This is a genomic window from Natribaculum luteum, from assembly GCF_023008545.1.
GTDB classification, from domain to species: Archaea; Halobacteriota; Halobacteria; order Halobacteriales; family Natrialbaceae; genus Natribaculum; species Natribaculum luteum.
This window is the reverse complement of the sequence record NZ_CP095397.1, coordinates 1,905,942-2,353,739: the sequence shown is the minus strand read 5'-3', so window position 1 is coordinate 2,353,739 and position 447,798 is coordinate 1,905,942. Positions and strand designations below refer to the sequence as shown.

At 65.5% G+C, this 447,798-nt stretch carries 450 protein-coding genes, 4 tRNA genes and 4 pseudogenes (2 of these 458 running past the window's edge); 213 read left to right on the top strand and 245 right to left on the bottom strand.

Annotated features, from left to right (window positions below; all coding sequences use genetic code 11):
• The 3 genes from MU558_RS12085 to aspS form a co-directional block, all read right to left on the bottom strand.
• Positions 1 to 990, bottom strand: the beginning of a protein-coding gene (locus MU558_RS12085) for a DUF1508 domain-containing protein (protein WP_246966525.1). 1,803 nt of this gene lie to the left of the window's left edge; only the first 990 of its 2,793 coding nucleotides appear in the window; it begins with the start codon at positions 988 to 990; its stop codon lies off the left edge, out of view.
• A 250-nt stretch (positions 991 to 1,240) separates the two neighbouring features.
• The gene (locus MU558_RS12080; RefSeq protein WP_246966524.1) at positions 1,241 to 2,068 is read right to left on the bottom strand and encodes a pantoate kinase; all 828 of its coding nucleotides are present in this window, start codon (positions 2,066 to 2,068) and stop codon (positions 1,241 to 1,243) included.
• 222 nt (positions 2,069 to 2,290) lie between these two features.
• On the bottom strand, positions 2,291 to 3,595 hold the full coding sequence (gene aspS / locus MU558_RS12075; protein ID WP_246966523.1) for an aspartate--tRNA(Asn) ligase: 1,305 nt from the start codon (positions 3,593 to 3,595) through the stop codon (positions 2,291 to 2,293).
• Between the two features lie 126 nt (positions 3,596 to 3,721).
• On the opposite strand from aspS, the gene MU558_RS12070 reads away from it, so the two are divergent.
• Positions 3,722 to 4,519, top strand: a complete 798-nt coding sequence (locus tag MU558_RS12070; RefSeq protein WP_246966522.1) for an SIR2 family NAD-dependent protein deacylase — start codon at positions 3,722 to 3,724, stop codon at positions 4,517 to 4,519.
• Positions 4,520 to 4,607: 88 nt separating this feature from the next.
• Here the strand turns inward: MU558_RS12070 and MU558_RS12065 are convergent, their stop codons facing one another.
• From MU558_RS12065 to MU558_RS12055, 3 genes are all read right to left on the bottom strand, one after another.
• Positions 4,608 to 5,330 carry a hypothetical protein gene (locus tag MU558_RS12065; protein ID WP_246966521.1) on the bottom strand — a complete coding sequence of 241 codons (723 nt, stop codon included), beginning with the start codon at positions 5,328 to 5,330 and terminating at the stop codon, positions 4,608 to 4,610.
• Between the two features lie 318 nt (positions 5,331 to 5,648).
• Positions 5,649 to 6,350, bottom strand: a complete 702-nt coding sequence (locus tag MU558_RS12060; protein WP_246966520.1) for a phosphoglycerol geranylgeranyltransferase — start codon at positions 6,348 to 6,350, stop codon at positions 5,649 to 5,651.
• Between the two features lie 150 nt (positions 6,351 to 6,500).
• On the bottom strand, positions 6,501 to 7,694 hold the full coding sequence (locus tag MU558_RS12055) for a threonine synthase (protein WP_246966519.1): 1,194 nt from the start codon (positions 7,692 to 7,694) through the stop codon (positions 6,501 to 6,503).
• Positions 7,695 to 7,825: 131 nt separating this feature from the next.
• On the opposite strand from MU558_RS12055, the gene MU558_RS12050 reads away from it, so the two are divergent.
• Positions 7,826 to 9,106, top strand: coding sequence for an NAD(P)/FAD-dependent oxidoreductase (locus MU558_RS12050; RefSeq protein WP_246966518.1), 1,281 nt, complete (start codon positions 7,826 to 7,828; stop codon positions 9,104 to 9,106).
• 76 nt (positions 9,107 to 9,182) lie between these two features.
• Positions 9,183 to 10,025 carry an alpha/beta fold hydrolase gene (locus MU558_RS12045; protein WP_246966517.1) on the top strand — a complete coding sequence of 281 codons (843 nt, stop codon included), beginning with the start codon at positions 9,183 to 9,185 and terminating at the stop codon, positions 10,023 to 10,025.
• Between the two features lie 25 nt (positions 10,026 to 10,050).
• Here MU558_RS12045 and MU558_RS12040 read toward each other — a convergent pair whose 3' ends face one another.
• Both MU558_RS12040 and artA read right to left on the bottom strand, forming a co-directional pair.
• Positions 10,051 to 10,764: a metallophosphoesterase gene (locus tag MU558_RS12040; protein WP_246966516.1), complete on the bottom strand. Its 714-nt coding sequence runs from the start codon at positions 10,762 to 10,764 to the stop codon at positions 10,051 to 10,053.
• Complete coding sequence (gene artA / locus MU558_RS12035) at positions 10,761 to 11,696, bottom strand: archaeosortase A (protein WP_246966515.1); 936 nt, start codon at positions 11,694 to 11,696, stop codon at positions 10,761 to 10,763. The genes MU558_RS12040 and artA overlap by 4 nt, the downstream gene beginning before the upstream one ends.
• A gap of 238 nt (positions 11,697 to 11,934) precedes the next feature.
• Between artA and MU558_RS12030 the strand changes: the two genes are divergently transcribed.
• Positions 11,935 to 12,714 (top strand): DUF7839 domain-containing protein, encoded by a 780-nt coding sequence (locus tag MU558_RS12030; protein ID WP_246966514.1) that lies wholly within the window; start codon positions 11,935 to 11,937, stop codon positions 12,712 to 12,714.
• An 87-nt stretch (positions 12,715 to 12,801) separates the two neighbouring features.
• On the opposite strand, the gene MU558_RS12025 is transcribed toward MU558_RS12030, so the two are convergent.
• The 6 genes from MU558_RS12025 to MU558_RS12000 form a co-directional block, all read right to left on the bottom strand.
• The gene (locus MU558_RS12025) at positions 12,802 to 13,401 is read right to left on the bottom strand and encodes a J domain-containing protein (RefSeq protein WP_246966513.1); all 600 of its coding nucleotides are present in this window, start codon (positions 13,399 to 13,401) and stop codon (positions 12,802 to 12,804) included.
• A gap of 74 nt (positions 13,402 to 13,475) precedes the next feature.
• Positions 13,476 to 14,243 carry a proteasome assembly chaperone family protein gene (locus tag MU558_RS12020; protein ID WP_246966512.1) on the bottom strand — a complete coding sequence of 256 codons (768 nt, stop codon included), beginning with the start codon at positions 14,241 to 14,243 and terminating at the stop codon, positions 13,476 to 13,478.
• A 3-nt stretch (positions 14,244 to 14,246) separates the two neighbouring features.
• Positions 14,247 to 14,429 (bottom strand): RNA-protein complex protein Nop10, encoded by a 183-nt coding sequence (locus tag MU558_RS12015; protein WP_246966511.1) that lies wholly within the window; start codon positions 14,427 to 14,429, stop codon positions 14,247 to 14,249.
• A gap of 28 nt (positions 14,430 to 14,457) precedes the next feature.
• Positions 14,458 to 15,258, bottom strand: coding sequence for a translation initiation factor IF-2 subunit alpha (locus tag MU558_RS12010; RefSeq protein WP_246966510.1), 801 nt, complete (start codon positions 15,256 to 15,258; stop codon positions 14,458 to 14,460).
• Positions 15,255 to 15,428 carry a 30S ribosomal protein S27e gene (locus tag MU558_RS12005; protein ID WP_246966509.1) on the bottom strand — a complete coding sequence of 58 codons (174 nt, stop codon included), beginning with the start codon at positions 15,426 to 15,428 and terminating at the stop codon, positions 15,255 to 15,257. Before MU558_RS12005 ends, MU558_RS12010 begins: the two co-directional genes overlap by 4 nt.
• 5 nt (positions 15,429 to 15,433) lie before the next feature.
• Positions 15,434 to 15,715, bottom strand: coding sequence for a 50S ribosomal protein L44e (locus tag MU558_RS12000; protein ID WP_246966508.1), 282 nt, complete (start codon positions 15,713 to 15,715; stop codon positions 15,434 to 15,436).
• 231 nt (positions 15,716 to 15,946) lie between these two features.
• Between MU558_RS12000 and MU558_RS11995 the strand changes: the two genes are divergently transcribed.
• From MU558_RS11995 to MU558_RS11960, 8 genes are all read left to right on the top strand, one after another.
• Positions 15,947 to 16,213 (top strand): HAH_0734 family protein, encoded by a 267-nt coding sequence (locus MU558_RS11995; RefSeq protein ID WP_246966507.1) that lies wholly within the window; start codon positions 15,947 to 15,949, stop codon positions 16,211 to 16,213.
• 451 nt (positions 16,214 to 16,664) lie between these two features.
• Positions 16,665 to 17,117: a GtrA family protein gene (locus MU558_RS11990; protein ID WP_246974975.1), complete on the top strand. Its 453-nt coding sequence runs from the start codon at positions 16,665 to 16,667 to the stop codon at positions 17,115 to 17,117.
• Between the two features lie 60 nt (positions 17,118 to 17,177).
• Positions 17,178 to 17,252, top strand: a tRNA-Met gene (locus MU558_RS11985).
• A gap of 483 nt (positions 17,253 to 17,735) precedes the next feature.
• Positions 17,736 to 19,637, top strand: a complete 1,902-nt coding sequence (locus MU558_RS11980; protein WP_246966506.1) for an ABC transporter substrate-binding protein — start codon at positions 17,736 to 17,738, stop codon at positions 19,635 to 19,637.
• A 47-nt stretch (positions 19,638 to 19,684) separates the two neighbouring features.
• Positions 19,685 to 20,749, top strand: coding sequence for an ABC transporter permease (locus MU558_RS11975; RefSeq protein WP_246966505.1), 1,065 nt, complete (start codon positions 19,685 to 19,687; stop codon positions 20,747 to 20,749).
• Positions 20,749 to 21,984, top strand: a complete 1,236-nt coding sequence (locus tag MU558_RS11970) for an ABC transporter permease (RefSeq protein ID WP_246966504.1) — start codon at positions 20,749 to 20,751, stop codon at positions 21,982 to 21,984. The genes MU558_RS11975 and MU558_RS11970 overlap by 1 nt, the downstream gene beginning before the upstream one ends.
• Positions 21,981 to 23,093: an ABC transporter ATP-binding protein gene (locus MU558_RS11965; RefSeq protein WP_246966503.1), complete on the top strand. Its 1,113-nt coding sequence runs from the start codon at positions 21,981 to 21,983 to the stop codon at positions 23,091 to 23,093. The genes MU558_RS11970 and MU558_RS11965 overlap by 4 nt, the downstream gene beginning before the upstream one ends.
• Positions 23,090 to 24,427 (top strand): ABC transporter ATP-binding protein, encoded by a 1,338-nt coding sequence (locus MU558_RS11960; RefSeq protein ID WP_246966502.1) that lies wholly within the window; start codon positions 23,090 to 23,092, stop codon positions 24,425 to 24,427. Before MU558_RS11965 ends, MU558_RS11960 begins: the two co-directional genes overlap by 4 nt.
• Positions 24,428 to 24,630: 203 nt before the next feature.
• On the opposite strand, the gene MU558_RS11955 is transcribed toward MU558_RS11960, so the two are convergent.
• The 10 genes and pseudogenes from MU558_RS11955 to MU558_RS11910 all read right to left on the bottom strand — a co-directional run bounded on the left by MU558_RS11955 (position 24,631) and on the right by MU558_RS11910 (position 34,647).
• On the bottom strand, positions 24,631 to 25,155 hold the full coding sequence (locus MU558_RS11955) for a DUF7974 family protein (RefSeq protein ID WP_246966501.1): 525 nt from the start codon (positions 25,153 to 25,155) through the stop codon (positions 24,631 to 24,633).
• A 104-nt stretch (positions 25,156 to 25,259) separates the two neighbouring features.
• Positions 25,260 to 26,231, bottom strand: a pseudogene (locus MU558_RS11950) (ABC transporter ATP-binding protein); the annotation flags it as partial.
• The gene (locus MU558_RS11945) at positions 26,224 to 27,273 is read right to left on the bottom strand and encodes an ABC transporter ATP-binding protein (RefSeq protein WP_246966500.1); all 1,050 of its coding nucleotides are present in this window, start codon (positions 27,271 to 27,273) and stop codon (positions 26,224 to 26,226) included. The pseudogene MU558_RS11950 and the gene MU558_RS11945, both read right to left, overlap by 8 nt.
• A complete protein-coding gene (locus MU558_RS11940; protein ID WP_246966499.1) occupies positions 27,274 to 28,311 on the bottom strand; it encodes an ABC transporter permease in 1,038 nt (345 codons plus the stop codon).
• 2 nt (positions 28,312 to 28,313) lie between these two features.
• Positions 28,314 to 29,261 carry an ABC transporter permease gene (locus tag MU558_RS11935; RefSeq protein WP_246966498.1) on the bottom strand — a complete coding sequence of 316 codons (948 nt, stop codon included), beginning with the start codon at positions 29,259 to 29,261 and terminating at the stop codon, positions 28,314 to 28,316.
• 40 nt (positions 29,262 to 29,301) lie between these two features.
• The gene (locus tag MU558_RS11930) at positions 29,302 to 30,984 is read right to left on the bottom strand and encodes an ABC transporter substrate-binding protein (RefSeq protein WP_246966497.1); all 1,683 of its coding nucleotides are present in this window, start codon (positions 30,982 to 30,984) and stop codon (positions 29,302 to 29,304) included.
• Between the two features lie 292 nt (positions 30,985 to 31,276).
• Positions 31,277 to 31,843 (bottom strand): hypoxanthine/guanine phosphoribosyltransferase, encoded by a 567-nt coding sequence (gene hpt, locus MU558_RS11925; protein WP_246966496.1) that lies wholly within the window; start codon positions 31,841 to 31,843, stop codon positions 31,277 to 31,279.
• A gap of 86 nt (positions 31,844 to 31,929) precedes the next feature.
• Positions 31,930 to 32,502, bottom strand: coding sequence for a DUF7344 domain-containing protein (locus tag MU558_RS11920; RefSeq protein ID WP_246966495.1), 573 nt, complete (start codon positions 32,500 to 32,502; stop codon positions 31,930 to 31,932).
• Positions 32,503 to 32,622: 120 nt separating this feature from the next.
• Positions 32,623 to 33,822: a bifunctional phosphopantothenoylcysteine decarboxylase/phosphopantothenate--cysteine ligase CoaBC gene (gene coaBC, locus MU558_RS11915; RefSeq protein WP_246966494.1), complete on the bottom strand. Its 1,200-nt coding sequence runs from the start codon at positions 33,820 to 33,822 to the stop codon at positions 32,623 to 32,625.
• A gap of 60 nt (positions 33,823 to 33,882) precedes the next feature.
• On the bottom strand, positions 33,883 to 34,647 hold the full coding sequence (locus MU558_RS11910) for an NAD(P)/FAD-dependent oxidoreductase (RefSeq protein ID WP_246966493.1): 765 nt from the start codon (positions 34,645 to 34,647) through the stop codon (positions 33,883 to 33,885).
• Between the two features lie 119 nt (positions 34,648 to 34,766).
• Between MU558_RS11910 and MU558_RS11905 the strand changes: the two genes are divergently transcribed.
• On the top strand, positions 34,767 to 35,285 hold the full coding sequence (locus tag MU558_RS11905; RefSeq protein WP_246966492.1) for an SRPBCC family protein: 519 nt from the start codon (positions 34,767 to 34,769) through the stop codon (positions 35,283 to 35,285).
• 105 nt (positions 35,286 to 35,390) lie between these two features.
• Positions 35,391 to 36,728, top strand: a complete 1,338-nt coding sequence (trkA, locus tag MU558_RS11900) for a Trk system potassium transporter TrkA (RefSeq protein WP_246966491.1) — start codon at positions 35,391 to 35,393, stop codon at positions 36,726 to 36,728.
• Between the two features lie 59 nt (positions 36,729 to 36,787).
• Here trkA and MU558_RS11895 read toward each other — a convergent pair whose 3' ends face one another.
• Together MU558_RS11895 and MU558_RS11890 are read right to left on the bottom strand one after the other, a co-directional pair.
• On the bottom strand, positions 36,788 to 37,435 hold the full coding sequence (locus MU558_RS11895) for a plastocyanin/azurin family copper-binding protein (protein ID WP_246966490.1): 648 nt from the start codon (positions 37,433 to 37,435) through the stop codon (positions 36,788 to 36,790).
• 115 nt (positions 37,436 to 37,550) lie between these two features.
• Positions 37,551 to 38,636 carry a M42 family metallopeptidase gene (locus tag MU558_RS11890; protein ID WP_246966489.1) on the bottom strand — a complete coding sequence of 362 codons (1,086 nt, stop codon included), beginning with the start codon at positions 38,634 to 38,636 and terminating at the stop codon, positions 37,551 to 37,553.
• Between the two features lie 133 nt (positions 38,637 to 38,769).
• Here MU558_RS11890 and MU558_RS11885 point away from each other — a divergent pair, with 133 nt between their 5' ends.
• The 3 genes from MU558_RS11885 to MU558_RS11875 all read left to right on the top strand — a co-directional run bounded on the left by MU558_RS11885 (position 38,770) and on the right by MU558_RS11875 (position 41,996).
• Positions 38,770 to 39,936: a thiolase domain-containing protein gene (locus MU558_RS11885; protein ID WP_246966488.1), complete on the top strand. Its 1,167-nt coding sequence runs from the start codon at positions 38,770 to 38,772 to the stop codon at positions 39,934 to 39,936.
• A 55-nt stretch (positions 39,937 to 39,991) separates the two neighbouring features.
• On the top strand, positions 39,992 to 40,375 hold the full coding sequence (locus MU558_RS11880) for a Zn-ribbon domain-containing OB-fold protein (protein WP_246966487.1): 384 nt from the start codon (positions 39,992 to 39,994) through the stop codon (positions 40,373 to 40,375).
• A gap of 508 nt (positions 40,376 to 40,883) precedes the next feature.
• Positions 40,884 to 41,996: a glutamate-cysteine ligase family protein gene (locus tag MU558_RS11875; RefSeq protein WP_246966486.1), complete on the top strand. Its 1,113-nt coding sequence runs from the start codon at positions 40,884 to 40,886 to the stop codon at positions 41,994 to 41,996.
• 744 nt (positions 41,997 to 42,740) lie between these two features.
• Here the strand turns inward: MU558_RS11875 and MU558_RS11870 are convergent.
• The 4 genes from MU558_RS11870 to MU558_RS11855 all read right to left on the bottom strand — a co-directional run bounded on the left by MU558_RS11870 (position 42,741) and on the right by MU558_RS11855 (position 45,707).
• Positions 42,741 to 43,082 carry a hypothetical protein gene (locus MU558_RS11870; protein WP_246966485.1) on the bottom strand — a complete coding sequence of 114 codons (342 nt, stop codon included), beginning with the start codon at positions 43,080 to 43,082 and terminating at the stop codon, positions 42,741 to 42,743.
• A 96-nt stretch (positions 43,083 to 43,178) separates the two neighbouring features.
• Complete coding sequence (locus MU558_RS11865; protein ID WP_246966484.1) at positions 43,179 to 44,111, bottom strand: alpha/beta fold hydrolase; 933 nt, start codon at positions 44,109 to 44,111, stop codon at positions 43,179 to 43,181.
• Between the two features lie 103 nt (positions 44,112 to 44,214).
• Positions 44,215 to 45,294 (bottom strand): methylmalonyl Co-A mutase-associated GTPase MeaB, encoded by a 1,080-nt coding sequence (meaB, locus tag MU558_RS11860; RefSeq protein ID WP_246966483.1) that lies wholly within the window; start codon positions 45,292 to 45,294, stop codon positions 44,215 to 44,217.
• Positions 45,291 to 45,707, bottom strand: coding sequence for a cobalamin B12-binding domain-containing protein (locus tag MU558_RS11855; protein WP_246966482.1), 417 nt, complete (start codon positions 45,705 to 45,707; stop codon positions 45,291 to 45,293). Before MU558_RS11855 ends, meaB begins: the two co-directional genes overlap by 4 nt.
• A 308-nt stretch (positions 45,708 to 46,015) precedes the next feature.
• Between MU558_RS11855 and MU558_RS11850 the strand changes: the two genes are divergently transcribed.
• Positions 46,016 to 46,690: an HD domain-containing protein gene (locus MU558_RS11850; protein WP_246966481.1), complete on the top strand. Its 675-nt coding sequence runs from the start codon at positions 46,016 to 46,018 to the stop codon at positions 46,688 to 46,690.
• A gap of 214 nt (positions 46,691 to 46,904) precedes the next feature.
• Here MU558_RS11850 and MU558_RS11845 read toward each other — a convergent pair whose 3' ends face one another.
• From MU558_RS11845 to MU558_RS11825, 5 genes are all read right to left on the bottom strand, one after another.
• Entirely contained in the window at positions 46,905 to 47,588 is a 684-nt protein-coding gene (locus MU558_RS11845; protein WP_265781280.1) for a LysE family translocator, read from the bottom strand.
• Between the two features lie 87 nt (positions 47,589 to 47,675).
• Positions 47,676 to 48,281: a class I SAM-dependent methyltransferase gene (locus tag MU558_RS11840; RefSeq protein WP_246966480.1), complete on the bottom strand. Its 606-nt coding sequence runs from the start codon at positions 48,279 to 48,281 to the stop codon at positions 47,676 to 47,678.
• Positions 48,282 to 48,361: 80 nt separating this feature from the next.
• The gene (locus tag MU558_RS11835; RefSeq protein WP_246966479.1) at positions 48,362 to 49,006 is read right to left on the bottom strand and encodes an HTH domain-containing protein; all 645 of its coding nucleotides are present in this window, start codon (positions 49,004 to 49,006) and stop codon (positions 48,362 to 48,364) included.
• Between the two features lie 158 nt (positions 49,007 to 49,164).
• Entirely contained in the window at positions 49,165 to 49,932 is a 768-nt protein-coding gene (locus MU558_RS11830; protein WP_246966478.1) for an enoyl-CoA hydratase/isomerase family protein, read from the bottom strand.
• A 102-nt stretch (positions 49,933 to 50,034) separates the two neighbouring features.
• Positions 50,035 to 52,521 (bottom strand): DNA topoisomerase I, encoded by a 2,487-nt coding sequence (locus MU558_RS11825; protein WP_246966477.1) that lies wholly within the window; start codon positions 52,519 to 52,521, stop codon positions 50,035 to 50,037.
• A 241-nt stretch (positions 52,522 to 52,762) separates the two neighbouring features.
• Here MU558_RS11825 and MU558_RS11820 point away from each other — a divergent pair, with 241 nt between their 5' ends.
• Positions 52,763 to 54,214, top strand: coding sequence for an MATE family efflux transporter (locus MU558_RS11820; RefSeq protein WP_246974969.1), 1,452 nt, complete (start codon positions 52,763 to 52,765; stop codon positions 54,212 to 54,214).
• Between the two features lie 40 nt (positions 54,215 to 54,254).
• Here the strand turns inward: MU558_RS11820 and MU558_RS11815 are convergent, their stop codons facing one another.
• The 3 genes from MU558_RS11815 to MU558_RS11805 all read right to left on the bottom strand — a co-directional run bounded on the left by MU558_RS11815 (position 54,255) and on the right by MU558_RS11805 (position 58,649).
• Positions 54,255 to 55,796 (bottom strand): uracil-xanthine permease family protein, encoded by a 1,542-nt coding sequence (locus MU558_RS11815; protein WP_246966476.1) that lies wholly within the window; start codon positions 55,794 to 55,796, stop codon positions 54,255 to 54,257.
• Between the two features lie 175 nt (positions 55,797 to 55,971).
• A complete protein-coding gene (gatB, locus tag MU558_RS11810; protein ID WP_246966475.1) occupies positions 55,972 to 57,456 on the bottom strand; it encodes an Asp-tRNA(Asn)/Glu-tRNA(Gln) amidotransferase subunit GatB in 1,485 nt (494 codons plus the stop codon).
• Positions 57,457 to 57,512: 56 nt separating this feature from the next.
• A complete protein-coding gene (locus tag MU558_RS11805) occupies positions 57,513 to 58,649 on the bottom strand; it encodes a helix-turn-helix transcriptional regulator (RefSeq protein ID WP_246966474.1) in 1,137 nt (378 codons plus the stop codon).
• 172 nt (positions 58,650 to 58,821) lie between these two features.
• Here MU558_RS11805 and MU558_RS11800 point away from each other — a divergent pair, with 172 nt between their 5' ends.
• Together MU558_RS11800 and MU558_RS11795 are read left to right on the top strand one after the other, a co-directional pair.
• Positions 58,822 to 60,543 (top strand): PepSY domain-containing protein, encoded by a 1,722-nt coding sequence (locus MU558_RS11800; protein ID WP_246966473.1) that lies wholly within the window; start codon positions 58,822 to 58,824, stop codon positions 60,541 to 60,543.
• A gap of 52 nt (positions 60,544 to 60,595) precedes the next feature.
• Positions 60,596 to 61,285 (top strand): DUF7345 domain-containing protein, encoded by a 690-nt coding sequence (locus MU558_RS11795; protein WP_246966472.1) that lies wholly within the window; start codon positions 60,596 to 60,598, stop codon positions 61,283 to 61,285.
• Positions 61,286 to 61,350: 65 nt separating this feature from the next.
• Here the strand turns inward: MU558_RS11795 and MU558_RS11790 are convergent, their stop codons facing one another.
• The gene (locus MU558_RS11790) at positions 61,351 to 62,214 is read right to left on the bottom strand and encodes an SDR family NAD(P)-dependent oxidoreductase (RefSeq protein WP_246966471.1); all 864 of its coding nucleotides are present in this window, start codon (positions 62,212 to 62,214) and stop codon (positions 61,351 to 61,353) included.
• Between the two features lie 203 nt (positions 62,215 to 62,417).
• Between MU558_RS11790 and MU558_RS11785 the strand changes: the two genes are divergently transcribed.
• The gene (locus tag MU558_RS11785; RefSeq protein ID WP_246966470.1) at positions 62,418 to 63,143 is read left to right on the top strand and encodes a helix-turn-helix domain-containing protein; all 726 of its coding nucleotides are present in this window, start codon (positions 62,418 to 62,420) and stop codon (positions 63,141 to 63,143) included.
• Between the two features lie 84 nt (positions 63,144 to 63,227).
• On the opposite strand, the gene MU558_RS11780 is transcribed toward MU558_RS11785, so the two are convergent.
• The 6 genes from MU558_RS11780 to MU558_RS11755 form a co-directional block, all read right to left on the bottom strand.
• The gene (locus tag MU558_RS11780; protein ID WP_246966469.1) at positions 63,228 to 63,959 is read right to left on the bottom strand and encodes an ABC transporter ATP-binding protein; all 732 of its coding nucleotides are present in this window, start codon (positions 63,957 to 63,959) and stop codon (positions 63,228 to 63,230) included.
• Positions 63,956 to 64,732, bottom strand: a complete 777-nt coding sequence (locus tag MU558_RS11775; RefSeq protein WP_246966468.1) for an ABC transporter ATP-binding protein — start codon at positions 64,730 to 64,732, stop codon at positions 63,956 to 63,958. Before MU558_RS11775 ends, MU558_RS11780 begins: the two co-directional genes overlap by 4 nt.
• A gap of 1 nt (position 64,733) precedes the next feature.
• Complete coding sequence (locus MU558_RS11770) at positions 64,734 to 65,870, bottom strand: branched-chain amino acid ABC transporter permease (protein ID WP_246966467.1); 1,137 nt, start codon at positions 65,868 to 65,870, stop codon at positions 64,734 to 64,736.
• Positions 65,867 to 66,799, bottom strand: coding sequence for a branched-chain amino acid ABC transporter permease (locus tag MU558_RS11765; protein ID WP_246966466.1), 933 nt, complete (start codon positions 66,797 to 66,799; stop codon positions 65,867 to 65,869). The genes MU558_RS11770 and MU558_RS11765 overlap by 4 nt, the downstream gene beginning before the upstream one ends.
• Before the next feature lie 82 nt (positions 66,800 to 66,881).
• Positions 66,882 to 68,216 (bottom strand): ABC transporter substrate-binding protein, encoded by a 1,335-nt coding sequence (locus MU558_RS11760; RefSeq protein WP_246966465.1) that lies wholly within the window; start codon positions 68,214 to 68,216, stop codon positions 66,882 to 66,884.
• Positions 68,217 to 68,390: 174 nt separating this feature from the next.
• The gene (locus tag MU558_RS11755; RefSeq protein ID WP_246966464.1) at positions 68,391 to 68,867 is read right to left on the bottom strand and encodes a cupin domain-containing protein; all 477 of its coding nucleotides are present in this window, start codon (positions 68,865 to 68,867) and stop codon (positions 68,391 to 68,393) included.
• Positions 68,868 to 69,102: 235 nt separating this feature from the next.
• On the opposite strand from MU558_RS11755, the gene MU558_RS11750 reads away from it, so the two are divergent.
• From MU558_RS11750 to MU558_RS11740, 3 genes are read left to right on the top strand one after another with little or no spacing between them, the layout of a single operon-like run.
• Positions 69,103 to 69,390: a DUF7518 family protein gene (locus tag MU558_RS11750; RefSeq protein ID WP_246966463.1), complete on the top strand. Its 288-nt coding sequence runs from the start codon at positions 69,103 to 69,105 to the stop codon at positions 69,388 to 69,390.
• A 51-nt stretch (positions 69,391 to 69,441) separates the two neighbouring features.
• On the top strand, positions 69,442 to 73,014 hold the full coding sequence (gene smc / locus MU558_RS11745; protein ID WP_246966462.1) for a chromosome segregation protein SMC: 3,573 nt from the start codon (positions 69,442 to 69,444) through the stop codon (positions 73,012 to 73,014).
• Entirely contained in the window at positions 73,007 to 73,936 is a 930-nt protein-coding gene (locus MU558_RS11740) for a segregation and condensation protein A (RefSeq protein WP_246966461.1), read from the top strand. Before smc ends, MU558_RS11740 begins: the two co-directional genes overlap by 8 nt.
• Before the next feature lie 47 nt (positions 73,937 to 73,983).
• On the opposite strand, the gene MU558_RS11735 is transcribed toward MU558_RS11740, so the two are convergent.
• On the bottom strand, positions 73,984 to 74,391 hold the full coding sequence (locus MU558_RS11735; protein WP_246966460.1) for a DUF7344 domain-containing protein: 408 nt from the start codon (positions 74,389 to 74,391) through the stop codon (positions 73,984 to 73,986).
• 298 nt (positions 74,392 to 74,689) lie between these two features.
• Here MU558_RS11735 and MU558_RS11730 point away from each other — a divergent pair, with 298 nt between their 5' ends.
• On the top strand, positions 74,690 to 76,129 hold the full coding sequence (locus tag MU558_RS11730) for an MATE family efflux transporter (protein ID WP_246966459.1): 1,440 nt from the start codon (positions 74,690 to 74,692) through the stop codon (positions 76,127 to 76,129).
• 6 nt (positions 76,130 to 76,135) lie between these two features.
• On the opposite strand, the gene MU558_RS11725 is transcribed toward MU558_RS11730, so the two are convergent.
• The 3 genes from MU558_RS11725 to MU558_RS11715 all read right to left on the bottom strand — a co-directional run bounded on the left by MU558_RS11725 (position 76,136) and on the right by MU558_RS11715 (position 77,852).
• The gene (locus MU558_RS11725) at positions 76,136 to 76,744 is read right to left on the bottom strand and encodes an HD domain-containing protein (RefSeq protein WP_246966458.1); all 609 of its coding nucleotides are present in this window, start codon (positions 76,742 to 76,744) and stop codon (positions 76,136 to 76,138) included.
• 7 nt (positions 76,745 to 76,751) lie between these two features.
• Positions 76,752 to 77,447 (bottom strand): phosphoribosyltransferase, encoded by a 696-nt coding sequence (locus MU558_RS11720; RefSeq protein ID WP_246966457.1) that lies wholly within the window; start codon positions 77,445 to 77,447, stop codon positions 76,752 to 76,754.
• A 174-nt stretch (positions 77,448 to 77,621) separates the two neighbouring features.
• The gene (locus MU558_RS11715; protein WP_246966456.1) at positions 77,622 to 77,852 is read right to left on the bottom strand and encodes a hypothetical protein; all 231 of its coding nucleotides are present in this window, start codon (positions 77,850 to 77,852) and stop codon (positions 77,622 to 77,624) included.
• 99 nt (positions 77,853 to 77,951) lie between these two features.
• On the opposite strand from MU558_RS11715, the gene thiC reads away from it, so the two are divergent.
• Both thiC and MU558_RS11705 read left to right on the top strand, forming a co-directional pair.
• Positions 77,952 to 79,379, top strand: coding sequence for a phosphomethylpyrimidine synthase ThiC (gene thiC / locus MU558_RS11710; RefSeq protein ID WP_246966455.1), 1,428 nt, complete (start codon positions 77,952 to 77,954; stop codon positions 79,377 to 79,379).
• A gap of 66 nt (positions 79,380 to 79,445) precedes the next feature.
• Positions 79,446 to 80,402, top strand: a complete 957-nt coding sequence (locus MU558_RS11705; RefSeq protein WP_246966454.1) for a PhzF family phenazine biosynthesis protein — start codon at positions 79,446 to 79,448, stop codon at positions 80,400 to 80,402.
• Between the two features lie 89 nt (positions 80,403 to 80,491).
• On the opposite strand, the gene MU558_RS11700 is transcribed toward MU558_RS11705, so the two are convergent.
• Positions 80,492 to 81,031, bottom strand: a complete 540-nt coding sequence (locus tag MU558_RS11700; RefSeq protein ID WP_246966453.1) for a hypothetical protein — start codon at positions 81,029 to 81,031, stop codon at positions 80,492 to 80,494.
• A gap of 115 nt (positions 81,032 to 81,146) precedes the next feature.
• A complete protein-coding gene (locus tag MU558_RS11695; protein ID WP_246966452.1) occupies positions 81,147 to 82,847 on the bottom strand; it encodes a multicopper oxidase family protein in 1,701 nt (566 codons plus the stop codon).
• A gap of 570 nt (positions 82,848 to 83,417) precedes the next feature.
• Here MU558_RS11695 and purL point away from each other — a divergent pair.
• The gene (purL, locus tag MU558_RS11690; protein ID WP_246966451.1) at positions 83,418 to 85,619 is read left to right on the top strand and encodes a phosphoribosylformylglycinamidine synthase subunit PurL; all 2,202 of its coding nucleotides are present in this window, start codon (positions 83,418 to 83,420) and stop codon (positions 85,617 to 85,619) included.
• A gap of 23 nt (positions 85,620 to 85,642) precedes the next feature.
• On the opposite strand, the gene MU558_RS11685 is transcribed toward purL, so the two are convergent.
• Complete coding sequence (locus MU558_RS11685) at positions 85,643 to 87,505, bottom strand: sensor histidine kinase (protein ID WP_246966450.1); 1,863 nt, start codon at positions 87,503 to 87,505, stop codon at positions 85,643 to 85,645.
• Positions 87,506 to 87,778: 273 nt separating this feature from the next.
• Here MU558_RS11685 and MU558_RS11680 point away from each other — a divergent pair, with 273 nt between their 5' ends.
• Together MU558_RS11680 and MU558_RS11675 are read left to right on the top strand one after the other, a co-directional pair.
• The gene (locus tag MU558_RS11680; protein WP_246966449.1) at positions 87,779 to 88,876 is read left to right on the top strand and encodes an NAD(P)/FAD-dependent oxidoreductase; all 1,098 of its coding nucleotides are present in this window, start codon (positions 87,779 to 87,781) and stop codon (positions 88,874 to 88,876) included.
• Between the two features lie 82 nt (positions 88,877 to 88,958).
• Positions 88,959 to 90,107, top strand: a complete 1,149-nt coding sequence (locus MU558_RS11675; protein ID WP_246966448.1) for an NAD(P)/FAD-dependent oxidoreductase — start codon at positions 88,959 to 88,961, stop codon at positions 90,105 to 90,107.
• A gap of 87 nt (positions 90,108 to 90,194) precedes the next feature.
• Here the strand turns inward: MU558_RS11675 and MU558_RS11670 are convergent, their stop codons facing one another.
• The 3 genes from MU558_RS11670 to MU558_RS11660 form a co-directional block, all read right to left on the bottom strand.
• Positions 90,195 to 91,352 carry a pyridoxal phosphate-dependent aminotransferase gene (locus MU558_RS11670; protein ID WP_246966447.1) on the bottom strand — a complete coding sequence of 386 codons (1,158 nt, stop codon included), beginning with the start codon at positions 91,350 to 91,352 and terminating at the stop codon, positions 90,195 to 90,197.
• The gene (locus MU558_RS11665) at positions 91,349 to 91,834 is read right to left on the bottom strand and encodes an Lrp/AsnC family transcriptional regulator (protein ID WP_246966446.1); all 486 of its coding nucleotides are present in this window, start codon (positions 91,832 to 91,834) and stop codon (positions 91,349 to 91,351) included. The genes MU558_RS11670 and MU558_RS11665 overlap by 4 nt, the downstream gene beginning before the upstream one ends.
• Positions 91,835 to 91,903: 69 nt before the next feature.
• A complete protein-coding gene (locus MU558_RS11660; protein ID WP_246966445.1) occupies positions 91,904 to 92,437 on the bottom strand; it encodes a hypothetical protein in 534 nt (177 codons plus the stop codon).
• Positions 92,438 to 92,555: 118 nt separating this feature from the next.
• On the opposite strand from MU558_RS11660, the gene MU558_RS11655 reads away from it, so the two are divergent.
• Both MU558_RS11655 and MU558_RS11650 read left to right on the top strand, forming a co-directional pair.
• A complete protein-coding gene (locus tag MU558_RS11655) occupies positions 92,556 to 93,137 on the top strand; it encodes a thioredoxin family protein (protein WP_246966444.1) in 582 nt (193 codons plus the stop codon).
• Between the two features lie 246 nt (positions 93,138 to 93,383).
• A complete protein-coding gene (locus MU558_RS11650) occupies positions 93,384 to 93,845 on the top strand; it encodes a pyridoxamine 5'-phosphate oxidase family protein (RefSeq protein WP_246966443.1) in 462 nt (153 codons plus the stop codon).
• A gap of 122 nt (positions 93,846 to 93,967) precedes the next feature.
• Here the strand turns inward: MU558_RS11650 and MU558_RS11645 are convergent, their stop codons facing one another.
• Positions 93,968 to 95,050, bottom strand: coding sequence for an NADH:flavin oxidoreductase/NADH oxidase (locus tag MU558_RS11645; protein ID WP_246966442.1), 1,083 nt, complete (start codon positions 95,048 to 95,050; stop codon positions 93,968 to 93,970).
• Between the two features lie 118 nt (positions 95,051 to 95,168).
• On the opposite strand from MU558_RS11645, the gene MU558_RS11640 reads away from it, so the two are divergent.
• The gene (locus MU558_RS11640) at positions 95,169 to 95,984 is read left to right on the top strand and encodes a BtpA/SgcQ family protein (RefSeq protein WP_246966441.1); all 816 of its coding nucleotides are present in this window, start codon (positions 95,169 to 95,171) and stop codon (positions 95,982 to 95,984) included.
• A gap of 104 nt (positions 95,985 to 96,088) precedes the next feature.
• On the opposite strand, the gene MU558_RS11635 is transcribed toward MU558_RS11640, so the two are convergent.
• Both MU558_RS11635 and MU558_RS11630 read right to left on the bottom strand, forming a co-directional pair.
• Complete coding sequence (locus MU558_RS11635; RefSeq protein ID WP_246966440.1) at positions 96,089 to 97,492, bottom strand: APC family permease; 1,404 nt, start codon at positions 97,490 to 97,492, stop codon at positions 96,089 to 96,091.
• Positions 97,493 to 97,670: 178 nt separating this feature from the next.
• Entirely contained in the window at positions 97,671 to 98,897 is a 1,227-nt protein-coding gene (locus tag MU558_RS11630) for a CaiB/BaiF CoA transferase family protein (RefSeq protein WP_246966439.1), read from the bottom strand.
• A gap of 401 nt (positions 98,898 to 99,298) precedes the next feature.
• Between MU558_RS11630 and MU558_RS11625 the strand changes: the two are divergent.
• The 4 genes and pseudogenes from MU558_RS11625 (at position 99,299) to MU558_RS11610 (ending at position 103,314) form a co-directional block, all read left to right on the top strand.
• Positions 99,299 to 100,186 (top strand): annotated as a pseudogene (locus MU558_RS11625) (IS1595-like element ISNpe28 family transposase).
• A gap of 84 nt (positions 100,187 to 100,270) precedes the next feature.
• Entirely contained in the window at positions 100,271 to 101,635 is a 1,365-nt protein-coding gene (locus MU558_RS11620; RefSeq protein WP_246966438.1) for an aspartate aminotransferase family protein, read from the top strand.
• A gap of 288 nt (positions 101,636 to 101,923) precedes the next feature.
• The gene (locus tag MU558_RS11615) at positions 101,924 to 102,412 is read left to right on the top strand and encodes an Lrp/AsnC family transcriptional regulator (protein ID WP_246966437.1); all 489 of its coding nucleotides are present in this window, start codon (positions 101,924 to 101,926) and stop codon (positions 102,410 to 102,412) included.
• 170 nt (positions 102,413 to 102,582) lie between these two features.
• On the top strand, positions 102,583 to 103,314 hold the full coding sequence (locus tag MU558_RS11610) for a ZIP family metal transporter (RefSeq protein ID WP_246966436.1): 732 nt from the start codon (positions 102,583 to 102,585) through the stop codon (positions 103,312 to 103,314).
• Between the two features lie 55 nt (positions 103,315 to 103,369).
• Here MU558_RS11610 and MU558_RS11605 read toward each other — a convergent pair whose 3' ends face one another.
• Positions 103,370 to 104,440: a PGF-CTERM sorting domain-containing protein gene (locus tag MU558_RS11605; protein ID WP_246966435.1), complete on the bottom strand. Its 1,071-nt coding sequence runs from the start codon at positions 104,438 to 104,440 to the stop codon at positions 103,370 to 103,372.
• 295 nt (positions 104,441 to 104,735) lie between these two features.
• Positions 104,736 to 106,286, bottom strand: a complete 1,551-nt coding sequence (locus tag MU558_RS11600; RefSeq protein WP_246966434.1) for a glutamate-cysteine ligase family protein — start codon at positions 106,284 to 106,286, stop codon at positions 104,736 to 104,738.
• Between the two features lie 131 nt (positions 106,287 to 106,417).
• Between MU558_RS11600 and MU558_RS11595 the strand changes: the two genes are divergently transcribed.
• The 4 genes from MU558_RS11595 to MU558_RS11580 all read left to right on the top strand — a co-directional run bounded on the left by MU558_RS11595 (position 106,418) and on the right by MU558_RS11580 (position 112,371).
• A complete protein-coding gene (locus MU558_RS11595; RefSeq protein WP_246966433.1) occupies positions 106,418 to 107,176 on the top strand; it encodes an ABC transporter ATP-binding protein in 759 nt (252 codons plus the stop codon).
• Positions 107,173 to 108,618: a hypothetical protein gene (locus tag MU558_RS11590; RefSeq protein WP_246966432.1), complete on the top strand. Its 1,446-nt coding sequence runs from the start codon at positions 107,173 to 107,175 to the stop codon at positions 108,616 to 108,618. Before MU558_RS11595 ends, MU558_RS11590 begins: the two co-directional genes overlap by 4 nt.
• Before the next feature lie 216 nt (positions 108,619 to 108,834).
• A complete protein-coding gene (locus MU558_RS11585) occupies positions 108,835 to 110,775 on the top strand; it encodes a serine hydrolase (protein ID WP_246966431.1) in 1,941 nt (646 codons plus the stop codon).
• Positions 110,776 to 110,844: 69 nt separating this feature from the next.
• A complete protein-coding gene (locus MU558_RS11580) occupies positions 110,845 to 112,371 on the top strand; it encodes a cobyric acid synthase (RefSeq protein ID WP_246966430.1) in 1,527 nt (508 codons plus the stop codon).
• A 7-nt stretch (positions 112,372 to 112,378) separates the two neighbouring features.
• On the opposite strand, the gene MU558_RS11575 is transcribed toward MU558_RS11580, so the two are convergent.
• Entirely contained in the window at positions 112,379 to 112,780 is a 402-nt protein-coding gene (locus tag MU558_RS11575; RefSeq protein ID WP_246966429.1) for a ribbon-helix-helix domain-containing protein, read from the bottom strand.
• Positions 112,781 to 112,913: 133 nt separating this feature from the next.
• Here MU558_RS11575 and MU558_RS11570 point away from each other — a divergent pair, with 133 nt between their 5' ends.
• Positions 112,914 to 113,165 carry an MTH865 family protein gene (locus MU558_RS11570; protein ID WP_246966428.1) on the top strand — a complete coding sequence of 84 codons (252 nt, stop codon included), beginning with the start codon at positions 112,914 to 112,916 and terminating at the stop codon, positions 113,163 to 113,165.
• 94 nt (positions 113,166 to 113,259) lie between these two features.
• Here the strand turns inward: MU558_RS11570 and MU558_RS11565 are convergent, their stop codons facing one another.
• On the bottom strand, positions 113,260 to 113,409 hold the full coding sequence (locus MU558_RS11565) for a hypothetical protein (RefSeq protein WP_246966427.1): 150 nt from the start codon (positions 113,407 to 113,409) through the stop codon (positions 113,260 to 113,262).
• 169 nt (positions 113,410 to 113,578) lie between these two features.
• On the opposite strand from MU558_RS11565, the gene ppsA reads away from it, so the two are divergent.
• The 4 genes from ppsA (at position 113,579) to MU558_RS11545 (ending at position 117,776) form a co-directional block, all read left to right on the top strand.
• Positions 113,579 to 115,897 carry a phosphoenolpyruvate synthase gene (gene ppsA / locus MU558_RS11560; RefSeq protein ID WP_246966426.1) on the top strand — a complete coding sequence of 773 codons (2,319 nt, stop codon included), beginning with the start codon at positions 113,579 to 113,581 and terminating at the stop codon, positions 115,895 to 115,897.
• Positions 115,898 to 115,999: 102 nt separating this feature from the next.
• Positions 116,000 to 117,085: a tyrosine decarboxylase MfnA gene (gene mfnA / locus MU558_RS11555; RefSeq protein ID WP_246966425.1), complete on the top strand. Its 1,086-nt coding sequence runs from the start codon at positions 116,000 to 116,002 to the stop codon at positions 117,083 to 117,085.
• A 60-nt stretch (positions 117,086 to 117,145) separates the two neighbouring features.
• Positions 117,146 to 117,364 (top strand): YgaP family membrane protein, encoded by a 219-nt coding sequence (locus MU558_RS11550; RefSeq protein WP_246966424.1) that lies wholly within the window; start codon positions 117,146 to 117,148, stop codon positions 117,362 to 117,364.
• A 79-nt stretch (positions 117,365 to 117,443) separates the two neighbouring features.
• Entirely contained in the window at positions 117,444 to 117,776 is a 333-nt protein-coding gene (locus MU558_RS11545) for a hypothetical protein (RefSeq protein WP_246966423.1), read from the top strand.
• Positions 117,777 to 117,804: 28 nt separating this feature from the next.
• Here MU558_RS11545 and MU558_RS11540 read toward each other — a convergent pair whose 3' ends face one another.
• A complete protein-coding gene (locus MU558_RS11540) occupies positions 117,805 to 119,172 on the bottom strand; it encodes a sodium-dependent transporter (RefSeq protein ID WP_246966422.1) in 1,368 nt (455 codons plus the stop codon).
• 446 nt (positions 119,173 to 119,618) lie between these two features.
• Here MU558_RS11540 and metG point away from each other — a divergent pair, with 446 nt between their 5' ends.
• On the top strand, positions 119,619 to 121,709 hold the full coding sequence (metG, locus tag MU558_RS11535; RefSeq protein ID WP_246966421.1) for a methionine--tRNA ligase: 2,091 nt from the start codon (positions 119,619 to 119,621) through the stop codon (positions 121,707 to 121,709).
• Positions 121,710 to 121,786: 77 nt separating this feature from the next.
• Here the strand turns inward: metG and MU558_RS11530 are convergent, their stop codons facing one another.
• Both MU558_RS11530 and MU558_RS11525 read right to left on the bottom strand, forming a co-directional pair.
• Positions 121,787 to 123,472, bottom strand: a complete 1,686-nt coding sequence (locus MU558_RS11530) for a hypothetical protein (protein WP_246966420.1) — start codon at positions 123,470 to 123,472, stop codon at positions 121,787 to 121,789.
• Positions 123,465 to 124,256 (bottom strand): ABC transporter ATP-binding protein, encoded by a 792-nt coding sequence (locus tag MU558_RS11525; RefSeq protein WP_246966419.1) that lies wholly within the window; start codon positions 124,254 to 124,256, stop codon positions 123,465 to 123,467. The genes MU558_RS11530 and MU558_RS11525 overlap by 8 nt, the downstream gene beginning before the upstream one ends.
• A gap of 200 nt (positions 124,257 to 124,456) precedes the next feature.
• Here MU558_RS11525 and MU558_RS11520 point away from each other — a divergent pair, with 200 nt between their 5' ends.
• Complete coding sequence (locus MU558_RS11520; protein WP_246966418.1) at positions 124,457 to 125,338, top strand: winged helix-turn-helix domain-containing protein; 882 nt, start codon at positions 124,457 to 124,459, stop codon at positions 125,336 to 125,338.
• Between the two features lie 91 nt (positions 125,339 to 125,429).
• Here the strand turns inward: MU558_RS11520 and MU558_RS11515 are convergent, their stop codons facing one another.
• Both MU558_RS11515 and MU558_RS11510 read right to left on the bottom strand, forming a co-directional pair.
• Positions 125,430 to 125,717, bottom strand: coding sequence for a GYD domain-containing protein (locus MU558_RS11515; protein ID WP_246966417.1), 288 nt, complete (start codon positions 125,715 to 125,717; stop codon positions 125,430 to 125,432).
• A gap of 110 nt (positions 125,718 to 125,827) precedes the next feature.
• Positions 125,828 to 127,213 carry a cytochrome P450 gene (locus MU558_RS11510; RefSeq protein ID WP_246966416.1) on the bottom strand — a complete coding sequence of 462 codons (1,386 nt, stop codon included), beginning with the start codon at positions 127,211 to 127,213 and terminating at the stop codon, positions 125,828 to 125,830.
• Positions 127,214 to 127,303: 90 nt separating this feature from the next.
• On the opposite strand from MU558_RS11510, the gene MU558_RS11505 reads away from it, so the two are divergent.
• The 6 genes from MU558_RS11505 to MU558_RS11480 all read left to right on the top strand — a co-directional run bounded on the left by MU558_RS11505 (position 127,304) and on the right by MU558_RS11480 (position 132,955).
• Positions 127,304 to 127,981, top strand: a complete 678-nt coding sequence (locus MU558_RS11505) for a helix-turn-helix domain-containing protein (protein ID WP_246966415.1) — start codon at positions 127,304 to 127,306, stop codon at positions 127,979 to 127,981.
• Positions 127,982 to 128,172: 191 nt separating this feature from the next.
• Positions 128,173 to 129,930: a pyruvate kinase gene (gene pyk, locus MU558_RS11500; RefSeq protein ID WP_246966414.1), complete on the top strand. Its 1,758-nt coding sequence runs from the start codon at positions 128,173 to 128,175 to the stop codon at positions 129,928 to 129,930.
• A 44-nt stretch (positions 129,931 to 129,974) separates the two neighbouring features.
• The gene (locus tag MU558_RS11495) at positions 129,975 to 130,247 is read left to right on the top strand and encodes a DUF7312 domain-containing protein (RefSeq protein WP_246966413.1); all 273 of its coding nucleotides are present in this window, start codon (positions 129,975 to 129,977) and stop codon (positions 130,245 to 130,247) included.
• A 63-nt stretch (positions 130,248 to 130,310) separates the two neighbouring features.
• On the top strand, positions 130,311 to 130,925 hold the full coding sequence (locus MU558_RS11490) for an NfeD family protein (RefSeq protein ID WP_246966412.1): 615 nt from the start codon (positions 130,311 to 130,313) through the stop codon (positions 130,923 to 130,925).
• Positions 130,926 to 131,009: 84 nt separating this feature from the next.
• On the top strand, positions 131,010 to 132,146 hold the full coding sequence (locus tag MU558_RS11485) for an SPFH domain-containing protein (protein WP_246966411.1): 1,137 nt from the start codon (positions 131,010 to 131,012) through the stop codon (positions 132,144 to 132,146).
• 191 nt (positions 132,147 to 132,337) lie between these two features.
• Positions 132,338 to 132,955, top strand: coding sequence for a winged helix-turn-helix transcriptional regulator (locus MU558_RS11480; RefSeq protein ID WP_246966410.1), 618 nt, complete (start codon positions 132,338 to 132,340; stop codon positions 132,953 to 132,955).
• A gap of 207 nt (positions 132,956 to 133,162) precedes the next feature.
• Here the strand turns inward: MU558_RS11480 and MU558_RS11475 are convergent, their stop codons facing one another.
• Both MU558_RS11475 and MU558_RS11470 read right to left on the bottom strand, forming a co-directional pair.
• Positions 133,163 to 133,399: a DUF7123 family protein gene (locus MU558_RS11475; RefSeq protein ID WP_246966409.1), complete on the bottom strand. Its 237-nt coding sequence runs from the start codon at positions 133,397 to 133,399 to the stop codon at positions 133,163 to 133,165.
• 266 nt (positions 133,400 to 133,665) lie between these two features.
• Positions 133,666 to 134,205, bottom strand: a complete 540-nt coding sequence (locus MU558_RS11470) for a DUF84 family protein (RefSeq protein WP_246966408.1) — start codon at positions 134,203 to 134,205, stop codon at positions 133,666 to 133,668.
• Positions 134,206 to 134,428: 223 nt separating this feature from the next.
• Here MU558_RS11470 and MU558_RS11465 point away from each other — a divergent pair, with 223 nt between their 5' ends.
• The 5 genes from MU558_RS11465 (at position 134,429) to MU558_RS11445 (ending at position 137,394) form a co-directional block, all read left to right on the top strand.
• A complete protein-coding gene (locus MU558_RS11465) occupies positions 134,429 to 135,409 on the top strand; it encodes a transcription initiation factor IIB (RefSeq protein ID WP_246966407.1) in 981 nt (326 codons plus the stop codon).
• A 194-nt stretch (positions 135,410 to 135,603) separates the two neighbouring features.
• Entirely contained in the window at positions 135,604 to 135,840 is a 237-nt protein-coding gene (locus tag MU558_RS11460; protein ID WP_246966406.1) for a UPF0058 family protein, read from the top strand.
• Between the two features lie 84 nt (positions 135,841 to 135,924).
• Positions 135,925 to 136,593: a type I 3-dehydroquinate dehydratase gene (locus MU558_RS11455; RefSeq protein WP_246966405.1), complete on the top strand. Its 669-nt coding sequence runs from the start codon at positions 135,925 to 135,927 to the stop codon at positions 136,591 to 136,593.
• 92 nt (positions 136,594 to 136,685) lie between these two features.
• Positions 136,686 to 137,096, top strand: a complete 411-nt coding sequence (locus tag MU558_RS11450; protein ID WP_246966404.1) for a zinc ribbon domain-containing protein — start codon at positions 136,686 to 136,688, stop codon at positions 137,094 to 137,096.
• Positions 137,097 to 137,232: 136 nt separating this feature from the next.
• Positions 137,233 to 137,394: a DUF7331 family protein gene (locus MU558_RS11445; RefSeq protein ID WP_246966403.1), complete on the top strand. Its 162-nt coding sequence runs from the start codon at positions 137,233 to 137,235 to the stop codon at positions 137,392 to 137,394.
• A 60-nt stretch (positions 137,395 to 137,454) separates the two neighbouring features.
• Here MU558_RS11445 and MU558_RS11440 read toward each other — a convergent pair whose 3' ends face one another.
• A complete protein-coding gene (locus MU558_RS11440) occupies positions 137,455 to 138,687 on the bottom strand; it encodes an NADH dehydrogenase subunit (protein ID WP_246966402.1) in 1,233 nt (410 codons plus the stop codon).
• A gap of 256 nt (positions 138,688 to 138,943) precedes the next feature.
• A complete protein-coding gene (locus MU558_RS11435) occupies positions 138,944 to 140,122 on the bottom strand; it encodes a 3-dehydroquinate synthase II (protein WP_246966401.1) in 1,179 nt (392 codons plus the stop codon).
• A gap of 220 nt (positions 140,123 to 140,342) precedes the next feature.
• Here MU558_RS11435 and MU558_RS11430 point away from each other — a divergent pair, with 220 nt between their 5' ends.
• Positions 140,343 to 140,927 (top strand): hypothetical protein, encoded by a 585-nt coding sequence (locus MU558_RS11430; RefSeq protein ID WP_246966400.1) that lies wholly within the window; start codon positions 140,343 to 140,345, stop codon positions 140,925 to 140,927.
• 9 nt (positions 140,928 to 140,936) lie between these two features.
• Here the strand turns inward: MU558_RS11430 and MU558_RS11425 are convergent, their stop codons facing one another.
• Complete coding sequence (locus tag MU558_RS11425) at positions 140,937 to 141,806, bottom strand: HFX_2341 family transcriptional regulator domain-containing protein (RefSeq protein ID WP_246966399.1); 870 nt, start codon at positions 141,804 to 141,806, stop codon at positions 140,937 to 140,939.
• Positions 141,807 to 141,932: 126 nt separating this feature from the next.
• Between MU558_RS11425 and MU558_RS11420 the strand changes: the two genes are divergently transcribed.
• Complete coding sequence (locus tag MU558_RS11420; RefSeq protein WP_246966398.1) at positions 141,933 to 142,604, top strand: HAD family hydrolase; 672 nt, start codon at positions 141,933 to 141,935, stop codon at positions 142,602 to 142,604.
• 5 nt (positions 142,605 to 142,609) lie between these two features.
• Here the strand turns inward: MU558_RS11420 and MU558_RS11415 are convergent, their stop codons facing one another.
• Positions 142,610 to 143,152, bottom strand: coding sequence for a SprT-like domain-containing protein (locus MU558_RS11415; RefSeq protein WP_322987017.1), 543 nt, complete (start codon positions 143,150 to 143,152; stop codon positions 142,610 to 142,612).
• A gap of 94 nt (positions 143,153 to 143,246) precedes the next feature.
• On the opposite strand from MU558_RS11415, the gene MU558_RS11410 reads away from it, so the two are divergent.
• Positions 143,247 to 144,182 carry a purine nucleoside permease gene (locus MU558_RS11410; RefSeq protein WP_246966397.1) on the top strand — a complete coding sequence of 312 codons (936 nt, stop codon included), beginning with the start codon at positions 143,247 to 143,249 and terminating at the stop codon, positions 144,180 to 144,182.
• 173 nt (positions 144,183 to 144,355) lie between these two features.
• On the top strand, positions 144,356 to 145,312 hold the full coding sequence (locus MU558_RS11405; RefSeq protein ID WP_246966396.1) for a cation diffusion facilitator family transporter: 957 nt from the start codon (positions 144,356 to 144,358) through the stop codon (positions 145,310 to 145,312).
• Between the two features lie 59 nt (positions 145,313 to 145,371).
• On the opposite strand, the gene MU558_RS11400 is transcribed toward MU558_RS11405, so the two are convergent.
• The 4 genes from MU558_RS11400 to trpC are packed head-to-tail and all read right to left on the bottom strand — an operon-like array spanning position 145,372 to position 149,111.
• On the bottom strand, positions 145,372 to 146,166 hold the full coding sequence (locus MU558_RS11400; RefSeq protein WP_246966395.1) for a 2-amino-3,7-dideoxy-D-threo-hept-6-ulosonate synthase: 795 nt from the start codon (positions 146,164 to 146,166) through the stop codon (positions 145,372 to 145,374).
• Between the two features lie 25 nt (positions 146,167 to 146,191).
• Positions 146,192 to 147,061 carry a tryptophan synthase subunit alpha gene (trpA, locus tag MU558_RS11395; RefSeq protein ID WP_246966394.1) on the bottom strand — a complete coding sequence of 290 codons (870 nt, stop codon included), beginning with the start codon at positions 147,059 to 147,061 and terminating at the stop codon, positions 146,192 to 146,194.
• Entirely contained in the window at positions 147,058 to 148,338 is a 1,281-nt protein-coding gene (gene trpB / locus MU558_RS11390; RefSeq protein ID WP_246966393.1) for a tryptophan synthase subunit beta, read from the bottom strand. Before trpB ends, trpA begins: the two co-directional genes overlap by 4 nt.
• Positions 148,335 to 149,111 (bottom strand): indole-3-glycerol phosphate synthase, encoded by a 777-nt coding sequence (gene trpC / locus MU558_RS11385; protein WP_246966392.1) that lies wholly within the window; start codon positions 149,109 to 149,111, stop codon positions 148,335 to 148,337. Before trpC ends, trpB begins: the two co-directional genes overlap by 4 nt.
• Before the next feature lie 94 nt (positions 149,112 to 149,205).
• Here trpC and MU558_RS11380 point away from each other — a divergent pair, with 94 nt between their 5' ends.
• Positions 149,206 to 149,676: an MGMT family protein gene (locus MU558_RS11380; RefSeq protein WP_246966391.1), complete on the top strand. Its 471-nt coding sequence runs from the start codon at positions 149,206 to 149,208 to the stop codon at positions 149,674 to 149,676.
• On the opposite strand, the gene MU558_RS11375 is transcribed toward MU558_RS11380, so the two are convergent.
• From MU558_RS11375 to lonB, 3 genes are all read right to left on the bottom strand, one after another.
• Positions 149,673 to 150,020 carry a hypothetical protein gene (locus tag MU558_RS11375; protein WP_246966390.1) on the bottom strand — a complete coding sequence of 116 codons (348 nt, stop codon included), beginning with the start codon at positions 150,018 to 150,020 and terminating at the stop codon, positions 149,673 to 149,675. The genes MU558_RS11380 and MU558_RS11375 overlap by 4 nt on opposite strands.
• A gap of 148 nt (positions 150,021 to 150,168) precedes the next feature.
• Entirely contained in the window at positions 150,169 to 151,086 is a 918-nt protein-coding gene (locus MU558_RS11370; RefSeq protein WP_246966389.1) for a CPBP family intramembrane glutamic endopeptidase, read from the bottom strand.
• The gene (gene lonB, locus MU558_RS11365; RefSeq protein ID WP_246966388.1) at positions 151,087 to 153,237 is read right to left on the bottom strand and encodes an ATP-dependent protease LonB; all 2,151 of its coding nucleotides are present in this window, start codon (positions 153,235 to 153,237) and stop codon (positions 151,087 to 151,089) included.
• Between the two features lie 165 nt (positions 153,238 to 153,402).
• Between lonB and MU558_RS11360 the strand changes: the two genes are divergently transcribed.
• The 3 genes from MU558_RS11360 (at position 153,403) to MU558_RS11350 (ending at position 155,390) form a co-directional block, all read left to right on the top strand.
• Positions 153,403 to 153,921 (top strand): nicotinamide-nucleotide adenylyltransferase, encoded by a 519-nt coding sequence (locus MU558_RS11360; protein ID WP_246966387.1) that lies wholly within the window; start codon positions 153,403 to 153,405, stop codon positions 153,919 to 153,921.
• 2 nt (positions 153,922 to 153,923) lie between these two features.
• Positions 153,924 to 154,721, top strand: coding sequence for an SAM hydrolase/SAM-dependent halogenase family protein (locus MU558_RS11355; RefSeq protein ID WP_246966386.1), 798 nt, complete (start codon positions 153,924 to 153,926; stop codon positions 154,719 to 154,721).
• Positions 154,722 to 154,880: 159 nt separating this feature from the next.
• On the top strand, positions 154,881 to 155,390 hold the full coding sequence (locus MU558_RS11350; RefSeq protein ID WP_246966385.1) for a hypothetical protein: 510 nt from the start codon (positions 154,881 to 154,883) through the stop codon (positions 155,388 to 155,390).
• 232 nt (positions 155,391 to 155,622) lie between these two features.
• On the opposite strand, the gene thsA is transcribed toward MU558_RS11350, so the two are convergent.
• Positions 155,623 to 157,167, bottom strand: coding sequence for a thermosome subunit alpha (gene thsA, locus MU558_RS11345; protein ID WP_246974963.1), 1,545 nt, complete (start codon positions 157,165 to 157,167; stop codon positions 155,623 to 155,625).
• 188 nt (positions 157,168 to 157,355) lie between these two features.
• Here thsA and MU558_RS11340 point away from each other — a divergent pair, with 188 nt between their 5' ends.
• Both MU558_RS11340 and MU558_RS11335 read left to right on the top strand, forming a co-directional pair.
• Positions 157,356 to 158,177 carry an amidohydrolase family protein gene (locus tag MU558_RS11340; protein WP_246966384.1) on the top strand — a complete coding sequence of 274 codons (822 nt, stop codon included), beginning with the start codon at positions 157,356 to 157,358 and terminating at the stop codon, positions 158,175 to 158,177.
• A gap of 256 nt (positions 158,178 to 158,433) precedes the next feature.
• Positions 158,434 to 159,669: a hypothetical protein gene (locus MU558_RS11335; RefSeq protein ID WP_246966383.1), complete on the top strand. Its 1,236-nt coding sequence runs from the start codon at positions 158,434 to 158,436 to the stop codon at positions 159,667 to 159,669.
• Between the two features lie 143 nt (positions 159,670 to 159,812).
• Here MU558_RS11335 and MU558_RS11330 read toward each other — a convergent pair whose 3' ends face one another.
• Together MU558_RS11330 and MU558_RS11325 are read right to left on the bottom strand one after the other, a co-directional pair.
• Positions 159,813 to 160,715 carry a glycosyltransferase family 2 protein gene (locus MU558_RS11330; RefSeq protein WP_246966382.1) on the bottom strand — a complete coding sequence of 301 codons (903 nt, stop codon included), beginning with the start codon at positions 160,713 to 160,715 and terminating at the stop codon, positions 159,813 to 159,815.
• A gap of 69 nt (positions 160,716 to 160,784) precedes the next feature.
• Positions 160,785 to 161,492, bottom strand: coding sequence for a class I SAM-dependent methyltransferase (locus tag MU558_RS11325; RefSeq protein WP_246966381.1), 708 nt, complete (start codon positions 161,490 to 161,492; stop codon positions 160,785 to 160,787).
• A gap of 91 nt (positions 161,493 to 161,583) precedes the next feature.
• On the opposite strand from MU558_RS11325, the gene MU558_RS11320 reads away from it, so the two are divergent.
• Positions 161,584 to 161,730: a hypothetical protein gene (locus tag MU558_RS11320; RefSeq protein ID WP_246966380.1), complete on the top strand. Its 147-nt coding sequence runs from the start codon at positions 161,584 to 161,586 to the stop codon at positions 161,728 to 161,730.
• Between the two features lie 12 nt (positions 161,731 to 161,742).
• Here MU558_RS11320 and MU558_RS11315 read toward each other — a convergent pair whose 3' ends face one another.
• On the bottom strand, positions 161,743 to 162,147 hold the full coding sequence (locus MU558_RS11315; protein WP_246966379.1) for a PPOX class F420-dependent oxidoreductase: 405 nt from the start codon (positions 162,145 to 162,147) through the stop codon (positions 161,743 to 161,745).
• 136 nt (positions 162,148 to 162,283) lie between these two features.
• On the opposite strand from MU558_RS11315, the gene MU558_RS11310 reads away from it, so the two are divergent.
• The 4 genes from MU558_RS11310 (at position 162,284) to MU558_RS11295 (ending at position 164,990) form a co-directional block, all read left to right on the top strand.
• Positions 162,284 to 162,565, top strand: coding sequence for a MarR family transcriptional regulator (locus MU558_RS11310; protein ID WP_246966378.1), 282 nt, complete (start codon positions 162,284 to 162,286; stop codon positions 162,563 to 162,565).
• 68 nt (positions 162,566 to 162,633) lie between these two features.
• Positions 162,634 to 163,416: an MBL fold metallo-hydrolase gene (locus tag MU558_RS11305; protein ID WP_246966377.1), complete on the top strand. Its 783-nt coding sequence runs from the start codon at positions 162,634 to 162,636 to the stop codon at positions 163,414 to 163,416.
• A 36-nt stretch (positions 163,417 to 163,452) separates the two neighbouring features.
• On the top strand, positions 163,453 to 164,118 hold the full coding sequence (locus MU558_RS11300) for a YkgJ family cysteine cluster protein (protein ID WP_246966376.1): 666 nt from the start codon (positions 163,453 to 163,455) through the stop codon (positions 164,116 to 164,118).
• A gap of 110 nt (positions 164,119 to 164,228) precedes the next feature.
• The gene (locus MU558_RS11295; protein WP_246974960.1) at positions 164,229 to 164,990 is read left to right on the top strand and encodes a geranylgeranylglyceryl/heptaprenylglyceryl phosphate synthase; all 762 of its coding nucleotides are present in this window, start codon (positions 164,229 to 164,231) and stop codon (positions 164,988 to 164,990) included.
• An 89-nt stretch (positions 164,991 to 165,079) separates the two neighbouring features.
• Here the strand turns inward: MU558_RS11295 and MU558_RS11290 are convergent, their stop codons facing one another.
• From MU558_RS11290 to MU558_RS11280, 3 genes are all read right to left on the bottom strand, one after another.
• Positions 165,080 to 165,490: a TRAM domain-containing protein gene (locus MU558_RS11290; RefSeq protein WP_246966375.1), complete on the bottom strand. Its 411-nt coding sequence runs from the start codon at positions 165,488 to 165,490 to the stop codon at positions 165,080 to 165,082.
• 203 nt (positions 165,491 to 165,693) lie between these two features.
• On the bottom strand, positions 165,694 to 166,185 hold the full coding sequence (locus tag MU558_RS11285; RefSeq protein WP_246966374.1) for a hypothetical protein: 492 nt from the start codon (positions 166,183 to 166,185) through the stop codon (positions 165,694 to 165,696).
• Between the two features lie 108 nt (positions 166,186 to 166,293).
• Entirely contained in the window at positions 166,294 to 166,575 is a 282-nt protein-coding gene (locus MU558_RS11280; RefSeq protein WP_246966373.1) for an ArsR/SmtB family transcription factor, read from the bottom strand.
• Positions 166,576 to 166,660: 85 nt separating this feature from the next.
• On the opposite strand from MU558_RS11280, the gene MU558_RS11275 reads away from it, so the two are divergent.
• Positions 166,661 to 166,963 (top strand): amphi-Trp domain-containing protein, encoded by a 303-nt coding sequence (locus tag MU558_RS11275; RefSeq protein ID WP_246966372.1) that lies wholly within the window; start codon positions 166,661 to 166,663, stop codon positions 166,961 to 166,963.
• 162 nt (positions 166,964 to 167,125) lie between these two features.
• Here MU558_RS11275 and MU558_RS11270 read toward each other — a convergent pair whose 3' ends face one another.
• On the bottom strand, positions 167,126 to 168,844 hold the full coding sequence (locus tag MU558_RS11270) for a pyrroloquinoline quinone-dependent dehydrogenase (protein WP_246966371.1): 1,719 nt from the start codon (positions 168,842 to 168,844) through the stop codon (positions 167,126 to 167,128).
• Positions 168,845 to 168,850: 6 nt separating this feature from the next.
• Positions 168,851 to 169,759, bottom strand: a complete 909-nt coding sequence (locus MU558_RS11265) for a hypothetical protein (RefSeq protein WP_246966370.1) — start codon at positions 169,757 to 169,759, stop codon at positions 168,851 to 168,853.
• 235 nt (positions 169,760 to 169,994) lie between these two features.
• On the opposite strand from MU558_RS11265, the gene MU558_RS11260 reads away from it, so the two are divergent.
• Entirely contained in the window at positions 169,995 to 172,142 is a 2,148-nt protein-coding gene (locus tag MU558_RS11260) for a CDC48 family AAA ATPase (protein ID WP_246974957.1), read from the top strand.
• A gap of 80 nt (positions 172,143 to 172,222) precedes the next feature.
• On the opposite strand, the gene MU558_RS11255 is transcribed toward MU558_RS11260, so the two are convergent.
• Entirely contained in the window at positions 172,223 to 172,564 is a 342-nt protein-coding gene (locus tag MU558_RS11255; RefSeq protein ID WP_246966369.1) for a cupin domain-containing protein, read from the bottom strand.
• A gap of 93 nt (positions 172,565 to 172,657) precedes the next feature.
• On the opposite strand from MU558_RS11255, the gene MU558_RS11250 reads away from it, so the two are divergent.
• The 6 genes from MU558_RS11250 (at position 172,658) to MU558_RS11225 (ending at position 178,058) form a co-directional block, all read left to right on the top strand.
• Positions 172,658 to 173,554: an ABC transporter substrate-binding protein gene (locus MU558_RS11250; protein WP_246966368.1), complete on the top strand. Its 897-nt coding sequence runs from the start codon at positions 172,658 to 172,660 to the stop codon at positions 173,552 to 173,554.
• Between the two features lie 5 nt (positions 173,555 to 173,559).
• Entirely contained in the window at positions 173,560 to 174,552 is a 993-nt protein-coding gene (locus MU558_RS11245; protein WP_246966367.1) for an ABC transporter substrate-binding protein, read from the top strand.
• 5 nt (positions 174,553 to 174,557) lie between these two features.
• Positions 174,558 to 175,529 (top strand): ABC transporter substrate-binding protein, encoded by a 972-nt coding sequence (locus MU558_RS11240; RefSeq protein ID WP_246966366.1) that lies wholly within the window; start codon positions 174,558 to 174,560, stop codon positions 175,527 to 175,529.
• Positions 175,526 to 175,957 (top strand): VOC family protein, encoded by a 432-nt coding sequence (locus tag MU558_RS11235; protein WP_246966365.1) that lies wholly within the window; start codon positions 175,526 to 175,528, stop codon positions 175,955 to 175,957. The genes MU558_RS11240 and MU558_RS11235 overlap by 4 nt, the downstream gene beginning before the upstream one ends.
• Positions 175,958 to 176,047: 90 nt before the next feature.
• Complete coding sequence (locus MU558_RS11230) at positions 176,048 to 177,175, top strand: ABC transporter substrate-binding protein (protein ID WP_246966364.1); 1,128 nt, start codon at positions 176,048 to 176,050, stop codon at positions 177,173 to 177,175.
• Between the two features lie 49 nt (positions 177,176 to 177,224).
• Complete coding sequence (locus MU558_RS11225) at positions 177,225 to 178,058, top strand: ABC transporter permease (RefSeq protein WP_246966363.1); 834 nt, start codon at positions 177,225 to 177,227, stop codon at positions 178,056 to 178,058.
• Between the two features lie 4 nt (positions 178,059 to 178,062).
• Here the strand turns inward: MU558_RS11225 and MU558_RS11220 are convergent, their stop codons facing one another.
• From MU558_RS11220 to MU558_RS11210, 3 genes are read right to left on the bottom strand one after another with little or no spacing between them, the layout of a single operon-like run.
• On the bottom strand, positions 178,063 to 178,842 hold the full coding sequence (locus MU558_RS11220; RefSeq protein WP_246966362.1) for an ABC transporter permease: 780 nt from the start codon (positions 178,840 to 178,842) through the stop codon (positions 178,063 to 178,065).
• Positions 178,829 to 179,578 carry an ABC transporter ATP-binding protein gene (locus tag MU558_RS11215; RefSeq protein ID WP_246966361.1) on the bottom strand — a complete coding sequence of 250 codons (750 nt, stop codon included), beginning with the start codon at positions 179,576 to 179,578 and terminating at the stop codon, positions 178,829 to 178,831. Before MU558_RS11215 ends, MU558_RS11220 begins: the two co-directional genes overlap by 14 nt.
• Complete coding sequence (locus tag MU558_RS11210) at positions 179,575 to 180,825, bottom strand: ABC transporter substrate-binding protein (protein WP_246966360.1); 1,251 nt, start codon at positions 180,823 to 180,825, stop codon at positions 179,575 to 179,577. Before MU558_RS11210 ends, MU558_RS11215 begins: the two co-directional genes overlap by 4 nt.
• A gap of 115 nt (positions 180,826 to 180,940) precedes the next feature.
• Here MU558_RS11210 and MU558_RS11205 point away from each other — a divergent pair, with 115 nt between their 5' ends.
• From MU558_RS11205 to fer, 3 genes are all read left to right on the top strand, one after another.
• Positions 180,941 to 181,240 carry a DUF4242 domain-containing protein gene (locus MU558_RS11205; protein ID WP_246966359.1) on the top strand — a complete coding sequence of 100 codons (300 nt, stop codon included), beginning with the start codon at positions 180,941 to 180,943 and terminating at the stop codon, positions 181,238 to 181,240.
• Positions 181,241 to 181,275: 35 nt separating this feature from the next.
• Positions 181,276 to 182,175, top strand: coding sequence for a DUF8054 domain-containing protein (locus MU558_RS11200; protein WP_246966358.1), 900 nt, complete (start codon positions 181,276 to 181,278; stop codon positions 182,173 to 182,175).
• A gap of 107 nt (positions 182,176 to 182,282) precedes the next feature.
• Positions 182,283 to 182,747 carry a ferredoxin Fer gene (fer, locus tag MU558_RS11195; protein ID WP_246966357.1) on the top strand — a complete coding sequence of 155 codons (465 nt, stop codon included), beginning with the start codon at positions 182,283 to 182,285 and terminating at the stop codon, positions 182,745 to 182,747.
• Between the two features lie 110 nt (positions 182,748 to 182,857).
• Here the strand turns inward: fer and MU558_RS11190 are convergent, their stop codons facing one another.
• Positions 182,858 to 184,627, bottom strand: a complete 1,770-nt coding sequence (locus MU558_RS11190; RefSeq protein WP_246966356.1) for a radical SAM protein — start codon at positions 184,625 to 184,627, stop codon at positions 182,858 to 182,860.
• Positions 184,628 to 184,732: 105 nt separating this feature from the next.
• Here MU558_RS11190 and MU558_RS11185 point away from each other — a divergent pair, with 105 nt between their 5' ends.
• Together MU558_RS11185 and MU558_RS11180 are read left to right on the top strand one after the other, a co-directional pair.
• Positions 184,733 to 184,891 carry a DUF7559 family protein gene (locus MU558_RS11185; protein ID WP_246966355.1) on the top strand — a complete coding sequence of 53 codons (159 nt, stop codon included), beginning with the start codon at positions 184,733 to 184,735 and terminating at the stop codon, positions 184,889 to 184,891.
• 161 nt (positions 184,892 to 185,052) lie between these two features.
• A complete protein-coding gene (locus MU558_RS11180; RefSeq protein ID WP_246966354.1) occupies positions 185,053 to 185,478 on the top strand; it encodes an Hsp20/alpha crystallin family protein in 426 nt (141 codons plus the stop codon).
• A gap of 3 nt (positions 185,479 to 185,481) precedes the next feature.
• On the opposite strand, the gene MU558_RS11175 is transcribed toward MU558_RS11180, so the two are convergent.
• The 6 genes from MU558_RS11175 to MU558_RS11150 all read right to left on the bottom strand — a co-directional run bounded on the left by MU558_RS11175 (position 185,482) and on the right by MU558_RS11150 (position 191,742).
• Positions 185,482 to 186,678 carry an NAD(P)/FAD-dependent oxidoreductase gene (locus MU558_RS11175; protein ID WP_246966353.1) on the bottom strand — a complete coding sequence of 399 codons (1,197 nt, stop codon included), beginning with the start codon at positions 186,676 to 186,678 and terminating at the stop codon, positions 185,482 to 185,484.
• Positions 186,679 to 186,827: 149 nt separating this feature from the next.
• Positions 186,828 to 187,610 (bottom strand): DUF7388 family protein, encoded by a 783-nt coding sequence (locus MU558_RS11170; protein WP_246966352.1) that lies wholly within the window; start codon positions 187,608 to 187,610, stop codon positions 186,828 to 186,830.
• A 564-nt stretch (positions 187,611 to 188,174) separates the two neighbouring features.
• Entirely contained in the window at positions 188,175 to 188,762 is a 588-nt protein-coding gene (locus MU558_RS11165) for an NUDIX hydrolase (protein ID WP_246974954.1), read from the bottom strand.
• Positions 188,763 to 188,766: 4 nt separating this feature from the next.
• The gene (locus MU558_RS11160; RefSeq protein WP_246966351.1) at positions 188,767 to 189,270 is read right to left on the bottom strand and encodes a DUF7109 family protein; all 504 of its coding nucleotides are present in this window, start codon (positions 189,268 to 189,270) and stop codon (positions 188,767 to 188,769) included.
• Positions 189,271 to 189,369: 99 nt separating this feature from the next.
• Complete coding sequence (locus MU558_RS11155; RefSeq protein ID WP_246966350.1) at positions 189,370 to 190,470, bottom strand: glycosyltransferase family protein; 1,101 nt, start codon at positions 190,468 to 190,470, stop codon at positions 189,370 to 189,372.
• Positions 190,471 to 190,527: 57 nt separating this feature from the next.
• Positions 190,528 to 191,742 carry an MFS transporter gene (locus MU558_RS11150; RefSeq protein ID WP_246966349.1) on the bottom strand — a complete coding sequence of 405 codons (1,215 nt, stop codon included), beginning with the start codon at positions 191,740 to 191,742 and terminating at the stop codon, positions 190,528 to 190,530.
• A 117-nt stretch (positions 191,743 to 191,859) separates the two neighbouring features.
• On the opposite strand from MU558_RS11150, the gene MU558_RS11145 reads away from it, so the two are divergent.
• Positions 191,860 to 192,030 (top strand): HVO_0758 family zinc finger protein, encoded by a 171-nt coding sequence (locus MU558_RS11145; RefSeq protein ID WP_246966348.1) that lies wholly within the window; start codon positions 191,860 to 191,862, stop codon positions 192,028 to 192,030.
• 85 nt (positions 192,031 to 192,115) lie between these two features.
• Here MU558_RS11145 and MU558_RS11140 read toward each other — a convergent pair whose 3' ends face one another.
• The 4 genes from MU558_RS11140 to MU558_RS11125 all read right to left on the bottom strand — a co-directional run bounded on the left by MU558_RS11140 (position 192,116) and on the right by MU558_RS11125 (position 195,937).
• On the bottom strand, positions 192,116 to 193,210 hold the full coding sequence (locus tag MU558_RS11140; RefSeq protein WP_246966347.1) for an aldo/keto reductase: 1,095 nt from the start codon (positions 193,208 to 193,210) through the stop codon (positions 192,116 to 192,118).
• Positions 193,211 to 193,286: 76 nt separating this feature from the next.
• The gene (locus MU558_RS11135) at positions 193,287 to 194,486 is read right to left on the bottom strand and encodes a DHH family phosphoesterase (RefSeq protein WP_246966346.1); all 1,200 of its coding nucleotides are present in this window, start codon (positions 194,484 to 194,486) and stop codon (positions 193,287 to 193,289) included.
• 59 nt (positions 194,487 to 194,545) lie between these two features.
• The gene (locus MU558_RS11130; RefSeq protein ID WP_246966345.1) at positions 194,546 to 195,442 is read right to left on the bottom strand and encodes an SDR family oxidoreductase; all 897 of its coding nucleotides are present in this window, start codon (positions 195,440 to 195,442) and stop codon (positions 194,546 to 194,548) included.
• A 69-nt stretch (positions 195,443 to 195,511) separates the two neighbouring features.
• Positions 195,512 to 195,937: a DUF5791 family protein gene (locus MU558_RS11125; protein WP_246966344.1), complete on the bottom strand. Its 426-nt coding sequence runs from the start codon at positions 195,935 to 195,937 to the stop codon at positions 195,512 to 195,514.
• Positions 195,938 to 196,090: 153 nt separating this feature from the next.
• Here MU558_RS11125 and MU558_RS11120 point away from each other — a divergent pair, with 153 nt between their 5' ends.
• Positions 196,091 to 197,293, top strand: coding sequence for an outer membrane protein assembly factor BamB family protein (locus tag MU558_RS11120; protein WP_246966343.1), 1,203 nt, complete (start codon positions 196,091 to 196,093; stop codon positions 197,291 to 197,293).
• Positions 197,294 to 197,341: 48 nt separating this feature from the next.
• Here the strand turns inward: MU558_RS11120 and MU558_RS11115 are convergent, their stop codons facing one another.
• The 8 genes from MU558_RS11115 to MU558_RS11080 are packed head-to-tail and all read right to left on the bottom strand — an operon-like array spanning position 197,342 to position 207,326.
• The gene (locus tag MU558_RS11115) at positions 197,342 to 200,701 is read right to left on the bottom strand and encodes a DUF7286 family protein (RefSeq protein WP_246966342.1); all 3,360 of its coding nucleotides are present in this window, start codon (positions 200,699 to 200,701) and stop codon (positions 197,342 to 197,344) included.
• The gene (locus tag MU558_RS11110; RefSeq protein WP_246966341.1) at positions 200,698 to 201,684 is read right to left on the bottom strand and encodes a DUF7284 family protein; all 987 of its coding nucleotides are present in this window, start codon (positions 201,682 to 201,684) and stop codon (positions 200,698 to 200,700) included. Before MU558_RS11110 ends, MU558_RS11115 begins: the two co-directional genes overlap by 4 nt.
• On the bottom strand, positions 201,681 to 202,139 hold the full coding sequence (locus MU558_RS11105; protein WP_246966340.1) for a DUF7285 family protein: 459 nt from the start codon (positions 202,137 to 202,139) through the stop codon (positions 201,681 to 201,683). Before MU558_RS11105 ends, MU558_RS11110 begins: the two co-directional genes overlap by 4 nt.
• Complete coding sequence (locus MU558_RS11100; protein ID WP_246966339.1) at positions 202,117 to 202,713, bottom strand: DUF7283 family protein; 597 nt, start codon at positions 202,711 to 202,713, stop codon at positions 202,117 to 202,119. The genes MU558_RS11105 and MU558_RS11100 overlap by 23 nt, the downstream gene beginning before the upstream one ends.
• Before the next feature lie 33 nt (positions 202,714 to 202,746).
• Complete coding sequence (locus tag MU558_RS11095) at positions 202,747 to 204,441, bottom strand: secretion system protein (protein ID WP_246966338.1); 1,695 nt, start codon at positions 204,439 to 204,441, stop codon at positions 202,747 to 202,749.
• Complete coding sequence (locus MU558_RS11090; protein WP_246966337.1) at positions 204,438 to 206,318, bottom strand: type II/IV secretion system ATPase subunit; 1,881 nt, start codon at positions 206,316 to 206,318, stop codon at positions 204,438 to 204,440. Before MU558_RS11090 ends, MU558_RS11095 begins: the two co-directional genes overlap by 4 nt.
• A 31-nt stretch (positions 206,319 to 206,349) precedes the next feature.
• Positions 206,350 to 206,814 (bottom strand): DUF7311 family protein, encoded by a 465-nt coding sequence (locus MU558_RS11085; RefSeq protein WP_246966336.1) that lies wholly within the window; start codon positions 206,812 to 206,814, stop codon positions 206,350 to 206,352.
• Positions 206,811 to 207,326: a DUF7310 family coiled-coil domain-containing protein gene (locus MU558_RS11080; RefSeq protein WP_246966335.1), complete on the bottom strand. Its 516-nt coding sequence runs from the start codon at positions 207,324 to 207,326 to the stop codon at positions 206,811 to 206,813. Before MU558_RS11080 ends, MU558_RS11085 begins: the two co-directional genes overlap by 4 nt.
• 76 nt (positions 207,327 to 207,402) lie before the next feature.
• On the opposite strand from MU558_RS11080, the gene MU558_RS11075 reads away from it, so the two are divergent.
• On the top strand, positions 207,403 to 208,491 hold the full coding sequence (locus MU558_RS11075; RefSeq protein WP_246966334.1) for a tubulin/FtsZ family protein: 1,089 nt from the start codon (positions 207,403 to 207,405) through the stop codon (positions 208,489 to 208,491).
• 332 nt (positions 208,492 to 208,823) lie between these two features.
• On the opposite strand, the gene MU558_RS11070 is transcribed toward MU558_RS11075, so the two are convergent.
• Genes MU558_RS11070 through MU558_RS11060 form a run of 3 tightly spaced genes read right to left on the bottom strand, consistent with a single transcriptional unit; the run spans position 208,824 to position 211,666 of the window.
• A complete protein-coding gene (locus MU558_RS11070) occupies positions 208,824 to 209,837 on the bottom strand; it encodes a metal ABC transporter permease (protein WP_246966333.1) in 1,014 nt (337 codons plus the stop codon).
• Positions 209,834 to 210,604, bottom strand: coding sequence for a metal ABC transporter ATP-binding protein (locus MU558_RS11065; protein WP_246966332.1), 771 nt, complete (start codon positions 210,602 to 210,604; stop codon positions 209,834 to 209,836). The genes MU558_RS11070 and MU558_RS11065 overlap by 4 nt, the downstream gene beginning before the upstream one ends.
• 6 nt (positions 210,605 to 210,610) lie before the next feature.
• A complete protein-coding gene (locus tag MU558_RS11060; RefSeq protein ID WP_246966331.1) occupies positions 210,611 to 211,666 on the bottom strand; it encodes a metal ABC transporter substrate-binding protein in 1,056 nt (351 codons plus the stop codon).
• Between the two features lie 263 nt (positions 211,667 to 211,929).
• Here MU558_RS11060 and MU558_RS11055 point away from each other — a divergent pair, with 263 nt between their 5' ends.
• From MU558_RS11055 to MU558_RS11030, 6 genes and pseudogenes are all read left to right on the top strand, one after another.
• Entirely contained in the window at positions 211,930 to 213,789 is a 1,860-nt protein-coding gene (locus MU558_RS11055; protein ID WP_246966330.1) for a glycoside hydrolase family 2 protein, read from the top strand.
• Positions 213,790 to 214,033: 244 nt separating this feature from the next.
• Complete coding sequence (locus MU558_RS11050) at positions 214,034 to 214,915, top strand: coiled-coil protein (protein WP_246966329.1); 882 nt, start codon at positions 214,034 to 214,036, stop codon at positions 214,913 to 214,915.
• Between the two features lie 121 nt (positions 214,916 to 215,036).
• Positions 215,037 to 216,032, top strand: a complete 996-nt coding sequence (gene sppA / locus MU558_RS11045; protein WP_246966328.1) for a signal peptide peptidase SppA — start codon at positions 215,037 to 215,039, stop codon at positions 216,030 to 216,032.
• Between the two features lie 154 nt (positions 216,033 to 216,186).
• A complete protein-coding gene (locus tag MU558_RS11040) occupies positions 216,187 to 217,413 on the top strand; it encodes a DUF373 family protein (protein ID WP_246966327.1) in 1,227 nt (408 codons plus the stop codon).
• Positions 217,414 to 217,477: 64 nt separating this feature from the next.
• A complete protein-coding gene (locus MU558_RS11035; RefSeq protein ID WP_246966326.1) occupies positions 217,478 to 218,203 on the top strand; it encodes a diphthine--ammonia ligase in 726 nt (241 codons plus the stop codon).
• 106 nt (positions 218,204 to 218,309) lie between these two features.
• Positions 218,310 to 218,423: pseudogene (locus tag MU558_RS11030) on the top strand (diphthine--ammonia ligase); the annotation flags it as partial.
• A gap of 10 nt (positions 218,424 to 218,433) precedes the next feature.
• Here MU558_RS11030 and MU558_RS11025 read toward each other — a convergent pair.
• On the bottom strand, positions 218,434 to 219,138 hold the full coding sequence (locus tag MU558_RS11025; RefSeq protein WP_246966325.1) for a hypothetical protein: 705 nt from the start codon (positions 219,136 to 219,138) through the stop codon (positions 218,434 to 218,436).
• A gap of 149 nt (positions 219,139 to 219,287) precedes the next feature.
• On the bottom strand, positions 219,288 to 220,259 hold the full coding sequence (locus tag MU558_RS11020) for a nucleotidyltransferase family protein (protein ID WP_246966324.1): 972 nt from the start codon (positions 220,257 to 220,259) through the stop codon (positions 219,288 to 219,290).
• A 203-nt stretch (positions 220,260 to 220,462) separates the two neighbouring features.
• Between MU558_RS11020 and MU558_RS11015 the strand changes: the two genes are divergently transcribed.
• Complete coding sequence (locus MU558_RS11015) at positions 220,463 to 220,753, top strand: transcriptional regulator (protein ID WP_246966323.1); 291 nt, start codon at positions 220,463 to 220,465, stop codon at positions 220,751 to 220,753.
• A gap of 222 nt (positions 220,754 to 220,975) precedes the next feature.
• Entirely contained in the window at positions 220,976 to 221,332 is a 357-nt protein-coding gene (locus MU558_RS11010) for a DUF7344 domain-containing protein (protein WP_246966322.1), read from the top strand.
• On the opposite strand, the gene MU558_RS11005 is transcribed toward MU558_RS11010, so the two are convergent.
• Entirely contained in the window at positions 221,329 to 221,745 is a 417-nt protein-coding gene (locus MU558_RS11005; protein WP_246966321.1) for a Rieske (2Fe-2S) protein, read from the bottom strand. The genes MU558_RS11010 and MU558_RS11005 overlap by 4 nt on opposite strands.
• Before the next feature lie 96 nt (positions 221,746 to 221,841).
• On the opposite strand from MU558_RS11005, the gene MU558_RS11000 reads away from it, so the two are divergent.
• Positions 221,842 to 222,900, top strand: a complete 1,059-nt coding sequence (locus MU558_RS11000) for a saccharopine dehydrogenase family protein (RefSeq protein WP_246966320.1) — start codon at positions 221,842 to 221,844, stop codon at positions 222,898 to 222,900.
• Here MU558_RS11000 and MU558_RS10995 read toward each other — a convergent pair.
• The 5 genes from MU558_RS10995 to MU558_RS10975 form a co-directional block, all read right to left on the bottom strand.
• Positions 222,897 to 223,763, bottom strand: coding sequence for an aminotransferase class IV (locus tag MU558_RS10995; protein WP_246966319.1), 867 nt, complete (start codon positions 223,761 to 223,763; stop codon positions 222,897 to 222,899). The two genes, MU558_RS11000 and MU558_RS10995, sit on opposite strands and share 4 nt — an antisense overlap.
• A complete protein-coding gene (locus MU558_RS10990) occupies positions 223,760 to 224,464 on the bottom strand; it encodes an anthranilate synthase component II (protein WP_246966318.1) in 705 nt (234 codons plus the stop codon). The genes MU558_RS10995 and MU558_RS10990 overlap by 4 nt, the downstream gene beginning before the upstream one ends.
• The gene (locus MU558_RS10985; RefSeq protein ID WP_246966317.1) at positions 224,457 to 226,130 is read right to left on the bottom strand and encodes an anthranilate synthase component I family protein; all 1,674 of its coding nucleotides are present in this window, start codon (positions 226,128 to 226,130) and stop codon (positions 224,457 to 224,459) included. The genes MU558_RS10990 and MU558_RS10985 overlap by 8 nt, the downstream gene beginning before the upstream one ends.
• Positions 226,131 to 226,226: 96 nt before the next feature.
• Positions 226,227 to 226,943, bottom strand: coding sequence for a helix-hairpin-helix domain-containing protein (locus MU558_RS10980; RefSeq protein WP_246966316.1), 717 nt, complete (start codon positions 226,941 to 226,943; stop codon positions 226,227 to 226,229).
• 75 nt (positions 226,944 to 227,018) lie between these two features.
• Positions 227,019 to 227,822 carry a shikimate dehydrogenase gene (locus MU558_RS10975; protein WP_246966315.1) on the bottom strand — a complete coding sequence of 268 codons (804 nt, stop codon included), beginning with the start codon at positions 227,820 to 227,822 and terminating at the stop codon, positions 227,019 to 227,021.
• Positions 227,823 to 227,938: 116 nt separating this feature from the next.
• Between MU558_RS10975 and MU558_RS10970 the strand changes: the two genes are divergently transcribed.
• Positions 227,939 to 228,886, top strand: a complete 948-nt coding sequence (locus MU558_RS10970) for a calcium/sodium antiporter (RefSeq protein WP_246966314.1) — start codon at positions 227,939 to 227,941, stop codon at positions 228,884 to 228,886.
• A gap of 64 nt (positions 228,887 to 228,950) precedes the next feature.
• On the opposite strand, the gene MU558_RS10965 is transcribed toward MU558_RS10970, so the two are convergent.
• Together MU558_RS10965 and MU558_RS10960 are read right to left on the bottom strand one after the other, a co-directional pair.
• The gene (locus MU558_RS10965) at positions 228,951 to 229,484 is read right to left on the bottom strand and encodes an HTH domain-containing protein (protein WP_246966313.1); all 534 of its coding nucleotides are present in this window, start codon (positions 229,482 to 229,484) and stop codon (positions 228,951 to 228,953) included.
• Between the two features lie 6 nt (positions 229,485 to 229,490).
• Positions 229,491 to 229,709, bottom strand: a complete 219-nt coding sequence (locus MU558_RS10960; RefSeq protein ID WP_246966312.1) for a MarR family transcriptional regulator — start codon at positions 229,707 to 229,709, stop codon at positions 229,491 to 229,493.
• 297 nt (positions 229,710 to 230,006) lie between these two features.
• On the opposite strand from MU558_RS10960, the gene MU558_RS10955 reads away from it, so the two are divergent.
• Complete coding sequence (locus MU558_RS10955; protein WP_246966311.1) at positions 230,007 to 231,326, top strand: D-aminoacyl-tRNA deacylase; 1,320 nt, start codon at positions 230,007 to 230,009, stop codon at positions 231,324 to 231,326.
• 157 nt (positions 231,327 to 231,483) lie between these two features.
• A complete protein-coding gene (gene ftsZ / locus MU558_RS10950) occupies positions 231,484 to 232,614 on the top strand; it encodes a cell division protein FtsZ (protein WP_246966310.1) in 1,131 nt (376 codons plus the stop codon).
• 283 nt (positions 232,615 to 232,897) lie between these two features.
• Here the strand turns inward: ftsZ and MU558_RS10945 are convergent, their stop codons facing one another.
• On the bottom strand, positions 232,898 to 233,233 hold the full coding sequence (locus MU558_RS10945; protein ID WP_246966309.1) for a 2Fe-2S iron-sulfur cluster-binding protein: 336 nt from the start codon (positions 233,231 to 233,233) through the stop codon (positions 232,898 to 232,900).
• Positions 233,234 to 233,343: 110 nt separating this feature from the next.
• Between MU558_RS10945 and MU558_RS10940 the strand changes: the two genes are divergently transcribed.
• Positions 233,344 to 234,747: a geranylgeranyl reductase family protein gene (locus MU558_RS10940; protein WP_246966308.1), complete on the top strand. Its 1,404-nt coding sequence runs from the start codon at positions 233,344 to 233,346 to the stop codon at positions 234,745 to 234,747.
• Between the two features lie 305 nt (positions 234,748 to 235,052).
• Here MU558_RS10940 and MU558_RS10935 read toward each other — a convergent pair whose 3' ends face one another.
• Positions 235,053 to 236,792, bottom strand: coding sequence for a M48 family metallopeptidase (locus MU558_RS10935; RefSeq protein ID WP_246966307.1), 1,740 nt, complete (start codon positions 236,790 to 236,792; stop codon positions 235,053 to 235,055).
• A 214-nt stretch (positions 236,793 to 237,006) separates the two neighbouring features.
• Complete coding sequence (locus MU558_RS10930; protein WP_246966306.1) at positions 237,007 to 238,296, bottom strand: amidohydrolase; 1,290 nt, start codon at positions 238,294 to 238,296, stop codon at positions 237,007 to 237,009.
• A 123-nt stretch (positions 238,297 to 238,419) separates the two neighbouring features.
• On the opposite strand from MU558_RS10930, the gene MU558_RS10925 reads away from it, so the two are divergent.
• Positions 238,420 to 239,982 carry a Na+/H+ antiporter NhaC family protein gene (locus MU558_RS10925; RefSeq protein WP_246966305.1) on the top strand — a complete coding sequence of 521 codons (1,563 nt, stop codon included), beginning with the start codon at positions 238,420 to 238,422 and terminating at the stop codon, positions 239,980 to 239,982.
• Positions 239,979 to 240,254 carry a DUF7513 family protein gene (locus MU558_RS10920; RefSeq protein ID WP_246966304.1) on the top strand — a complete coding sequence of 92 codons (276 nt, stop codon included), beginning with the start codon at positions 239,979 to 239,981 and terminating at the stop codon, positions 240,252 to 240,254. The genes MU558_RS10925 and MU558_RS10920 overlap by 4 nt, the downstream gene beginning before the upstream one ends.
• Positions 240,255 to 240,340: 86 nt before the next feature.
• Here the strand turns inward: MU558_RS10920 and MU558_RS10915 are convergent, their stop codons facing one another.
• Positions 240,341 to 240,676: an uS10/mL48 family ribosomal protein gene (locus MU558_RS10915; RefSeq protein WP_246966303.1), complete on the bottom strand. Its 336-nt coding sequence runs from the start codon at positions 240,674 to 240,676 to the stop codon at positions 240,341 to 240,343.
• Between the two features lie 110 nt (positions 240,677 to 240,786).
• Between MU558_RS10915 and MU558_RS10910 the strand changes: the two genes are divergently transcribed.
• The 3 genes from MU558_RS10910 (at position 240,787) to MU558_RS10900 (ending at position 243,185) form a co-directional block, all read left to right on the top strand.
• Positions 240,787 to 241,224: a bis(5'-nucleosyl)-tetraphosphatase gene (locus tag MU558_RS10910; RefSeq protein ID WP_246966302.1), complete on the top strand. Its 438-nt coding sequence runs from the start codon at positions 240,787 to 240,789 to the stop codon at positions 241,222 to 241,224.
• 110 nt (positions 241,225 to 241,334) lie between these two features.
• On the top strand, positions 241,335 to 242,024 hold the full coding sequence (locus tag MU558_RS10905; RefSeq protein WP_246966301.1) for a DUF4013 domain-containing protein: 690 nt from the start codon (positions 241,335 to 241,337) through the stop codon (positions 242,022 to 242,024).
• A 126-nt stretch (positions 242,025 to 242,150) separates the two neighbouring features.
• A complete protein-coding gene (locus MU558_RS10900) occupies positions 242,151 to 243,185 on the top strand; it encodes a DUF5787 family protein (RefSeq protein WP_246966300.1) in 1,035 nt (344 codons plus the stop codon).
• A 14-nt stretch (positions 243,186 to 243,199) separates the two neighbouring features.
• Here MU558_RS10900 and MU558_RS10895 read toward each other — a convergent pair whose 3' ends face one another.
• Positions 243,200 to 243,700: a DUF5797 family protein gene (locus tag MU558_RS10895; protein WP_246966299.1), complete on the bottom strand. Its 501-nt coding sequence runs from the start codon at positions 243,698 to 243,700 to the stop codon at positions 243,200 to 243,202.
• 148 nt (positions 243,701 to 243,848) lie between these two features.
• Positions 243,849 to 245,150, bottom strand: a complete 1,302-nt coding sequence (locus MU558_RS10890) for an MFS transporter (protein ID WP_246974951.1) — start codon at positions 245,148 to 245,150, stop codon at positions 243,849 to 243,851.
• Between the two features lie 112 nt (positions 245,151 to 245,262).
• On the opposite strand from MU558_RS10890, the gene MU558_RS10885 reads away from it, so the two are divergent.
• Positions 245,263 to 245,520 (top strand): DUF5789 family protein, encoded by a 258-nt coding sequence (locus MU558_RS10885; RefSeq protein WP_246966298.1) that lies wholly within the window; start codon positions 245,263 to 245,265, stop codon positions 245,518 to 245,520.
• 64 nt (positions 245,521 to 245,584) lie between these two features.
• The gene (locus MU558_RS10880; protein WP_246966297.1) at positions 245,585 to 245,893 is read left to right on the top strand and encodes a transcription factor S; all 309 of its coding nucleotides are present in this window, start codon (positions 245,585 to 245,587) and stop codon (positions 245,891 to 245,893) included.
• 446 nt (positions 245,894 to 246,339) lie between these two features.
• Here the strand turns inward: MU558_RS10880 and MU558_RS10875 are convergent, their stop codons facing one another.
• From MU558_RS10875 to MU558_RS10865, 3 genes are all read right to left on the bottom strand, one after another.
• On the bottom strand, positions 246,340 to 247,074 hold the full coding sequence (locus MU558_RS10875; RefSeq protein WP_246966296.1) for a methyltransferase domain-containing protein: 735 nt from the start codon (positions 247,072 to 247,074) through the stop codon (positions 246,340 to 246,342).
• On the bottom strand, positions 247,071 to 247,457 hold the full coding sequence (locus tag MU558_RS10870; protein WP_246966295.1) for a nascent polypeptide-associated complex protein: 387 nt from the start codon (positions 247,455 to 247,457) through the stop codon (positions 247,071 to 247,073). Before MU558_RS10870 ends, MU558_RS10875 begins: the two co-directional genes overlap by 4 nt.
• 91 nt (positions 247,458 to 247,548) lie before the next feature.
• The gene (locus MU558_RS10865) at positions 247,549 to 248,037 is read right to left on the bottom strand and encodes a PUA domain-containing protein (RefSeq protein WP_246966294.1); all 489 of its coding nucleotides are present in this window, start codon (positions 248,035 to 248,037) and stop codon (positions 247,549 to 247,551) included.
• A 182-nt stretch (positions 248,038 to 248,219) separates the two neighbouring features.
• Between MU558_RS10865 and MU558_RS10860 the strand changes: the two genes are divergently transcribed.
• On the top strand, positions 248,220 to 248,396 hold the full coding sequence (locus MU558_RS10860) for a hypothetical protein (RefSeq protein WP_246966293.1): 177 nt from the start codon (positions 248,220 to 248,222) through the stop codon (positions 248,394 to 248,396).
• Here MU558_RS10860 and MU558_RS10855 read toward each other — a convergent pair.
• Together MU558_RS10855 and MU558_RS10850 are read right to left on the bottom strand one after the other, a co-directional pair.
• Entirely contained in the window at positions 248,393 to 248,890 is a 498-nt protein-coding gene (locus tag MU558_RS10855; protein WP_246966292.1) for a LabA-like NYN domain-containing protein, read from the bottom strand. The genes MU558_RS10860 and MU558_RS10855 overlap by 4 nt on opposite strands.
• Before the next feature lie 64 nt (positions 248,891 to 248,954).
• A complete protein-coding gene (locus MU558_RS10850; RefSeq protein ID WP_246966291.1) occupies positions 248,955 to 249,779 on the bottom strand; it encodes a M48 family metallopeptidase in 825 nt (274 codons plus the stop codon).
• Positions 249,780 to 250,141: 362 nt separating this feature from the next.
• On the opposite strand from MU558_RS10850, the gene dapA reads away from it, so the two are divergent.
• Genes dapA through MU558_RS10820 form a run of 6 tightly spaced genes read left to right on the top strand, consistent with a single transcriptional unit; the run spans position 250,142 to position 255,979 of the window.
• Positions 250,142 to 251,065: a 4-hydroxy-tetrahydrodipicolinate synthase gene (dapA, locus tag MU558_RS10845; protein WP_246966290.1), complete on the top strand. Its 924-nt coding sequence runs from the start codon at positions 250,142 to 250,144 to the stop codon at positions 251,063 to 251,065.
• Complete coding sequence (gene dapB / locus MU558_RS10840; RefSeq protein ID WP_246966289.1) at positions 251,062 to 251,829, top strand: 4-hydroxy-tetrahydrodipicolinate reductase; 768 nt, start codon at positions 251,062 to 251,064, stop codon at positions 251,827 to 251,829. Before dapA ends, dapB begins: the two co-directional genes overlap by 4 nt.
• A complete protein-coding gene (locus tag MU558_RS10835) occupies positions 251,826 to 252,659 on the top strand; it encodes a 2,3,4,5-tetrahydropyridine-2,6-dicarboxylate N-succinyltransferase (protein WP_246966288.1) in 834 nt (277 codons plus the stop codon). The genes dapB and MU558_RS10835 overlap by 4 nt, the downstream gene beginning before the upstream one ends.
• Positions 252,656 to 253,987 carry a diaminopimelate decarboxylase gene (gene lysA / locus MU558_RS10830; protein WP_246966287.1) on the top strand — a complete coding sequence of 444 codons (1,332 nt, stop codon included), beginning with the start codon at positions 252,656 to 252,658 and terminating at the stop codon, positions 253,985 to 253,987. The genes MU558_RS10835 and lysA overlap by 4 nt, the downstream gene beginning before the upstream one ends.
• A gap of 28 nt (positions 253,988 to 254,015) precedes the next feature.
• Positions 254,016 to 254,846, top strand: coding sequence for a diaminopimelate epimerase (gene dapF, locus MU558_RS10825; protein ID WP_246966286.1), 831 nt, complete (start codon positions 254,016 to 254,018; stop codon positions 254,844 to 254,846).
• Positions 254,843 to 255,979 carry a M20 family metallopeptidase gene (locus MU558_RS10820; protein ID WP_246966285.1) on the top strand — a complete coding sequence of 379 codons (1,137 nt, stop codon included), beginning with the start codon at positions 254,843 to 254,845 and terminating at the stop codon, positions 255,977 to 255,979. The genes dapF and MU558_RS10820 overlap by 4 nt, the downstream gene beginning before the upstream one ends.
• Before the next feature lie 39 nt (positions 255,980 to 256,018).
• On the opposite strand, the gene purB is transcribed toward MU558_RS10820, so the two are convergent.
• The gene (purB, locus tag MU558_RS10815) at positions 256,019 to 257,410 is read right to left on the bottom strand and encodes an adenylosuccinate lyase (RefSeq protein ID WP_246966284.1); all 1,392 of its coding nucleotides are present in this window, start codon (positions 257,408 to 257,410) and stop codon (positions 256,019 to 256,021) included.
• Between the two features lie 168 nt (positions 257,411 to 257,578).
• Between purB and purH the strand changes: the two genes are divergently transcribed.
• The 4 genes from purH to MU558_RS10795 all read left to right on the top strand — a co-directional run bounded on the left by purH (position 257,579) and on the right by MU558_RS10795 (position 261,529).
• Complete coding sequence (gene purH, locus MU558_RS10810) at positions 257,579 to 259,201, top strand: bifunctional phosphoribosylaminoimidazolecarboxamide formyltransferase/IMP cyclohydrolase (RefSeq protein ID WP_246966283.1); 1,623 nt, start codon at positions 257,579 to 257,581, stop codon at positions 259,199 to 259,201.
• A 214-nt stretch (positions 259,202 to 259,415) separates the two neighbouring features.
• A complete protein-coding gene (locus tag MU558_RS10805; protein ID WP_246966282.1) occupies positions 259,416 to 259,571 on the top strand; it encodes a hypothetical protein in 156 nt (51 codons plus the stop codon).
• A gap of 2 nt (positions 259,572 to 259,573) precedes the next feature.
• The gene (locus MU558_RS10800; RefSeq protein ID WP_246966281.1) at positions 259,574 to 260,602 is read left to right on the top strand and encodes a sulfite exporter TauE/SafE family protein; all 1,029 of its coding nucleotides are present in this window, start codon (positions 259,574 to 259,576) and stop codon (positions 260,600 to 260,602) included.
• Between the two features lie 153 nt (positions 260,603 to 260,755).
• The gene (locus MU558_RS10795) at positions 260,756 to 261,529 is read left to right on the top strand and encodes an SIMPL domain-containing protein (RefSeq protein WP_246966280.1); all 774 of its coding nucleotides are present in this window, start codon (positions 260,756 to 260,758) and stop codon (positions 261,527 to 261,529) included.
• Between the two features lie 100 nt (positions 261,530 to 261,629).
• On the opposite strand, the gene carA is transcribed toward MU558_RS10795, so the two are convergent.
• Positions 261,630 to 262,706, bottom strand: a complete 1,077-nt coding sequence (carA, locus tag MU558_RS10790; RefSeq protein ID WP_246966279.1) for a glutamine-hydrolyzing carbamoyl-phosphate synthase small subunit — start codon at positions 262,704 to 262,706, stop codon at positions 261,630 to 261,632.
• Between the two features lie 102 nt (positions 262,707 to 262,808).
• Between carA and MU558_RS10785 the strand changes: the two genes are divergently transcribed.
• A complete protein-coding gene (locus MU558_RS10785; protein ID WP_246966278.1) occupies positions 262,809 to 263,222 on the top strand; it encodes an Lrp/AsnC family transcriptional regulator in 414 nt (137 codons plus the stop codon).
• A gap of 5 nt (positions 263,223 to 263,227) precedes the next feature.
• On the opposite strand, the gene MU558_RS10780 is transcribed toward MU558_RS10785, so the two are convergent.
• Together MU558_RS10780 and MU558_RS10775 are read right to left on the bottom strand one after the other, a co-directional pair.
• On the bottom strand, positions 263,228 to 263,941 hold the full coding sequence (locus tag MU558_RS10780) for a PHP-associated domain-containing protein (protein WP_246966277.1): 714 nt from the start codon (positions 263,939 to 263,941) through the stop codon (positions 263,228 to 263,230).
• Positions 263,928 to 264,811 (bottom strand): IS1595-like element ISNpe28 family transposase gene (locus tag MU558_RS10775; protein WP_015310310.1). Its coding sequence is split into 2 segments (ribosomal slippage): positions 263,928 to 264,349 and positions 264,349 to 264,811, totalling 885 coding nucleotides; the frame shifts between segments, so codons are not numbered across the junction. Before MU558_RS10775 ends, MU558_RS10780 begins: the two co-directional genes overlap by 14 nt.
• A gap of 149 nt (positions 264,812 to 264,960) precedes the next feature.
• On the opposite strand from MU558_RS10775, the gene MU558_RS10770 reads away from it, so the two are divergent.
• From MU558_RS10770 to MU558_RS10760, 3 genes are all read left to right on the top strand, one after another.
• On the top strand, positions 264,961 to 265,896 hold the full coding sequence (locus tag MU558_RS10770; protein WP_246966276.1) for a diacylglycerol/lipid kinase family protein: 936 nt from the start codon (positions 264,961 to 264,963) through the stop codon (positions 265,894 to 265,896).
• 139 nt (positions 265,897 to 266,035) lie between these two features.
• Positions 266,036 to 266,593, top strand: a complete 558-nt coding sequence (locus MU558_RS10765; RefSeq protein ID WP_246966275.1) for an NUDIX hydrolase — start codon at positions 266,036 to 266,038, stop codon at positions 266,591 to 266,593.
• 127 nt (positions 266,594 to 266,720) lie between these two features.
• The gene (locus MU558_RS10760; protein ID WP_246966274.1) at positions 266,721 to 267,023 is read left to right on the top strand and encodes a DUF7853 family protein; all 303 of its coding nucleotides are present in this window, start codon (positions 266,721 to 266,723) and stop codon (positions 267,021 to 267,023) included.
• 35 nt (positions 267,024 to 267,058) lie between these two features.
• Here MU558_RS10760 and MU558_RS10755 read toward each other — a convergent pair whose 3' ends face one another.
• Together MU558_RS10755 and MU558_RS10750 are read right to left on the bottom strand one after the other, a co-directional pair.
• Positions 267,059 to 267,400, bottom strand: coding sequence for a DUF7977 family protein (locus MU558_RS10755; RefSeq protein WP_246966273.1), 342 nt, complete (start codon positions 267,398 to 267,400; stop codon positions 267,059 to 267,061).
• 95 nt (positions 267,401 to 267,495) lie between these two features.
• On the bottom strand, positions 267,496 to 268,524 hold the full coding sequence (locus tag MU558_RS10750) for a zinc-binding dehydrogenase (RefSeq protein ID WP_246966272.1): 1,029 nt from the start codon (positions 268,522 to 268,524) through the stop codon (positions 267,496 to 267,498).
• Between the two features lie 173 nt (positions 268,525 to 268,697).
• On the opposite strand from MU558_RS10750, the gene MU558_RS10745 reads away from it, so the two are divergent.
• Both MU558_RS10745 and MU558_RS10740 read left to right on the top strand, forming a co-directional pair.
• A complete protein-coding gene (locus tag MU558_RS10745; protein WP_246966271.1) occupies positions 268,698 to 269,225 on the top strand; it encodes a MogA/MoaB family molybdenum cofactor biosynthesis protein in 528 nt (175 codons plus the stop codon).
• Positions 269,226 to 269,308: 83 nt separating this feature from the next.
• Complete coding sequence (locus MU558_RS10740; protein WP_246966270.1) at positions 269,309 to 270,007, top strand: 5-formyltetrahydrofolate cyclo-ligase; 699 nt, start codon at positions 269,309 to 269,311, stop codon at positions 270,005 to 270,007.
• A gap of 590 nt (positions 270,008 to 270,597) precedes the next feature.
• On the opposite strand, the gene MU558_RS10735 is transcribed toward MU558_RS10740, so the two are convergent.
• The 3 genes from MU558_RS10735 to pyrG are packed head-to-tail and all read right to left on the bottom strand — an operon-like array spanning position 270,598 to position 273,496.
• The gene (locus MU558_RS10735) at positions 270,598 to 270,924 is read right to left on the bottom strand and encodes a DUF7126 family protein (protein ID WP_246966269.1); all 327 of its coding nucleotides are present in this window, start codon (positions 270,922 to 270,924) and stop codon (positions 270,598 to 270,600) included.
• Entirely contained in the window at positions 270,921 to 271,838 is a 918-nt protein-coding gene (guaA, locus tag MU558_RS10730) for a glutamine-hydrolyzing GMP synthase (protein ID WP_246966268.1), read from the bottom strand. The genes MU558_RS10735 and guaA overlap by 4 nt, the downstream gene beginning before the upstream one ends.
• Positions 271,838 to 273,496 (bottom strand): glutamine hydrolyzing CTP synthase, encoded by a 1,659-nt coding sequence (gene pyrG, locus MU558_RS10725; protein ID WP_246966267.1) that lies wholly within the window; start codon positions 273,494 to 273,496, stop codon positions 271,838 to 271,840. Before pyrG ends, guaA begins: the two co-directional genes overlap by 1 nt.
• Positions 273,497 to 273,704: 208 nt before the next feature.
• Between pyrG and MU558_RS10720 the strand changes: the two genes are divergently transcribed.
• Entirely contained in the window at positions 273,705 to 274,130 is a 426-nt protein-coding gene (locus tag MU558_RS10720) for a hypothetical protein (protein ID WP_246974948.1), read from the top strand.
• A gap of 200 nt (positions 274,131 to 274,330) precedes the next feature.
• Here MU558_RS10720 and MU558_RS10715 read toward each other — a convergent pair whose 3' ends face one another.
• A complete protein-coding gene (locus MU558_RS10715; RefSeq protein ID WP_246966266.1) occupies positions 274,331 to 274,930 on the bottom strand; it encodes an alpha/beta hydrolase in 600 nt (199 codons plus the stop codon).
• Positions 274,931 to 275,122: 192 nt separating this feature from the next.
• On the opposite strand from MU558_RS10715, the gene MU558_RS10710 reads away from it, so the two are divergent.
• From MU558_RS10710 to MU558_RS10690, 5 genes are all read left to right on the top strand, one after another.
• Positions 275,123 to 275,926, top strand: coding sequence for a PspA/IM30 family protein (locus MU558_RS10710; RefSeq protein WP_246966265.1), 804 nt, complete (start codon positions 275,123 to 275,125; stop codon positions 275,924 to 275,926).
• A gap of 160 nt (positions 275,927 to 276,086) precedes the next feature.
• The gene (locus tag MU558_RS10705; protein WP_246966264.1) at positions 276,087 to 276,452 is read left to right on the top strand and encodes a hypothetical protein; all 366 of its coding nucleotides are present in this window, start codon (positions 276,087 to 276,089) and stop codon (positions 276,450 to 276,452) included.
• A 65-nt stretch (positions 276,453 to 276,517) separates the two neighbouring features.
• A complete protein-coding gene (locus tag MU558_RS10700) occupies positions 276,518 to 277,549 on the top strand; it encodes a DUF7972 family membrane protein (protein ID WP_246966263.1) in 1,032 nt (343 codons plus the stop codon).
• Positions 277,550 to 277,635: 86 nt separating this feature from the next.
• Complete coding sequence (locus tag MU558_RS10695; RefSeq protein WP_246966262.1) at positions 277,636 to 278,124, top strand: DUF8162 family protein; 489 nt, start codon at positions 277,636 to 277,638, stop codon at positions 278,122 to 278,124.
• 51 nt (positions 278,125 to 278,175) lie between these two features.
• Positions 278,176 to 278,625, top strand: coding sequence for an AAA family ATPase (locus tag MU558_RS10690; protein WP_246966261.1), 450 nt, complete (start codon positions 278,176 to 278,178; stop codon positions 278,623 to 278,625).
• A 98-nt stretch (positions 278,626 to 278,723) separates the two neighbouring features.
• Here MU558_RS10690 and MU558_RS10685 read toward each other — a convergent pair whose 3' ends face one another.
• The 4 genes from MU558_RS10685 to MU558_RS10670 form a co-directional block, all read right to left on the bottom strand.
• Complete coding sequence (locus MU558_RS10685; protein WP_246966260.1) at positions 278,724 to 279,764, bottom strand: dipeptide epimerase; 1,041 nt, start codon at positions 279,762 to 279,764, stop codon at positions 278,724 to 278,726.
• The gene (locus MU558_RS10680) at positions 279,761 to 280,774 is read right to left on the bottom strand and encodes an N-acetyltransferase DgcN family protein (protein WP_246966259.1); all 1,014 of its coding nucleotides are present in this window, start codon (positions 280,772 to 280,774) and stop codon (positions 279,761 to 279,763) included. The genes MU558_RS10685 and MU558_RS10680 overlap by 4 nt, the downstream gene beginning before the upstream one ends.
• A 149-nt stretch (positions 280,775 to 280,923) precedes the next feature.
• Positions 280,924 to 281,817 carry a Vms1/Ankzf1 family peptidyl-tRNA hydrolase gene (locus tag MU558_RS10675; protein WP_246966258.1) on the bottom strand — a complete coding sequence of 298 codons (894 nt, stop codon included), beginning with the start codon at positions 281,815 to 281,817 and terminating at the stop codon, positions 280,924 to 280,926.
• 28 nt (positions 281,818 to 281,845) lie between these two features.
• A complete protein-coding gene (locus MU558_RS10670) occupies positions 281,846 to 282,214 on the bottom strand; it encodes a DUF5802 family protein (RefSeq protein WP_246966257.1) in 369 nt (122 codons plus the stop codon).
• Between the two features lie 437 nt (positions 282,215 to 282,651).
• On the opposite strand from MU558_RS10670, the gene MU558_RS10665 reads away from it, so the two are divergent.
• A complete protein-coding gene (locus tag MU558_RS10665; protein WP_246966256.1) occupies positions 282,652 to 283,419 on the top strand; it encodes a proline-rich domain-containing protein in 768 nt (255 codons plus the stop codon).
• A 97-nt stretch (positions 283,420 to 283,516) separates the two neighbouring features.
• On the top strand, positions 283,517 to 284,176 hold the full coding sequence (locus MU558_RS10660; protein ID WP_246966255.1) for an ArsR/SmtB family transcription factor: 660 nt from the start codon (positions 283,517 to 283,519) through the stop codon (positions 284,174 to 284,176).
• A 20-nt stretch (positions 284,177 to 284,196) separates the two neighbouring features.
• On the opposite strand, the gene MU558_RS10655 is transcribed toward MU558_RS10660, so the two are convergent.
• On the bottom strand, positions 284,197 to 284,793 hold the full coding sequence (locus tag MU558_RS10655) for a DUF456 domain-containing protein (RefSeq protein ID WP_246966254.1): 597 nt from the start codon (positions 284,791 to 284,793) through the stop codon (positions 284,197 to 284,199).
• Between the two features lie 114 nt (positions 284,794 to 284,907).
• Between MU558_RS10655 and MU558_RS10650 the strand changes: the two genes are divergently transcribed.
• The 3 genes from MU558_RS10650 to MU558_RS10640 all read left to right on the top strand — a co-directional run bounded on the left by MU558_RS10650 (position 284,908) and on the right by MU558_RS10640 (position 287,460).
• A complete protein-coding gene (locus tag MU558_RS10650) occupies positions 284,908 to 285,108 on the top strand; it encodes a hypothetical protein (RefSeq protein ID WP_246966253.1) in 201 nt (66 codons plus the stop codon).
• Positions 285,109 to 285,159: 51 nt separating this feature from the next.
• On the top strand, positions 285,160 to 286,449 hold the full coding sequence (gatD, locus tag MU558_RS10645; protein WP_246966252.1) for a Glu-tRNA(Gln) amidotransferase subunit GatD: 1,290 nt from the start codon (positions 285,160 to 285,162) through the stop codon (positions 286,447 to 286,449).
• Between the two features lie 96 nt (positions 286,450 to 286,545).
• Positions 286,546 to 287,460 (top strand): GNAT family N-acetyltransferase, encoded by a 915-nt coding sequence (locus tag MU558_RS10640; protein ID WP_246966251.1) that lies wholly within the window; start codon positions 286,546 to 286,548, stop codon positions 287,458 to 287,460.
• A 26-nt stretch (positions 287,461 to 287,486) separates the two neighbouring features.
• Here MU558_RS10640 and MU558_RS10635 read toward each other — a convergent pair whose 3' ends face one another.
• The 3 genes from MU558_RS10635 to MU558_RS10625 are packed head-to-tail and all read right to left on the bottom strand — an operon-like array spanning position 287,487 to position 290,159.
• The gene (locus MU558_RS10635) at positions 287,487 to 287,762 is read right to left on the bottom strand and encodes a ubiquitin-like small modifier protein 1 (protein WP_246966250.1); all 276 of its coding nucleotides are present in this window, start codon (positions 287,760 to 287,762) and stop codon (positions 287,487 to 287,489) included.
• A 31-nt stretch (positions 287,763 to 287,793) separates the two neighbouring features.
• The gene (locus tag MU558_RS10630; RefSeq protein ID WP_246966249.1) at positions 287,794 to 288,927 is read right to left on the bottom strand and encodes a DUF8167 domain-containing protein; all 1,134 of its coding nucleotides are present in this window, start codon (positions 288,925 to 288,927) and stop codon (positions 287,794 to 287,796) included.
• Positions 288,924 to 290,159: a DUF8167 domain-containing protein gene (locus MU558_RS10625; protein WP_246966248.1), complete on the bottom strand. Its 1,236-nt coding sequence runs from the start codon at positions 290,157 to 290,159 to the stop codon at positions 288,924 to 288,926. The genes MU558_RS10630 and MU558_RS10625 overlap by 4 nt, the downstream gene beginning before the upstream one ends.
• Before the next feature lie 136 nt (positions 290,160 to 290,295).
• On the opposite strand from MU558_RS10625, the gene MU558_RS10620 reads away from it, so the two are divergent.
• Positions 290,296 to 291,477, top strand: a complete 1,182-nt coding sequence (locus tag MU558_RS10620) for an NAD-binding protein (protein WP_246966247.1) — start codon at positions 290,296 to 290,298, stop codon at positions 291,475 to 291,477.
• 15 nt (positions 291,478 to 291,492) lie between these two features.
• Here MU558_RS10620 and MU558_RS10615 read toward each other — a convergent pair whose 3' ends face one another.
• Both MU558_RS10615 and deoC read right to left on the bottom strand, forming a co-directional pair.
• Positions 291,493 to 292,992 (bottom strand): HPP family protein, encoded by a 1,500-nt coding sequence (locus MU558_RS10615; RefSeq protein ID WP_246966246.1) that lies wholly within the window; start codon positions 292,990 to 292,992, stop codon positions 291,493 to 291,495.
• A gap of 63 nt (positions 292,993 to 293,055) precedes the next feature.
• Positions 293,056 to 293,694 carry a deoxyribose-phosphate aldolase gene (gene deoC / locus MU558_RS10610; RefSeq protein WP_246966245.1) on the bottom strand — a complete coding sequence of 213 codons (639 nt, stop codon included), beginning with the start codon at positions 293,692 to 293,694 and terminating at the stop codon, positions 293,056 to 293,058.
• Positions 293,695 to 293,797: 103 nt separating this feature from the next.
• Here deoC and MU558_RS10605 point away from each other — a divergent pair, with 103 nt between their 5' ends.
• From MU558_RS10605 to MU558_RS10585, 5 genes are all read left to right on the top strand, one after another.
• Positions 293,798 to 294,775 (top strand): ribose 1,5-bisphosphate isomerase, encoded by a 978-nt coding sequence (locus MU558_RS10605; protein ID WP_246966244.1) that lies wholly within the window; start codon positions 293,798 to 293,800, stop codon positions 294,773 to 294,775.
• A 75-nt stretch (positions 294,776 to 294,850) separates the two neighbouring features.
• Entirely contained in the window at positions 294,851 to 295,672 is an 822-nt protein-coding gene (locus MU558_RS10600; RefSeq protein ID WP_246966243.1) for a DUF63 family protein, read from the top strand.
• Between the two features lie 47 nt (positions 295,673 to 295,719).
• Positions 295,720 to 296,601, top strand: a complete 882-nt coding sequence (locus MU558_RS10595; protein WP_246966242.1) for an ATP-dependent ribose-1-phosphate kinase — start codon at positions 295,720 to 295,722, stop codon at positions 296,599 to 296,601.
• 132 nt (positions 296,602 to 296,733) lie between these two features.
• Positions 296,734 to 297,042: a HalOD1 output domain-containing protein gene (locus MU558_RS10590; protein ID WP_246966241.1), complete on the top strand. Its 309-nt coding sequence runs from the start codon at positions 296,734 to 296,736 to the stop codon at positions 297,040 to 297,042.
• Between the two features lie 82 nt (positions 297,043 to 297,124).
• Positions 297,125 to 297,853 carry a guanosine phosphorylase gene (locus MU558_RS10585; protein WP_246966240.1) on the top strand — a complete coding sequence of 243 codons (729 nt, stop codon included), beginning with the start codon at positions 297,125 to 297,127 and terminating at the stop codon, positions 297,851 to 297,853.
• Here the strand turns inward: MU558_RS10585 and MU558_RS10580 are convergent.
• Entirely contained in the window at positions 297,850 to 298,632 is a 783-nt protein-coding gene (locus MU558_RS10580; protein WP_246966239.1) for an HNH endonuclease, read from the bottom strand. The two genes, MU558_RS10585 and MU558_RS10580, sit on opposite strands and share 4 nt — an antisense overlap.
• Before the next feature lie 119 nt (positions 298,633 to 298,751).
• Here MU558_RS10580 and MU558_RS10575 point away from each other — a divergent pair, with 119 nt between their 5' ends.
• Positions 298,752 to 298,919 carry a hypothetical protein gene (locus tag MU558_RS10575; RefSeq protein ID WP_246966238.1) on the top strand — a complete coding sequence of 56 codons (168 nt, stop codon included), beginning with the start codon at positions 298,752 to 298,754 and terminating at the stop codon, positions 298,917 to 298,919.
• A gap of 147 nt (positions 298,920 to 299,066) precedes the next feature.
• Here MU558_RS10575 and MU558_RS10570 read toward each other — a convergent pair whose 3' ends face one another.
• On the bottom strand, positions 299,067 to 299,741 hold the full coding sequence (locus MU558_RS10570; RefSeq protein WP_246966237.1) for a DUF547 domain-containing protein: 675 nt from the start codon (positions 299,739 to 299,741) through the stop codon (positions 299,067 to 299,069).
• A gap of 150 nt (positions 299,742 to 299,891) precedes the next feature.
• On the opposite strand from MU558_RS10570, the gene MU558_RS10565 reads away from it, so the two are divergent.
• Positions 299,892 to 300,911: an AI-2E family transporter gene (locus MU558_RS10565; protein WP_246966236.1), complete on the top strand. Its 1,020-nt coding sequence runs from the start codon at positions 299,892 to 299,894 to the stop codon at positions 300,909 to 300,911.
• A gap of 42 nt (positions 300,912 to 300,953) precedes the next feature.
• Here the strand turns inward: MU558_RS10565 and MU558_RS10560 are convergent, their stop codons facing one another.
• Positions 300,954 to 302,918 (bottom strand): hypothetical protein, encoded by a 1,965-nt coding sequence (locus MU558_RS10560; RefSeq protein WP_246966235.1) that lies wholly within the window; start codon positions 302,916 to 302,918, stop codon positions 300,954 to 300,956.
• Between the two features lie 168 nt (positions 302,919 to 303,086).
• On the opposite strand from MU558_RS10560, the gene MU558_RS10555 reads away from it, so the two are divergent.
• Positions 303,087 to 304,340 carry a tRNA (N(6)-L-threonylcarbamoyladenosine(37)-C(2))-methylthiotransferase gene (locus MU558_RS10555; protein ID WP_246966234.1) on the top strand — a complete coding sequence of 418 codons (1,254 nt, stop codon included), beginning with the start codon at positions 303,087 to 303,089 and terminating at the stop codon, positions 304,338 to 304,340.
• Here MU558_RS10555 and MU558_RS10550 read toward each other — a convergent pair.
• Together MU558_RS10550 and MU558_RS10545 are read right to left on the bottom strand one after the other, a co-directional pair.
• Positions 304,337 to 305,275, bottom strand: coding sequence for a cation diffusion facilitator family transporter (locus MU558_RS10550; protein WP_246966233.1), 939 nt, complete (start codon positions 305,273 to 305,275; stop codon positions 304,337 to 304,339). The two genes, MU558_RS10555 and MU558_RS10550, sit on opposite strands and share 4 nt — an antisense overlap.
• 119 nt (positions 305,276 to 305,394) lie before the next feature.
• A complete protein-coding gene (locus MU558_RS10545; protein WP_246966232.1) occupies positions 305,395 to 305,934 on the bottom strand; it encodes an HIT family protein in 540 nt (179 codons plus the stop codon).
• A gap of 276 nt (positions 305,935 to 306,210) precedes the next feature.
• On the opposite strand from MU558_RS10545, the gene MU558_RS10540 reads away from it, so the two are divergent.
• On the top strand, positions 306,211 to 306,411 hold the full coding sequence (locus tag MU558_RS10540) for a DUF7835 family putative zinc beta-ribbon protein (protein ID WP_246966231.1): 201 nt from the start codon (positions 306,211 to 306,213) through the stop codon (positions 306,409 to 306,411).
• Between the two features lie 38 nt (positions 306,412 to 306,449).
• Here the strand turns inward: MU558_RS10540 and map are convergent, their stop codons facing one another.
• Positions 306,450 to 307,346: a type II methionyl aminopeptidase gene (gene map / locus MU558_RS10535; protein ID WP_246966230.1), complete on the bottom strand. Its 897-nt coding sequence runs from the start codon at positions 307,344 to 307,346 to the stop codon at positions 306,450 to 306,452.
• A gap of 193 nt (positions 307,347 to 307,539) precedes the next feature.
• On the opposite strand from map, the gene MU558_RS10530 reads away from it, so the two are divergent.
• Together MU558_RS10530 and ppk1 are read left to right on the top strand one after the other, a co-directional pair.
• On the top strand, positions 307,540 to 308,232 hold the full coding sequence (locus tag MU558_RS10530; protein WP_246966229.1) for a metallophosphoesterase family protein: 693 nt from the start codon (positions 307,540 to 307,542) through the stop codon (positions 308,230 to 308,232).
• A 10-nt stretch (positions 308,233 to 308,242) separates the two neighbouring features.
• The gene (gene ppk1 / locus MU558_RS10525; RefSeq protein ID WP_246966228.1) at positions 308,243 to 310,507 is read left to right on the top strand and encodes a polyphosphate kinase 1; all 2,265 of its coding nucleotides are present in this window, start codon (positions 308,243 to 308,245) and stop codon (positions 310,505 to 310,507) included.
• A 239-nt stretch (positions 310,508 to 310,746) separates the two neighbouring features.
• Here the strand turns inward: ppk1 and MU558_RS10520 are convergent, their stop codons facing one another.
• Positions 310,747 to 311,670: an isoaspartyl peptidase/L-asparaginase gene (locus MU558_RS10520; RefSeq protein WP_246966227.1), complete on the bottom strand. Its 924-nt coding sequence runs from the start codon at positions 311,668 to 311,670 to the stop codon at positions 310,747 to 310,749.
• 280 nt (positions 311,671 to 311,950) lie between these two features.
• Here MU558_RS10520 and icd point away from each other — a divergent pair, with 280 nt between their 5' ends.
• The gene (gene icd, locus MU558_RS10515) at positions 311,951 to 313,213 is read left to right on the top strand and encodes an isocitrate dehydrogenase (NADP(+)) (RefSeq protein ID WP_246966226.1); all 1,263 of its coding nucleotides are present in this window, start codon (positions 311,951 to 311,953) and stop codon (positions 313,211 to 313,213) included.
• 236 nt (positions 313,214 to 313,449) lie between these two features.
• Here the strand turns inward: icd and MU558_RS10510 are convergent, their stop codons facing one another.
• Together MU558_RS10510 and pdhA are read right to left on the bottom strand one after the other, a co-directional pair.
• Complete coding sequence (locus MU558_RS10510) at positions 313,450 to 314,325, bottom strand: hypothetical protein (RefSeq protein WP_246966225.1); 876 nt, start codon at positions 314,323 to 314,325, stop codon at positions 313,450 to 313,452.
• A gap of 346 nt (positions 314,326 to 314,671) precedes the next feature.
• Positions 314,672 to 315,817 (bottom strand): pyruvate dehydrogenase (acetyl-transferring) E1 component subunit alpha, encoded by a 1,146-nt coding sequence (gene pdhA / locus MU558_RS10505; protein ID WP_246966224.1) that lies wholly within the window; start codon positions 315,815 to 315,817, stop codon positions 314,672 to 314,674.
• Positions 315,818 to 315,941: 124 nt separating this feature from the next.
• On the opposite strand from pdhA, the gene MU558_RS10500 reads away from it, so the two are divergent.
• Together MU558_RS10500 and MU558_RS10495 are read left to right on the top strand one after the other, a co-directional pair.
• Entirely contained in the window at positions 315,942 to 316,844 is a 903-nt protein-coding gene (locus tag MU558_RS10500) for a M48 family metallopeptidase (RefSeq protein ID WP_246966223.1), read from the top strand.
• Positions 316,845 to 316,892: 48 nt separating this feature from the next.
• The gene (locus MU558_RS10495; RefSeq protein WP_246966222.1) at positions 316,893 to 318,953 is read left to right on the top strand and encodes a HEAT repeat domain-containing protein; all 2,061 of its coding nucleotides are present in this window, start codon (positions 316,893 to 316,895) and stop codon (positions 318,951 to 318,953) included.
• A 37-nt stretch (positions 318,954 to 318,990) separates the two neighbouring features.
• Here the strand turns inward: MU558_RS10495 and MU558_RS10490 are convergent, their stop codons facing one another.
• From MU558_RS10490 to MU558_RS10475, 4 genes are all read right to left on the bottom strand, one after another.
• Positions 318,991 to 319,242, bottom strand: coding sequence for a lipoyl domain-containing protein (locus MU558_RS10490; RefSeq protein ID WP_246966221.1), 252 nt, complete (start codon positions 319,240 to 319,242; stop codon positions 318,991 to 318,993).
• Positions 319,239 to 320,273, bottom strand: a complete 1,035-nt coding sequence (locus MU558_RS10485) for an alpha-ketoacid dehydrogenase subunit beta (RefSeq protein ID WP_246966220.1) — start codon at positions 320,271 to 320,273, stop codon at positions 319,239 to 319,241. Before MU558_RS10485 ends, MU558_RS10490 begins: the two co-directional genes overlap by 4 nt.
• Entirely contained in the window at positions 320,273 to 321,319 is a 1,047-nt protein-coding gene (locus MU558_RS10480; RefSeq protein ID WP_377071371.1) for a thiamine pyrophosphate-dependent dehydrogenase E1 component subunit alpha, read from the bottom strand. The genes MU558_RS10485 and MU558_RS10480 overlap by 1 nt, the downstream gene beginning before the upstream one ends.
• A gap of 96 nt (positions 321,320 to 321,415) precedes the next feature.
• Positions 321,416 to 322,054 (bottom strand): DUF7509 family protein, encoded by a 639-nt coding sequence (locus MU558_RS10475; protein ID WP_246966219.1) that lies wholly within the window; start codon positions 322,052 to 322,054, stop codon positions 321,416 to 321,418.
• A 96-nt stretch (positions 322,055 to 322,150) separates the two neighbouring features.
• On the opposite strand from MU558_RS10475, the gene MU558_RS10470 reads away from it, so the two are divergent.
• Positions 322,151 to 322,534: an ArsR/SmtB family transcription factor gene (locus MU558_RS10470; RefSeq protein WP_246966218.1), complete on the top strand. Its 384-nt coding sequence runs from the start codon at positions 322,151 to 322,153 to the stop codon at positions 322,532 to 322,534.
• Here the strand turns inward: MU558_RS10470 and MU558_RS10465 are convergent.
• The 3 genes from MU558_RS10465 to MU558_RS10455 form a co-directional block, all read right to left on the bottom strand.
• A complete protein-coding gene (locus MU558_RS10465) occupies positions 322,531 to 322,869 on the bottom strand; it encodes a cupin domain-containing protein (protein ID WP_246966217.1) in 339 nt (112 codons plus the stop codon). The two genes, MU558_RS10470 and MU558_RS10465, sit on opposite strands and share 4 nt — an antisense overlap.
• A gap of 111 nt (positions 322,870 to 322,980) precedes the next feature.
• Complete coding sequence (locus MU558_RS10460) at positions 322,981 to 323,997, bottom strand: alpha/beta fold hydrolase (RefSeq protein ID WP_246966216.1); 1,017 nt, start codon at positions 323,995 to 323,997, stop codon at positions 322,981 to 322,983.
• A 142-nt stretch (positions 323,998 to 324,139) separates the two neighbouring features.
• Entirely contained in the window at positions 324,140 to 326,053 is a 1,914-nt protein-coding gene (locus MU558_RS10455; RefSeq protein WP_246966215.1) for a S9 family peptidase, read from the bottom strand.
• A 143-nt stretch (positions 326,054 to 326,196) separates the two neighbouring features.
• Here MU558_RS10455 and MU558_RS10450 point away from each other — a divergent pair, with 143 nt between their 5' ends.
• On the top strand, positions 326,197 to 326,721 hold the full coding sequence (locus MU558_RS10450) for a DUF5817 domain-containing protein (protein ID WP_246966214.1): 525 nt from the start codon (positions 326,197 to 326,199) through the stop codon (positions 326,719 to 326,721).
• A gap of 3 nt (positions 326,722 to 326,724) precedes the next feature.
• Here MU558_RS10450 and MU558_RS23185 read toward each other — a convergent pair whose 3' ends face one another.
• A complete protein-coding gene (locus MU558_RS23185) occupies positions 326,725 to 326,856 on the bottom strand; it encodes a hypothetical protein (RefSeq protein WP_265781241.1) in 132 nt (43 codons plus the stop codon).
• A 118-nt stretch (positions 326,857 to 326,974) separates the two neighbouring features.
• On the bottom strand, positions 326,975 to 328,228 hold the full coding sequence (gene hmgA, locus MU558_RS10445) for a hydroxymethylglutaryl-CoA reductase (NADPH) (protein WP_246966213.1): 1,254 nt from the start codon (positions 328,226 to 328,228) through the stop codon (positions 326,975 to 326,977).
• 200 nt (positions 328,229 to 328,428) lie between these two features.
• Here hmgA and MU558_RS10440 point away from each other — a divergent pair, with 200 nt between their 5' ends.
• Positions 328,429 to 328,587, top strand: a complete 159-nt coding sequence (locus MU558_RS10440) for a hypothetical protein (protein WP_246966212.1) — start codon at positions 328,429 to 328,431, stop codon at positions 328,585 to 328,587.
• Between the two features lie 167 nt (positions 328,588 to 328,754).
• Positions 328,755 to 330,299: an amidohydrolase gene (locus tag MU558_RS10435; RefSeq protein WP_246966211.1), complete on the top strand. Its 1,545-nt coding sequence runs from the start codon at positions 328,755 to 328,757 to the stop codon at positions 330,297 to 330,299.
• Between the two features lie 34 nt (positions 330,300 to 330,333).
• Here MU558_RS10435 and MU558_RS10430 read toward each other — a convergent pair whose 3' ends face one another.
• Both MU558_RS10430 and gfo6 read right to left on the bottom strand, forming a co-directional pair.
• On the bottom strand, positions 330,334 to 330,702 hold the full coding sequence (locus tag MU558_RS10430; protein ID WP_246966210.1) for a rhodanese-like domain-containing protein: 369 nt from the start codon (positions 330,700 to 330,702) through the stop codon (positions 330,334 to 330,336).
• A 49-nt stretch (positions 330,703 to 330,751) separates the two neighbouring features.
• Complete coding sequence (gene gfo6 / locus MU558_RS10425; RefSeq protein WP_246966209.1) at positions 330,752 to 331,822, bottom strand: D-xylose 1-dehydrogenase Gfo6; 1,071 nt, start codon at positions 331,820 to 331,822, stop codon at positions 330,752 to 330,754.
• Between the two features lie 216 nt (positions 331,823 to 332,038).
• On the opposite strand from gfo6, the gene nadA reads away from it, so the two are divergent.
• The 3 genes from nadA to nadC are packed head-to-tail and all read left to right on the top strand — an operon-like array spanning position 332,039 to position 335,561.
• Positions 332,039 to 333,172 carry a quinolinate synthase NadA gene (gene nadA, locus MU558_RS10420; protein ID WP_246966208.1) on the top strand — a complete coding sequence of 378 codons (1,134 nt, stop codon included), beginning with the start codon at positions 332,039 to 332,041 and terminating at the stop codon, positions 333,170 to 333,172.
• Positions 333,173 to 333,174: 2 nt separating this feature from the next.
• Positions 333,175 to 334,695, top strand: a complete 1,521-nt coding sequence (locus MU558_RS10415) for an L-aspartate oxidase (RefSeq protein WP_246966206.1) — start codon at positions 333,175 to 333,177, stop codon at positions 334,693 to 334,695.
• On the top strand, positions 334,695 to 335,561 hold the full coding sequence (gene nadC / locus MU558_RS10410) for a carboxylating nicotinate-nucleotide diphosphorylase (RefSeq protein ID WP_246966204.1): 867 nt from the start codon (positions 334,695 to 334,697) through the stop codon (positions 335,559 to 335,561). Before MU558_RS10415 ends, nadC begins: the two co-directional genes overlap by 1 nt.
• Positions 335,562 to 335,691: 130 nt before the next feature.
• Here nadC and MU558_RS10405 read toward each other — a convergent pair whose 3' ends face one another.
• The 6 genes from MU558_RS10405 to MU558_RS10380 all read right to left on the bottom strand — a co-directional run bounded on the left by MU558_RS10405 (position 335,692) and on the right by MU558_RS10380 (position 341,965).
• Positions 335,692 to 335,886 carry a cold-shock protein gene (locus tag MU558_RS10405; protein WP_007141848.1) on the bottom strand — a complete coding sequence of 65 codons (195 nt, stop codon included), beginning with the start codon at positions 335,884 to 335,886 and terminating at the stop codon, positions 335,692 to 335,694.
• Between the two features lie 47 nt (positions 335,887 to 335,933).
• A complete protein-coding gene (gene tnpC, locus MU558_RS10400) occupies positions 335,934 to 337,391 on the bottom strand; it encodes an IS66 family transposase (RefSeq protein ID WP_246966203.1) in 1,458 nt (485 codons plus the stop codon).
• A 192-nt stretch (positions 337,392 to 337,583) separates the two neighbouring features.
• Positions 337,584 to 338,870 carry an O-acetylhomoserine aminocarboxypropyltransferase/cysteine synthase family protein gene (locus tag MU558_RS10395; RefSeq protein ID WP_246966201.1) on the bottom strand — a complete coding sequence of 429 codons (1,287 nt, stop codon included), beginning with the start codon at positions 338,868 to 338,870 and terminating at the stop codon, positions 337,584 to 337,586.
• 80 nt (positions 338,871 to 338,950) lie between these two features.
• Positions 338,951 to 339,937: a hypothetical protein gene (locus MU558_RS10390; protein WP_246966199.1), complete on the bottom strand. Its 987-nt coding sequence runs from the start codon at positions 339,935 to 339,937 to the stop codon at positions 338,951 to 338,953.
• Between the two features lie 150 nt (positions 339,938 to 340,087).
• Positions 340,088 to 341,602 carry a 2,3-bisphosphoglycerate-independent phosphoglycerate mutase gene (gene gpmI, locus MU558_RS10385; protein WP_246966197.1) on the bottom strand — a complete coding sequence of 505 codons (1,515 nt, stop codon included), beginning with the start codon at positions 341,600 to 341,602 and terminating at the stop codon, positions 340,088 to 340,090.
• 99 nt (positions 341,603 to 341,701) lie between these two features.
• A complete protein-coding gene (locus tag MU558_RS10380) occupies positions 341,702 to 341,965 on the bottom strand; it encodes a hypothetical protein (protein WP_246966196.1) in 264 nt (87 codons plus the stop codon).
• 114 nt (positions 341,966 to 342,079) lie between these two features.
• On the opposite strand from MU558_RS10380, the gene MU558_RS10375 reads away from it, so the two are divergent.
• From MU558_RS10375 to MU558_RS10350, 6 genes are all read left to right on the top strand, one after another.
• Positions 342,080 to 343,351 carry a DNA double-strand break repair nuclease NurA gene (locus tag MU558_RS10375; RefSeq protein WP_246966195.1) on the top strand — a complete coding sequence of 424 codons (1,272 nt, stop codon included), beginning with the start codon at positions 342,080 to 342,082 and terminating at the stop codon, positions 343,349 to 343,351.
• Between the two features lie 103 nt (positions 343,352 to 343,454).
• Positions 343,455 to 343,793: a DUF7113 family protein gene (locus MU558_RS10370; protein ID WP_246966193.1), complete on the top strand. Its 339-nt coding sequence runs from the start codon at positions 343,455 to 343,457 to the stop codon at positions 343,791 to 343,793.
• 110 nt (positions 343,794 to 343,903) lie between these two features.
• A complete protein-coding gene (locus MU558_RS10365) occupies positions 343,904 to 344,566 on the top strand; it encodes a DUF7344 domain-containing protein (protein ID WP_246966192.1) in 663 nt (220 codons plus the stop codon).
• Between the two features lie 112 nt (positions 344,567 to 344,678).
• Positions 344,679 to 345,797: an iron transporter gene (locus tag MU558_RS10360; RefSeq protein ID WP_246966190.1), complete on the top strand. Its 1,119-nt coding sequence runs from the start codon at positions 344,679 to 344,681 to the stop codon at positions 345,795 to 345,797.
• Entirely contained in the window at positions 345,794 to 346,570 is a 777-nt protein-coding gene (locus MU558_RS10355; RefSeq protein ID WP_246966188.1) for a cohesin domain-containing protein, read from the top strand. The genes MU558_RS10360 and MU558_RS10355 overlap by 4 nt, the downstream gene beginning before the upstream one ends.
• Before the next feature lie 67 nt (positions 346,571 to 346,637).
• A complete protein-coding gene (locus tag MU558_RS10350; protein ID WP_246966186.1) occupies positions 346,638 to 348,473 on the top strand; it encodes an ATP-binding protein in 1,836 nt (611 codons plus the stop codon).
• Between the two features lie 77 nt (positions 348,474 to 348,550).
• Here MU558_RS10350 and MU558_RS10345 read toward each other — a convergent pair whose 3' ends face one another.
• The 3 genes from MU558_RS10345 to MU558_RS10335 form a co-directional block, all read right to left on the bottom strand.
• Positions 348,551 to 348,979, bottom strand: a complete 429-nt coding sequence (locus tag MU558_RS10345) for a universal stress protein (RefSeq protein WP_246966184.1) — start codon at positions 348,977 to 348,979, stop codon at positions 348,551 to 348,553.
• Positions 348,980 to 349,058: 79 nt separating this feature from the next.
• Positions 349,059 to 349,439, bottom strand: a complete 381-nt coding sequence (locus tag MU558_RS10340) for a hypothetical protein (RefSeq protein ID WP_246966182.1) — start codon at positions 349,437 to 349,439, stop codon at positions 349,059 to 349,061.
• Positions 349,439 to 349,678 (bottom strand): amphi-Trp domain-containing protein, encoded by a 240-nt coding sequence (locus MU558_RS10335; RefSeq protein WP_246966180.1) that lies wholly within the window; start codon positions 349,676 to 349,678, stop codon positions 349,439 to 349,441. The genes MU558_RS10340 and MU558_RS10335 overlap by 1 nt, the downstream gene beginning before the upstream one ends.
• A 182-nt stretch (positions 349,679 to 349,860) precedes the next feature.
• Between MU558_RS10335 and MU558_RS10330 the strand changes: the two genes are divergently transcribed.
• The 3 genes from MU558_RS10330 (at position 349,861) to MU558_RS10320 (ending at position 351,801) form a co-directional block, all read left to right on the top strand.
• Positions 349,861 to 350,691, top strand: coding sequence for an NAD(+)/NADH kinase (locus MU558_RS10330; RefSeq protein ID WP_246966178.1), 831 nt, complete (start codon positions 349,861 to 349,863; stop codon positions 350,689 to 350,691).
• Between the two features lie 487 nt (positions 350,692 to 351,178).
• Entirely contained in the window at positions 351,179 to 351,433 is a 255-nt protein-coding gene (locus MU558_RS10325; RefSeq protein WP_246966176.1) for a MoaD-like domain-containing protein, read from the top strand.
• On the top strand, positions 351,433 to 351,801 hold the full coding sequence (locus MU558_RS10320; RefSeq protein ID WP_246966174.1) for a DUF8048 family protein: 369 nt from the start codon (positions 351,433 to 351,435) through the stop codon (positions 351,799 to 351,801). Before MU558_RS10325 ends, MU558_RS10320 begins: the two co-directional genes overlap by 1 nt.
• A 75-nt stretch (positions 351,802 to 351,876) precedes the next feature.
• Here MU558_RS10320 and MU558_RS10315 read toward each other — a convergent pair whose 3' ends face one another.
• The 6 genes from MU558_RS10315 to MU558_RS10290 form a co-directional block, all read right to left on the bottom strand.
• Positions 351,877 to 352,848, bottom strand: a complete 972-nt coding sequence (locus MU558_RS10315) for a CAP domain-containing protein (protein ID WP_246966172.1) — start codon at positions 352,846 to 352,848, stop codon at positions 351,877 to 351,879.
• Positions 352,849 to 352,959: 111 nt separating this feature from the next.
• The gene (locus MU558_RS10310; RefSeq protein ID WP_246966170.1) at positions 352,960 to 353,928 is read right to left on the bottom strand and encodes an alpha/beta fold hydrolase; all 969 of its coding nucleotides are present in this window, start codon (positions 353,926 to 353,928) and stop codon (positions 352,960 to 352,962) included.
• Positions 353,929 to 353,994: 66 nt separating this feature from the next.
• A complete protein-coding gene (locus MU558_RS10305) occupies positions 353,995 to 354,912 on the bottom strand; it encodes a M48 family metalloprotease (RefSeq protein ID WP_246974942.1) in 918 nt (305 codons plus the stop codon).
• A 413-nt stretch (positions 354,913 to 355,325) separates the two neighbouring features.
• Positions 355,326 to 357,251, bottom strand: a complete 1,926-nt coding sequence (locus MU558_RS10300) for an aldehyde ferredoxin oxidoreductase family protein (protein ID WP_246966168.1) — start codon at positions 357,249 to 357,251, stop codon at positions 355,326 to 355,328.
• Between the two features lie 205 nt (positions 357,252 to 357,456).
• Positions 357,457 to 357,645, bottom strand: a complete 189-nt coding sequence (locus MU558_RS10295) for a DUF1328 domain-containing protein (RefSeq protein WP_246974940.1) — start codon at positions 357,643 to 357,645, stop codon at positions 357,457 to 357,459.
• A gap of 300 nt (positions 357,646 to 357,945) precedes the next feature.
• Complete coding sequence (locus tag MU558_RS10290) at positions 357,946 to 359,826, bottom strand: bacterio-opsin activator domain-containing protein (RefSeq protein WP_246966166.1); 1,881 nt, start codon at positions 359,824 to 359,826, stop codon at positions 357,946 to 357,948.
• A gap of 134 nt (positions 359,827 to 359,960) precedes the next feature.
• Here MU558_RS10290 and MU558_RS10285 point away from each other — a divergent pair, with 134 nt between their 5' ends.
• On the top strand, positions 359,961 to 360,158 hold the full coding sequence (locus tag MU558_RS10285) for an HVO_0649 family zinc finger protein (protein ID WP_377071270.1): 198 nt from the start codon (positions 359,961 to 359,963) through the stop codon (positions 360,156 to 360,158).
• Positions 360,159 to 360,228: 70 nt separating this feature from the next.
• Positions 360,229 to 361,305, top strand: coding sequence for an archaeosine biosynthesis radical SAM protein RaSEA (locus tag MU558_RS10280; RefSeq protein WP_246966164.1), 1,077 nt, complete (start codon positions 360,229 to 360,231; stop codon positions 361,303 to 361,305).
• A 51-nt stretch (positions 361,306 to 361,356) separates the two neighbouring features.
• Here the strand turns inward: MU558_RS10280 and MU558_RS10275 are convergent, their stop codons facing one another.
• The 4 genes from MU558_RS10275 to MU558_RS10260 all read right to left on the bottom strand — a co-directional run bounded on the left by MU558_RS10275 (position 361,357) and on the right by MU558_RS10260 (position 365,177).
• The gene (locus MU558_RS10275) at positions 361,357 to 362,856 is read right to left on the bottom strand and encodes an ATP-binding protein (RefSeq protein ID WP_246966163.1); all 1,500 of its coding nucleotides are present in this window, start codon (positions 362,854 to 362,856) and stop codon (positions 361,357 to 361,359) included.
• A gap of 111 nt (positions 362,857 to 362,967) precedes the next feature.
• Entirely contained in the window at positions 362,968 to 363,654 is a 687-nt protein-coding gene (gene purQ / locus MU558_RS10270) for a phosphoribosylformylglycinamidine synthase I (RefSeq protein WP_246966161.1), read from the bottom strand.
• A gap of 1 nt (position 363,655) precedes the next feature.
• A complete protein-coding gene (purS, locus tag MU558_RS10265) occupies positions 363,656 to 363,907 on the bottom strand; it encodes a phosphoribosylformylglycinamidine synthase subunit PurS (RefSeq protein WP_246966160.1) in 252 nt (83 codons plus the stop codon).
• Between the two features lie 49 nt (positions 363,908 to 363,956).
• On the bottom strand, positions 363,957 to 365,177 hold the full coding sequence (locus tag MU558_RS10260) for an FAD/NAD(P)-binding protein (RefSeq protein WP_246966158.1): 1,221 nt from the start codon (positions 365,175 to 365,177) through the stop codon (positions 363,957 to 363,959).
• A gap of 115 nt (positions 365,178 to 365,292) precedes the next feature.
• Between MU558_RS10260 and MU558_RS10255 the strand changes: the two genes are divergently transcribed.
• The 6 genes from MU558_RS10255 to MU558_RS10230 all read left to right on the top strand — a co-directional run bounded on the left by MU558_RS10255 (position 365,293) and on the right by MU558_RS10230 (position 370,015).
• Positions 365,293 to 366,555: a GTP-binding protein gene (locus tag MU558_RS10255; RefSeq protein ID WP_246966157.1), complete on the top strand. Its 1,263-nt coding sequence runs from the start codon at positions 365,293 to 365,295 to the stop codon at positions 366,553 to 366,555.
• Positions 366,556 to 366,557: 2 nt separating this feature from the next.
• Positions 366,558 to 366,752 (top strand): DUF7511 domain-containing protein, encoded by a 195-nt coding sequence (locus MU558_RS10250; RefSeq protein WP_246966155.1) that lies wholly within the window; start codon positions 366,558 to 366,560, stop codon positions 366,750 to 366,752.
• 35 nt (positions 366,753 to 366,787) lie between these two features.
• Positions 366,788 to 367,045 carry a hypothetical protein gene (locus tag MU558_RS10245; protein ID WP_246974935.1) on the top strand — a complete coding sequence of 86 codons (258 nt, stop codon included), beginning with the start codon at positions 366,788 to 366,790 and terminating at the stop codon, positions 367,043 to 367,045.
• Positions 367,046 to 367,089: 44 nt separating this feature from the next.
• Entirely contained in the window at positions 367,090 to 367,374 is a 285-nt protein-coding gene (locus MU558_RS10240; RefSeq protein ID WP_246966153.1) for a hypothetical protein, read from the top strand.
• Positions 367,375 to 367,510: 136 nt separating this feature from the next.
• Positions 367,511 to 368,461, top strand: coding sequence for a formyltetrahydrofolate deformylase (locus MU558_RS10235; RefSeq protein WP_246966152.1), 951 nt, complete (start codon positions 367,511 to 367,513; stop codon positions 368,459 to 368,461).
• A gap of 246 nt (positions 368,462 to 368,707) precedes the next feature.
• Positions 368,708 to 370,015: an acetamidase/formamidase family protein gene (locus MU558_RS10230; protein WP_246966150.1), complete on the top strand. Its 1,308-nt coding sequence runs from the start codon at positions 368,708 to 368,710 to the stop codon at positions 370,013 to 370,015.
• An 18-nt stretch (positions 370,016 to 370,033) separates the two neighbouring features.
• Here the strand turns inward: MU558_RS10230 and MU558_RS10225 are convergent, their stop codons facing one another.
• The gene (locus tag MU558_RS10225) at positions 370,034 to 370,291 is read right to left on the bottom strand and encodes a ubiquitin-like small modifier protein 1 (RefSeq protein ID WP_246966149.1); all 258 of its coding nucleotides are present in this window, start codon (positions 370,289 to 370,291) and stop codon (positions 370,034 to 370,036) included.
• A gap of 129 nt (positions 370,292 to 370,420) precedes the next feature.
• On the opposite strand from MU558_RS10225, the gene MU558_RS10220 reads away from it, so the two are divergent.
• A complete protein-coding gene (locus tag MU558_RS10220) occupies positions 370,421 to 370,615 on the top strand; it encodes a hypothetical protein (RefSeq protein WP_246966147.1) in 195 nt (64 codons plus the stop codon).
• Positions 370,616 to 370,687: 72 nt separating this feature from the next.
• Here MU558_RS10220 and MU558_RS10215 read toward each other — a convergent pair whose 3' ends face one another.
• Positions 370,688 to 371,749 carry a phosphoribosylaminoimidazolesuccinocarboxamide synthase gene (locus tag MU558_RS10215; protein ID WP_246966145.1) on the bottom strand — a complete coding sequence of 354 codons (1,062 nt, stop codon included), beginning with the start codon at positions 371,747 to 371,749 and terminating at the stop codon, positions 370,688 to 370,690.
• A gap of 252 nt (positions 371,750 to 372,001) precedes the next feature.
• Between MU558_RS10215 and cofH the strand changes: the two genes are divergently transcribed.
• The 4 genes from cofH to MU558_RS10195 all read left to right on the top strand — a co-directional run bounded on the left by cofH (position 372,002) and on the right by MU558_RS10195 (position 375,822).
• On the top strand, positions 372,002 to 373,375 hold the full coding sequence (gene cofH, locus MU558_RS10210) for a 7,8-didemethyl-8-hydroxy-5-deazariboflavin synthase subunit CofH (RefSeq protein ID WP_246966144.1): 1,374 nt from the start codon (positions 372,002 to 372,004) through the stop codon (positions 373,373 to 373,375).
• Between the two features lie 36 nt (positions 373,376 to 373,411).
• Positions 373,412 to 373,684: a hypothetical protein gene (locus MU558_RS10205; RefSeq protein WP_246966143.1), complete on the top strand. Its 273-nt coding sequence runs from the start codon at positions 373,412 to 373,414 to the stop codon at positions 373,682 to 373,684.
• Between the two features lie 177 nt (positions 373,685 to 373,861).
• Entirely contained in the window at positions 373,862 to 374,827 is a 966-nt protein-coding gene (locus MU558_RS10200; RefSeq protein WP_246966141.1) for a S49 family peptidase, read from the top strand.
• On the top strand, positions 374,824 to 375,822 hold the full coding sequence (locus MU558_RS10195) for a GldG family protein (protein ID WP_246966139.1): 999 nt from the start codon (positions 374,824 to 374,826) through the stop codon (positions 375,820 to 375,822). The genes MU558_RS10200 and MU558_RS10195 overlap by 4 nt, the downstream gene beginning before the upstream one ends.
• A 215-nt stretch (positions 375,823 to 376,037) precedes the next feature.
• On the opposite strand, the gene cofG is transcribed toward MU558_RS10195, so the two are convergent.
• From cofG to MU558_RS10160, 7 genes are all read right to left on the bottom strand, one after another.
• Positions 376,038 to 377,180, bottom strand: coding sequence for a 7,8-didemethyl-8-hydroxy-5-deazariboflavin synthase subunit CofG (gene cofG / locus MU558_RS10190; RefSeq protein ID WP_246966138.1), 1,143 nt, complete (start codon positions 377,178 to 377,180; stop codon positions 376,038 to 376,040).
• Between the two features lie 619 nt (positions 377,181 to 377,799).
• Positions 377,800 to 379,050, bottom strand: coding sequence for an RNA-guided endonuclease InsQ/TnpB family protein (locus MU558_RS10185; RefSeq protein ID WP_246966137.1), 1,251 nt, complete (start codon positions 379,048 to 379,050; stop codon positions 377,800 to 377,802).
• Between the two features lie 97 nt (positions 379,051 to 379,147).
• A complete protein-coding gene (locus MU558_RS10180) occupies positions 379,148 to 379,570 on the bottom strand; it encodes a hypothetical protein (protein ID WP_246966135.1) in 423 nt (140 codons plus the stop codon).
• 70 nt (positions 379,571 to 379,640) lie between these two features.
• Positions 379,641 to 380,264, bottom strand: a complete 624-nt coding sequence (gene cofC, locus MU558_RS10175) for a 2-phospho-L-lactate guanylyltransferase (protein ID WP_246966133.1) — start codon at positions 380,262 to 380,264, stop codon at positions 379,641 to 379,643.
• Positions 380,265 to 380,361: 97 nt separating this feature from the next.
• The gene (locus MU558_RS10170) at positions 380,362 to 381,543 is read right to left on the bottom strand and encodes a tubulin/FtsZ family protein (protein WP_246966132.1); all 1,182 of its coding nucleotides are present in this window, start codon (positions 381,541 to 381,543) and stop codon (positions 380,362 to 380,364) included.
• Positions 381,544 to 381,863: 320 nt separating this feature from the next.
• A complete protein-coding gene (locus MU558_RS10165) occupies positions 381,864 to 382,784 on the bottom strand; it encodes a complex I NDUFA9 subunit family protein (RefSeq protein ID WP_246966130.1) in 921 nt (306 codons plus the stop codon).
• Positions 382,785 to 382,815: 31 nt separating this feature from the next.
• The gene (locus MU558_RS10160) at positions 382,816 to 383,055 is read right to left on the bottom strand and encodes a hypothetical protein (RefSeq protein ID WP_246966128.1); all 240 of its coding nucleotides are present in this window, start codon (positions 383,053 to 383,055) and stop codon (positions 382,816 to 382,818) included.
• Positions 383,056 to 383,216: 161 nt separating this feature from the next.
• Between MU558_RS10160 and tmk the strand changes: the two genes are divergently transcribed.
• On the top strand, positions 383,217 to 383,801 hold the full coding sequence (gene tmk / locus MU558_RS10155) for a dTMP kinase (protein ID WP_246966126.1): 585 nt from the start codon (positions 383,217 to 383,219) through the stop codon (positions 383,799 to 383,801).
• Positions 383,802 to 383,886: 85 nt separating this feature from the next.
• On the opposite strand, the gene MU558_RS10150 is transcribed toward tmk, so the two are convergent.
• Positions 383,887 to 384,210, bottom strand: coding sequence for a DUF7991 family protein (locus MU558_RS10150; RefSeq protein WP_246966120.1), 324 nt, complete (start codon positions 384,208 to 384,210; stop codon positions 383,887 to 383,889).
• Positions 384,211 to 384,280: 70 nt separating this feature from the next.
• Between MU558_RS10150 and MU558_RS10145 the strand changes: the two genes are divergently transcribed.
• Positions 384,281 to 385,327, top strand: coding sequence for a thiamine pyrophosphate-dependent enzyme (locus MU558_RS10145; RefSeq protein WP_246966118.1), 1,047 nt, complete (start codon positions 384,281 to 384,283; stop codon positions 385,325 to 385,327).
• A gap of 126 nt (positions 385,328 to 385,453) precedes the next feature.
• On the opposite strand, the gene MU558_RS10140 is transcribed toward MU558_RS10145, so the two are convergent.
• Positions 385,454 to 385,684, bottom strand: a complete 231-nt coding sequence (locus MU558_RS10140; RefSeq protein WP_246966116.1) for an Lrp/AsnC family transcriptional regulator — start codon at positions 385,682 to 385,684, stop codon at positions 385,454 to 385,456.
• A gap of 91 nt (positions 385,685 to 385,775) precedes the next feature.
• On the opposite strand from MU558_RS10140, the gene MU558_RS10135 reads away from it, so the two are divergent.
• Both MU558_RS10135 and MU558_RS10130 read left to right on the top strand, forming a co-directional pair.
• A complete protein-coding gene (locus tag MU558_RS10135; RefSeq protein ID WP_246966114.1) occupies positions 385,776 to 386,477 on the top strand; it encodes a potassium channel family protein in 702 nt (233 codons plus the stop codon).
• The gene (locus tag MU558_RS10130; RefSeq protein ID WP_246966112.1) at positions 386,477 to 386,707 is read left to right on the top strand and encodes an Lrp/AsnC family transcriptional regulator; all 231 of its coding nucleotides are present in this window, start codon (positions 386,477 to 386,479) and stop codon (positions 386,705 to 386,707) included. Before MU558_RS10135 ends, MU558_RS10130 begins: the two co-directional genes overlap by 1 nt.
• Positions 386,708 to 386,803: 96 nt before the next feature.
• On the opposite strand, the gene MU558_RS10125 is transcribed toward MU558_RS10130, so the two are convergent.
• Complete coding sequence (locus MU558_RS10125) at positions 386,804 to 387,331, bottom strand: DUF5813 family protein (protein ID WP_246966110.1); 528 nt, start codon at positions 387,329 to 387,331, stop codon at positions 386,804 to 386,806.
• 168 nt (positions 387,332 to 387,499) lie between these two features.
• Here MU558_RS10125 and MU558_RS10120 point away from each other — a divergent pair, with 168 nt between their 5' ends.
• Positions 387,500 to 387,640, top strand: a complete 141-nt coding sequence (locus MU558_RS10120; protein WP_246966108.1) for a hypothetical protein — start codon at positions 387,500 to 387,502, stop codon at positions 387,638 to 387,640.
• Between the two features lie 21 nt (positions 387,641 to 387,661).
• Here MU558_RS10120 and MU558_RS10115 read toward each other — a convergent pair whose 3' ends face one another.
• The 3 genes from MU558_RS10115 to MU558_RS10105 form a co-directional block, all read right to left on the bottom strand.
• Positions 387,662 to 388,051, bottom strand: a complete 390-nt coding sequence (locus MU558_RS10115; protein ID WP_246966106.1) for a DUF7522 family protein — start codon at positions 388,049 to 388,051, stop codon at positions 387,662 to 387,664.
• A gap of 254 nt (positions 388,052 to 388,305) precedes the next feature.
• Positions 388,306 to 388,389 (bottom strand) — tRNA-Leu (locus MU558_RS10110).
• A 160-nt stretch (positions 388,390 to 388,549) separates the two neighbouring features.
• The gene (locus MU558_RS10105) at positions 388,550 to 389,068 is read right to left on the bottom strand and encodes a peptidylprolyl isomerase (RefSeq protein WP_246966104.1); all 519 of its coding nucleotides are present in this window, start codon (positions 389,066 to 389,068) and stop codon (positions 388,550 to 388,552) included.
• A 97-nt stretch (positions 389,069 to 389,165) separates the two neighbouring features.
• Between MU558_RS10105 and MU558_RS10100 the strand changes: the two genes are divergently transcribed.
• Positions 389,166 to 390,137 carry a succinylglutamate desuccinylase/aspartoacylase family protein gene (locus tag MU558_RS10100; protein ID WP_246966102.1) on the top strand — a complete coding sequence of 324 codons (972 nt, stop codon included), beginning with the start codon at positions 389,166 to 389,168 and terminating at the stop codon, positions 390,135 to 390,137.
• A 58-nt stretch (positions 390,138 to 390,195) separates the two neighbouring features.
• On the opposite strand, the gene MU558_RS10095 is transcribed toward MU558_RS10100, so the two are convergent.
• The 3 genes from MU558_RS10095 to MU558_RS10085 form a co-directional block, all read right to left on the bottom strand.
• Complete coding sequence (locus tag MU558_RS10095; protein WP_246966100.1) at positions 390,196 to 390,456, bottom strand: DUF8006 family protein; 261 nt, start codon at positions 390,454 to 390,456, stop codon at positions 390,196 to 390,198.
• A 51-nt stretch (positions 390,457 to 390,507) separates the two neighbouring features.
• A complete protein-coding gene (locus tag MU558_RS10090; protein WP_246966099.1) occupies positions 390,508 to 393,627 on the bottom strand; it encodes an FAD-binding and (Fe-S)-binding domain-containing protein in 3,120 nt (1,039 codons plus the stop codon).
• A 63-nt stretch (positions 393,628 to 393,690) separates the two neighbouring features.
• A complete protein-coding gene (locus tag MU558_RS10085; RefSeq protein ID WP_246966098.1) occupies positions 393,691 to 395,445 on the bottom strand; it encodes an L-lactate permease in 1,755 nt (584 codons plus the stop codon).
• 309 nt (positions 395,446 to 395,754) lie between these two features.
• On the opposite strand from MU558_RS10085, the gene MU558_RS10080 reads away from it, so the two are divergent.
• Both MU558_RS10080 and MU558_RS10075 read left to right on the top strand, forming a co-directional pair.
• Positions 395,755 to 396,285, top strand: coding sequence for an LUD domain-containing protein (locus tag MU558_RS10080; protein WP_246966097.1), 531 nt, complete (start codon positions 395,755 to 395,757; stop codon positions 396,283 to 396,285).
• On the top strand, positions 396,278 to 398,521 hold the full coding sequence (locus MU558_RS10075) for an LUD domain-containing protein (protein ID WP_246966096.1): 2,244 nt from the start codon (positions 396,278 to 396,280) through the stop codon (positions 398,519 to 398,521). Before MU558_RS10080 ends, MU558_RS10075 begins: the two co-directional genes overlap by 8 nt.
• Here the strand turns inward: MU558_RS10075 and MU558_RS10070 are convergent.
• Together MU558_RS10070 and MU558_RS10065 are read right to left on the bottom strand one after the other, a co-directional pair.
• Positions 398,515 to 399,312 carry an aldo/keto reductase gene (locus tag MU558_RS10070; RefSeq protein ID WP_246966095.1) on the bottom strand — a complete coding sequence of 266 codons (798 nt, stop codon included), beginning with the start codon at positions 399,310 to 399,312 and terminating at the stop codon, positions 398,515 to 398,517. The two genes, MU558_RS10075 and MU558_RS10070, sit on opposite strands and share 7 nt — an antisense overlap.
• A gap of 110 nt (positions 399,313 to 399,422) precedes the next feature.
• Positions 399,423 to 401,108 carry an NADH-quinone oxidoreductase subunit D gene (locus tag MU558_RS10065; RefSeq protein ID WP_246966094.1) on the bottom strand — a complete coding sequence of 562 codons (1,686 nt, stop codon included), beginning with the start codon at positions 401,106 to 401,108 and terminating at the stop codon, positions 399,423 to 399,425.
• A 192-nt stretch (positions 401,109 to 401,300) separates the two neighbouring features.
• Between MU558_RS10065 and MU558_RS10060 the strand changes: the two genes are divergently transcribed.
• Positions 401,301 to 401,822 carry a hypothetical protein gene (locus tag MU558_RS10060; RefSeq protein WP_246966093.1) on the top strand — a complete coding sequence of 174 codons (522 nt, stop codon included), beginning with the start codon at positions 401,301 to 401,303 and terminating at the stop codon, positions 401,820 to 401,822.
• A gap of 58 nt (positions 401,823 to 401,880) precedes the next feature.
• Here MU558_RS10060 and MU558_RS10055 read toward each other — a convergent pair whose 3' ends face one another.
• Both MU558_RS10055 and MU558_RS10050 read right to left on the bottom strand, forming a co-directional pair.
• Positions 401,881 to 402,537: a nucleotidyltransferase family protein gene (locus MU558_RS10055; protein WP_246966091.1), complete on the bottom strand. Its 657-nt coding sequence runs from the start codon at positions 402,535 to 402,537 to the stop codon at positions 401,881 to 401,883.
• Positions 402,534 to 403,727 (bottom strand): molybdopterin molybdotransferase MoeA, encoded by a 1,194-nt coding sequence (locus MU558_RS10050; protein ID WP_246966089.1) that lies wholly within the window; start codon positions 403,725 to 403,727, stop codon positions 402,534 to 402,536. The genes MU558_RS10055 and MU558_RS10050 overlap by 4 nt, the downstream gene beginning before the upstream one ends.
• A 182-nt stretch (positions 403,728 to 403,909) precedes the next feature.
• On the opposite strand from MU558_RS10050, the gene MU558_RS10045 reads away from it, so the two are divergent.
• Genes MU558_RS10045 through MU558_RS10015 form a run of 7 tightly spaced genes read left to right on the top strand, consistent with a single transcriptional unit; the run spans position 403,910 to position 411,837 of the window.
• Positions 403,910 to 404,563, top strand: coding sequence for an SRPBCC family protein (locus MU558_RS10045; protein WP_246966087.1), 654 nt, complete (start codon positions 403,910 to 403,912; stop codon positions 404,561 to 404,563).
• Positions 404,564 to 404,567: 4 nt separating this feature from the next.
• Positions 404,568 to 405,146 carry a (2Fe-2S)-binding protein gene (locus MU558_RS10040; protein WP_246966085.1) on the top strand — a complete coding sequence of 193 codons (579 nt, stop codon included), beginning with the start codon at positions 404,568 to 404,570 and terminating at the stop codon, positions 405,144 to 405,146.
• Positions 405,143 to 407,587 (top strand): xanthine dehydrogenase family protein molybdopterin-binding subunit, encoded by a 2,445-nt coding sequence (locus MU558_RS10035; RefSeq protein WP_246966083.1) that lies wholly within the window; start codon positions 405,143 to 405,145, stop codon positions 407,585 to 407,587. Before MU558_RS10040 ends, MU558_RS10035 begins: the two co-directional genes overlap by 4 nt.
• A complete protein-coding gene (locus MU558_RS10030; protein ID WP_246966082.1) occupies positions 407,587 to 408,477 on the top strand; it encodes an FAD binding domain-containing protein in 891 nt (296 codons plus the stop codon). The genes MU558_RS10035 and MU558_RS10030 overlap by 1 nt, the downstream gene beginning before the upstream one ends.
• An 11-nt stretch (positions 408,478 to 408,488) precedes the next feature.
• Complete coding sequence (locus tag MU558_RS10025) at positions 408,489 to 409,403, top strand: AAA family ATPase (RefSeq protein ID WP_246966080.1); 915 nt, start codon at positions 408,489 to 408,491, stop codon at positions 409,401 to 409,403.
• Positions 409,400 to 410,707, top strand: a complete 1,308-nt coding sequence (locus MU558_RS10020; RefSeq protein ID WP_246966077.1) for a VWA domain-containing protein — start codon at positions 409,400 to 409,402, stop codon at positions 410,705 to 410,707. Before MU558_RS10025 ends, MU558_RS10020 begins: the two co-directional genes overlap by 4 nt.
• Positions 410,704 to 411,837, top strand: a complete 1,134-nt coding sequence (locus MU558_RS10015) for an XdhC family protein (protein WP_246966075.1) — start codon at positions 410,704 to 410,706, stop codon at positions 411,835 to 411,837. The genes MU558_RS10020 and MU558_RS10015 overlap by 4 nt, the downstream gene beginning before the upstream one ends.
• A gap of 623 nt (positions 411,838 to 412,460) precedes the next feature.
• Here the strand turns inward: MU558_RS10015 and MU558_RS10010 are convergent.
• Both MU558_RS10010 and MU558_RS10005 read right to left on the bottom strand, forming a co-directional pair.
• Positions 412,461 to 412,534 (bottom strand) — tRNA-Ile (locus MU558_RS10010).
• A gap of 67 nt (positions 412,535 to 412,601) precedes the next feature.
• The gene (locus tag MU558_RS10005; protein ID WP_246966073.1) at positions 412,602 to 413,216 is read right to left on the bottom strand and encodes an FxsA family protein; all 615 of its coding nucleotides are present in this window, start codon (positions 413,214 to 413,216) and stop codon (positions 412,602 to 412,604) included.
• Positions 413,217 to 413,331: 115 nt separating this feature from the next.
• Between MU558_RS10005 and MU558_RS10000 the strand changes: the two are divergent.
• The 3 genes and pseudogenes from MU558_RS10000 to MU558_RS09990 all read left to right on the top strand — a co-directional run.
• Positions 413,332 to 414,987 (top strand): annotated as a pseudogene (locus MU558_RS10000) (DUF255 domain-containing protein); the annotation flags it as partial.
• A 71-nt stretch (positions 414,988 to 415,058) separates the two neighbouring features.
• Positions 415,059 to 415,862: a TrmB family transcriptional regulator gene (locus MU558_RS09995; protein WP_246966070.1), complete on the top strand. Its 804-nt coding sequence runs from the start codon at positions 415,059 to 415,061 to the stop codon at positions 415,860 to 415,862.
• A gap of 176 nt (positions 415,863 to 416,038) precedes the next feature.
• Positions 416,039 to 416,473, top strand: a complete 435-nt coding sequence (locus MU558_RS09990; protein ID WP_246966068.1) for a DUF7548 family protein — start codon at positions 416,039 to 416,041, stop codon at positions 416,471 to 416,473.
• Here the strand turns inward: MU558_RS09990 and mptA are convergent.
• A complete protein-coding gene (gene mptA, locus MU558_RS09985; protein ID WP_246966066.1) occupies positions 416,451 to 417,389 on the bottom strand; it encodes a GTP cyclohydrolase MptA in 939 nt (312 codons plus the stop codon). The two genes, MU558_RS09990 and mptA, sit on opposite strands and share 23 nt — an antisense overlap.
• 400 nt (positions 417,390 to 417,789) lie before the next feature.
• Entirely contained in the window at positions 417,790 to 418,614 is an 825-nt protein-coding gene (locus MU558_RS09980; protein WP_246966065.1) for a hypothetical protein, read from the bottom strand.
• A 664-nt stretch (positions 418,615 to 419,278) separates the two neighbouring features.
• On the opposite strand from MU558_RS09980, the gene MU558_RS09975 reads away from it, so the two are divergent.
• The gene (locus MU558_RS09975; RefSeq protein WP_246966063.1) at positions 419,279 to 420,013 is read left to right on the top strand and encodes a DNA-directed RNA polymerase subunit epsilon; all 735 of its coding nucleotides are present in this window, start codon (positions 419,279 to 419,281) and stop codon (positions 420,011 to 420,013) included.
• 130 nt (positions 420,014 to 420,143) lie between these two features.
• Positions 420,144 to 420,542 (top strand): zinc ribbon domain-containing protein, encoded by a 399-nt coding sequence (locus MU558_RS23250; protein ID WP_322987050.1) that lies wholly within the window; start codon positions 420,144 to 420,146, stop codon positions 420,540 to 420,542.
• A gap of 60 nt (positions 420,543 to 420,602) precedes the next feature.
• Here MU558_RS23250 and MU558_RS09965 read toward each other — a convergent pair whose 3' ends face one another.
• The 11 genes from MU558_RS09965 to tgtA all read right to left on the bottom strand — a co-directional run bounded on the left by MU558_RS09965 (position 420,603) and on the right by tgtA (position 431,398).
• Entirely contained in the window at positions 420,603 to 421,229 is a 627-nt protein-coding gene (locus MU558_RS09965) for an MBL fold metallo-hydrolase (RefSeq protein ID WP_246966060.1), read from the bottom strand.
• Between the two features lie 89 nt (positions 421,230 to 421,318).
• Positions 421,319 to 421,600: a ubiquitin-like small modifier protein 1 gene (locus tag MU558_RS09960; RefSeq protein WP_246966058.1), complete on the bottom strand. Its 282-nt coding sequence runs from the start codon at positions 421,598 to 421,600 to the stop codon at positions 421,319 to 421,321.
• A gap of 54 nt (positions 421,601 to 421,654) precedes the next feature.
• Positions 421,655 to 422,005: a hypothetical protein gene (locus tag MU558_RS09955; RefSeq protein WP_246966057.1), complete on the bottom strand. Its 351-nt coding sequence runs from the start codon at positions 422,003 to 422,005 to the stop codon at positions 421,655 to 421,657.
• 212 nt (positions 422,006 to 422,217) lie between these two features.
• Positions 422,218 to 423,345, bottom strand: a complete 1,128-nt coding sequence (locus tag MU558_RS09950) for a glycosyltransferase (protein ID WP_246966055.1) — start codon at positions 423,343 to 423,345, stop codon at positions 422,218 to 422,220.
• Between the two features lie 69 nt (positions 423,346 to 423,414).
• Complete coding sequence (locus MU558_RS09945; protein ID WP_246974932.1) at positions 423,415 to 423,846, bottom strand: hypothetical protein; 432 nt, start codon at positions 423,844 to 423,846, stop codon at positions 423,415 to 423,417.
• Between the two features lie 122 nt (positions 423,847 to 423,968).
• A complete protein-coding gene (locus MU558_RS09940) occupies positions 423,969 to 424,355 on the bottom strand; it encodes a DUF7971 family protein (RefSeq protein ID WP_246966054.1) in 387 nt (128 codons plus the stop codon).
• Positions 424,356 to 424,474: 119 nt separating this feature from the next.
• Positions 424,475 to 425,308 (bottom strand): GNAT family N-acetyltransferase, encoded by an 834-nt coding sequence (locus tag MU558_RS09935; RefSeq protein WP_246966053.1) that lies wholly within the window; start codon positions 425,306 to 425,308, stop codon positions 424,475 to 424,477.
• A gap of 1,453 nt (positions 425,309 to 426,761) precedes the next feature.
• Positions 426,762 to 427,361, bottom strand: coding sequence for an HdeD family acid-resistance protein (locus tag MU558_RS09930; RefSeq protein ID WP_246974929.1), 600 nt, complete (start codon positions 427,359 to 427,361; stop codon positions 426,762 to 426,764).
• A gap of 283 nt (positions 427,362 to 427,644) precedes the next feature.
• A complete protein-coding gene (gene arcS, locus MU558_RS09925; protein WP_246966052.1) occupies positions 427,645 to 429,396 on the bottom strand; it encodes an archaeosine synthase subunit alpha in 1,752 nt (583 codons plus the stop codon).
• A gap of 164 nt (positions 429,397 to 429,560) precedes the next feature.
• Positions 429,561 to 429,923: an RNA-binding protein gene (locus MU558_RS09920; protein ID WP_246966051.1), complete on the bottom strand. Its 363-nt coding sequence runs from the start codon at positions 429,921 to 429,923 to the stop codon at positions 429,561 to 429,563.
• Entirely contained in the window at positions 429,920 to 431,398 is a 1,479-nt protein-coding gene (tgtA, locus tag MU558_RS09915; RefSeq protein WP_246966049.1) for a tRNA guanosine(15) transglycosylase TgtA, read from the bottom strand. The genes MU558_RS09920 and tgtA overlap by 4 nt, the downstream gene beginning before the upstream one ends.
• Positions 431,399 to 431,652: 254 nt before the next feature.
• Between tgtA and MU558_RS09910 the strand changes: the two genes are divergently transcribed.
• Positions 431,653 to 433,290, top strand: a complete 1,638-nt coding sequence (locus MU558_RS09910; RefSeq protein ID WP_246966047.1) for a midas domain-containing protein — start codon at positions 431,653 to 431,655, stop codon at positions 433,288 to 433,290.
• 33 nt (positions 433,291 to 433,323) lie between these two features.
• Here the strand turns inward: MU558_RS09910 and MU558_RS09905 are convergent, their stop codons facing one another.
• Positions 433,324 to 433,884: an NUDIX hydrolase gene (locus MU558_RS09905; protein WP_246966045.1), complete on the bottom strand. Its 561-nt coding sequence runs from the start codon at positions 433,882 to 433,884 to the stop codon at positions 433,324 to 433,326.
• 181 nt (positions 433,885 to 434,065) lie between these two features.
• Between MU558_RS09905 and MU558_RS09900 the strand changes: the two genes are divergently transcribed.
• Complete coding sequence (locus tag MU558_RS09900) at positions 434,066 to 434,359, top strand: PadR family transcriptional regulator (protein WP_246966044.1); 294 nt, start codon at positions 434,066 to 434,068, stop codon at positions 434,357 to 434,359.
• A 94-nt stretch (positions 434,360 to 434,453) separates the two neighbouring features.
• Here the strand turns inward: MU558_RS09900 and MU558_RS09895 are convergent, their stop codons facing one another.
• The 4 genes from MU558_RS09895 to MU558_RS09880 all read right to left on the bottom strand — a co-directional run bounded on the left by MU558_RS09895 (position 434,454) and on the right by MU558_RS09880 (position 437,601).
• Positions 434,454 to 434,678: a DUF7511 domain-containing protein gene (locus MU558_RS09895; RefSeq protein ID WP_246966043.1), complete on the bottom strand. Its 225-nt coding sequence runs from the start codon at positions 434,676 to 434,678 to the stop codon at positions 434,454 to 434,456.
• A gap of 182 nt (positions 434,679 to 434,860) precedes the next feature.
• Positions 434,861 to 435,841 carry a metallophosphoesterase family protein gene (locus MU558_RS09890; protein WP_246966041.1) on the bottom strand — a complete coding sequence of 327 codons (981 nt, stop codon included), beginning with the start codon at positions 435,839 to 435,841 and terminating at the stop codon, positions 434,861 to 434,863.
• Between the two features lie 119 nt (positions 435,842 to 435,960).
• On the bottom strand, positions 435,961 to 436,740 hold the full coding sequence (locus MU558_RS09885) for a DUF4397 domain-containing protein (RefSeq protein ID WP_246966040.1): 780 nt from the start codon (positions 436,738 to 436,740) through the stop codon (positions 435,961 to 435,963).
• Positions 436,741 to 436,872: 132 nt separating this feature from the next.
• The gene (locus MU558_RS09880; protein ID WP_246966039.1) at positions 436,873 to 437,601 is read right to left on the bottom strand and encodes a profilin-fold protein; all 729 of its coding nucleotides are present in this window, start codon (positions 437,599 to 437,601) and stop codon (positions 436,873 to 436,875) included.
• A gap of 180 nt (positions 437,602 to 437,781) precedes the next feature.
• On the opposite strand from MU558_RS09880, the gene MU558_RS09875 reads away from it, so the two are divergent.
• Complete coding sequence (locus MU558_RS09875; RefSeq protein WP_246966037.1) at positions 437,782 to 438,444, top strand: helix-turn-helix domain-containing protein; 663 nt, start codon at positions 437,782 to 437,784, stop codon at positions 438,442 to 438,444.
• A gap of 77 nt (positions 438,445 to 438,521) precedes the next feature.
• On the opposite strand, the gene MU558_RS09870 is transcribed toward MU558_RS09875, so the two are convergent.
• On the bottom strand, positions 438,522 to 438,809 hold the full coding sequence (locus MU558_RS09870) for a DUF8106 domain-containing protein (protein WP_246966035.1): 288 nt from the start codon (positions 438,807 to 438,809) through the stop codon (positions 438,522 to 438,524).
• Between the two features lie 287 nt (positions 438,810 to 439,096).
• On the opposite strand from MU558_RS09870, the gene MU558_RS23180 reads away from it, so the two are divergent.
• Both MU558_RS23180 and MU558_RS09865 read left to right on the top strand, forming a co-directional pair.
• On the top strand, positions 439,097 to 439,225 hold the full coding sequence (locus MU558_RS23180) for a hypothetical protein (RefSeq protein WP_265781225.1): 129 nt from the start codon (positions 439,097 to 439,099) through the stop codon (positions 439,223 to 439,225).
• A gap of 155 nt (positions 439,226 to 439,380) precedes the next feature.
• Positions 439,381 to 440,097, top strand: a complete 717-nt coding sequence (locus MU558_RS09865) for a TSUP family transporter (RefSeq protein ID WP_246966033.1) — start codon at positions 439,381 to 439,383, stop codon at positions 440,095 to 440,097.
• A 418-nt stretch (positions 440,098 to 440,515) separates the two neighbouring features.
• Here the strand turns inward: MU558_RS09865 and MU558_RS09860 are convergent, their stop codons facing one another.
• The gene (locus MU558_RS09860) at positions 440,516 to 441,763 is read right to left on the bottom strand and encodes a carboxylate--amine ligase (protein WP_246966031.1); all 1,248 of its coding nucleotides are present in this window, start codon (positions 441,761 to 441,763) and stop codon (positions 440,516 to 440,518) included.
• A 252-nt stretch (positions 441,764 to 442,015) separates the two neighbouring features.
• Here MU558_RS09860 and MU558_RS09855 point away from each other — a divergent pair, with 252 nt between their 5' ends.
• The gene (locus tag MU558_RS09855; protein ID WP_246966029.1) at positions 442,016 to 442,192 is read left to right on the top strand and encodes a hypothetical protein; all 177 of its coding nucleotides are present in this window, start codon (positions 442,016 to 442,018) and stop codon (positions 442,190 to 442,192) included.
• A 161-nt stretch (positions 442,193 to 442,353) separates the two neighbouring features.
• Here the strand turns inward: MU558_RS09855 and MU558_RS09850 are convergent.
• The 3 genes from MU558_RS09850 to MU558_RS09840 form a co-directional block, all read right to left on the bottom strand.
• Positions 442,354 to 442,426, bottom strand: a tRNA-Pro gene (locus MU558_RS09850).
• Between the two features lie 246 nt (positions 442,427 to 442,672).
• The gene (gene trmY, locus MU558_RS09845; RefSeq protein ID WP_246966027.1) at positions 442,673 to 443,275 is read right to left on the bottom strand and encodes a tRNA (pseudouridine(54)-N(1))-methyltransferase TrmY; all 603 of its coding nucleotides are present in this window, start codon (positions 443,273 to 443,275) and stop codon (positions 442,673 to 442,675) included.
• Positions 443,276 to 443,347: 72 nt separating this feature from the next.
• Positions 443,348 to 443,899, bottom strand: coding sequence for a metal-dependent hydrolase (locus MU558_RS09840; RefSeq protein WP_246966025.1), 552 nt, complete (start codon positions 443,897 to 443,899; stop codon positions 443,348 to 443,350).
• Positions 443,900 to 444,017: 118 nt separating this feature from the next.
• On the opposite strand from MU558_RS09840, the gene MU558_RS09835 reads away from it, so the two are divergent.
• Positions 444,018 to 444,176 (top strand): HVO_A0556 family zinc finger protein, encoded by a 159-nt coding sequence (locus MU558_RS09835; protein ID WP_246966023.1) that lies wholly within the window; start codon positions 444,018 to 444,020, stop codon positions 444,174 to 444,176.
• A gap of 76 nt (positions 444,177 to 444,252) precedes the next feature.
• Here MU558_RS09835 and MU558_RS09830 read toward each other — a convergent pair whose 3' ends face one another.
• From MU558_RS09830 to MU558_RS09820, 3 genes are all read right to left on the bottom strand, one after another.
• Entirely contained in the window at positions 444,253 to 444,441 is a 189-nt protein-coding gene (locus tag MU558_RS09830) for a DUF8028 family protein (protein ID WP_246966021.1), read from the bottom strand.
• 6 nt (positions 444,442 to 444,447) lie between these two features.
• A complete protein-coding gene (locus tag MU558_RS09825; protein ID WP_246966019.1) occupies positions 444,448 to 444,648 on the bottom strand; it encodes a DUF7511 domain-containing protein in 201 nt (66 codons plus the stop codon).
• Between the two features lie 336 nt (positions 444,649 to 444,984).
• Complete coding sequence (locus tag MU558_RS09820; protein WP_246966017.1) at positions 444,985 to 446,091, bottom strand: S1C family serine protease; 1,107 nt, start codon at positions 446,089 to 446,091, stop codon at positions 444,985 to 444,987.
• A 105-nt stretch (positions 446,092 to 446,196) separates the two neighbouring features.
• Between MU558_RS09820 and MU558_RS09815 the strand changes: the two genes are divergently transcribed.
• Both MU558_RS09815 and rnhB read left to right on the top strand, forming a co-directional pair.
• A complete protein-coding gene (locus MU558_RS09815; RefSeq protein ID WP_246966015.1) occupies positions 446,197 to 447,534 on the top strand; it encodes a tRNA pseudouridine(54/55) synthase Pus10 in 1,338 nt (445 codons plus the stop codon).
• A 130-nt stretch (positions 447,535 to 447,664) separates the two neighbouring features.
• Positions 447,665 to 447,798, top strand: partial view of a ribonuclease HII gene (rnhB, locus tag MU558_RS09810; protein ID WP_246966013.1) — the 5' portion only. The gene runs 520 nt beyond the window's last position; only the first 134 of its 654 coding nucleotides appear in the window; it begins with the start codon at positions 447,665 to 447,667; its stop codon lies beyond the right edge, outside the window.

The window sequence follows — 447,798 nt, the reverse complement described above, 5'->3', positions numbered from 1 at the left end:
CTCCTCGGCCGCCGACTGCGTCCCGTATCCCGCGTCGGACGACGCCAGCAGCGCTCGATCGTCGTCGAGCAGTTGCCAGTGCCACTCGTCTCTGTCCTGGTGGTAGTTGAACGCGGCACCATCGATGTCGATGACGTCGGCATCCGGACCGCGGTCTTTGAGGAAACTCACCGACTCCTCTGCACCGTCGCGGTCGGCGAACTCGCCCGCGGAGTCAGCGATGACGCTCCCGTCTTCGCGCATGAGTAGCCACTGCCAGTGGCCGTGCTCGTCTTCGTACAGTCGGAACGCCGAGGTCGTGATCTCCATCAACCCGGCGTTGCCGATCTTCGATCGGACGCTGTCGATGTTCGACTCGGCCGCCGGGCGATTCAACGAACTCTCCTCGCTCTGGGCCAGCGCCTCGAGGTGCAAGACGTTCCAGACCCAGTCGCCGTTCTCGTCACGGAAGACGGCAAACTGGGCGGCCTCGAGTTCGTCGCCTGTGAGAATCGGTGGATCTTCCGTCGCACCTTCCTCTTCGACGAACATCCCCTTTCGACCGGTGACGACCGGAACGAGCGCGGTAACGCCCGCGATGATCGCGAGACCGACCGAGTAGATCGTGATCACTTCGACGCTGTAGTCAGCACCGAACCCCCGCCAGTCGCTCGGGTAGACGACGCCGAAGGAGGCGACGCCGACGAGTGCGACCACGAGACCGACGCCACCCGCCTGTATCCCGCGTCGACGAACGGGAAGCATGAGAACGATCCCGAACAGACAAAGCGACAGTCCAGCCGCGGCAGTGACACCGGAGACCCTGATGTGAAAGTACGAATCGGTCGCGCCCGCGTAGCCGACGACGAACGTGAACACCCCGGCCGCCCCGATGAGGTAGCCAGCGATGAAAATCCAGTAGCCGTAGACGTCTTTCGGGGAGTCTGGCTCTCCCACGTAGTGTTCGTACAGCCGAAACAGTTTGTCCCGTGTGTCCTGTATTCTAGACATTCGCTAATTCAAACCGATAACTGAATCGGAGTGTAATAAATTTCCGGCCAAGTATAAATTATCTATTGTGTTGTGATAGACACAAGATACTCCGTGCGTCTCTCACCCTGCCACAGGTGACGCTGCGTCGGACCGATCGCTTCAACCGGGTCCAGAACGACCTATTCGGATCGATAGAAGTCACTCCACCAGCAGGACAGAAGCGGCTCTGTCAGAAGGTTCGTCTCGAGTGACAGACCGGCGACAGCCGTCACTTCAACATCGCACCCGCCGGATGAGTCGCACACACCGACGGTTCGTAACCTGCGTCCGAGAGGCCAGTCCCGAGGGCAAAGACCGTGTCACCGAGCATCGCCATCGACGCCTGCCCCTCGACCTCGGCGACCGACTCGAGCGCGTCGCGAACGTTCGGCGTCAACAGCCCGGCTTCGCGGGCAAACGCTCTCGAGGCGCAGATGAACGACGTGAGCGTCGGCTCCTCGACGACGCGCGACAGTGCCTGCTTGCCGGCCGCCGTGAGTCGCTCGGTGTCGCCCGAGAGGACGTCCGCCGTCGAGAGTTCGCCGAACGAAACGTATTCTACGCGCGCACGCGCAGGAATCGCGTCCAGTTTATTGAACTGCGGTGCGCCTGGCTCGAGCCGAATCGGGACGCCGCCGCGAGCCTGCGCGACGACGTCGCCCAGCCCCGTCCCCGCCTGGACCTCCGCACCGTGGGCGATCGTTACCAGTTCGTTCGCCGAGAGCTTCCGGTCGAAGACGCGGTTCGCCGCGAGCGCCGTCCCGAGCGTCATCGCACCGGAGACGCCGAATCCGGCACCGAGCGGCAGGTCGGAGTCGACGTCGACGCGAGCCGAGACCTCGAGCGTCTCGAGGACCGTCCACACTGGCTCGACGTCGATCGGTTCGCCTTCGAACAGCACTGTCCGGTCGTTCGCCGGTCGGACCGTCACCGTGACCCCGTCGGTGAGCGTGAGCCCAGCCCCCCGGGAACCGGCTTTCGTCGGGTCGTCGTCGTGGTGGGCGCTGAAGAACCCCGTCACGTGTCCGGGGACGAACGCCGTCACCTCGTCGCTCATTACCACGCCGTTTCGTCTCGCGCGATATAACCTTGAAGATTCGCCCGTCTCGAGCGTCGACGCCGTACGGCGACAGCTGCTTCTGGTCCCGCGAGACTTCGCTTCGCTCGTCTCGCTGGCTCCCAGGTTTGCCGCCTACGGCGACAAACGCTGGCGATCTCTCGGGAACACGGTCGGAGCAAAGCTCCTCCCTGCTCCCACTCGCCGGCCAGCGGCGAGCCCTTACGGGCTCAGCCGCTGACGGTCTCGCGGGAACAGAACAGCCTCGCGGATGTTCTCGAGGCCGAGGATCGTCATGACCAGCCGTTCGCCTCCGAGACCGAAGCCGGCGTGGGGCGGCATGCCGTACTTGAACATCTTCGTGTAGTACTCGAACTGGTCGGGGTCGAGTCCCTGCTGCTCGAAGCCCTCGATGAGGAGGTCGTAGCGGTGTTCGCGCTGGCCGCCAGAGACCAGTTCCATCCGCGGGTGCATCAGGTCGAAGCCGGTCGAGAGCTGCTCGTCGTCCTCGTCGTCTTTGATGTAGAAGGGCTTGATCTCGCTTGGCCACTCCGTGATGAAGTAGTGGCCGCCGACGTCGTCGCCCAGTGCCTTCTCCGCCTCGGTCGGCAGGTCGTCACCCCAGACGAGCTGCTCGTCGAGTTCGCCCGTCGCGTTGATGCGCTCGATCGCTTCCTCGTAACTGATCCGCGGGAACGACTCGGTGGGCGCTTCGAACTCGTCGCGGATGCCGAGCGCCTCGAGTTGCTCGGCGCAGTTCTCCTCGACGGCCTCGTAGGCAGCCCGGACGACGCCCTCGGCGACGTCCATCGCGTCGCCGGCGTCACAGAACGCGCCCTCGAAGTCGATCGAGGTCGCCTCGTTCAGGTGTCGGGGCGTGTTGTGTTCTTCGGCGCGGAAGATCGGACCGATCTCGAAGACCCGCTCCAAGTTCGAGCCGGCCATCAGCTGCTTGAACAGCTGTGGCGACTGGTTCATAAAGGCCTCGCGACCGAAGTAGGTGATCGGGAACAGCTCGGTACCTCCCTCGGTGCCGGTGGCGACGATCTTCGGCGTGTTGATCTCCGTACAGTCGAACTCGCGGAACCGCTCGCGGGCGGCCCGCAGGATCTCGGCGCGGATCTCGAAGATCGCCTGGATCTCCTCCTTGCGCAGATCGAGCGTCCGGTTGTCGAGTCGCGTCGAAAGGTCGGCGTCGACCTTCCCGGAGGGGTCGAGGGGAAGTTCGGGATCGGCGGGAGCGACGATCTCGACCGACTCGGGGACGACCTCGACATCCGTCGGCGCGCGCGGTTCCTCTTCGACCGCGCCAGTGACGCTGACGACGCTCTCGCGGGCCGCCTCGAGGCCCGTCTCGACGAGGTCGTCGTCCATCTCGTCTTTCTCGAACTTGACCTGGATCTTGCCGCTCGTGTCCCGGAGGATCAGGAAGGCGATGCCACCGAGGTCGCGCACCTCGTGGACCCAGCCGGCGACGGTTACGTCCTCGCCCGGCTCGGCGTCGGCAGTGTAGGTTCGGTCCTGCATACCCTTCGATTGTCGGAGCCGCGACTTAAGCGCAATCGTTCGGAGCGGTACGGTCGGAACCGGGCCCGCCCTCGAGAGCGACCGCAGTTCTTCGCGCTTTTACCGATCGCGGTCGATCGGTTCGACATGGACGACCTCGAGCGACTCGCAGACGAAATCGCCGACGCCGACACGGTCGTCGCGCTGACCGGCGCGGGAATCTCCGCGCCCTCGGGCGTGCCGACCTTCCGCGGCGACGACGGCGTCTGGGCACGGTTCGACGAGGGTCAGTTCACCTACGGCCGCTTCCAGCGCGACCCGGCCGGGTTCTGGCGCGACCGACTCGAGCTCTACGAGACGATGTTCGGCGACGGCTTCGAACCCAACCCCGCCCACGAGGCGCTCGCGGCACTCGCCCGCGACGGCCACCTCGAGGCGATCCTCACGCAGAACACCGACGGTCTCCACGCGAGGGCGGCGGAGACCGTCGCCGACGGCGACGAAAACGCGAGCAACCAGTCGGGTGCCGAACTACTCGAGCTCCACGGCAACGCCCACCGGGTCCGCTGCGTGCAGTGTGGCCGCCGGAAACCGAACGAGCCGATCCTCGAGCGGGTACGAGACGGCGACGTACCGCCGCGCTGTGAGTGCGGCGGCGTGTTCAAACCGGACGTCGTCCTCTTCGGCGAGCAACTGTCGCCCGCGACGCTCCCGCGCTCGCGGTCGCTCGCCCGCGAGAGCGGCGTCTTCCTCGCGATCGGCTCCTCGCTGTTCGTCGAACCGGCCGCCTCGCTCCCCCGACAGGCGGCCCAGACCGGTGGCACCGTCGGAATCGTCAATCTCGAGGAGACCGAACGAGACCGGGACGCGTCCGTCGTGGTCCGGGGCGACGTCGTCGACCTGCTGCCGCGGCTCCAGGGGCTGGTCGTCGACGACGAGCACTGATCTCGAGGCCGCGTCGGTCGCTACCGAGCGATACGGTCGGCCGCCCTGTCGAAATTCTTCGACTCTGCTCGAGTCACGGGACCCACACCTACGTGTCGTTCCCACCAACGTACCTGATTTCGACACGGCGGGAGAGGCGATAGCCGATGTAAAGACCGGCAATCGGCCCGACAATCGAGAGGCCGAGACCGAACAGCGAACCGATCGAGTTCGGGTCGTTTTGGCTGGTGAGGAGCACACGGTAATACGTATCTTCCCCGACGCGCAGTGGCGTCTGTGGAATCTCGACCGCTCGGTCTGCAGTCGCTGTCCCCTGTCTAGCGGCTTCGACGACTACTGGCGGCACTTCCTCGCTCTCTGTCGAGACGTTTATCGAGACGTGGCGAAGCGCATCTGTGGCTTCGGTCGGTTCGAGTGCGAGATCGATTCGATAGAGGCCGTCGTCCCGTTGTACAGACCGATTCCCGACGTAGGATACATCGTACACGGATCCGTCGAGCTCTACGTACTGGTACCGGTTGATGCCGATGTCGAACGGGGCGGCTGGATTATTCGTGTACACCTCGGTTGGAATTGTGGCGTTCGAGAGAAGGTGTCGCTCGAACGCGCACGTTCGAGTGTCCTGCGGGACTGAGCAGCCGATCTCCTCGCTGATGTGTGCGTCGTCCGACGGTGGGTCGGTGGCATACGTTATTCCGTTCTCTTCATCGACGACGACTTCCGTCCGGTCGTACGTGTACGTCGTCCCCGAGATGTTCGAGACGGAGACCAACGCGGGAGAGACGAGAAGCAGGAACGCAACCACCGCCAATACGAGATCTCGTCGAAACGGGGAGAGGGTCGGGCTGGAGGGCACGAAATCACGTCAAGTACCCAATCAAATAAAAATAACTGACCGGTGAGAGAGACAGCTACAGCGACTGCCTCTACGTAGCAATATCTGCGAATTTCGACGAAACTGGTCGGACAACAGATCCACACCCGTTCGAGGATCATCGAGCGGTCACCGGCTGTCGACCGGTCGTAGAGAACGACGCAGCGGCGACTCATACGGTCCGCTGTCCGTCCGTCCCGCAGTGACCGCCCGACTGGACGCGGTCGCTGCGGCAAAGAGGGACAGCAGACCGTATCAGGCGTCGTTCGCCGCCTCGACCGTCTCCCTGACCGCCTCGACGCCCTCGTCGTAGGCGACGTTACCGACGACGATCACGTCGGCGACCGAGGACATCGCGTACGCGGAGTCGTAGTCGTGGATACCGCCGCCGTAGAACAGCGTCGACTCCTCGAGTGCGTCCCGGCCGGCCGCGACGATCGACTCCTCGCCGAGCGTGCCGGAGTACTCGAGGTAGACGATCTCCTGGCCGAACATCCGTTCGGCGATCTTCGCGTAGGAGGCGACGTCGTCCGGTGAGAGGTCACAGTCCGCCTCGGTGTACGTCGCGACGTCGGCCTCGGGATTCATTACGATGTAGGCCTCGGTCGTCGTCCGCTCCCAGTCTAGGTCGCCGTCGATGCGGACCCACTCCTTGTGCGCGCCGGTGATCCAGAACGGCGACCCCGCGTTGAACACCGTCGGAATGAGATACCCCTCGAGCGCGTCGTCTTCGACGACGACGTCGGGACTCGAGGGTTCCTGGTAGAGCGGGACGTCGTGTTCGGCACAGGCCGCGATCACCGCGGACATGTTCTCCTCGGTCATACCGGTCGTCCCGCCGATCTCGATGGCGTCCGTCCCGGTGGCACAGAGGTCGCCGTAGGTGACGCCGTCGGGAAGTTCCTTGTCGGGATCGAGTTTGAGAATGTGGTTCCAGTCGTCCCAGGGCGCAGTCATACCGCTCCGTTTCCCGGTAGACGCAAAAAACCCTGCGAAACGGTCGGAGAGGGCAGTGTTGGACGAACTCATACTGTCTGCTGTCACTGGTGCCGGCGCACCCGCCGAACGGGTCGTGGGTGTGCCGGCACTGACTGACAGCAGGCGGTATCAGATCCCTTTGCCCATCAGGTGACTCCGCAACACGTCTGCCTGTTTGTTCCCCGTCCCGGTGTTGAGGATGACCACCGTCTCGTCGCCGTCGAACTCGCCGCGCTCGGCGAGTTCCCACGCGCCGCTGGCCGCCGCCGCCGCGGACGGTGCCATCTCGAGGCCCTCGCCTTTCGCGACGGCGATCGCCGCCTCCAGGACGTCGTCGTCGTCGGTCGCGACCGCGCCGCCGTCGCTCTCGCGAAGCGCCTCGAGGACCTGCGGACTCGCACCCGGGTCGGGGATCTCGAGGCCGCCACAGATCGTGTCGGGGTACTCGACGGGTTCGTGGACGTCACGACCCGCCTCGAACGCCTCGACGATCGGGGCACAGCCGGACGCCTGCGCGGCGTACATCGCGGGCAACTCGTCGATCAGTCCCAACTCGCGCCACTCCGTGGCGCCCTTGTGCATGCCGACGAGGCCGACGCCACCGCCCGTCGGGTAGACGACCGCGTCGGGCGTCTCCCACTCGAGTTGCTCGATCAACTCGTACAGCATCGTCTTCTTGCCCTCGTGGCGGTAGGGCGTGACGAACGTCTGGAGAGGGTACCAGTCGTCGTGTTCGGCGAGGGCGTCCTCGTAGGCCTCGACGGCCTCGCCGATCCGCCCGCCGACGACGGTCATGTCGCCGCCGTGGACGTTCACCATCGCCTTGGTGGTGTGACTCGAGCGGGCGGGGAGGAAGACGTGCGACTCGAGGTCGGCCCGGCCCGCGTAGGCCGCCGCGGCCTGTCCGGCGTTGCCCGCCGAGGCGAGGGCGACGTCGGTCGCGTCGTGCTGGCTGGCCGCGGTCACGGCGACCGACTGCCCGCGGTCTTTGAACGTGCCGGTCGGATTTCGCCCTTCGTCTTTGATCACGACGCGTTCGACGCCAAGTTCGTCGGCGAGGGCGGGACACTCGACCAGCGGCGTCGCGCCCTCGTCCATCGTCACGGCCGACTCCCGGCGAAACGGCAGCAGTTCCTCGTAGCGCCACATCGAGTCGAACGGTCGCGACGAAAGCGTCTCCCTGTCGAGCGAGATGACGTCGTAGTCGTACGTCGGGTCGAGGATGCCCCCACACTCGGGGCACCGATGAGTCGCCTCGTCGGCGTCGAACGTCCCACCGCAGTCGGTACACTCGAGTCCGGCGAACGCGTCCGTCGTTTCCATGCGAGGAGGTATCGGCCCCGCCACCAAATCCCTGTCCATCGGAGCGGGGACGCGCAGACGGGCGAAGGAAAACGGCGACGAGCGACGACGTTGGCTCCACGTCTTTATACTTCGCCGCCGAATCGTCGGCCATGACGTCGGAACCGCGAGTGATCGTCGCCGGCGGGGGCCTCGCCGGTCTCGTCGCCGCTCGTCACCTCGCAGCCGGTGGCGTCGCTGTCACGCTGTTCGAACGTCGCGAGGACGTCGGCGGCCGCGTCCGGACCGTCGAACGCGACGGCTACCGGTTCGACAGGGGGTTTCAGGTACTCTTCACCGCCTATCCTGCCGTCCAGCGCGAACTCGACCTCGAGACACTCGACCTCCGACGGTTCGCCCCCGGTGCCTGTATCGCGCGGCCGGGCCACCGGTCGACGCTGTCGGACCCGCTTCGAGATCCGCGCACGCTCCCGACGACGCTGTTCAATCCGGACCTCACCGTCGGCGACAAACTGCGCCTGCTCCGACTTCGCAGACGACTCGAGCGGACCGATCCGGCGGTCGTCTTCGCCGGCGATGACGGCTCGATCGACGAGTACCTCCACGAACGGGAGTTCACCGACCGGTTCGTCGAGAACTTCGCCGCGCCGTTCTACGGCGGCATCACGCTCGATCGCTCGCTGTCGACTTCCCGCCGCGTCTTCGAGTACACGTTCAAGGCGCTCTCGGAGGGCGACATCGCCGTTCCCGCCGCGGGGATGGGGGCGATCCCGCGACAGCTCACAGCGCGCGCCCGCGAGGCTGGGGCGACCGTCGAGACGGGAACGACGGTCGAATCCGTCTCGCAGGACGGCGACGGCGTGGTGGTGTCTGCCGACGGCGAGACCCTCGAGGCGGACGCCGTGGTCGTCGCGACCGACCCGCCGACTGCGCGCGACCTCACCGGCGTCGCGAGCGTGCCGACGACGGCGCGGGCCTGCGTGACCCAGTACTACACGCTCCGAGGAGGAACCGACCTCGAGACGGGAAAGCGGTTGCTGTTGAACGCGAGCGAAGAGGGGCCGAACCACGTCGTCCCTCACAGCGACGTCGCGCCCGAGTACGCGCCCGACGACGCGACGCTCGTGAGCGCGACCTACCTCGGCGAGCGCGAGGAAGGTGACGACGAACTCGCCGCGATCAGCCGGCAGACGCTCGAGTCGTGGTATCCCGAGCGACGGTTCGACCGGTTCGAGGCCGTTCACACGGAGCGCGTGGCGTTCGCCCAGTTCGCCCAGCCACCCGGCATCCACGACCGACTCCCCGACGTCCGCGATCCCGAGGGTGCCGTCTACCTCGCCGGCGACTACACGCAGTGGTCGTCGATTCAGGGAGCGATGGAGAGCGGTCGGATGGCGGCGAAGGCCGTCGTCGAGGACCTCTCGTCTGCGTGATCGTCGTCGCTGCACCCACCGCCAACGCACGAGTGCAACCACACCGTTGACGTACGTTCGCCCCGTCGAGTAGACGATGGCAACGCTCGAGGTTTCCGACGGGACGCTCTGGTACGACGAGGTCGGTGACGGGCCGCCGCTCGTGTTCGTCCACGGCGGCTGGATGAACGGCGACGCCTGGCGACCGCAGGTCGACCGGTTCGCCGACGAGTATCGGACGATCACGCTCGACGTCCGCGGTCACGGCCGGACAGGGGCGACCGATCGGGAACGGTACTCCGTTTCGCTTTTCGTCGACGACCTCGAGTCGCTGCTCGCGTCGCTCGAGGTCGAGCAGCCGATCCTCTGTGGGCTCTCGCTCGGGTCGATGATCGTCCAGGAGTACCTCGACCGCCACCCCGACCGGGCGGCGGGAGCGATCCTCGCGGGCCCGGTCCGGTCGATGCCGCCGGTCGACGTCCCGACCGGCGTGAAGCCGTTTCTCTCGCCGTTGCCGGCGCTCACGGCCACGCTCTCCGTCGCCGGGCCGCGGACCACGTTCCGCTCGCTGCTCGGATCGATCCGCACGGTGACAAACGGGCCGTGGTTGTCGACCGACTCGTCGATCCGATCGCAGGCGATAGAGGCGGTCGGGGACGTCTCACGCGCGGAGTTCCGGAAGATATTCGACGCGCTTTACGCGTTCGACCCGCCCGAGTTGTCCCACGTCACGACGCCGACGCTCGTCGTCTACGGCGAAGCCGAGGCGTCACCGGTCAGACGACAGGGAAGACGGATCGCGGCAACCGTCGACGACGGCAGATGGGCGGCGGTTCCCGATTCGGGCCACCTCGTCAACCAGGACAATCCGCAGGCGTTCAACGACGTCTGCGCCGCGTTTCTCGCGGAACTCGACGCGACGGCGTCGCGACCGCTCTGAACGCGCGACGCGCTAGATCGACCGCTCACAGGAGCTGCCGACACTCGCCCAGCGGGGGAAACCAGAGCGTCTCGTCGCCTGTGACGTCCCTGACTGCCGGGTAGAACGCGTCGGCGTCGGTCACGAGCGGCGTCTGGAAGTCACCGCTACGCATTCCGTTGACCGTCGACCCGGGCGCGAGGCGGGTAAACGCCGGGAGGACCACCACGTCGGCCCCGTCGTACGTCCCGGGACCGTACAGCAGACACGGCAGTTTCCGGCCGTCGACCGACAGCGACGGGTGATCGTGACCGACGACGTACCGATCCGCAGCCACCGTCGGCGCTTCGTGTCCGTGCAACACGACGGTCTCGCCGTCCTCGAGTCGGTACTCGGCCGCCGTCTCGCCGTCGTAGACGCCCTCGAGCATCGCGTCGTGGTTGCCTGGCGTGACGACGAGCGCCGCACCCGCGGCGTCGGTGGCCGCCACGAGGTCGGCGACCGTCTCCTCGACGCCGCGTGGAACCCGCGAGAACGAGTGCAACAGGTCGCCCGCGATCGCGACCGTCCCGGGCGAGAATCGCTCGAGCAGCCCCTCGAGTCGGGAGACGGCGTCTGACCCGTCCTCGATCGGCGCGTCGACCGAGGACGTCGCGGCCCGTCCCAGGTGGACGTCGGCGACGACGAGCGTCTCGGCCGACGGGAGGTAGACGGCACGGTCCGCGACGGTGAAAGGAACGTCGACCGCAGCAGCGGTCATCGCTTCGGTTCGCCACCGTCGGCTCGCACCGACGGGCCGAGGGCGTCCTCGAGGTCGTACTCGGTGCCGGTGAGCACGAACAGGACGTCCTCGAGGACGACGAGAACCTCGGGAACGATCCGGACGACGAGGTACGTGATCCCGACGAGTGCGACGACCGACAGCGTCTGGCCGATGTAGTTGTGGGCGACGAGAAACGAGGTGCGACTCGCCGGTTCCCCCAGGTACGTGGTCACGACGTAGACCAGCGGTTCCTGCTGGAACCAGCCCCACGGCGAGGCCAGCCCGATGAAGACGTTTCGCACGAGGTTGAGAAACCAGATGATGCCGACCGCGAAGGCAAAGCCCGCTGCCTTGCGTCGCAGCGGCGCTTTGACGGCGGCGATCAACCCACCGAAGATCGCCATGCTCCCGATTCCCGTACAGGCCATGACGATGTACGTGGTTCGACCGGTCACCGTCTCGTCGGGGTCGAAGTCAAAGCGGCTCTGGTAGCCGTTTGCCCCCTCGACGAGGCCGGGGCTGTAGCCGAACTGCTCCATCCCCCAGTGGGCCTGGCTGGCGGTCGTCTCGATCAGCCACGTGCGAACGAACGGAATCGTCTCCGCGGGCAGGTAGATCAGCCCCATGAACGCGACCGCCTTCGAGAGCACGAGCAGCGAGTCCCGCCCCCGGAACAGGAGGACGGCCGTGTACAGCGACAGCGGGAGGGCGGCGAGACTCAGGATCGTCTCGATCGGGCTCTGAACGTGATAGTAGTAGTGGGGCACGAGCGCCAGCCAGAAGACGCCGAAGATCACCCACGCGGCCGACGCGACGTACCGCGGCGCGTCCGCAACGTCGAGCCACTCCAGGAGGACCGACAGGACGAACGCACCGATCACGACCCACGCCAGGACGTCGGTGAACGAACTCGGGACCGAGAACGCCATCGTCGGTTCCACGACGCGCGCGAGTGACGCAACCGGAGGTTCGACACCGACAGTCGATGATAGCGGGGCCACCGCTGACGCTGACGACATTGTTCGTCTCGACACCACGGCCCCATCCGCAATCAACCTGACGCCTTCGGTGAGTGTCCTCGAGTCGACCGGGTCCGCGTCTACGGCGGGGACGACCCGTCTCGAGTGGACCGCGTACTTTTTGCCAACGTCGAAAGAACTGAGAGACATGGTCGACGTCCTCGACAACAAACGAGCGGCGACGCGGTTTCGCATCTTGGTCGAGATCGCAGAGCGCCAGCCGGCGGTCAGTCAGGGAGAGATCGCCGACGAAGTAGACGTGACGAGTCAGGCAGTAAGCGAGTACATCCGTGCGCTCGTCGACGACGGACTCGTCGAGAAAGAGGGCCGCTCGCGGTATCGCGTCACCAAAGAGGGCGTCGACTGGCTCTTCCAGGCTGCCGGTGACGTTCGCCGGTTCGCCGACCACGTCACCGAAGACGTCCTCGGCGCGATGGGCGAAGACGCTGCCATCGCAACCGACGACCTGTCGGAAGGCGATACCGTCTCGCTATCCATCAGAGACGGCCTCCTCCACGCCAGCCCGGGAACCGAGGGGCCGGCGACCGGCGTCGCGACGACAGACGCCGCCGCCGGCACCGACGTCGGCGTCACGAGTTTCGAGGGTGTCATCGACCTCGAGCCGGGCTCGGTGACGGTGTGGCAGGTACCGGCGGTCCGCGCGGGCGGCAGCCGCGTTGTCGACGTCGACCAGATCGCCGACGGCTGTGCGGACACCGACCTCGTCGCCGCCGCCGGCGTCGAAGCCGTCGTCTCGCTGCGCGAGGCCGGCGTCGATCCCGACGTGACCTTTGCCGTCGGCGAGGTCGCAGCCGACGCCGCAGAACGCGGCCTCGAGGTGGCCGTCGTCGCCACGATCGATGCCGTCGGACGCGTCACCGACACGCTCAGAGACGGCGACGTGACCTACGAAGTGCTCGAGGCCTAGGGTCTCATAACGATGGCTGCGAGTCTGTACCGCCGCAACCGCGAACCATCGTGCGGTTGCGTCGGCAACCAGTCACAGCCATCATTATCAGTCGGCGTGCTCTTTCGCCGTCACGTACGCTTCCTGGACGCGACGGAACGACTCCTCGTCGCCGCCGTGGTCGGGGTGGACCTCCTTGACTCGCTCCCGGTAGGCGGACTTGATCTCGTCTCGATCTGCAGTCGTCGGCAGTCCGAGTGCCTCGAAGGCGAGGCGCGTTCGCTCCTGGAAGTCCATCGGATCGGGACCCACCTCGGGGACCTCGAACGGGAGTCGCCGCCCGAGGTGGCTGCCGGGCATCTCGTGCTCGACGAGGATCGGGTACGTGTCGGTCGCGTTCTGAATTCGGAAGAACGCGTGCGCGTCGAACGTCACCGCGACGTCACGCTCGGGCAGGTAGAATTCGACCGACTCCCCGGCGATCGGGTGATCCTCCGCGAAGCGCTCGCCGATCCGCTGGAGGTACTCGCGGATCTCGACGCGCCGGCGGTCTTCGCTCGAGTACGTCCGCTCACTGCCTGGCGATCGGTTCGGGAACAGCCGTTCGCCGACGAAAAACAGCCCCGCGGCAAACACCGTAAATATGGCCCCGAGTGCAAGCCCGGTGAGGACGACCGGCGGAATCGCGTCGACGACGTCGGTTGGCACGCTCGGCTATAGGATGTGGTTCCTAAAGAATTTCTCGTCACGCGTCGCACAGTTCGACCGCCGCCAGCCGACGGTCAGCCGATGTATCGCAGGTCGTCGTCACTCGGAACGTCCATCGACTGCTGATTTTCCATCTCCTGGATCTTCCCGATGACCTCTTCCATCTCGTCGGCGCGTTCGTCAAGCGACTCGTAGTCGAGTTCGAACTCGAGGCGGGTCTCGAGCACCTCGAGGACCGCGCGGGCGCTTTTCGGATCGACGAGGTAGCCGCTGGTCTCGCCCATCAGACACGCCGCCTCGAAGCCACGCCGCCCGCCGAGTCCGAGCAGCAGGCCGCTGACACCGACGATGCCGCCGGCCGGTTCGTCCTCGCGGAACTCGACGCCCGCCTCCTCGAGTGGCTCGAGTAGCGACTCGTGGCTGACGGCTCCGAGGACGGCGTACTCGTCGATGAGTTCGCCGGTCGGAACGCCGCCGAGTGCGTACAGTTCCGTGACGCCGAACTCCTCGGCGACGTCGAGAAACGCGTCTGTAAGGAGGTAGTGTCCGTCGTTCGACTGGGCCTGGTGGTCGCCAGTCAGGACGAGCACGTCCCGTCCCTCGGGCACCTCGACAGCGTAGAGTTCCGCACACGTCAGGTCGGCGACGCCACCGTCGATCGAGACCTGTGGCGGGAACTCCCGCGAGTAGATCCGTCGAACGAGCGTGCTCTCGTCTTCGAGTTCCTCCAGTACGTGCTCTGCGGCGAGTTTTCCGACGTGTCCGACGCCCGGCAGCCCCTCGACGAGTACGGGGTCGTCGAGGTCGACCTCCGCGACCGCGTCGATGTCGAGTTCGTCCATACCTTACCCGCGATTGCGACACTTAAGAGCGCGTCGGTACTCGCCGTACGGATCGGTCGGGTCGAACGGCGCAGGGGCGCTGTTTACCGCGTCGGCACCACACTCCGGACAGGTCGACGAAAGGGTATAGACCGGGCGGTCGTGGGCCTCGCGCCACGCCGAACACACCCTGATGTCCGATTTCATCGATTCTATCCTCGAGTCGTCGGCGTCGTCACTCGTCGTCGGTTCGCTGTTCGCGGTGGTACTCGCCCTCGCCGCCGCGGTCTTCGATCGCGGCGACCGCACGTCGGGCGCTCGCCTCGAGTTGACTCTCGGCGGTCTTGTAGTTCGGCGCCTGCACTTTGATGCGGTACTCGGGTGCACCGACGTACGTCACCTCGAGGTCGACTTCCTCGGGGACGTCGCCGTTACCCTCGGCCGCTTTGAGCGCCTTGCGAACGCCATCGACGCCGCTCTCGGAGGGGTTCTCGAGGTCGACGTAGCCGGTGACGTTGACGTACGGCACCGAGACGTTCTCGCGGGCGGTCTCGACGATCGCGTCGACCTCCTCGTCGGCGAGGTCGGTGTTCTCGAGGGCCTCCTGGCCGTGGATGGCGGCCTGTTTGAAGCCGTCGTAGAGGCCTCCGTGTGCGGCGAGCAGTTCGTTCGCGATCGAGGTGTACTGTTCGTCCTCGATCTCCTCGCCGAAGGCCAGTTCCATCCAGTTGTCGGCCTTCTGTTCGTTTTTCCACTCCTGGATCTTGTCGGAGCGCTGGTGATCGTTGACGTCTTTCAGCGAGAGGTCGATCTGCTGGGAGGACTCGTCGACGTCGAGTACCTTGCAGACGACGATCTGGCCCTCGCGGACGTGGTCGCGGACGTTCTTGATCCACCCGCTTGCGACCTCGGAGATGTGGATGAGGCCACGTTTGTCCTCGTACTCCTCGAGATCGACGAAGACGCCGAAGTCCTCGATCTCGTCGATCTTGCCGACGACGAGTTCGCCGGGGTCGGGCCAGCCGCTGTACTTCATCGTGCTTCGACGGTCTCGACGATCTCGTGGTCGATCTCGGCTTTGCCACCGGTCGGGCGAGCCAGCGTCGTCCCGCAGACGGCACAGGCGACCTCGGTGGAGGCTTTGCCGAAGACGATCTGTTCGTTCTCGCAGTCACTACAGCGGACGGTGTAGAAGTTTCCTGCCATCGTGATCACTCCTGGAACTCGAGTCGACCGGCGCGCCACCCTTCGCGGAGGTGGGCCTTGCCGCATTCGCCACAGCGGTACTTGAGGTCCGTCTTCTTCGTGGGCTTGTCGCCACCGGGCACCTTCGAGAAGCGACCGGCGTTCCCGATGACCGCCTTGTTGCGGCGGGTTCGGCGAGCGTCCCACTTCATGCCGCTCGAGCGGCCCGTACGGACCTTCTCGACTTCGTGTTCCTGATGTTCGTTGCAGTGCGGGCAGTACGTGTTGAACCGGCGTGGCATCTGCATAGTTATCTCACTTGCCGAGAGTTATGGCACGCCCGTTTAAAACGCGTTTGGTTCGCCGTCGGTCTGACCGTGGGAATTGCCCGCAGGGGCGACGACGCCGGCCGCGAGCGAAACGACGACGTGGACGCGGGGCGGCACGTGCACGTGGAGCGGCAAATTCGGCGACCGCAACCAGCAGCGAGCGAACGAGCCTTCGAAGCGCTTAATTTCCCATCGCACGAACCGCCGGTCATGAAGCGGCTCATCATCCACGGGGACCCGGGCATTCGGAAAGGCGCCGTCATCGAGTACGACGGTAGAGAGGTGACCTGTTTCGGGATCAACCGCAACGGGGAGTGGCACGGTCCCGATCGCGTCCAGCTCTGGTGTACCGTCGGCGACGAGAGCGAGATCGAAGACTACGAGAGGCGCAACTACACGCCACATTTCCTCGAGGTCGACCACGTCACTGCCGAGGAAGTGACCGTCGTCGAGCCACGAGGCGACATCGCCGTCTGATCGGTTCCCTTCTTCGCGAGGTCTCCCGGGAGTGGTGATCTCGCCCGCGCTGTCACGTCGACTGCCGTTCGAGCGGCGGTCGCACGTCGCGCCGTCGTCGTGTCCTGATCCCCGCGGCAGCGTCACTCACGCGAGCGATCGCACCAGATTCGGTCCAAAAATATCCGACACGCTTTCGAATGCTTTTACTCGACGTGAACGCCGAATCCAAATGGATGATTCGGACCGTCGACGTCGTGATCGGAGCGTCCCGACCCGTCGCCCGTCGTCACCCGCGCTGTCGTTGCCATCACGGGTCGCGTCGCTTTCTGACGGCAGAGTCGAGTCGACGACCCCGAGGAGTGCTCGATTGCGACGCCGACCGACGCTCGAGCGGTCGGCGCTCGCTTCCGACGCGATCGAACCGCCGACCGAAACCGGCCACCCGGCCACGGAACGCTCGAGGACGACGATGAGCGACTCGTTTGCCGACGTGATTCGGAGCCGTCTGACGGTCCTGTTCTCGAAGTCGCGGTTCGGTCAGTTCGCGTCTGTCGGCGCTGTCGGCGCGATCGTCGACAATCTCGTCCTCGTCGCGCTGGTCGAGTTCACGGCGCTCGGGCCGGTGGTCGCGAAAGCGATCTCGTGGGAACTCGGGATCGCGGTCATCTTCACGATCAACGAACGGTGGACGTTCGCGACGTTCGGCGAGTCGGGAACTCGAGCGCTGGCCCGCCGGTTTCTGCGATCGAACGTTGTTCGCTTCGGCGGGTTCCTGGTCACGCTGGCGGTACTGGCGGCGCTCGTCTACGGATTCGCCGTCTGGTACGTCACGGCGAACGTGATCGGAATCGGAGTCGGGTTCTTCGTGAACTACGTTTGTGAGAGCCTCTACACGTGGCAGGTCCACCGAGGCGGGCGGTAGAAACCCGCACACGGCGTCCGAATCACAACCCTTAACTACGACACCGGGTTACGAAGAAGTAGCGGGATGGGATAGCCAGGAGATTCCGGCGGGCTCATAACCCGCAGATCGGTAGTTCAAATCTACCTCCCGCTATGTTTTGGCGCGAACAAACTCGTGAGCGCCAACCATAGCACGGAGTAGATTTGAATCAGGGAGCAGCTTCGCTGCGACCGTGGTTCAAATCTACCTCCCACAATACTTTTGGCGCGAACAAACTCGTGAGCGTCGAAAATACGACGAGCAGATTTTAACCAGACGAGACGCGCGCAACGAAGTGAGCACGTCTCGGCGTGGTTAAAATCTACCTCCCACGATACTTTTGGCGCGAACAAATTTGCGAGCACTGGCTCCGGATGATTGCAGTTCGTCGGAGACTGGGGGTTCGCTGCGGGTCGACGTCCGGGCGAGGCTCGAGTAACGGAGGTCACCGACCAGGAACGCTCGACGATTGTCCAGTGACACGGCAGAGACGGGTCATCTTATCGAATTCCCAGTCCATAGTATTGCTGATAATATTTAGGTTCTATGGATAGTCTACCGGTAAATATATGTGTATATGATAAAAGAATGTATTTCATGTCAAACCGTTTCACGGGAGACAAACGTGCGAACCTGAAAGCGACGAGTTCCCGCCGACGAGTCCTCCAGACGGTCGGTATCGGTGCCGCCGCCGGTCTCGCCGGCTGTTTCGGATCCGAGCCGGACGACGACAACGATCCGTCAGCGGACCTTCCGGAAGTCGAACTGTACGGGCCGGACGGTGATCGGATCGCACCGACGATTTTCTTCGATCAAGGTGACGACACCCACCAGGACATCGCGTCCCAGATACAGAGCGACCTCGAGAAGATCGGCGTCGACCTGCAACTCGAGGGCAAGACGCAACTCATCGGCGACCACTTCGGTTCGGAACCGCTGCCGGGTGAGGATCCAGAGGACTTCGAGTACAATCCGGGCCTGTTCAACGCTGGTCCGCCGGACCGAACCCGGACCGTCTCCGACTGGGACATGCTCTATGGCATCGCCGCAAACTCGTACCCGCGGACCCCGGGGAACACCGACACGTTCTGGCTGAAAGACTCGGGGACGAACGCCTACGGCTACGTTCCCGAAGTCGACATGAAGGGTCTGTACGAGGAGTTCCGGAACGCCGAAACGGAAGCGGAACAGCAGGAGTACCTCAACGAGATCATGGGTGCGCTCACCGACGAACTCCCGGCGAACTTCATGTCGGAGTCGCTGCGATTCTGGGGGTTCGAGGAGCGCATCAACACGTCAGACGAGTTCAACCTCTACGGCTACTCGCCCGACTGGATCAACCGATATCGCGACGACCAGACTGTCGGCGGCGACTACGTCTGGCTGACAGGCAATCAGTTCAACGAGGCGTACCTGCCCGAACAGGAGGACGTCAACTCGAGTTACAGGACGGGCCTCATCTCCGACACCTCCTACGCGGTCGACACGAACGACGAGGTCTTTCCGCTGTTCATGGACGTCGAGGATAGCGGCGACGGGGAGGTGTGGATCTGCACCCTCCGGGACAACCTCGAGTTTGGGACCGACGCGGACGGCAACCCGTACGGCCAGATGACCGCAGAAGACTGGGTCTTCCAGATCGAGAACGTCCACGGCGTGGCCGACGACGCGGCCGACATGTGGAACGAGGATCTGCCGCCGGGCCAGCCTGAAGAGTGGGTGGACGTCGAGAACGTCGAACAGACCGGAGAACTCGAGTTCCAGATCGAACTCGTCGAACCGGACCCGCTGTTCCCACTCCGGCCGATCCTGTGGAGCGAGTACTGTTACCCGCGAGCGCTCTACGAGCAGTACGCGCCCGACGCGGAGGCGCTTCGCCAGTCCGACGAGGTACAGGAGTTCACCTGGACCGGCAACCTCGGCGCGTACACGTTCGAAGATCGAACGCCCGGACAGACGGGATCGTTCACAGCCGTCCGCAACGACGACTACTACATGCGCGAGCACACGGACGACAGCAACGTCCAGGTCATGGACGACGCGTGGGCGGACGCGCCCTACTTCGATCAGTTCCAGTTCGACGTCGAGGCCGAGCAGTCGACCCGCGTCGAGCGGTTCCGCAACACGGAGGCCGACCGGATGGAACTCCCGAGCGAGAACGTCCAGGAATTCCAGGAAGCCGTCGACGAGATCCGCGTCGAAGACCAGCAGGACCCGTTTATCAGCTTCCTCTTTTTCAACCAGCGATCGAACGGGAGCATCCTGACTCGGGAGCGGGACGGCCGGGAAGCCATCGCGCGCGTGGTCGACAAGGAGACGATCACCCAGGACATCCGGCGCGGGCAGGCTGACCCCGCGGTCACCTTCCAGCCGACGTGGTCCGACTGGTACGACGAGTCTGCGGTCGACGTCTACGGCATCGACATCACCGAAGACGACATCGTCGCGGCGCGTGACCTCCTGCGCGACAACGACAACTTCACGCTCGAAGAGGTCTGAGCCGCGCGGACTACGAATACAGTACGGAGTTTTCCAATACACGCTCTATGAAATGGTATGTCATTCGCCGGGTGCTCTGGGCCGCATTCGCGTCGTTTCTCATCCTCACGATCACGTTCGTGCTGATGGACCAGGTTCCGAACCAGCAGCTCATGCAGGCGGAGTTCCAGGCGGCAATAAACGACGTGGACGTCGAAACGGCCGTCCAGGCAGAGAGGGAACGGCTCGGCCTGGATCGACCGTTCCACGAACGATACGTCGACTTCATGACGAACGTCTTCCAGGGTGACTGGGGCTGGTCCTACGAGTACGACCAGCCGGTCGTCGACGTCGTCCGTGAAACCGTCCCGTACTCGCTGCTGTACGGGGTTCCCGCGATCGTCCTGTCGACGATCATCGGGACTGCGATCGGGCTCTACTCGGCGGTCAACCAGTACACGAAGAAAGACTACGCGGCGACGTTCGCGGCCTTCTTCGGGATCAGCATTCCGAACTTCTGGTTCGGGATCGTGTTGCTCGTCGTCTTCGGATCGTGGCTCGGCTGGGTCGACATCGGCTGGAACGCTGCACTCCCGAAGGCGGCGGACGGAAGCTGGACCCTACTCGAGACCGCTGGCTCCGACCATCCGGCGTTCTTCCGCCAGGATTTCGAGGGCGAGCGCTACGTCGGCATCCTCAGTCCGGCGAACCTCAAACAGCTCATCCTGCCGACGTTCGTGCTGATGACGGGCGCGATCGCCTCGGTCATGCGCTACGCGCGCGCGGAAGCACTCGAGTACGTCGACGCCGACTTCGTCAAGACCGCGAAGTCGAAAGGCGTCAGCAGCCGGGCGATCGTCGCCAAGCACATCTTCCGGCCAGCGTCGATTCCGTTGATGACGATCCTCGTCGGGCGGATCCTCGGACTGGTCCTGTTCGGCTCGTACCTGATCGAGGTGGTGTTCGGGATACCCGGCATCGGGCTGGCGTCGTTCCAGGCAATCATCAGGCAGGACACTGACCTGGTCGCGATAACGATCCTCCTGCCGACGTTCGTCGCGATCGTCGGCAACCTGATCGAGGACATCATGTACGCGGTACTCGACCCGCGGATCGACTACGGTGATCGCTAATGGACGAGGATACGGATACGCGGACGAAGACGGACGGCGGTACCGCACCTGGGGACGTGACCTTCGAGCAGGTCGACTGGGACGAGATCGACGCCGACGGCGTGGCGCGATCGAGAAAGCGGGTCGCCTGGCTCGCCGTCGTGAGCCTGTGGTCGATCGGGGTGGCGTACGATCTGTACTCTCGATTCGTCGCCGAAACCGGGCAGGCGGCGTTTCCGGTGCTGGGACCGGTCTCGCCGGTCGACTGGCTGTGGTCGTTTACGCTGCTCGTCCTCCTGTATTACGGCGTCGTCCCGCTGTACGAGAATCCGCGGATGACCCGCTACTACTGGAAGGAGTTCAAGAAAAACAAAGCGGCAGTCGTCAGCGCGCTGTACCTGATCGTCGTCTTCGCGGTCGGTGTGATCGGTCCTCGTGTGCTTCCGGAACCCGGACCGACGCCGGGGCTGGAGAATCAGCCGCCGGTCTGGGGATCGATCGAAGCGTACAACGCCGGGACCAACTGTGCCGGCGGGATGACGACGGTAGACGGCGTGACGATGTGTCAGGGAAGCTGGCAACATCCACTCGGGACGACCTCCTCGGGCGAGGACATCCTGCTGTCGAGCATCTACGGGATGGAGGTGAGCATGCAGGTCGGCCTGATCGCGACGCTGATGAGCATCGCCGTCGCTGCGGCGGTCGGCCTGACGGCCGCCTACTACGGCGGCCTCGTCGACGAGGTGCTGATGCGCTACGTCGATATCCAGATGACGTTCCCAACGTTCTTCCTGTTCCTGTTGCTCGCGTACACGATCGGCGGCAGCCTGTTCGTGCTCATCCTCATCTTCGGCCTGTTCGGGTGGGGGTCGTCCGCCCGAATCATGCGCTCGGAAGCGCTCCAGCGCCGCGAGGAGCCGTACATGCAGGCCGCGAAGAACGCTGGTGCATCGAGTCTCTGGACGATTCGCCGGCACCTCCTGCCGAACATCTCGAACAGCCTCATCACCGCCGCAACGCTGACGATTCCGTCGATCATCCTGGCTGAGGCCGCGATCGCGTTCCTCGGACTCGGGGATCCCACGGTTCCGTCGTGGGGGCGGCTGATCGCGGACGGTCGCGATCAACTCCGCACCGCGTGGTGGATCTCGACGATCCCGGGCGGATTCCTGTTTTTCACCATCCTCGCGTTCAACTTCCTCGGCGACGCGCTCCGGGACGCGCTCGACCCGAGACACGGAGGGAGTGGAGAATGAGTACACGAGACGACGACACGACCGACGCTCGACACGTATCGACCAAACGGGACGATAAGCCTCTCCTGAAGATCTCGAACCTCCATACGTACTTCAGGACGGACAGCGAGGACGTGCGGGCAGTCGACGGGATCTCGCTGACCGTCGAACCCGGCGAAACTGTCGCGATCGTCGGCGAAAGCGGATCGGGAAAGACCGTCACCAGCGAAGCGATCACGCGGCTGTTCAAGTCCCCGCCCGGCTACATTCCCGAGGGCTCGATCGAGATCAACGGGCGGGAGATCTCCGATCTGTCGGACGAAGAACTACGTCACGTCCGGGGTGGCGAGGTGAGCCACATCTTCCAGAACCCACAGGGTGCGCTGAACCCGGTGTACACGATCGGCTGGCAGATCCGCGAAGCGCTTCAACTCCATGCCGACGTGTCCAAATCCGAGGCCCGCGAGCGCGCCGTCGAGTTACTCACGCAGGTCGGGATTCCCGAGGCGAGTTCCCGACTCGACGATTACCCACACGAGTTCTCCGGCGGGATGCAACAGCGGGTGCTTATCGCGATCGCGCTGGCCTGCGAACCGGACCTGTTGATCGCCGACGAGCCGACGACGGCGCTGGACGTCACGATCCAGGCTCAGATTCTGAAGCTACTCGCAGAGCTCCAGGAGCAACGGGACATGGGGATGTTATTCATCACGCACGATCTCGGCGTCGTCGCCGAAATCGCCGATCGCGTGGCCGTGATGTACGCCGGAAAGATCATGGAGAAGGGGTCGGTCGTGGACGTCTTCGAAACGCCGGCCCACCCTTACACCCGGGCGCTCCTCGACTGTCTCCCAGGGCGAGGCGGGATCGGTGGCATCCCCGGCGAACTCCCGGATCCCCGGTCGCCGCCGCCCGGCTGCCGGTTCGCGGATCGCTGTCCGCACGCGATCGACGCCTGTCGAACCGGCGACCAGCCGGAGATGCACCGGGTCGGGGACGCGTCGGATCACACGACCTCCTGCGTTCACTTCGAACCGGGACGAGAGTCGAGTACCGTCCTGAACACCGACGCCGAACCCGCTGGATCGCCGTCTCCGACCGACGACCTCGAGCGAGGTGATCGGCGATGAGTCGATCCGGCGATCCGCTGCTCCGCGTCGGCGGGCTGAAAAAACACTATCCGATCACCGAGGGGATACTGAACACGGAAGTCGGCCGGGCCCGTGCAGTCGACGGAATCAGTCTCGAACTCGAGCGCGGCGAGACGTTCGGCATCGTCGGCGAATCCGGCTGTGGCAAGTCAACCGCGGCGGCGTCGATGGTTCGCCTCGAGGAGCCGACGGACGGCGAAATCCGTTTCGAGGGCGAAAACGTCCTCGAGTACGACGCGGCGGAGCTCCGCCGGTTTCGCCGAGAGGTCCAGTTGATCTTCCAGGACCCGGACTCGAGTTTCGACCCCCGGATGAACGTCGGCGACGCCGTCGCGGAACCGCTCGTCGTCCAGGGGATGGCCGATCGCGAGCGACGCCGGGAGATCGTCGCCGACCTCCTGGAGCGCGTCGGCCTCTCGGCCGCGGACATGAAGCGGTATCCACACGAGTTCTCCGGGGGCCAAAAACAGCGGATCGGGCTGGCCCGAGCGCTCACGGTGAACCCGAAACTCCTCGTCGCCGACGAACCCGTGTCGGCGCTCGACGTCTCTGTCCAGGCGGAAATCCTCCGGCTCATCGACAAGTTCCAGCGAGAACTGGGGCTGACGGTGCTCATCATCAGTCACGATCTGGGCGTCGTCCGTCAGGTGTGTGACCGCGTCGCGGTGATGTACCTAGGCGAGTTCGTGGAAGTCGGGCCGACCGAGGAACTGTTCTCGAATCCACAGCATCCCTACACGCGGGCGCTGCTGTCCGCCATCCCGACGCCCGATCCGACGGACCGGGGCCTCGGCGTCGAACTCAAAGGCGACGTCCCGGATCCGTCGGATCCGCCGAGTGGCTGTAAGTTCCACACGCGCTGTCCGGAGGTGATCCCGCCGTCGGGGATCGATCTGCCACAGGAGACCTGGCGATCCGTCCTCACCTTTCGCAAACAGGTCGAGCGCGAGTCGATCGACGTAGAGAGCATCGCCGAGGTTGGTGTCCTGGAATCGGACGGCAAATACGGGGACCTCGAGGACCCGTCGCCGGAAAGGGTCGACGACGCGGATCTCAAACGGTGGATTCGGTCCGAGTACGACGTCCCCGTTCGGCTGGACGATCCGCGTGCCGAAGCGACGCTCGACGACGCACTCGATGCGCTCGTCGACGGCGACCACGAACGCGCGAACGCACACCTCGTGGAGGAATTCACGACCGTCTGTGAACGCGAGAAACCGGAACTCGAGGGCTGTGGCACCGAACAGGAGGCTGCTTGTCATCTGCTCGACGACGCCCACGTGGAACCCGACGAACTCCGATTGACGGAGTAACTCCCCGGCGTCCCGCCGTTCGAATTTCCACTGCGAATTTTGTCACTCAATTAAAATGATGCCGGCGAGCGTGACCGTGCAAAACGGGTAGCCGTGTTCGAACGGGACAACTGATACCGATGGCTGCGAGTCAGTTCCGGGGCAACCGTGAATCGTCTTGCGGTTGCCCCGATACGCAGTCGCAGCCATCATTATGAAACGCGTCAGGACGTGATCGTAAAACTCGTCTCGCTGACGAGATCGCGCTCGTCGGGTCGATCGACGTTGAGGGCGACCGAGAGAGTATGCTCGCCTGACTCGAGTGGTTCCCACTCACGTTCCGTGACCTGAATCTGTGGCTTCCAGCGGCGTTCGACGACCTTTCGTTCGCCACGGGAGAAGTTGATGACGCTCTTTCGGTCCGGAATCCGTGCCGGAACTTCGCTCGCGCGGTCGACGCCGTCGACCGACCAGCGCCAGAGTTCCGGCGTCTCGGTGACGATGCGGACGGGAAACGGGAGGCGGTTTCGAAACGTCGCCCGCCAGCGGACCGGTTCGCCGGGTTCGTATTCGTCTTTGTTCGTCTCGAGGTCGACGCTCACCGCGCGGTCGCGAAGCCAGACAGGGAGGAAGGCGTGACTGGCCGCCTCCCAGTCGATCATCTTCCGGGATCGCTCGTCGGATTCGCTCGGAGAGAACGGATCCTCGTCGTCCCGCGAGAGCGCGTCGGACTCGTAGATACGACGCATCGACCGCTCGTAGGCAGCAATCGCCTAAGAAACGTTCGTTTCGATACTCGACGCGACGCGACAGCCGCCGATCAGACCTCGGTGTCGATCATCTCGTGGTACGGGCACGCGATCTTGTGGGAGCCGCCGACGGACTCGAGGTCCGGGTGGTCCTCCCACTCGCCGCAGTCGTCCTGGGCGATAGGACAGCGGGTATGGAACTTACAGCCGCTGGGCGGATCGAGTGGCGACGGCACCGATCCCTCGAGGATGACGCGGTCGCCTTTCCAGAGCGGGTCGGGTTCCGGGATCGCAGACAGCAGCGCGTGCGTGTACGGGTGGTACGGCGGGCTGAAGATCTCTTCTGCCGTCCCGACCTCGACGATCTCGCCGAGGTACATGACAGCGATGCGGTCGGCGATGTGCTCGACGACCGAGAGGTCGTGAGCGATGAACAGATACGAGAGGCCGAGGTCGCTCTGTAGATCCTCGAGCAGGTTGAGGATCTGTGCCTGCACCGAGACGTCGAGCGCGGAGACCGGCTCGTCACAGACGACGAAGTCGGGGTCGACCGCGAGCGCGCGGGCGATGCCGATCCGCTGGCGCTGGCCGCCGGAGAACTCGTGTGGGTAACGGTTGGCGTGGCTCGACTTCAGGCCGACCGTGTCGAGGATCTCCGCGATTCGGGCGTCCCGTTCTTCGCCGTCGGCGATGCCGTGAACGTCGAGCGCTTCGCCGACGATGTCGTTGATCGTCAGTCGGGGGTTCAGACTGGCGAAGGGGTTCTGGAAGATATACTGCATCTCCCGGCGCTTCTTCCGGAGCGCCGATCCCGACAGGTCCGTGATGTCTTCGCCTTTGAAGTAGACGTGTCCGTCCGTGGGCTCTTCGAGCTGGAGGAGCGTGCGACCGAGCGTACTCTTCCCGCAGCCGGATTCGCCGACCAGACCGAGTGTCTCGCCCTCGCGGACCTCGAGGTCGACGCCGTCGACGGCGCGAACCTGCGACTGATTGCCGAGCATCCGGTCGAGGAAACCGTCGGCGTTGCTGTAGTACTTCGTCAGTTCGTCTGCCTGAACGAGCGGTTGGCTACTCATAGGTCTCCTCCGTCAGTACTTCGACCTGGTAGGACAGTTCGTCCTCGAGGTCGCCCGTATAGGCCAGACACGCGGCGGCGTGTTCGCCGTCGTCGTTCGGGTTCGACGGCTCCCCGGTCTCGACGTCGACGAGTTGCGGCTCTTTCCGACTGCAGGCCTCCTCGGCGTACGGACACCGCGGGTGGAAACTACAGCCTGGCGGCACTTCGACGAGGTCGGGCATCGTCCCCGGAATCGTCTCGAGGCGGTCGCGCCTGTCGCCGATGCGCGGGATCGACCCCATCAGGCCGACCGAGTAGGGGTGTTTGGGCTGGTAGTAGAGGTCCTCGACGGGCGCTTTCTCGACGGCCTTGCCGGCGTACATCACCATCACGCGGTTGCAGATCTCGGCGACGACGCCGAGGTCGTGCGTGATGAGCTGGATCGCCGTATCGAAGTCCGACGCCAGTTCGTCGAGCAACTCGAGGATCTGCGCCTCGATCGTGACGTCGAGTGCCGTCGTGGGCTCGTCACAGATGAGCAGGTCGGGATCACAGGAGAGTGCGATCGCGATGACCGCACGCTGTTGCATCCCACCGGAGAACTGGTGGGGGTAATCGCTGTAGCGCTCTGCCGGGTCGGGGATGCCGACCTTCGCGAGCATCTCGATCGCCTGCTCTTTGGCCTCCTCGTCCGAGACGTCCTTGTGCGTGCGGATCCCCTCGGCGATCTGCTCGCCGACCGTGTAGACGGGGTTGAGAGCCGTCTCGGCGTCCTGGAACACCATGGCGATCTCGTTGCCGCGGATGCGGCGCATCTCTTCGGGACTCTTCTCGAGGAGGTTCTCCCCTTTGAAGAGGATCTCCCCGCCGACGATCTCACCGGGGCTCTCGATGAGGCCCATGACCGACAGGCTCGTCACGCTCTTGCCGGCACCGCTCTCGCCGACGACGCCGAACTTTTCACCGCGGTCGATCTGATAGCTCACGCCGTCGACCGCGCGAACGGTTCCGTCCTCAGTGTAGAACTGCGTAACTAGATCGTTGACTTCGAGTAGTGCCATCTATTGCATCCTCTGTTTCGTTGCGGTGTCTCCCTGTGGGTCGAGTGCGTCGTTGATCCCGTCACCCATCAGGTTGATAGCGAGCACGAACACGACGATGGCCAGGCCGGGGAAGACAGACACCCACCAGTAGCCCTGAGCGATGGTGTCGCGAGTGCTCGAGAGCATCGTCCCCCACTCGGGGGTGCCCGGCGTGAGACCGAGTCCGAGGAAGCCAAGCGCGGCCGCAGAGAGGACGACGGTACCGATCGACAGCGTCGCCTGGACGATGACCGGGGCCATCGCGTTCGGGACGACGTGACGGAAGATGATCGAGCGATCGGTCGCGCCGAGCGCTTTCGCCGCGAGTACGTACTCGTTTTCTTTCACGCTCAGTACCTCACCGCGGATGAGACGGGCGTAGCTGATCCACCCGGTGATCGTCAGCGCCAGGATCAGGTTCCAGAACCCCTGGCCGAGCACCGCGATGATCGCGATGGCGAGGACGAGAAACGGGAACGCGTAGAGAACGTCGACGAGACGCATGATCGCCTCGTCGATCCAGCCGCCAAAGTAGCCGGCGATCGAGCCGAGTGGAATCCCGACGAACAGGGCAAGTACGGTCGCGATCAGCCCGATCGAGAGGCTGTACCGGGTCCCGACGAGCACGCGCGAGAACAGGTCCCGTCCCGACCAGTCGGTCCCCATCAGGTGTTCGGCGCTCGGGGCTGCGTGTGGCGATCCGACGAACATCTCGCCGGGCCCGTACGGCGTGAGTGCGAACGGCTGTACCGTAAGCGACATGCCGGCGACGTCGACGGAGATCGGCCGTGCGAGGACGGCGACGATGGCCATGAGTGCCATGACGCCGACGCTGAGCATCGCGAGGCGATTGCTCTTGAATCGTCGCCAGGCGTACTCCATCCGACTGGTGCCGCCGTCGGATTCGGTCTCGGTCCAGCCCGAGATCGGTTCCCGGTTGCGCACTCGTTCGGCGTCGAATCCAGTAATTCGGATTCGACCACGCTGCGTCGTCGTGTCTCGTTGTTTCTGCTTCATTCTTAGTAGCGGATCCGTGGATCGAGCCACGAGTAGACGATGTCGGCTAACAGGTTCGCGATCACGATCGCGACGCCGGTCATCAACACGCCTGCCTGAATGATCGGGAAGTCGCGCTGACTGATAGACCTGACGAGAAGCCGTCCGAGGCCAGGCCACGAGAAGACCTGCTCGATGACGACCGACCCGTTGATGATGAACGCGATCTGGATCGCCGCGACGGTGACGACAGCGATCATCGAGTTACGAAGGACGTGCTTGAAGATGACCGTTCGTTCGCTCAGCCCCTTCGCGCGTGCCATCCGAACGTACTCCTTGTTGAGTTCCTGGAGCATCGACGACCGGACGAGACGCATGATGAGCGACGCGGATGCGGTCCCGATGGTCACGGAGGGCAAGATGAGGAACTTCAGTTTCTCTGCGCTCCACAGCGGGGCGTCCGGCGGAATTGCCCGGAAGAGCCCGAGATTGACACTGAGAACGAGGATCAACATCAGGCCGAGCCAGAAGTTCGGCGTCGCGATTCCCAGCAGGGCGGCGATACGACTGACCTCGTCGGTGATGGTTCCGCGCTTGACTGCGGCGATGATGCCGGTCGGAATGCCGACACCCAGACCGATCAGCCACGAGAAGAGACCGAGCGCGATCGTGTGATCGAGTCGCGTGCTGATCTCGTAGGCGACGTCACGGCCCGAGATGATAGACTCGCCGAAGTCCAGGACCAGTACGTCCTGAAGCCACAGTAGATACTGTTTCCAGATGGGCTCGTTGAGGTTGTACTTGGCGTACAGTCGTTGTTCGGCCTCGGGTGAGACGTTCGTAAACTGGAGTATGAACTCGATCGGATCACCCGGGATCAGCTGTACCAGCCCGAACGAAACCATCGTTACCCCGATCAAGACGGGGATAGAGACGAGGATACGTTTGACAATGTACCGTGAAAGGCTCATGTTTCGATAGACAAGGGGGAGGGGCGGTTAGAGTCTAACGCTATCCTTCGAGGACGTCGATGAGTTCCTCGTTGTCGAGCGCGAATCGCTTGGCGACGGGCGAGATCGGCCCGTACGCCGGGACACCGATACCGTTGTAGACGGTGTCGATGATCTGCTGGCGCGGGATCAGGAGGGCGAGTGCACGGCGCACCTTCGCGTTAGTGAACGGCTCGTGCTGGACCGGGGGAATGAGCATGTCGAAGCCGCCACTCGTCGTACTCTTTGCTACGATCTCGTCGCTGTCGTCCAGGTCCTGGAACGACGCCGGGGGCGGACTCACGACGTGAATGTCGCCCGCCTCGAGGGCGCTCTGTCGGACGGAGGACTCGACGATGACGCGGAACTGGATCGTATCCGGTTCCGGCGCGCTGTCCATGAGCTCCTGACCCCAGTAGTCGTCGTTGCGCGAGACCCGGTAGAGTTCGTCGGGCTGGTACTCCTCGTGCATGTACGGGCCAGTGCCGATCGGCTCCTCCTGCAGGTCGACGGCACCCTCGCCGCCGTACTCCTCCTCGATGCCGGCCATCGGGACGATGAGCGCGTTGCCGACGTTGAGCAGGAACGGCGCGTAGGGTTCGGAGAGTTCGATCTCGAGTTCGTAGTCGTCGACGACTCTGATCTCGCCGTCCTCGCCGAGCCAGTCGTAGACGTCGGCCTCGCGCGGCGTCCCCTTGTATCGCTCCATCGAGGCTTTGACGTGGTCGGCCGTCAGCTCCTCGCCGTTGTGGAACTGGACGCCCTCTCTGAGGTAGAAGGTGTACGTGGTGTCGTCCTGTTGCTCCCAGTCTTCTGCGAGCCACGGCTGAGGTTCGCCGCTGTAGTCCGAGCCGACCAGCCCCTCGTAGATGAGGGGGACGGTCGCCTGGGTGGACGTCGTGTCGTTCTGCTGGGTGGGGTCGAAGTTCGCGATGTTGGCACCGACGGAAGCCTTGAGTTCACCGTCCCCATCGGGGTCGGCAAACGAGATGCTCGTGCCAGCGTAGACGTTGTAAATCGTCGAGAAGCGCGTGCTGTCGAAGGGGGAGACCGTCCAGTTGTCGAGGGCCTCTTCGCGGTAGGCGATGAGTTCCTCGCCGAACCGGACGAAAGTGAGCGGCGACTCCTGGGCGACGAGGTTCTGGAGTTCCTCGTAGATCGCGACTCGCTCCTCGGGGTCGGTCTCCGTCTTCCCCTCGTCGATGAGAGAGTCGAGTTCCTCGTTGGCGTAGTGGTTCGTGTTACAGCACGACGGCGTATGGAAGTCAGAGTGTAGCAGGAAGTTCACGTAGGCGTCGGGGTCGAAGCCGGCGCTCCACCCGAGTGCCGCGAGGTGGTTCTCTTCGGCGGACTCCTCGGAGAGAACGATCTCCTGGTAGGTCGTCCACTCGTACTGCTGCAGTTCGAGGTCGAAGTACCCCGTGTTCTCGAGGACCTGCTGGACGATTTGCGACCACTGGACGCGCTCGGGGTTCTCGTTCGTGACGAGGTCGGCCTCGTACGGCGGTTCGAAGCCTTCCTCCTCGAACCCTTCCTCGAGCAGCTGCATCGCGCGTTCCTGATCGCCGTTGTCGTTGCCGTCGCCGTTGTCGTCGCCGTCTCCGCTGAGACAGCCGGCGACCGCCATCGCACCGGCGGCACCAATTCCCTGAAGGATGCGTCGTCGGTCGAGACCGGACTCGACCTGTTTGTTGTCTCGTACCATGCGTTGCAACTGAGAATTCTATCTCTATATATGTGTTGGTTTTAGACCAAGATTTGGTCGGATCGGCTCATACAACAGTCGCGAACGTTGGCAAACGCACAGCTAGTTTATAGTGAGTGTGAGAAGACACACCATCGTCCCGTGCCGGCAAGCAGCCGGTGGCTCGCGCTCGTCGGAGGATCGACCGCGAACGCTCCCCCGTGGCGCTTTCATAACGTCTGCTGTACGTCGTTCCCGGAGCAAACGCCGGACAGTTCGCGGTTGCTCCCGAAAACAGGTACAGCAGGCATTATCAGTCGCCTTCCTCGTCGACGATGACGACCTCACCGTCGACGACGTCGACGTTGATGAGCGTCTTGACGTCGTAGCCGGCGTCGTCGACCTTGTTCTCTCCGCCGACTTTCTTGATGACGGCGACGGTGTCGATGACCTCCGCGCCGATCTCGTCGAGTGCTGTGAGGACCGCGGCGAGCGTCCCGCCCGTCGAGAGGACGTCGTCGAGCACGAGCACTCGCTCGCCCTCGCGAACGTCGTTGATGTACATCTCGTTCTCGGAGTAGCCCGTCTGCTGGGAAATTTCGACTTCGCCCTCGAGTCCGTACTCGCGTTTTCGGATGACCGTCAGTGGAATGTCGGTCATCAGCGAGACGGCCGTCGAGATGTGAATGCCCATCGCGGCGGGCGTGACGATCCGATCGACGTCCTCGAGCTGGGCCTTGCGGATGATCCGGATGACGATCTCGCGCAGCAGACCAGGATCGAGTTTCGGAACGCCGTCGCTTATCGGGTGGACGAAGTAATGGTACCCCTCTTTCTCGATGATAGGTGCCTCGAGCAACGACCGCTTCAACTGGTCCATGTCGTGGGTGAGGTGGTGATCGAGTAAAAGCTGACGATACCCCTCGACAGTGCTATAACGGCCCAAATTCCGCCGCCTGACGACGATCAGTCGTCGGCTCCGTAGCTGAGTTCCGGGGGCTGTTCGCCGTGGCCCAGCCGCATGTTTCGCTCGTAGTAGATGTGTGCCGCCGCCGTCAGGGTGAACGTGGTAGCGATGAGCGCCGTCCAGGCGAGCGCTGGAACCGTCGTCAGCGGGTAGACGCCCACCCACAGCGCCGCGACGAGCGCACAGCTGATCGCACCGAGCGAGAGGTACAGTTCGCGCCAGGCGAACTCGTACCCGGGGACGATCTCGAGGTAGATGCTGATATCGCGCGTCCGGTCGGTCGACTGGATGAGTCCCTGATCGGAGTCGAACGTCAGGATGCCCGCCTGATCCATCTTGGGGAGGTGTGTCTGCTGTAACGTGGTGTAGACGCGTTTGCGCTGTTCGGGTGTGACGCCCTCGAGTGTCGTCTCGTACTCCCAGGCGGCGACCTGCTGGGCGAGGTCGCCGAGTTCGACTGGTCGCTCGTCCTGTTTCAGGTACTGGACGACGTATCGTCGTCGTTGATTTCGAAGCAGGTCGAAAATCTCACCTTTCGAGAGAGGTTTCGATTCCGTGTGCCCATTCGTCACTTCATGTCACCTCACCGAACAGACGCGCATTCCAGCCACCAGCCATTAATTCGGAGCATGAACGCCACCTATATAAGAGTCGTGACTGGCGGTAATTGACACTAAAGAATTTTTGTCACTTCAACCGACGACGACGGCGAGGGAGGCTGCGACCTCGCCCGCGAGACCGGCTTTGGAACCTTCGAACTGAGCGACGTCGCTCGCGTGGACCAGGAGTGCACGCGTATGATCCGATCCCATCACGCTCGCGTCGTTGGCGACGACGAACGCGAGATCGGCCCGTTCTAACGTCTCCCGTGCGGCGTCGATCATCGCACCGTCGTCGCCGGAGGTCTCGGTTTTGAAGCCGACGATCGGCAACTTCGGACGATGGTCGCGAACGCGATCGATGAGTTTCGGCGTCGACTCGAGGTCGAGCGAGAGGTCCTGCCCGGAGCGGATCTTCTCGGGTCGCCGTTCGACCGTGTAGTCGCTGATGGCGGCGACACAGAGCAGGGCGTCTGCATCCTCGCAGGCCTCGAGCGTCGCCTCGAGCATCTCGGCGGCGCTCTCGACCTCGTGGACGTCGGCGTAGGGTACCGACGCCCCGTCGGGCGGCGACGATCCCTGCGAGAGCGGGTGTGGACCGACGTCGCCGTGGACCAGCGTCACGTCGGCACCGCGGACGTAACACGATTTCGCGACGGCCCGTCCCATCTTCCCCGACGATCGGTTGGTCAGCACCCGGACGGGATCGATCGCCTCGCTGGTCGCGCCGCTGGTGACGACGACGCGTTTGCCCTCGAGCGACCGATCGCCGACGGCGCGAGCGACCTCGAGGACGATCGCCTCCTCGCTCGCGATCTTGGCTTTCCCCTCCTCGAGTCGAGGGTCGACGAAGTCGACGCCCCAGGACTCGACGCGCTCGATCGCCTCGAGGACGCCCGGGTGGTCGTACATCGGCTCGTGCATCGCGGGCGCGGCGACGACCGGCGTTCCCGACCCGAGTGCGGTCGTCGCGCAGGTCGTGACGGGCGTGTCGTCGACCGCGCTGGCGATCTTGCCGACCGTGTTCGCCGTCGCTGGCGCGATCAGAAAGACGTCGGCCCACCCCTCGTAGCCACAGAGGTCGACGTGTTCGACCGCACCCGTGATCTCGGTGACGACGTCGCGTTCGGTCGCGAACTCGAGCGCCCAGGGGTGGATGATCCCCTGTGCACTCCCCGTCATCACCCCTCGAACGTTGGCCCCGTGTCGCTGGAGTTCGTGAGTGAGTTCGACTGTCTTCACGGCCGCGATCGATCCCGTCACTCCGAGCGCGACGTTGACTCCCTCGAGCATTCGATCGCCTATTCAGTCCCGAGGGGTTAATCGTTGACGTTGCGCGGCGACTGCGCTCGTTCAGGTATCGTCGTCGACGCTCGGGTGCATCGTCGGTGTCGCGTCGAGTGGCTCGGCGAGTCGCTCGAGCATCGTTTCGCGCGCTCGCTCGTCGCGTGCGCGGCGTTCGTCGTCGTCGATCTCCGCACAGCCAGGCGGCACCTCGCGATCGCGGCCGGTGAAGTAGCCCTCGGGTGCGATCCAGTCGTGGTAGAACGGGACGTCGGCGTCGTGGACGACTGCGAGGGCGACTTTCGAGCCGTGGCCGGCCGCGACGATCGCCTGGTGGGGTTCGCCCGCGATCCGACCCGCGGCGTAGACGCCGTCGACTGCCGTCCGACCCGCCGCGTCGACGTCGACGACGTGCTTGCTCCCGCGCTGTTCTCGCTCGACCTCGAGCGATTCCAGGTACGAACTGTCCGGCCACGAGGCAGCGACTACGCGCCGCGTCTCGAGCGACTCGCCAGCGTCCGTCGAGACGACGAAACCGTCCCCGGACGGGTCGACCGACGTAACGCGGCCGGGTTCGAACGACGCGCCGGCGTCCGTCGCCTGCTCGCGGGTCAGCTGCAGGTAGCGGCGAGCGTCGAATCCGGCGGGGAGGCCAGGATAGTTCTCGAGACTGGCGTTTCGCGCGAGGATGGATTCGCCGTCACTCGGTCGGTCTTCTGTCGAGGCGTTCGGCCGCCGCCCGTCGACGACGAGCGTCTCGAGTCCCGTGCGGGCAGTGAAGATCGAGGCGGCGAGTCCGGCGACGCCGCCGCCGACGATCAGTACGTCGTACATGGCGGATCGTCGTGAGCCGCAGCTATACAAGTGTAGCGAGTCGTGGCCCGCGAGGTGAGCGAACGGCGGACCGAAACGGCGACAGCAACGCTTACGTTCGGCTCGGTGATAGCTCGTCTGTGGACAGGATTCTCGTCAGCACCGTCGTCTATCGCGCTCCCGAGGAGATCTTCCCGTATCTCGAGTCGTTTACCGACTATCCGCGCTACGCCGACCACCTCGAGTCGGTCACGAGACGCGACGGGAGCGACGGCGTCCGGTACGACCTCCGGTTGACCTGGTGGAAGCTCAGCTACACCGCCCGATCGGAAGTGACCGACGTGACTCCGCCGACGTCGCTCGAGTGGCGACTGGTCAAAGACATCGACGCGCGTGGCGAGTGGCGCGTCGAACCCGAACCCGAATCGGCCCCGGCGGGCGAGGAGACGGCGAGTCGAATCTACTTCGAGGCGGTCTACGACCCACACTCGGCGGATAAAGACGTCGTCTCGCTCCCCCTGTTCGTCTCGTTTGGCTGGGTGGTCGAGAAGATCAAACCACGGCTACTGGCCGAGGCCAAACGCGTCGTCCAGCGACTGGTCGCAGACATCGAGGGCGAGTCACGCCAGGTCGAGTTGACGCTCCACGAGACACCCTGAGACCGGCCGTATCGCGTCCGAAACCCCCGGTGACAGTAACCCACTTACGCGTCGGCGGAAAAGTGAGAGTATGTCGCGGAACCGGCTGGCGGGGGTGGCCCGTCCGTGCACGTGATCGTCGTTGGCGCAGGCCAGGTGGGCTCGAACATCGCGTCGAGTCTCGCCAGCGAACACGACGTCGTCGTCGTCGACCTCGACGGGGATCGAGTCGAGTCGCTCACCTACTCCCACGACGTCCTCGCGATCCAGGGCGACGGAACCGATCTCGAGACGCTCGAGGAAGCGGGAATCTTCGAGGCCGACATGGTAATCGCGAGTACGGACCGCGACGAGACGAACATCGTCGTCTGCGGAACGGGGAAGGCGGTCGGCGACCCGTTCACGATCGCCCGCGTCAAGCAGACGCAACTGCTGCGGACCTGGGAACAGTCCGAGCGGGTCTTCGGCGTCGACTTCATGGTGTGTACCAACCTCCTCACCGCGGAGGCGATCGTCCGCATCGCCAGCCTGCCGGGTGCCCGCGACGTCGACACGTTCGCGGACGGCCTCGTACACATGGCCGAGTTCGAAGTCGACCCGGAGAGCCCCATCGCAGGCGACACCGTCTCCCAGGCCGACCGCTTCGAGCCGCTCACGTTCGCCGCGATCATCCGCGACGACGACGTCGTCATCCCCCGCGGCGAGACGACGATCGACGCCGGTGACGAGGTCGTCGTCATCGGGAGCGTCGAGAGCGTCCGCGACTTCGCCACCGCTCTCACGCCCGCGCCGACGCTCGAGGACGCGAGCGAGGTCGTCGTCGTCGGCGGCAGCGAAATCGGCTACCAGACGGCACGACTGCTCGAACGGGAGGGATTCTCGCCTCGGCTCGTCGAACGCGACGCCGAGCGCGCTCGTAAACTCGCCGAACGGCTGCCGAACACGCTCGTCTTGGAGAGCGACGCGACCGACATCGACTTTCTCGTCCGCGAACACGTCGACGAATCGGACATCGTCGTCGCGGCGCTCGACAGCGACGAGAAGAACTTGCTCGTCTCGTTGCTGGCACGGCGTATCGGCGTCGATCTCACCCTCTCAATCGTCGAGTACGGCGAGTACGTCGACCTCTTCGAGACCGTCGGCGTCGACGTCGCGATCAATCCCCGACTCGTCACTGCCGAGGAGATCACCCGGTTTACCCGTGAAGAACAGACAGAAAACGTCCACATCGTAGAGAGCGACCGCGCTGAAGTACTCGAGATCGAGGTCGACCGCGACAGCTTGCTGTTCGGAAACCGCATCCAGGACGTGACGGAAAACCTTCCGGAGGGCGTCGTCATCGGTGCGATCACCCGAAGCGGAGAGCTGATCTCCCCGCGTGGCGAGACCGTCGTCGAACTGGGCGATCACGTCGTCGTCTTCGTCGACACCGCAGTCGTAGACGAGGTCGAATCCGCACTGTGACGGCAACTGCCACGCTCGAGTGATCGCGCGTCGAACGGAACGAACGACGGTATCGTCGTTTACTCCTCGTACTCGCCGCCGTAGCGCATGAAGAAGTAGACGAGCGACAGCGTCGAGATCATCCCTGCGACGGTCCCGATCAGCAGCGTCAGGGCTCCGTCGGGGACGAGTTTCGCCGGACCGGCCTCGCCGCCGCCACCGCCACCGCCGGCGTCCTGGGTGACCTCGATCGTTCCCGTCATTCCGAGCCCGACGTGGGGCGTGCAGTGGAACTCGTAGGTGCCCTCGGTTTCGAAGGTGTGTTCGTACTCGAACGGTGAATTCTCGATCGCCTCGTGGCCCTCCCAGCTGGCACCATCGGGCGTGCTGTCGACGGCGATGTTGTGGTTGTCCGTTTCCCAGACGAACTTCACCGTCGTCCCCGGCTGGATCTGCATCGGGCTCTCGGTGGCGGGCTCGAAGGCGTAGTTGACGAGCGTGACCGTCTTGGTCGGACCGCCGCCGCCACCACCGCCACCGCCGCCGCTTTCGCTCTCGTTGCCCTCACTTTCGTTCCCTGCCGTTTCGTTGCCTCCAGTGTCCCCGTCGCTCTCGTTTCCTTCCTGTGCGAGTGCCGCCGAACTCGCCGCCGTCGCACCAGCAACGCCGACGGTCCCGACGAGAAACCCCCGGCGTGAAAGTCGGTCGTCGTCCTCGAGTGGGTTCATACTCGCCTGATTAGAAACCCCCACTACTGAAATCTTCGATTCCGTCGGCAACGCTACCAGCTCTCTCGATCGGCCGATTCGGGACCAGTAGCCCCGTCAGAACGGCGATAGACGCCTAGAGCGTGTAGTCGAACCCGCCGTCTTCGCTCTCGAGGAACGCCTCGAGTAAGTCGATCGTCGCGGCGACGTCGTCGACGTGGGCGGTCTCGGTGACGGTGTGGAGGTACCGCGTCGGGATCGAGAGCGCGCCGACGGGCTTTGCCCCGTGGGTATGCTGGAACCCCGCGGTGTCGGTGCCGCCCGCGGGGAGCACCTCGAACTGGTGGTCGATTTCCTCCGCCTCGGCCACGTCGCGGAGCCGACGGTGGACTTTGGGGTTCGTGATGACGCTCGAGTCTTTGAGCTTGATCGCCGTTCCGTCACCGAGTGCGGTGACGTACTCGCCTTCATCGAACTCGGGGACGTCGTTGGCGACGGTGACGTCGAGGGCGATCGCGAGATCGGGATCGACGTCGACGCCGAGCGCGCGGGCACCGCGGAGGCCGACTTCCTCCTGGACCGTCGCGGCGAAGTGAATCGTCACATCCGGCGCTTCGATCCGACGGGCAGCCTCGAGCATCGCGAACAGACAGATTCGATCGTCGAGCGCCTTGCCCGTGACGGTCTCACCGACGCGTTCGGTGGTCTGGTCCATCGTCACGAGGTCGCCCGGCGACACCCGGTCTCTGGCCTCGTCGGCCGGCAGTCCGAGGTCGACGTAGACGTCCTCCACGTCGGGCGTCTTCTCGCGTTCCTCCTCGTCCAAGGTGTGTGGCGGTGGCGAGCCGATGACACCCGGCAGGTCGCCGTCGTCCGTGTGGACGGTGACGCGCTGGGCTTTCAGGACGCGTGCGTCCCACCCGCCGAGCGGGTCGAGCTCGAGAAAGCCGTAGCCGCCGTCGTCGTCGCCGCGAACGTGGCGGACCATGAAGCCAATCTCGTCCATGTGCGCGGCGACGACGACGGAGTAGTCCCCGTCTTCGGTGTCGGCCCGCGATTCGATGGTCCCGACTACGTTCCCCATCGCGTCGGTGCGAACCCGGTCGACGCTGTCTGCGAACTCGCGACGGACGAGTTCGCGGATACGATCCTCGTACCCAGGAACGCCGCGTTCTTCAGTTAGCTCTGCGAGTAATTCGAAATCGAACCCTGCGTCGTCCATACCCGATTCTGGGGAGAGTGCGCCATAAACTCGCGGAAACGGAACCCGTGGAACGACCGTTTTCGCCGTCGATGCTGGCACCGTTCCGATGTCAACCGGGGGGTATTAACGGGTCGGTCAGCTATGTTGGAATATGAGCGACGTACGAGTCGCCGGCGTTGGCCTCACCTCGTTCGGGAATACGCCCGAGCGGACGGGCCGAGACCTCTTCGCAGAGGCGAGTATCGAAGCGTTCGACGATTCCGGGGTCCCTCGAGACGACGTCGAAGCCGTCCTCTACGGGAACTTCATGGGCGAACTGTCGGAACACCAGGGACACCAGGGACCGCTGATGGCGGAGGCCGCGGGCGTCCACGCGCCGGCCACGCGATACGAGTCGGCGTGTGCCTCCGGCGGCATGGCCGTTCGCGAGGCCGTCAAACGCGTCAGAAACGGCGAGAACGACGTGTTGCTCGTCGGCGGGACCGAGCGAATGACCAACCTCGGAACCGGCGGCGCAACCGAAGCGCTCGCGATCGCCGCGGACGACCTCTGGGAGGTCCGCGCTGGCATGACTTTCCCCGGTGCGTACGCGCTGATGGCAAAGGCGTACTTCGAGGAGTTCGGCGGCGAACACGAGGACCTCGCCCACATCGCGGTGAAAAACCACGAGAACGCCGTCCCGAACGAGAAAGCGCAGTACCGCAGCGAGATCGACGTCGCGGACGTCCTCGAGGCACCGCAGGTCGCCTCGCCGCTTGGTCTGTACGACTCCTGTCCGATCTCCGACGGTGCAGCGGCGCTCGTGATCACCAGCGAGTCCTACGCCGAGGAACACGACCTCGACGCACCCGTCGCGATCACCGGGTCGGGGCAGGGTGGCGACCGGATGGCGCTGCAGGACCGCGAGTACCTCGCGCGCTCGCCAGCCGCCCGCAGCGCTGGCGAGGAGGCCTACGCCGACGCGGACGTCACGGCCGACGACGTCGACTTCGCCGAGGTCCACGACTGCTTTACGATCGCCGAAGTGCTCGCCCTCGAGGCGCTCGACCTCGAGTCGACCGGCGAGGGGATCGCGGCCGCTCGAGACGGTCGCACGACCGCCGACGGCGACCACCCGATCAACCTCTCCGGCGGGCTGAAAGCGAAGGGCCACCCGGTCGGCGCGACCGGCGTCTCCCAGGTCGCCGAAGTGACCTCGCTGCTTCGCGGCGACCACGCCAACAGCGATCACGTCGCCGACGCGACGACCGCACTCACGCACAACGCGGGTGGCACGGTCGCGAGTGCGGTTGTTCACGTACTGGAGGTGGTCGCATGAGCGGACATCGGAAGCGAATGCGAGTACACCAGAGCGCCGCTCTGGGGGTGGTCGCATGAGCGACGTCAGAGACGCCGGCTTCGACGACTGGCTCGACGCCCTCGAGTCGGGCGACCCCTACTACCTCGAGTGTCCCGAGGGACACGGCTCGCTGCCGCCGCGTCGGGTCTGTCTCGAGTGTGGGGCGACGGACCTCGAGCAGCGGCCGCTACCGGACGCCGGCGAACTCGAGACGTTCACGATCACCCACGTTCCGACGCCGGCGTTCGAGGACGACGCGCCATACGCCACCGCCGTCGCGGACTTCGGCCCCGTCCGGGTGACAGGCCAGGTCGTCGGGATCGACCTCGAGGAGGTCGAGACCGGCCTGACGGTCGAACCCGACGTGATCACCTCGGAGACCGACGGCGAGCGAGTCGTGGCGTTCCGGCCGCGATAACTAGACTGGTCGGCAGAATCCGTCCCCAACGCCGGTCGTACGTCCGGTCTGGCGCACCCGCAAATCGGCTTGCAGTTGCGTCAAGAACGGGGGGTGTCATCGAACTGCTCTCGGCGAAGTATTTTCACTATCGTTCCCGTGAGCCAGGCGATACGTGGGTGTACGATACCGCCGATAACCCATCAGTTGAGGTAGATTTTCTTCCCGCTGTGCAACCTACAGGGCGCATAGCCAGCACCGACTCGATCGGGCCGCTTCTTTCGGACTGGTAGAACCAGTAGCCGAGGCTGTGTGTACCCCCTGCCTAGCGAGGCGCTTACCCTAACGCTGGGCAGAAACCGCCAACATATTCCCTACAATCGTCCCGTCCACGATTTGAGGCAGATATTGTGATAGCACACAACATTCATGTGAATGAACCCTACACCGGATAGTGTAAAAAGTTAGCACAGCCACGATCCCGGAGAGGAGTGCACTGACAGAGACAGACGCGCCGAACGAGGATATCGTGTTAGCACACAACTCAGAGCCGGTACGACGAAGTATCGAGGTCGAATACTGGGTAATCGACGAGGAGGGCCACCTCGTCGAGCCGAGCGGCCACATGGTGGCGGCGTCGGGCACCGAGCGAGAGTTCGTCGAGCCGATCCTCGAGATCAAGACGACCCCGTGTGAGACGACCGAAGGGTTACGTGCCGAGTTATTCAAACGGGTCGGCGAAGCGATAGAGCGCGCCGCGACAGATGGCAAACGGCTGGTTCCGCTGGCCACGCCGTTGAACGAGGACCGGGTTCGGGAACTGGAGAGCGACCGGACACGAATACAGAATCAAGTCGTCGGTGGGGACTTCTCGTACGTTCGTCACTGCGCGGGAACACACGTCCACGTCGAGCAAGTGCCGGGTCACGAGGCCGACCAGGTAAACGCACTCGTCGCACTCGACCCAGCGCTCGCCCTGGTTAATTCGTCCCCCTACTATCAGGGGCGACACCTGGCGGCCGGTGCCAGGTCGAAGCTCTACCGCTGGATGGCATACGACGACGTTCCACACCAGGGGTGGCTCTGGCCGTACATTGACGATACCGACGAATGGAAACGGCGTCTGGAACGACGCTACGACGAGTTCGTGGTTGCGGCGGCCGATGCCGGGATCAACCGCCGAACCGTCGAGTTCAACTTCGAGCCAGAGAGTGCCGTCTGGACGCCCGTTCAACTCCGCGAGGAGTTTCCGACCGTCGAGTGGCGTTCACCGGATACCTCCCTGCCGAGCCAGGTCGTCCGCCTGGCCGATTGGATCGCGACCGTCGCGACCCACGCCACCGAGACGACGCTGCGAATCGAGGGTAAAGAGGGCCGCGTAACAGAAAACGGCGTCGTTGTCCCGACGTTCGACGCAGTTCTGGGATACGTCAACGCCGCCATCCGCGACGGGCTGGCGTCGGCGTCGGTCAGGTCATATCTCGAACGCATGGGATTCGACGTCGACGCGTACCACCCGGTCACACATGAGATCGAGGGCCGTGCCCCAGTGTCCCGAGACGACGCACGGCGACTCCGGCTGGAATACGCAGATCGGCTCGAACACGACGTGCAACGGGCCGATGCGGTACGTGGCAGATGACCCGCGCCGAGCAGTCGGGGTGAGTTCGAGACGATAGATCCTGGGATTTCGCTGGGGTCAGGTCACTCATGTTTTCCCTGGCAGCCACGACCGTGTGGGAAATGCGGGAGATAGACGACGAGATATGATTGGATAGATTCAACGCCGCCTCGAGGCTGTTGGCCTCGTCGTCCGCTCCTGTCATGGGGTCAGGGGTTGCGGCGAGCATTCTTCACCTTTGGTAGGGTACGTGCGCCGTAGCCTCTGAGTCGGTCACATCGTTTCTGACAAGAGTTGGATAACTCATGTGCTGTGTGCTGAACTCAGGGCGTATATTGGCCACATGATCTGCCAAATTTCGGTGTTACGTACAGGTGTGAAGTGTTTCGGTTCACCGATCAGGAGCTGTCAATATCCCGGTTTCGGTTGGAGAGTGCGCTGAGCGCGATAAGAAGGTAAACCAATCCGAAGCAACGGATCACCGTAACCAGTCCCTTGTTCCACTCTATCGTCTCCGGTCGTTCGTAGGCGTAGTTCTCGTTCAATCTGAGCGCCTGCTTCGGAATGAAGAGCGTGAAACAAACGAACCCGCCGTGCTGAACTCATCCTCCTATGAAAATCCCGCATGCGGTTTCTGGCAGGGGATGGAGAGATCACAATCCGTCGCGCTACGTCCTTCGTCTGCACTGATCGTCGGTTAGTCGCAGAAAGGGCCGGTGAACGGTTCTGCGGCATCCTCCCAGGAACCAGTTCCAACCAGCAGTGTCAGACCCCCCAGCGGCTCCACGCGAAGACCGCGGCGACGACGAGCGCGAGAGCGGCGAACGCGCCCCACTGCCCGAGTTGGGTGTCCGCGAGCGGTGCCATGAGGTCGACCAGCCCGGTCGCCTGCATGAGTGCGAGCGCGAGCAGGAGAACGGCGAGAATCGAGACGACGCCGATCGTCGTCCCCTCTTTCATCATCCAGGCTGTTTCTCTCGCCTCCTGTTTGCTGTCCCGAGTCGGTTCCTCGATCGCTTCCGCGTCCGGTTCCTGTTTCGACGGCCTGGCGTCCTCGTCGATCTCGTCCGGGGAGGTTCCAGGAGGCGCGTCGTCTCGGTCATTCATGCTCGATCCTCGAGTGATACGGTCCGCGTACGGGTACCGTTTCGACCTGCAGATACAGGCGCGAGGACGCCTCGCTGCCACGCCGAGAACGCAGGACTAGTCCGTCGCTCGAGGCAGTTCCGCCTCGAGGTACTCGAGGAACTGTTCGGGGTGTTCTGCGTGGGGAAGCAACGTCGCGTAGTCGACGACGACGAGGTCGAGGTCGGCGGCCTCGGCGAGGTTGCGGCCGTCCCGGAGCGGGACGAGTTCGGCGTCGCGACCCCAGACGAGCGTGACGGGAATCTCGAGGGCCGCGAGTTCGGTCTCGAGGTCGACGTCGGGGTCGAGGGTGCCGGCGGCGAACGATGCGGGGGCGAAGCGCGCGCCCGGCTGGTGGGCGCTGCGCCAGGCGTAGTCGACTTCCTCGTCGTCGACGCTGTCGGCGTCGTAGTAGCCGTCGCGGTCGAGAAAGAGGCGGATCGATGGTTCGCTCGCGAGCAGGTTGAAAAGCGCCGTCCCGACGACGGGTGTCCGGAGGAGCGTCCGTACCCAGGGGCGGTCGCTCGTGGTCTCGGCGGTCGGACAGATCAGCACGAGGCGATCGACGTCGGCGTCGGCGGCCGCCGTCGCCGCGAACGACCCGGAAAGCGAGGAGGCGATCACGATCGGCTCGTCGGTCACGTCGCCAGCGAACGCACGGAGGAACGCCGTGTAGAGGTCGGCGTCGTAGACGAGCGGTGGACGGTCCGACCGGCCGAATCCGGGGAGGTCGACCGCGATAACGTGGTAGTTCTCGGCGAGGTTCCGGACGATCGGCTCGAACTCGTAACTACTCGCCGCCGCGTTGAGCCCGTGGACGAGCATGACGTCGGGGTCGTTTGGATCTCCGGCAACCGTGTACGCCACGTTCATCCCCCGCCAGCGGTAGGTCCGTTCGACGCCTGGAAGCGGGTTCTCGAGGTCGCCGGCCCGGCTGGCGAGCAGTCTGTTCCCGACGACCGCCGCGCCGACTGCACCGACGCCCGTCGTGAGTGCCGTACGGAGCTTCATACGCTCCCGTTGGACGACGACGGCCTTAGAACCGCGGATCTCGGCGAGAAAATCGGGTTACAGACGACCGTTCGAGCGGCTACCGGCCGAATCGGCGACACGACTACTCAGACGGCAGTTCGAGCGACTCGTACTCGAGTTCGTCGAGACACGTTTCGACGGGGTCGAGCGCGCCGCCGGCGATTTCGTACGGGTCCGTCTCACCCCGTCGGACCGCTTCGGCGAGGCCGTCGACACCGCCAGCGCGCTCGAGTTCGTCCTCGAGCATGGCGTGGACGTCTTCGCGAAGCAGCGTTCGAATCTCCTCGGCGTAGCGCTGTCGCGTCCGTTCGGCGAGTATCCCCGACTCCTCGAGGTACGTCCGGTGGTCGCCCAGCGCGTCGATGAACGTCTCGACGCCGTCGCCCTCGGTGGCGACCGTCTCGACGATCGGCGGCGTCCAGCCGTCGCCCGCGCCGTCTACGTCCGTCGCGTCCGCGTCCGTGTCCATCGCGTCCGCGCCGTGGTGGCCTGCACCACCACCGAAACCGGTTCCCTCACCGAGTTCGATCATCTCTCTGAGCTCCTGGACCGTGCGGTCGGCACCGGGACGGTCGGCCTTGTTGACGACGAAGACGTCGGCGATCTCTAAGATGCCGGCTTTCAGCGTCTGGACCGAGTCGCCCGAGCCCGGTGGGACGAGGACGGCGACGCTGTCGGCGGTGCGAACGATGTCGATCTCGTTTTGGCCCGCCCCGACGGTCTCGATGATGATCTTGTCCTTGCCGAACGCGTCCATCGCCTTGACGGCGTCCGCCGTGGCCGTCGAGAGGCCACCGAGCGTCCCGCGGGCGCTCATCGACCTGACGAAGACGTCCATGTCGCCGACCGTCGAGGCCATCCGGATGCGGTCGCCGAGCACCGCGCCGCCGGTAAACGGCGACGACGGGTCGATCGCGATGACCCCGACCGTCTCCCCGCGCTCGCGGTAGGCTTCGGCGAGTTTGTCCACGAGGGTCGACTTGCCAGCGCCGGGGCTGCCCGTGATCCCGATCACGTCGGCGTCGCCGGTGTGGGCGTACAGCTCCGAGACGAGGTCGCGATAGCCCGACGAACGGTTCTCGATCTTCGAGATGGTCCGCGCGAGCGCCCGGTGTTTGCCGGCCAGGAGGTCCTCGAGTAACTGCTCGTCGGCGGCGTTCATCGTTCCGGGGCGTTCTCGCGGACGAATTCGATCGTCTCCTCGATCGACGTTCCGGGTCCGAAGACTGCTGCGACGCCTTCGTCTTTTAGCTGGTCTTTGTCCTCGTCCGGAATGACGCCACCGACGAGCACCATGGTGTCCTCGAGTGCGTCGTACTCCTCGAGTCCGTCCATGATCTTCGGGACGAGCGTGTTGTGTGCACCCGAGAGGATCGAAATGCCGAGGACGTCGACGTCCTCCTGGACCGTCGCCTGGACGATCTCGTCGGGAGCCTTGTGCAGTCCGGAGTAGATGACCTCGAAGCCGGCGTCGCGGAACGCCCGGGCGATGACGTGGGCCCCGCGGTCGTGACCGTCGAGGCCGACTTTGGCGACGAGACATCGAATGGACTGTTGCTCCTGTTCGCTAGTCATGTCACACTGTTTCGTGGCCGGTCGTTTGACTTTAACGGAAGTTGCTTGCAAATGGGTAGTATGACAGGACGCCACACACGAGTCGTGTCCGCGCGCTGGACGGTAGTCCCCATCCGGCAGTGGCAGCCAGCGAGACAGACTCGAGTGAGCACCGACGATCTCCGCGAGCGACCTGTCGCGATAGCGCAGGGAAGACTTGTATTCTGCGCGTCTTTCGCAGAAGAAGTAACACGAACCAAAGGCTAAAGAGCGGAACGACCCAATATTTGCGTAATGACTATCGCTCGTCTGTTGCGGAGGGATCTATCGTGGGTGTCGAAATAAAGGAAACGAGGGTAAGCGACGCCGAGTTCGAGGCGATGGAACGGTTCGTCTTCGAATACCTGTCAGCCAGCGTCGAAAAAGAAGAGGAGGGTGGTCGCATGCGCTGGTACCCGTGGCACTCCGCCGAGTACCGACACAACCACATCCTCAACGTCGTCTCCCTCGCCGAGGAGATTGCACGCAAGGAGGGCGCCGACGTCGACGTCACCCGCGTCGCCGCGCTCTTTCACGACGTCGCGAAACTCGAGGCCGACCAGGAGATGCACGCCGAGGCCGGCGCTCGCGTCGCCCGCGAGTACCTCAACTCCCACGGCGAGTACCCCGAATCGTTCGTCGACCAGGTGTGTCGTGCGATCGAGGACCACTCCTACCAGGGCGACCTGCGGGACCTCCCCCTCGAGACGCAGTGTCTCATCGAGGCCGACCTGCTCGACAAGGTCGGTGCCAACGGTACGGCCCTGATGCTCCTGCGGATGGGCTACGAGGCTCGCACGCACATGGACGCAGACGAGATGGTCGATCGCGTCATGGAACGCGGGATCGACGCCGCCAGCCGCGTCAGAAGCGACACCGCCGAGAGCATCGCCCACCAGCGACTCAAGCGCGTCCGCTGGTTCCGCGAGTGGCTCGAGGACGAAATCGCGGCGTTCGGCGAGTAGCGGGCGGTGGACTCGAGCGTCGTCGACCGCTGGCTCGGCTAGCCGTCGCTGAGTGGCTGCCTGTATCGCAACACGAGGTAGATGAGCCCGACGATGATCGCCGGGTAGACCAGCGCGGCGACGTACGGCCATCCGGACATGATCGAAGATCGTACCGCAACCGTTCTGATCGTTTCGATTCGAGCCAGATGCCCTGGTTCGAGCGAGTGGTCTCTCAGAAGAGCGCCGTGAGGCCAATCCAGCAGAACAGCAGCCCGAAACCCCCGAGGACGAGGCCGCTCAACAGCGCGACCAGCGGCGCGAACGCGTCGATTCGCCGCCCCGTCGCGACGAGCGCGGCCGGATAGGCGATAACCCAGAGACCGATTCCACCGAAGAAGCCGACCAACAGCGCGGGGCTCCCGGTCTCGACGACGAATTCGCCGACCAGCGACGAGAGGACGTCGGGGACGTGGTCTGTCACCGCGAGCGTCCCCGGTCGGACGAGACCGATGCCGACGGTGAGCCAGAAAGCGATCTGGTAGGGGTTAGTCAGCGAGAGCGCGAACGCCTTCCGGAAGCCGGTCGAGGCCTGGGCGACGTCGCCCTGGGTGAACCCCGTCGCCGCGGTCACGTTCCGCAACGCGTCGGCGGCGAACGCCAGCATGAGGACGCCGCCGACGAGAAAGAGGGCGTCCTGAACGGTGGCGTGACGCTCGAGGACGGCGGCGACGCCGGCGAACGTGAGCACGAAGAAGATGACGTCGGCGAGCATGGCGCCGATGCCGGCTTTGAAGCCGGACGTCCAGCCACGGAGGACGCTCTCTTCGGCGATGATCGCGTTCATCGGCCCCGGCGGGGCAGCGAGTGCGACGCCGAAGACGATTCCGGCGAACGTCGTGACGACGGGGGAGGTCACGGTACTCGGTCCGTAGTGAGCGGACAAAAGTGTCGCGGAACGCGAGTGACGACGCCGTAGACGTCGCCGACGATCCGCTCCGACCCGCTATCGGGACAGCCGTGGATACGACTGGCTTCCGCCGCTCGAGTTGCGGGCCACGAGCGTCGCCACTGCGGCGGACCCGCCCGTTAGCGACCGAACGCGTTCCTCGTAGTGGAGGATCGTCAGATCCAGACACGCCCGCAGGAGGTCGTTCGACCGGTACCGGTGACGGTTCGAGGGACCGACTTCGACCGGGTCGCTCGAGCGCAGGTGATGTTCGTAGACCACGACGCCACCCGGTGCCAGCGCCTCCTTGAGGTCGGGGAGCACCTCGAGCGCGGCGAAGAAGCTCACGGTGATCACGTCGTAGGCGTCTGTCTCGAGATCGAACGCGGCGACGTCCGTGCGAATCCAGTTTACGTCGACGTCGCGGTCGTCGGCGCGACGACGGGCCGTCTCGAGGGCTGCATCGGAGACGTCCACCGCGTCGACCTCGTACCCGTTCTCGGCGAGAAAGAGCGCGTTGCGTCCGGTTCCGGTCGCGACGTCGAGCGCTCGTCCCGACGGCAGCGTCTCGAGTCGTCGCTCGAGTTCCGGAATCGGCTCCTCGGGCAGTCGGAAGTCGTCGTCGCCGTGCTTTTCGTTCCAGCGTTCGCGGTCGTCGGTCACGTCTGGAGCGACGGTCGCGTGGGTCTTGGCTCTCCCGGACGTGAATTCGGTGCGCGCTCGTCGCGCAGAAAACGTGACGGCTACCGCCGGGCCTCGAGTTCGACTTCGGCGTCTGACGACGGTTCGGTTTCCTGGATCGGCACGTACCGGCCGTCGCCCCTGATCGTCCCGGTCCACCCACAGTCGACACAGGTAAAGATGCCCTGGCCATTGATCAGCGAACCACCGCAGTCGGGACAGGTATCCTCGTCCGTCTCGGCCGGAACGTCCGAGGTTCCGAGCGGCGTCGGGACGTTGCCGGTCCGGAGCGCGGCGATCGCCTCGGTGGCCGTGTAGGTCTCGTCGCCCGCCGAGTGCGGGAAGACCCCCACCAGTTGCTCGTCCTGGTAGATCGCCAGACAGAGCACTGGCGTGACGAGGACGTCTTTCGTCTGGCCGGTCACCGACGAGCGGACCGTCCGCTCGTTGAACGGCGGCTGGATGTCTACGCCCTGTCTGTCGGCCCACCGTTCGTACCGCTCGAACGTCTCGAGGACCTCCTGGTGCGGACTCTCCTCGGCGATCGTGACCTTCTCCGGCCAGCTCCGCAGCAGGACCGTATCGACTGTCCCCTCTGACTCGCACGTCTGGAGCGTCTCGACCTGGCCGTCCACCGGCTCGAGCAACAGCGGTGCACGGACGTGACACACCACGGTGCACTCCGTCGACTGGCTATCGGTCGTCATAGGTGTTACGTGATGATGCAACGACCAGTTTGATAAGCATTTCCGCGCTCACACGTGAAGTACAGATTTCCCTAGTGTGTCGTCGAGTCGTCCCGGCGGTGGCGGACCATTCGGGTGCTACGGTTCCTCGCGACGTCGAATCGCGTCTGGCGTCGGCCTCACTCGAACTCCGGTTCTCGATCCTCGAGGAACGCCGCCATCCCCTCGCGCTGGTCGTGCGTCCCGAACAGGCCGCTCCAGAGTCGCCGCTCGAAGGCCAGTCCGGCCGACTGGGGCATCTCGTGGACCTGGTTCAGCGCCTCTTTGGCCGCCGTCATGGCGAACTTCGGCTTGGCTGCGATTTCGGCGGCCAGGTCCGAGACGACGTCGTCGAGTTCCGCCTGAGGGACGACCTCGCCGACCAGTCCGACCTCGGCGGCCGACGCCGCGTCGAGGCGTTCGCCGAGGAACACCATCCGTCGAGCGGTCGCGTCGCCGACGAGTCGCGACAGTCGCTGCGTGCCACCCCAGCCGGGGACGATCCCCAGGTCGATCTCGGTCTGTCCGAAGACGGCGTTCTCACTCGCCACGCGGAGGTCACAGGCGAGTGCGAGTTCGCAGCCGCCACCGAAGGCGTAGCCGTTGACCGCGGCGATCACCGGCGCGTCGTGGGTCGCGATCGCGTCGAAGATCCGGTGGCCGACTTCGGCGTACTCCTGGGCCTCGTTCGTCGAGATCTCCTGCATGTAGCCGATGTCCGCACCGGCGACGAACGCATCCTTGCCCGCGCCGGTGACGACGACCGCTCTGGCGTCGTCTGTCTCGCCGACCGCCTCCTCGAGTGCCTGCAGCGTCTCGCGATTCAGGGCGTTCAGGCTGTCCGGACGGTCGACGGTGATCGTTGCGATGCCTTCGCTCTCCTCGAGAGTGACTGTCTCCCAGGACATACCGGTACGTCGAAGGCGAGTGACATATACGTTCGCCTCCGCCGACCTCGAGACGGCCGTGGCTTGTGGTGCTAAAAACGAGTGGCCCCGCGCTGTGCCCGTTCAGGCTTTCGCCTGCCAGCTACGAACGCGATCGGCGCTGACGCCGTCGACGTCCTCGGCGACGGCGTCCGGATCGGCGTCGGTCAGGTCGTCGATGCTCTCGATGCCCGCGTCGGCGAGCTTCTCGGCGGTCTTCGCGCCGATACCGTCGAGCGACTCGAGGTCCGTGCCGCTGTCACTCTGGCGGGCCTGGAACTCCCGGTAGTTGCAGATCGGACAGCCAAGTTCCCAGGGCTCGTCGCCGTTGTGGATCACCAGTTCGGGCAGGTCGTGTTCCTCGCAGTACTCGTCGGTGACTTCGATCTCGCCCCGGCGCGGCAGCGGCAGCGAGTACTCGCAGTCGGGATAGCGCGTACAGCCGACGAGCCGAGAGCCGCTCTGAAGGGTCTTGATCGCGAGTTCGCCCCCGTGTTCGTCGCCACACTCGGGACAGTCGCCGATGATCGGCCCCTCGCCGGCGTCCTCGGCCTTGCAGAGCGGACAGCCGTGGACGAACGTCTGGCGGCCGGCGAGCATCTTGACGTGGTGGAGGTCGTGTTCCTCACAGGTTTCCTCCATGATCAGCGGCTTGCCCGTCGAGGGAAGCGGGAGGGTAAACTCGCAGTCGGGGTAGCCGTCACAGCCGACGAAGTACGAGCCGTGGCGACTCCGGCGCACGAGCAGGTCCTCGCCACACTCGGGACACGGCCCCAGGCGCTTGTCCGCCTTGAGCGACTTCCGGAGGTGGTCGCCGATCTCCTCGCGGGAGTCTGCGAGTTCCGCGAAGATCTCCTCGAGCATCTCGCGGGACTCCTCGGTGACGTCGTCGAGGGTGGCCTCGCCGGAGGCGATGGCGTCCATGTCGGCCTCGAGTTGAGCGGTCATTCCCTCGCTGACGACGCGGTCGGCGTAGTTTTCGGCGGCCTCGACGACGGCCATCGCCAGCCGCGTCGGCCGCGGTGGGTCGCTCTCGATGTAGCCCCGATCGTACAGCTTCTGGACGATCTCGTGGCGGGTCGCCTTCGTCCCGATGCCCATGTCTTCCATCGTCTCGATGAGCCGGGACTGGCCGTACCGGCGTGGCGGCTGGGTTTCTTTCTCCTCGAGTTCGACGTCGCCGACGGCGAGTTCCTCGCCCTCCTCGACGGCGGGCACGTAGTTCTCCGACGTGCTGTAGTAGGGATAGACCGCGTGGTAGCCAGGTTCGACGAGGCGCTTGCCGTTGGCTTTGAGCCTGCGGTCGTCGACCTCGGTGACGACCTTGAGGTGTTCCCAGACGGCGGCGTCGGCGACCGTCGCGTAGAACCGGCGGACGACGAGTTCGTAGACCTTCCACTCGTCGTCGGTGACGTCCCCGCCGCGGGTCGGGATCTCACCCGTCGGGTGGATCGGCGGGTGGTCGGTCGTCTCCTCGTCGCCCTCGGTGGGAACGATCTCGTCGGCCTCGAGCAGGTCCTCGGCGTCCTCGCCGAGCGTGGAGTGGCCGACGAAGTCGTCGAGCAACTCCTCGGGATCCAGGTCGTCGGGGTAGACGGTGTTGTCGGTACGCGGGTAGGTGATGTAGCCGGCGGTGTAGAGATCCTCGGCGATCGACATCGCTCGCTTGGCCGAGAAGCCGATCGCGCTCGCCGCGCGGATGAACTGCGTGGTGTTGAACGGCGTCGGGGGCGAGTCGGTGCGCGTACGGCGGTTGACGTCGACGACGGTCGCGGCGTCGGCACTCGAGAGCGTCTCGTAGGCCGCCTCGGCCGCGGACTCCTCCCAGACGCGTTCGGCCTCGTTGTCGTCCTCGTCGCGGTAGAAGTACTGCGACTCGAACGTCTCTCCGTCGTCGTTCGTCAGGTCGGCGAAGATTTCCCAGTAGTCGTCGGGATCGAACGCCTGGATCTCGCGTTCGCGGTCGACGATCAGCTTGAGCGCCGGCGACTGCACGCGACCGACGGAGATGAAGTCCTGGCCGAGTTGTCCCGCCGAGAGCGAGAGAAACCGGGTCAGCGACGCCCCCCAGATCAGGTCGATGATCTGGCGGGCTTCGCCGGCGGCGGCGAGGTCGAAGTCGAGCTCTTCCGGCTCGGCGAAGGCGTTTTGCACCTCGTTTTCGGTGATCGACGAGAACCGGACGCGACGGATCGGGACGTCCTCGTTGACCTCGCGGACGATCTCGTAGGCTTCCTTGCCGATGAGTTCGCCCTCGCGGTCGTAGTCGGTCGCGATCGTCACGCGCTCGGCCTGTCGTGCGAGGATTCGCAGCGTCGCGACGATGTTCTCTTTCGTCGGCGTCTTCTCGATGTCCGCGTCGACGAGTTCGGCCGGTTCGACGTCCCGCCAGTCGGAGTACTCGGGCGGGAAGTCGACGCCGACGACGTGCCCCGACAGGCCCACGCAGCGCTTGCCGCCCCACTCGTAGACGTTCACGCCGTTCTCCCGGGAAGACTCCATCGAACCGCCGCTCAGAATGTCGGCGATCCGCCGCGCAGCGTTGTCCTTCTCGGTGATAATTAGCTCCACGGGGGCTCACCTCCCGGTGCTCGAGCCGTTGTCATCGTCGCTCGATACGCCAGTCGCCCGGATAACTGTTTCGCAGAAATCGGGAGACAGCGCGGGTGTACGCGCGACACGCGCGCTTGGGAGACCGATCTGGGCAGGGGCGCGACGAAGCCGGCAACCCCGGACGAGATGGGAGTTCTTTTGCGTCGGCCGACCGACGAACCCACGAACAGTGGCCCAGACCGACCGCAAACGCGTCGACATGACGACGGGCTCGATCCCGCCGAAACTCCTCCACCTAGCCTGGCCGCTGGTGCTTGGCAACCTGCTCCAGACGTTCTACAACCTCGCGGACATGTTCTGGGTCGGCCGGGTGAGTTCGGCCGCCGTCGCCGCCGTCTCGCTCATGTTCCCGCTGTCGTGGATGTTCGTCTCGACGGCGATGGGCATCACGGCGGCGACGATCGCGCTGGTCTCCCAGCACGTCGGCGCGGGCGACGACCGACGGGCCGACCGCGTCGTCGCACAGACGATCCTGCTCACGCTCGTCGTCTCGACGACCCTCGCGGTGGTCGGACTCGCCTTTCGGCGGCCGCTTTTGACCGTCATCGGCGCTCGCGGCGACGTCTTCCTCGAGTCGCTCGCCTACATCGAGGTCATCTTCCTCGCACTCCCGTTTACGTTCCTCTTTTTCGCCTTCCGCGCCTCCCTGCAGGGTGCCGGCGACACGAAGACCGCCATGTGGCTGATGGTCCTCTCTGCGGGACTCAACGTCGTTCTCGACCCGATCTTCGTCCTCGAGTGGGGCCCGTTTCTCGGTTGGGGAACGCGTGGGGCGGCCGTGGCGACGTTCATCTCCCGCGGGTTCGCGACGGCAGCCGGGATCTACGTGCTGCTGGTCGGCGGCTTCGGCGTTCGCCTGCGAATCGGCGACCTGCGGCCGGACTGGACGGTCCAGCGACAGCTCGTCGGCATCGGCTACCCGGCGACGTTCGACGGCTGGGCGCGCAGTTTCGCCGCGGTTGCGATGGCCGGCTTCGTCGCCCGCTTCGGCCAGAACCCGACCGCCGCCTACGGGATCGGCATCCGGCTGATGTCGGTCACGTGGTCGGTCGCGGGGGCAGTCGGACAGGCGACGGCGACCGGCGTCGGGCAGAACCTCGGCGCGGAGACGCCAGAGCGTGCCGCCGCCGTCGCCCGAACCGCGACGGCGGGAACGATGGCCGTCGTCTTCGCCGCCGCGGCGCTCGTGTTCGCGTTCCCTGCCCGGTCGATCGGGGTGTTCACCGGCGACCCCGCCGTGATCGCCGACGGCGTCGTCTTCCTCCGGATCACCGCGCCGTTCTGGGCGCTGTTCGCCGGCGTGATGGTCGTCCAGGGCGCGTTCCGCGGGGCCGGAAACACGCGAGAGGCGATGGCGCTCTCGCTGCTCTCGCGGTGGATCTTCCGCATCCCGGTCGCGCTCGTGCTCGCCTTTACCGCCGTGACGATCCCCGTTCTCGGGGTCACGATTCCCACCGTCGCCGCGATCGACCTGGGGGTCGCGGGGATCTGGTGGGCGTTCTCGTTCGGGATGGCCGCCTCGTTTGTCGTCGCCGTCGCCTGGTTCCGGCTGGGGACGTGGAAAGAAGGCGTCGTCGAGGACGAACGACCGGGTCCACCCGCACCGGCGGGAACTCGAGGGGGCGACGAAACCGAGGCGGGTCACGACTGACGGCCGACTGCTGACCGCTCGAGTGTCGCGTGGAATACCGTCAGTCGCTTCGACTGGCGCTCGTCTGGCGCTCGAGGAACGTTTCGAACTCCGCGTCGTCTTCGGCGATGCGGTCCCACTCGGCGATCCCGCGTTCCTCGCGCGTGCCCGGGATCGTGTTATCGAGGACGAGCGCGGCGAGGCCGCCGACCGCCATACCCGTCGAGCCGATCACGTAGATCGTGTCGGCGATGAGACGTTCGCTCAGGACCGGCCCGAGAACTGCCACGCCTTCCATGACCGCACGGAACTCCTGTACCTGCTCGAAGTTCCCCATGTACGCTGGAATCGCCAGCCCGACGAACAGGGCGAAGCCGACGATGAACGTGTTCCGCGAGGACTCGAGGTCGACGTGCTTGAGCGTCGAGATTCCGACGGCGACGATCTGACCGAACATCGCGATGAACAGGCCGCCGACGATCGGGCCGGGAATGGTCGCGATCAACTGGCCGAAGTAGCCGACGAAGCCGACGAGCAGCATGACGACGGCCCCGACCTGCACGACGTATCGCGAGGCGACGCCGGTCAGGCCGATCGCGCCGATGTTCTCGGAGTAGGACGTCGACCCGCCGGTTCCCATGATCCCGGCGAAGACGTTCATCAGCCCCTCCATCCCGATGCCGTGATTGATCCGCTTCTCGCTCGGTGCACCCGAGCCCGAGATGTTCGCCACCGCGTAGTAGTCGCCGATGCTCTCGACGATCGAGGCCAGCACGCCAGCGAACATCCCGACGACGAACGCCGTCGTCACCTGCGGAGTACCCCACTGGAAGGGGTAGATCGGGAGCAGCAGCTGGGCGTCCGCGACCTGTCCGAGGTCGACGTAGCCCGGGTGGCCCCCGCCGATCACGCCCGTCACCGAGAGGACCGCGGCGACGATCCAGGCGATGACGAGCGCCAGAATCACCGGATAGAGCCGGAACGCTTTGTGCTTGACGTCGAGATACTGCGAGAACAGCAGGATGAGCCCGAGCGTGAGCCCGAGCAGGGGCCAGCTCTGGTCGGCAGTAGTGATCTGGGGGGCACTGAACAGCGACAGCCCGATCAGCGCGATCGTCGGAGCGATGACCACTGGCGAGAGGAACCGGCGGAGTTTCCCGACCAGCCCGAAGTAGCCCATCGCAACCTCGACGATCGCGGCGACGATGATCGCTCCCTGTAACTGCAACAGCGCGGCCTCCCAGCCTGGCTGGCCCGAAACGCCGCCGGCGGTGACGACGCCGACGATGGCCAGCGCCGGCGCGAGCATCGAGAACGGCGCACCCTGCACGATCGGGTACCGGTTGCCGAACGTCGTCTGGGCGAGCGTCGCGATTCCGGAGACGACGAAAAAGGTCCCGATGAACCGGGCGGTAACCTCGGGATTGTCCGTCATCCCCATCGCGCCGGCCAGAATCAGCGGCACCGCGATGTTCGCGCCGACCATCGTCAGGTAGTGCTGGATGCCGAGTACGACCGACTCGCCGGCGGGCGGTCGGTCGTCGATACCGTACTCGATCGCGTCGTCTGTCGTTCCGGTCCGTGGTGGGTCGTCGTCCGTCATATCACACTCGTCCGCCGAATAACTGCGCGTGAGGCTCAAATGACTGTTGATCCGTCCCGGCCGTCGCCGGCAGCGAGCGGCCCTGAAGACGTCACTCGGGTGACTCGAGTCGAGCCGAAATCGGATCGAGAGTAGCGAAAACGTGGTGAGCGGAGACGATCGAGAGCGCGACGGCCTACTCCTCGAGTTCCGCCCGGAGAAGCTGGTTCACGTCGCCGGGGTCGGCGCTGCCGCCGGTCTTCTGCATGACCTGGCCGACGAGGAAGTTGATCGCGCCGCCCTCGCCCGCGTGGTAGTCTGCGACGGCGTCGGGATTCTCGTCGATCGCCTCCACGACGGCCTGCTGGACCTCGTCCTCGCCGGTCTTGCCGAGCCCCTCCCGCTCGACGATCGTATCCGGATCGTCGCCGTCGTCGAGCATCCCCCGGAGGACGGTTTCGCGGGCGTTCTTCGCTGTGATCTCGTCGGTCGCGACGAGTTCGACGAGGCGGTTTACCTCCCCGAGGCGATCCTCGACGTCGGTGATCTCCATATCTCGGTAGTTGAGTTCGCCCAGCAGTTCGTCGGCGACCCACGTCGCCGCCAGGTCGGGGTCGAACTCGCTTGCGACGTCCTCGTAGAAGTCGGCGACCTGCTTGGTCGAGGTGAGCTTCGAGGCTGCCTCCTCGCTCAGGTCGTACTCGTCCTGGAATCGCTCGCGCCGAGCGGTTGGAAGCTCGGGAATAGCGATCTCCTCTTTCCAGCCCGAGACCCGCAGCGGCGGGAGGTCGGCCTCCTCGAAGTACCGGTAGTCTTTCTCCTCTTCTTTCGAGCGCATCGAGACCGTGATACCACGGGACTCGTCCCAGTGGCGCGTCTCCTGTTCGACCGCTCGCCCGCGCTGGATGGCGTTTTTCTGTCGAGTCTCCTCGTAGGCCAGCGCCTTCTCCGCGCCCTTGTGACTCGAGATGTTTTTCACCTCGGTCCGGTTGGCGGCCGCGAGCGCCTCCTCGTCGATCGTGCCGTCGCCGTTGGTCTCTTCTGCGGGGATGATCGAGAGGTTGGCGTCCACGCGCAGGCTGCCGTCCCGTCCTGCGTCGAAGACGCCGAGGTACTCCAGGACTTCCTCGAGTTCGGCGAGGAACGCCCGGACTTCGGAGGGGCTGCGAAAGTCCGGCGCAGTGACGATCTCCATCAGCGGGACGCCAGCGCGGTTGTAGTCGACGAGCGTGTAGTCGGCGGTGTCGATCCCGCCGCCGACGTGCTGGAGGCTCCCGGGATCCTCCTCGAGGTGGGCGCGCTCGATCGCGACGGTTCGACGCTGGCCCTCGACGGAAATCTCGAGTTCGCCGTCCGCACAGATCGGCTCGTCGTACTGGGTGATCTGGAAGTTCTTCGGCAGGTCGGGGTAGTAGTAATTCTTGCGGTGGAAGCGGGTCTCCTCGGGGATGTCGGCGTCGATCGCCTTCCCGACTTTCACCGCGGCCTCGACTGCGGCCTCGTTCAACACCGGCAACGCGCCGGGGAGGCCGAGACAGACCGGACAGACGTTCTCGTTGGGCTCGTCCGCCGGCTCGGTCGGACAGGAACAGAAGATTTTCGTGTTCGTCTCCAGCTGGACGTGGACCTCGAGGCCGATGACGGTGACGAGGTCGCCCTGCTGGACGGTTTGTGCGGTCATTGCGCCTCGATTTGACCTCCGCGGGGTAAAGCGTAACGGGACGACTCGACAGCCAGTCAGTCGTCGTCCTCGAGGAGGTCGATGACGTTCTCACGACCGATTCGAAGCTTCTCGACGGCTCCCTCGTCGGCCATCCTGGAGACGACTCGAGACGTCTTCGAGGCGGACCACTCGAGTTCGTCGGCGATGGCGGCCTGTCGCATTCGACCGCCGTTGTGCTCGAGCAGCGCCCGGACCCGGTCGTCGTCGGTCGCAAGGTCGGGCGACGGCATCTGGCCGATCGACTCGCTCGACTGTTCGGCATCGGCATCGTCCGCCGTCTCGCCGTCGGTGTCGGTTGGCCGATCGGCGGACTCGACTGCGGCCGCAGCCGACGAGCGTCGCGACGGGATCAGGTCGATGTCGTCACGTCGCCGGGCGAGGGAGACGCCGCCAGCCACGAGCACGACGGCCGCGACGACGATGACGGTGGCGAGTCCGTCGTCGACGATCACGGAGCCGACCGAATCGAGACGGGAACGGTCCGAACCGTCGTTCGCTTCTGCGGGTTCGAAGCGGGCGGCCGGTTGCTGGGTGGCGAAGTTGTCCGGGCCGATCCAGATAACCGTCGTGTCGTCGACCTCGTCCGACGGTGGTGACGTCGACGTTGCCACGTATTCCGCGGGTGGAACGAGCTGGAGACGGTCGCCGTCGTCGAGATAGAACCCGCCCTCGAACACGTCGCCGACGACGACGGTCTCCCCGTCAACAGCGGCGAAGTTCGTCCAGGTGAACGAGTAGGTGACGACGCCCCACCGTCTCGGAAGTTCCTGAATCGACGTCCGCACGCGAAACTCCGTCGCGGTCATGTTCCGACTGGTCGCGTCCGACGCACTCGAGACGACGCCAGTCATGCGCCGTTCGAACCGATCGGCGTACGCCTCTCGGTCGGCGCGGAACCGGTCCTGGAAGGCCTCGTAGTCGGCGACGTCGGTGTCGTTCTCGAGTCGCGTTCGGACCGTCACCGACCAGCGGGCAGACCCGTCGTCTGCGACCTCGATTCGCGTGACGGTCGTGTCAGCCGTGGGTACGTCCTGAACTGCAGTCTGGGCGGCCCCATCCGGAACGGAAGCGGCCGAGGTCTCGATGGGAACGGAAGAGAAGATAGACGCCACGACGAGAACAGCAACGACTCGCTCAGTTGTGACTCTCACAGTCACGTGATGGTTTTGAGAGCGACGGTATAAGCGTGCTGACCGATCGTCTGCAAATCGCTGCAATTCGGTGCAAACGTCCGACAGCGGCGGGGCTGCCGTGCAACTCGAGGGAAATCACGACAACGGTGACGACGGTTTATGTCGGTCCCGAAGAGAGACCGGATCGACGATGAAACGACAACTCCTGCTCGTCGCGATGGCCGTGTTGCTCTGTACGGGCGCGATCGGCCCGGCGGTCGTCGCTGGAGTGTCGACTGCCGATCGACAGACCAACGGTGGCGTCGACGTCACCGCTGGCGCACAGCTGTCGACGGTCGTCACCGCCACGAGCGACGAAGTACGTACCGAATTCGAGAATACCGCGTTCGACGAACGGATAGAACGTGGCAACGAGAGCGACCGCGCGGCGGCGATCGCAGACCGCGCGGCGGTTCTCGAGAACCGTTCGGCGACGCTGCGGGCGGAGTACGAAGCCGCCACGGAGGCATACCGGAACGGCGAACTCGACAGGTCGGCGTACGCCCAGCGACTCGCGTCGCTGAGTGCCCGTGCACAGGGCGTCGTAGAGAGTTACGACCGCCTCGAGGAACGCGCCGCCGAGGTCGACGACTTCGAACTCGCCGCGGCCGGCGTGAACGAGACGGCGCTGGCCGACGGCAAAGCGTCGGTGACTCGACTGACAGGCGCTGGTTCCGAGGCACTTCTCCGGCATTTCACTGGCGAGGAACGCGGTGAGGTCGAACTCGAGTTCGACGACGGCGTGTCGATCGAGGTCGAAAGCGAAGACGGCGAGCGAAGCCGCGAATTCGAGCGCCCGCGTGATGGCAACGGGACGCTGGTGATCAGCCAGTCGGACGCGCTCGCCATCGCCGAAGATACCCTCTCCGCGGCGAACGGAACCTGGATCCTCGACGAAAGCGAGACCGACGACGGCCTCTACGAGTTCGAGTTCGTCCTCACGGGCTCCGAGGTCGGCGACGCCGAGGTTAGCGTCGACGGCGAGACGGGCACTGTCGTTGCCCTCGAGGAAGAAATCGCCGCACGCGACGAGGACGAAGACGACGAAGACGGCGAAGAAGATAACGAAGACGACGAAATCGACGAAGACGACGATGACAAACGGCTGGCCATCCTCGTCGACGAGGGGACGCCAAATCCAGGCGAACAGGTGACGCTCGTCGTGCTCGCCGACGGCCAGCCGGCGGCCGGCGCGACCGTCGCGGTCAACGGCCAGTCGGTCGGCGAAACGAACGACGACGGAACGATCACCGTCACCCTGCCCAGTGAAGAGGCCGACATCGAAGCCGAGTACGCCGACGCCGACGCCGAACTCGAGTTCGAGTTCGACGACGAACGCGAGGACGACTCGCGGTTCCAGGCGGATGCGACAGTCGAGAACGGAACGGCGACCGTCTCCGTAACGTTCGACGGCGAGCCCGTTTCGGGTGCCACGGTAGCCACTGACGACTGGAGCGGAACCACCGACGATGACGGTGTGGTGTCGTTCCCGTTCGAACTGTCCGACGATGAAGACGAACTCGAGGTCGACGTCGTCAGCGGCGAACTCGAGACCGAACTCGAACTGGAATCCGACGGAGACGTAGTCGAAGACGGGGATGAAGACGATGCAGAAGATGAAGACGGTGAAGAGGACAGCGAAGGCGACGAAGAAGACGATGACAGCGAGGGCGACGAAGAAGACGACGTAGACGATACAGACGACGACAGCGAAGGCGACGAAGAAGACGACGTAGACGATACAGACGACGACAGCGAAGGCGACGAAGAAGACGACGTAGACGATACAGACGACGACAGCGAAGGCGACGAAGAAGACGACGTAGACGATACAGACGATGACAGCGAAGACGACGATGAATCGACGGTCTGATCAGACTCGGCAGACCGATTCGTCGCAGTCACTCGGTTCCCGAGTGCCGGCCGTGCTGGCCGCTGCACTCGTCACGCTCGCCTTGCTCGGGAGTGCAGTCGGAGGCGTTGGCGGCGCTCGCGCAGCGGAGACAGAGCGTCCGCCACAGCAATCAGACTCCGCGTTCGTGGTCGACCTCGAGGGCGACGGCGACGCGACGACGGCCGTCACCGTCGTCTTCGACCTCGAATCCGAGAGCGACCGGACCGCCTTCGAGTCGCTCCGGCAGAACGAGACGAAGCGGGATCGACTCGAAAACCGCACCGAGAGCCGGTTGCAGACCGTCGTGACGGCGACCGCCGAGGAGACAGGCCGCGAGATGGCGATCGAAGCCACCGACGTCTCGTTCGAGGTCGACGATGCGGACGATCGTGGCGTCGTCACCGTCTCGGCGACCTGGCGTTCCCTCGCGGCGGTCGACGGCGATCGGTTGATCCTCGGCGAGCCGTTCGCCAGCGGGTTTGCCCCCGATCGAACCGTCGTCGTCCGCCTCCCGGAGGGGTACACACTCGAGAACGTGACACCGGTGCCGACCGACCGTGACGATCGGCGGCTCGTCTGGAACGCGAGCACCTCACTCGAGGGGTACGAAGCCGTCGTCACGCCCGCGGAGGCGAGCGACGGGGACTCTCAGCCCGGTTTCGGGGTCGCGGTGGCGATCACCGCGATCGTCGGGATGGCGCTCGTTCGACGGCGGCGCTGATCGGCGGCGGTTGGGGGACGGGTCGGCCTCCTTTCGTCCGTGCACTCTCTCGGCCGAACCCGTTCTCACTCGTAGGTCAACGTCATCCCACCGTCGAACAGCAGATCGCCGCCGTTGAGGTGACGAGCGAGTTTCGAGAATCCGAGCACGAAGAGGTTCGCGACGTCGACGGGTTCCATCATCTCGTCGTTTCTGGCCTGGCCGAGCATCACGTCGCTGATCACCTCGTCGACGCTGATGCCGCGGCTCTCGGCGGTGTCAGGGATCTGGTTCGCCACGAGCGGCGTCTTGACGTAGCCGGTGCTCACCGAGAACGACCGGACGTCGCCGTCGCCTTCGGCCGCGATCGACTGGGTGAGTCCGCGGAGACCGAACTTCGAGACGTTGTAGGCGACCTTCTCGGCCGTGACGTAGTGGCCGTGGACCGAGGCCATGTTCCCGACGCAGCCCCGCCCGTCGTCGGTCTCGCGGAAGTGGGGCAGACACAGCTTCGTGAGATACAGCGGCGCTCTGAGCATCACCCGGTGCATCCGGTCGTAGGCCCCCATCGGAAAGTCCTCGATCGCGTCGATGTGTTGCATCCCCGCGACGTTCGCGAGGTACTTGACGTCGCCGTAGCTCGCAGCCTCGTCGACGATCCGCTCTACGTCGTCGTCGACGGTGAGGTCGGCCGTCACCGTCTCGATCGGTGCCTCGATGCCGAGTTCCTCGCCGTGAGCGACCGTCTCCGCGAGGCCGTCGTCGTCGATATCCGTCGCGACGACGGTGAGCCCGTTTTCGGCTGCCGCGAGCGAAAGCGCCCGTCCGATTCCAGAGCCACCGCCCGTGACGATACAGCAGTTGTCGGCGGTGAACGAGTCGTCGTCGACCGTGTGGATGCGATCCCGCGTGATCTCGGGGACTGCGACCTGTTCTCGAGAGGAATCCATCGGGAAAACGTTGTCTCGAGACGTCCAAAAGGACACACGTTAACATATCAACCGCCGTGGAGCGGCGAGAAATGCGGTCCTCGGCCGCTCGAAACCGAATCGACGCTCGGCCGGTCCACACTCGAGTGGGCCGCCGGCTCGACGACGACACGAAGTTAGTGGTAACTGTTAATATATATCGTGAGAGATGATGTCTGGTACCGATGATCGACCTCAACATAGACATGCGTCAGTACGACTGTCCGTTCATCGACACGACTGACGACGCCGACGTCGCCTTCTCTGCCGTCCAGTGGCAACTGGACACTGACGCGAAGAAACTCGAGACGCGGCTGATCGCGAAAGGGGAGTCGAGGGGTGAACTCGAGGACGGCCTGCGGCGACTCCGGGCCCACGACAACATGAACGACTGCTACGTCCTCTCGAAACAGGACAACGTCGCCCAGATCGGGACGGTCATCGACGAGACGAACGCGATGCGGACGATCCAGCGAAACGGTGGCTACATCACCGGCCCGTTCCAGATCGAGAACGGCCGCGAACACTGGCACATCGGCTTCGACGACGACGAGGACGAAGACGAGACGCTGGCGGAACTCGAGCGACACAACGACTTCGACGTCGAGAATCGCGACCAGTTCGGGGCGACGACGCTGTTCGACCTCCTCGAGAACTCGAACAGCGCAATGCACCTGCTCGAGGGCTGTCGGTCGCTTACCGAAACCGAGCGAAAGACGTTCGAGGCGGCCTCGCAGTTCGGTTACTACGAGACACCACGCGAGGTCACGCTCGAGGAGCTCGCGGACCACTTCGACATCTCGAAGACGGGCGTCTCGATGAACCTCAGACGGAGTGAACGGAAGATACTCGACGCGGCGATGTCCGCCCTGTCGAGTCTGGACGGGGAGTCGATCGGATCGGAGCCGTGAGTTTACGACGACGGTCGTGACTGCGTACCGGAGCAACCGACGGGCAGTTCCAGTGGTATCGAAAACGACGGACAGCCGACGGTATCAGGTGCCGCCGCCTTGCATGAGCAGCTGTATCTCTTCGTCCTGCACGAGGTCGTCGGGGTCGCCGCTGTCGACGATGTCGCCGCGTTCGATGACGTACATCCGGTCGACGATCTCGGGGACGTGGCTGGCGTTCGACTCGGCGACCAGCACCGAGATGTCGCGGTCGATGATCTCGCGGATGTAGGACTTGAGGTTCTCGACGACGACCGGTGCGAGACCCTCGAGCGGTTCGTCGAGGATCAGCAGGTCGGGCTGGAGCGCGAGCGCCCGGCCGATGGCCGTCATCTTTCCCTGGCCGCCGCTCAAGTTCTGGACCTCGGCGTCCCGGCGATTTTCGAGTTCGGTGAAGAGATCGAAGACGTCCTCGACGACGGCGTCCTCGTCGTCGATGCTGCGGGCGTCGCCGGCGGTCCAGATGGGCAGCCGGAAGTTCTCCTCGACGGTCATCCCGGTGAACAGGTCCCGACCTTCGGGCTGGTAGCCGATCCCCCGCTTGGGGATCAGTTCAGAACGCAGGTCGGTCAACTCCTCGCCGTCGAACCGGATCGAACCGCTGGCGATCGGCGTCAGTCCCATGATCGATCGGAACGTCGACGTCTTTCCCGCGCCGTTGCGTCCGACGAGGGCGACCGCCTCGCCCTCGCCGACCTCGAGGTCGATGCCGTGGGTGACCTCGAACCCCGCGACCGTGGCGGTGAGGTTCGACACCTCGAGCAGTGGGTCGCTCATTCGTCCACCCCCAGCAGGACGCGCCGGAGTTCGCTGTCGGTCTCGAGCAGCGAGGGGTCGCCCTCGCGGAAGACGCGCCCCTCGTGGAGGACGACCAGCCGGTCGGCGTAGGATTTGACGATGTCCATGTCGTGTTCGATCGTCACGGTCGTGACGTCGTCGGCCTCGCTGGCCTCGGCGATCGTCTCGATGACGTACTCTTTCTCGCGGGTCGCGACGCCCGCGGTGGGCTCGTCGAGCAGCAGGTACGTCGGCTCGAGTCCGAACGACATCGCCACGTCCAGCAGTTTCCGGTCGCCGTGGGGGAGGGTGTCGGCGACCTCGTCGGCGACGTCCTCGAGTCGAAACTGCGCCAGGAGGTCGTCGACGGTTCGTTCGACGTCGTCGTGTCCGTCGTCGAGCGAGAGGACGTTCAGCGTCTCGCCTTGCTCGGAGAGGACGGCGACGCGGAGGTTCTCGCGGACGGTCATCTCCTCGAAGACGTGGACGATCTGGAAGCTCCTGACGAGGCCGGCGTCGACCCGGTTCTCCGGGGCCATACCGGTAATCTCTCGTTCGACGGTGGTGCCGTCGCCGTCGTCTTCGTGGACCACGACCGATCCCTGGTCGGGCGTCAACAACCCCGTGAGGAGGTTGACGAGCGTCGTCTTGCCGGCTCCGTTCGGCCCGACGATGAACACCATCTCGCCGTCGGTCGTCCCGAACTGGAGCGAGACGTCGTCGGTGGCGCGCAGTTCTCCGAACGTCTTGCGAAGGTTGCGTGCTTCGAGCATGTCAGTTCACCCCGAACACGAGAATTCGAACAGTGGTCACGGCACGATGGACGCCCCGACGAACGGACGAGACGACCGCCTCGACGTCGTTCCGGACGAGACCGGGATCACGGCGACGGCGATCGATTGCCGCGCCGAGCGCCGGGAGCGACCCGAGGACGCCCTCGGGCAGGAAGTAGACGACGGCGAGCAACACGATCCCGGTGAGCGCGTGATAGTACGTGACGTAGAATCGCGCCAGGTCGAGCAGGTAGACGAGGATCACGCCGCCGACGACCGGTCCGACGAGCGTGCCGACCCCGCCGAGAATCGCCATGAACAGGATCTCGCCCGAGACGAACGCGAACAGGACGGGTTCCGGGCGAACGTGCAACTGGAGTAACGCGAACAGACCGCCGGCGATCCCACCGTAGATGCCGGAGATCGTGAACGCGATCCAGACGTAGCGTTCGACCGGAATCCCGATGAACCGTGCTCGAGTGCGGTCCTGTCCGATGGCGTCGAGCGCCCGTCCGAACGGGGAGTTGACGAGCTTCCAGGTGACGAGCACCATGACGACGAGAATCGCGACCGTGAGATAGTACAGCACGTAGTTGTACGCCTGGACGGGATCGAGGCCGGCAGACACCAGCAGTTGATCGAGACCGAGCAACGACGGCCGGTCGACGCCGCCGGCGCGGACCGAGAGGCCGTCGGTCGAGTTGAAGAAGCTACTCTGGACGACGAACGCGAACAGCACCTGGTTGAACGCGAGCGTCAACAGCGCGAAGTAGATGTCGAGGTGGCCGGCCACGAGGTAGCCGACGACGAGGGCGACCGCCGTCGCGGCGAGGACGGCTCCGGCGAGCAGAACGAGTCCGCTCGAGACCTCGTAATAGGTGGCGAGCACCGCCGCCCCGTAAGCGCCGGTTCCGAAGAACGCGACGTGGCCAAACGAGACCAGTTCGGTGTGGCGCAACAGCAGGTTCAGCCCGACCGCAGCGAGGCCGAACAGGAGGCCCTTGTGGATCGTCGCGAACGACAGCGGCGTCACCCGCGCGAGGTCGGGGACGGCGAGGAGAACGCCGAGGCCGAGGACGACGAGTACCACCCGAACCACCGTCGGCAGGTTCCCTGTCGAGAGGCGAGCGCGACTCACTCGATCTCACCCCACGTTCCGTACAGCCCTTCCGGTCTGACGAGCAACACGAGCACCATCAGGACGAACGGTGCTGCCAGCTCGAGTTCGGGGTAGTACGGCGTGACCACTCGAGTGGAGACACCGACCAGCAACGCGCCGACGAGCGCACCTCGCAGGCTCCCGAGGCCACCGATGACGATGACGACGAACGAGAGTACGAGCGGCGAGAGCCCCATCTCGAGGTAGGCGGAACCCGGGCCGATACTGACCATCGCGCCGCCGAAACCGGCGAAAAAGGCGCCCATCGCGAACACGAGGGTGAAGATCCGGTCGGTGCTGACGCCGATCGCGGTGGCCATCTCCCGGTCGATGGCGGTCGCACGCACGATCCGGCCGGTCTTCGTCCGGTCGAAAAACCAGACGAGCCAGCCGAACACCACCAGTCCGACGGCGACGACGACGACGTTGTAGGTGGGGTAGCTGATCCCGAACAGTTCCGTGGTCGGAATGGCGTTGAGTTCGCCGTAGACGCCGACGTCGAGCGGCTTCGCCCCCCAGACGAATTTCATCACGTCCGTGAGGATCAACAGGAGCGCGTACGTCAACAGCAGCTGGTAGACGTCGTCGCGGTCGTAGATCGGTCTGACGAAGGCCGCCTCGAGGGTGGCCCCGACCGGCAGGAGGACGGCGGCCGCTGCGAGCGAACCGGCGAGTACGACGGCACCGAAGATCAGTGCCGTGACCGGACCGGTCGGTTCGGCCATCAGGCCGGTCAGGTAGCCGACGATCGAAAACGCGACGAACGACCCGAGCGCGTACAGTTCGCCGTGTGCGAGGTTGAGCACGCCCAGGACGCCGAAGACGATCGTCAGTCCGGCGGCGATCATAAACAGGATAAACCCGTAGTAGAGGCCGTTGAGTGCGTGGTAGGGAAGCGATTCGAACATGGATGTCAGGTCCCATCAGCGGGGCTGTCTCGAGCCACATATTGAAGTTTCGTTGTCATTTGTGCGGCGACGGCGTCTCGACTCACCACGTGTCGATCCAGTCGCCGGAGACCGTTCCCGGCGGCGGCGACACGTCTTCGGGCGCGAAGACGTTGACGTTCTCGAGGATCGCCGCATCGTACTCGTCCGACCAGCCCAGTTCGCCGAAGTGGGCGTTCGAGTATCCCTGGTGGTCCGCCCCGATGGTGTGGTAGCCGGCCGGCGTGAAGAAACCGTGTCCCTCGAGGATGGCCGCGATTTCGTCCTGCTCGGGCCACCGACCCAAGATGTCGACCGCCTTCTCGGCGGCCGTCGCCCACGCGGTCACCGCACCGTAGCCGCTCATGAAGTGGGCGGTCGGGACGACGTCGTACTCCGACTGGACCTCCGACACCAGGTCCGCAGCGGGAGTCCACCGATCGGTACCCGGTTCGTCCCAGTAGAAGTTGCGCGACCCCGAGTAGATCGGTCCGTCGACGAGGTCCGCGCTCAGGTCGTTCGCGGAGCCGTACAGGACGGGTCCGACGAGCAGGTCCGTGCTGTCGAACATGCCGTTTGCGTGCGCCTGCTCGAGCAACAGCGTCGCGTCGCCACCCCAGCAACTCGAGAAGACCACGTCCGGTTCCGTGCCGTTGACCTCGGTGACGTGTGCCGACATGTCGTCGGCTCCCAGCTCCGGGAAGCCGCTGTAGACCTCTTCTGCGCCGGTGAGTTTCTCGATCCCGCTCGAGAAGAGGGCCATCTCGTCCTGGCCGAACGCGTAGTTCGGGTTGATCCCGGCGTACGTGTCGATGGAGTCGGCACCGAGGACCTCGACGGCCTGGTTGACGGCGGCCAGCGCCTCCATCACGTCGTGGTTCTGGAACCGGAACGAGTAGGTGGCGTCCGGGAAACTCTCCTCGTACAGCGTCGTCACGGTGCCGTCGGTCGCGACGTTGACGACGCCTCGATCCTCGATCTCGGGCACCATCGCCTCGTGACCGCCGCTCGAGATCGGACCGAAGGTGACGTCCTTTCCCTCGTCGACGAACCGCCGGTAGTTCTGGATGTGCTCGTCCCCCTCGTTGACGACGTCGAGGTCGATCTCTCGGCCGGCGACGCCGCCGTCGTCGTTGATGCGACGGACCGCCGTCTCCGCACCGTACTGTGCCTGGAGACCGAGAACCGCCGGTGCACCCTCGGTGAACGTCTGGAGTCCCGCCTCGATCGGTTCGTCCGGGACGTCGGCGTCCTCGGTGGAGTCGTCCGACTCGTCACCGATGAGCGCGGTACACCCCGCGAGTGCGACGGCGAGCGTCGAACCGCCAACCAGTTTCAGCGCGTCTCGTCTGTCGATTCCTCCCGTATCGTTCGAACTCGATGGTGTTCGTTCTGTCATCTGTCAGAAACACCGTCTTGTGGCTTGCTGCCCATACGTTTGAGAGAGACTATCACGACAAGTAAGTGGGCGTGAACATGTTAACAGCGGGACGAAAAATTCGAGGCGGTTCGTGGACGGGAGACGAAACGGATCGCTCGAAGCGCGATGTGCAAGCCGTTCGGCCCGACGCAGTCACTCGGTTTCGGGGTCGTCCGTCTCGCCGCCGATGGTCACCACGCTCGATTCGAACGGAAACAGCGGCGCGTCGAACGTCGCGGTCAGTTCGTCGTTCGGGAAGAACCCGACGACTCGAGCGGTGTCGTCGCCGACGTTTCGGAGACCGTGTGGTTCCATTTTCGGGACGATCGTACACTCGCCACTCGAGAGCCCGACCGTCTCGTCGCCGACGGTCGCCTCGACGGCCCCCTCGGTCACGAGCAGCAGTTCTTCGTTGCTGTCCCGGTGAGTCGGAAGGTAGTTGCCGGATTCGATCTCTATGCTGACGATCATCAGGTCCTCGCCCGAGACGTCGCCTGCGTTGGGCGTCCCTGGCGAGAGCGGGAAGTAGCCGCGGATCCGCGCGCGCTCGTCACCGTCCTGCCAGACGTCGACCCCATCGAACCGGTGAACGTCGACGGCCAGCGGTTTTGTCTGTGTCTTCGGAGTCACGATGTTTCACCCTCGTCGCTCTGGAGCGGCTACACGTGCGAAAATACTGGCGCGCTGTGTACTCGCCCCCTCGAGGGTACGCTGACGGGCGTATTAACTCGTTCACACGGCGACGGACGCCTCGTCCAACGACTGAGACCGCCGACCTGCGACACTCGAGACGCCGAACGGATCTACCAGAACGAATATCTTTGTCTGACGTACGTTTAAGTGTCGCGACGGGACCCTAGTAGGTATGTCGAAAAATCGCGTCGAGAAGCTCGAGACGGCCGTGGCGGAACTCGAGTCGACGGTCGAGGGGCTGACCGAAGAGCTCGTCGAGGCAAAGGAACGAATTCGCGTCCTCGAAGCCGAGCTCGACACCGAGACCCCCACGCGTGTCCCCAACCGACGGACCGACGAGGACAGCGAGGAGACGCCCGAGGCACAACCCGACGAGATCGAGGAAGCGGCAGCCGAAGCGACCGAGGAATCCGACGACGAAGCGGAAGACTCAGGTACCGACGACATCATCGTCGCATAAGACGCGGCGTTTCCGACGGTGCGCCGTCGGCCGACGGATCTGGAGGAGAAGATGCACATCAAGGCACTCGTCTTAGACGACTTCAAGAGCTTCGGCCGGAAGACGCGGATCCCGTTTTACGAGGACTTCACCGTCGTCACCGGACCGAACGGCTCCGGAAAGTCGAACATCATCGACGCCGTCCTCTTCGCGCTCGGACTCGCCCGGACTCGTGGCATCCGCGCGGAGAAGCTGACGGACCTCATCTACAACCCCGGTCACGAGGACGGCGCGGAGACGAGCGGGCCGAACGAGGCCGTCGTCGAGGTCGTTCTCGACAACGCGGATCGCACGCTCGAGCGCTCGCAGGTCGTCAACGCCGCCGGCAGCGACGACGTCGGCGACGTCGACGAGATCAGGATCCGCCGGCGGGTCAAAGAGACCGAGGACAACTACTACTCCTACTACTACCTCAACGATCGCTCGGTCAATCTCTCTGACATCCAGGACCTGCTCGCCCAGGCCGGCGTCACGCCCGAGGGGTACAACGTCGTCATGCAGGGCGACGTCACCGAGATCATCAACATGACGCCCCACGCCCGCCGGGGGATCATCGACGAGATCGCCGGCGTGGCGGAGTTCGACGCGAAAAAGGAAGACGCCTTCGAGGAACTCGAGGTCGTCGAAGACCGGATCGAGGAGGCGACCCTGCGCATCGAGGAGAAACGCGAGCGGCTGGCCCAACTCGAGGACGAACGCCGGACGGCGATGCGGTACCGGCGACTGCGCCGCGAGAAAGAGGAGTACGAGGGCTACCTGAAAGCGAGCGAACTCGAGGAGAAACGCGACGAACTGGAGCGGGTCGACGGACGGATCGACCGACTCGAGGACGAACTCGCGGACCTCCAGCGCGTCCTCGACGAACGGCAGGGGAAAGTCGTCCGCCTGCAGGAAGACCTCGAGGATTTAAACGCCGAGATCGAGCGCAAAGGCGAGGACGAACAGCTCCGGATCAAAAGCGAGATCGAGGAGGTCAAAGGCGACATCTCCAGACTCGAGGATCGCATCGAGACGGCCGAAGCTCAGATCGAGGAGGCCGAATCGAACCGCCGGGAGGCGTTCGTCCAGATCGACCGCAAACAGGAGCAGGTCGACGATCTCGAAGGTGAGATGCGCGAGATCAAACTCGAGAAGGCCTCTGTCAAAGCGGAGATTCAGCAGCGGGAGGGCACACTCGAGGAGCTCCACGAGGAGATCGACGCGGTCGACACCGAGTACGACGAGGTGAAAGCCGACCTCGCAGCGCGCAAGGAGGAACTCGAGGAGGCGAAGACGGCGAAAAACGATCTCCAGCGCGAACAGGACCGCCTGCTCGACGAGGCTCGACGACGGTCGAACGCGATCGACGAGACGGAGGCGACGATCGAGGAGAAACGCACACAGGTACCGGAACTCGAGGACGAACGCGCCGACCTGGAACGCGAACGACAGAAGGCCGAGGCGAACCGGGAGAACATCGCCGAAGTCGTCGAGGACCTCAAACGCGAGAAACGTCGCCTGCAAGACGACCTCGACGACGTCGACGACGAGTTGCAGGCGAAGCAGGCCGAGTACGCCGAACTCGAGGCGAACGCGGGCGAGAGCGGCGACTCCTCGTTCGGTCGGGCGGTGACGACGATCCTCAACTCGGGGATCGACGGCGTCCACGGTGCGGTCGCCCAGCTGGGCAGCGTCTCCGGGGAGTACGCCGTCGCCTGCGAGACCGCGGCGGGCGGACGGCTGGCGAACGTCGTCGTCGACGACGACGTGATCGGCCAGCAGTGTATCGAGTACCTCAAGTCGCGCAACGCGGGTCGAGCGACCTTTCTCCCGATCACGAAGATGAGCGAGCGACGGCTGCCGTCGGCGCCGTCGGACCCCGGCGTCGTCGGCTTCGCGTACGACCTCGTCGAGTTCGACCCCCAGTACGCGGGCGTCTTCTCGTACGTCCTCGGGGACACCCTCGTCGTCGAGGACATCGAGACCGCCCGGGCGTACATGGGCGACTACCGCATGGTCACCCTCGACGGCGACCTCGTCGAGAAAAGCGGCGCGATGACCGGCGGCTCGCGGAAGGGGTCGCGCTACTCCTTTACCCAGAGCGGGAAAGGCCAACTCGAGCGGGTCGCCGAGCAGATCACCGGCCTGCAAGATCAGCGTGACTCGCTAAAAAGCGACATTCGAGACGTCGAGACGCGGCTGGACGACGCCAGAGACCGCAAGACGGCCGCCGCCGACGAGGTGCGGTCGATCGAAGCCGAGATCGAGAAACTCGAGGAGAAACGCGAGCAGATCGAGGCGGAGATCGAATCGCTCGAGGACGACCTCGAGGAACTCCAGGAAGAGCGCGAGTCGGTCGACGAGCGGATGACGGAGATCTCGACGAAGATCGAGGCGAAAGGGGACGAGATCGAGGAGATCGAGGCCGCGATCGACGACCTGGAGCGCGAACTCGCGGACTCGAAGATTCCCGAACTCACAGCCGAGATCGAGGAGATCGAAGCGGAAATCGACGAACGCGAGGAGAAGATCGACGACCTCGACGGCCGGCTCAACGAACTCGAACTCGAGAAGCAGTACGCCGAAGACGCCATCGAGGACCTCCACGAGGAGATCGAGACGGCCCAGAATCGCAAGGCCGAGTACGAAGAACGGATCGACGACTGCGAGGAGTCGATCGCGGCGAAACGCGAGGTCCTGGAAGAGAAACGCGCGGCCGTCGAAGACCTCGAGGAGGAGTTGACGGAGCTGAAAGCCGAGCGGACGGAGCTCAAAGAGGAGCTCTCGACGGCGAGAACCGACCGCGACCAGCAACAGGATCGCGTCAACGCCACGGAGAGCAAACTCGAGTCCGCACGCGAGCGCGCCGAGAACCTCGAGTGGGAGATCGACGCGCTCGAGGACGAGGTCGGCGAGTACGATCCCGAGGAAGTCCCCGACCACGACACGGTCGTCGAGATGGTCGAGTTGCTCGAGGCGGACATGGAGGCGCTGGAGCCGGTGAACATGCTCGCGATCGACGAGTACGACGACGTCCGCGCCGACCTCGAGGAACTCGAGGACGGGAAAGAGACGTTAGTCGAGGAAGCGGAGGGGATTCGTGAGCGCATCGAGCAGTACGAGGCCCAGAAAAAACAGACGTTCATGGACGCCTACGAGGCGATCAACGCCCACTTCCAGGAGATCTTCGAGAAGCTCTCGGAGGGGACGGGGACGTTGCACCTCGAGAACGAGGACGATCCGTTCGACGGCGGGCTGACGATGAAAGCCCAGCCGGGTGACAAACCGATCCAGCGACTCGACGCGATGTCGGGCGGCGAGAAGTCCCTGACCGCGCTGGCCTTCATCTTCGCCATCCAGCGTCACAACCCGGCACCGTTCTACGCGCTAGACGAGGTCGACGCCTTCCTCGACGCGGTCAACGCCGAGCGCGTCGGCAAGATGGTCGACGAACTGGCGGGCGACGCCCAGTTCGTCGTCGTCTCACACCGCTCTGCGATGCTCGATCGCTCGGAGCGGGCGATCGGCGTGACGATGCAACAGGACAACGTCTCTGCCGTGACGGGAATCGACCTGAGCAGCGAGGGGGTGCCGGCGGATGACTGACGGTGGCGACGACGTCCCCCTGAACATCGTCGGCCACGAGGACAGGGAGCCGCCGGGCGAGGACGGGACGACGCTCGAGTTCGTCGACGACGAGCGAGCAGACGAGTCGGACGACGAGGACGACGAGGACGACGAGGTCGAACCCGTCGAACTCCTCGTCCAGCTCGCGAAAGACGGCGAGATCGACCCCTGGGACATCGACGTCGTCCGGGTCACGGACAAGTTCCTCGAGGCGTTGGACGAGGCCGACCTGCGCACCTCGGGGCGGGCGCTGTTCTACGCGAGCGTCCTCCTGCGGATGAAAAGCGACGAGCTGTTCGCCGCCGACGAGCCCGACGAGGAGGAGCTACCGCCGTGGGAAGCGCCCTTTGCCGACGACGCGGACGAGAGCGACTTCGATCCCGGCTTCGATCCCGTCGAGAACCTCGAGGCCGAGATGGAACGCCGCCTCGAGCGCAAACACGCCCGCGGGAAGCCAGAGACGCTCGACGAACTGGTGAGAGAGCTTCGCGACGCGGAGCGTGGAACGTGGTGGAAGGAGTCGCGCAGCTACGACACGAGCGACTCACCGAGCGGATTCGACCGGGGCGTCCAGGAGCTGAGTTACCACTCCGGCGACGACTTCCGCGTCGACGACGAGCCGACCGCCGACGACGTCACCCACACGGCCCACGAGGAGGACATCGAGGCCATCATCGACGACGTCGAGGCGGAACTCGAGGCTCACTACGAGGAGGGACGTGACGAGGTGCTGTACGCCGAGATCGACCAGGTCGGCGGCTCGCGCGTGATGACGTATCTCGCGTTGCTCTTTCTCGCCCACCGGGGCCGGGTCCGCCTCGAGCAGGACGACCTGTTCGGCGACCTCTGGGTTCAGGAAGTGACGGTGGACGCAGAGCCCAGCGAGGCGATCGCCGACTAGTTCGGACGGCGTTTCGATCGTCCTGGCGTTTCACCCGTCCTGGCGTTTCACCCGTCCTCGAGGAGGTACGGCTCTTCGGGCGGCTTGCTGTAGAGAAACGACAGGAGCGATTGCTCCGGTGTCGTCCTCGTGTGCGTGGCCGCATACGCCTGCTCGACGAACGGTTGCACCTCGTCGAACCCCGCTGCCGTCACGACGTCGCCGCTCCGGGCGTCGTAGTCGACGACACCGTGGTCGGCGAGGCGGGGCAGGTGGTCGTGAACCAGCGAGACGGCGACCTCCGTGCGGTCGTCTTCGCTCACCGCTCTCGGGTGGGCGTCTTGCTCTCTGGCAGCGATGTGGCGGGACAGCGTCTCGACGTTCCCGTAGTCGCTCTCGAGAAAGTGCGAGAGGAGTAACCGACGACGCGGGTTCGCCAGGAGCGTAAACACGGCGTCCAGGTCTGGCCTCATCATAGACAGTACTTACTCGAGGCCGAATACAATCTTCACGCCAAAGCTAGTAGGTATGCTGGAGCGAGTGACTGTCAGCGCGACGCGGGTTCGACTCGGTCGGCCGGTTCGTCGATCGGCCGAAATCGGAGCACGGTGGACGCGTATCGCGTGGATCGAGGCTGCCGTCGACGTACCGATCCTCGAACACGTCAGAACACGAGACGTTCCGGGCGAGGTCGTCACTCGAGTCGAACCTCTGTGTCACATGGTATCAAGGGCTACGAGAGTTCAAATATCCGGAGCGCTATTTCGATTCGTAATGGACGCCGAGCCAGAAGCGAGCGGCAGCGACCTCACGGACGGGGAACTCGTCCGGCCGATGTTTCGGCTGGCGTGGCCGCTCGTCGTGATCCAGCTGTTGCAGGTCGCCTACAACGTCGGCGACACGTTCTGGCTCGGTGCGCTCTCGCCCGACGCCGTCGGCGCGTTGAGCCTCGCGTTTCCGCTCATCTTCCTGTTGATCTCGGTCGGTGGCGGTTTCACTGCGGCGGGGGCGATCCTGATCGCCCAGCACACCGGCGCGGACAGCGACGAAAGCGGGGTGATCGCCGGCCAGACGCTCTCGTTCATCACGCTCGTCGCGACGGCTCTCGGCGTGCTCGGTTACGTCGTGACCGATCGAATGCTCGATCTCTTGCCCGCCGATCCCGAGACGCAGGCCGTGGTCGTGCCGCTCGCCGCCGACTACATGCGCGTGTTCTTCCTCGGCATGCCCGCGCTGTTTGGCTTCTTCGTCTTCGTCTCGCTCATGCGGGGCTACGGGAGCACTCGCGCGCCGATGCGCGTGATGGCCATCAGCGTCTTCCTCAACCTCGCGCTCGACCCATTGCTGATCTTCGGCGTCGGCCCGTTCCCCCGCCTCGAGATCCAGGGTGCCGCCGTCGCGACCGTCTTCTCGAGGCTGGTCGCGACGGCCATCGGCTTCTACGTGTTGTTCTACACGGACGCCGGCCCCGCCGTCGACCGAAGCGCGCTCGTGCCGCGACTCGAGTACGTCAGCGAGATCACGCGACTGGGCGTGCCGACCGCGCTCGAGCAGTCGATGAGTTCGCTGGCGATGATCACGATGACGGCGATGGTCTCGACGTTCCCGCCGACGGTCGTGGCGGCCTACGGCCTGGGCAACCGGCTCATCTCGCTTGCGTTCCTCCCGGCGATGGGGATGGGACAGGCGACGGATACGGTCGTCGGGCAGAACCTCGGCGCGGGAAAACCCGAGCGCGCGGAGCGAGCGGCGTGGCTCGCCGCGGGCACCATCGCGGCGATCATGCTCGTGGCGGGGACGATCGCCTTTCTCTTCCCGGAACCGATCGTCGGCGTCTTCGTGACCGCCGACGCAGACGGCGTCGCGGAGACCATCGCCTACGGGAGCACGTACCTGCAGGTCGTCGCCACGATGTTCGTGTTCATGGGCGTCCTGCAGGTAATCCTCGGTGCGTTCCGCGGTGCCGGAAACACGAAGACGGCGCTTTTGTTTTCGGTCGTCACGCTCTGGGTCGCCCGCGTCCCCGCAACCTACTACCTCGTCTTCACTGCCGGGTGGGGGACGACCGGCATCTGGATCGGAATGGTCGTCGGCGACGTCGTGGGAGCGCTCGCTGCGATCGCGTGGTTCACCCGCGGTACGTGGAAGCGTGCGATCGTCGACGAGGTCGACGCTGACGAGGTCGAGTCGACGGTCACGACGACCGACAGCTGATCGGCGTCACTCCTCTGCTCGCTCGCGGTCGCGTTTGGCTTCCTCGTATCGTTCTCGCGTGCGTTCGAACAGTTCTCGGCCGACGTCGGTCCGGATCCGGGGTTCGGCCGTCGCGAAGAACTCGTCGAGGTCGTCGTACGCCTCGAAGTGGTCGTCGGCGTCCGGGTCGTACCGTCGCTGGCGTTCGTACTCGAGCGCCTGCAGACACATGTCGACGAGGTCTGCGTCCTTGACGAACTGCGCCTCCGGCGTCTCCCGGGCCTCGTACTCCTCCCAGAGGGCCCGGAGTTCGCCGTCGTCGAACGGTTCGAGCAGCGTCGCGATCGCCGCACGCTCCGCTCGCTCCTTCTCGTCGGGGTCGATCGTGTCGGCGTTCGGATCGGCTCGCGTCGCGTAGTCGCCGGTCTCGGCCTCCGCGAGGTCGTGGAGGACGGCCATGCGGAGCGCGCGATCCGCGTCGACGCCGGCGCGGTCGGCGTAGAACAGACAGAGTAGACTCACGCCCCAGGAGTGGTCTGCGACCGACTCGGGGTCCTCGATCCCGCGGAGTTGCCAGCCCGTCCGCGTCTCGTCTTTGAGCGCGAGACAGCGACGCAGCGTCTCGAGGTCGTCCACGGTCCTGTTACTCCACCAGCGTCCACGTGCCGGGTCTGGGCTGTGCGACGACCCCGCGTCGTTCCATCTCGGTTAGCACCTCCGGCAACCGGTTGGGCTGGGCGATCTCCATCTCGATACGCTTTACGTCGTGGTACTCGTTCAGGTAGTGGCGCACGTCGTCTTCCGTGAACGTCTCCTGGTCCGCTCGCTCCATGACCCCCGAGATGAGGTCGATCATGTCCTCGATGAAGTTCCACGGATAGACGATCCAGGCCCACTCCTCGAGTCGTTCGCCGACGTAGTCGGGATCGAACCCGCTGGTCTGGAGCAACTGGAGGGTCGCGGTGCGGACTTCGCCCGCGTCGCGGTCGGTGACGTACTCGTAGGCGCGCTCGATCGAACCGCCGGTGTCGGCGATGTCGTCGACGATCAGCACGTCTTTGCCCGCGACGCTTCCCTCAGGCATCGGATAGCGAACCGACGGCTCGCCGCTCTTCTGGGCGGTGCCGACGTAGTGTTCCATCTTCAGGCTCGTCAGGTCGTCCAGTCCGAGGAAGTCACAGAGACACCGACCCGCGAACCACCCACCGCGTGCGAGTGCGACGATGACGTCGGGTTCGAACTCGTCGCGACGAACGTCGTCGCTAACGTCCCGACAGAGACTGTAGATGTACTCCCAGTTAGTGATCGTACAGTTGAAGTCGTCCGGTAGTTCGGACATTGCTGGTGTCCACCATTCGAGTGCGAGGGGTGCGGTCCCCTTAAGTGGGATGAAAGCGCTCTCGAGCGTGCGACGCCGTCCAGAATCGCCGTCACACGGACTACTGTCCGTTAGTTCCAGTGCAACCGCGACCGCCCTGTGGTTGCAATCGGTACATCGGTCCAGCAGACCGTATCACTCCTCGAGCACCCGCGCGAGTGCGACGTACGCCAGCCCGACCGCGAAACTCAAGACGGCGGCCATGACGACGATGAGGGCGGCGATTCCCGACCCGAAGAACAGCCGCGCGATCGCGAAGATCGCCACGGCGATCACCGGTGACGCGCCGAATCCGACGAAGATGCCCCCGACGAACCACGTCCTGCCGGCCGTGCGTTCGATTTCGTCGCTCGAGAGGTCGCTCACAGGAGACACAGTTCGACGTTGGACCGGGTGGATAAATCGGTTGCCGTCTCCGCGTCGCATCACGCGCATTTATTATCCAGTGGTATGACTGAATGATCGATGGCGAAAACTCAGCTACAGGCCGCCCGCGAGGGGACGACCACGGCCGAGATGGAGCGTGTCGCCGAACGAGAGAACCGCGATCCGGCGTTCGTCCGCAAGCAAGTCGCAGACGGACAGGCGGTGATCCCGGCGAATCACGCCCACGAGACGCTCGATCCGATGATCATCGGCCGCGAGTTCGCGACGAAAGTCAACGCCAACATCGGCAACAGCGAGACGACGAGCGACCTCGAGACGGAACTCGAAAAGCTCCACACCGCCGTCCACTACGGCGCGGACACGGTGATGGATCTCGGCACCGGCAGTGACCTGGATCGCATCCGCGAGACCCACCTCGAGCACTCGCCAGTTCCGATCGGGACGGTACCGCTGTACGAGGCGGTCAAGCGGGCGGGGAGCCCCGAAGACCTCACGCCGGAACTGTTGCTCGAGGTCATCGAGAAGCAGGCCGAACAGGGCGTCGACTACATGACGATCCACGCTGGCATCCTGCTCGAGCACCTGCCGCTAACCGAGGGGCGAAAGACGGGGATCGTCTCCCGCGGCGGGTCGATGATGGCGAAGTGGATGGAAGCCCACGGTGAGCAGAACCCGCTGTTCCAGATCTTCGAGGATATCTGCGAGATATTCGCCGAGCACGACGTCACGTTCAGTCTCGGGGACAGCCTCCGTCCCGGCTGTCTCGCCGACGCCTGCGACGAGGCCCAGTACGCGGAACTGGACGCGCTGGGCGAACTCACGCGAGTCGCCCGGGACTACGGCGTCCAGGTCATGGTCGAGGGACCGGGTCACGTCCCGATGGATCGCATCGCGGAGAACGTCGAACGCCAGCAGGAAGTCTGTGACGGCGCGCCGTTCTACGTGCTCGGCCCGCTCGTGACCGACGTCGCACCGGGCTACGACCACGTCACGAGCGCGATCGGCGCGGCCATCGCAGCCCGGGAGGGTGCAGCGATGCTCTGTTATGTCACGCCGAAAGAACACCTCGGTCTCCCCGAGAAAGAAGACGTCCGCGACGGCCTCGCGGCCTACCGGATCGCTGCCCACGCCGGCGACGTGGCGAATGGCCTGCCGGGCGCACGCGACTGGGACGACGCTCTCTCGGAGGCGCGCTACGCCTTCGACTGGACCGAGCAGTTCAGCCTCGCGCTCGACCCCGAGCGCGCCCGGGGGTACCACGACCAGACGCTCCCCGGCGACAACTACAAAGACGCCCGCTTTTGCTCGATGTGCGGCGTCGACTTCTGCTCGATGCGGATCGACCAGGACGCGCGAGACGAGGGCGACCTGCGCGAACTCGAGGCTGAGACCGACCTCGAGAACTCCCCCGCCGCCGAGGTCAACCGGCCGCCCGTCGGGACACACGATCCCGACCGGGTCTCCCACGACGTCGACGACTCGAGCGAACTCGTCGGCGACGACTGACCGGACTGGTGCGGTCGACTGCGCGCTGGCGGTGGATTGATACCACATCCGGACGACGGCGACGGTATGGAAACCAGACGTGTGTTGCAGGTCGACGCGTTCACGGACGAACCGCTCTCGGGGAACCCTGCCGGGGTCGTCCCCGACGCCGACGGCCTCTCCGACGACCAGATGCAGGCGATCGCCCGCGAACTGGCCCTGAGCGAGACCGCGTTCATCCGCTCGAGTGAGGCGGCAGACCGTCGAATTCGGTATTTCACGCCCACCCAGGAGGTCGACCTCTGTGGCCACGCGACGATCGGCTCGTTCGCCCACCTCTACGACGACGGCGTCGTCGCGGCCGGCAACTCGACGCTCGAGACGAACGTCGGCGTCCTGGAGATCGAACTCGAGGACGACGGGACGGTCTGGATGACACAGGATCGGCCGACGATCCGCGAGGTCGACCTCGCGTACGACCGGGTTGCCGACGCACTCGGCGTCGAGCAGGCGGCGCTCGAGGGCGTCGGCATCGACCTCCCGCTTGCAGTCTCCTCGACCGGCCTGCCGTTTCTGATGGTGCCGATCACGTACCTGTCGGACGTCGGGAACGCGACGCCCGATATGGCCGCCGTCGAGGCGCTGTCCGAATCGGTGGACGCGGTCGGCGTCTACCTGTTCACGTTCGACGCACTCGAGGCCGATTCGACCCTGCACGGGCGGGCGTTCGTTCCCGCAGCGGGCGTCCCGGAAGATCCCGTCACGGGAACTGCCAGCGGCGCGGTTGGCGCGTACCTCGACCGATTCGGGGCGTTCGCGGAGTCCGGGGCGGCCCACCAGGGCGACTCCGCCCAGATTGGGGCGGGAGGCGACGGATCGTTCCCTGACGAGTTGCGACTCGAGCAGGGCCACTACGTCGACCGCCCAGGTACCGTGTTCGTCCGCGTCGGCGACGACGTCCGCGTCGGCGGCCACGGCGTCACCGCACTCGACGGCACGCTCGTCGTCCCGGCCGACGACGAGGACGACATTCTCGAGGCCTGATACCGATGGCTGCGACGGTCTCCCGGGGACGACGGCAAGACGGTACACGGTTGTCCCGGAGCTGACTCGCAGCTATCGTTGTGAGCCGCTCAGGAAAGCGGGTCGTTCGAGTTCGACTCCGGAGCGTCGGAGCCGTCGCCCGGCCCCCGACCTTCACCGCCAGCCGTCGACGCTGCCGCAGTCGACGACTCGAGGTGGTCGCGCTCGTCGAACGCGGCTGCGTGGTCCGATCGCTTGAGTTCCTCGACACTGCGGCGAGTCTGCTCGACGTCAGACTCGAGCTCCGCCAGCCGGTCGTCGAGTACCTCGAGGAGTTCGCTTCGCATCCGCTGTGTGTCGACCTCCTCGGCTGCCGCTCGACCGGCCGCACGCGGCACCGTCAGAAACAGCGCGTAACTCTTGCCGACCTGCCAGACGAGGACACCGAGAGCGACGAACGCGAGCGTGAGCACGGGATCTGCCGCCTCGAGCGCGCTACCGGGATTCAACGGGTCGGCGAACAGCGCTGACAGCGACCCCCCGAAGCCGACGACGAATCCAGCGATCGCAAGCCCGGTCCCGAGCAGGAACGCGACCGCCGAAACCCCCCTGTACAGCATCGTCCACCTGAACGCATCTCGACCGTTCATATACAGTGACTGTCTTCGAAATCGTATAGGTTCTGTGGCCGGACTACCGCGTCGTCGCTCGTTTTCCCGTATCGGCGACCGAGCGCCAGTCCAAAGCCGTCCGGGCGACACGTACCTAGACGTACTCGAAGACGCGAGCCATCCCCCGTTCCAGGTGATAGACGTTGTGACAGTGGAACAGCCAGTCGCCGGGATTGTCCGCCAGGAAGTCGAACGTGATCTGTCCGCCGTGGGGCGGAACGAGGACCGTATCCTTGACCGCGTCGCCGACCTGGAAGAAGTGGCCGTGGAGGTGCATCGGGTGGATCGCCGGACTGCGATTTACCATCTGCACCCGGACGTGCTCGCCCTCGCCGATCGCCAGCGGATCGGCGTCCGGGTACGCCTGCCCGTCGATGGTCCACGCGCCGGGCTCTTGCATCATCCCGCCCGCGAGCGTGACGTCGAACGTCCGGTCCGGAGACCCGTCGAGATCGAGCGGCTCGAGTGCCTCGAGGTCGCCGTACTGCAACCGCTGGCCGTCGAACTGCGGTCGGTCGGCGGAGCCGTCTTCGCTCGCGCCATCGTACCGCAGTCTGGCTTCTGCCGGCTGTTCGTCGCCGACGACGGGAGCCGCGACGATGGCCCACTCGCCGGGAGAATCGGCCTCGAGGATCACGTCGTAGCGTTCGCCCATACTGATGTCGAGGGAATCGACCTCGACCGGTTCGACCGGGCGTCCGTCGGTGTGCGTGACGATCAGCGAGTGCCCGCCGACGCCGACGCGGTACGTCGTGGCCCCGCTGGGGTTGATGAGCCGTAGTCGGACCCGCTCCCCTTCTTCGACGTCGAACACGGGCGGATCGGAGGGGAGGCGTCCGTTGACGGTCAATCCCTCGTACGGGGGTCGCTGTACCTGCATCGGACCGCGACCGCCCAGCCTGCCAACGTCGCCAGGGCCGCCAGGACCACCGCCGGGCCCGCCACCAGGACCAGGACCGTTGCCAGGACCAGGCCCTTCACCGCCTCCACCGGGCCCACCGCCAGACCCACCCGGTCCGCCACCACCGGGACCGCCACCCCCACCAGGGCCGCCTCCGCCGGGGCCAGGGCCACCGCCTGGACCACCGCCGCCACCAGGCCCGCCATCGCCGCCTCCGCCGGGTCCACCACCGCCGCCAGGCCCGCCACCACCACCGGGCCCTCCGCCAGGCCCGCCACCACCGCCGGGACCGCCGCCAGGCGGCGCTTCGATCGAATCGAGCGTCGGACTCTCCGAGAGGTAGTCGTCGATCAGCAGCGTGTACTCCCGGTCGTACTCGACGTGGGGCGACTCCTCTTCGACGATCAGCGGCCCACTGAGCGCCCTGTCGAGTTGCAACCCGACGTGGCTGTGATAGACGTACGTGCCCGGCGGCGACGCGTCGTACTCGTAGGTGAACGTCTCGCCCGACGAAACGGGATCCTGCGTGACGTTCGGAACGCCGTCCATCGGGTTCGGGACCGGAACGCCGTGCCAGTGAATCGTCGTCTCCTCGGGGAGCTGGTTCTCGAGTGAAACGCGCAGCGTCTCCCCCTCGCTCACTCGGAGTTCAGGGCCAGGAAACTGATCGTCGTACAGCCAGGTGTCGCTGCTCTCGTCCGGTCCAGCCTCTACTTGCCCTTCCGAGGCGACGATCGTCACCTCCTGGTTCGATCTGTCCCCCTGGGACGTCTGCTGGAGAGGGACCGACTCGAGTCCCCTCACTCGCTGACTCCCTGCGAGTCCTAACAGTGCTGCGCTCCCACCGAGACGTAACACTCGCCGTCGTGTGATGTTCCGTTCGTTGTCGGCCATCACCCACTCCACGGCAACTACAGGGAAAAATGAGGTGGCAGTATCAGCAGGCAGTTAATTCTAACCGACAGGACGCTCGAGAACGCCGTGATGATGCCGACGAGTAGACGTGGCGTACTGAGTACGTTGGATCGCTACCGGTTTTCGATCTCCCGAGAGGTCGTCTGAAACAACCCGACTCCGTGATGCGATCACCTGCTGCACCGTGGCTGCAACCCCACGAGCGTTCGTCTGAAACTGCGCGTACTCGTTCTGCTCGTCGTAATCGCCCGTGGCTGCAACCCCACGAGCGTTCGTCTGAAACCATGCCCAATATCGGGGCGACAGACCCGACGTCGGACGGAGAGCACATAGCACTTCCGTCGACCTCCAGTAGCCAACTCTCCCCCGGAGATCGACGGAAACCGCTCGTCTGAGCATAGCTTTGAGGTCACTCGAGCACCCACCCCTTCACCAGGCCCCAGCAGCCACCGACTTCCCAGAGCGGCTATCCAGAACACGCCCCATCGTCCATTACACGAACGTGCACATAGAAACCCCTTTACCGACCGACTTTCACCACCTAGATGAATGAGTCTTGCCGATTCGGACCGCGAACTCGTCGTCGAAGAGCTGGGACGAGAGCCCACTCCGGCCGAGGCGGCGCTGTTCGAGAACCTCTGGAGCGAACACTGCGCGTACCGCTCCTCGAGACCGCTGCTGTCTGCGTTCGAGAGCGAGGGCGAGCAGGTCGTCGTCGGGCCGGGCGACGACGCGGCGGTCGTCGCACTGCCGACGGACGACACGTCGTCGGCTGACGCCGACGCCGATCGCGCCAGCGGGCGCGCAGACGAGAAAGAGGAAGACGTCTACATCACGATGGGGATCGAGAGCCACAACCACCCCTCTTACGTCGATCCGTTCGACGGCGCGGCGACGGGCGTCGGCGGTATCGTCAGGGACACGCTGTCGATGGGGGCCTACCCCATCGCGCTCGCGGACTCGCTTTACTTCGGCGCGTTCGACCGCGAGCACTCGAAGTACCTCCTCGAGGGGGTCGTCGAGGGGATCAGCCACTACGGCAACTGCATCGGCGTGCCCACCGTGGCGGGAAGCGTCGACTGCCACCCCGACTACGAGGGGAATCCGCTGGTGAACGTCGCCTGCGTCGGACTGCTCACCGAGGATCGACTCGTCACGGCCGAAGCACAGGAGCCGGGGAACAAACTCGTCCTCGTGGGGAACGCGACGGGACGCGACGGCCTCGGCGGCGCGAGCTTCGCGAGCGAGGACCTGGCGGAGGACGCCGAGACGGAAGACCGACCGGCGGTGCAGGTCGGCGACCCCTATGCCGAGAAGCTGCTCATCGAGGCCAACGAGGCGCTGATCGACGAGGACATCGTCGAGTCGGCCCGCGACCTCGGCGCGGCCGGCCTCGGCGGTGCCTCGAGCGAGATGGTCGCAAAAGGCGGCCTCGGTGCACACATCGAACTCGAGCGAGTCCACCAGCGCGAGCCGAACATGTCGGCGCTCGAGATCCTGCTGGCCGAGTCCCAGGAACGGATGTGCTACGAGGTCGAGTCAGAGAACGTCGAGCGGGTTCGCGAGATCGCGGAGAAGTTCGACCTGGGCTGTTCGGTCATCGGCGAGGTTACGGCGGACAACTACGTCTGTACCTTCGAGGGCGAGACGGTCGTCGACGTCGACGCCCACTTCCTCGGCGAGGGCGCGCCGATGAACGACCTTCCGACCGAAGAACCCGAAGTGCCGGAGACCGACCTCCCCGAGACGGACCTCGAGGAGGCCTTCGAGGCGGTCGTCTCGAGTCCGAACACCGCGTCGAAGCGGTGGGTCTACCGCCAGTACGACCACGAGGTCGGCGTCCGCACGAGCGTCCCGCCGGGCGACGACGCAGCGGTGATGGCGATCCGAGAGACAGAGCAGGGTCTCGCGATCTCCTCCGGCGCTGCGCCGAACTGGACGAGCGCGGCACCCTTCGAGGGAGCGAAGGCGGTCACCCTCGAGAACGCGACGAACCTCGCGGCGAAGGGGGCGACTCCCCTCGCGGCGGTCGACTGTCTGAACGGCGGCAACCCCGAGAAACCGGATGTCTACGGTGGATTTACGGCGATCGTCGACGGGCTCGCGGAGACGTGTGCCAACCTCTCGGTGCCCGTCGTCGGCGGCAACGTCTCACTGTACAACGACTCGGTTGCGGGTCCGATCCCGCCGACCCCGACGCTCGCGATGGTCGGCACGAAGTCGGGCTACGACGCCCCGCCGCTCGAATCGAAGCCGGAGGGCAAGCTGGTACTCGTCGGCGACCTCGCACTCGAGAATGGGGAGTTCCGGCTGGGTGGCTCGGAGTACCTCGCGCAGTTCGACGGCGACGATCGGTTCCCGGTGCTCCCCGGCGAGCCGGCGGCGTTCGTCGAGACGCTGGCCGACGTCGCCGACGCCGACGAGACGCTCGCGGTCCACGACGTGAGCCACGGCGGGCTGGCAGTTTCCCTGGCAGAGATGGTCGACGAGGACGCCGGCCTCGCGGTCTCGCTGCCCGGCGACGTCGACGTCGAGGGTGCGCTGTTTCACGAACAGCCCGCTCGAGCGCTCGTGCAGACGGCCGACCCCGACGCCGTTCGCGAGGCGTTCGACGGCGTCGCTCCGGTCGTCGAACTGGGCGAAGGGACCGACGACGGCCGTCTCACGATCGACGCCGGCGACGACGTCCTCGAGTACGACGCCGCCGCGATTCGCGAGAACCGGTCGGTGATCGAGGACGAACTCGAGTGATCGGGTAACCGACGATTTTCCGGCTAGGGGCGCTCGAGGGTGGTCACGTCCCGCACTTCGAATCGCGTTCCGCCGTTGTCGCCGATCGAGATCGAGACCGACCAGTCGTGTGCCTGTGCGATCGCCCTGGCGACGGCAAGTCCGAGTCCGTCGCTATCGGCGTCTGCTGCAGCCGGTTCGAGAACCTCTTCGTGGGCCGTCGGTGGGATCTCCGCGGCGTCGTCGAGCAGGAAGAACCCGCGCGGACCGTCGACGGGTTCCTCGAGGCCGACGAGTCCAACCTGGACGGTGAGGTCGCCGTCCGACCGTGCCGCGGCGTCGTCGAAGACCGTCTCGAGGAGGTGTGCGAACCGGTCGGGGTCGGCCCGGAGCGTCGCGCTCTCTTCGACGACGACGGCGGCGCTCTCCAGTCGCGAGGCTTCGATGGCGGCGTCGATTGCCGTCTCGAGGTCGATTCGCACACGAGGACCGACAGTGATCGCGTTCCGGGCGAACTCGCGGACGTCGTCGACGAGTCGTTCGGTTCTATCGAGGGTCGTCGTAACCGTATCTTCCGCGAGGGGGAACTCCCACTCGTCGGCGTCGTCTTCGAGTGCCTCGTCGACGGCCTCGAGCTGTCGTTTCAGGTCGTCCGAGAGCACTTCCGCGATCGCCTCGAGGCGCTCGGTCTGGCGCTCGAGTTGCTCGGTCCGTTCGCGGAGCACGCGCTCGCGGTCGGCGCGGTCGAGCGCTGCACGGGTGTTTTCGACCAGCGTCGAGAGGAGGTCCGTGTCGGTCTCGTCGAACGCGTCCGGCTCGAGCGAGGCAGTCACGAGGATGCCGTGGGTACCGATCGGGGCGACGATCTCGGACCGAAGCCTCGTGTCGGGATTGTAGGTCCCCTCGACGTCGGAGAGATCGTCGAACCGCCTGGTCGAACCGTCCTCGAAGACGTCCCAGACGAGGCCCTCGCCCTGGTGAAATCGCGGGAGGCCGCCGAACTCTTCGTGTGCACCTGCAGTGCCGGCGACGGGATCGAGGTAGCCGTGCTCGTCGTCGAGCAGCCAGATCCCGCTGATCGGCAACGAGAGGAGGTCGCTCCCGGCGTGAACGGCGATCGCACAGATCTCCTCGGGGTCGTCGGAGCGCAGCAGCCACCGCGTGATCTCGTGGAGCGAAGTGACGACGCGTTCGTACTCGTGTTGCTCGGTGACGTCGCGGACGATACCCGCGATACTCGCTCTCCCGTGGTCGATCGGGGCCATCCTGATCTCGCCGACCCGTTCGGTGCCCGCCGCGTCGGCGAAGTCGACTTCGAGTTGCCGGTAGGCGGCGTTGCCCATGCCGACTTCGCTGATGGCCTGGCCGATCGCGACCGCGTCGGAGGGTGCGACCGACGCCTGCTCGAGGAGTGTTTCGACGTGCGTGTCGATCACGTCCTCGCGATCGATCTCGAGGACGTCCTCGACGGTGTCGTTGATCGACGCGATACGGTTGTCGCTGTCGAGCGTGACGACACCGTCCTGGAGGGCTTCGACGACGGCGTCGCGCTGGGCGAGTTTCGTCACGCGTTCTTTCCGGTCGGTGACGTCGCGCATGTACACCGACAGTCCGCTCTCGGAGGGGTACGCACGCGCTTCGAACCACGTCTCGAGGGGCGTGTGGTAGACCTCGAACGAGACGGGGACCTGCTCGTCCATCGCGTGGTAGAAGCCGTCGGGAAACTGAGTCTCGACGGTCTCGGGGAACTCGTCCCACATCACGCGACCGAGCAACTGTTCGCGCGAGCGCTCGAGGAGGGCCTCCGCGCAGTCGTTGAGGTAGGTGAACCGCCAGTCGGTGTCGAGCGCGAAGAAGGGGTCCGTGATGCGGTCGACCATCGCCGTCGCTCGTGGCGTCACGCCCATCTTCCCTCCGGCGTCGCCGCTCCCCGTCGGTGACTCGGCGGTCGTCGCCGCCCCTCCGTCTCACTCATCGATGCTGACAGCCCGACCATAGGTACCCAATCGAGTATTTGAGTATCGTTTCGTGGTCGCCGCGGCCGATAAATTTATTGGTCGAGTCCGGACGAATCGATTCGATCGCCAATTGGACGTCTACCTATCGATGGCAGTATTCGGCGCTGAACAGTCACGAGACGGGCCAAAACGGTTTATTATCGTTGCGTGTCACCGGAACCCATGCGCATCGTCATCGTCGGCGGTGGTATCGTGGGGACGGCACTCGCCGCACGTCTCGGGGAAGGGGACGACGCGGTCGCGCTGTGTGAACGCTCGAGTCTGGGGAACGAAACGACCGCCGCCTCCGCGGGAATGTTCATGTGGGAGCGGCCGTCGCCGGCCCGGTTCGGCCAGCGGCTTCGCGACCGCGCCTGGTCGACGTACGGCGACCTCCTCGAGCGCGACGCGATCAGCGCGGACCGGCTCGGCATCTTGCACGTCGCCGAGAGCGAGGGCTTCGCCGCGACGCTCGAGGAGGCAGCCGAAACGCTCGAGGAGTACGGCGTCGACGCGTCGTTCGTCTCTCCAGCCGAGTTGAGCGCCTTCGGCGTCGAACCCGACGGGTTCTCCGGCGGCTTGCGGACGACGGCCGACCACGCGTTCGAACCGACCGAACTCGTCACCGCCTTCGCCGACCGGGCGCGCGACCGAGGCGTGGACGTTCGAACGGAAACCGAAGTGACCGACGTCGTGCTCGCGGACGGAGCCGTTGCGGGCGTCGAGACCGACGACGGCCACCTCGAGGCAGACGTGGTCGTCAACGCCGCCGGACCGTGGGCACCGACGCTCAACGAGTGGGCGGGCGTGTCGCTCCCACTGTGTCACACGCTCGGCCCGATGCTCGCACTCGAGGGGAAGTCGACGGCCGACCTCCCGTTTACGCTCTTCGAGTCACGACGCTACGTCCGGCCGGTCGGTGACGCGCGGGCGTACGTCGGCGAGTTCCAGACCGACTACGTCGAGGGCCAGCGGTACGAACCGACGGAACTTCGGATTCCCGACGACTTCAGGGCGGCAGCGCTCTCGATCGACGACGTCGTCCCAGGGCTCGTGGATCACTCGGTCGTCGACGAGTGGGTCGGCCTGCGGACGGTGACGCCCGACGGACTCCCGATCGTCGGCGAGACGGAGACGCCGGGCTTTTACGCCGCCTGTGGCCCGACGGGGCTTGGGATCACGCTCGCGCCCGCGATCGCGGACGTCCTCGCGGAGACGCTCGAGGGGACGGTCGAGCCGACGGTCAAGTCACGACTGTCGCCGGATCGGTTCTCGGGGTAGCGCCGGGTTCGGTCGCGGCGTGGATCGTCTGTGACTGCGAACGCAACGAACGCTTATGGGTAACGATCGGGTGGTGGTAGACATGCACGTGGTGGTCGTCGGCGGCGGGATCGTCGGCCTCTCGAGTGCGTACTCGCTTGCCGACCGCGGCGCGACGGTGACCGTCTGCGAGAAGGGATCGATCGGCGGCGGGAGCACCGAACGGGCCGTCGGCGGCATCCGCGCGCAGTTCTCGACGCCGGTCAACGTCGACCTCTCGCTGGCGAGCATGCGCGTCTGGGAGTCCTTCGAGGAGACGTTCGGGACCGACGTCGGCTTCCGGCAGACGGGCTACCTCTTTCTCGCCCGCGACGAGGCGACGGCCAAGTGGTTCCGCGAGAACGTCGCCATGCAGAACGACCGGGGCGTCCCAAGCGAGTTTCTCTCACCCGCCGAAGCGGTCGAGCACTGTCCAGGACTCGAGACCGAGCAGTTCGTCGGCGCGACCTACTCGCCGACGGACGGCTTCGCCGACCCGCACCTCGCCTTACAGGCGTACGCGACGGCGGCGCGCGAGGCGGGTGCGGACGTTCGGACGAAGACGCCGGTGACAGACCTGGTCCGCGACGGAGACCGCGTCGTCGGCGTCGAGACCGACGACGGCCACCTCGAGGCCGACGTGGTCGTCAACGCCGCGGGGGCGTGGGCGCGACGGGTCGCCGCGATGGCCGACTGTTCGCTGCCGATCGCACCGAAACGCCGGCAGATCGCCGTCGTCGATCCCGACGAACCGGTGCCGGAGACCGATCCGCTGACGATCGATCTGGACACCGGGTCGTACTTTCGCCCGGAACGCGAGGGCGACGCACTCGTCGGCGGCCACTTCCCGGGTCCGGACCCGGACCACGATCCGGACGGCTACCCGACTTCGATCGACTTCGACTGGGCCGCCGACGCCCTCGAGGCCGCCGCGGAGTGGACGACCTACTTCGGCCCCGAATCGCGGGTCAAACGCGGCTGGGCGGGCCTCTACGCCGTGACGCCGGACCACCATCCGGTCGTCGAGGAGACGGTGCCGGGACTGCTCACGGCCGCCGGCTTCTCCGGCCACGGCTTCCAGCACGCTCCCGCGACGGGGAAACTCGTCACCGAACTCGCACTCGAGGGCGAGGCGTCGCTGGTGGATATCTCGCGGCTCTCGAGCGATCGGTTCGAGACCGAGGCCGCTCGCGACGAACGAAACGTCGTCTGAGGGTATAGTACGGATTTCGTAGTAAATTACTTCGAAGATCGTACTATTGGCGCGCAGACGACGGACTGTCGCCTGACGGCGGTCCCGTCAGACGCGCTCCTCGAGGAACGCCTCGATACGCGACAGCGCCTCGCGGAGGTCCCCGAGTCCGGTCGCGTAGGAGACCCGGAGATGGCCGGTGCCGCTCTCGCCGAAGACGTCGCCGGGGACGACCGCGACGCCCTGTTCGTAGAGCAGTTCCTCGGCGAACTCCTCTGCAGTCCAGCCCGCCGGCACCTCGGGGAAGACGTAGAACGCGCCTTTCGCCTCGAAACAGGGCATGCCGATCTCCTCGAACCGCGAGAGGACGAACTGCCGACGTCGGTCGTACTGACCGACCATCTCCTCGACGTCGTCGTCACAGGAGTCGAGGGCCTCGAGCGCCGCGTACTGGGCGGTCGTCGGCGCGCTCAACATGCCGTACTGGTGGACCCGGTTCATCGCGGTGATCGCGTCGGCGGGCGCGAGCGCGTAGCCGAGCCGGAGGCCGGTCATCGCGTAGGCTTTCGAGAAGCCGTTGAAGACGACCGTCCGCTCGCGCATCCCCTCGAACGTCGCGATCGACGTGTGCTCGCCCTCGTAGGTGAGTTCGGCGTAGATCTCGTCCGAGAAGACGGTGAGATCGTGCTCGCGGGCGAAGTCGGCGATCGGCGCGAGGTCTTCCGCGGGCATCACCGCACCCGTCGGGTTGTTGGGGTAACAGAGCACGAGCGCGTCGGCGTCGGCCGCTCCGGCCCGCTCGAGTGCCTCGACGGTCAATCGGAAGTCGTCGGCCTCGCGGGTCGGGACCGGCAGGGGTTCTCCGCCGGCGAAGATCACGCCCGGCTCGTAGGAGATGTACGACGGCTGGGCGATCGCCACGGTGTCGCCGGGGTCGACGAACGCGCGAAAGGCGAGGTCGACTGCCTCGCTCGCGCCCGCGGTCACGATGATCTCCTCGTCGGGATCGTACGCCAGGTCGAACCGATCTGCGACGTAGCCGGCGATCGCCTCCCGGAGTTCCCGCATTCCGCGATTCGCCGTGTAGGAGGTTCGGCCCTGCTCGAGGGAGTGGATCGCGGCGTCGCGGGCGGCCCACGGCGTCGAGAAGTCGGGTTCGCCGACGCCCAGCGAGATGACGTCGTCGCGCTCTTCGGCGATCTCGAAGAACCGACGGATACCCGACGGTGGCACCGCCTGCACGCGCTGTGCGGGCTCGAGCGTCATGGCGAGACCGAGAGCCGATCGTCGTCGTCGCCGTCGCCGAGCTCGATCCCGTTTTCCTTGTAGGAGGTCATCACGTAGTGGGTGACCGTCTGGGTGATCTCGGGGACCGGCGCGACCTTCTCGCTTATGAACTGCGACACCTCGCGGATAGAGTCGCCCTCGACTTCCATGTCGAAGTCGTAGTCCCCGCTGACGAGTCGCAGCGAGGTCACCTGGGGGAACCGTGCGAGGCGCTCTGCGATGTCGCCGTAGCTCGTCTCACGGTCGAGCGTGACGTTGAGTTCGACCTCGGCACGGACGCGCTCGTCCTCGAGTGCGTCCCAGTCGACGACCGCCTGGTACCCCCGGAGGACGCCTGCTGCCTCGAGTTCCTCGATCGTCGCCTCGACCTCGGACTCCTCGAGATCGGTCATTCGCGCGATGTCCGCCGTGGAGTATCGCGCGTTCTCACGAAGCAACTCGAGCACCTCGCGTTCGCTCATACCGCTTCCCAACGCGAGCGAGGGTAAAAGGATTTCTTCACGCGCAAGACTGACCTGCCCCCGAGAGGATCAGTAGTGCTGGAACAGGAGCGCGCGGACGTCGTCTTTCGTCTGGACGTCCTCGGTCGTCCCGTCGGGCAAGGTGACGCGATAGCGGTAGTCGGCCGACGGCGACTCCTCCCACTTGTCGTCGTGGGTCTCGAGCAAGTTCATCATGCGATCGAGCATGTCGTCGTCGCTTGCAGAGCCGTCGTCGTCCGCCGTCTCGCCTGGCTCTTCGTCGTCTGCCGTCTCGACGTCGGCCGGGTTCGCCTCGTCCGTAAGGTCTGTCTCGCCGTCGCCGTCGACGTCATCCGTATCTGCGTCTTCGTCGTAGGTGATCGTCGCGTCGTCGTCGGTCCCCGACTGGGACGCGGCGTCGACGGCCGCGGCCGCGTCGACCTCGCCGTCGACCTCGAGGTCGCCGTCGAGGTTGTCGATCAGAAACTGGACCGCGTCGCGTTCGCGGACGAACCCGTACTTGCCGACGACCTGGTCGTTGATCTCCTCGCGCAGATACTGGATGAACGCGTGCTGCTCGTCTGTGACCTCGAGTGTCTTCATACCATCCCGATGTCGCGGCGAGTACATAATAGTTCGAGAGACGTTCCCGACGCCGGAACCGTGTACGGCCGCCTCCGCAGCCCGGACGTTTAAGCACAAACGGCGAAAACCTCCGGATATGGTCCTGACGGAGTCCGAATCCGAACTGCAGGAAGGTGACGCCGCACCCGCGTTCGAACTGCCCGGAACCGACGGCGAGACGTACACGCTCGAGTCGTTCGCCGACGGCGAGGCGTTGCTCGTCGTGTTCACGTGCAACCACTGCCCGTACGCGAAGGCGAAGTTCGACCTGCTGAACGAGCTGGCCGACGAGTACGACGACGTCGCAGTGGTCGGTATCAACCCCAACGACGCCGACGAGTACCCTGAGGACTCCTTCGAGAAGATGAAAGCGTACGTCGACGACGGGCGGATCGACTACGACGCTTACCTCCGTGACGAGTCCCAGGAAGTCGCCGCCGAGTACGGGGCCGTCTGTACGCCGGACCCGTTCCTCTTTGCCAGCGAGGACGAGTCGGAAGACGGCGAGTTCCGTCTGGTCTACCACGGCAGACTCGACGACGCGCTCAACCCCGAGGACGAACCGACGCGGTTCCACATTCGGGAGGCTATCGACGCCGTGCTCGCGGGCGACGACGTCGACCTCGAGTGGAAGCCGTCGCAGGGCTGTTCGATCAAGTGGAACGACGCCGGCGACTGATACTGCCGGACGTACGTCGTGAAAGATTCTCGCCGTCCCGGGGTGGCGAGAATCTTCACACAGTTACGTCCGATAGTATGATACCGATAGCTGCGAGTCAGTTCCGGGGCACCCGTGACCCGCCTGCGGTCTCCCGGAACGCAGTCGCAGCCATCGTTCCGACGCCGACCGGGTTCCGCCGTCCCGTTCCAAGACTATTCGACGACTATACCAACGCTTATCACTAGTTATTTACAACTATCCAGTATGGATCGAACTGGGTCGTGGACGAGTATGTCGGAAGACGAGATGACAGCGTTCCTCCGAGAACGAGGCCACGGCGTCCTCGCGTTCGGTGACGAAGACGGCGGGTACGCCACGCCGATGTCGTTCGGGTTCGACGCCGACAATCGACAGTGTATCTTCCAGTTCGTGTTCGGATCGAACAGTACGAAGCGGGCCTACGTCGAACGCGAAGCCACGGCGACGCTCGTCGTTCACGAACGACCCGCGATCGACGACTGGCGAAGTGTCGTCGCCGAAGGAGACGTCGAACCGCTCTCGAACACCTCGGTACAGCGGGCCGCTGCCGTGTTCGCCGATCACGCGACCGTTACCAGCTTCGACGTGTTCGACGATCCACTCGAGGAAACCGACGTCGAGTGGTTCGAGTTCCAGATTCGGGAGATGAACGGTCGACAGGCGATCGATCCGGGTACCGGCGGCTGATCTATAGTGACAACTGAAACGAGTTACACACTGCTCGCAGCGGCGCGGCCAGTACTGACGCCGAGTCGCGAGCAGGCGTGCAACGACTGTCAGTGGCTACGATAAGTATCCAGCCACGGTCGTCACTTCTGGACCGCTCGACGGTACTGGATCGGCCACTCGCGGTCGCCGTCGAGGTCGTCCGCCGCGCGCAGGCCGAAGTACGGATCGCGGAGGAACTCCCGTCCGACGAGGACGAGGTCTGCCCGGTCGTTGCGAACGAGCGCGTCGGCCTGTTCGGGTTCGGTGATGCCGCCGACGGTCCCCACCGCAAGGTCGGTCTCGTCGTGGATCTTCTCGGCCAGCGGCACCTGGTAGTTCGGCCCCGCCGGAACCTGCTGGTCGGGGTGGAGCCCGCCCGAACTCACGTCGATCAGGTCTGCGCCGAGCGATTCGAGGTCGCGGGCGAGCCTGACGGACTGCTCGAGCGTCCACGACTCCCGTTCGGGGAGCCAGTCGGTCCCCGAGATGCGGACGAAGACGGGTTTCTCGTCGGGCCAGACGTCGCGAACGGTCGCCGTAACCTCGCGGACGATCCGCGTTCGGTTCTCGAAACTCCCACCGTACTCGTCCTCGCGGCGGTTCGTGACGGGCGAGAGGAACTCGTGGAGCAGGTAGCCGTGGGCAGCGTGGACCTCCGCGATCTCGAAGCCGGCCTCGAGCGACCGCTTTGCGGCAGTTCGGAACGCCTCGATCACCGTCTCGACGTCGTCGCGGCCCATCTCACACATTGCCGGCGGGTCGCCGTCGAACGGGTACGCGTCGGGCGACGGCGAGCGGACCTCCCAGCCGCCGTCGTCGGGCTGGATCGGTTCGTTGCCCTCCCACGGACGGCTCTTGCTCGCCTTGTGACCCGCGTGGGCGAGCTGGATTCCCGGGACGCCACCTTGCTCGCGGACGAACTCGGTGATCGGCTCGAGCGCCTCGGCGTGCTCGTCGCTCCAGATTCCGAGGTCGTGCGCCGAGATGCGCCCGCGCGGTTCGACGGCGGTCGCCTCGGTCATCACGATCCCCGCACCGCCGACGGCGCGACTGCCGAGGTGGACGCGGTGCCACTCGGTCGCCAGTCCGTCGCGTTCACAGGAGTACTGGCACATCGGCGAGACCGCGAGTCGATTCGGTACCACGAGATCGCGCAACTCGAGCGTCGAAAACAGCGCTGTCATCGTCACAGCTAGTAGCCAGGAAGGGAAAGCCGCGCCGAATGACGACGGCTTTGCCGGGGCCACGCTCGCGTGGCTCCGGACACCCGTTCTTAACACCGCTCGCATCCGAGCACAGGGTATGATTCTCTCCGAGACGTTCGACGTCGATCGACCCGTCGTCGGCATGATTCACCTGCCACCGCTGCCCGACTCCCCGGGATTCGACGGCGACCGCGACGCGATCCGCGAACGGATGCTCGCGGACGCGACCGCCCTCGCCGACGGCGGCGTCGACGGCGTGTTACTCGAGAACTTCGGCGACGCACCGTTCTATCCCGACGACGTGCCGAAATCGACCGTCGCCGAGATGGCGTCGCTGGCGACCGCGCTGACCAACGGGGTGGACGTACCCGTCGGGATCAACGTCCTGCGAAACGACGCGAGCGCGGCGCTGTCGATCGCTGCCGCAGCAGGAGCCGCGTTCGTCCGCGTGAACGTCCACGTCGGGGCGGCCGTCACCGACCAGGGCGTCCTCGAGGGGAGAGCCCACGAGACGCTCAGGCACCGGGACCGACTCGAGGCCGACGTCGCCGTCCTCGCCGACGTCCACGTCAAACACGCGACGCCGATGGGCGACGTCGACCTCGAGCGGGCGACCCGGGAGACCCTCGAGCGTGGCCGTGCGGACGGCGTGATCGTCTCGGGACGTGGAACCGGCGAGCAGACGGCGCTTGTGGACGTCGAACGCGTCGCGGCCGTCGTCGACGGACTCGAGCGCTCCCCGCCCGTCTTCGTCGGCAGCGGCGTGACGGCGTCCGCCGTCGGGGACGCGTTCGACGCCGGGGCCGACGGCGTGATCGTCGGCACTGCGCTCAAACGTGACGGCGAGACGACCGCGCCAGTCGCTCGAGAGCGCGTCGAGCGGTTCGTGGCGGCGGCAGACCGCTCACGGTAGGCTGGTCGTTCGAGCGACCGTCGCCGGTCGCGTTCGAAATTACCTCGACTGGCGACCGACGCCGCGAGTCGAGGGAAAAAGCGCGTTTCGACGGCGATTCGCCCCTAGTCGAGTTCCTCAGCGTCCGCCTCGAGCGACGTGGACGCCGACGACGAGCCGGAGATGGCGTACATCGCGACGCCGAGGACGACCCAGAAGAGGATGATGCCCCACTCGTGTGGCCACGAGAGCGCCGACGGCGCGCCCGGCAGGTAGAGGCCGACGAAGAACGTCGTCAGGACGAGTGCAATGGCACCGAACCCGTAACCGAATGGGAGTTTGAGCGGTCGGTCCATCTCCGGTTCGCGGTAGCGAAGCACCAGGAAGGAGATGACGACGAGCACCCACGCGACGACGAGGCCGAACCCGCCCGCGTTGACGATCCAGATCAGCATCTGTTCGCCGAAAAGCGGCGAGAAGATCGAGAGGCCGCCGATGAGGGCCAGTGCGCTCGAGGGCGTGTTGTGCTCGGCGTGGAGCGTGCTCAGCTGCTCGGGGAGCATGCCGGAGTCGGCGAGCGCGTAGATGGCACGGCTAGCGCCGAGCAGGAACGAGTTCCAGCTCGTGAGAATGCCCGCGATGCCAGCGATCGCCATGATGCGGCCGATAGTCTGGCTGTCGAAGATCGCTGCCATCGCCGACGCGGCCGGCAGCGAACTCTCGACGAGTTCCGAACCGGGCATCGCCTGTCCGGACGCCCAGATGACGGCGATGTAAAAGAGGGCGGCCAGCGTGACCGACGCCGGAATGAGGAGGCCGAGGAGCTTCGGCGAGACGTCGGCTTCACCTGCCGCCTGCGGGATGACGTCGAAGCCGACGAACATGAACGGCGTCATGATAGCGACCGTGAACACGCCCGCCATCCCGGCGCCGGCAAACGGCGGCGTCGACGGCGACTGTCCGTTCGCCACGGCACCGATCGCGAGCGTGACGCCCGCCAGTCCAATGACGAGCGCCAGGATCGTCTGGAACTGCGCTGCAGGCCGCACGCCGCGGTAGTTGAGGAACGTCATCACGATGGCACCGATCGCGCCGACGAGGACCCACGTTGCGTAGACCGGCTGGCCGGCGACCGTCCAGAGTTCGATGGCGTTGAAGCCGGGGACGACGTACGCAAGTGCCGACGGCAACGCGACGACCTCGAAGACGACGACGCCGACGTAGCCGAGCACGAGCGCCCACGTGCACACGAACGACCCGATGGGGCCAAGAGCCCGGAGGCTGTACACGTGTTCGCCGCCGACGAACGGCATCGCCGACGCGAGTTCACCGTAAATCAGCCCGACGACTGAAACCATCACGCCACCGAGGACGAACGCGAGGATCGATCCGAGGACACCACCCTCGTTGACCCAGTATCCTGTCTGAATGATCCATCCCCATCCGATCATCGCACCGAACGCCAGGACGAAGACGTCACGCTTCGTCAGAACACGTTCGAACTTGCTATTCGTTGTCTCGTGATCCATGGGTCGAGAGTTCTTATCATGGGCTATAAATCTAACTATATTCGAAAATCAGAGAAGTATTCGAACGTAGTCCGACATATCACACAATATTTCACGTTAGCGTGTCGACAGCCACGGCAGGTGAACTGGACGTATAGCGATCGTAACCGTCTCGAATGGAAGTAGTTCGACCAGAGCGTCAGATCACGCCGTCGTTCTCGAGTTCTCCAATCTCGGCTTCGGTGTATCCCACCTCTGCGAGGATCTCGTGGGTGTGTTCGCCGAGCTCCGGTGGATGCTGGTCCACGGTCGTCGTAGTGTGCGAGAAGTGCATGGGGCTGCCGGCCATCTCGATCGCCCCCGCGGACGGGTGTTCGACCGTCTCGTGCATTCCCCGTGCTCGAACCTGCGGGTTTTCGAAGACGTCTTCCATATCTTTGACGTCGCTGGCCGGTACGTCGTGTGCGTCGAACCGCTCGAGGACGTCGGCCGTCGACCGGTCGCTCAGTTCCGACTCGAGAATTGCGTCGAGTTCGGCGCGGTTCTCGACGCGGTCGGCGTTGGTGGCGAATCGGTCGTCGTCGACGAGGTCCTCGCGCTCGAGTGCGGCACAGAACTGCGGCCAGATGTGCTCGGAGGCGACGGCGACGACGACGTAGCCGTCGGCGGTCGGGACGGCCTGATAGGGGGCGATCGTCGGGTGTTTGCTGCCCATTCGCCCCGGCGGGTCGCCAGTCGCGAAGTAGTACGAGGCCATGTACGACATCCAGGCGACCTGGCCGTCGAGCAGGCTGACGTCGATCTTCTGTCCGGTCCCGTCGCCGAGTTCGCGATAGAGAAGCGCCGAGAGAATCGCCTGCGTGGCGTACATGCCGGCGCCGATGTCGGCGATCGCGACGCCGACGCGGACTGGCGGGCCGTCTTCCTCGCCGGTGATGCTCATTAGCCCGCCTTCGGCCTGCATGATGATGTCGTAGGCCGGCCGGTCGCTGTGGGGTCCCCACTCGCCGTACCCCGACAGCGAACAGTAGATGAGACCGGGATTATCCGCCGACAGCGTCTCGAAGTCGAGTCTCCACTCTTCCATCTTCCCGACGCGGAAGTTCTCGACGAGAACGTCCGCCTCGGCGGCGAGCTGTCGGAACACCTCGCGCCCCTCGTCGGTCGAGAGATCGAGCGTCATCGACCGCTTGTTCCGGTTGACGCTTACGTAGTAGGCGCTCTCGTCGCTGTCTCCGTACGTCGGAGGATGCCACGCTCGCGTCTGATCACCGCCGTCGGGTCGTTCGACCTTGATTACCTCCGCACCGAGATCGCCGAGTTGCATCGTACAGAACGGGCCGACGAGCACCCGCGAGGCGTCGAGAACCGTGACCCCCTCGAGCGGTCCCGTCTCCGTGTCGGGGGTTCGTGCTTCGCCCGTCATCGTGACGCGAGAGCAGGAGTAGCGATACGGTTCTCACCCGGAGGCGACCTCGAGACGCCGGACGTCCGTTCGTCGGCGTCGGGACGCTCCCGGGCAGTATGCTGGACGGCTCGGTTCTCTTGCGAGAGGGACACCACCAGATCGACGTAATCGAGCATCTTCCGAAGATCACTCTCAAGAGGTATTAAGAATTAGGGCAGAAGTCAACGTACGAATAAATAATTAGGATTATGAACGACAGATCGCAATTCGGATCCAGCTCTGATCGAGTGTCGGGTCGCGGCTCCGGTCGACGACGGAACGACGAATTGTCCGATAGTAGAAGACACCACCAAATAGTAGGACGCTCATCTCGATAAGTCGTAACATCAATTTTCCTTACTCTCCAAGTGTCTTCCAAGATGGACGAGAAGTCTGCGCAAGTGTTCCTTCCACCACGTGAGCGGTGCTTTGAACGTCTCCGTCTCGCCCGCTTCGGCGAGACGGTGACGTGTGTCCATTGCGAGAGTGACGACGTTGTCAAGCGCGGAACAACCGGAAAAGACGCCCAGCAGTACTGGTGCAAGGGGTGTGAGACGTACTTCAACGACCTCACAAACACGATCTTCGGCCAACATCGCTTCGAACTGGAAGAGATGTTCTATATCGTCAAGGAGATGCGATCTGAGCCGACCGCTCAGATCGCTCGTGACCTTGGCGAGACTACGAAGCTGTTCTCAACTTCGTTCACATAAGTCCAGGATGTGAGCGGGGAGATCGATGAATTTGAGCTGTACGATGTCTGTGAAGCTGACGAGATCTACGTAACAGCTGGTGAGAAAGGGATCGAAGACGAGGATCAGAGTCCGCGCAAGCGCGGACTCAAAAAAAGGGGACGAGGACGATTCGAATCAGACAAACCACCGGTGTTGACACTCGTCCGTCGGGATGACGGACGAGTTCGGTTTCTCGTCTGCAAGGATCTCCAAGACGCCGCGAAGAAGACATCGCTGTGAATACGGTGATGGAAGCGTCATCTCTGTACCGATGATTACACAATCTACGACGAGATCGAGGAGAAGGAGGGGGTGGACGGCCATCTGGCTGTCACCCACTCCGACACCTACGTCATCGGCGATGCCCACACGAACACCTGTGAGAACCGCCACAGCTTCCTTCGCCAGTGGCTGGCGAAGTTCAGAGGTGTCTCAAAACATCATCTCCAACGGTATCTCAATTTCCTTGAACTGAAACTCAATGAACCAGATAGCTGGTTCGAGAAACTCCTATGTTACAATGTATCGGGATGAGCGATAGTAGGATATAGTTCAGGCGTTTTCCCTGTTTTAACTCCATAAACAAGATATTTGTAATACAGGGGATTACGTTCGAGTATGGCCGACCAGCAACCGATAACCGATATCCACTTCGACGACGCACCTCGCGTCGAGACGAAAATTCCCGGACCGAACTCCCAGGAGTTACTCGAGCGACAGCGAGAGATCGACAGCAACGCCGTCGCGTACCCGAAGACGATCCCGATCGCGATCGAAGAGGCCAAGGGAGCGACGCTGCGCGACGCCGACGGGAACACGTTTCTCGACTTTTTCGCCGGTATCGGCGTCCTGAACGTTGGCCACTCGAATCCGTACGTCCTCGAGGCGGTCCAGGAACAGACCGAGAAGGTCGTCCACACCGTCGACTTTCCGACGGAAGCGCGACTCGACCTCATCGAGAAGCTAAACGAGATCGCACCCGGAGCACTGCCGGACAACAACCGCGTCGTCTTCGGTGGCCCGACCGGCAGCGACGCCATCGAGGCGACGATCAAACTCGCCAAGTACAACACCGGCGGCGACGGTCTCATCGCCTTCCGCGGCGCGTACCACGGCGGGAGCGCGGGCGCGCTGAGTCTCACAGCCGGCAAGAAGTACAAAGAAGACTACGCACCGCTGCTGTCGAACGTCCACCACGTTCCCTACCCCTACCCACAGCAGCAGGGGGTGTCACCCGACGAGGCCCGTGAGATGGCACTGAACAACGTCCGAGAACTGCTCGAGGATCCCTACAGCGGCATGGCCAACCCGGCCGGCATCTGGGTCGAGCCGATTCAGGGCGAAGGCGGGATCGTGACGCCGCCAGAGGGATTCCTCCCGGGACTGAAAGAGATCGCCAACGACAACGGAATTCCACTCATCGTCGACGAGATCCAGACTGGATTTGGACGAACTGGCCAGTGGTTCGCAAGCGACCTGTACGACGTCACCCCGGACGTGATGCCGATGGCCAAAGCGATCGGCGGCATCGGCCTGCCGCTGTCGGGGACGATGTACCACGAGGACCTCGACACGTGGGATGCGGGTGGTCACGTCGGCACCTACCGCGGGAACGCACCCGCGATGATCGGCGGTGTCCGCGCGATCGAGTACATCCAGGACAACGACCTCCTCGCTCACGCACGAGACGTCGGCGAGTACATGCGCGACCAACTGCGTGCGGTCGGCGACGAGACGGACCTCCTCGTCGACGTGCGCGGTCGCGGCATGTTCACCGGCGCGGAACTCGCCGGCGACGACGACCGAACCGGGAAGGAACTGGTCAAAGACGTCCAGCAGTACTGTTACGAACACGGCGTGCTCGTCTGGTCTGCCGGCCGCCGCGGGAACGTCCTCCGGCTGATCCCGCCGCTCGTCCTGACTCAAGAACAGGCCGAAATCGGCATGGAGATCGTCACCGACGCGATTCGAGAACAGGTCTAGACGCTCGTCCGACCATTCGTCTCCCACAGTGACGTCCGTCGACATTCGTCCGACCGATCTCTGTTGTTCTAGACAGTAATCGAATCCTTGGAAAGAATTATGACTGTCCCTCGACCAGTGTCGCGTACTGACGTCGTCACTCGTGCGCTCGAGTCCGACGACTTCCATGCGCTCACCAAATCGGTCGGGAGACTCTCTCGAGGGGGAACTCGAGTATACGCGACGCGGCACGCGTACACGGGACGAACGGTCACGGCCGCCGAAACGAGGTCGTTACAGGTACAACACATGGACGAAAAGGACATCCGTATTCTCAAGGCGATCGCAGCGGAAGGAATCAACAGCCCCGACAAACTCCAGGAGGCGACTGGTATCCCGAAGTCGACGATCCACTATCGCCTCAACCAGCTTCGAGAGGAAGGGATCTTAGAGAACGACATCATGGACATGAACCTCGAGAAGATCGGCCTCTCGATCACGCTGATCTCCGAGGTGTGGGCGGAGTTCAAGGAAGGGTACCACGATCGCGTCGGCGAGAAACTCGCCGACATCGAGGGTGTCAACCAGGTCTACTTCACGATGGGAGATACGGACTTCGTCGTGATCTCTCACGTAACCAGCCGCCAGATGGTCGAATCGCTCGTCGAGGACTACGAAGCGATCGACGAGATTCGACGGACCAGTTCGAAGTTCGTGATCACGACCGTCAAAGACGAACCGCGTCCGATCAACGACTTCGAGTTCGAGACACTCGAGGAGGCGCTCACCGACGACTAGTCGACGAGGCTGTCTGGTCCGTTGCACGGTCTCCCGTTTCTTCCCGGTAACGTCGACCGACGGGTTCTGTCGGCAGTGACCGAAGATGCTCGAGTGCCAGTACCACTATGTGTTCTCCCGTCGTCGTACGATTCGTCCACAGTGTACGGGCAGCGTAGGGACGATCGGCCATGGTAGCGTTTTCGACTGAGTTCTACTGGATAGCGGGGTTCGCCCTCGTCGCAGCGCTCGTGAACAGCGCGGGAATCGTCGCCATCTTCCGATACCGAGAGTGGGCGGAACGAAACCTCACCTACTTCATGTGTTTTGCCGCCGGCGTCCTCGTCTCGACGCCGTTGCTGCTCGCGCTACCGAACGCGCTGGCGAACAGTCCGAACGCGGGATTCAGCGCGCTGGTGGGATTTCTGTTCATGTTCTTCTCGAACAAGCTAATCAGGTATCGAACCAGACAGGAGACGCTCGCGTTCGGCGTGACGGCGGCGGAAGGGATCGGCATCCACTCGCTGGTCGACGGGGTGGTGTACACGGTCACCTTCAGCATCTCCCTCCTGACCGGCATCCTGGCGGGGACCGGGCTGGTCGTCCACGAGTTCGCCGAAGGGGCCATCACGTATCTCGTCCTGTTAAAAGGGGACGTGACGGAACGAACGGCAGCGATATACGCGTTTTTCGTCGCCGCGCTGACGACGCCGATCGGGGCGTTCGTCGCCTACCCGCTGGTGAGCAGGCTGGGGGAGAGCGAACTGGGGCTCATGCTCGGGTTCGTCGCGGGCGTCCTGCTCTACGTCTCCGCGTCCCACCTGCTCCCCGAAGCGAGTTCACACGAGAAGAAACACTCGACTATCGCCCTCGTCGCTGGCATCGCCCTGTCGCTTTTCATCGTGTTCTCGCGGACGGCGTGAGAGCGGCGACACTCACAGCGGAGACGACCGACTCGAGGTGAGCAGAGCAGCCCCGTCAACGGCGCGTTCGCGCGAGGGCCGCGACGACGAGTGCGGCCACCGCCACGAGAACGCCGAAGCCGGGCAGTTCCTCGTCGGTATTCTCGCTCGAGTCGTCGGTGTTCCCGCCGTCGGTATTCTCGTCGCCTTCGTTCCCGCCGTCGGTATTCCCGCTCGAGTTGTCGGTATTCTCGTCGCTTTCGTTTCCGTCGTCGGTATTCTCGCTCGAGTTGTCGGCGCCCTGGTCCGGGTAGGCGTCTGCGGGCGGGTCGAGCTGGAGTACGACGACGACCTGTCCGTGTGACGTCTCGGGTCGGTAGGTCCAGCCGCCGCCGGCTTCCTCGTAGGATTCCGCGTCGGCGATCGGATCGACGCTCGAGTCCCAGCCGTCGCCGACGGGACCTTGCTGGACGTAGCCGACCACGTCGATCCAGTCGGCGTACTCGCCGTCGACCTGCGCCTGGCCGTACTCGACGGTGCCGCCGTCTTCGGGGAGGCCGTGTATCTCGATGCAGTGGGAGTCGAGGTAGCCGTCACCCTGGGGCAGTTCCGAGGTGGTCCCGAACTGGTCGGCGTCGAGCGGCCGTTCGTAGTTGTCGGTCAGGGGGAAGTCGACGGTCATCGGATCGGCGGAACTGTGCCACTCGATCGAGTCGCTGGTCGGGATCGTGACGCTCGTATCCGGGACGGTTTCGCCGACGATCGGGTCGCCGTCCTCGTTGAGGAGGGTGACGCAGATCTTCCCGGAGCCGTCGCCGAGGTAGGGACTGCGGTACTCGTCGCGCGGGTTGACGTAGCTGATCCAGCTTCCGTCGCTGGCAGCCGCCTCGAAGTACGGATCGCCTTCCTCGGGGACCGGTTCCTCGTAAGCGTCTTCTATCGGCGCCGTCGGATTCCGGGCGTCTGCACTCTGGCCGTACACGCCCCGCGGATCGGTCGTGTCCGGCCGAACGTCGGCGGTCGACGAACTACCGGGCGAGAGATCGGCACCTGCAACGACCATCGTCGCGGTGAGACCGCTGCACACGACGAGGAGCCCGACGGCGATCGTCGCGAGATCGCTAGCTGTGAATCGAAGGTCTGGCATGGATGTACTCGTAACGTCCTGCTGTCGAACCGGGATCGAACGGACGGGTCTGCTGCGACCGTTGTGGCCGACGCTCTCGAACCGCCGTCCGCCGTCCCGTCCCGGCCGATGGACGACACGATCGAAGTAGTAAGTTTACCTATCTATATATGATCAGAATAACGGTCGGTAGGCGGTGCGTAACCGCCCGTTTTCGGTCGACTGCGGGGAACGGAGGGATGGCGACCGAGCGCGAGCGAAGACGCCACGAACGCCGAGAGACGTCTCGAGTAACTCGAGACGCCGCGAGCGGAGATCAGTCGCCGATCCAGTCGGCGAAACTCCCCTCGAGTAACGTCGCCGACTGCCGGTCGACGTACCGGCGTTGCATCGCGGCAATCGCGTCGGCGAGACTCGCGCCCGCTTCGACGCGACTCGAGACCTCGCGGTACTTCCAGCCGGCGGGCGTCACGCGCTGGCGCACCCGCCGACGGAGCGGGTAGAGGTACTTCGCGGCCTGTTCGTCGGTCAGCCCGCGGTTGATCAGGCCGTCTTCGGCGTGGGCGAGCAGGTCCTCGTAGAGGCGTTCGTGATCGGTCGTCTCCTGGCCGTCGTTCGTGATCCAGGTGAGGTCGGCCGACAGACCGTCTCGCATCGCCGCGTAGAAGTTCTCCTGGGCGAGTTCCCAGTCGAGTTCGACCGCCGGATGCTCGAGCCTGGTCAGACTCTCTAAGAGGCCGGCGAACGCGGCCTGGAACGCGACGGAGTCGCGGACGGTCGGCTGGGCGGGGATCGGCCGGAACTCGATCCGGGCGTTCGCGGCCGATCGGGTCGCGCCGTCGAAGACCGGCCGGACCCACCGCCAGTAGGTGCCGTGTTTGCGCCGGAAGTGGGCGAATCGGTCGTCGAAGCGATCGCCCGTCGTGACGGGCATCGGGACGAACGTGTCGTCGTCGACGATCCGGTCGACGGCCTGCTCGACGGTCTCCAGGTCCCGCGGGAAGCGCACCTTCCCGGCGCCAGCCGAGGGAGCGTTGAGAACCGTCTCGAAGACGCTGATCCGGTGTTCCATCCAGGCGTCGCCGAGGACGTCGTCGGCCGTGGCGTCCTCGTCGTAACAGTCCGCCGGGAAAAACGGCGAGTTGACGCCGAGCGCGAGCAGCGGGCCGGCGATCCGGAGCGCGTAGTTGAAGTACGTCGGGAGGTCGGCGGCGTGGGGCACCTGATAGTGGGGCTGGATCGACGTGATCAGGCTCTCGGGCATCACCGTGTCGGCCGACACCGAGACGTTCGGGGCTTCGATACGCATCCCCGCAGCGTCGGCGCGGGTCGTGTTCGCCATCGCGTGATACCGCGCCGCGCTGCTCATGTTCGTCGCGACGCGAATCGTCCGCTCGTCGTCGCCCTCGCCGACGGTCCGCTCGACGCTGTCGGTGAGGTAGTCGCAGGCGCGCTCGCCTTCCGGCGGGAGCGTCCACAGACCGTCGCTGACGAGTCGCATCCCGTCGATTTCGGTGACGTCGAGCGCCGTCTGGAGGCGCGCTTTCACCTCCGACTCCTGGGCAGCCAGTCCGTATGCGTTCAGCGGCTGTGGACTGGTCGTCATCTCCGCGTTGTGGAGGCCGAGTTCCTTCTCGAACCCGATCAACTCGAGCAGCCGGCGGGGGACCCGCCGCAGCGCGCATCCGTCGGCGTCGGTCGCGTAGAACTCGTACTCGAGGCCGACGATCGCCTGTGGGTTGTCGAACGCCCCGTCTCGAATATCGGACTTGATCACCTCGGCGTCCTCCTCGACGCGTTCCTGGAACGAGTCCCCGTCGACCGACAGGACGTCGGCGACCCGCGCTGCCAGCTCCTCTTCAGCCATGCGCGAGTGTGCACCCCGGACGAACTTGAATGCACGTCTCTCACCTCGCTAGTCGATCGAACCGACGGAGCGGTCGCGTCCGCCGCTGCCAGCACAGTTATTATCGTCACCCGAGAACGTCTCGGCGTTCGATGGTCGCCATACGGGCAGACGGACTCGAGAAGTCGTACGGTTCTGTCGACGCGTTGTCTGGAATGAGCGTCAGCGTGTCTCGCGGCGAACTGTTCGGCTTTCTCGGTCCGAACGGCGCTGGAAAGACGACGACGATCCGCGTCCTGACGGGACAGATCACCCCCGACTGCGGGACTGCGACGGTACTCGAGACCGACCCCGTCGCGGAGCCGATCGAGACGCGACGCCGCGTCGGCATCCTCCCCGAACAGGAGTCACCGCCGAGTTTCCTCACGCCGCGTGAGTACTTCGAGTTCGTCGGGAAGGTACGCGACATCGCTCCCGACCGGGTGACGTCGCGGGTCGAAACGTGGGCAGGTCGACTCGGCTTTCGGAGCAAACTCGACACGCTCCACACCGACCTCTCCCGGGGGCAACAACAGAAAGTGATGATCACACAGGCGTTCCTCCACGAACCCGACGTGGTCTTCATCGACGAGCCGCTCGCGAACCTCGATCCGCTGGTCCAGGAACAGGTCAAGCGATTCCTGGTCGCCTACGCCGCTGACGACAACGCCGTCTTCGTCTCGACGCACAACATCGACGTCGCCGCGGACGTCTGTACTCGCGTCGGCATCGTCGCCGACGGACGTCTCGTCGCCGAGCGCGACCTCACGGACGGATCCGAGGACGGCGACTCGCTACTCGAGGCGTTCCTGACGCACGTCGACGAGGCCGACCCGCGAGACGTGCCGGCCCAGGCGACGGGACAGCCATGAGTCGTCGCGTCGACTGGACGGTGTTCGTGGTGCTGTTTCGCGAGGAGTGGCGACTCCACGCCGAACTGTTCGGGGGCCGGCGCTTCCTGCTCTTTCCGGGCTTGCTCGCCGCGCTGTCGGCGAGTGCTGCGGTCGGGCTAAACGCGACCGGGACGACGCCGGGCGAGTTCGTCGCCGGACTGCACGTCTTCGCGCTCGTCTTCGGTCTCTACAGCGGGACGGCCGGTTTCGCCGGCTCTGACATGCTCGAGAACGTCTTCGGGCGACTGACGCTTTTACTCTCGAGTTCGACGACGCTGCCGCTATCGCGACGACGGCTGCTCGGGACCTTCCTCGTCAAAGACGCGCTGTACTACGGCGGACTGTTCGTCCTGCCGATGGCGGTCGGGATCGTCCCGCTGATCGGCGCGTCGGCGACGGCACCGCTCGTCGTGGCCGAACTGTGGCTCTCGCTGTTTCTCGCGTTCGTCGCCGGCATGGTCGTCACCGTCGCGGCCATCGCCCTCAGAACGCGAGGCGTTCCGGGCTGGGCGATCGTCGCTGCTGCCGTCCTCGTCGCCGTCGCCGTCTGGACGACTGGCGGTACCCGAGTGCTGTGGAACGGACTCGTCAGCTACGACGGGCCGGTCGGGTCGACCGTCGTCCTCGCGGTCTCGGCCGTCGCCGTCGGCAGCCTCGCGCTCGCGGGCTACGATCCGACCTACAGCCGACCGTCGCGGACGGCGAGCGACCGCTTTGCCCGACTCGAGGACGCGCTTCCGACCGACGAGGGCGGATTGATCGCGAAGACGCTACTCGACCTCGCGCGCTCGAGCGGCGGCGTCGTCAAACCGTTCGTCTCGGCGGGTATCCTGCTCGCGCTGGTCGCGTTCCTGGTCGACGTCGTCGACTCGATCACGGGGATCGAACCGTCGCCGGGGATCTTCTTCGGCGGCGTGCTCGGACTCACCGCGTTCACGACGTACAACTGGCTGACCCAGTTCGACTCCGTCGAGGAGTATCTCGCCTACCCGGTGACGGTCGAGGCCGTCTTCGACGCCAAGCGGACCGCGTTCGTCCTCGTCGGAGCGCCGACGATGGCCGTACCGTACCTCGTCGCCGTCGTGGCGTTCGACGCGACGAGACTCGACGCGCTCGTCGGCGCGTTCTTGCTCGCCGGCTACTCGCTGTACTACTACGGGCTGACCGTCTACGTCGCCGGCTTCTCACCCAACGAGTTCCTCTTCGACGCGATCCGCTTTGGCGCGTTCACCGTCGGCGTCGCCGTTGCCCTCGTGCCGACGCTGATCGTCGGGTTCGTGGTCGTTCCGCCGTCGGCACCTGTCGCCGCGGCGCTCGGCTGTGCGGGACTCGTCTTCGGCGGCGTCGGCCTCGCGCTCTCGAGTCGTGCGGGACCGCGCTGGGGTCGGCGGTACCGGTCCGGACGGGCGGAGTCCGCCTGATAACGATAGCTGTGAGTCGTTACCGCCGCAACCGCGAACCGTTTGCGGTTGCGTCGGCAACCAGTCACAGCCATCATTATGAGCCGTCTTCGAGCGGCGTCGGCGGTCGGCACAGGCGGCGGTCGAAACGTGTACAATGAAACGATATTTCTACCAGGACGACGAACCGTTTGCCGTGAGCACGAGTTATCGATCGCCGACCGGATTCGGGGGACGGTGACCCGACGCGGCCCGACGCGGCGGTCCGTTCTCGCGGGCATCGGTGCCGTCAGTGCAGCGGCAGTTGCACCCGCAGTTGCGGATTCGAGCCAGCCAGCGACTGACGCCAGCGCGACACAGGAGGGCCCCCTCGCCGACCGCGAGGAACTCGAGGCGTTCCTCGATGGCGTGATGGACTCGCACCTCGAGGACCACGACGTCGCCGGTGCGACGGTCGCCATCGTCGACGGCGACGAGACGTTCGCGAAAGGGTACGGCTACGCCGACGTCGACGCCGAAACGCCGGTCGACGCCGAGGAGACGCTCTTTCGGATCGGCTCGGTGTCGAAGCTGTTCACCTGGACCGCCGCCATGCAGGCGGTCGAACGCGGCGACGTAGCGATCGACGAGGACGTCGACGCGGCGCTCGAGGCGGTCGACCTCCCCGAGACGTACGACGACCCGATCAGACTGGATCACCTCGCGACCCACACGCCCGGCTTCGAGGAACGCCTCCGGGGAACGTTCGTCCAGAACGAGGTGGACCTGGAGCCACTCGAGGCGGTGCTCCGGACGGAGATGCCGGCCCGGGTGCGGCCGCCGGGCGAGTTCGCGGCCTACTCGAACTACGGCTCGGCGCTCGCCGGCCAGCTGGTCGCCGAGACCGCCGGCTCGTCGTTCGAGGCGGTCGTCGAGGAGAGAATCCTCGAGCCGCTCTCGATGGAACGAAGTACGTTCGCCCAGCCGGTCCCCGACGACCTTGCGGGATCTCTCTCGAAGGGGTACGGAGCCGACGGCACCAGCGAGGGCGAGTTCGAGTACGTCGGCATCCCGCCTGCGGGGGCGATGAGCGCCACGGCGACCGACATGGCGACGTTCGCGCGGGCGTTCCTGCAAGACGGCGCGGTCGACGGTGGGCGGATCCTCGAGGCGGAGACGGTCGCGGAGATGCACCGCCGGCGGTTCGGCCACGACGAGCGACTGAACGGGATCGCCTTTGGCTTCTACGAGATGAGCAGAAACGGCGTCCGCGTGGTCGGTCACGGCGGCGACACGGAGCTCTTTCACAGCCTCCTGTTTTTGCTCCCCGAACGCGACGTGGGCGTGTTCGTCTCCTACAACAGCGTCGGCGGGATCGACGCGAGAGAGGCGTTCGTCGACGCGTTCTTCGAGCGGTACTTCCCGGAATCGGCGTCGGAGACGCCGACGCCGGACGGCTCGCCGGAACGAGCCGACGCGATCGCCGGCACCTACCGCTCGAACCGGATTCCGTACACGACCTCCGAGAAGTTCGTCGGGTTCCCCTCGACGATCTCCGTCTCGGTCGACGACGAGGGGCGACTCGTCACCGAACCCCTCGGCGGCGAGACGACGCGATGGGTCGAAGTCGAACCGCTGCTGTTCGAGGAAGTCGACGGTCCCGACCGACTCGCCTTTCGCGAGGAGGACGGCGAGATCACGCACCTCTTTCTCGACAGCACACCGGTCACGGCCTTCGAGCGGCTCTCCAGGCGCGAACGGCCGCTCGTCCAGCTCGGACTGCTCGGGATCTCGGCGCTGGTCTTTCTCACCGCTGCGGTCGGCTGGCCGCTGGCCGCCGGCTGGCGACGCTACCGGGGGACGGCCACCGTCGACGGCAACTCGCCGCTTCGGTACGCCCGCTGGGTTGCGGGGGCGACGAGCGTGACGTTTCTCGCGTTCGTCGGAGCGTTCGCCGCCCTCCTCGCGAGCGATCCGACCAGCTTCTTGCTCGGCGATCCGCTCGCGTTCCGCCTGCTGCTGGCTGTCCCGCTGCTCGGGGCGATCGGTGCCACGCTGACCGTCGGGCTGACCGCGTGGGCGTGGTACGAGCGTCAGTGGGGGCCGCTCGTCCGGCTTCACTACACGGTCGTCGCCCTCGCCGGCGTCGCCTTCTGCTGGGTGCTCGCCTACTGGAACCTGCTGTGGTACCAGATGTGATCTGGTACCGGTCGTGACGGACGAACCGATACGCCGAAAGCACTCGAGCGAAACCCTCCGATCGATCGAATGACGCGGACGATCCTGATCGCCGGCACGGCGAGTCACGTCGGCAAGTCGACGGTCGCGGCCGGCCTCTGTCGACACCTCGCCGACCGCGGCGTCGCCGTCGCGCCGTACAAGGCCCAGAACATGAGCAACAACGCCCGCGTCGTCGTCCGCCCCAATGAGGACGGTCACGAGTGGGGCGAGATCGGCGTCTCCCAGTTCGTTCAGGCGCGTGCCGCGCGCACCACGCCGACGACCGACCTGAACCCGGTGTTGCTCAAACCGCGCGGCGACGGCGAGAGCCAGCTCGTCGTCCAGGGCGAGCCCCGCGAGCACTTCTCGGCCGGAACCTACTACGAGGATCACTGGGAACGGGCCCGAGAGGCGGCCGAGGAGTCCTACCGTCGGCTCGCGGCCGATCACGAGGTCGTGATCGCCGAAGGTGCAGGTAGTATCGCGGAGATCAACCTCCACGACCGGGACCTGGCGAACGTCGAGACGGCTCGCTTCGCCGACGCCGACGTGGTCGTCCTCGTCGACATCGAGCGCGGCGGCGCGTTCGCCAGCCTCTATGGCACCCTCGAGTTACTCCCCGACGACCTCCGCGAGCGGGTCGTCGGCGCGGTGATCACGAAGTTCCGTGGCGATCCGACGCTGCTCGAGCCGGGGATCGACGAGATCGAGTCGCGGACGGGCGTGCCGATCCTCGGCGTCGTGCCCTACGACGACCCCGGCCTCCCCGAAGAAGACAGCGTGGCGCTCCCGGCGACGGACGAGCGCGCCCGTGAAGGGGCCGACGACGGCGTCCCGGCAGATCGAAGCGTCACGATCGCCGTTCCCCGTCTGCCGCGCATCTCGAACGCGACCGACCTCGAGGCGCTCGCCGCGGTTCCAGGCGTTCGGGTCGACTACGTCCCGGTCGCAGACGACGTGCTCGCCCGCGGGCGCGATCCGCTCGCCGACGCCGACGCCGTCGTCCTGCCGGGGACGAAGAACACGGTCGACGACCTGCTCACGCTCCGCGAGGCCGGGTTCGGCGACGCACTCGAGGGGTTCGACGGCCCGGTCGTCGGGCTCTGTGGCGGCTACCAGATGCTCGGCGAACGGGTGACGAACGCCGCCCTCGAGGGGACCGGCGAGCGCGACGTCGTGGAGGGACTCGGACTGTTGCCCGTCGAGACGTCCTTCGAAGGCGAGAAGCGACTCGAGCGAACGACGGTCGCGGTCGACGGGACGGGACCGATCGCAGGCGCGTCGGGGACCGCGTCTGGCTACGAGATCCACGCGGGGCGGACGCGGGCGCTCGCCGAGGTCGCCACCCCGCTGGAACCCGAAAGCGCGGCTCGTGGCGACGTGCTGGGGACGTACCTCCACGGACTGTTCGACAACCGGAACGTCCGCGAGGCGTTCCTCGAGGTCGTCTATCGCCGTGCCGGGCGAACTCGTCCGGGCGCGTCGACGAGCGCGGCGTCGCCGTACGACCGTGCGGCGGCGCTCGTCGGCGAGCACGTCGACCTCACGGCGCTGGGCGGTCCGTTCGAGATATGAACGGCAGTCACGCGGTCCGGTTTTGCGTACCGTTGCGGTAGGTCCCGAGCAGTTCCTCGAGGATGATACACTCCTGGTCGGTCGAGTCGTAGTGGTCGTCGATAAACCGCTCCGCGGCCTCGTAGTTGCCCCGGAGCCCGTACTTGCGGACGGTGATCACAGCGTCGAGAAAGAAGGTCCCGCCGTCGGTGCCAAGCGCCCTGGCGTGGGACTGCTCGTCGATGTCCAGTTCGGATTTGATCTCGTCGAAGTTGAACGTCTCGACGTCGTGATCGGGGTCGATGAGCGTCAGAACGTACTCCGCGGAGAACCGGTAGAACTCCGACTTGCTCTCGAACATACCGTCTTCGACGAGTCGGTCGATTTCGTCGACGACGTCGTCAGGGTACCTGACGGTATCTTTTGCCATGTCTTCGAACACGTCTCCGAGAGGTAATTATTGTTGCGGGAAACCATTCGCATAATGTCACGTGTGAGACGTTCGCCTCGCCTGTCCAACTACCTGAAAATTTATTATTTATCCCCCGAAACACATGGACGTCATGGCAGACGAAGCCGAACTCCGCGAGCAGATGATCGAGGCGTTCGAAGGCGCAGACTACCCGATCTCGAGTCCGATGGACCTCGTCCCCGCGCTCCCCGACGGCCCGGGAACGACGTTCGAATCCGGCGACTTCTCGATGACGGCGATGGAACTGAATACCAAACTCTCCGGCGGCGACTTCCCCTACGAGAGCGTCGACGACTTCGTCGACGACGTCCTCGAGGAGTTAAACGAGAACGACTACATCTAGGTCGTAGACGTCGCCGCCGCTGGACGACTCGCACGTGAGACGACTCGATCCCGTCCAGCAGTTCGTCGGGACGGGGTCTCGGACGGTACACCAGTCACTTGGTTACGAACGTGGCGACGTCGGTCCGGCCACAGGACGGACACTCGTCGTCGACCGAGTCGACGCTCGTTCCGCATTCTCGACACTCGTAGACGACGTCGGCGTCGTGGTGTCGAAACAGGAATCGGTTGACGGTTTCGATCATACTCCCCCTCGATCGAGATTGGAACTGACGACGTATAAGATCTTGTTAAATATACACACACATTCCAGAGAAGTGGCGAGAGTGTGACCAACTCATTCGATCTCGAGTTAAAAATCTGCCGCCCCCTTCGCAAGGTTCTTTATTCGCTCCGCTTTCCACGCATATACAGATGGCTGTACTCTGGCTGGACGAGATCGGCGCCGACGACCTGGAGAAGGTCGGCGGCAAAGGCGCTTCTCTGGGTGAACTTACAGGGGCTGGCTTGCCCGTTCCGCCCGGGTTCGTGGTCACGGCCGGGACCTATCGCTCGTTTATCGAAGAGGCTGGTATCGACGACGAACTGTTCGAGGCCGTCGACGTCGACGTCGACGACTCGAGTGCGCTCGCGGCGGCGGCAGACCACGCACAGGAACTGATCACGGAGACGCCGTTTCCCGAAACGCTTCGCGAGGAGATCCTCGAGGCGTACCGCGACGTGGGCGACGGCGAGGCGTTCGTCGCCGTCCGTTCCTCGGCGACCGCCGAGGACCTGCCCGACGCCTCCTTCGCCGGACAGCAGGAGACGTTCCTCAACGTCACCGCGGACGACCTGCTCGACCGCGTCCGGCGGTGCTGGGCCTCGCTGTTTACCCAGCGGGCGATCTACTACCGACAGGAACAGGGCTTCGATCACTCCGCGGTCAACATCGCGGTCGTCGTCCAGCAGATGGTCGACGCCGAGAAGTCGGGCGTGATGTTTACCAGCCACCCCTCGACGGGTGAGCCGACGATGATCATCGAGGCGGCCTGGGGGCTCGGCGAAGCGGTCGTCTCCGGTGCCGTCTCGCCGGACAACTACGTCGTCTCCCGCGAGGACGGCACGGTCGACGTCACCGTCGCCGACAAGAAGGTCCTCCACGAGAAAGACGAGGAGACCGGCGAGACCGTCGAACGCGAGGTCCCCGAGAAGAAACGCGACCAGCGCGTCCTCTCGGACGAGGAGATCGAACGGCTGGTCGAACTCGGCGAGCAAGTCGAAGACCACTACGAGACGCCACAGGACGTCGAGTGGGCGATGGTCGACGACGAAGACTACATGCTGCAGTCCCGTCCCATCACGACGATCAGCGACGAGGGAGCCACGGCCGCCGACTCGTCGGGGGCTAACGCCGCACCGGGCGTCACCGACGGCAGTGGTAGCGTCACGGCCGAGACGACCGCCGACGCGGGCAGTGCGGGCGACGTCCTCGTCGACGGCCTCGGCTCGAGTCCGGGGGCGGTGACGGGTGCAGCCCGGATCATCGGCAAGCTCGACGAACTCGACAAGGTCGGCGAAGGCGACATCATCGTCACCGAGATGACGACGCCCGACATGGTGCCGGCGATGAAACGCGCCGCCGGGATCGTCACCGACGAGGGTGGGATGACCAGCCACGCCGCCATCGTCTCCCGCGAACTCGGCGTCCCCGCCGTCGTCGGCGCGGGCAACGCGACGACGATCCTCGAGGACGGGCAGGTCGTCACGCTCGACGGCGACAAGGGCTCGATCACCGAGGGGCGAGAGGAGACCGAGACTGAACACGACCCTGTCGAAGAGGTCAAACCCCAGTCGCCGGTCAAGCCGATGACCGCGACCGAGGTCAAGGTCAACGTCTCGATCCCGGAGGCTGCCCAGCGCGCGGCAGCGACCGGCGCAGACGGCGTCGGACTGCTCCGGATCGAGCACATGATCCTCTCGCTGAACCAGACGCCCGCGAAGTACGTCGAGGAACACGGTGAAGACGCGTTCGTCGGCGAACTCGTCGACGGCATCCGCAACGTAGCCGACGAGTTCTACCCGCGGCCCGTCCGCGTGCGCACGCTCGACGCGCCGACCGACGAGTTCCGCCAGCTCGAGGGCGGCGAGGACGAACCCGACGAACACAACCCGATGCTCGGCTACCGGGGCATCCGCCGCTCGCTCGACCGGCCGGACGTCTTCGCCTACGAACTCGAGGCGTTCCGCCGGCTGTTCGAGATGGGCTACGACAACGTCGAGATCATGTTCCCGCTGGTCAACGACGCCGAGGACGTCCTCGGAGCGAAACGGCTGATGGAAGACGCGGGAATCGACCCCAAGAAGCGCAGCTGGGGCGTGATGATCGAGACGCCCGCCGCCGCCCTCGGCGTCGAGGAGATGGCCGACGCGGGGATCGACTTCGCCTCGTTCGGGACGAACGACCTCACGCAGTACACGCTCGCGGTCGACCGGAACAACGAGAACGTCGCCGGCCGCTTCGACGAACTCCACCCCGCCGTCTTGCGGCTCATCGGCGACGTGATCGAGACCTGCCGCGAACGCGGCGTCGACACGAGCATCTGTGGCCAGGCCGGCTCGAAACCCGAGATGGCCCAGTTCCTCGTCAAGCAGGGCGTGAGTTCGATCTCGGCGAACATCGACGCGGTGCGTGACGTCCAACACGAGGTCAAACGCGTCGAACAGAAGCTGTTGCTCGATTCCGTTCGCTGATCGGTTCGTCCGTCCCAGGCCAGACGACGCCACTTCGCGTTCGCGAAATCCGTCCCATCAGCAAACACAACGAATAAATCGCAGAGTCTCTATTTCGGTGATATGCAGGCCGAGCCGCAAGCGTTCGACCGGGTGCTCTCGTCGATGTGTACCCGACCGCACCCGGCAGCGCGCGAGGCGGCCGAACGATTTCTCGCGACCAATCCGGGCGATCCCGGAACCTACCCGACCGTCGCGACCCTCGAGGAGGAGGCGATCGCCCACCTCGGCGAGATCGTCGGTCTCGCCGATCCCGCCGGCTACGTCGCGAGCGGTGGCACGGAAGCGAACATCCAGGCGGTCCGGATCGCCCGGAATCAGGCATCGACGGACGACCCGAACGTCGTCATGCCGGCGTCGGGCCACTTCAGCTTCCGGAAGGCGGCCAACGTCCTCGGCGTCGAGTTGCGAGTCGTTCCGCTCGACGAGGGGTTGCGGGCCGACGTCGACGCCGTCTCCCAGTGTGTCGACGAGGACACCGCACTCGTCGTCGGCGTCGCGGGCTCGACCGAGTACGGCCGCGTCGACCCGATCCCTGAACTGGCCGCGGCCGCACAGGAGGTCGACGCCCTGTTCCACGTCGATGCCGCGTGGGGTGGGTTCGTCCTCCCGTTTACGGACCACGAATGGAATTTCGAGCACGCCCCCGTCGACACGATGACGATCGACCCCCACAAGATGGGACAGGCGGCCGTCCCGGCCGGCGGCTTGCTCGCCCGCGAGGAGGCGCTGTTCGACGAACTCGCCGTCGACACGCCCTACCTCGAGTCGACTTCGCAGGCGACGCTCACCGGCACCCGGTCGGGCGGCGGCGTCGCGAGCGCCGTCGCAGCGATAGAAGAACTGTGGCCTGGAGGCTACCACGCCCAGTACGACCGCTCGCAGACGAACGCCGAGTGGCTCGCAGACGCCCTCACAGAGCGCGGATTCGACGTCGTCGACCCCGAACTCCCGCTCGTGGCGGCCTCGATCTCCGAACCGCTGTTCGAGGCGCTCCGCGGGGAGGGATGGCGCATCTCCCGGACCGGCGACGGCGAGTTGCGCGTCGTCTGTATGCCCCACGTCACTCGCGAGATGCTCGAGTCGTTCGTCGCCGACGTCGACCGACTCGCCGCCCGGACTCGAGTGGCGGTCTCGAGCGACGACTGATCAGTCTGTTGTTAGATTCTCGATCAAATTAGTTATCAGACTCGCGCCGAAGTCTCTCGTATGGAAGCGAACGTAGGCGGATTCGACCGGACAGCACGGCTCATGCTTGGATCGCTCCTCGTCGTCTTCGGAGTCGGCGCACTCGCGGACATCCTCTCGCTTGGGACGGTCGTCGGGGCCGTCGCACTCGTCATCGGTCTCGTCTTCCTCGCGACCGGCATGACCCGACTGTGTCTGCTCTACCAGGTCGTCGGCGTCGATACCTGCAGGCGGCGCTGACCCTGGACGGGCGATTTCTGCCGCACCGACACGACGAATCGACACACGTTTTTCGTCCGAACTGGACGTCCGCATAGCAATGAATCGATTCGACTGGGTCGCCGTCGTCGGGTTCGGTGCGATAGTCGCGACGGCAACGGTCGCCGACCTCGAGGCGGTCGTCCTGTCGGCGCTGCTCGGTGGTTTCGTCCTCTCGCTTGCCCTCTGGCGGTTCTCGGCGGGACACGTCTGGGAGGCGCTCGGCTGGCTCGCGTGGGTCGCCAGCGCGGTCGCGCTCGGGTTCGGTTCCGATCGGCCGCTCGTTCTCGCCGTCTTTCTCGCGTCGATACTGTTCGGATTGGGGCTGCAACTCGGCGGTCGACTCGAGTTACTCCCGGACGTCTGGACGGCAGAAAACGAGACGGGAGAGTGAGCGGCTATCTCGCCGTCTGCGGACCGGTTCAGAGGTCAGCGAGCCACTCCGTGAAGTCGCCCGTCAGGAAGTTCGCGTATTCGACGATTCCCAGTGCGAGGACGACGAGCAAGACGGCGACGACCGGAATCCGGACGAGCCAGATCCAGACGTTACCGTACGTGCCGGCACCGCTGATTCCCCGCTGCAGTTCGTCGACGGCGAAGCCGGTCGCGATCCAGCCGACGAACAGCGCGAGCAACAGCGAGCCGAGCACCAGCAAGATTCCGTTGGCGAGCAGGTCGAAGAGGTTGAGCATCGTCAGATCCAGTGCGGACGGGATGCCGAGGAGGAACAGTCCGCCGCCGAGGACGACCGTCGCGACCTTGCGATCGACGCCTTTCTCGTCGATCAGGTAGGAGACGAGGACCTCCATGATGCTGATCGCACTCGAGAGGGCGGCGATGGCGACGGTGCCGAAGAAGACGGCCCCGAGCAGCCAGCCGAACTGGATGTCGGCGAACGCCGCGGCGAGGCTGACGAAGATCGCCCCGGCACCGGGACTGGCGGGGTCGACGCCGGCGGTAAAGAGAATCGGGAAGACGACCAGCCCGGTGGTGAAGGCGATCAGCGTGTCGAACCCGAGGATGATCGCTCCGTCCTGGACGAGGTTCTCGTCTTCGCCGATGTACGAGGCGTAGGTGATCATCACGCCCATCCCCAGCGAGAGGGTAAAGAACGCCTGCCCGGCCGCGGCGGGGAGGATGCTCGTCCACTCGGCGGCGATCAGGCTCAGGTCGGGCGCGAGGTAGTACGAGTACGCCTCACTCGCCCCCTCGAGGCTGAACGCGTAGGCAGCCATGCCGAGCGTGATGACGATGATCGCAGGGACCATCACCTTCACCGCGAGTTCGATCCCCCGCCGGACCCCCATCCCGACGATGGCGATCACGGCACCCATGAAGACGGCGTGAAGGAGGATCGCGTCGAGGCCGGTCGCGAATCCGCCGAACTGTGCACCAGCCGCCTCGACCTCGGCGACGTACCCGTTCTGGAGTCCGAGCGCGAAGTACCGGAGCGTCCAGCCGCCGACGACGCTGTAGTACGAGAGGATGACGAAGCCGGTGAACACGAACAGCCACCCGACGTACGTCCAAACGCCGCTGCCCAGTCGTTTCAGCGCACCGACCGGGTTTCGCTCGGTGTGCCGGCCGATGACGAACTCGACGAGGATCGCCGGGAACCCGATTCCGAGGACGAACAGCAGGTAGATTACCACGAACGCGCCACCACCTTCCTGTCCGACCTGGAACGGAAAGCGCCAGATGTTGCCGAGGCCGACGGCGCTCCCGACGGCCGCGAGGATGAACCCGACACGTGTCGCCCACTTTTCACGCGGGACGTCTACGGAACTCATACACGAGTCGGGGACGCGGAGCGGGTAAAAACCTCTGTTTTTCACGTTTTAGACTGAAATGTCTAGAACCGTCCTGTTTCGACGTCGTGAAACCAGAATACGCACGCCGAACGTATAATTTTACGTATTTTTCATTTCCGATCATTATGATAGCACCACAACAGCTCTCGCGAACGCACAGACCACGAGTGACGATCTGATGGCGGACTCGAGAGAACAACGTTTTTGACCGGGCGGGGAGTACCGACGAGCGAGACGATGACGGTGGCTGTCGTTCCCGACGCTCGTTCTATGCGCACGTAGCGCCAGCCCCGTCGCCGGGCGGAGTCGTCGCGTTCACGCCGGTCATACGGCTCTCGCGCGGCGTCGAAACCCGACCGGAAACGACAGAGCAGACGAAAAACGAAACCGGCGGGTTTTACGCCCGCCACCGAGTCACCACACACATGAGCCACGACGACTTTCCGACTGACGAACCCGCAGTCGTGACCTGTGGGTTGCCGTACGCCAACGGCGACCTCCACATCGGTCACCTGCGGGGGTACATCGGTGCAGACGCGTTCAACCGCGCCCTGCAGACGCTGGGCCAGCAGTCGGCCTACGTCTGCGGGTCGGACATGCACGGGACACCCGTCGCGGTCAACGCCGAAAAAGAGGGCGTCGACCCCGAGGAGTTCGCGCTGCGCTGGCACGAACAGTACGAGGAGACGTTCCCGCAGTTCGCCGTCGAGTTCGACAACTACGGGCACACCCACGACGAGACCAACACCGAGACGACCAGGGAGATCGTCCGGACCTTAGACGAGGAGGGGTACGTCTACGAGAAGGAGATCCAGGTCGCCTACGACCCCGAGGCCGACCAGTACCTCCCCGACCGCTACGTCGTCGGGACCTGCCCGTACTGCGGCGCGAAAGCCCGCGGCGACGAGTGCGACGAGGGCTGTCAACGACACCTGGAGCCCGGCGAGATCGAGAACCCACAGAGTTCGATCACGGGTAACCCGGCCGAGTACCGTGAGCGCACGCACAAGTTCTTCCGCGTCTCCGAGTTCGCCGACTACCTGACCGAGTTCTTAGACGACCTCGAGGGAACCTCGAACGCGCGCAACCAGCCCCGTCAGTGGATCGAGGAGGGGCTCCAGGACTGGTGTATCACTCGCGACATGGACTGGGGAATCGACTATCCGAACGGCGAAGACGACCTCGTCCTCTACGTCTGGGTCGATGCGCCCATCGAGTACATCTCCTCGACCAAACAGTACACCGACCGCGTCGGCACAGACGAGTACGACTGGGAGGACGTCTGGCACGAGGACGGCGAGGTCGTCCACTTCATCGGCCGGGACATCATCCAGCACCACACGATCTTCTGGCCCGCGATGCTCGAGGGGGCAGACTACAACGCCCCACGCGGGATCGCCGCGACTGGCTTCATCACGATCGACGGGAAGGGGCTCTCGACCAGCCGCAACCGGGCGATCTGGGCCCGCGAGTACCTCGAGGAAGGCTTCCACCCCGACCTGCTGCGATACTACCTGATGACCACGGGCGGCCTCCAGCAGGACGTCGACTTCTCGTGGTCGGCCTTCCAGGAGAAGGTAAACGGCGAACTCGTCGGCACGATCGGGAACTTCTGTTACCGGAGCCTGCTTTTCGCCCAGCGAAACTACGAGGGCACGCCGGAGACGGACGTCTCGGCGGACGTCGAAGAGCGCATCGAGGGTGCGATCGGCGAGGTCCGCGAGGCCGTCAACGACTACTCGCTGCGCGGCGTCGGCCAGGCCGCCACCCGCCTCGCACAGTTTGGCAACGAGTACATCCAGCGCAACGAGCCCTGGAAGCTCACCGACGATTCGCCCGACGAGGCGGCACAGGTCATCCGCGACTGCGTCCAGATCGCGAAGGCCGTCGGCGTGCTCATCGAGCCGATCGCTCCCGGCAAGGCCCAGACGCTGTGGGAACAGCTCGGGGAGGACGGCGACGTCGCCGACGCCCACCTCGAGGACGCACTCGAGGCCCCGCCGCGAACTTTCGACGAACCCGACGAGCTCTTCGAGAAGATCGAAGACGAGCGCGTCGAGGAACTCGAGGCGAAACTCGAGGAGCGCATCGCGGAGGCGACTGGGGACGCGGGCGCGGAGGAAACCGAAAACGACGACACGGGGTCGGACGAAGAGAAAGATATGGCAGAGACGGACGATCTCGAGCCGTTGCTCGAAGACCGGATCAGTTTCGAGGAGTTCCAGGACCTGGACATCCGCGTCGGGCGGATCGAGGACGCCGAAGGCATCGAGGGCGCAGACGACCTGGCGCGTCTCGAGGTGGACATCGGCTTCGAGACCAGACAGGTCGTCGCCGGGATCAAGCAACTGCACGACCTCGACGAACTGCCCGGCACGAAGGTCGTGTTGCTGGCGAACATGGAGCCGGCCGAACTGTTCGGCGTCGAGTCGAACGGTATGATCCTCGCGGCGGGCGAGGAGGCCGACCTGCTGACGACTCACGGCGACGCCGACCTCGGCGAGAAAGTACGGTAACGATCGGGACCGCTATTTTCGGAGACGACCCGGTGACCGGTCGTGCGCTGATTCGTGGGCGTCGATGGTAGACGGTATCACTCGAGTCGATACGCGTCGATTCGCCGGACGGCAAGCAGGTACGCCGCCGGAACCGCGAGCGCGAGCAGCGGGACGACGACCGAGGCGACGGTCTCGAGCGTCGCCGCGGTGATCGAGAGGTCGTACGGCAGGCGCTCGGAGAGGACGACGACCGCGAGCGAGCGAATCGTCTCGTCGGCGAGAACGGCGACCGCGTAGACGGCCAGTGTGATCAGAAGCGAGAAGAGTGCGAACGCCGACTTGCTGGGCGGCACTGCGGTTCGTGAACCCGCGACGTCGATCGACCGAAACCGTGGGAACCGCGCGCCGAGGCCGGCAGCGAGTACCGCGCCGGCAATGACGACGACGGGAGAGAGTGCTGTGAGGAGCAACAGGACTGCGGGCGAGCGGCCGGCGAGATACCCCATCCCGACCGCGGCGACGGCCGTCAGCGGCGTGACGGTGACGACCGCAGCGACGACGGTCCCGTGGACGACACACGCGCCGTCGGCTCGAGCGGTCAACACTGTCGGGAGCGTCGACCCCTGGTTTCCGAGCGCGTTGAGCGGGAACGCCGTTCCCGCTGCCCACGCGCCGTAGAGGAGCACGACCCACGGGACGAACGGCGGGGCGGTGCCGGTGGCGATCACGCGTTCGAAAAGCGGCAACGCACCGAGCAGGGGGACGGCAGCGAACACCAGCTGGAGCGGTGCGCGATAGGCGCGGACCAGCGTCGTGGTCGCGACGCCGAGCGTGCCCGGTCGACGGCAGACGAGCGCGAGCGTGGCAGCGACCCGGCCCGGAGACGAGTGGTCGTCGCCGTGCCGGTCGCCCTCGCGAGAGTCCCACGCCCGATCGACGTACCACGTGTATCGTGCGCTGGCGGTCGTTCCGAGCGCCGTAGCCGGAAGGACGACGACGGCGAGGACGAGCGCTCCGGCGGCGCGTGCGATCGAGACGTCGGCACCCGGCGTCGTCACCAGGGCGAGGTCACCCAGCCAGCCGAGCGGCGGGGCGAGCAACACCGGCTCGAGCGTCTCGGCGATCACCAGGAGCTTGCCGGTGGCCATGATCCAGACGTACGCGACAACGACGACGACCGCGAGGATCGGTTTGAGCGACGAGAGGCGCTCTGAGCGGCGAATCACGCCCTTGAGCGCCAGGCCGATCGGGTATCCAGTGGCGACGGCAGTGACGAGCAGGGTCGTCGTGGTGACGATACCGCTGACGAGCGTCAGCGGGGACCCAGCGCCGACGGACAGACCCAGGAATCCGACGCCCAGCGGGACGAACGCGAACGGGGCGTACCAGATCGTCGCGGACAGCAAGAGGCCGCAAGCGACGTCCTTCGGTGGACGAATCGTCAACATCCCGGATTCGTTGTCGATCTCGCCGTACTCGCCGACGGCGCTTACGACCGCAAAGAGCGCGAACAGGAGCCACACGATGGCCAGAGCCATCGCGACGGTAGATGCCACGGCAGTGTCGCCCGCCTCGAGGTCCACGCCCCACTCTCTCGAGAGTCCAAAGAGGATCGGCAACGACAGCAAGACGCCGACAGCTCCGAGGAGCAAGACGGCGAGCCAGACGTCCTGCTCCCGGAGCTTTCGAACGACCCGGCGAATCTCGACCCTGGCGATCGAGAGGCCGACGCCGATCGACGGGACGTGACCGTCACGAGACGTCTCGCCGTCGTTACGCATCGATATCACGCCGATTTTCGTCCGGCTCGCGTCGGTCTCGAGCCTGCTGGTCAGTTCGAGTCACGTCCAGAAATGCCGCCTCGAGGCTCGCGTCGCCAGTCGTCTCGACGCGTCGTTTCAGTTCGTCCGGCGGGGCCTCGGCGACGAGCGTGCCGTCGTCGATGACGCCGACGACGTCGGCGAGTTCGTCGACGACGGGAAGAACGTGCGTCGAGAGGAAGACGGTCATCTCTCGGTCCGCGAGTGCGGCGAGCGTGTTCCGGACGGTCCGGGCAGCGCGCGGATCGAGACCGCTGGTCGGTTCGTCGAGAAAGACGACGTCGGGCTCGTGTATCACTGCGCCGATGATTCCGACTTTCTTGCGCATTCCCGTCGAGTACCCGGCGATGCGCCGATCGGCGTCCTCGAGGAGGTCGAACCGCTCGAGCAAGTCCTCGACCCGCCGTCGCGTGGCGTCCTCGGGGAGTTCGTGGAGCCGGGTGACGTACCGGAGGTGCTCTCGGCCGGTGAGTTCCTCGAACACGGGCGGATCGGCGGGCAGGTAGCCGATCCGTTCGGTGAGCGATCCACGATCGGTTATCGGAACGCCGGCGACCGTGGCGCTGCCGGCAGTTGGCGTCGTAAGCGACGTCAGCATTCGCATCGTCGTCGTCTTGCCGGCCCCGTTCGGGCCGAGAAAGCCGTACACCGATCCCGGCTGGATCGACAGCGAGAGGCCGTCGACGGCGAGGTCGTCGCGGTAGCGTTTCGTGAGTTCCTCGGCGACGATCGCGCGGTCGGTCACCGTCTCCCACCCCGGTAACGGACTCGAGTCGGTGTCGATCCGCGATCCGACGAGGTGGCTGGCGACTCGTGACAGAGAGCGATCGTGACGGGGGCGATCATATCAGCCCGTTGCCAACCGATCGTCAAATACGCTCGGAGCAATCGATTACTCTTAAAATATTTATGTGTCAAAACGTGAGACAGATCATAGTTCGCCGTATGCCTACCCCCGCACACGAAGTGGACGAGTCGACGCCGGTCGATCCGTTCGAGATCGTAAGCAACGAGACGCGCCTCGAGATCGTCCGAGCGCTTTCCGAGCACCTGCGTTCGAACGGCTGGGAGAGCGAACTCTCGTACTCGACGTTGCGCGAGCGCGTCGGCATCCGCGACAAGGGGAACTTCAACTACCACCTCGGCGAACTCCGCGGGACGTTCGTCGAGCGCGGTGCTGACGGCTATCGGGTGACGTTCGCCGGGTTCGAGATCGCGAAGGCCATCGAGGTCGGCGCGTGGGCGACCCACGAGCAGCGCGGTCCGGTCGAGGTCGGGACTGCGCCGCTCGCCGACGGCGACGATCCGCTGACTGCGGTGTACGACGACAGCCGCGTTCAGGTGTCCGACGACGAGGGACGGCTGCTCTTTCAACACGCGCTCCGTCCGTCCGGCGTCGCCGACCGGGAGATGGAGGCGATCGTCGACACTATGGCCACGGTCTGGCTGGCCGACGTCGAGTTGATGATCGACGGGGTCTGTGCGTACTGTCACGGACCGACGGATCGATCGGTCGAGCGCACGAAGAAGCTACCGTGGGCGCACTCGCTCGTCGTGGCCTGTCCCGAGTGCGGGCCAGTCGCGCGCGTTCCCGTCGGTCTCGCGATCGTCGACCACCCCGCCGTCGTCTCGTTTCACTGGGATCACGGGATCGACCTGCGTGATCGGCGCTTCTGGGAACTCGAGTTTCTCGACGACGACGCCGTGGCCGTCCTGGAGAACGACCCCGTGCGGCTACGGATCGACGTCTCGCTCGAGGGCGACCGACTCGCGGTCACGATCGACGAGAACGCTCGCGTCGTCGCGATCGAACGGGACGACGCGTGATAATGATGGCTGTGACTGGTTACCGACGCAACCGAGAGACGGTTCGCGGTTGCGGCGGTAACGACTCACAGCTATCGTTACGAGGTGCCGATCAGATTTCGTCGACCAGGTGAGCGAACGCGTCGGTGTCGGTGACCGGCATCGTCTGGGCCGACAGGTCGTGTCTGCGCAGTGTCAACGCCGCCTTGAACGCCCCTTCCCGGTCGGGGGCGTCGAAGACGACGAGGAAGTCCCACTCCCCGAGGACGGCGTAGGAGTCGAGCAGTTCGGCCTCGTGTTCGGCGATTTCGGTCCGTATCTCGCCCCAGATCGACGCCAGTTCCTGTGCGTTCTGGACGTCCCGGTCGGCGGTTCGGACGAGTGAGGCGTACGTGGCCATACTCGGGGCTACCCAGAGTCCGTGCAAAACGCTTCGCGTGGCACACGCGTGGTGTGTTAACTCGATAGTGAGTGAGTGAGTGAGTGAGTCACGTACAGCAGACGCCCGGTTCAGCGGTCGTGCAGACGAACGCGCACGTCCTCGACGGGACGATGTGTCCCGCCAGCCGTCACGTCCGGATCGGGATCGCTCAGCAACTCGAAATCGAAGCGTCGAGCGAGCACTGCGACGACGAGTTGCATCTCGAGCATGGCAAAGCGCATCCCGATGCAGTGTCGTGGACCGGCCCCGAACGGGAAGTAGGCGTACTCGGGACGCTCGTCGGCCGAACCGTCGAGCCATCGTTCGGGTCGGAACGCGTCGGGATCGTCGTAGAACCGATCGTCGACGTGAATCCGAAACTGTGGGAGTGTCACGATGGTTCCCTCGGGTATCCGGTAGCCGTCGATGACAGCGTCTTCCTTTGCTCGTCGCGTGATGATGTGTGCAGGTGGATGCAACCGCATCGATTCGCTGACGACGGCCTCGGTGTACTCGAGAGCGGGAACGTGGTCGAACGACGGTGACTCGTCGCCGAGCACCTCCTCGTGCTCCCGACGGAGGCGGTCCAGCACGTCGTCGTGCTGGGACAGGAGGAGAAACGCGTAGGTGAGACCGAGCGAGGTCGTTTCGTGTCCGGCGAACATGAACGTCATCAGGTTGTCGCGTATCTCCTCCTCCGAGAGGGTCGCACCGTCGGGGCCCTCGGCGCGCAACAGGATCGAGAGCAGGTCCTCGCCGCCTGCTCCGTCGTGGCGACGCTCCTCGATCAGTCCGTCCGCCCGTTCCCGGTAGTCGGCGAGTGCGCGCCGGTACCGTCGGTTCGTCGGTGTCGGGATCCAGGTCGGGAGAAACGACGTGAGACGGCTCACGTCGACGCGCTCGTTGATCGCCCTGGCCGCGGCGACGACCGCTTCGTCGTCGTCTCCGTCAGCGCCGACCTCGAGGTCGAACAGCGTCTTCGTGAGGATGCGAAGCGTGAGATTCGAGAAGTCGCGGTTGAGTGCCACCTCCTGACCGTCGTCCCACCGCCTGGCCGTTCGATCGGCGTACTCGACCATCGGATTCGCGTACGATCTGATGCGATCCATCGTGAACGCGGGTTGCATCAGCGTACGCTGGGTTCGCCACTGCTCACCCCGGTTCAACAGGAGTCCCTCGGGGGCGAAGTCGACCTGGAAGTCACCGGCGACGTTCCGTTCGAATCGATCGGATTCGGCGACCAGTACCCGTTCGACGTGGTCCGGATGAAAGAGCGTGGTGAACCTGCGACCAGGAAGCTGCCACCGCACGACGTCCCCGAACTCGGCGAGGTCGTCGTAGAACGAGAACGGATCGCGGAGAAACGGACGGAGGCACCCCACGACCGGGTCCCCGGATGGACCCGGTGGGAGTGGTGTTCCGGTCGTCGTCTCCGCCGTCCCGTTTCGCCCGCTGGCCTGATCTGGCGAACTCATATTGCTACGTACACGTCTCGAACCGATCGTTCTTCGGTCGAATAGCCTAGCGGCTTTTTATAGCCCCGATCGTGTCGATCGATACACACCGTGAAATACCTCGACGTACAGCTACGATTGCCCGAGTGCATGCTCCACCCGCTGGCAGCGTTCGTCCGGAACGAAGACGCCGTCGAGTACGAGGAACTCCTCACCTGGAACATCGACCCGGAACGCAGCCTCGAGTACGAACTGTTCTACCTGGAGGCAGACGCAAATCGATATCGGGACGCCCTGCACGAGGTCGAGTCGATCCTCGAGTACCAGCTCACACCGATCGACGAGCGGTCCTTTCACCTCTGGGTCTGCCAGGAAACTCGCCCCGAGGTCCGGAGGTGGCGCAGAGCGTTCGACGACCGTCGTCTCGTGATCGTCCCACCGATCCGACTCGACGAGAAAGCCGACATGCGAATGACGATCGTCGGTGACGGGGACGACCTCCAGGAATTGCTGGACGACCTCCACGACGAGATCGAGGCGACGGTCAACGAGATCGGGACCTACACCCGGGGCGGTGGAACGCCCATCAGTGCGCTGACCGACCGACAGCACGAAGCCGTGACGACGGCACTAGCGCTTGGATACTACGAGGTTCCCCGAAAGGCACCGCTCACCGAGGTCGCGGCGACGCTCGGATGTGCAGAGAGCAGCGCGTCGCTCCTGCTCAGGCGAGGTGAGCGTGCGATCCTCTCGAGTGTCCTGGGTCGGTACGGTGGAACGGTCACGTGAGTCTCGATTCGAATTCACGAGCGTTCTGGACGGTTCGTCGTCGGTCTCGACGAGCGAGGTGTAGGCGGCCATGGCTCCGCTATCCGAAGTGAACGAAAACGCTCGCGCGTGATCTACTACACGCGTGGTGTGTTAACTCGAGGGTGAGTAAGTCACGTACCTTTTTCCCGTCGTCGGCGGTAGCCCCCGGTATGAGAAACGCGAAGATCGTCTGTACGCTCGGTCCGGCCTCGAGCGACGAGCGGACGATTCGTGCACTCGCCGACGCGGGCATGGCCGTCGCCCGGCTGAACGCGAGTCACGGCACGCTCGAGGATCGGGCCGACCTCGTCGACCGCGTCCGCAACGTCGACGAAGTAACGCCGGAGCCGGTCGCAGTGATGCTCGACACGCAGGGGCCAGAGATCCGGACTGCGCCGTTGTCCGATGGCGAGACCGTCTCCCTCGAGACGGGCTCGACGGTCCGGTTCGTCGAGGGCGACGAGGCGACGAGTGAGGAGGTCGGCCTCTCGTTGTCGATCGACGGGGTCGAAGAGGGAGATCGCGTCCTGCTGTCGGACGGGATGATCGAGACGACGGTCGTCGCGGTCGAACCCGACGCAGTCGTAGCACGAGTCGACAGCGGCGGCGAACTGGCCGGTCGTCAGGGTGTCAACGTGCCGGGTGTCGACCTTGCCCTCGACGTCGTCACCGAGAAAGACAGGCAGGATCTCCGGCTTGCGGCCGAGAAGGACGTCGACTTCGTGGCGGCGAGTTTCGTCCGCGACGCGGCGGACGTATACGAGGTCAGCGAGGTCCTGGAGGAGTTCGGCGCGGAGATTCCGATCGTCGCGAAGATCGAACGGGCCGGTGCGGTCGAGAACCTCGAGGAGATCGTCGACGCGTCCTACGGGGTGATGGTCGCCCGGGGTGACCTCGGCGTCGAGTGTCCGATGGAGGAAGTGCCGATGGTCCAAAAGCGGATCATCCGGACGTGTCGCAACGCCGGTGTCCCGGTGATCACGGCTACGGAGATGCTCGACTCGATGGTTCACGCCAGGCGGCCGACGCGGGCAGAGGCCTCGGACGTGGCAAACGCCGTCCTCGACGGCACGGACGCGGTGATGCTTTCGGCTGAGACCGCCGTCGGCGACCATCCCGTGGCAGTCGTCGAGGCGATGGACCGCATCGTCCGCCAGGTCGAACGCTCCGGCGAGTACGACGAGGTGCTCGAGGGACGCGTCCCGGCTTCGGGCGAGGCCCGGACGGACGCCCTCGCGCGGGCGGCGCGATATCTCGCTCGCGACGTCGACGCCGACGCGATCGTGGCGGCGACCGAGTCCGGCTACACGGCGCTGAAGATCGCAAAGTACCGCCCCGGCGTTCCGGTGGTCGCGTCGACGCCGACGCAGGACGTTCGCCGACAGCTAGCCCTCTCGTGGGGCGTGACGCCGCTGTACGCCCAGGTGTCGGACCAGAGTGCGGACGCCGTCATCGATCGAGCGGTCCAGTCGGCGCTGGATGCAGGCGTCGCCGAGAGCGGCGACACTCTCGTCGTTCTCTGTGGCATGATGACCGACCTCGAGGGAACGAACACGACGAACATGATGAAAGTCCACGTCGCCGCGGAGACGCTGGCCACGGGTCGCGTGGTCGTCGAGGGACGCGTCGCTGGACCGGTCGCTCGTGTTCCGGACGGCGACCTCACCGACGTGCCCGACGGTGCGATCGTCACGCTCGGACCCGAGTTCGACGAGCAGTTCGACGGCGACCTGACGAAGATCGCCGGCATCGTCGACGCCCGCCGCGGCATGACCGGTTACCCGGCGCTCGTCGCCAGAGAGATGGGAGTCCCGATGGTGAGCGGCGTCGAACTCGAGGAAATCGACGCGGGAACGGTCGTGACGATCGACGCCGAGCGCGGCATCGTCTACGACGGCGACGTCGTGGGTCGACGCGAGCACGCGTGACGCAGGGCGGCGGATTTTTGCGTCGTGACCCAGTAGTACCGAGTATGCCAGCAGACGCGTCCGAGCCAGGATCGGACGACCGTGACGTCGGCCGAACCGACGCGACCGAGCGAACCGACTGGTCTCCCACCACGTTCGACGATCGGGAACGAGACGACGACGGCCAGGGCGACGAGGGAGACTCTTTCGGCCCGGAACCGAACTCGACGCCGGTCGAACCCGGCGATCCGACCCTGGAGAACGCGACGTTCGTCCTGCTCGGTGCGATCTCGATGGTCCTCGTCATGCTTCGACTGGCGGCGCTCGTCCCGGCGTGATCACGAGAAAAATTTCGGCCGGCGCGGTAAACACTTAATCGGGGTGAGACCCTAGCCCCGGACATGCTCGAACTGCTCTTCGAGAACATGCCGCTCGCGCTGTTGGCCGCGGGCCTCGTGCTGATGGCGCTCGAGGCGGTTTCTCCCGGTGCTCACTTCATCGTCGTCGGCGTCGCACTCGTGGGCGCGGGCGTCGTCGGGACGTTGTTCCCGCCGGCTGCAGCACCGCTGGTCCTTGCCGGTCTGGTTCTCGTCTTCGGGGCTGCGGCGACTTACGTCTACCGGGAGTTCGACTTCTACGGCGGCAAGGGGACGGCCCAGACGAGCGATTCGAGTGCGCTCGCGGGTCGCATCGGGTACGTCACCGAGACGGTCACGGCCCGCGACGGCGAGGTGAAACTCGACGACGGCGGCTTTAACCCCTACTACAGCGCCCGGACGACCAGTGGCACGATCGAAGAAGGTGAGGAGGTGATCGTCCTCGATCCCGGCGGCGGAAACGTCCTCACCGTCGAACCGGTCGGCGCGCTCGAACAGGACGAGATCGACCGCGCACTCGAGCGCGAGGCGGCCCGACGGGCGGCGGACGACGAGTCGACCGTCGACCGCGAGAGCGTAGACGAACAGGCAGCCGACGGCGGCGACGAGCGGACGACCGAGACGGAAACCGACTCGTAGAACGCGTGCCAGAACGGCGATCGTCGGGAAACGTGTCGTTCTGGCAAGGGAACGCTTTTCACCTCACCGCCACAACCCCCGCACATGGTCCCGACAGTCATCATACTGCAGGCTGGTACCGCCGGACTGGTCATCGGTGCGCTCGTCCTCGTCGTGGTACTCGCGGCCCTCCTGAGTGCCATCGAGATCGTCAACGCCTACGAGAAACGCGCGCTGACCGTCTTCGGCGAGTACCGTAAACTGCTCGAGCCGGGCATCAACCTCGTCCCGCCGTTCGTCTCGAAGACCTACAGGTTCGACATGCGAACGCAGACGCTGGACGTCCCCCGACAGGAGGCGATCACGCGCGACAACTCGCCCGTGACCGCCGACGCCGTCGTCTACATCAAGGTGATGGACGCCAAGAAGGCGTTCCTCGAGGTCGACGACTACAAGCGAGCCGTCTCGAACCTCGCCCAGACCACGCTGCGGGCCGTCCTGGGCGACATGGAACTGGACGACACGCTCAACAAGCGCCAGGAGATCAACGCGAAGATCCGCCGCGAACTCGACGAACCCACCGACGAGTGGGGGATCCGCGTCGAGAGCGTCGAGGTCCGCGAGGTCAACCCGTCGAAAGACGTCCAGCAGGCGATGGAACAGCAGACCTCCGCAGAGCGCAAACGCCGTGCCATGATCCTCGAGGCGCAGGGTGAACGCCGCAGCGCCGTCGAGAAAGCAGAGGGTGACAAACAGAGCCAGATCATCCGCGCGCAGGGTGAAAAGCAAAGCCAGATCCTCGAGGCACAGGGTGACTCGATTTCGACCGTCCTCAGAGCCCGATCCGCGGAGTCGATGGGCGAACGTGCCGTCATCGACAAGGGCATGGAGACGCTGTCGGAGATCGGCCAGAGCGAGTCGACTACGTTCGTTCTTCCGCAGGAACTGTCGTCGATGGTCGGCCGCTACGGCAAACACCTCACCGGCAGCGACGTCAAAGAAGACGGCACCGAACTCGAGAGCCTCGAGTTCGACGAGGAGACGCGCGAACTGATCGGGCTGGACGACATCGCCGAGATCATCGGCGAGATCGACCAGGAAGCCGAGATGGACCTCGAGGAGATGGAACAGCAGGCCCAGGCGATCAAGGAGGGCAAAGATCCGGCGAACATCTCCGATCCGGACGAGGTCATCGAGGAGATGGACCAGGAGTTCCAGTCCGACGGCGGCGAGTCGAACTGAACCGAGGTGAGACCACTCGTCGGTACCGACGACCGACTCGAGAACCCGACGAATCGCCCGACGCTGACATTCCGTCGACGGTAAGACGTTCTTACTCGCTGTCGACAGCGAGCGAAACGCCTAGAAATCAGTGAATAAGGCGGAGCGAAACGCGTTTTACGCCCCGGCCCGTTGTAGGTGACAGGAATAGCATGGGAAAGACAGAGCAGGTCGACGAGGAGAAACGGGCGACGCTGCGCCGATTCGCGGCACTCGGCGCGTCGACGCCGTTCGTCAGTTTCTCGGAGTCGGTCGCGGCCGACACGGGCGGAAGCGACGCCCGCGACGCCATCGCCGGCTACCTCTCGACTACTCCCGGGGCGCACTTCTCGAAGATTCGAGACGACCTCCAGCTCGGGACGGGCGAGACCCAACACCACCTCCGACGGCTCGAGGAGGCCGAGATCGTCGACCGCTACCGCGACGGCGACTACAAGCGATTCGTCCTCGCCGGCCGATTCGACGACTTCGAGAAGAACGCGCTCGGCTACCTCCGTCGTGACACCGCACGCGGGATGTTGATCGAACTGCTCCGGAATCCCGACGCGACGACGAGCGAACTCGCCGACTCGCTCGAGGTCTCCGCACCGACCGTGAGCAAGTACGCGGGCGAACTCGAGGACGCCGGACTGCTCTCGCGAGACGGGGGGTACACGGTCGAACGGCCCGAAACCATCCTGATGTTGCTCGTTCGCCACGCCGACTCTTTCGGCGAGCGGGCGATCGCGCTGGCGTCCGACGCCGACCGACTGGTCCGGTACGAACGCTAGGACGGGTCGCTCTCGGCCGTGATTCGAACGTGGCTCGTAATCAACGGCGATAGACAGTCGGCGCTCGTCGCTGTCGACCACGGTATCGCGAGGAGAGGTACGATGACGTTCGGTGGCGACTGACGCCGTCGATCGTCGTGCAACCCGTGGGACTGCTCTCGGCACGACGACGGAGAGCAGACAGCGCGGCAGACGCCTGCGGAGCGTCTAGACGCTAACTTTCCAGGTGGTACTCGAGGAGTAGCCCCATTTTTCGATGTCGATCTCGTAGTCGCCGTCCTGAAGGGCGCTGATGTTCGAACCGACTTCCTTGGCCGTCATTCCAAGTTCCTCGCCGATCAGCCGGGACTTGAAGTACGTCTTCGTCGCGGCGTGTTCTTTGAGGTACTGGAGAATGCGGTGCTGTTTGGTCGTCAGGTCCGTGGGGGCCATCGCACTACTCATATCTCGAGACAGGACGGCTACCTCCTTAGGGGGTTTGGTACACGTGGTTAATCGGCCGCAGTCGTGCGATTTTCTCCGCTGCAACGGCGATGGTAATCGGCCCGAAAGCAATCGTTGGTACGAGCGGTTAATACGTGTTTTCGAGCGAGTATCGTCGATTCGAGAACGTTTCCTCGCGTCGAGGTCGCCGCAGGATAGGTAATAGACTATTTCCGATCGGCGAGCGAGAGAGTCACGGTTGGAGATCGGATGTCGACCAGGAACGGTTACTCGTAGTAGGGCGTCACGAACGGTCCGAACGCACAGGCGACCGCTTCGCGAAGCGCCCGGGTGCGATCAGTCAGCCCGCCGGTAAGCATTCCGGCTGCGCCCTCGTTTTCGGCGACGCCCTCAGCACCGAGGAAGTCATCCATTACTGGCCCCAGTTCCTCGCCTGCTTCGACGCGCGCCGCGACGTGGTCGGGGAGCCGAAGGCTCGGGCCAGCGCCGCGTCCGACCTGGTCGCTGTCGGTCACGGCAGCCCACATGATCAGGTACAGTCCCGCCGTCGCGTCGAATCGTGCGACGCCACCCTCGAGTCCGACGCCGAACGTGTATTCGTCGGTTCGATCGGAACGTGACGCGGTCACCTCGAGCGCTCGCCGTGCCCGGTTTTCAGCGCCCGTGATCGTCGCCTCGACCGACCGTGGCTGTTCGGCGACGCCGGAGTCGACCGACACGGCCGTCACCGTCGGCTCGTACCGCTCGAGTGCGCTGGCGACGGCGTCGACCTTGACCGGGTTGGTGCTGCCAACTGCGAGTTCCATAGGCTCGATTCGGTCGAAGGACACTTGTGGCACTCGTTTGCGGGGTCGATCGGCTCTATTTTAATGTTTTGATTTTTCATGCCAGTATCGACGAATAACCAGTTTCTCGGCACCGTCACGCCTAAATTCCGAAACTCTTAAATAGAGAGTCTCGGAACGAAGTAGGTAACGAATCCGTCCGGGCTTTTGTGATAGGGTTCGGCCGGTCAGCATTCGCCATCGCATGACAAACACATCGTCCACCACGAGAGTACGACGTAGCGAACGAGAACAGAGCGAGCGAGAGACGGAAAACGAAGACGACGCCATCGCGTGTCCCGAGTGTAGTGGCCAGCTGGTCGTCGACGACGAACACGGCGAGACCGTCTGTGAGGATTGTGGTCTGGTCGTCGAGGAAGACTCGGTCGACCGCGGGCCGGAGTGGCGCGCGTTCGACGCCGCCGAGAAAAACGAGAAGTCCCGCGTCGGCGCTCCGACGACGAACACGATGCACGACAAGGGTCTCTCGACGAACATCGACTGGCGCAACAAGGACGCCTACGGGAACTCGCTCGACTCCCGCCAGCGCGAGAAGATGCAACGGCTGCGCAAGTGGAACGAGCGGTTCCGCACCCGCGACTCCAAAGAGCGCAACTTAAAGCAGGCACTTGGCGAGATCGACCGCATGGCCTCGGCGCTCGGTCTCCCGAACAACGTCCGCGAGACCGCGTCGGTGATCTACCGACGGGCGCTCAACGAGGACCTCCTGCCGGGTCGGTCGATCGAGGGTGTCTCCACTTCCTGTGTCTACGCGGCCGCCCGACAGGCCGGCGTCCCCCGCAGTCTGGACGAAATCGCCGACGTCTCCCGCGTCGAGAAAAACGAGATCGCCCGCACCTACCGCTACGTGGTCCGCGAACTCGGCCTCGAGGTCCAGCCCGCCGACCCCGAGAGCTACGTCCCCCGCTTTGCGTCCGGACTCGAACTCTCGGACGAGGCCGAACACCGCGCCCGCGCGCTACTCCAGAACGCCAAGGAGAAAGGCGTCCACTCGGGCAAGTCGCCGGTCGGTCTCGCCGCGGCCGCCGTCTACGCCGCCGCGCTGTTGACCAACGAGAAGACCACCCAGGCCGCCGTCTCCGACGTCGCGGACATCTCGGAAGTGACGATCCGCAACCGGTACCACGAACTGCTCGAGGCCGAGGAGACCCTCGGACTGGCCTAGTCGACGGTCACGGCGTGTCACTCGAAACAGTCTCGAACCGGCCGTTCCGCTAGTGGCTGGATTTCTCGTTCGAGTCGGCGATCGATACTGGCCGTCGTAGCGTTACGTTCGCTCTCCAGATACGTCAGCTATGCTTTCTCACCAGTAAAGGTGGAAAAATTATTAAGAGACGGTGTGTGGTGGTACCCCCCATCATGCAGAGACAGGCGTACATCCAGCTTCACGCACTGCTCTGTGAGATACGCGACCACGTCGAAGAAGAACACGACGTGCCGGACGACGCATTCGACGCGTACGACGCCCTGTCCGTGCGGCCGGTGCACGTCCATCTCACGAAAGAGCAACACGAGCGGGCGATCGGGCTCCTCCTGGTGGGTATCGGAGAAACGATCGACGAACCACCGCGCGACTCGCTACCGCCGGCGTCGTGAAAGCGCCTCGAACGACTCGCCACGTCGATGAACGCACCGCACCGAGGAGACGGCTTTTTGTCTCCGCGAGCGAGTCACGACCACATGGAGTTCGACTCGTTCGTACTGGCCGCGTCCACGAAGGACCTCTCGGAGGAACCCGCCGCCCGTGAACACGCCGACTGCCTCGAGTTTCGACTGGACCTCGCGTCCGACCCGCTCGCCGCCCTCGAGGGCTACGACGGGGAGTTGCCGATCCTGGCGACGAACCGTGCGGAGTGGGAAGGAGGCGAGGCGACCGACGACGGTCGCCTCGAGACGCTGGCCGAGGCGACCGGGTTCGACGCCGTCTCCGCGATCGACGTCGAACTCGCGTCGATTCTCGAGGGCGAAGCCGACGAGGTCCTCGAGATCGCCCGCGATCGAGACGTCTCGGTCGTCGCGTCGGCACACGACTTCGAGGGGACGCCGCCCCGACCGGAGCTGGTGCGGACGCTGACGGAGGCGAGCAAGTACGCCGACGTCGCGAAACTGGCCGTCACCGCCGAGTCGAAAGCGGACACGCTCGCCGTACTCTCGGCGACCGAGCAACTGACCGCCCACGGCGACACCGTCGCGACGATGGCGATGGGAGAGGTCGGCAGCCACACGCGCGCCGTCGCCCCGGTGTACGGGTCGAAGATCGGCTACGCACCAGTCGATCCCGAGAAGGCGACCGCGCCAGGCCAGTACGATCTCGAGACGCTCGCCCGGCTGGTTTCCGAGCTCTGCTGAGAGCGAGCCCGACCGAGACGCCAGTAGTGGTCGTCGACGCGAGCGAAACGAGAGTATTAACCACGCGCGAAAGAGAGTACTTCGTACTGACAATGACATGGATTCGAGCGCTGGCCGCTGCCGTCTTCTCCGTTCTCTTGCCCGGCACGGGCCACGTTCTGCTGCGCGAGTGGGTTCGCGCGCTGCTGTTTGCCGGACTGTACGTCTCCGCACTCGCAATCTTTCTTCCGGTAGACCAGCTCGCGACTACCGAGACGGTCACGGAAGCGATGACCATCGTCGACGCCGAGATGTCGCGGTTACACCAGTTCGTCCTCTCGTTTATCGTGCTGTTCGCCGCGGTCGATTCGGCGCTTCGGGCGATGGGGATCCCGCCGGGATCCGACGACGGCGGCGACGAACCCGCCTGTCCACACTGCGGCCGACCACTCGACGAAGACCTCGAGTTCTGTCACTGGTGTACGACGAGACTGGATCGGAAAGACGATCGGACCGCCGACTGAACTTCCTCGAGTCGTGGTACCGCTGGCCGCGTCATACAATGACGCTAGTAGTACATTGACGGAGCGTTTTTACCCGGACGGACGATACCGCCAGTCGAGCCCTCGGCCGTGAACACGGTCGAGCGGCGAGACTATCATGGAGAACGTCCCCGAACCCCGCGAACGCGCGACCGAGCCGATAGCGACCGACGCCGACCGCTACGTGAGCTACGACGACGGCGATACGACGGTGATCTGCGACCGACGGGACGCGACCGCGTGGATCCGCTCGAGCGTCGTCGTCCCGGTCGAGCGATAACCGGCGACTCTGGAGTTTTCGACCGATCCATCGCCAGGAGACGGTGACGCGATGCCGACGTCAGCGACAGCGTTCGCAGACGTACTCGGTCGGATCGCGTCTCGCCGTCTCTGGTGCGGGAACGTACCGTCCACACTCGATACACCAGGTCCAGTAGACCCGCTGCGTCAGCGTCTCGCCGGTCTCGGGTTCGGACTGTCCGTCGACGACGACGTGATCGGCGGTCACCTCCGAGACGGTCCCGTCGATCGGCGCGTGCTGTGCGACGCTGATGCCGTCGCCGGGTCGGGCGACCATCTCCCCCGCCTCGACCTCCTCACCCGGCCGGACGACTGGTTCGCTCGGCGTGACGACGCCCTCGAAGTCCGGGTTCGTGATCAGGGGTACTCTGACGCGATCGGGCGACGGCAGATCGTCGGGCTCCGTCTCGTGAGGGACCTTCTTCCACGCGCTCGGCCCGAGGACGTTGACGCGGCCGCCACCGAGTCGGTTCTTCTCGACGACCGTCTCGTCCATCACGAGGAGGCCGTTGGTCCGCTTTCGGACGCCGAACGCCGCGGATTCGTCGTCGATCTCGAAACACCAGCCAGGGCCGCCGTCGAGCAGGACCTCGTCGTCCCGGAGGCCGTCGTTGCGGCCGGCAGCGGCGAGCAACTCGCTTGCCGGCGTCCCGATCGGTACCTTCAGGAACCGGTGTTCGGGCACACGACCGTCGACGTGGACGTACTTGTGCGTCGTCGGCGACCCGTCGGTTAGCGCCCGGTAGACGTTACACAGCGTCTCGGTGTTCTGGACGATCCAGCCGTGTTCGACCGGGAGTTCGTCACCGCCGACGACGACGTCCGCGATCAGCCGCAAGAGGACGCCCTCCATGCCGTACTCGTACCGGTCGTCGGTGTAGGCGAAAACGACGCCAGACTCCGCGTCCGGCTCGAGTGGCAGCTCGTCGGGTTCGTAGACGGTCCCGTCGGTCGCTCGCTCGAGGTCGCCCAGCCACTCGTCGCGGTCGGTTCGCTTGGCACCGACGACGATCCTGTCGAACGCCCGGTCGAGTAAGGCGTCGAACAGGGCTGCCAGGTCGTCGGCGTGCTCGCGACCGAGCCACTTGTCGATGTAGTAGTTCGGTTCGCTCTCCTGGTGGTTCACCAGCAGGGAGTCGACCGACTCGAGGTGCTCCCACTTCGCGTACGTCGGAAAGCCCGCCCCGCCAGCGCCGGCGGCCCCCGCGTTTCGAAGCGTCACCGCGAACTCGGGTAACTCGAGTTGCCGGAGCTTCTTGTGAGTTGTGCTCATGACACATACTACGGACGGCACCGCCGACATTAGTTCTTAACACCCCATATAGTAAAAAACTACGTTAGTGGTTAATCCTCCGGGAGAACGGCTCAGACTCGCACAAATAGATGTCACACGAGAGGTCGATCTGGTCGTCGTCGACACCCGACCGACGAACGTGGGTTGTATCTTGTTAACACACCACTCAGTATAGAGTGGTTCGGGAAAGCATCGGTTGAGAGAAACTACGCCGGTTCGAGACGGGTTTCGACGGTCACTTCTCGATGATGCTCTCTTCGACGGCCTCGCCGAAGTGGCGGGCCGTGTCCTCGTAGTAGAGTTTGAGTTCGTCGCCGACCTCGACGTCCGTCACTGCCTTGCGTCCGTCGGGCGTGGCGACCTTGATCGTCTCGGCGTTTTGCAACAGCGTCTCGACGCGGTCGCCGTCGTCGGTCTCCAGTGCGAGCCGGAACATCGGCCGCTGCTCGATCTTCGCCCGGCCGACGATCGCCTCGCGGGTGTGCCCCTCGAGGTCGACGACCTGGACCTCGTCGCCGCTTTGCAGTTCCGCGAGGTACTTCGTGCCGCCGTCGGGCGTGCGGACGTAGGCGTGGACCGCGCCGGCGTTGACGCGGAACGGCCGCGAGGCGACGTACGGCGACTCGGCGGTCTCTGCGTGGACGAACACGAGACCGCGGGCCATCGAGCCGACGAGCATCCCCTCGTCGTGCTCGAGCATACTCCCGGTGTCGACGCAGACTCGATCCGCGGAGCCGGCGCGTTCGATCTCGACGACCTCGCCCCACTGGAGGTCCAGGGTCTCGCGTTCGGCCTCGTCTCGCACCTCGACCGTCTTGCGGATCTCGTCGGGATCGTCCGAGTCGAGCAAGACGGCGTCGGCACCGAGCTCGAGCGTCTCGAAGGCCGTCTTCGCCTCCTCGGCGCTCGTGACGCCCGCGACGAGTTCGGTCTCCTCGCCGATGCGCGCGATCAGGTTCTCGAGGGGGATGATCGTCCAGTCCTCGCCGACGACGATGGTGTACTCGGCTTCCTCGGTGGCCGCCTCGGCGAACGTCTCGTACTCCTTGCCCAGGATTCGGACGTACGCACCGGCGTCGACGTCGCCGTCGCGGCGCAGCGTCGAGAGGTCCGCAGAGCCCGAGAAGTCGGAGGGAAGATCGATCGTCGCGTCACCCTCGCCGTCCTTGCCGACGACGAAGGCGTCCGGCTGTGCGCCGGTTTCGTCGCCTTCGGCGTCGTCGATCATCGTCACGTCGCCGTCCGTCCGGAACGCGGCGACGCCGATGTCGCCGAGTTCGCGGACGCGTTCGACGTCGCCTTCGTCGACCAGTACCCAGTCAGCACCCGCCTCGAGCGCGGCGGTGATCCGCGCCCGGCGGTCGTCCCAGTCGCCGACTGCGTCGTCGGCTTTGACCCAGACTGCTCTCGTCATATCTCGACCGTCGAAGGGGACCGGCTTGAACGTGGCGAATCTGGCAGAAACGATGGCACCCGACCGAGTCGGAGGGACGAGACGGCCGGCAGGCACGACGTGACGGTGCGGTCGGTCGAACCGTCGCAGCCGGTCAGATAGTACTGATTTTCTAGATAGTAACGAAGATATCGATACTTTCTCCAAAGTTGATAATATCCCGTCGGGCGACCGATACGATATGGGTCAGCGCCACCTCGAGATGCCCGCAGAACTGACGATCGACTGTGCCGCCCACCGACTCGAGGTGGATGCTGCGGCCGCAGTCGCGCGAGCAGCGTTCGACCACGCAGGCGAGATGGCGACGCTCGAGTACGGACGACCGGCTGCCGTACTGGGTGCCATCCAGCTCGCCGCCCGTCGGACCGGCGTCGGTGAACCCGACCGCGAACGGATCGCGGCCGCGTTCGACGTCGATCCGGATCGAGTCGTCGACGCCGACGAGTTGCTGGCGACGTATCTGAGCCCGCCCGCCGATGCCGACGAGATCCGCTCGCTCCGGCAAACGCTCGTCGTGGCCCAGGAGGTCCTGGCCGCGGTCGAGCGCGGCCGCAACGCTGGCCCCGAGCTTCCGGGCTCGCTCCTCGCTGACGCCGCGCCCTTCCTGCTCGCCCGCGCGAGCAGCCACCTCGACTCCCGCACCGACTGCGAGTGCCCGGGGCTCGACGCGGCGGCACTTCGTGACCACATCGACCGACTCGAGGCCGACCTCGAGCTCGCTCGGCTAGGCACGAAACTCTACGTACTGGTGTACGCCGAGAACTAAGCGGGCCACTTATCCGACGTAGTTGGTCCCGTCGCCGAGCTTGTGTCGGAACGCCCGGTAGGCGTTCTCGCCGCGCTCGGTCAACTCGACGACGCGTCGGCGGCCGACGGATTCGATCGTGACGTAGCCGTCCTCGGCCAGCGGCTCGAGGACGTGCGTGTCGAGTATCCGAAACGCACCCTTGTCCTCGCCGGCGCGCTCGTCGGGTGCGCGGCGGTCGGCCATAAACGAGAGGTCCTGCTCTCGAGCGTACTCGATGAGGTCTTTCTTCTTGGGTGGGGTCGTCCGGTCGTCGTGGTACCCCTCCCACGCGTCGGGATCGGTGAGAAACTCCATGATCGCGACCTGATCGCGCGTCGGCGACTCGATCGGGTAGGTCGGGATGCCTTCGATTTCGTCGACCCCGAAGGAGCTTGGCTCGGTCGTCCCGTCGTGGGCGTACGTCGACGGGTCGACGTAGTAGGCGTGGGCGTCCGTCGAGACGTCCATGCACGCGATCGTCGCGCCGATCGCCGGGATCGTCCCCGCGCCGGAGACGTTGACGTACACCTGATCCTCGGCGTGTTTCGCGGCGATCGTCGTCACGTCTCCGAGGACCGCGTACACATCTGTCAGGTCACACTCCCAGGTCCGAACGTCGGGGACGACCGACTCGAGTTCCTCGTACAACGCCTCGTGATACTCCGCTGTCGCCGTCGCGTTCCGCTCGACGTGGCCGTCGCTGTGCTCCTCCCGTCGGTCGTCCGCCGTGTCCCCGTGGCTCGCGCCCTCGTCCTCGAGCAGGTAGACCAGATCCGCTCGCTGGTCGCGAATCGGCTCGAGAATCCGATCGAACTCGTAGCCAAGCGGGACGACGTGGACGCGCTTGACGACTTCCATATCCCGAGAGGCGTGTCAGGAAAAATAACGGCTCCGGAATCGGCGATGGAACTCGAGTCGAACCCGCTGACTCGTTCACGGAGTCAGCGAAACGTTGAGAGTGTCCGCTCCCCTACAGCAGTACAGATGGCTGCCTACGACGCGATCTATTTCGATCTCGACAGCACCCTCTGTGAGCCGATCCAGGGACGGTCGCAGCTGCTCGAGACGGCCTTCGAACGGGCGGGCGTCGACCAGTTCTGCACCGTCGCCGGGCTTCGAGCCGCGTCCAACGAGGTCACGGACGCCGAGACCGACCAGGAGTTCTTCGAACGAACGTTCGAGGAGGCGGCCGACCGTGCCGGCGCCGATCCTGCCGTCTCGCCCGACCTCGCGAGTGCGTACCTCGAGACGATCGATCCGGCCGCCGTCCGCTTTCGATCCGGTGCCGAGGCCGCCCTCGACCTCGCCGACGAACGGGGACCGGTCGGTCTCATCACCAACGGCACCGAGGAGATGCAGTCACAGAAACTCGAGGCACTCGGTATCTCCGACTTCTTCGACGTGACGGTCTTCGTCGATCCCAGAGACGGCGTTCCGCCCAAACCCCACTCGAAGCCGTTCGAGATGGCCCTCTCGGGGATCGACGTCGAACCGTCCGGGACGATCTACGTCGGCGACAACGTCTACACGGACGTCGCCGGCGCGAACGCGATGGGGATGGACTCGGCGTGGATCAACCTCGGCCACGAGACGGCCCCCGAGCACGAACCGACCTACGAACTGGCCTCGCTCGAGGAGTTCGAGACGATCGTCTAGCGGCGCTACCACCGGTCGCCGAGCGCCGCCTTCGTCCCGCCGTAGCCGCTCGCGGTCGTCCACGTCCGACCGCTGTCGACGTGTTCGACCTCGTAGCAGCTGCCACAGACGCCACACCGGTAGCGCTCGGGTGCGCTGACGGGTTTCGACGCCCGGTGGCGCTCGGCCCGCCACTCGCAGTCGCCCTCGCGACAGCGAAGGACGTACCGCGGCGTCGCGAACGACTCGCAGTGGCGCGGTGCGTCGATCGCCGCTGCCTGCTCGCGAAACCGCGGTCCGTGACCCGACTCGCCGAAGCGCTGGAACTCCCAGGCGTGGACGAGTTCGTGTCGGACCACCGCCTCGAGCGTCTCGCGGTCGTAACCCTCGCAGGCACGCCGCGCGAGAACGATCGTCGCGACCTCGCGGTCGGCGTCCCACCGGCAGGCACCCGCCCGTCGACGCGCCCGGGTCGAAAGCTCCCACTCGATGCGCTCGAGGTCGACGTCAAGGTCGACGGTTCGAGCGTAGGTCCGCGCCCGGGTGATGAACTCGTCGTCGCTCGTCACGCTCCCAGGGTCGAATCCGAGGCCGATAGTTCTTGAGGTCTCCCGGCACCGCAAGCCCGAGGATACTTCGCCATCCCGCGACGAGAGAAGAGCGATGAGCGAACGTGTTCTCGATCCACGTCCCGTCGACCACGACGACCCCGTACGCCCGTCCGCGCTCGTCCTGCCGGCGGTCGCGTTCGACCCACCACTCGACGAGCGTCAGCCCTGGCTCGAGCGGTACGATCCCGTCGACGCGCTCACGATCCCGGGACTCGAGCGACCGCTTTTCCTGTGTGAGGAAGGCGTCGCCGTCACGACGACCGGACTGGGCAAGAGCGACGCCGCGACGACGGTCGCCGCGCTCGCGGCCGCGCCGGGGGTCGACCTCGAGTCGGCGTACGTCCTCTCGGCAGGCATCGCGGGATCGTCGCCCGCGACGACGGCGCTTGGCTCCGTGTTCGTCGCCGACGCGATCCTCGACTGGGACCGGAAACACCGCTGGGATCGAGACGAGAGGACGGACGGCCCGTCGATCGACGTCCTCGCCTATCAGCCGGACGACGCCGTCACCCGGCTGAACGACGACCTCGTGGCCGTCGCCGTCACGGCCGCAGACGAGGTCGACCTCGAGTCGGACGAGGCCGTCCGCGAGTACCAGCGTCGATACCCGGACGCGCGTGGCGACCGTCCCACAGTCGACGTCGGCACGACGGTCACGGGCGACGAATTCTGGCACGGGTCGGGCGTCGCTCGCGAGGTCGAGTGGCTCTGTGACGCCTACGACGTCGAGCCGTACGCGACGACGCAGATGGAAGACGCGGCGACGGCAACCGTCCTCGAGCGGTTCGACCTCCTCGAGCGGTACCTGAGCGTGCGGGCCGTCGCGAACTACGATCGGCCGGCACCCGACCAGTCGGTCGAAGAGAGCTTCGACGGGACGAGCGAGAGCCTCGAACTGGCCGTCGAAAACGCCGCGCGCGTCGGTTCGGCAGTCGTCGACGGCCTGCTGACGGCCGACCCACTCGAGATCGACCCCTCGAGCCGATAGACTCGCGGGACGCGGGCGTCGTGGGGGCCGCGGACGCACCCACCGGCGGCGGTAGCGATTCGATATCGAGTGCTGTTATTAATCGATCCCCGAATAGATACTAAAGATAGCGTACGATCTGGCCTATAATAGCAGTTGAATTATTAAGTTGTGAGCGCCGAGTTCGACGCACGATGAGCCCTCCCGAGTCGGCGCACGCCCACGACGACTCCCACGCTCACGACGGCCACAGTCACGGCCACGGAGACGGGCACGACGAATCGACGAGCAGCCGCAAACTCGCCGCGGTCTCGCTCATCAACGTCGCCGGCTTTCTCGTCGAACTCGCTGGCGGTCTCGCGTTCGGGTCGATCGCGCTCGTCAGCGACGCGTTCCACATGCTCTTCGACGCGCTGGCGTACGTGATGGCCTTCGCGGCCGCCCACGTCGCCGAACGTTACGGGAACGGCGACCGCTGGTCGTACGGCCTCCACCGCCTCGAACCGTTCGCCGCGTTCCTCAACGGACTACTGCTCTTGCCGATGGTCGGCTTCATCCTCTGGGAGTCCTACCAGCGGTTCCTGGCGCCCGTCGCCATCGGGACCGGGCCCACGCTCGCCATCGCGACGGGCGGCCTGCTGGTCAACGTCGGTTCGGTCTACGTCCTCCACGGCGACGCGATGAGCCTCAACGAGAAGGGCGCGTTCTACCACCTGCTGGGCGACGCCGGCGGCTCGGTCGCCGTCATCGTCTCCGTGCTCGTCGTGGAAGTGACCGGGCTCCGAGTCGTCGATCCGCTCACAGCGGCACTGATCGCCGTCGTCGTGACGTGGTCGGCGCTCAAGGTTCTGCGCAGTAGCAGCGCGATCTTCTTTCTCGAGTCGCCTGTCGAAAGCGACGAGATTCGGGCGCGTATTCGCGAACTCGACGGCGTCGGCCGCGTCGACGACTTCCACGCCTGGCAGATCTGCAGTCAGATCACGGTCGCGACGGTCCACCTCGAGACGGACGTCGAGACGATGGCACAGGCAGAGACCGTCGTCGACCGCGTCCACGACGAACTCGCGGACTACGGCATCGATCACGCCACCGTCGAACTCTCGCCCCGCTACGCCGATCGGGACGTGCACCTCGACACGCACTGCCACTGAGCGGTGGTCAATCGAAGCGGCGCGGAAAAGGTGGACGGATTCGATTCTCCGAACCGGGATCAGGCCTCGAGTGCGAGTTCGGCCTCCTGGAGCGCTTCGTCGACCGAGAGGTCGTCGTGGACGACGCCCGAGACGGCACGTGCGATGGCCTCCGGGTCGTCGTGCTGGAAGATCGATCGCCCCATCGAGACGCCCGCACCGCCGGCGTCCATCACGCCGCGGACCATCTCGACGGTCTCGCGGTCGGTTCCCTTCGATCCGCCGGCGATGACGACCGGCAGGCGGGTGGACTCGACGACGTGTTGGAAGCTCTCGGCGTCGCCGCTGTAACCCGTCTTCACGATGTCCGCGCCGGCTTCCTCGGCAAGTCGGACGGCGTGGCCGAGCGCCTCCGGATCGGAGCCGTCGACGCCGGGGCCGCGGGCGTAGGCCATCGCGAGCACCGGAATGCCAAGTCGGCCGGCGTCCGCGGTGAGTCGCGTGAGGTCCTCGAGCTGTTTCGGTTCGTACGTCGAGCCGACGTTGATGTGCAGAGAGACGGCGTCGGCACCAGCGCGGACGGCCTCCTCGACGGTGCACGTCATCCGTTTGTCGTTCTCGTCCGGGCCGATCGTCGTCGAGGCGTTGGTGTGGACGATGTACCCCTTTCCGTTCTTGTTGGGGTGGACGCGCGGTGCGATCCCCTTCTGCGTGAGCACGGCATCTGCACCGCCGCTCGTCACGCCGTCGATCGTCGATTCGATGTCTTTGAGCCCCGTCACGGCGCCCATCGTGATGCCATGGTCCATCGGTACGATGACGTACTTTCCGTCTGTACCGATCCGTTCGAGTCGTGCGTCAGTTCCAGTAGTCATTTGCGGGATACTAGCAAGCTTTCTATTAAGGCTGTTCTGGTTCCGGTGCATTTGCCCCACGCTCGGCACCGCCTTTGAGTTCGCGGGCTTTGGCCTCGAGATCGGCCACGGGCGTCTCGCTCTCGGCGACGATGTCGATCAGCGCGCTGCCGACGATGACCCCGTCGGCGCCGGCCTCGACGATCTCTCTTGCGTGTTCGCCCTCGCTGACGCCGAAGCCGACCGCCTTCGGGACGTCGTACTCCTCGAGTCTCGCCAGACTGTCGTGGGTCGCAGACGAGACGTCGGCGCGTGCGCCGGTCGTCCCGAGGCGGGCCTGGACGTACGCGAATCCCGACGCCCGCGACATGATCCGATCCAGACGCTCTCCGTTGGTCGTCGGCGCGACGATGAACACGAGGTCGAGGCCGTGGTCGTCACACGCGGTTCGGAGCGGTCCCGCCTCCTCGGCGGGCAGGTCGGGGACGATGATCCCCGCCAGTCCGGCCTCGGCGGCGCGCTCGACGAAGGGTTCGGGATCGGGTCTGTTCCGCGACTCTGTCGCGTCACTTTCCGTAGGACGTGGTTCCGCGCCCGAACCGTACTGGAGGATCATATTGTAGTACGTCATCACCAGCAGCGGCGCCTCGACCTCGAGGTCGTCGACGAGTTCGAAGAAGCGCTCGGGCGTGGTGCCGGCCTCGAGCGCGCGGTTGATCGCCGCCTGGATCGTCGGCCCCTCGGCGATCGGTTCGGAGAAGGGGAGGCCGAGTTCGATCAGATCCGCCCCGCCGCGATCGAGCGCCTCGACGTACGCTTTCGTCTCCTCGAGTGAGGGATCGCCCGCGGTGAGGTAGGTGATCAGCGCGGGGTGGTTCTCGTGGATGGCCCGCTCGATCTCGCTGTCGGTGCTCACGAGTCGAACACCTCCACGTCCGGAGCGGCCTCGAGGTCGCGCTTCTCGGTCTCCTCGAGCACCGTCTCCAGGTCCTTGTCACCGCGCCCGGAGACGTTGACGACGACGAGGTCGCCGAGGTCCTCGTGGGCCTCCTCTACGTGGCCCAGCGCGTGTGCGGACTCGAGGGCAGGGATGATCCCCTCGAGTCTCGAGAGCCGGTGGAAGGCGTTCAACGCGGCCTCGTCGTCGACGTTCACGGGCGTCACCCGGCCGGACTCGACGAGGTGTGAGAGTTCGGGACCGACGCCGGCGTAGTCGAGACCGGCGCTGACGCTGTGTGACTCCATGATCTGTCCCTCGCCGCTCTGGAGGAGTTTCGTCATCGCACCGTGGAGGACGCCGTCGGTGCCCGTCGACAGCGTCGCGGAGTTGGGCGCGACGCCCTCGAGTTCGTCGATCTCGAGGCTCGAGCCGCCGGCTTCGACGGCGTAGAGGTCGACGTCTTCGTCTCGCGGGCGTCGTCCGCTCGATTCGTCCGCGAACCGTGGGTCCACACAGTCGGGAACGAACGCGTGGAAGGTGCCCATCGTGTTCGAACCGCCGCCGGCGCAGGCGACGACGCTGTCGGGCAGTCGTCCCGCCCGCTCCTTGATCTGCTCGCGGGCTTCCTCGCCGATCACGCTCTGGAAGTCCCGGACCATCTTCGGGAACGGGTGTGGTCCGACGACGGAACCGATGACGTAGTGGGTCGTCTCGACGGTCGTCGCCCAGTCGCGCATCGTCTCGTTGATCGCCTCCTTCAGGGTACCGCGGCCAGCCTCGACGGGATTGACCTCCGCGCCGTTCATCCGCATCCGATAGACGTTCGGCCGCTGGCGGTTGACGTCGGTACGGCCCATGTAGATCTCACAGGGCATATCGAGGTGGGCGGCCGCCATCGCGGTCGCCGTCCCGTGCTGGCCCGCGCCCGTCTCGGCGATGATCCGCTCTTTGCCCATGTACTTCGCGAGGAGGACCTGTCCGAGCGCGTTGTTCAGTTTGTGCGCGCCGCCGTGGACCAGGTCCTCGCGCTTGAGGTAGATCTCGCAGTCGTACCGTTCGCTCAGCCGATCCGCGCGCTGGAGCGGGGTCGGTCGACCGCCAAAGTCCCGCATCCGCTCGCGGAACTCGTCCATGAAGCCGTCCTCGTTCTCGAGAACGTACCGCTCGTAGGCGTCCTCGAGCTCCTCGAGGGCTGGCATCAGCGCCTCGGGAACGTACTGTCCACCGTAACTTCCGAAGGTGCTCTCGCTCATGTGTCTGTCTCAGATCGCGTCAGTCGTCGCGTGTTCGCGGTCACGTCGCCACCGTCGCCGTGGTCCATGATCGCGCTTCCGACCAGCAGGCCGTCGGCACCGGCCTCGCGCATCCGGCGGGCGTCCGCCGGCGAGGAGACCCCACTCTCTGCGATCAGCGTCACGTCGTCGGGAACGTGCGGCGCGACGGTCTCGAAGGTTTCGAGATCGACCTCGAGTTTCGCCAGATCGCGGTTGTTCACGCCGACGATTTCCGCGCCGGCCTCGAGGGCCGCCTCGAGTTCCTCGGCGTCGTGGACCTCGACGAGTACCTGGAAGCCGCGCTGGCGGGCGGCCTCGAGCAACGCTGCCAGGTCGTCCTCGACGAAGCGGGCGATCAACAGGATCAGATCTGCTTCGACGACGTCGAGGTGTTCCTCCCGGAGGACGAAGTCCTTCCGGAGGACGGGGACGTCGACCGCCTCACGTACTCGAGTCAGCGCCTCGGGCGACCCGCCGAAGTGAGTCGGCTCGGTCAGCACCGAGATCGCGGCCGCACCGCCGTCGACCATCGCCTCGGCGAGGTCGACGGGATCGTCCCGTCGCGTTCCGTCGGTCGTCGGACTCGTCGGTTTCACTTCCGCGATCACCGGCGTGCGGCCGTCGGCATCGGCAGCGGCCAGCGCGTCCGGCAGCGACCGCGCCTCGACGGAGACGTGTTCGCCGCCGGCCCGCTCGCGGGCGGCCTCGAGGATCGACGCCACCGCGGGAGCGACGTCCGTTTTAGAGGTCATTATTGTACATCGACGTACTCATATGTACAAAAAGCTTGCGCCATCGCGCGAGACCTGGCGAATATTCAAGTCCACACCAGCCATGCGATGACACATGGACGACGAAGCGGTCGCAGGCATTTACGCGCGAGGGTCGCCCTATCTCGAGCGATACGTTCAGGTCGGCGTCGCGAGCGGACGGGTACTGAGCGTCTCGTTCCCCGAGGAACCCGACGAGAACGCGACGTCGGATCACGACGTCCTCGATCGCATCTTCGAGTACCTAGACGGCGTCGACGAGATCACTTTCGACGACGTGCAGGTCGCGCTCACGGTGCCGACGGACAGACGCGCGGTGCTCGAGCAGGTCCGGACGATCCCCTACGGCGAGAGCATCGACGTGACGACGCTTGCCCGCATGACGCCGGAACTCGATCCGGACGACGAGGAAGACGTCACCCTCGTCCGAACCACACTCGACGAGAATCCGGCCCCGATTCTGATTCCAGACCACCGCGTCCGCGACGGCCCGAGCGCCGCGCCGCCGGCGATCGAACAGAAACTCCGCTCGGTCGAGGAACTTTAGTCAGCGATCCAGATCGCGTAAACGTACAGCCCGATCCCGACGAACACCGCGACCGTCGTCACGAAGTCCAGTATCGGTGCTCGCGTCGCGAGGTACACGAACTGGCTGATCCCGCCGAGTACCAGACAGACACCGGCGCCGAGAGTCGCCGAGCGTTCGCCACCCGACTCGCGGTACAGCGTCGCCCCGACGGCGATCGCGATCAGTCCGAAGACGGCGTCGGCGATGTCCCTCGCGAGCGGATCTGCCGTGATTCCTGCGTAGACGACGAGCGTGAAGTACAGCACGATCCCGAGCACGATCGCTCTGTTGACCGACTCCGGAACCTCGTCGAGTCCGTTCATACGCCGGGCCACGAGGGCTCGCCTCTTATACTATCGGCCATCGGTCGGTGAACCCGCTCGACAGATCATAATGATGGCTGTGACTGGTTACCGCCGCAACCGCAAGACGGTTCGCGGTTGCGGCGGTACAGACTCACAGCTATCGTTATCAGCTACCCGTGGTCTCCGTCCACTCGAGTCCGAGTCCCTCGTGGACGACGAACTCGAGGGCGTTGACCAGGTAGTGGGCGACGATCACGACGAGAACGCTTCCCGTGACGACGAACGCGATCGCGAGGACGAATCCGAGCAATCCCGTGACCGCGATACCGGCCGGCCCCTGCATCCCGTGACCGAGCGCGAACGCGACCGACGAGACGATCGCGAGCAGCCACGGCGAGACGTCGAAGCCAGCCGAGAGTGCGCCGATCAACGCCGCCCGGAAGAGAAACTCCTCGAAGATCGCGACGGTCGGCAAGGCGACACCCAGCAGGGCGGCCCAGCCACCGGGCGAGTCCGGCGCAAGCAGCTCGCGCAACTGCTCGCTGTGGTCGATCCCGAGACGCTTCGCGCTCGCCGCACCGAGTTCGTTCGCTATGTACAGTCCGACGCCGAGTGCCGTCCCGACGACGACGCCAGTGGTGAGGTACGCTCGAGTGAACGCGATACCGAGGTCGGCCGGGGGAATCTCCGTGTACACGGCGGCAGCGAGCAGGATCGTCGCGAACAGTCCCTGTGAGAACGCGACGTTTGCGAGCAGTTCGCCCGTCGACAGCGATCCTGGCGAGGAGTGCTCGTCGTGGTCGTGGCCGTGACCGTGACCGTGATCGTCCTCGGGTACGCGTCTAGATTCTCTCAGCGATTCGCCATCGGCCGACCCGTCGGCGAAACCGTCGGCGAGTGCGTCCGGATCGGACGCGGTCGACTCCGCCGTCGATTCTCGAGTCGGCGTCGGCGACTCGTCGCTTGGCGTCCGTGTGTCGGCGTCGTCAGAATCGGTAAACGCCGTGCTGGTGAGGTGTGAAAGAGCGAGAAGTAAGACGAGGACGACGCCCGTCAGTCCGGCGAACGTCGCCCAATCCGGCATCTACTGCGGGCTGGGATTCGATCCCCCGGCCGAGACCTGCTGGTCAAACGCCGAGCCGGTGATCGACTTGAGGCGGTCGAGCAGCGAGTCCTTCTCGGGTTCGCCCATCAGCGCGACGTCGAGCACCTCGCTGATGTTCGAGGCCGGGATGATCTCGATCATCTCCTCGTACTCGTCCTCGATCATCACGTCCTGTTCGTTGGCCTTGGGGATGATGACCGTGTCACAGCCGGCTTTCGCGGCGGCTTCGATCTTGTGCGTGACGCCGCCGACCGGGAGGACGTCACCCCGGACCGACAGCGAGCCGGTCATCGCGACCGACTGATCGATGGGGATGTCCTCGAGCGCCGAGATGACAGCCGTGGCGACGGTGATCGAGGCGGAGTCGCCGTCGACGCCCTGCTGGCCGGTCTGGACGAACTGGATGTGGATGTCCTTCTCCGAGAGGTCGACGTCCGAGAACTTCTTGATGATCGCGGAGACGTTTTGCACCGACTCCTCGGCCATCTCCTTGAGCTGGCCCGTCGCGATCACCTGTCCGCCGCCCTGGGCGGGGGCGATCTCGGCCATCACGGGGAGCATGATACCCGAGTCCTCGCCCATAACGGCCAGGCCGTTGACCCGGCCCTCGACGCCGGCCTCGGTGACCTGCAACTCGTAGTCCTTGCGACGTTCGATGTAGTCGTCGGCGAGTTGCTGTTCGATCGAGCGCGAGCGCTCCTTGGCCTGGAGGACGTCATCGCGTTCGGTGTACTCCTTGTCCTCGGCGCGGGCGATGTCGCCCGCGACCCGGACGAGCCCGCCGAGGTTCCGGAACAGGAGCGTGAGGTGCTCCTTGCGTCCCGCGCGGCGCTTGGCCTCGAGGATGATCTCCTCGACGGCCTCGCGCGTGAAGTGGGGCAGGCGGCCGTCGCGTTCGACCTCCTGGGCGACGAAGCGGGCGTACTTGCGACGCATCTCGGGAGTGTCCTCGATGGTGTCGTCCATGTACACCTCGTAACCGTAGCCTTTGATCCGCGAGCGCAGCGCAGGGTGCATGTTCTCCATCGCGTCCAGGTTCCCGGCCGCGACCATGATGAAGTCGGTCGGGACGGGTTCGGTCTGGACCATCGCACCCGAGGAGCGCTCGGACTGGCCCGTGATGGCGAACTCGCCTTCCTGGATGGCCGTCATCAGCTTCTGCTGGCTGCGGATGTCGAGCGTGTTGATCTCGTCGACGAACAGCACGCCCTTGTTGGCCTTGTGGATCGCGCCGGGTTCGACGCGGTCGTGGCTCGGCGTCTCCATGCCACCGGACTGGAACGGGTCGTGGCGGACGTCGCCAAGCAGTGCACCGGCGTGGGCACCCGTCGCGTCCTCGAACGGCGCGGTGCGCTGATCGCCGTTGTTGACGATCATGTTCGGCACCATCGCGTCCGTGCCACGAGAGGTATAGCGGAAGATGAGCCAGACGATACCCGCGGCGAGGATGCCCAGCAGGATGTTGGTGGTGATGATCGCGTACCCGATGATGATCGCGATGATGATCCACATCAGGATCGAGCGCATCTGGTTGCGCTTGCGGGCTTCCTCCTTGTGGGCCTCGATAATCTGTTCGCCTTTGCCGGCGGGCACGGTGCGGACTTTCGGCTCGTTGCCGTCGTCCGGGTTGTGATAGACCAGAACGTCCTGCAGATCCTCTTTCGGTAGCAACTGGCTCATCGCCTTCGCCAGCATCGACTTGCCCGTCCCGGGCGAGCCGATCATCATCACGTGGCGGCGCTGTTTCGCCGCCTTGATGATGATGTCCCGTGCTTCGTCCTGTCCGATGACCTGGTCGACGAGTCGGTCGGGGACCTCGATCTCCTCGGTCGAGTCGATCTGGAGGCCGCCGAGGAGGTCGTCCTCGGCGATCTCCTCGTCGATCTCGACGCCCGGATCGACCTCGACCGAACTGCCGAGGTCTTCGACGGTCTCGATGTCGTCGTCTTCGTCGACGTTGCCCTCGAGATCGTCGCCGGGGTCTGGACCGTCGTCGACGGTCTCGCCGACGTCTCCGTCTTGGTCGTCGATCGAAGACCAGGAGTCTCCCTGTCGCTCCGTCGGCTCCTCGTCGGGAGCGTCCGAAGCGCGGTCTTTGGGAGGGTCGTCAACGTTCGTGTCGTTACTCATAGAACTGTGTTCGGTACCAGAACCGAAGGGATTGCGACTGATATACTTTCTCCCTCACAACGCCACGTACCTCCGGTCATCGGGGCCCAACGCCACCGAATTCGAGGGTTTCGGCGGGATCGACACCTCGCCAGCCTTAAGAGTTCCAGGGGCAACTGTCAGACAATGACCCGGGGGTTCTACATCGGCCGTTTTCAGCCGTTCCACAACGGCCACCTCAACATGGTCGAACAGATCGCTGGTGACGTCGACGAACTGGTTCTCGGGATCGGCAGCGCCGGCGACTCACACACGACGCGCAACCCGTTTACCGCCGGCGAACGCATCATGATGATCACGAAGGCGCTGGTCGACTACGACCTCGTGACCTACGCCGTTCCAATCGAGGACCTGGAGCGAAACTCCGTGTGGGTCAGCCACGTCCAGAGCATGAGCCCGGACTTCGACGTCGCCTACTCGAACAACCCGCTGGTCATCCAGCTCTTTCGCGAAGCCGGGGTCGAGGTTCGCCAGTCGCCGATGTTCAACCGCGAAGTGCTCGAGGGGACCGAAGTGCGCGAACGGATGATCGAGGATGGCGACTGGCAGTCGCTCGTCCCCGGGGCCGTCGTCGAGGTCGTCGACGAGATCGGCGGCATCGAACGGCTCCAGATGGTGAGCGGGACGGATTCGAACGGTAACTGACCATGATCACGCTCTCGTCGGACTTCGGCTCGCCGTATCCGGCGGCGATGAAAGGCGTCCTCCTCCAGCGGACGGACGCGCGACTGGTCGACGTCGCCCACGACTTTCCGCGACAGGACGTGCGCACGGCGGCGTTCTGGCTGCGCGAGGTGCTGCCCTACTTTCCGCCCGCGACGCACCTCGTGGTCGTCGACCCGGGCGTCGGCACCGACCGGAACGCCGTCGTGATCCGCGCCGGCGAGCACGCGCTCGTCGGCCCGGACAACGGCGTCCTCCTCCCCGCCGCGCGCGAACTCGCGGACGGTGTCGACCTCGAGTACTTCCGCGTCGACGACGACCACGACGCGCTCCGTCCAACGAGAGCAGACGGAACGACCCCGTCACAGAGCAGCACCTTCCACGGCCGGGACGTCTTCGCCCCCGCCGCCGCCGCGGTCCACGAGACGACCCTCGAGCGCCTCGCGACGCTCGCCGTCCTCGAGCCCCTCGAGTCGGTCGTCGACCTCGCGCTCCCCGAGGCGACCGTCGACGGCGACCGGGCGAGCGGCGAGGTGCTCGTCGTGGACGACTTCGGCAACGTCGTCACGAACGTTCCCGGGCGCTACCTCGAGGACTGTGACGCCGTCCGGGTGAACGGCGAGCGGGTGCCGGTCGGCGACGCGTTCGCGGCAGTCGACCCAGGCGAGAAACTGGCGGTCGTCGGCAGCCACGGCTACGTCGAACTCGACGTCAACCAGGGCCGCGGCGACGAGGCGTTCGACCTCGAGACGGGCGACGAGGTGCGACTCGAGCGGGGCTGATCGCACGCACGCGTCGTCGTTCTCTCGACCGCTCGGGCGTGTCGTTCGCTACCATTCGCCAGACGCTGTCGAAACAGTATTCGAACGATGGGGGAGCGCCAGTCGACGCGTCGAGGCAGAGTGGTAGGTAAAATACGTGTTTGACCTTTCTGAATCGTTATGTTCACGGATCGACGACTACCTGACGTGAAACGACGTACGTATCTCGTCTCGGCCGGCGCGGGTGTCGCCGCACTTGCCGGATATACTGCAAGAGGCACGTCGCAGCGCGGTTCACAGCCAGAGTATCACGGAGAGGCAGCGGTCGTCTACGGTCACGACGACCTGGACCTCCGTCTCCGCCAGGAGGCCGTCCGTCTCGGGGACACAGTAGAGTTTGAGATAACGAATACAGGGCGTTCGGAAATCGTTCTCGGATGTAACAATCCGTGGGCAATTCAGACGTATTCGGATGGAGACTGGCAGCACGTCTTCTGGACCAGGGACCGATACTACCAGCTGTGTGTGACGATTCTCGAACCGGGAAGGACGTTCGTAGAGCGCGTCACACTGTCCGAGTCTGAACTCGCAGACGACGTCGGTGCCGACCTACGCCCTGGACGGCATCGATTCCTGCTTCTCGGTCCGTCACCCTTCGTGGCCGTCGATTTCGACATCTGCGACGACTAATACTGCCGGACAAAACGGTTCATATATCGATCGTACTCGAGACGCTGTCGTCGCTGACGACAGCCGTCGAGACGCGATCGAGTATTCTCTGACTGTTGTCCGGTAGTATAAGCAGCACGTGCGGCGGCCAGTCTCGCTACGCAAAACCACCTCCGAAGGAGGGGGTCTCGACAGACTTTTCTACGAACGGCGTCGAAAAAACGGAAAAACGAAAAGCGGGCCGACGGCGCGCTTACTCGGCGGCGATGACGTCGTCGATGCGGGCGATCATCGTCGCGGCCTCGGCGGCGCTCTCGACGGCTTCGCGTTTGACGTCGGCGGGATCGACGACGCCGTGGTCGACCGGGTCGTCGATCTCGACGGTCTCGCCGTCGGTGACCAGTCCGGCCCGTCCCTCGGACTCGTGGGCGGCACGGAGATCCACGAGCACGTCGATGGGGTCCTGGCCGGTGTTGGCGGCGAGCGTGCGTGGAACGACGTCGAGCGCGTCGGCGAAGGCCGTCACCGCGAGCTGCTTGCGGCCCTCGATGCCAGCGGCCTCGGAGCGCACTCTGTCGGCGATGGCGATCTCGGTCGCGCCCGCGCCGGGGACGACCTCGCCGGACTCGAGTGCCGTCGCGACGACGTCCAAGGCGTCACCGATCGTCCGCTCGAGTTCGTCGACGACGTGTTCGGTGCCGCCGCGGACGAAGACGGTGACCGTCTCGGCGGCCGCGCCGCCCTCGACGAACGCGAGGTCGTCGTCGCCGAAGTGCTGGGTGTGGATGCGGTCGGCGTGGCCGAAGTCGTCTTCCTCGAGGTCATCGAGTGCGCCGACGCGGCTCGCCCCGGTCGCGGAGGCGATCTGACGGGCGTCGCTGTTGCTCAGGCCCTCGAAGGTGAGGATGTCCTCGGTCGCGAGGAAGGAGGCGACGCGGTCGTCGACGTCGTCGGTCGTGAACACGACGTCGACGCCCGAGTCGGCGATCGTCTCGGCGTAGCCACGCAGTTCGCTCTCCTCGGCGTCGAGTGCGGCGTTTAACTGGTCGATCGAGTCGATCGAGTACTCGGCGTCGACGTCGCCCGTGCGGACGCCAAGTTCGACGTCGAGGATCGCGATGTCGGCGTCCTCGACGGTTCGGGGCATCGCGTCGTGGGCGGGTTCTTCGTCGACGATGATGCCAGGGACGAGTTCCGTCGCGTTCGAGGACGCCCCAACCTGCGTCTCGACGGAGACGTTCTCGCGCTCGACGCCGTCGTCGGTCGCGACGTGGCGGATGGCCTCGACGACCGTCTCGGCGAGCGACTCGGCGGTGAGACCGCCGGTGCCCTTGCCGGTCATGCTCGACGCGGCGACCTGTTCCAGGAGGTCGTCGTCGACGTCGGCCTCGAGAACCTGGTCTGCGATGGCCTCGAGTGCGATCCGGGCGGCCTCGTGGTAGCCCTCGACGATCGTCGTCGCGTGGACGTCCTGCTCGATGAGATCCTCGGCTTCGGCGAGGAGGTTGCCCGCGAGCACCGCGGCCGTCGTCGTCCCGTCGCCGACCTCGTCCTCCTGGGTTTCGGCGACTTCGACGATCATCTGTGCGGCGGGGTGTTCGATGTCCATCTCCTCGAGGATGGTCGCACCGTCGTTCGTGATGACGACCTCGCCGCTCGAGTCGACGAGCATCTTGTCCATGCCCCGCGGACCCAGTGTCGTTCGTACCGACTCGGCGACCGCCTTGCCGGCGACGATGTTCGACGACTGGGCGTCACGACCCTCGGTTCGCTGGCTGTCCTCGCTCAGGATGAACATAGGCTGTCCGCCCATGCGTCGCTGTTGTGCCATAGTTGAATCCTCACTAAAGGTATCGTCAGCACTTCTATATAAAATTTTCCCTCATACCTCGCTTCCCTCTGGCGATTGTATCACGCGCGAGCGCGCGATACACGCACTGCGGCGGCCGGTAGCAAAATATGGATCGGGCGAGAAGTGTTCGGCGGATGCTCGAGTTGGAACACGGGTTTCGGGTCGTCGACGTCCACGCGCGGTTGACGCCGAACGGAGGAGTGAAAGCTCGGGGACGGGCGATCTCGCCGGAGCGACTCGAACGCGAACTCCACCAGGCGGGCATCGTCAGCGCCGTCGTCTCCCCGGAACCCGACGTCGACGCGAGCTACGTCGCGGCGAACAACGGGGCCGCGCGCCTGAGTGTCGATCGGCCTTTCGTCACGTTCGCCCGTATTCGCGGTTCGAAGCCGCCCGGCCGGAACCGGACGAGTCGCCTCCGGAACGCCCTGGGGCGGCACGCGGAGTCCGAGCGACACACCACGCCAGAGGCTATCGAACAGTACGGGTACGACGACCGCTTTCACGGCTTCACACTCGATCCCGGAACCGACGGCCTTCCCGACGAGCGGGTCCTCGCAGCACTCGAGAATGCCGACCTCCCGCTTCTCGTCAGCGGCGGCGTCGACGCTCCGCCCGAGACGCTGGCCGAGACCCTGCTCGGTCGGTCGTTTCCCGTCGTCGTCGCCCACTTCGGCGGCCACCCCCTCGATCGCGAGCTCATGGACGAGATGATCGACCTCCTCGAGCGATACGACGACTGTTACCTCGATACCAGCTTCGTCCGGTATCGCGACCAGCTCGAGCGCGCCCTGCTGGAACACCCCGACCGGGTCCTCTTCGGGAGCGGCACGCCGGCCTGCCACCCCAACGTCGCCGTCATGGAGATTCTCACGCTCGACGTCTCCGAAGACAGGCTCCGGCGAGCGTTCTCGAAGAACGCCGCTCGCGTCGTCGAAGCGCTCGCGCCCGGTTGAGGTGTGTGTGGGATACAGGTCCGACAGGGCACGACAAACGGGACGAGAGTGGTTTCACGCTTTGAGCTCCGCTATGCACTAAGAGTGAGGCTTTAGCCTCGTATTTCTCGTGATCTGTGATTTCCGGCGGTAAAATATACATAATATATATTTTAATAAACGGAAAAAGCAGAAGACTTCTTCGACCTATTGATAGTAAGAATACTAATATGAATCTCGAGAAGAATATATACCGTGATTGAATATCGTCGGGTGCATGCAACGCAGAGATCTGTTGTCTACGCTCGGAACGGGGGCTTTCCTCGCGTTTTCTGGGTGTCTCGGCAGTGACGACGAAGGAAGTGACGAGGGGAGCGACGGAGGGAGCGTCGATTCGGCTGACGTCGAGATCGACGAAGACGCACCGGCACAGTTCACAGTGTACGACGCGTCGGTCGAATCGCCGACGATCCGCGAAACGTTTACGATCGACCTCACGATCGCGAACACTGGTGGCGAAGCGGGCTCGTTCGAGGGCGAACTCGCACTCGATTCGACCGAAAGCGAGGGCGCCGACGTCGTACGTGCGGCTGTCGAGAGCGGCGAACTCGAGTCGGGGCAACTTGGAGAGTCCTCTGTCGAACTGTCCGTTGACTACGCTGGCGGGTACGAAATGAGCATCTCCGATGCCGAGGTCGACGACGAGGTCGACAGAACGATCGACGTCAACCCGCTCACCGGCTCTCTCGAGGAAACGATCGACGTAATCGAAGACCTGCGTATCACGCCGACGGACGTCCAGTTCCAGGATGGCGTCCTGTACGAGGTCGTCGAGAGCCCGAGTTTCTGGGGTTCGAACGAACGACTCGCACTGCTTTCGACGCTCGAAGATCAGACGCTCGCTATCGTGACCGTCGAACTCGAGAACACGGGTACGAACGCCGTGATGCTGGAAGAGGAGATGGTCAGTTCGAACGTCGGTGACATCTACACGAGTTTCCCAAACGGAGCTTCTCTCGACGCGGAAGCCGAACGCAACGATGGTCCCGCGCTCGGTCAGTGGGTGAATCCTGGATCGAGCACGACAGGCTGGCTGCTCTTCGCCCTCGACCGTGACGACGTTACCGAATTCACACTCGAGATGCGTCTCGATGGGAAGAACGCCCCCGCAGACGTCGTGTGGGACGTGACCGAGGAGAGCGTTGATCTCCCGGCGTTCGAGCTCGCCGACACGAGTGTTCCGTCACAGTTCCAGGATGGAACGCAGTCGTTCGACTTCGTCGTCGAGAATACGGGAGACACTGCGGGAACGTTCCGTGGTGTCGTACAGTGGCAAGGCGAAGACCACGGCCGCAACGAGTGGTATCACCTGAAAGACGGCGACATCGTCACGCGAATTCCGGCAGGTGGTGAAAAGTCGGTATCCGTCACGACGGACTACAGTGGCAGCGAGGACATCACCTATCGACTCCAGCCGTTCGGGACGACCTGGTTCGTCGAAAGCACCCAGTAACGCGGCAGCGTTCGCGATTCGAGAGAATTCCACCTCGAGTGAACTGGCACCGACGACGATCAATTTCGGATTTCGAAGCCAAGGAGACACAGACGCGCCGCCTGCGAAACGGTGACTGTCCTGGCTTCGGCAGCGATGGATCGCTACCGTCGATCGTACACCTGCACGGCCCGATCGTGACGAGAAGAGAGGCCAGCGGGATTGCGACGCGACGTGCGATCGGCGTACCTGGCTCGAAGACCGTCTTTGAGCCCGTAGAGGGTGTTGGCCGCGACGGCAGCGCCGTTTCGTATACACGCGGTCGGCGTCGCCTCGCCGCCGAGGAGCGCTCGAGCGTTCGCGACGCCGTCTTGCAAGGCGCTGCCGAGCGGGTTGACGAGGACGGAGGGGCGCGGCCCGTAGTTCTTCGCGAGGCCGTACGCACGCGCCCGGTACGTCTCACCCCAGTCGGCGTCCGTTCGTCCGCCGTCCGCGTCGACTTCGTCACGAACCGCCATCTCCTCGCACCAGGTGACGGTAAACTCGAGTGCGGCGAGTCGGTGGGCACAGTCGCGTGCGCCGTCGATCGGGAGGTACTCGTCGAAGCCGTCGAGCGCCTCGAGGACGGTTCGGTCGAACGCGACGTTTTCGCCGTCGAAGTAGGTGACCGACCGGCCCGCGACCGATCGTGGTCGCTTCGCGTCGGCGTCGGCGCTACTGAACCCGGTGACGGGACCGGTGACGACGTCGGAGCCAGCCTCGAACGTCGCTTCGACGGCGTCGTACCAGGACGGCGAGACGCGGTACTCGTCGCCGACGAACGCGACGACGTCACCGGAGGCGACCTCGATTCCTGCGTTGCGCGAGACGTTCGGGTTGCGTTCTGAGATCTCGACCAGGACGTCGACGTCGTCGCGCGCTCTGACGGCGCCAGTCGTGCCGTCGGACGACGGCCCGTTGACCACGACGATCTCGCACGTCGACGGGAGACGATCCGAAAGCGCGTCGAGACAGAGGAGCAACTGCTCTCGGCCGTTGAGCGTCGACACGACTACCGAGAGCTCCATACTGATGGGGTAAATTCACCGGACAATAAAAATAGGATGGGATTTACCGCAGATTATATTCGAGTACTGTCACCTGACGCGGGTGTTCCAGTAGGACACTGACGCGAGGTGATCCGTGACCGGGAACTCGCCGACAGCACGATCGATCGACCTGATCGGCGACGCGAGCGCGTTCGGGATCGACCGGTACAGCCCGTACGGGACGAGAAAGTCGTCCTCGACGTCGACCAGCGTCAGATCGTTTTTCGCCAGCAAGACGGCTACCTCGCTTTTGGAGTAGAGACGCGACCCCATCGGCAACGCCCAGTTGTAGATGCTCCGGGCACTGAATCGATTGAACGTGTCGAAGACGATCTGCTCCCGGGAGACGCGTCGCATCTCGCTCAGGAACGCCGCCGGATCGTCTGCGAGGTGGAAAAACCGCATCGCGACGACGGTGTCGAAGTGGTCGTCCGGGAACGGTAACCGACCGGCGTCACCGCGGATGAACTCGAGGTGATCCGAGACGCCCGCCTGCTTTGCTTTTTTGCGTCCACGTTGCAACATCGCAGCCGAGATGTCGAGTCCCACGACGTCCGCACCGCGCTCTGCGAGCATGACGGTGAATCGCCCGGTACCACAGGCGATCTCGAGGACGTTACGGTCCGACAGGGGCGAAATCGCCTCGAGGACCGCCTCCTTCTCCCGGCGGTCGATCAGCTGACCGCCCTGAGAGAACCGCTTGTCGTCGTACTCCTCGGCGACGTCGTCGGCCTGGTACCACTCCTGTCCTTTCACACTGGCTGCAACTACTCAGTCCGGAGGATAAAACGATACTGGAGTCTGTCGCGAAGACGGCTTTTTGACCACTGGCCCCGTATGCTACTGTATGCCAACCTGCAAACGGTGCGGTGCGACGCCGGCGACGGACGAACTGGTTCGACACGAGTCCGGCGACCTCCTGCTCGTTCACTGTCCCGAGTGTCGGGGGTTAATGGGAACGTACCGGGAGCCGGGTCACAGGCCCGAACGGTAGCGACGCGGACGGTCAGCCCCCGGACGCGACGATCCGGTCCGGTCGGATGCGGACGATCACTCGGTCTTCGTCCTCCGCGTCGTGGTTGGGGTACTCCTCGACGTCCATGTACCGCCTCGCGAGGTCGTCGATGTGCTCGACGGCGCCGTCGGTCGTCACCTCCACGACCTCGCCGCGGATCGAGAGGTACCGATACGGATCGTCGGGATCGGGAATCGAGAGGCCGACCTTCGACTCACGTCGGACGTTCTTCTCCTTGCGACGGTTTCGGACCGTGTTCACGAGGACGTACCCATCGTCGTCGACGTCGACCCAGACCGGCGTCACGTGTGGCGTACCGTCGGGCATGACGGTGGCGAACTGCGCGAACGTCTTTCGGTCGAAGAGATCGCGGTGTTCGGGCGGTATCTCCTCCATAAACGCCGGTTCGACGTCGGGAGAGATAGGCGCTTGGGAGAGCGGCATAATATGTACATTATATACCTAGGATAAACATGATTGTAGGTATCAACATATAGGGAAGATTTACCAGCAGCTTCCCCACTTGATAGACATGAGCATGAGTACTACTGAGGAACGTACTGCTGCTGCGGAAGAAACTCTCTCCGAATCCGAATACCGTGACCGTCTCCGCGATCTTCCACCTAGCGCCAAACTCGTCGCGAAGGTTCTCGAGTCCGACTCCCCGCTCTCCCAGGGCCAGCTCGCCGAAGAGTCGCTGCTCCCCGACCGCACCGTCCGCTACGCGCTGAACCGCCTCGAGGACGTCGGTCTCGTCGGATCGCGGTACAGTTTCCGTGACGCCCGCAAGCAGGTCTACTACCTGAAACACTGACGGCTGGTCTCTTTCCCTGGCCTGACCGACGCCGGCACGTACTTTTTCTTCGGAAACGATGTCTCGACATGGACGTCAGACGAGTATCCGTCCCGACCGACACGCGCGCGCCGGGCGGCCACACCAACGCGTACGTTCTCGGGCGCGATCCGGCAGTGCTCGTCGATCCCGCTGGCCGAACCGACGCCCTCGACCGGGTCGTCGACGAGCGAACCGTCGAGGCGATCATGGTCACGCACACCCACCCGGACCACGTCGGCGGTGTCGCCGCGTACGCGGCCGAAACCGACGCGACGGTCTGGGCGCGACGGGGGTACGCCGATCGCTTTCGCGCGAGCGCGGGCGTCGATCCAGACCGCACGTTCTCGGCTGGCACGACGCTTTCCGCCGGTGACGGCCACCTCACCGTACTCGACACCGCCGGCCACGCGCCCGACCACGTCGCGATCCAGGCCGGAGCGGACGGGCCGGTCTGCTGTGGCGACTGCGCCGTTCGAGCCGGAAGTGTCGTCGTCGGCGCACCTGAAGGGGACATGCGCGCGTACCTGAGTTCGCTCCGACGGCTCCGGGCGATCGATCCCCCGCAGTTGCTCGCGGGTCACGGCCCCGTCGTCGACGACCCCCAGTCGACGCTCGAGCGGCTGATCGACCACCGCCTCGAGCGCGAACGCCGGGTTCGCGAGGCCGTCGTAGACGGCGCACGAACGCTCGAGGGCGTCCTCGAGTCGGCCTACGAGAAGGATCTCGCCGGCGTTCGCGACCTGGCCCGCGTGACCGTCCGTGCCCACCTCGAGAAACTCGCCGTCGAGGACGACCTCGAGGTCGACGGCGACCGCGTGCGTCTTCGATAGCGGCGAACTTTTGGCCGTCGGCGCGTACGGTCGTGTGTGCACACCCTCACCCTCGAGGAGGAACTCGCCCGCGCTCGCGAACTGTCGGTCGACGAGCTGGCCGACGCCATCGAGTCGATCGGCTTCGAGTGTACGCGCTGTGGGGCCTGCTGTACGCGAGACGGCGACGACGACCACACCGCGACAGTGTTCCCCGACGAGGTCCGGCGACTCGAGGACGCGACCGGCCGCGAGTGGCGCGACGTCGCACGCCCGATGCCCTACGGCCTGACCGAGACCGACGAGGGGCTCTCGGGCGAGACCTTCGAGTGGGCGCTCCAGACCGACGCCTGTGGCGACTGCGTCTTCTACGAGGAAGACGACGCGGGGCGTGGTGCCTGCGTCGCCCACGACGACCGCCCGCTGATCTGTCGGACCTACCCGTTCAGCGTCGCACTCGGCGGGACCAGCCAGCCGATGGGTGAGGCCGTCGACGAGGAGGGACTGGTTCGCGCCCACGAGTGCGAGGGGCTCGGCCGCGACATCTCCCGCGAGGACGCCGAGGAACTGGCCCAGGCGCTGAAAGAACGTGCAGTGCGAGAGCTCGAGGAGGCGATCGCCGTCCGGGACACCTATCGACCCGCCGATCCGGACCCCGGCGAGGTCGTCGTCCACGACTCCGAGGGAGCGAAACGGGCGGATGGGTCGCCACTCGAGGAGTAACGCTACACTGGCGAGCGATCGACGCCCGGTTCACCACGGATCGAGAGCCCGACTTCGCTCGAGCACGTGAAACCGATAGGAAATTTACACGGGCGTTTGAATCGATGGCCATGAACGTCGACTGGGACGGGGTTACGCACGTCACGAAAGTCGATCCGGCGAAAGCGTTACCGGCCGATCTCGAGATCCTCGAAGGGACTGACCTCGTGATCGTCGGCGGCTCAGACGGCGTCACCGAGGACAATTCGCTCGCGACGATCGAGCAGATCAAAAGTGCGTTCCCGGAGACGCCGCTCTTTCAGGAACCGTACAGTTCGACGCACGTCTCCAGGGATACGATCGAAGCCGCAGACTCCCTCTCGATCCCCGCAGTCTACAACGGCGACCGGGAACACTTCGTTGGAAAGCACGTCGACCTCTTCACCGAAGTCGGACAGAAACCGGAGGAGATCGTCGGGACGGGAGTGCCGATCGTCGGCGACCTCATCGCGTCGAAGGGGGTCGACGTGGTTTCGGACCTCGCGACGAAGCTGTTCGGAGAGGGATACGTCGTCCAACACCTCGAGTCGGCCGCGGCAGCAGTCTCCGGCGTCGAGTCGACGTACACGCCGGAAGAGGTCGCAGGTGCGGCGCTCGCGACGGAGGCGTTCTACGGGTTCCCGATCTTCTACGTCGAGTACTCCGGCACGTACGGCGGTCCAACGGATGTCGCGGCGGCCTCGCGATATCTGGACGAAACGGCGCTCCTCTACGGCGGCAGTATCGACAGCGCAGCGAAGGCGACCGAAATACTCGAAGCGGGCGCAGACGCGATCGTCGTCGGTGACTGTTTCCACGACGACCCGAAGGCCTATCTCGAGACGATCGTGTAACCTGCGGGCGTCCGGCGTGCTCGGCGCTTTCTGGTCGAGAGTGTTGCGTTCGGGTCGGCAGAGCCGACCACTCGCGCAGAATTGTCGTTCTAAAAGGTCTCCTCGATGATCTCGCCGACGGCGAAGTTCGATTTGACCTCGGTGACCTCGATCTTGACCCGTTCGCCGACTTCCGCGCCGGGAACGATGATGACGTAACCGCGTTCGACGCGAGCGATGCCGTCGCCCTGTTTGCCGATGTCTTCGATCTCGACGTAGCGCGTCTCGCCGACCTCGACCGGCGGCTGTGGCTCCGAGGGAGCACTCGTCCGCTGGGTGGTCGTCGACGCACTCGAGTCGGTCTCCTCTCGATCACGCGAGATGAGCGCAACGCGGTAGATCTCGCCCGGTTCGACGTCGCCCGTTTCGATCTCTTGTCTGGGTACTTCGATGACGTATCGGTCGTCTTCCGCCGAGACGTCCGTACTGAACAGACACAGGAGTTTATCAGATATTTCCACAGTTAGACCCTCTGTTTCCAGTCTGAAGCCCATCCATATTAGAACTACCGGCAGTGGCAGCGTTGGAAAACGGGTATCGACAGATTTTCTAGCGGTCACGGTCCAGACGATGCGTAGCGCCCGGCGAGCGCCGGGCTACCGAGCCGCGCCGTGCGACCGGGGGTATCCCCAACCCGGCCGATGGCGAACCGAAAGCGGCGGCGTCAGGGCGACGACCGTTCGATCGCCTCGTCGAGCTGTTCGTCACCCGTGTCCGTGACGACTCGCTCCTCTCGATACTGCTGGACGGCCGAGAGGTCGACGTCGACGTCCTGGTCGTCGAGTGCCTCGAGGAGTGCCGCGATCAGCATTCGCTGTACCTCGAGTTGCTCCTCGAGGTGGTTCGTCTGGGCCATCGTCCGCTCGGCGAAGTCGGTCAGCGAGTCGGAAAAGGCCGCGAGGTTCTCCTCGTTCTGTTGAATCCGTCGCTCGCTCAGGCTGATCCTGGTGAAGTCGTCGAGCTCCGAGAGCTGCCGCTCGAGGTCGTCGATCTGCGTCTCGACCGCCTCGACGCGTTCGTCGATGAGGTCTTCGATCCGGCGTTCGACCGTTCCCGTCCCGTCCTCGGTGGCTCGGTCGGTATCTTGTTCCGTCTCGGGTGTCTCTTCGCGCTCTTCCGTCGGCACCGGTACCGAAGCGTCGTTTCCTATTGCCATGTGATCTCACACAACACGACCGGTCAAATAGGTTTGGTCGGTCGACGAGAGCAGACGAGACGCCACCGTGTGGACGTCTCGAGCGATACGTCGATCGACGAACGATCGCTACTCGGTCTCGTCGATCTCGCTCGCTTGCAGGATGAACGTCCGTTCCGGTGGCGGAGTCGCTTGCAGTTCCACCTTCCGGACGAGTCGGTAGTACTTTCGATTCCCCCGATGGTAGTGTTCGACCAGCCCCGCCTCCTCGAGAACCGACAGGTGATGGACGGTCGTCGATCCGTCCATCCCGATGGTCTCGGCGAGTTCGGAGACGTATCGTGGGCCATGCGAGAGTTCCCGGATGATCTTTACCCGCTGAGTGCTCCCGAAGACGTCGATCAGCGACACGACAGATAGATATGCTGTACGTACACATATATCAGTAGGGCGTTCAGGGCCGACTTTTATCGTCGTTCGTGTGGGACAAACACTCATGGCAGATGACGTCAACTTGCCGGACGACAGGTCGAGGGAACGAAGGACGATCACCGACGGCTTCTTCGAACGCGAGGTGTACCTCTCTCGAGCCGAGACGGCGGCGTTTCTGCGCGACCTCGCCGACTCGATCGACGACGGGACGACGCTGACGATCTCGAGTGCCGACTGGGAGATTCCCTTCGAGTACGGCGAACCGATCGAGGTGGAAGTCGAGTTCGCCGAGCGCCGAACCCGGGAACTCGAGATCGAACTCGAGTTCACCGAACCGGAGGGTGGGGGCGACCTCAGCGTCGAGTGATACGGGCTGCTGTACCGATTTCCCGGTGCAACCGCGACCGCCCTGCCGTTGCATCGGAAATGAGGTACAGTAGTCAGTGTGAGACCGCCGGCAGCATCGGCAGCTCGTTCTTGTCGGGCAATTAGCAAACGGCGACGCAGAGAAAGCTGCTGCGAGAGGTGGTCAGGCTGCCATCGAGAAGACGGCGAGTCGGTCGTCGCGACCGCCGGTCCCGCGGCGCAGCCAGCCACTTCCGCCGATCTGGATGGCGACGTACTGCTTTTCGGTCTCGGGGTCGTACCAGCTCATCGGACTACCCGCGATCGACACCTCGCCGACGTCGTACTCCCAGAGGTGGTCACCGGTTTCGGCGTCGTACGCGATGAATTTGCCGTTCTGCGTGCCACCGAAGGTGAGTCCCGTCGTGGTCGTCAGCAGGCCACCCCACAGGTACGCACTGCCCTCGATCCAGTCGCGCCAGACGCGCTGGCCCGTCTCCGGATCGACCGCGACGATGGCGCTGATCTTGTCGTTGTAGCCCTCGGGGACGGCCTCGGTCTCGTCTTCCAGGATGCCACCCCAGTACTTCTTGCCCTCTTCGTACTCCTCGAAGCGCCACCAGGCTTCCTGTGGCGAGTTGTTCATCTTGAAGTACGCCAGGCCGGTTTCGGGGTTCCAGGCCGGCGGCTGCCAGTCGTTGCCGCCCATCGCGCCGGGCATGAACGCCATGCGCCGGCCCTCGTCGATGTGCGGGATCATCTTGAACATGTTCAGCTGCTGGACGCCCGGTTCGCTGCGCTCGATGAGCTCGCCGGTGTCGGAGTCCATCGTATAGATCCAGGCCGTCTTCCCCGCCGAGACGACGACGTCCGTGGTCATGTCGCGGTGTTCGATCTCGAGGTCGCGGATCAGGATACGCGGTGCGGCCGAGTCGTAGTCCCAGACGTCGTGTGGCGACTCCTGGTGGGTCCACAGGCGTTCGCCCGTCTCGAGGTCCATCGCCAGCGTCCCGGCGCTATTGCGGTTCGGTCCTGGACGGACGGAGCCGTCGAAGTCGGGGCCGGGGTTGCCCACGGGGAGGTACAGCCGCCCCTTCTCGGCGTCGATCGTCGCGGTCATCCAGTTCGTCGCACACGACTGCTCGATGCTGTCGCCGACCCACTCCTCTTCGGGCGAGGTCCACGTGTGCCAGAGCTGTTCGCCGGTTTCGGTGTCGAGCGCGGTGTGGAAGCCGCGAACGCCGTACTCGCCGCCGGCGCTGCCGGTGAACAGCTTGCCGTCGTAGACGACGGGTGCCCACGTCGCCGAGTAGCCTTCCTCGTGGTCGGCGGTGCTCGTGTACCACTCCTCCTCGCCGGTGTAGCGGTTCAGTGCAACGACGCCCGAGTCGAGCGTCGTCATGAACACCTTGTCGCCGAGGACGGCGACGCCGCGGTTGTTGTCGTCACAGCAAAGCACCACGTCGGAGGGAACCGCGTAGGTGTAACTCCAGAGCGTCTCGCCCTCGCGGGCGTCGATAGCTTTCACGTGGTTCGGCCCGTTCGACTGGTACATCACCGGCGGATCGCCCGGGACGATCAGCGGCGTCCCCTCCATGCTCGAGCCGGCACCGACGTGCATCACGTACTCGAGTTCGAGGTCGGCGACGTTGTCGGGGGTGATGACGTCGGCGGTCGTACAGCGGTGCTGTTCGTAGTTCCCCCCGTAGGTGAGCCACGCTTCCGGGTTCTCACCCGACTCGAGGATCATCTCCTGGGTGACGTCCACCTCCGGAATCCGGTCGACGTCGTGCTGGTGTGTCACCGACTCGTCGGGCGAGCCGAGCACCCGATACCCCTGGTCTGTTTCCCGTACGATCGTGTCCTGTGCGGCCTTGACGGCCCTGTCTTCTTCGATTCCCATTGGTTGTCACCTCGGTCGCGCCTTGCTCGGCGCACGCATGTCTTCCGTGATCCAGAAGACGTCCTTGCAGATCTCTTCCTGGTTGACGATCGTGATCGCCGCACTGGCGGTCAGCGCGGCGGTCAGCTGTGCGTCGGTCAGCGGTCCGTCCTCGGCGACGTCGAGTGCGGCCTTCGTCATCGCGTACAGCCCGCCGAGCATCGCCTTGACGTCCGAGTAGCCGTCGTCGAGGATCTCGTCGGTGACGAGGATCCGATTTTGCCAGAGGTGGACGTCGAGCGCGTTGATCCACAGCAACGCACCCCCCATGGCCCGCTGGTGAAGTGGCGGCACGTGCTCGACGTCGAACTCGACCTCCTCCGGAATCTCCTTCGTCGGTACCCACCGCGCCAGTCGCGTGTTGTTGTTCACGACGTTCATCACCAGCACCAGCTTCTCGCGCTCGTCGAACCCGATCGTCGAGAGTTCGGACGTAAGCGGCTCCGTCCGGATCAGCTCGTGTGCAGTGTGTTCGATGTGTTCCGGTGTGAACCGCGGCAGGCTGTCTTCGACGCTCTCGAAGAATCCGACGTCCACGAGATGGTCGTAGACGCGCCAGCCCGGAGCGACGAGTTCGCGATACAACTGTTCTGGCTCCGTCTCACCGTCCGGGATCCCCGCCTCGCGGACATCGGGAAGCCGTTCGATCTGCGTCGCCAGCTTCCCGAGTTCCTCCTCGAGCAACGACTCGTCGAGTTTGCCCGAGAGGTCACGTCGGATCGACACCCCCATCGAAGCGAACTCGGGGTCGGTCTCGGCGTCTACCGACTCCCGAATTCGCTCGAGCGTCAACCGGCCCTCTTCCGGAACCTGGCTCATCCCGAGGTTCCGGACCAGCTGCCGTTGAGCTTCGTCTGTTATCTGTGTGTTAGTCATGATTCGACTCGTGCGTGACTCGTGAGAACACGCACCAGTGCCGTGAGAATGGCCAACGAATCACTATATAATACTAGCCGTTTATATTCCCTTACATATGGTGGAAATAATTGCTCCCGAGACTCGTCGTCAGTTGCGTCCAGGCCCGACGGTGATTAGAACAGAACCGCCCGAGTCGAACGTCCCGTGAACTATTATTGCCGTCGTACGAATGTAGGGTGTGAAAACTAATAGCCTGGAACTTGGTGTCACGCCCGGACGAGGACGGGTCGACGAGGGAGCGGTCGTCCTCGATCGCGACGCGAGACGGGAACTGGGGGTCGAGGTCGGCGACTGGGTGCTCCTCGAGAGCGACGATCGACGGGCCGTCGCGAGGGTCGGCACCGGCGACGCCGAACGCGGTCACGTCCGGCTCCCGGAGCGACTCCGTCGGAACCTCGGAGTGGCGGTCGACGACCGCGTCGCAGTCGACGCCGTCGACGTGACCGACGCGGATCGGGTCACGATCGCCCTGCCCGAGGACGTCGGCGTCGAGGAAGGCGTCGGCCTGCACGTCAGGGACGCCCTCGTCGGACGAGGAGTCGTCGACGGCCAGGTGCTCTCGGTCGCGCTCGGCTACGGCTCTCTGCCAGCGGAGGCGAGCCGCCAGGTACCGGTCCGCGTGACGGGGACCGACTCGAACGGTCCCGCGGTCGTCCGCGACTGGACGGCCATCACCGTCGACGAAGAGCCCGCACAGGGGCTCACAGACGAGTCGACGGACCGACCCGCCGTCACCTACGAGGACGTCGGCGGCCTCGAGGCGGAACTCGAGCGAGTGCGCGAGCTGATCGAGCTTCCTCTTCAGCACCCGGGCCTGTTCGACGCGCTCGGCGTCGATCCACCTTCAGGCGTCCTGCTCTACGGCCCGCCGGGGACCGGCAAGACGCTGATGGCCCGCGCCGTCGCAAACGAGATCGACGCGCACTTCCAGACGATCTCGGGGCCGGAGATCACGTCGAAGTACTACGGCGAGAGCGAACAGCGCCTCCGGGAGGTCTTCGCGGAGGCCGAGGCGAACGCACCGGCGGTCGTCTTCGTCGACGAACTCGACTCCATCGCGCCGACGCGGGACGGATCCGGCGGCGACGCCGAGAGCCGGATCGTCGCCCAGTTGCTCTCGCTGCTCGACGGCGTGCGAGACCGAAAACGCGTCGCCGTCGTCGGAACGACCAACCGGGAACACGTCGTCGATCCCGCGTTGCGCCGCCCCGGCCGGTTCGACCGCGAGGTGGAGGTCGGCGTTCCCGACGCGCAGGGCCGCGAGGAGATCCTCCGGATCCACACCCGAGACGTGCCACTGGCCGACGACGTCGACATCGAGCGCTACGCCGAGATCACCCACGGGTTCGTCGGGGCCGACCTCGAGCACCTCGTCAGGGAGAGTGCGATGAGCGCGCTCCGGCGGGTGCGTCCCGGCGACGACCTCGAGGTGACGCCGGCAGACGTCGCCGACGTCGACCTCGAGGTGACGGATCGCGACGTCCGGGACGCGCTCACGGGCGTCGAACCCTCGGCGTTGCGCGAGGTGTTCGTCGAGGTGCCGGACGTCTCGTGGGACGACGTCGGCGGCCTCGAGGACGTGAAACGACGGCTGCGCCAGACCGTCCAGTGGCCCCTCGAGCACCCCGACGCGTACGAGCGGGTCGACCTCTCGCCCGCGAAAGGCGTGTTGCTCTACGGTCCGCCCGGCACGGGCAAGACGCTGCTCGCGAAGGCGGTCGCGAACGAGGCTCAGTCGAACTTCATCTCGATCAAGGGGCCGGAGTTACTGAACAGGTTCGTCGGCGAGTCAGAACGGGGCGTTCGCGAGGTCTTCTCGAAGGCCCGCGAGAACGCGCCGACGGTGGTCTTCTTCGACGAGATCGACGCGCTGGCGGGAGAACGCGGTCGGAGCGCCGCCGACGCAGGAGTCGGCGAGCGCGTCGTCTCGCAACTGCTGACCGAACTCGACGGCCTCGAGACCCTCGAGGACGTCGTCGTCGTCGCGACGACCAATCGCCCCGACCTCCTCGACGACGCCTTGCTCCGGTCGGGTCGGTTCGACCGACACGTCCACGTGCCGGTTCCGGACGAGGAGGCTCGGCTGGCGATCTTCGAGGTCCACACCGCAGCCAAGCCCCTGGCCGCGGACGTCGACCTCGAGCGACTGGCGGGCGAGACCGACGGCTACGTCGGCGCGGACGTCGAGGCGATCTGTCGCGAGGCCGCCACGGCGGCCATCGAGGAGTACGTCACCGACGCGCGAACCCTCGAGGACCTCGTGCTCACTGCGGCCCACTTCGAACGAGCACTCGAGGTGGTCGAACCGACGACGGCGGGCGACGCCAGGTTCGATACTTAGTGTTTCGTCGAGCCTGAATCGCTGCGCGGAACCGATCGCTGCCGTCCGGTTCCGCGCATCGATCGACGGTTGACGGAATACTATGTTTCCCGCCAGTCGGGTTGCTCGCGCGGCGGTGCGAGCACGCCGATCCCGATCGCGGGTTCGTCGGACCGGTTCTCGGCACCGTGGCGTTCCCCACTCGGGAACCGGTAGCAGTCGCCGGGCGAGAGCGTGACCTCCTCGCCCTCGACCAGCGCGACCAGCGTCCCGTCGAGGACGTAGCCGATCTGTTCGTTGTCGTGCCGGTGTACGGGTAGCGTCGCGCCGGATTCGATCCGCCAGTACTTCACGCAGGCCCGCCGCCCGGTCGCCAGGTCGGCGAGGTACACTCCCTCCGCAACCTCGTCGAACGTCGTGTCCCCGGTACTTACCCTGTCCATGGTAGCATACCTCACTATCGCCCTGTCCACGACGACTCATATAAAAATTCTCGAGAAACCTTTATCAGTCCGTTCGTGATTAGCGACGAGCGCATGACAGAGAATGCCTCACTCAGATTGTTTCACCTCCCGTTCTCGTTCGTCCTCCCGCAGCGGGTGGCGGCCGAACGGGGCTACTTCGAGGCGGAGGGACTCGAGGTCGACCTGGTCGAGCGCGACCGGCGGTCCGTCGAGGTAAAGTACATCCCCGCCGAGGAGACGCTGACCGGCGACTACGAGGTGGACATCTACCCGGTGTGCAAGTGGGAGAGCCTCAGGCGAACGTGGCGAATGGACGACGGGCGGGTCGTCGCGAACGGCACCTTCGCCGACCAGCCGTACACGGTGTTCACCCACCCGGAGACGTCGATCGAGTCGCCGGCGGACCTCGCGGACGTCCCGGTCGCCGTCAACCGCCGAACCGGCCAGGAGTACACCGCGATGCGAGCGCTCGAGGAGCACGTCGATCCCGAGGAGGTGCGCCTCGTCCACTACGGGATGCCGACCGATCGCCTGCGCGCGCTCCGGGACGGCGAGGTCGACGCCGTGACGCTGCTCGACCCACAGAGCACGCTCGCGGAGTCCCTCGGCTTCCAGCCGATCCTCGAGTTCGAGAACCACGTGGGGATCGTCGGCGGCGACGACGTCGACCGCGACGTCCTCGAGTCGTACGTCGCTGCCTACACCCGCGCCGCCCGTGACGTCAACGAGAACCCGGAAGCGTTCCGCGAGGAGTACCTCGAGATGCTCGAGAAGGACCTCGAGGTCGCGCCCGACCTCTTCGAGGACGTGGACGTGGCAAAACTTCGCGAGCGCGTGACGGTTCCGCGCTACGAGGTGCCGGAACCCGCCGACCGGGACGATCTCGGTGCGCAACTCGAGTGGATGAAAGACCGCGGCCTCATCGACGGCGAGGCAGACCTCGACGCCATCGTCGCTTCGCTCGGGTGAGTCCCATGGAGGCAGTAGACCTCGAGACCCAGCAGGTCGAACTGGACGCCCACCACGACGATCCGGGAGACCGGCCCATGTTACGAGCGCGATTCGAGCACAACGGCAGCCCCCGGTACATGCTCTACACGATCAAACGGTTCGGGTACGACCACGATCACGACTTCCACCTCGACGTGCAACTCGTCTCGGACGAACTCGAGGGCGGCGTCGAGACCGTCGAGGCGAAGTTACAGGGAGGCGAGGCCGACCTCATCGACATCGACTACATCTCGACGGCGCGCGAGCGGGCCGAGGGCGCACCGATCGTCGCCGTTCACCCGTACGGCCGGACGGTCGGGGGGCTCGTCGCGCCGACGGACTCGCCGATCGAGGATCTGACGGATCTGCCGGGCCGGCGCATCGGCGTCGTCCGCCGGCTGGACAAAAACTGGATCCTGGTTCGCGCGGCGTGTCGCGAGTACCACGGCTTCGACCCCGACGACGAGGCGATGCCGGTCGAGTCGGGATCGAAGGTCGAACTCACCCGCATGCTCCGGGACGGGGAAGTCGACGCAATCCTCCAGTTCTGGCCCATCGTTCCCGAGATCACCGAGACGGGCGACTACCACGAGGTGCTCCCGATGTCCCGGCTCGTCCAGGACCTCTCGGAAACCGACCGGAAGTTGCCGATCTCGACGTTCCTCACGAGCGAGAACTACCTCGCGGAGAACCGGGAGGCGGTCCACGGATTCACGGGCGCGTACCGGGACGCCGTCGAACGACTCACGACCGACGACGAGATCTGGACGGAGATCGGCGAGCGGCTGATGTACGAGGACGACGACGCCGTCGTCCGCGCCGTCCGCGACGGCTGGCGGGACATGGTCGTCGCCGACTGGGACGAGGAGACGGTCGCCGGGATGGAACGGCTGTTCGACCACCTGCTCGAGGTCGCGGGAGCCGACGCCCTCGGCGTCGATCGCATCCCCGACGACACGTTCCGCCTGGAGGTCTGATCGCCGTGGAATCGATCACCTTCCAGCTCAACTGGGAACCCAACGGCTTCCAGGCCCCGTACTTCCTCGCACGCGAGCGGGGTTTCTACGACGAGGAGGGACTCGAGGTTCGGTTCGTCGAGGGACACGGCTCTCCGTTCGCCGCCGAGCAGGCCGCTCGAGGTGCGGCCACGTTCGCGCTCGCAGGTGCCAGCGCCGTCCTCTCCGTCCGGAGCCGCGGACTCGAGCCGCTGGCCGTCGCGGCAGTGACGGCGAAGACCCCGGCGGCGATCTACACGCTGCGGGACGTCTTCGGCGAACCGCTCGAGCAGCCGGAAGACCTCGCCGGACGGACCGTCGCCCCCTCGGCGACGAAGACGCGCATCCTCGCCGCCCAGTTGCTCGAGAACGCCGGAATTCGCGACGAGGTCGACCTCCGGGACGTCGACCCGCACACCCACCACCGCGTCGAGCACCAGCTGCTCGACGGGGACGTCGACGCGGCGGTCGGCGTCGTCACCAACGGCCTCGAACTCGAGCGCGACCACGACCGGCCGGCGGACGAACTCCCGATCGGGGAGCACCTGGGCGTCTACGGGATGACACTCGTGACGGAGCCGTCGTTCGCGGCCGATAATCCCGAGACGGTGCGGGCGTTCCTCCGCGCCACCGCCCGCGGCTGGGCTGTGGCGTCGCGGGAACCGGAGGCGGCCGTCGACGCGCTGGTCTCGCGCAACGCCACGCTCGAGCGCCGCCGGGAGATCGAACGCGAGAAGTTCGAGGCGGCCGCCGGCGACCTCCAGGTCACCCCGCACGTCGCGGAGACGGGGTGGGGGAACCACGACGGCGACCGCTGGCGACGGCTCGGCGAGACGCTCGCGGAGACCGACCTGCTCGAGGGCGAGATCGATCCAGACGCCGCCTGGACGAACGAGTACCTCGACGCGGACGCGCCGGCGATCCGCGACTATGCCGAACGTGCGGGGCGGTGGCGATGACCGCACGCGCCGTCGACCACGTGAACGTCGACGTCGACGACCTCGAGGCGTGCTACGAGTTCTACCGGGACGTCCTCGGACTGTCGTTGCTGCGCCCGCCGGAGGACTTCCAGGGCGAGCATGCCATGTTCGAGGTCGGCGAGACCGTCGTGACGCTCGTCGAGACGGGACGCGCCGACGGGTGGTCGCCCGCGGACCTCGAGCATCCCCTCGACAAGGGCCACCTCGCGTTCGAGAGCTCGCGCGAGCGGTACGACGAGTTCGTCGACGACCTCGACGGCCAGTTCCCGAAGCAGGGACCGTACGACTGGGGCGAGTTCGAGGGCTTCTACTTCCTCGACCCCGACGGCAACCTCCTCGAGGTGGTCACGTACGATCCGCCACGAGCGGAGCGCGACCGGCCGTTGCTCACGCACGACGACGTGTGACGCGGTCGGCAGGAGTCGGTCCCGCTCCTTATAATGATTTTCGCAAATGATTTTTATACGCCTTCGTGGACAGTTGGTGACGGTGAAAGAGTGACACGCATTCACACAGGGCGTGGGGAGAGGGCGGCGCGCAACACGCGACGGGGATTTCTGGCGGTCGCCGGTGGGGTCGCCGTCGCCGGCTGTACCGGGAGGTTCGGGAGCGACGGCGAGCCGAACGACAACGAGCCAAACGACGTGGGCGACGACACGGCGGACGGACCCGAAGTCGAGTCCGTCTCCCTGTTGCTCAACTGGAACATAAGCGGCCTCCACGCGCCGTACGTCGCGGCCGACGAGAACGGCTTCTACGAGGAGGAGGGCTTCGAGGCGGTCGAGATCGAGAGCGGCGACGGCTCCGACTTTGCGGCCAACCAGGCCGGTCTCGGCAACGTCGAGTTCGCGATCTCGAGCAGCGACCAGATCCTCAACGTCAACAGTCGAGGACTCTCGCCGCTCGCGGTCGGCATCGTCATGCAACGGAATCCGAACGTCGTCTTCGCCAGTCGCAAGCAGTTCGGCGAACTCGCCGACGCCGAGCAGTTAGACGGTGCCACGGTCGGGAGCGGCCCCGGCATGGTCCGCCAGATGACGCAGGCGTTTCTCGACTCCCACGGGATCCTCGAGAGCGTCGAGTACGTCGACACCGGGTTCGACACCGTCCAGCAACTGCTCGGTGGCGAGATCGACGCCGCGGGGGGCGTCTTCGGCGACGTCGTCGACGCCGAACACCAGGGCGGCGAGATCGACGTTCTCCCGATCGCGGACGCGATTCCGTCGTACGGCCACCTCGTGGCCACCGAGAAGGACTTCGGCGATGCGAACCCGAACACCGTCCGGGCGTTCCTCCGGGCGACGGCCAGGGGTGCCGTCTGGGCGAGCCAGAACCCGGACGAGGCGATCGACCTCCTCGTCGACGTCCAGCCAGAACTCGAGGAGGTCCGCGAGAACCAGGCCGACAAGTGGGGCGTCATGCACGGCGAGTACATGACCTCGGAGACGGTGCGCGAGAACGGCTGGGGGTTCAGCGCCGCCGACCCGTGGGAACGAACGCACGAGGTGCTGGCCGACGGCGACGTCCTCGAGGGTGACGTCGACCCGAACAACGTGTGGACGAACGAGTATCTCGACGCAGAGTACGAGTACGTCGCCGACTACGCGGAACTGGTCGAAGAATGAATCGCGTTCGAACGGCCCGGTCACGACCGGAACGCGGAGACGAGAGACGATGAGCGACGGACGCGGAGACCGACACGGCCGACCACGCGTGGACGTTCCCTCGCTCGCTCGACGGAGGGGACAGAGCGTCGTCGACGTCGGCCTCGCCGCGACGAGTCGTGCGTTTCCGCCGGTCGCCGTCCTCGCAGTCGTCCTCCTCGCGTGGCACGCCGCCGTCGTGGTCTCCGACATGCCGACGCTGATCCTCCCGTCGCCACTCGAGGTCCTCGAGGCGCTCGCCGAGACGTATCCGACGCTGCTCGAGGACGCCGCGGTCACGGGGCTCACCGCGGGCCTCGGATTGCTCGCCGGTGGGACGGTCGGGTTCGTCCTCGCGTTCGCGATGACCTACTCGCGGGCGGCGACGCGGACGCTGTTGCCTTACGTGGTCGCGTTGCGCATCGCCCCCCTGATCGCCGTCGCCCCGCTCCTGTTTCTCTGGTTCGGCCGGGGCGTGCTGGCCCGGGCGCTGCTCGTGACGACGCTGACCGTCTTCCCGATCACGATCGCCGCGGTCGACGGACTCCGGAGCACGCCGGAGTCGTACCTCGATCTCGCGCGCACCGTCGGCGCGTCGCGGACCGCCGTCTTCCTTCGCGTGCGCGTCCCCGCCGCCGCGCCGAGCGTGTTCGCCGGGTTCAAGATCGCCGCGACGCTTTCCGTCGTCGGTGCCGTCGTCGCGGAGTTCGTCACGCTCGAGGCGGGGCTGGGCTACCGTGTGTTCGACACCGCGGCGTACCTCCGAACGGCCGAGACCTACGCCGCCCTCGTCGTCCTCTCGGGGCTCGGCGTGGGCTTTTACGTTCTCCCCGTCGCCGCCGAACGCGCGTTCTGGCGGGCGTAAGGGATCACTCGAACTCGAGACCCACCCACCGGAGGACGCCGCGCTGTGCGAGCACGACGACGCCGTAGAGGGCGAGTCCCTCAAGCAACAGGACGACGAGCGCCGCGAGCATGACCTCGGGACGGACGTTCTCCGAACCCAGGAGGATAATGAATCCGAGGCCGTCGTCCGCGACGACCCACTCGGCGACGACGGCTCCGACGACTGCGAGCGTCACCGACTGCTTGAGCCCGGCGAAGACGTCCGGCAGGGCGTAGGGGACGTCCACGTACGCGATCCGCTCGAGCGTGCTGGCGTTTACCGACCGCAACAGGTCGTGGTGCTCCGCCGGTGCCCGGTCGAGTCCCGCCGCCGTGCTCAACACGAGCGGGAAGAACGTGACGAGCGCGACGAACACGGTCGCCGTCGTCGTTCCCGTCCCCAGGTAGATCAGAAGCAACGGCGCGATCGCGAGTTTCGGCAACACCCTGACCGTCACGAGCGAGGGGTAGATCGCCCGCCGAAACCACGGGACGTACGCGACGAACGCCGCCAGCAGGAATCCAGCGAGGACACCCACGGCACCCCCGTAGACGACCTTCTCGAGCGTGTTCCAGGCGTTGTGCGCGTACAGCGTCGGATTTCCCAGGAGCTGGGCGGCGACGGCCCGCGGCGACGGCAACACGAACGACGGAACGTCCGCGAACGTCACGATCGTCCACCAGAGCGCGATGCCCACACAGAGCGCGCTCGCCGGGTAGAGCACGTCCGCCGCGGCGGCGCGAACGCGTTCACTCGTGGCCATGGGTTTCGTGTAACGTCCGTCGCACCGCGGCGACCTGGCGCTGGAACGCGCTCGAGCCGAACACTTCCTCGTCGCGCGGCGTCGGCAGGTCGACCTCGAACGTCCGCTGGATCCGTCCCGGCTGTCCGCCCATCACGACGCAGCGGTCGGCGAGGAACACCGCCTCGGGGACGCTGTGGGTGACGAACACGACGGTCTTCCGTTCGCGCCGCCAGAGCGCTCTGATCTCGACGCCGAGTTCGTCGCGGGTGATCTCGTCGAGTTCGCCGAACGGTTCGTCCAGCAGGAGGACGTCCGCGCCGAGGTGGATGGCGCGGGCGATCGCGACGCGCTGTTTCATCCCGCCGGACAGCGCCTGCGGGCGCGCGTCCTCGAACCCCTCGAGCCCCATCGACGCGAGCAACGCCCGCGCCCGCTCTCGCTCCGGCGGGTCGTCGGCCATCGTCCGGAGGAACACCACGTTCTCGAGTGCGCTCTTCCACGGCAACAGGGTGTGTTGCTGGAAGACGAACCCGACGTCGGCGTTCGCCTGGGCGACGTCAGGTGGCCGTCCGTCGATGCGGACGGTGCCGGTCGTCGGCTCCTGCAGTCCGGCAATCGTCCGCAGGAGCGTCGTCTTTCCGCAGCCAGACGGGCCGACCACGGTGACGAACTCGTCTCCGCTGACGCAGAGGTCGACGTCCGCGATCGCGGTGAAGTCCTCGAACGCCACCGTGACGTCGTCGAGTTCGATCATTCGTCGAGCAGTCGCCCCTGTCCGAGTGCGATTCGGAGTCGATCCCACATCTCCTGGCGCTGCCACCCCCAGCCGCGTTCGCGCATGGCGTCGCTCTCGCCGAATCTCGAGGCCGCCCGCTCGAACGTCCGCCGGATCGACGCCGGTTCGTCGTCGGCCACCGCGGCGACCCGCGCTGTGGCCGGCTCCGGGTCGCATCGCGCGTCGGCCCAGCCGGCCGTCGTTCCGGCGAGAAAGCCCGCGAGCGCCGCGGCCCGATCGACGAGGACGTCCTCGCGAACGATCACCGTCGGCCCGTAGATGGGGAAGTGATCCGTGATGGGGAGCGTGTCGACCGTTCTCCCCTGCCGCTCAAGCTGTCGTGGATCGGTGATCGACCCGGTCACGACGTCCGCCTCGCCCGCGAGCAGCGCGTCCCGTTCCTCGCCGGTCGTGTCGACGATTCGGATGTCGTCGGCGAACGCCGTCTGCGAGAGGAAGAGCCGACCGAGCACCCGCGTCTCGGAGTTCGGCGGCATGCCGATCCGCCGCCCCTGCAGCTGCTCGACGCTCCGCAGCGGCTCGCCGAACGCCTCGCGGACGGTGTAGAGGACGGTCATCGCCCGCTGGTAGAGGACCGCGATCGGAACGACCGGGACGTCCGTCGCTCGTGCGCGGGCGACCGTCGCGGCACCGACGACGCCGACGTCTGCGTCGCCGGCGGTGACCCGCTCGAGAGCGCGTCGCGATCCCTCGTAGTGGTCGACGGTCACGTCGACGCCGAACTCGTCGTACCACCCCGCCGTCTCGCCGGCGTAGACGGGGAGGTGGAGCCCGTTCGGCCGCCAGTTCAACGCGACGGTGAGGTCGCCGGTCGTCGACCCGGAACGGTCATCCTCGATCCCCGCGTGATCAGCAGCCCGGTCGAGCAACTCGTCCGCGTGGCGTTCGTACGCACAGCGGACGGCCGACTCGGGGTCGCCGACGGGTCGCCACGCCGTCGGCGGGCGACCGGGATCGTCGTCTCGAACGTGCGTGCGCTCGAGCAGTCCGACGGACTCGAGTCGCTCGACGGCGTCGACGACAGCCGCCCGGTTCAGTCGGGTCCCGATCCGGAGGTGGACGGTCGTCGCCGGTTCGCGCTCGCGGTCGGCACGCAACAGCAGGTACGCGAGGACCCGGCCGGCGTCGGCCCCGAGCCCGGCCGCCAGCCGCTCGACGACGTCCTCGTCCTCGTCGTCGAGTGCCCAGAAGGTACGCGTGCGCATTTGTCCCAACCCTCTATGCACTATCGCATAAGCGTATCTCCGACCGCTACCGGCGAAACACCTCAGCAATATTTAGAAATTGTTACAACCGGTTCTGTGGACAGTCCCATGTGTCATGTCAGATAATGGCACGCGCGAGTTTCTAATCCTCCGAGAGTTAGACGAGCCGATCACGTACGACGAACTCGACGAGGCGGCGACGGCGTCCGGCGAGACGCTCGAGAACCTCCGCGAGGAGGGCGTCGACATCAGCTGGGAGGAGTCGGAGGTGCTGACGAACGACGAGGGAAGCGTCGTCGGAACCTTCTGTCGGTACCGGGCCGAGAGCGAGGACGCGGTGAGAGAGCACGCAGAGCGGGCCGGCCTTCCCGCGACGAAAGTCACGCGACGGGGCGAGCCGCTCGAGGGGGAGTAGCGCTCGAACCACGAGACCGACGCTGACGAAGTTTTATGGTCCAGTTCGTGTCACCAGCTACCAGACACGTCATGCGCCTCGTCAGCGACCTGGCTGGCCGCCTGCGACAGCCGGAGTACACCGGCAGCAACCGGTGTCTGCCGTGTACCGCGGTGAACGTGACCATCGCAGTCGGCCTGGCGACGGCGATCGGCTTCTACACCACCGTTCCGGCGGGACTGCTGGCGTTTCTCGCCTGTGTCGGCGTGATCTACGCCAGGGGCTATCTCGTCCCCGGGACGCCGACGCTCACGAAGCGATACCTGCCCGCGTCCGTCCTTCGGCTGTTCGGGAAGGCGGCGGTCCAGGAGCGGACGCTCGAGTGTGGCGCGGACGAGCCCGTCTGGGCTGCGCTCACCGACGCGGGAGTCACGACGCGTGCTGCGTCGGACGACGGCCTTCGCCTCACCGACGCGTTTCGGGATCGATGGCACCGCGAGCGACGACGATACCGCGACGTCCCGCCGTCGCTCGAGGAGGTCGCCGCGGTCGTCGACGCCGACGAGATCACGGAACGCGACACGCTGGCGTTTTCGGTCGACGGCGCTCGCTTGCTCGAGTGGGACTCCAAAGCGGCGCTGGTCGCGGACGTCGCCGCCGCGCGGGTGCTCGACGACTGGTTCGCCGACTGGGACGAGGTCGACCGCGACGCGCGACTCGACGTCCTCCTTCGACTGCGGCTCCTGCTCGATCACTGTCCAGCGTGTGGCGGCGACGTCGACCGGGACCACGAACGCGTCGATCCCTGCTGTCAGAAGGCACGGACGTACGTCTGGACCGAGTGTGCAGACTGCGAGGCCGTCGTCGCCGAAATCGCGGTGCCAGACTCGAACCTCGAGGAGTGGGCCGAACTCGGCGACGTCGGCGAGCGTGCGACGTCCACCGCGTCCCGATGAACGTGAACGATCGGAGCCGATCGATCGGCACCGACGGCCCCGCTCGTGGCGTCGGCGAATCGAGAACGTCCGCGACTGTTATGTGTCCACACGGCAAATGAGAACGCATGTCAACGGACTTGCCCAACATTCGCGTCGGCCGTGACGCTGAGGGGGACGACGGGGACACGCGCACGCTCGAGTATCTCAACTACGAGGTACTGGACGAACGTGGCTGGCGACTGGACGACGACGACCTCTTCGAGAAGGCTGCGGTGGCGGACCTCGATCCGACGGATTACGGGCGCTTCGAGGTGGCGAAAAACCGGTACATCCTCGACGCAGCTGAAGACAACGGCTACGACTGGCCCTTCGAGTGTCGCGCCGCGTCGTGTGCGAACTGCGCCGCTATCCTGCGCGAAGGCGAGGTGTCGATGGACATGGACCTCATCCTCACCGAGGAGGAAGTCGAGGAGAAGAACATCATCCTGACGTGTCAGGCGGTCCCGACGACCGACGAGGTCAAGATCGTCTACAACGCGATGCACCTCCCGTACCTCCAGGATCGCGTCATCGGCGTTCGGGAAGTCTGAGTCTCCGCCGACGCGCCGCACGACCGCTCGTACGGACCACTGTAAGTCCTTACCGCAGCGACCGCGTCCCGTCGGGCGGTCGCCGCGGAAAATAGTTACAGCAGACCGTATCAGTCGGCCTGCTCGCTCGAGCGGGCGGTCGCGAACCGCGAGAGGTCGACCTCGGCGTCGACCCCGGCGTCGGCGACCGACTCGTAGGGCCGGTTGACCACGATGTCGCCGGCCCGCCGTTTCCCGACGCCCGGAACTGTGGTGAGTTCGTCCATCGATGCCGCGTTGAGATTCAGCGGGTACGGGACCCCCGTGACCGACCGGTAGCCGTGGTCGACGACCGCGACGTCGATCGTCTCGCCGATGGGGCGCTCGCCGGGAATCGCGACCAGTAGCGGGTAGGTGCCCAGCTGGCGGCCGAAGGTCCGGCCGTCCTGGTGGTACTCGAGGTGGACGTCCGGGAGGACGGTTCCGGGCGGCGCGACCCGTTCGAGCATCGGGTTGTCGATCTCCTCGCGCACCTGGCGCTTGTAGGGTTTGAACTGCTTTTTGTGCTCGCGGGCGATCTCCGCGCCGGTATCGGACATCTCGGTGCCGGCGAACGCCATCACCTGGCGGACGTTCACCCGCCGGAGCATCAGCCCCTCGTCGTAGATTCGACGGAGGAACTCGAGGTTGTGCTCGTAGGTCTCCTCGCGCTCGCCTTTGAGCCCGTGGACGAGGTTGATCCCCGGGAGGAGTTTGGGGAGGCGATTCGGGGCGTTCTCGCCGGTCGAGGGGCCTCGCGGCTTCGCCGCTCGGCTTCCCGAGGCGCTGTGCGCCTCGCCCTCCTCTCCCGGCCGCCAGCCCCCCTCCTCGTTGACGATCCGGACCGCCTCGAGACACTCCTCCGTCGAGACCGCGAGATTGTTCTCCTCCTGGACGACGGGGTCGGCCGATTCGAGGCCGAACGCCGCCGTGTCGCCGGGCGTGTTGTGCTCGGCGATGATCCGGATACCCTCCCGCGAGGCCTCGGGCCACTTCGCGATCGTGATCGGGTTCATGTTGTCGAGATGCAACGTCTCGAGGTCGGGGGCGACCTCGCGGATGCCGCCGTAGAGGTCGCGAAGGGCGTCGGGGTTCGGCGCTTCGCCGTCGCCGCCGTAGGCCAGGATGTCGGCCTGCCGGCCGAGCCGGAAGTGCTTGATCCCGTGGTCCGAGAGGGCGTCGACCTCGTCGACGACCGTCTCGGGCGGCCGGAAACTCGGGTTGCCGTACAGCGGTTCGGTACAGAACGAACACCGGTAGGCACAACCGCGGGAGGTCTCGAGTTCGCAGATGAGGTAGTCGGGGTGGTTCGGGTGCTGTTCGACGACGAACGCGCCTTTCCTGGCCCACTGCGTGACCTCGGGGACGTCGCGCATCCGATCGTTGAACCCCTCGAGGCCGTTCTCGACCAGGTCGTAGGCGGCAGCCTCGACGTCGCCTTTCGCGACGAAGTCGAAGTCCAGGTCCTGGCGTTCGGTCTCGATCGCGCCCGCGTTCTCGTCGCCGACGCCGAACTTGACCGGACCGCCCATGAGACTCGTGCCGCTCGCGGTCCAGGCCAGTTTGCGGACTTCGTCGGGTTCGGCGGGCGTCCCACCGACGTACTTGCCGGGGACGGTCATCCCGCCGAGGTAGATCAGCAGGTCGGCCTCGTCGACGTCCCGCCACCGGTCGGGGTCGTCCCGCAGGGCGTCGATCGTGTGGTAGGTTATCCGGTCGGGAGCGACGCCGGCGTCGACGAGCGCGCCGGCCGTGTACCGGGGGTACGTCGAGACGTACGGCGGGACCCCGAAGTGCGCCGGCTCGTCGACGTAGCCGTCGACGAGCGTGACTGTGAGCGAGTCGGGATCGGGGTCGGACATGACCCGACGTAGCCACTCGAGGCCTAAAACGGTGACTACACGACGGTCCCGGCGTCCGGAACCGGGACCCGTGCGTTGATGGTCGTCCCGCCAGTAGGGCCGTCTATGCCCGCGACACTCGAGGTCGTCTGTACGGACGACGACTGCACGCTCGACATGTTCGAACTGCACTACACCTACGACATGCCCGACGACACGACCGTCGACGACTTCTCGTGTCCGTACTGCGGCGGGACGAGTTGTCTCGAGGAGATCGAACTCTGACGGTCGGTCAGCGTCGATCCCCACCACCGAAAATCGTCTGACGTTTATTTAATTTGTACCAAAATCAATAAGAATGCGGGTGGCGTAGGCTATCGTACCGACATGGAGTACTCCACTTTTCGCCGCGACCCGCTTCCGGTCCCTGTCGGAGGTGACGCCCCGTGAGTTTCAGAGACGTCAGTCGGTCCGTCGGCAGCAAACTCTATCGCCAGATCGGACGCGCGAGCAGCCACGTGCAAGAACACAGATCGCTCCCCGTCGACGTCCTCGAGAACGACGACGCGTACCTCGTCGTCTTCGACGCCCCCGGAGCCGAGAAAGAGGACGTCCAGGTCCGGTATCTCGACGCCACGGTGAAGATCCGGATCGATCGGTTCCGCGAGTTCTACGAAGGCTTCGACATGCGCTTTCCCGGGAGGGGGATGGCGCTCGACGGCGAGGCCGAACTGCCCGACGACGCGGTGGTCGACCCCGACGCCGGAACGGCCCGCCTGACCGAGCACGGAACGCTGAACATCGAGATTCCAAAGGAAACGTCGTCCGAAGAACCGGAAGACGACACAGAGCGGATCGAGATCGACGAATAGCGCTCACCCGCCGTCGATCCGCATTCCCTCCACGATTTCGAACTCCTCCTCGCCGGGAAACCGCGTCGGATCGAACGCGTCGACGCCGTCGTCGCCAAGTATCTGTCCGGCGATCCGTTTCCCGATCGCTGGCGCACGCATGAAGCCGTGTCCCTGGAATCCGGTCGCGACGTAGACGCCGTCGCGGAGCTCGCCCACCAGCGGGTCCCCGTCTGGCGTCGCCGTACAGAGTCCGGCCCAGGCGTCGCTCACCTCGAGGTCGACGTCGGGGAATCGCTTCCCGATCCGTGCGACGGTGTCGTCGACGAAGTCGGAGTCTGCGGTTCGGTCGTAGTCGTCCGGGTCCGCCTCGACCGGTTCGGTGCCGTCGCCCGCCAGCAGTCCGTCGGGATGGGGGCGGACGTAGAAGTCGCCGGTCGCGTCGTAGCACATCGGCTCCTCGAGGTCGGCGTCGGCGACGAGCGCCTGCACCCGGTAGGGTTTCATCGCGATCGGAACGTCGGCGGCCGCGAGCACCCGCTTCGTATGTGCGCCCGCGGCGACGAGGACGGCGTCGACCTCGCGCTCTTCGCCGTCCTCGAGCGCGACTCGCGGCGGATCGATCCGCACATCGACCGGCGCGTGCGTCTCGAGGGTCGCCCCGGCACCGGTCGCCGCCGCGGCGAGACAGGCCGTGTACCGCGCTGGATCGGTGTAGCCGGCCGCGCCGGCGATGCCAGCCACCGCGACGTCGTCGACCCGGAGCGCGGGGAACCGATCGGCGAGCGCGTCGGCGTCCATCTCGAGGGCGACGACGCCGTGGTCTTGCATCCGCGAGACCTGCTCGCGGATCGTCGCGGCGCGCTCCTGGTCGTCCTCCCGGGCCAGCCAGACGTACGGACACTCCCGGAACGGGAACGTATCGTCGCCCGACAGCGCACGGAAGCGTTCGATCGCGTCGCCGGCGATCTCGGCGTCGAGTCCGTCGGCGAAGGCGTCGTAACAGATCCCGGCGGCGCGACCGCTCGAGCCGGAGGCGACGGTCCCTCGATCGTACAGCGTCACGTCGGCACCCTCGCGTGCGAGATCGTAGGCAGCCGTCGCGCCGACGGCACCGGCACCGACGACGGCGACCTCGAGTCCCGCGCCCCGGTCGACGAAGGCGTCGGCCCCGACGGCGAGGTCGGGGCCGGGATCGCCACCGCTCGACTCTCCGTTCACCGTCGATCACCCGGCCAGTCCGCGTCGCGTCGATCCGCGGCCGTCGTCGTTCGTTCGACCAACAGCGTCATGCAGGTGGCTGGGAGTGGCACCCACTTACCTGTGGGTGATTCGACTCGCAGCAGGCGCTCGAAAACGGGGCGAATCGATCACTCGAGCAGCGACTCGAGACCCAGCGCGGGGTAGCCGACGATCGTCGTCGCGCCCGCCTCCCGAAGGGCGTCGGCCTGCTCGCAGACCTCGCCGGCGGTGCCGACGAGCGCGTAGTCGTCCGCGGCGGCGAGTAAGACGTCTCGAGTGCGTCCCGTCGCCGTCGCGTCCGTCGTCGAATCGTCGGGCAGCGCCCGTGTGACCGGGCGGCGGCGGGCGACGTAGCCCCCGACGGCGTCGAGCACGGCGTCGTCGTCGTCGGTGAGGACGGTCGGGGCGTAGACGGCCACGTCGCCGTCGAACCCGGCGGCACGGAGGCCGCGGAGTTCGCGCTCGGTCGTCCGCGAGAGCAGGTCGTACTGCGTCGCGCCCGTCGCCATCGCGATCCGTTCGACGCTTTCGGTGCCGACCCACGCGTCGGGGGCGGTCTCGAGCGCTGTGCCGAGACGCGGTGCGACGGCGCGTCGTTGCTCCTCGGCGGAGAGGTACGCCGGGTGGCCGGCCACGAGGACGCGCCCGACACCCTCGGGAATCGTCGAGAGCAGCGAGTCGTCGCCCAGCGGGTCGAACCCGTCGGCGCGAACCGGCGTCGTCAACAGGGCGTCCCCGTCGGCGGCGAGCGACTCGAGCGTCTCGCGGTCGGGAAGGTACTCGCGTCCCTCGTAGTCGATCGCGACGGTGTCGACCGGGACGGACGTGGCCCTCGAGACGTCGCACTCGGCGGGTTTGACGGCGATGGCGTCCAGGCCAGCGCGGGAGAACACGCTGGCGTCCGTCAACATCGACGACCACCTCGCGCGACGGAGAAGAGTCTACGAACGGTACGGATGCGGAACTCGATCCATCGTCTGTGCGACCATGTACGGCGAGATCCGCGACACGCGGGCAAAAAGGTAACGCCCCGACAGGTGGCCTACTACCGGTCTGGCGACGCGCCCGTCCGACTCGATCCGATCGGGGGCACATCTACGCCTGTATTTTGAAGGGACAGGACAACGTTTGTCGCTCGACAAGTCGTCAATGCAGTCGCGTTCCGGCCTCGTCGGAACGCCGAGCCGACAGCCGTCCCGGTAACGCGGGATCGGCGGAGTCCATGGCTCGAATTGCCGAACGACAGCCCGGATCAGGCACCGACGCGAGACGGAATCGCCGCGACGTGCGCTCGTGATCCATACCTCGCACGTCGGCGCGCGATCCCGGTCGATCGCGTCACATGTTGTCCATCCTCAACTTTCGGCCGGACCGCTCGTGGTGTCACTCGAGCGGTCGTCGGCCACCCCCACCCCCAACCCATCCAACCAGACGATGCGATGAGAGTGACGATCGGTCGACGTCGTCGGAACCGCTCACGTCGACGACCGGTCGACGCGTTCCGGCGCTTCGAACTCGGTCGCCAACTCGAGCAGTTGGACGAGGATCCGCCCCGTCGCCCCCCAGACGGTGTAGCCGTCGACGTGGAAGTAGTGGATGACGACGTCGCCGTAGTAGGGGTGTGACCGGCGATCGTACTCGTAGTTGTCGGGATCGAGCAGTTCCGACAGCGAGAGGACCGCGATCTCGGCGACCTCGTGTTCGTCCGGCACGTACTCCCGGTCGGGAACGCGGGCGACAAACGGCGTGACGGCGTACTCGGTCACCGTCCGGATGTCGTCGAGCTGGCCGACGACCTCCGCCTCCGTCTCCTCGAGTCCGATCTCCTCGTAGGCTTCCCGGAGGGCGGTGTCGAGGATCGTCCGATCCTGTCGCTCTGCACCACCGCCCGGGAAGCTCATCTGGCCGGGATGTTCGCCGAGATGATCGGCGCGCTTGGTGAACAGCAGGTGGTGTTCGCCGTCGCGGTCGACGACGGGCGCGATTACGGCTGCGTCGTACTCCTGATCGTCGATTTCGACCGGTTCGTGGCCGGCGACCGGCTCGAGGTTCATTCGTACCATCTCGTCAGTCGAGTTCATCGTCGAGGCGAGCGCGTTCGTCCGCGAGGTCGATCGGTGCCCACGTTTCGATGTCGTAACTTACGTCCAGTAGCTCCCGAACGCGTTCGTCGTCGTCCTCCTCGAGCGCGTCGATCGCTGCCCGTGCGAAGCGCTCGAAGACCTGCTCGCCGAGCGCCCCGCGGTCGGGCGATCGGGGCTCGATCTCGAGGATGTGCGGGAGGTCGTCGGCGTGTTCGGGCGGCGAGGGAAACGCTGTCGGTCCGGCGACCAGCAGTGGCTCGTCGAGGGAGGCGGCGGTCGAGCGTTCCGCCGGCGGTGCGATCCGCTCGTAGCGGACGAGTGCGAATCGCTCGATAGCGTCCTCGATGGCGTCGTCGACCGTCGCGCCGTCGACCGACTGCCCGTCGGTTCGAAACGCGAGTTCCGAGAGCGCACGCTCGAGTTCGTCACGGGTCAACCCGCCGAAGAGGTCGACCACGCCGGCGAGTTCATCGGCGGTCGCGTCCATGCGGGAGACAACGAGGAGTGGTCAGATTAGTCTTGTGCGCCTGAAATCACACGCCAGTAGCGGGAACGTCCGATCCTGGAACCGTCCGGACCGGCGGACCTATCCCTCCAGCCACGGCGTCGCCGCGGCGACGACCGCCTCGGGCGCGAACGGAGCGTCGGTCCACGGCGGCAGGCGTCGGTCGGAATCCGGCGGCCGGATCGCCTCGGCGTAGCGGTCGAGCTGTTCGCGTTCGGCGGCAGCGTCGTACTCGAGGCCGTTGAACGCGGCGTCGGCGCGGTACTGGTCGATCAGTCGCCGGCCCGTCTCCCGGTACCGGTCGGGAAGTGCCTCGTAGTCGGGGTCGACGCCGTGGTCCTCGAGGACGGACAACAGCGCGTCGGCGACCTCGCGGCTCATCCCCTCGAGGCCGGTGTCGCCGGCGACCGAGCGGTGGTCGTGTTCGTGCCGGCCGAGGTCGACCTGCGCCGTCCCCGAGAAGCCGGCGTGCTCGAAGGCGTCCCCCAGTGTAGCGACCTCGAGGCCCCAGGCGCGTGGGGGTCGCAATCGCCGGACGAGGTCGGCCGTCGCGGCGAACTCGCCCGCGAGCGCGTACCGGAACGCGCCCAGATAGTCGACGATCGGCGCGTCGTGTTCTGCCTCGAGCGTCCGGAGGAGCGGTTCGTAGAAGAGCCGACAGAGTCGCCCGTAGAGGCGACCGTTTTCCACGCGGGCGTAGTACCCCTTCGAGAACACAAACCCCATCTCGAGCGGAGCGAGCAGTCGGGCGACGTGGCCGGCCTCGTAGCTGCTCGCGTCCGCGTCGTGGACGACGACGTGTTCGCAGGTCGCCGCCGCTGGGCCGAGAGCCAGCCAGACGTCCCTGCCCTTGCCGAAGCCGTTCGCCAGTCCCGCGTCGGTCAACAACTCCTCGACCGCCGGCGCGTTACACCAGAGGACGCGGATCGCGAGGTCGAAGGACTCGAGCCACTCGCGAAACGACTCGATCCGCTCGGGGGCCGCGCGGACGGGAACGAAGACGGCGGCGGGGTCGACCCGCTCGAGTTCGGTCAGGACCCGTTCTGCGGCGAGGCTCGCGTGTTCCCGGTCGGTCATCGGGACGACGACGGCGGCGTCGGTCGCCCGCCGCTCGCGGGCACCGGCGGGCGACTCCCCGGGCAGGTCGTGGAGCGTCGCGATTCGCTCCTGTACGTACTCCATCAGTCGCCCCTTCGGGCGGACGGTGAAAACGACCACGACTCCGGCGAACCGTTCGCGTTACCCGTTCACGCCGGTGGGCACCCGTCCGACGGCGTTCAGCGCGGCCAGCACGAGGATGATTCCGGCGATTCCGACGGCGGACGCCTGGAGGAGGTCGTCGTACCCCACCCCGAGGTCCACGAGCGTTCCCAGAACGACGCTTCCGGTCGCCTGGATCGGCATCATCGTCCCGCTGTACAGCGCGTACGCACTGGCGCGGTTCTCGTCGGGAAACGAGGCGAGCAGGTAGGTGTCGACGGCCGGAAAGAAGCTGTGGGCGACGTAGCCGGTGACGGCGGTGACGACGAGAATCGCGAGCACGCTCTCGACGACGGTCAGCGCGACCAGCGACGCGCCGAACCCGACCAGGATCGAGAGCAACAGCGGGACGAACCGGACGCGGTCAGCGACGTAGCCAGTGACGGCGAAGGCCGGAACGCCAGCCGCAAAGAGAATCGTCAGGAACGTCCGCGCTCGGGGCTCGGAGAACTCCTTGACCTCGACGAGATAGGTCACATAGAAGTTGAACAGGCCGTTCCAGACCAGCCCCGCGAAGCCGATGACGAACACTCCCGTCGCGATGATCGGCCACTGGCGCTCGAGTGCGACGCGCAGACGGCGGTCCTCGGTGCCAGCCGTCGGGAGCGTTGTCCGCCTGGCGGTGACAGAGAGCGCGACCGTCGAGACGACGGCGGCGATCGAAATCGTCAGGAAGACCACGCGCCAGGCGGCGATCGGCCACGTCACGGCGAAGTACGCCCCGACCATCAGCGGTGCGACCACCGCCGCGACCTGGCTCGAGGTGCCGTGGATCCCGATCGCCCGCCCGACGCGCGTCGGAAACAGCTCACTGACGAGCGGGTTCGCCGAGACGAAGTAGACCCCGCTGGCGACGCCCATGAGCAACGCACCCGCGTACAGCACCTCGAGCGAAGTCGCCGTCGCGGCAAAGGCCGAGGAGCCGGCGAGGACGAGCCCGGAAGCGAGCACGAGTCGGTGTCGCGGAAACTTCGTCAGCAGGTAGCCGGTCGGAACTCGAAGCGACGCGCTGCCGATCCAGGCGAGCGTCGCCAGCAGGCCGACCTCCCCCGCGCTCGCGCCGAACGTCGCCCGGAACGGCTCGAGCAGCGGCGCGTAGATCACCCGACCGAGGTTGACGAGAAAGACCATCGCACACAGCGACGCGAAGACGGAGCGTCGCCCGCCGAATCGTCCGTTCGACGCGTCGCTCATGGATGGAATCTGACCGTCTAACACTTCAACAGTTCCGAGTCGACACGGAACTATCAGGTGGGATAACAGTCACAGAAGCCCCGGTCTTTTTCTCCCCTACCTCCGAATGGGACGAACATGAAATCGATCCGGAAGGCACTTCGAGACGGCGAACTCGTCAAGGACACCTACGAGCGAGTCACCTGTGCGGAGTGTGGCAAGCCACTGAAGACGGAGAACGATCCGGACACGATCACGACGATCCGGCGGTGTCCCGACTGCGGGAGCGAGTGGAAAGAGCTTCGCTAGCTCGCACTTCCGGCCGTGAAAACAGTTACAACCGACAGTATCACAACCGACAGTATCACAACCGACAGTATCACAACCGACAGTATCACTCGAAGACGGCGTCGAACGCGTCGGCACCGAGCGGGTCGAACGTCCCCGCAGCGACGTTCTCTTCGACGTGTTCTACGCGGCTCATCCCGACGAGCGACGACGTCACGCCCGGTGCCGACCGTGCGAAGTTGATCGACCGCTGGGCTGTCGTCTCGCCCTCGAGCTGGGCGGCGACGTCGGTCGGAATCTCCTGGGCGAGATCTCCCTGTGCGATGCTCGCGCTCGTGAAGACGTCGAGGCCCGCGTCGGCGGCGAACCAGAGCGCCGACTTCCGCCCGTCGGGCGTCTCGTGGGCTTCGACCGTAAACGCGTCCGCCATGACCACGTTGAACGGGAGCTGGATCGCCCGGAAGTGCGTCCCGCTGGCGTCCGTGTCGGCCTCGCGGGCCGCCGCCCTCGCACGCTCGACGACCGCCGGCAGCGAGAGATACGACGGGTGATCTTCCGGAACCCGAAAGGCCTCCCACGTCGCGACGCCGTAGTGGGCGATGTCGCCGTCGGCCACCCGCTCCTCGAGTCGCACGAACGTCTCCTCGAGCTGGTCGTAGACCTCCTCGCGGGAGCGCTCGCGCAGTTGCGTCTCCGGGTTGTGGACGTAGTAGAGGTCGATGGTGTCGACGCCGAGGTTCTCGAGCGAGCGATCGAGCTGGTCGTCGATGTAGTCGGGCGCGATACAGTGACTCCCCGCCACGAGGTCCTCGCGGTCGACGAGACCCGTGTCGACATACTCCGATTTGACGTACTGCCCCGGATTCTCCGGGCGTTCGCCGTCGAACGGGACGAACCCGCCTTTCGTCGCGACGAGTACCGCGTCCCGGTCGACGTCCGCCTCCTCGAGGACCCGCCCGATCACTCGCTCGCTGCGCTGACAGCGATAGTTGATCGCCGTGTCGAGGACGTTACAGCCGCGCTCGAGGGCGGTGCGGATCGATGCCTCGTAGCGGTCGTCGACCTCGTCGGTCGGCTCTCCGAGGTATGTGCCAAGCCCGATACTCGAGACGAGGCCGTCGTCGAATCGCCGGAAGTACGTCCGCCCGAACTCCTCGTGGTGGGCGTCGCGATAGTCCCACGTCGCAGATCCGGTTGCCATGGGCCGACGTAGGGTCGTCCGAAATAAAAACGCGGCTACTGACCGCCGACGTGGCTACGCTCGAGTCGCTTCTGGGTTACCGCTCGCCGGACAGCGCAGCGAACAGTCGGTCCTCGAACTCGTCTCTGCTGATCCCGTCCGAGGGACCGATCCCGTGCATGTGGTCGACCGATAGCTGACCGCCGCCCATCCGCGCGTGACCGCCCGCGTTCGCCATCGGAATGTCGCTTACTGCGTTCCGGAGCGTCTCGCCCATGTGCACCCGGTCGTCGCGCGATCGACCGGAGAGGTGGACCGTCCCGTCGTTCTCGCCGTAGACGACCACCGCCGTCACCCCCTCGAGTTGCATGAGTTCGTCTGCAGCCTGTGGAATCGCGTCGACGTTACCGATCTCGCCGACGTCACAGATCGCGAACGACCCCTCGACGCGTTTCTTCTTGATCGCGTCGGCTTTGATCTGCAGGACCTCGTCTGCCACCTGGGGGTTGGCGATTCGATCGAGCAGATCCTCGTCGATCCCCGAAAAGAGAAACGCCGCCGCGTCGAACTCCGCCGCAGAACAACCCTTGGTCAGGTGATTCGTATCGGACAGAATACCGTACAGGAGCCCGGTCGCGAGTTCGGACGAGACGGTGAGTCCGTCCGCAGACTCCGTCTCGTCGTCATCCATCGTCGCGCCGAGTTCCTCGAGGTACTCGACGACGACCGTCGACGCCGCACCGTAATCCGTCCGGATGTCGGTAAACGACGTCCCCGCGCCGTTTCCGGGGTGATGATCGACGACCGCCACCGGTTCGATCATTTGCGCACCGGGAAACCCACGGGGGACGTTGTGGTCGGCGAGAACCACCGTCTCGGACGCGAGGTCCGCTTTCGTCTCGACGTGATCCAGGTCGAGTTCGAGGACCGTCCGGAATGCCCGGTTCTCCTGGTGGCGGATCTCACCAGCGTACTTGAGCGTCGCATCCGTGTCGGCGGACTCGGCGATCCGCGCGATACCCATCGCAGTCGACATCGCGTCAGGGTCCGGGTTCGGGTGCATCAACACCGTCACCTCGTCGTGCTTCCCGAGGACGCGTCTGAGACGGACCCCCGGCGGCCGCCGGAGCCAGCGGACGGCCCACCACCCGCTGACGAGCAACGTGATGACACCGAGCACCAGCAGCGAAAGTACCAGCGGGTCGACGTCTCCCAGCACGTCGACCGCCCTGTCGACGACCAGCACGTCGTCGACGCCCGGCACCACGCCGGTCGTCCGGGCGATCTGGTAGCTCATACCCCACACTCAAAGTGAACGACCAAGAACTTTCTCCCTCGTTCGTCGACTGTCCAGCGTCACTGACAGTCGCGTCGGAACGCCTCGAGCGCGTCGCGATACCCCTCACGAAACGTCGGATACACGAACTCGTATCCCAGTTCGTGGAGCAACGCGTTCGAGCACCGTTTGCTGGTCAGAATTCGCCGCCGGGCCGCCTCCGACAGATCGTCGTCTGCCAGTCGCTGTTCTTTCGTCCGCTTTGGCGGCCGCTCGACGCCACACTCGTCGGCCAACCAGTCGGCGAACGACCACTTCGATACCGGCTCGTCGTCGACCACCTGGACGACATCGCCGCGCGCGAGATCGTCCTCGAGCAGGAACCGGACCGCACCCGCGGCGTCGTCACGATGAACCATGTTCAGATATCCTTCCGTCACCGGCCCCCCGAGGTAGCGCTCGAGTCGATACCGATCGGGACCGTACAGCCCGGCGAATCGGGCGACTGCCCCGTCGTACCCGAACGCTGCCGGCGTCTCGAGTGCGACCCGCTCGGCCTCGGCCAGCACCTCCGTCTTTGGCGTCGTCGGCTCGATTGGCGTCTCCTCGTCGACCCAGTCGCCGCCGTGGTCGCCGAAGACGCCGGTCGAGGAGGTGTACACCAGCCGCTCTGGCGGCTCGTCCCGCGTGCCGAATGCCTCGATGGCCGTCTCGAGGCCGTCGACGTACACCTCGCGGGCCGCCTCGGCACCACGGCCGCCGCTGCTCGCCGCGAACACGAGCGCGTCGACGTCCGGCACCGCCTCGAGCGACGACTGGTCGGTGACGTCGGCTCGAACGCCCTCGAACCCGTTCTCTTCGATCGCCGCCACGCCCGCCCCGGACCGACGGACGCCGATCGGTTCGTGTCCCGCCTCGAGAAGCTGTCGACCGAGTTCGAGGCCGACGTATCCACAGCCCAGAATGGCAACGCGCATACTCGAACTCGGGAGTCACGGCCTATAATCACACCGCTCGTCGAACCGTCGCTGTCAGCGGATTACCGTTCAGGGTGCCCCGTCAGCGATCACGTACTGGACGTGGACGTACTCCTCGAACGACATGGGCGCTCGCCGCTCGATCTTCTGCTGGATCTCCTTTGGATCGAGCTCGAGCTCGAGTTCGCTCGCGACCGTCTCCACGTCGAGCACCGCCGTCGACATCCCCAGCAGGAGGTGCTCACCCGCCATCTCGACGATCGTCTCCGCGTCCGGCTCGCCGTCGGAGAGCGCCTGAACCTGTGCCGCGTCCTCGAGCGAGAGCGCAGGCGAATCGCCGTCGACCAGCGCCTCGAGCGCCTCCCGGTCGACGTCGGTGGCGTCGGCGGCCGTCTCGAGTCCCACTCGATCGACGATTTCGGCCAGGTCGTCTTCGTACTCCGCGCGCAGCTCTGCCGGCGAGTCCGGCACCGTCATCCGCTGCTCGTAGAACATATCCGACCCGAGGACCGTCGACCTGATAGGAATTGCCATCGCCGACCGCCGTGTCTCGAGGTGGTCGAGAAGGTACCGCCAGGAGTTATGTTCACACTCATTCACCTATAATTGCTAAGTTTTATTATTCGAACCAATATATCTCGAGTGTCGATGGAACGGACGACCTCCCGCCGGCACTGGCTCGCCGCCTGTGCCAGCACCGCCGCTGCCGGCCTCGCCGGCTGTCTCGGAAGCGACGACGACCGCGACTCGAGTGGCGACACCAGCGGTTCCGGCCTCCTCGGAATCGGCGGCGACGACACGCTGGTCACGCCGGACTCCTGGCCGATGTACGGCGTCGACGCTCGAAACACCGGCCACCACCCCGATACGACCGGCCCGAAAGACGACGTCACCGTCCGCTGGACCGTCGAAGCCGACGACTCGTTCGAGACGAGTCCGGCCGTCGTCGACGGGACGCTCTACGCGGGTTCGCACGACAACTACCTCTACGCGATCGACGTCGAGACAGGTGAGACAGAGTGGCGAGCCGACCTCGGAACGCTCGTCCGCTACAATCCTGCCGTCGTCGACGGTACCGTCTACAACGGTGCCCATACCGACATGTACGCACTCGAGGCCGACAGCGGGGACGAACTCTGGCACGAACAACTCGAGCGGGGACGGTGGGGTCACGCTGTCCCGGTCGGCTCAGATGTCTACGTCACTGACGGCTACTCTCTTATTTCGCTCGGTGGGGAAACCGGCGACCAAAACCAGGTAGCAGGACTCCACGATGGTGCGTCTGCAGCACCTGCTGTAGCTGACGGTCTCGCTTTTGTCGGGACGTGGGACCAACTCCGAGCGATCGACCTCGAGACCGGTGAGGAAGAGTGGCGATTCAAGAATGAAGACGAAGAGCGGATGACTGTCAGCGACCCGGCCGTCGTCGATGGGACCGTCTACGTCGGCAGTAGCGATCACAATCTCTACGCGATCGATGCCGACACTGGTGACGAAAAATGGCGCTTCGAAGAATCTAGTGATACGATCTATTCAAGCCCCTCAGTCACCGGTGGTAGCGTCTACATTGGCAGTAGTGACAACTATATTTATTCAGTTGACGCCAACACCGGTGAAAAACAGTGGGAATATGAAACTGGTCTTGGGATCAGAGCAAAACCAGCGATTGTTGATGATACTCTATATATTGGTTCGGGGGATGGATCCATATACGCACTGGATCAAGAAACGGGGAATCAAATTTGGACATTCAAAACCGAGGGAATCGTATGGTCAGGACCGGTCGTTCTTAATAAATCCGTTTACGTGACCTCGAACGATGGCAATATCTACGCTCTTGAAGAAGTTTGACTTAATTATAACCTTATGAATAAGTCATATGGGATTATATATGTTTGACTAACAATCTGCCTCTTGTGAATCTTGGTTAACATCACCGGCATTCGGCCACGTTGCCGAACACTCCGTCCGCTCCCCTGTTCGATCGCCGACACCGATTCTACCAGGGGGAACCACGATTAGGACCATCGTTCGACTCGAGAAAGAAATCGGCTCAGCGTGACCGATAGTGTGGGTGGTATCGTCTCCCTTAAGTTGAACGGGTTCTCCGTCGCGGATGTATGTCGTACCTCCGACTGTCACAGGCGTTCCCGAACTCGCCTGTAGTTCGAAGCGGGCGTACTCGCCCTCAACTTCGATGTCCCAGACGTTGGCAGTCACGTACCACGACCCCGGGATCGGCATGATTGGCATGCCCGCCGGGATCCGACTCGGCGACAGGTTACGGGTTTCGTTGTCCTTGTTAGTCAGCCATTCTTCTTCAAGTTTTGTGGCGTTGACCGAGTCGTTTTGGACCCGATATTCGATCACGTCTCTGGTAACTTGATCAAGTTCATCTCGAACTCGTTCATTAATCTGATTTAGATCGTCACGATCAACAGAATCGATCACACCTTCATCTAAAGAATTACTCAATTCGTACACTATCACAGATGATGCGTGTTCTCTCCAAATCTCTGTATTATCATAGGGTGTGTCATCCGGTATTTCTAGTTCTTGTTTCACTATGCTGCGAACTTGCTTTGCACCTTCTTGACCACCGAGTTTAATCGCCTGTTGTCCAACATTTCCAAGAGATGGAAACACCTCGTTTTTAAGAGTTTTTTCGATGTGGTCTTCTTTACCACTAAGGTGATCGGTATTAGCGGCCCTTTCCGCTGTTTTTCCGGCAATCGCATTAAGCTCATTTTCTATTTCTGATTTTAGTTGCGCTCGTCTGAAAGATAAGAAATCATCATCTTCCTTGATTTCTGCAGCCAACTCGGCAGCCTGAAGCATCTCCCCTGCAGTTCGTAGTGTGATAACCTCCTCCGTCTCGTCGCTATCGTCGAAGTAATCCAGCACTTCAACCAACCAGTCCGCCGATTTCTCGTTGTACGGCACCGCAAACCAGTTGTAGTTCTTCGCCGCCATCGGCGCGTGCTCGCCGTCGCCCACCGCCGGCACCTGCTCGCGCTCGACCGTCTCGAGTGACAGATACGTCGGCGACCCGGCAGGCGTGAACGTGACGTTCTCGAGAAGCGGCGATCCCTCGAGTTCGCCCTCGTGTTCGGTGACGTTGCCCGCGAGGGCGTCCTGGGCGAAGGTCGTCACGTCAGCGAGTGCGTCGTCGGTCGCGTCGACCTCGTCGTCGAGTTCCTCCTCGAGTGCGTCCTGGGTATCCGCGTGGGTGTCGGCGACGTCGTCGATGTGGGCGAGGAGCGTCTCGAGGTAGATTTGTCGGACTTCGACGCGAGCCTTGTCCGCGACGCTGTCGTAGGCACCGTTCGGATCACCCTCGTAGACGTACCGTCGTTCGTCGTCGACTTTCGTTTTCAACTTCTCGAACGGCTCGCCCTGGATGATCTCGTGGCGTTCGAACTCGTGGCTGACGCCCGCAACCTCGTCGCGGAGCCGCGCCAGATCGTGTGCGATCTCGACCGTGAGCAGCTCCGTCGATGGATCGGCGTCGATCGTCGCGCTGTCGGTGATTCGGAACTCGCGTTCGAGGGCTGCTGCGCTCTCGATCGCCTCGGTATCGGTGAGTTGTGCCTCGAGTTGTGACTCGAGCGAGCGGTCGGGATCGAGTCCGAGCAGGCGCTCGAGGGTGGCGTCCGGAACGCCGTCGTAGTTGTCCGAAAGCGGGGCTGGCCACCCGCCGGGATCGTAGTCAGTCTCGATGCCGTTGTAGTCGACGTCGGCGTCCGGGTGCTCGCCCGAGAGCGTGATCTCGATCTCGAACTCCGAGGTCGACGTGTCGTTCGCCGTGACAGCCGCCGGCAGCCCGGTCTTCGATCGGTTGCCCTCGTAGCGCCACTCCAGTCGCTCGTAGTGTTCGTTGACGACGGTGACGTGGAAGGTGTGGTAGTCGGTCTCGAGACGTGACGTGTCTGGATCGTGTGCGACGTGGTCGACGCTCGCGGTCGACGTCGTCGTGGTGTCCTCGATCAGAGACGGGTCGCTCCAGTTGTCAGGATCGGTGGACGTCTCGGGCGGTGGCGTAACGTCCGGTTCGTCGTGGTCGTCGACGACGTGCGAGACGTCCGTACTGGCCTCGATCTCGTGGATATCGTCGATCACGTCGTCGATCTCGCCCTCCGCGAGCACCTCGGCGAACGCGACGTCGGCGACCTCGTTGACAGAGATCGTCTCCGTCGCATCCATGCCGGGTGTGGCAGCCAGGAGATCCGACGTGTCCGGCGGTGGCGGTAGTTCGCCTTCGACGTCGCCGTAGACGTAGTCCAGACCGGTACAGATCTCCTCGGCGTTGACGACTGCCGGCTCCTCGTCGTACGTTCCCTCGTAGACTTCTTCGGCGTCTTTCGCCGCCAGACAGCCCCACGCGTTCATCATCGTCCGTTGTTCGTACGGATCGGTGGTTCCGAACACCGCCCGCTGTGTGGTGAAGACGGCGTCGTTCGCCAGCACCTCGACGTGGCGGTTGGCGATCACCTCCGTGACGGGTGCACCCCCGTACTGGGCGTAGCCACGCGCCCAGCTCAGTGGGTACGTTCGTGCGGCGAAGTACCGACCGAATCCGTCGTACCCATCCGCCTCGAAGAAGCCCGTATTCAGTTGCCGTTCGTACTCCTGGGTCTTCTGCCGGAGTTCGAACAGCGTCGTCGCGACCGTGACCGTGACGTCCTGCGTTCGTTCGGCGACCCGTTCGCCGTCGCGCTCGACTGCAATGGTGACGTCTTCGACGGTCACCTCGAGGAGACCGGGCTCGAGAGAGCCGTCGCCCCCACGTTCGATCCCCACTCTGTCGATCGCGTCAGCCGCCGACTGCTGGCCGTTCTCGAGTGAGGGAACGGAGACTTGCGTCACGGTGTCGTCTCGAATCGTCTGGCCGGCGTGTGCGAGCCCTGCCTCGAGTTCGCGGTAGATCCGCAGTCGCAGGGACCGCTCGAAGACCACGTCGGCAGTCGGGCCGTCGATCGCTCGACCCCACGGATCCGCGGCGTTTGCGTCGGTGACGGGATCGCTGGCAGCGTCGTTTGCAGCACTGACGACGGCGTTTCGAAGCGTCGTCTGCGTCGCCGCTGCCGTGCGGTCCATCGCGAGCGACGGGTCGACGTCCGGCCGTGGGTCGGGTCTGGACTCGAGTACGCCGACCATCGTCACGCTGCTGACCAGCAACAGGACGCCGATCAGCGCGAACGGGATGCGGGCGCGGTCGTCGTCTGCGATCGGAACCGTCGGCCATCGATCGCCGGTCACGGCTCTCGCCCCCAGGTTCGCACGGTTATCGTCACGTCGCCCGTCGAGACGGTTTCGGCGATCGCCTCGCCGATCTCGCCGTCGTGCTCGTCGACGGGATATCGCCGCTGGATGTCCTCGACGTCGGACGCGAGTTCCGCCTCGAGGTCGGCCGCGATCAGCACCGCGAGTTCGTCGGTGAGTTTCTCGTTTGCGGCCGTCACGTTGGCGTTGGGTCGGCTCACGACACCGTCCTCGGGATCGAGGTCAACGCCGAGAATGTCGGCCAGCCGTTGATATCGATAGACGACGAGCGCACGATCGACGCTCTGGCGCTCGAGTGCGAGTCGGCTCTCTGACGGCGGCAGGTAGCCGTCGACGATCGCCGTCGCGATCGGTCGCGCGGCGGCTTCGAAGCCACCGCGTTCGTAGGCGGCCGTGATCCGATCGTCGTCGACGGGAGGGACCCCGCTCGCGACGGTCATCGTGGCAGTACTGACGTCTGCGTCCGACGGCGGCTTCCGCCCCGCGGTCGCCCGGCCCTCGATCGACGAGCCGTCGTGTGGGGTCCAGACGGCGACGACGTGGACGTCGTCGGTCGCACCCTGCAGGACGCCCATCGCGGTTCGATCGACGGCGTCCTCGAACTCCTCGCCGGCGGCGGTGAGTCGCCGATCGTCGAACCGGACGTTCGTGACGGCGGCGTCGGCGAGCAGCGCCGCCGTCGGTCCGTGGGCGACGCGGGCGTACGCCTCGTCGTCGAAATCGGTGTCGTCGAACGTGCCAGTGTCGTCGGTTCGCGCGACCGGTCGGAGGGAGTACTCGACCGACGTCGTCGTCGACGCGAGCGTCTCCGCGGTTCGGTCCGCTTCGGCGTGGGTGGGTGCCCGGTCACCGTCCTCGAGAAAGAGCGCCAGCGTCGTCACCGCTGCACTGACCAGCAGCAAGAAGAGCGCGACGTCGACGACGGTGCTGATGGCGCGGTCGCGAGCGAAGCGCGTCATCGCGACCAGACCTCCACGCGAAGACGACCACCGCGAACGTCACCGGCGGGTACGTCCTCGAGTTGGACCCCGATCGGCCGACTCGCCGATCGCGTCTCGGCCGGTGGTGTGACGCTGGCTCGCGGTGTCCCGGCGGCATCGACGAAGAACGACGCGACCGTTTCGCAATCGCCATCGTCCGCGGTCGTCGTCACCTCGAGGTAGACGTTGTACCCATCTGGCAGCCGTCCGGGTGGAACCGAGAGGTCGTCGGTGGACTCGTCGAAGATGCCGTCCGCTCCGGCGTCCGTCCACGCACGCTCGAGGACAGTTTCTTCGACGGCGCGATCGCTTACGCCGGGCGAGACGTCCGCGACGAATCCGGCGTAGATCGTCAGCCCGACGCCGACCGCGAAGACGGCGGCGAGTGCACCGAGCGGTTCGGTCTGCCCTCTACGCGACGACGAGCGTGACATGGTACTGCTCCGTGGTGCGGTCGTACTCGATCCAGCTGTACCTGTTCGAGAGGGCATCCCGGCTGCTGTCGCCGTCCACCCAGCCGAAGAACAGGCGCAGCGCTCGCCACTGCCAGCCAGCGTCCCAGCTGATCGTCCTGACCGTCAACCGGCCGGTCGAGGGGTGCCACTCACCGGCGTTGTCCTCGTGGGCGTCCTCGAGCGCGTTCACGAAGTCGACGACGGCGAACGGTCCGTCGAACTCCGTTCGCAGTGGCGTCCCGTCCGTGACGTTCTCGAGTCGGTCGTGTCCCGTCACGGGAACCACGCTGCCGTACGCGACGCTCGCGTGTGCCGTGTCGCCGTCGTCGCGCAGCGAGATGCGTTTCGCGTCGAGTCGGACCTCCTCGGCGTCGTGTTCGTAGGTGACGGTCGCATCGTACGGATTGCCAGCCGCCCTGTCGATGGCGTTTGCAGCCGCGTTCGCGTCGGGTGGCGGCGTCGACGGTAACTCGAGTGCGACGCCGGCGACGGCGACGCTGACGAGCGCGACACCGGCCCAGACGAACCACGCGTCTGCAGGTGCTTCGAACATGGCGGGGATGGCCGCGGATTCCTACTTAAACTCTCAGACGAACGTGCTGGCGACGATCACCGAACAGACGTAGATCGGCGTGGCGACCGACAGGGCACGGCCCACCCGATAGCCCACGAGCGAGCGGTCGAGCCCGTGTCGGAGCCCGATCGAGATCGTCGTCAGCACGACGGCGAGCGTCAGCACGTAGACGCCGACGACGAGTCCGAGCGCGTCGGTGGGAAGGGTCGTTGCGTCGGCCGCCTCGGCACCGCTTCCGACTATGCCGCCGGCGAGTGCGACGGTCGCGCCAGCGACCATCGGCCCGAAAAACGAAGCCGTGTTGTCGAGCGTCCCCGTCACGGTCGCGAGCTCGCGACGGGTCTCGCGTTCGACCTCCTGGAGTTCTTCCAGGTGGTCGGCCATCGAGACGACCGCGCGGCCGGCCGGCTGCCCTTCGTCCGCGGCGATCGCGAGAAGCGAGGCCGTGCTGTGTGCTCGAGGGCTCGGAACGTCTGCGAGCGAGCCGTACCGACCCAGGAAGGCGTCGCGGACGCCGAGGTGGAGGCGGCGCTGGAGGCCGGCGGCGTCGGCGAAGACGTCGCCGGTTTCGGCGGGAACGCGGTCGCCGGCAAGGGCGATCGCGGATTCGACTGCTTCGCCCTCGGCTACCTGTCGGCCGACGAGGTAGAGCGCGTCGACGAGGTGTGCTTCGACGTCGCGAACGTGCTGGCGAACGGCCGCGACGGGGTAGTAGACGCCGGTGAGTGCGATTCCGAGTGCGAGGCCGGTGGCGGCGATCGGAGCGAGAGCTGCGGGACCGAGGGCCGGCGTCACGAGATACGCACCGACGCCGACCACGAGTCCGAAGACGAGCGGTTTCCACAGCCGATCGGGAACGTCGGGATGGGCTCGCGTGACCGTCGGCGGTGGAAACGCGACCGGCCGGCGAACGAGGAGCCAGGCACCCGCGACTACGAGTAGCGTCGGGAGGACCACGTTGTAGACGACGACGAAAAACCAGATCGAGACCGGATACCCTGCGATCGTCGCGGCGGGGACGAGTGCGACGAGCGCGAGCGGCAGCATGACGCCGAAGGCGTACAGTCCGGTCGCCGGACCGCGAATGCTCGCAGTGAACTCGGCCATCCCGTCTCGAGTTCCGTCGAGAACTGCTGCGAACGCCCGATCGAGCGTCCGGGACCGTTCGCCGTCCGGTGCGTTCTCGGCTGCCGCGAGCAGGTGTGCCGATCGGCGAAGTGCCGGAAACCGGTCTGCCCACTCGGTCGCGAACGCGAGCAAACCAGATCGTGGCGTGCCCGCGGCACGGTCGACGTGAGCGCCGAGACTCGAGGCGAGCGGGCCCTGTCCGGTCTCGGCGGCGAAACGAACGGCAGATTCGGTCGCAGGCTGAATCTGCATTCGGAGGACGATGCGGCCGATCAGTGCAGGGGTATCGCCCAGCGCGCGCGTCCGTCGGACAGCCGCGAGGAGGTGTGGTCCAGAGTGGATCGCGTGAACGACGCCGAGACTGGCTGCGAGGATCGCGACGAGCGAACTCCACAGCGGCAGCGGCGCGAGAAGTAGTGGCGTCGAAAGGAGAGCCGCGAGCGCGCCCGCGACGTACCCGGCTCTGACGATCGTCTCGGCGTCGTGGGCCGACTCGACGAACGCCACGGCCTCGGCCAACTCTTCGCTCGGCTCGACCGACCAGGGGTAGAGTGCAGCGAGACGACGGAGGTGGGTCATTCGCCTCGCCCGCGATCCGCGTAGACCGCTGCGACCTCTGCGGGAGCTGTTCGGCCGTCTGCTGCGAGATCAGCGAGCGACGAGCGTCGGTCGTCGATCGCTGCACGAACGTCAGCGTACGTCTCGGTCGGACCGGCGAGTCGATCGACGAGGCGGCTCTCCCCGCGGTCGATTCTGGCCGTCGAGGTCGGCCGGTCGCCCTCGAGTTCGTACAGCGATTCGAACCGGACGCCCTCTTCGCCGACGACGACCTCTTCGATCGCCGCGAGTCGTCGTTTTCGCCCGGCTGGCATGCGGTAGGCCTGGACCGTCACGACGAGGTCGGTCGCCCCGAACGACGACGGCGGGACCTCGAGGTCGGATACCACGCGCTCGTAGACCGCATCGCCGCCGTCGCCGTGGATGGTTCCGAGGACGGCGTTCGCGTTGGCACCGACGCGCATGGCCTCGTAGAGGACCGGAGCTTCCTCACCACGGATCTCGCCGACGACGAGCGCACCGTCTCCGAGCCGGAGTGCAGTCCTGAGCGCGTCTGAAGCCGAAATTTCGGGGCCGTCGCCGGTTCCGGTCCGCAAGGACTGGACGTCCCGGTCGACCGACTGGAGCGGCCCGACCGGCAGTTCGGGCGTGTCCTCGATGACGACCGTCCGCGTGCCCGGCGACAGTTCGTACAGCAACGTTCCGAGCAGTGTCGTCTTCCCCGCGCCGCGGGTGCCGGCGACGAGGATGGCGGCGTTCCGTTCGACGGCGACGGAGAGAAACGCCGCTGCCTCGGCCGTCATCGTGTCGTTCGCGACGAGCGCCGGCAGGGTAAACCGGTCGTCGGCCCGCTCGCGAAAGGCGAAGGCGACGCCGTCCGCGACGGGACCGGTCACGCCAGCGACGCGAACGCCGGTTCCGTTCTCGAGTTCGGCCGTCGCGTCGACGGTCGGACTCGCCCGCGAGAACGACCGACCGCTCGTTCGCCGAACGCGAGAAGCCAGCGCACCCGCCCCGTCGGGCGTCAGGTGGATGTTCGTCGCCATCGACTCGCCGTCGACGACGACGCGAAGCGGGTTGTCGGCGACCGGCGAGGTGACGTAGACGTCGCTCACCCGCGGGTCAGCGAAGAGATCCTCGAGGACGCCGTAGCCGCGGGTGTGTTTCGCGAGGACGGCGGTCAACAGCGGATCCGTCGGACCGTCGGCGACGCGTTCGACTGCCCGCGAGGCGACGCGGTCGCCCTCGACGACCCCGTCGGCGACTGCTGCATACGCCTCGAGGAGCAACTCACGCTCGTCGGCGGCTAGCTCGAGGTCGACCACCTCGAGTGCGTACAGCGGGACGCTGTCGGGTCGAGCGTAGATTCGGGCCTCGCTTCCCGTCTCGAGCGTGCGAACGCCCCGGAGTTGCGCGTCGTCGACGGCGGTTCGATCGACGAAGGAGTGAGCGATCGAGAGTCCGACCGAGGGAGTCAGCGCGTCCTCGTAGTCGGCGACGCGGTCGGCGACGACCGCGAGACCGGACTCCGCGGCGATGGCGGCCGCCGGACCGGCGCGAGCGGTCGCCTCGCGTGTGGCCTCGAGCGGATCGCGTGCTGCGAGGTCGGCGAGCCGTTCGTCCCGGTCGGCGACGAGGTCGACGAAGCGACCCGCAGCGGTGAGCAACGCCACGCCGCAATCGTCGTAGCGGTACTCGAGGCCACGACGGCGGACGACGACGTCAGCGGCGTCGCGGTCCGCGAGCGCGCGGACGACTGCCGCCCGCCACGCCGGCGACGACGCGAGCGCGCCGTCACGCCCCGCGGCGTCGACGACGAGCGTTCCGTCCTCGAACGTCGTCGCACAGCCCGTCGTCTCGGGTTCGCTCGCGGCGAACCGATCGATGAGTGATCGCATGGGGGTGCTGGCCGCGCCTTCCGGTATAAACTCACGGCAGGGAAACGACGACGACCGGATCGTCGCTGGCGTCGCGCTCGAGGGTGAGGACGAGGTCGTACTCGCCTGAACCTCGGAGGACGAGTGGATCGCTGCCTGCCGTCCGGATCGGGGCGTCGACGTGGACGAGTCGTTCTGCGCCCCTACCGACACGGTAGGCGACGATGCGGTCCTCGTCGGTCCTGGAGTCGAACGCGTCGCCGACGACGACGTAGTCGACCGGCGCCCGGGCGAGCGACGGAGACGGTAGCGAGAGTGTCACGATCCGCCGCGGTCCCGCCGTCCCGGGCGGCGGGAGTTCCTCGTGCTCGAGCAACGCGGTGGCCGCCCGGTCGAGAGCGGCGACGTCCGATCCGACTCGTTCGTCCGTCCGAACCGTTCCGGCGCGGTCGACCGCCGGCATGGAGAGGCCGACCAGCGCGAGCGTGAGGACGACGGCGAGGACGAGTCGGATCACGGCAGGAGGCGGCGAACCGACGCGAGAACACCTCCCTCGTTCTCGCCTTCTTCGACGGACTCGCCTGCGTCCTCGTCGGGCGTCGTGCCGATCCGCGTCGGGTCGACGTCCTCGAGTGTCTCGAGCGTTTCGGCACCCTCGAAACTGCCATCGGCCGCTCGCGTGCACGACGGCGAGACGAGGTCGCCGCCGGGTCCGTCGGACGACCTCGTCGCACATTCGAGTGCGGCGACGCGACGCTCGAGGCGATCGACGGTCGCGATCGCCGCGTCGGCACGCCGCTCGACGTCCTCGTCTGCCGATCTGACGTTGCCGACGTAGCCACGAAGCGCCCGCGTCGACCCCTCGAGTTCTGCGACGCGAGCGTCGAGGTCGTCGAGTCGCTCGTCGAGACGGGCCAGCTCGTCGGCAACGGCGGCCGCGTCAGGGAGGTCGGTGAGCGCGTGGTCGCCGTCGACGAGGGCCCGTTCGACGGCAGCCAGTCGTCGCTCGAGCGCGTCGGAATCGGTCATGGACGCTCTGGTGCCGTAATTGTACTTAAACCTGACAGTCGCAACGTTCAATTAGGCGCTCTGTGACGTGGTACGTATGAAAGTTGCCCTCATCGGGGTGGGACAGGCCGGCGGAAAGGTGACCGAACGCCTCGCGCGCTTCGACGCGGAGATGGGATTCGACGCAGTGCAGGGCGCCCTGGCGATAAACTCCGCGAAGGCGGATCTGCAGTCGCTCGAGGTCGTCGACACGCGACTGATCGGTCAGGCTCGAGTGAACGGCCACGGCGTCGGCGGCGACAACGAACTCGGCGCCGAGATCATGCAGTCGGACGTCGACGAGGTGCTCGACGCGCTCGACGGACACGTCACGTCGAGAGCCGAGGCCATCTGGGTCGTCGCCGGACTCGGCGGTGGCACCGGCAGCGGGGGCGCACCAGCGCTCGTCCACAACCTACAGCGGGTCTACGATCGGCCGATTTACGGACTCGGGATCCTCCCGGGACGAAACGAAGGAGCGCTCTACCAGGCCAACGCGGGCCGGTCGCTGAAGACGCTCGTCCGCGAGGCCGACTCGACGCTCCTGATCGACAACGACGCCTGGCACGAACAGGGTGAGAGCGTCGAGGGCGCGTTCGAGACGATCAACCAGCGGATCGCCCAGCGCGTCGGCCTGCTCTTTGCCTCGGGCGAGGCCGTCGAGGGCGTCGGCGAAAGTGTGGTCGACTCGAGCGAGGTCATCAACACGCTCCGGGAGGGCGGCGTCTCGGCACTCGGGTACGCGAGTGCGGTTGCCGCCGAGGACAGCGCCGAAAACATCAACACGGTGATGACCGTCGCACGGCAGGCACTGCTGACCGGCACGAGTTTGCCCGACGCGACGACGGCCGACGCCGCCTTGCTGGCCGTAATCGGTGATCCCGACCGGATTCCCCGCAAGGGCGTCGAGAAGTCGCGCCGCTGGCTCGAGGACGAGACCGAGAGCCTGCAGGTGCGCGGCGGGGACTTCCCGCTCGAGAGCGACCGCCTCGCCGCGCTCGTGTTACTCGGTGGAGCCGAACGCTCCGATCGAATCGAGGCGTTCATGGACCGAGCGCGGCAGGCACAGAAAGCCGAGAGTCAGGAGGACAAACGAGCGGATCCGGCCGAACAGCTCGTAGACGATCGGCTCGAGAACCTGTTCTAGTGCGAGTCGTCGGCGACTCTTCTCCGAGGTGGCACACGCCGATCCAAAACACGGGGTTCGACGGTCACCACGACTTTCTCCCGTGTTGCAGGAGCTCACCTGGTTTCGATGCAGTGTTCCAGCGGTGCGAGAACACGTGCCGATTCAGCGCTCCAGTCGTCCTGGAGCGCAGTTAGCTATACGTGAAGGCAATACTTATAGTTTGATGATGGAAATTATATTTTTAGACTATCCTAATTAGTTCGTCTCGAGCGAGGCCAGGACGTTCGGTTCGACGGTGTACCTTCACAGTAGAATTTCGACCGGTTCAGCGGTGTTGGCCTCGGCTGCGTTCAGTCCGAAGTTTGTCCGTCGGCGATCGAGCGCGTCTCTGCGGCGGGTTCCCGGCTCGCCTTCGCTTTCCCGACCAGGACGGCTATGACGTAGATCGCGACGGCGACGAGGACGATCGTGCCGCCGGCCGTCGCCTCGTACTGGTAGGCGAGCGTGATGCCCGCGAGCACCGCCAGTTCGGCGAGAACGACCGACGCGAGCAGCGCCTCCCTGAAGCTCCGGGCCAGCTGGGCTGCGCCGGCGACTGGAACGACGAGCATCGCCGCGACCAGGATGACGCCCATAATTTGCATCGCGCCGACGACGACCATCGCGGTCAGCATCGTCATAATTCGATTGTACCAGCGGACGTTGACGCCGGCAACTCTGGCGGCGGTCTCGTCGAAGGTCACGTACAGCAGTTGCTTGTAGGTGAGGCCGACGACGAGGACGATCGCGAGAAAGAGGCCGATCAGGATCATCGCATTCTCCCGCGAGACCGTCGCGAGGTTGCCGAAGAGGTACTGATTGACGCCGACGGCGAGCCCACCCGCGTTGATACTGATCAGGACGGCACCGAGCGCGAACCCAGTCGAGAGCACGATCGCCATCGAGACGTCGTTGTAGGCGTCCGTGACCTCAGATATCAGCTCGATCGCGAGCGCGGCGATCATCGCCACGACGACTGCGGTGAGGTACGGCGAGACGCCGACGCCGAGGACGGCGTTGACGAACAGGCCGACCGCGACGCCGGCGAAGGCGGTGTGGGCGAGTGCGTCGCCGATCAGCGCGAGCTGTCGGTGGACGAGGAACGTACCGATCAGCGGTGCCATCACGGCGATGAGGGCACCGACGAGAAACGCCCGATGCATGAATCCGTACCGGAGCATCTCGATCCCGAACGCCTCGCCGACAGCCGACAGCCCGTCGCTCCAGCGGTCGAGCAGCCAGCCCAGCGCGTCGGTCGGGGCGCCGAGTTGACCGACGAGGGCAGAGCCGGCGGTTGCGAACGTGTGTGCCGTGATCGCAGTCATAGCGCGCTCGCCTCTGATCGGCGGCGGAGGTCGGTTCCGTAGGCGCGCTCGAGTGCGTCGGTTTCGACGAACTCGTCCGGCGGCCCGTCGAAGTACACCTCCCGGTTGAGACAGATCACGCGATCGGTGTGCTCGAGGACGGCCCCGATGTCGTGTTCGACCAGCAGGATCGTCATCCCGTCGTCGTTGAGGTCGTCGAGCAGGTCGAAGAAGGCTGCGACGGACTCGGCGTCGACGCCGACGGTCGGCTCGTCGAGGACGAGCAGTTCGGCTTCGCTGGCGAGCGCGCGGGCGATGTACGCCCGCTGGCGCTGTCCGCCAGAGAGTTTCGTGATGCGCCGGTCGGCCAGGTGCTCGATCCCCACCGTCCGGAGTGCCTCGCGTGTGCGTTCGCGATCTGTCGTCTTGATGCGGCCGAAGCCGGCGTGTGGGAACCGTCCCATCAGCACGACCTCCGCGACGGTGATCGGCATCTCCTTGGTGTTCTCGGTGACGTCCTGGGCGACGTAGCCGACTCGCTCGCGCTCGACGAACGCCCTCGAGGGGTGGCCAAACAGCCGGACGTCGCCACGGTCGGGTTCGTGCAGGCCAAGTACCAGCTGGAGAAGCGTACTCTTGCCGGAGCCGTTAGGCCCGATAATTCCGACGTACTCGCCTTCCTCGACGGTAAGGGAGACGTCTCTAACGACCGGACTGGCCGTGTAGCCAAACGAGAGGTCGTCGACCGTCACGTGTGCCGTCGTTCGGTTGTCTGTGTCGTGTCTCATGTCTGGTCATTCGAAGTTCTGCCACTCGTCGTCGAATTCGGTACCGTCGGGGTCCATCGCCTCCAGCACGATCCGGAACGTCGGCATGTTGATGTTCCGGGCGATCTCGAAGTATCCCCAGCCGCGGTCGACCCACTCCTCTTTCGTGCCGGCGTACGGCGTGACCGGATAGTAGGCCTCGACGTCCGTGCTCTCGCGCAACTGTTGGGCAGGACGACGAGGTTCGAAGATCGCCGCGCCGATGTACTGGATATCGTTGTCGTCGATCGTCTCGCGGGCACGCCGCATGTCCGCCGGTCGGACGTCGTCGGTCGCCGCGAGGTTGGTCACCAGCGGCTGGATCGTCGCGCCGTATCGCTCGCCGACGTAGCCGAAGGCGTTGTGTGCCGCCAGAAAGACCGTCTTGCGTTCGGCGGCGTCGAAGATCCCCTCCCACTCGGCGTCGATCTCGTCGAGTTCGGCTTTGACGTCGGCGGCGTTGGCGACGAAGGCGTCCTCGTGGTCGGGCGCGATTTCGACGAGCCCGTCGACGATGTTGTCGACCGACGCCTTGGCGAGGCCCGGATCGAGCCAGAAGTGCGGATCTTTCCCCTCGCCGACCTGTTCGTCCTCGTCGACGGTGTCCGGGAGATCCATCAGTTCGATCCCTTCTCGGGCGTCGATCAGGTGCGTATCGGCGTCGTCATCTTGGACGGTCTCGATCGCCCGATCGGCCCACGGCTGGAAGTCGGGGCCGACGTGGAGAAACCCGTCCGCCTCGACGATGTCGCTCGTGATCCCGAAGTCCGGCTCCCAGCCGTGTCCGTGCAGCCCGGTCGGGACGAGGTTGTCGACCGTCACAGGCGTCCCGTCGACGACCTGCCGTGCGAAGTCGTAGAACGTGAAAAACGAGGCGACGACGTCCGCCCCATCCTCGTCGCTGGCACCGCCGAGACACCCCGCGAGCCCGGCGGTCGCGAATCCACCGGCGGTCGCAACGAATCGACGGCGGGACCACCGTCGACGATCCGCGCTGTTCGTTCCTCGAGGCGATCTCTCACTACTCGTCGCTCGATTGTTCATCTCATCTCGGGAGTACATGGCGAAGAATATAATTCTTTGTATCTAAGGTAATGTTTAGACTTGTCTAAACCACCATGCGTCGATACGAGGTACCAGGAGTCGGCCGGCCATCGTGGCGACGCCCCGCGTGATCGACGGCAGCGCGCGGCCCGCGACGACGGACCGGATCACGACGCGCTCCTTCATTTCATATTAGATAATATTTATTTTGATTACTACAAGCTTCGAAACACCTATTTTGCCGGGGTTCGCTCACCGAGACGATGGCCGGGAAGTGGACAGGTGGCGTGGTCGAATCGGGAAATGGTGACGATCCGCCGATCGTCGACGAGTGGAGGACCGTCCCCGTTCCAGGACGACCGTCGGGACTCGCGGACGCCGACGGTTCGATCGCCTACCGGACCAGGTTCGACGATCCGCGAACCGACGGCGACGAGCGAGCGATCCTCGAGTTACGCGGCGTCTACGGGCAGGCTCGAGTCTGGGTGAACGGCACTCGGCGAGACATTGCCGGACCGTACTTCGTACCAACCCGGTTCGAGTTCGAACCTCGCCAGACGAACGAACTGCTCGTCGTCTGCGAACCGCCGGCGTCGGTCGACGGAATCTACGACACCGCGGCCGTTCCGGACGAACTCGCCGTTCCTGGCATCTGGTGGGACGTCTCCATCGAGGCCAGACCGCCGACGTTCCTCCGGGAGGTAGTGGCCACGCCACGGCTTTCCGACGACGGCGCATCCGTCGACGTCGACCTCGAGGTGGACGCGGGTGAAGCGATCGACGACGCGGTGACGCTCTCGCTGCGACCCGAAGGGGTCCGCGGTGCCGGATCGATGGAACGCACTCGAGTTGCGGCCGACGCCGGCGAGCGCGCGCGCGTCTCGAAGACGCTCGAGATCCGAAACCCGTCGCTGTGGTGGCCCCGCGAACTCGGTCCCCAGGCCCGGTACACGATCCGGGCGAAACTCGGGGACGACGTGGCAGAGCGAACGGTCAGTCTTCGAACGATCGAGCGCGACGAGGACGGTCTCCTCGTCAACGGCCGCCGGGTGCGTGCGCGCGGTTTCACCCGACTGCCCGGCGGCGACGAACGCGAGGACGTCCGGCGTGCCGTCGACGCGAACGCGACGATCGTCCGCCCGCAGGCGCACGTTCCCTCTCGCGACTTCTACGCCGCGTGTGACGAGGCTGGACTGCTCGTCTGGCAGGACCTGCCGGCGAGTGGCCCCGACCTCGACGTCGACCGCGGGATCGACCTCGCAACGACTCTGGTCGAGGAGTACGGCACCCATCCGAGTCTGGCGATGTACGGCGTCCAGACCGCCACGGTCGACCCGTTCGAGGAGCCACTCGGCAGCGGCCGTCTCGCGAAACTGGCCGTACGGTGGCGGGCGTGGCGAACCGACTTCGACGGGAGCGATGCCGAGACCATCGCGGCGGCACTGCCCGAGGACGTCCCGGTCGTCCCCATCACCGGGCCGCTCGGTGTCGATCCGGACGCCGCGATTCTCGGCCTGGGCTGGCAGTACCTCGAGGCTAGCGATGTCGACTGGCTGCTCGACCGGTACCCCTCGCTGTCGTCCGCAGTCAGCGGCTTCGGTCCCGCCTCGCTGTCGAGCGAGCGCGTCGATCCGGATCGGGTTCCGGGCGTCGACGGGGAACTCCTCGAGCGATGGGTGGAGACGGCCGCACAGTCGCGAACGTACCAGGCGAGAGCGACGAAGACGATCGCCGAAGCCCTCCGGAGGCGCGGCTGTGGGATCGTCGTCGCCTCGCCGTTGCGAGACGCCGCGCCAGGTGGTGGACCGGGCGTCCTCACGAACGACGGCGCGGAGAAGCCGGCGTACCAGGCGATGGCCACCGCCTACGAGCCGGTCCAGGCTGTCCTCGAGTCGCCGCCTGCACCCGGCACCGTCGGTTTCTCGCTCGTCAACGACACGCGCGAGCGCGTGGAGACGACCGTCCGGTGGTGGGCCGGCGAGAACGACGGCGAACAACAGGTAGACGCCGACCCACTCGAGGTTGCCGACGCCGGTAGACTCGAGATTCCCGCCGACGCAAGCGAGGTCCGCCTCGAACTGTCGGTCGGCGGTCGAACAGTCTACAACCTATACGGCTTATAAGCAACTCGCGGAGCAGTGTGAGTGGTTTACACGCCCCCGTCGGGCTCCCTGCTAACGGTTTCCACGGCCTGCTGGACCGGTACATTTAAATTGAGGGCGACAGTAGTTACCGGTACCAGAACGCCACCGGCTCGGCGTGTATCGCTCGACGATCGATGACAGGGAATCTTATTCACCGAGGTTTCGCAGGTCGTGAGCGGACGCTACAGCCGGTGCGGGTATGGCACAGAGGTTTGACTAACACATGGTAGACGAAGCGAAAAACATCGAACTTACAGAGGACGACCTCGAGAACAAATCCAAAGGACAGCTCATCAAAAAGGCCGGGCAACTCCGAGACCGACGAAACGAGCTGAACCAGATGGCTTCTGAACGCGCGTCGAAGCGCGACGAACTCAACGCGAAGACGCGCGAGAAAGTCGACGAGGCTCAGGAGCACCGCGAGAAGCGCGACGAGCTCAACGAGAAGGTCCAGGAGCACAAAGAAAAGCGCAACGAGCTCAACGCCGAGGCCAACGAGCTGTTCGACAAGGTCGAGAAGCTCAAGTCGGACATGGAGCTCGACGAGGGCAAGGACTTAGAAGAACTCGAAGAAGAGATCGAGCAACTCGAGTTCAAACAGCAGACCGAGGTCCTCTCGACCGAAGAGGAGCGCGAGCTCATCGAGAAGATCGAGGCCAAACGCGAGGAGTACGCAGACCGCAAGGAGAAACTCGACCAGAACGAGGACCTCGAAGAGCTCGTCGAGGAAGCCGAAGAGGTCCGATCGGAGGCCTCCCAGCACCACCAGAAGGTCACGGAACTCGCCGACAAGGCCCAGGAACACCACAACCAGATGATCGAGGCCTATCGCGAGGCCGACGACATCCGTGACGAGGCCGACGAGATGCACGAGAAGTTCGTCGATGCCCAGGAGGCGGCCGACCAGCACCACGAGGACTTCGTCCGCGTCCAGAAGCGCCTGCGCGAGCTGGACAAGAAAGAGGAGAAACAGCGCAAGTCCGCCCGCGACAAGAAAAAAGAGGAGGCCAAGGCCGAGGCCGAGGAGATCTACCAGAAGTTCAAGGAAGGCGAGACCCTCGACACCGAGGACCTGATGAAGCTCCAGAAGACCGGCCTACTCTAATCGAGTCGTCCACTCTGTCTCTCTCCGTTTTCGACAGTCGTGAGCCGCCGCATTCTGTCTTCGACGTCAACGCTTAACACGCCGGCACACCGAGAACCGGGCATGGATCGAGGTGTCTCCAGTGGTCAGTAGCCGTGGTATCGGCCGACTGGCGATCGTCCTGCTCGGTGCGGCGCTGTTCGCCGCCGTCGGCGTCGGCCTGTTCGTCGTCGCCCCCGAGACGCTAGCGGACCTGTTCGGCGTCCTCTTCGCGCTCGTCACCGTCGTTCTCGGGATCAGATTCGCGGGCAACGTCGCAGGTTCGCTGCTGCCGGCGTACGACGTCGCCGAGGTCGCCGTCGAGGGGCCGATCAGCCGCGACGGCGGCGGCGGTCCCCTGCCGTCGAGTCCGCGCTCGACGCCTGCAGACGACATCGTCGAACAGATCGACCGGGCGAACGACGACGAGAACGTCGACGCGCTGTTGTTGAAGCTGAACACGCCCGGCGGCGAGGTCGTGCCGAGCGACGACATCAAACTCGCGGCCGAACGATTCGACGGCCCCACGGCCGCGTACGCCACCGACGTCTGTGCGAGTGGCGGCTACTGGATCGCAAGTGGCTGTGACGAACTCTGGGCGCGGGACGCGAGCGTCGTCGGCTCGATCGGTGTCATCGGCGCGCGCGTGAACGCGAACGAACTCGCCGAGAAGATCGGCCTCTCCTACGAGGGGTTCACCGCCGGCGAGTACAAAGACGCCGGCACCGCCCTGAAGGAGATGACCGACGACGAGCGCGAGTACCTCCAGGGACTGGTCGACGACTACTACGACCACTTCGTCGAGCGAGTCAGCGACGGGCGCGACCTCGAGCCGTCGTTCGTCCGCGACACCGAGGCGCGAGTCTACCTGGGAGAGCAGGCCCACGAGATCGGACTGGTCGACGAACTCGGGACTCGCGAGGACGTCGAGGACGCCATCGCAGCGCGACTCGAGGTCGACGAGGTGACCGTCGAGGAGTTCGAACCGACGCGGCCGCTGATGCGACGTCTCGGTGCGGGAGCCCAGCGCGTCGCGTACGCCTTCGGATCGGGACTCGCGGGCATCGCGGGCGACGGCGAGTTCCGACTGCGAACCTGATACTGCCTGCTGTCCCTGTTTTCCGAAAACCGCCGGGTGGATCGCCGTTGCTCCGAGACTGACGTACAACAGACGGTATGAACGGAGGCGATCGCCTCCGGGATCGGCTGAACGAGTAAGTGGTTTTATCGTCGCGCGGAATGCATCCGACACCGTGACAACGCTGGTCGTCTGCCTCGACCGGACCGACGACGTGGGTCGAAAGACGGGTCTCCGGACCCCCATCGTCGGCTGGGAGGGGGTTCGCGCGCTCGTGACCGACGTCGGTCTCGCAGATCCCGAAGACTCGGGTGTCAACTCGCTACTCGAGACGTTGCGCGTCGCCCAGAGCCTGCGCGACGACGACGAAGAACCCGTCGTCGCCGTGGTGTCGGGCGACCGCGAGTCGATGGTGAGCGCCGACCGGGCCGTCGCACGCCAGCTGGACGAACTCATCGCGACGCACGATCCAGACTCGGCGGTCGTCGTCATCGACAGTGCGGAGGACGAGCGGCTGGTTCCGATCGTCGAGAGCCGCGTCCGGGTCGACTCGGTCGACCGCGTCGTCGTCAGGCAGGCCCGGGACATCGAGTCTACGTACTACCTGCTCAAGCAGTTTCTCGCCGACGAAGAGCTTCGCCAGACGGTCCTCGTTCCGATCGGGTTGACGCTGCTCGTCTTCCCGATGCTCGCGACGGTCGTCGGCCCGGCCGAAGGGGCAGCCGCGATCACGACCTTCATCGGGCTCTTCTTGCTGTACAAGGGCTTCAGCGTCGACGAGATCCTGACCGGACTCGCACGGCGGGCCCGCGAGTCGCTGTACACCGGCCAGGTGTCGGTCGTCACCTACGTCGTCGCCACCGGACTCACCCTCGTCGGGCTGTTCGCCGGCGGGCTCGGCGTCTCGAGTCTCGAGGATCCACAGGGCGTGTTCGTTCCCGCGATGCGGTTCGCCTTCGATAGCGTCCCGTGGCTGGCAGCGGCCGCGCTGACGGCGAGTGCCGGCCGGCTGCTCGACGAGATTATCGGCGAGGAACCGCTTCGCAGCTCCTATCTCAACCTCCCGTTCGTCGTCGTCTCGGTTGGACTCGTCGTCCGCGGGTTCTCCGCGTACTTCCTCGAGCAGGGAGGGTTCGTCGAGCCGTTCGTGGTGCCGGCGATCGACGTCGGCGCGCTCTCGATCGACAGCTTCGCGGTCACGGCCGGCGAACGCCTCGCGATGTTCGTCGCCGCGGCGTTCCTCCTGAGCCTCCTCGGCGTCCGCGTCGCGTCGACGTTCAGCGGAACGACGCTCGAGGAGTCTGACCCCGGAGACGGGCGGCGAACGTCGAAACCGGACTCCGAACTCACCGACGGCGGCTCGAAAGCCGACGTCGACGAGCACTCGGACTCCTCGCGCTGAGAGTCGCCCCGCTCGGCGCGAGTGGACTCGTCACGCCTTTACTTGCGTATCCGTAGCTTCAACCATGGACCGCACAGACGGCGGGTGGGTCAGTCTCTTTTCCGGCGGCAAAGATTCCGCGTGGGCGCTCTACCAGGCTCTCGAGCGGGGACTCGACGTGACGCACCTCGTCACCGTCCACCCCGCAGGCGACTCGTATATGTACCACGTTCCGGCTACCGACCTGACCGCGCTGGCAGCCGAGAGCATCGGCATTCCTCTCGTGGACGTCGAACCCGAGGACTTCGCGGCCGAATCCGCGACAGACTCGAGCGCGCAGGGCGACGCCGAACTCGAGCCGCTCGAGGCAGCCCTGTGCGACCTCGAGTCGGATCTCGAGAGCGACATTGCGGGCGTCACCGCGGGTGCCGTCGAGAGCGAGTACCAGACGAGCCGCATCGAGGAGATGTGCGAGCGGCTCGAATGTGACCTCTTCGCGCCGCTCTGGCGGGAAGACCCGCGGGAACTCGCCGACGCGATGCTCGAGGCGGGCTTCGAGATCGTGATCGTCCAGGTCGCAGCCCACGGCCTCGACGAGTCGTGGCTCGGACGGACGCTCGACGAGGACGCCCTGGCGGAACTCGAGGAACTCAACGAGGAGTACGGCGTCCACGTTCTGGGTGAGGGTGGCGAATTCGAGACGATAGTGGTCGACGGCCCGCACATGGACCGGCGGATCGCCCTCGAGTACGAGACCGAGTGGGACGGGACCAGAGGACGGATTCAGGTGACAGAAGCGCGACTCGAGTGAGTTACACCGCGAGCGAGTACGGCGAGCGAGCGGGACTTTTTGGTCCAGATTTTTGCGCCGAGCGGTCGCTCGAAGAGCGATCCCGAGGCGGAAAAAGGTGGTTCCTGAGACGATAGTGGTCGACGGCCCGCACATGGACCGGCGGATCGCCCTCGAGTACGAGACCGAGTGGGACGGGACCAGAGGACGGATTCAGGTGACAGAAGCGCGACTCGAATAGAACCGGCGGATCAGAGGATACCGCAGTCGGCGGCCGCCTCGAGTTCGCCCTCGTCGGCGAACGTGAGCCAGGCGAGCTGGTCGATCTCGATCCGCCGGTACGACGTGACGATCGCCAGCCACTCGCAGGAGGCGATCGTGCGAAGGCTCGTTCCGGCGTCGATCTCGAGGGAGTCGACCTCGGTCGCGACCGTCTCGACCAGTTCGGCCGTCTCCGGGTCCGGTTTCGCCGCGTCGACGCCGGCCAGCATCCGCAGATACTGGAAGGTCGCCGGGCCGACGCCCGAAATCGAACCGATCGGGTCGTCCTCGTACCGGTAGACGTCGGCCGCGGCCGCCCACGACGTGAGTGCCTCGAGGTCGGAGCCAGCGTGGCCGTCGAGGACGCAGGCGGCCTCGAGCAAGACGTGGCGTTTTCGCTGGGCACCGAAGGTGGCGACGAGGTCGTCGTCCTCGAGGTCGAGCGCGGCGAGGTCCTCGAAGGACGTGACGCGTCCGGGCTCGACGAACGTCTCGCGAAACCGCTCGACGGTCGGACGAACGCCAGTGAAGTAGCCCTGGCCGGTCGTCGACGCTGCAGCCTCGGCGAGCAGCGAGACCGGGTCGTCGCCGGTCCAGCGCTCGCGGGCGAGGAATTCAGCTGCCAGCCGATCGTACGACGTCCCGGCTGCGTACCGATCGAGGACGGTCTGGACGGCGTTCACGTCGGCAATCATCACAGGCAATACCCATAGGTGTGTCGACGACAGTCGACGGGAAAGCGGGACGACCGCCACGTCAACTCATACGGACCGCTGTAAGTCGTTACCGGGGCAACCGCGAACCGTCTTGCGGTTGCTCCGGTACACAGTTACAGCAGACCGTATCAGTCCGACGAGCCGTTGATCGTGGTGTGAGCCCCGATGAGCGCCCCAGCCAGGTCGAGGTCCTCGAGGTGGGTGTTCTCGTCGATGATCGACCGGCGGATGTCGGCACTTTTGACCGTCGCGTCGGGGAAGATGATTGAGTAGTCGACGTGGGTGTCCTCGAGCGTCGCGCCGTCCATCACGTGGACGTTCTCGCCAACGGTCGCGTTCTCGAGGGTCGCGCTCTCGGCGACGAGTGAGTCGCCATCGAGGTGCCAGCCGACGGCGTCGAGGTAGCTTTCGGGGGTGCCGATGTCGAACCACGCCCCCTCGAAACAGAACGCGTAGGTCGGCTCGCGTTCCTGGAGCCACTGGACGAACCAGCCGGGCTCGTCGGGGTTGTTGTCCTCTTCGAGGTACGTCGAGAGCAGCGAGAGCGACTCGCGGGGGAAAGCATAGCAGGCGATGGAGACGAGGGTGCTCTTTGGATCCTCGGGTTTCTCCTGGAAGTCGACGACGCGGTCGTCCTCGAGTTCGACCAGGCCGTAGGACTTGGCCTTCTCGCGAGAGCCGACGTCGTAGGCGGCGAGCGTCGGCGCGTCTTTTTGCCCGAAGTAGTCGAGAAAGTCAGCGACGTCGAAACTGATCAGGTTGTCACCCGCGATGACCAGCAGGTCGTCGTCGACGCCCTCGCGGTCGACCAGCTGGGCGAGTGCGCCGACGACGCCGAACTTCTCGTCTTCTTCGGTCGTCTCCTCGATCGAGAGCTGTGGTTTTTCGAACTCGCTGTCTGCGAGGTGGGCCTCGAAGTCCGCGGCGAACCGCTCGTTGGTGCTGACGTAGACCTCCTCGATCCGGTCGTCGGCCTCGAGTTCGGCGAAGATGCGATCGACGACGGTCGACTCGCCGATCGGGAGGAACATCTTCGGCCGATGTTTCGTGATCGGCCACATCCGAGTCGCGTACCCGCCAGCAAGAACGACGGCTTTCATGACGGATGGATTCACCGTCACGGGGTAAGTAGTTACGGTTTTAGGGCGTCCTAAATAGGGTGCAGAGTCGCCCCGAGTGCGGTGGCCTTCCCCGGAAATTCGTCCGCGGTGGCGGCCATGGACGACTCGAGTCGCCGGCGACCCGTAACCGCATCGGGCGTCGGGGAGAAGACGTATGTCGGCACGGCCCGTCACCTCCGGGTATGCGCGAGGCAGACCGAACGACGCGGCGCCGAATACGCGAGTTTCTCTCCGACGAACCCGCGACGCCGAGCGCGCTGGCGGCGACGTTCGACCTTACGCCCGAGGCCGCGATGAGACACGTCGAGCACGTCGCCCACTCCGTCGAGGGGAACGGAGAGCAGTTGCTCGTCGCGCCGCCGTCGTGTCGGGAGTGTGGATTCGACGATTTCGACGATCTGCTCAACCGGCCGTCTCGCTGCCCGGAGTGCAAGAGCGAGTCGGTCGACGAACCGACGTTCACGATCGAGTAGCGGGCGTCGTTCGATCGCCGAACCGACCGCGCTCGACCGCCGAACCGACGATCCACCGCAGGGCAGTAGGTCGCGTTTCGACACGCCTATTTACGGGGTCGGCTAGTACTGCGTAGGAATCATCGGGCGTACAGACGGACCCGCGGCCGCTCTCGATCCGCTGGCGATCGATCGCAGTCGCTTTCCGCCTCCGTCTGTACGTTCGAGACTGCTGGTAAACGAATGACGGACACCTCCGACCGAGATGGCGACTGTGCCGACGTCGCGCTGACGGTACTCGATCGCCTCGAGTGCGAAGACCTCCCCCCTGAAGCAGTCGACGCAGCGTTTCGGCTCCTCGCGGATCGTCGTCGCCGACTGTTGATCGAGGTCGTCAGGGCCCACGACGAGGCGCTCACGCTGCCAGACGTCGCAGAGGAAGTCGCACAGCGAGAGACCGGTCGATCGATCGTCGACCTCTCGCCGGAGCAGGTCAAGGAAGTGTACATCTCGCTCTATCACGACCACCTGCCACGACTGGTCGACGCCGGCCTGCTCGAGTACGAACAGGAGCGAGACCTGGTCGCTCCCGGTTACTAGAATTCGACGTTCGACTTCGACACCCGGTCGAGGTCGTCTTTCTCGATGGGTCCAGGACCGACGAACTCGTAGTCGTCGTCGGTCAGATACACCTCGCCGTCGTCGACTGTCACCTCGACGTCGGGCAGGTACGCGCCCTCGCAGGGGCCGTAGGTACACAGTCCCGTGTCGGATTCGAAGTACGCGCCGTGGTTCTCGCAGACGATCTCGCCGTTGCGCATCGGTGCGCCGGACCCCTTGTCGAGGTGGATGTGGGTGAAGTGCTGGCAGTAGTTGAGCCACCCAGCGACGTCGCCGTTCTGTCGCACGAGAATCGCTTCTCTCACCTCGTCGGTCTCGTCGTCTCGAACTCTAAAGAGGTGCGTGGTGTCGTCGGGGACCGCCTCGAGGTCGGTGATCCGATCGTCGTCCATCGTCGGCGGATATCGGCCGATCGAACTTATACCGTCGGATATCGGTTCGTACCAGGCTGGCGAGGGCTTTACCGTCTCGCCCGCGGAACGCCCGGCATGGACGACCTCCTCATCTACGGTTCGTACGGGTACACGGGTCGGTTGATCGCTCGCGAAGCCGTCTCACGGGGAGGGGCTCCCGTCGTCGCCGGCCGCGACGCAGAGCGGGTCGCAGCCCTGGCCGATGACCTCGGCGTCGAGGGACGGGCCTTCGACCTCGAGTCGGACGTCACCGCACACCTCGACGGCTTCGCGGCCGTCTGCAACTGCGCCGGGCCGTTCGTCGACACCTGCGATCCGCTGGTCGAGGCGTGTCTCGAGACCGGGACGGACTACCTCGACGTCACGGGCGAGGTAGCGGTGTTCGAGCGACTCGCCAGACTGGGTGGACGGGCTGAACGAGCGGACGTGACGCTCCTTCCAGGCGTCGGGTTCGACGTCGTCCCCTCGGACTGCCTGGCGACGTACCTCCACGAACGGCTCCCGTCGGCGGACGACCTCGCGGTCGGGATCGCGAACTGGGGATCGCTCTCACGTGGAACGCTGGTGACGACCGTCAGAAACCTCGGAAGCGGTGGCGTCGTCCGCCGAAACGGACGACTCATCCGCGTGCCGACGGCCTACGACACTCGAACGTTCGACTTCGGACGCGGGCCGACGACGACCGTCACGGTCCCGCTCGGCGACGTCGTGACGGCCGCCCACAGCACCGGCGTCGAGCACGTCGCCGTCTACGTCGACCTGCCGAATCCCGTGATCCGCGCGATGAAGGCCGGACGGTCTCTCGAGTCGCTGCTGGGTAGCTGGCCGATCAGACAGGGTCTCGAGCGGGTCGTCGAAACCGCCGTCGACGGTCCCGACGCGGCCGAACGGGAACGCGGCGAGGCGGTCGTCCAGGTCGAGGTGACCGACGGCGACCGAACCGAGCGCGCACGCCTGTGGACACCGAACACGTACGCGCTGACGGCCGACGCCGCCGTCAGTTCGGCCAAGCGCGTGCTCGAGGGGGACGCCCCCGACGGCTATCAGACGCCGTCGACCGCCTTCGGTCACGAGTTCGTCCTCGACCTCGAGGGGGTCGAGCGCGAACTGCTCCCGTCGCCGACGCAGGTCTAGTAGTGCTCGTTCTCGACGCGTTTGTCGAACAGTCGGGCGAGGAGGTCCGTCACCGGTCCGTCGCCGACGTCGATGCCGTCGACCGACTCGACGGGGCGAATCTCCCACGAGGAGTTCGTGAGAAATACCTCCTCGGCCTCGCGAACCTCGGCCGGCTCGTACCACTTCTCGTGGGTCGGAATCCCGGCCTCTGCCGCCAGCTCGAGGACGACGCGTCTGGTAACTCCCGGGAGCACGGGGCCGTCGGTCGTCGGTGTGTGGAGTCCGTCGTCGGCGACGAAAAAGACGTTGCTCGTCGCCCCTTCCGCGACGTAGCCCTCGAGGTCGCGGATCAGCGCCTCGTCGGCGTCGTACAGCTCCTGACGGGCGAGAATCCCGTTGAGATAGTTGTGCGTCTTCGCCGTCGACGGGATTGCCTCGTCGGGGACACGGCGTGTCCGAACCGTCTGGAGCGTTGCCGGCCCATCCCAGACGGGGTCGCCCTCGAGGCCGCCACGCGGGAGCGGGTCGACGGAGACGACGACCGTCGGGTCGACCTCGGGACGGGGGGTAAGCTTCCCTGGCTGGACGCCACGCGTAATCGAGAGCCGCGCCGAGGCGTCCTCGAGGTCGTTCGCCGCGAGCGTCTCGTCGATTCGCGCTCGGAGATCCGCCCGCGAGAGGCCATGCTCGAGGGAGAGCGCCTCGCAGGTGCGCTCGAGGCGGTCGGCGTGTGCGTCCCACTCGAACACCGTCCCGCCGTAGACGCGTACGGTCTCGAACGCGCCGTCGCCGTACCGGAAGCCGCGGTCGGCGACGGACACCGTCGCCTCGCTAGCCGGGACGAGGTCACCGTTTACGTGATAGATGTGCTCGTCGCTCATCGACGCTCACCGGCGCGTTCGGCTGCGAGTGCACAGAAGTTTTCGACCAGCCGCTTGCCGACCTCGAGCGTGATCGACTCGCCGCTCCTCACGTCGTCGGCCGTACCGGCGTCGACCTCGCGCGTGAGGATGCTCTCGGGGTGGAACTGAACTCCGACGTGGGGTTTCTCGCGGTGGCGGACCGCCATCAGCACCTCGCTCTCGTCTGCGGTCTGGGCCGTCTCGAGCAGGCAGTCGGGCAGATCCGCCCGTTCGACGGCCAGCGAGTGGTAGCGTCCGACATGGAACCTGTCGGGCAGTCCAGTGAAGATTCCGTCGCCGTCGTGGGTGACGACGGAGGGCTTGCCGTGGACGACCTCGGGTGCGTGGACGACGGGCGCGCCGTGGGCGGCACACAGCGCCTGGTGGCCGAGACAGACACCTAAGATGGGGTAGTCGGTCTCGGCGAACAGTGGGATCGAGACGCCGGCGTCCGCCGGCGTTCCGGGGCCGGGCGAGACGACGATTCCCGTCGGATCGAGGTCGTGTACTTCCTCGAGGTCGATCTCGTCGTTGCGACGGACCACCACCTCGTCGGTTACCTCACCCACGTTCCGCGACGACGCAGGGCCTGCCGAAGCGATGGCTTCGGCCACGTACTGGACGAGGTTGTAGACGAACGAGTCGTAGTTGTCGATCACGAGGATGCGAGGGTCAGCCATCGGTATCACCACCACGTCTACCGGCTGCCGGCCTGCCGTCGGCCTCGAGTGCCATCTCCGCCCGGTCGCCGAGGGCGTCGTCGACCGCCGTAATCAGCGCCCGCGCCTTGTCGAGCGTCTCGTCGTACTCGCGGTACGGATCGGAGTCGTGGACGATCCCCGCACCGACCCGCAGGTGGTACTCGTTGCCGTAGCGGACGAGCGTCCGGATCACGATGTTCAGGGTCGCCCGACCGTCGAACCCGAAGATCCCTACGCTGCCGGTGTACGGCCCTCGCCGCGTGGCCTCGAGTTCGTCGATAATCACCATCGTCCGGGGCTTCGGTGCGCCGGTGATCGTCCCGCCAGGGAAGACGGCGGCGATGGCGTCGGCGAGCGTCGCACCCTCGCGAAGCCGACCGGTCACGTTCGAGACCAGATGCATGACTTCGGCGTAGCGGTCGACCCGTCGGTACTCGTCGACTGCGACGCTGCCGTAGGCACACACCTTCCCGAGGTCGTTTCGCTCGAGATCGACCAGCATCGCGTGCTCGGCTCGTTCCTTCTCGTCACCAAGCAGGTCGGCCTCGAGGCGGTCGTCCTCGGCTGCAGTCTCCCCGCGTGGCCGGGTGCCGGCGATCGGTTCGGTCCGGATGAAGTCGCCGTCGTGCTCTCGCTGACGCCGCCCGCTCGAGTCTTTCGAGGGGCGTGGCGGCGCGCGCTCGAGCAGGAGTTCGGGGCTCGCGCTCACGAGTTCCGCGGCGCGAAACTCGAGCAGACAGGAGTAGGGCGCGGGGTTCACCCGGCGAAGCGCGTCGTAGGCGGCGACCGGGTTGACGGCCGCCGGCGCGACGAGTCTCTGGGAGACGTTCGCCTGGAAGGTGTCCCCGTCGCGGACGTACGCCTTGACCCGGCGGACGCGGTCGGCGAACGCCTCGCGACCGCAGTCGCTCTCGAACGTGACCGCCGGCGCTGAAACGGGCGGGTCGTCTATCGACGGCTCCCCGTCGAGGGTGCGGCGGGCGAGATCGAGCGCCCGCTCGCGACCCCGTTCGTACGCCGCGTCCGGGTCGTCACCGACGCGCGGACAGGCCGCGATTCGCAGCGTCGTCTCGCCGTCTTCGGAACTTCTCGAGTTCTGATTGATCGTGTCGGTCGGTTCCTCCCACGCCGCGAGCCGATCGTAGACGGCGACCTCGAGTCGCGGCAACCGGCGGTCGTCGACGGCCGACTCGGGTAGCTCCTCGAGTTCGCGGGCGACGTCGTAGGAGAGCCAGCCGATCGCACCACAGGGGTAGGGTATCGAACAGTCGCCACGGGAGAGCGCGTCGCCCTCGAGCAGTCCTTCGAGTGCTGCAAGCGTCGGGGAGCGGTCGTCGCTCGCTCGAGCGACGGCGTCCGGGCCGACGGTGAGTCGGTCGACGGGATCGACGCCGAAGTAGCCCCAGCCAGGCTGTCCGCCGGTCGTCTCGAGGAAGGCGCCGTCGGCGTCGGCTCCGCCCCGGGCGCGACGGTAGGCGAGAAAGGGGTCGTCGACCCGGACGCGAACTTCGACGGGGACGCGGACGGTTTCGACGCCCCGCTCGGGCGGGGCTCGGGTTCCATCTCCCGGTTCGTAACCACCGGGAGCGTCGGCGACGGCCGAGCGGAACGAGTCGGCCGTCGTGACGACGTACGGCTCGGTCATGCCGAGAACCTGGCGGGGGTCGCGTAACCGTCTTGCGGTTCGTTCGATCTCACCGGGAAAACGAGCGTCTGTACTGCCGACTCGAGTCTGCCCCCGCTAGCGGACTTCCGCTCGATCGATCCAGCCCTGGATACGCGTCTCCGAGATGTCGGTCTGTTCGGCGAGTTCGGCCGCGTCTGCAGCCGCGAGTTCGCCGACGGTTTCGACGCCGGCACCGGCGAGGCGGTCGGCGTAGGCCGGACCGATGCCCTTGATCTCGTCGACCGGTTCCGGATTCAGTTCGGACTCCGGTTCGGACCCGGATTCGGGTTCCGGCTCGGATTCGAGTTCGGATTCGGGTTCTGGCTCCGACTCGGACTCGGATTTCAGTTCGGGTTCCGATTCTGGTTCCGGTTCCGACTCCGATTCCAGTTCGGGTTCGGGTTCTGGCTCCGACTCGGACTCGGATTTCGGTTCGGGTTCCGGTTCCGACTCCGATTCCAGTTCGGGCTCCGGTTCGGGCTCGGATTCGGATTCCGGTTCTGGTTCGGGTTCCGACTCGGGCTCGGACTCCGGTTCCACGTCGGGTTCGGTCGACTCTGCTTCTTCCACCTGACTCTCGGCCGGTTCAGATTCCGACTCGGGAGTACTCGTGGTCGAGAAGTCGACGGCGTTCTCGTCGGACGGCGACGAGACGGGTCGACTCGAGTCGACCGTCTCGTCAGATTGGCCGCTCTCGTGTTCGACGGTCACGCCCACGTCCCGCTCTCGCCGATGGTCCGACTGCGAGTCGCCGAGCCCCAGCAGCGACTTCAGTTTTTGGAGGATCGCCATTACCTCGACGTAGAGGGTTGTCACACTTAAAGTCGTTTGATCGTGGCAGTAACGCTACTCGAACAGTCTATCGGGCTACAGTCTCGACCGCAACGCGCCGTTCATCACCTCGATGGGCGCGGATTCGCCCGTCCACCGCTCGAACGCCTCGACGCCCTGGTAGAGGAGCATCCACGCGCCGTCGACCGTCGTCGCCCCTCGCTCGCTCGCCTCGCGAAGCAAACGCGTCTCGAGCGGGCTGTAGACCGCGTCGAGCACCGTCAGGTCGGCGTGTAACGCCTCGGCCGGGACCGGCGAGACGTCCTCTTCCATCCCGACGCTGGTCGCGTTCACGAGGACGTCGGCGTCGGAAAGCAGGTCCGGGAGCGACTCGAGACCGTGGCCCGACGCGTCCGGAACCGCCGTCGCGAGGTCGTATGCGCGCGATTTGGTCCGGTTTACGATCGCGACGGTCGCACCCACGTCGGCGAGACCGAAGGCGATCGCGCGACCCGCACCGCCCGCGCCGACGACGACGGCCGTCGCTCCCTCGAGGTCGGCGTCGCCGCGCTCGAGCGCCCGAACCGCGCCGGCAGCGTCGGTGTTGTGGCCCGTCGGTGGCCCCTCACCCGAGAAGTCGATCGTGTTGACCGCGCCGATCCGTGAGGCCAGGTCGTCGGGTTCGACGTACGCGAGGGTATCTTGCTTGAACGGAATCGTCACGTTCAGCCCCCGAATTCCGAGCGCGTTGGCACCGCGTATCGCCGACTCGAGGTCGTCCGGGGCGGGTTCGAAGGTGACGTACCGCGCGTCGAGGCCGAGTTCGTCGTACGCCGCCTCGTGCATCGGCGGCGACAGCGAGTGACCTACCGGATTGCCGAGTAGACCGAAGACGTGCATACTCGCACTCGAGTCGGCGGGGGCATAATCGGTCCGACTCCGGCAGCGTTTCGAGCGGCGGACGCGGCGGATCGCGTTTCGCACCGCTTATACGACCCTCGAGAGTACTCCCGCGCATGCTCCTCGAGGGAGTCGCCCTCTATCTGTTACTGCTGGTTGGCGGCGTCGTCGCGCTGTACGCCGGTGCCGAGTTGCTCGTCGCCGGTGCGAGACGACTCGCACTCGGCCTCGGCCTCCGGGCGGCGACCGTCGGCGTGACGATCGTCGCCCTCGCGACGACCGCACCCGAACTGTTCGTCTCGATCATCGGCGCACTCGAGGTCTCCACGGACATCGGACTGGGCGCGATCGTGGGCTCGAACGTCGCGAACATCGGACTCGTCCTGGGCGTGTCGGCCCTGATCAGTCCGCTGACGATCAGCGGCACCACGATGCGCAGACACGTCCCCTTCATGGTGCTCGCTGCGGTGTTGTTGCCGATCCTCGGGCTGGACGGCCGGATCGGCCGACTCGAGGGACTGCTCTTCCTGCTCGTCCTCGCCGGGTTTACGGCCTACTTGCTGTACTATCTCGGTTCCGATCCCGCACCAGCGGTGGACGACCCCGACGCTGGAGCGGGGATCGCTGCCCGCGACGTCGTGTTCGTGATCGGTGGACTGCTCACGCTCGTGCTCGGGTCGCGCTGGCTCATCAGCGGCGGTCGCGGCGTTCTCTCCGCGATGGGCTTTTCGGACCTGTTCATCGGGCTGACCGTCCTCGCACTCGGCACCTCGCTGCCGGAACTCGCGGCGTCGGTCGTCGGCGCGATTCGGGGTCACGCCGAGTTTTCGGTCGGCAACGTCGTCGGCTCGAACATCTACAACGTTCTGGCGGTACTGGGCGTCGTCGCGCTGATCGCTCCCATCTCCATCTCCACGAGCACGCTTCGATTCGAACTTCCCGCGATGGTCGCGTTCACTCTCGGACTGGTCGCGATGATGGCCACCGGCGACCGATTGACGCGCATCGACGGCGCGATCCTCGTCGTGGGGTACGGCGCGTTCGTCTACCTGTTGTTCCCGTGAGCGCAGTCGACGCTACCTGACCGGCGATCGCGAAAAACGACGATTGCGGCGGCGAAACCGGCCGTCAGGCCGACGCGCGCTCCCGTTCGGCGGCGTCTACGTCGTCGGCTGCACCGTCATTTTCGAACGGCACTTCGATCGGATCCGACGCGTCCGACTCGAGCGCAGCGAGGCAGTCGGCGGCGGTGAACACGTCGTCGCCGTCCGAGCAGGGAGCGACACACTGGAGGTCGTCGTCCTCGTAGACGGCCAGACAGATCATCGGCACCACGAGTTCCGAGCGGGACGTCCGGGCGACCATCGACGAGACGTCGCGACGGTCGAACGCCGGACGGAGCGTGTAGCCGTTGCGGTCGGCCCAGGATCGAAACTCCGCGACCGCCGCAGCGACAGACGTGTCGACGCTCGCGACGGCGTCGGTTCCGCAGCGTCGACTCCAGGTCGAGACCTGGAGTTCGGCTATCTCGCCATCGGCCTCGAGCCGTCCCAGCCTGTCGACGACGTCGTCGACGACGTCGGCCACGGAGGCAGGGATACGCTCGCGAACCCGGAGTTCGACGCGTCTCGACCGTGAAGGGGTGGCGTTCGCTTCGGTCATGAGAGATCACACGCAGGCGTAGACGTGATCACGCTGTGCGACGAGTTCCAACTCCGTGAGCGAGTCGAGCACGCTCAGAATCGTGATCTTCTTGAGAGAGAGCAGTTCCTGCAGTTCGGTTACGGTGGCCCCATCCGTGACCAGCAAACAGAGGTACACGAGTTTCGCCCGCGGCGACGCGATTGCGTTCGGTACCGATGTACGACTTCGTTCATCGAGTTGCATGTACCGTCACGAAGGGCGGAGGTCTGGTATTGGTATACCCCTCCTAAATCCAGTAAATATCAGATTACGGTGGGGATTTCGGTTGAATCAGACCAGTTCCTAGTTGGTTTTTGGTAGCACGTCACATATACTCGTGGTGGGTGATGTCTATCTACATGATCAATCCGGGAGTGCGAGTGCAGCGCGGGACGGACACCGGCCCTCACCGACACGACGTCTCGCGAGAACGGACGGCGTCGGGTCGACGGCCGCGATCGAAGCGGAGCGTATTCAGGGTCGCGCCGTCGAGAGACTCGTGTGATCGCGATCGTCGAAAGCCGTGCCGACCGCGCCTCCGAGCACGTCTGTACGTTTCTCCGGGAGCTCGCCGACTGGGAACGACTCGAGGACGACACCCGTCCCGACGCCGAGGGCGGTGGCCGCTGGTATCGAACCGAGGGTGCCGAACTCCGATCGTTCGCCGATTTCCACCTCGACCTCGAGGGGCCCGTCGAGGCGTTCGACTGTGACCCCGACCTGCTCGTCTTCGCGTCGCGCCACTCCGGCGACACCGGCCCGCTGCTGACTGGCCACTTCACTGGCAACTTCGGGCCGGCGGAGTACGGCGGAGACGACCACGCACTCGCGGCGGCCTGTCCCAACGCGCTCGTTCGCCTGCTCGAGGCGTTCGACGAGTACGCACCCGAGGGCTACGACGTGGGCATGGAGTGTACCCACCACGGGCCGACCGACGTCGGGGTCCCCTCGCTGTTCGCGGAACTGGGAAGCGACGACGAGCAGTGGGACGACCCCGACGGGGCCGAGGCCGTCGCCCGGGCGATCCTCGCGCTCCGCGACGTCTCACCCCACCGGGACAGGCAGCTCGTCGGCTTCGGCGGCACCCACTACGTCCCCCGGTTCGAACGTATCGTCCGCGAGACCTCGTGGGCCGTCGGCCACGTCGGTTCGGAGTGGGCCCTCGAGGACATGGGCGACCCCGACGAACACCGTGACGTCCTCGAGGCAGCGTTCGACTGTAGCGAGGCCGACCTCGCCGTCGTCGAAGACGCGAGACCGGACCTCGAGGCCGTCCTCGAGGACCTCGGCTACCGCGTCGTGAGCGAGACCTGGCTCCGCGAGGTCGACGACCGCCCGCTCGAGACAGTCGAGTCGATCGAGCGCGAACTCGGGGCCATCGACGACGGCGTCCGATTCGGGACGCGACGGACGGGCTCGTTTACCGTCGTCGACCTCCCCGTCGAGGTGATCGAGGCGGCCGAGGGGATCGACCCCGACCGGGTCTGGGAGGCCGTCGAGGAGCGAACGGTCGCGTTCGAGACCACGAACGGCGCGAGTCGCGTCGGCGAACGGGCTGCAATCGACGACGAGGACGTCCGTGAGGCGATCGTCGAGGCGCTCGCAGCCGTCCTCGAGAAGAAGTACGATTCGGTTCGGATCGAACGCGACGCCGTCGTCGTCGAGGAGCGTGCGTTCGATCCGAACCGCGCCAGCGAACTGGGCGTCCCGGAGGGACCGAAGTTCGGCCAGCTCGCGGCGGGCGAAGCGGTGGAAGTCGACGGCGAACTGGTCAGTCCCGAGGCAGTTCGCGTCGACGAAACGCACAGGTTCTCGATCTGACCGGTAGTAAAGACGACGGTAATAACTTTTAGTCGCAGCCTCGACCGGGGTAGCCGGCGTACGGATCTGGACAAGTAAAACGAAATTTCGTTGTCAGACGGATGTCTGACGTGTAGGGGAAAGGTAATTACACTCCATATACTATACCGGGCCAAGAATGGACTCGATTGTCGAAGACGCTATCGACGAGGCCGAAGACGGGGGGCAAGCGGAGTTCTCCGGGGAGGTCGATTCGAATGCGGAGAACGCGTCGGGGACGATGACCGACGACGAACTGGCCGACGTACTCGAGGACCTCCAGACGGACATCACGGTCGTCGGCTGTGGCGGTGCCGGCGGTAACACCGTCGACCGCATGCAACAGGAGGGGATCCACGGTGCGAAACTCGTCGCCGCCAACACCGACGTCCAGCACCTCGTGGAGATCGAGGCCGACACAAAGATCCTGATGGGCGAGCAGAAGACCGGCGGTCGCGGTGCCGGCTCGCTCCCGCAGGTCGGCGAGGAGGCCGCCCTCGAGAGCCAGCAGGACATCTACGACGCCATCGAGGGCTCGGACATGGTGTTTGTCACCGCCGGACTCGGCGGCGGCACCGGCACTGGCTCGGCCCCGGTCGTCGCGAAGGCGGCCCGCGAGGCCGGCGCGTTGACTATCTCGATCGTCACGACGCCCTTTACCGCGGAAGGTGAGGTCCGGCGGACCAACGCCGAAGCCGGCCTCGAGCGCCTGCGTGACGTCTCCGATACGGTCATCGTCGTCCCGAACGACCGCCTGCTCGACTCGGTCGGCAAACTCCCCGTCAAACAGGCGTTCAAGGTGAGCGACGAGGTGTTGATGCGCTCGGTGAAAGGGATCACCGAACTCATCACGAAGCCCGGTCTCGTCAACCTGGACTTCGCCGACGTGCGAACCGTCATGGAACGGGGCGGCGTCGCCATGATCGGCCTCGGCGAGGCCGACTCGGAGGCGAAAGCCGAAGACTCCGTGAAGACGGCACTGCGATCGCCCTTGCTCGACGTCGACATCTCCGGGGCGAACTCCGCGCTCGTCAACGTCACCGGTGGCAACGACATGTCCATCGAGGAAGCCGAGGGCGTCGTCGAGGAAATCTACGACCGCATCGACCCCGACGCGCGCATCATCTGGGGCACCTCGATCGACGAATCTCTCGAGGGGTCGATGCGAACGATGATCGTCGTCACCGGCGTCGAGTCCCCGCAGATCTACGGCCGTCCCGAGAGCGAGGCCGTCCAGCCCGGCGACGACGACATCGACTTCGTCGACTGACGGCCTCGAGCGCGTTCTCCTCGTCCGTTCGGAGACGCCGTTTTCACGCCGGCCGTGACCGTCGCGGCGAGTCGTACGGCCCACGAGTCCATCCGCGCCGATCCGGCGCAGTCCGTATTCTCGAGTCCATAACTGATACTACTGGACAACACGATTCACACATCGATCGCACTCGAACGGCCATCGCCAGCGGCGACGGGCCGTGAGACGCGATCGAACGTGCACTGACTGCGTAGTATAAAAGCGAGAGAGACGTCTGTCGGCGATCGAAACGCCGGGTCGCTCAGTCGTCCGCCGTCGCCGCTTCGCTCGAGGACCGCGCGTCGACGTCGTCCTCGATGCTCTGCGGGTACTTCCCGCGCTCGAGTTTTAGATCCGACTGCGGGCGGGCCATGCAGGTCAGCGCGTACTGTTCGGCCTCCGCCTCGGTGAGCCCGCGGGCGGCGGGCTGGGTGACCTCGCCCTCGAGGATCTCCGCCGAACACGCCAGACACATCCCGACGCGACAGGAGTACTCCTGGGCGATCCCCTCCTCGAGACAGCGGCTGAGAATCGTCTCCGTGTCCGAACACGTGATGGTTTCGCCCGTGCCGACGAACTCGACGGTGTACTCTGTCATGGCCCCGGATACGGGTAGCCCGGACTTTACTTTTTATGGACGTTTTGGCCCCTGGAAAGCGACAGATTGCAAGAAAAACGTTTTCTCGTTCCGGACTACACACACGGGTTATGAGTACCCAGGAACAGTCCGCCGACGCCGCGAGGGCGACCCAGTCGCCGGATGCGGTCGTCGTCGGCGCGGGGACCGCCGGCTGTTACGCCGCGGCGACGATCGCTCGAGCCGGCTACGACGTCATCGTCCTCGAGCGAAAGACGGAGGAGGAAGCGGGACACATCGCCTGTGGCGACGCCCTGAAGGGGGCCGACGCCTTCCCCGAGGCGATCCCCAAGGAGAAACTCGAGCCCGCGTTTACGAACACCGGCGTCGACCACGGCCGCTTCGAGATTCCACAGGAGGACACCGTCCTCGAGATCCCGATTCCGGGAGAACTCGCGGTCATCGACCGCTGGAAGTACGGACGACTGATCATCGAGGGTGCGAGCGAAGCGGGCGCAGAGTTTCACTACGACACCGTCGTCCAGGACGTCCTCCAGGACGGCGACGGTCGAGTGACGGGCGTGACGGCGACCCGGAACGGCCAGCCCCGAACTTACGAGGCCGACGTCGTGATCGACGGGGCGGGCTCGCTCTCGCTGTTGCAGGACAAGGTCGACTTCTCCTCGTCGACGTTCGACACGAACGTCAACTACTCGCAGTTCTGTTCGGCCTACCGGGAGATCGTCCACGTCGAGGAGCCGGTCGAGTGGTCCGACGCACTGGTGTTCAAGCCGACCGAACGCGCGGCGGGCTACCTCTGGTACTTCCCGCGTACCGACACCGAGATAAACGCCGGCCTCGGCTTCCAGATGACCGAGGAGCCGATGAAACTCGTCGAAGACCTGAAACGCGACCTCCGCGACCGCGAGGAGTTTTCTGGCGCGCGCGTGGAGGACAAACTCGGCGCGGCCCTCCCCACCCGCCGGCCGTACGACTCCGCCGTCCACCCCGGGTTCGTGGCCGTCGGCGACGCGGCAGGACACGTCAACCCGACCACCGGCGGCGGCATCGCGGGCGCGGCGTACGCCGGCAAGTACGCAGCCGACCAGGTGATCGAGGCCCTCGAGTCCGGCGACGTCAGCGAGGAGACCCTCTGGCGGTACAACGAGCGCGTGATGGACCACTACGGCGCACGCTACGCCGCGCTGGACGTCTACAACATCCTCTCGACGGCCGTCGACGTCGACGACCTGATGGGGCTGCTCGCGGCGATGCCCGGCGACAAACTCGCCGAGGCGCTCTACTCCGGCAGCACGAACATCGGCTGGAAGCTCAAACTCGAGGCCCTGCTCAAGAGCCGCGGCCACTGGGGAACGATCTGGAACCTCTACCAGACGAAGCGCCGCGCCGACGAGATCCTCGCCCACTACGAGCGCTACCCCTCGAGTCCGGACGGGCTCGCCGACTGGCAACGCGAGCGCGACGATCTGATGGAAGGGGTCTACGAGACGACGGGGGCCGATCCCAAGTATTAGCACCGACCTTTTGCTCTGCGGGCCGTGCCGCCCTCGGCAAAAGCTCGAGCAAACGCCCCCTCCTTTCTCTCCGCTCGCATTGCTCACTTCGAGCCATAACGCTTGCTGTAGTCATCACCGGAGCAACCACGAGCTGTCTGGCGGTTTTCGGAAAACAGGAACGGCAGACATTGTCAGTCGTCGTCCCGCTCGCTCACTCCGTTCGCTCGCGGTGGGTGACGGTGGGCCGCCTGCCCTCCCCCGGGTCGCGGGCTTCTCACGGGGTTCGAAGCCCGCTCCCGGCCGGCGGTCGGGATGGTCGTCGATCACCCGACGTACGACCGGAGCCGTTCGACGCGCTTCTCGGTCGGTGGATGTGTCCCGAAAACCGTGCGTGCGACGAACCGACGCGTGCGATCGAAAAAGCGGTGTTCCTCCCACGGCGGCGGCACGATCGAGAACGCAGCCGCGGTCCCACGGTCGCGCAGGTCCGTCGTCGGGCGAGCCTCGAGGTCGCGATCGAGCGTCTCGAGGGCGCTCGCCAGCGCTGCGGGGTCGCCGGTGATCGCGACGGCCCCGTCGTCGGCAGCGTACTCCCGGCCCCGCGAGACGAGGAAGACGTACCACTGGCTCGCGGCTCGGACCAGCATCGAGAGGGGCTCGACGACGGGGTTGTAGCCGTACCGGCTGCGGGCGAGTTTCGCGACGGCACCGGGCGCAGACAGCGCCGTCAGCACCGCGGCATCCCGGTTGGCGACGTGGGCAAGTTCGTGTGCGGCCACGGCCTCGAGTTCGCGCTCGGAGAGCGTCTCGACCAGTCCTCGAGAGCAGACGAGCGTCGATCCAGCGGGGCGATAGCCCACCGTCAGTGCGACGGGAGTCTCGTGCTCGAGCACTCTTATCTCGGGTGCCGGGAGGTCGGCCTGTCCAGCGATACGAGTGACGATCGACTGGAGAGAGGCGTGAGCCGAGGCGTCGTCGACGGCCGAGCGGTCGGAACTCGAGCCTGCGACTCCGACGACCTGTCTCGTCGATTCGCCGTGCGCGAGGGTCTCGAGGTCGAACTGTCCCTCGAGGTTCCGGAGGATGGCGGTGTCGGCAGCGAACTCCGCGCGAATCGCACCGCCGACGTGGATGCCCACGAACGCGACGGCACTTACGGCGGCAAGCGAGACGGCGATCGTCTCGGCGGATGCGAGGGTCGCTGCCCAGTAGCTGCATCCAGCCGCAACGAGTACGGCGACGGTCGCCGGGATGGCTGGATGACGGCCCACGGTCCGCTCGAGCCGGGCGCGAACACGCCGGACCTCATCCGTGATGCCGTAGACGTCGTCGGGATCGACGGGCACCTCCTCGGCGCTTTCGGCGGCGCGGTGCTCGACGGCGTCTCGCATTCGATCGACGTGGTCGGGAGCGAGGATCGAACCAACGACGAGCCAGCAGAGCGCGGCCACGACGAGGAGGGCGAACCCGGGCCAGTAGGCGACGCTGAGGTAGCCGACGGCGAAGACGCCCACGACGAGCCAGTTGCCGCCGGCCGTGCGCTCGTCGTCGACGTCGTCTCTCGAGCGGAGCCACTCGTGAGCGGACCAGACGTAGCCGGCCGTCAGCAGGTAGAAAAACGCGAGCAAGACGAGGAGTGCAAACACCGTCTCGGGAAGTGCCGAGCGCAAGAACGGTAACGTGGCCAGCGCGATCAGCAGCGACGAGAGCAACAGTACGTACGAGGCGAGTTCCACGGTGCCCTGGGCGAGCGCACCCGCCGGTGCCGAGCGTTCGCGAGCCGTCCGGACGGTCCGAAGCGACAGTTCGACGATCGCCAGACAGGGAACGGCAACGGCGACGACGAGCGTGACGGCGAGCGCTTCGCCGGCGAGTCCGGAGACGGCATCGGGGAGATACTCTGGTGACGAAAGTGCCGCCACGCCGTAGTGAATGCCCGCGTAGACGGGGACGGCGACGAGCAGGAGGGCCGCGCCGATGACGGCACTCGAGAGCACGAGACAGCAGGCGGCGGCGACGACCGTCCGGACGAGGAGGCTGGCGCGGGTACGGACCGACGTCACGGCGGAGCCACCTCGTGCGGGCACGGACTGGATCGGATGGAGGGACACTGTTGGGGACGCACGTTGGTCGAACGATCGAGTTCGAGCGTCAAATAGGTCACTCTGGTTGCCTACAGAACGAATCTCATCGTCTCGTACGGACGACTGTCGATCACTTCCAGTGCAACTGCGGCCGGCCTGCGGGTGCACCGGAAAATCGGTACAGCAGATCCTATCAGGGATGCTCGTGACCGATCCGTTCGATCGTCTCAGCGAGCGTCTCGACGCCGTGTCGGATGCTCTCCTCGTCGACGTCGAACGTCGAGGTGTGGTGGCCGCCGGGGTGGTCAGTGCCGACGCCGACGTAGCAGGCGAGGCCACCGTGTTCCTGGACCGTCTGCATGAGGTACGTAGCGTCCTCGCTCCCGCCGAGGTCGTCGCGCTCGAGGATCCGGTCGACGCCGTCGACCTCGCGGGCGACGTCGCCGACGATCGAGACGAGCGCGTCGTCGCTGCGCGCGCTCGGCGCTTCCGCGCCGGTCTCGATCTCGACCTCGCAGTCGTGCATCTCCGCCGCCGACCGGAGGATCCTGCGGGCGTGCTCGTTCGTGTACTCCATCAGTTCGGTCGTCTCGCCGCGCACTTCGGCGACGACGCGTGCCTCCTCGGCGACGATGTTGGCCGCGGTACCACCCTCGACGACGCCCGCATTGACCCGGGTCGCGCCGTCCGCGTGCCGGGGGATCGCATAGAGGTTCTGGACGGCCGTCGCGAGCGCCTGGATCGCGTTTCGTCCCTCCTCCGGGCGCGCGCCGGCGTGAGAGGATTCGCCCGTGAACGTCGCCTCGAGGTGGCTCACCGCGAGGAAGCCGTCGATGCCGGCGACGATCTCACCCGTGGGGTGATCGAGGCCGACGTGGGTCGCGAGCAGGTAGTCGACGTCCTCGATGTGCTCGCTTTTCGCCATCGACTTGCCGCCGCCGACGATCTCCTCTGCGGGCTGGAAGAAGACCTTCAGCGTACCCGAGAAGTCGCTCTCCTGGACGGCCTCGAGGACGCCGATCCCGATCGTCGCGTGGGCGTCGTGACCGCAGGCGTGCATCGCGCCCTCGTGTTCCGAGCGAAAGCCTTCGGCGGCGGGGCGGTGTTCGGAATCCGCCGACTCCTCGAGCGGCAGGGCGTCGACGTCGACACGGAGGCCGACGGTCGGTCCCTCGCCGCGGTCGAGGACCGCGACGGCACCCGTGTATCCGCCCTCGAGTTTCTCGAGGACGGCCTCGTCTGCACCCGCATCGCGGGCGCGTTCGTACCACTCCTCGAGTTCTGCCTCGTCCGGAACGCCCATGCGATGGTCGCCCGCGATGGCCTCGCGGCCGACGTACAGTTCGTCGAGGTCGAAATCGAGGTCCTCGAGGGCCGCGACGATTCGCGCGGTGGTGTAGAACTCCCGCCAGGCGGGCTCCGGTTTCCGGTGGAGTTCGCGTCGAAGGTCGATCAGTCGGTCGTCCGTGGCCTGCTGACTCATGCCCGCATAGTGGGGCGTTCACCACTAAAATGATCGTCTTTCGGCACTGGAGACGCCCGACGTCGGCCAAGCGGCGGGATCGGGAATACAGTTATAGGTTCGAACATTGTCGTAGCAGGGACGATGAGCAACGCTAACGATAGACCCGGCGACGAATTCACGCAGGTGACCGGTTCGGAGGAGCCACGGATCGAGTTCTACGGTGGACGTGGGATGAGTGCGCTCCCGATCCTGATCTTCATCGCGTGGGCGATCTTCCAGACGGCGCTGTTGCGCATCGCCGACGAACCCGGCCTCGTCGCCGGCATGCTGATCGGATTGATCGTGGGAATGTTCTTCGTGAAAGGGAGCTGGACGACCTACGCGAGTACGATCTTCGAGGGGATGACCCAGCCGGTCGCCGTGACGGCGATCGTCGCCTGGATCTGGGCGGGGATGTTCTCTACGACCCTCCAGGCGGGAGGCTTCGTCAGCGGCCTGGTGTGGCTCGCAGACGTGCTCGGAATCGGCGCGACCCTGTTTCCCGCCGCGACGTTCCTGCTTGCGGGACTGCTCGCGACCGGTATCGGCACCGGCTACGGGACGACGGTCGCGTTCGTCATCCTGTTTTTCCCGGCCGGGATACTGCTCGGCGCGAATCCCGTCTTGCTGTTCGGCGCGATCCTCTCCGGTGCGATCTTCGGTGACAACCTCGCGCCCGTCAGCGACACGACGATCGTGAGCGCGGTCACGCAAGACTCGGACATCGGCGGTGTCGTCGCCTCGCGGTTCAAGTACGCCGTCGTCGCCGCGGTACTCGCGCTGGTCGCCTACGTCGTCGCGAGCGCGTCGATGCCCGGCCTCGACGTCACTGGCGATCAGGCCGAGATCCTCGTCGAGGAGAGCAACCCAATCGGCCTCGTTCACCTCCTCTCGATGGCCGTCGTCATCGGAACGGCAGTGGCGGGGCGACACATCATCGAGGCGATCTCCTGGGGAATCGTCGTCGCGTTCGTGCTCAACGTCGCCCTCGGCCTCGCGCCGATCTCGAGTATGGTCGTCTTCCGCGCCCCCGCGGACGCACCGCTCGCCGACGCCCTCGCCGGTCTGCCAATCATCGAAATCGTCACGGAAACGAGTGACCTCAGCGTCGGCGTCGGCGGTAGCATCTACTCCGGCGCGCAAGGCTTTTTCGCGCTGAGCATCCTCGTGCTGTTCATCATCGCCGCCGCCCAGATCATGATCCGCGGCGGGGCGTTCCAGGCGGCACTCGACTGGTCGCTCGAGAACGTCGCGACGAACGTTCGCAACGCCGAGTTGACGATGGTCGGGTCGTCGATCCTCATCAACGCCGCGATCACGATCAACACCGCCGCGGAGGTCGCCATCGCGCCCTACATCGCCAAAGTGGGCGAGCGGTTCAACATCAACGGCTACCGACGCGCGAACATCCTGGACGCCAACACGTCCGCACTCGGTTACATTTTCCCCTGGTCCGGGGGCGTTCTCGTGGGCTTTTCCGCGATGAGCGACCTCCCGGACGAGTACGAGTGGTTCACGGAGGCGATGGTCGTCAACCCGGCAGACGTCTTCCCGTACGTCTTCCACGGCTGGCTGCTCGTGGCCGTGTTCCTCCTCGCGGCGCTGACCGGCTTCGGTCGCGAGTACGTCATCGACCGCCAGTCCGAGGAGGTGGCGCGCGTATGAGCCTCCTCGGGAAGTACCTGAAGGGATGGCGGTTCCGCAGTGACCAGCCCGACCTCCCAGTGAACGAAGAGGTCGCGGTGTTCGTCACCGAACGGAACAGCGACGGAACCGGCGTCGCACAGATCGGCGACACGACGCTGTACGTCGAAGGTGTCGAGGCAGAGCACCTCGAAAAACGCGTCCTCGTACACGTGACCGAGTACGATCCACAGGAGGGCGTCGGCCGCGGCGAGTTCCGCGAGGTCGTCGGCGAGAGTTCCTACACGACCTGATACTGTCTGCTGTACCTGTTTTCCGAAAACCGCCGGACTGCTCGCGGTTTTCGTGAAATGACGTACAGCAGACGTTATAAAACAGCTTAGTTTCGTCGCCCCATTCCGTGGATCTGTTCGATCTCGACCTCGACGTGTATCGAGTCGGGAAACTCCCGCGCGGCGGCGTTGCGCGCGAACTCGTCGTGGCCGTGGATCTCGAGTTCTCGCGTAAAGACGGTGTAGTTCCACGAGGGGAACATCCGTTCGTCGTCGGCGTGGAGCCGTCGGTGCTGGGGTGCGCTGAGTTTCTGGGGTGGATTGGAGTGGGGGCCTTTCAGTTCCGCGCCCTTGCGCTCGGCGGTCGATTTGATGTCCTCGACGATCCCCTCGAGTGCGGCTCTGTCGCCGCTTTGAAGCGTGAGACGGGTGACGAAGGTCATGGTTCGCTTGTACACTCGTCCACGGTCGCGCCGTAAAAACTTGCTGAGACGCGCCCACGACGAATCGGCGGTCCGATATTCTCTTAACTACTCATACGTTATCTTGGGTAATGGCAGTCGAAGCTACGAGCGCAGGCGCGATCCTCTTCCGCGACACGCGGGGCCGGCGCGAGTATCTTCTACTCAAGAGCCGCCCGGGCGACTGGGAGTTTCCGAAGGGCGGTGTCGAAGGAGACGAAGAGCTACAACAGACGGCGATCCGCGAAGTAAAGGAAGAGGCAGGTATCGAGCAGTTTCGACTCATCGACGGCTTTCGCAAGGACTACGACTACGTCTTCGAGGCGAACGGCAAGACCATCCACAAGACCGTTCACCTCTTTATCGCGAAATCCTACGAGGCGAGTGCGGAACTTTCGAACGAACATCGCGACCTACAGTGGCGCGACTACGAACAGGCGATAAACACCGTCACCCAGGACGGCCCCCGCGAGATCCTAGAGGACGCCCACGAGTTCCTCGACGACCTCGAGGAGGACGACGACCTCTAGATCGCCCTCCAGCGGTCGGTCGTCGGAGAAAGCGGCTGCGGCGAGAGCGGTTGCACTCTCCGACCCGTTGTAGGTGATTTTATAATACCGTGACGTGTCGTCACCGTCATATGCTAGAGGATGGATTGTCGTACCCAGCTCGCGGTGATTGGATCGGTCGGATACTCATCGGTGGCGTACTCGGGTTCTTCTCGTTTCTCTTCGTTCCCCTGTTTTTCCTGCTGGGGTACTTCGTCCGCGTCCTCGAGACGTCGATCGAGGGTGCGGACGAACCGCCAGCGTTCGACGACTGGGGCGAGTTGTTCGTCACGGGACTCGTCGCGTTCGTGATCACGTTCGCGTACTCGATCGTCCCGGTCGTCGTCTACTCGGTCGTCGTCTTCGGCCTGATCGGTGCCGGGGGCGCGATCGGCGGCGACGGCGGCGGGTTGCTGGCCGGCCTCGGATTTCTGTCGATGCTGGCGTTTCTCCCGCTGCTGTTGCTTATCTACTACATCGTTCCGGCAGCGCTCGCGAACTACGCCCGTCGCGGGACACTCGGTGCCGGATTCGACGTCGATGCGATCAAGCCCGTCGTCCTGAGCGTCGACTACCTGATCGCGGTGCTCCTGCCGCTGGTCGTCGCGTTCGTCGTCTGGATCGTCGTCGGCATCCTCTTTGCCACGATCGTCGGTGCCCTGGTCGTGCCGTTCGTCCAGTTCTACGCGCAGGTCGCGATCTTCCGGATGTTCGGGCTCGCATTCGCCGAGGTCCAGGGAAGCGAGTCGACCGGGACCGGCCCCGCCGCGCCGTCGGTCTGATACGGTCTGCTGTCCCTATTTTCCGTAGCGACCGCCCGACGGGACGCGGTCGGTGCGGGAAGAACGGACAGTAGTCCGTATGGAAAGAGCCAACGTTTTCTCCGTGGACGCCCTCGAGCCGTCCCAGTGACGTTCGACGCCGAGTTCGTCTTCGAACTCCGAACCTGCAGGTGGGCAGAACGGACGTGGCCACCGGAGGCGACGACCGACGAGACGATCCTCGTCGCCCGCCAGCTCGGCACGAAGCGGCGACGCTGGGACACGATCGTCCTCGAGTGCGATCCCGACGGCCTCCGGAACCGGGCACGATTCGGCCGGAAGCGTCTCGACGGCGACCTCCTCGACGTGATCCGCCACGCACCCGAGGAGTGGGGCTACTACCGCGACGTCCTCCCAGATCCCGGCTACCCGTGGCGATACGTCCGCGAGTCGATCCACGAGGCCGACGAGCGGGGCATCCTCGAGACGCGCCGGAACGGCAACCGCATCGAGATCCGCCGGAAGTGGGCCTACCCCGACTGGCTTCGTCGAATCGTCGCCATCGAGAACAAGCCCGACCTCGACGCCAGCGCCGCCCGCGTCCTCGGCGACCAGCTCGAGTACGACGTCGCGATGGGGCTGGCAGACGAGGCCTGGGTCGCGACGCGCGCGACCGGCGAGCGCGTCGAACCGGCGCTGTTCGAAGACCTCCCGGTCGAGGTCGGCATCGTGGCGCTCGACCCGGAGACGCTCGAGGCCGACGTGGCGTGGTATCCCCGGGCGCTCGCGGTCGAGAAACCGGGAACGCGAATCCTCGAGCGGCCGTCCGGTGGCGAACGCGACGACTCGGCCGCCCGCTTCGAGTACGTCGACCCCGACGGGAAGGCGACGACGCGACTCGAGATCGCAGAACGGGCCTACGAACGCGGCTTTCGGTCGTTCGTCGACACGATGCGCCCGGACTGTCGATGGTTCGAACTCCGCAGTCGGGACCAGTTCCTCCCGTTCTGTGCGGCCACGGGGCGGTGTCAGACGGCCGCGGAGTGTTCGGGGTCGTGTCCGTCGTTCGAACCCGAGCCGCCGGCCTGGCGACAGCGTGGCTGGCCGATCGAGGGCGGGCCGGGAAAACGGTGTCGGACGCTGCTCGCGGAGCGGCGACGGCGACGACGGCCCGAGTTGTAGCCCGAATTAGCGAGTCACTCGGAGACAGAGACCTCGAGGTCGTCGCGGGAGACGGCGAGGCGGAACGTCGGGACGGTCCGGTACTCCACCTCGACGACGCCCTTTCGGCGGAGACTCTGGAGTCCCGAACGGACCTCGTCGGTCGACGGATCGACGTCGAACGCGTCGCGCAACTTGTGGAGGACGGAGACGACGCTCTCGCTTTCCTCGTCGGGGGCGGCGAGCACGTCGACGATCTGGGCGTGAAGTTTCGGGACGCGAACGCGAGACGGCGGGCCCTCGTCGTCGACGGTCTCGACGCCGGGTTCGACGTCGACGAGGTCTGCGGCCTCCGCCGTCGCGCGGATCAGGCTGTTGTCGTCGCGAAAGTAGTACTCTCCGAGTTCGTTCTCGAGGTACTGGTGGACCTCGCTGCCGCTTTCCATGTCCCACCGTTCCTGGAGTTCGGCGTTTTTCGTCGGTTGCAGTTCTACGACGTCCGCCAGTCGCTCTTTGGCCTCGTCGGAGAGCGTCATCGTCGAACCGTACGTGAATCCGCTATTTTTGCGTTGCGTCACGGCACGCTCGCGGCCGCCTGGTACCATACGGTCTGCTGTCCCGCTTTTCCGCAGCGACCGCCCGACGGGACGTGGTCGCTGCGGGACGGACGGACAGCGGTTCGTATCAGTCGTCGCCGGGGGACGGCGCGCTCGAAGCCACGTCGAGGGTCTCTTCGACCTGTGTGTAGACGAGTACGGAGCCGAGGACGGCGAGAACGGCACCGAACGCGAACGGGACCGCGAAGCCGTAGCCGACGAGCGCCCCCGAGGTGAGCGGCCCGAACGCGATGCCGAACCCGAAGGCCATCGTGAGAACCGACAGTTTCGTTCCCGACTCGCCCTCGCCCGCAAGGTCGCCTGCCAGCGCGAGCGACGGCGCGAACACCATCGCTCCCGCCACTCCCTGTGCCAGGCGCGCGGCGAACATCGCCGCGGAGGTCGTGACGAACCCCTGTGCGAGCGTCGTCGGAATCAGGAGGACCATGCCGACGACGATGAACGGCCGTCGTCCGTACCGGTCGCTCGCTCGCCCGATCGGCGTCTGCAAGAGCACCTGGGCGATGACGAACGCCGCGAACTGCAACCCGAACCACGTCGCCCCCTGCTCGAGTCTGGCGTTGATCTGGGGCTGGATCGTCGCGAACAGCGCGATCGCGGTCGCCATAAACAGCGTGGCGACGCCGAGGGTGAACACCGGATCGAGCAGGTTCGATCCCGTCCGGTCGCGGACGGCGATCGCGAGGTCGTCACCCGCACTGGCTTGCGTCGCCTCCGGGTCGGTGATCAAAACCGTGACCATGGCGTAGCTGATCACGGCCGTCGTCGCTGCGACGTAGAACGCGGCGTCGAAGCCGCTGACCGTCACGCCGTCGACGACCGGGAGCACGTAGGGGCCGGCGTTGACCACCGCGCCAGCAGCGACCGGACCGGCACCGAAGCCGACCAGTCGAAACGTGTTGTAGACGCCCATGTTCCCGCCGCGGTCGGTCGTGGTCGCGAGTTCGTTCACGAGCGCGATCGACGTCGGGACGATGAACGCGACGCTGACGCCCTGTAACCCGCGGATGACGACGAGCTCGAGGTACGCCTCGGCAAAGACGTAAGCCAGGTTCGTCACGGCGAGCCCGCCGAGACCGACGAGGATGAACGCCTTTCGCTTGCCCGTCCTGTCGGAAAACCGCCCCGTAAACGGCTGGAAGACGCTGTTCAGGAACCCGTACAGCGAGAGGATGACGCCGATGATCATCGACTCCGCGAGTCCAAAGGAGACGCCACCGACCACGCCACTCGCCACGTACAGCGGGATAACGACGATCAGAAACGAGTTGCCGACGCCGTCGGCCATCCGCGCGAACGCGAGCGCGAGCACTCGCCGATCGACGGCAAAGGGCGCGAGTACCCGTCGAACGATCTCACGGTTCACTATGCCCGTATGCGTCACAGAGCACAATCATCATTTCGAACCGAAATGTACTCGGCGGAAACAGTCACGACGAGTAGCGGCGAATTACAAGTGATCTGACCGCGAACCGTAGCGTATGAGTCGAGACGTCAAACTTAGTCGCGTCGACAGCGTCCTCGAGGAACTCGAGTACCCGATCTCCCGCGAGGCAGCAGCGGACGAACTTGGCGACGTCACGCTGTTGCTCGCCGACGGTGAAGCCAACCTCGGCGGGACCATCGCCAGGAGCGAAGGTGATTCGTTCGAGTCGAGAGACGACCTCGAGGACGAACTCTACAACGTCCTGCCACGACGGGCCGTCGGCGAGCCGTACCAGTCCGAAGGCGAAGGCTAGTCGACGCCGTCGAGCGGGGTAAACGCGTCCCTTAAGTTTCCTCGACTGCGTAGCCTGGACAACGATGGAGTTCTGCGACGAATGCGGTTCGATGATGAAAGCCGAAGACGGCACGTGGGTCTGTGGAAGCTGTGGATTCACGAAGCCGAAAGGAGACGCCGATCAGTACACGGTCACCGAAGACCAGGAAGTGAGCGAGGTGATCGAGTCCTCCGAGGAGACGTCGCTGCCCGAGACCGAGGCACACTGTCCCGAATGTGGCAACGACCGCGCGTACTGGTACATGCAACAGATCCGCTCTGCGGACGAATCCGAGACGCGCTTTTTTATCTGCACCGAGTGCGAGTACAAGTGGCGCGAAGACGACAACTAACCGCGAGCGGACTCAACCGCTGACTGACCAGCGGGGCGTCTCGCGGACGGAAGACGGAAAAACGGAGACGGGACGGCCGTGTCGCGGCGAAGAGTGGGAGGGTGCTTCGACGATGCAGACGCGGCTCCCGCGTTCTCCGGCCGAATCGACTCGAGGGAGCGAGTCGCGTTGTGGCTGCCTGGTGGGTGATCGATGACGTGCGGTGCTCTCTCGTCGTGTGCTGTCGGAAGACGGGTGGTGTGGCTTCGGAGTCGGTAGAGCCGTCCCAGCACGTTTCCGACGAGACGTTGTACCGGCGGGAGCGACATAGCGTCACTCCCTACCAGGGTAGGCCAACGAGTGGGTCGACACAGAAGGGATGGTGTCATACGGGCTGCTGTAACTGTATCCCGGGACGACCGCATGGCGGTTCGCGGTTGTCCCGGTACTGCGTACAGCAGTCCGTATCAGTCGTTTCGGGCGATCGTCAGATAGCCCGTGTGACCGACGGGTGCCGTCGACGGCCGGGAGCCACGCTCGTCGAAGTCCATCTCGCGCTGGATCGTCTCGCGGGTTCGAACCGCCGCGAGTCCGGCCTCGCGGGCCGTCTCGACGACTTCACGGCTGGTCTCGACGAACGGGCTGTAGACCGCGACGAAGCCGCCGTCGACGAGCAACGACGGCGCGCGCGCGACGACCGACGCCGCGTCGCCCGTATCGAGCGTGAGGACGTCGAACGGTTCGCTCGAGGTCAGTTCCTCGAGGTCGTCGACGACGTCGCCGGTGCGGACCTCGACGGCGTCGGCGACGCCCGCCAGTGCCACGTTCTCGCGTGCGACGTCCGCGAACTCCGGGTCGCGTTCGTAGGTGGTCACGGACGCCCCCGCCCGCGCCATCGACGCGGCGAGCACGCCGGTCCCGGTTCCAGCGTCGAGCACACGGTCGCCCGTCGAGACGCCGGTCTCGCCGATCACGAGGCCGACGTCGCGGGGGACCATCGGCGCGCCCGTCCGTTCGAAGTGGTGAAAGAGGTCCGGACCACGGAGTCTGCGCACCTGGAACTCGTTGCCGAGATGTGTCTCGACGCTCTCGCCGGGTTCGACGTCGTCTGGTACCTCGAGGACGCCGAGGTCGGTTCCCAGTTCTTCGCCGGGTTCGACGAGGTACTCGCGGTCGTCGCGAACGAGCAGGACCCTCGTCACTCGAGTTCCTCGACCGCCGCCGCGAGGTCGCCGTCGTTCGCCTCGAGGGCCTCGCGTGCTTCGTCTTCGCTCGCACCGGTTCGCATCGCGACGATCTCGACGTCGTCGTCGGGGATCTCTGCGCCGGCGGCCGCTTCGGCGTCGGCGTCGGCGTCAGCGTCGCCCGCACCGCGTTCGCGCTCTTCCGGCGACCCGATGACCTGGTAGGTCTCCTGGCCGCGGGCGTCCATCTTCGTCACGTCGGGGTTCGTAAAGACCAGTTCCGTCTCTGCGGTACGAATGATGACCTCTTCGGCGTCGAGTTCGTCGACGTCGATTCCCATCTGTTTCATCATCTGTTCCATCTTGCGTGGATTGAGTCCACCGCCGCCTCCTCCAAACATACCCGGTACGTTGCCATCCGCGGCAAAAAGGCTACCGAACGACGGTCTGTCGTCGTCGACCAGCCGCTCGCAAAAAAGTCCGGACGCACGTTCAAGCGTCGCCAGGAGCACCCTCGCGAACCGCGACTGCCATCCCGGTCTCGAAATCCGCGATCGAGTCGGCGTCGAGTTCCGCCCGCCCGACGGCGAGTACCTCGCCGCGTTCGTGGACGACGAGCACCTCGTCGCCCGGCCTGATCTCGGGGCCGGCGTCGACGACGAACTTCGCGAAGACGTTCTTCTCGTCGCGGACGAACGGCTCGCTCTCGTCGTCGACGATCACGCGATAGGCCGGCGACTCGAGGGCGTCGGCCAGCCGGTAGCCACCCTCGAGTCCGAGCGTGAATCGGCCGTCGGTGCCGAAGGAGACGATCCTGTCGCCGTCGGCGTGAATCTGCTGGGGTCGACCCGACGAGGTCCGTTTGATCGTCAGCGTCTCGGTCGGTGGAAACAGCGCCTCGCCCGCACCGGCACCGAACTGGTAGTCCGCGATCGTCCGCAGGCCAGGGAGATCCTCGTTCTCGTCGACTGACTCGCTCATCGTCCACCGTTGGATCCGACGGGTCGAAAGCCCTTCGACCTCGAGGAAGCGTCCGGCGGCGGAGGCGTCCGCCGCGGTGGACGGTTGCCGTCCTGTGACCCCATTTTGTAACCCATCACACAAATACAATGATTCCAGCGATAAAGAAAACTATAGGTGGGAGTTAGATAATAACGGGGTACATGGATAGTAAGCAGGTCGCCCTCGGTCTCGCCCTCCTCGGTGTTGGCGCGCTTACGTTCGTCACCCCGACGATGGTCGACTCAAGCCGTCTCGTCTCGCTTTTCGCGATTACGACGGTCGCGATCGCCAGCAGTGCGTTCCTGGTCGGAACCGTCCGCGAGGGTCGGCTCGACTAGAGCAGGAAAGTCTCGTGGCGACCGCCGAGGTCGAGGAAATCGTCGGCTTCCTCAACGAGTTCGTCGGCAGTCGATGCCTCGAACGCCATCACCTCGACGCGGACCCCCTCGTGGCGCAGGTGCGAACAGAGCCGCGAGAAGTCGCCGTCGCCCGTACAGAGGACGATCGTGTCGACGTGATTCGCGAGCGTCACGGCGTCTAGGCTCATCCCGACGTCCCAGTCTGCTTTCTTCGTCCCGTCGGCGAATCGCTTGATGTCTTTGATCTTCGTCTCGAACCCAATGTCGACTAACGCCTCGAAGAAACTCTCCTCCTCGGGGGCGTCCGCGCGGATGACGTACGCGATCGCACGCGTGAGCTGGCGGTCCTCGACGGCTTCCTCGAGCAGTTCGGAGTAGTCGATGTTGCGACTATAGATGCTCTGGGCGGTATGGTAGAGATTCTGTGCGTCGACGAGGACGGCGACCCGCTGGCCCGGATGGACGTTTGTCATAAACGGATCTGTGAGCGCGAGCGCCAAAACGCTTCCTTCGACCGACGGGGGCAGCCGATCGCCGCTAGCTGCGGAGTTTCTCGATGCGCTTTTCGGTCGGCGGGTGGGTCGCAAAGAGCGACTGGAGCAGGCCTCGCTCGTCGTTGAAGATACAGAGCGCGCTCACGTTGTCGTCGACCTGCGTATCGCGGGCCTGGGCGCTCCGGGAGATCTTCTCGAGCGCGCGAGCGAGGGGATCGCCGCTGCCGATGTACTGGCGGGCATCGTCGTCGGCGACGTACTCGCGGTAGCGCGAGATGGCGAAGACGAACAGCATCACCAGCATGTTCGCGACCGAGGAGGCGACCCACGCGAGGATGAAGCTCCCGGGGTTGTCCTCGCCGAGCATCTGGACGAGGAAGAAGACGGCGTAGCCGACGATCGTCGCGATCGACTGGCCAAGCACCATCGTAACGACGTCACGATTCTTGATGTGGGCGAGTTCGTGGGCGATGACGCCCTCGAGTTCGTCGCGCTCGAGGATCTGCATGAGTTCCGTCGAGACGCAGACGACGCCTGCGCCCTTGCGTCCGACGGCGAACGCGTTCGGCGTCCCCATGTCCATCACCATCAGTTTGGGCTTTTTGATCCCCATGTCCCGCGAGAGCGACTCGGTCATCTGGTGGACTTCCCTGTATCGCCCCTCCTCGGGCATCTCTTTGGCTCCCCTGAGCGCCAGCCACTTGCCGAGTTTGTACTGGAACGCCGGCAACAGGACGATACCAGCGACGAGCGCCGGAAGTAGCGGAAGGCCGAACGCTGCTGCGATCACCGTCGCCGCAAGGAGATAGAAGGCGAACAGGATCGACCCCACGATCGCCATGCGTAGCTGCAAGCCTCGAGTAGTCATCTCTACTCCCCGTGTAAGGAATCACGAAGTATAAACTCCTCGGGAACCACCGAAGAAAACCGACCCCTGAAGCGATTTCGGAACGACTCCGACGCTGGAAAATCGACTCGAGCGGTCGTGGGTACGGGACGATTCCACAACGGATAAGTTACTCGACCTCGCTTTCACGACCATGCGCTGCGTCGCTCACCGCGCCGTCCGATCCGTCGGGAGCGACGCCGTTCGCGAGCCTTTTCCTAAAAAACGTGCGTGAAGAGTGCTCGAGGCGAGCGTGGCACACTCGTCTTGGGCGCGTTCCGGATCGCACGAACCATCCGACTCAATACCCCACCGGACCAACGGACCATCCAGATCCATAGATCATGACACACGACATCGACCTCACTGGCGTCTTCCCGGCGATGACCACGCCGTTCGACGCCGACGAACGCATCGACTACGACCAGCTCCGAACCGACGCCCAGCGCCTCGAGGCGGCCGGCGTCGACGGCCTCGTCCCCGTCGGGTCGACGGGCGAGTCCGCCACCCTGACCCACGACGAACACGTCCGCGTCGTCGAGGAAGTCATCGACGCCGTCGACGACGTGCCCGTGATCGCGGGCACCGGCTCGAACAACACCCGCGAGGCGCTCGAGCTCTCCGAGCGTGCCGCAGACGCCGGTGCGGACGGCCTGTTGCTCATCTCGCCGTACTACAACAAGCCCGAACAGCGCGGCCTCTACGAACACTACCGGACGATCGCCGACGCCGTCGACGTCCCACAGATCGTCTACAACGTCCCCTCGCGGACGGGGCAGACGATCGAGCCCGACACCGTCGTCGACCTCGCCTCTCACCCGAACATCGCCGGCTACAAGGCCGCGGAGGGAGACCTCTGGGCGATCGGCGAGATCGTCGAACGCACCGTCGGCGAGGAGTTTTCGGTGCTCTCCGGTGACGACGCGCTCACCCTCCCGCTGCTGTCGATCGGCGGCACGGGGACGATCAGCGTCGTCGCGAATATCGAACCCGAGCGGACCTGTGCCATGGTCGGTGCGGCACTCGAGGGCGACTACGACCGCGCCCGTCGGTTGCACCACGAACTCGGCCCGCTGATGCGCCAGCTGTTCGTCGAGACCAACCCCATCCCGGTCAACGAAGCGATGGAGATCCGCGGCTACGGCCCCGCGCGGATGCGCCCGCCGCTTTCCCGCCTCTCGGACGAACACCGCGAGGAACTCGAGTCGATCCTCGCCGACCTGGAGGAGAGCTCGGTCGAGGTAGCCGACGCGGAGGGTGATCGATGACGGTCCGGGTCGGCGTCACCGGGGCGGCCGGCCGCATGGGCCGTGAGGTCCTGGCCGCCGTCGCCGACAGCGACGAGTGCGAGACCGTCTTCGCGGTCAACCGAACGCCGATCGACGGCGAGATCGAGGGCGTCGCAGTCGAACCAGCCGGCGAGTTCGGCGCGCTCGTTGCCGAGCGCGAACCGGCCGTCGTCGTCGACTTCACCGGCCCCGAGTCGGCACTCGAGTACGCGAGCGCCTGTGCCGACGCGGGCGTCGCCTTCGTCACCGGCACGACGGGATTCGACGACACAGACCGCGAGAGCCTCCGCGAGGCGAGCGAGTCGGTTCCCGTCTTGCACGCGCCGAACTTCGCCCGCGGCGTCCAGGCACTCGTGAACGTCGTCGGCGAGGCCGTCCGGAACCTCCCGGGCTACGACGTCGAACTCGTCGAGACCCACCACAACGGCAAACGCGACGCTCCGAGCGGAACCGCAAACCGCCTGCTCTCCGAAATCGAGGCAAACGGCGAGTTCGGCGGTCGCACCCACGGACGCGAGGGCGAGGCCCCGCGTCAGGAGGGTGAGATCGGCGTCCACGCGCTGCGCGCAGGTGACGTCACCGGCGAACACGAGATCGTCATCGCGGGCAACCACGAGGAAGTCCGACTCACTCACCGCGCCGAGGACCGGGGCGTCTTCGCCGCTGGCGCGGTCGACGCGGCGACCTGGATCGCAGGACGGAAGGCTGGCTGGTACGACTTCGCGGACGTGATCGACGAATGAGCCTCGAACGAGACATTTCCGATCTCTGGCAGCGATACGAGACCGACGACGTCGACGCCGACTCGGCGAGCGAGGACGACCGCGCGACCCTCGAGGCGTTCCTCGACGCGCTCGAGGCGGGCGACATCCGCGCCGCCGAGAAGCGCGACGGCGAGTGGGAAGCAAACGAGTGGGTAAAGCAGGGCATCCTGCTGAACTTCGGCCTGCGACACACCGAAGCCCGCGAGTACGGTGGCGTCACCTACAACGACGTCCTCCCGCTTGCTGACACCGCGAACTACGGCGACCGCGGCTCCCGAAACACGCCGGACGGCACCGTCGTCCGCCGGGGCGCACACGTCGGCACCGACTGCATCCTGATGAGTCCCGCGTTCGTCAACGTCGGTGCCCACGTCGGCGACGGCACCCTCGTCGACTCCTGTGACACCGTCGGCTCCTGTGCCCAGATCGGCGCGAACGTGAAACTCGGCGCGAACACGCTGATCGGCGGCGTGCTCGAACCGGTCGAAGACGCCCCGGTCGTCGTCGAAGACGGCGTCTCGCTCGGTGCTGGCTGTCGCGTCACGTCGGGATTCGTCGTCGGCGAGAACTCGGTCGTCGGCGAGAACACGCTGCTCACCCCACGAATCCCGGTCTACGACCTCGTCGAGGAGGAGGTGCTGTACGGCGAACTGCCGGCCGAGCGTCGCGCTTTCACACGCTTCGTCGAGTCGTCGATCGGCGACCACGACCTGTTCGACGGCGGCGCGTACAAGCCCGCCGTCGTCGCCACCGACCTCGAGGACCGCACTCTCGAGGCGACCGAGCGCGAGGAGGTGCTGCGGGAGTGAGCGGCCGCCGCGAGGGGGCATCGTCCGCGACCGATCCCGAGGCTGGAAACCCGCCGATTCGTCGACTCGACGGGTGGGACGCCGACGCACTCTCGGACCTCGCCGCGACGTACGACACGCCGCTGTACGTCCTCGACCTCGATCGCGTCCGGGAGAACCACCGGCGACTCGAGGCGGCGTTTCCAGACGCCGAGATCAGTTACGCCGCGAAGGCCAACGCCCTCGGGGACGTCCTCGAGACGCTGCTCGACGCGGGCGCAGGAATCGAGTGTGCCTCCGCGGGCGAACTCGAGCGGGCGCTGGCAGCGGGCGCTGCCGGCAGCGAAGTCCACTACACCGCCGTCAATCCGCCGGCGGCGGACCTCGATTACGCCGTCGAGGCGGCCGACGAACACCCGGGGCTGACGATCGTCGCCGGAGCACGGGACACGATCGATCGCCTCGCAGAGCGGGGTTACGACGGCAGACTCGGCCTACGCGTCAACCCCGGCATCGGCGCGGGCCACCACGAGAAAGTTCGGACGGGATCGGACGCGAAGTTCGGCGTCCCCGCCGACCGCGCCGTGGACGTCCTCGCCGACGCCGCCGACCGCGGATTCGACGTCGTCGGGATCCACGCCCACGTCGGATCCGGCGTCTCCGGGGACGCCCTCGAATCCCACCGCAAGTTCGTCGCGCGCGTGGGCGACCTCGCACGGGACGCGGTTGCGACCGTCGGCGAACTCGAGTTCGTCGACGTCGGCGGCGGCTTCGGCGTGCCGTACCGCGAGGACGAGCAGCCACTGGACCTCGAGTCGGTGGCGGAGGCGACCAGGGACGCGCTGGGCGAGGTCGACGCGCAACTGGCGATCGAACCTGGCCGCTATTTCGTCGCGGACGCGGGCGTGCTGCTGACGCGGGTCAACACCGTCAAGGAGGCCCCGGAGACGGCCGTCGTCGGCGTCGACGCGGGGATGACGACGCTGATTCGACCGGCGATGTACGACGCCTACCATCCGATCCGGAATCTGACGGCCGACGCGACCGCCGACGAGCGCGAGACGATCCCCCAGACCGTCGCCGGACCGATCTGCGAGAGCGGCGACGTTTTCTGTGCAGACCGCGAACTGCCGGCGAGCGAACGCGGGGACACCCTCGCGATTGGGAACACGGGGGCGTACGGCTACGAGATGGCGAGCAACTACAACTCCCGACCGCGGCCCGCGTCCGTCGTCCTCGAGGGTGACGACGTGCGACTATCTCGGCGTCGGGAGACGGTCGCGGACGTCACCCGCCCCGAGCGGACGGCGCGGGAAACCGTGGAGGATAAACCGGAGCGCGGCGAGTGAGCGACCACGGACAATCCCGGAGAATTCGATGAACGTACCTTTCGAAAAGTACCACGGCACCGGTAACGACTTTCTGATCATCGACGCCGCCGAGCGCGTTCCCGATCGGGGCGAACTCGCGATCCGCGAGTGTGACCGCGAGGAGGGCGTCGGCGCGGACGGCGTCCTCTTTCTGGCCCTCGAGCCGGAGTTCTCCCCGCCGCGGGTCGTGATGACCCTCGTCCAGCCCGACGGACGGCCGGCTCCGATGTGTGGGAACGGGGCCCGCTGTGCCGCCGAGTGGGCGATGCGCCAGACGGGAACCGACAGCGTGATGATCGACACCCAGGCTGGCACCCGCCGGGCGGAACGGACCGACGGCGGCGTCGCCGTCGACATGGGCGAACCGACGTTCGACCCCGAGGAGATCCCCGTCGAGGCCGACGAACCGGTCGTCGAGGAGGAGATCGAAGGCCTCGAGGTGACGGCCGTCAACACCGGCGTTCCCCACGCCGTCTCGTTCGTCGACGACGTCGACGCGGTCGACCTCGAGTCGGTCGCGCCACCGGTCCGTCACGCGGACGTCTTCCCGCGCGGGACGAACGTGACCGTCGCCAGTCCCGACGGCGACGGCGGTTTCCGCCAGCGCACGTACGAACGCGGCGTCGAGGGCGAGACCGACTCCTGTGGGACCGGCGCGGTCGCCATCGCGGCGGTCGCTAGACGACTCGGTCACACCGACGCGAACGCGATCGACGTCCGGCCGCCGGGTGGCGACCTCCAGATCACGTTCGGCGACGGCGAGGTGCTCCTCGCCGGCCCCGTCGAACACGAGTTCGACGGCGAGGTCGACGTCGACGTGCGAGCGGCCGAACAGTGACGGACGACTCGGCTCCCCCGTTCGACCCGATCACCTTCCTCGAGGCGGCAGTCCCGATCCAGTCCCACGAGGACGTCACCGCGATGCGTGACTTCCTCGTGGAGACACTCGAGGACTGCGGCGTCTCCCCACGCGTCGACGAGGCGGGAAACGTCCTCGCGACCCGTGGCCCCGACGAGCGAACCGGGACGCACGTCCTCCTGAACACGCACATCGACACGGTGTCGCCACACGTCTCGTTCGAACGGGACGACGAGGCGGACGCGATCCGCGGTCGCGGCTCGTGCGACGCGAAGGGGCCACTCGCCGCACTGCTTGCGGCCTTCCTCGCCGTCGATCCCGGCGACGGGCGACTCACGCTCGCGATCACGCCCGACGAGGAACTGCTCTCGACCGGCGCGGACGCGCTCGTCTCCCGCGAGGACTCGCCGGTTCGCGACGCCGACGCCGTGATCGTCGGCGAGCCGACGGACCTCGACGTCTGTACCGCCGCAAAAGGACGCTTCGAGGGGACGATCGCCCTCTCGGGCGCGAACGCCCACGCCGCCGAACCCGACAGCGGCGTCAACGCTGTCGCGGCACTCGAGTCGGTCCTCGCGGCGCTCGAGACGTTCGACGAGCGCGACGACGCCCCGCCCGAGCACCCCCAGCTGGGCGCGGCGACGCTCACACCGACCGTCGTCGACGGCGGCGAGGCGACGAACCAGGTGCCCGCGGACTGTCGGCTCACGATCGACCGCCGGAGCGTCCCGCCGGAGACGGCCGAGGCGTTTCGAACACGCCTGCTCGAGCACCTCGAGGCGGCCGTCCCTGACGCCGTCGACGTCGACTTCTCCTTTACCGAACGGCCGACGCCGTTTCTCGAGGCCTGGGAGACCGACCCCGAGGCGGCGGTCGTTCGCACGCTCGCCGACGCTTCCGGTGGCGACGTCCGGCCGTTCACCGCGGCGACGGAGGCGTCGTACTTCGCGGCGCACGCGCCGACGGTCGTCTTCGGACCCGGCGTACTCGCCGACGACGAGGGTGCGGTCGCCCACGCGCCCAGAGAGTACGTCCGCGTCGACGACGTGCGGGCGGCGGCCGACGCGCTCGAGGAGACGCTGTGGCGACTGACGAGCGAACGTCGGGAGTGAAAAGACTCGAGAAATAGTCCGGCCAGCGCTGCTTTCCCGTTACTGGTCGTCGAGTTCGTCGACCAGATCGCTCGCGACGCCGACGTAGTCCGTGGGCGTCAACGCGAGAAGTTGCTCGCGAGTCCGGTCGTCGACCTCGAGGTCGTCGAACAGGTCCTGGAAGTCCTCGAGCGTGACCCGCTGGCCGCGGGTGAGGTCCTTGACGCGCTCGTAGGCGTCTTCGGTGCCCTCCCGGCGAAGGATCGTCTGGACCGCCTCGCCGATGATCTCGGGCGTGTCCTCGAGGTCGTCGACCATCACCTGCTCGTTCGGGACGACCTTCTCGAGACCCGCCGTCGTCTTGGTGTAGCCGATCAGGCAGTGGGCGAACGCGGCTCCGATGTTGCGCTTGACCGTCGAATCGGAGAGGTCCCGCTGGAGCCGTGAGGTGGTGACGTAGTCGGCGAGGAACTCGAGGTCCGAGTTGGCCTTCGAGAGGTTGCCCTCGCTGTTCTCGAAGTCGATGGGGTTGACCTTGTGGGGCATCGTCGACGATCCGGTCTCGCCCTCGACGGCTTCCTGGCCGAGGTAGCGATCGGAGACGTACAGCCAGATGTCCAGGTCGAGGTCGAGCAGGACGTCGTTCGCGCCGCGGACGGCGTCGAACAGCGCCGCCAGGTCGTCACAGGGGTTGACCTGCGTCGTGAGTGGTTCGAACTCGAGGCCGAGCTCCGTGACGAACTCACGAGCGAACGCCGGCCAGTCGACGTCGGGGTAGGCGGCGACGTGGGCCGCGTAGGTGCCCGAGGCCCCGCCGAGTTTCCCCCGGAGGGCGTCGGTCGCCTCGCGGATCCGCCCCGTAGCGCGCCCGAGGCGGGCCGCGTAGACGGCCATCTCCTTGCCGAACGTCGTCGGCGTGGCGGGCTGGCCGTGGGTGCGTGCGAGCATCGGCAGGTCGCGGTACTCGCGGGCCATCTCGGCCAGCGCGTCGCGGACGTCGTACAGCGCGGGCAAGAGTACCTCGTCGACGGCGTCGCGGACGAGCAGGCGGTGGGCGAGGTTGTTGACGTCCTCGCTTGTCAGCCCGAAGTGAATCCAGGCCGAGGCGTCGCTGTCCTCCGGGAGGCGGTGGCGAACGAAGTACTCGACGGCCTTCACGTCGTGGTTGGTCGCCTCGAACTCGCCGTGGCCCTCGACCTCGAGTTTCTTGATGAGCTGGGCGTCTTCCTCCGCGAAGTGCCGGTAGAGACTCCGGAGCTGCTCGCGTTCGTCGTCGTCGATGGCAAGCGGCGTGGCCTCGAGGTCGGCCAGCGCGACGAGGTACTCGACTTCGACGCGAACGCGGGCGCGCATGAGCGCAGCCTCGCTGGCGTACGGCGACAGCGGTGCGGTTCGCGTCCCGTACCGGCCGTCCAGCGGCGAGACGGCGTACAGGGCGTCGGTTTCTGTCATGGTCGTCCGTGCCCGGTCGCGGTGCAAAAGCGTGTCGAAACGCGGTGCCACGGGCGTGCATATCTTCTACGTTCGATCGGGAAATCTCCGCCAAGAATATACACGATCGTGAATATTTCGGCGTTCGAGACCGCAACCACTTTGCCGCTCGCGAGCGCGAATCAGCGTATGACGCGAATCGCCGGGATGGCCGGCAACCGAGGGCGCAACCTGCTGAACATCGACGACCGCGCGCCGGGCGGCGCGGAACTTGCCGTCGTCCTGACGAACGCGGAGGACGCGCCGGTGCTCGAGGCCGCCGAAGAGCGCGGGATTCCGACCGAGGTCGTCCCGCTCGCCGAGGACATGAGTCGTCGCGAGCACGAGGAGGCCGTCAACGAGGCGCTGGCGGAGTACGAGTTCGACCTCGTCTGTCTGGACGGCTACATGCGGGTCCTCTCGGACACGTTCCTCGACGCACAGCCGACGACGCTGAACGTCCACCCGTCGCTGCTCCCGTCGTTCCCCGGGATGGACGCCTGGGGCGACGCACTCGAGGCCGGCGTCTCCGTGACGGGGTGTACGGTCCACGTCGTGACCGACGCGACGGACGACGACGGCGAGGTGATCGACCAGGAAGTCGACATGGGACCGATCGTCACCCAGGAGCCGATCCCGATCTACGAGGGCGACACGAAAGAGACGCTCAAAGAGCGCGTGCTCTACGAGGGCGAGTTCCGCGCGTACCCGCGTGCAGTGAAGTGGTTCGCCGAGGGCGCACTCGAGGTCGACGAGGATGCCGGCGAAGTCACGGTGGCGGTGGACGCCGCAGATGAAGGCGGTCTCCCGACGCGGCGTCTCGTCTCGAGCGACCGCGTCGATACCCTCCGGTACGGCGAGAACCCCCACCAGGACGCGGCCGTCTACGCCGACTACACCTGCGACGAGGCGAGCGTCGTCCACGCCGAGCAGTTGAACGAGGGCGCGAAGGCACTCAGCTACAACAACTACAACGACGCCGACGGCGCGTTGAACCTCATCAAGGAGTTCGACGAGCCCGCCGCCGCGGTCATCAAGCACACGAACCCCGCGGGCTGTGCCACCGCAGATTCGGTCGCCGAGGCCTACGATCGTGCGCTCTCGACGGACCCGATGAGCGCCTTCGGCGGCATCGTCGCGCTCAACCGCGAGTGTGACGCCGCAACGGCCGAACAGATCACCGACTCGTTCAAGGAGGTCGTCGTCGCCCCCGGCTACACCGACGAGGCACTCGACGTGCTCTTCGAGAAGGACAACCTGCGCGTGCTCGACGTCGGTGAGCTGGGTGAGGCGACGGAGCGGTTCACCGAGAAACCCATCGTCGGCGGCCGACTCGTCCAGGAACGAGACGATCAGTCCATCTCGGTCGACGACCTAGAGGTCGTCACTGAACGCGAGCCCACCGAAGAACAACTCGAGTCGATGGTCTTCGCCTGGCAGACGCTGAAACACGTCAAGTCGAACGGCATCCTCTTTGCGACAGGCACGGAGACGGTCGGTATCGGCATGGGACAGGTCTCCCGCGTCGACGCCGTCCGGCTGGCAGCGATGAAAGCCGACGAGCACGCCGAAGGCAAAGACGCCGAGGGCGCGGTCATGGCCTCGGACGCGTTCTTCCCGTTCCCGGACGGCATCGAAGAGGCCGCGAAGGCGGGAATCGAGGCGGTCGTCCAGCCCGGCGGGTCGGTCAACGACGAGGACGTCATCGAGGCTGCAGACGAACACGACGTCGCGATGGCCTTTACCGGCCAGCGATCGTTCAGACACGACTGATACGGTTTGCTGTAGCCGTGTCCCGGGCACCCGCAAGACGGTTCGCGGTTGCCCGGAACTGACACACAGCACCGTATGAGACCGGGTTTCCTGCTCGTCCATCGAGCCGCGGTCGGTTGCGTTCTGTGTGAGCGCTACACAGGCGGTACAGAACCGATAACACGCCGGAACAGGAATCGAGCCCTTATTACTGCAAAGCGGCAACAGCCGGGTGATGGCTAGAGCAATCGTCAGTGCAGCCGGCGAACTGGACTGTGACGGCAGCTGCATCCCGGCGGATCGTCGGTCGGCGGCGAGGCTCACGGATCGACGGACGGTCGAGATGCTGCGAGAGCGAGGCGCGACGCCGCCGCCGGTCGCGGGGGGCTAACGATGGAGGTACTCGGACTGGGCGTGGGCCTGCTGGCCCTGTTCGTCGCCTTCGGCTTCATGGTCGGCGTGTTCTTCGGCTTCTTCGGAATGGGTGGATCGTTTCTCGTGACGCCTGCACTGCTGGTGATGGGCTATCCCGCACGAGTGGCGATCGGCAGCGGGATGGCGTTCGTCTTCGGGACGGCCGTCATCGCAACGATGAAACACCACGGCCTCGGTCAGGTCGACTACAAACTCGGCGGGTTGATGTTCGTCGGGTTGAGCGTGGGCATCGAGGGCGGTCGCGCACTCGTGTTCTACCTCGAGACACTGGGCAAAGCAGAGCTGGTCGTCGGCACCACCTACGTGCTGTTGCTCGGTGGGATCGGCCTGCTCTTCACGCGAAACGCCCTGCGAGACGAGGAGGACACAGACGAGACGGAAGACGTCGACCACGACGTCGACCCGGACGCGATCCCCGACATCGCGCAGACGATCCAGTCGTACCACGTCCCCCCGATGGTCACGCTCAGCGGCGGCATTCGGGTGTCGCTGTGGACGATCTTCGCCGTCGCACTCGCCGTCGGCCTCGTCTCCGGCTTTCTCGGGATCGGCGGCGGCTTCATCCGCCTGCCAGCGATCTTCTACCTGATCGGGCTGCCACTCCCCGTCGCGGTCGGGACGAACCTGTTCGGCGGGCTCATCTCGGGCGGCGTCGGCTCGTTCCTCTACGCCCAGAGCGGCGGCATCGACCTCTCGATCGTCGCCCCGATGCTCGTCGGGAGCGCGCTGGGCGCGCGAATCGGCTCGACGGCGACGATGCTCGTCGACGACGAAGAACTCAAGATCTACTTCGGACTGCTGTTGCTCGTCGCCAGCGTCGCCGTCGCTCTGAGTGAACTCGGCACGATCTTTGCGATCGCGGTGCTCGAGACGATCAGCTTCGCGCTCATCCTCGTCTCCGCGTTCGTCGTCTGTGCGATCGTCCTCTATACGAGCGTCGCGGCGATCAGAAATCGCGACGTGACGCCGATCGCGAGCGGGGACTGATAATGTCTGTTGTGACTGGTTCCCGATGAAACCGCACGACGGTTCGCGGTTGCATCGGCACTGACTCACAACAGTCGTTATGACCCATCGGTAACTCAAACGGCTATTTTACCTTGGCGAGGTGGTATTTATAGTGCGTGTGAACGAAGCCGTATGGACAGACGACAGTTCATGGCGGCGTCGGGCGTCGGCGTCGTAGCGGCGATGGCAGGCTGTGTCGGGAGCGCACTCGAGGACGACGACCCGTCGGCGAACGAGGACGGCGACGACTCGAGCGGCGACGGCTCGAGCGACCGGTTCATCGAGGTGAGCGCGAGCGGAGACGCCGAGACGGAACCGGACAGGGCGATCGCCACCGTCGGCGTCGAGGCGACTGCCGAGTCCGCCGACGCGGTGCGAGACGAACTCGCAGACGGCGCGGCGGCGTTGCGCGAGACGTTCGACGAACTCGACGTTCCCGAAGAGAAGGTACAGACGGACCGGTACTCGATCCGCGATCGTCCCCGCGAGCGGGACGCACCCGAGGACGTAATCTTCCGGGGCAGACACTCCTTCGAGGTCGAAATCGACGACGTCGGCCGCGTCGGCGAGGTCATCGACGCGGCGGTCGAGGCGGGTGCCGACGACGTCGGACGGGTGAGCTTCACGCTGCAAGAAGAGACGCGCGACGAGTTGCGAAACGACGCGATCGACGACGCCCTGGCGAACGCCGACGCCGAGGCCGCACACGTCGCCGACAACCGCGGCGTCGACCTCGCCGGGACGCGGTCGGTCTCGACGCGCGACGTCCACCTCCAGCCGGTTCGGTACGAGATGGCCCACGAGATGGCGAGCGACGGAGCCGCGACGGGCTCGAGCACCGCCGTCGACTCCGGCCCCGTCACCGTGACGGCGACGGTGCGGGTCGTCTACGACGTCACCGGATAGGACACCGGCGGACGCGAGCCGTCCGTCGGGCGATTTCGGGAGCAGGATAGCGCCGCCGCTCGAGGTCGGAAGCCGAAACGCGAGAACGACGAGACGTCGGTCAGTCGTCGGCGGGAACGGCTCGCGTCGACTCGGGTTCGGCCATCGCGAGCACGTCGTCGAAGAAGTCGAGAGTGTCGTGGGGACCGGGGTTGGCCTCGGGGTGGTACTGGCGGGTGATGACCGGACAGTCACTGCCGACGAGTCCCTCGGGAGTGTCGTCGTTGACGTTGATCTGCGAGACCTCGAGGTTGTCGCCGGGGTCGGCGACGGTGTAGCCGTGGTTCTGGGTGGTCATGACGACCTGGCCGGACTCGAGGTCGAGTACGGGCTGGTTGACGCCGCGGTGGCCGAAGGCCATCTTCTCGGTGGTGCCACCGAGCGCGAGCGAGACGATCTGCTGGCCCAGACAGATGCCGGCGACGGGGAGGTCGTCGACGTACTCCTCGACGAGCGAGACGGCTGCCTCGTAGTTCTCGGGGTCGCCGGGACCGTTCGAGATGAACAGCACGTCGGGGTCGACCGCGTCGACGTCGGCGGGCGTCGCGTCGTGTGGCAGGACGTGGACGGTCGCGTCGCGTGCGACCAGCGAATCGACGATCGAGCCCTTGACGCCACAGTCGATCAGTGCGACCGTCTGGCCGTCGCCTCCTTCGCCGTGGACGGTCGGTTCGGCGACGCTGACCTGCTCGCCGATCTCGGTGTGGTCGCTCATCGCTTTGCAGGCCTCGAGTTCGGCCAGTGCGTCCTCCTCGGTGACGTCCTCGCCGACGGCGATGCCACACTTCATCGCGCCGCCGTCCCGGATGTCGGTGACGACCTCGCGGGTGTCGAGGTGGTCGACCGCGGGGACGCCCTCCTCGGCGAGCCACTCGGCGACGTCGCCGGTCAGTTCGCGAGCGAGCACGGCCCGGGGGTGAACCCGGTCGGACTCGAAGCGCTCCTCGCGGACGCCGTAGTTACCGATCAGCGGGTACGAGAACGTCAGGACCTGCTCCTCGTAGGAGGGGTCGGTCAGACTCTCCTCGTATCCCGTGTACGCTGTCGTGAAAACCAGTTCCCCACGAGCCGTTCCCGGAGCACGACCACGCCCCTCGAGTACGTGGCCGCCTTCCAGTGCTACGTAGGCCGCTGTCATTACGAGATGCGTATCGTTCCCACCGGCATAAGTGTTGTCTTCGAAGCTAAGTTACGAAATTCGTAATCGTCAAGTGCGAGTCACGCCAACTCACGTATCTCTATGGACGAGCTGGACCGGCGAATTCTGGACATCCTCCGGCGAGACGCCCGAACGCCGTACACCGAGATCGCAGACGAGGTCGGGACGAGCGAGGGGACCGTCCGAAATCGCGTCGAACGAATGAACGAAGACGGCGTCATCGAACGCTTTACGGTGACGACGCGAACCGGGAACGTGAAGGCGATGATCGAGGTCGGCGTCGCAGTCGACGTCGAGACGGGCGAAGTCTCCGAGCGGATGGCCGAGTGGGAGGAAGTCGACTTCGTCTGGATGGTCTCGGGCGAGCAGGACATCGTCCTCGTCGTCGACGCGGCCGACACGCGCGGCGTGAACGAACTCATCACGCAGGCGCGCGAACAGGACGAGGTCGTGAGCACGAAGACGCGGCTGATCCTGGACGAGCACCTGGGTTAGGGCCTCTACCGGTCGGTCTCGTCTGCGTCGTCGCCGGGTGGAGCGCCGAGACCGGGAGTCGGGCTCACGAGCGCGTCGTCGGGGTGTTTCCGTCGGTGAACCGCCCGGTAGCCACGCCTGAGCAGTCGGTCGAACCGTCCCTCGTCCACGCGAGCCTCGACGTGCCCGTCCCGGATCGCCTCGACGACCGACTCGGGCGTAAGGACGTCGGCGTCGATCACGGTGTACGCACGACCCGCTTCGAACGGGTAGTGGGCGTCGCTGCCGCCGACCAGCGGGAGGTCGCGCCGGGCGGCGAGTTCCTCGACCAGCGGCCGGGTACGGGGATGTTTCCCGTTGATCTCGATCGCGTCGAACGGGACGTCCTCGAGTTCGGCGACCGTGCTGTTGCGAAAGGGGTGGGCGACGATCGCCACGCAGCCGCGATCGTGTGCGAGTTCGACCGTCTCGAGGGGCGTGTACTCGAGGGCGACCGTCTCCGCCGGCGGATTCGGGCCGATCACGAGCACGTGGCCGCGGGTCGTCGAAACCTCGATGCCGGGAATCGCGACGACGCGCGAGGCGGAAAACGGCGTGTAGTAGTCGTGGTTCGTCGTCGCGACGCCGTCGAGACCGCGCCGGTCGACGGCCCACGCGAGCAGCCGAAACCCGTACGGGTCGAACCGATCGCCCAGACCGCGACGGCCGTGGAAAAAGCGCGTACGCTCATCCCGATACATTGTAACATAGGAGTTTCTCGAACCAGCTATCTGGTTCGTTGAGTTTCAGTTCAAGGAAATTGAGATACCGTTGGAGATGATGTTTTGAGACACCTCTGAACTTCGCCAGCCACTGGCGAAGGAAGCTGTGGCGGTTCTCACAGGTGTTCGTGTGGGCATCGCCGATGACGTAGGTGTCGGAGTGGGTGACGGCCAGATGGCCGTCCACCCCCTCCTTCTCCTCGATCTCGTCGTAGATTGTGTAATCATCGGTACAGAGGATGACGCTTCCATCACCGTATTCAGCGATGTCTTCGTCGGCGTCTTGGAGATCCTTGCAGACGAGAAACCGAACTCGTCCGTCATCCCGACGGACGAGTGTCAACACCGGTGGTTTGTCTGATTCGAATCGTCCTCGTCCCTTTTTTTGAGTCCGCGCTTGCGCGGACTCTGATCCTCGTCTTCGATCCCTTTCTCACCAGCTGTTACGTAGATCTCGTCAGCTTCACAGACATCGTACAGCTCAAATTCATCGATCTCCCCGCTCACATCCTGGACTTTGTGAACGAAGTTGAGAACAGCTTCGTAGTCTCGGCCAAGGTCACGAGCGATCTGAGCGGTCGGCTCAGATCGCATCTCCTTGACGATATAGAACATCTCTTCCAGTTCGAAGCGATGTTGGCCGAAGATCGTGTTTGTGAGGTCGTTGAAGTACGTCTCACACCCCTTGCACCAGTACTGCTGGGCGTCTTTTCCGGTTGTTCCGCGCTTGACAACGTCGTCACTCTCGCAATGGACACACGTCACCGTCTCGCCGAAGCGGGCGAGACGGAGACGTTCAAAGCACCGCTCACGTGGTGGAAGGAACACTTGCGCAGACTTCTCGTCCATCTTGGAAGACACTTGGAGAGTAAGGAAAATTGATGTTACGACTTATCGAGATGAGCGAGCGCGTATGTGCGTGCAGGTCGACGGCGAACATAGCTGTGTCTGCACAGACGGGGGCGAGGAATTTCCGTCTTGCCCGGGTACGGGGAACCATGAGTCGAAGCGATCCCGAACGCGTGCTCGTGCTCAATCCCGTCAGTGGAAGCGAAGACCACGTCGCGCACGTCGAGACACTCGCTCACGAGCACGGTTTCGAGGTTCGAAAGAGCGAGGGAGAAGGCGACGCACGGCAGCTGGCGCGAGCGGCGTCGAACGAGGGGGCCGACCTGGTGGCCACAGCAGGCGGCGACGGGACGGTAAACGAGGTCGTCGACGGCGTCCTCGCGACCGACGGGCTGGCGGAGACGACCGTCGCCGTCGTCCCCGCGGGGACGGGAAACAACTTCGCGTCGAACGTCGGCGTCGAGAGCATCGCCGAGGCCTTCGACGTGATCGAGGACGGCGAGCGGCGACGGATCGACCTCGGGATCGCGAACGGACGTGCGTTCGTCAACTCCTGTATCGGGGGCGTCACAGCCGAGGCGAGCGCCGCGACGACGCCCAACGGAAAGCGGGAGTACGGCGTCCTCGCGTACGTCCTCCGGACGCTCGAGACGATCTCCTCGTTCGACTCGCTCCCACTTCGAGTCACGCTCGAGGGTCTCGACGGATCGTCGGACGCGGAACGGTGGGAGGGTGAGGCGCTTTTCGTCCTCGTGGGTAACTGTCGACGGTTCGCGGGCGTCCGTCGGACGCAAGCGGACGTCGAAGACGGACTGTTCGAAGTCACTATCGTCGAGGAAGCCCCACCGACCGACCTCGTCGGTCAGGCTGCCCTCGAGCGGCTGTTCGACCGAGAGACGACGCGCATCGTCACGCGACGAGCGTCGAGGGTGACCCTCGAGAGCCTGCACGACGAACCGGTCGAGTACAGTCTCGACGGGGAGTCACTCGAGGCGGAGCGACTGACCCTCGAGACGAGCGCGGAGCGTCTCGAGGTCGCCGTCGGCGACCGCTACCAGCCGGATCCGGACGCGTCCGGCTGGTAGGTGATACTGCCGGACGTAAGTCGTGAAAGATTCTCGCCGTCCCGGGGTAGCGAGAATCTTCACACAGTTACGTCCGATAGTATGACTGCGGGTGCAAACAGTCGATACTGGTTTGAGGGTCCTGTCCGATGGTGGCGGTATGGTTGCCACGCGGGAACACCCACACGAGAACGCCACGGAAGACGTCGTCGCCGTCGACGCGGACGACGAAGCACTCGGCGTCGTCGACCGACTCGAGGCTCACACCGGTGACGGCATTCGACACCGAGCGTTCACGTCGCTCGTCTTCGATCACGACGACAACATTTTGCTCGCCCAGCGGGCACCGAGCAAGCGCCTCTGGGGGACTTACTGGGACGGAACCGTCGCCTCCCACCCCATCGACGGACAGAGCCAGAAAGAGGCGACGCGAGAACGCCTCGAGGAGGAACTCGGGATCACCCCCGACCAGTACGACGGCCTGCGCGTGACGGACAAGTTCGAGTACAAACGCTACTTCGAGAACGAAGGCGTCGAACACGAGGTCTGTACCGTGTTGCAACTGACCCTCCACGAGCGCTCACTCGAGCCGAACGAGCAGGAGGTCGCGGGCGTGATGTGGGTTCCCTACGAGCGACTGTACACGCACCCGGAGTGGTACCGACAGCTCCGGCTCTGTCCCTGGTTCGAGATCGCCACGCGTCGCGACGTCCGGTGACTCCGTTCGGCGAGGTGGTGAGGATGGCGGTCCACCAGCCCCCAATGTTGGATGGTAACAAACAACAGTATTATGAGGGGCCGCTCCGTACTGTCGCCCGAGGACCAACAGATCGGTCCCGCTGACAATGAGTTCGCCTCCCCAGGAAACCGAGACGCACGACGTCGAGCTCTCTCGAGAGGAACGGTGGGTCGTCCACGACGTGCTGGTGACACGGGCAGACGACGCGCTCGAAGACCGAGACGCACCGCCAGCGTGGATGCTCGAGTCACTCGAGACGATCGAATCGGGCGACGAAACGTTCACGGCGTATCAAACGTCGAAACTCCACGACGTGCTGGCAGCGTATACGAACGCGGCGGAAACCCCTCGGCGCGACGTGCCGATCGCACACGCGGTCGTCGACAGACTCGCCGACCTCGACGACTAGTGACGTCTCGAGCCGTCGTCGGTGCGTGGGAAGGGCTAGGGTCGCGTCGTCGCCCACACCGCAGTGATCGCCAGCAGAATTGCCGGCGCGAGCGGGAGGATCAACAGCGCAAAGAGGTAGTTGAAGTCGGGCGGCCATAGCACGATCGCGAGCGGGCTGACGATAAACGAGAAGAGGATGACGCCGACGAGCACCCAGCCCCGCCAGTCGAACTCGCGGTCCGCCGACTCGGGGTGAGACGGGTCGGCGACCCAGTCGGCCTGCTCGCCGTCCCGCGGACGGCGGCCTCCCGAACCGTCGTCGGTATCGCTCACCGAACCGTCGGCGTCGAACGTCGAAGGATCGTGGACGTAGCCGCCGTCGTCGCTCGAGGTCACGATCGGAGCTTTCGACTCCGTAGCCAAAGCCCTCACGGTTCACTCGCCGGCTCGAACCGTCGAATCGTCCTCGAGAACCGCGTCCTCAGGCGGGCTCACTCGAGTTCGCTGTCGGGTCGGACGACGACCTTGCCGAACCCTTCGCGCTCTTCGAGCATCTCGTGGGCACGGGGCGTCTCACTCATCGGAAACACGTCGCGGATCGCGGGCTCGAACGTGCCGTCCCAGACGAGTTCCATCACGGCGTCGACCTGTTCGGGCGTGGCCATCGTCGAACCGATGATCTCGAGTTGGTTCCAGAAGATCCGCGGGATGTCGGTCTCGGGGTTTCCACCGCCAGTGCCGCCGCAGGTGACGAGTCGGCCGCCCTTGGTGAGGCTCTTGATCGAGTCCCGCCAGGTCGGCGCGCCGACGTGTTCGACGACGACGTCGACGCCGCGTCCACCCGTCTCCGAGCGGACCCAGTCGGCGAAGTTTTCCTCCTCGTAGTTACAGACGTAGTCCGCGCCGTGGTCTTCGGCGTACTGGAGTTTCTCCTCGGTGCTGCCGGTCGCGTACACCTCCGCGCCCGCGTAGTCGGCGATCTGGAGGGCGGCGTGGCCGACCCCGCCGCTGGCTCCGAGCACGAGTACTTTCTCGCCGGGATCGAGCTCTGCCCGTTCGATCAACATCCGCCAGGCGGTCTGGAAGACGAGTGAACTCGAGCCGGCGACCTCCCAGTCGACGCCCTCGGGGACGGGGATCAGGTTGTCCTCGGGAATGGCGGCGTACTCGGCGTGGATGCCGGGGACGTGTTCGCCGATGATGTGGAACTTCGGATCGAGCGTCGGGTCGTCCATCCGGAGGTCGCCGACGCCGGCCGACAGTGCCACGCGGTCGCCCTCCTCGAATCGAGTGACGTCCTCGCCGATCTCGGCGACGACGCCCGCACCGTCGCTGCCCGGGATGTGAGGCATCTCGAGGTCGAGCGTCGGAAGTCCGCGTCGGGTCCAGACGTCCAGATGGTTGAGTGCCGCCGATTTGACGTCGACCAGTACCTCGTCCCGGCCGACTTCCGGGTCGGGGTACTCGCCGTACTCGATGACGTCCGTGTCTCCGTGTTCGGTGATCTTGACGGCCTTCATATCCCTGGCAACGGCGATCCAGTACAAAACGATGGTGATAGCGGAATTTGTCGAACCTCTGTTCGGCATTTGTCGTAATCCGTGAGTGCGTGAGACGGCCCCCCGGGAAACCGGGTCTGCGGCGGGCAGACGAGTGGCGATCGCTTTTGCTCCCGGAGGTGAACCGTTCCAGTATGAGCGAACAGTCGGAACGCGACGCTGCGGCGGACGACGCGGATCGGATCGGTGCGGCCGTCGTCACGATCACCTCGACGCTGTCGCTCGAGGACGACGTCGCGGGCGACGCGATCGTCGCGGCGTTCGAGGACGCGGGCCACGGAATCACGACGCGAGAGCTCATCGAACGAAACTACGACAACGTGCAGGCGAAAGTCTCCCGGCTGATCGATCGCGGCGACGTCGACATCGTCGTCACCACGGGCGGGACGGGCGTCGAGCCGAGCGACGCCACGCTCGAGGCCGTCGGACCGCTGATCGACAAGGACCTCCCCGCCTTCGTCGACCTGTTTCACGCGCTCGCGTACGACGAGATCGGCATCAGCGTCGTCTCGAGCAGAGCGCTCGGCGGCATCGCCGACGGCGTCCCCGTCTTCTGCCTGCCGAACGACCGGGCGACGGTCCGAATCGCGTGCGAAGAGATCATCGTCCCCGAAGCGCCGCGGCTGGCGACGCTCGCGGACGACGAGACGGACGAGGAGTGACGCCGTCGGTCGTACCGTGAGGACGCTCGGTTCGCCAGCGAGAGCGAACGCTGAACTCGCCGCGCGAGAAACCGTCGGATACGATGGACAAACGACAGCTCCGCGAGCAGGTGTGGGACGACCTCGAGGAGTCCGGGGTGGCGCGGTTTCCGTATCCGCCACACGGCCGCATCCCGAACTTCGCCGGGGCGGACGAGGCGGCCGATCGACTGGCCTCGCAATCGGAGTGGCAGGCCGCCGAGACGATCAAGGCCAACCCGGACGCACCGCAGCTTCCCGTCCGCCGGCGGGCGCTCCGCGAGGGAAAGACCGTCTACATGGCCGTTCCCCGACTGCGCGACGAGGAGTGTTTCCTCCGGCTCGATCCGACCGACCTCGAGGACTACGACGCCGCGACGACCGTCTCCGGCTCGTCGAAACACGGCGTCCAGGTCGGCCCCGACGAACTCGAGGAGATCGACCTGATCGTCTCGGGGAGCGTGGCAGTCACCGAGCGCGGCGCTCGCGTCGGCAAGGGAGAGGGATACAGCGACCTCGAGTACGCGATCCTCCGCGAGTTCGGGTTCGTCGACGACGAGACCACCGTCGCGACGACGGTCCACGACCGACAGCTTCTCGAGGCCGACGTCGCCGTCGACTCCCACGACGTGCCGATAGATCTACTCGTCACGCCCGACCGTGTTCTCCGCCCCGAGACGGGCGAGAAGCCGGCGGGCATCCACTGGGACCGACTCGAGGCAGATCGACTCGAGGAGATTCCGGTACTGAAACGCTTGCGCTGATACGTCCGGCCGACACGGTTCACACCGATCACACTCGAAACGCGATCGATAAGGACGTCTGACGTCGCCGACTCCGACGACAGCAGACGCGATCGGCGAGTCAGCGCGGCCGCTCGAGGGCGCTCGTCAGTGGGAACGCAGGGTGGGTGGGCCGTCGGACGACGGCCCAGATCGGCAAACGGGAAAATCGGGTATTGCCTGGGTGTGGCAATGGTGGGGGAAGGGTGCTATGGTGGGGTCGTTGGAAGTCGCGGGATCGACGAGGCGTGGGGGTGGGGGGTGCCTCCGCAGGTACCCGTCGACCTCCACTCGTCGCTACCGGGCGAGGGTACTTGAACGGAGGCGACGGTATAGGACGCTTGTTCCGGATTGCCTGATAGTTAAGTCGCGTTCAATCGTCCAGAAAACCGGTCGAGACAGTTGATACTGCCCGATCAGCGAAAACAGTGGTACTCGAGTGATCGTAAGCAGACACTACCGGCAGAACGGATCTCGAAGATCCGTCCCGGCGATCGGTCGAGTCCCTCTCGACCGGGACGGCAGCAAAACAGGATCGTCCGGCGACCCGTCGCCGGCGGTTCCGGCGTCGGTCAGTCGGTCAGTTCCTCTGCGGCGACCGCCGGTTCGACGAGCCGCGGATCGACCGAGAGGTCGAGTTGCCCCTTGACGAACTCCGGGATCGTATCCCGGGAGTAAACGACTGTTCGTAGGTCGTCGTTCAGGTCGATCGCGATCGGAATCGTCGTCGCCTGTCCGACGTCCGTGAGGACGTACAGGTCGGCCTCGACGATCCCGGCGTCCTCGAGTGCGGGCCGGGAGACGACGCCCTCGAGTCGTTCGACGTCGACGCCTTCGGCCTCAAGTGCGTCGGCGATCCCGTCGTCGTCGGACCCGGCGACGATCGCGTGCATGCTCATTCGTACTCGATGGTCGCAGGCGGTTTGTGCGTGACGTCGTAGACGACGCGAGCGACGTTCTCGTTTTCACCCGTAATACGGGACTGGATGCGCTGGAGCGTCTCCCAGTCGATCTCCTGGGCGCGGGCGGTCATGCCGTCGCGGGAGTCGACCGAGCGGACGGCGACGACCCAGCCGTGGACGCGGTTGTCGCCTTTGACCCCCGTCGCCTTGCCGATCACTGCCGCGAGCGCCTGCCAGGGGTCGTACTCCTCGAGTTCCTCCTCGACGACGTGGCAGGCCTCGCGGGCGACCTCGAGTTTCTCCTCGGTGACCTCGCCGATGACGCGGACCGCGAGCCCGGGGCCGGGGAACGGCATCCGCTCGGCGACGATCTCCTCTAATCCGAGATGTCGGGCGACCTCGCGGACCTCGTCTTTGTAGAGGTCGCGGACGGGTTCGACGATCCCCTCGAAGTCGACGACGTCGGGGAGACCGCCGACGTTGTGGTGGGACTTGATCCCGCCTTCCGACTCGATCCGGTCTGGGTAGATCGTCCCCTGGACGAGGTAGTCGGCGTCGGCGTCTTTCGCTTCACGCTCGAACTCTCGGATGAACTGCTCGCCGATGACCTCGCGTTTCTCCTCGGGGTCCGTGACGCCCGAGAGAGCCTCGAGGAACCGGTCTTTCGCGTCGACGACCCGCAGGCTCTCCATGTAGTCGAACGTCTCGCGGATCTGGGCCGTCTCGCCTTTCCGCATGAGGCCGGTGTCGACGTACACGGGGGTGAGCCGGTCGCCGATCGCCTCGTAGGCCAGTGCCGCCGCCACGGACGAGTCAACCCCGCCCGAGAGCGCGATGACGGCGTTTTCGTCGCCAATTTCGTCTTCGATCTCTGCGATTGCGTCTGGAACGAACGTCTCCGTATCTACCATCAGTGAGTCACCTCTTCGTCGTACTCGATTTCGTCTCGTTCGCCGGCGAGGACGGCCTCGATCAGGCCGAGAAACGGCGGGCTCGGCCGTCCGGGCCGGGACTTGTACTCGGGGTGGAACTGCGTGCCGAGGAAATACGGGTGGTCCTCGAGTTCGAGGATCTCCATGCGGTTGCCAGCCGTGCCGGAGAAGACGAGCGGTTCGTCCTCGAAGTGCTCGAAGTACTCGGGGTTGACCTCGTAGCGGTGGCGGTGGCGCTCGGAACAGGAGGTGTCGCCGTAGAGTTCGTAGGCGAGCGTTTCGGGCTCGATTACCGTCGTGTGCTCGCCCAGCCGCATCGTCCCGCCCATGTTCTCGACCTCGTACTGCTCGGGCAGAATGTCGATGACCGGGTGGGGCGTGTCTTCGTCCATCTCCGCCGAGTGTGCACCCTCGAGTCCCAGCGCGTTGCGAGCGTACTCGACGACGGCCATCTGGAAGCCAAGACAGAGCCCGAGGAAGGGGACGTCGTTCTCGCGGGCGTACCTGACGGCCTCGATCTTGCCCTCGGTGCCGCGCATCCCGAAGCCGCCGGGGACGATGACCGCGTCCGATTCCTGCAGGCGCTCGGTGTGGTGGTCTGCCATCTCGTCGGCCGCCACCCAGTGGACGTTCACGTCGACGCCGAGTTCGAAGCCAGCGTGTTTGAGCGACTCGCGGATCGACATGTACGCGTCTTCCAAGTCGTACTTGCCGACCAGCGCGACGTCGACCTCGCCGTCTTTCTCGGTCGTGACGACGTCGCGCCACTCGTTGGCTCGCTCGCCTTCCGGCAGCGCCTCCTCGGCGAGCCCGAAGTGCTCCAGGACGTACTGGTCGAGCCCTTCCTCTTCGACCATCAGCGGGACGTGGTAGACGTCCTCGACGTCGGGGTTCGAGAACACCGCATCGGTCGGAATGTCACAGAACAGGGCGATCTTCTCTTTGGTGCTTGGCTCGAGTTTGTCCTCACACCGGCCGACGATGACGTCGGGCTGGAGCCCGATCGAGCGGACCTCCTTTACCGAGTGCTGGGTCGGTTTCGTCTTCTGCTCGCCGTTTTTCGAGTACGGGACGAGCGTGACGTGGACGAACAGGACGTTCTCCTCGGGTTCCTCGTGGGCGAACTGGCGCAGCGCCTCGAGGTAGGGCATGCCCTCGATGTCGCCGACCGTGCCGCCGACCTCAACGATACAGACGTCGGTCCCCTCGGCGGCCTCCCGAATGCGACGCTTGATGTCGTCGGTGATGTGCGGGATGATCTGGACGGTCTTGCCGAGGTAGTCGCCCGCGCGCTCTTTCTCGATAACGTGCTGGTAGGTCTTGCCCGTCGTGATGTTGTGTTCGGAGGTCATCTCCTCGTCGAGGAATCGCTCGTAGTTCCCCAGGTCGAGGTCGACCTCGCCGCCGTCCTCGAGGACGTACACCTCCCCGTGCTGGTAGGGGTTCATCGTCCCGGCGTCGACGTTCAGATACGGGTCGATCTTCACTGCGGTCACGTCGAACCCGGCGTTTTTCAGGAGTCGGCCGGTGCTTGCGGCTGTGATCCCCTTTCCGAGTCCGGACATGACGCCCCCGGTTACGAAAATGAACTTGCTCCCGAGGGACGGGTCGTAGTTAGTTTCCGGTTCCGTCGGCATACCGAGTGTCCGCGGGAGCGATTGAAAACGATTTCGGGAAGCGCCCGGCTTCGACAGGTCGTGACACTCGTGGGTCTCGAGCACAACCGCCTTCCCGTCGCACAGTCGAGTAACGGGCGTGTATTTCGCCCCGATCACTGGACGGGGCGCCATCTTGCACTATCCGGATGCGTACTTTAGTCGATCGCCGGCGTCGGCGTAGATGAGTATGCTCGTACATCTCCAGCAGTACAAACACGAGGAAGTCCAGTTCGACGACAACAGAACGACCGGCGAGTCACAGACCGAGGACACGCTCGACAAAGACTCCGAGGAGTACTTCGGCGAGAACATCGATCGGTTCGACGTCGTCACGTGGGAAACGATCGAACACGACGGCGATCCGATCCAGCGCCGCGACGTCACGATCAGGGGAGTCACCGCCGTCTCCGTTCCCAAGCAACCGACCGACGAAGACGACCCCAACCTCCCCGGGAAGACGATCCAGTTCCGCATGGGCGGCGGCATAGAGTACCTCGAGCAGGCCAAAATCGTCGAAGTGCAGGACGAAGAGCCTGCAGAGCCAGCAGCCGAGGGAAAGGTTTCCAAGGAGGACGAACCCCAGGGTAAAATACCGATGGACGACGAGCCGTAGGCTGCGCCGCCAGTCGCCATTCGAGCCGTCCGTCGCCGTTGCGGCGCCCGCCGCCGTCGCGCCGAACTCGTCTTTCGAGCGGTGCCGAATCGACCACGACAGGCGGTGCGAGTGAAACGAGCGCGACGGCGTTTCCGCCTCCTCGAGCGCTCACCGTGCGGTCGCCGGTTCGAAGCCGCGTTCGACTCGCTCGCTGCGGCTTACGCCACTTGCGCCTCGAGAAACGCCCCGATCGTTCGTGCCACCGTCTCGTGTTGGCCGACGAAGAAGTGATCCGCGGAGAACGCGACGGCGTCGTGACCGAGTTCGTCAGCGCATTCGACGACGGGTTCCCAGTCGACGGTCGTGTCCCGTTCGCCGTAACAGATCTGGACCGGACACGCGATGTCGGCGAGTGCGGGGACGACCTCGAGGTCGGGGGCTAGCCCCACCGGCGGCGCGAGCACGGAGACGGCACGGACCTCGCGGTCGACGGTCGAACTCGCGAGTATCGCCTCGGCGGCTCCGAAGCTGAACCCGAAGATGCCGACCCGGTCGTACCTGTCGGCCGCCCAGCGGATCGCGTTCCGGACGTCCGCTCGCTCGCCGACCCCCTCGTCCCACTCGCCGTAATCGAGGCGGAGACAGGCGACGCCTCGCTCGAGGAGGTCGTCGCTGACGGCGACGAGTCGTCGGTCGCCGCGGTGGCCGCCGTGCTGGGGATGGGGCGGACACGCCACGACGATTGCATCGGTCTCGGGTTCGGGCTCGTCGAGCGTCGCCCGGACGTCTCGGCCGCCGGGAATCACGACGTCGGTCATGGGCCGACGTTGCGGTGCTGGAACGTTTATATTGTCGGGTAGCGGTCGAGAACGCACTCGAGTGCGATTCGACCGGCCGGCAGGCCCGCCGTCGACGGGCCACGTGCGCTCACGGTCGTGGGTCTGGAGGCGATCTGCCGGGACTGTTGCCGAAGTGAGATTTTTAAGGCTGACGGGCGAAATGTAGATACTATGGGCATCCTCTCTCGGACTTCGTACGTCATCCGGTCGAAGATCAACTCGCTGCTCAATCGAGCCGAGGACCCGACCGAAACGCTCGACTACTCCTACGAGCAGATGCGAGACCAGCTCCAGCAGGTCAAACGGGGTATCGCCGACCTCACCACGCAGAAAAAGCGCCTCGAGATGCAGAAACGCCGACTCGAGGAGAACGTCGAGAAGCACAACGATCAGGCGCGGAGAGCGGTCAAACAGGACCGGGAGGACCTGGCGCGACAGGCCCTGGAGAAAAAGAAGGCGAAGATGAACCAGATCGAGGATCTGGAGCGCCAGATCTCCGACCTGCAGAATCAGCAAGATCAGCTGATCGAGCAGAAAAACGAACTCCAGTCGCGCATCGAGGAGTTCCGCACGAAAAAGGAGACGATGAAAGCCCGCTACGAGGCCGCGGAAGCGAGTTCGACTGTCTCGGAGGCGATGACGGCGACCGGCGAGGAGTTCGAGGACGTCGGGCGCGCCATCGAACGGGCCGAAGAGCGCACACAGGATATGGAGGCCCGGTCGGCGGCGCTCGACGAACTCCACGAGTCGGGCGCGTTCGAGGACGTCCTCTCCGACAAAGACCAGATCGACCGCGAACTCGAGGCGCTGTCGACCGACAGCGGCGTCGAGGCCGAACTCGAGACGCTCAAATCCGAGATGGGCGAGGAGGAACCGGCGAGCGAGGCGAGCGAGGCGGACGAGGAGGTCGACCTCGAGGACGTCGACGAAGACGTCGAGTCGGAACTCACCGAACTCCAGGAAGAGGAAGGCTAGGTAGTCGGTTGGCAGACGTACCCGGCACGACCGCAACGTTCTGCGGTTGCACCGGGAGCCGGGTACGACCGACGTTCTGACGTGACGTTTTCTCGAGGCGCGAGCGCCGATTCGAGCAGTCGGGAGAACAGCTATTGCATTCGTTCACGAATAATCATCTATGGACGAGAGTTCCACGCTCGAGTCGGCGTCGCTGACCGAACAGCTCGTTCTCCTCGGACTCGTCGAGTTGAACCACCGTGGTCGAACGCCCGCCCAGCCCCACGAACTGCGCAAGACGTGCTGTACACAGTTGCCGAGCGACGGTGACGGCGTCGTCGGGAGCGTCTCCGAGGCGGACGTCATGCGCTCGCTGTACCAGCTCGAGGCGAACGACCTCGTCGCCGAGGAGACGCCCGATACGACGTCGCCGACCGGAAAGGGACGGCCGTACTATTCGCTGGCCATCGAGACTGAATCGATCCTCGAGGCCGTCGACGACCAGTCACCGCTCGAGGACGTCGTCGACGAGTTACGGGAGTCCTAACGCGGACAGCGGGGCAAGAGCCGGGCGTAGCTATTTGATCGTCGTCGTGGTACCGGTTCGACGCGATGGGCGGCTCACAGCCGAGCGATACGATGGCCGAGCGGAGCGAAGACGCGACGTGGAAGCTGTGGCTGTTGTTGAACGCGAACCGCTGGGTCGTCGCAGCCGTGTTGATGGCGTTCGTCTTCGCGGGAGTAGTGCTCGTCGGCGGATTCAGTCCGGTGTCGCTTCGCAGCCTCATGAACAGCCAGGACCCCGTCGAAACGCTCTTCCAGGCGCTCACGACGGCGCTCATCACCGGCGTGACGCTGGTCGTGACGATCAATCAGCTGGTGCTCTCACAGGAACTCGGGGCCGTCTCGGATCAGCGCGAGCGATTTTCGGGTTCGATGGAGTTCCGGTCGGACGCCGAAGACGTGATCGACGCGCCGATCAGCCCGCCGGAACCGGCGTCGTTCCTGCAGGCGATCGTCGCCGCCACCGGAGACCGCGCTACCGACTTTCGCGACGCTGTCGCCGACAGTCGCGACGAGGAGTTTCGGGAACAGGTCGACGACTTCGTCGACAACCTGACGACACACGCCGACACGATCTGTGCGGACCTCGAGGACGCCCAGTTCGGTACCTACACCGTCGTCAAGTCGGCACTCGACTACAACTACTCCTGGAAGATCTTTCGAGCGCGACGGATCGTGAACGCTCACGCCGACTCCGTTACCGACGAGGCGCGTGAAGCCTACGACGAACTCGTCGACGCGCTCGAGCTTTTCGGTCTCGCTCGAGAGCACTTCAAGACGCTGTACTTTCAGTGGGAGCTGATCAACCTCTCGCGGGCGATGATGTACGTCGCCGTCCCGGCGCTCGTCGTCACGACGTCGATGATCCTCTTTTTCGACACGACCGTGGCTTCCGGCACGCTGCTGGGGATCGACGTGCTGGTGTGGATCGTCGCACTGGCCGTAACGATCGCGGCCACGCCCTTCCTGATCCTGATCGCGTTCGTCCTGCGAATCGCGACGATCGCAAAGCGAACGCTCGCGATCGGTCCGTTCATCCTCCGAGAGTCGAGTCGCGGCGAGGAGATCGACTGGGAGTGACGGCCTCGGCACGCGTTCGCGGACTCGGCAGCTGAGACTGAACCGAACGACAGAAGACACTTGCTACTGTTGACGAATTGTCGCGTATGACTCTCGTGCAGTCGGCCGGGACTCGAGCCGTCGGCTGGATCGCGCTCGTCGTCGCGGTGCTCGTGCCGGGCGTCGTCGCAACCGTGTTGTGGGCACCGTTTCTGGCCGTGAACCGTATTCGATCGCTCTTTGCGACGCTTCCACCGACCGGAAGGCTCTCGCCGACGTACGTCGCCGTCGCGATCGGAGTGTCAGTTCCGTACGTCGCCGGGTTCCTTGCGGTACTCGCGTTCGTCGATCCGGCTGTCGTCGCCTGGAGCAACGCCTTTCTCACCGTCACCCTGTTCGTGTCGGTGCTGTACGTCGTCGGACTCCCCGTCGTCTGCATTCTCGGTCTCCCTCGAGTCGGATTCGACTGGGACCCGACCGGCTACGGCTGGTCGACGTGGGCGCTGCTCGTCGTCGGGAGCGCCTGGTACGCGACGCTGTTTGCGGTCCCACTCGTGGCGGTGAGTCTCGTGCTCGCGCTTCCCGGCGGCTACTGATCCGAGGCGTCGATCGGAGCGCGTTTGCCGACCGAACGCGTACCTGTGGCCGTGATCGTCGTCATCTGTGGGCCACCGGGAGCGGGAAAGACGACCGTCGCCACCCGCGTGTACCACCGCCTCGAGTCGCGGTCCCGACCGGTTCGAATCGTCCACTCCGACGAGTTCTCGAGTCGAACGTACGAGCGGCTGTACGAGCGGGCCACAGGCTGGCCGACGGCCGCGATCGGACTCGTCGACGGAACGTTCTACAAGCGCGAGTGGCAGGTGCAGTTTCGTACGCTCGAGGACGTCCGGTTCGTCCACGTGACGGCGAGTCTCGAGACCTGCCTCGAGCGAAATCGAACGCGCGAGGACCCGATCGACGAGAAAGGTGTCCACGTGATCTACCGTGAGTTCGACGACCCGGACGCGAATCTCACGATCGACACCGACGAGCTGGCCGCCGACGAGGCCGTCGAGCGGGTGCTCGAGGCGATCTGTCGGTGGCGCGAGGAGTGATAATGGTGGCTGTGACTGGTTGCCGACGCAACCGCGAGATGGTTCGCGGTTGCGGCGGGACAGACTCACAGCCATCGTTATCAGCGATGGGCGAGGTGCTACCGTGACGACACACCGGTTCCGGGCCGGTCGAGCGACTCGAGGTCCGGCCGCCCGCCCGGCATCGGGACGCCGTCGTACTCGTCGTCGGCGAGGAGGAGCGCCCCGTCGAGGTCGACGTAGTCGAGCAGCGGCGCGAGGTGACAGGCCGGCGCGATCGAGGCGTTCGACTCGATCATACAGCCACACATCATCTCGAGTCCGTGCGCCCGCGCGGCGTGGATTATTCGCACGGCCTCGCGGAGACCGCCGCACTTCATCAGTTTGAGGTTCGCGACGTCACAGCGGTCGGCGATCCGGGGGACGTCCTCGAGGGTTATACAGGACTCGTCGGCGGCGATCGGCAGCGGCGAGCGCTCGTAGACGTAGCGCAATCCCTCGGGATCTTCGGCGGCGACTGGTTGTTCGACGAACTCGAGGTCGTACTCGGCGAGAGTTTCGATCTTCGTCACCGCCTCGCGGGGCGACCACGCCTCGTTGGCGTCGACGCGGATTCGGACGTCGGGAGCCGCCTCGCGGATCGTCCGGACGATCTCCTCGTCACGATCGGTGCCGAGTTTGACCTTCAGCGTGCCGTACCCGCGCTCGACGGCCGTTTCGGTCTTCTCGCGCATCGTCTCCGTGTCGTCGATCCCGATCGTGTACGACGATTCGACGGTCTCGGTCGGGTCGAGCCCCCAGTAGCGGTAGAGCGGGACGTCGAGTCGCTTCGCGACGAGGTCGTGGAGGGCGATGCTCACCGCACACCTGGCTGCGGGGTTGCGCTCGATCGTCTCGCGCATCCGGCGTTCGATCCGGCCGAGTTCGTGGGGGTCGCCCACGTCCTCGACGACCTCGAGGAGGTCGGGCAAGACAGCCTCGACCGTCGCGGCCGTCTCGCCGTAGTGTGCTGAGGGGGCCCCACCGCCGACGCCGACGGTGCCATCCTCGTCTTCGATCCTGACGAGCACGTTCTCCGCGTGGGTCTGGGTCCCGCGGGCGATGGTAAAGGGGTACTCGAGTGGTAACTCGACCCGCTCGAACGACGTCTCGAGGCTCATAGGAGCGCGTCGAGCACCTCGTCGGTGCCGAAGCGGATGACGTCGGTGGCCGGCGCGCCGAGCTGGGACTCGTACTCCTCGAGGGCGCGGCGAGCCTCGTCGTCGGAGAGCCCCTGCGTGTTGAGTGCCCCGGCGAAGACCCGGGCGGGGTTGACGGGTTCGGCCAGTTGCTCGTAGAGGTCGACGTAGGTCGGAATCGACGGCAGTGCGAACGACTCGTAGCCGTGGATCGCCTCCCGCCCGGCGTCGTGACAGAGCACCAGTTTGTCCGGCATCGCTCCGTGGAAGATGCCACAGGTCACGGCGGAGTAGGCGGGATGGACGATGCTGCCCTGTCCCTCGACGAAGAGGTAGTCGTGGTCGTCACCCTTCTCTGTGATCATCTCCTCGACCGCCCCCGCGGTGAAGTCGCTGACGACGCGGTCGATCGGGTTGCCCCAGCCCTCGATCATGATGCCTGTCTGGCCCGTCGGGATCACGGCCGCGTCGTAGCCGGCCTCGCGGGCGTCGCGGGCGAGTTCCATCGAGACGGTCATCTTGCCGACCGAACAGTCCGTCCCGACGGTGAGGATCACCTCGGCGTCGACCTCGCCTGCGACGCCCTGGCTCACCGTCAGGTCCTCGGGCGGACTGCGAACGTCCCAGAGGTCGCAGTCGTTTTCGTCGGCGAGGGCGGCGAACTCCTCGTCGTCGGCCAGGAAGTAGTGCAGACCGGAGATGACGTCACAGCCGCGCTCGAGGGCGGTCCGGACGTCCGGTCGCCAGCTGTCGTCGAAGCCGCCGCCGATCGGCGCGATCCCGATCAGCAGGGCGTCGACGGACTCGTCGACGTCGTCCATGCTGGCTACCACGGGGGCGTCCTGGACGTCGGAGACGAAGTCGTTTACCCGCGTCCCGTGGTTGTCGCGGTCGAGGACGGCGACGACGTCGTAGTCGGCGTACCGGAGCACGCCGAGGGCGGTCTTCGCTCGGTCCGGGAACTTCTCGTGGGCGAGAATTGCAACGCGCATACGGTGATCATAACACAGCCAGTACTTAACCCTCAACGGATCGCCTCGAGAGGTGTCCGTGCGTCGTTATAACGTCTGCTGTAAGTCATTCCCGGAGCAACCGCGAGCGTCCCGGCGGTTGCTCCGGGAAACAGTTACAGCAGGCATTATCAGACGACCCGCAGGTCCGTCGTCCAGAACGACCGAAACGCGTCCTCGAGTGCGGACTCCGGATCGCCGGTCGCGTCGACGGCGGCAGTCGCGTCAGCCGTCACGTCGTCGGCGACGGCGTCGACGACGCCGCGCTGGCCGACGAGGTAGAGCGGATCGTCCTCGTAGGTTTCGATCGTTTCTCGAGCGCGCGCGACGTGCGAATCGATCTGATCGTCGCGGATGCGCTCGAAGCGCGCCTGCGAGAAACCGCCCTTGGAGTGGGCTCCTTTCACGTCGCTCTCGAAGCCACGGTAGTCGACGCGCTCGTCGGCCTCGTAGACCCCGAGCGCGAACAGGTCGGCGCGCACGAGCGCGAGGGCGTACCGACCCGACGGAACGAACCACTCCCGCTCGAGTTCGAACCGGTCACTCCAGGTCGGGTCGACCGACGGTGCGAGCGGCGGGTCGAGTGTGACCGAGACGAGGGCCGCGTCGTCGACGCAGACGAGACACGGCGCGGCCTCGTCGACGAGCGCGGATCGCTCGCCCAGGACGTCGGCGACAGGATCGGGAACCGTCTCCGCGACCGTCGCCGTCAGCGCCCCCTCGGAGCCCGTGCGGACGGATTCGAGCCGATCGAGTAGCTCCGAGAGGCGGTCGCCACGAAGCCGTTCCCGGCGGCGGACCTCGAGTGACGAGTCGGCCCCCTCGAGTCGCTCGAGTTCGCCCTCGAGCTGTGCAATACGGTCTTCTAAGCGATTCTGTCGTTCCTCGGCCGTCTGTCGGGCGGTGACGGCCTCGGCTCGGCGGTCTGATTCGGCCTCGAGTCGGCGACGCAGTCGCTCGTTCTCGTCTTCGAGGTCGTCGATTCGCTCCTTGAGCGAAGCGCGGCCGAGCAACTCGTCGATCATCGAGCGAAGACGCGAAGCCGGGACACTTCTAGGTTCCGACGTTCCGGTACTCGTCGGGCCAGCCGCCCGTGAGTTCGAGTAGCTGCTGGGCGCGTTCCCGGCGAGCGAGGAAGACCTCTCGCAGCGTCGGCGGATTGCGGATTCGGGTATCGTCGAGGACGTCCTCGGGGACGGCGAGCGTGTCCGCAGGGACGTCCTCGTCGCCGAGGACGGGGAAGTGCTTGGACTCGAGTTTCATCACGAGCGGGACGTCGAGGCGCTCGATTCCCTCCCCCGTCGCGTAGAGCTGTTCGTTGACCTGCTCGTGCTGGTGGCGTTGCATACGGGCGTGGTCCCCATCGGACGGGGTCACGTAGAGGCGTCCGAGATAGTAACCGCGAGAGAACACCTCGAACATGGTACCACGAACCAAGGGTCGGAGTGCCATAACTATTCTGCTGACATGGTTAAATACGAGCGCTATCAGTGTTGTCCCAGCCCGGAACGTCGTCGCACGGCCGCTCACAGCGGTGCCGAGGTCGACGTTCGTCGGCGTCGACCGGTCGAACGCGCGGGCACGTCGTCGCCGGACTCGATCGGGCGTTCGAGACGACGGTTCTGGCCGACACCACTGTCTTTAACCGACTGTTTGATCGATTCGGGACCGTTTCGATCACGTCGCAGGCGAACCAGACCATCGACGAGCGGTCGCAAACCGACGCCGACGCCCCCGATCGAACGCGGCGAGTACGGACGTCTTGAACGCAAAAAACGGATCTAAACGGTCGATCAGACCGATTAAACGGTTCGAACGAAGGTCCGCCTTTTTAAGATGTTACCTCAGACGGAGAGATAATGACTACGACTCGTGCTGTGGTGCTCGCCACACTGGTTGCCGTCTGCGGGCTGACGATCGCCCCGCTTGCGAGCGCGGCAGTCGTGGGGGGGATCTTCACCGCGAACGACGTGAGTGACACGGACGGCGGCTCCCAGCCGATGGGTGCGGAGGTGTCCACGTTCATGCAATCGAGCGCGGCGGACACGACCGAATCTGTCGACGCAGGGATGTTCGAGGCCGAGTACAGGAACGCAGGCGAGAAGCGTCGTGCTGACGCCGTCGCCGACCGGACGAACAGACTTGAGCAGAAACTCGAGTCGCTGAAAGCCGAACGCGAGGCGCTCAGGGAGAACGGAGACGAACACTCCGCCAGATACGAGGCCCGTATGGCCAGCCTCGCCGTCCGGATCGGCAACCTGGAGCGGGCGATCAACGATACTGTGGTCAAAGCACAGGAGACCGGGGTCGAGACGGCGAAACTGGAGCGATTGCGCACGGACGCCGCAAACCTCAGCGGGCCAGAAATTGCCGCAGTTGCGAGCGGCCTCGCAGGGGTCGAACCGCCACGAGGACCGCCCGAGGGAACGCCAGCCCAGGGGAGCGGGCCACAGAGTCCCGACCAGGGCCCGCCTGAACGCGGAGACGAACAACAGAGCCCCGATCAGACACAGGGTCCGAGCGAGCGCGGAGGCGGACCGCAAAACGACGGCGACGACACCGGCGACACTGACGACACCGACGACACCAGTACGCAGCCTGACCCCGCTCCTGACGACAAGCAGTGACGATGACGACCCAGATCGCTACCGAGCGGACGTCTCGCTGGACGGTATACCCGGCGAGCAGACACCCTTTTCAGCGCCCGTCGCTAACGTCGAGTTGATGGACTCAGCCGCGTTGTTGGATCTGCTCGGAAACGAAAATCGACGACGGATCCTCCGACTGCTGGCGCGCAAGCCCTGCTACGTCACCGAAATCTCCGAGTACCTCGGCGTGAGTCCGAAAGCGGTCATCGAGCACCTGCGGAAACTCGAGGAGGCCGGACTGGTCGAAAGTCGGATCGACGACCAGCGACGCAAGTACTTTCATATCGCCCGGAACGTCCGCCTCGAGGTCAACGTCTCGCCGTACGGATTCGCGAGCAAGAGCGCCTACCCGGCGAACAACAGTTTCGACATCGCGCGCTGTCGGCACCTCTCGCTCGACGTCGACTACGACGAGGAAAGCGATATAGACGAACTGCTGGGCGTCCTCGAGAACCTGGAACAACTCGAGAGCGAACTGTCGCTCGCCCAGCGGTGGGTCCAAGGGCGGCTGTGTGACGTCCTCGAGCAGATCTCCGAGACAGTCGGGGCAGAACCCGAGAGTCGGATTCACGCGGATCTGCTGGCGAGCGTCCGTGAGGAGCCCAAAAGCGTCGGGGAACTCAGCCACGACGTCGATGCACCCAGGGAGGTCGTCGCCGGACTCCTCGAGTCGATGGCCGACGACGGGATCGTCCGCAGGACGAAACGTGGCTGGGAACTCGCGCCAGAGGAGTGATTCCGTCGGCCGTCGACGAGTTACTCCACGTCGCGGACCAGGCCGGCACGGAGGTCGCGTCCGAAGTAGTACCCCAGAAGACACGTGACCAGCCCGACGCTCGCGCCGACGGCGACGACGGCGCGGCCGGAGCCGGCGACCGCGAGCACCAGGTGATTGAGCACGGCGGCGACGCCGCCGACCGAGACGCCAGCGACGGCGACCTCGAGGTACCGACCTCGCGAGCTCGCGAGACCGAGGGCGAACGCGACGGCGAACATGCCGGCGATCCGGCCGGCGATCGGGACGGCGAAGCCACCGACGAGCAGTCCGATCCCGATCGCGAGCACGAGCGCGAGAAACGCCTTCGGCGAGAAGTACCGCGAGATCGAAAGTCGCGAGCGGATCGAACCGAGCCGCGAGTCGGTCGCCGACGCGTCGCTCGAGGACGACCGCCGCCACGTGTCCGACTCGTCGGCGGTCGCGTCGGGCTCTTCGGGCGAGTGGCTCGTCGCCCCGTCGAACTGCGACGCGTCGGACCCATGCTCGCCCGAGAGGAGCCGTTCTGTCTCCTCGAGTAACTCGTCGGTCGAGCGCGAATCCCGGCTCGTCGTCACGTCGTCGGAGCGGTCACCCATGGTCGACTCGAGGGCGTCCGGAATCATGGACCTTTCCCCGTCGATGACACTCCCCCGGCGAACAGGCGTGGTAGGCACCCCCGCTTTTCCGTCTGACGGTCGTACGTGAACAGAATGGGGGCAGATACGATCGCGCTCGGCGTCATCGTCGCTGCTGTCGGCGTCGTGTTCCTCTACCTCGCCAGAAACGTCTATCCGCGCCTGGGGATCGCCGACGAGTCACTCGAGTTGTTGCGGATCACGACCGCCGTCATCGCCGGCGGGCTGATCACGTTCGGACTCGTCGTCGTCGCGCTGGGGTTCGTCGGTGGGTGAGCGTCGTCGAGGAAAGGTGCCTTCAAGTCCGCCGGCACGCAATCGGGACGTATGAATCCAGGCGATCGCGTCCGCGTCGAACGTGCGGGCCACACCTACGAGGGCGTGTTGCTCCCCTCGAGCACCGACGAGCACCTCGTCGTCAAACTCGAGGGCGGCTACAACGTCGGCATCGACCGCGAGCACGCAGACGCGGAAGTCATCGAGGAGGGCGTCTACGACGTCGTCGAGGAGACCTCGACGGGCCGTGATCTGTCAGATCACGATGTCGCAGGTGCACAGGACGGCGACGGCGAGTCGGAGATCGAGTTCGACGACGATCTGCCGACGATCTCGCTCATCTCGACCGGCGGGACGATCGCCTCGACCGTCGACTACCGTACCGGTGCGGTGACGGCCCAGTTCGACGCCGAGGACGTCCTGCGTGCGGTTCCCGACCTCGCCGGCCGGGCGAACTACCGGGGACGCGTCGTCGCCAACATCCTCTCGGAGAACATGACCCCCGAGGTCTGGCAGGAACTCGCCGAGGCCGTCGTCGAGGAGATCGAAGCTGGCGCGGACGGCGTCGTCGTCATGCACGGCACCGACACGATGCAGTTTACCGCGAGTGCGCTCGCGTTCATGCTCGAGACGCCCGTTCCGATCGTCTTCACCGGCTCGCAGCGGTCGGCGGACCGGCCGTCCTCGGACAACGTGATGAACGCCGTCTGCGCGGTCGAGGCGGCGAAAAGCGACTGCGCGGAGGTGCTCGTCTGTATGCACGCCTCCGAGTCGGACGACCGGTGTGCCCTCCACCGCGGCACCCGCGTCCGGAAGAGCCACACCTCCCGTCGGGACGCCTTCGAGACCGTCGGTGCGGAACCGCTCGGTGAGGTGGACTACGACACCGGCGAGGTCTCGTTCCGACGGGCCCACGAGCAGCGAGGCGAGACCGACCTCGCGATCGAGTCCGGCCTCGAGAGCAACGTCGAGTTGCTCAAGTTCACGCCGGGGATGGACCCCGCGTTCCTCGACGTCGTCGAGGGGAAATCGGGCCTGATCCTCGAGGGAACCGGTCTCGGCCACGTCCACACCGACCTCATCCCCAGACTCGAGGAGCTGATCGACGACGGGACGACGGTCGTCATGACCAGCCAGTGTCTGGAGGGGAGGGTCTGCGACCGGGTCTACGACACCGGCCGCGACTTGCTCGATGCGGGCGTCCTCGAGGCCGGCGACACGCTTCCGGGGACGGCGAAAGTCAAGTTGATGTGGGCACTCGCGAACGCCGCCGACGTCGAGGAAGCGATGGCGACGTCGCTTGCGGGCGAACTGCAGCGACGCTCCGTGCCGTGGGAGTGATAACGATGGCTGTGAGTCGTTACCGCCGCAACCGCGAACCATCGTGCGGTTGCGTCGGCAACCAGTCACAGCCGTCATTATGAGGTGGTGACGAGAATGGACGACGCGATCGAGATCCGCCGTGCGACCCACGACGACTACGAGGGCATCGCAGCGTTCACGAGCGACCTCTGGGCCGACCGCGGCGGCGACTACCTGCCGTCGGTCTACCACGACTGGCTCGAGGACGAAGACGACGACCGCCGGAAGACGTTCCTGGCCGAGGCCGACGGCGAGGTCGCGGGGCTCTCGCAGGCAGTCGTGCTCTCGCCCGACGAGGCGTGGTTCCAGGGGATGCGCGTCAACCCCGACTTCCGCCGGCGGGGCGTGAGCCAGCGGCTCAACGAGGCCTGCTTCGAGTGGGCTCGCGACTGCGGCGCGACCGTCGGCCGGCTCATGACCTTCTCGTGGAACGCCGCTGCACTCGGTGCGGCCCGCGCCGGTGGATTCGAACCCGTCACCGAGTTCCGGTGGGCCCAGCCAGCTCCAGACGCCGACGCGACGGGGCCGCTCGAGGTCACGGGCGACGCCGCCGCAGCGTGGCGCTACTGGACCGACAGCGAGGCCCGCGAACACCTCCGCGGGCTCGCCCTCGACGTAGCGGAGTCGTGGGCCCTTCGGGAACTCACTCGCGGGGACTTGACGCAACTCGCCGACGAGACGGCCGTCTTCGCGGTCCAGGGCGACGACGGCGTCGCTGGAATGGCCTATCGCACCCGAGACTACGAGCGAGAGACCGACGACGGCGAAACGGAGCGGTGGGCCGAGTACGGCGTGGGCGCGTGGGACGACGTCGACGCCGCCCGCTCGCTGCTCGCGGCCGTCGCACGCGACGCGGCCACACTCGAGGCCGAGAAGACGCGTATACTGATCCCCGAGACGGTCGCGTACGTCAGCGATGCGGCCTACGCCTGTGGCGCAGTTTCAGAGGAACCCGACTTCGTCCTCGGCGTCGATCTCACCGTGCGCTGATCGGCTCGCGACGGGCGGCGACGCCGCTACCCGCCGCTGACCGGGGGAAACAGCGCCAGTTCGTCGTCGTCCTCGAGTTCCGTCTCGAGTCCGTTCTCCTGACTCTGTACGTCCTTGCCGTTGCGAAGCACGTTGATCTGCGAGCGTAGCTCTCCGTCTTCGAGAACCCGGTCTGCGAGCGCGGGACGGTCCTCGAGCAAGTCCTCGAGGGCGTCACCGACCGTCTCGCCCGGTTCGGCGTCGACGGCCACGTGTCGATCGCCCGCGTATTCGGCGAGGTCGGCGAACAGTTTCCACTCCATAGACGGCGTTTTCGCTCCAGGACGCAAGTAGCTACCGCTCGTCGAGTCGCCGCAGGGCCGCCGGTCGGCCGAGGAGGTACGCGACGTCGCTGGCCTCGAGTCGGTCGTCGGCGGCCGGGAGAGCCACTACCTCGCCGTCTCGGTCGATAGCGACGACGGCGACTGGCAACGTTCCGACCTGGTCGCCGACGAGCGGTCCGTCGGCGTCGACGGTCACTGCCGTTATCGTCTCGTCGGCCGCCCGGAGCAAGGAGACGAACTGTCGTCCCGCGTCGGCCGATCCGGGAAGCGTGACGAGGCGATACGAGCGATCGGCCGGGAGGTCGTCGACGTCGTCCTCGTCGACGGCGAGCGTCGCGACGTCGCTGGCGGTCGCCCTGAGTTCTGCCGTCGTGACCCACCGCATCTCCCCGTCATCGGAGACCCACACCTCGACCGCATCACCGGGGCTCGCGTCCGGTGCGGGATCTGCATCGAGGGCGACCGCGACCGATCCCGGCGCGAGCGTCGGGCCGATTCCGGAGGGACGGCTGCCGACGGCAAGGAGCTCGACCGTGCCGTCGTCGGCGAGGTCGACGTCGACGCCGCCGACGCCGTAGTCGCGCTCGAGTCGGGTCACGAGACGGTCGCGGCGCTCGTCGGGGGAGAGCCGGCGAGGCAGGTACAGCATCTCGCCGGCCAGTTCGGCTTTCGTCTCCTCGTCGACTGGATCGTAGCCGTCTGCGTCCGCGATCGTCTCGGGGAGCGTGACGGCGACGACGCGGCCGGCGGCGCGAACGAGTTGACTCACCTCGTCGATCGTCCGCGGAGTCGCGGCGGCGACGGTGTCGACGGCGACGGAGTCGCCGACTCGGCGGCCACCGTCGGCGGCTATCGCGCTCACCGCGAAGGTGACGACGGTGTAGCCCGCCGTCTCCGGATCGAGCAGCGGCGTCTCGCCGATGATGGCGTCACCCAGTGCACTCTTCGTGTTCAACCAGAGGGCGACGACCGTGACGCCCGCGAGCACCGCCACGCCGTCGGGGATTCCCTCGCCGGCGTACCACCGGTAGACGAACGCCGTCCCCGCCGCCGTCCCGCCCGCGAGCACCGCGAAGCCGAGGATCCGAACCGCCGCGTCGACGAGCAGGTCGGTCGCGATGGCCTGTGCCAGCGCTGCGGTCATCGACTCACCTCCTCGAGTCGATCGAGCGCCGACTCGCGACCCGCGACGAACGCCTCGTCGCCTGGCACGAGGGGCCGCTCGATGCCGGGTGCGAACACCCAGCCGCGGCGACGGCCGTTCGTCTCGCTCCCCCGCCGTCGGACGGCGAGCGTCGTCACGTCGTCGGTCGCCCACGACGGGTCGTCGCCGGTCGCCCCCGAGCTCACCGATATCCGTCTGACGGCGTAGCCGGCCCGTCGCAGGAGCGAGAACGCGTCGTACTCGGGGCTCGTCGCGCGCGATCGAACCGTCATCCGAACGCGGTCTGCCGCGAGCAGCGCCGCGGCGCAGTGGCGGGGAACGGCGACGGTCACGCGGCCCCTGCCACCCGCGGTGGCCGTTCCACCCGGACGAGCGCCGAACGCGGGGGGCGACTCGAGGAGTCCGTCGTTGGTCGTCGATTCGCCCGCGTCGCTCCGAGCAACCTCGTCATCGGCGTCGGTCCGGGCGCTCAGGACGGTCCCCGAGACCGTCTCCTCGCCCGCCGTGACGACGACGCTGTCGCCTCGAGCGAGACCCGTCGGGACGAGCGCGTCAACCGAGACCGCCCGGTGTCGGTCGGGGACTCGCCGGGAGAGGCCACTCGAGGGTGGCGCGGCGGCGATCGTCGCCCGACCGCGTTCGTCGATCTCGACGGCGACGTCGGCGAGGTCGTACTCGGTCCGCAGGCGGTCCTCGAGTCGGGTCTCGAGTTCCGACAGCGGGAGATCGGCAGGCAGGTGCCAGGAGTCCTCCGCGATGGTCGTCCGGAGGTCGGGAGACAGCGGGGGGTAGCCCTGGACGTCGCGGATCGCGCCGGTCGGGCGGACGGTCACGCGGCCGAACTCGCCGACGAACTCGACGACGTCGGCCGAGAGGGTGCGCTTGCGAATCGAGGAAAACGAGACGCGCCGCGGGAGTTCTGCCCCGAGCCTGTCGCCCTCGTTGTGGGCGTACAGCGCGAGCATGAGGACGACGAGTGTCGCCACGAGCAGCCGCGGTGCCCGCAGGATTGCGGGGTCGGCCAGCGCGAGGAGGCCGCCGTTGACGCTGGCGATCGCCAGCGCGAGGACGACGACGCCGAACCCCGGGAGCGTGACGCCGGTGAAATACCGCACTACGAACCCGAGCGAGCCGGCGACGAACGCCGGGACGATGCCGGCGAGCAAGCCGAGATAGATGCCGAGCAACACCTCGACGGGGAGCGAAGGCATACAGAGACGATCTCGTTCTCGAGGGAAACCAGTACCGCCCACACCCGCTTTACAGCGGATATCCGAAGCGACGACGCCGAGACACAGACGAGGCGAAGGCGAAGACGTTTACCCGACCTCGGAGCAATCAGTGTGTATGGCCGACGAGCAACGAGCGGATCGGCTACCCGAAAACTGGCCACGGATCGTGACGACGCGAGTAGCCGTCGGCCTCGCCCTTGCCGTCGCCCTGCTGTCGGTCGCGACCGGGATCGTCAACATCGAACGGAACGTCGTCTTCGGGCCGCTCGCGTCTCACGTCCCGGAACTCGTCCGGGACACCGCCGGCTTCACGGGCGCGCTGACGGGCTTTCTGATGGTCGCCAGCGCGCTCGCCCTCCGCCGCGGACTTCGGGCGGGCTGGTACGCGACGATCGTCCTCTTGCCGATCACGGCCCTGCAGGGGCTCTTGCAGGCGAGTCAGTACTCGCTGCCGCTCGTCGCCCTCTCGCTTCTCACCATACCGATCCTGGTTCTTACCCGTGAACGATTCGACAGATCGCTCGCGCTGACGACGACGCAGATTGCCGCGGGGAGCGCGCTCGTCGGCGTGCAGGCGTACGGCACCTTCGGCGCGTACGCGCTCCGGGAGGACTTCGACGGCGTCGCCACGCTCCTCGACGCCTTCTACTTCACGCTGATCACCTCGAGCACCGTCGGCTACGGCGACATCGGTCCCGAAAGCGCCGAGGCGATGCTGTTTACGATGTCGCTCGTCGTCCTCGGCGTCGCCAGTTTCGGTATCGCCATCGGGGCGCTCGTCGGTCCGGCGATCCAGGCTCGCATCTCGAAGACACTCGGAAAGATGACCGAATCAGAACTCGAACTCCTCGACAACCACGTCCTCGTGCTCGGGTACGGGGATCTGACGGAACCGATCGTGAGCGAACTCGTCGCCGCCGACGTCCCGTTTGTCGTCGTCACGGAAGACGAGGCAGTGGCGACCCGACTGATCGACCGCGACGTCAAGGTGCTGACGGCCGACCCGAGCGACGAGGAGCCGCTTCGCCGGGCGAAGATCGACGACGCGCGGGCCATCCTCGTGGCGACCGACCACGACGCGGAAGACGCACTCGCAGTGCTGACGGCGCGCCAGCTTCGGCCAAACGTTCGCATCGTCACCGCCGCGACCGACCGCGAGAACACCAAGAAGCTCAAACGCGCCGGCGCGGACGACGTCATCGCACTGGCCGAACTCGGCGGCCACCTGCTCGTCCGGTCTGCACTCGGCGCGGACGAATCGCCGGTCGTCGAACGGCTCCTCGAGCAAGAACAGTAGCGAACCGCGGGCGGCTTACCGCCGACGTCCACGGTGGACGATCGCGACGTCGGAATCGAGGCCGCGGAGCTTCCGAAACGTCGGTGGAGAGACGAACCGCGATGCCGTCGAGCGGTCGGTACTCGAGCCGACGAAGATGACGTCGTACCGTGGCGCGACCTGTGAGAGGTACGTCTCGACCGAGGCGGCAGCGACGTGGGTCTCGAATCGGCCGGTGAAGGCGTCGACGAGGTCCGCAAGCGTGTTCTCGGCCGATCGACGGCGTGACTCGCGGTCGATACACGTACAGACGCCGGTCGTTCCGCCGGAACCGGCCACGCGGATCGCGAAGTCGAGCATCGCGCGAGCGGTGTCGCCCGCGCCCCGGACCGCGACGAGTGCGTTCTCCCACCGATGGCGACCGTCGCACGACCGAAACACGACGACGTCGATCTCGCCCTCGAACAGGCCCATGATGAACGACGAGAGCCCACCGCGCTCGTGTTCCTCGTAGGGCGTGACGATGAGATCACAGTTGTTCTGCCGGGCAGTCTGAAGGACGAGGTTCGACGAGGCCTGGCCGTCGACCGCGACGACGACCTCACAGGGGACGCCGTACTCCGTCTCGAGGTCGTCTGCGAGAGTCTCGAGGTGTTGTGCCACGGTCCTGGCTCGTTCCGCGGTTTCGGCGATCCGTTCGTCTGCACGTACCGCGTCGGCACCTGCGCCGTCGGTCTGAGACTCACGCGAATCGACTGCATCGCGTGACGTCGACTCGCCTTCGGGCGACGTAGGTTCGTCCGCGGCGTGCCGGGCGGGCGTCTCGTCGACGACGCCGAAGAGGACGACTTTCCCGGCCTCGTGTGCGCTGGCGATCGAGGCAGCAAAGCGCGCGGTCGTCTCCGAGCCGTTCTGCATGGGGACGAGCACGTGGTCGTCACCCCTCGTCGTCTGGTAGAGATAGCGGGCCCGTTCCTCGTAGAACCGACTGCGCCAGACGACGAACACGATCGCGATGAACGTACTCGAGGCGGCGATGCCGACGACGTACGCGAGCTGGGCGCTTCCGGTGACGAGTACGAGCAACGCGGTCGAGAACGCCGTCGGTTCCTCGAGGTCGAGCGCCCAGGTGGCCGAGCCGGTAAGGAAGACGCCCAGCGCTGCGCCGACCGCACTGATGGGTCCTCCCTCGAGTCCGACCCACGCCGCCACGACGAGTGCGAACCAGCCACAGAGCGCGCCCGCGGTCATCCCGCCGACGAATTTCCAGGGCGTGGAGTAGCGTCCTTCGGGGTCGGCAAAGAGGGTGTACGTCCCGGAGGCGAGCGGCGGGAACAGCAGGAACGAGATGACGTCGGTCGCGTTCGACAACCACGTCACCGCGGCGATGAGCAGCGGAACGAACACGATGACCGATACGTGCTGGAGGTTCCCCGTCCGTTCGACCCACCGCAAGAGCGCGTCGAGTTCGCGCCGCTCCAGCCGCCGGAGCCGCCTCGCGAGCGCGACAAGCCGCGCCCGCACACCCTCGAGCATGACGTACCGTATGGGCAGCCGCCAATGAAAGTTTTTGGTCCGTGAACGACCAGCGCAGCGGTTCTACGGTTCTGGCGCCTCGGTGACGATCGCCACGCCACTCGAGGCGCCGATGCGCTCGGCACCTGCGTCGATCATCGCCATCGCCTCGTCGTAGCTGCCGATGCCGCCGCTGGCCTTGACGGGGAGGTACTCGCTCATGAGCTCGACGTCCGCGACCGTGGCACCCCCGGACGCGAACCCCGTCGACGTCTTTACCATCGCGGCGTCGGCGTCGACGGCCGCCTCGCAGGCCCGACGCTTCTCCGCGTCCGAGAGCAGCGCCGTCTCGAGGATCACCTTCACCGGGACTGGGACGGCGGCGACGAGTTCCTCGAGTTCGGCCGTCACGACGTCGTCGTCGCCGGCTTTCAGCCGACCGACGTTGAGGACGACGTCGAGTTCGTCAGCGCCGGCCTTCCAGGCGGCCACGCTCTCGTGGCGCTTCGTGTCGTGATCGTGTTGTCCGTGTGGGAATCCGACGACCGTCGCGAGGGTGACGTCGGGAGCAGCGGCCGCCGCCTCCTCGAGGTAACAGGGCGGCACGCAGGCGTTCATCCCGTACCGGTCGGCTTCCTCGAGGACGCGCTCGACGTCCGCGGGCGTCGTCGTGGGGCCGAGGACGGTGTGATCGATCATCGGCGCGAGTTCGCGTCGATCCATAACCGGGTCGACTCGTCGAACGGGCAAAAAGACGCCCGCTCCCGGTGGCCGACCCAGCGGGTGTGCCCCGCTGCTTTTGGTCGCCGGCGACCTACCTCGAGTCATGAGCGACGACCGGCCCGACGTCGCACCCGCCGTCGAGGAGACCGCCGAGTCCATCTCGGCGATGGAGATCCGCGGGGCGGCGACTATCGCGGATGCGGCGGCGGCGGCGCTGGCGACGCAGGCCGAACAGTCCGACGCCGCCACGCCTGCGGCGTTCCGGGCGCAGCTTCGCGCCGCGGCCAGGGAGTTGTACGAGACGCGGCCGACGGCCGTCAGCCTGCCGAACGCGCTCCGGTACGTCCTCCGCGGGATGGACGGCGAGACCGTCGCGGAACTGCAGTCGTCGGCCGTCGCACGCGCCGAGCGATTCCGGGCCGACCTCGAGCAGGCCCAGGATACGCTCGGCGAAATCGGCGCAAACCGGTTGCGCGACGGCGACGTCGTGATGACCCACTGTCACTCGACGGACGTACTGGCCTGCATCGAGGCGGCACTCGAGGAGGGCAAACACGTCGAGGCGATCGTCAAAGAGACCCGACCCCGAAAGCAGGGACATATCACGGCGGCGCAGTTGCGCGAGTGGGACGTTCCCGTCACGCTGATCGTCGACAACGCCACCCGACGATACCTGGACGACGCGGACCACGTCCTCGTCGGTGCGGACAGTATCGCGGCCGACGGGAGCGTCGTCAACAAGATCGGGACGAGCGGTCTCGCAGTCAACGCCCGCGAGCGCGGCATTCCGGTGGTGGTCGCCGCCCAGACGATCAAGCTCCACCCGGACACGATGACGGGTCACACCGTCGAGATCGAGATGCGCGACGAGACGGAGGTACTCTCGGAAGGCGAACGGGCCGAGATCACCGGCGACGACGCGGACGAGGGATTGGTCGTCGAAAACCCCGCGTTCGACGTCACGCCGCCGCGACACGTCGACGCGATCGTGACCGAACGCGGACAGTTCCCTCCCGAGAGCATCGTGACGCTCATGCGCGAACTGTTCGGCGAAACGACCGGCGAGCCCTGGGAATCCTGATCGACGGACGGACGTTCGGCCCGGAATCGTCGGCAATCGGAAAGTGTTAGTCGCTGGTATGTGCCTACTCAGAGTATGGCCATCCCAGAGGGATTCGTCCTCCCGCCGTGGTACGTTCTCGCCTTGCTGGTCCTGTTGCTGGCAGCCGTCGTGGCGCTACTGTGGGTACTCGAGCCGCCCGTGACGGACGAGACGGTCATCGCCTTCGCCCCGTGGATGATGTTCGGGTCGACGTTACACGTCCTCTACAAGATCGACGCGTTTCCGACGTCTATCGAACCGCTGTTCAGCGCTCCCACTGTCTACCTGACGACCGCGATCGTCGCGGGCAGCGCCTGGCTGCTCGGGAGCTTCCTCTACGCCGCGGGATTCCAGCGCTCGATCGCCCGATTCGTCGGCGTCTCCGGCACCGCCTTCTTCACCGTCTTCGCAGTATTCACGCTCTATCACGGCTGGATGGCAGGGACGATCGAGCCGTTCTGGCCGGTCCTTTCGGTCGTCATCACGGGCGTCGTCGCCGCGCTCGCGTGGCTCGGACTGAGCCTCTGGTTTACCGACGTCGCCGCCATTACGGGTCTAAGCGGCGCGTTCGTCGTCTTCTCGCAGGCCCTCGACGGCGTCACGACCGCCGTCGGCTACGACGTCCTCGGGGCCGGCGAAGACGTCCCCGCCTCGCAGTTCATTCTCGAGGCCGGAGCAGCCCTGCCGACCTACGAGTACGTCGGGGCCGGCTGGCTGTTCGTCCTGGTGAAAGTCGTTCTCGCGCTCGTCGTCGTCGGCCTGTTCGCAGACTTCGTTCGCGAAGAGCCACGGCGCGGACGAATCCTGCTCGGACTGATCGCCGCCATCGGTCTGGGTCCTGGCACGCACAACGTCCTCCTGTTTGTCGTCGCCTAGACGTCAGCGTTTTGCCCCCGGCGGTCGTCCCCTCGACGTATCCCAGAATGGTCACCGTGCTCACCGCGGGGCACGTCAACTGGGACGTGACGCTCCGCGTCGACAGGTTGCCCGAACCGGACGGCGAAGTGTCGATCCGCTCGCAACGTCAGTCCGGCGGCGGGAGCGCAGCCAACGTCGCCGCTGCCCTCACCCGCCTCGAGGTCGACGCTGGGCTGATCGGGAGCGTCGGCGACGACGACAACGGCCTGCTCGCCAGACGCGAACTCGAGCGACACGGAATCGATCTCGAGGGACTTCGCGTCGTCTCCGACGCGCAGACGGCGGTGAAGTACCTGCTCGTCGACGACGACGGCGAGGTGGCGGTGCTGGGAAACGACGGCGTCAACGAGGCCGTCCGGCCGGAACACGTCGACCCAGCCCGGATTCGCGACGCAGATCACGTCCACCTTACGGGCCAACATCCCGAAACCGCCGCCGCCATCGCCTCGATCGCGAGCGAGGCTGGCGTCACGGTCAGCTTCGATCCCGGCCGACGACTCGGCGACCGGGACTACGGCGACGCCCTCGCTGCCGCCGACGTGATTTTCGCGACCGACCGCGAGGCCGAGGCGATCCTCGAGTCGGAGTACCCCGGATCGACGTTCGGCGACCGAACCGTCGTCCTCACGTACGGCGGCGACGGGGCCGAAGTCCACACTCCCGAGGGATCGTTCCACCACCCTGGGTTCGACGTCGACCCGGTCGACACGACCGGTGCGGGCGACGCATTCGCCGCCGGTTTCATCGCGACTCACCTCGAGACCGAGGACGTCGAACGCGCGCTCGAATTCGCGAACGCCTGCGGTGCGCTGGCCGCGAGCCAAGCGGGCGCGCGGGGCGCACCGACGATGGCGGCGGTGACCGACTTCCTCGATGACCGATTTTGACTCCCCTGTCGGCCGGGAGCACGAGCGACGGCAAGCGCAGTCCGTTTTCACCGTCCGATGTCTGACGGTAGATATATGGACTGAGCCGTTGCCCACTCGAGTACACGGTCACGGAATCGTGACAGTGAGAGCATGAGTAAACAGATTACTGGTGGGTCTACATACGAAAACGATGGCGGCGGTCGAGAAGTGCGATACGATCGAGACGACGGCGAGCCACCGAGCGTCGCCGTCGCGACGGCACTCGCGACGTACCACGGCGACGATGTCACCACGACGAGCACGCGGCTGTACGACCACATCGACCCGGAAGCACTCGACGCCCTCTTCGCGGACAGGTACGACGGCGGCGGCCGACGGGCCGGGGACGTGACGTTCGACGTCGGCGACGCGACCATCAGCGTCCGCTCCGAAAGCGTGCGCGTGTACCCCAGGGAGTGATCGTGTCTGTTGTGACGGCGAGGACGCGGCCGCTCGCGCCGGGAACGCACGTTTTTTCTCGTCTCCGGCGGAACGCGCGGATATGGCAACGCAGCCGCACCTGTTGATCGACGACGGAGACGTAGCCGACGTCGCGCTCCTGCCGGGCGATCCGGACCGCGTCGACCGCATCGCAGACCACTGCGACGACGCGGAGACGGTCGCACAGAACCGCGAGTACAAGGTAGTAAACGCGACTTACGAGGGCCGAGAGCTGACGATCTGTTCGACGGGGATCGGCTGTCCCTCCGCCGCGATCGCCGTCGAGGAACTCGCCGCCGTCGGCGTCGAGGCGTTCGTCCGCGTCGGCACGACCGGGGCGCTCCAGGAAGGAATCGAGATCGGCGACATGGTCGTCGCAAGCGGCGCAGCGAAAAACGAGGGGACGACCAGACGGTACGAGACCGTCGAGTACCCCGCAGTGCCCGACTACGACGCGCTGTCGGCGCTCGTCGACGCCGCCGAGGCCAACGACGAGGACGTCCACGTCGGTCCCGTCGCCACCGACGACGCCTACTACGCCGAGAACGACGAGGCCGTCGACGACTGGGAAGCCGCGGGCCTGCTCGCCGTCGAGATGGAAGCCGCCGCGATCTTCTCACTCGCACGCCGCAAGGGCCTTCGTGCCGGCGCGATCTGCACCGTCGACGGCAACCTCGTCGAAGGCACACAGAAAGGAACCGACACCGAAGACGACGAACTCCCCGAGAAGGCGAAGAACAACGTCGCCCGCGCCATCGACATCGCACTCGAGGCCGCGACGACCCTCTAGTCGGCCAGCGTCTCGGCGAGAGCTGTCGCCCCGTCGGTCACACGTTCGGTCGTCGCCGACGTCCGCTCGAGCGAGCGGTTGAGCGTCGAGAAGAGCGCGTCGACCCGCACGGTCCCGTTCGCGTCTCGCCACTCGGTCACGTCGAGACGAGTGATCTCGCACTCGGCGCACTGGGATTGGTCGGCCTCGAGCGATTCGAAACAGACGTGACACCTGCCGAGTGCCGACGTCACCGTCTCGACCAGGTCGACGACGGCCGAGAGCCGGGTTCGAAGTCGGGCCGACGCGTCGGCGAAGGCGTCGAACGCCTCGAGTACGTCGCCGCCGAGCCGTGATCGGTCGGCCGTGTCGACGGCCTCGAACTGGGCGTCGACGACCGCGAGTGCGAGCAGGATCCGTCGGCGACTGGCGGCGTACGGCGGACGGTCGCCGGCCTCGAGTGTCGCCGGGAGCGACGTCGCGAGCGAGGCGAACTCGGCGACGTCGGAGACCGCGCCGCTCTGCGTCCGCGTGATCTCACGGATCGTCCGAAAGAGCCCATCGGCGGTCAGGACTCGAGACTCGGCAGTCGACGCAGTCGGGTCGTCCAGCCGCTCGAAACAGTCCACACAGAGGGTGACGAGAGAACGCGGGTGGGCCGCGTCGACGGATCGTCGTCCGACCGCGAACAGCCGAAGGTCGTCACCGGCGGATTCGCCGTCCGTCCGACAGTGCTGGCATTCGTAGCCGTCTCGTTCGAACACCGCCCGCCCGTCGGATCGCTGCGCTCGGGAAGCCACGCCGCATCGAAGACGCGGGCGTGCCAAAAGTACACCGACTACGAGGTCGTGCTCGTTCGATCGTGTGCTTGAGCGTGCGCGCACGAACGATATGACCCTGCAGTGAGGACAGTATCTACATGCCCGGGAAAAACGTCTCGAAGATACCGATCGAGTGCCCGCTCTGTCACGCGGCGTTCGAGTTCGAGCGTGCCCTTCGAGCGCACCTGCACGAGGGCCACGACGAGACGGAACTCGTCGACGAGATCATCACGCACGTCGAAGAACTCGAACGGGGCCGCGTCTGATAGCGCTGGTCGTCCGTCGGTTCCGGCACACGCGCGATGGTCACGGGCGTATCGGGACGCAGAGCCGTCGACGGTGTGACGGCCGCGACGGCGAGCAACCGTAACCCGTCTCGCGGTTGCCCCGGTACACAGTCGCCGCCATCAGTATCAGTCGTACGCGAGCGACGGCGTCGCGTCGGGCGGAACCGCGTCGTATCGCCGCAGGAACTCGAGGACGCCGCGTCGCCCACCGAAGTCCCCCTGATACCACAGGAACAGTCGCGGCACGGTCACGACGTTCTCGTTCGGATCGTAGCTCACGTTCTCGTCGAGAAACCACTCGGTCGCGACGTCGAGTTCCTCGTTGCAGTCGTCCGGCGAGTAGACGGTGACCGGCGGACTCTTGTCGGTTCCCTTCGAGAGGACGAAGTGGATTCGCGGGTCGACCTCCTCGAGTCGATACGTGCGCTCGAACGACGACGGGAACGGTCGCGGGAGGTAGCCGAGTCCCCACGGGTGCTTCGAACTCCGGAGCAGACCGTGTTCGACGTCGTCGAGACTCAACCACCGTCCGGCGATGGGGATCCAGTCCCGAGCGAAGAACCGCCAGCGGGAGAGAGGTCCATCGTCGAGAGACGGCCCGTCGTCCAGGCGCAACTGGACGTAGGCGTTGTAACAGTTGAGCCAGAACACCAGTCGCTGTCGACGGCTGGCCAGCGCCCTCGAGAGTCGTTCGCGCTCGAGGGTAGCGAGGCGATCACGCAGTCCGGCGACGTCACCTCCGGTCTTGACTGCGTACAACAGGTCGGCCGAGATCGTGAGCGGATCGAGCCGAGTCGACATCCAGTTGTTATTTCGGGTACCAGCACCTTGAAGCCGTGTTCCAACCGAAGTCGACAGTCGGATTCCCGGACACGTCTCCGTCGTCCACGAGACGGCGTCACGGCACGAACATGGTTCGGTTTTATGCAAAGTCGTGTCGAATCGACATGTGTGAATCTCAGTAAGGGATATCTCCTCGCGCTCGTCGTCGCCTTCGGCGCCCTCTCGCTGCTGCTCGTCTTGCCGTTCGCCCAGTACGTCCTCGTCGCGGTGCTCATCGCGTACATTCTCCACCCGTTGCAGGAGCGACTCGAGTCGCGCACGTCGCCGACCGTCTCGGCGCTCGCGCTCGTTTTACTCGCCACCGCAGGGTTCGTGGTCCCGTTCGTGTTGATGCTCGGCGTGGTCGTCGACAGCGCGACGCGAATCGTCGAGGGCTTCGATCCCGAGTCGGTCCAGTTGGCGGAACTCGAGCGGATCATCGCGGAGCGGACGGGAATGCAAGTCGACCTGACGTCGGAGCTTACGACCTCGGGCCAGGAGGTCGGGCTGGTCGTCCTCCAGCAGTCGCCGAACGCGTTCACGACGATCACGCACACCCTGATCGGCCTCGGGCTGGCGATCTTTCTCGTCTACTACCTCCTCAAAGACGGGCGTGCGTTCGTCGACTGGGTCCGGGAGACGACGCCGCTTCCTGCCGACGTCCAGGACGACTTTTACCGCGAACTGAACGCCGTTATGTGGGCCGTCCTCGTCGGTCACGTCCTGATCGCCATCGTCCAGGGAGTTATCGCCGGGGCAGGGCTGATCGCGACCGGAGTCCCGAACGGCATCTTCTGGACGTTCGTGATGATCGTGCTCGCGTTGATTCCGCTGGTCGGCGCGTTCCTCGTGTGGGGTCCCGCAGTGGTCTACCTCGCGTTGACCGGCGAGCCGTTTCTCGCGGTCGCACTGTTCGTCTACAGCGCGATCGTCGTCAGCATCTCCGACGACTACCTCCGACCGATCGTCGTCGACCGCTACGCCGAACTCAGTCCTGCGATCATCATTCTCGGCGTCCTCGGCGGTGCATACGCGTTCGGCATCATGGGCCTGTTCTTCGGACCGGTCATTCTCGGTGCGTTCGCGGCGACGCTCTCTGTCGTCAACGAACACTACCACCGACTCGAGGCAGAACAGGCAAGCGGCTAACTGCCCGCTCGAGTCTCGACTCGAGACGAAAAAAGAGTGGCCTCAGGACCGCCGTCGGTAGAAGACGCCCGCGCCGGCCGCGACGAGCGCGATCACGGCCAAAAGCGCGACGGCGACTGGTGTATCGACGGGCAGCAGTGAGCCGTCGTCGGCGACGCCGAGGTACGACTGGACCGCTTCGTCGTCGATCGAGGGGAACTCGCGGTCCCACTCGCCGGGTTCGTGGACCGCCGTCTCCTCGCCGACGCGGTCGTGTTCGCGGATCTGCGATTCGGAGGCGTCCTCGCCGACGAACTCCTCGACGGTCACGTACGTCGTCGTCGTGCCGTCGTCGGTCTCACCGTGGACGGCAGTCACCGTCAGGTTGTCGTCGGTCTCGATCGGGACGCCCTCGAGAGCAGCGAGGTTGTCGAACATCGCAGCCGAACGGACCTCGAACGACTCCTCGTCGACCGAGGCGGACAGTTTCGCGACCTCGAACTCCGAGTTACGGACGTTCTCGACGGTTTCGACGACGTCCTCGTCGACGTCACCGTCCTGTTCGGCAGACTGGATCAGCTGGTCGAGCGCCCGGTCGAGCATCTCGTCCTGGCTGGACTCGTAGTCGTAGCTGATCTCGAGTTCGTCGTCGACGGTCTGTGCGTCGAACTCGTAGGTTGTCTCGCCGACGTACTGCTCGAGGCCGCGATCCTCGAGTTCGGTCACGTACGCCTCCCAGTTGTCGGCGTCGGACTGGCCGGTAAACGCGTACGTGGTCCGATCCTCTTCGACGTCGATCGACAGATTCCACGACGAGGTCCGGACGAGGTCGGCCTCGTTCTGTGCGTCGATCGTCTCGCCGATCTCGTCGTACTGGTCGGCGAGGTCGTCGTCGAGGTCGTCGACCGACTCGGCGATCTCGACGAAGCCGAGGACCAGTTCGTCGTAGTTGTCGATCGCGACGTCCCACTCGGAGGAGAGGTCGGTTCCGCTCGCGTCCAGCGAGTAGTGGATTCGGTCGACCTCCAGTGCAGCGATGCGGTCGGCGATCGACTGGGCCTCGTGCTCGTCGAGGTCGAACTCGGAGTTGGTCGCGAGCTGCTGTGCCAGTTGCGATGCAAGCTGGTCTTTCACGTCCTGGAACGTGACGGTGTACTCGAGGGAGACGGCGTGTTCGCTGTCACCTTCCTCGAAGTCGTACTCTTCGAGCGAGACGTCGGCCGTCCCGCCGAGCCCCATGGCGACCCCGGCGTACCGGCTCTCGAGGCTGGCTTCGGCGTCGGCACGCGTGTCCCAGCTATCTCGTTCCCAGTCGAAGACCGTCGTCTGCTCGACGACCTCGAGGTCGTAGGTACCGTCGGTTTCGGTGATCGTCACCTCGAGGTGTTCGCCGGCCCCCTGTGCAGCCACGGAATCTGCCGGGAGCGAAGCGCTCACCGATCCTGCTGACGTAAACGTCGAGGCGGTCGTCTTCGTCTCGGCGTCGACGGTCGCCGACCCGACGGCCGGTGCGTTCTCGGCGGTGGCGACGCTCACGGTGACGTCAGCACTCGAGGAGGCGGTCGTTCGCGTGCGCGTGTTCTCGACGGTCGCCTCGAGATTCTCGACGTCGTCGGTCGTGTTCGTCGTCAGGTCTCCGGAACTCGTGATCGACTCGGGGGTCATCTTGACCGACAGGTCGCCGGCCACCCCGAGTTCGTCCTGGTCTACGTCCTCGAACTCGTCGAACGTCCCGGAGTAGAGGACGTGCATCAGCCCCGACTGCGTCTCGAGTCCGAACTCGCCAGCCAGCGCGTCGGCGTCGTCGGCGTCATCGTGGGCTTCCTCGTAGACGAGAATCGCGTCACCGTTTTCTTCGACGTACACTTCGTCGACGTCGTCGACGTCGTCGACGTCGGTCTGTTCGCCCGTCTGGGCCTGCGTCGACGAACCGAGCGGGTCGGCAGTTGCACCGACTGCGACGACCCCCGCGCTCGTGACGAGCAGGAGGGCGAGCAGTAGTGCAAAAATTTGTTTCTTGCCAAACATACGATACGGTCGTCATCTGAGGGCTATAATAGTTTCCATCACTGAAAGTCACCCGCTCCGAGGTGTCTTGGATGGTGCGTGGCTCGGGTCGTCGATTCGCGGGGAGACGCTCGACGGTGACGGGAATCCGTCGCGCTTTTGCCGCGTGAGACCCGAGTAACGGAGCGAATGGCCCGGTACCACATCGAGACGTACGGCTGTACGTCGAACCGCGGCGAGAGCCGGGAGATCGAGCGACGGCTCCGCGACGCGGGTCACCACCGGGTCGACGGCCCAGACGAGGCGGACGTCGCAATCATGAACTCCTGTACGGTCGTCGAGAAGACCGAGCGAAACATGCTCCGCCGGGCCGAGGAACTCGCCGACGAGACGGCAGATCTCATCGTCACCGGTTGTATGGCGCTCGCACAGGGCGAGGAGTTCGAGGACGCGGGTATTGACGCCGAGATCCTCCACTGGGACGAGGTCCCCGAAGCCGTCACGAACGGCGAGTGTCCGACGACGACGCCCGGCACGGAGCCCGTCCTCGACGGTGTCGTCGGCATCCTCCCGATCGCCCGCGGCTGTATGTCCGACTGTTCGTACTGCATCACGAAGCAGGCGACGGGCAAGATCGACTCGCCGCCTATCGAGGAGAACGTCGAGAAAGCCCGCGCACTCGTCCACGCCGGCGCGAAAGAGATCCGCATCACGGGCCAGGACACCGGCGTCTACGGCTGGGACACGGGCGAACGGAAACTCCACGAACTGCTCGAGCGGATCTGTGCGATCGACGGTGAGTTCCGGGTCCGCGTCGGGATGGCTAACCCGAAAGGCGTCCACGGCATCCGCGAAGAACTCGCCGCAGTCTTCGCGGAAAACGAGAAGCTGTACGACTTCCTACACGCACCCGTCCAGTCGGGATCGAACGACGTGCTGGGCGACATGCGCCGCCAGCACCAGGTCGGAGAGTACCTCGAGGTGGTCGAGACGTTCGACGAGGCCCTCGAGTACTGGACGCTGTCGACGGACTTCATCGTCGGCTTCCCGACGGAGAGCGACGCCGACCACGAGCAGTCGATGGCGCTGTTGCGCGAGACGCGCCCGGAGAAGCTCAACGTCACCCGCTTCTCGAAGCGCCCCGGGACGGACGCAGCCGAAATGAAGGGACTCGGCGGTACGATCAAGAAGGAACGCTCGAGGGAGATGTCCGAACTGAAAATGGAGATCGTCGGCGAAGCCTACGAGGCGATGGTCGGCGAGACGCGAGAAGACGTACTCGTCGTCGAGGAAGGCACTGGAGACTCCGTGAAGTGCCGAGACTCGGCGTACAGGCAGATCATCGTCCGCGACGCCGACGAGTACGACCTCGAGCCCGGTGACTTCGTCGACCTCGAGGTGACGGGTCACAACACGGTCTACGCGTTCGGTCGCCCGCTCTAGGACCTGCCGTCGGTGTACTCGTCGCTCAGTTCCGCCAGCCGACTCGCCTCGTCGTCTTCTTTCCACTCGCCGAGTTCTCGCGGGTCGACGTGGACGAAGACGTCGTCGACCTCGGGAATATCCCGGATCCGTTCGACGACGTCGCTCTCGATGTCGTGTGCCTCGAGGACGGTGTGGTCGCCTTCGACCTCGATGTGGAGGCTGACGTCGATCTCGGGGCCGACGTAGTGGGCGACGACGTCGTGGACGCCCTCGACGTCGGGGTGGGTTATCGCCCGGTGGACGATGTCACAGCGCAGTTCTTCTGGCGGGGCGCCGCCGACGAGATAGTCGAGGTTGTCGTAGACGATTTCGAGACCGGAGTAGACGATCCCGACGGCGACGACGGCGGCCGCGAGGGGATCGAGGACGGGCATCCCGGCCTGGGCACCGGCGACGCCGACGAGGGCAGCGCCCGCCGTGAGGACGTCGTTGCGGTTGTCTTTCGCCGTCGCGATGACGGCGGGCGAGTTGTGCGTCTGCCCGAGACGGAGGCAGTACCGGTAGAACAGGAACTTCGTCCCACCGGCGAACGCGAGCACGGCGACCGCCCAGGGGCCGGTCGCGACGGCAATCTCGCCGGTCAAAAGCGAGTTCGCCGACCGCCAGAGGATCAGTCCACCGACGACGAAGATGACGACCGCGACGAAAAGCGAGACGAACGGTTCGATTCGCTCGTGGCCGTGGGGGTGTTCGGTGTCCGGCGGCTGGGTCGTCACGTATAGTCCGGTGGCGACGACGAGACTGTAACCGACGTCGGCGAGGCTGTTGACCGCCTCCGACCCGACTGCAAGGCTCCCGGACTGGTACCAGACGATCCCCTTGGTCAGCACCAACAGGAGGTTGACGCCGAGGGCGACCAGTCCGACTCGCCGCATCGCTCGCACGCGGTCCATCAGTTCTCTCTACGCAGGGGACACCCAAGGACGTTCCGACAATCGATCGCGACTCGAGCGTGTCGCCGCTGGCGAGGGCACCTCGGATGCGATCGATAGATCGATCGTGTCAGGCAGTGTCACTCGAAGAGGACGGCCCGATCGTCGCCCGCTACTGTCGCCCCCTCCTGGGCCGCGAACGCCTCGTGGAGGTGGTCGTAGGTCTCCTCGAGTGCCTCGACGATCACCGTCGTATCGCCGACGACCGGCATGAAGTTGGTGTCGCCCTCCCAGCGAGGGACGACGTGGGTGTGCAAGTGGTCCTTGATGGACCCGCCAGCGGACTGACCGAGGTTCAAGCCGGCGTTGAACCCGTCCGGCTCGAGTGCGGCCTCGAGTGCGTCGAACGTTCGCTGTTTCAAGCGGGCGTGGTCGAGCAGTTGTTCGTCGGTGAGAGCGCCGTACTCGCCGGTGTGGGCGTAGGGAATCACCATCACGTGACCGGGGTTGTACGGGTAGTTGTTCAGGAGAACGAAGGCGTGTTCGTTGCGGGCGACGATCCGGTTCGCCCGGTCGTCGCTCCGTTCGGGGAATTCACAGAAAACGCAGTCGTCGACGTCCGGGTTCTTGTCGTCGCGTTTGATCCACTCGATCCGCCACGGGGCAAACACCTGCTCCATGCCCGACGTGAGTCGATCCGTGCATATATTACTTGATTCCGCGCGCGATCGCAACGCGCGCGCACATTTCCAACCATCTATTCATCGATGAAATCATATTAATTCGCTATCATTTATTCTTGTATTTCGAACGAAACCCGCTCAAATCGACTTCTAAACGATATAGAACGTTCTCAACCGCTGGATCCAGAACCCGACGCCTGCTTGCGTTTTCCACCCCTTGACGCATGAAATGAAACGAGGATTTATATTCTACCTAGATAGAGTGATCACCCAATGGCAACGACAGACAACTCATTCAACGGGATGACCGAATACTGCGAACGGTGTGGACTCGACACGATCCACGAAGTCTCCGTCCAGATCCGCACGGAGAGTCTGAAAGAGGAGAACGCACAGTTCTCCCGCGAACCGTACCGCGTCACCGAGTGTCAACGATGCGGGCACCGCGAGAGCCAGCGGATGAACAACGCTTGAGTACGCGCCATTTTTGCCGTCGGGCGATCGGAATCTCCCTACTTCGTCGTGACCTCACAGCCGCTCTCCGTAACGATGACCGTGTGTTCTTTCTGGCTGACGAGACAGCCGTCGTCTTCTTTGAGCACCGGGTAGCCGTGGACGACGCCGCGAGATTTCAGCCGGCGGAGGGCCATCTCCGGCCGGTCCGTCTCGAGCCAGCGCGTCGCGAACGGCAAGGTTCGAAACTCCTCGGTGATCTGCTCGAGTGCCTCGCGAGCCTGGCGGTTTCTGACCGACCGGTCCTGTTCCAGCGAGAAGATCTCCTCTTTCGACCCTTCGGTCACTTTCCCGCCGCCGTCGGTCGCGAACGGTTCGATGGCGACGACGTCGCCGACCTCGAGGGTCGTCCCCTGCGAGACGGCCCGGTTCGGGATATTCGGGCTGGTGTGTTGTTCCCAGTGGCCCAGCCCGTGGCCGGTGAGGTTGACGACGGGGTTGAAGCCGTAGCCGTCGATGACGTCCTCGATCTCTGCACCGATCTCGCCGGTCTCGACGCCGGGTTCGACGACCTCGAGTGCGGCTTCGAGGGCCTGCTCTGAGGCTTCGGCGAGTTCCGGGTTGCCGGAGAGGTCGACCGTGATCGCCGTGTCGGCGAGCCAGCCGTCGACGTGGACACCGATATCTAGGTTGACCATCTCCTCGCCGAAGGTCGTCTCGTCGTCGATGGCGGGCGTGGCGTGTGCGGCCTCCTCGTCGATCGAGATGTTGACCGGAAACGCCGGTTTCCCACCGAGTTCCCGGATGCGCTCTTCGGCGAACTCGGCTACCTCGAGGTGGGTCGTGCCGACCTCGACGCGTTCGGCGGCCTCCTCGCGAACCTGCGAGAGGATTCGTCCCGCCTCGCGGTGTTTTTCGTACTGCTCGGACTCGAGGTCGACCTCGGTTTCGGCCATGTAACGGGGTTGTTCGGGTCGACAAAAAGAGGTTGCGCCTCCGTTCGAACCTGGTCGTCGCAGACACAGGCCCCGTTGCCGCCGGCCGACGTCGCCCGTGAATCTGGATCTCTATACTGCTACGGACGGCTTTGTACATCGCGGGAAATAACATATAAACGACTTATCACCGGTCGTGAGCAGTGTTCGACGAGTGACGACCGTCCACCCACCGTTCGACGCCGCAGTATCGTTCGAGCACCGACGGATCGACCTCGAGAACTGGGCCGACGTCTACGTCGTCGGCGACGTCCACGGCTGTCTCGAGGACCTCGAGACGCTGTTTTCCGTCCTCGAGCTCGGCGACGACGATCTCGTCGTCTTCGTCGGCGACCTCGTCAGGAAAGGCCCACAGAGCAAGGCGGTACTCGAGCAGGTCAGAGAGTCGCCGCGACTGCTCTCGGTCCGGGGGAACAACGAACAGAAAGTGCTCGACGGCGACGCCGCCGTGCCCGCGCTTGGCCCGACCGACTACAGGTACATCGAGTCGATGCCAGTCGCCATCTCCTGGGACGGCGGCGTCGTCGTTCACGGTGGCGTCGATCCGAACCGACCGCTGTCGGCACACTCGAGTGAAGACCTGCTGACGATGCGCTCGCCGGCGGGGAACGGCTACGACGGACCGTTCTGGTTCGACGCCTACGAGGGTCCACCGCGGGTCTTTTTCGGCCACACCGTCCTCGAGCGGCCCCTCGAGCGCGAGTGGGCAGTCGGTCTCGACACCGGCTGCGTCTACGGCGGCAGTCTCACCGCCTACGACGTCCGCCGCGAGCGATTCGTGAGCGTCTCGACGGGCGGCCACCGGGATCGATCCGACGAGAAGATCGTCGTTCCCGAAACGGGGTGAGCGAACGAGAATGAGCGATCAGGAGACGGCTCGCGACGACGTGTCGAATCGAGACGGAACCGACGCAGACGGGGACAGCGACGAAACGAACGAGGACGTCGAACTCGAGTACCGGCCGGCAGCCGTCGATCGGACGGTGACCGACGGACTCGCAGGCGAGGACGGATCGTCCACCCCCGACGTCGACCTCACCGAGCCGACGTACTACCTCAACCGCGAACTCAGCGAACTCGCCTTCCAGCGTCGCGTTCTGCACGAGGTCGAAGACGAGGAGAACCCGCTGCTCGAGCGGGTGAAGTTCCTCGCGATATTCACGGCGAACTTAGACGAGTTCTTCCGCAAGCGCGTCGGCGGACTGAAACAGCAGATCGCCGCCGACGTCACGGACGAGACGCCCGACGGTCGGACGCCCACGGAACAGTGGGAGGCAGTCCTCGAAGATGCACGACCGCTGTTCGAGCGCCAGAGCCGCTGTTATCGCGAGGAGATCCGCCCCATGCTGGCCGAGGAGGGCATTCACGTCGTCGACTACGAGGACCTGACGTCGGCCGAGCGGCGTGACGTCCGCGAGTACTTCGAGAGTTCGGTGTTGCCGACCCTGACCCCGCTGACGTTCGATCCAGCCCACTCGTTCCCCTTTATCTCCAACCAGAGCCTCTCGCTTGCCGTACTGACTCGAGAACGGCCCGACGCAGAGCTGACGTTCTCGCGCGTGAAGATCCCGCGAAATCACGTCCGGTTCGTCCAGATCGGCGACGACGCTCGTTATCTCCCCCTCGAGGAGGTCGTCCGGGCGAACCTCGACCTGCTCTTTCCCGACGTCGAGATCGTCGACACCGCCCTCTTTCGTGTCACGCGAAACGCCGAGGTCCGGCGCAACGAGGAAGTCGCCGAGGATTTGATCGAGATGATCGAGGAGGTCATCGAGGAACGACGATTCGCAACCGTCGTCCGCCTCGAAATCGAACGCGACGCGCCCGAGGAGATCCTCGAGATCCTCACGCGTGAACTCGAACTCGAGGACCGCGAGGTGTTTCACCTCGAGGGCCCACTCGAGTATCGGGACTTCGCGGAACTCGTGGACCTGGATCGTCCCGACCTGAAACTGCCGGCGTGGACGCCCCGTCCACATCCCCGACTCGGCAAGCGAGCCCACGAGGACGACGAGAGCGTCTTCGACGTGATCCGCGAGCGCGACGTGCTCGTCCACCACCCCTACCACAGCTTCGAGGGGACCGTCCAGCGGTTTCTCGACGAGGCGGCGAACGATCCCGACGTACTGGCGATCAAGGCGGCGATCTACCGAACCGCGAGCGACTCCCAGGTCATCCAGACGCTCATCGAGGCGGCCCGGAACGGCAAACAGGTCGCGGTGATGGTCGAACTGAAAGCGCGATTCGACGAGGAGAACAACCTCGAGTGGGCGAAGAAACTCGAGGAAGAGGGGATCCACGTCGCCTACGGCACGATCGGCTACAAGACACACACGAAGACGTCGCTGGTCGTCCGCGAGGAAGACGACGGCGTCTGCCTCTACTCGCACGTCGGCACGGGGAACTACCACTCCGAGACGGCCAAACGGTACGAGGACCTGGGCCTGCTGACAGCGGACCGGGACGTCGGCCAGGATCTCGTCAAACTGTTCAACTACTTCACCGGCCACTCGCTGCACCGCGAGTACCGGACACTGCTCATCGCGCCGGGGAACATGCGCGAACGGTTCGTCGACCTGATCCGCGCCGAAGCCGATCGCGCACGCGCTGGCGAAAAAGCCCGCATCGTTGCCAAGATGAACCGCCTGGAGGACCCCGAGATCGTCCGCGAACTGTACGAGGCGTCGATGGCTGGCGTGGACGTCGACCTCGTGGTCCGAGACATCTGTCGGCTCCGTCCCGGCCTCGAGGACGTCAGCGAGAACGTCGACGTCTACAGCATCGTCGGCCGCTTCCTGGAGCACTCGCGGATCTTTTACTTCCACGCCGGCGGCGAGAAGCGCTACTACATCGGCTCGGCCGACTGGATGACTCGAAATCTCGACAGCCGGGTCGAAGCCGTGACGCCGATCGAAGATCCACGGCTCCAGTCGCGCCTCGAGGAGATACTCGGGACGCTACTGACGGACACTCACAACCGGTGGAAGATGCAACCGGACGGGAGCTACGAGCGCTGTCGATCGGACGGACAGTCGACGAACGCCCACGAGCGGTTCATGGACGCCGCGCGGGACGCGACGACCGACGAGTCACGAAGCCGGCACCGCCAGAACGACGATTAGCGTCGCCCCTATCGGTCGACGCTCGAGGTCCACTGACAGTCGGGACAGGCGTCGATCCCCTGGACGTTCGTGAGCGTCGTATCGCACCGTGGACAGCGTCGCGAGGCGTGGTGGGGCTGTCGGAGCATCGAGTTCGGGTAGGATATCGACGATATTAAAAATTCACGTACGACGATTGTCGTTCATTCTGCCCGGTATCGAGTGCAGACGGTGACGCGAGAGACGTACTCGAGGCGTGACTACCGACTGGCGCGTCCCGTCTGCATCGCGTCGCTGTTGTACGCCGAGCCGAGAGTGCCGCGCGCGTCGATCGCGATGACGCCGGCGGTCGAGCCGGTGAGTTCCGCGAACTCCTCGATGGCGAGGTCGGTCGCCTCCTGGGCGTCGAGGCCGCGCTCTACGTGGCGGACGACCCGCCGCGAGAGGGTGACGCGAGCGATGTCCTCGCCGGCTCCCGTCGCGCTCGCGCCGCCGGCGGGCGAACAGTAGTAGCCCGAGCCGACCTGCGGGACGTCGCCGACGCGACCGGCGAGGGCGAGCCAGCGCCCGCCCGTCGACGTCGCCGCGGCGAGGTGCTCGCCGTCGAACGCGACCGCGCCGACGGTGTCGTGATCGTGTTCGTCACCGACGCCCGATCGGGCCTGGGCGGCGTCACCCGCCGTTTCACGGCCGCCGGGGTCCGTCCGACCGAACGTCTCGCGAATCCACTCGAGCTGGGCTTTCGGTCCGCCGTCGGGCGCGTCGTGGTCGGCCCACTTCTCGCGCGTGCGATCGGTCCAGAGATCGACGCCCGTCTCCACCCCGTAGGCCTCGGCCAGCGCGACGGCGTGCTCTCCCGAGACGAAGACGTGTGGCGTCTCTTCTGCGACGACGCGAGCCGCGCTGACGGCGTGTTCGACCCCCGGCATCGAACAGACCGCGCCGACCGACCGATCGTCGGTCATGATCCCTGCGTCCGTCCGGATCTCGCCGTCGCTCTGGACTGCACTCCCGACGCCCGCGTTGAACCGGGGCGAGGACTCGAGGACGCGGACCGCGGCCTCGACGGCCTCGAGCGGCGTGGTCGCGTCGACGCCCGTCTCGGCTGCCTCCTCGAGTACCCGTCGCCGTGCGGTCGGCTCCTCGGGTTTACTTCCGGCACCGCCGTGGACGATGATCTGCATACGGAGTACGTTCGCCACGAGCGGAATAATCGTCCCGGTTCGATGCCCTCGGCGACGTCAGCGTCTCGGTTCTCGGAGAGTCACGAACGGAAGGTGTCGCCTCGAGGCGGGAAGGTGGCCAGTTCCAAAATCAGTGTGTTCAGCTCCCGGGCCGGCAGCACAACAAAACCAGTAGATTTAGTGGAGTGTAGGACAAGAACGGGGGCCGATCGTAATATTTTCCGACGGAAATCCAAATGGCAGCCCTTTTAGAGGGTAGTGTGAGAAGCCTACAGACGAGATGAGCTACGACAAGATCGAAGTCCCCGAAGGTGGGGAGAAGATTACGCTCGCAGAGGGGACCGAGGACGAACTCGAGGTGCCCGACAACCCGATTATCCCGATTATCTACGGTGACGGCGTCGGGAAGGACGTCGGCCCCGCCGCACAGAAAGTGCTCGAGGCCGCCGCGGAGGCGACCGGCCGCGAGATCAACTGGATGCGACTGTACGCCGGCGAGTCCGCACGCGAGAAGTACGACGAGAACTTGCCCGACGAGACCGTCGAGGCGATCAAGGAACACCGCGTCGCGATCAAGGGTCCGCTGACGACGCCCGTCGGCGCGGGCTTCCGTTCGCTCAACGTCGCGCTGCGCAAGAAACTCGACCTCTACGCGAACGTCCGCCCGACCTACCACTTAGACGGCGTCCCGTCGCCCGTCAAAGAGCCCGAGAAGATGGATATGATCACCTTCCGTGAGAATACGGAAGACGTCTACGCAGGCATCGAGTGGGAGGCCGGCACCGACGAGGTCCAGCAGGTCAAGGAGTTCGTCGAAGACGAGATGGGCGCGACGGGCGTCATCCACGACGGCCCCGTCGGTATCGGCGTCAAGCCGATCACGGAGTTCGGGACGAAACGACTCGTCCGCGAGGCTATCGACTACGCACTCGAGCACGACCGTGACTCCGTTACCCTCGTCCACAAGGGGAACATCATGAAGTTCACCGAGGGGCAGTTCCGCGACTGGGGCTACGAGGTCGCCAACGAGGAGTACGGCGACGAGGTCATCACCGAGGACACCCTCTGGGAGGAGCGCGACGGTGAAGCGCCAGAGGACGCCGTGGTCGTCAACGACCGCATCGCCGACAACATGCTCCAGCAGATCCTCACCCGCACCGACGAGTACGACGTCGTCGCGACGATGAACCTGAACGGCGACTACATGTCCGACGCCTGTGGTGCCCAGATCGGCGGCCTCGGCATCGCGCCCGGCGCCAACTTCGGTGAGGGCCTGATGCTCGCCGAACCCGTCCACGGCTCCGCACCCAAGTACGAGGGCCAGGACAAGGTCAACCCGACCGCAATCATCCTCTCGGGCCGCATGATGCTCGAGTACATGGGCTGGGACGACGCCGCCGACCTCGTCCGTGACGCCGTCGAGGAGACCATCTCGGAGGGCTTGGTCACCTACGACTTAGAACGCCAGCTCGAGGACGCCGAGAAGCTCGCCACCAGCGAGTTCGCCGAGGAAGTCGTCGACAACATTGAAAAACTGGCATAAAGCCAGTTTTTCAAGCAGTCAGAACGCAGAGCGTTCTGACGACATCGAGAAGCTCGCGTAAGCTCACTTTCCGAGCGTTCGATTTTTCTTTCGGTTCCGTTCGAAGACTCGAGACGACCGGTCGTCCGTACCGTCACAGAGTGTGTAGACGCACACATACGGACCGCTGTCCGTCCGTCCCGCAGCGACCGCGTCCCCTCGGCGGTCGCTGCGGAAAAGCGGGACAGCAGACCGTATCACAGTATCAGCCAGCCCATCAGGAATCCACCGCTTCCCGCGAGCAGGAAGCCAAGCACCGCGCTGTGGACGACGAAGTCACGGACCGACGCCGTCACTCGCTCGAGGCTGCCGGCCGTCACGACGAACGCCGGTGCGCCGCCAGCGCTCGTCACGACGCGGTTCGCCTCGTAGCCGTGGCCGACCAGTTCACAGGAGCCGACGACGTAGACCTCGTCGCCTGGCTGGACGTGGGACTCGCGGTAGGTCCGTTCGCTCGAGGCGGCGTCGATCTCGAGGTCGTCGAGGGCCGATCGAACGTGCTCTGGCGGCTGTTCGTCGCTACCGACCGTCGTCGTCACGTCACGAACCAGGACTCCCGATCCCGGCGGGGAACACAGAACGTCTGCGTCCTCGGGATCGACCAGCAACCCGCCGGACCCGTCGTCGACGTAGAATCGCGTCGCGTCGGTCTCGAGTGCGATCGGTGCCGAGATCGATCCACGCGTCGACCACCGCGATTCGACGACGCTCGCGGCGTACGCGACGCACGGTTCCCCGGAGAACGGGCCGACAAGTGGCTCTCCGACCGGCCGTGCCTCACCGGCTACCTGGACCGGCCCGTCGTGGACGAACCCCGTCTCGTCGGTCGGAACGTCGAGTGCGCGGTACCAGTCGTAGTTCGCGACGGCGACCGACAGCAGAAAGACGCCGAAGACGAACACCGCCGCCCCGACGACGAACCAGCCGCCGTCGGGGTACGGCCCGAGCGATCGCAGCCCGCCAAAGACGGCTCCGGCGACGCCCACCGCGAGAAGCGCCGTCCAGCGGTCGAGTCGCGTCCGCCACGCGAGGAGTCGAAGCTCTCTCCCGATTCCGTAGTACGCCGACAGCAACAGGAACGGGACGACGACGGTTACAGAAATGCAGGAGAAAGCCCACGGCTTTAGCCCTGTCTCTTACCCATATGTCGGAGTCTCGCGAAAGCGGCGTTTCGGAGGCTCTCGAGGCGGGCGAGAACGAACCGAGACCCACAGGAGGAGAGACGAGATCGACGCTCGGTCACGGAGCGTGGTACTCGAGTCGACTGCTTTTGGATCCAAAATCACGGATTTTGCCCGGCGAAAGGCACTGAATACTGGTATCTCGATCGCCACTCTCCGATGGATCGCTCGCAGACTGGTAGCGCAACGTGTGGGTAAGAGACAGGGCTTCAGCCGTGTGGAGGATGTCAAACAGCTCTCACAGCGACTCCTCGTCTACCAGCTTCTCGTCGCCGTGGCGCTCTCGCAGCGCCTCGAGGGACTCGCGTTGGTCCTCGAGTCGCGGCGTCGGTTCCTCGTAGACGTGCTCGAACATCGATTCGGGGTCGGCCTCGAACGACTCCGCGACGTCGATCGCCTCCGCGAGTTCGGCCTCGATTCGCTCCTCGAGTGCGTCGCTCAGTTCGTCGTCGAGGCGGCCGGTCGTCCGGAGATAGCGCTCGAGGCGGTCGATCGGGTCCTTCTCGCGCCAGCGCGCGACCTCCTCGTCGTCCCGGTAGACGGTCGGATCGTCGGCCGTAGTGTGTGCGCCGTAGCGGTAGGTCAGCGCCTCGATAAGCGTCGGTCGAGGCTCGCCGTCGGCCGGATCGCGGGCCTTCTCGACGGCCGCGTTCGTGACCTCGTAGACTGCCAGCGGGTCCATCCCGTCGACCTGTACGCCGTCGAAGCCGTAGGCGTGGGCCTTCTGGGCGATGGTGGCGCTCGCCGTCTGGTGCTCTCGCGGAATCGAGATCGCCCACTGGTTGTTGTTACAGAAAAAGACCGTCGGAGTGTCGAACACGCCCGCGAAGTTCAGCCCCTCGTGGACGTCGCCCTCGCTGGTCGCGCCGTCGCCGAAGTGGGTGAGAAAGACGGTCTCGTCGCCCCGGTACCTGGCGGCCATCCCCATCCCCGTCACGTGCGGGACGTGCGAGCCGATGGAGATGTTCAGCGGAAAGACGTTCACGTCGGCGATCGCCTCGTTGCCGCGTTCGTGGCCCATCCAGTACAGCAGGTACTCCGAGAGCTTCCCGCGGGCGGTGATCGCCAGGTGCTCGCGGTACTGGTAGGAGATCCAGTCGCCGTCGGCGAGCGCGTACGTCGAGCCGACCTGCGTGCCCTCCTGGCCGGCGAGCGAGGCGTATGTTCCCAGCCGTCCCTGACGCTGGAGGCTGAGCATGCGTTCGTCGAACCGCCGGGCCAGTCGCATGTCCGCGTACATCTCGAGCAACGTCCCGTCGGAGAGGTCGGGTTCGTCGCCGAGGAGTTCGCCCTCGGCCGAGAGCCGTCTCACCGGTTCGTCCGGTGCTCGGTCGAAGAGGTCGCGTCGTCGCTCGTCCGCACTCGGCTGCCCCTCGTTCGCCATGCGTACGCGTACCTACTTCCAGATATAGGATGACGGGATAGCGGCAAAACGTGCCCCGCCGTGTGTCACGCGATCGTTTCGGCGAACCGTAACGTTTTGCACGGCCACGGTCGTCCGCCGGCGTATGAGACACGCTGGTCCGACCGGACCCACGATACGCGGATACGCGCCACTCGTCGGTCTCCTGGGATTTGTGGTTGTCGCGACGGTCCTCCCGGTTCGGGCTGGCGTCCCGATCCCCGCGGTGCTCCTCGCGTGGATCGTCGTTCTCGGGATCGCCGTCCTCGAGCAGCAAGTCGCGGTGTACCAGACGAAAGCGGCCGCGTCGAGAGACGCGAACTCGGTCGAGAAGTTGCGACTCGAGGTGATCGACCTCGCGGCGTCGCTCTCCGTTCGGCCGCCGGCCGTGACCGTCCTGGAGACCGACGCTCCGCTGGTGGGCGTGACTGCCCTTCCCGGCGTTGCGGACCTGCTGGTCTCCGAAGGGGTCCTCGAGGCCGTCGACGACGACGAGCGGCGCGCGATCCTCGCACACGAACTCGCCCACGTCGCTGGCCGCGACGGAGTCGTGACGACGGCGGGGGCGGCAGTCGCGAACGCGACCGGGATCGCGACCTTCTGGGCGTGGGCTCTGTCGTGGGCACCGCTCCGGATGCAACTCGTCGGCGTCGCCGTCTACCAGCTCTGTTACCTGGCGCGGTCGGTAACGCGCCTCGGGCTCGTGACACACGTCCTCGCAGCCTTCCTGCCGACCGTCGTAGTCGCACTCGTGAGCGCGGTTTCCCGGCGGCAAGAGTACCGTGCCGACGCCGTGGCGAGCCGATGTCTCGGCGATCCGCGGCCGCTCGTCCGGGGAGTGCGAACGCTTCAGCTCCGTTCTCACACCGTCGACGCGCCGTCTACGGTCCGGTGGGAGAGCACGGCCACGTCGGCGGAGGAGAGCCGCCTCGAGTGCGTCTTCGCGACGCATCCACCGTTCGGCCGGCGGGCCGATCGCCTCCTCGAGATCGACAGTGAAGCGACGTGATTTATGTGCAACCAGTGAAAATTCAAATCAACTCACCGTTGTAGAGCGATGACGGACGTCGACGCACTTCGAACCCGCCTCCGCCGCGGAACGCCCGAGGAGCGGTCGCGAGCGGTCCGTGCGCTCGCCGAGACGGCTGGCGAGGAGGCCGGCTCCGCGATCGCCGACGCGGTCCTCGACGAGAACCGGACGGTTCGGCTGGCGGCGATCGAGGCGTGTGCCGACCTCGAGCTCGACGGGGCGATCGGCTCCCTGTCCATCGCCGCCGAATCCGACGGGGACGACGAGGTCCGGGCCGCCGCGACGCGGGCGCTCGGAACGATCGGGGTGACGGAAGCCGTTCCGCCACTCCTCACTGCCCTGGAGGACGACGTGATCGCCGACGCAGCCCGCGAGGGACTGAGTCGTCTCGACGGACCGTCGAGCGCCACGGCGACCGAGCAGCTCCTCGATCGGCTCGAGGACGCCCTCGCCGCCGACGACCGGGAGACCGTCGATGCACTCGCCGCGCCGCTCCAGCGGGTAACCGAGTCTGCGGCGCTCCGGGCCGTCCGGGAGCGCCAGGAGGAGTCGGACGCGGTCGCGGACGAGATCGGTCAGCTCGAGCACTACGACCAGGTCGTCTCGGATCACGCCCTCGTCTCCGAGGCGACGCTCACGGATCCCGACCCATACGTTCGACGCGACGCCGCCGACGAGGCGGGCCGGGTGCTCCTCGACGATCGGATCGACGGAACTGACCGACTCGAGCCCACCCCACGAAACCGATTCGAAGAGGTCGACGGCCTCGTCTCGCGCCTGCTCGAGCTCGTCGACGACGAGTACGCGTACGTACGCCGGGAGGCGGCGCTGTCGTTGATCGCCGACGGAAACCAGCGAGCCGTCGAACCCCTGTGTCGGATGCTCGATCGGGCGGCGGGTGACGGCGACGAGTGGACGGTGCAGGTGGCCCACTGGGCGCTGGAGCTGCTCGAGCCGGGCCGGGCCGTCGAGATGCTGGGTCACGAGCTGAAGTTCGCGCGCGGGTTCGAGGGGATCGTGCTGGCCCTGCTGACGAACCGACTGCGGTCCTACGTCGGCCGGTTCGCCTACGTCGATACGATCACCCGGCTGCGCGCGCGTCGGCGGGCACGGCGGGCCGTCGCCGACGCCGGTCCCGGCGAGCGCGAACCGGACGACGTGGCGATGCTCGCGCTAACCGGCACGGCCGACGACGTCCCGTCGTTGCTCGAGTGCCTGGACGACCCGAACGAGCGCGTCCGGGCACAGGCGGCGTTCGCGCTCGGCCACGTGGGGATCTCGTGGCGACGGCTCGGCGTGAGCCCGCTCGATCGACGGGCCGGCGGGACGATCGACGACTTCGGCGGCGAGCGCGACGACGCGGTCGTCGCCGCCCTCCTCGAGCGTCTCGCGGACGAACGTGCCCCCCTCGTCGTCGCCCGAATCGCCGACGCCCTGGGAATGCACGGGGCGATCCCTGCGGTCGTGCCGCTGATCGACCTGCTCGAGCGCGACGACGAGCGCTGTCGGGAGACGGCGGCGGCCGCGCTCGGCCGGATCGGCGACCCGGACGCGACGGGGGCACTCGCCCGGGTTCTCCGCGACGACGAGGCCGAGCGCGTCCGCACGGCCGCCGCCACCGCGCTCGGTGCCATCGAGGACGAACGCGGCGTCGACGCGCTGGCCGCCGCACTCGTCGACGACGACTCGAGTCGGGTCCGGTCCCGTGCGGCGCAGTCGCTCGGGGTCATCGACACGCCGGCAGCGAGGCGTGCACTCGAGGACGCCGGTCGGGTCGATCCCGACGAGGACGTCCGCAGCGCGGCTCTGGGTGCCGGCGTGCGGGCGCGACTGCGGCGGTCACGAGTCGGAGCCGTCGCGGCCAGCCTCGGGGACACGCTCCTGGTCGGCGTCGGCCTCGTCCTGATACTCGGCGCGAGACTGCTCGCGCCCGTCTCCGGACCGCTCTCGGTCGCCGGCCGGCTCCTGTGGCGGGGCGTGACGTACGCGGTCGACGTCGTGATCGGCTGGCTCCTGATCCTCGCCGCACTGATCGGCCTGGGGCTCCTCGTCGCGGCGCTCTCGACCGCCGCATCGCTCGTCTTCTGAGAGTGGGCCAGAGATACCGTCCCGGCGACGGAACCGCTCACTCCGACGGCTCGATCCGTGCGAGGGGGTCCCCACGTCGGAACTCCTCGTTCTCGCCGACGAGCACCTCGGTCAGCGTGCCGGCGGCCAGGGCGGGTACGTCCACGCTCACCTTCTCGACCTGGATCTCACAGATCGTCTCGTCCTCGTCGACCTGCCCGCCCTCGCGGACGAACCAGTTCGCGACGACGCCCTCGTCGACGTCGTCGGCGTCCTCGGGCCAGACGGCCGCGGAATCGACCTCGATCATTCCCCCACCGATCGGATCGCCGCCGCGATGTCGTCGGCGTCAGGCAGGACTTCGTTCTCGAGCGGGCGTGCGTACGGGATCGGCGTGTCTGGCATCGTGACGCGGGAAACGGCCTCGAGGTCGTCGAGTGCTCCCTCCGTAGCCCGGGCGATCAGTTCGCCGCTGACGCCGTAAGAGTGGTAGTCCTCGTCGACGACCACCAGGTTGCCCGTCTTGCGGACAGACTCGAGCACCGTCTCCGTATCGAGGGGAACGAGCGTCCGGAGGTCGATCACCTCTGTCTCGATACCGTCGTCGGCGAGATTGGCAGCGGCCTCGAGCGCGCGGTGGACGTGCAGGCCGAGCGTGACGACCGTGACGTCGTCGCCCTCGCGTTTGACGTCGGCCTCGCCGAACGGGATCTCGTAGTCGTCCTCGGGGACGCCAGTTTTGGGCCCCTCGGGGGCGGGCATCCACGCCAGGCCCATCAGGCGCTTGTGGAACATGTAGACGACGGGGTCGTCGTCGCGGATGGCGGCGTGCATCAGCCCCTTGGCGTCGTAGGCCGTCGAGGGGACGACGACCTTCATGCCGGGGAGGTGGGCGAACGTCCCGTAGAGCGTCTGGGAGTGCTGGGCGGCGTCGTTGTAGGTGCCGCCGACGGCCGTCATGAGGACCATCGGGACCGACACCGAACCCCCGGACATGTAGGCGTTTTTCGCCATGTTGTTGTAGATCTGGTCCATCGCGACGCCGAAGAAGTCGGCGAACATCAGTTCGACGATGGGACGCATCCCCTGCATGGCCGCGCCGACGCCCGCGCCGATGAAACTCGTCTCCGAGATGGGGACGTCCATGATCCGATCGTAGCCAAACTCCTCGAGCAGCCCCTCCGTCGAGTCGAAGATGCCGCCGTAGTCGGCGACGTCCTCGCCCATCACGAAGACCTCCTCGTCTTCGCGCATCTCCGTCGCGATGGCCTCGACCATCGCTCGACTCATCGTGAGTTCGCGGTCTGTCGCCTCCGGGCCAGGCTCTTCGACCTGCGCCATCACTCCTCACCTCCGTCGGCCGCGGCGAGTTCCCGATCCCGGCGTTCGGGCCAGTTCTCGAGTTCGTCCGTGAAGACGTCCTCGTAGGCCTCCTCGGGGTCGGGCTGGGGCTGGTCTTTGGCCCACTCGATCGCCTCCTCGACGCGCTCGTGGGCGCGCTCGCGGATCTCCGCGATGTCGTCCCCGGTGAAGCCGTGCTCCTCGAGGTGGCCCTCCATCCGTTCGATCGAGTCGCGCTCTCTGGCCAGTTCGACGTCCTCGTCGGGACGGTAGGCCTCGGGGTCGCCCATGAAGTGGCCCATCCGGCGGTGGACCTGCACCTCGAGTACCGTCGGGCCGTTCCCGTCTCGGGCACGGCCCACGGCCTCGCCGGCGGCCTCGTAGATGGCGACGGCGTCGTCGACGTCGACGCGCTCGCGGTGGACGTCGAAGCCGTCGGCTCGCTGGGAGCCGTCGGCGACGTCGGTCACGCGCTCTTTGGGCATGCTGATCGCCCAGTCGTTGTCCTCGACGACGAAGACGACGGGCAGGTCGTGGACCCCCGCGAGGTTCAGCGACTCGAGAAAGGCCCCCTGGTCGATCGCACCCTCGCCGAGGAAGGCCACGGCGACGTCGTCAGTGTTGCGCTTTTTCGCCGCCAGCGCCGCACCGACGGCGGGCGGGACCCCCTGGGCAATGATCCCGCTGCAGGCGAAGTTCACGTCCGGATCGTAGAGGTGCATGTGACCTCCCTTCCCCTTGCTCAGGCCCGTCTCCCGGCCGAATATCTCGGCCGTCATCCGCTCTAGGTCGACCCCCTTCGAGATCGCGACGTGGTGCGGTCGGTGTGGCGCGGTGACGGTGTCGTCGTCCCGGAGGTGGGCACAGACGCCCGCCGCCGACGCCTCGTGGCCCGCCGCGAGGTGGAGTTCGCCGGGGATCGGCCCCGCCGAGATGTCGAACGCCGGCTGTTTCCCCTCGAGATACTCCTCTTGCAGCCGTTCCTCGTAGTGGCGCGCCGTCACCATCTCCTCGTACATCCGTTGTAATGTGTTGTCTCCTACCATGATTGCCACGGTAGAGCACACACCGAGCGTCCGCATAAACGTTGACGAGAATTCGGGCGGTGCGACCCTCGTGATGTCCGACGCAGCGCGAAGGGACTATCGGCGATCCGCGCCGTCCGGTCGCGGGAGCTCCCCGGTTCGTTCCTTGCGCATCAGGTCCCGGACGAACAGCCGGACCTGCCGCTCGAGGTCGTCGACGTCCTCGTAGGCGTAGATTCGCGCCTCCCAGCGGTCGCGGACGGCGGCGATCATCGCGCTCCGGACGCCGGACTCGTGGACGAACAGCACGCGCTCCCGGCGGTGTTCGGGTTCGTCGTCGGCGTACAGCGCCTCGAGGACCGAGCCGACCTCGATGCCGACGCCCAGGTTGTCGCCCATCGCCGGGACGACGTACACCACGGCGTTGCTCGCCCGCGCGAAGGCGATGCTCTGTGTGGCGGCGTCCATCTCCGCCAGGGGGACGTCGACGTCGATCGCGAGGAAGGCGTTGACGCCCGCCGTCGCCCGGAGGCGGTCACGAACCGAGAGCACGAGATCCAGCGCGGCCTCGTCGCGCTCGAGATCGGCGTGGTCGGACCCGACGAGCGTCCCGAAGTCGACCGACGCGGGGATCGACTCGGGCGCGGCGGTCTCGAGGGCGCGTTCGACGTCGAATGCCTTGTACGGGCCCATCAGGTAGACGAGAAATCGGGAGTGGGGGAGGTCGCCGAGTTCGTCGAGCAACCGATCGCGCATGGCGAGGTGTGCTCACCCACACTATATAAAATGGCGTGCTGTCAGCGATTGCTGACTCAGCGAACGCTTATGCGAATGGAGAACCGACGGAGAGACATGGCGGAGTCCGAGCGAACGGCCCGGCGGTTCGGCGAGGACCTGCTGCCCGAACACAGCGTCCTCTCACTCGAGGAGTACCTCGAGATGCAGCGGGCGATCGGCAACGAGACGCGCTTTCGCGTCCTCAACGCGCTCGTCGAAGCGGGGCCACAGAGCGCGAGCGAACTGCGGGACGCCCTCGGCGTTCGCTCGAACGCGCTACACTACCACCTCGACGAACTCGTCGACGTCGGCCTCGTCGAGAACAGAAAGCGCAAAGAGCCCGACGCCGACGGCCTCTACTCGTACTACCGGGCGACGTCGCTCGGGGAGGGGATACTCGCGGAGGGCGTCCGCGAGCTAATGCGCCGCGAGTGGGACGCGCTGGAAGAGTACAGTTAATCCTGCCAGCTCGGGTTCTCCCGCGGCGGGCTGAAGATGTCGACGCCGCGTACCGTCTCGTCGCCGCGATTCTCGGCGGCGTGGGGCTGGTCTCCGGGGATGCCGTAGCTGTCGCCGGGTCCGCAGACGATCTCCTCGCCGTCGGTCAGGAAGGTCAGTTCTCCCTCGTAGACGATCCCCGTCTGCTCGTGTGGGTGACTGTGCTCTTCGACGACCGCGCCCGGTTCGATCTCGAAGTGCTGGACGTTCATCGAGTCGGTCCCGGCCATGAGCGCCAGGTGGACGCCGTCGGCCGCCTCGGCAGTTTCTACGTCCGTGAGTGACACGCGTTCCATACGCCGGTACTCGTAGCGGTAGCACGTATACTTTCGGACGACGGCGCTGGCAACCTCGAGTGACTCGGCGACGCGCCGAACTACGCACTCGTCACGTCACGTCACGTCACGTCACGTCGTCTCGTCGACGGGTTCGATCACCGACTCGGCGAACTCCTGTACTGCTCGGCCGGCACGGTCGGCGTCGGGACCGATCCAGGCGAGGTGATCGGACTCGATTCGGCAGACGTCGGCGTCCGGCAGTGTCTCCGCGACGAATTCGGCGTGAGAGATCGGCACTGCCGCGTCGAACTCGCCGTGGACCACGAGAACGGGGCACTGAATCGTCCCGTAGTCGACGAGCGGGAGTTCTCGGAACCAGCGCTCGTCGTTGAGCGTCCCCTCGATTCGCGCGCTCACGGGGAGGATCGTCGGAACGAACTCGAGCGACCGGGCCCGGTGTTCCGGATTCGTCCTGACGAAGTCGACGTACTCGTCGAACGCCTCGCCCTCGAGCGTCGACAGGCTCCCGTGCAGTAACGCGATGAGGCGGTCCGGAACGGTCCGACGGAGCGCGGCCACGACGCCGGACTGGACGTCGAGAACGGGTGTGGACGTGAGGATGGGGTCGATCACGGGATTTCCCGTGTCGAACATTCGCTCGTCGAACTCGGTGGTAACGGCCGACCCGAGAATCAGACCCGAGACCCGCTCGGGATGCTCGGCCGCGAGGTGGAGCGCCGACGGGCCGCCACCGGAGAGACCGACGACGAGCGCCTCCTCGACGCGGAGTTCGTCCAGCAGTGCGGCGAGCGAGGCCGCCTGGTCGCTCGGCGTGGGGTCGTCGCCAAGCGGCGTCCGCAGATACCCCGGACGAGACGGGGCGATGATTTCGACGTCCTCGTCGAACATCGCCTCGCCCAGCACGAGTCCCTGATCGTATCCGCCCGGGTCGCCGTGGAGAACGAGGATCGGGTACCCCGACCCCCGTCGGGCGACCTCGATTACCCCTCGATCCGTCGCGACGAGTTCGCTGCCGGCCGCTAACTCGTCGAGTCGGCCCCGTTTCCAGCGCCACAACGCCGCTCCCGTTGCTCCGAGGAGGAGCCCAGCACCGCCGACGACCGATCGAAGCAGGTCCCGTCCCATGGCTGTCCGTCGAAACGTCCTCGAGCGGCGTATTTCGTCCGCCGATTCTCACTCCGAGCGAAATTCTCGGTGGGTCTCGTCCAGATTACGCGCTCTCTGCGCTCGCGGTCGGCGGGCCAAGCGGTGCCAGAGTGGAGTCCGATTACGCCTGCGTTCCCAGACGTCGCTCGAGGAAGTCGTCGAGGGTCCGGAACAGGCGGATCTTCTGGTCGATGTCCGAGGATGCGTGGCCCTCCTCGCCGAGTTCGGCGTACTCGAAGTCGCCGTCTTCGCCCGCCTCGTAGCCGAGTTCCTCGAGTCGGTCGCGGAACAGTCGGGCCTGCGAAACCGGCACGCGGCGGTCGTTGACGCCGTGAACCATCAAAAGCGGCGCGGCGAGGTTCTCGGCGTGCGTGATCGGACTGCGCTGTTCGAACAGGTCGGGGTTCTCCGCGGGCGAGCCGATGTTCTTCTCTATCAGTTCCGTCCGGAAGTGGGGCATCGTCGTCTCGTACATCTCCCCGAGGTCGGTGAGACCGATCCACGCGATGCCGGCGTCGTAGAGGTCGGGGTACTGGACGAGTTGCCAGTACGCGGAGTAACCGCCGTAGGAGCCACCGAAGACGACGACGCGATCCTCGTCGACCCAGTCTCGCGTCTCGAGGACGTACTCGAGTCCGCGGGCGACGTCGGCCTGTTCGGCACCGCCCCAGTCGTCGTACAGTTCTCGGACGAACGAGCGCCCGCGCCCGGTCGAGCCGCGGTAGTTCACCTGCAGGACGCTGTAGCCCCGGGTGAGCAGGAACTGCGTGTAGAGGTCGAACTCGCGGTGGTCGGCGGATCGCGGCCCGCCGTGGGGGTTGACCACGAGCGGCGACGGTCGCTCGCCCGAGTCGTAGAGCAGCGCCTCGATCTCGAGGTCGGTCGCGGGCTCCAGGTCGACGGCCGCCTCGGCTCCGGTGACGCCGCTGGACTCGAAGCGGAAGTACTCGGCGTCGACGAACTGCTCGGGCTCTAAGTCGCCGTACTCGGCCTCGACCAGGGTCTCGTACCCGTCGGGCTCGCTACTCGCCGTCCCCGTTCGACGTTTCGAGTCCGTCTCGGCCGCGCGTTCGACGTCGTAGGCGAGCAACTCGGGTCGGCGGTCGGGCGTGGTGTGTGTGACGACCACGCGACCGTCGTAGAGGACCGCGTCGCCGTGATCCGGGATCGTCGCGACGCCCTCGGGGAGGTCGAACTCCGTCGCGTCGCCCGTCTCGACGTCGTAGACGACCGGCACCACCGCGGCACGGCGGGTCCGCTGGACGAGGAAGCGGTCGCCGTCGGGGAGGAACTGGACGGCCTGCTCCTCGTGAGCGAGGTCGCCGAACCAGGTCACCTCGTCGGTCTCGAGGTCGTAGATCCCGGCGCGGCCGAGGTCCTCGCTGTTGTCCGTGACGAGCAGCCGGTCGCCGTCCGGGTGCCAGTCGGCGGCCGCGACTTCGGCTCCGGTCTCGCCGATCTCGAGACGCCGGGGGTTCGATCCGTCGGCGTCGGCGACGTACGCGTCTAGATTCTCGTAGTCGTCGGACTCGTTGGTCACGTAGGCGATCCGCTCGCCGTCGGACGAGATCGTCCCGCCCCACACGGCCCGCTCGTAGTCGGTGATCTTCGTCGTCGCGTCGCTCTCGAGGTCGTGCCGGTAGAGGTTCATCTGGCCGTCCGCACTCGAGGCGATCAGCAGAAACTCCTCGTGGACGTCGGCGAGGATCGACTGGCCGTCCAGTTCCACGACCGACTCGACCACGCCGTCGCGGTCGATCGCGTAGACGTCGTTTTGCTCGTTGCCGTCGTCGTCCAGGTGAAAGTACACCCGGTCGCCGTCGGCGTCCCACCGCAGGAACCACCGGGCGTTTCGCGGCACCTCGCCGTCGCTCACCTGGCGCAGGTCGCCGGTTTCGGCGTCGAGGAGGTGGAGTTCGTTCCGACCGGAGACGTCGTAGTAGAGTGCGACCTCGGACCCGTCCGGCGAGACCGTCGGGTGGTGGAAGGTCGGGAGACTCGCGAGTTCGGTAAGTACGTCGTCGGGTTCCGACATGCCCGCCACTTCCGACACCGTCCCTATAGCTCTTCTCGAGACGGAACGCGTTACCGCAGAACCGAGCAATCGGTCGACCCTCGCGCGATCACTTCCGGGGCACTCCCCGAAGGTTGAACTACGGAGACGCGTCACGTTCGAGTATGTACGCCGTCGTCGGCTGCAGCGAGTGTTCGAACCTCTGGATCATCGAGGGGCGCTCGGAGACGACCCAGTGTCCCCGCTGTGGCTCCCGCAAGAAGTACGAGAAGCGAAAGAAGTTCGTCGAGACAGAAGACGGCGATCACGCGCGCGAGGTCCGGGCGTCGATGCTCGCGAACCGGCAGGGCCACGGCGAGGCGTTCGCCGAACTCGACTCCTATTCGGACCTCGAGTCGCAGGTCGACGGCGGCGTCGTCGACGACGCGGAGTACCTCGAGGCGTCGGGACTCGACGTCGACGAACTCGAGGCGGCGGGCGAACGCGACCCGCGCGGGTCGACCAGCAGCGGGAGCCGAAAGGAGATCGTCGAGCGCGCACTCGAGGAACTCGACCGGCCCACCGAGGCGGAGGTGATCACCTACGCGGACGACCGCGGGGTGCCGGCCGACTACGTCGAGCGCGCACTCGAGAAACTCCACCGGCGCGGTGAGGTAAGCGAGAGTGGTGGTCGCTACCGCCGGCTCTAAAAGTCAGGGCAGCCAGCCCGCCCGCACGGCGATCGCCACGAGCGCGGCGGCGATCGAGACCAGCACCTCGAGCAGTCGGAGGTAGCGATACGCGCGGCTGTCGTCGATCGGATCGTCGGGGCAATCACACGACATGGGTGGTGCGCCCGCCGGTGCTCGCCGGTCGGACGCACCTTCGACTACCGGCCGCCGGTAAAAATACCATCGCCAACAGCGTGTGGTGAAAGTGAAAGTGAAGACGGCCGACGAGACGTTACCGACCGAGGTCCTCGTGGGCGCTCGCGAGGTGTCTCGAGGCCAGCGCGGCGAGCAAGGAGAGTTCGCCGGCGAGCGCGCCGGTCGCGATCACTTCCGCCAGCGCGTCGGCGTTGCTACCGGCGGGGTCGCCGCCGCCGCGCAGTCCCATCACCTCGAGCGCTTCGGACTGGGTGGGCAGTTTCGTCCCGCCGCCGACGGTGCCGACCTCGAGGGAGGCAAACGAGACGCTGGCGTAGAGGTCGTTCGCGCCGGCGTCGTTCTCCCGCGTGTCCATCGTCGTGATCGCGTTCGCGCCCTCGACGACCTGGGCTTCGTCCTGGCCGGTCGCGAGAAACGCCGCGCCGACGACGTTCGCGGCGTGGGCGTTGAATCCGAGACTGCCGGCTTTGGCGCTGCCGATCAGGTTCTTGCGGGTGTTGGCCTCGACGATGGCCTCGGCCGTCGTGTGCAGGCGCTCCTCGAGGAGGTCGCCAGGGATCACGACGTCTGCCGTGACGGAGCGTCCGCGCCCCTCGACGGCGTTGATCGCGGCGGGCTTCTTGTCCGAACAGAGGTTGCCCGAGAGCGCGACGAGCGAGGCAGGGGTCTCCTCCTCGACGACCGTACAGGCCTCGCCCGTGGCGATCGTGGCCATGTTCATCCCCATCGCGTCTTTGGTGTCGTAGGCGAAGCGCAGGTAGACGGAGTCGCCGACGACGTAGGGTTCGACGCCCAGCAACTCGCCGTGGCTCGTCGTCGACTCGGCGGCCTCCCGGAGCGCCTCGAGGTTGTCCTCGACCCACTCGACGGTCTCGGCCGCTTCGGCGACGCCGTCGACGCGGAAGACGGGTGCGCGAGTCATCCCCGACTTGGTGACGCGAGCGGTCGCACCGCCGGCAGCGCGGATCACCGAGAGACCACGGTTGACCGACGCGAGCAGCGCACCCTCGGTCGTCGCCAGCGGCAGGTAGTACTCGCCTTCGGCCGCGCCGTCGGTTCGCGAGTCTGCCGACTCGTCGACGTTGACCAGGACGGGGCCACAGATGCCCATCGGCACCTGCGCCGCACCGATCGCGTTCTCGATGTTCGGTTCGGCGTCGGCGGCGTCGAACGCGTAGTCGCCGATCGTCTCGAGATCCGCGCCCGTCTCGCGCTCGAGCAACAGCCGGCGGGCCGTCGCGGCCGTGTCGTGGTCGACGTGCTCCTCGAGTTCGTGCAGCCGAAGCTCACCCTCGCGGACCTGCTCGGCGAGGGTTTCGGGGTCGGTCATGCCTCGAGGGTCGCAGCCACGATTCCTAAGGGTTGCTGATTCGGCCGGTGACGGGACGGCACTTCGGGAGGGCGCAGGGAACCGGCTGGAGTCGAAAGAAAACGGTCTCGTGGCTATCTATTCACCACGACTAACGATTAACTAACATCGTCTATCATCTCGAAAATACTTATACGTGTCCGACCACTATTTACTCGTGTATGAGTAAGATTTCGACCATCCTCGTCACAGGCGTGCGAACGTACGCGAAGGTACAGCGAACGATCGAACACTCGCCCGACTTCTCGGGCCCGCAGACGAACTCCAGGGACGGACGCCCCGGGAGGTCCCTGCCGGCGGGCGGGTTCCTGACGGGATGAGCCACCGCGGGGCCGTCCCCGCGAGGTCTCGTCGCTGCGCTTTCCCGTCGACGCTCTTTCTCCGACCGTCGTTCGGTAACCCATCGAGACGGCGCTGACATGCGATTTCCGGCGCGACACCGTCGAATCCCCAACGGTTTTGCCCCTCGCACGCGCCGTCTCGAGGTATGACCGATGCCGCCGATCTACTCCTGCGGAACGCGGAAGTCCACACGCTCACTGCTCCCGACGAGTGCTACGACGCAGTGGCCGTCCGTGACGGCGAGATCGTCGCCGTCGGAAGCGACTACGAGATCGCGTTCCTCGAGGGCGTCGAGACGACGGTGATCGACTGCGACGGACGCGTCGTCCTCCCCGGGTTCGTCGACGCCCACACGCACCTCGAGAATCTCGGACAGTACCAGGTCCACGCCGACCTCACCGACGTCGCCGGTCCCGAGGCGTGCATCGAGCGACTCGCCGACGCGGCCGACCCCGGCCGCGAGTGGACCCTCGGGTTCGGGTACGACGAGAGCGAGTGGGACGACGCCCGGTATCTCACCCGCGAGGACCTGGATCGAGTGAGCGATCGACGGCCAGTCGTCGCCGTGCGCGTCGACATGCACACCGCCTCGCTGAACTCGGTCGCCCTCGAGCGACTCGCCGAGGCGATGCCCGACGACGACGTCGAGCGAGTCGGCGGCGAACCGACCGGCGTCGTCGTCGAGGAGGCGACGGAGGCCGTCTGGGACGCCATCGAACCCGACTGCGAGGAGACGCGAGAACTCGTCGCCGCCGCCATCGAGTACGCGACCGCCCGCGGCGTCACCTGCGTCCACGACAAGGTACGCGACTCACACGCCCCGCGGATCTACCGCGACCTCGAGGCGGCGGGCGACCTCGACTGTCGGGTGCGGATCGACTACTGGAGCGACCACCTCGAGAGCGCGATCGACGTCGGCCTGGCCACGAACGCCGGCAGCGAGTTCGTCGAGACGGGCGCGATCAAGACGTTCACCGACGGCAGCATCGGCAGCCGAACGGCGAAGCTCTCCGAGCCGTACGTCGACGGCGAGGAAGACGGAGACGACGACCGCGGCCAGTGGGTCGTCTCTCCCGAGGAACTCGAGTCGATCGTGGCGACGGCCGACGAGGCGGGCTACCAGCTGTCGATCCACGCCATCGGCGACGAGGCGATCGACGAGACGGTGGCCGCACTCGAGGCGACCGCGGACCCGGGTGCGGCTCGCCACCGCGTCGAGCACGCCGAACTCGCGACCGACGAGACGATCAAGCGGATGGCCGAGGCAGGTATCGTCGCCTCCGTCCAGCCGAACTTCCTCCAGTGGGCGGACGAGGGCGGACTCTACGACCAGCGCCTCGGCAAGACGCGCCGGAAGCGATCGAATCCCCTCCGGACGATGCTCGAAGCGGGCGTTCCGCTCGCCTTCGGCTCCGACTGTATGCCGCTCGACCCGCTTTTCGGCGTCCACCACGCGGTTAACGCGCCGGTCGAGTCCCAGCGGCTGTCGGTGACGGAGGCGCTGCGGGCGTACACCCACGGCGCTGCCTACGCCGGCTTCGACGAGGATCGACTGGGAACGGTCGAGGTCGGCAAGAAGGCGGATCTGGTCGTCTTAGAGGAGTCGCCGTGGGACCGGTCGGAGCGGATCGACGAGATCGACGTCGCGACGACGGTCGTCGACGGCGAGGTCGTCTACGACGGCCGGTGACGGAATTACGCGTGGACGAGCGTCCGGACAGCGCCTACATCACGCGCCAGAGCAGCGACTTCAGCCGGTAGCCGATCGTCTCGTTCTCGTAGCCTTTCCAGCCGCGTATCCCGCCTGCGAGCGTCGTCGCGTCGTATCCCTCGTCCTCGAGGACGCTCGTCGCCTTCCGCGCCACGACGCCCGCCTTGCAGACGGTCACGACGGGTTCGTCGTCGGGAATCTCGTCGAGACGTCGACGGAGGGCGTCGTCGTCGCCGCGACGGAGGTCACCGTAGACCGGCACGTTGTGGCTCCCGTCGATGTGGTACTGCTGGTAGGACTCTCGAGGCCGCACGTCGAGGACGAACGGACCGTCGCCACGCGACAGTCGGTCGTCCAGTTCCGGTGGCCGAATCTTGCTCATCAATCCCAATTCCGTGACGACCGTATAAAGCGGTGTGGCTCTACCGCTCTCATTCGAGGTCGATCCGCCGTCCCACCTCGGCGGACTCGTAGGCGGCGTCGATCGCACGAAGGTCCTGGATACCGTCTTCGCCGTCCGGTTCCGGCGTCGTTCCGGTCAGCACGCAGTAGCCGAAGTAGTCGAACTCCTCGCGGACCTCGTCGATCGGTTCACCCGTATACTCCATGCTCATGTCACCGCTCTCGACGCGGATGTCCTGGGGGACGACGCCGCCAAAGGGCGAAGTGATCGAGACGAGTCCGTCGGTACCGACGAGCTGGAGCTGGCTCTGAGCGTGTGCGTTGAAACTCGCCGTACACGAGGCCGTCGTGTCGCTCGGAAACTCGAGCTGGAACGAGACGTGCTCGTCGACGTCGGCGAACGGGCCGCCGCTCGAACGCGCACACGCGTAGACCGAGACGGGATCGCAGTCGAGCAGGTATCGGACGGTGTTCATCGGGTAGACCCCGAGATCGACCAGCGCGCCGCCGCCAGCGAGGTCGGCGTCGAGTCGCCACGAGTCCGGCCCTGCCGTCTCGAGGATCGGGTTGGAGAACCCGCCGTGGGCCTGGACGACGTCGCCGATCAGGCCGTCGCGAACGATCTCTCGGGTCCGGCGAACCGTCGGCTCGAGCTGCAGGCGATAGGCCGTCATCAGCGTCACCCCGGCGTCGGCACACACGTCGACGACCTCGCGGGCCGTCTCGACGGTCGTCTCGAGGGGTTTCTCGGAGATGACGTGTTTTCCTCGCCGCGCAGCGGCTATCGCGTACTCGCCGTGGAGGGCGTTCGGCGTCGCGACGTACACCGCGTCGTAGGCGTCCGAGCGGTCGCCCTCGAGGAACGCCTCGTAGTCGACGACCGCCTCGGCCTCGAACGTCTCGGCCACGTCGCTCGCAGCGGCGGGTGAGCCGCTGACGAGGATCGTCGTCGTACAGTAGTCGCTCTCCTGGATAGCGGGGAGCGCTCGATTTCGGGCGAACCCACCGATGCCGATGACGGCCATCCTGACCGTCCCGTCGACGACGTCGCGTTCCCAGTCGCGTCGCCCGAAGTCGGTGAAGTACTCCTCGAGTGCCATACAGGTACGGACGGACGCCAGGCAAAAGTCACTCGTTCAGCGCCGTCTGAACGTCGGTGCTGCTAACACGGGTACTAATTCTTCAACATGCGTTTCAGACCCTCGTTGAACTGCAAGTCGGTGCATTCATCGCTAGTTCACCACCAGTATTGCCTATTGAAGAGAAAATCTTTTCATTGGTGCCGTGTGAGGTGGGATACACGACAGGTGACGTGAATGGTAGAAATGGAAACGGCAGAACTGGAGACCGATTTGAGTCTCTTCAAGTACGACAATCTGGAACAGCTCCCGGCCCGGTATCGCGATCTCGGGAATGCAGAGCGAACCGACCGCATCGAGGCCGCCCTCGAGGAACTCGGTGACGACGTGGTGATTCTCGGGCACAACTATCAGCGCCGCGAGATCGTCGAGCACGCGGACTTCGTCGGCGACTCCTACGGGCTCTCGAAGCGGGCCGCGGAGACCGATGCCGAGTACGTGATCTTCGGCGGCGTGACGTTCATGGCCGAGTCGGCGGACATCATCACCGACGACGACCAGACCGTGATCTTGCCGTCGATGGAGGCCTCGTGTCCGATGGCCGGGATGGCCGAGGCCCTCCAGGTCGACGCCGCGTGGGCCGAAATCACGGAAGCCACACCGGAGGCCGACATTATCCCGATCACGTACATGAACTCCTACGCGGATCTGAAGGCCTTCTGTGCGAGCCAGGGCGGACTCGTCTGTACGTCGTCGAACGCCCACGAGGCGTTCGAGTACGCCTTCGACAAAGGTGACAAGGTGCTGTTCCTGCCCGACAAACACCTCGGAGAGAACACCGCCTATCGGCTCGGCATGGAAGACGAAATCGCCGAGTGGGACCCATGGGATCCCGACGGCAAGGACGCTGCGGACGTCGTCGAGAACGACGTCATCCTCTGGGACGGCTACTGCCAGGTCCACGAGCGCTTCCGCGAGGAGCACGTCGATCGGGTTCGCGAAGCGAACCCCGGTGCAAAGGTGATCGTTCACCCCGAGTGTCGCCGCGAAGTCGTCGAAGCCGCCGACGAGGCCGGCTCGACGGCGACGATCCGCGAGACGATCGCCGAGGCCGACCCCGGCGACACCTGGGCGATCGGCACCGAGATCCACCTCACCGAGCACTTGCAACGGTGGTATCCCGACGTGAACGTCGTCCCGCTGTGTGGCGACGCCTGCATGGACTGCAACGCCATGCGACAGATCGACCCCAACTACCTGACGTGGGTGCTCGAGGAACTGGTCGAGGGCCGCGAACGAAACGTCGTCGAGGTCGCCCCCGAGGAGAAAGAACTCGCGGGACTCGCACTCGATCGCATGCTCGAGATCTAACCATGACCGGATACGACACCGCAGACGTGCTCGTCGTCGGCTCCGGTATTGCCGGCTGTGCGGCTGCACTCGCGGCGGCGCGCGAGGGTGCGGACGTCCTCGTCGTGACGAAGGCGACGCGACCGGAAGACGCGAGCACCGACTGGGCCCAGGGCGGCATCTCCACGACCCGCGGCGACCCCGAGAGCCTGAAAGCGGACGTGCTGGCGGCGAGCGACGGAACGGCAGACGAAGACGCGATCGACGTCCTGCTCGAGGACGCAGACGACGCCGTCGAGGACGTCTTGCTCGAGACGCTCGAAGTCGAGTTCGACGAAGCCGGGGACGACTTCGACTACACGCGCGAGGCCGGCCACTCGGTCCGGCGGATCCTCCACGTCGACGCGACGACCGGCACGCACATCCTGCGGCCGTTTCTCGAGTACCTCGACGACCACGAGCGCGTCGAGATCCGCCAGGACACGGCCGCACTCGAGTTGCTCACCCACGAGGGCCGAGTCCACGGCGTCGTGACCGACGAAAAAGCCGATGGAAACCCGGTCTACGCCGGCGCGACGGTACTCGCCACCGGCGGGGTCGGCGTGCTCTACCCGCGTTCGACGAATCCCGACGACGCGACGGGCGACGGCATCGCCATGGCCGCGCTGGCCGGGGCCGAGGTGGCCGACCTCGAGTACGTGCAGTTTCATCCCACCGCGTTCGACGGCGACGATCCGTTCCTCCTCTCGGAGGCCCTGCGCGGCGAGGGTGCTGTCCTGCGCAACGGCGACGGCGAGCGGTTCATGCCCGACTACCACCCCGACGCCGACCTCGCACCGCGAGACGTCGTCGCCCGCGCGGTGGCCCGCGAGCGCGAGGGAACTGACGAGGTCGTCCTCGACGTGAGCACACTCGAGGACGAGTTCGAGGCCGACTACCCCGCCATCGCCGAGAAGTGTCGCGACCGCGGGATCGACGGCGACGAGATCCCCGTCGCACCCTGCGAGCACTTCCTGTGTGGTGGCATCGACGTCGACGACCGCGGTCGCACGTCGCTCGATCGGCTCTACGCTGTCGGCGAGTGTGCCCGCACCGGCGTCCACGGCGCGAACCGGCTGGCGAGTACGAGCCTGCTCGAGGGGCTCGTCTGGGGCCTGCGCGCGGGCGCGGATGCCGTTGGCAACGGCAACGACGGCGAGGTGATCGAAGCCCCCGACCTCCGAAACAGCGACCCCGAACTCCCCGAGCGCTTCGCCGCCGAGAAGTTCGTCCGTCTCCAGCGGACGATGGACGAGTACCTCGGCCTCGAGCGCGACCTCGAGGACGTCGCCCGCGCCGGGGCCGTCCTCCGGCGGCTCAAAGGCGAAGTCGACGCCTACACCCGCACCAGGACTTCCCGGAGCCTCTACGAACTCCGGCACGCATGCGTGACGGCGCTGTTGATCGCCCGCTCGGCCGCGGAAAACCCGGAGTCGAGGGGGTGTCACTACGTGGTCGATGAGGGTGCGAACCAGGCCGAGCCAGAAACACCAGCGGACGACTGATGATCACCGACACGCAGATCGAACGCTGGTTGCGCGAGGACGTCGGTCACCACGACGTCACGAACGACGTTCCGGGAGGGACGACCGGGCGTCTCGTCGCGAAGGAGGAAGGCGTCGTCGCCGGCCTCGAGGCCGCGACGGCCGTCTTCGAGTATCTCGGTGTCGACGTCACAGAGCGGCTCGAGGACGGAACGCGGGTCGCACCGGGCGACGACCTCCTTTCCGTCAAAGGATCGGCGCGCGAGGTGCTCCGGGGCGAACGCGTCGCGGTCAACCTCGTGGGTCACGCCTCGGGAATCGCGACCCGCACACGAGCGGCGGTCGACGCTGCGAGCGGGGCGCTACGCGCCTCGGAACCGCGAGCGACCACGGGCCGCGAGCGCCGAACCGAATCCGACGACGTTCGGATCGCGGCGACCCGCAAGACGACCCCCGGACTCCGCGGCCTCGAGAAACGGGCCGTCGTCGCAGGTGGCGGCGATACTCACCGGCTCGACCTCTCGCACATGGTGATGGTGAAAGACAACCACGTCGCCGAGCTGGGACTCGAGGACGCCGTCGCGCACTTCCGCGAGCGCGTCTCGTTCGCGACGAAGATCGAAGTCGAAGTGGAGACGGTCGCGGACGCCCCGCGCGCGGCGAGGGCGGGAGCCGACGTCGTCTTGCTCGACAACATGACCCCCGAGGAGGTCGAGCGAGCCGTCGACACGCTCGAGGGAGACGACGTGCTGATCGAGGCCAGCGGCGGTATCACGCTCGAGACGGTGCCCGACTACGCCGCGACAGGCGTCGACGTGATCTCGATGGGGTCGCTCACCCACTCCGCGCCGTCGCTGGACGTCTCGCTGTACACGGGCGAGCACTGATCCGGCGGCCGGGCCTCGAGTCGTCGGTTCCGAGAGCTCGTCGAACGCGGGAGCGGAGACGCCGCTCTCGAGCGTTCAGATCCGGTCGCAAAATACTGCGTAGTCGTCGGGAAAACCGTCGGTCGTCGCCTTACAGGCGGGTGACGTTGGTCGCCCGGGGGCCCTTGGGGGCCTGTTCGATGCTGAATTCGACGTCCGTGCCCTCTTCGAGGTCCGGACCGCCAACGTCTTCCATGTGGAAGAATACGTCGTCGTCCGCGTCGTCCGTCGAGATGAAACCGTAGCCGCCAGTGTCGTTGAAGAAATCAACGTTTCCTTTCGCCATTGCGTAGTTGGATAGCGTGACCAGGATTCACCGATCAGTGATACCTCTCATCCTGAACTGAGTTCTTTCCCACCGAGGATGGACTGGAGCTGTTCAGGCGGATCTAGTCCTCGCCGTTTCCACGTGGCTAACATGGTCGTGATCGTCTCGTGAATCTGGACCCCTTCGGCTGAGCGGAGGGTCCGGAACATCTTCCGCAGCACAACTTGCTCGCGCAGAGCGCGCTCTGCGCGATTATTCGTCGAATCGACGTCTGGCTCTGTGACGAACGTCAGCCAGTGGCCTAACCCGTTCCTGATCTTCTCGATCAGCTTCTGGACCTCCTGTGCCTCATAGTCTTCCCTGATCAGGCCTTCCAGATGTAACGACGCCTCCGCCCGCTTCTGCTCGCGGGCGGAGGCGGATGGATCCTCCTTGTCGAACGCCGTTAAATCGTCATGGAGAGCGTGTAACTCCGCAGATAACTTCTCTGCTTCCTCGTACCGTTCAGCAACGTACTCCGCCTCCCGCAACAGATGTGCCCAGCACCGCTGGAGCTTCGTGTGATAGCTCGGATACGCTGACCAACCGTCACAGCTGAGCGTCGAGTCCTCGGCGAATTCCTCGCCGAGGACGTCCTCTAACACCTGGCTTCCACGACTCTCATCAACCCAGAACAGCACCTCTTCGTCAGTAACGAACGTCCACGCCCAGTGTTGCTCTCCGTCAACAGGAAATCCCGTTTCATCGCAGTAGACGACGTCACTTTCCTGAATACGGGCTTTGACATCGTCATACGCGGGTCGCAGCCGGTCTGCGACCCGCTTGGTCAGGTTGTAGATCGTCCGATGAGAGATGGGAATATCGAGTTCCCAATCAAACAGCTCCGCCTGTTTACGGTTCGGAAGTCGCTGATGGAACCTACCGAGGGCGGTTTGGGCCATGATATTCGGCCCAAACCGCCCGGTTTCCGGGCAGTCAGGATGTTCAGCAACGACCTCGTTTCCACAGGAACAGCGGTGTTTGCCGAGTTTGTACTCGATGACAGTGGTTGGAATGGGAAGAGGAATGTCGATAACAGTTCGTGAGACGTAGCTGTCCGGGTTAGAGAGGCTTTGCTCACAATCTGGACAATATCCCTGATCGACTCGAATAGTCTCCTCTGGTTCAGGTGGCGGTCGAGTTGTTCCTTCGTGACCTTCGCTACGTCCTGGGGATGAGTCGCTGGCGGCGTCAGCGTCGCCGCCAGCGTCGTCTTCCTGGTTTTCGTCCTTTTCCTCGTCGCTGTCGTCGTTGCCAGGTGATCCAGCCGCACCACCCTGCTTACTGGGTGGTGTGTTTGGGTTTTCGTACCTCTTGAGGCGAGTCTCAAGTTGTTCGATCTGTTGTTGCTGTGCAGCGAGTTGGCGACGGAGAAGACGGTTCTCAAGCTTCTGGACTACGAGTTGCTGGCGGAGATGCGTACTGTTCTCGGTGCGGATCGCGGAATCTATCGATTCCGGCGATCCGCCAATCCCCAGCGACACACTTGGTTCACCATTGAGAGACCATTCATGAGACTGCTACGAAATCGGTCTGACGGCAAATCGCTATCCAACTACGCCATTGCTTCTAGACACAGAGGAGTTAGACGGATAAGTATTCCGTGAGAACGACACTCGTGTTTCGACCGTGGACGACCGGTCGGCAGACGCCGTCGGTCGGCCGCTCGAGGGTGACTACGCCTTCTCGATCGCCTGCTCCAGGTCGGCGACGACGTCCTCGGCGTCCTCGATGCCCACCGAGAGGCGCACGAGGTCGTCGGTGACGCCGCTTGCCAGCTTCTCCTCCGCGGTGAGTTGCTGGTGAGTCGTACTCGCCGGGTGGATGATCAGCGTCTTCGCGTCGCCGACGTTCGCCAGCAGGCTCGAGAGATCGACCTCGTTACAGACCGTCTCGGCGGCGTCGTACCCGCCCTCGAGGCCGAAGGTGATCATGCCGCCGTAGCCGCCCTCGAGGTACTTCTTGGCGTTCTCGTGGGTCTCGTGGCTCTCGAGGCCGGGATAGTTGACCCACGCCACGTCGGGGTGATCCTCGAGGTACTCCGCGACGATCTGGGCGTTCTCGCAGTGTTTCTCCATGCGCACCGGCAGGCTCTCGAGTTTCTGCAGCGTGACCCAGGCGTCGAACGGCGACTGCTGGTTGCCCAGGTCGCGCAACCCACGGGTGCGCGCGGCGATGGCGAACGCCTGCTCGCCGAAGGTCTCGTAGAAGTTGACGCCGTGGTAGGCCGGGTTCGGCTCGGTGAGTTCGGGGTAGTCACCCTCCGGCCACGGGAACGACCCGCCGTCGACCAAGATCCCGCCGACCGTCGAGCCCGCGCCGGTGAGCCACTTCGTCGTCGAGTTCCAGACCAGGTCCGCACCGTGCTCGAGCGGACGACAGAGGTACGGCGTCGCGAACGTGTTGTCGACGAACAGCGGGACGTCGTGTTCGTGGGCGATCTCTGCGACGCGCTCGATGTCCGGCGTCACGAGCGCGGGGTTGCCGATCGTCTCGAGGTGGACGAACGCGGTGTCGTCGTCGATGGCCTCCGCGTAGGCCTCGTAGTCGAGGCTGTCGACGAATTTCGTCTCGATGCCGCGCTTCGCGACGGTGTGGGTCAGGTAGGTGTACGTGCCGCCGTACAGCGCGGACGAGGAGACGATGTTGTCGCCGACCTCCGCGAGGATGAACGTCGCGAGGTCGAACGCCGCCATCCCGCTCGCCGTCGCGAGCGCCCCGACGCCGCCCTCGAGGCTCGCGATGCGCTCCTCGAGCATCGCGTTCGTCGGGTTCATGATCCGCGAGTAGATGTTGCCGAACTCCTCGAGTCCGAACAGGCTCGCGGCGTGGTCGGTGTCGTCGAAGACGTAGGAGGTCGTCTGGTAGATCGGTGGGGCGCGTGCGCCCGTGGTCGGGTCCGGTTCCTGACCGGCGTGTACGCTCCGCGTCGCGAATCGGCGATCGGATTCTTCGTCCGTCATGCCCCGAACACGGAGTGGGAGGGTTGTAAAGCCGCGAGTAGTTGCAAAATGGGTCGCAATCGCGGACGGATACGTTCAGATCAGGATTCGTCGTCGGCGTCCCGTATGCAGGGTTCGAGTATCGGATCGGCCTCGAGTTCGGCCCTGAGTTCGTTCTCACGTCGAGTGAGCCGTTTTCTGGGTTGCCGTTTCCGCTCGAGTTCTCGCAACCGTTCGAGTTTCTTGTACTGAGAGTAGACGCCGAGGGTCTCCCTGAGAAAGTGGAGTGCGGGCTCTGAACTTCGCCGCTTGCCGTTCAGTTCTGCGACGAGCTTCGCGACCCGCTGGTCGATCTCGCGTTTCGAGTCGTCATCGTGGTCCTTCTCGAACTCGAGCACCGCGTAACTCGCGTCCGTGTACTCGTCGCCGTTCTGTAGCACGCGACAGTCGTCGCGCAACTCGAGGTGGCCGTCGACGGGTTCGTCCCGGAAGCAGACGAAGTAGCCGGGCTGAAGGAGCTTGTGTCTCGTCCGCGGTTCGGAGAGTTCGAACGTTATTTTCTCGTCCAGTATTTCGTCGTGTTGATCGACATTGTTGACGAGGTTGACGAGCTGATCGGCACCCAGAGTCGCGATGCCGGCATAGATGGCCAGCTGAGGAAAGAGCACTGCAGCGCTCTCGGAAAACTTCTCGATCGTCTTCACGAGATCCGTACTGACGCCGTCGAGATCGTACACCTGGACTCGGAGATGGAGCCGATCGTGTTGCAGGTCCGGTATCGACAGAATCACGTCGTCGAAAAAGTCGCCGCGCCAGCCGAGCGCCTGTTCTTTTTCGAGATAGTGAAGGCGCTCCACGGGCGGTTCGTTTCCGAACCGGTATCTCGTTTTGACGATGAGGTCGTTGTCCCGTCGACCGGGCGGTCTGAACCGGTCTCGGCGCTCTCGAACCATCACACCGTTTAACCGAACGCGTAGCGGATCCGCGTTCTGAAACGTCCCCTCCACGGAAAACGCGTCGTCGAGGTGTCGAAGCTCTCCGCCGCGTCGCGTCTCGGAACTCGTTTCGTGCGTCGTTCCTCGCCACATAGTAACACGTCGCTCCCAGACGAGTATTATTAGTCCTATCCGATGGTAACTGCGAAAATCGTCGAGAGATGATTGAATCGCTACCGAAAGCGTGACAGGATCGTGAACGTCGGCGGAACGTGTCGAACGTCCACCGACCGTCCCTGCTCGCTACTCGAGCAGCGACTCCCCGGTCATCTCTGGGGGCTGGTCGACGCCGATCGTCTCGAGCAGCGTCGGCGCGATGTCGGCCAGGGTGCCGCCCTTGCGGACGGTCCGGCCATCGTCTGTGCCGTCGGGGGAAACGTAGACGAACGGCACGTCGTTGTAAGTGTGGGCCGTGTGGGGGTCCTCCTCGGTGCCCATGTCGTCAGCGTTACCGTGATCTGCGGTGACGAACACGTGCGCGCCGGCGTCCTCGAGCACCTCGACGAGCCGACCGAGTTGCGTGTCGACGGCCTCGACGGCCTCGACGGCGGCGCGGTAGTCCCCGGTGTGACCGACCATGTCGGGGTTGGCGTAGTTGAGCACGAGGACGTCCGGGTCGTCGGACTCGACGACGTCGATGGCGGTGTCCGTGACCTCGGCGGCGCTCATCTCCGGTTGCTGGTCGTACGTTGGCACGTCGGGGCTCTCGACGATCTCGCGAATCTCGCCGTCGAACTCGACCTCGCGGCCGCCGTTCAAGAAGTAGGTGACGTGGGCGTACTTCTCGGATTCGGCGATCCGGAGCTGGGTCTTGCCCGCCTCGGCGAGCACCTCGCCCAGCGTGTTCTCGGGCTGGGTCGGCGGGAACGCCACGGGGAGGTCGAACGTCTTGTCGTACTGGGTCATCATCACGACCTCCACCTCCGGCGGGCGGGTTTCGAACTCCCACGCCGGGCGAATGTCCGCGAGCATCCGCGTCAGCTGTCGAGCGCGGTCCGAGCGGAAGTTGAACCAGACCACGGCGTCGCCGTCCTCAAGCGCCGGGCCGCCGTCTATTAGCGTCGGCTCGACGAACTCGTCGGTGACGTCGCGCTCGTAGGACTGCTCGACCGCCTCGACTGCGGACGAGGCCTCGAACTCCGCCTCGCGGTCGACGATGGCGTCGTAGGCTCGCTTCGTCCGCTCCCAGTTCTGGTCGCGATCCATCGCGTAGTACCGGCCCGTGACGGTCGCGACGTGACCCGTGCCGACGTCGGCGACGACGTCCTCGAGTTCGGCGAGATACTCCTCGCCGCCGTGGGGAGAGGTGTCTCGGCCGTCGGTGAAGGCGTGGGTGACGGCCTCGACGTCGCGGTCGGCGGCCATCTCGATCAGCGCGTGGAGGTGCTCGTGATCGGAGTGGACGCCGCCATCGCTGACGAGTCCGAGGAAGTGGACGCGGCCGTCGGTTTCCTTCGCGTGCTCGAACGCGGTGTCGATCGCGTCGTTCGCCCGGAAGGAGCCGTCGGCGATGGCGTCAGAGATCCGGGTGTACTCCTGGTAAACCACCCGGCCCGCGCCGATGTTCAGGTGGCCGACCTCGCTGTTTCCCATCTGGCCTTCGGGCAGGCCGACGCGTCGACCCGACACCTCGAGTCTACCGTCGGCGCCGTCGCGCGCGAGTCGGTCGAAAACTGGTGTGTGCGCTGCCTCGACTGCATTCCTGCCATCGTGCTCGCCGAGTCCCCAGCCGTCGAGGACGATGAGTGCCGCTTCCATGGGCGAGGGGTCACGTCCGGGGCGTAACTACCTGTCGTTCCCCCGTCGAGTCACGGACGGCTGCTGGCCCCGCGAGTTCCTGGCCGTCGATCCGACCGATCACTCGAGGTCGGCGTGATCGTACGTCGCCCCGCAGTCGCCACAGACCGTGCCGTTGCCGGGCTTGCCTCGCTGGGCGAAGACGCCGCCACACTCCGGACAGATCATAAACAGCCGGTGTTCCGGCGGGATACCGGCGGTAAACTCCATGTGTACCCATGCGTCGGGATTCTCCTCGTCGTAGATCGTCACGCCTGTACTCGTCTGTCGCCAGTTGATCGCTTCTCCCTCGGTCTCGGTGGACCGGGTCGCTCGCTCGGACATCGAGATACTCGCGCTCGTCACCCAGCTACTATACGTTTTCTGATAATATTTTACCCGCACTCGAGTTAATCATTGATCACGGGACTTTTGCCGGTGGAATCGGTCACCGAACGTATGACTCTCGATCCGGTACACTTCGACGGCATCGCGCGGCTCGCGCGGCGGATCGACCACGGTGCCGACGAGCGCGACCACCGCGCGTTCGCGGAGACGGTCTGGAACGACTTCCTCGATCCGCTCGTGGACGACCGCGGACGGCCGGTCGTCGAGCCCGTCGCCGACGTCTCCCGACACCGGGTCGACTGCGAAGACGTCGCGCTCGCCGACTCGCCGTTCCCGACCGAGCACGGGCTCGACTCCGGGACGATCAACCCGACGACCTTCCGGAACGGGCTCGTCATCGACATCGCACAGGCGGCGATGAGCGCGACGCCGAGCGACCTCGACCTCCACCGGTCGCGGACCGTCGTCGCGACCGTCCACTCGAACGATCCCACCGCGACGGTCTACGACGAGTGGGATCGCTTCGACGAGGGTTACAGTCGCAGCCGCGCGGTGAAGGTCCCGCCGCTGCCGCGGTTCGCCGAGGGCGTCGTCCACGCGCTCGCGCTTTACCTCGCGGAGAGCGAACACGCCCTGGAACACGCCGGCGACGTCTCGGACCTCCTCGTCCTCGACGGTCCACTCTACCCGCGTGGCCTGTTGCGCTGGTCCGACCAGCACCCCGACCTCGCTGACTTCCTGCTCGAGGACCCGCGACCGACGACCGTCCTCGAGAACTACGTTCGGCTGGTCGAGGACTTCGTCGCCCGCGACGTGCCGCTCGTGGGGTTCGTCAAGAACCCGGCGACGCGGGTGCTCACCCGGACGGTAAAGCAGAACGGTGCCGACGCGCCGTGGGCGAACGACGCCGCCTTCTTCACGCGCGTCCTCGAGGTCGGCGAGTACGTCGACGACGTCGACGGCGACCGCTGGGAGCGGGACACCTCGGCGCTGACGTACACAGGCTGGTTCCGCTCGCGCGGCGGAGTCGACCGGCCACTCTCGAGCGACGGCGACGCACTCGGCGTCGAGCGCGAACTGTCGCCCGAGAGCTACGAGGTCACCTTCTTCGTCGTCTACGATCCCCGTGACGACCTCTGTTACCGGATCGAGGCACCGTACGCGTTCACGCGCGATCCCGACGTGCGCGAGGGGCTCACCCGACAGCTCTTGCAGGACGTCGCCGTCGCCCACGGCCCGCCGACGATCGTCGAGAAAGCCGACGAACTCGCCCGGATCGGCACCGCCGAGAAGCGCTCGCTCAGGGAGACACTCGAGGAGGCGTTCGAGACGACCGAAGACCGCACCTACGACGACCACCGGTGGGGCGACGAGTTTGCCTGAGGGACGGAACCGACTCGAGTACGCGACCTTCGTTGCCGTGTCACACGTCCGCCAGACGACGGCGTCTCACACGCCTTTTATTCGTCGGCGACGAAGCACGAGCATGCTCCTCGTTCGCGGCCGCGCAGGAGGGACCGAGCTCACCGGGACGATCTACGAGCGCGGCGAAGAGGCGCCCCGATTCAAAGGCGCACCCAACGAAGACGCCGCCTACGTCTGGGTGTGCGACGAGTTCTACGAGGTCGACAGCGGCGGCTCGACGCTCGAGGTGGCCGATCGGGAGATAAACATCGCGTTCGAGTCGCCGATGCCCCGCGGATTCGACACCAGAGAGCAGGCGATCGATGCTGCCGAAGACCACGTCCGGACCCAGTTCGCCCGGATCGGCATCGAACCCGAGGACGTCGAGGTGTCCGTCGAGAAAGGACACGACGAGAGCTAGGGCCCGAACGCACCGCGAGGCCGCTCGAGGCGAACGCAGAAATCGTTCGGATCGGGGGACCAAATTACTTAGGAGACGGGCTTTTTCCGATCCCAGAGAGTTACTCGAGTATGAGTTCAGACGTTCGCCTCGACGACGGAGGCACAAACAGAGAGTCCATCTTCGACGTCGACGACGGGATCTACGAGGTGCTCTCGAACACTCGGCGATCGACGCTTTGCTCGCTTCTGCTCGAGTGTGGCGGCGAACTGCCGATGGAGACGGTCGTCAGACACATCGTCGCTCGCGAGGCCGCCGAACCGCTCTCCGAGATCGCGCCGGAGAAACGCCGGACGGTCGAGATCAGTCTCTACCACCAGCACGTGCCGAAACTCGCAGACTGTGGCGTCGTCACGTGGGACCGCGAGGCGGAGACCGTGGCGCTCGCGGACGACGCGTTCGACCGGGGACGACTCGCGGCGCTTCTCGGTCCGGGATCGATCCAGCGCTCCGAAACGTTGTTCGAACTACTCACACATTCGCGCCGTCGAACCGTTCTCTCGGTCCTCACCGAGCGCGGCGACGTCGTGTCGACCGACGACCTCGCGGCGCGCATCGCCGCCGCCGAACGGGACGTGCCACGTGACGCGGTACCGACGTCGGAGCGAGACCGCGTATACACGACGCTGCGACACGCTCACCTGCCGGCGATGGACGACGCCGGCGTCCTCGAGTACGATCGCGAGGACGAACTGGTCGTCTATCGGGGGCATCCCGCACTACTCGGCCGATAACCCGCCGTCGACTCTCTCGTCCGTCAGGCGAACCTCCCGTCTCACGTCCCGTCTTTTCTCGCGTTCGCCCGCGCGTGCATTTATATAGCTGCATGGCGCAACGTCGTCACGAATGGCCCGGCCGAGTCAGCCGACCCGTCGTCGCCGACCGTTTCTCCGGACGGTGGTAGCCGCGGGACACCTCTCGCTCGCCGGGTGTCTGAACGGCGGGGACGGAGAGGAGTCGGAGCCGTCGTCCGACAGCGGCGACCCCGAGGACCCGCTTCCGTTTCCCGAGATCGAGGATCCACCCGACGCGGTCTACCTGCCGACGCACAGAGAGGAGATGCGGACACTCGATCCGGTCTTCGCCGGAGAGTACGGCGTGACGCCGATGCTCACCTATCCGCATCCGTTCTGGACCGTCGCCGGGGACGTCGAGCGGACCGATCCGACCGCCGAGGACGACGTCCACCTGATGGTGACCGTCTGGGACCGCGAGACGGAGACAGTTATCCCGGCCGACGCCGGGACGAGTCTCGAAGTCAGCACCGACGGCGACCTCGTCGACAGACGCAACCTCTGGGTGATGCTCTCCCAGCAGATGGGGCTGCACGTCGGTGACAACGTCCCACTCTCCGGCGACGGAACCTACCGCGTCGAGGGACGAATCGGCTCGCCCGGCGTCCGAACTACCGGTGCGTTCGCGGGTCGGTTCGACGCTCCCGCCGAGTTCGCGTTCGAGTTCACGTTCGACGACGACCTCCGCGCTATGGCAGCCGAGGTCGACTACTTCGACGAGGACCGCTGGGGTGAGCCCGGCGCACTCGAGCCGATGGGTCACGGCGTTCCCTACTCCGCGCTGGCCCCCGCCGACGACCTACCCGGAACGCTACTGGGAGCGCCGACCCGCGACGGCGTCGTCTTCGCGACCACCCTCCTCGAGTCCGGATCGCGATTCGTCGACGGCGGGGAGCGGTATCTCGCCGTTTCGCCCCGGACGCCGTACAACCGGTGTGTCTTGCCCGGGATGGCTCTCGAGGCGACCGTCGACGGCCGAACCGAACGGATCGAACTCGTCGAGACCCTCGACGACGAACTGGGCTACCACTACGGTGGCCCGCTTCCGGACGGCGCGGCCGTCGACGAGGTGACGGTCGACGTGCTCGCGCCGCCGCAGGTCGCCCGCCATCGGGGATACGAGCGGGCGTTTCTCGAGACGTCGACCGTCACGCTGGAGGTGACACAATGAGCGCCCACCGACCGGCCGACCTCGATCCGCGCGAACTGTCGGTGCTCGCCGTTCGGGGTGCCGTCGTCGCCGTTCTCGCGACGGCCGTCGTCGGCCTGGTCCTCGGGGGCCTCGCGATCGAGACGGCCAGCGCCGGCGACAGGGCCGCGGTCGTCAGTCCGACACCGGAGGAAGTCGACGCCGATCCCGGCGAGACGGTCGACGTCGAGGTCGTCCTGCGGAGCCGCGGCGGCCACGACGGCGTCGGCGTCGAGTCGGTCGCGCTCCGCGCGCTCTACCACCCCGACTACCTCGAGGTGGTCGACGTCGAACACGGCACCTGGCTCGCGGGCGGTTCGGAGACGGACGTCGAAAGCGACGCGACGATCGCGAACGACCGCGGTGTGACCGAAGTGACCCAGTCGCGGGTGCCGCCGGCGGGTGGCGCGACCGGCGACGCGGTATTCGCGACGCTCACCGTCCGCGTGGTCGACGACGCCCCGCCGTCGGCGGCGACGATAGACTTCGGGGAGACGGCAGTTACCCTCGCCGACGGCTATCCCCTGCCGATCTACGACCGCGCCGTCACCGTCTCGATCGACGGTGGCGGCGACCCCCACGAGTCGTTCGACCACGGCAACCTCGAGGATCTCGAGGGCAGCGACCCGCCAGTCGACGACGGCACCGACGGGAGCGACGGCGGGGAGGCCGATTCGGTTTCGGGCGTCCTCGTGGCCGTGAGTCTCCTCGCGGCGTTCGCGATCGTGGCACTCGCGAGACAGCTGTCGAGGTGACGGTCACGCGACGGCGACTGTCACGCGATGGGAAACGCGTTTTACGGACGGGCCGGATGGAAAGTATATGACCGATCTGGGCGACTTCGGTGAGTTCAACGCGGACGACACCGCGGACGGGCCGGCGACCGCCAGCGAATCCGGCGGCGCGGACGACGCGAGCGCGAGGACCACCGACGAGTTCGAGGCGACCGCGGTCGAACCGCGCGGCGAGGACACCGGCATCGGGGCGATCTCCGTCTCACAGGGCCTCCAGATCAGCGAGGAATCGGACGACACGACGCTTCGCACCTACGTTACGGAGGGCAACCGGTCGTCGGTTCGCATCGGCACGTACCTGCTCGCACCGTATCCGGAAGCCGCCGACGGACGGGGCGGAGAGACGCTCTTCTGTCGAATTTCCGCCCTCGAGTACGCCCAGCAGTACCACGCCGACGACGCGACGGAGATCCACGCCCGCCGGGCGATGCGCCAGGACGGGATCGACGAGGCCGACTACAAGTTCGTGGCGGACCTAGAGCCCGTGGCGATCCTCTACCGGGACGACGGCGAGTTGAAACGACGGATGACCGATCGGGTACCCAAACCCCAGACCGTCGTCCGCGAGGCGACCGACACCGAGGAGATCAAGACGGGACTGAAGATCCCCGAGGACGGCGTCTTCCTCGGCCACCTCTCGGTCGGCGGCGAGAAGGTGCAGACGGCGGCCTCGCCGCCGACGATCGACTACCGGCTGAAAGACGACTACGACGCGGGCGACCCGCTGGTGTTTCGCCACACCCTGATCGCCGGAGGCACCGGGTCCGGCAAGACCCACGGCGCGAAGAATATCCTCCGACAGTACCTGAGCGAGGATCGAACGTACCCGATGGAAGACGGCCGGGACGTGCAGGCCGCCGTCGTCCAGTTCGACCCCCAGGACGAGTACGCCCAGATGCACGACGACAACCCCGAACTGACCGACGAGTTCGCGCGCCGCCTCGAGCGCGAGGGCGTCGCCTACGGCGGCCACGACGACACGAAGGCGTTCGTCCCGAAAGTCGGTACCGCGTCGTACTCGGCCGGCCACCACCGCGCCGAGCAGGTCGAGTTCACGATCCCGTTCTCGATGGTCTACGACAACCCGTGGCTCGTGGCGGGAAGCGGGCTCAACGACAACCAGTACGGTGCGCTGGTTCGCGTCCTCCTGCCGCAGTTCAAACGGCAGTACGGCGACGGCGGCACCTACGAGGAGTTCACGACCTTTCTCGACGACCCGGCGCTCCGGGAGGAACTCGACGAGTCGGGTCAGGTCCACGAGGCGACGTTCGACGCCGTCCGGCGACGGGTGGTCGGCTTCGATCACGTCTTCGACCAGGACGCACGTCCGATCACCGACCTCGTCCACGAGTTCGTCCGCCCCGGCGGGCTGACCGTCGTCCCCACGTACCACATCACCGATACGAGAGCGACCGAGGCCGTCGTGCTCGCGCTCTCGAGTCTGCTGATCGACCAGAAGCTCTCGAACGACCCGACCTACGATCGAATCAAAGAGACGCCGCTCGTGCTGGGGATGGACGAGGCCCACAACTTCCTCACCGACGCCGACAGCGTGCAAGCGGGGAAGGTTATCCGGAAGTTCACCGAGGCCGCGAAACAGGGCCGCAAGGAACGCCTCGGCCTCTTTCTCATCACCCAGGACCCCCAGGACATCGACGACGCCGTCTTCAAGCAGATCAACACCACGATCGTCCTCAACCTCGGCGACGAGGAGGCGATAAAAAGCGTCAACATCCCCTCGAACCTCGAGTCGAAGGTGCCATACATGGAGAAAGGCCAGATGGTCGTCTACTCGCCGGACAACTCCGAGCCCGTCGAGTTGATCGGCCTCTCGACGTGTCTGACTCGCCACGGGCGAGACTGACTACGGGTAGCCAGAAAGCAAAGCGTTCCGGCAAAGGAGAGCGAACAGATCGAAACCGCTCGAGTGAACGACGACGCTCAGGCGTCGGTCCCGACGGTCAAGACGGGAACGGGTGACGTCTGGACGACGCGCTGGGAGACGCTGCCGACGACGTTTCGTTCGTACTCGTCACCGCTCGTTCCCATCACGACGAGATCGACGTCGTGCTCGGCGGCGTAGTCGACGATGCACTCGGCCGGGTTGCCCGTCTCGACTGCCGACGTCGCCTCGACGCCGTGGCCCTGTGCGGTTGTGACGGCCTCGTCGACTGCCTCGAGCGCGCGCTCTCGGAGGTCCTCGCGGACCGCGTCGACACGCTCGTCGTCGAGGACCAGAAACGCCCGGTCGTCGACGACCGAGAGGACGTGCAGCGTCGCGTCTCGGGTCTTCGCGACGTCGATCGCGTGCTCTGCGACCGCACTTGCGTGGTCGCTCCCGTCCGTCGGAAAGAGGATCGTCTCGTACATCCCTACAGTCGACACTCGATCCTCGAGAAAAAAGTACTTCGCGATCGGTTCTCGAACGGTGGGAAGGACGCCACAGGGATCACGCGCCGGGGATCCCGAGGGCTTCGGGCGCGAGGACGTCGACGAGGGTGAAGGCGTAGACGATCGCCACCGCGACGATCCACGCGACGAAGCCGATCGCGGCCGCCGTGCCCCAGCCGCCGGGGTAGCGCCAGTTGAGCACGCCGATCCAGGCGACGAGCATCAACACGACGCCGAGGATCGGCAGCCAGTCGAACAGGACGAACCGGTCGACGAGCGCCGACGAGACGGCCCAGACGATCGCGCCGACGAGTGCGGTAAACAGCGCGTTGGACACGCCCGCGTCCGCGTCGACGATCAGTCGCACCCCCGCGAGGATGGCGACGGTGCCGACGAGCAGGCTCGCGACGAAGATCACGGCGGCGTCGAGAAGTGCCATCAGCGTTTCCAGCTGAGTTCGATAGCGATCGTCTCCCGATTCCCACGGAGGACCGACGATCGCTCGACGACTTCGACGTCGCAGTCGACCTGCTCCGGTGGGTTCAACGTCACGGTCTTGTTCCCGACGTCGACCGCGAGTTCCTCCTCGCCGCGTTCGAACTCCGCCGCGAGGTCCGAGAGGTACGCTGCCAGCTCCGAACGCGTCATCGTCTCTTTCGATTGCGTCCGATCTGCCATGGAGGCCCTGACCACGCTCGGCCGGAAAAGTATGGACGGCAAACAGGCACCTAACGTCGTCTTACTGCCGCCGAAACCGTCGAAACGACCGGCTGACGAGACGTCCACGCGACCGCCGTCGACGTAACGCCGTCGGGCGCCGACAGGGAGTTTTTTGGCCACGGGAGCGCTACCGAGCGACGATGGACGTGGACGTCGGGATCGTCGCCCAGCGCGACAACGAGCGGGCACAGAGACTCGCCGCGACCCTCCTCGAGACGCTCGCAGGCGACGAGGTGAGCATAACGGTCGACGAAGAGACGGGAACTGCCATCGGCGCACCCAGCGTGCCGATCGCCGAGATGGGATCGGCCGACCTCGTCGTGAGTATCGGCGGCGACGGCACCTTCCTCTTCGTCGCGCGCGAGGCAGGCGACGCACCGCTCATCGGCGTCAACCTCGGCGAAGTCGGCTTCCTCAACGCCGTCTCGCCGGACGACGCCGTCGACGCCGTCGGCGACCTGGTCGATACCCTCCGCGCTGGCGGCGACGTCGACGGCGCCGAGGTCAACCGCCTGCACGCCAGCGGTACGGACTGGGCCCTCGAGCCGGCGCTCAACGAGGTCGTCGTCCACGGCCCCCGACGCGGACACGGCGGCGGTGCCGACATCGACGTCCGCGTCGACGGCGAATCCTACGCGACGGGTCACGCCGACGGTGTCCTCGTCGCGACGCCGACCGGTTCGACCGCCTACAACCTGAGCGAGGGTGGCCCACTCGTCCGACCGACGGTCGACGCCCTCGTCGTCACGCAGATGTGTGCCGACGACTCGATGCCTCCGCTGGTCGTCGACGCAGACAGCGAGATCACGCTCCACGTCTCCGGAGCCGACGTCGGCTGGGCCATCAGCGACGGTCGCAACAGACGGGAACTCGAGCCGCCGGCGACCGTCACGGTAACCGTCGCCGACGACCCCGTCACGCTCGCCGGCCCGCGGGCGAACTTCTTCGACGCGCTCGAGAAACTCGAGTGACGACTGCCCCCAGTCGCCCTGCGGACACGGCTCACCTCGAGTCCCGACCACACGGAGGAGGTGTGGTGGGGTGGGCACTTCCGTTGCGACAACGCTCGGTGCGGGTTTGAAGGTGATCGAGATTACATCGCGGCGGTGAACGTGGCTCGCGTGTTCTTCAGCGAGACGGATGGACTGGATCACGGTTTCATGTCCTCCTATACGGGGGATTCGGAAACCGTGCCAGCTCGCCGTTCCGTTGGCACGCGGCTCGCGTTCGGGCGTGGCGTTGTTGCCTACGAGCCCGAACAGACAGGGGCGACCGCTGGTGGTGGGTCGGCTGTCATAACGCCCGCTGTCGCCCTGTCAGAGTCGAATGCGGATGGCGGTGATGGGTGTGGTCCAGCCACCCGTCAGTACACCCAATTCCAACGGGTTACTGCTGAACACTGCTGAAAATAGGAACGGTAACATTCACTCGCCTCGGGGTCGAACTGCGAGTAGGACAATGCGAATCGAACGCTCCTTTCGCGGCATCTCCGAACGACTCGCCGTGCGCTACCTGACGAACCTCGGCGGCGAACAGGTCGACGACGATACGGTCGAGGGCGACGGGTGGACGGCCCGCCTCTCCTCGGAAACCGTCGGCGTCGGGCCGTCGCTCACGCTCACCGAGGTAACGGTCGTCTTCGAGGGAGAGAACGACCGACTCGAGTCGCTGGTCGAGTCGTTCGCCCAGAAAGCGATGCGCGCGGGTGGCTGATGACGGGCGACCCGATCGAGGGACAGGTCCTCCTGCTCACGGCCGCGAAAGCGAGCGTCCCGCCGTCCCGGCTCCCCACCCTCGTCGACCGCGTCCAGGCGGACCTGGGGCCGCGACTCGAGGAGTACCGCCGGCAGTACGAGTGTGCCTACGAATCCGACGACCTCGTCGCGTTCTTCGTCGAGTGGGGCCACTGGGACGACATCGGCGACCGACTGGACCTCGAGGAGCGCGAACAGGCCGCCGTCCGGCGTGCACACGAGGAACAACTCCTCCGCATCGGCCGTCGGGACGATCGCGAAGAGGAGTTCGAGACGGCACTCGAGATCCGGGACCCGCTGATCGTCGGCGTCGACTCGAGGGCGTGACTGCGACACTCGAACGAACGTCTCGAAAAAATCTCGCTGGACGCGTCGGCTGTGGGCGCCGACGTCGTCTCGTCGTCAGTTACAGTTCGTTCCGAAATTCTGCGTCGCGTAGAGGCGACCGTCCGCCGCGACGGTGACGCCGATTCCCTGGCTATCCCAGCGGTCGCTGAGGATGTTCTCTCGGTGTCCGTCGCTGTTCATCCACATCTCGACGCTCTTCTGGGCGGCGACTTCGGGCGATTCGTCTGAGTGGTAGTTGTAGAGGATGTTCTCTCCCCAGGCCTGACAGGAGACGCCGGCATCGGCGTACCGGTCGCCGACGGTCGAGCCATCGGGGCTGGTGTGAGAGAAGTAGTCGTTCTCGGCCATGTCCTCGCTGTGCCCGCGGGCGACGCCCGCCAGCTGTTCGTCGAACTCGAGGGGGTCGAGACCGTGCTCGGCTCTGATCTCGTTGACCTCGTCGTGAATCGCCAGTTCGACCTGTGCTGCGTAGGTGCGTTCCTCCTCGTCGTCAGTGGTCTCGTCGGCAGATTCGTCGCCCGTCTCGTTTTCCGAGTCGCCCGACTCCTCGTCAGACGCTTCTTCCGAGTCGTCGGTCGTTTCGCTCTCGGTGTCGTCGGCCGTCTCGTCTGCTCCTTCGTCGTCGGTCGTCTCACTCTCGGTGTCGTCGGCTGTCTCGTCCGAGAGTACGACGTCGACCACCAGATCGGACGAACTCGAGCGGTCCGGTGACTCTGCCGGTCCGTCGTCCTCACTCGAGAGGGAGTCGCTCAAGGAGACCTCGAACCGCAGGCCGTCTTCGTCCTCGCTCGAGGCTGCTTCGTCCTCACTCGAGGAGGTGACGTAGTCGCTCAGAGAGATCTCGATTCGAAGTTCGTCGTCTCCGTTCGCTGAATCGTCTAGTTGCGTGTTCGACTGGGTATCGGCCTGGCCGACTCCCGCCGCGACCGTCGCCGGCAGGGCCAGTCCGACCACTAACAGTCCGATTCCGAACCAGCGAAGAAGCCGTACTGCTCGCTGGTCGGTCGTGTCTCGTTCGCGTGCCATGCATCTGTGAAACTCTCTTTGACCACTATGAATATTTTCGAAGTTAAGTTAGATAATTACTGATGACTCTCATTTTATTACTCATTAGTGAGTCTAGATTATAGTATGACACTACTGTTCGCCGAGGAACGCCAGCAACGCCTCGTTGACCCGGTCGGACGCGTCGAACTGCACCCAGTGGCTCGCGTCGGGGAAGCGCTCGACGCGGACGTCCACGACGTAGTGTTCGAGACCCACGGTCTGGTCGACCGACAGCGCCGGATCCCGCTCGCCCCACAGCACCAGCGTCGGCACCTCGATCGGTGACGGAGATGTGACCAGTCGGTCGCCGACCAGCGGAATCGCACCGGGGAGCTGTTTCCGGACCGTTCCTCGACCGAACGCCCGATAGTAGTTGAGCGCCGACTCGAGCGCGCCCGGCCGGTCGAACGCGGCCTTGTACCGCCGCAGGTCCTCGTCGGTGAACGCGCCCGGGACGGCAACGCCTTCCTCGAAGAGTCGCTCGATGGCGGCAAAGTCGCGGGCGGCAAGCGTCCGTTCGGGCAGCCACGGCACCTGGAACAGCAGGGCGTACCACGACCGGCGGGCTTGCTCGAGCGAGAGGTCGCGGACGTACTTGAGCGGGTGTGGCGCGTTCAACACGGTGAGCGTCGACACCTGTTCCGGGTGGGTCATCGCGGTCGCCCAGGCGACGACGCCACCCCAGTCGTGGCCGACGACGTGGGCGACGCTCGTGTCCAGCGTTCGAACGAGGGCTGCGACGTCGTCTGCGAGCGTCGAGAGGCGGTAGGCGTCGATCCCGTGGGGTTTCTCCGAGCGGTTGTAGCCGCGCATGTCCGGGGCGACGACGTGGTAGCCAGCGTCGGCGAGCGCGGGGAGCTGGTTGCGCCACGAGTACCAGAACTCCGGGAAGCCGTGGAGCAAGACGACCGGCGGACCGTCCTCGGGGCCGGCCTCGACGTAGTGCAGGCGTACGCCGTTTGCGATCGTCTCGTCGTGTGTGACCAGTTCGTCGATCGAATCCGACGCCGACGCGTCGCCCTCCTCGCTCGTCGTCACCCGAACGGGTATCTCGCTCATGATCGATCGCTATCGTGGGCGACCGGCAAATAGCTATGCGAGCGGCCTAGTCGAGCAGTCAGGCGGTCACCACCGTTCGCCCTCGAGTCGCTGCAGCGACTCGATGCGGGACGTCGTCGGCGGATGGGTTCGAAAGAGCCAGTTCGACAGCCGGGACAGTCGCTTCCTGTGCCACCAGTACGAGGGCTCGGTGTCGCCGTCGGGACCGAGCATCACTTTCTCGACCTCGTCGTCCTCGAGTGGCAGGATCGACAGCGAGGAGAGACTCGAGACGTCCCGGAGGTCACGCCGTGGCGTCTCGTCGATCCGATCGTCGAGGGTTCGAAGGGCGCTCGCGAGTGCTGCGGGCGATCCCGTCGTCTCGGCGGCAGCCCGGTCGGCAGCGCGCTCTCTGGCCCGCGAGAGGCCCGCGGTGACGGGCCGACCGAGGAGCGACGTCGCGCTGGCGACGAGCACGAGTGGGGCGGTCAGAAATCCGAACGTCTCTCGAACGTCGTCGTCGCCCAGGTACGTCCTGATTCCCTCGGCGAGGACGACCGGGACCGAGGCGGCAGTCATCACCATCGCGTCGCGATTGGCGACGTGGGCGAGTTCGTGGGCGATCACCGCCTCGAGTTCGTCGTCGGAGAGTGCTCGAAGCGTGCCAAGTGAGATCACGAGGTGGACGTTTCCGGGCCGGAGTCCGACTGCCATCGCCTCGGGTGCGTCGCGCTCGGAGACTGCGATCGTCGGCACGGGGACGTCGTACAGCGTCGCGACCCGCGTCGTCGTCCGATGGACTCGTGGGGCGTCTTCGGGATCGACGGGAACCGCTCCGGCGAGTCGCTCGATCGTTCCGATCTGCCCGTACTCGAGGGCGGCGATGGCTGCAAGCAGGCTGGCGGCACCGCTCGTCGCGAGTGCCCGCGAGCCGGGGTCGACGAACGCGACGGCCACGTAGACGACGAGCCACGTGAGAGGAAAGAGCCACACTGCACTGGCCATGCTGCGAGGCAGCGTCACACCGCCCAGATCCGATCGGGGCCGACCGCGAGCACGACCAGTAACGCGGCGGTCTCGAATCTGCTCGACGACGACGACGACGAACACGGTCAGGAACGTCGCGATGCCGACCGTCGCCAGCTCGAGTGCACCGTCGTTGGCCACCTCGAGAACGACGTACGTGGCAAGCCACACACAGAGAAGAAAACCGAGGGTGAGAGCGGAGAGCAGGAGGATCGAGACGACCATCTGGACGCGAAGGTGCCGACTCGGTGACATCCAGGTCAACCGACCGACGGCGAGAAAAAGTACGCTCCGGTTCGCCGACGGCAATCAGACGGACCGCTGTACGTCCGTCCCCCAGCGACCGCGTCCCGTCGGGCGGTCACTGCGGAAACTCGGGACAGCAGACCGTATCAGTCGTCGCTGGGCGCTGCCGCACCGCCTTCGCTGCTGACGCCGGTGCCGGGGCCGACTTCGATTTCGAGGTCCTCGAGTTTCTCGTCGGGGACGACGCCATCGACCCAGCCACGGTGTTCGTAGTACTCCGCTTTCATCTCCTCGAGTTCGCAGTACTCGCCTTCGGAGGCACCCTGGCCGGGGATGCCGTCCTCGAGGAATCGCTCGGGCAGGGAGTCGTCGCTGCCGTCGAAGCCGTTCAGGTTGTTGTAGTAGCGCTCGAGGTTGTAGACCCGTTCGCCGGCTTTCATCAGCTCGTCCTCGGTGACGTCACGGCCGGTCATACCGTTGTACTGGGTGACGTACTCCTCGATGCCTTCGGCGAAGGCGTTGAACTTGCAGATGTCGAAGGAGTCGCTGATGGCGTGGAGATCCTGGAACTGGGCGGTCAGTTCACCCTTGCCCTCCCACTCGTAGGGATCGACTTTCTCAGGGATGCCGAGGATTTCGGCTGCGGGCGTATACGCACGAAGGTGACACGCCCCGCGATTCGAGGTGGCGTACCCGATGCCCATCCCCTTCATACAGCGGGGGTCGTAGGCTGCGATGGTCTGGCCTTTGACCGCCAGCGAGTTGTCGTGGGCCTCCTTGCGGTCGGCGACGCGGCGTGGTCCCTCCGCCAGCAGGTCCGCGAGGTCGTCCTCGCGGTGGGCGATCCGCTCGATCAGGTCGATCATCGTCTCGCTATCGCCCCAGTCGAGTTCGCCGACGTCCTCGAGTTTGCCCTCTTCGGACATCTCCATGGCCATCGCCATCATGTTGCCCACCTCGATGGTGTCGACGCCCATGTCGTTACAGCGGTCGATCATGAGGGCGATAGCGTCGCGCTCTGTGTGTCCGGAGTTCGGGCCGAGTGCGTACGCCGACTCGTACTCGTAGGACTCCATCCGAACGTTCATCTCCTCGCCTTTGTGCATCGCCTGCACTTCGACTTCCTTCTTGCAGGCGACCGGACAGGAGTGGCAGGTCGGTTCGTCGACGAGGATGTTCTCGCGAACGTTCTCGCCGGAGACGCGTTCGGCGTCGACGTCGACGCTCTCCGTTTCGCGCATGCTCTCGGTCGACGTGTACCGTCCGTTCTTCGTCGGGAGGCCGTCCATCTCCTCGGCGATGTTCATCAGGACGTTCGTCCCGTACATCGAGAGTCCGCCCTCGTTGGGCGCGGTGACGTCGGACTCCTGGATGGCCTTCATCGCCTGCTGGTGGCCCTCGCGGAACGTCTCGGGGTCTGCCGGTTTGGGCATGTCGGTCGTCGACTTCACGACGACTGCCTTGAGGTTCTTCGACCCCATCACACAGCCCGTCCCCCCACGCCCGGAGGCCCGGTCGTCCTCGTTTATGATGCAGGCGTATTTGACCTCGTTCTCGCCGCCCGGTCCGATCGCCATCGTCGAGAGGTTCTTTCCGTAGGAGCCGTCTACCTCCTCTTCGATCGTCTCTCGTGTCTCGTGGATGCCCTTCCCCCAGAGGTGGGAGGCGTCCCGGAGTTCGACTTCACCGTCTTCGACGACGGCGTAGACCGGGTCGTCGGCCTGTCCCTCGAACAGCAGGCCGTCGAAGCCGGACCACTTCAGCCGGGCACCGGACCAGCCGCCCTGGTGGGAGTCGGTGACTGTGCCCGTCAGCGGTGACTTGGTGCAGACGGCGATCCGCCCGCTCATCGTCACCTGCGTGCCCGACAGCGGGCCGTTCATGAACGCGAGCAGGTTCTCGGGACCGAGCGGGTCGACGTCCGGCCCCTGTTCGAAGACGTACTTTACCCCCAGGCCACGCGCGCCGATGTACTTTTTCGCGTCCTCGTCGTCGATCGACTCGTAGGCGACCGATCCGTCGCTGAGGTCGACGCGGGCGACCCTGTCTTGGAATCCGCCGAGTTCGGTCATGGTAAACTCAGTACGTTATATTGTACCCGCAGCCTGTTAGTCGTTCCCACCCCAGCGAAACCGGACGTGATTACGTAGCGGCTGCGATCGACCTATGGGCAACGAAGTCCTCTTCACGACATTCGGTGAGTGTCTGCCCACTCTCAGCGTGGCAAATGCTGCAAAAGCGTAACCGTCGACGGTCAGCGAACGTCGTCTCACCGACCTACAACAGCAGCGCGACGATCGCGAGAACGATGAAGATCAACACGAAGATTCGCGCAATCTCCATCGAGACCCCAGCGACGCCCCGTGCACCGATCGCCGCGGCGAGGATCGCGAGCACGAAGAAGACGATCGCCCAGTACAGAAACTGGCCACCACCGATCTGGAGCGGGAGGGTCGCCTCGAGCATGATCCAGCGCACCACGATCTCACACATAAGCACGGGCCACCGTCCAGAACCGTTCGATTCCGCTAAGAGGTAACTACGACGCGGTAACGAGATCTTCAGGTCGTCGTTCCATCGACCGTCCGACGAAGACACGAAGTGTCGGTCCCCGGCGGGCGAACGCGTCGCCGCTAGTCGAACCGTACACAGGTCAACCGCCTCGGGGTCAAGTCGTTCGAGAATCGGAGAATCTCGTGATCACGGAAATCTTCGATTTCCGGACGACCCCGTGACATCCGCCTCGTTACTTCTGTGAACCCGCGTTTACTCCCCGAAGAACGCTCGACACAGCTTCGCTTCGGCGGTTCGAAGGTGCTCGTGGAACGTCGGCCGGGAGACGCCCATCGACTGTGCGAGTTCCTCTCCCGTCGTCGGTCGCGGCCACTCGAAGTAGCCGCCGAGATACGCCCGCTGTAACGCGGCGAGTTGCCGGTCGGTGAGTTCGTCCTCGAGGTTCGCGGCGAACTCCTGTCGGGTCTCGTCGGCCCGCTCTCGTTGCTGGAACGAGCGGACGTCGGTCTCCGGATACCGTTCCTCGACGGCCTCGACGACGTCGCGGACGTTTGCGGATCGCGGAACTTCGAGCGTGAGGCGTGTGCGGCCGTCCTCGGCGGTGATCGATCGCACGACGGCCCCGCGCTCCGAGAGCCACTCGACGAGACTCTCGTCGGTCGTGAGTTCGACCAGACACTCCTCGTCGCGTTCGACGATCGGCCGCAGTTCGACACCCTCGAGTTCCGCGGCCGCCGCCTCGAGTTCGTCCATCGACGCATCGGTGGCGGTGTACAGCGAGGCCGTCTCGTCGTCCGTACGATGGACCGACCGCCGGTACTCGAGTTCGCAGTCGGCGGCCGCAGAGAGGGCCACGGGCGCGACGTTCCGGTCGACGAGTTCGAGTTCGACGGCGACGACGGCGTCGGTCGCGAGCATTCGGCTCGTCTCACGGGCGTTGATCCCGCTCGCGACCGCCCGGGTCAGCGCCGAGAGAATCACCTCGTCGCGTTCGTCGACGTCGTGTCCCTCCGTAGTTCGGACGGTCAACACACCGTACTCGACGCCACTGTATGCAAGCGGAATGGCGGCGACGGTCGTGCCGTCGACGCGGTCGACGGCGACGCCGCCACGCTCGAGTGCGACGCTGGCAGGGTGGCCGTCGTCGATTTCGATTGGCTCCGGCGTGGTTCCGGCGCTCGTGCGGGCCTCGATCGAGCTGGTCGCGGGACTCCGCTCGCCGATCCAGACGCCCTCGTAGGCCCGTTCGGCGGCGATCCGGTCGCAGACCGCGTCCTCGAGATCTGTCCGCGAGGTCGCACCCGCGACGGCGGCAGTGACGTCCTGGACGAGCCCCTCGACGCGTTCCAGAACGCGCTCGAGTTCGGCGCGTTCTTCCTGGAGTTTCTCCTTGTGACGTTCGAGTTCGAACTGGGCCTGCTTGCGTGCGGTGACGTCGTTCTGGAAGCCGACGTAGTTCGTCACCTCGCCGTCGTCGTCTCGAACCGGTGCGATCGTCACCTCGTTCCAGAACTCCTCGCCGTCTTTCCGGTAGTTCTTGAGTTCGACGGTGACCGGTCGCTGTTCGTCGATGGCCTCGCGCATCTCGCGGATCGCTTCCGGATCGGAGTCTTCGCCCTGCAGGAACCGGCAGTTCTGGCCGACGACCTCCTCGGAAGTGTAGCCCGTCAGGCGCTCGTAGGCGTCGTTGACGTAGATCAGCGGGTTGTCCTCGCGGGACGGATCCGAGAGCGTGACGCCGATAGGCGCTTCGTCGATCGCCCGGTCTTTGATCGCTCTGTCACGGACGTGGGACGTGTCGTCGTGATCGAAGGTGATCGTCGCGCCGTCGTCGCCACGGTGGATACGAGCGTCGAATCGGTCGTCCTCGAGCGAGACGGTCCGGACGGTGCCGATCGCCGTCTCCTCGATCTCCGCCTCGAGTTGCTCCCACACTGTGTCGAGCACGCTTGCAGCCGGTCGATCGCTCACATCTGTATGGGTGTCGAACGCGTCGGCAGCAGCGGCGTTTACGCACGTGACAGTGCCACCAGCGACGGCGACGACCGGATCGACGATGCGCTCGAGAGCGGCGGCCGGTGTGTCTCCCCCGCCGGCCGAACTCTCGTTGCGCTCCGTATCGGTGTCGGTCATACACCTACTTAGGAAGGGTCTGACTATGAAGTATGGTGGTAGTATCGTCGAACGGCGATCCGACGAACCCACCGCCTATGGCGGCTCTCCCTATCGGGAATACGCTTATGTGATCGTGAGTTGTGTGTTAACACATGGCTATACAGAAGGGTCGTTCGCCGTTCGACCGACTCAAACAGATGTTCGACCGGTCCGATCTGCGCTGTCCGGAGTGTGGCTACGTCGACGTCGAGGGCGGCTGGCGAGTCACCACCACCGGGAGCCGCGTCAGGTACCAGCACGTCTGTCCGAAGTGCAACGCGATCGACACCAAAGAGGTCCGTCTCGAGTGAGACACGTTGCACGCGTCGATACGCGTCCGTAGACGAAGGCGATTTACGCACTCGAGCGCTTCTCCCGACAATGAGTCAACCCACGCCCGACGTCTACGAGCAGGGCAAGGGCATGGACGCCCACAACAAGGTGATGCGGGAGATCCGCTCGCGGAAAGAGCGAAGCTACGACCCCCACGAGCCGACTCGTGTCTGGCTCGACGAGGACAATACGCCCGCCGGAGTCAAACGGAGCCTGACGATCATCCTGAACACCGGCGGCTGTCGGTGGGCTCGCGCGGGCGGCTGTACGATGTGCGGGTACGTCGCCGAGAGCGTCGAGGGCGGCAGCGTCAGCCACGAGGCGCTGCTGGACCAGATCGACGTCTGCCTCGAGCACGAAGCGGAGAACGCGGACGAACCCGCGCCGCTGATCAAGATCTACACCTCCGGATCGTTCCTCGACGAGCGCGAGGTCGGCGCCAAGACCCGCGACGCCATCGCCGAGACGTTCGCCGACCGCGAGCGGATGGTCGTCGAGTCCCTGCCCGACTTCGTCGACCGGGAGAAACTCCGGGACTTCACCGACCGCGGCCTCGAGACGGACGTCGCGATCGGCCTCGAGACCGCCACGGATCGCGTACGCCACGACTGCGTGAACAAGTACTTCGATTTCGCCGACTTCGAGGACGCCTGCGAGGAGGCTCGAGCGGCCGGCGCGGGCGTGAAAGCCTACCTCCTGATGAAGCCGCCGTTTCTCACGGAATCCGAGGCGGTCGCGGACATGATCTCCTCGATCGAGCGCTGTGCCGACGTCGACGGCTGTCACACGATCTCGATGAACCCGACCAACGTCCAGCGCTACACGATGGTCGACGAACTCTACTTCTCGGACGGATACCGCCCGCCGTGGCTCTGGTCGGTCGCCCACGTCCTCCGCGAGACCGCGAACGTCGACGCAATCGTCGTCTCCGACCCCGTCGGCCACGGCTCCGACCGCGGCCCACACAACTGCAAGGAGTGTGACGACCTCGTCCAGAAGGCGATCAAGGACTTCGACCTCCGGCAGGACCCGACGGTCTTCGAGCAGGTCTCGTGTGAGTGCGAGGCGACCTGGGAGGCCGTGTTAGAACACGAGCGGAGCTACAACCAGCCGCTTACGCGCTGACTCACGTCCTCCAGCGGCTACATCGCCTCGAGTCTGCCAGTTCGCGAGCGGTCAGTCGTCGGCGGTAGCCCCCTCACCGACGGCGTGTGAGGACACGACGCTGGCTCTCGGAACGCGAAGCTCGACGACCGTTCCCCGTGGATCGTTGTCCTCGAACGAGATCGTCCCGCCGAACTGGGCGACGACCCAGTTGACGAACCACAGTCCGAGCCCGCTTGCGTGGTGCAGTTGTGTGATCTCTTTTTCCTCCTGGAGTAGTTCCCGCTCCTCGTCTGGAATACCAGGTCCGTCGTCGGCGATCGAGAGGACGAACGGGCCGCCGTCGTCGGAACACTCGAGTGTCACTTCGACGGCTGGCTCCATCCGATCGTTGTGAACGACCGCGTTCTCGAGGACGTGAAAGATGGCCGTCTCGAGGTGGTCGTCGGCCTGAGCGACAGCTCTGTCTGGAAGCGAGCAGGCGACATCGACGTCGGGATATCTCGCTTCGAGGCGGTCGATCGCCGCGTCGACGCTGTCGACGAGGTCGACGGGGCCGGTGGCGTCGCTTCGCTCGAGCGTGCGTTCGACGGCGCGGGTTTTCTCTGCGAGTTCGATCAGTTCGGTCGCCCGCTCACGGATCGTCTCGAGGTGCTCCTGGTCGTCGTCCTCGACGGCATCCGCGAGCAGCTCGGCACAGCCCTCGACGATGTTCATACCGTTCCGGAGGTCATGGCGCAACACCCGGTCGAGGATCTCGACGCGTTTCTGCCGTCGCTTCCACTGGGTGACGTCGGTGTAGACGACGAACGCTCGGTCGGTCGCGTCGTCGTTCGCTATCGGTACGGTCTGCAGTTCGAAGTCGCGCAACCCATTGGTCGTTCGCCGTTTTACCGCGCCGTCGACGACGTCGCCACGATCACCCCGATCCTCGAGGACGTCGGATCCAGCCTCCTGCTCGTTCGGGACGACGAACGGCGCGATCGGTTCGCCGTCGATCTCTCCTTCGCCGTAGCCGAAAATCCGCTCGAACGAGGGGTTGACTCGTTCGACGACCGGTTCGCCGTCGACGTAACGAACGCTGGCAACTGCGTCTGGAACGTTCTCGAAGAGGGCGACGAATCGATCGCGTTCCAGTCGCCGTCGTCGATCGAGGGCCGTCAAATCGGCCATCCTGTCTTTCCCGTCGCGTTCGTCACTGGGCGTCGTCGCTTCCCGGTCGGCGAGGAGGTCGTCGACCCGCGCCTCGAGCGTATCGACTCCCTGTGATTTCGGGACGTACCCGTCTGCGCCTGCAGCGATCGCATCGCCAGCAAACGTCTCACTGCCGTCGGCGGTGAACACGACGATGGGGACGTCGGAACGACGCGAGCGAACGCACTCACAGAGTTCGACGCTACCGATCCCAGAGGCGGTCCGATCACAGACGATGCAGTCGGCCTTCGAAAGCACCCGACGACACGCCTCGAGTGTCGTGACGTGTTCGACAGTCGCACCGGCGTCACGAAACGTCGGAGCTACGTCGGCGAGTGGAGCCGGATCGACGTAGACGATGAAAGTCGAGTCACGCATCTTTTGTTCCCGGTTCGTTCACAGTGTGGTACCCGTGAGATGAACACCCACTTCTCGAACGACCGTACTACGTAACTGGATTTCCAACGGAAATAAGTGTGGTGGTGGTGGTCAGTTCGTCGCGTACTCGAAGCCGCGAAGAACGCCCTGGCCATCCGTCTCGCCGACGTCGGGCAGCGTCACGCGTTCCGGGTGGGGCATCAACACCGCGACGGTGTCGCGGTCGCCGACCAGCCCCGCGACGTCGTGTTTCGATCCGTTCGGGTTGGCCTCAGGCGTCGTCTCGCCGTCCTCGTTGCAGTACCGAAAGAGGATCCGATCCTCGTCTTCGAGTTCCGCCAGTCGATCGTCGTCGACCTCGTAGCGACCCTCGGCGTGGGCGATCGGGATCTCGAGGACGTCGCCCTCGTCGTAGGCCTGTGTCCAGGGCGTGTCGTCGCGTTCGACGCGCACGTAGACCGGCTCACACTGGAAGCGAGCGCTCTCGTTGGTCGTGAACGCCCCCTCGGTCAGGCTGGACTCGCAGCCGACCTGTGCACCGTTGCAGACGCCGAGGACGGGGACGCCCTCGCCTGCGGCCTCGCGGACCTCCTCCATGATCGGCGCGCGGGCGGCCATCGCACCCGCCCGCAGGTAGTCGCCGTAGGAGAACCCGCCGGGGAGCACGATCCCCGTCGTGTCCTCGGGGAGGCCGTCCTCGTGCCAGACGATCTCGGCATCGATACCGAGATGCTCGAGGGCGCGTTCGGCGTCACGATCGCAGTTCGAACCGCCGAATCGAATGATCGAGACCGTCATCCTACCGTTCGTCGACCTCGACGTCGTAGTCGTGGATCGTCGGGTTCGCCAGCAGGCGTTCTGCCATCTCGTCGGCGCGCTCTCCGGCCTCCTCGGCCGACGCTGCCTCGAGGTCGATCTCGAACTGATCCGCCGAGCGCAGCGCCTCGAGTTCGAAGCCGAGTCGCTCGAGTGCGCGTGCGGTCGTCTCGGCCTCCGGATCGAGGACGCCGTGTTTGAGTCGAACCGTCACCGTCGCGGTGTAGGCGGTCATTACCTGAAACCCCGTAACCGTGCTCAAAAACGCTTTCGCCTTCGCTCCGTCATACACGTTCGTGGATACCTGCCTCGAGCCCGTCGGCTGCGAGCGCTCGCGTGATCCGGTCGGCCGCGCGTCTCGCCCCGGCGACGTTACCCGCGAGCGGGCCGACGGTTCCCGCGGCGAGCGCGCCGGTGACGAACAGCCGCGATCGGGAGCCGTCGACGCGTCGCCACGCGAGCGTCTCGTCGGCGAGAACGGGCATCCCGCGATAGCCACGCTCGAGGTCGAGCGACCGGGTGACGCGATCGACGAACGGATGCTCGAACACCGGCGCGAAGCCTGTCGCGAGGACGACCCGGTCGCCGGTCACGCAGCCGCCGTCTTCGAGTAGCAGGCGGACGTGACCGTCGACGGTGCGCGCCGATTCGACCTCGCCACGACGGACGGCGAGCCGTGCCGCATCGACGGCTGACTCGAAACGGTCGTGGAGGTACGGCGGGAGGGTCGCGTCGTTGCGCGCCTCGCAGACGACCTCGTAGCGCGCCCGCGAACCCGGCGGGTGGGCGTGGAGGTGTCGCTCGACGTGGTCCCAGTTGATCCAGCGCGGATCGGCCTCCGTCACCGCACGCTCGAGCGGGTGGCGGGTGAGCAGCGTCACCGGCTCACGTCCGCTCAGGCAGGTCGCGAGCTGTCCCGCCGTGATCCCGCCGCCGACGATCACCGTCCCGTCCGCGCGCTCGTCGGGGTCGAACCCGTCCCAGACGTGGACCGCGTCCGCGTCGTCGGCCCACGTCGGGCGACGATACCGCCCACCGTGGCCGATCGCGAGGACACAGTGGCGGGTGCGGATCGGGCCGTCGGTCGTCTCGAGAACCAGTTCGCCGTCGTCGCGGATCGTCTCGACGGTCGCCCGTCGGTGGAGCGCCTCGAGGTCGTGGCCGTCGATCACGTCGTCGGCGTAGTCGAGAAACAGCGACAGCGACGGCCGTCTGGGGTAGCCAGGCGTCGGCAGGAGTTCGTCCTCCCGGTCGCGAGTCTCGGCGAAGTGCTCGAGGCCGAACGGATCGGTGCCGACGTGGTGGACGAACGTCGAGCGGAGTTCGGCCATCTCACACGCCCTCGCTTTTCGCCGGAACGATTCGAGGAGCCCGTCGTGGGGGTCGACGATCGCGACGTCCGCACGCTCGAGGCCCACGTCCTCGAGCAGTCGCTGGACGAGGTACGTACCGTGGATGCCGCCGCCGACGATGGCACACTCGAGTGGTCGATCGGATGTGGTCATTGCTGTAGCTCCGTCCGTGGAGACGGTGGACGTGTACGGCCTCGACGACCGCAATAATAAGCTCTGTGATAGAGATAGCAAGAATTAATAAAACTGCAGCCCTATTATTAACAGGATGCGCGATCACTCGATTCCAGTCACGGTGCTGTCCGGAACGCTCGGAGCCGGCAAGACGACCGTTCTCAACCACGTCCTGCGCGAGAGCGACGACCGCGACCTCGCCGTCCTCGTCAACGACATGGGCGAGGTCAACGTCGACGCCGATCTCGTCGCCGAATCCTCGGACATCTCCGAGGACGAAGAGGAACTGGTCGAACTCTCGAACGGCTGTATCTGCTGTGAGCTTCGCGGCGACCTGCTCGACGCCGTCGCCGAACTCACACGCGAGCGGGAGTTCGACGCTCTCGTCGTCGAGTCGACCGGCGTCGCGGAGCCGCTGCCGGTCGCCCAGACGCTCACTATGGGCTTCGACCAGTCGGACCTCGACCCCACCGAGTTCTACGAGGAGACCGGGATCGAACCCCTCGAGCACTGCCACCTCGACACCACCGTCACCGTCGTCGACGCCCACCAGTTCCGTCGGGCGATGGAGTCGGAGGAAGTCCTCGACGACGACGGCACGAAGAAACACCTCGGCGATCTGCTCGTCGAACAGGTCGAGTTCTGTGACGTCCTCGTGGTCAACAAGTGCGACCTCGTCGACGAGGCGACTCTCGAGGAGATCGAAGAGACGCTCGAGATTCTCCAGCCCCGCGCGGAGATCGTCCGGACCGAACACGGCGTGATCGATCCCGACGAGATCGTCGACACGGGCCGGTTCGACTTCGAGGAGGCACGGACGTCGGCGGGCTGGATTCGAGAGCTCCAGGAACCCCACGAATCCGCCGAGGAGGAACACGGCGTCACTTCCCTCGTCTTCGAGGCTCGCGGTCCGCTCCACCCCGAGCGATTCGCGGACTACCTCGACTCGTTCCCCGAGAACGTGGTCCGCGCGAAAGGTCACTTCTGGCTCGCCAGTCGCGAGGACGAGGCGCTGACGTTCAACGTCGCCGGCAAGTCGATCCGCGTCGGCCCCGGCGGCAAGTGGGTCGCGGCGCTCCCGCCCGAAGAGCAACAGGCCCAGCTCGAGGCAAGTCCACAGCTCGAGGAGGTCTGGGACGAGCAGTGGGGCGACCGGAGCGTGATGCTCGTCGTCATCGGCACCGAACTCGACCACGACGCGATCCGGGCAGACCTCGAGGAGTGTCTGCTCACGGACGCCGAGCTTGACGACGACTGGACGACCTACGAGGATCCGTTCCCGACGTTCGACCTCCCGTCCGAGGCAGACGAGGAGGCCGACGCCGAGGCCCAGGAGGAGGTCGGCCTCGCCGACTGACCGTGGCGACACGTCGATCCCGACCCGATCCCGACCGCGACGACCGACTCCCGGCCGACGCTCGCGTCGCCCTCGAGCGATACGAGGACGCTCCCGACGTGTGCACGATCTACGACGCGTCGATCCCAGCCAGAGTGGCGACAACGTGGATCTCGGCCGAGGAAGGATCGTTCGTCGCACTCGAGGACGCACGGTGAGACAGCGATCGAACCAGACGACTTCCAGCAAACAGATGTCGACGGCATTCCAGACTGCGGTTCGAACGAACGTACAGCGCGAGAAACGATACGCGGCGATCGACCGTCTGGTCGCGAGCGGTGACCGGACGAGCCTCGCGGTCGTCGTCCGAACGGGCGGGCTCGACGGCGAGTTCCGAAGGCGAGCGCTCGAGGGACTCGCCGACTGCGGCGGCAGCGAGCTGCTGGCCGAGCTGGCCGATGACACGACGATCGAGCGCTCGCTCAGACGACGCGCGGAGCAACTCGCGTAGCCGCCCGGCGAGACGCACTTGGTCCAGCGAGCCGTAGTCGACCCGTGCTCGAAGACCGACTTCGAACGGCCGTCGAGAGCTACAACCGGTATCGAGAGCCGATGGCGACGGCGACCGTCCTCGAGTACTCGCCCCGTCGATTCCGGGTCCGCTTCGAGGGTCCCTTCTGTACGACCTGCTGTCGGGACGACTACTTCGACGACTTACGCTACGAACTCGAGGAACACGGCGTTCCGCTCGAGGCAGTCGACGTCGAGTCGATCGAGCAGACCGGCCTCGAGCGGTTCGACGTGACGTTCGTCGTCGACGCGGTCGACCGTCGCGACTGAATCTCGCTCCCGATCCAGCGCGTTTCGATCGTGTGCCACACTGTCGCCAACCTCGCACAGAAAGCAGGGCTTTTAGCACTCCTCGGCTTGAGAAGGGAGTGATGTTCCGAATTTCGCTCGAGCGGAGGTGGCGGCGATGACGACCGATATCACCGAGATCACGGTCGTCGGAGACGACGACACCGGGCTGGTTGCCCGGGTGACGAGCCTCCTGTTCGAGCGCGGACTCAATATCGAGGACCTGGATCAGGCGGTCCGAGACGGCGTCTTCCGGATGTACCTGGCCGTCGACACCGCCGAGATGGTCTGTACCGAGGAGAAACTGCGGGCCGACCTCCACGACCTCGGCGACGACCTCGGACTCGACGTCCAGGTCCGGTTCCCCGCGGACCGCGAGACCCAGCAGATCGCCGTCCTGGTCACGAAAGAGAGCCACTGCCTCGAGGCGCTGTTCGAGGCCTGGGCCAACGACGACCTCGGTGCCGACATCGGCGTCGTCATCGGGAACCACGACGACCTCCAGCCGCTTGCCGAACACTACGACGTCCCGTTCCACGACATCGGTATCGACGGCGGCCAGCAGGACGAGGAGAAACTGCTCGAGTTGCTCGCCGAGTACGACGTCGACCTGATCGTCCTCGCGCGGTACATGCGCATCCTCAGCCCGAACGTGGTCTTTCGCTACGAGGATCGCATCATCAACGTCCACCCCTCGCTGTTGCCCGCGTTCCCCGGCGCGGAGGCCTACCGGCAGGCCATCGAGGAGGGCGTCCGCGTCGCCGGCGTCACCGCTCACTACGTCACCACCGACCTGGATCAGGGGCCGATCATCACCCAGCGCGCCTTCGACGTCCCCGACGACGCCGACCTGGCGGAGGTCAAACGCCGTGGCCAGCCGCTCGAGGCCGAGGCGCTGCTCGAGGCGGTCCGCCTGCACCTGAACGGCGACGTCTCGGTCCACCGTGGCCGGACGACCGTCCGCGAGAACGGCGACGACTACCAGCTCGGGCTGCCCGGAGAGATCGACGAGGTCACGCCGGACCGTCCCGTCGACGGTATCGGGAGCGCCGTCGCGAACGACGACTGATACTATCGGACGTAACTGTGTGAAGATTCTCGCCACCCCGGGACGGCGAGAATCTTTCACGACTTACGTCCGGCAGTATGAGACGGACCGCTGTACGTCAGTTCCGGCATAACCACGAACTAACTGGGTTGTGTCGGGAAATCGTTACAGCAGACCGTATGACGGCTCGTTTTTGCGTCGACGATTTCTATCGACTCGAGGGCACCTGATCGCTTTATACTCACAGCCGCCTTACCCTGTGATGGCATGGCACAACAAGAAGTCCAGCAAGAGCTGTTCGTCGACCAGTACACGCTCGGTCTGGTCGGTCCGGACCAGGAGTGGGCAGGGACGGTCGCGGACGGTGGAACGATCGAGACGTACACGCCGCCGGCGTGCTGGGGACCGATGATCACGCCGAAGTTCCGCGGCGGCCACGAGGTGACCCGGCCGATCCGCGTCGAGAACGCCGAGGTCGGCGACGCCGTCGCGCTCACGATCAGGGAGGTCGAGGTGACGAGCCTCGCGACGAGTACGGGCTCGATGACCGAACGGGAGGAGGCGTTCGGCGACGATCCGTTCGTCGATCACCGCTGTCCCGAGTGTGGCACGGAATGGCCGGAGACGGTCGTCGAGGGAACCGGCGAGGACGCGATCCGCTGTGCGGAGTGTGGCGCGAACGCCTCCTCCTTTGGCTTCGAGTACGGCTTCACCGTCGCCTTCGACGACGACCACACCGTCGGCGTGACGATGGACGAAGACGCAGCACACGAACTCGCCGAGGACGCCCACGAGGTGATGGACGTCCCCGAGAACTCCCGTCAACACCCCATCGTCCTCTACGAGCCCTCGGAGATGCCCGGAACGCTCGGGCGACTCCGGCCGTTCATCGGGAACGTCGGCACGACGCCGCCGGTCGAGATGCCGGACTCGCACAACGCCGGCGACTTCGGGCAGTATCTCATCGGAGCCGACCACGACTGGGGTCTCGAGAGCGAGGAAGACCTCGGCCAGCGGACGGATGGCCACATGGACGTCTCCGAGGTACGGGCCGGTGCGACGCTAATCTGCCCGGTCAAGATCGACGGCGCGGGCGTCTACGTCGGCGACCTCCACGCGAACCAGGGCGACGGCGAACTCTCCTTGCACACGACAGACGTCAGCGGAACCGTTCGGATGGACGTCGAGGTCATCGAGGGGCTCGAGCTCGACGGCCCGATCCTCCTGCCCAACGCCGAGGACCTGCCGTACATCAGCGAACCGTACAGCGACGACGAACTCGAGACAGGTCGCGATCTCGCCGCCGACCACGGTGTCGACCTCGTCGAGGAGATGGGGCCGATCCAGGTCATCGGCTCCGGCGCGACGATCAACGACGCGACCCAGAACGCGTTCGACCGCGCCGGCGACCTCCTCGGCATGAGCGAGGGCGAAGTCCGGGCGCGGTGTACGTTCACCGGCGGCGTACAGGTCGGCCGACTCCCGGGCGTCGTGCAACTCGACGTGCTCGCCCCGATGGCCGTCCTCGAGGAGCGTGGCATCGCCCACCTCGTACGCGACCAGTACGATCTGTAGCGCCGTCTGCGTCCGGGATCAACCGCCCTGAACCGCGGGAACCACCGTCAGCGAGGCGTCCGCGGGACATGGCGTCTCGAGAGCCACGCGGTTGCCCTCGAGCGAGATCCTGACGCTCGGGCGCAACTCGTCGCCGTCGTAGAGGTGTCCTCTCGCTCGTGGGTAGGCGTCGACGAACGCCTCGACCGCGTCGGCGACGGTGTCGCCGTCGAACGCGAGACTGACCGTCTTCTCGCCGGTCGCACTCCGAAGCGGACCGTAGACCGTGATCTCCATACCTGTACCTGGCTCGGCGCGATAGAAAACGTCTCGCCGTCCGTTTCGTCGCCTCTCGTCGAACAAATTGCACACCGATGTGCATTCGCATGCATTATCGTGAAGCGCAGCGGTCACATCAACCGTCGTATGTGGAGTGGCAACACGAACGGCGACGAACGGCCCGCCCAGAAGTACTGTCTCGAGTGTGGCTGGTCTGCGACTCCAGACGAAGACGACACAGTCGAAGACGTCTCGAGGCGCGCTCTCGAGCACTTCGTGGAGACGGGCCACACGGTCGTATCGATCGACTACCTCCCGCCTCCGTTACTCGACCGGTGCTGATCTGTTTCGCACCCGGTCCGTCGTCGAATCGAGCAGTCGGCAAGCGGTTCGTGAACCGCGAATTGCGTGTTGCTACAGCCCCCGGACCGACCCGATCGCACTCGAGAGCGGCGGCGCGTCGAAGATCTCGCGGCCGGTGTACGCGTTCGTCCCGGCACAGTACATGTCTCGAGCGGTCTCGACGACCGCCTCGTCGAGCGGTTCGGGCTCGACCTCACACAGCGACTTCCAGTCGGCGACGTCTTTCGCTTTCGCCTCCGCTTTCGCGTCTTTCACCGCGTCGACCCACGCCGGCTGCGTGCGCTTGTGGTACTGTCGGAGCACTTCCTTCGACAGCTGCGTGCCCTCGTAACTGAAGCGGTTCTCGTCGAAGGTCCCGACGACGTCCGCCACCCGGATCTCGCCGTTCGCGGGCTCCCGCTCACCGTCGGCGGCAGCGGACGCCCCATCGTAATAGAGACACTCGATCTTGCCGTCCTCGTGGACCAGCCCCGCCGCGTCGGCCTGCTCCGTGACGACGCGGTTTACCTCGCGGGCGACGTCCTCAAGGTCGGCGATCGACGCCTTCCCGGCGATGTAATCGGCCTCCTCGCGGTCGAGGTAGCGGTCGCCCTCCTCGTACTTCGTGGAGAACTCGACGATCGGCTCCTCGAGGTCGACCGCCTCGTCTGGCCACTCGTCGAACGCGAGGCCGTGGTCGTCGGGTTCGGTTCGCCGCCGGAGACTCGAGCCGACGGGCACGCGGTTGCGGAAGACGATCTCGAGGGGGACGAGGTAGTTCTTGCCCGCGGACTCGTGGTAGGCCTCGTAGTCGTAGTCCCGGCCCTCGTGGGGGAGATCCGGCACCTGCGTCAGGTCGATCGCCATCTCCTGGGGCGGCCGGGTGGCGTCATCGAGGGCTACGACCTCGCCGTCTTCGACGACTCCCCGGTAGTGGGTCGGGACGCCCGCGTCCTCGAGCAGTTCGAAGTTGAACGCGCCCATGGTACAGAGACTCGCGCCCTTGTCGGGGATCTGGTCGGGCATCTTGCCCCAGTCGAACACCGAGTAGTCGTCGGTGAAGACGAACGATCCCTGGCCCAGCGAGTCCGCCGTCGCCTCCTCCTCGATGCGGAACTCTTTGACACTCGTCATTCGAGACACCTCCGGCCGATAGCGCCGCCGCGGTTCATACTCGCACTGCTGGTGCGTGGTGCAAAGAAGGTTTCAGTATTCGTCGAGAGTTCGCGGCCGTCTACGGCCTGGACTCACTCGCACCACGCCGCGGACCGCCGCCCGATCGCGTCATCGTTTCGACGCGAAGTGACGACCACACGTCGACGATCGGCGACCGGTTGGAGGACTGACCCATTACGTTTTTGCTCCTCTGATGGGTTCGTATGCACGATGGACCAACCGGTAACGGAGGGGGACCTCGAGTTCGAACACGTTCCCGAGACCGACCAGTCGTTCGAGAACGCCCTCGAGAAGGCACGAGACGGCGACCGACTCACCGTCGACGACGGGATCGAACTGCTGACGACGGGGACCGACGTCGAGGGAATCGACCGGACGCGCAAAGAGCAGGTGCTCGAGGCGGCAGACCAGCGCCGTCGGGAGGTCGTCGGCGAGGAGGTCACGTTCGTCGCGAACCTGAACAACAACGTCACGACCGCGTGTAACGTGGGCTGTCTGTTCTGCAACTTCAAAGACGCAGCCCACACGTTCGAGAGCGACTACGACGGCGAGACCGCCGGCTTCACGAAGACGCCGGCCGACTCCCGCGAGATCGTCCGCGACGCCGTCTCTCGGGGCATCTACGAGGTCACGTCCGTCTCCGGACTGCACCCGGCGCTGGCCCTCGACGACGAGCACCGCGAGATACTCGAGGCTCACCCGAATCCGAAGGAGATCAACTACGTCCCGCCCGAGGCCTACGAGACCGACCCCGGAACCTACGTCGAGCAGATCGACGCGATGAGCGTCGACGGCGTGCACGTCCACTCGATGACGCCCGAGGAGATCGACCACGCCCGCCGCGGCACCGACTGGAGCTACGAGGACGTCTACCGCCGCCTGCGGGATGCGGGTCTCGACACCGTGCCCGGCACCGCAGCGGAGATCCTCGTCGACGAGGTCCGCGACGTGATCTGTCCCGGCAAGATCGACACGGGCGAGTGGCTCGAGGCGATGGAGGCCGCCGCCGCCGTCGGCCTCGACGCGACGGCGACGATCATGTACGGCCACGTCGAGAACGAGGCCCACCGCGTCCGTCACCTGAAGCGGGTTCGCGACCTCCAGGAGCGCGTCGACGGCGCGATCACGGAGTTCGTCCCCCTCTCCTTTATCCACCAGAACACCCCGCTTTTCGAACACGACGTCGTCTCCGGTGGCGCGTCCCGCGACGAGGACGAACTCATGATCGCCGTCTCGAGGCTCTTCCTCGACAATATCGACCACATCCAGTCCTCCTGGGTGAAGTACGGCGACGAGGGTGGACTGAAGATGCTCTCGTGTGGGGCGGACGACTTCATGGGGACGATCCTCTCCGAGGAGATCACGAAACGCGCCGGCGGCGAGTACGGCGAGTTTCGGTCGTTCGCCGACTACGTCGAACTGATCACCTCGATCGGCCGGATTCCGGTCGAGCGCTCGACCGACTACGAGACCCGACGGGTGATCGATCCCGACGACCCGCCGTTTGGCCCACAGCTCGGTCCGAAAGCCGACGGCACGCCGCTGCTCGAGTCCGACGAGCGGCCGCTCCCGGCCGACGACTGACCGAGATTTTTCACCTCGTCGCTCGTCGATCCGCGTATGAACCACCTCGTTCCAGCCGCCGAGAACCGCTGGCAACTCCCGAACCACGCCCACCTCGTGGTCTACGAACGTGACGACCGCGGGCTGCTCACGATCTACGACTGCGCTGCAGCCCAGAAGCCGCCGTCTGCCCAGCTGCTCGGCGACCTCGAGTCCGTCGACGCTCACGCCGAGATCGACCGAACACCGACGGGCCGCGTCGTCAGGATGCGCGAGCCGTCGATACTCGAGCGAGTCAGCACAGGCCGGTTTCGGATCGTTCGCGAGTGAGTCGCGTCGACTGCCCGCCGCTCGAGCGAATCGACGGGCGGTCCGACTCGAGGCTGTTTCACACGTTCCAACAGCGTTCGGATGACAGTATCTGTTAACCTTTTACTTACACAACTACACTAGATAGAAACAGAATCTATTATATACCGGAATTTAAAAAGTCAGTGACGTTGTGATATGAGCTCAACACTTGCCACCCTGCGGAACCTGCTGGGGGCCGTCGCGAAGTCGTACGTGACGGTCGTCATCGTCGCCCTCCTCGTCGGTGCCAGCATGGCACCGGTCGTCTGGGGGATGACGAGCAACCCGGACGGAACAGTCGCGGTAATCGAAGTCGATTCGTCACTCTCCGAATCGTCCGCCGAGCGGATCACGGACGACCTGCGCGAGGCGCGACAGAACGACTCGATCGACGCAGTCGTATTAGAGGTCGACAGCCCCGGTGGTGGCGTCAGCGCGAGCGAGGGACTCTACCTCGCGGTCGAGCGCACCGCCGAGGAGATGCCCGTCGTCACGAGCGTCGAGTCGACGGCGGCCTCGGGCGCCTACTACATGATCGCACCCAGCGACGAGATTTACGTCAAGCCCGGCTCGATCGTCGGGAGCATCGGCGTGCGAGCGACGTACCTCGACGTGCCGCCGACTGACCAGGAGATCACGACCGGTCCCGACAAGAACGGCGGCGGCACCGAAGACGAGTACGAGGCACAGGTCGAGATGATGCGCCAGGCGTTCGTCGGGACCGTCACCGAACACCGCGGCGACGAGTTGACGCTCTCGGAGACGGAACTCGCGTACGCGAAAGTCTACACCGGCATCGAGAGCGTCGAGAACGGACTCGCAGACGACGTCGGCGACACCGAGGTCGCGGTCGGTGCCGCCGCAGACGAGGCCGGCCTCGAGGACTACGACGTCGTCGAGATGGAAAGCGAACCGCTCTCGGGTCTCTCGGTGATCATCGGCGGTGAGAGCGGCGACCGGCAGGTCGCGTCCGGCGTTCACCCACAGACCTTCGGCCAGTACGGCGCCGTCAACACGCCCACGTTCCTCGCGCTGTGGGGATCGGTCGACGACGAACGGGTCGTCGCCTCGACTGCGCTCGAGCGTTCTGTGGCCAACGAGACCGGGGGTGATCGCCCGTGAGCGTTCGCTCTCGATTCGTCGTCTTCGCCGCCGTCGTGCTCGTCACCGTCGCCGGCGTCGGCGTGGCCGGACTCGTCACCGAGCAAGGTGCGACGGAACGACCGACGGTGGATCAACAACAGTTCCAGCCGAGCGCGATCGACGCGCCGACCGTCGACCGTGGCGGGGCGATCACCTACGACGACGACGGCGAGTCCAAGACCGTCGTGATCGACGTCGCCCACTCGAACGACGTCGCCGAGGAAGACCTCGAGCCAGTCGTCTCCGCGCTGACCGCGGGCGGCCACACCGTGCAGTACCACGAGTCGTCGGACGACTTCGACAGCGAACCCGCCGCACGGCTCAACGAGACGCTGCGCGGTGCCGACGCGCTGATCGTCGTCGATCCCGGAACGCGCTACACCGCCGAGGAAGCCGCCGGCGTGAGCGCGTTCGCCGACGCCGGCGGGCGCGTGCTGTTCGCTGCCGGGCCAGACTCGGGTGGCCTCGGGGGACTGCTCGGGCTACTCATCGGCGCTCAGCCGACCAACGGCGAGTTCGCTTCCGTCACCTCGCCCGTCGGCATCGCCTACGACACCGGCTACCTCTACAACATGGAGGAGTACGAGAACAACTACAAGTCGATCTACGCGACCCCGTCGAGCGACTCCGAGTTAACCGACGGCGTCGATCGCGTCGTCTTCGATAGTCCGACCCAGGTCGTCGCAGACGGCCAGACGCTGCTCACGACACTCGAGGGAACGGAACACTCCGAAACCCGGGAGGCAGGCGAGTACGGCGTCGTCGCACGGAGCGGGAACGCGATCGCAGTCGGCGATCCCGGCTTCATGTCCAGCCAGAACTACAACCGCGCGGACAACGACGTCCTGCTCGGGAACGTCCTCGAGTTCCTCGTGACCGGCGAGAAAGAAGCCGGCGTCCCAGAGGAGCCGAGCACCGAGAGAGACACCGTCCCGCAGTCGGGATCGAGTGCACCTCGCGTGCCGGGCGAATAGACCGACGGGTCAACCGACTCTTTTTTCGACGACTCGAGCGCACAGCCGTCGTTCTGTCGGCTGTGACCGTGTGCCAACGTCTCCCCTGCGACAGGTTTCGGGTTCGTCGGCACCGACTCATAATGATGGCTGTGACTGGTTACCGACGCAACCGCAAGACGGTTCGCGGTTGCATCGGGAACGACTCACAGCTATCGTTATCACGTCCGCCGGTATCAGGGCTCGCCGCTCTCGAGGACGTTCCGGTACCGCCTCCCGGCCTCGTCGTCGGCCGCGAGCGCCTCGTGGATCCGCGGCGAGAGCCACTCGCGGTCGGCGTCGGCCGGACGGCCGTCGAACCCGTCCGTGCGCAACGCTGGCGGCAGGAACCGCTCGTAGACGGGCAGTCGTTCGTGAAGCGGAACGCCGGCGTCGTCGGCGATCGACTCGAGTTCTCGCAGGGCGGGCCAGGCGTAGTCGGGGTTGACGTGGTCGTCGGTGACGGGCGAGACGCCGCCGAGGTCGTCGATCCCACAGTCGACGAGGTCGCGGGCGGGCGCGAGATTCGGCGGCACCTGCACGGACACCTCCTCGGGGAGGGTGTGGCGGGCCATCGCCGTCACCCGACGCATCGTCTCGAGGTCGGGCGTCCCGCTGCGCCAGCGGTCGTTGTCCACGACGGGCTGGACGATCACCTCCTGGACGTGGTCGTATCGCTCGTGTAACTCGCGAATCGCGAGCAGGCTCTCCGCCCGATCGCGCCAGGACTCGCCGATCCCGACGAGGATGCCGGTCGTGAACGCGACGTCGAGCTCGCCCGCGTTCCGGATCGTCCGCAGCCGCTGGCCCGGTTCCTTGCGGCGTGGGCCCGCGTGTGCGTCCACCTCGGCGGTCGTCTCGAGCATCACGCCCATGCTCGCGTTGACGTCCGCGACCGCCGCCATCTCCTCGCGCGTCTGGTCGCCGGGATTGGCGTGCGGGAGCACGCCCTCCTCCAGGGCGACCTCGCAGGCCTCCCGCAGGTAGGTGTGGATCGAGTCGTGGCCCCACTCCTCGAGCTGGTCGTAGACGGCGGTGTAGCGGTCGTCGGGGTCGTCACCGAACGTGAAAAGCGCCTCCGTACAGCCCGCGTCGGCCCCCCGCCGACAGATCTCCCGGACCTCCTCGAGGCTGAGCAGCGACGCCTCGCCGGGCGGGTCGAAGTAGGTGCAGTAGGTGCAGGTGTAGCGACACGCCGTCGTCAGCGGGACGAAGACGTTCCGGGAAAACGATAGCTCCGGGGCGGCGGTGACGTCGGCCGGCGTGACTTCGAGCAGTCGCTCGCGGTCCTCGTCTTCGATCGTCACGTCGACGCCGTACTCGGCTGCCCCGGGAATCATCACGTCGGAGTGTCGTCGCCTCGAGTATAAGCTTTCAGTTCTGGTTAGAAGGGAGAACGAACCTGCTTGTCGACACTCGAACTGTAGAGAACTTCTCGCGGGTTATTCGTCGCCGTTGTCGGAATCTTTCGCCAGCGATCGAACGAAGTTCGAGACGAACGCGGGACCGCGGCGGACGCGTTGCTCTTCGACCTCCCGTCCCGTTTTCGGCGACTTGCTCATATTACGAGAAACGAGTGACGGAGTTAAAAAACTATCCCAGCAGCAGTAACCGATCGGTTGCTGGCTTCGGCAAACGTGTCGATCGGGTCTACTGCCCCCGCAGCCGAAAGCAGGATTCCCAAAGTGAGAAACAACACGCCAGAGCCGAGGGTCAACTGAGTGTAAAATAGCGCTTTTGCATCCCCTGCAGCCATCTCTTCTGCGTCTGCCAGCCAGGACTCGTACTCGCGAAGCATCCACTCGTTCCACTCGCGTTCCGTCCACGACGCCCGATGGAGATCTCGAAGGTGACATCCTCCTCGCCGTAAACGGAGAGGGATCGAAGATCCCTCAGGCAGTCGGGCTACGCCCGACGACGGCGAGGCTTCCCGTACCGCAGGTTGGGATATTTGCTGGTCTACGATACGGCCTGTTCTCTCGTGTTGAACGTCCCGCTCTCGCGGTCGAACAGGTGTACCGATGGCTGTGCCACACAGCCGTTACTCCTATCCTCACCGTGAGGACTCGGAGTTATCTTCTGACGCATATTCTCCGCCCCGTTACAATCCGCGTTCCCGACCAACTCGCACGACGAGCAGACGTACAGCCCACGTTCGACCCGGTTTGATTTCGTGTCGTCTCCACACCGTGAGCAGGTCTTCGACGTCTCCCACTCGTTCTCTTTCAGCACCTCGACACCACGAATCTCGCCCTTGTATTCGAGGTACTGGTAGATACGGTCAAACGCCCACGAGTGCAACTTCTTGTTACCGGTCTTGCCCCAGTCGGACTCTCGCACGTCTTCGGGCCAACTCACCGCGAGCGTGCCAACACCGCGTTCGACACACTCCGTGATGATGGTGTCCGTGAGAACGTGGTAGAAGTGTGTCTCTCGGTCAGCGAGTTTCCGGCGTGCCCACCTCGACTTCTCCGAGGGGCCGTTCTCCCCTTCGGTGTCGTACTCGGCACGTTTGAAGTAGTGCTTGTCCTGTTTGAGCGAGTTGCCGGGGTACAGGACGTACTCGTCGGGGTACGCGACCGTGGCGATGTTCTTGATGCCGAGGTCGATCCCTGCCACGCCATCTCCTGATGAGTCGTTGGTTTCGAGTTCGACTTTGCAGACGAAGTGCAGTTCCCACTCGTCGCCGTTCCAGACGGCTCGAACGTTCTGCACGCTGTTGACTTCTGTGAGGTCAACGTCTGGGCGTGTCTGGTACTCGCAGAGGATGAAGTCCGACCAGTTCTCTTTCAGGTTCGAGCCTTTCGAGAGGCGGACGCGGTTGTTCTCTGGATCGTGTTTGAACCCGTCTGCCTTGAACGTGACCGTACTCCTGGGGCGTGTGTTGCCATGTTTGCGGTAGCCGGGCGGATTCGCCTCGTCGTCCTTGTGTCGCAGGTCGAACCACGACTGAAAAGCGTCAGAAAGTTCTTCGATGACTTTCTGACTGGATTGTGCGTTCAGGTCTTTCCAGCAGGGTTGGTTCTTCATGTACGCTTTCAGCGTTCCGTCATCGGGGATTTCGCCGGTTACCTCCCAGATACGATCAGCTGTCCAGCGTGCGACGTTCCAGATCTTCGAGGCGGAGTCGCCGAGCGAATCGAGACCATCGCTGACCTGTTGGTGGTTCTGGATGGAACCAACGTAGGTGCGCGTGACCTCAATCGCCATACATAGCCCATGTAGAGAAATTTACTTAATGGTTTGGGTTAACGTGGAATATCCGGTCTGCTGTCGAGCGGTGGTTCGCGTAGTTGAGTGACGCGATTCACGCCCGGCGTAAACGCCGGGATTCTCTCGCTGTAAGAAGATAGTCCCTACTGATGCCAGTCGGGTAGTCCGATCCGACATTCGTGACGAGGGCCAGTCCGGACGAGAGAACGATCAAACAGAACCCGGCGACAGAGACGACATTAGCGAGTCGAAGTGTCGTGGGGAACGACGTGACCGCAGTTAAAATCAGTCCGACGACGATCAGATCGATCTTGAGCGTCGTCATAGCCGTCTCGTCGATGTCTCGAATCAGGTGAATCGTTTGATCGAGCGATGCTCGAGCGTCACTCCGCGCCGCTCGAAGCGCCTCAATCTCGGAATCCCAGGCAGGAAACCGATCCTGGTGCCATCGATACTCGGTTGCTGCGGTCTCCTCGTCTCGTATCGATTCGCCGAGTTGTTCGTCCTGATCGTCCATGAGACGTCCATTTTTTCTGATCTAATTTAGGTATAAAGAGATACTGATCTCCGCTTCGAGGGCTGTACTGTCACTCAGTATCGGACTTACGCCCGACCGTCACCCGTCCGTCGGTCGTCTCGAGTGCGAACCTGACCCCCTCCAGGAACGCCCGCGAGCGCTCGCCGCCGTGGAGGAGGACCTCGACCAGGTCCGCGGGTTCGTCGACGTCGGTCGAGAGTCGAAACGAGTCGACCGTCGCGAGGTCGGCGTCGATCTTGCGGGCGACCGCACGGTGGTCGAGATACGAGGTGCCGTGGTAGTCGACGCGGAAGTCGTCGTGGCGAGCGACGAACGCGTTCGTCCCGCCGCCTCGCCCTGGCGCGAGCACGACGTCGCCGGACGTCGCGAACAGCCGTTCGACGGCGTCGGGGGTCGCCAGCGCAAGATCAGCCATCACGACCGCGACAGCGTCGGGCGTCGACGCCAGGACGGCGTTGACCGCGTCGGTCAGCGGTCGGTCGTCGACGGTGACGCGAGCGTCGACGTCGACGGGTCCCGTCGCGAGGACCGTCGGCTCGCGGCCAGTCTCGCGGATCGACTCGAGGACGTCACCGAGCATCGCTCGAGCGAACGACGATCGTTCGTCTGCGTCCAGGACGGGAGCGAGACGCGTCTTCGGCGAGTCGACGGCAAACGGGACGACGACGTGCATCTTGTGGACGTTGCCGACAGGTGAGCAAAAGCGCGTCGGAGACGTGACTGCGACACGGCCGAACGCACGAGAGGTGAGGAGTGATCGAAAGACGGGCTCAGAACAGCGGCTCGAGTTCGTCTTCTTCGTCTTCGACGAGACTCTCGAGGTTGTCCTCGCTTTCGGACTGAATGTCCTCGATGTTGTCCTGGGCTTCGATCGCGACCTGCTGGAGGCGCTTGATCCGCGGGACGTTCGTGACCCCGGCGAGCAAGATTACCGCGGAGACCTCGGGCTCGTTGCGCGGGTAGTCACCACCGCGGACCTCCATGCTCCCGGTCTCCTCCTCGAGCCACTTGCGGCCGCGTTCGATTCCTTTCCGATTCAGGTACTCACTCGGGCCGGAGAGAACGAGCAGGGCGCGCTCTGCGCCGTCGATCTCACAGGGGAGCGTGAGCCGGCCGAGCGCGGCCTTGCGAACGAGGCTCGTGATTCGGTTCGTCGTGTTCGCGGCGTCGAGTCCATCGGCGTCGCCGCCATCGTTGCCCGTAAACCGCGAGAGGAGGCCACCGCCGGTGTTGAGTTCGACCTCCTCGGAGGCGAACCCGACGGTAGAGACGCCGCCGCCGGAGAGCGTGTTGATGATCTCCGAGGAGTCGACGACGCTCTCTGCGACTTCCTGTCCGTCGCCGACCTCGCCAGCCCCGAAGAGGACGCCAAAGCGACGCACGATCTCCTCGTTGATCTGCTCGTAGCCGCCCTCGACCGACTCGCCGGCCTTTCGCCAGGAGTCGTTGTCGAAGACCATCAGGTTGTCCACCTCGCGGACGAACGTCTGGAACGAGCGCGCGGCGTTTAGCGTGTAGATACCACCCTCGTCCGTCCCCGGCAGCACGCCGAGTCCGTAGACGGGAATCGTGTAGATACGCTTGAGGTGTTTCGCGAGGACGGGTGCGCCACCCGATCCCGTCCCGCCGCCCATTCCAGCGACGACGAGGAACGCGTCGACCTCGTGGGTCGGGATCGCGTCGATCGCGTTCTGTACCTCGTCGATGTCCTCCTCGGCGATTTCCGCGCCGAGCTCGTTGTCCGCACCGACGCCGTGGCCTTTCACGCGAGCCTGCCCGATGAGGACGCGATTCTCCTGGGGAATTCGATCGAGTCCCATGAGGTCGGCTTTCGCCGAGTTGACGGCGATCGCCGCACGGACGATCCCGCTTCCCGTTCGTTCGTCGTACTCGAGGAATCGATCGACGATTTTCCCACCGGCCTGTCCAAATCCGATCATCGCCAGCTTCATAGTTGATTAGGGGGCTCCGTTGCGTTGAAAACAGATCGATAAAGGACATAAACCTTGTGATGGTGTGAATTTCACAAATATTGTCGTTTCGGCGGAAATTGGCGTAAAGCACCACTATTGTGCGGCAAATCGCTTGTGATATGCTATAGTTCGTCTCTAGGGTGTTAGTTTTTTTATAACTAGCTTCGAACGAAGCTCGCGGCGGTCGACACGGAAGTACGCGGACCGCCGGCAGCGAGTCGGCGTGTCGGAGTGACGGTGCTCCGACGCACTCCACGACGAATCGCGGGCGCATCGGCACCGACGCACGGTCGTCGTTATCAGGCCGTCCGTTTGGTCGTCACCGACTCCGTCTCGCGCTCGAGTCCGAGGTACTCCGGGAGCGTCTTCAGGTCGCTCTCGTCTCGTCCGAAGGCCGTGACGTCGTTTTCGACGACGGTGTTGTCCATCTGCAGCGAGCGCGCCTGGTCGGGCCCAAACGGGACGAACGGGACGGGACCGACGGCGGAGAGGCCGATCTTCGCCACCCCCATCGGGACGGGAAGCACGGTGACGGACTTGCCGTCCGCCTCGTAGGCGAGTTTCGTCACCTCGGTCAGCGTCACCACCTCGGGGCCGCCGATCTCGTATGTGTTGCCGACGTGCTCGTCGTCGTCGACGGCGTCGGCGAGCATCGGGACGAGGTCGCCGACCCAGATCGGCTGAAACCGCGTCCGGCCGCCACCGGGCAGCCCCGTCACGTACGGCGTCGTCAACTTCTTCGTGAAGGAGACGAACTCGCCGCCGTCTCCGAAGATCACCGACGGGCGGAGGATCACCCACCCGAGGTCGGAATCTCTGAGGACTCGCTCGGCCACACCTTTGGCGCGGATGTACGCCGTGTCGCCGTTCGGGTCCGCGCCGAGGGCGCTCATCTGGACGAACCGCTCGACGTCGCCCTCCTCGGCGGCGCGGACGAGGTTTTCGGTGCCCCGGAGGTGGACGCTCTCGTGAGAGAGGCCACTCGGCGGCTGGAACAGCGGCGAGAGCGCCACGAGATTGACGACGACGTCGTGGTCGGCGACCGTTCCGGCGATCGAGTCGTACGCGCCGACGTCGCCCATCGCCGTCTCGACGCCTGCGGGGAGGTCGACGCCGCTGGGATCGCGCGAGAGCGCCGTCACCTCGTGGCCGCGGTCGTGTAGCTCTGCACAGAGGTTTGTGCCGATGAAGCCGGTTCCGCCAGCGACGAGGACGTTCATACTCGAGATACGTCTCTGGAGTGGTAAATAGCTAGTCGGCTACACAGTAAGGGAGCCAGTCGTCACAGGTCACCGAGACCACGCCACAGGTTGTGCCGAACACGGAGCCGAGTTCGATCGCACAGTCGAGGTCGATCCCGCCGCGGACGGTACAGTACGTAGAGAGCATCACGACCGGCACCACGACCATGAGGAGCCGGTAGACGATCGGGTGAGCCTCGAGAAACGACTCGATCGTCGAGACGAGTTGTGGAATGTGAACTCTGGACACGGCTTTCGGTACTATTCTCCATGCGTTCACATATTCGTTGCCCCTCGAGATTCTCCTCGAGTCGTAGCCCCGAGAGACGAGGGCAGGTCCCCGCTGGCCAGCGACGGTATCGGGCGGCTCCTCTCGACAGATTGTAGTAGTTCTCGCCGCGAGGTTCGGGCATGCTCATCACGCTCGAGGGACTGGACGGCAGCGGCAAGACGACGGTCTGGGAGGCGTTGCATGACGTCTACCCAGACGCGACGTTCACCCGGGAGCCGACGAACTCCTGGTACGGCGACGCCGTCTATCGCTCGATCGAGGACGACGACGCCGATCCGCTCGCGGAACTCTTTCTCTACACGGCCGACCACGCCGACCACCTCTCGCGCGTGATCGAACCCGCCCTCGAGCGGGGCGACCTCGTGATCTCGGATCGCTACTCGGATTCGCGGTACGCCTACCAGGGGGCGACGCTCGAGGGTGAGGTGACGCGGCCGATGGAGTACGTCATCGGCATCCACCGGGCGTTCACCGTCGACCCCGACCTCACGCTGTATCTCGACGTCGACCCCGAAACTGCGGCCGCCCGCGCCGGTGTGACGAACAAGTTCGAGCGAGCGGAGTACCTTGCTGCCGTCCGGGACAACTACGAGCGCCTGCTCGATCGTGACGCCGGTCGGTTCGTCCGCATCGACGCGACCCAGCCACCGGAGGAGGTCCTCGAGCGAGTCGAGGAGGTCCTCGAGCGCGTCCTCGAGGAGTAGTCGGTCGTCTCGTCTGCGGTCCGCCGTTCCCGGCGCAACCGCGAACTGTCTGGCGGGTTTCGGAAAACGGGTACAGCAGACCGTCTCAGTCGTCGATCGTGTCGGGAAGTTCGATCTCGTCCGGGTGGGGCATCCAGAAGACGTCGATGGTGTAGCCCAGCGTGAGTGGGAGTGCGATGACGAGCATCACGACAGCCTGCTGGGAGCCGAGATCCATGCCGAGTCCGAGCGGCCCGCTGAGCACGAGCGTCGAGAGGAACAGAACGACAGGCACCAGAAACAGGACGTACAGGATGGTCCCCCACTGCGTCTCCAGCCGAATGCGGAGGAAACGGGTCGCGACGGCGGCGATGAGCGTGTGCAGGCCGATGATCAGGAGCAGGCCGACCACCGAAACGAACGACACCATACCGACGCTAACGTCCGAGCACTCTTTTCGGTATCGGAATCACTTTCAGCGTTGCCTGCGACCATATCACATGGATCGTGTCATCGGAGAGCGTGACCTCGAGTCGGTTCCGTTCTCGGCCGAGGAGGCGATCGCACTCTATCGAGACGTCGTCAGGACGCGCCAGTTCGACGAGCGAGCGCTGGCGCTGCAACGGCGCGGGTGGATGAGCGGCTACCCGCCGTTCCGTGGCCAGGAGGGCTCGCAGGTGGGTGCCGCCCACGCGCTGTCGGCGGACGACTGGCTCTTTCCGACCTACCGATCGAACGCGATGCAGATCGCCTACGGCGTTCCGATGAGCGACATCTTCCGCTTTCGCCGTGGCCACCCCGAGTACGCGTCGGATCACGACCTGAACGTCTTCCCGCAGTCCGTCCCGATCGCGACCCAGATCCCCCACGCAGCGGGGGCGGGGATGGCCGCCACCCACGCCGACGCCGACCACGCCGTCGTCTGTTACTTCGGCGACGGTGCGACCTCGGAGGGAGACTTCCACGAAGGGCTCAACTTCGCCGGTGTCTTCGACGCACCCGTCGTCTTCTTCTGTGAGAACAACGGCTGGGCGATCTCGATGCCCAGCGAGCGACAGACCGCGAGTGACACCATCGCCGTGAAAGCCGACGCCTACGGGTTCGAGGGCGTGCGAGTCGACGGCAACGACCCCCTCGCAGTTCGTGAGACGGCCGCAGACGCCCTCGAGCGAGCGCGTGAGGGGACGCCCGTCCTCGTCGAGAGTCTCACCTATCGCCAGGGTGCACACACGACGAGCGACGACCCATCGCGATACCGCTTCGAGCGCGACGACCTCCCCGAGTGGCGCACCGCCGATCCACTCGAGCGCTACGAGCGGTACCTCCGCGAGCAGGAGGTCCTCGACGACGACCTGATCGAGACGATCCACGAGGACGCCGCTGCCGAGGTCGATCGGGCCGTCGAGATCGCCGAAGAGACGCCCCATCCCGACCTCGAGGACGTCTTCGAACCCGTCTACGAGCGTCGGCCGCCGCGCCTCGCCGAACAGCAAGCGTGGCTCGAGGAGTTCGCCACCGAACGCGACCACGGCGAACTCGAGTACTGATAACGATAGCTGTGAGTCTGTACCGCCGCAACCGTGAACCGTCGTGCGGTTGCGTCGGCGACCAGTCACAGCCATCAGTATGAATCCGGTGGTGGCGAGTCGCCCGCACGCCCCCGCCCTGACCGATTAGTCCATCGCGATGTACGTCTTCGTGTCGCTGACGCCGTCGAGTCCCTGTATCTTCGAGGAGGCGACGTCGAGTACGTCGTAGACCTCTCCGGTGTCGACCTCCGTGATGATGTCGTAGTTCCCGGCGACGATGTGGGCGTTCCCGACCGGCTCGAGAGAACGAATCTCGGATAGGAGTCCTTCCGATTTTCCGGCGGCAGTCTTCACCATAATAAACGCGTGAACCATCTGTCGCGGTGTGGTACTCTATCACACGACTAAAGTCTTTGCCCGACTGGTGGGGGTAAACTTATTCACGGGGGCCAGCGTACCCCGTCCCATGCGGTTTGTCATCATTGGTGCAGGGCGGGTCGGTCTGCGGACCGCGCGCGTGTTGCGCGACGAGGGCCACGAGGTGACGCTGGTCGAACGCGACGAGCCGCGCGTCCGCCGAGCCCGCAATCAGGACTTTCAGGTCGTCGTCGGCGACGGCTCCCGGGAGGACGTCCTCGAGGACGCCGGCGCCGACGAGGCGGACGCCCTCGGTGCGCTGACCGGCGACCTGAACGCCAACTTCGCGGCGTGTATGATCGCCAACCACTACGGCTGTCGGACGGTCATGCGCATCGACGAGGACTACCGCGAGAACATCTACCGCAAGTACGCCGACGAGGTCGACGAGGTGATCTATCCCGAACGGCTCGGCGCGATGGGCGCGAAAAACGCCCTCCTGGGCGGGACGATTCGCGCGATCGCCGACATCGCCCAGAGCTTACAGATCGTCGAGTTGACGATCACCGACGACGCGCCCGTCCGGGGCTACACGATCAGCGAACTCGAGCTCCCCGCGAACGCGACGCTGCTCGCGTTCGGCAAGCGAGATGGCGTTCTCGAGATTCCGACGGCCGACGAGTCACTCGAGACGGGCGATCGACTCGTCGTCCTCGCCGACTTCGACGTCCTGAGCGACGTCCGGCAGATTCTGGTCGGCGAGTCACCGGCTGTCGCGGCTGCAAACGCCGGTTCTGGAGGTGTCAACTGATGGTTACAGCGTTCGTCATGATCAAAGCGAATACGGGCGAGGCGGATCGACTCCGAGACAGCATCGAGGCCATCGAGGGCGTCGAGTCGGCACACATCGTCGCCGGCGACGTCGACATCATCGCGAAAGCGCACGTCGAGACGCCGGCCGCGGTCAAAGACGTCGCAGCGACCCAGATCCAGGGTATCGAGGGCGTCGAAGACACGCAGACGTACATCGCGATGGACTGAGCCGGGCTACTTCTTTGGCGTGGCGACGATAGCGTCGCTACCGCCGGTGTGTCGCCGCCTGGCGAGAACGGAACTGACCGGCGGCTTTCCCCTCGGTTACAGCGGCATCCCGCCGCGCTCGCCGTCTGCCGCCTCCTGTCCCCGCGTCTGGGCGTTCTCGAGCAGCGTCGCCGCCTCGCCCTGGTACTCGTAGCCGGGGATGATCCCCTGGGCGTAGGTCCCTTCGACGTACTCGATCAGCGTCTTCGCGTCTTCGACGCCCTCGCGAGCGTTCCAGGCGACGTACTCGAGGAGCACCCGAACCTCGTCGCCCTCGCGCTCGACGCGTGGCTCCTCGTGGGTGCTCGTGGTGGCGACGGTGAACGTGTCCTCGAGGCGGCGCTCGAGTGTCTCGAACCAGCCGTCTTCGACCACGTCGGCGACCGTCTCGCCGGCGACGGCGGCGTCGAGCGCCGGCAGGCTGATCGTGACGTGGAACTCGCCGTCACGCTTGCCCTCGGCATCGGTCGCGGTGACAGCCGTCTCGAAGACGGTCGTCGTGAGTTCGTACCCCTCGTCGGTCGCCTCGAACGCGTCGTGGGCCTCGAGTGCGCGCTCGACAGGTGCAGGACAATCGTCGGTCATCACTCGACTAGAGGCGACTGCGAGAGAAGGGCGTTACGTTCGCGAGACAGTCCGAGGGTCTCCGTCGCCGTTCGTATCGATCGTTTCACCGAGTTTCACTCGACAATCCACCGTTGGGTGGCTGAACGGGATGGATAACTACGACGGCCTCGGCCGTTGCTCGATGGCATGACCATCGACAGGAAGGTCGCCGAACGACGACGGTTCGCACGAGTACTCGGAACGACAGAGGAGGGCATCGGTCTCCCGGTCGGCCCGTCCGAAGACGCCGTCGAACGGGCTGCCCGACGCGACGCCGCCGACGACTGACGAGTATCGACACCTGGCCGCTCAGGTGAGGTCCCGCTCTTCGAGCACCGAGTTGATCGCGGTCGCGAGTTCTTCGAAGTCCTTCAGCGTGAGCCCGTCGGTCGTCACGAAGACGCCCTCGCGGTCGGACGTGACGCGGATGAGAAAGCCGTTGTCGAAGACGCGAATCGTGTACCGGTACGCACCAAGTTCGGAGCCCTCGTAGGCGGTCTGGGTGGTCTTGAACCCGCGCCACTCGTGACCGATGAACGTCGCGAGGTCGGCGTCGCGTTCCAGGTCCTCGCGCAGGTAGAGCTGTTCGAAGTCGTCTCGAGTGAAGTAGGTGACGGATCGGCAGCTGTCGCCGACGGCCGTTCGACAGGTCGTAACGAGCTGGTCGGCCGTCTCCGCGGGCAGTAGACCGGAGGCCATACCGGAGTGGGAACGCGCGACTACTTAAAACGCGTCGTGTCGACGGTCGTCGGGCCCTCTCACGGCGGTCGACACTGTGACTCGTCTCCGTCAGATCCCGCATTCCGCACTCGTCACTCGCGGATGCGAGTGACACAGTGCGAGGGCTGGGATTTGAACCACGCCCGAGAACCTGCCACTTCGTTCGCAGAACCTCGGTCTGATTCAAACCCAGCGTCTCGCAGACACGACTCTCACTGTCGATCGAGTCGGTATGCGAGGGCTGGGATTTGAACCCAGGGACCCCTGCGGGAGCGGGTCTTAAGCCCACCGCCGTTGGCCTGCTTGGCTACCCTCGCGAACGAATGCAATCGTCCGTTGACGGTTGGGGGGGATGTGCGTTTCGGTGTCCGTCGGCGACTCGAGTCACAGCGCTCGTGTCGGTTCGGCGACGCCGCTGGCCCTCGTCGATCCGTCGAAGAAGGCGGTTCGGTGGCTCGTTCGCCCGTCTGCTGTCCGTCAGTCGCGGTGGACGGTGACCGACTCGAGCAGGATGTCCTCCTTCGGCCGGTCGTTCGCGCCGGTCTCGACGGAACCGATCTCTTCGACGACGTCCATCCCGTCGATGACTTCCCCGAAGACGGCGTGGCGGCCGTCGAGGTGTGGCTGGGCGTCGAGAGTGATGAAAAACTGCGAGCCGTTGGTGTTCGGCCCCGAGTTCGCCATCGAGAGGATGCCGGCATCGTCGTGGCGGAGTTCGTCGTGGAACTCGTCGTCGAACTGGTAGCCGGGTCCGCCGCGGCCGGTGCCGGTCGGGTCGCCGGTCTGGATCATGAAGCCGTCGATGATCCGGTGGAAGAGCACGTCGTCGTACAGCGGTTCGTCGGTGACGCGGTCACCCGTCTCGGGGTCAGTCCACTCCCGGTCGCCCGTCGCGAGGCCGACGAAGTTCCCGACCGTCCGCGGTGCGCGTTCTTCGTAGAGTTCGATCTCGATGTCGCCCTTGCTCGTGTGCAGGGTCGCCGTTGGATTGCTCATACCTCGAGCGACGACGGGACGGGTGAAAACGATGGTGGTCTCGCTCGCCGGCGTCCAGTCCCCGACGTACATAGTTCTCGCGGTCGTATCGTCGACCATGAACGCCGGGTCGCACACGGCAGCCGAAGTGACACTCGCCACGCTGCCCTCGGGTGCCGACCTCACGACGACGGTGCACATCTACGAAGGTGGCGGCGACGGGCCGACGCTCTACGTCCAGGCGGCCCAGCACGGTCGCGAGGTCAACGGCACCGAGGTACTGCGTCGGTTCCACGACCAGCTCTCGCTCGGTTCGCTGTCGGGGACGGTGATCGCCGTCCCCGTCGCCGACCCGCTCACGTTCGATCGCGTCTCCTACACGACCCCCGAAGTGCTCGACAGCGTCAATCCGAACATGAACCGCGTCTGGCCTGGCGACCCGTCGGGCAGTCTCCACCAGCGGATTGCCGCCCGCCTCTGGGAGTACGTCGAACGCGCCGACGCCGTCGTCGACCTCCACACGGGCAGTCCCGACATGCTCCCGCACGTGGTCTACCTCGAGGGCGACGCCGACTCGCGGGCGCTGGCGGCGGCTTTCGGCACCGACCTGTTGCTGTCCGAGCAGGCCCACGACGAGGCGTCGACCGAGTGGCACCGCCGCGGGTTCGACGGCAAACTCCGCGTCGCGGCCGCTCGCGAGGGAATTCCGTCGATCACGCCCGAACTCGCTCACAACAAACAGATTCTCGAGGACGCCGTCGAATGCGGAGTCGAGGGCCTGTTCGACGTCCTCCGCCACCTCGGGATGCTCGAGGGGCCGGTTCCCGATCGAGATCAGACCGTCGCGCGAAACCACCTCGGACAGGTCACAGCGAGCGCGTCGGGGCTGTTCCGCCCGAAGCCGACACTCGAGCTCGGTCAGTTCGTTCCGGCGGGGACGAGCGTCGGGACCGTCTATCACCCGACGACGTACGAGACGGTACACGACGCGGCGACGGACCGAACCGGGATTCTCTACGCGCTCACGAAAGAGGCGACGGTGACGGCCGGTGACAAACTGGCGAGCGTGGCGCTGATTCGCGAGGAGTGAACTCGCAACCGACAGTCGACGGCACAGAGAGAAGAAAAGCGGAGAGGAGAAACGCGGCCTACTCGCCGGCCATGTAGATCATCGGCCCGATGATGAGCAGGCCGACGCCGGCCAGACGGTAGACGCCCGAGTCGCCCGTCATACTGATCGGAACCAGCATGAAGAGCGCGCCGGCGAGCACGATGTTGAGTCCGAGTACCCGTCGCGAGCGCAACGGCAGCGCGCTCAGGACCGCCAGCACGAACACCGCGACGAGGACGTGCCCCATGTGGAAATTGAGTAACACGTTGTCGATCGTCTGGAGAGGTACCTCGATCATTCTTGCCTGATACTCCCGACGATTCGGCCTTTAATACTTCGGTTTTCGGCCTCACTCGAGGGCGTCGGCGACGACCTCGATCGGCGTCGGCGGTTTCGCCCCGTCGGGGCGACCCTCGAGTTGCGTCCGACAGGACGCGCCGGGAGCGACGACCCGCTCACCGTCGCTGTCGTCGACCTGTTCGTAGAGGACTGAGGCGATGGCGTCGCTCATCGAGGCGTGTTCGGCCTCGTACCCGAAACTCCCGGCCATGCCACAGCAGCCTGAATCCAGCGGGTCGACCGCGTAGCCCGCACGCCGGAGGACGCCGACGGCGTGGTGGTCTTTCCGCGTCGCCTTCTGGTGGCAGTGGCCGTGGTAGGTGAGCGACTCGGTCGGCACGTCGAACGCGAGGTCCTCGTCGAGCCGGAAGACGTCGAGGTACTCGCAGACGCCGTAGGCGTTCGCGGCGAGGGTCTCGACGTCCTCGCCGACGAGCAGGTCGCGGTAGTCGGACTGGAACATGACCGCGTCGGAGGGTTCGATCACGACGACGTCCCACCCGTCCTCGACCAGCGGGACGAGGGCGTCGACGTTCTCGCGGGCGGTCTCGCGTGACTGCTCGAGAAAGCCCTTCGAGAACGCCGGCCGGCCGGTATCGCCGAGGTCATCGGGGACCGTCACGTGGACGCCCGCAGCCTCGAGGACGCGGACGGCGGCTTTCCCGGCGTCGGGGTTGCTGTAGTTCGTGTACGTGTCCGGGTAGACGACGGCTTTGCGGTCGGCGTCAGCCTCGCGCACGCGAGAGCCGCCTCGCGTTTCGAACCAGTCGCGAAACGTCGTCGCGTGGAACGTCGGCAGCGGTCGGTTCGCGTCGATACCGACGGTCTTCTCGAGTAGCCAGCGCGCGCCGGGGACTTTCGCCGCGGCGTTCGACAGCGGAGCGAGCGTGCTCCCGAGTCGCGAGAGGTCGTGGACGTTGGCGAACAGTCTGTCGCGCAGCGAGGCGCCGTTTCGCTCGTGGTACTGGTGGGTCACCTCGGCTTTGAGCTTGGCCATGTCGACCTCGCTCGGGCAGTCGATCGCACAGCCCTTGCAGCCGACACAGAGGTCCATGACCTCCTCGACGAACTCGTCTTCGAACACCTCACCCGGCGGTAAGTTGCCGCTCATCGCCTGGCGGAGCGCGTTCGCCCGACCGCGAGTGCTCGTGATCTCCTCGTGGCTCGCGCGGAACGTGGGACACATCACGCCGCCCGTCGTGGCCTGTTCGCCGCGACAGCCGGCACAGCCGTGACAGAGCTCGATCATTCCCTGCATGCCGTTGTCGTTCTCCCAGTTCAGTTCGGGCTCGAACCCCGCGTGGAACTCGTAGTCCGGCCCGAACCGGTGGTTCTCGGTCATGTCCGTCGGGTCGTCGTCGCGGAAGACGACCTGTCCCGGGTTCAACAGCCAGTCGGGATCGAACGCCGTCTTGAGTTCCTGGAACGTCTCCCAGACCTCGTCGCCGTAGAGCTTCCGGTTCCACTGGGTGCGGGCGCGGCCGTCGCCGTGTTCGCCCGAGACCGAGCCGTCGTACTCGACGACGAGGTCGGTGGCGGCGTCAGTGATCGACTCCACGTCGTCCAGGCCGGTCTCGGTCTTCGTGTTCACGAGCGGCCGAATGTGGAGGACGCCCGGCCCGGCGTGGGCGTAGAAACTGGCGTAGGTGTCGTGGTCCTCGAGGATCGCCTGGAAGTCCGCGACGAACTCCGGCAGGTTTTCGGGTGGAATCGCCGTGTCCTCGACGAACGCGACGTGTTTCTCGTCGGTCGTCCGCGAGAGCAAGATCGGCAGCCCCGACTTGCGGAGCTTCCAGATCTGCGCCCGGCTCTCGTGGTCGTAGGCCTGGAGGGCGTCGAACGCGCGTACCTCGGCCTCGAGGTCGACTCGCTCCTCGGCGGGGTCGGGCTCCCCTTCGGGCTCGACGGTGGGACAGCGGTCGGCCAGCAGGTTCGCAACTTTCCGCTCCCCGTCGGCGACGTCCTCGGCGTAGAACTCGACGATCAACACCGCGCCAGTCCCCTCCGGCAGGATCTCGGTCACCTCGGCGAACTCGGCGGTCTCGCGTGCGAGGTCGATGAACACGTCGTCGATCACCTCGAGTGCCGCCGGGTCGTGTTCGACGATCGGCGCGACGTCTTCCATCGCGTCGAGGACGGTGTCGTAGGCGAGCAACGCCATGCTCTTTTCCTCGGGGACGGGCTCGAGCGAGACCGTCGCCTCGGTGACGATCGCGAGCGTCCCCTCGCTCCCACAGAGGAGTTTCGCGACGTTGACCGTGCCGCCGGGTGCGTCGGGTTCGCCTGCGCCGCGTTCGGCCCCGCGGGCGTCTTCGCTCCCGGCTTCGCCGTTCGCGCGTTCCGAGGCGCCACGCGCCTCGCGGATCAGCCAGTCCAGATTGTAGCCGGAGACGTTGCGCTTGAGGTCGGGATAGGTCTCCTCGATCAGATCTGCCTTCTCGTCGACGATCTCGGCGACCTGGGCGTAGATTCGGGACTCGAGGTCCGCGTCGCCCGCTCGCTCGCGCAGTTCCTCGAGGGTGACCTCGCCGAAGGTCGTGACGGTGCCGTCGGCGAGGACCGCCTCGACTTCCTCGACGTAGGCGTCGGTCTTGCCGTACTGCAGCGAGTGTGCGCCGGTGGAGTTGTTCCCGATCGCGCCGCCGAGTGCGCTCTTGTCGCCCCAGGCGGGGTCGGGCGCGAACTTGAGGTCGTGGTCGGCGAGCGCCTCGTTGAGCGTCCCGAGGTAGATGCCGGGCTGTGTGGTCGCCAGCCGCGCGTCGGGATCGATCTCGAGGACGTCGTCCATGTAGCGCGTGAAGTCGAGGACGACGGCCTCGTTGACCGTCTGGCCGGCGAGGCTCGTCCCGCCCCCGCGTGGCAAGACGGGGATCTCGCGTTCGGCGCAGTACTCGACGACGCCCGCGACGTCCGCCGTCGACGTCGGGAAGACGACGCCGATCGGCGTCACTTCGTAGATGCTGGCGTCGGTCGCGTACAGCTGCCGGGAGTAGGAGTCGAAGCGGACGTCGCCGTCGACGAGTCGTTCCAGGTCGTCGACGAGGCCGGGTCGGTCGACGTCGTCGCTCCGGTAATCGTAGTCCGCGCGGTCGTCGGCTGCCGGATTCGAACCACTGTGGTCTACTGCCATAGTGCGATTTGGGATCAGGTACCTCGACTCGAGGGAAGGAGCCGAGAAAAGAGCGGCGATTGTTCAGAAGACGTCAGGGAAGAAGACGTACACGAACAGCATCGCCCAGAGGCCGACGAAGAGGCTGTAGTAGACGAGCGGGATGAGGTTCAGTCGCATCACGCGCCCCTCGTGACCGACGAGACCGACGGTCGCGAGCGCCGCGACGACGTTGTGGATCGCGACGAGGTTCCCGATCGCGCCGCCGACGGCCTGTGCACCGACGATGATCTGGTGGGGCAGACCGAGTTGCGAGGCGGCCTCGAACTGGAACGCGCCGAAGGTGATGTTACTCACCGTGTTCGAGCCGGCCATCGCGGCACCGAGCGCGCCGATGAGTGCCGCGATGAACGGGTAGATCGGCCCGGCCACGTCCGCCGTCGTCTGTGCGAGGACGACGATCATGCTGCCGTCGTCTGGTGCGCCGGGGTGGGCACCCGACTGGAGCATGACCTGCACCATGGCGATGACGAACACGAGCGCGACGAGCGGTGCGACGATCTTCTCCGCCGCTTCGCGCCACGCCGCCGTGACCTGGTCGCCCGACATCCGAAATAGCGGGATCGCGATCAGGGCGCTGACGACCAGCCAGAACCCGGGGACGTACACCCACGAGATGCTGCCGTCGAGGGTGGTCCCGAGGATGTCAGACCACGACGTGACGAACATCGACCGCTGGAGGAAGTTCGCGATCGGATCGACGACTCGCGTGACGACGAGCAAGACGACGAGGGCGACGTACGGCGACCAGGCGCGCCACAGCGGGATCCCGTTGGCCATGCTGGGGCTCGCACCCGCGCCGTCGGCGACCGTCGCGTCGTCCGGGCCGCCAGTCGTCCCGGGGGCGCTGGACTCGCCGGGCGCGATCGTCCCGACCCAGTGGTCGGGCCACCGTTCCTGTGGCGGGAAGTCCCACTCGTCGTCGGGGAGGAAGTAGCCTCTGTTCAACGCGGTGACGACGATCGCACCGCCGACCATCGAGCCGACGAGCGCCGGGAACTCGGCGCTGATCTGGGCCGACGCCCAGTAGGGGATAGCGAAGGCGATCCCCGAGAACAGACACAGCGGTGCGACCTCCCAGGCCGGCTCGAGACTCCGTTCCTCGCCGAAGAAGTAGACGACCATCGCGACCGCGATCAGCGGCATCGCGAAGCCGACGAGCGCGTGAAACGTCGCCGCCCAGACGGCGACCTCGACGGAGAACTCCTGGACGGTCATGCCGGCGTTCGTGATCGCAGACTCGGTAAAGCCGGTGTCGGAGAGCGGAGTTTCGATGCCGACGATGATCGGCGTGCCGACTGCGCCGTAGGTGACCGCGATGATGTGGCCGACCAGTCCCGCGATGACCGCCGCCAGGGCGGGGAAGCCGAGACCCAGCAACAGCGGCGCGACGACCGCGGCGGGCGTCCCGAAGCCGGCCGCACCCTCGATGAACGTCGCGAGGAAGAAGGCGATCAGAACGACCTGTACCCGGCGGTCGTCACTGATCGTCGCGAACCCGGCGTTGATGCGATCGAACGCGCCCGCCTGCATCAGCGTGTACAGCAAGACGAGCGCCCCAAAGACGATCCAGAGAATCTGGAGCGCCGTCATGACGCCGACGATCGACGCCGCAGCGAGCCACTCCGGCGGCATACTCCACACGCCGTAGCCGACAAGCAACGCGACGATCCACGCGATCGGCATCGCTCGAGTCGCCGGCCACAGGAATCCGACGAGAAGGATGCCGGCGAGCAACAGCGGCGTCGCGGCGAGCAGGATCTCTACCGTCGTCGCCATCGTCTCACCTCCCCTCTCGTCCATCTGTTCGGCAGCCGCCGGTTCGCCCCGTCTCTCTTTGTATGTGTGTTATCATCTGCCATGTGTGGGAACAGAACAATAATATCCATTATATAATATAAAACCAGTGGATAGTAGATACGATTGGAGAGTTAGTAACTGTCGGCCGCTTTTTCCGACGATCGTCCTGATTCGGCAACGGTACGACGTGTGGAAGGGATTTGAATTGAATTCGTTACATTGTTTAATTAATTTGTTTCTCCTCGCGATTAACAGAACAGTGAAATGGCCAGCCCCGAAGTTCGACGTATGAGTGTCGAGACAGGCGCGATCGTCGAGCGATTCGAGACGTCACTCGCCGAACTGGACGTGGCGGTAACGCGGACCCGGCCGACGGCGTTCGAGTCGACCCTCGAGGAGGTCGTTCGCGAACCGGCCGTCGGGACGCCGCTGCCGTTCGCGTCGGTCTCGCTCCCGGCGTGGGTCGACGCACGTCCGACGCCTGCGACGCTCGAGTCGGCCGCGACGGGCGTCACGGCCGCGTCGTTCGGGATCGCAGACTACGGCAGCGTCGTCCTCCCGTCGACGCCCGAGGGGGCCGAACAGGTGAGTCTCTTTCCCGAACTGCACGTCCCCGTCCTCCGCGAGCGGGACCTGATCGCCGACATGCCGACAGCGATAGACCGACTCGGACCGCGGCTGCGCGACGGCGAGAGCGCGATCGTCGCCACGGGGCCGAGCGCCACGGCCGATATGGGTGCGCTCGTGAGGGGTGCCCACGGCCCCGAGGCAGTCCACGTGATCCTGCTCGAGGACGGGGAGGTGAGCGACGGTGAGTGAAGCCCGCGAGGAGAAAGCCGCCTACATCCGCCACCTCCTCGAAACCGAAGGTGACGCGGTCGCAGAGAACACGCAGGGGTTCAACCAGGGCCGGTACGAGTCAGTCGCCGAACTCGAGGAGTACGAGGCGCTGAAAGACGAGGCGCGTGCGATCAAGGAAGACGCGATCGAGCGCCTGCCGGAACTGATCGACGAACTGACCGAGACCGTCGAGGCGAACGGCGGGACGGTCTACCTCGCCGACGACGCGGCAGACGCCAACAGGTACATTCGCGAGGTCGCCGCCGAGAAGGAGGCCGACTGCCTCGTGAAATCGAAATCGATGACCAGCGAGGAACTCGAGGTCAACGAAGCCCTCGAGGCCGACGGCGTCGAGGTGATCGAGACCGACCTCGGCGAGTGGGTCCTGCAGGTCGCCGAGGAGGCACCCTCCCATCTCATCGCACCGGCGATCCACAAGTCTCGCGAGGAGATCGCCCGCCTCTTCAACGCCCAGTTCGACCCCGACGAACCGCTCGAGACGGCCGAGGAGTTGACGACGTTCGCCCGCGAATGGCTGGGCGAGCACATCCGGGACGCCGACGTGGGGATGACGGGAGCGAACTTCATCACCGCCGACTCGGGGACGATCGTGCTGGTCACGAGCGAGGGCAACGCGCGCAAGACGGCGGTCGTCCCGGACACGCACGTCGCGGTCGCGGGCGTCGAGAAGATCGTCCCCTCGGTCGAAGACGTCGCGCCCTTCGTCGAACTCATCGGCCGGTCGGGGACGGGTCAGGACATCACCTCGTACGTCTCCTTCCTGACGCCGCCGGTCGAGTCGCCGGTCGTCGACTTCGACGACCCGGACGTGCCGTTCGACGAGCGCGACGACGACCGGGAGTTCCACCTCGTGTTGATCGACAACGGCCGGCTGGCCATGCGCGAGGACGAGCACCTCCGGGAGACGCTGTACTGCATCCGCTGTTCTGCGTGTGCGAACTCGTGTGCGAACTTCCAGTCCGTCGGCGGCCACGCCTTCGGCGGCGAGACCTACACCGGCGGCATCGCCACCGGCTGGGAGGCCGGCGTCTACGGGTACGACAGCGCCGCCGAGTTCAACGACCTCTGTACCGGCTGCTCGCGCTGCGTGAACCAGTGTCCGGTGAAGATCGACATCCCGTGGATCAACACCGTCGTCCGCGATCGACTCAACCGCGAGGGCGACGACGGACAGTTCGAGTTCGTCTACGACGAACTCGTCCCCGACGAGGAACCCGGCGGCGTCGACGTCCAGAAGCGGCTGTTCGGCAACGTCGAGACGCTCGCGAAACTCGGCAGCGCCACCGCCCCGCTCTCGAACTGGCTCGCGACCCTCGGTCCCGTTCGTCGCGGACTCGAGCGCGCCGTCGGCGTCGACGCCCGCCGACCGCTGCCGTCGTTCGAGCGTGAGACGCTCCGGGACTGGTTCGAGAGGCGAGGCGGCCACGCCGCCTCGAAAGAGCGAGCGGCGGAGCCGCGAGCAGAGAGAGGCGACCGAGAGGTCGTCCTCTACCCCGACGTCTACACGAACTACGTCGACGTCGCCCGCGGGAAAGCCGCCGTCCGCGTCCTCGAGGCACTCGGCGTCCACGTCCGGATCCCCGCCGTGCCCGAGAGCGGTCGCGCTCCGCTCTCGCAGGGGATGGTCGCGACCGCCGACGAGCGCGCCAGCGACGTCTACGCCGCGCTGGCCGAACACCTCGACGCGGGCCGGGACGTCGTCGTGATCGAACCCTCCGACCTGGCAATCTTCCACCGCGAGTACGAGCGATTCCTCCCCGAGGCGTCCTGCGAGCGACTGCGCAAGAACAGCTACGAGGCCCTCGAGTACATCTACGGGCTGCTCGAGAACGGGGCCGACCCGGACGCACTTCGGACCGGCGGCGAGGAGATCGCCTACCACTCCCACTGCCAGCAGCGGACACTCGGACTCGCCCCGTACACGCGGTCGGTCCTCGAGTACTGCGGCTACGACGTCGTCGAGAGCGACGTCGAGTGTTGCGGAATGGCCGGGAGTTTCGGCTACAAGTCCGAGTACTACGAACTCAGCATGGACGTCGGCGAGCGCCTGGCAGACCAGTTCACCGCGCCGGAGACGAAAGACCGCCTCGTCGTCGCGACGGGGACCTCCTGTGGCGACCAGCTCGACGACCTGCTGCGTCGCGACTCGCGTCACCCCCTCGAGGTGCTCGATCCGGCGACGCCGACCTACTGATTCCAGCCGGCCTCGTCTGGATCGATCAGCCGCTCGCCGCGGTCGAGCGCGTCGATTCGGGCGACGTCTTCCGGCTCGAGGTCGATCGCGTGTCCCTCGAGGTTCTCCTCGATGTGCGTGCCCGTCGCCTTCGGAATCGCGACGACGCCATCGCGCTGGGCGAACCAGGCCATCGTCACCTGCGCCGGGGTCGCGTCGTAGGCGGCGGCGATCTCCTCGAGGTCCGCGCTTTCGGTCACCCGCCCCTGGATCAGCGGACAGTAGGCGACGAGCTCGACGTCGTGTTCGCGCGCGTACGAGAGCAGGTCGGCCTGTTGCAGCCACGGGTGGAGTTCGACCTGGTTCGCGAGGATCGGCGACTCGAGGATCTCGCGGGCCTGCTCGAGTTGCTCGACGGTGAAGTTGCTCACGCCGACGTGGCGTGTCAACCCGCGGTCGCGAGCCTCGTCGAACGCGGGCAAGGTGTCCTCGGGATCGTAGGCATCGGTCGGCCAGTGGACGTACAGCAGGTCGACGTAGTCGACACCGAGTCGCTCGAGGCTCTCCTCGGTCGTCTCGAGGACGTCGTCGGACGAGAGGTTCGACGGATGGACTTTCGTTGCAAGAAAGACGTCCTCCCGGGGGACGTCCGCCCGTTCGAGGGCCGTCCCGACCTCCCGCTCGTTGTCGTACATCTGTGCGGTGTCGACGTGGCGATAGCCCGCCTCGAGCGCCGCGACGACGCTCTCGATACACGTCTCGCCCTCGTGCCCGGAGGTTCCGAATCCGGGCTCCGGGATGGAGTCAGTCATCGTGACGCTGCTACGACCACCGATCACTCGAGTTCCGGGGAACCGGCAAAGAAACGACGGCCGGGACGAACGAACAGTGACGGACGCCGAAACAGGTACAGCAGGCAGTATCAGCGGTCGACGCTTCCCAGCACGATGTCGAGGCTGCCCAGAGAGGCGATCAGGTCTGCGATATACTCTCCTTCCGACATCTCCGGCAGCGCCGAGAGGTTGTGGAAACACGGACTGCGGATCTTGAACCGACCCGGCGAGTTCGTGCCGTCGGATCGAATGTAGACGCCGAGTTCGCCCTTCGCCGACTCGACAGTGCGATAGGTCTCGGTGTCGGCGTCCGGCTTGAGCGTCCGGGGAACGTTGCTCTGGACCGGCCGGTCGTCCTCGGGCCACTCCTCGAGCAAGTCGATACACTGCTCGATGATCTTCGCGGACTCCTCGACCTCCTGAATGCGCACGAGGACGCGGCTGTAGTTGTCACAGCCGTCCTCGGTGACGACGTTCCACTCGAGGTTCGGGTAGTAGCCGTAGGGATCGTCCCGGCGCAGGTCGTAGTCGATCCCGGAACCGCGGGCGACGGGGCCGGTACAGCCGTACTCTTTCGCTACCTCGGGTTCCAGGACCCCGGTGTCGACGCACCGAAGCTGGAAGATCTCGTTGGTGACGATCAGGTCGTGGTACTCGTCCATCTTCGCCGGCAACCCGTTGAGGAAGTCTCTGACCTTCTCGAAGAACTCCTCACGGGGTTCGGGCAGGTCCCACGCGACACCGCCCAGCCGGAAGTAGTAGAACATCATCCGCTGGCCGGTGAGGTCCTCCAGGATGTTCTGGACGACCTCGCGATCGCGGAACGTGTACTGGAAGATCGCCGTGAAGTCGCCGAAGACGTCGAGACCGAACGTGCCAAGCGCCAGGAAGTGCCCGAGCATTCGGCCGAACTCGACGGCCATCGTCCGCAACACCTGGGCGTACTCGGGCACCTCGAGGTCGGCCAGATCCTCGACCGCACGGGCGACCGCCCACTCGTTGGGGAGGTTCGCCGTGTAGTCCCACCGGTTCGAGTAGGGAATGAGCTGATACCGGTACGTGCCCTGCTGGCACATCTGCTCTTCACACCGGTGCAAGTAGCCGATGTCGGGGTCGACGTCGAGGACCGTCTCGCCGTCCAGGGCCACTTTCAGGTGGAGGACACCGTGGGTCGCCGGGTGGTGGGGCCCGATGTTGATGAACATCGTCTCCGACTCGAAGTCCCTCCGGTCGGGTTGAATCGGATTCGCGTGTTCGCCGTACCTGACGACCTGTGGTTTGTCCTGGTCGTAGTCGAGGCTGAGGGGGTGGCCCTGCCACGACTCCGGCAGCAGGATGCGCCGGAGGTCTGGATTCCCGTCGTACTCGATGCCCACGAGATCGTAGGCCTCGCGTTCGTGCCACTCGGCGGTACGGAAGACCGGTTCAGCGCTCTGACACACCGGTTCGTCTTTCGGCAGCGGGACGACGAGCGACACCTCGTGCGTTCGCTGATCGAACTTCGTCAGGTGGACGATCGACTCGTAGCGATCCTCGTACTCCTCTGCGGTGATACACGAGAGGTGGTCGAATCCCTCCGCCTCGCGTAACGTCGATAGCACCTCCTGGACGTCGTCCGGCCGGATCACGAACGCCGGTGCGTTCTTGTGATCGTCTCGACCGATCGCGTACTCCGCGAGTACCTCCTCGAGTTCGCGCTCGTCGACGACGGCTTCGCGACGGTGGTCGAACTCGGGATCGATTCGGTCGGGTTCTCGCTGTGGGGTTTCACTCATTCGATCGCCTCCCTGGAGGGCTCGAATCGCCGTCCCTGCTAGAGCATAGCGCATAGCACGAAAATGTATTTTGGTGACGAAAACAGACGTTCACACCGTCGAGACCGTTAACCGCGGCCAAACGGAAGGTCATCTGTACTCCGTCGACGAGCGGTCGATATACAGAATAGGATGGGCCAGTAAAGGTCGGTCGTGTTCCCCGGCCGCCTTCGCTCTGCCTGGAACGCGCTCGTCACTGCAGCACTCGCTCCGGGCATCCTGAGCCACGAGTACGCCCACGTGCTCGCCTGTCGACTCTGCTCGATCGACGTCCACGCCACGCCCGCGTTGAACCCGTTCGGCGACGACGCGTACGTCGACCACGCTCCCGTCGACTCATTTCGCGCCGACTTCGCCATCGCGCTCGCGCCGCTGGTTGGGAACTCCGTCCTCGGCATCGGTGCGTTCGCGCTCGCAGCGTCGGCGCTCGCGCCACCGTGGAACCTCGCCGGCGTCTGGCTCGGGGCCTGTTTCGCGTTGACGGCGTTTCCCAGTCCGTCGGACACGGCCGACCTGGTCGGCCACGCCCGGTCGCTTCCACCCCGGACGCGCCCGGTCGGCTACGCGCTGGCCGTCCCCGTCCGCGCGCTCACTCGCACTCCCTTCGTCGCAGGGATGCTCGGTTACCTCTGGATCCTGGTTCTGTACGGTCTCGTCGGCGGGACGTCGTTCTGACGCTTCCGGACTCGCGTCTCGCGACCGTCGCTTCTCGGCTCGCAGCGTCCGCTCGCCGTCAGCGCTGGCGTTGCAAATCCTCGAGCGTATCGACGTCCTGGAGGACACCCGGATCGTCGGTCGTAATACAGGCACTATCGTCGCTCTCGATCAGGACGGGGCGACCACCGACGTCGCCGTCGACGGCGAGAAGCGCGTCGAAGTGGCGCTGGTCGAACAGCACCGGGTTCCCACGTCGGCCGTCGGAGGCGGCTGCCAGTGCCGTGCCGAGCCCTGCCCGGTAAGCGTCGACGAGTTGCCGGACGGTGGCTGGATCGACGGCGGGCATGTCTCCGGGGAGGAACACGACGGCGTTCGGATCGACGTCGCTGGCCGCGCGGAGCCCCCGTTCGACGGTCGTCGACAGTCCCTCGTCGTAGTCGGGATTGTGGACGATCTGCACGTCGAACCCGGCGAGTGTAGCGCGGACGGCCTCGGCTTCGTGCCCGACGACGACGACGACCTCGGCGAGGCCGGCGTCGAGAAGTGTCCGAGTCGCGTGCCGGACCAGCGGTTCGCCCTCGAGTTCGGCGAGCAGTTTGTTCGCCTCGCCAAAGCGGGAACTCGTCCCACCAGCGAGGACGACGCCGACGACTGTCGGATCGGCAGGGTCGGCCGCCTCGAACGCCTCGGTGACCGCGTCAGGACCGTAACAGGGGAGGTCGTCGGTGGTCACGCGACCACCTCGTAGGGGACGACTCGTACCTGCTCGCCCGCGTCGATCGCGTTCCGAGTCAGGACGACGCCGTCGGCGAGAGTGACGCGCGTACTCGAGGCGACGCGACCGGGGGCAAACCGCTCGTCGTACAGCGAGAGTGACGACGTAGCGTGCCCCAGCGGCGTCGCTCGATCGTCCTCGAGGGAGACTGGAATCGCGAACGTCACGTCGTCGTCGGGAAGCGTCACTCGCGCGGTGAACTCGGCAGCAACGGTCGGGAGGCGGTTGCGACCGGTGAGTAACGACCGGACGACCAGCGTCGCCGCCGTGTGAGCGGCGACCGGCTTCCCGGGAAGCGCACAGACCGGCGTTCCGTCGACGGTTGCGACGGTGACCGGCCGGCCGGGTCGGAGGTCGACACCTCGGAACAGCACGTCGTGATCGCGGAGAACCCGGATAACGTGGTCGGCACTGCCGACGCTCGTCCCGCCCGTCGTCACGACGATATCGTGGTCTCGAACGGCCGCTCGGATCCCCTCACGGACGGCCGCCTCCTCGTCGGGAACGGGGTCGCTGACGACAGGCCCGTGTCCCCACTGTCGGACGAGATTACAGAGCAGTTCCGAATCTCGATCCGGCTGGCGACCCTCGTGGATCTCGGTTCCTGTCGCGAGGATCCCGACCTCGAGGGGCCGGTGAACGGTCACCCGTTCGAGTCCGACGTCTCGCAAGAGTGCGGCGTGTCGAGCGGCGAGTCGCTGACCCCCTGTGAACAGCCGTTCGCCGGCGGCGGCAGTCGCGCCCGCGGGATAGACGTTCGTCCCCGGGGACAGCGACGGCCACGACAGCCGTCCGTCCTCGAGAGACGCCGCCTCCTGCATCAGAACCGCGTCGGCTCTCTCCGGGAGCAGGGCACCGGTCGCTACCGCGACGGCGTCGCCTCGCTCGAGCGTCGGTGGGGGGTCTTCGGGGAAGACCTCGCCGACGACCGTCAGCGGATAGTCGTCGCCCGCCGCAAACGCGAACCCGTCCATCGTCGCCCGGTCGTGCTGTGGGACGTCCGTCGGTGCGGTGACCGACTCGGCCAGCACTCGGCCGGCGATCCGGGCGAGGTCGACCGTCTCCGTCGACGGGTAGTCTCGAGACGTGCGGAGATCGAGGAGTCGCTCGACCGCGACCGTGCGACTTACTGACGTGCTGCTGGTCATATCTGTCGTACGCCGATCACGTACAAATTTCTTGTCAGTCCATATACCCGTAGTTACTTTCTCGAGTGTGTATAACCATATTTGGTTTCAAAATCCTGGTTGAATCGCTGTTATGCAAAGTATTATGGTTATATACGTTGTGTCACCTCGTCACAGTCTGTCACACGCCAGCAGATACCAATATGGAATTCAGTGGGACGTTCGAACTCGAGGAGACGACCGTCGACGAAGTGTGGCTGGCTCTCTCGGATCCAGCGTTGATCGAGGAGTCGCTCCCGGGGTGTCAGTTTCTCGTCGAGGTCGACGATACCGACGTCGACTTCGACGAGTTGCGCGACGAAGCGGCCGATCGAGAGATCGAACCGACCGCCGATCCAGACGTCATCGCGGGCCGTGCGTTCGAGGAGGGGGGCCACTACGCGGCACTGATGCAGATCAGCGTCGGGCCAGTCAACCCGACGTTCGAGACGGTAGTGACGATCGATCACCGCGACTATCCGGAGATGTCCGCCGTCGGTGAGGGGTCCTCGAGCAACAGTTCGTTCGAGATGGCCTCGGGGATGAGCCTCTCGGAAACCGAGGACAGCGTCGCCGTCGAGTGGGAGACCGAAGCCGACGTGTTCGGGAAGGTCGCGCAGATGGGCCAACGCGTCGTCAACCCGGTCGCGAATCGGGTGGTCAAACGCTTTTTCTCGTCGGTACAGGAGCAACTCCACGAACGACAGCTCGCGGACGCCGAGACGAGCGCGTCTGCTGACGAGGAGGCAACCGAGAGCGGACGAGGGCTCGTCGACAGGGTACTCGGCCGCTCTGGAAGCGAGACAAACGACTCATAACGAGATGACAGAACACGATATTACACTGACGGTCAACGGCACAGACCACGAACTCACGGTTGAACCGCGGACGCTCCTGGTCCACGCGCTCCGAGACGAACTCGGGTACACTGGAACGAACGTCGGCTGCGAGAGCAGTCTGTGTGGCGCGTGTACAGTCCACCTCGACGACGACGCGGTCAAATCCTGTACGGTGCTGGCGGTGCAGGCCGACGGTTCGACGATCGAGACGGTCGAGGGGCTGGCAGAGGACGGCCAGTTCCATCCCATCCAGGACGGATTCCAGGCGGAACACGGGCTCCAGTGTGGCTACTGTACTCCCGGAATGATGATGGCGGCGACCGATCTCCTCGAGGAGAATCCCGACCCGAGTCGTGAAGAGATTCGCGAGGGACTCGAGGGGAACCTCTGTCGGTGTACGGGCTACCAGAACATCGTCAACGCGGTCGAGAACGCGGCCGAGACGATGGGGTCCGGTGCCGTCGCTGACGGCGGGTGCACGGCCGACGGTTCCGCTGGCTCGTGCTGTGGCTCCGGCGAGGACGAGGTGCGCTGGCCAGGCGACGGAGGTGACGCGGAATGAGCATCGAATCGGTCGATCCGGACGAGGTCGACGCCGCCGACATTCTCGGCTCGGCCATCGAGCGCCGGGAAGACCCCGCGCTCGTTACCGGTGACGCCGAGTACACAGACGACATTCAACTGCAGGAGATGGCCCACATGGCGATCCTCCGCAGTCAGTACGGGCACGCGCGGATCGAGGATATCGATACGAGCGACGCGGAGACGATGGACGGCGTCGTCGCCGTCTACACCCACGACGACCTCCACCGTGACGACACGCCGAGTGGGGGCTCGTACTCGCTTCCGGTCGGATGGCTACTCGACAGCCTGCGGCAGGTCGACCACCCGATACTGGCCGATGACCGCGTTCGGTATCAGGGAGACGCGATCGCCGTCGTCGTCGCCGAAGATCGATACGTCGCTCACGACGCGGTCGACGCCATCGACGTGGACTACGAGCGACTCGACGCCGTGACCGATCCAGCCGACGCGATCGGCGACGACGCCCCGCAGCTCCACGACGATGCCGACGGAAACGTCGCCTTCGACTGGGAGATCGGCGACGCCGAGCGCACCGATCAGGCGTTCGAATCGGCCGCACACACTGCGAGCATCGAACTCGAGAACCAGCTTCTGATCCCGAACGCGATGGAGCCGCGTGCCGCGGTCGCCGACTACAGCCCCGGGACGAACGAGCTCGACGTGTTCATGACCTCCCAGAACCCCCACCTGCATCGTCTGCTCATGTCGGGAGTCATCGGGCATCCGGAGCACAAACTGCGGATCAAGGCTCCCGAGGTCGGCGGCGGCTTCGGGAGCAAGATCCACCACTACGCCGACGAGGCGCTGGTGGCGTGGGTTGCGAAGGACCTCGAGCGACCGGTCAAGTGGACCGCCACCCGGACGGAGACGTACAAGACTGACGCGCAAGGTCGTGGTCACGTCACGACGGCCGCCCTCGCGATGGACGAGGACGGCACCATCGTCGGACTGCGCGTCGACACGGAGGCGAACCTGGGGGCGTACCTCTCGACGTTCGCGCCCGCAGTTCCGACGTACCTGTACGGGACGTTGCTCTCGGGACAGTACGACATCCCGGCCATCCACTGTTCGGTGACGGGTGCGTTCACGAACGTGCCGCCAGTGGATGCCTACCGAGGTGCCGGCCGACCGGAGGCGTCGTTCGTGATCGAGCGACTGGCGAAACTCGGTGCCGAGGAGATGGGGATGGACCCGGCCGAGTTCCGGCGGCAGAACTTCGTCCCCGAGGACGGGTTCCCATACGAGACGCAGGTCGCCGTCGTCTACGACAGCGGCGATTACGAGAAGGCGCTCGACAGGGCACTCGAGATGGTCGACTACGACTCGTTCCGCGAGCGCCAGGAGCAGGCCCGCGCAGACGGTCGATATCTCGGCATCGGTTTCTCGTGTTACATCGAAGCGTGCGGGCTGGCCCCCTCAGAACTCGCCGGCCAGCTCGGCGCACAGGCCGGACTCTGGGAGTCGAGTCTCGTCCGGTTCCATCCCTCCGGGACGGTCACAGCATACTGTGGCACGTCTGGCCACGGACAGGGACACGCGACGACGTACGCACAGATCGTCGCGAACGAACTCGGGATCCCCTACGACGACGTCGAGGTCGTCGAGGGAGATACCGACGAAATCCCGCAGGGAATGGGGACGTACGGGTCCCGGTCGGCGGCAGTCGGCGGGAGTTCGCTGGTCAAAAGTTCCGAGAAACTCGTCGAGAAAGCCCGCGAGATCGCGGCCCACCAGCTGGAGGCCGATCCCGCGGACATCGAGTTCGAGGGCGGCGAGTTCCACGTCGCGGGTGCGCCCGACCGATCGATCGGCATCAAGGCGGTCGCCCAGCAGTCCTATCTCGCCCACGACATCCCCGACGACATGGAACCCGGGCTGGAAGCCACGTCGTTCTACGACCCCGAGAACTTCGTGTTCCCGTTCGGGACCCACGTCGCGGTCGTGGAGGTCGATCCGGAGTCGGGAGAGATCGACTTCGAGCAGTACGTCGCCGTCGACGACGTGGGCAACCAGATCAACCCCAAGATCGTCGAGGGACAGATCCACGGCGGCGTCGCCCAGGGTATCGGACAGGCGCTCTACGAGGGCGCGGAGTACGACGAAAACGCACAGCTCGTGACGGGATCGATGCAGGACTACGCCGTCCCGAAGGCGATGCACATCCCCGATATGGAAACCGGGTCGACCGTCACCGAGAGCCCGCACAATCCCCTCGGCGTGAAAGGCGTCGGCGAGGCCGGCACGATCGCCGCACCGCAGGCCGTCGTCAACGCCGTCACGGACGCACTCGAGCCGTTCGGCGTCGATCACGTCGAGATGCCGATGACGGCCGAGCGCGTCTGGACCGCCGCCGGCGAGCAGGCGACGACCGACGGCGGAACCGACGAGACCGCTGCCGACGACGGAGGTGAGCAGTGATGTACCCCGACGAATTCGACTACCACGAGGCGGAGACGGTCGAAGACGCGATCGAACTCCTCGACGAGCACGCGATGGAAGAGACGGAACTGCTGGCGGGCGGGCACAGCTTACTCCCGGCGATGAAGACCGGACTCTCGAGCCCGGACGTCCTTATCGACATCGGCGACGTCGACGAACTCCACGGCGTCACCGTCGACGGCGACACGCTCTCGATCGGCGCGATGAGCCGCTACAGCGACGTGCTCGGCTCCGAGGACGCCCACGAACACGCCCCGGCGCTGACCGCGGCGGTCGAACAGGTGGGCGACCGACAGGTCCGCAACCGGGGGACGGTCGGCGGGAATCTCGCACACGCAGATCCGGCGTCGGATCTCCCCGGCGCTGCGCTGGTCTCGGACGCGACGCTGGTCGTCCAGGGGCCGGACGGCGAGCGGACGATTCCCGCAGCGGAGTTCTACTACGGGATGTATGCCACCGATCTCGGACCCGCCGAGATCCTCACGCGGATCGAGGTGCCCTCGGCGGTCGACGCCGTCGGCACCTACGCGAAGAAACCGAGCCCGTCGTCGGGATATGCGATGGTCGGCGTCGCAGCCCTGGTGAGAGTCGACGACGGGACCGTCACCTCGGCCCGGATCGGCGCGAACGGCGCGATGGACCACGGGGTGCGCCTCGAGCCGGTCGAGGACGCCCTGACCGGCGAGACGCTCGACGAGGAGACGATCGCCACGGCAGCCAGCCACGCGACCGACGACCTCGAGACGGCACTACTGATGGACGACCTGCAGGCGTCGGGTGACTTCCGCGCCCAGCTGCTGGAGGTCTATACCGAGCGAGCGCTCGAGAAGGCGGTCGATCAGATGTCTACACCCGCAGCCGCGGACTGAATCAGCGGATCATGGAAGACGAACCGACCACGGCGTTTGCGGACGTGACCGAACGGGATGTCCATACCGCATTCGAGGAGCAAGACTACGTCGCCGAAGATGAGATCGTCACGACGGTACTGCTAGCGTTGCGTTTGGGAAAGCCGCTGCTGGTCGAAGGAGAACCGGGCGCTGGCAAAACGGAACTCGCCAAAGTACTGGCGTCGAGTCTCGGAGACGAACTGATACGGTTGCAGTGCTACGAGGGACTGACCGCCGAGCACGCCCTGTACGAGTGGAATTACACGAAGCAATTACTCGCCGTGCAAAGCGGAGCGGATCCCGAGGCGTCAGTGTTCTCCGAAGACTACTTGCTCGAGCGGCCGCTGTTACGGGCCCTCCGTCACGACGGCGACTTTCCGCCGGTCCTGCTCATCGACGAGATTGATCGCGCTGACGACGAATTCGAGGCGCTGCTGCTGGAGGTACTTTCGGACTTTCAGGTGTCGGTTCCAGAACTCGGCACTGTCTCGGCCGAACGGCCACCGATCGTCATCGTCACGTCCAACCGAACGAGGGCGTTGAGCGACGCGCTCAAGCGACGCTGTCTCTACCTGCACGTTGAACCGCCGTCCGTCGAGAAGGAGACGGCTATTCTCTGCCGGAAAGTACCCCAGCTGGACGGCGTCGTCGCAACGGAGCTCTGTGCAATGGCTGCGCGACTCCGCGAAGAGCCGCTGCGAAAACCGCCCGGCGCGGCTGAAACCATCGACTGGGCGCGAGCGATCGCGACGATGCGCGACGACGGAGACGGAACACTCTCCCGCGAGACACTTCAAAATACGCTCGGCTGTCTGCTGAAAGAGGTCGAGGACGTCGAGCGAGTCGACGACGACCTCCTGACGGACCTGCTCGACGCCGCCGAGCAGGCGAGGGCAGACCCATGAGCGAGCGCTCGGACAGCGACGACGTCGGCGAACACGTCCGGACGGAGCTCATCCAATTCGTTCGGGCGCTCCGCCGCGACGGCGCAGCCGTCCCGGCCAACGCCGCACCGACCGCCGCTCGAGCACTCGCCGCGGTCGGCCTCGAGAATCGCCGCCGCGTCCGGACGGCGTTGCGGGCCAGTCTCCTCACGGACAGTGCCGACTTCGAGACGTTCGATCGGCTGTTCGAGGCGTTCTGGCGGCGACTCACGGCGGGACTCGAGGACGAGCGATCGCTGTCGTCGCTCGCCGCCGAGTCGGACGGGCTCGCACCACTCGGCGAGCCGGCTGTCGACGAAAACGCGCCCGGAGAGAGTACCGATTCCGACCACGCCGGTCGAGCCACCGGCCGGTCGCTCGCCGAATCGTTTGCAACGGCAGCCCCAGCAGACACCGACGCTGACTCCGACGATACCGAGGCGACGGCGGCGCTGTACAGTCCGTCGGGCGTCGCCAGCACGGTCGACGGACGCGCTCTCACTGACGCCGGCGACCTCTCGACGGCGTTTCGCGAACTGACACGCGCGCTTGCCGGCCTCCAAGGGCGGCGCTTCGAGCCCGGTTCCGACCGCGCTGCGATCCGTCGGGCGCTCCGGACGAGCGTGAGTACCGGTGGTACTGTCCTCTCGTTGCCGAAGCGAGAACGCCAGCGCACGGACGTCCGTGCGCTGGTCGTGGTCGACGTCAGCCAGTCCGTCATCGACGCCGTCGACCGGGGCTTCCTGATCGACGTTCTCCGGCAGGCCCGCCGCCACTGGCGGGACACGCGCGTGTTCTTCTTCGACGAGGAGCTGCGGGAAGTGACCGAGGCCGTCGACGCACCGTCATCGCAAGCGGCGATCGCCGCACTCGAGGCCGCGGAAACCGCCTGGGGTGGCGGGACGCAAATTGGCGGCTCCCTCGAAGGTCTCCGTGAACGCGCACCCGACGCCATCGATCGGCGGACGGTCGTGTTCGTCATCAGTGACGGACTCGACCGAGGCGACGTCGGCGTCCTCGAACGCGAACTGTCGTGGATCGCCCGGAGGGCAAAACGGGTGCTCTGGTTGAACCCGCTGGCAGCGACTGCCTCCTACGAGCCTGCCGCTCGTGGCATGGCCGCTGCTCTCCCGTATATAGACGGCCTGTTCGCGTTCGCCGACCCGAGCGACGTCGTCGAACTGGCACGACAGCTCCGCCAGCAAGGTGTGGGCGGGCGAATCGGCTACGAATTCGACACTCGAGAGAACCGACAGACGACCACTCGAACGGTGACTAATACATGAGTACGAGCGACTGGAGCCTCCCGGAAACGGACGTATTCGAGCGGATACGAACGACACTCGAGAACGACGACGCGGCCATCCTGGCGACGGTGATCGCAGTCGACGGCAGCGCGTACCGCCGGCCAGGTGCAAAGATGCTCATCCAGCCCGACGGCGGTGGTGCAGGCAGCATTACCGCTGGCTGTCTGGAAGACGAGGTTCGCGCGCTTGCCACCGACGTCCTGGACGACGGTGCGCCCCGTGTCGAGACGTGGGATCTGACGGGCGACGACGACACGTGGGGTCTTGGTATCGGCTGTAACGGCGTTATCACGGTTCTGCTCGAACCGCTCGACGAGTCGTATCAGGAAGTGGTCGAGGCCCGACAGGCAGGCGAGGCGATCGGGGTCGCGACCGTCGTCGGCAGCGAGACTGACGCGACTGTCGGCGATCGCGCATACTACGTGCCGAGCGAGGGGTTCACGGACGACCTCCCCGAACCGATACGTGACTCTCTTGCGGAATCGGCAAAGACGCTCGTGGCAGCCGGGAAAAGCGAGACGTTGACCGTCGACACGGACGCGGGGACTGTCGACGTGTTCGTCGACGGTGTGCGCCCGCCACCCGAACTCGTCGTCTTCGGCTCCGGACACGACGCCGGCCCCGTCGTCGAGTTGGCGCGGCTCGTCGACTTTCATACGACGGTGGTCTCGTTCCGCGGCGGGCAAGCCGACGAGAACCGGTTCCCGCGGGCGGATACCGTCGTCTCGGCGTCGCCGCGGGAAGTGTCGTCCCTCCGAGAGTGGGATTCGGATACGTACGCGGTGGTGATGAGTCACAACTTCCTCGACGATCGGCTCACGCTCGAGCAACTGTTGGAGACGCCGGTCCCGTACGTCGGACTGATGGGGCCCCAGAAGCGCTTCGACGAGATGCGCGAGGAGTTCGCCGACGAGGGTCGATCGTTCACCGACGCCGAACTCGAGCGAATCTACACACCGATCGGGGTGAACCTCGGTGGCGACACGCCCTATCAGATCGCCTTCAGTATCGTCGCGGAACTACTCGCGGTCGCCCACGGTCGGACGCCACAGCACCTCGGCCGGCGAGAGGGACCGATCCACGACCGCGTGAACGTCGGAACCGACTGAGATGGATCGAACCGACGAACCCGACGACACTACGGATTCGAACCAGAACGCGGGACAGATGCTCGCCCGGACCTGGGTCATTGCCGCAAACTTCCGGACGCCCGCTGACTACGGAATTCCGACCGCGCCATCGCTCCCTGCGGAACGGCGTGCTAATGGGGCTCTGACGTTACTCCATCCTGACGATTCGACGCCACTGCTGACGATAGAGGCGCCAATGTCGGTACGGCGGTAGTTCCGAAAATCGAACTGATTGCATTCTCTCACGCTGAAACACACGCCCTCGGTCACAACTGGCCGACGACCGTCGACGGCCGACGCGAACGCGTATTCGTGACTTCGGGAAACGCACACCCAGATGTCAGTACATACTCGATCACGTCTCGACATCTGCACCGCTGGCGATAGCGTCTCGCGTGCGATCGGTGTACGGACCGCGCTGTCCGGCAGTATGATCTTCCATTCGGAAAATCCCGCAACGTTAGTCGTCTGGAGGACGTCAAATCACAGGCTCTGGTCGACCAGCAATCGATCAGAAGGCATCGAAATGACCAGGGGACGAGAATGCAAATCCGCCTACGATCCAATATTCGTGACTCACGATGTTGTTCGTCACGAGAATATGGGCCAACTCGGATTTGAACCGAGAGCCTCCACCTTATCAGAGTGGCGCTCAACCTGATTGAGCTATTGGCCCGCTTCGCATCTCACAGTTGCCGGGTGATACGTTTAAACGTTTCTTTCTCACAGAGCCGTGAGATTCGCTACCGAGCGTGGCCTTCGCCCGGTTCGTCGTCCTCGTCTCGAGGCGACGAGTCGTCGCCGAACTCGATCCGGTAACTGTCCTCGTCGTCGTCCGACTCGACGGTGTAGTCGTCCTCGGAGAGGTCGTACGTCGATGCGTTCCCTCGAGCGCCGCCGTCCGTCGATTCGGCCGATCCTCGAGCGGCGTCGTCGGGGAAGCCGAACGTCCAGACGGTGCCGCTGGCGAAGCCACCGGTCTTCTTGTCGACGTACGGGACGACGACGAACCGCTTGATTCCGGCCCGGATCGGGATGCGGGTCGGCGGCAGGACGAGCAGGAATCCGATGAGATCCGTCACGAGGCCGGGAGTGAGCAGGAACGCGCCAGCGGCGATCAACAGCGCGCCGTCGAGCAGCTGGTTCGTCGGCGGCTCGCCCCGTTCTAGCGAGCGCTGGATTTTTCGAATCGTCCGGCGACCCTCGGCGCGGACCAGCAACATCCCGACGAGACCCGTCAGGACGACGAGCAAGACCATCGCGACCCAGCTGAACCAGGGAGTCTGGCTGACGATAATCGCCAGGAGTACCGCGTCCAGGAAGGGGATGAGCAACAGCGCCAGGAGCCACCGGAGCATGCTCTCACGTAGCTGCCGAAGGGTGAAAACCCTTTACTCTCCCGCCAGCAGAACACTCGACGGATCGATCTCGGAATCGAGGTGACGGTCGAACGAAGGTCTTACGCCTGCCACGTCCCTCGTCGTAGCTATGGAAGACGTCACGCGGGTCGAGTGGCGCGAGTGGGGACGGGACGCCTTCGAGGAGGCGCGAGCCGAGGACGTCCCCGTCTTGCTCTCGCTGACTGCGACGTGGTGCGATCACTGTCACGAGATGGACGCAGAGACCTACGCCGTCCCGACGATCGCGGCGAACGTCAACGACGACTTCGTTCCCGTTCGCGTCGACGTAGACCGCCATCCCCGCGTTCGCGATCGGTACAATATGGGTGGTTTTCCCTCGACGGTCTTTCTCTCGCCCGACGGCTCGCTGTTGACCGGTGCGGGCTATCTGGGTCAGGACGGGATGCGACAGGTCATCCAGCGCGTCCGCACGATGTGGGAGACGAAAGGAGCCGACGCCGGCCGCATTCCACGCGCACTGCGTGAGGACGAACCACCGTCTGGCGAACTCACCGACGACGTCGAGGCAGCCATGCTCGGCCGGCTGACCGAGACCTACGACGACGTGGTCGGCGGCTGGGGCGATGGGCCGAAGTTCCCGCTGCCGGACGCCATCGAGTTCGCACTCAAGCGCGACCGGGAGATGGCGCTGCGGTCGTTCGACGCCGTCAGCGCGAACCTGTTCGACGAGTACGAAGGCGGCTTCTACCGGTTTGCGACCGAACGGGACTGGTCTGGCATCCAGCACGAGAAACTGCTCGACTCGAACGCCGCGCTCGTGCGCGCGTTCGCGAACGCGTACTGTTACACCGGCCGCGAGGAGTACCGGAAGCCGGCGGATCGGACGATCGACTACCTGACGACGACGCTGTGGAACGACGCGGCGGGTGCGTTCGCCGGGAGCCAGGCACCCGGCGACGCCGAGAGCTACACGCTCGAGCCCAGCGACCGCGAGACCGGTGACGAGCCACCGGTCGACGACACCGTCTACGCAGGTGCGAACGCACTGGCGATCGACGCCTTGCTCGCCTACTACGCCTACACCGACGACGAGCGCGCCAGGCGGTACGCCGAACGCGCCCTCGAGTACCTGCGCGAGGATCTGCTCGAGGACGGCGTCGTCGTTCACTATCGCGACGACGAGACGGACGGCGATCGCTGTCTCCTCGCGAACCAGGCGCGCGTGCTCTCGGCACTGACGAGCGCCCGGAGCGTCCTCGGAGCCGACACGCTGGCGGACGCCCGCACTGTCGCGGATACGACCGTCGACCGGCTCCGCGATGGCGATTCCTTCGTGGACGCCCCGGCGACTGGCGTCGGCTTGCTCGACCGACCCCTCCGTCCGCTCGACGGCAACGTCGAACTCGCCGACGCGTTGCTCGATCTCGCCGTGCTCTCGGGCGAGCGTCGCTTCCGGACGATCGCCCGCGAGACGCTCGAGGACTTCGCCGGGGCGAGCAGCCGTTTTGGTGTGCAGGTCGCGCAGTACGCGTCGGTCGTGTCCCGCCTGCTCGAGGGACCGCTCGTCGTTCGCGTCGCCGACGCTCCGGGGTCGGACCTCCACCGCGGGGCTCTCCGCGTCGCCGACCACGAGAAGGTGGTCGTCCCCGACGCAATGGGAGAGGACCTCGAGTCGGGGACCGCCTGCGTCGAACGCGGCGAGCAGGTCTCCGACGTCGTCGAAACTCCCGACGAGTTGGTCGAACAGGTGCGTTCGGTCCTCGAGTGACGACCTGATCGTCTAGCGCCACTATCAAACTACCGCAGTGTTTATGGTTGTGGGGTCGGTTCCCTCACGATATGGCCAGTCTCAGGGATCTCGGTCTCTCCGAGTACGAAGCGCGAGCGTACCGCGCGCTACTGAACACCGGTCCCACAACGGCAAAGGAGTTGTCGCGTGCGAGCGATGTCCCGATGGGTCGGATCTACGACGTGCTCAACAGCATCGAGCAGTACAATCTGGTCCGCAGCCAGACTGCGAGTCGTCCGAAGAAGTACGTCGCCGTCGAACCCGCGACCGCCCTCGACCGGCTCCTCGAGGACAAGAAACGCGAACTCGAGGAGAAGGCAGATCAGTACGAGGAGATCGTCGACGATCTCTCGGAGGAACTCGACGCGGCCGGTCCTGTCGAAGAACAGTTCTGGACCGCCGCCGTCGGCCCCGACGAGACGATCGACCTCCTGTTAGAGCGGCTCACGGCTGCCGACGACGAGATCATCATGGTCGCAGCCGATCCGTCTCCGCAAGTCGACATCCGGACGGTCGGCAAGGACGCACTGGCACACCTCGAGGACGCCCTCGAGCGCGGCGTGAGCGTCGACGTGCTAATGAGCCGGGATCTCGTCGACGCGCTCCCGTCGACGGTCGGCCGCCGGTATCGACAGGCCCTCCAGTCTCGAGCCGATTTCGACGTGCGGACGAGCGACGACGTGACGGGGACGTTCAACATCATCGACAACGTCGAGGTCTGCATCCAGGTGCCGAACCCGCTCTCCTCCGGCGAGGCGTTCGGGATGATCGACCTCAAAGACCCCGAGTTCGCTGCCGACGTCCACGACGAGTTCCTGCCACGCTGGGAGGACGCGACGCCGCTTTCGTTCTGACTGGAACCGTCTGGCTGGATCGGGGTCGGGGTGACGGTTGGCCGCTCGACCGGAGACGTGAGGTCCGTTCTCCCAGGTGAACCGATTCGGACCCTCGTCGACTGGTTTCGACTCGTGGCTCTATCACGCACAAGTAAGGTCCACATTTTTCTAGCTGGTGACGATGTGGCTCGAATGTGAGTAGCGAACGGCTCCCCCGTCAGCTCGGGATCGCGGCATGCCTGGCAGTTATCGTCGGGATCCTCCTGCCGTACGTACTCGTGAGCCGGCCAGCCGTGGCGACCTACTACGATTTTGCGCCCGTGAGGATGGAAGTCGTCGGACTCCTCGCGGCGATCGCGCTAGTCGCTCTCCTCGTGTGGTTTTCGGACGTCATCACTTCGCCGACGCTCGCCGGCTTTCTCGTCATTGTCGGGGCGACCATGTTCCTCAACACGACGATATGGGTCTGGACGGTCCCGACGCACCTCGTCATGGAACTTCCGACGGTCGACGAGTTCCTGTACCACCGGTGGGCCCTCACGGTCCTCACGGCTCTCGTCGCGACGAGCGGTCTCTGGTACGTCGTGCGTCTCTTACCTCGGAAGACTACGCCTCGAGGTCGCCGTTGACCTCCTCGCGCAGCGTCCCCATCTCGACGACGCGCTCGGCGTGGGCGTTGTGCTGGTGGATCGACTCGTCGTTGGACTGTTTCATCGTGATCACGGCGTCGTCCGGCAGTTCGTCGAACTGCTCGACGACGCCTTCCGCCATCGACCGGACGCAGTCTTCGACGAACTTCGCGTCGCTGTGGGCCTCGAAGGTCATGTGGTCCTCGTCGGGGCGCTTCGCGAGGTTGTAGATCCGCGCGCTCATGGCGTCGCGGGCGACGTCGATCACGTCGTTCAGGTCGACCTCGGGATCACCGTTTGCCTCCACGGTGAGCGTCGCGTGACCGCGCTGGGAGTGGCCGGGCTGGGGAACCTCGTCTAAAAACTCGGTGATCGTCTCCTCGTCGACCTCGAGATCCTCGAGTTTCTGTTTCGCACGGGCGGCAGACATCCCCTGCGAGCACGGGCAGACGGTCATGCCGACGACGCGGGCACCGATCTCCTCGCGGGTCCCCTCGTCGGTCGCCGTCGCCGAGGCGATGAGGTCGACGCTGTACTGGGTCTCTCGGTCAGTCGCGGGCGTCTCCTCGCGTCGGACGAACTCGGCTTCCATCGACACTTCAGCGCGCGTCGTGTAGTCGTGTTTCTCGAGTAGCCGTTCGGCGGCGTCGCCACAGACGTCCTCGACGCGGTAGGCCTCCTCTCGGGTGGCTTCCTCGAGAATCTCGTCGATGACCTCCATGTTCCGGCTCATGTCCGCGCCTTTCCGCCAGGAGGGAAGGTCGACGAACACCTCGAACTCGGCCATCAGGACGATCGGTCGCTTGCCCTCACGGGCGATTTTGACGAGCTTTTCGACGCCAGTGACGCCGACCTGGCTCAGTCCGACGGTCACGTCGGGTGCAGTCGCCTGCACGTCCGGCAGTTGCTTACTCATTGCCACGTACTCGGAGTAGCGCGCGATTAGGGCTTTCGGAAGCCGACGTTTTGTCTGGCGTGATCGTCGAATCGACCGACTCGAGAGGCGTCTCCACCGGCCGTGTCACCCGCACTCGCTGTCGATCCTGCCGGGTTCACGGAGTGGACCAGCGGGGACGCGATCGAATCTCCCCCGTCTCGCTCTTTAAGTGGTTCTGGTGACAAGGTAAAGCTACGAAGGGAATTTTCGTCGGGTCTGCTCGTCGTAGTGGCTACTCTGTCGCCGTTGGTCCGTCTCTCTCGTCGTTTCGTCGACGCCGACTTGCCCGCTCGTCCTTTAAGTGGTTCTGGTGACAAGGTGAAGCTACGAAGGGATTTTCGCGGCAGTTCGAACGAAGAGGTTTCGATCCGTCCGGCGCTCACTCGCAGACTTCGACTTCGGTCTCGTACTCGCGTTCGGCGGTCAGCGACGCCGTCGTCGGGAGCGGGACGTCGATAACCCGCGCAAAGGTATAGTCCCACACTCCCGACGTGATCGACGCGGTGTTCTCGACGTAAACGTAGTACTGGCCGCCCTCTTCGGCAGTGAACGCGTCGTCGATGACCGAGGCGACGGCGTGATCCCGGAGGACGGCACCGTCGGCGGATTCGATCCGGAGCGTGGGTCGTGCACCGTCGACCGTCCGGACGCGATACTCGAGGGTTTCGCCCGCCTCGAGGTCGAACTGAGGGGCGAGCATTTTCCCGGCGGGGACGGTCATCCGATCGTTCGCCAGTTCGTCGCGTTCGGGCTCCGTGCGCTCTCCGAGGTTCGTAACGCGAACCGTCCCGGACCCGCCAGTCTCGAACGTCTGTCGCGTCTCGAACGACCCGCCTTCGTCACTGTAGACGGTCTCGCCGTCCGGCGCGTCGATCTCGAGGCGGATCTTCTGACGGTCGGATGCCGAGACGTCGACGTGGACGGTGTCACCATCCTCTGCGGTGAACTCTCGGGTTACCTCGTCACCACCCTCGAGAAGCGCCTCGCCGTCGACGACGAGTTCCGTCTCGGTCCGAGTCTCGAGTGTACAGTCCTCGTCGTTCTCCTGGGTGACGTTTTCCTCGTCGTCGCGGTCGTTCGGCGTGGCGTCTCCTTTGTCGTCCCCGAGACAGCCCGCCAGCGCGGCCAGCGTGAGACTCGCGCCGGCGAGCAGTGTCCGTCGGGTCGGTGCCAGTCTGCGTCCGTGCGGCGATCGATCGCTCATGGCTACGCGTGTCGCCGTCGGTCCAATGAGTGACGGTATGTATATGTGCAGTCACCTAGTGGCTCGCTCAGTGACGGACGCGCTGGCCGAACCGGCGTCGGTGTGCCAGCCGACGATGTCGGCCTTCTTTAAGTGGTTCTGGTGACAAGGTGGAGCTACGAAGGGATTTTCGCACGGGACTGGCTTCGGGGTGGCGACGCGACGACCGTTAGTCGAGCAGTCGACCACGGGGTCAGTCCGTCGCTCATCGCTTTAAGTGGTTCTGGTGACAAGGTGAAGCTACGAAGGGATTTTCGACGGCGATCTCGTCTGCGAGCCCGTGCTTTCTCCGGGTCGCGCGGTCGACGGCGGCTTCGCGTCGGACCGCCTGGATCCGACTTTCTTTAAGTGGTTCTGGTCACAAGGTAGTGCTATAGACGGGGTTTCTCACCGAGTAGTTTTTCACCGAGCGTGTCGCTTTCCGGACTTCCCTCGAGCAGCTGATCCCACTTCGGCGTCCAGTGTGGTATCCACGACCTGTCTTGTCGGCTTTAAGTGGTTCTGGTGACAAGGTAGAGCTACGAAGGGATTTTCGCCGCGCTCGTTCTCGACTCGAGAGCCGTGCTATCGCATCGCAGCTCCGTGGGATGGGTTTATCCGTCTCTACGTGTGAGCCACCACTTGTATGAGTGGTGACGGCGTTTCGTCGGGGGCGACGCTCGGACGGCGAGTACCGACCGACGACGGTGAACGACGACTCGAGACCCGCCCCGGTGCAGGTTCGATCTCGCGAGCGGCGGCCCAGCGCGACGCGACGGTTCGCCGGTGGGGCGTCGTCACGCCCAGCGCGACGGTCATCGGCCGCGCGGAGTCGCCCGAGGCGGACCTCTCGGAGAGCGTCCGTCGCCTCCACGACGAACAGCACACGGCGACCGCCGGCCACAGCGCGCGAGCCCACCACCTCGATCGGCTGCGAACGACCCAGGCGCTGTGTAACGCCCTGGACCTGACGCCGTGGCAGCGAGACCTCGCGCTGGGGATCATGGACGAGATCGACCTCACTGCCTTCGGCAGCCAGCGGGCGATCCCCAAGGTCGCGCTGGTGGTGATCCGCCACGTCGTCGACGTCGACCGGCGCGCGTACTTCGGGCTGGACGACGTCGACGTAAGCGCGCTGTCGCCCGACCGGATGGACGAACTGTTCGCAGAGTACAAGGCACACGACGTTACCGACGAGAGCACGTTCAAGCACCTCGCCGCTCAGCACGGCCTCGACATCACGAACCTCAACCGGCTCCGCCGGGTGCTACAAGAGCAACTGGACGACGATGCACTGCCGGCGTACGGCCGCAACCCCAACCGCGACCCGAATCTGCCGAGCCTGACCGGCCGGGAGGCCGACGACTCGAGCGAGGAGTGAGCAGTCACGGCACCGTTCACCGTCGTCGCTGCCGACCCACCGTCCTCACGATTCGCGCGCAGGCGTCCCCTTTTGTGCTTTGCCCGCAGACTATCTCCACCGTGTCTCGAAGGCCATCATCCGTGAGGCCGTGGGGAACGATTGCACGGCGATTGCGTTCGAGAACCCGAAACTCGAACGCTTCAAAGTTCCAGCAGTGGGCGTTCCGCGAACTCCAACGGCACGTCGAATACAAGGCCGAAGAATACGGTATCGAGGTGGACGATACGGTATCGAGGTGGACGACGTTGCACCACAATACACGAGTCAGTGGTGCAGTCACTCGGGGTGTGGATTCACTCATCGGGACAATCGGGATGGCGATAAGTTTGAGTTCCTAAAGGGCGGTAAAGAGTTGCATAGCGATTACAACGCCGCAAAGAACATTGCCAACCGACACTGCGGGGCGGGTATGCCCATCGCGGGCAGAAATCTCGCGGTGGATGGGCCACCAGTCAACTGGCCCTCAAGTCAGGGGCGTTTAACGTGAACGGCGACTACACGCCTGCCCAGTTGGGTTAGAACGGGAGTCCACTGACAAGCATCGGGGTCAAGCCCCGGGAGGGTTGACGTATCGCTCGAGTTTCTCGCGTGCGTCCTCCGTGACCGACGAGCCGTGATAGACGAGGCCGGCATCGAACTCGTACTCGAGGAGGCGCTCGAGGCTTTCCTCGGCGCGGTTCAGGTTCTGCGAGTAGACCGCAGGCGGGAGGTGAAAGTAACCGGCGGGGAGCCCGCGCTGGTCGGCCCCGGAGACGGCGTCGCCCATGACGGCGACGCCAGCGGCTTCGTCGACGAGCGCGTGATTGTCGGGTTCGTGGCCCGGGACGTGTACCGCGGTGAATCGCCCGATCCGGTCCCCGTCGCCGTAGCGGTGGTCCGGGTCAGTTGCCGTCTCGGCCGTCGTCTGTTCGGGGACCCACGTCTCGAGTCCGTAGTGGTCGACGAGGGCGTCGAAGCCGCCGATGTGATCGCCGTCACCGTGCGTGACGACGAGCCGTTCGGGTTCGACGCCGATCGACGAGATGCCCTCGATCACTCGGTCGGTGGTGCCCGCGAGGCCAGCGTCGACGAGCGTTGGCGTTCCGTCAGCAAAGAAGAACACCCGGAACCGCTTGCCGCTCTCTTCTGTTTGACAGGTGATATCGTAGACGTTCTCGAGTATCTCCGTCGGCATACCGTTTCGGTCGTGGTCAGGAAGGATAAGCGTTCTCGCAGCCCGGCCGTTGGCGTCTCACGCGAACGACGAACTGACGACGCCGCCGATCACGCACCGCCAGCTACCGGCGGAAACACCGAGATCCGGTCGCCGTCCTCGAGTCCGGTCTCGAGGTCGTCCATGTGGACGACGTTCCGGCCGTTCTTCAGGACGTTTAGCTGTGGGCGGACCGAACCGTCTTCGATTAGCTGTCCGTCGAGATCCCCGTACTTCGCCTCGAGCGCCTCGAGGACGTCACCGACGGTCGCGTCGTCGTCGTACTCGTGGGTGACGTCTCGCTGGCCGACGGCCTCGCGAAAGGTCGCGAAAAAGCGCAGGTCGATCTCCATACCCGAACTGTGGCGGTGTGAGACCATAAGTATGAGTCTGGCCGTCGGCGGACGTCAGGAGAGCGACGCAGCCGGCGGAGTGGTGTACGAGACCGAGTCGACGCCCGCCGATTCCAGCGCCCGGTCGATCGCGCTCGCACCGAGACTCTCGGCGGTCGCCGCGTCGTCGGCCTCGACGGCTACGGAGACGGTAAACGTGACCGTGATCGTGTACGGTTCGAACGGTGCCGTCGGGTGTTCGTACACGTCGGCGTCGCTGATCGCCCAGTCGGTGATCGGGCCAGACGCACCGACCGACTCGAGGCTCGCGGCGAGTTGGTCGATCGCCTCGTCGCGGGCCGTCGTGTCGGTTCCCTCGTGGAGGGTTACAAGCGTCGTTCCGCTGCGGGAGACCGCGTATTCCATGCGGATTGGTACCCATCGTGGAGGTTTGAACCCTTGGGTTGCGTTGTGCATCCGGGTCACGCTCCTCTCCGTCTGATAACGATAGCTGTGAGTCGTTCCCGACGCAACCGCGATCCGTCTTGCGGTTGCGTCGGCAACCAGTCACAGCAATCATTATGAGACTGGCGAACGGCGGGGTCGAACTGGGTCCGAAGACGGAGTATACGGGACGATCACTGGACGACGTCGGCCGACGCCAGCCGGTCGTAGATTCCCGCTACCTGCTCGAGAGAGTGGTCGACCGAGAGCATCCGGCGTCTGCGCAGACAGAGGTCAGAGAGCCGGTCGTTCTCCTCGAGGGTTCGCCAGATCGCGTACCGGAACTCCTCGAGGTCGCCGCGCTGGTAGCGGTAGCCGGTCTCGCCCTCGATGACGGACTCGGAAAGCGCTCCTTCGTCGACGGCGACGACGGGAGTGCCACAGGCGGTCGCCTCGAGTGCGACCAGTCCCTGGGTCTCGACAGGGCTCGGGAAGACGAAGGCGTCGAGCGCGGCGTAGAACGCGGGGAGTTCCTCCCGGTCGAGAAAGCCGAGAAATCGCACGTCCGCGTCGGCGTCGCGAGCCAGTTCTTCGAGGTCGTCGCGGGCGGGGCCGTCGCCGCCGAAGACGAGCGTTACATCGGTGCCGTCGACGGCCGCGACCGCCTCCTCGAGGTTCTTCTCGAGGCCGTGGCGACCGGTGTAGCCGACGACGGGACGGTCCTCCGGGAAGTCGTGACGACGACGAAAGTCGATCGGGTCGACGGGCCGGAAGAAGTCGGTGTCGATCCCGTTCGAGACGACGGTGACGTCGACGTCTGCGCCGACGTGCTCGAGGAGGTGTCTGCGGGCGAACGACGTCGGCGCGATGACGTGGTCGACGCGCTCGAAGAACGAGCGCTCGTAGACGTGACAGGTGAGTTCGAGCGCCTCGACGACGTTCTCGGGGACGTGCTGGTCCGCGCGATCGCCAAGCAGCGTGTGGTACGACGCGACGACGGGCACGTCACGTTTGCGAGCGAACCGGACGCCGGCGTAGCCGACCGTAAATGGCGTGTGGACGTGGACGAGGTCGGGCGTCTCGAGGTCGTCCGGGATCGCAGGCAGTCCGAGACGGTATCGCGGGTACAGCGGCGCAGGGAGGCTCCAGACGGGGTACTCGCCCTCGCCCGGCTCGTAGCCCGCCATCTCTGGGTAGACGGTCGACATCTCGCCGCGGTCGCGAGTCCAGCGCTCGCGCCAGAGCCGAACCGTATAGGTGACGCCGTTTACCGTCGGCAAGTAGAGGTCGGTGAACGCGGCGACGGTGTCGACTTGCGCCATCGAGGCGATGTTCGATGTCGCGGAAGGAATACGTTCCGCAGATCGACAGTTCGTGATTCAGGCCCGCAGTCAGTCGATCCGGAAGGCCACACCGTGGTCGGAAAGCAGCGAGCGCATTCGCTCGACGCCGCTCGTCGTATCCCAGCCCTCGGAGGTGTAGTGTTTGTACGGATGTCGAAGCCACGAGTATTCGCGGTGGGCGAACACGTCGATCGCGTCGTGGCCGTCCTGGAAGATCGTGACGTGCAGTTGCCACTTTGCGAGTGGAGACGGCCGACGCACCCAGCTACCCGCCGACAGTCGGCCGTCGCCGTGGACCTTCAGCGACGCGATCGGCTCCGGAGCAAACTCCATCGCCTGGAGATCGGCGCGGAACTCGGAGAGTTCGCGTCCGACGGTTCCGACGTACTCCGAGGGGTCCATCGTACACTGTGCGAAGCCACCGAACGGTTCCTTGATCCGGTGGACGGTCGGGAGGACGCGACGTCGCATGCGGGTCATCCAGTCGACGTTCGCGTGGAGAGCGTCGCTGTCGTTCGTCGCCACGTAAGCCCGTAGCGAGCGCGACGTCAAAGTCGTTGCGAGTGTGTTCGACGCCACGAGGACGTGAAAATCAGGTATAGCTACAGATCCTGGAGTCGGATGCCGTCCTCGACCAGTCGGGCGTTCCGCTCGCGATCGAGGTGTTCCGCGAGATCGTCGTGTTCGTGCAGTTGGGCGATCACGTCGGCGTAGAGGTTGCGCCAGGCGATCGCATAGATCGGCGACTGACCCCAGGCTCGCAGTTCCGGCACCAGGTCGTCGTAGGTCTCGAATCGATCCTCGAACCGATCGATCGCGTCGAGGACGTACCCCGCGGCCTCGCGATCGTCGTCGGCCCCCTCGATCGCGCGGTTGAGCCGCTGTTCCCAGCCTGCGACCGCCTGTTGCATGTCCGCCGCTGCGTCGGTGCCGTCGTCGGGGAGTCGTTCGAGAAGCGGTTTCGGAACGCCGAGCGAGATGTCGTCCATACGCCGCAGTAGGGGCGGCGGCGTCAAGAAACCACCCGCTCGTACTGTCGGCGTCCCCGCATCACGGTATACCCCACGACGGCCGCGGCTGCGCCGGCACCGACGGACGACCGACGGTATCAGGGCCAGATCGCGAACAGCACCTCGTCGACGAACTCCTCGTCGATCCGGTAGTGCTCCTCGCGTTCGCCCTCCCGTTTCCAGCCGTTGGCCTCGAGGAACTCGATCGCCTGCTCGTTCGTTGCGGGAACGCTCTGGTAGACCTTCCGGTAGCCGTCGCCGGCCCACTCGAGGCCGTACTCGAGCAGCGCCGATCCGATCCCCTCCCGGCGGTGGTCCGTGGCGACGCCGACGGTGAGTTCGGCCGTGTGACACAGCGAGGGGAGTTCGGGCGCGTCGACGTGAAGCCAGCCGACGAGTTCCTCGTCCGCCGCAGTCGACTCTTCCTCGCCTTCCTCGTCCGATTCGGGCTCGAACACTGCGACGAAAAACACCCTCGAGCGTTCGTCGTTGGCGCGGACGAGCGCCGGCTCGCGCTCGAGCTGCTCGACGACGTTCTCGGCGACGACGTAGGTACCCTCGCTTCCGACCGACTGCATGACCTCGATCAATCCCTCCCGGTCTTCTTCGCGAGCGGGACGGATCGTCACCGTCCCGTCCGCGAGTTCGTGCTCGGCCGGTGCCGCCGAGAGGGCGATCCGGAGTTTGCCGTCGGTTTCGACGAGGTAGCCGGCGTCTTTCAGCTCCCCGACGGACGCCCGAAGCTCGTCCGGAGAGAGCGGAACCGCCTCGGAGTACGTCCCCGATCGAGCAGGCTTCGACTGGGCCGGCCCCTTGTCGATCCGAATCGACCGTGCGAGTTCGTCGGGTGAAACTGCGCCGTGGCACTCGACGTACTCGTAGATCGTCCGCTGCGCCTCGTCCTCGAACGACAGCGTCGGATGAACGCTCATACCCCACCCCCGACGACGAGCGCTATTATTATGCTGCGCGTACCGCTGGCCGGCGATCGAGCCGACTCGAGGAAGCGCGTGACTGCCAGGACGGCCCGGGATCGTTTCGAGCACGGGAAATCGTCTATTATGCTGCACCGACGCCGGCGTCGTCTGTGGTGGGGAAGTGACGGACTCGGCACCGAACGGATCCGGACTGTCGCTCGTCGGCGCATCTCTCGAGACGACAGAAGCGCCTATCGGCTGCGGCCGATTTCGTATCCCGACATACAGTTTATCATATTAATGCCCCGGCAGAAGGACTACTCGAGGACAGCATCGGTCGTGATCGTGGATGACCGGAAGAGCGACCCACCCGACACACCGAGTTGGTCCGTCTCCGTTCAGGCGACGGGTCGCCTTCGGTCGGCCGACGCGAGATCCGAATCCCGCGTTCTCGTTTCGTCGCGTCCACGTGCACGCGAAGACACCGGTCCGTCGACAGTGACACGACAGCGGGGACGCTCAGCGACGCGATGACCGGCGGAACGTCCCGGGGCGGTACTGCCGGCTGTCGCCGCGTTCCGACGCATCCGCACGACGCGGGTGATCGACACCGACACACCGCCGTCAGTACGAACGACGAGGGCATTCCTGGCTATCGCGCTACCAGTACTCGCTCGCGCGCGTATCTGAACACGACCAGGTGCGGCGACAGCTGGCGACTCGAGACTGGTCCCATCGCTCGAGCCACAGCGACAGTATCGTCCCGGACGTCCCTGCCGACACGGGAGATTACGGAACGCCTCGAGCGTCGGTACCCGTCACGATCGGCCACCGTCGGGACCCCTCCGGTACGGGACGGTGTCGCGACCAGTAGGTTCGCGAACGCTGTCGGCTGGACTCGACGAGCTGTCAGTACAGGTGTGCGATCGGGCCCGGTTCAGTACCGATCCGACCGCAACTCGCGCTTCGAACGGGCGAACGTCGGTTTCCCCGGGCTCGAGACGATGACGCCGGTCCGATCGTCCCTAGTCCCCGTCGTGACTCGCCGCCTGCATGCGGAGACACGGCGGGGAGTGTGGACGGGCTGTGTCATCAACGACGCAACTCGAGTCGGTCAGCCGTTCGTCGATAGCGACCCGAAAGAACCGACGGGCGCCAGAGGGGCGTCGCGCGCGTTTGCGACTCGAGAAAGATCGTCGAGAAGGATAGCACGACGCTCGTTCGCTGCGCTTTCCGCCGAGATAGAGCGACGAGGATCGATTCGCTTCCGTCGCCGACGGGTCGCCTGACACAGCCGATAAATTCTATGTCGCGATATCAAATTTGCGATGGTCGATACCTCCGCCCGAACGAATCGATACCCGAAAAACGGTGAAGACGACGTGTAACGGTGATCGGCCGTCGTGGGCTCGAGCGGCCGACGGTCGTCGACAGACGAGCGCTCGAGGAGGTAGCGAAAAAAGCGTGATTATGCGCCGCGGGGTTCGGTCGCCGACGCCACGTCTTCCTCTTCGACGCCGCGACCGGCGGCGGCGACGAAGACCATCGAGATGCCGGTCGCGAGCAGGCTCACGCCGACCAGCAGGCCGACGGCCCACATCGCGTCCGCGGGGAAGCCGAGCCAGAGGAGGCCGGCCAGGACGAGCGAGATCGCACCGCTCGCGGCGATCCAGCCGCGTCCCTTCTGCGCACCCATCCGCAGGCTCAGTCCGAGTTCGGCGATGCCGTCGACGAGCAGGTAGGCGATGACCAGCAGCGTCAGACTGGCCAGCCCGAGAACCGGGTTCGCGAGCAGGAGGAGCCCGGCGAGTACCGAGACGACGCCGAGCGTAACCTGCCAGAGCGAGCCTTTCCACCCGCGGGCGGAGAAGGCGTGGACGCCGTGGACGATCCCGCCGACTAGCAGTAGCGCACCGAGGAGGTACGTCATCGAGATGCCCGTCACGAACGGGAACGCGATCGCGAGAACGCCGATCAGTGCGATGACTCCGCCAGCGATCGCGAGCGTGCGCCATCCCTTCTGTAGCGAGTACGCCGCGTACTCCTCGTCAGTTGTCATTGAGTTCATTTTACTCACCAGTTATGAATACGACGTGTGAGTATATAAAACATATTTATGGGCTTACATTTAATCCAGAGAACAGACAGGTCCGTCGACGGGGAAGTCACGGCACGAGGCGCGGCAATTATCCGGGTTCACAGACGATTACGACCGTGACCGACGACAGCGACGAAGAGTACGTCGACTGCGAGCAGTGCGGGCACCGAGTCCCCGCGGCCATCTACCACGAGCACCTGCTCAAGGAGTGCCCCGGCGAGTGACAGACGCCGCGTCCGCGGGGGCGACGTTGCTATTTCTCCTCGACGTGGCGGATCTCGCAGGCGATTCCGCGCGTACTTTCGACCATTTCGCGACCGAACATCTCCGCGCGGCCGACGCCGAAGGCCTTCGGCCCCTCGACGACGACCTCGTCGCCGACGCGGATGTCCTCGTCGGCGTCGACGACGCCCGGCGCGAGGACGCTGCCGTGTGGCACGAAGCCGTCGATCTCGACGCGTTTCGTCGGCGCGTCGCTGTCGACCCACCGCCGCGCTCCCTCGAGCGTGAACGAGAGCGTCCCGTACTGGGGGACCATCGTCGCCAGCTGCGTCTCCTCGGCGTCGCGAACCTGGATTCGCGGGTAGCGACTCGTCGTCGTGATGTCCTCGAAGAGGTCGTCGCCGGCTCCGTCGCCGAGCAGGTAGTCGGCGATGGCACGGACGGTGTTGTGTTCGCGTTCGCGTTTCCGGTACGCGGGCCGTCCGGCGAGCGCGTCCCTGAGGTTCGCGAGTGACTCGTCGTCCGTCGGGTGGTCTGCGACGGTGTAGGTGACCTCGAGGTCGAGTTCGTCCTCGACGCGGGAGACGATGTCGCGGTAGCCCTCGTCGGGAACGTGAGCGACGATCTCGGGGTAGTCGTTGCGCTCGAGGTAGCGTCGGAGCACCTCGCTGACGAACTGCTTCTCGTCTTCGGACCACCGCCCCGTGACGACGGTGTCGTAGTGCTGGGCGGGGTAGGTCGTCTCGAGTTCCTGTGGGACGACGCCGATCGGACTCGTCATCGAGACGAGATGGGCGCGCCACTGGATGGCGTCGTGGAACTGTCGGTGACTCTGGGATTCGCTGTAGGGCTTGCGAGCCGAACAGGGGACGAGGACGAGCGGTGCGGAGAAGCGATTCCGGTAGCGCGTCGTCACGCGGTCGGCGTAGCGCTGGATCTCGACCCGGCGGAGCGTGTCCTCGGTCGCCGCGGAAATCTCGGCGTCACGGAGGATCGGCGTGCGCTCCTCGAGGTACTCCCACTGGGAGTCGAGTTCGCGCATCGCAGCGGTGAGCCACTGGTCGTGGCGGGCCTGTCCCTCGAGGTAATCCCGCAGGCGACCGTCACGGATCCGCCGGCGGACGACGGCGAGTTCCGCCTCGAGTGCGTTTCGGTTGTGCTCGGCGCAGTCCTCGCGGGTGAACTCCTCGCGCGGGGTTCGGCAGGCGGGACACGAGCAGGGAAGCTCCTCGAGGTCCTCGAGGAAGTACTCGCCCTCGCTCGTGAGGTACTTCCCCTGCGTTCCCTTGACCGTAGCTCGCGAGGCGTCGAACAGGTCGACGCCGGCGTAGGCGAGCGTCGCGACGTTCCGGGGCGTGGCGACCCCCGAGAAGTACAGTGCGGTGTCCTCGGGGACGGCCTCGCGGACGTTCACCACGGCCTCGACGAGTGCCGCGCCGTGGCCGACGACGGACTGGACGTCCGAGAGGACGTAGGCATCGGTGCCCTGATCGGAGACGTGCTCACTCGAGACGACGGCGGCGCTCGGGTAGTCGACGTCGGGGTTGTCGACGGCGAACGAGTCCTGGACCTCGGGGGCGGTGCCGCCGGGGAACGCCCGGTGCGGGAGCACCGTCAGGTGTGCGTCGTCACCCTCGGGCAGTTCGCGGTCGGCCGACCAGAGAGAGCCGGCGTCTTCGACGACGTCGTCGACGAGCGCCGGCGTCGTCCGGGGCGACGAGAGGCGAAGTTCGCCCAGGTGCGCGGCCCCGTCGCGCTCGTGGACCTCGAAGTAGTCGGTCATACCAGATGTGATCGGGGAGCGCGAAAGAGGCTGTCGAAAGCCGGCCGACGAGGTCATACTGCCGGACGACAGTCAGTGAACACTCGGTCGCGTCTCACGGCCCGTCGCCGCTGGCGACGGCCGTTCGAGTGCGATCGACGTGTGAATCGGTTCGTCCAGTAGTATCAGCTAACGATCTCGAGATACGTGGCCGTCGCAGAGGTGTGGCCCCGGTTGAACGAGAGCAGTTTGAACCGGACCACGTCCGCGACCTCGAGGTCGGCGGGGACGTCCTCGACGAAGACGACGAAGCCCTCGACCTTGCAGACGGCGTGGCGTTCACCCGTGTGGTGCCGAGAGAAGTCGACGACGCCCGCCTCGTGGACGTCGCCGAGTTCGACCGGCGGCTCGCGCGCCTGGGCCTCGCGGTGGCGCTCGAACGATTCCCGTTCGTCCGCAGGTCGGCCGCCTCGAACTCGTCGAAAGAGCCACGTCCCGAAGACGACGGCGACGACCGCACCGAACGCCAGCGATGCGGCCCCGATCATCGATCGCGCGTCAGGTCGATCGTCTCGACGCCGTCGGGAAGCGCCTCGAGCACCCCCTCGGGCCACCCCCGGTGGCCGAGCGTGAACTCGCTGTCGGGGTTTGCCTCGACGAGGCGGGCGACGCCACGGGCGGCGGCCTCGAGTGCGGCCCGGTCGGTCCGGTCGGGCACCTCGGCCGTGAGCGGATAGCTTTTCGAGAGCGCCCGCGGGAACGGACCGAAGGGGGGTTCGACGCGCCACGAGTCGTCGTACTCGCCGGCGCTCGAGGGGTCGCCCTCGGTGAGAAAGACCGCGTCGGGCACCTCAAGACGCGCGAGTCGCTCGTGGTGGCGGATCACTTCGGGTCGGCGGGCGCTCTCGTGGGACGTGTAGAAAAACGAGCCCTTCGAGACGGGGTCGGTTCGCTCGAGTTGCTCGGCGTGGTCGAGTAAGGCGCGATAGCCGTCGAGCATCGCCGGATGGGCGCGGGCGCGCTGTTCGACGAGCTCGAGCAAGTTCCCCGCGCGAATCGCCTGTTTGATCCGGCGGATCTCCTCGAAGGTGACGTGGAGGTTGTGGGCGGCGAGTGCCTCCTCGCGGTCCTCGTCCGGGATCGATCGGAGGTCGTCGGGATCGTGGGCGGTACAGACGGGACACGAACACGGGAGATAGTCGAGGTCGTCGAGGTGGCGAGTGCCGCGGACGGTGAGGTAGCGATCGTCGCGGGCGTAGAGCGCGTAGGCAGCGGAGTCGAACAGATCACAGCCCATGGCGACGGCGAGCGCAAACATCATCGGGTGGCCGGCACCGAAGAGGTGGACCGGCGCGTCGGCACCCAGCCCGCGCTTGGCGGCGGCAACCACGTCGACCATGTCGGCGTAGCGGTAGTCGTTCATCAGCGGGACGACTGCACCGACCGGGAAGACGTCGAGGACGGTCGCGTCGGCGTGGCGGGCGGCGTCCTCCCGGAGGTCGGGATAGGTCGATCCCTGCACGGGCGCGTTGACGAGCATGTCGCCGACGTCGACGCCTTCGGCGACCTCGAGTCGCTCTTTCGTGGTCTCGAGTTCCGACGCGGCGCGCTCGCGGGAGACGTCCGGCGGCGTTGGGATGTCGACCGGCGTCCCGACGTCGGAGCCGATCTCGTACTGGAACTCGAGAATCTCTTCGGTCGTGACGGTGATCTCGCCGTACTCCGAGAGCTGAAACGACCCAGAGTCGGTCATGATCGCACCGGGGAAATCCAGCATGTCGTGGAGCCCCTCCTCGAGTGCTCGCTCGCGGAGACTGTCCGTGTTGTGAATGATGTAGGAGTTCGTAATGAGCATCTCGGCGCCGAACTCGTCGGCGAGCCGGCGTGGCGAGATTGTCTGCAAATTCGGATTAATAACCGGCAGGAGGGCGGGCGTCTCGACGGTCACGTCGGCACGCGGCACGCGTAACTCGCCAATTCGGCCGCCGGCGTCGGTGTCCCGAAGTTCGAAGCAGTCGCGCATCGTCTGCGTGTTCGCGAGCGTGGCGGTAAACGTTCCGTTCGAGACGATCACGGATAACGCGCTGGCGATTGCAAGCGACGGCTGCATTCGGCAGCGAAAATCCGGCGTCGAGTCGGGAAACGAGAGTCTCACGAAACGATAACCGTGAAAGCGTCATTATCGGTCATTTCAACGCCCAGAACAGTGACTTTTCGAGAAACAATCGCGTAACAGTCGGGTCGTTTTAGCCCGGGAATAGCCGTATCTACCGGCGCATGGATTCACGACTGCAGAAAATCGGTGTCGTTCTCGTCGCCACACTCGTCGTCCTGTCAGGCAGCGCGACGCTCACAGGTGCGACGACGGCCGACGACGATGACACCGGAGACATGAGCGTAACACTCGAGAACGTCCAGGTTGGGACGCTCGAACTCGAGAACGTCACCGTCGAGAACGCGACGATCGACGAGCTGACCGTCCAGACGCTCGACGTCCAGGACGAACAGGAGCTTCAGGAGCAGCTAAACGAGACACAAGACAACGAGACGGAAGACAACGCGACCGACACCGCCGACGGCGCGGACGAAGTAACGATCTCTGACATTGCGATCGAGTCGCTCGAACTCGAGAACGTCTCGATCGATCAACTCGAGACCGAAGACGGTGCTGTCGGTGACGGTGACGAGATGGGCGACGAGGAAGATGACGAGCTGGACGACGGGGCGAGCGACGAGATGGGCGAGGATGGTGACAACGTCACCGACGACAACGTCACCGACGACAACGTCACCGACGACAACGTCACCGACGACAACGTCACCGACGACAACGTCACCGACGACAACGTCACCGACGACAACGTCACCGACGACAACGTCACCGACGACAACGTCACCGACGACAACGTCACCGAAGACAACGTCACCGAAGACAACGTCACCGAAGACACCACCAGCGACGACACCGAGGACGGGGCGGAACAAGATCTAATCGACGAAGACGCCGACGAACTTCAGATCGAGAATCTGACGATCGAGTCGATGAACGTCGAACGGATGACGATTGAGGATCTGACCGTCGAAGAAGATGAAGGCGGCATCCTTCAGGGCGTCAGTGACTTCTTCGAAGGCGTTTTCGGCGGCGACGGTAACGAGACGGCCCAGGACGACAACGAGACCGAAGACGACAACGCAACGGCTGAGGACAACGCGACGCCTGAGGACAACGCAACGGCCGAGGACAACGCAACGGCTGAGGACAACGTGACGACCCAGGAGATCGACGAACTGACGATCGAGCAGTTCGACGTGACCGAACTCACGTTCGAGTCGCTGACGATCGAGACGTTACAGGAAAGCGACGAAGCCACCGACGACACCGAAGCGGCCGACAACGACACTACGGATAACGAGACTGAAGCAGGCGCAGACGACGAGATGGCTGACAACGAAACCGACGACGAGACGATGGACAACGAGACGATGGACAACGAGACTGAAGCAGGCGCAGACGACGAGATGGCTGACAACGAAACCGACGACGAGACGATGGACAACGAGACGATGGACAACGAAACCGACGACGAGACGATGGACAACGAAACCGACGACGAGACGATGGACAACGAAACCGACGACGAGACGATGGACGACGAAACAGACACGGCTGGTGACAGCGAAGAAACCGTCTCCTTCGCGTCCGCCGAGGCGATGACGATCGAGGATTCGACCGCCGAAACCGTGACGGTCGGCAACATTCAGGGACTCGAGGAACAACTCGGTGATCAGGCGGACAACGAAACTGAAGCGGCCGACAACGAAACGGAACCCGCTGACAACGAGACGGCTGACAACGAGACCATCGACGAGTCCGAAGACAACGAAACCGACAACCAGTCGTCGCTTCGCGCGTAACTCGAGTCGTCCGACCGGTCTCACCGAGCAGTTTTATCGATCGGAATCGTCACCGAACAGCCGATAGTACGAGACGCCGAGGACGGTTCGACCGTCGCGAACCTCGCCGTCGCCGATTGCCGTGAGGAGATCCTCGAGCGTCGTTCCCGTGACGCGGATGCTCTCGTTGTGATCGAGTCGCTGTTCGGCCGTCGGGCGACAGTCGTACGCGACGAAGAAGTGCAACAGCGTGTCGGCGATGCCGTTTGCGGGTTCTACCGTCACCAGTGGCTCGAGCGTCTCGGCCTCGTGGCCCGTCTCTTCGGCGAGTTCGCGGCGTGCGGCGGCCTCGAGGTCGTCGTCGTCGGGTTCGACGCCGCCGACAGGGAGGCTACGGTTGACACGGGAGACGGCCTGTCGCCACTCCTCGATGAGAACGACGTCGCCGTCGGGAGTAAAGGGGAGGACGACGACGCTCGCGGGCTCTGTGAGGTAGTCGAAGTCGGTTTCGGTCCCATCGGGAAGTCGAACGGTCTCGTTAACGACGTCGAAGCCGGGACAGGTGTAGGCTACCTGCCGATCGAGCGTGTCCCAGACGAGCGGATCAGTCGGCATATCGACGGTTACGTGGGTTCTGTGCAAAAATCTCTCGTCGTGTGATGAACGGGTCGTTGTCCCGATAGGTCACCTGATCAGTCAGATCAGACATACGTCGAGCGTTATCGATCCTGTCGTATCGTACCAGCTCTATAACAAAGCCACAGATCGGTGAAGGTCGGTTTTCAGAGGGTGATCCATGGATCAGCTAACCGGCTTCCAGCGCGACCTCTTGTACGTCATCGCGGGAATGGATCGGCCGTCCGGCCAGGAGATTCTCGACGACATCAACAGCTACATCGATCAACCGGTCACACACGGCCGGCTGTATCCGAACCTCGACGCTCTCGTCGACCAGGACCTCGTCGAGAAAGGGCAGATCGATCGCCGGACGAACTACTACGCGCTCACCCCGAAGGGGCGGCGCGAACTCGAGCAGCGACAGCAGTGGGTCGAGCGACACGTCGACCTCGAACCGAGTCAGAAACAGTGAGGGGGCTCCCGGTCGAATCCGAACGAGACGGTCGGCATCGCTGACGACAGCGGTGGTCGACGGGGGGCATCCCGGCTCCAAAAATGGCGGCGGATCAGCGTGTGTCGTCCAGGTCGACGAACGCCTCCACGCTCGCGGTAAGCCAGGTCGTCAGTTTCTCGTCGTCGGAGCAGTCTTTCGGAAGGAGGGTACAACGGTCGGAACGGTCTTCGTAGCGGACGACGACGGTTTCGAGGGGATATCGGAACGAATCGTCTTCGGTAGTGAAACGTCGTTCGCGGGCAGTGCGATCGTCTGAAACGTCGGCGGACCCGTCCATGTGGAACTCCGGCGTCACTCAGTGACGCCGTACGTTCGCCTCTGTACAGACCGTACAAAATCACTGCTAATTGTAATATAGAGGTCTCAGTACGACTTTCGGGGGATCAGTATCCGGACGGGAGTGCAAGAGCGGCGACTCGTCAGCAGGGACGGCGAAAACGTAGTAGCTTCGAGGCGTCACTACCGGCCGACGGCGGTCCGAGACGTCGACGTCCGCTCGCTGACTTCGTCGCGAAGCGGTAACGAGTCGAAGTACCCGTCCGTCGTGCACTCGCTGATCGCTCGACCGCGGTCGTCACCGGTACACGCGTGGCGATACGCCTCCGTGAGGCCGTTCCAGTCGGCAAGTGGCTGGAGCCAGACGTCGGTGCCCGTCGGCGTGATCTCGACGCGAAGGTACATCTGGGGAAACGAACACGTCGACGGGGCGACGACGTGTCTGACTCCGCGCGAGGACCAGCAAAGCGGCCAGTGGACGTGTCCCGACAGCGCGAGCGAGACGTCGTGGGCGGCGAGCACCTCGAGCAGCGCGTCGGCATTCTGTAGCCGATGGTGGGTCCGGTGTCCAAACGCGTCGACGCGCGCGGAGAGGGAGACGAGCGGGTGGTGAAAGAAGACGACCGGCACGGCGGCATCGGCGAGCGTCTCGTCGAGCCACTCGAGTTGGTCGTCGGTCACGAGGCCGCTGTGGCCGTCGACGAGTTCGTCACCGGAACCGGTCGCACTGTCGAGGCCGATCAGGTCGACGCCACCGACGCGGACGTGATACGGCAGGTCCCCGGGCGCGTAGTTCCGTGCGAACGACGTCACGGGCGGGGCGTCGTGGTCGTCGAACGACTTCGGCACGTCGTGATTGCCGGGGACGGCGAAGAAGGGGAGGTCAGTCTCCTCGAGCAAGCCGGTCGCACGGTCGAACTCCGCCGGCGTGCCGTCTTTGGTCAGATCGCCGGGACAGACGACCGCGTCGGCACCGAGCCGGTCGGCGTCGACGAGCGCGCTTCGAAACCGTTCGACGGTTCGATGGAAGACTTTCGTCGAACCACGGGCGTGTGGCGTCACGTGGGGATCGGAAACCACGGCGAGAGTCGTCTCTGATGCGGTCGGCGTCGTGAGGCGAGCGAGTAATGTTTCACACTCGTCGCCGAGTGGTAAGTCGCGCATCGGCTCCACGACCGGGGGTTGCGACGAACCGAATATGAAGTTGGCGTATGGAATATATAGAAGGTTATTTTGTTATATATTGCCCTCCGGAGGCCGAAAGCCGCCGATGACCGCAGTGATTATGCCGAATCGTCGCGCGTTGTGGCGTCGGCCATCGGACCGTCGACGGTGACGTTCACCGCGAACGGCCGGTTCTCGCGACCTGCCGGTGGTTCGAGGTAGCCGACCGCGTAGGCGGTGTAGGCCGTCGCTTCGGCCAGGTCGACGTCGAGCGTCGTGACGGCGTCGGCCGCTGTGCCGCCGGCCGGCCGCACCTCGAGTGTGTACGAACCGGTCGGGAGCGGGACGTAGTCCGTCCCGTCGCCGAACGCGACGTCCGCGAACAGCGGCTCCTCGGCGTCTGCCGGCACCACGTCGACCGCCGGGGCGTCGGGCGAGGCGTGGACGAGGCGAACGAGCGCCGCGCCCGCGTCGACGAGCACCAGCGGCTCGAACGTCCCAGCCTCGAGTTCACCGATCGCCGCAACCGTGTAAAACGCCGGTCCGAACGTCACGTCGCCCTCGAAGGCGACCGTCCCCGGGTCGCCCGCTGCCGTCACCTGGACGGTGTACGTCCCGGGGTCGATCTCGAGGTACGGCGAGACGTCGTCGTAGGCCAGATCGGAGATTACCTTGTTGCCATCGACGTAGACGTCGACGTTCGGTGCGTCGGGTGAGAAGTGTGCGACGCGAACCGCCGCGCCTGCAGTATCGCCTTTTTTCCGCTTCTCGTCGTCGCTTGCCGTCTCGTTTCGTTCGTCGTCTTCGTACTCTCCTTTCGCGAATACCTGACCGCTCATCGCTGCTGCTGCGCCGGCAGCACCGAGTCCTTTCAGCGCCGATCGTCGGGATACGGGCATAATGCAACCGTGACGGGGGATTCCGACGACAAAAACGAGGTAGTCAGTAATCCTGATTGTCCGGTCGTTTACCTGTGATCGTTCGCTGTAGGGCATGCATGAGCGGGAGAAACGTCTCCGTACTCGAGACGGTCAGTCGGGATCGAACGAGACCCGGGAGAGGTCGGCCTCGAGGTCGTCGACGTGATCGTTGTACGCCGCGACGAACGCGGGGACGTCGCCCACGTACTGACGGAGGTCGGGAATCGACGGCGGTTCGTACTGCGAGAGGAGGTAGACACCACCTTCGCCGCCGACACGCAGGTACGAGGCGACGGCCCCGTCCCACTTCAGTTCCCAGCGCGTCTTCGAGATCGTCTTCGAGAACGTCCCGTACTCGCCGTCGTACCGGTGGAGTTCGCCGGCAATCGCGTCTGCGACGTCGCGAATCCGCCGGACGATGCGGTCGCGCTCGACGACCAGCGACTCGGTCGACGCGACTGCGGGAAACTCGGTCGACACGTCCTCGAGAACGCCGTCGAACGAGGCCACGTGCCGGTTGTACGCCTCGACGAACGCGTCGTAGTCGGCCATCGCGTCTGCCAGCGCCTCCGGCTTCGGCGGCTGTTTCGTCGAGACGACGTACGTCTCCGACCCGGACGTCGGTTCGAAGCGGAGGTACTGGACGTCGCCGGCGTCGTACTTCAGCGTCCACGCGCCGGCGTCGGTCACGAACGTCTCCTGACCGTAATCGCCACCGCCAAGCAGTGCGAGTTCGCGCGCGATCTCTCCCGCGTGAGCCGTGACCGCAGCGACTACCTCGTCCCGTCGTGCAGCGGCGTCCGTCGCCCCGTCGACGTCCGTCTCGAGACCATCGGTCATACCGAGAACAGACGACGAGCGCAGGTAACTGCTGCGACTCATACGCCTCGAAGCCGGAACGTCGACGTGACGGAAACGAATTCCAGACAAACGCAGCGAAGAGAGTGTCACGATCGCCTGCGCTAGCATTTTTGGAGCGGTGGTTAATGCGTTCGTCGTCATACCGCCGTACGAGCACTCATGACCACCCTTGTAAACCTCCGGATGCCTGCGGCGGGAACCGTGATGGGCGACGTCTTCGAGTCCGTTCCGTCGGCCACCTGCGAGATGGAGCAGGTAATCGCATCAGACGGCTACCGAATGTGGATCGACGGCGCGGAGCAGTCGACACTCGAGTCGACACTCGAGTCCTCACGCTCGATCTCGACGTACGAGCGAGTCCTGACGGGCGACGGCCGGTGGCTGTACGACGTCGAGTTCACGTCCGACGTCGTCGACGTCTTCGACCTCGTCACCGAGGAGCAGGGGACGGTCGTCACCGCGTCGGCCAGCAACGGCACGTGGGAGCTACAGGTTCGGTTTTGTGACCGCGAGTACGTCAGTCGCGTCTACGATCGGCTCCTCGAGCACGACGTCACCACCGACCTCACCCGACTCACCGACCTCGACGGAGAGTCCGTCTCGAGTCACGGGCTCACGCCAAAGCAGTACGAAACGCTCGTTGCGGCACACGAACGCGGGTACTTCACGATCCCCCGCGAGACGTCGATGGAGGAACTGGCCGACGAACTCGGCGTCTCCCACCAGGCGCTCTCGGAACGCCTGCGTCGGGCCTACCGCGCACTCGTGGACACCGAACTGAACGGGACCGAAAACCCACAGCTCTCACCTTCTCACGGCTAACTCGGGCGTCCGTCGTCGCGTCGCAGTCGAAGTGAGCAGGACTGTCGCTCTCGAGTCGTCCGAGTTTGACTCGCGTTCTAGAGATCGTCGGTCTGTAGCGACGGCGTCGTCAGCCGATACCAGTCGGCCCACAGCCGAACCCAACCGGCGTACAATCGGGGCCAGTCGGCGACGACGCTCGTCGGCCGATCGGGTGCTGGCCGCGTCGTAATCGCCGTCTCACACGACGGGCACCGGTAGGTCAGGCCAGTCGAGTCGTGGCTGACGAGCCAGTCACCGTCGACCGGACTCTGGTGGCCACAGTCGGGACAGAACAGGATCGACTTTCGATAGGGCGGTCGATCACGTGGCGGGGACGAAGACACGAACGAATCACCACCGAAAGTGGCGTGGTCTCGCCATATAACGGTGCTGTACTAGGTGTCCAAAGATCCCTAGTTGACGCCCCCGGACACTCAATACCGTAGTCGTGGAAGACCACACCGAATGGTCGCGACCGGAACGGCGTTTCCCACCGTGAAGAGAGCAGCATCGACGACCGGTTCGCTTCCGACGTGGTCGAAGAACCCGACGTCGACTGACATCTCGCAGCGCCGCTCGCGGGCGTGCGCGCCGCACGCGAAGGGATTCGGCTCTCGCTAGAACGCGACGAATGAGCGAGCCAGACACGGGCCCCAGAGCCGCACACGTACCACCCGACGCACCACCGCGACAGATCGGCCTGGAGGCGGAAGCACTCGACCGCGAGCAGACGACCCTCGAGCGGGTACGACTGCCCTGACCTGCGGTTCGGCGACTCGCCCTGCTCGGGGTCGTCTACGTGGTGGCGCTCGTCGCGCTGGCGCTTACGTTCGGCGATGGTACGGGGGGCTTCCGTTCATCCCGGTCGTCGTCCTCGTCGCGTTCGCCTTCGAGACGACCGACTCCGCAGCGGGGATGGGATTCGGGACGGGGCTCGCCCCGCTCCTGTTCGTCTTCGGGTACAGCCCACTCGAGATCGTCCCCGTCTTGCTGCTGTCGGAGACGCTCACGGGACTGATCGCCGGCGTCGTCCACCACGACGTCGACAACGTCACCTTTTCCCTGCGGCCACTCAACGCCGAGACGAGACTGCTCGGCTTGCTCGTCGGCGTCGGTGCAGGTGCCGCGTTCACCTCTGTCCTGCTGGCGTACTTCGCGATCGGCCTCTCCGACTGGCTCATCGAGACGTACGTCTCGGTGCTCGTCATGGCGATGGGGGTAATCGGGCTCGCTCGTGCGCGGCTGCGCACGTTCGAGTATCGTCCGCGCCGACTCGTCGCGTTCGCACTCCTGGCCGGCGTGAACAAGGGCATCGGCGGCGGCGGATACGGTCCGGTCGTCACACTCGGCCAGATCCTCTCGGGAGTCTACGAGAAGAGCGCGGTGGCGATAACCACCCTCACGGAGGGCATCGTCTCGATCACTGGCGTGATCGCGTTCGGATACCTCGTGACTCGAGGCGTGTCGGTCGACCTGCACCTCTTTCCGTCGATCTTCGCTGGCGGCTTCCTCGCGGCGCTCGTCGCCCCCTACCTGGTTCGAGTACTCCCGAACACGCTCTGGCGCTATCTCATCCCGGTCTACGCGCTCGGAATCGGCGTCGCCGGGCTACTGCTTAGTTTCAGCGTATGAGTCTGCCACACCCGTGAGAGCCACGTAAGCGCTTGCCCTTCGAGGACGTCCGCTTCATACTGCCGGACAACACGGTTCAGCCGCCGATCGCACTCGAGACACTGTCGCCAGCGGCGACAGCCGTCAAGGCGCGATCGGGCATTTAATGACTGTTATCCGATATTATCAGTCATGGAGGGACAGTCATGGAGGGAGAGTCCACAGTTTTGCGATAGAAAAACCGACGAGACTTCGTCTAGGACCAGACGAAATAGGTTCGACTAGCCCGAGTTCACGACGATTCGACGAGATGCAATGAATGCGGAGAGTGAAAGTCCCAGACGATATCTGAATGGCATCAAGATTCAACCGATTCCTCGAGTCCGCTGCCACGGAACGGCCATCTGCGTACAGGTTAGAGGTATTCTCGCCGGTGGAATTACGGAGGGAAGTTCGAGATTACGTCCAACGCTTTCCTGCCAGAGCCATGCACGACGTCCGGGGTCGACGACGTCATCTCGATCGCGACGTTGAGGACGTCGCGGGCGAAAGGGGCCGGGTCGGTCACGCTGAAGTAATCGAAGTGTGGCTGGCGATAGATCGAGGCGGCGACGTCCCTCGCCGCAGCCGACAGCCGTGGCGGCTCGACCAGCGGAATATCTTCTCGCACGATGCTGAGGAGGTACAGGAGTTCACCCCGCAGAAGGTGGGTTGCAACTCCCGTTTCGTAATCCAACTGCGGGCGAACGGACTCGTCGCAGGCGAGTTTCCAGTAATGGAAGGCGAAGTCGACACCGACCTGGCGGGCACACTCGAGCGACACCCAGAATCGGGGATTGACCTCGAGTAGTACGAACTCGCCCGTCTCCGCATTACGCTTGAACTGGACTGACGCTGGGCCGTGCCAGTCCAGGGTATCAAGCACTGCCCGTCCTGCCTCCTCGAGTTCGGGAACGTCGGCGGTCTGGCGAGCAACGCTCGTGTTTCCGGCGTAAGAGTATCCACGAAGCTGACGTTTGTGACACGTCGAGACGACGTCACCATCGTCGTAGAGGGCCCAGAGCGCGTACTCCGATCCTGGCACGTACTCCTGTACGATCGGTACGTGTCCCATCTCCTCGGACAGCGATTCTCGATCGGGTTTGCGACCGGGTTCGAGAAACCGCACCGAACCGGGGTGGACGATCTCGGCAGAATCGAGAGCCGAAACGTAGTCGGCCGTGAGGATCGCGTATCTCGGTTTGACGATCTGTTCTCGATTCCAGTCGTCGACCTCGTCGAGTGGTTGTGTCTCCGGGACGCTAACTCCGGCGGCTTCCGTGACCTCCGTCAATCGCACTCGATCGTAGACGCTCCGGAGCGTCTCGACCGACGGCCAAAGCGGGGTGACGTGTGGTGCGAACTCCGACCGATACTTCGAGAGCGCCCAGACGTCTTCTTCTCTGATCGGGGTGATCGTGCGAACGTCGGCTCGTTTCGCGAGCGTGAGCAGGGCGTCCTTGTAGCCGAGAAAATCTACCGCGGGGTCCGGGATCACGTAGTTCTCGTCACAGTAGCGCGAGTAGAACTCGGGAGCAGTCTCGTGTTCCGAAACCGCGATCGTGCGGATACCACGGGAACTGAGCGAGCGAAGGCAGGAGAGAGAGCTCGGAGCAACCGCCGGGACGACTGCACTCCGTTCTTCCATAGGTCCACGGACTGCGCATCTCACGATAACTAATGATGGACTACAACCAATTCGATTGAATATTCAACGAAATAATCGACTATAGGTTGTAATTTTTAATTTTTCACAGTTGGGTAATCCTGACATCGCCGATCGGTTCAGTTGTCAGGGTTCGTGATCGATCCTCGACGAAAAACGCGTGGATCGAGTTCTCGCGATCGATTCGTCACCCTGTGAACTCCTCGTCCAGTCGCATAAGCGCTCGCGTTCAATATGCCACTCTCGTCAGTTGTGACGTATTTCACCGGCGCGCCAACCTGGTGCGACAGCGACGCGGCCGTCGCCATCGAAGCGATCAGTGACTGGAGTGTGACAGTGGCGATCGCTCGAGTGATCGACCGACGGCCAGGTGCGATCGTCACGACGGTCGTCTCACGGGGCTGGTGCTAACCGCCCGAAAATGCGGGAGAACATGAACCGGCGCAGATTCGAACTACGCCCAGACGTGCTCGCTTTGCTGCGCGCGTCTGGTCTACTTCGAATCTGCTTGGATCCATTTCCCCGCACCGCAGACTCGTCGCTTCGCTCCTCGTTTTGCGGTGCGGGAAAAGTGGGCCGGCGCAGATTCGAACTGCGGTTACGGCCACCCGAAGGCCGAAGGATACCAAGCTACCCCACCGGCCCGCAACTGAGCAAAAGGCACGGCCGGGTATAATTCTTGCTTTGTCCGGGCGAGTGGTTCCTATGCTAACGATAGCCACATGAACGCCACGTGGCGACCACGACAGCCGTCGCCAGGTACGACCGGACGAACTGGCAAACTCGAGTCGCTGTACTACCGACTGCAACGGACAGATACTCGAGTGCTCGAGTCGGCCGAGGTGGGCACAACTCGTCGTCGGACGAGGGACGGCGCTCTCGAGTCGCCGGTCAGAAGCGAGCGTAGCCGTCCGTATCGAGGAAGTGGTGGACGACCGTGATCGCGTCGTCGGCGTGCAGCCGTTTCGGACCGAGTCGGAGCCGACGGTCGGAATGGGACTCGAGTAACGCGCGTTCCTCGTCGGTAAAGTCGTGGTGGTCAGAGAGGACGAAGATCGGGTCGTCGGGGACGTCGGCATCGGCGTCGACGATCGGGTCGCCGTCTTCGTGGAGCGTCACCACCGTGCCCTCGTCTGCGACGGTCTCGAGGGTGGCCTCGAGCCCCCGTCGGTAGAGTTCGATGCCGGGGCTGGGTTCGGCCGGGAGCGCGCCGATGGCCTCGTCGCGGTGCTCGAGTGCCTTTCGAACGAGTGCAGCGGTCGATCGTTCGTCGGGGTTGAGCCGTCGGAGTTCGCTGCCGTCGAAGGTAATCGTGAGTTCGTCCTGGATGACGAGGTAGACGCGGGCGTCCTCGCGGATGCCGTGTGAGAGGACGAACGCCGAGGTGATCGAACGACAAAGGGCATCGAGACGGCCGGCACCGCCGGCGAGGTCGTCGAGCGAGAACTCCGGCTCGGTGGGGGCGTCGTGGCCGATGAGAACGAACTGGCGCATAGCGAAGCGTCGGGAGCCGGAGAAATAGGGGTCTCGATTTCGCTCGCGCTCGAGTCGGCGACTCGCGTGCGCTCAGCGATCGGTGGGTCGACCCAGCAGTCTATCGACCCACTCGAGACCCGGCGTTCCGTCGCGATACCAGACGACGGCGGCGACGGCGAACAGACCCAGCTGAATCCACTCGTAGGGCCCCATCGCGTAGTAGTTGAGAAACGCGTCGAGGATTCCCGCGACGGGCTCTTCTGGCGGGACCTCGAGCAGCGGCCAGAGGAAGTACTCGGTCCCCGAGAGGTCGCCGGTGAGGATCGACGGCGGGACGTCGGCCACGAGGTGTGAGACGTACCCGAGTCCGAACGCGGACGCCGACTCGGGCCGGTCGATGCGGCGGGCGACGGCGTACGCTGTCGCGAGCACGAACGCGGCGAAGAAAATCGAGTGGGCGAGCGTTCGACCGCCGGGCAAGACGTCGAACGTCCACGCGAACGGTTTGTCGACGAGGTCGGGTGCCTGCGAGCCGACCGCGAGGGCGACGACGGCGAGAGGGGCGACTGACCGGTCGGACCGACGGCTGATCGAGGCGGTGTACAGGAGGTACGCGACGGCGACGTGTCCCCAGGGCCACATCCCGCTGACGTTACGCGAGCAGTGAAATAGGCGCTTCGACTTCGAGTGGCGACGGCGTCGACGGAGGTTGCATACGCGGGGCCAACCGTTTAGAATGTGTTCGACGAGCAATCGCGGTATGGCACGAGCGCAGTCAGCGGGGCGAGAGTTGCTCGTCACCCTCGAGGGACGAGACTGTCAGTTCTGCGTGGACGGCGAACTCGTCCGCGACGAGTACAAGGGAAACGACGCGGTCCTCTGTGAGGCGTGCGGGACGCCGATCGCACAGCTCTGGTGAGCGCCGAGGCAATTCGACACCACGGGCCGATTTTCGCGCGACTCGAGGACGAGCGTCGAGAGCCGCGCCGACGGTCCTACCGCGAGCGCGTCTCCGGGTAGTCGTGGCCGACGACCAGCGCCACCACGTGGATCGTCAGGAGGGCGAGAAACGACGTGAGGGCAGTGATCGAGTCGATGCCGACGACGAACACCGGCAGGTAGAGAAGCGGCAGGAGAGCACCGAGCCAGAACGCGACGGTCGTGACGGAGCTCCCGAATTCCATGGCCAGTCAGCGCATCGACTCGAGGTCGACGAACGAGTCGCCCTGGGCGGTGACCCAGGTGGTCAGTAGTTCCTCCTCGGTAGCCTCTCGCGGGAAGATCGCACACTCGTCGGGGGCGCTGTCGCAGTCGATCGTGACGTGATCGAATTCGGCTGCCGGATCGTCGGTTTCGGTTCGGTCGGGTCTGGTGTCGACGTCGTGGCTCATGATCAGGGGGGCGGTTGGATCGCTCGAGTCGATGCTACAGGAGAATGGACTATTGTTATCGACGTGCTAAACGCGCCGTCTCGGACGGTAGGATGAGATCGACGACGAATTCGATCGTTTTAATCGACTGAAAAAGAACGTGACGGGTTTTGACGTGTTCGAACTCGTTATAGCTGCGGTAGAGTCACGTGAAATCGGATGAACTGGCGTTAACGTCTCGTTTCGAACGGTCAGAAACGCGTCAGTCCAGGGATGTCGAAGTGTCTGCCGTCCGCCAGTTCCGGCGCGACCGCCCCGTCCAGCGGTTGCGCCGGGAAACAGGAACAGCAGACAGTATCAATCGACGAGCGGACGCGCCCCAAGCGTCAGGTCGACGGTCTCGGTCCTGCGGTCGCGCCGAATCTCGATCGAGATCGTCTCGCTCGGGCTGGTCTCGAGCGCGAGGTGCGTCGAGAGGGCGTGTCGATCGGGGATCGGTTCGTCGTTTATCGCGAGGATCACGTCGCCACCGACGGGGATGACGGCCCCGTTGCGACGGACGACCTCGTCGCTTCCGCGCAAGACACCGTCGGCGGGGCCGTCCTCGGGGACGTCGGTGACGATAACGCCGGTCGCACGCGGGAGGTTGTTCTCCCTGGCGATGAGCGGGTCGACGGTCCGCAGGCCGATCCCCATGTACGAGTGGCGGTAGACGCCGTCGTCGACGAGTGCCGGAACGACGCGACGGGCGAGTGCAGCCGAGATCGCAAAGCCGATGTTGTCGCCGCCGCCGGCGTTGATGACGCCCACGACTGTCCCGTCGAGGTCGACGAGCGGCCCGCCGCTGTTGCCCGGATTGACGGCCGCGTCGGTCTGGACGACGTTCGGAAACGCAAAGTCACGCTGTGGTACCTGGAGTGCCCGGTCGACGCCGCTTACGATGCCTTTCGACATCGACCCCTCGAGTCCGTACGGGTTCCCGATCGCGAGCACCTCCTGGCCGACGACGGGAGACTGCTGGCTGAGCTCGAGCGGCGTGGCGACGTCCGGGACGTGATCGACCTCGAGGACGGCCAGATCGCTGTAGTAGTCGGTGCCGACGACCGCCGCGGTCGACCAGTCGCCGTTCGGATACTGCAGCTCGAGCTGGTCGCTACCGTAGACGACGTGGTCGTTGGTCACCACGTGGGAGTCGTCGTAGACGAACGCAGAGCCCTGGCCACGGGTCTGGCCGCCCGCCGAATCGTCGACGCCGAACACCCGGACCAGCGTGACGGAGTCGATCGTCCGCTCGTAGACCTCCGTGTACGTCGATCCGTCGGCTCGATCGTCGCGATCGATCGGCGCCTCGTCGGTCTCGAACGACGGGCCGGACCGGGGGGTGGCACAGCCGGCGAGCGATCCGACGAACCCGGCACCTGCCGCCGCGAGAAATCGGCGGCGACCGAGTCGCATCTCTTCCATATCGGCGGCTAGAACCCGACCGACTTGAAGCCCCAGTACACGACGGAGACGCGCGAGCGCGGCGAAAGGAAAGCGTGTTACCGTCGGCGCACCGAGTGGACGGAAATGACGCTCACCGAGGACGTCCGTGCGCTGCTGGCGACGGGCCCCGTCTGCGACTCGTGTCTCGGCCGTCCGTTCGCCGAACGGAGTTTCGGACTCACGAACGCCGAACGCGGCCGGGCGCTGCGGACGACCGTCGCGTTAGAAGACGACGAACCGTTCGAGTCGGACGACCCCGCCGACTGCTGGGTCTGTGAGGGGTACTGTGGCACGTTCGACGCGCTCGCCGATACCGTCGTCGACGAACTCGAGGGCGTCGACTTCGACACCTATCAGGTCGGCAGCCGCGTGCCGCCGCTGGTCGAGGAAAACGAGCGCCTGCTGCGCGAGGACGCCGGCCTCGAGGAGGACGCCGGCGAGTCGATGAAACGCGAGGTCAACCGCGAGGTGGGTCGTCGCATCGGCGCGAAGACGGGCGCGGACGTCGAGTTCGAACGCCCGGACGTCCTCGCCGTCGTCGACCTCGAGGCGTTCGACCCCCTCGAGGCGATCGAAGAGGGGACGGTCACGGGCCACGCGGTGGACGTCCGGGTCAATCCAGCGTTCGTCTACGGTCGCTACCGCAAACTCGAGCGGGACGTTCCGCAGACGGAGTGGCCCTGCCGGGAGTGTGGCGGCAGCGGCGTTCAGCTGGGTGACGAAGGCGAAGAGCCCTGCGACTACTGCGACGGCACAGGTTACATGTACGAGACGAGCGTCGAGCAGGTCGTTCGACCCCACGTCGTCGCGGCGATGGCCGGCGACGAGGGGACCTTCCACGGGGCGGGTCGCGAGGACGTCGACGCCCGCATGCTCGGCGAGGGACGACCGTTCGTCCTCGAGGTCAAGCGTCCGAAAGAGCGCAGTCCCGACGTCGACGAACTCGAGCGCGAGATCAACGACGCCGCCAACGGTGCAGTCGAAGTCGAGGGCCTCCGGCTGGCGACCTACGAGATGGTCGAGCGCGTCAAAGAACACGACGCGAGCAAACGCTACCGCGCGGACGTCGAGTTCGACGAGCCCGTCGACGACGCGGCGTTCGAGGACGCACTCACCGAGCTAGACGGCGCGACCGTCGAACAGTACACGCCCCAGCGCGTCGACCACCGGCGAGCGAACCTCACCCGTACCCGGACCGTCCACGAGATCGACGGAGAGTTACTCGAGCCCACGCGCGCGGAGGTCCGCGTCCACGGCGAAGGTGGACTCTACATCAAGGAGCTGATTAGCGGCGACGACGGCCGCACGGAGCCGAGTCTCGCCGGCCTGCTCGGCGTGGAAGCGGAGGTGACGGCCCTCGACGTGATCGGCGTCGAGGGCGAAGACGAACCGTTCGAACTCGAGGAGTATTTCAGAGACTGAGACGGTCTGCTGTGCCGATTTTCCGGTGCAACTGCAGGGCGGTCGCGGTTGCACCGGAAACGAGTCCGTACGAACCGAGCGGCCACGCGAGAGGGCAAGGGTTTTGCTCGCGGCGAGATCACTCGAGCGCATGGGACGTGTCGGCGTCGACGAGGCGGGCAAGGGACCGGTGTTCGGATCGATGTTCGCGGCTGCAGTCTACGTCACCGAGCGGAGCCACCTGCCCGACGGCATCGCCGACTCGAAGCGACTGTCGCCGACGCG

Bases quoted from the DNA above. Each gene is read 5' to 3' on its own strand.
- MU558_RS12080 (WP_246966524.1), bottom strand. From the start codon at position 2,068: ATGAGCGACGAGGTGACGGCGTTCGTCCCCGGACACGTGACGGGGTTC.
- aspS (WP_246966523.1), bottom strand. From the start codon at position 3,595: ATGCAGGACCGAACCTACACTGCCGACGCCGAGCCGGGCGAGGACGTA.
- MU558_RS12070 (WP_246966522.1), top strand. From the start codon at position 3,722: ATGGACGACCTCGAGCGACTCGCAGACGAAATCGCCGACGCCGACACG.
- MU558_RS12060 (WP_246966520.1), bottom strand. From the start codon at position 6,350: ATGACTGCGCCCTGGGACGACTGGAACCACATTCTCAAACTCGATCCC.
- MU558_RS12055 (WP_246966519.1), bottom strand. From the start codon at position 7,694: ATGGAAACGACGGACGCGTTCGCCGGACTCGAGTGTACCGACTGCGGT.
- MU558_RS12050 (WP_246966518.1), top strand. From the start codon at position 7,826: ATGACGTCGGAACCGCGAGTGATCGTCGCCGGCGGGGGCCTCGCCGGT.
- MU558_RS12045 (WP_246966517.1), top strand. From the start codon at position 9,183: ATGGCAACGCTCGAGGTTTCCGACGGGACGCTCTGGTACGACGAGGTC.
- MU558_RS12040 (WP_246966516.1), bottom strand. From the start codon at position 10,764: ATGACCGCTGCTGCGGTCGACGTTCCTTTCACCGTCGCGGACCGTGCC.
- artA (WP_246966515.1), bottom strand. From the start codon at position 11,696: ATGGCGTTCTCGGTCCCGAGTTCGTTCACCGACGTCCTGGCGTGGGTC.
- MU558_RS12030 (WP_246966514.1), top strand. From the start codon at position 11,935: ATGGTCGACGTCCTCGACAACAAACGAGCGGCGACGCGGTTTCGCATC.
- MU558_RS12020 (WP_246966512.1), bottom strand. From the start codon at position 14,243: ATGGACGAACTCGACATCGACGCGGTCGCGGAGGTCGACCTCGACGAC.
- MU558_RS12015 (WP_246966511.1), bottom strand. From the start codon at position 14,429: ATGAAATCGGACATCAGGGTGTGTTCGGCGTGGCGCGAGGCCCACGAC.
- MU558_RS12010 (WP_246966510.1), bottom strand. From the start codon at position 15,258: ATGAAGTACAGCGGCTGGCCCGACCCCGGCGAACTCGTCGTCGGCAAG.
- MU558_RS12005 (WP_246966509.1), bottom strand. From the start codon at position 15,428: ATGGCAGGAAACTTCTACACCGTCCGCTGTAGTGACTGCGAGAACGAA.
- MU558_RS12000 (WP_246966508.1), bottom strand. From the start codon at position 15,715: ATGCAGATGCCACGCCGGTTCAACACGTACTGCCCGCACTGCAACGAA.
- MU558_RS11995 (WP_246966507.1), top strand. From the start codon at position 15,947: ATGAAGCGGCTCATCATCCACGGGGACCCGGGCATTCGGAAAGGCGCC.
- MU558_RS11990 (WP_246974975.1), top strand. From the start codon at position 16,665: ATGAGCGACTCGTTTGCCGACGTGATTCGGAGCCGTCTGACGGTCCTG.
- MU558_RS11980 (WP_246966506.1), top strand. From the start codon at position 17,736: ATGTCAAACCGTTTCACGGGAGACAAACGTGCGAACCTGAAAGCGACG.
- MU558_RS11975 (WP_246966505.1), top strand. From the start codon at position 19,685: ATGAAATGGTATGTCATTCGCCGGGTGCTCTGGGCCGCATTCGCGTCG.
- MU558_RS11970 (WP_246966504.1), top strand. From the start codon at position 20,749: ATGGACGAGGATACGGATACGCGGACGAAGACGGACGGCGGTACCGCA.
- MU558_RS11965 (WP_246966503.1), top strand. From the start codon at position 21,981: ATGAGTACACGAGACGACGACACGACCGACGCTCGACACGTATCGACC.
- MU558_RS11960 (WP_246966502.1), top strand. From the start codon at position 23,090: ATGAGTCGATCCGGCGATCCGCTGCTCCGCGTCGGCGGGCTGAAAAAA.
- MU558_RS11955 (WP_246966501.1), bottom strand. From the start codon at position 25,155: ATGCGTCGTATCTACGAGTCCGACGCGCTCTCGCGGGACGACGAGGAT.
- MU558_RS11945 (WP_246966500.1), bottom strand. From the start codon at position 27,273: ATGGCACTACTCGAAGTCAACGATCTAGTTACGCAGTTCTACACTGAG.
- MU558_RS11940 (WP_246966499.1), bottom strand. From the start codon at position 28,311: ATGAAGCAGAAACAACGAGACACGACGACGCAGCGTGGTCGAATCCGA.
- MU558_RS11935 (WP_246966498.1), bottom strand. From the start codon at position 29,261: ATGAGCCTTTCACGGTACATTGTCAAACGTATCCTCGTCTCTATCCCC.
- MU558_RS11930 (WP_246966497.1), bottom strand. From the start codon at position 30,984: ATGGTACGAGACAACAAACAGGTCGAGTCCGGTCTCGACCGACGACGC.
- hpt (WP_246966496.1), bottom strand. From the start codon at position 31,843: ATGGACCAGTTGAAGCGGTCGTTGCTCGAGGCACCTATCATCGAGAAA.
- coaBC (WP_246966494.1), bottom strand. From the start codon at position 33,822: ATGCTCGAGGGAGTCAACGTCGCGCTCGGAGTGACGGGATCGATCGCG.
- MU558_RS11910 (WP_246966493.1), bottom strand. From the start codon at position 34,647: ATGTACGACGTACTGATCGTCGGCGGCGGCGTCGCCGGACTCGCCGCC.
- MU558_RS11895 (WP_246966490.1), bottom strand. From the start codon at position 37,435: ATGAACCCACTCGAGGACGACGACCGACTTTCACGCCGGGGGTTTCTC.
- MU558_RS11890 (WP_246966489.1), bottom strand. From the start codon at position 38,636: ATGGACGACGCAGGGTTCGATTTCGAATTACTCGCAGAGCTAACTGAA.
- MU558_RS11885 (WP_246966488.1), top strand. From the start codon at position 38,770: ATGAGCGACGTACGAGTCGCCGGCGTTGGCCTCACCTCGTTCGGGAAT.
- MU558_RS11880 (WP_246966487.1), top strand. From the start codon at position 39,992: ATGAGCGACGTCAGAGACGCCGGCTTCGACGACTGGCTCGACGCCCTC.
- MU558_RS11870 (WP_246966485.1), bottom strand. From the start codon at position 43,082: ATGAATGACCGAGACGACGCGCCTCCTGGAACCTCCCCGGACGAGATC.
- MU558_RS11865 (WP_246966484.1), bottom strand. From the start codon at position 44,111: ATGAAGCTCCGTACGGCACTCACGACGGGCGTCGGTGCAGTCGGCGCG.
- meaB (WP_246966483.1), bottom strand. From the start codon at position 45,294: ATGAACGCCGCCGACGAGCAGTTACTCGAGGACCTCCTGGCCGGCAAA.
- MU558_RS11855 (WP_246966482.1), bottom strand. From the start codon at position 45,707: ATGACTAGCGAACAGGAGCAACAGTCCATTCGATGTCTCGTCGCCAAA.
- MU558_RS11835 (WP_246966479.1), bottom strand. From the start codon at position 49,006: ATGACGACCGATAGCCAGTCGACGGAGTGCACCGTGGTGTGTCACGTC.
- MU558_RS11830 (WP_246966478.1), bottom strand. From the start codon at position 49,932: ATGTCCTGGGAGACAGTCACTCTCGAGGAGAGCGAAGGCATCGCAACG.
- MU558_RS11820 (WP_246974969.1), top strand. From the start codon at position 52,763: ATGACGACGGGCTCGATCCCGCCGAAACTCCTCCACCTAGCCTGGCCG.
- MU558_RS11815 (WP_246966476.1), bottom strand. From the start codon at position 55,796: ATGACGGACGACGACCCACCACGGACCGGAACGACAGACGACGCGATC.
- gatB (WP_246966475.1), bottom strand. From the start codon at position 57,456: ATGACCGCACAAACCGTCCAGCAGGGCGACCTCGTCACCGTCATCGGC.
- MU558_RS11800 (WP_246966473.1), top strand. From the start codon at position 58,822: ATGAAACGACAACTCCTGCTCGTCGCGATGGCCGTGTTGCTCTGTACG.
- MU558_RS11790 (WP_246966471.1), bottom strand. From the start codon at position 62,214: ATGGATTCCTCTCGAGAACAGGTCGCAGTCCCCGAGATCACGCGGGAT.
- MU558_RS11785 (WP_246966470.1), top strand. From the start codon at position 62,418: ATGATCGACCTCAACATAGACATGCGTCAGTACGACTGTCCGTTCATC.
- MU558_RS11780 (WP_246966469.1), bottom strand. From the start codon at position 63,959: ATGAGCGACCCACTGCTCGAGGTGTCGAACCTCACCGCCACGGTCGCG.
- MU558_RS11775 (WP_246966468.1), bottom strand. From the start codon at position 64,732: ATGCTCGAAGCACGCAACCTTCGCAAGACGTTCGGAGAACTGCGCGCC.
- MU558_RS11765 (WP_246966466.1), bottom strand. From the start codon at position 66,799: ATGTTCGAATCGCTTCCCTACCACGCACTCAACGGCCTCTACTACGGG.
- MU558_RS11760 (WP_246966465.1), bottom strand. From the start codon at position 68,216: ATGACAGAACGAACACCATCGAGTTCGAACGATACGGGAGGAATCGAC.
- MU558_RS11750 (WP_246966463.1), top strand. From the start codon at position 69,103: ATGTCGAAAAATCGCGTCGAGAAGCTCGAGACGGCCGTGGCGGAACTC.
- smc (WP_246966462.1), top strand. From the start codon at position 69,442: ATGCACATCAAGGCACTCGTCTTAGACGACTTCAAGAGCTTCGGCCGG.
- MU558_RS11740 (WP_246966461.1), top strand. From the start codon at position 73,007: ATGACTGACGGTGGCGACGACGTCCCCCTGAACATCGTCGGCCACGAG.
- MU558_RS11735 (WP_246966460.1), bottom strand. From the start codon at position 74,391: ATGATGAGGCCAGACCTGGACGCCGTGTTTACGCTCCTGGCGAACCCG.
- MU558_RS11730 (WP_246966459.1), top strand. From the start codon at position 74,690: ATGGACGCCGAGCCAGAAGCGAGCGGCAGCGACCTCACGGACGGGGAA.
- MU558_RS11720 (WP_246966457.1), bottom strand. From the start codon at position 77,447: ATGTCCGAACTACCGGACGACTTCAACTGTACGATCACTAACTGGGAG.
- thiC (WP_246966455.1), top strand. From the start codon at position 77,952: ATGGCGAAAACTCAGCTACAGGCCGCCCGCGAGGGGACGACCACGGCC.
- MU558_RS11705 (WP_246966454.1), top strand. From the start codon at position 79,446: ATGGAAACCAGACGTGTGTTGCAGGTCGACGCGTTCACGGACGAACCG.
- MU558_RS11700 (WP_246966453.1), bottom strand. From the start codon at position 81,031: ATGAACGGTCGAGATGCGTTCAGGTGGACGATGCTGTACAGGGGGGTT.
- MU558_RS11695 (WP_246966452.1), bottom strand. From the start codon at position 82,847: ATGGCCGACAACGAACGGAACATCACACGACGGCGAGTGTTACGTCTC.
- purL (WP_246966451.1), top strand. From the start codon at position 83,418: ATGAGTCTTGCCGATTCGGACCGCGAACTCGTCGTCGAAGAGCTGGGA.
- MU558_RS11685 (WP_246966450.1), bottom strand. From the start codon at position 87,505: ATGGGCGTGACGCCACGAGCGACGGCGATGGTCGACCGCATCACGGAC.
- MU558_RS11680 (WP_246966449.1), top strand. From the start codon at position 87,779: ATGCGCATCGTCATCGTCGGCGGTGGTATCGTGGGGACGGCACTCGCC.
- MU558_RS11675 (WP_246966448.1), top strand. From the start codon at position 88,959: ATGCACGTGGTGGTCGTCGGCGGCGGGATCGTCGGCCTCTCGAGTGCG.
- MU558_RS11670 (WP_246966447.1), bottom strand. From the start codon at position 91,352: ATGACGCTCGAGCCCGCACAGCGCGTGCAGGCGGTGCCACCGTCGGGT.
- MU558_RS11665 (WP_246966446.1), bottom strand. From the start codon at position 91,834: ATGAGCGAACGCGAGGTGCTCGAGTTGCTTCGTGAGAACGCGCGATAC.
- MU558_RS11660 (WP_246966445.1), bottom strand. From the start codon at position 92,437: ATGAAGACACTCGAGGTCACAGACGAGCAGCACGCGTTCATCCAGTAT.
- MU558_RS11655 (WP_246966444.1), top strand. From the start codon at position 92,556: ATGGTCCTGACGGAGTCCGAATCCGAACTGCAGGAAGGTGACGCCGCA.
- MU558_RS11650 (WP_246966443.1), top strand. From the start codon at position 93,384: ATGGATCGAACTGGGTCGTGGACGAGTATGTCGGAAGACGAGATGACA.
- MU558_RS11645 (WP_246966442.1), bottom strand. From the start codon at position 95,050: ATGACAGCGCTGTTTTCGACGCTCGAGTTGCGCGATCTCGTGGTACCG.
- MU558_RS11640 (WP_246966441.1), top strand. From the start codon at position 95,169: ATGATTCTCTCCGAGACGTTCGACGTCGATCGACCCGTCGTCGGCATG.
- MU558_RS11635 (WP_246966440.1), bottom strand. From the start codon at position 97,492: ATGGATCACGAGACAACGAATAGCAAGTTCGAACGTGTTCTGACGAAG.
- MU558_RS11630 (WP_246966439.1), bottom strand. From the start codon at position 98,897: ATGACGGGCGAAGCACGAACCCCCGACACGGAGACGGGACCGCTCGAG.
- MU558_RS11620 (WP_246966438.1), top strand. From the start codon at position 100,271: ATGGCCGACCAGCAACCGATAACCGATATCCACTTCGACGACGCACCT.
- MU558_RS11615 (WP_246966437.1), top strand. From the start codon at position 101,924: ATGGACGAAAAGGACATCCGTATTCTCAAGGCGATCGCAGCGGAAGGA.
- MU558_RS11610 (WP_246966436.1), top strand. From the start codon at position 102,583: ATGGTAGCGTTTTCGACTGAGTTCTACTGGATAGCGGGGTTCGCCCTC.
- MU558_RS11605 (WP_246966435.1), bottom strand. From the start codon at position 104,440: ATGCCAGACCTTCGATTCACAGCTAGCGATCTCGCGACGATCGCCGTC.
- MU558_RS11600 (WP_246966434.1), bottom strand. From the start codon at position 106,286: ATGGCTGAAGAGGAGCTGGCAGCGCGGGTCGCCGACGTCCTGTCGGTC.
- MU558_RS11595 (WP_246966433.1), top strand. From the start codon at position 106,418: ATGGTCGCCATACGGGCAGACGGACTCGAGAAGTCGTACGGTTCTGTC.
- MU558_RS11590 (WP_246966432.1), top strand. From the start codon at position 107,173: ATGAGTCGTCGCGTCGACTGGACGGTGTTCGTGGTGCTGTTTCGCGAG.
- MU558_RS11580 (WP_246966430.1), top strand. From the start codon at position 110,845: ATGACGCGGACGATCCTGATCGCCGGCACGGCGAGTCACGTCGGCAAG.
- MU558_RS11575 (WP_246966429.1), bottom strand. From the start codon at position 112,780: ATGGCAAAAGATACCGTCAGGTACCCTGACGACGTCGTCGACGAAATC.
- MU558_RS11570 (WP_246966428.1), top strand. From the start codon at position 112,914: ATGGCAGACGAAGCCGAACTCCGCGAGCAGATGATCGAGGCGTTCGAA.
- MU558_RS11565 (WP_246966427.1), bottom strand. From the start codon at position 113,409: ATGATCGAAACCGTCAACCGATTCCTGTTTCGACACCACGACGCCGAC.
- ppsA (WP_246966426.1), top strand. From the start codon at position 113,579: ATGGCTGTACTCTGGCTGGACGAGATCGGCGCCGACGACCTGGAGAAG.
- mfnA (WP_246966425.1), top strand. From the start codon at position 116,000: ATGCAGGCCGAGCCGCAAGCGTTCGACCGGGTGCTCTCGTCGATGTGT.
- MU558_RS11550 (WP_246966424.1), top strand. From the start codon at position 117,146: ATGGAAGCGAACGTAGGCGGATTCGACCGGACAGCACGGCTCATGCTT.
- MU558_RS11545 (WP_246966423.1), top strand. From the start codon at position 117,444: ATGAATCGATTCGACTGGGTCGCCGTCGTCGGGTTCGGTGCGATAGTC.
- MU558_RS11540 (WP_246966422.1), bottom strand. From the start codon at position 119,172: ATGAGTTCCGTAGACGTCCCGCGTGAAAAGTGGGCGACACGTGTCGGG.
- metG (WP_246966421.1), top strand. From the start codon at position 119,619: ATGAGCCACGACGACTTTCCGACTGACGAACCCGCAGTCGTGACCTGT.
- MU558_RS11530 (WP_246966420.1), bottom strand. From the start codon at position 123,472: ATGCGTAACGACGGCGAGACGTCTCGTGACGGTCACGTCCCGTCGATC.
- MU558_RS11520 (WP_246966418.1), top strand. From the start codon at position 124,457: ATGCCTACCCCCGCACACGAAGTGGACGAGTCGACGCCGGTCGATCCG.
- MU558_RS11515 (WP_246966417.1), bottom strand. From the start codon at position 125,717: ATGGCCACGTACGCCTCACTCGTCCGAACCGCCGACCGGGACGTCCAG.
- MU558_RS11510 (WP_246966416.1), bottom strand. From the start codon at position 127,213: ATGAGTTCGCCAGATCAGGCCAGCGGGCGAAACGGGACGGCGGAGACG.
- pyk (WP_246966414.1), top strand. From the start codon at position 128,173: ATGAGAAACGCGAAGATCGTCTGTACGCTCGGTCCGGCCTCGAGCGAC.
- MU558_RS11495 (WP_246966413.1), top strand. From the start codon at position 129,975: ATGCCAGCAGACGCGTCCGAGCCAGGATCGGACGACCGTGACGTCGGC.
- MU558_RS11490 (WP_246966412.1), top strand. From the start codon at position 130,311: ATGCTCGAACTGCTCTTCGAGAACATGCCGCTCGCGCTGTTGGCCGCG.
- MU558_RS11485 (WP_246966411.1), top strand. From the start codon at position 131,010: ATGGTCCCGACAGTCATCATACTGCAGGCTGGTACCGCCGGACTGGTC.
- MU558_RS11480 (WP_246966410.1), top strand. From the start codon at position 132,338: ATGGGAAAGACAGAGCAGGTCGACGAGGAGAAACGGGCGACGCTGCGC.
- MU558_RS11475 (WP_246966409.1), bottom strand. From the start codon at position 133,399: ATGAGTAGTGCGATGGCCCCCACGGACCTGACGACCAAACAGCACCGC.
- MU558_RS11470 (WP_246966408.1), bottom strand. From the start codon at position 134,205: ATGGAACTCGCAGTTGGCAGCACCAACCCGGTCAAGGTCGACGCCGTC.
- MU558_RS11465 (WP_246966407.1), top strand. From the start codon at position 134,429: ATGACAAACACATCGTCCACCACGAGAGTACGACGTAGCGAACGAGAA.
- MU558_RS11460 (WP_246966406.1), top strand. From the start codon at position 135,604: ATGCAGAGACAGGCGTACATCCAGCTTCACGCACTGCTCTGTGAGATA.
- MU558_RS11455 (WP_246966405.1), top strand. From the start codon at position 135,925: ATGGAGTTCGACTCGTTCGTACTGGCCGCGTCCACGAAGGACCTCTCG.
- MU558_RS11450 (WP_246966404.1), top strand. From the start codon at position 136,686: ATGACATGGATTCGAGCGCTGGCCGCTGCCGTCTTCTCCGTTCTCTTG.
- MU558_RS11445 (WP_246966403.1), top strand. From the start codon at position 137,233: ATGGAGAACGTCCCCGAACCCCGCGAACGCGCGACCGAGCCGATAGCG.
- MU558_RS11440 (WP_246966402.1), bottom strand. From the start codon at position 138,687: ATGAGCACAACTCACAAGAAGCTCCGGCAACTCGAGTTACCCGAGTTC.
- MU558_RS11435 (WP_246966401.1), bottom strand. From the start codon at position 140,122: ATGACGAGAGCAGTCTGGGTCAAAGCCGACGACGCAGTCGGCGACTGG.
- MU558_RS11430 (WP_246966400.1), top strand. From the start codon at position 140,343: ATGGGTCAGCGCCACCTCGAGATGCCCGCAGAACTGACGATCGACTGT.
- MU558_RS11425 (WP_246966399.1), bottom strand. From the start codon at position 141,806: ATGGAAGTCGTCAAGCGCGTCCACGTCGTCCCGCTTGGCTACGAGTTC.
- MU558_RS11420 (WP_246966398.1), top strand. From the start codon at position 141,933: ATGGCTGCCTACGACGCGATCTATTTCGATCTCGACAGCACCCTCTGT.
- MU558_RS11410 (WP_246966397.1), top strand. From the start codon at position 143,247: ATGAGCGAACGTGTTCTCGATCCACGTCCCGTCGACCACGACGACCCC.
- MU558_RS11405 (WP_246966396.1), top strand. From the start codon at position 144,356: ATGAGCCCTCCCGAGTCGGCGCACGCCCACGACGACTCCCACGCTCAC.
- MU558_RS11400 (WP_246966395.1), bottom strand. From the start codon at position 146,166: ATGACTACTGGAACTGACGCACGACTCGAACGGATCGGTACAGACGGA.
- trpB (WP_246966393.1), bottom strand. From the start codon at position 148,338: ATGAGCGAGAGCACCTTCGGAAGTTACGGTGGACAGTACGTTCCCGAG.
- trpC (WP_246966392.1), bottom strand. From the start codon at position 149,111: ATGACCTCTAAAACGGACGTCGCTCCCGCGGTGGCGTCGATCCTCGAG.
- MU558_RS11380 (WP_246966391.1), top strand. From the start codon at position 149,206: ATGGACGACGAAGCGGTCGCAGGCATTTACGCGCGAGGGTCGCCCTAT.
- MU558_RS11375 (WP_246966390.1), bottom strand. From the start codon at position 150,020: ATGAACGGACTCGACGAGGTTCCGGAGTCGGTCAACAGAGCGATCGTG.
- MU558_RS11370 (WP_246966389.1), bottom strand. From the start codon at position 151,086: ATGCCGGATTGGGCGACGTTCGCCGGACTGACGGGCGTCGTCCTCGTC.
- lonB (WP_246966388.1), bottom strand. From the start codon at position 153,237: ATGAGTAACGACACGAACGTTGACGACCCTCCCAAAGACCGCGCTTCG.
- MU558_RS11360 (WP_246966387.1), top strand. From the start codon at position 153,403: ATGACCCGGGGGTTCTACATCGGCCGTTTTCAGCCGTTCCACAACGGC.
- MU558_RS11355 (WP_246966386.1), top strand. From the start codon at position 153,924: ATGATCACGCTCTCGTCGGACTTCGGCTCGCCGTATCCGGCGGCGATG.
- MU558_RS11350 (WP_246966385.1), top strand. From the start codon at position 154,881: ATGTTCACGGATCGACGACTACCTGACGTGAAACGACGTACGTATCTC.
- thsA (WP_246974963.1), bottom strand. From the start codon at position 157,167: ATGTTCATCCTGAGCGAGGACAGCCAGCGAACCGAGGGTCGTGACGCC.
- MU558_RS11340 (WP_246966384.1), top strand. From the start codon at position 157,356: ATGCTCGAGTTGGAACACGGGTTTCGGGTCGTCGACGTCCACGCGCGG.
- MU558_RS11335 (WP_246966383.1), top strand. From the start codon at position 158,434: ATGCAACGCAGAGATCTGTTGTCTACGCTCGGAACGGGGGCTTTCCTC.
- MU558_RS11330 (WP_246966382.1), bottom strand. From the start codon at position 160,715: ATGGAGCTCTCGGTAGTCGTGTCGACGCTCAACGGCCGAGAGCAGTTG.
- MU558_RS11320 (WP_246966380.1), top strand. From the start codon at position 161,584: ATGCCAACCTGCAAACGGTGCGGTGCGACGCCGGCGACGGACGAACTG.
- MU558_RS11315 (WP_246966379.1), bottom strand. From the start codon at position 162,147: ATGGAGGAGATACCGCCCGAACACCGCGATCTCTTCGACCGAAAGACG.
- MU558_RS11310 (WP_246966378.1), top strand. From the start codon at position 162,284: ATGAGCATGAGTACTACTGAGGAACGTACTGCTGCTGCGGAAGAAACT.
- MU558_RS11305 (WP_246966377.1), top strand. From the start codon at position 162,634: ATGGACGTCAGACGAGTATCCGTCCCGACCGACACGCGCGCGCCGGGC.
- MU558_RS11295 (WP_246974960.1), top strand. From the start codon at position 164,229: ATGAACGTCGACTGGGACGGGGTTACGCACGTCACGAAAGTCGATCCG.
- MU558_RS11285 (WP_246966374.1), bottom strand. From the start codon at position 166,185: ATGGCAATAGGAAACGACGCTTCGGTACCGGTGCCGACGGAAGAGCGC.
- MU558_RS11275 (WP_246966372.1), top strand. From the start codon at position 166,661: ATGGCAGATGACGTCAACTTGCCGGACGACAGGTCGAGGGAACGAAGG.
- MU558_RS11270 (WP_246966371.1), bottom strand. From the start codon at position 168,844: ATGGGAATCGAAGAAGACAGGGCCGTCAAGGCCGCACAGGACACGATC.
- MU558_RS11265 (WP_246966370.1), bottom strand. From the start codon at position 169,759: ATGACTAACACACAGATAACAGACGAAGCTCAACGGCAGCTGGTCCGG.
- MU558_RS11255 (WP_246966369.1), bottom strand. From the start codon at position 172,564: ATGGACAGGGTAAGTACCGGGGACACGACGTTCGACGAGGTTGCGGAG.
- MU558_RS11250 (WP_246966368.1), top strand. From the start codon at position 172,658: ATGACAGAGAATGCCTCACTCAGATTGTTTCACCTCCCGTTCTCGTTC.
- MU558_RS11245 (WP_246966367.1), top strand. From the start codon at position 173,560: ATGGAGGCAGTAGACCTCGAGACCCAGCAGGTCGAACTGGACGCCCAC.
- MU558_RS11235 (WP_246966365.1), top strand. From the start codon at position 175,526: ATGACCGCACGCGCCGTCGACCACGTGAACGTCGACGTCGACGACCTC.
- MU558_RS11225 (WP_246966363.1), top strand. From the start codon at position 177,225: ATGAGCGACGGACGCGGAGACCGACACGGCCGACCACGCGTGGACGTT.
- MU558_RS11220 (WP_246966362.1), bottom strand. From the start codon at position 178,842: ATGGCCACGAGTGAACGCGTTCGCGCCGCCGCGGCGGACGTGCTCTAC.
- MU558_RS11215 (WP_246966361.1), bottom strand. From the start codon at position 179,578: ATGATCGAACTCGACGACGTCACGGTGGCGTTCGAGGACTTCACCGCG.
- MU558_RS11210 (WP_246966360.1), bottom strand. From the start codon at position 180,825: ATGCGCACGCGTACCTTCTGGGCACTCGACGACGAGGACGAGGACGTC.
- MU558_RS11205 (WP_246966359.1), top strand. From the start codon at position 180,941: ATGTCAGATAATGGCACGCGCGAGTTTCTAATCCTCCGAGAGTTAGAC.
- MU558_RS11200 (WP_246966358.1), top strand. From the start codon at position 181,276: ATGGTCCAGTTCGTGTCACCAGCTACCAGACACGTCATGCGCCTCGTC.
- fer (WP_246966357.1), top strand. From the start codon at position 182,283: ATGTCAACGGACTTGCCCAACATTCGCGTCGGCCGTGACGCTGAGGGG.
- MU558_RS11190 (WP_246966356.1), bottom strand. From the start codon at position 184,627: ATGTCCGACCCCGATCCCGACTCGCTCACAGTCACGCTCGTCGACGGC.
- MU558_RS11185 (WP_246966355.1), top strand. From the start codon at position 184,733: ATGCCCGCGACACTCGAGGTCGTCTGTACGGACGACGACTGCACGCTC.
- MU558_RS11170 (WP_246966352.1), bottom strand. From the start codon at position 187,610: ATGTTGACGGACGCCAGCGTGTTCTCCCGCGCTGGCCTGGACGCCATC.
- MU558_RS11165 (WP_246974954.1), bottom strand. From the start codon at position 188,762: ATGGTACGAATGAACCTCGAGCCGGTCGCCGGCCACGAACCGGTCGAA.
- MU558_RS11160 (WP_246966351.1), bottom strand. From the start codon at position 189,270: ATGGACGCGACCGCCGATGAACTCGCCGGCGTGGTCGACCTCTTCGGC.
- MU558_RS11155 (WP_246966350.1), bottom strand. From the start codon at position 190,470: ATGGAGTACGTACAGGAGCGAATCGCGACGCTCCACGACCTGCCCGGG.
- MU558_RS11150 (WP_246966349.1), bottom strand. From the start codon at position 191,742: ATGAGCGACGCGTCGAACGGACGATTCGGCGGGCGACGCTCCGTCTTC.
- MU558_RS11145 (WP_246966348.1), top strand. From the start codon at position 191,860: ATGAAATCGATCCGGAAGGCACTTCGAGACGGCGAACTCGTCAAGGAC.
- MU558_RS11140 (WP_246966347.1), bottom strand. From the start codon at position 193,210: ATGGCAACCGGATCTGCGACGTGGGACTATCGCGACGCCCACCACGAG.
- MU558_RS11135 (WP_246966346.1), bottom strand. From the start codon at position 194,486: ATGAGCTACCAGATCGCCCGGACGACCGGCGTGGTGCCGGGCGTCGAC.
- MU558_RS11130 (WP_246966345.1), bottom strand. From the start codon at position 195,442: ATGCGCGTTGCCATTCTGGGCTGTGGATACGTCGGCCTCGAACTCGGT.
- MU558_RS11125 (WP_246966344.1), bottom strand. From the start codon at position 195,937: ATGTTCTACGAGCAGCGGATGACGGTGCCGGACTCGCCGGCAGAGCTG.
- MU558_RS11120 (WP_246966343.1), top strand. From the start codon at position 196,091: ATGGAACGGACGACCTCCCGCCGGCACTGGCTCGCCGCCTGTGCCAGC.
- MU558_RS11110 (WP_246966341.1), bottom strand. From the start codon at position 201,684: ATGACGCGCTTCGCTCGCGACCGCGCCATCAGCACCGTCGTCGACGTC.
- MU558_RS11105 (WP_246966340.1), bottom strand. From the start codon at position 202,139: ATGTCACGCTCGTCGTCGCGTAGAGGGCAGACCGAACCGCTCGGTGCA.
- MU558_RS11100 (WP_246966339.1), bottom strand. From the start codon at position 202,713: ATGTTCGAAGCACCTGCAGACGCGTGGTTCGTCTGGGCCGGTGTCGCG.
- MU558_RS11095 (WP_246966338.1), bottom strand. From the start codon at position 204,441: ATGACCCACCTCCGTCGTCTCGCTGCACTCTACCCCTGGTCGGTCGAG.
- MU558_RS11090 (WP_246966337.1), bottom strand. From the start codon at position 206,318: ATGCGATCACTCATCGATCGGTTCGCCGCGAGCGAACCCGAGACGACG.
- MU558_RS11080 (WP_246966335.1), bottom strand. From the start codon at position 207,326: ATGACCGATTCCGACGCGCTCGAGCGACGACTGGCTGCCGTCGAACGG.
- MU558_RS11075 (WP_246966334.1), top strand. From the start codon at position 207,403: ATGAAAGTTGCCCTCATCGGGGTGGGACAGGCCGGCGGAAAGGTGACC.
- MU558_RS11070 (WP_246966333.1), bottom strand. From the start codon at position 209,837: ATGACTGCGATCACGGCACACACGTTCGCAACCGCCGGCTCTGCCCTC.
- MU558_RS11065 (WP_246966332.1), bottom strand. From the start codon at position 210,604: ATGAGACACGACACAGACAACCGAACGACGGCACACGTGACGGTCGAC.
- MU558_RS11060 (WP_246966331.1), bottom strand. From the start codon at position 211,666: ATGAACAATCGAGCGACGAGTAGTGAGAGATCGCCTCGAGGAACGAAC.
- MU558_RS11055 (WP_246966330.1), top strand. From the start codon at position 211,930: ATGGCCGGGAAGTGGACAGGTGGCGTGGTCGAATCGGGAAATGGTGAC.
- MU558_RS11050 (WP_246966329.1), top strand. From the start codon at position 214,034: ATGGTAGACGAAGCGAAAAACATCGAACTTACAGAGGACGACCTCGAG.
- MU558_RS11035 (WP_246966326.1), top strand. From the start codon at position 217,478: ATGGACCGCACAGACGGCGGGTGGGTCAGTCTCTTTTCCGGCGGCAAA.
- MU558_RS11025 (WP_246966325.1), bottom strand. From the start codon at position 219,138: ATGATTGCCGACGTGAACGCCGTCCAGACCGTCCTCGATCGGTACGCA.
- MU558_RS11020 (WP_246966324.1), bottom strand. From the start codon at position 220,259: ATGAAAGCCGTCGTTCTTGCTGGCGGGTACGCGACTCGGATGTGGCCG.
- MU558_RS11015 (WP_246966323.1), top strand. From the start codon at position 220,463: ATGCGCGAGGCAGACCGAACGACGCGGCGCCGAATACGCGAGTTTCTC.
- MU558_RS11010 (WP_246966322.1), top strand. From the start codon at position 220,976: ATGACGGACACCTCCGACCGAGATGGCGACTGTGCCGACGTCGCGCTG.
- MU558_RS11005 (WP_246966321.1), bottom strand. From the start codon at position 221,745: ATGGACGACGATCGGATCACCGACCTCGAGGCGGTCCCCGACGACACC.
- MU558_RS11000 (WP_246966320.1), top strand. From the start codon at position 221,842: ATGGACGACCTCCTCATCTACGGTTCGTACGGGTACACGGGTCGGTTG.
- MU558_RS10995 (WP_246966319.1), bottom strand. From the start codon at position 223,763: ATGAGCGACGAGCACATCTATCACGTAAACGGTGACCTCGTCCCGGCT.
- MU558_RS10990 (WP_246966318.1), bottom strand. From the start codon at position 224,464: ATGGCTGACCCTCGCATCCTCGTGATCGACAACTACGACTCGTTCGTC.
- MU558_RS10985 (WP_246966317.1), bottom strand. From the start codon at position 226,130: ATGACCGAGCCGTACGTCGTCACGACGGCCGACTCGTTCCGCTCGGCC.
- MU558_RS10980 (WP_246966316.1), bottom strand. From the start codon at position 226,943: ATGGCGATCCTCCAAAAACTGAAGTCGCTGCTGGGGCTCGGCGACTCG.
- MU558_RS10975 (WP_246966315.1), bottom strand. From the start codon at position 227,822: ATGCACGTCTTCGGTCTACTCGGCAATCCGGTAGGTCACTCGCTGTCG.
- MU558_RS10970 (WP_246966314.1), top strand. From the start codon at position 227,939: ATGCTCCTCGAGGGAGTCGCCCTCTATCTGTTACTGCTGGTTGGCGGC.
- MU558_RS10965 (WP_246966313.1), bottom strand. From the start codon at position 229,484: ATGACCGAAGCGAACGCCACCCCTTCACGGTCGAGACGCGTCGAACTC.
- MU558_RS10960 (WP_246966312.1), bottom strand. From the start codon at position 229,709: ATGCAACTCGATGAACGAAGTCGTACATCGGTACCGAACGCAATCGCG.
- ftsZ (WP_246966310.1), top strand. From the start codon at position 231,484: ATGGACTCGATTGTCGAAGACGCTATCGACGAGGCCGAAGACGGGGGG.
- MU558_RS10945 (WP_246966309.1), bottom strand. From the start codon at position 233,233: ATGACAGAGTACACCGTCGAGTTCGTCGGCACGGGCGAAACCATCACG.
- MU558_RS10940 (WP_246966308.1), top strand. From the start codon at position 233,344: ATGAGTACCCAGGAACAGTCCGCCGACGCCGCGAGGGCGACCCAGTCG.
- MU558_RS10930 (WP_246966306.1), bottom strand. From the start codon at position 238,296: ATGAGTCAGCAGGCCACGGACGACCGACTGATCGACCTTCGACGCGAA.
- MU558_RS10925 (WP_246966305.1), top strand. From the start codon at position 238,420: ATGAGCAACGCTAACGATAGACCCGGCGACGAATTCACGCAGGTGACC.
- MU558_RS10920 (WP_246966304.1), top strand. From the start codon at position 239,979: ATGAGCCTCCTCGGGAAGTACCTGAAGGGATGGCGGTTCCGCAGTGAC.
- MU558_RS10915 (WP_246966303.1), bottom strand. From the start codon at position 240,676: ATGACCTTCGTCACCCGTCTCACGCTTCAAAGCGGCGACAGAGCCGCA.
- MU558_RS10910 (WP_246966302.1), top strand. From the start codon at position 240,787: ATGGCAGTCGAAGCTACGAGCGCAGGCGCGATCCTCTTCCGCGACACG.
- MU558_RS10905 (WP_246966301.1), top strand. From the start codon at position 241,335: ATGCTAGAGGATGGATTGTCGTACCCAGCTCGCGGTGATTGGATCGGT.
- MU558_RS10895 (WP_246966299.1), bottom strand. From the start codon at position 243,700: ATGACGCTCTCCGACGAGGCCAAAGAGCGACTGGCGGACGTCGTAGAA.
- MU558_RS10885 (WP_246966298.1), top strand. From the start codon at position 245,263: ATGAGTCGAGACGTCAAACTTAGTCGCGTCGACAGCGTCCTCGAGGAA.
- MU558_RS10880 (WP_246966297.1), top strand. From the start codon at position 245,585: ATGGAGTTCTGCGACGAATGCGGTTCGATGATGAAAGCCGAAGACGGC.
- MU558_RS10870 (WP_246966295.1), bottom strand. From the start codon at position 247,457: ATGTTTGGAGGAGGCGGCGGTGGACTCAATCCACGCAAGATGGAACAG.
- MU558_RS10865 (WP_246966294.1), bottom strand. From the start codon at position 248,037: ATGAGCGAGTCAGTCGACGAGAACGAGGATCTCCCTGGCCTGCGGACG.
- MU558_RS10860 (WP_246966293.1), top strand. From the start codon at position 248,220: ATGGATAGTAAGCAGGTCGCCCTCGGTCTCGCCCTCCTCGGTGTTGGC.
- MU558_RS10855 (WP_246966292.1), bottom strand. From the start codon at position 248,890: ATGACAAACGTCCATCCGGGCCAGCGGGTCGCCGTCCTCGTCGACGCA.
- MU558_RS10850 (WP_246966291.1), bottom strand. From the start codon at position 249,779: ATGACTACTCGAGGCTTGCAGCTACGCATGGCGATCGTGGGGTCGATC.
- dapA (WP_246966290.1), top strand. From the start codon at position 250,142: ATGACACACGACATCGACCTCACTGGCGTCTTCCCGGCGATGACCACG.
- dapB (WP_246966289.1), top strand. From the start codon at position 251,062: ATGACGGTCCGGGTCGGCGTCACCGGGGCGGCCGGCCGCATGGGCCGT.
- MU558_RS10835 (WP_246966288.1), top strand. From the start codon at position 251,826: ATGAGCCTCGAACGAGACATTTCCGATCTCTGGCAGCGATACGAGACC.
- dapF (WP_246966286.1), top strand. From the start codon at position 254,016: ATGAACGTACCTTTCGAAAAGTACCACGGCACCGGTAACGACTTTCTG.
- purB (WP_246966284.1), bottom strand. From the start codon at position 257,410: ATGACAGAAACCGACGCCCTGTACGCCGTCTCGCCGCTGGACGGCCGG.
- purH (WP_246966283.1), top strand. From the start codon at position 257,579: ATGACGCGAATCGCCGGGATGGCCGGCAACCGAGGGCGCAACCTGCTG.
- MU558_RS10805 (WP_246966282.1), top strand. From the start codon at position 259,416: ATGGCTAGAGCAATCGTCAGTGCAGCCGGCGAACTGGACTGTGACGGC.
- MU558_RS10800 (WP_246966281.1), top strand. From the start codon at position 259,574: ATGGAGGTACTCGGACTGGGCGTGGGCCTGCTGGCCCTGTTCGTCGCC.
- MU558_RS10795 (WP_246966280.1), top strand. From the start codon at position 260,756: ATGGACAGACGACAGTTCATGGCGGCGTCGGGCGTCGGCGTCGTAGCG.
- carA (WP_246966279.1), bottom strand. From the start codon at position 262,706: ATGACAGCGGCCTACGTAGCACTGGAAGGCGGCCACGTACTCGAGGGG.
- MU558_RS10785 (WP_246966278.1), top strand. From the start codon at position 262,809: ATGGACGAGCTGGACCGGCGAATTCTGGACATCCTCCGGCGAGACGCC.
- MU558_RS10780 (WP_246966277.1), bottom strand. From the start codon at position 263,941: ATGTATCGGGATGAGCGTACGCGCTTTTTCCACGGCCGTCGCGGTCTG.
- MU558_RS10770 (WP_246966276.1), top strand. From the start codon at position 264,961: ATGAGTCGAAGCGATCCCGAACGCGTGCTCGTGCTCAATCCCGTCAGT.
- MU558_RS10765 (WP_246966275.1), top strand. From the start codon at position 266,036: ATGGTTGCCACGCGGGAACACCCACACGAGAACGCCACGGAAGACGTC.
- MU558_RS10760 (WP_246966274.1), top strand. From the start codon at position 266,721: ATGAGTTCGCCTCCCCAGGAAACCGAGACGCACGACGTCGAGCTCTCT.
- MU558_RS10750 (WP_246966272.1), bottom strand. From the start codon at position 268,524: ATGAAGGCCGTCAAGATCACCGAACACGGAGACACGGACGTCATCGAG.
- MU558_RS10745 (WP_246966271.1), top strand. From the start codon at position 268,698: ATGAGCGAACAGTCGGAACGCGACGCTGCGGCGGACGACGCGGATCGG.
- MU558_RS10740 (WP_246966270.1), top strand. From the start codon at position 269,309: ATGGACAAACGACAGCTCCGCGAGCAGGTGTGGGACGACCTCGAGGAG.
- MU558_RS10735 (WP_246966269.1), bottom strand. From the start codon at position 270,924: ATGAGCATGCACGCGATCGTCGCCGGGTCCGACGACGACGGGATCGCC.
- guaA (WP_246966268.1), bottom strand. From the start codon at position 271,838: ATGGTAGATACGGAGACGTTCGTTCCAGACGCAATCGCAGAGATCGAA.
- pyrG (WP_246966267.1), bottom strand. From the start codon at position 273,496: ATGCCGACGGAACCGGAAACTAACTACGACCCGTCCCTCGGGAGCAAG.
- MU558_RS10720 (WP_246974948.1), top strand. From the start codon at position 273,705: ATGCTCGTACATCTCCAGCAGTACAAACACGAGGAAGTCCAGTTCGAC.
- MU558_RS10715 (WP_246966266.1), bottom strand. From the start codon at position 274,930: ATGACCGACGTCGTGATTCCCGGCGGCCGAGACGTCCGGGCGACGCTC.
- MU558_RS10710 (WP_246966265.1), top strand. From the start codon at position 275,123: ATGGGCATCCTCTCTCGGACTTCGTACGTCATCCGGTCGAAGATCAAC.
- MU558_RS10705 (WP_246966264.1), top strand. From the start codon at position 276,087: ATGGACGAGAGTTCCACGCTCGAGTCGGCGTCGCTGACCGAACAGCTC.
- MU558_RS10700 (WP_246966263.1), top strand. From the start codon at position 276,518: ATGGGCGGCTCACAGCCGAGCGATACGATGGCCGAGCGGAGCGAAGAC.
- MU558_RS10695 (WP_246966262.1), top strand. From the start codon at position 277,636: ATGACTCTCGTGCAGTCGGCCGGGACTCGAGCCGTCGGCTGGATCGCG.
- MU558_RS10685 (WP_246966260.1), bottom strand. From the start codon at position 279,764: ATGAGCCTCGAGACGTCGTTCGAGCGGGTCGAGTTACCACTCGAGTAC.
- MU558_RS10680 (WP_246966259.1), bottom strand. From the start codon at position 280,774: ATGCGCGTTGCAATTCTCGCCCACGAGAAGTTCCCGGACCGAGCGAAG.
- MU558_RS10675 (WP_246966258.1), bottom strand. From the start codon at position 281,817: ATGATCGACGAGTTGCTCGGCCGCGCTTCGCTCAAGGAGCGAATCGAC.
- MU558_RS10670 (WP_246966257.1), bottom strand. From the start codon at position 282,214: ATGTTCGAGGTGTTCTCTCGCGGTTACTATCTCGGACGCCTCTACGTG.
- MU558_RS10665 (WP_246966256.1), top strand. From the start codon at position 282,652: ATGACTACGACTCGTGCTGTGGTGCTCGCCACACTGGTTGCCGTCTGC.
- MU558_RS10660 (WP_246966255.1), top strand. From the start codon at position 283,517: ATGGACTCAGCCGCGTTGTTGGATCTGCTCGGAAACGAAAATCGACGA.
- MU558_RS10655 (WP_246966254.1), bottom strand. From the start codon at position 284,793: ATGGGTGACCGCTCCGACGACGTGACGACGAGCCGGGATTCGCGCTCG.
- MU558_RS10650 (WP_246966253.1), top strand. From the start codon at position 284,908: ATGGGGGCAGATACGATCGCGCTCGGCGTCATCGTCGCTGCTGTCGGC.
- gatD (WP_246966252.1), top strand. From the start codon at position 285,160: ATGAATCCAGGCGATCGCGTCCGCGTCGAACGTGCGGGCCACACCTAC.
- MU558_RS10640 (WP_246966251.1), top strand. From the start codon at position 286,546: ATGGACGACGCGATCGAGATCCGCCGTGCGACCCACGACGACTACGAG.
- MU558_RS10635 (WP_246966250.1), bottom strand. From the start codon at position 287,762: ATGGAGTGGAAACTGTTCGCCGACCTCGCCGAATACGCGGGCGATCGA.
- MU558_RS10630 (WP_246966249.1), bottom strand. From the start codon at position 288,927: ATGACCGCAGCGCTGGCACAGGCCATCGCGACCGACCTGCTCGTCGAC.
- MU558_RS10625 (WP_246966248.1), bottom strand. From the start codon at position 290,159: ATGCCTTCGCTCCCCGTCGAGGTGTTGCTCGGCATCTATCTCGGCTTG.
- MU558_RS10620 (WP_246966247.1), top strand. From the start codon at position 290,296: ATGGCCGACGAGCAACGAGCGGATCGGCTACCCGAAAACTGGCCACGG.
- MU558_RS10615 (WP_246966246.1), bottom strand. From the start codon at position 292,992: ATGCTCGAGGGTGTGCGGGCGCGGCTTGTCGCGCTCGCGAGGCGGCTC.
- deoC (WP_246966245.1), bottom strand. From the start codon at position 293,694: ATGGATCGACGCGAACTCGCGCCGATGATCGATCACACCGTCCTCGGC.
- MU558_RS10605 (WP_246966244.1), top strand. From the start codon at position 293,798: ATGAGCGACGACCGGCCCGACGTCGCACCCGCCGTCGAGGAGACCGCC.
- MU558_RS10600 (WP_246966243.1), top strand. From the start codon at position 294,851: ATGGCCATCCCAGAGGGATTCGTCCTCCCGCCGTGGTACGTTCTCGCC.
- MU558_RS10595 (WP_246966242.1), top strand. From the start codon at position 295,720: ATGGTCACCGTGCTCACCGCGGGGCACGTCAACTGGGACGTGACGCTC.
- MU558_RS10590 (WP_246966241.1), top strand. From the start codon at position 296,734: ATGAGTAAACAGATTACTGGTGGGTCTACATACGAAAACGATGGCGGC.
- MU558_RS10585 (WP_246966240.1), top strand. From the start codon at position 297,125: ATGGCAACGCAGCCGCACCTGTTGATCGACGACGGAGACGTAGCCGAC.
- MU558_RS10575 (WP_246966238.1), top strand. From the start codon at position 298,752: ATGCCCGGGAAAAACGTCTCGAAGATACCGATCGAGTGCCCGCTCTGT.
- MU558_RS10570 (WP_246966237.1), bottom strand. From the start codon at position 299,741: ATGTCGACTCGGCTCGATCCGCTCACGATCTCGGCCGACCTGTTGTAC.
- MU558_RS10560 (WP_246966235.1), bottom strand. From the start codon at position 302,918: ATGTTTGGCAAGAAACAAATTTTTGCACTACTGCTCGCCCTCCTGCTC.
- MU558_RS10555 (WP_246966234.1), top strand. From the start codon at position 303,087: ATGGCCCGGTACCACATCGAGACGTACGGCTGTACGTCGAACCGCGGC.
- MU558_RS10550 (WP_246966233.1), bottom strand. From the start codon at position 305,275: ATGGACCGCGTGCGAGCGATGCGGCGAGTCGGACTGGTCGCCCTCGGC.
- MU558_RS10545 (WP_246966232.1), bottom strand. From the start codon at position 305,934: ATGGAGCAGGTGTTTGCCCCGTGGCGGATCGAGTGGATCAAACGCGAC.
- MU558_RS10540 (WP_246966231.1), top strand. From the start codon at position 306,211: ATGGCAACGACAGACAACTCATTCAACGGGATGACCGAATACTGCGAA.
- map (WP_246966230.1), bottom strand. From the start codon at position 307,346: ATGGCCGAAACCGAGGTCGACCTCGAGTCCGAGCAGTACGAAAAACAC.
- ppk1 (WP_246966228.1), top strand. From the start codon at position 308,243: ATGAGCGATCAGGAGACGGCTCGCGACGACGTGTCGAATCGAGACGGA.
- MU558_RS10520 (WP_246966227.1), bottom strand. From the start codon at position 311,670: ATGCAGATCATCGTCCACGGCGGTGCCGGAAGTAAACCCGAGGAGCCG.
- icd (WP_246966226.1), top strand. From the start codon at position 311,951: ATGAGCTACGACAAGATCGAAGTCCCCGAAGGTGGGGAGAAGATTACG.
- pdhA (WP_246966224.1), bottom strand. From the start codon at position 315,817: ATGGCGAACGAGGGGCAGCCGAGTGCGGACGAGCGACGACGCGACCTC.
- MU558_RS10500 (WP_246966223.1), top strand. From the start codon at position 315,942: ATGAGACACGCTGGTCCGACCGGACCCACGATACGCGGATACGCGCCA.
- MU558_RS10495 (WP_246966222.1), top strand. From the start codon at position 316,893: ATGACGGACGTCGACGCACTTCGAACCCGCCTCCGCCGCGGAACGCCC.
- MU558_RS10490 (WP_246966221.1), bottom strand. From the start codon at position 319,242: ATGATCGAGGTCGATTCCGCGGCCGTCTGGCCCGAGGACGCCGACGAC.
- MU558_RS10485 (WP_246966220.1), bottom strand. From the start codon at position 320,273: ATGGCGCAGGTCGAAGAGCCTGGCCCGGAGGCGACAGACCGCGAACTC.
- MU558_RS10480 (WP_377071371.1), bottom strand. From the start codon at position 321,319: ATGGTAGGAGACAACACATTACAACGGATGTACGAGGAGATGGTGACG.
- MU558_RS10475 (WP_246966219.1), bottom strand. From the start codon at position 322,054: ATGCGCGATCGGTTGCTCGACGAACTCGGCGACCTCCCCCACTCCCGA.
- MU558_RS10470 (WP_246966218.1), top strand. From the start codon at position 322,151: ATGGCGGAGTCCGAGCGAACGGCCCGGCGGTTCGGCGAGGACCTGCTG.
- MU558_RS10465 (WP_246966217.1), bottom strand. From the start codon at position 322,869: ATGGAACGCGTGTCACTCACGGACGTAGAAACTGCCGAGGCGGCCGAC.
- MU558_RS10460 (WP_246966216.1), bottom strand. From the start codon at position 323,997: ATGGGACGGGACCTGCTTCGATCGGTCGTCGGCGGTGCTGGGCTCCTC.
- MU558_RS10455 (WP_246966215.1), bottom strand. From the start codon at position 326,053: ATGTCGGAACCCGACGACGTACTTACCGAACTCGCGAGTCTCCCGACC.
- MU558_RS10450 (WP_246966214.1), top strand. From the start codon at position 326,197: ATGTACGCCGTCGTCGGCTGCAGCGAGTGTTCGAACCTCTGGATCATC.
- MU558_RS23185 (WP_265781241.1), bottom strand. From the start codon at position 326,856: ATGTCGTGTGATTGCCCCGACGATCCGATCGACGACAGCCGCGCGTAT.
- hmgA (WP_246966213.1), bottom strand. From the start codon at position 328,228: ATGACCGACCCCGAAACCCTCGCCGAGCAGGTCCGCGAGGGTGAGCTT.
- MU558_RS10440 (WP_246966212.1), top strand. From the start codon at position 328,429: ATGAGTAAGATTTCGACCATCCTCGTCACAGGCGTGCGAACGTACGCG.
- MU558_RS10435 (WP_246966211.1), top strand. From the start codon at position 328,755: ATGACCGATGCCGCCGATCTACTCCTGCGGAACGCGGAAGTCCACACG.
- MU558_RS10430 (WP_246966210.1), bottom strand. From the start codon at position 330,702: ATGAGCAAGATTCGGCCACCGGAACTGGACGACCGACTGTCGCGTGGC.
- gfo6 (WP_246966209.1), bottom strand. From the start codon at position 331,822: ATGGCACTCGAGGAGTACTTCACCGACTTCGGGCGACGCGACTGGGAA.
- nadA (WP_246966208.1), top strand. From the start codon at position 332,039: ATGGTAGAAATGGAAACGGCAGAACTGGAGACCGATTTGAGTCTCTTC.
- MU558_RS10415 (WP_246966206.1), top strand. From the start codon at position 333,175: ATGACCGGATACGACACCGCAGACGTGCTCGTCGTCGGCTCCGGTATT.
- nadC (WP_246966204.1), top strand. From the start codon at position 334,695: ATGATCACCGACACGCAGATCGAACGCTGGTTGCGCGAGGACGTCGGT.
- MU558_RS10405 (WP_007141848.1), bottom strand. From the start codon at position 335,886: ATGGCGAAAGGAAACGTTGATTTCTTCAACGACACTGGCGGCTACGGT.
- MU558_RS10395 (WP_246966201.1), bottom strand. From the start codon at position 338,870: ATGACGGACGAAGAATCCGATCGCCGATTCGCGACGCGGAGCGTACAC.
- MU558_RS10390 (WP_246966199.1), bottom strand. From the start codon at position 339,937: ATGTGGCGAGGAACGACGCACGAAACGAGTTCCGAGACGCGACGCGGC.
- gpmI (WP_246966197.1), bottom strand. From the start codon at position 341,602: ATGGAAGCGGCACTCATCGTCCTCGACGGCTGGGGACTCGGCGAGCAC.
- MU558_RS10380 (WP_246966196.1), bottom strand. From the start codon at position 341,965: ATGTCCGAGCGAGCGACCCGGTCCACCGAGACCGAGGGAGAAGCGATC.
- MU558_RS10375 (WP_246966195.1), top strand. From the start codon at position 342,080: ATGACTCTCGATCCGGTACACTTCGACGGCATCGCGCGGCTCGCGCGG.
- MU558_RS10370 (WP_246966193.1), top strand. From the start codon at position 343,455: ATGCTCCTCGTTCGCGGCCGCGCAGGAGGGACCGAGCTCACCGGGACG.
- MU558_RS10365 (WP_246966192.1), top strand. From the start codon at position 343,904: ATGAGTTCAGACGTTCGCCTCGACGACGGAGGCACAAACAGAGAGTCC.
- MU558_RS10360 (WP_246966190.1), top strand. From the start codon at position 344,679: ATGGCCCGGCCGAGTCAGCCGACCCGTCGTCGCCGACCGTTTCTCCGG.
- MU558_RS10355 (WP_246966188.1), top strand. From the start codon at position 345,794: ATGAGCGCCCACCGACCGGCCGACCTCGATCCGCGCGAACTGTCGGTG.
- MU558_RS10350 (WP_246966186.1), top strand. From the start codon at position 346,638: ATGACCGATCTGGGCGACTTCGGTGAGTTCAACGCGGACGACACCGCG.
- MU558_RS10345 (WP_246966184.1), bottom strand. From the start codon at position 348,979: ATGTACGAGACGATCCTCTTTCCGACGGACGGGAGCGACCACGCAAGT.
- MU558_RS10340 (WP_246966182.1), bottom strand. From the start codon at position 349,439: ATGGCACTTCTCGACGCCGCCGTGATCTTCGTCGCGAGCCTGCTCGTC.
- MU558_RS10335 (WP_246966180.1), bottom strand. From the start codon at position 349,678: ATGGCAGATCGGACGCAATCGAAAGAGACGATGACGCGTTCGGAGCTG.
- MU558_RS10330 (WP_246966178.1), top strand. From the start codon at position 349,861: ATGGACGTGGACGTCGGGATCGTCGCCCAGCGCGACAACGAGCGGGCA.
- MU558_RS10325 (WP_246966176.1), top strand. From the start codon at position 351,179: ATGCGAATCGAACGCTCCTTTCGCGGCATCTCCGAACGACTCGCCGTG.
- MU558_RS10320 (WP_246966174.1), top strand. From the start codon at position 351,433: ATGACGGGCGACCCGATCGAGGGACAGGTCCTCCTGCTCACGGCCGCG.
- MU558_RS10315 (WP_246966172.1), bottom strand. From the start codon at position 352,848: ATGGCACGCGAACGAGACACGACCGACCAGCGAGCAGTACGGCTTCTT.
- MU558_RS10310 (WP_246966170.1), bottom strand. From the start codon at position 353,928: ATGAGCGAGATACCCGTTCGGGTGACGACGAGCGAGGAGGGCGACGCG.
- MU558_RS10305 (WP_246974942.1), bottom strand. From the start codon at position 354,912: ATGGCCAGTGCAGTGTGGCTCTTTCCTCTCACGTGGCTCGTCGTCTAC.
- MU558_RS10300 (WP_246966168.1), bottom strand. From the start codon at position 357,251: ATGACCGAACTCGGCGGATTCCAAGACAGGGTCGCCCGCGTCGACCTC.
- MU558_RS10295 (WP_246974940.1), bottom strand. From the start codon at position 357,645: ATGCTCGAGGCGACCCTCCCGCTCCAGATCGGTGGTGGCCAGTTTCTG.
- MU558_RS10290 (WP_246966166.1), bottom strand. From the start codon at position 359,826: ATGACCGACACCGATACGGAGCGCAACGAGAGTTCGGCCGGCGGGGGA.
- MU558_RS10285 (WP_377071270.1), top strand. From the start codon at position 359,961: ATGGCTATACAGAAGGGTCGTTCGCCGTTCGACCGACTCAAACAGATG.
- MU558_RS10280 (WP_246966164.1), top strand. From the start codon at position 360,229: ATGAGTCAACCCACGCCCGACGTCTACGAGCAGGGCAAGGGCATGGAC.
- MU558_RS10275 (WP_246966163.1), bottom strand. From the start codon at position 362,856: ATGCGTGACTCGACTTTCATCGTCTACGTCGATCCGGCTCCACTCGCC.
- purQ (WP_246966161.1), bottom strand. From the start codon at position 363,654: ATGACGGTCTCGATCATTCGATTCGGCGGTTCGAACTGCGATCGTGAC.
- purS (WP_246966160.1), bottom strand. From the start codon at position 363,907: ATGACCGCCTACACCGCGACGGTGACGGTTCGACTCAAACACGGCGTC.
- MU558_RS10260 (WP_246966158.1), bottom strand. From the start codon at position 365,177: ATGACCACATCCGATCGACCACTCGAGTGTGCCATCGTCGGCGGCGGC.
- MU558_RS10255 (WP_246966157.1), top strand. From the start codon at position 365,293: ATGCGCGATCACTCGATTCCAGTCACGGTGCTGTCCGGAACGCTCGGA.
- MU558_RS10245 (WP_246974935.1), top strand. From the start codon at position 366,788: ATGTCGACGGCATTCCAGACTGCGGTTCGAACGAACGTACAGCGCGAG.
- MU558_RS10235 (WP_246966152.1), top strand. From the start codon at position 367,511: ATGACGACCGATATCACCGAGATCACGGTCGTCGGAGACGACGACACC.
- MU558_RS10230 (WP_246966150.1), top strand. From the start codon at position 368,708: ATGGCACAACAAGAAGTCCAGCAAGAGCTGTTCGTCGACCAGTACACG.
- MU558_RS10225 (WP_246966149.1), bottom strand. From the start codon at position 370,291: ATGGAGATCACGGTCTACGGTCCGCTTCGGAGTGCGACCGGCGAGAAG.
- MU558_RS10220 (WP_246966147.1), top strand. From the start codon at position 370,421: ATGTGGAGTGGCAACACGAACGGCGACGAACGGCCCGCCCAGAAGTAC.
- MU558_RS10215 (WP_246966145.1), bottom strand. From the start codon at position 371,749: ATGACGAGTGTCAAAGAGTTCCGCATCGAGGAGGAGGCGACGGCGGAC.
- cofH (WP_246966144.1), top strand. From the start codon at position 372,002: ATGGACCAACCGGTAACGGAGGGGGACCTCGAGTTCGAACACGTTCCC.
- MU558_RS10205 (WP_246966143.1), top strand. From the start codon at position 373,412: ATGAACCACCTCGTTCCAGCCGCCGAGAACCGCTGGCAACTCCCGAAC.
- MU558_RS10200 (WP_246966141.1), top strand. From the start codon at position 373,862: ATGAGCTCAACACTTGCCACCCTGCGGAACCTGCTGGGGGCCGTCGCG.
- cofG (WP_246966138.1), bottom strand. From the start codon at position 377,180: ATGATTCCCGGGGCAGCCGAGTACGGCGTCGACGTGACGATCGAAGAC.
- MU558_RS10185 (WP_246966137.1), bottom strand. From the start codon at position 379,050: ATGGCGATTGAGGTCACGCGCACCTACGTTGGTTCCATCCAGAACCAC.
- MU558_RS10180 (WP_246966135.1), bottom strand. From the start codon at position 379,570: ATGGACGATCAGGACGAACAACTCGGCGAATCGATACGAGACGAGGAG.
- cofC (WP_246966133.1), bottom strand. From the start codon at position 380,264: ATGCACGTCGTCGTCCCGTTTGCCGTCGACTCGCCGAAGACGCGTCTC.
- MU558_RS10170 (WP_246966132.1), bottom strand. From the start codon at position 381,543: ATGAAGCTGGCGATGATCGGATTTGGACAGGCCGGTGGGAAAATCGTC.
- MU558_RS10165 (WP_246966130.1), bottom strand. From the start codon at position 382,784: ATGAACGTCCTCGTCGCTGGCGGAACCGGCTTCATCGGCACAAACCTC.
- tmk (WP_246966126.1), top strand. From the start codon at position 383,217: ATGCTCATCACGCTCGAGGGACTGGACGGCAGCGGCAAGACGACGGTC.
- MU558_RS10150 (WP_246966120.1), bottom strand. From the start codon at position 384,210: ATGGTGTCGTTCGTTTCGGTGGTCGGCCTGCTCCTGATCATCGGCCTG.
- MU558_RS10145 (WP_246966118.1), top strand. From the start codon at position 384,281: ATGGATCGTGTCATCGGAGAGCGTGACCTCGAGTCGGTTCCGTTCTCG.
- MU558_RS10140 (WP_246966116.1), bottom strand. From the start codon at position 385,684: ATGGTTCACGCGTTTATTATGGTGAAGACTGCCGCCGGAAAATCGGAA.
- MU558_RS10135 (WP_246966114.1), top strand. From the start codon at position 385,776: ATGCGGTTTGTCATCATTGGTGCAGGGCGGGTCGGTCTGCGGACCGCG.
- MU558_RS10130 (WP_246966112.1), top strand. From the start codon at position 386,477: ATGGTTACAGCGTTCGTCATGATCAAAGCGAATACGGGCGAGGCGGAT.
- MU558_RS10125 (WP_246966110.1), bottom strand. From the start codon at position 387,331: ATGACCGACGATTGTCCTGCACCTGTCGAGCGCGCACTCGAGGCCCAC.
- MU558_RS10120 (WP_246966108.1), top strand. From the start codon at position 387,500: ATGACCATCGACAGGAAGGTCGCCGAACGACGACGGTTCGCACGAGTA.
- MU558_RS10115 (WP_246966106.1), bottom strand. From the start codon at position 388,051: ATGGCCTCCGGTCTACTGCCCGCGGAGACGGCCGACCAGCTCGTTACG.
- MU558_RS10105 (WP_246966104.1), bottom strand. From the start codon at position 389,068: ATGAGCAATCCAACGGCGACCCTGCACACGAGCAAGGGCGACATCGAG.
- MU558_RS10100 (WP_246966102.1), top strand. From the start codon at position 389,166: ATGAACGCCGGGTCGCACACGGCAGCCGAAGTGACACTCGCCACGCTG.
- MU558_RS10095 (WP_246966100.1), bottom strand. From the start codon at position 390,456: ATGATCGAGGTACCTCTCCAGACGATCGACAACGTGTTACTCAATTTC.
- MU558_RS10090 (WP_246966099.1), bottom strand. From the start codon at position 393,627: ATGGCAGTAGACCACAGTGGTTCGAATCCGGCAGCCGACGACCGCGCG.
- MU558_RS10085 (WP_246966098.1), bottom strand. From the start codon at position 395,445: ATGGCGACGACGGTAGAGATCCTGCTCGCCGCGACGCCGCTGTTGCTC.
- MU558_RS10080 (WP_246966097.1), top strand. From the start codon at position 395,755: ATGAGTGTCGAGACAGGCGCGATCGTCGAGCGATTCGAGACGTCACTC.
- MU558_RS10070 (WP_246966095.1), bottom strand. From the start codon at position 399,312: ATGACTGACTCCATCCCGGAGCCCGGATTCGGAACCTCCGGGCACGAG.
- MU558_RS10065 (WP_246966094.1), bottom strand. From the start codon at position 401,108: ATGAGTGAAACCCCACAGCGAGAACCCGACCGAATCGATCCCGAGTTC.
- MU558_RS10050 (WP_246966089.1), bottom strand. From the start codon at position 403,727: ATGACCAGCAGCACGTCAGTAAGTCGCACGGTCGCGGTCGAGCGACTC.
- MU558_RS10045 (WP_246966087.1), top strand. From the start codon at position 403,910: ATGGAATTCAGTGGGACGTTCGAACTCGAGGAGACGACCGTCGACGAA.
- MU558_RS10040 (WP_246966085.1), top strand. From the start codon at position 404,568: ATGACAGAACACGATATTACACTGACGGTCAACGGCACAGACCACGAA.
- MU558_RS10035 (WP_246966083.1), top strand. From the start codon at position 405,143: ATGAGCATCGAATCGGTCGATCCGGACGAGGTCGACGCCGCCGACATT.
- MU558_RS10030 (WP_246966082.1), top strand. From the start codon at position 407,587: ATGTACCCCGACGAATTCGACTACCACGAGGCGGAGACGGTCGAAGAC.
- MU558_RS10025 (WP_246966080.1), top strand. From the start codon at position 408,489: ATGGAAGACGAACCGACCACGGCGTTTGCGGACGTGACCGAACGGGAT.
- MU558_RS10020 (WP_246966077.1), top strand. From the start codon at position 409,400: ATGAGCGAGCGCTCGGACAGCGACGACGTCGGCGAACACGTCCGGACG.
- MU558_RS10015 (WP_246966075.1), top strand. From the start codon at position 410,704: ATGAGTACGAGCGACTGGAGCCTCCCGGAAACGGACGTATTCGAGCGG.
- MU558_RS10005 (WP_246966073.1), bottom strand. From the start codon at position 413,216: ATGCTCCGGTGGCTCCTGGCGCTGTTGCTCATCCCCTTCCTGGACGCG.
- MU558_RS09995 (WP_246966070.1), top strand. From the start codon at position 415,059: ATGGCCAGTCTCAGGGATCTCGGTCTCTCCGAGTACGAAGCGCGAGCG.
- mptA (WP_246966066.1), bottom strand. From the start codon at position 417,389: ATGAGTAAGCAACTGCCGGACGTGCAGGCGACTGCACCCGACGTGACC.
- MU558_RS09980 (WP_246966065.1), bottom strand. From the start codon at position 418,614: ATGAGCGATCGATCGCCGCACGGACGCAGACTGGCACCGACCCGACGG.
- MU558_RS09975 (WP_246966063.1), top strand. From the start codon at position 419,279: ATGAGTGGTGACGGCGTTTCGTCGGGGGCGACGCTCGGACGGCGAGTA.
- MU558_RS09965 (WP_246966060.1), bottom strand. From the start codon at position 421,229: ATGCCGACGGAGATACTCGAGAACGTCTACGATATCACCTGTCAAACA.
- MU558_RS09960 (WP_246966058.1), bottom strand. From the start codon at position 421,600: ATGGAGATCGACCTGCGCTTTTTCGCGACCTTTCGCGAGGCCGTCGGC.
- MU558_RS09955 (WP_246966057.1), bottom strand. From the start codon at position 422,005: ATGGAATACGCGGTCTCCCGCAGCGGAACGACGCTTGTAACCCTCCAC.
- MU558_RS09950 (WP_246966055.1), bottom strand. From the start codon at position 423,345: ATGGCGCAAGTCGACACCGTCGCCGCGTTCACCGACCTCTACTTGCCG.
- MU558_RS09945 (WP_246974932.1), bottom strand. From the start codon at position 423,846: ATGACCCGCATGCGACGTCGCGTCCTCCCGACCGTCCACCGGATCAAG.
- MU558_RS09940 (WP_246966054.1), bottom strand. From the start codon at position 424,355: ATGGACGACATCTCGCTCGGCGTTCCGAAACCGCTTCTCGAACGACTC.
- MU558_RS09935 (WP_246966053.1), bottom strand. From the start codon at position 425,308: ATGAGCGTTCATCCGACGCTGTCGTTCGAGGACGAGGCGCAGCGGACG.
- MU558_RS09930 (WP_246974929.1), bottom strand. From the start codon at position 427,361: ATGAACTCAATGACAACTGACGAGGAGTACGCGGCGTACTCGCTACAG.
- arcS (WP_246966052.1), bottom strand. From the start codon at position 429,396: ATGACCGACTACTTCGAGGTCCACGAGCGCGACGGGGCCGCGCACCTG.
- MU558_RS09920 (WP_246966051.1), bottom strand. From the start codon at position 429,923: ATGATCGGGGCCGCATCGCTGGCGTTCGGTGCGGTCGTCGCCGTCGTC.
- tgtA (WP_246966049.1), bottom strand. From the start codon at position 431,398: ATGCGCGACTGCTTCGAACTTCGGGACACCGACGCCGGCGGCCGAATT.
- MU558_RS09910 (WP_246966047.1), top strand. From the start codon at position 431,653: ATGGATTCACGACTGCAGAAAATCGGTGTCGTTCTCGTCGCCACACTC.
- MU558_RS09905 (WP_246966045.1), bottom strand. From the start codon at position 433,884: ATGCCGACTGATCCGCTCGTCTGGGACACGCTCGATCGGCAGGTAGCC.
- MU558_RS09900 (WP_246966044.1), top strand. From the start codon at position 434,066: ATGGATCAGCTAACCGGCTTCCAGCGCGACCTCTTGTACGTCATCGCG.
- MU558_RS09895 (WP_246966043.1), bottom strand. From the start codon at position 434,678: ATGGACGGGTCCGCCGACGTTTCAGACGATCGCACTGCCCGCGAACGA.
- MU558_RS09890 (WP_246966041.1), bottom strand. From the start codon at position 435,841: ATGCGCGACTTACCACTCGGCGACGAGTGTGAAACATTACTCGCTCGC.
- MU558_RS09885 (WP_246966040.1), bottom strand. From the start codon at position 436,740: ATGCCCGTATCCCGACGATCGGCGCTGAAAGGACTCGGTGCTGCCGGC.
- MU558_RS09880 (WP_246966039.1), bottom strand. From the start codon at position 437,601: ATGACCGATGGTCTCGAGACGGACGTCGACGGGGCGACGGACGCCGCT.
- MU558_RS09875 (WP_246966037.1), top strand. From the start codon at position 437,782: ATGACCACCCTTGTAAACCTCCGGATGCCTGCGGCGGGAACCGTGATG.
- MU558_RS23180 (WP_265781225.1), top strand. From the start codon at position 439,097: ATGAGCGAGCCAGACACGGGCCCCAGAGCCGCACACGTACCACCCGAC.
- MU558_RS09865 (WP_246966033.1), top strand. From the start codon at position 439,381: ATGGGATTCGGGACGGGGCTCGCCCCGCTCCTGTTCGTCTTCGGGTAC.
- MU558_RS09860 (WP_246966031.1), bottom strand. From the start codon at position 441,763: ATGGAAGAACGGAGTGCAGTCGTCCCGGCGGTTGCTCCGAGCTCTCTC.
- MU558_RS09855 (WP_246966029.1), top strand. From the start codon at position 442,016: ATGCCACTCTCGTCAGTTGTGACGTATTTCACCGGCGCGCCAACCTGG.
- trmY (WP_246966027.1), bottom strand. From the start codon at position 443,275: ATGCGCCAGTTCGTTCTCATCGGCCACGACGCCCCCACCGAGCCGGAG.
- MU558_RS09840 (WP_246966025.1), bottom strand. From the start codon at position 443,899: ATGTGGCCCTGGGGACACGTCGCCGTCGCGTACCTCCTGTACACCGCC.
- MU558_RS09835 (WP_246966023.1), top strand. From the start codon at position 444,018: ATGGCACGAGCGCAGTCAGCGGGGCGAGAGTTGCTCGTCACCCTCGAG.
- MU558_RS09830 (WP_246966021.1), bottom strand. From the start codon at position 444,441: ATGGAATTCGGGAGCTCCGTCACGACCGTCGCGTTCTGGCTCGGTGCT.
- MU558_RS09825 (WP_246966019.1), bottom strand. From the start codon at position 444,648: ATGAGCCACGACGTCGACACCAGACCCGACCGAACCGAAACCGACGAT.
- MU558_RS09820 (WP_246966017.1), bottom strand. From the start codon at position 446,091: ATGGAAGAGATGCGACTCGGTCGCCGCCGATTTCTCGCGGCGGCAGGT.
- MU558_RS09815 (WP_246966015.1), top strand. From the start codon at position 446,197: ATGACGCTCACCGAGGACGTCCGTGCGCTGCTGGCGACGGGCCCCGTC.